This window comes from Agrobacterium sp. 16-172Ci (assembly GCF_053522725.1).
In genome coordinates this window covers 1-451,814 of sequence record NZ_JBNWBW010000001.1, presented here as the reverse complement: position 1 = coordinate 451,814, position 451,814 = coordinate 1, and the positions used below count along the sequence as shown (strand labels likewise).

The following is a 451,814-nucleotide window of genomic DNA, read 5'->3' as shown; positions in this document are numbered from 1 at the left end:
CGGGGAGACAGGCATAATAAAACAGGCCCCGAAGGGCCTGTTCAATGTCTCGCGGAGCCTCAGGCCGCCTTGGCGGCGCTGGCATAGGGATCGAAGCGGCCGTAGAAGGTCTCGCCCTTGGCGGCCATGTCCTTCAGCAGCGGTGTCGGCTCGAAGCGCGGGCCATAGGTCTCGCTGAGTTTCTCGGCGAGTGCCACGAAGTTCTTCACGCCCATGCCGTCGATGTAGGACAGCGCGCCGCCGGTATAGGGCGCAAAGCCGAAACCGAGGATGGAGCCGACATCCGCTTCACGCGGATCGGTGACGATGCCTTCTTCCACCGTGCGGGCGGCTTCCAGCGCCACGGTGACGAGGAAGCGCTGTTTCAGCACCTCCATATCCACCGCTTCAGGCTTCTGCTGCGGATAAAGGTCCTTCAGGCCGGGCCAGAGGGATTTTTTGGCGGGCTTTGGCGGATAGTCGTAAAAGCCCTTGGCGTTCTTGCGGCCGAAACGGCCCTCGCCTTCCACCAGCTTCTTCACCAGCTCCATATGGCGCGGATCGACGGCCTTTTCGCCGAGATCAGCGACGGTGGCTTTCAGGATCTTGTAGGAAAGATCGATCGCCACCTCATCGTTCAGCGCCAGCGGGCCGACCGGCATGCCGGCGAATTTCGCGGCATTTTCGATCATGGCGGCGGGTACGCCTTCGATCAGCATATCGTAGCTTTCCGCCATGTAGCGCAGCACGCAGCGATTGACGAAGAAGCCGCGCGTATCGTTAACCACAATCGGGGTTTTCTTGATCTTGGCCACATAGTCCAGCGCGACGGCGAGCGCCTTGTCGCCGGTTTCCTTGCCGAGGATCACTTCCGTCAGCATCATCTTCTCGACCGGCGAGAAGAAGTGGATGCCGATGAAATCCGCCGGGCGCTTCGAGTTCTTCGCAAGGCCGGTGATCGGCAAAGTGGAGGTGTTGGAAGCGAAGATAGCGCCCTGCGGCAGCACGGCTTCCACGGCCTCGATGACGGCCTTTTTCACGTCGCGGTCTTCGAAGACGGCCTCGATGACTAGATCGGCGTCGGAGAGTGCGGCGTAATCGGATGTGGGCGTGACGAGGTCGAGCAGGGCCTTGCCCTCATCCTGCGACAACTTACCCTTGCCGATGGCGGCCTTGACGCTTTCCTCGCAATGGCCCTTGCCCTTGTCTGCCGCTTCCTGATCGCGATCCACCAGCGTGACGGGGATGCCGGCTGCGGCGGTGACATAGGCGACGGCAGCGCCCATGAAGCCCGCGCCGACGACGCCGACCTTCCTAAACTCCGTCTTCGGCTGGCCGGCCGGACGGCGTGCGCCCTTGCCCAGTTCCTGCATGGAAATGAACAGCGAGCGGATCATGCCGAAGGCTTCCTTCGAGCGAAGGATTTCGGTGAAATAACGCTGCTCCACCTTCAGCGCCGTGTCGAAGGGCAATTGCAGGCCTTCATAGACGCATTTGAGAATGGCGAGTGCTGCCGGATAGTTGCCGGCGCTTTCACGGCGCAGAATGGCCGGTGCTGCGGGCCAGAGCTGGGCTGCGGCCGGCGTCCAGATGCCGCCGCCGGGAGCCTTGAAGCCCTTTTCATCCCAAGGCGCGACCGGTTTCAGGCCGTCCTTGATCATCTGCTTTGCAGTGGAGACCAGCTGATCCGGCTCCACCACCTGATGCACCAGACCCATAGCCTTGGCGCGCGCGCCGGTCAGCGACTGGCCGGTCGTCATCATCTGCAGCGCCGATTGCGCGTCCGTCAGGCGCGGCACGCGCTGGGTGCCGCCGGCGCCCGGGAAAATGCCGACCTTGACTTCCGGCAGGGCGATCTTGAGGTTCTTGGCGCTGGAGGCGACCCGGCCGTGGCAGGCGAGCGACAGTTCAAACGCGCCGCCCATGCAGGTGCCGTTGATGGCCGAGACCCAGGGCTTGCCGTTGGTCTCGATCTTGCGGAACAGGCCCGTCATGCGGCCAACCAGTTCGAACAGCCTTGCCGCCGCCTGATCCGGGTTCTTCGTTTTCTCATCATTATAGAAGGAGAACATCGACTTGATCATCGAAAGATCGGCGCCGCCGGAAAAGGTGCTTTTGCCTGACGTGAAGACAACGCCCTTGACGACGCTGTCGGCGACGGTGGCGTCAACAATGGCATTCAGCTCGTCCATCACTTCTGACGTGAAGACGTTCATGGATTTTTCCGGCATGTCCCAGGTCACGAGGGCAATGCCGTCTGCGTCCGTCTCGATGGTGAAATTGGTATAAGTGCTCATTTGGGATTCCTCTTCCCTCAAATTTCCCTGCGGTCACGACAGTCCGAGTGCGAGGCCGACACAACCGACCACAAGAACGAGAAACACGATCAAACCCCAACGCTCTGCCCGGAGCCGCCGGATGTGGACAGGGGAAACAGGGCGGATGGACGCCCTGTGATCCTGTGCCATATCCTTTTCCAGATTGTGCCGAGCCAGCTGCTGTTCGATCTCATTCTTGGGCCGCTCGTAAACCTCGCGCCTCATGACCAGCCTTAAACCCGCTCGATAACCGTCGCCGTGCCCATGCCAGCGCCGATGCAGAGCGTGACGAGCGCGGTGTTCAGATCGCGCCGCTCCAGCTCATCCAGCACCGTGCCGAGGATCATCGCGCCGGTTGCACCGAGCGGATGGCCCATGGCGATGGCGCCGCCATTGACGTTCATCCGGTCGTGATCGATGTCGAAGGCCTGCATGTAACGCAGGACCACGGCGGCGAAGGCTTCGTTGAGTTCGAAAAGATCAATGTCGGCAAGCGACATTCCGGTCTTTTTCAGGAGCTTTTCGGTCACATCCACCGGGCCGGTGAGCATCAGCGCCGGATCGGAGCCGATATTGGCGAATGCCTTGATGCGGGCACGCGGTTTCACGCCCATCGCCTCACCGCCCGCCTTCGAGCCAACCAGCACGGCGGCAGCGCCATCGACGATACCGGATGAATTGCCGGCGTGGTGGACGTAGTTGATGCGCTCCACTTCCGGGTGGGCCATGATGCCGACGGCTTCGAAGCCGCCCATTTCACCCGGCATCTGGAAGGATGGGTTGAGGGAGGCGAGCGCCTGCATGTCCGTGCCGGGGCGCATGTGCTCGTCGCGGTCGAGGATCGTCAGGCCGTTTGAGTCCTTCACCGGAATGACCGACTTGTTGAAATAGCCTTTTTCCCAAGCGTGCGCCGCACGCTTCTGGCTTTCGACGGCGTAGGCGTCGACATCGTCACGGGAGAAACCATACTTCGTGGCGATGAGATCGGCAGATACGCCCTGCGGCATGAAGAAGGCCGGGAAGTTGACCGAAGGGTCCATGTACCAGGCACCGCCCGACATGCCCATACCAACGCGCGACATGCTTTCGACACCGCCGGCGATGACGATATCGTCCGACCCCGCCTTGACCTTGCCGGCGGCGAAGTTGATGGCATCGAGACCAGAGGCGCAGAAGCGCGAGATCTGCATGCCCGGGGCCTTGTTGGAGTAACCCGCCTCGAAGGCGGCGGCTTTCGGGATCACCGCGCCGGCATCCATAACGGGATCGACGCATCCCATGATGATGTCGTCTACCGTGGATGTATCAAGTCCGTTGCGGTCGCGGAGGGCTTCCAGTGTCTTGGCGGCAAGGCGAACGGAAGGCACCTCATGCAGGCTGCCATCCTTCTTGCCGCGTCCGCGCGGGGTGCGGACATGGTCGTAGATAAATACGTCGGTCATAACTCTCTCCCTGTGGCGTTATGAACGCCAGATTTCTCAGAATGCTTCCGCAGCCAGTTCCATCATGGTGTCCGCGCCGGTTTCGATGCGGGCCTTGCGCAGCGCCGTTTCCGGCATGATGCGCTCCATAAAAAACTTCGCCGTGACAAGCTTGGTCTTGAGGTAATCCTCGTCCGAAGCGCTGCCGGCTGCAAGCGCTTCGCTGGCGGCTTTCGCCATGCGCGCCTGCATGTAGCCCAGCACCACGATACCGAAGAGATGCATATAGTCTGTCGAGCCGGCACCGGCATTGTCGGGTTTCGCCATGGCGTTCTGCATGAACCACATGGTTGCGGCCTGCAGGTCGTTCAAGCCCTTCTTCAGGCCCTTGGTGTAGAGGGTCAGCTTTTCATCGGCGCGGTTTTCCTCGCAGAAATCGCCGATTTCCTTGAACAGCGCCATGACGGCGCGGCCGCCATTCATGCCGAGCTTGCGGCCGACCAGATCGAGCGCTTGAATGCCGTTCGCGCCCTCATAGATCATGGTGATGCGCGCATCGCGGACATATTGGCTCATGCCATGTTCCTCGATGTAGCCATGGCCGCCGAAGACCTGCTGCGCCATCACGGCGTGTTCGAAGCCCTTGTCGGTCAGGACACCTTTCAGGATCGGGGTGACGAGGCCGAGCAGGTCGTCCGCCGCCTGCCGCTGCTTTTCGTCAGTGGCGCGGTGGGCGATGTCGGATTGCAGCGCGGTCCACAGAAGGAAGGCGCGGCCGGCCTCATTATAGGCCTTGATGGTCATCAGCGTGCGGCGGATATCGGGATGCACGATGATCGGGTCGGCCTTCCTGTCGGGGAATTTCGCTCCGGAGAGCGAGCGGCCCTGAATGCGCTCACGGGCATATTCGACCGCGTTCTGGTAGGCGATCTCGCCAACGGAAAGACCCTGAAGGCCGACGCCGAGGCGGGCTTCGTTCATCATCACGAACATGGCCGAAAGGCCCTTGTTCTCAGCGCCGAGCAGATAACCGGTCGCGTCATCGTAGTTCATGACGCAGGTGGCGTTGCCGTGAATGCCCATCTTGTGTTCGATGGCACCGCAGGTGACGCCGTTGCGCTCGCCCGGCGTGCCGTCTTCCTTCACCAGGAACTTCGGTACGATGAAGAGCGAAATGCCCTTGGTGCCCTCAGGCGCGCCTTCGATGCGGGCGATTACCAGATGAACGATATTGTTCGTCATGGAATGTTCGCCGGCGGAGATGAATATCTTCTGGCCGGAAATTTTGTAGCTGCCGTCAGCCTGCGGCACAGCCTTGGTGCGCAGCATGCCGAGATCGGTGCCGCAATGGGGTTCGGTCAGGTTCATGGTGCCGGACCATGTGCCTTCCACCATCTTCGGCAGGTAGGTGTCCTTCTGCTCCTGCGTGCCATGCACCAGAATGGCGGCAATCGCACCCTGCGTCAGACCGGGATACATCATCAGCGACAGGTTGGCCGACGACATATATTCGCCAATGGCGGCGTGCAGCGTATAAGGCAGGCCCTGACCGCCGAATTCCGGCGGAACGGCAAGGCCGATCCAGCCGCCCTCGCAATAGGCGTCATAGGCCTCCTTGAAACCATCCGGCACGGAAACCGAACCGTCATCGGCGCGCTTGCAACCCTGTTGGTCGCCGGAAAGGTTGAGCGGGAAAAGCCGCTCTTCGGCAAGCTTTGCGGCTTCACCGGTAATAGCCTCGATCATGTCGGGGGTTGCATCCTCGAAGCCGGGCAGGTTGTTATACCGCTCCAGGCCGAGAACGTCGTTCAGGATAAAAAGCGTGTCTTTAACTGGGGCCTTGTAAACAGGCATTACCGATGTTCCTCCGCATCGTGGGCGCCGGCAATAATCCGGCCGATATGGGATGACAATATTTGACGTGCGCGTAAACGTCAAATAAATTTCAGCGGAATATCCTTCTCCTTTTTCGCGGAATGGACCTCCGACCCGGCGCAGGGCTGTCGCCTGCCGTAAAAGTTAAAAAATTCCGACCATAGTTAACCACTTCTTTACCACGTTTCGTGAATTCTCCCGACAGAGGTAACTGCTTCGTACTCCGGCGCATTTTCCTCAACGGGGGCGAATACCGGCTCTAGAATTGCTGCATGTTGCGGCGACGGCGTGTCCAGGCAGGCAACGTCGCGACAGATAACCGGGCACGGCGGGCGGAAGCGAAGCGAGCGAAAAGATGAACGGATTGCGATCGAAAACCCAACAGCCAAGCGACAGATCGTCTCTTGATGCGCTCAATCGCACCATTGAAGGCCTTGAAGCCCGTATCGAAGGGCTGATGAGCCAGAAGTTCCCGCGCGACCCCCGGGCCGCGAGCGCGCAAGCCGAGCCCAAAAACGAGGCTTACGCCGCGTCGCGCGAACCGCGCGCCAGTGTTACCCCGCCGCAGCTCGATCCCGTCAACGAAATCCGCCAGCGCCAGCGTCTCCTCGAAGCGAGCTTCCAGCGCCCGCAGGAACCCGCCGCCCGCCCGGAGCGGACGATTACCAGACCGCTTGCACCGGAATACCGGCCGAGGGACGCCCAGCAGGCGGCCGCTCCCGCACCGCGGGCCCGCGCCATTCCGCCCCATCAGGAACAGCAACGCAATGACGCAGCCCTGCAGGAAATCGCCCAGGCGCTCGTCAATCTGCGGCATGAGCTGAAGCACGACATTGCCGAAGGCGTTGCCCGCGAAGCGCAGGGCCTGCGCGCCGAGATCCGCAATATTCGCGCGGTGGCGGAAGACCAGCAGTTCATCGGCGATCTGCGCGACGACATAGCGCGGTTGGCCGGCAGCATCGACCAGCTCGGCAATCTGGCGTCTCCGGATGCCTACGGGCTGCGCAACGAATTCGAGGACCTGCGCCTGACGATCGACCAGCTTGCGCGCGAGGACAGCGTGCACCGGATCGAAAGCCGCTGGAATAATGTGGAAGACACGCTACGCGGTTTCGACGCCGGCGCGTTGCAGGATGAGATCGTTTCGCTCGCCTATCGTCTCGATGACATCAAGACGCAGCTCGGCGGCATGAGCAACAATCCGGCCGTGCGCGTGCTCGAAGACAAGCTGATCGCCATTGCCAGCGCCGTGGAGCAGCTCGGCAAGCACATGCAGCCGAACAAAGCGGCCTTTACCGAACAATTTTCCGGTCTCGACCAGCGGCTGGACGAAATCAGCCGCGCCATTGCCGCAACCGGCACGCGCGCCAATGCGCAGGCAACGGACAATGCGCTGGCGCAGCGTCTGGAAAACCGGCTGAACGGCCTTGCCGAACAGCTCGGCGACATCAACCGCCTTGCCGCCGCAAAACCTGAACCGGCGCTGGACCTGACCGCCCGTCTCGAAGCGCTGGCCGGCAAGATCGACGAACTCAGCACCGCCCGCGACGCCGCCCAGTTGCATGAGCGGCTGGACCAGCTTTCCCTGCTTCTGGAGCGTTCGCAGCGCCCCTCGCAACAGGCGGAGCTGACGTCTTTCCTCAGCGACATTTCCCGCAAAATCGATGCGCTGGATCACGGCGCCGTCAATGACGGTCTGGCAGAGCGGCTCGACCTGCTCTCGCGCCGGATCGAGGACCTCGATTATCGCTACAGCCAGCCGCAGCCGGCATCGGGCCTCAGCGAAAGCGCCTTCTCGCGTCTGGAAGAGCGGCTCGGCAATATTGCCGCCCGTCTCGACGAGACCGCCCATGCCGCGCCCGCCGACAGCCACGCGCTGGCAAGCCTCGAAAACCAGATCGCCCATCTCTCGACGCTGATCAGCCAGCCGGTGCAGATGCAGGCCGCAGGCATGCCGCCTGAACTCGATGTCCGCATGGCGGCCATCGAAGACTACATGGCCTCCAACGACGAATATATCATCGAAGCAGCCCGGCAGGCGGCCGAGGCCGTTCTCGACGCCTATACCCGTAACAATCTCTCGGCCGGCGCAAACCTTGCCGACATGACCATGCTGACCGATCTTGCGACCGATCTGCGCAATCTCGAAGCCTTGAGCCGCAACACCGAAGAGCGCACGCACCGCACATTCGAAGCGCTGCATGAGACGCTGGTGCAGATCGCCGGCCGGCTGGATAACCTCGACAATGCCCCCGTCTACCGCGAAGAGGCCGCGCCCCGCAACGTCGCGAAGCCTGTGTCGGCCCCCGCGCACGAAGATGTATCCATGCCGGCCGCCATCTTCCCGGAAGAGGGTTATATCGCCGAAGAACAGGCCATTCTCGACGCCGACGGGAAAGATGGGGATGCCATCGTGCCTCCCGCTGCGGCAAAGCCCGCGAAGGCGGAAAAAAAGAGCCTGCTTGCCGGCCTGACGAAGCGTTTCAAGACGGGTACGGCAAAGACCGTCAAAGCCGCAGCAGAACCCGTATCGGCCTCCTCCTCCTCCGCCCGCACGCAGGTCGAGCCCGCCCCGTCGCTCGATCCTATCGACGTTCTGCCGGCGGGTCAGGAGAACGAACTTCTGGAGCCGGGTTCTGGTGCGCCCGATATCAAGAAAATCCTCGAGCGCGTGCGCGCCAGCCAGGTGGCCGCCAGCGGCAAGGCCGCAGACGCCGAAGGACGGACGGATTTCATTGCCGCCGCCCGTCGTGCGGCGCAGGCCGCCGCCATGGAAACATCGCCGGAGAAGCTTGATACCGGCAAGAAGGGCCGCAAGGCCGAGGCATCGGGGCTTTCGCGCTATCGCCGCCCGCTGCTGCTCGGCATCGGCGCCATTCTTCTGGCGATGATGGCCATGCCGCTCGTCAAGACGCTGATCGGCGGCGCGGAAGCTCCGGCTCCGGTCATCGAGCAGAAGCGGGACAATGGCCCGGTCTCCGCGCTTCCTGAAGCGGACGACAAGGCCGTGACCATTCCGTCCGATCTCGCCATCGATCCGGAACAGGCAGCATCCGCCGACAGCATCGAAAACACCGCACCGGCGGAAAACGCCATCGATCCCCGCACCATCGGCGGCGCACCGCTGCCTGACGAGCCGCCGGTTGCCGACGTTCCTGCCGTGGATGCGGCAAATTCCGGCACCGTCGCGCAGAACGAACCTTCGGCTCCGGCACAGGTCGCCGCCACGGCTGCTCCTGCCCAGGACGCCATCACCGTTCCCGCCGGCATCGAGCCGGCATCGCTTGCCGAAGCGGCCGCCAAGGGCGACACACAGGCGCTGTTCGAGATCGCAGCCCGCTACACCGATGGCCGCGGCGTTGCCGCCGACCGCACCGAGGCGGCAAAGTGGTACAAGCTCGCCGCTGATCGCGGCCTTGCACCCGCGCAATATCGTCTCGCCAATCTCTACGAGAAGGCGAACGGCGTCGAACGCAACCTTCCCGAAGCCAAGCGCTATTACACGCTGGCTGCGGAACAGGGCAATGCGGGCGCCATGCACAATCTTGCCGTGCTGCTTGCTTCCGATGCGGCCGGCCAGCCGGATTTCGCCGCAGCCGCGCAATGGTTCATCAAGGCTTCCGACCTCGGCGTTCGTGACAGCCAGTTCAACCTCGCCATTCTCTATGCGCGCGGCAGCGGCGTGAAGCAGGACATCGAGGAATCCTACAAGTGGTTCGCCATCGCAGCTAAGGATGGCGACGCCGACGCCGCCCAGAAGCGCGACGAAGTGGCAGGGGCCCTGAACCCGCAGCAGCTTCAGAGCGCCAAGGCCAAGGTGGACGCCTGGAAGGTCAAGCCGCTTTCGGAAGATGCCAACAGCGTCAACCCGCCCGAGGAATGGGCCGGCAAGGAAGGCGTGAAAACCGCCTCCGTGGACATGGAAAAGGCGATCCGCAACATTCAGGCGATCCTGAACAAGAACGGTTTCGATGCCGGCCAGCCTGACGGCAAGCTCGGCAAGAACACGGTGACGGCCATCAAGGACTTCCAGAAGTCCGTGGGCCAGACGCCGGACGGCCGCATTACCAACGAGCTGGTAACCGCGCTCCTCGCCCGCAACAAATAAACATTCGAGAACCGGCGAAGCGGCCCCCGGGCCGCTTTCGATCAGCCCGCCGCAGGAATGTGGCCGGCTGCCGACACACGGCCGCTATCTTTCCAAATTATCAACGTATTTACCGTTGAATGTTGACAGGTCAGGCCCTCGCGGGCATGACGGATGAAGGCCGGGCATGCCCGGTCTTTTCAGACAGAAAGTGTAAATCGCGGCGCGGCCCCCTCACCCGGACAAGCCCTGCCGCCCGGAACCATTTGCCCGAGGTCCGAGCCGTGACTGTCTATCTGCCGATCGCAGAACTGTCGGTGAATATTTTCATCATTCTCGGCATGGGCGCGGCCGTCGGTTTTCTTTCCGGCATGTTCGGCGTGGGCGGCGGCTTTCTGATTACCCCGCTTCTGATCTTCTACAATATTCCGCCTGTGGTGGCCGTGGCGACGGGGGCAAACCAGGTGGTCGCCTCCTCCGTGTCAGGCTCGATCACGCATTTTCGGCGCGGCACGCTCGACGTCAAGCTCGGCAGCGTGCTGCTTGTGGGCGGTCTGGTGGGGGCGACGGTCGGCGTGTGGATATTCTCCTTCCTGCGCAGCATCGGCCAGCTCGATCTCATCGTCTCGCTGCTTTATGTTATCCTGCTCGGCACCGTCGGCGGGCTGATGCTGAAGGAGAGCATTTCGGCGCTTCGCCGCGCCGCCCGCAACGAAACCGTGACGCTGCGCCGGCCGGGCCATCACAACTGGGTGCACCGCCTGCCGCTGAAAATGCGGTTCAAGAAATCGAAGATCTATCTCAGCATCATTCCCATCGTCACGCTGGGTTTCGGCATCGGCATCCTCACCTCGATCATGGGTGTGGGCGGCGGCTTCATCATGGTGCCGGCGATGATCTATCTCTTACGCATCCCCACCAGCGTGGTTGTCGGCACCTCGCTGTTCCAGATCATTTTCGTAACCGCCTATACGACCGTGGTTCAGGCGGCGACCAACTATTCCGTCGATGTGGTGCTGGCCTTCATCCTGATGGTGGCGGGCGTCATCGGCGCGCAATATGGCGTGCGCGTCGGCCAGAAACTGCGCGGCGAACAGCTGCGCGCCCTGCTGGCGCTTCTCGTTCTCGCTGTTGCGCTTCGCCTTGCCGTATCGCTGGTGGTGCGCCCGGAAGACCTGTTTTCGGTGGCCGTCGGGGGGTTAGGTTATTGACCCGCCATTTGCTGCTTGCCGCCCTTGCGCTGGCCTCATGTCTCACTTTCGGGCAGACCGCTTGGGCCCAGACGCCGCCGCTTGCCCTGCCGCCCGGCCCACAGCAGCGATCCCTGCTGGAAAATATCGAAATCGGCGCATCGACGACCGAAATTCCAATTGCTTCCGATTTTCGCGGCGCGGATTTCACGCTTTTCGGCGCGCTGAACAATACCGACCAGTTGCTGCTCGCCATCGGGCAATACGACATTGTCGTGACGCTCGAGGGACCGAGCGACTATATGACCGTGCGCAAGAAGGAACGCGTGGCGGGCATCTGGATCAATACCAGCGCCATAACCTTCACGCCGCTGCCGGAATCCTATTCCATGGCCAGCACGCGCAATATCAGCGATGTCGCTTCGCCCGGAACGCTCCGCGCCATGGGGCTTGGCGTCGATCATCTGTCACTGAAAAGCGCGGTCTTTTCCGGCGTGCCCGACAATGTCTTCGATTTTCAGGAAGCCTATCGGCGTCTGAAGCTTTCGAGCGGCATCTATCGCAACGACACGACCGGGGTGCGGCTGGAGCGCACCGGCCTGTTCTGGGCGACTTTGCGCCTGCCGGCCAACGTGCCGAACGGCGTGCACACCGCCCGCGCCTATCTCTTCAAGAGCGGCAAATTCATTGCCCAGCGCGAACTGAAACTGCGTGTCGTCAAGACCGGCATGGAACAGGCGATCACCGACGCCGCGCATCAGACGCCGCTTGCCTATGGGGCGCTCTGCGTTCTGCTCGCCGTCGTGACCGGCTGGGGCGCCAGCATCATCTTCCGCAAGGACTGATCGGTTTTCATCCCGCAAAAGAGAGCGTCTGCCGCCCCTGTCGGCAAAGATAGCATTCGCTTCCGTCGTCGGTTTGCGGTAGAATTCAAGGCGTTACAACCGTACATGCAGCTCAGGGCGAGCATGTGTGGTTGTGACCGGGATGAAAAGGAGAAATGTCATGTTCAAGCACATTCTCATTCCCACCGATGGCTCGCCGCTGGCGCAGATCGCAATCGACCAAGGGTTCGCTCTCGCCAGGGAGGCAGGCGCAAAGGTGACCGTCGTGACGGTATCGGAACCCTTTCACGTGATTGCCAGCGATGTCGAGGACATTGCCGCCATTGCCGAAGAAGAATTCCACCGCTGCGAGGAAGCGGAACATCTGCTGAGGGATACGCAGGCGCAGGCCACTTCCATGGGGCTGGATTGCGAAGCGCTGCTGGCGCGTGCGGGAAGGCCCGACGAGGCGATCATCGAAGCCGCCAACAGGAGCGGCTGCGATCTCATCGCCATGGCCTCGCACCGGCGCAGGAGCTTCGTGGAGATGCTGCTCGGCAGTGTCACGGCCAAGGTGCTGAAGAATTCGAAGATACCGGTGCTGGTCTACCGGCAATAGAGCATTTCCAGTAAAGCTGCGTTGCGGTTTTACGTCCGGAAGAGACGCTCAGCCGAGAAGATTTGAAAACCGCACCGAATAGATGCGGTCCCTCCCCATCAGATGCGCGACGAGAGCGGCATGATCGAACAGGCCGCGCATGGCTTTGTGCCGCAAATCCAGCCCGCCGCTCATCACCCCGAAAGCCGGCATCAACAGACGCGAACCGTCGGTGGCGAAACAGGGCCGCCGCACCGTCTTTTCACGGCGGCGGACCGTGGCAGAGGGATGCAGGTGCCCGGCGATCTCGCCGGCGGCATCGTCCGGTTTCGGCTCGTGGCGAAAGACGAGAGTGCCGTAAAACATTTCGTCCACCGAAGAGCCCGGCAGATCGACCGTGCCGTCGGGATCGTGATTGCCGTTGATCCATATCCATTCGCGACCACGGGCCATGTCGCGAATGAGTTCGCGCAGCGGCAGCGGCAGGTGCTCGGAACCGACCCGGTCGTGGAAATTATCGCCGAGGCTGACCACGATCTTCGGATCGTAACGGCTGACAAGGGAGGAGAGGATTTTAAGCGTGGCGATGGTGTCGTAAGGCGGCAGCATGCGTCCGCGCCTTGCAAAGGCCGCGCCTTTTTCCAGATGCAGGTCGGAAACGACGAGCAGCGACAGGTCCGGCAGGTAAAGCCCGCCCAAAGGATCGCACCAGGCGGCGACGCCATTGATGGCAGTTTCGCTGCCGAGGCATTCGAAGCCATTGGAAAACCTGTCGCTCAATGTCAGCCGGCTCAGCACTTTTGCCTTTGTTCCTTCATTCCGCCCAGATGTTTCAGGACATGGCCTCGGCGATCAGCTCGTCGGCGGCCTCGGCCAGCACATCGTCCATCGCCTCACCCGCCACCGTCTCGCGGCCAATTTCCAGCATGACCGGAACGGCAAGCGGCGAGACATGTTCCAGCGCGCGATGGGTCGTGTGACCCTTGATTCGCTTCAGCATATCGCCAAGACGGCCAATGTCCAAAAGTCCCGCTGCGGCATCGCGCCGCGTCGCTTCCAGCAGGATATGATCCGGCTCATGGCTGCGAAGAACGTCATAAATAAGATCGGCGGAGACCGTCACCTGCCGGCCGGTCTTTTCCTTGCCGGGATGGCGGCGTTCGATCAGGCCGGAAATGACGGCGCAGTTGCGGAAGGTGCGCTTCAGCATGAAGGATTCGTCGAGCCACGCTTCCAGATCGTCGCCCAGCATGTCCTCATCGAGAAGGTCGGCCAGCGACAGGCGGCGGGATTTCAGCCGCATGCCGATATCCTCCATGGCCCAGATGGCGAGTGAATAATCGGTGGCGACGAAACCCATGGGTTTTGCGCCCGCCCGTTCCAGCCGCCGCGTCAGCAGCATGCCGAGCGTCTGGTGCGCCAAGCGTCCCTCGAAGGGATACATGACCATGAAGAAGCGCTTGCGGAAGGGGAAGGTCTCCACCAGCAGCTCGTCGCGCTTGGGAATGATCGACTTTTCCTTCTGGATCGCCAGCCAGTCGCGTACCTGATCCGGCAGCGCATGCCAGCGCGTCGGGTCCGAGAGCATGGAGCGCACCTGATCCGCGAGATAGGTGGAGAGCGGAAACTTGCCGCCGGCATAGGAGGGAATTTTCGGGTCCATGGAGAAGGCCTGGGAGACCAGGCATTCATTCTCCCTGATACCCTCGAAGCGCAGCACCTTGCCTGCAAAGAGGAACGTATCGCCCTGCACCAGTTGCTCAAGGAAATACTCCTCGACCTTGCCGAGCGACATGCCGCCGCGCCCGACCGTGCCCTTGGCATTGCGCTTGACCATGCGGACATTGAGTTCCGCCGCCTCGACGATGGTGCCGAGGTTCAGGCGATATTGCTGTGCGACCGCCGGATTGGGGACGCGCCAGCGACCGTCCTTCATCTGGCGGATGCGGGCGTAACGCTCATAAGTGCGCAGCGCATAACCTCCGGTCGCGGTGAAATCCACCACCCGGTCGAAAGTGGTACGCGGCAGATCGGCATAGGGCGAGGCGCTCTTCACTTCACGATAGAGATCGTCCGCATCGAAGGGTTCGGCGCAGGCCATGCCGAGCACATGCTGGGCGAGAACATCGAGCGCGCCCTCGGCAATCGGCGGCGTATCCTGCGCGCCGATATAGTTCGCATCAAGCGCTGCCCGGCACTCCATCACCTCGAAGCGGTTGGCGGGAACGAGGATGGCCTTTGACGGCTCGTCCATGCGGTGATTGGCGCGGCCTATGCGCTGGGCAAGGCGGCTTGCCCCCTTTGGCGCGCCGACATGCACGACGAGATCGACATCGCCCCAGTCTATGCCGAGATCGAGCGTGGAGGTGGCAACGACGGCGCGCAATTTGTTTTCCGCCATGGCCGCTTCCACCCTGCGGCGCTGGCCGGCATCCAGCGAACCGTGATGCAGTGCAATCGGCAGATTGTCGTCATTGATGGTCCAGAGTTCCTGGAAGATCAGCTCCGCCTGCGAGCGGGTGTTGACGAAGATCAGCGTCGTCTGATGGTCCTTCAGCGCGGAATACAAATCCTTCGTGGCGTAACGTGCCGAATGGCCGGACCATGGGATGCGCTCTTCCGTGCTCAGGATGGAGATATCCGGCTTTGCCCCGCCTTCGACGGTGATGAGGCCGGCGGGCGGCTCATCCTGCCCCTGCGGCGCGAGGTAACGGCGCAAATCCATCGGCTCCGCCACCGTAGCCGAAAGGCCGATGAAGCGCACATCGGGTGCGTGCCGGCGCACACGGGCGAGCGCCAGCGCCAGCAAATGGCCGCGTTTGGAGGTGACGAGCGAATGCAACTCGTCGAGCACCACATATTTCAGGTCACGGAAAAAGCGCTCGGCCTCCCTGTTGGCGAGCAGCAGCGAGACCTGCTCCGGCGTCGTCAGCAGAATATCCGGCGGCTTCACCTTCTGGCGCTGGCGTTTGCCCTGCGGCGTATCGCCGGTGCGGGTCTCGATGGAAATCGGCAGGCCCATTTCGGAGACGGGTCTGGTGAGATTGCGTTCGATATCCACCGCCAGCGCCTTGAGCGGCGAGATATAGAGCGTGTGCACGCCGACGAAGCCGGAGCCCGGCGGCACCTTGCCGCGTTCTGCCAGATCGGTGAGAGAAGCCATGAAGCCGCCCAGCGTCTTGCCGGCGCCCGTTGGCGCGATCAGCAGCATGTTCTCGCCGCCGCGTGAGCGCGCCATCAGCTCCAATTGATGCGCGCGCGGAGACCACCCCTTTTCGGCAAACCATTTCTGGAATGGAAGGGGTAAAGCGCCGACATGGGTGCCGGAAATGGGAGACTCGGTGTGTTTCACATCTTCAAGGTAGTGAAAAACCTGCAAAAAAGAAGGGCGGAACGGGGCCGCTTGACAGAAAGCATAATCGCGGATAAATTTTATCCATGATATTGAAACGAACCGCACAGGGACAAGTCGGATGAAACTCGGCGACGGCGTGGAACAGGCCATTCACAGCGTGGGCATGCTGGCGGGACTTTCCGAAGGCGGCGTGCTGTCGGCGGCGGCGCTGGCGGAATTTCACGGCGTTTCCACGAGCTATCTGCTGAAGCATCTTCAGTCGCTGTCCAATGCCGGGATTGTCGCCACCGTGCCGGGGCCGAAGGGCGGTTACCGTCTGGCGAGGGCGACCGACAGGATCACGCTGCTCGATATCGTGCTGGCCGTCGAAGGGCCGCAGCCTGCCTTCCGCTGCGCGGAAATTCGTCAGCGTGGGCCGAACCCCTTGCCGGGGCGTTATTTCACCAAGCCCTGCGGCATCAATGCCGCGATGCTGAAAGCGGAAAAGGCCTATCGAGCCGAACTCGCCAAGACCACCATCGCCGATATTCTGGGCGATCTTGCCGCCAATGACGATGGCGGGATTGCCGCCCGTGGCTGCGCCTTTCTGGAGCTGAACGAGCGCAAAACAGCGACGCGCTGAGACCCAAAAAGACAGGATCACCGAAATACCGGAAACCTCACAGCTTTCCGGACCGATGACGCATGACTTCAAACAGACCCAACCAATGGAGAGACCCATGAAAACCCGTATCAACTATGCCAAAGCATCCCCCGAAGCCTTCAAGGCCGTCATGGCTCTGGAGAATTACGTTCAGGGCAGCGGGCTGGAGCGCCGCTTCGTTCACCTCATCAAGCTGCGTGCCTCGATCATCAACGGCTGCGCTTTCTGTGTGGACATGCATGTGAAGGAAAGCCGCCATGACGGGCTTTCCGAACAATGGATCAACCTGATGAGCGTGTGGCGGGAATCCCCCGTTTATACCCAGCAGGAACGGGCGCTGCTCGGCTGGGTGGACGCGGTGACGAAGATTGCCGAAACCGGCGCCCCGGATGACGCCTTCGAGACGCTGAAGGCGCATTTTTCCGATGAGGATATCGTGAAGATCACCGTCGCCATCGGCGCGATCAACACCTGGAACCGCATCGCCGTCGGTTTCCGCTCGCAGCATCCGGTCGATGCGGCTGCGAAGGCGGCCTGACCCCTTAAACCCGAAACGGGCGGCCGCTACATGGCAATGTAGCGGTCGTTCCTGTGATTGATGGCGAGCGTGAGGTTCATGACCAGCGCGCCGAGGACGGAGCAGATGATGACGAAAGGTGTGGCCACGAAAAAAGAGCAGGCCAGCACCATGCCATCAAAGGCGAGCTGCACGAGGCCTGCACGCCAGCCGAAACGATCCTGAAGATAAAGCGCCAATATGCCGAAACCGCCAAGGCTGGTGCGGTGGCGAAACAGCGCCAGCATGCCGGCCGCAACCGTCAGCCCGCCGAAAAGTGCGGCGGCAACCGGATTGATGCTCTGAAATGCGAAAAAGCCGGGCATATATTCCGACAGCAGCGCCGTCATGGCGATGGCGCAGAAGGTCTTGACCGTGAAGGCAAGCCCGAGGCGACGGAAGGCGAGATAATAAAACGGCAGATTGACGAGGAAGAACACCGCGCCGAAGCTTAGATCGGTGCCGTAATGCACGAGAAATGCCAGCCCGACCGTGCCGCCCGTCAAAAGGCCGGCAGCGGAAAACAGCGTGACGCCGAGCGAAACCAGCATGCTGCCCGCGAGAACGCCCTGCGCGTCTTCCAGCAAGGAATGACGATCCGGCGCGGAGGCCCAAAGGTTCAGACGCCTGCGCGCAGTCGTATCATCCATGCCCATTCCCCTGTCTTTCGGCCCCTGCCGAGCTATTGCGCCGAAGCGCGACGGATTTCAACCGCTGTCGCTCAGCGCACGACGATATATCTGTCCGAGCGGTGATTGATGGCCAGAAACATGTTGAGCACGAAAGCGCCGACAATCGAATAAACGACGGTGGCCGGATCGATGACGAGGAAGGCGCAGAGCATCACGAAGGCGTCGAAGGCGAGCTGGATGAGACCGGCGCGGATGCCGAAGCGATCCTGAATATAGATGGCGAGAATGCCGATGCCGCCGAGGCTGGCGCGGTGACGATAAAGCGCCAGCAAGCCGTAACCCAGAAGCAGACCGCCCAGCAGCGCCGCCCAGAGCGGGTTGATGCTATCGATCACCATCCAGCGCGCTTCGACTTCCGTCAGCACCGAAACAAGGCCGATGGCGATGAAGGTCTTGAAGGAAAAGGCAAGACCGAGGCGGCGGAAGGACAGGTAATAAAACGGCAGATTGACGAGGAAGAACAGGAGGCCGAAGCTGATGCCGAAAGCATAATGAAGCAGGAAGGCGACGCCGGCGGTGCCGCCGGTCAGAAGGCCGACCTTGTTCAGAAGATAAAAGCCGAGCGCCGAGACGATGGCACCGGTGACGATGCCCTGCACGTCTTCCACCGGCGCATGTTTGGCCGGATCGGAACTCCACATGCCGTAAACACTTCTCGTTCTGCTCACGCTTTTTTCCTCAGCTTCAGGCATATTTTGCACTGCAAAAAACATCTGAGCAAGATGGATACGTAAGGAAGCCTGACCTATCGCGAAAATGGCAAGAAACGGAATGTTCAGGCTTTGGCACGGGCAAGAAAAAGAATGCCGGAAAGGGGTTTTCCGGCATCCTTGCGAATGGTGGTTTTGCGGATTTCGATGAGGGAAAAGCCTGTCCGCTCAAGAAGCTCGGTCACATAGCTCTTCGAATGAGCGTAACGAAGGGATTCCCGAAGCACGAAACCGTCTTCCTCCCCCGCATCCTCCACCGAAAAGGCGAAAAAGCCTGAAGGCGCAAGCAGAGCGGAAACGAGCGGCATGACGGTTTCGAGACTGCCGAGATACATCATCACATCAGCGGCGGCCACAAGGCCGGCGCGGTGCTGGGCAAGCGTGGGGGTAAAGAGCCCCGAGGCCTCCGGCTCCAGCGAAAGATCGGCTTGGTCCAGATGATCGTAAAGCCCCTTTTCCTCCGCCTTGGCCAGCATGTTCTGGGAAATATCGAAACCTTCCAGCCGGTTTGCGAAAGCGCGGATTTCAACGCCAAGGAGACCAGTGCCGCAGCCAATATCGACAATGGTGTCGAAGACGCCGCTTCCCGCCGCTTTGCCAATCAGTTCCGCCAGCTTTTGCGGCACGCTGTAATCCAGCTTTTCCACAAGCGAGGTTTCGAAACGGTCGGCATAATCGTCGAATAGCCCTTCCACATAGCGGCTCGGCGGTTGCTCGGGCGTTTCGGCGGCGCCGAGAACCGCGAGTTTCAGCTCGGCTGCAAACAGTCCTTCGGTGTCCAGCTCGGCGACTTTCCCGTAAGCCGCCACGGCTTTTTCCGTTTCACCCGCTTTTTCGTGATATTCCCCGAAGCGAAACCAGCCCGCCGTCCACCGCGGCGCAAGCTCCAGCGCCTGTTCCATGAGTTCGGCGGCGGCGGGAAAGTCACCGCTCTCCGCCAGCATGCGGGCATAGTCCGCCCGGCGGTCGGCAATGACGTCACCGGAAGAAAACTGGTTTGGGGCCATTCAAGATTCCTGAGAAGATGTCGGCTGTCATTTATCAAGCCATAAAAAAACTCAAGTCCTATTTCATGGCGGCCTCGTGGAATTGGCGAATTTGACGCGATATAGTGCGCCGAAACTTGCATCGAAGCGTCGTGCTTCATATGTCAGGACAAAACAGGAGACGTGCTGATGGCCGGTGAGGTCAACAAAATGCTGGGTGACACGGTGGCCCGTACCGTGGTGAAGCTGCTGGTGGTTTCATTGCTCGTCGGCTTTCTGATGGCGATCTTCGGATTGACGCCATGGAACATCATCTACGGCGCGCGCGATTTCGTGGTCGACCTGTGGCGCAGCGGTTTCCATGCGCTGGGCGCAATCGGCGACTATCTGATCCTCGGGGCAACGATCGTCATTCCGGTTTTCATCATCCTGCGCCTGCTGAGCTACCGCCGCTGACATGACCCACTCCCCGTTTCAAACGCTTTCACGGCGCGGCTTCGTGCTGATGTCCGCTGGCTCCGTTCTTTCCGCCTGCGTCTCCATGCCCACCAACAAGGGCATGCCCTCCGGCACCCGCGACGAAACGGCGGCGGCGCTTCCCATGGTCAACGATCTGCGCCGTTCCAAGGGGCTTTCGCCGCTTGCCGTCAATGGCGCGGCAAGCGGTGCTGCCGCCTATCAGGCCGGCCGCATGGTCAAGGCGCAGAAGATGGCGCATCTGATCGGCCTGACCGACAGTTTCCTGATCCGCATGAAAGACGGCAATGTGCCGCTTCCGGCAGCGGAAAACGTGGCCGCCGGGCAGGACAGCGTCGAGCGGGTGGTGAAGGCCTGGATCGGCTCCCAACATCACCTCGAAAACATGCTCGGGCCTTATAACGGCCTCGGCGTCGCGGTCGCTTATGACGCGGCCAGCCGCAACCGGCCCTATTGGGCGATGGTGCTCTGCGCCTGAGGTAAAGCGACGGGAACCACCCTCTTCCCTCATTCCTGTGCCTGTCACAGGAATCCAGCCGACGCGCGTCTGCGCGACGGAAAGACTCCTTTCAGCCCAAGGACTTGGGCTGGCTGGATCCCTGTGACGAGCACAGGGATGAGGAAGGAGAGCCGCTGAGAAAGCGCTGCCGACCGTCCAAGGTCCGCTGTCAGCTAAGCTTGCGATCCGCCCAGCGGTCCACCGCGCTGTCACGCAGGTCGCGAATGGACTGTACACCCTCGCGGGCGACCAGCTTCGACAGGCCCTTGACGATGGCCGAGGGCAGGCCGGGGCCTTCATAGACCATGCAGGAATAGAGCTGCACGAGATCGGCCCCTGCCCTCACCTTTTCCAAAGCTGTCTCTGCCGATGACACACCGCCAACGCCGATGATCGGCAGGTTGCCGCCGACGCGGCGGCGCATCTTGGCGAGAACCGTGGTGGAAAGCTCGAAGACCGGCTTGCCAGAGAGACCGCCTGCCTCGCCCTTGTGCGGGCCGGGTCGCAGACCTTCGCGGGAAAGCGTGGTGTTCGAGACGATCAGGCCATCGAGATCATGGGCGAGCGCCTCTTCGGCAACGTCGTCCAGCCCCTCTTCGGTCAGATCGGGCGCGATCTTGAGGAAAACCGGGATGCGTTTGCCGAAACGGTCGGCTTCCACTTTCCGGCGTTCCAGCACGGCGGCGAGAAGCGCGGCAAGGCTTTCGCGCGCCTGAAGATCGCGCAGGCCGGGCGTGTTGGGCGAGGAAATATTGACGGTGAAATAGGATGCAACCGAATAAAACGCCTCGATGCCCTGCACATAATCGGCAATGCGGTCTTCGCTATCCTTGTTGGCGCCGATATTGACACCGACGATGCCACGCAGCTTTGCCTGCTTCAGGCGCTCCAGCGCGGCCGCATGGCCTTCATTGTTGAAGCCGAGGCGATTGATGACACCTTCGTCTTCGACCAGACGGAAGATACGCGGCCTGGGATTGCCGGATTGCGCCTTTGGCGTGACGGTGCCGATTTCGGTAAAGCCGAAACCGAGCCTCAGAAGCGGCCCCGGCACTTCCGCATTCTTGTCGTAACCCGCCGCCATGCCAAGCGGATTGGGGAAGACGAGGCCAGCCACGGTCTGCTGCAGACGGGGATCGTGCGGCACCATGCAGGTGGGCAGGAAGCCGCTTTTCAGCGCCGCAATGGACAGGCCATGCGCCTTTTCCGGATCGACCAGAAACAGGCCCTTGCGGCCGATTGAGGAAAATAATCCGCTCATCACAAAATCTCCGGAAACTGGTGCTGGCCGTCGTGACCGAGCGAAAGCGGCGTTTCCCAAAGCACGGCGGTCAGGGGAAGAGGCGCATAAAGATGCGGGAAAAGATCGCCGCCTCTCGAGGGTTCATAAACCAGCTTGTCGCCGAGGGCCGCGCCGTCGACCGCGATCAGAAGCAGATCGACCTGGCCGGAAAAATGCCGCGCGGCGGTCTCTGCCGCCTGTTTTGCCGTTGAAAAATGAATGAAGCCGTCGGTCAGGTCGATGGCCGCACCTTCGAAGACGCCCTTCGCCTTTGCCGCGCTCCATAACGTCTCCGGCACGATTTTATAGATGATCGCGGGCGTTTCCTGCATAGGGCTCTCCAAGGCTTTCCACTCAGCGGGATTTGCCGCAAAGCTCGAAGATTGTCCACAGTTTCCACGGCATTTTTATTGCGGAGAGCCTGAAAGACCGCCTGTCCACAAGCTTTTCCTTGTAATGCGGGACCGATTGGCGCAACCTTTCGCGGAGGAGCCGGACGTGTTTTCGACCGCCGGCAAATGGGAGTGAGCCAGTATCAGAAAAAGAACCGCATAACGCCCTTGGGAGGGGGCCAGAATGTCGGAACTTGTCATTATCATAGCAGATGACCACCCGCTTTTTCGCGGCGCCCTGAAACAGGCCGTATCCGGCCTCGACGGGCAACAGAGCATTATTGAAGCCGGGGATTTTGAGGCCGCCCGCAGTGCAGCCGCAGCGCGCAACGACGCCGATCTCATGCTTCTCGACCTCGCCATGCCGGGGGTGAGCGGATTTTCAGGCCTGATGGCGCTCCGGGCGGAATTCTCCAGCCTGCCGATCGTCATCGTTTCGGCAACGGACGACGCTACCACCGTGCGCCGCTCCATCGAACTCGGTGCTTCCGGTTTCATTTCCAAATCCTCGGGTATCGACGATATCAGGGACGGCATCCGCGCGGTTCTGGAAGGCGATGTCTGGATACCGGCGGGTCATCAGGGCGATAAGGAACAGGATCCTGACGTGGCCGATCTCATCGGCCGGCTCAGAACGCTGACGCCGCAGCAAAGCCGGGTTCTGGGCATGCTGGCCGAAGGGTTGCTGAACAAGCAGATCGCCTATGAGCTCAATGTTTCCGAAGCCACCATCAAGGCGCATGTCTCCGCAATCCTGCTGAAGCTCAAGGTCGACAGCCGCACCCAGGCGGTGATCCAGCTCGCCAAGATAAATACATCGGCCATGGTGGCGTAGAAAAGGATTTTATTCCTTTCCTTGCTTTACTCCTGACCGGATATGGTCTAGATTCCGGTCAGTAAACGACAGGAGCTTTTCCGCTATCGGCTCCACTTGCGGGCTTTCTATCATGCTGTCACACGAGACGATCTGGAGCGCCATCGATACGCTTGCCGAACGCCACCAGCTAACGCCTTCGGCATTGGCGAAGCGCGCCGGCCTCGATCCCACCTCGTTCAATAAATCGAAACGTTTCGGGCCGGATGGCCGCAAACGCTGGCCTTCGACGGAATCCGTCTCCAAGGTGCTGGAGGCGACGGGGGCAAGCGTCGACCAGTTTTTCGGTTATGCTTTCGGCAGGGCGCAGACCATGCAGCCTTCCGGCGCCGACAACGCCATTCCCCTGCTCGGTTTCGCGCAGGCGGGCTCCGGCGGCTTTTTCGACGATGGCGGTTTTCCGGCGGGTCAGGGCTGGGATGTGGTGGAATTCCCCTCCTCTCCCGAGCGCAAACAGGGCGTCTATGCACTGGAAGTGCAGGGCGAGAGCATGATGCCGCTCTACCGCGACGGAGATATCCTCATCGTGGAGCCCGGCGCGCAGGTGCGGCGCGGCGACCGCGTGGTGCTGAAAAGCCGCGACGGCGAAGTGATGGCCAAGGTGCTGGCGCGGCAAAGCCCCAAAAACATCGAGCTTCTTTCGCTCAACCCGGAACATCCGAACCGCAGCTTCGACATGGCCGATGTGGAATGGATCGCCCGCATCATCTGGGCCAGCCAATAACCCGCAATTGCGTTTTCCGCGGTATCGACCGGCACGCGCGCCGAGAATATTCCTCTAAAGACCGAGTGTCCTTGCGGCGGCATCGACCGTCATGATCTTCGCGCCGCCCGACATCGCCCTGCGGACGAGACCCTGAAATCTGCCTTCCGGACAACCGTAAAAGCTCGGTGTGTGCGAAACATCATGGGTGAAGATGATGAGCCAGCCACCTTTTTGCAGAACATCCTCCAGCCAGCCATCGGCGGCGTCGAGGTAGTTTTGATCCGAACGCAACTCGACCGCGGCAAGATTATGCGGGTCGACACTGCCCCGGTTGATCCCCGGCATGATGCCGCGCGCCGTCCTGAACCGGCGCCGCAGCAGCGGCTGCATGACCGGTGAAGCCATACCGAAGGGAACGGAGAAATTGCGCCCGTGGCGGCTTGCATCGAACGAGCCGAGCACGCGGTCATTGCGATCGAGATCCTCCTCGAGCCCCCGTCGGGAAAAGCTCGAGAGTTTGCGATGGGAAAAGGTGTGGCAGGCAAGCTCATGGCCGGCTGCCGCCAGTTCCGAGCAGCCTTTCGCGGAAATCATCTGCTGCTGTTCATCGTATTGGTCGATAAACACGCCGGCGATATAAAACGTGCCGCAAACGCCCTCGTTTTCCAGAATGCGCGCACCCGCCGTCCAGGCGCTTGCCGGCACATCGTCGAATGTGAAGGACACGATCGGTTCGGACGTTTCGATCCGCACCGCCGGTCCCGGGAAATAGCGCACCAGCCGGTTATTGATCCGGTCGGTAAAAGTCCCGATTTTTTGCGTCATACAAAGCCCCCCGGCCTGTCTGCAAATTACTGTCCCTCTTCGAGTATGTCGTAAGCCTGATGCCTCAAACAATAGATGGCGATTAGAAGAGAAGACCAGATAGGCCCGGTTCCGGTAAAGAAATTGCTCTCTAAACACGAAGAAAGTAACGCATACACCCAAATTCTGGCAAAAAGTCGGGTAAGTGCCGGGTCCGTGCCCTTGTCCACCGCAGTGCGGAAATCGTTCGCGGGTATGATGACCAGCCAGATGACGGTGAGAATGAAGGCCGGCAGGCCGCCATTCAGCAGGCTTTCAATATAGCCATTATGGGCATGGAAGGCCGTTACCGCCCAGGTGCCGGCAATATCGGCCTGCGACAGGAGCCTGTCGCTCGTCCAGAATGCCTGGAACCCCTGCCCGAAGATCGGCGATTGCGCGAAAGTGTCGAAGGATAGCCGCCATATGTCCGTCCGCCCGGTGAAGGTGGAATCGATGCCCAGGCCTTCGACGAAATTCTGTATACTCGGAAAATAGGTGGAGCCGACCGCGGATATGTTGATGAAGGCCAGAAGACCGCCGATCATCAACAAAGTACGGTTGGCATGCCTTTCCATGATCCAGATCAGCGCCACCGTGACGGGCAACAGCATGGCCGCGGTTTTTCCGTTGGTCTTCCAAAGGAAAAACCCCGCCAGCAGCGTGATGGCGAGGCCGCCCAGCGTCGACCAGGCATTGCGCAGGTAAAGCCCGATCATGAAGAGAATGATCATCGCCGGCGCGGCGGCGTTCTTGTGATTGAAGATACCGCGCCAGTCACCCGCCAGCGCTTTTTCATCGAGATCATAGGGCTGATGGATCGAGCGCGAGCTGAGGAAGATCACCCCCAGATAACACAGCGCCAAGAGAATGATGGCGAAGATGGCCATCATCCGGTCGAACTGCCGCCGGTCGCGCGGCATGACGACAAGGACGCTGGTGATGAAGCACAGGAGCGCCGTGAAGATCAGACGTTGCAGCGACGTGCCGGGCTGGGTTCCGACCACCGAGCATATCGCCAGCCAGAAAAACAGCAGCAGAATGGGCAGCCGCGGCCGCAGCAGAAGCCCCGTCAGCCGGTGGCGCAGCGCAAAAACGCCGAGGATCAATGCGATCACGAGGCCGGTCAGCTGGTTTGCGGCAGCGTGCGGCACCGGCGGTGCTGCGAGATTTTCGAAAGGCGCGACGGAAATCCAGATATAGAGCATGGTGGCGACGAAGAAAAACGCGTCGCGCCGGCCGCCGGCAAGGGAAATGGCGCTGCCTTGCGCAGAGACGGGCTGCGTATCAGCCAAACGCGGCATGGTCGCCTGCATCGAAAATGGATAGTCGGATCATTGGCCTGCCTTGTGACGAACAACGAAACCCTTCTGAAACAGGGCCATGTCCAAATAACCATAAACAGTCATTATCATCATTATTATGCAATTGCTTTAACCCTCTCTTACCTCAAGAGGGATAAGACAGGATAAACTGCCATTCATATGGGTCGCGGACTTTCGCTTTATTGGCCGGTCGCGGCTTTTTCAGTTCGCCAGATTTTACAAAGCAGCGCAGTCATTTTTGAATTCGCCCGGCAATGCCGGAAAACATGGAGAATGAGGTGTCGTTCAATACGCCGCGGCTCGGCCATCTAGTCAGATTGGGATTGACCTACATGGCATCCGGCGGAGCGCTCCTCATGTCCAGCGCCGCCCAGCTTCTGACCTTTGCGCTGCTTGCCCGCCATCTCGGCGTCGAACAATTCGCGCTTTACGCCTCCATCACGGCCGTCACCAATCTCGGCGTCCAGATCTGCGGTATCGGCTCGCAGGAATCGCTGATCCGCCGTGTCGCGCAGGATCGCAGCATGTTTCCCGTCATGCTCGGCCACAGCTATCTTTTGAGCGCCGCGACAGGCGTGGTGCTGACCATCATCGGCATGGTGACGATACCGGTATTTTTCCCGACCTCGGAAACATTGCTGCACACGCTGATCACCACCTTCCTGATCCTGTTCACGAACCTCGTCCTCCTGAAAGTCATCTCGCTTTCTACGCAAAGCTTCATCGCCCATTCCGACTTCGCCTCCGCCAACAAGCTGGAAGTGATGTTTGCCGTCGCCCGCACCATTGCCGCGGTGGTCGCCTGCCTCATCTTCAAGGTCGAAACGGTGGAGGCCTGGGCGCTGTGGAACCTTGCCGCCCACACCATTGCAGCCATGATCTCGGTCAAGGCGATAGCGAGACTCGGCCGCCCGGTGTTTCGCATCGTGCGTGAGGAAATCCGCATCGGCGTCCTGTTTTCCACCCAGTTCCTGTTCAAGGCCGTGCGCGGCAATGCCGATATTCTCGTTCTCGGCGCCATTGCCAGCGCCGAGGTGCTGGGAAGCTATTCCATCGCCCGGCGCATTCTCGACAGTTCCTATCTCTCCGTCGAGGCCCTCAACCGGCTGATCTATCCGGGTTCGGCTTCCGCCGCCCTGCAGGGTATCAGCAAGACCATAGAACGCGCCTATAACGTGCTGAAGGCCGCGCTTTTCATCGCGACCGGCAGTGCGCTCGTCATTTTCATCATTGCGCCCTTCCTGCCGCTTTTGTTCGGCGATGAATATGTTTCGCTGCCCATCATCACCCGCGTGCTTTGCTGGGCGGTTCTGCCCATGGCCGTTGCCGCCACCGCGCTCGAGGCGCTCGGCGCATCCGGGCGGCAGGATATTCGCGCGAAGATCTGGAACAGCGGCAACCTCATCGGCTCCGTCGTCGTCGCTTTCTTCACCTGGTCATTCAGCATTTCGGGAACGATCGGCAGCTATTTCATGGTAGAAACCGCCATCGCCGCCGCCGTATGGATCGCGCTGCTACGCCTGCGCCGCAATGAAGAAGTTTTCGCGCCAGCAAAATAGGCGCTGGCGCAGGAACCGATCCGGTGGCCGGCTCTCCCTAATAGAGCCCATAAGGGAAATAACGCCGGTAGATTTCCTCCAGCCGGCCGTTGCGGGAAAGGGCCGCCAGCGCCTGATCGAAAGCCGGAACGAGCACATTATCGGGATCGACGGTCATGATGGACAGGCCTTCACCGAGAAACCTGTCGGACATATAGGGACCGCCGAAGAGTGCGCAACAGCCTTCGGAAGCGCTTCCTGAAACCCAGAAAGGCAGACGCAGACCATCGGCGAAGATGGCGTCCACCTTGCCTTTCTTCAGCGCGTCATACATCGGCTCGTAGCCATCGAAGCCCTCTGCCGCGGCCTTTGGAAAGAATGCCTTCAGCATCTGTTCGTGCCGCGAGCCGGCAACCACACCCACCTTCTTTCCCGAAAGCGCATCGGCACCCGCGCCGGTGAATTTGGCCGCCTTGTTCACCGCAAGACGGGCGGGCATCAGGAGATAGGGCCGCGAGAAGGTAAAACTCTTGCGCAGGTCGGCGGTGGTGGCGAGGCCGGAAATCACCGCTTCGCCCTCGCCCATTTCCAAAGCCGCCTCCAGCTCATCAAACGGCAGCGCCTGCACCTGGCATTTGCTTTCGACCTTCAGTTGCGCACAGATTTCACGCACCAGATCGACATGGAAACCCGCAAGCCGGCCTTCCTGATCGGTAAAATTGAAGGGCGGGAAATCGACCGACATCAGAAATCTGATGCGGGGAACGGAAGAAAGATCGCCGCCCGGAAACCGCTCCTGCGCATCGAACAGCACCGGCATCCGGTTCCCGTCCGACAGGCCCTCCGCACGTACATCGCTAAAAAAACCAGTAAATTGTAAAGCGAAAGCTAAAGTAAATCCGAGAGCTATATTCCGCGTTACATTCGTCATTCTCATCTATACTATCCGTGACAGGAAGTGGGGCGTTACCATGACGGCGGCGGCGATGCATGGATTATTTTAGGCAATATACACGAGATTCGTTTCGCACGACGCCGGCGACACGAAAAATTACATTTTCCCACGCCAGTGAAAATCCCCTTTCAACCGCTCCCGAACAGGACCAGGCCGGACAGGCCCGCTTTCTCTCGTCGATGGGATTTGGCAGGCCCTATATCGAGGCATTCGAACAACGGGCTCTGGAAAATGGCTCGACTTTGGAGGACGAATTGCTGGCAAGCGGCCTCGTCACGACGGATGCCTATTTCGGCGCTTTCGCCCGATTCCTGCGGTTGCCGTTTGTTCCCGAAATCGGCCCGAACCGTGTGACGGATTTGAATAAGCTGGACACTCAGCTCTCGGAACCGAGGTTTCTGCGGCTGACACCGCTGAACGGCACGCCAACGCTGCTGATCGTACCGGAACTGGCGCGAATGGCGTGGCTGAAAAACATGCTGGATCAACATCCGCGTCTTCTCGACGAATTTGCCGTGACAACCCCGCAGGCCATGCGCAGCGCAATCTGGAAAGCGGGCGAGGCCCGCCGCTCGGCGGAAACCCAGCAGCGGCTTTTCAACACGGCGCCGCACCATTCCGCCAGGATCACGCTACAGGGCCAGCAGGGTTTTTACAGCGGCGTTCTCCTTACACTGCTCATTCTGTCGCTGCTATTTTACACGGAAGCGGCATTTGCTTATCTGCACGTCACCCTGACGATGCTTTACCTTTTGACCCTGCTTTTCAGGCTGTTCGCACTCGTCCATGCGCCCCGGGGAAACGACGCGAAGAACGTCTTGCCTCTTCGGCAGGAAAACGAATTGCCTGTCTATACCGTTCTGGTGGCGCTTTACCGGGAAGAGGCCATCGTCGGGCAGCTCATCCGCGCACTGGAACGTCTGGACTGGCCCAAATCCCGGCTGGACATCAAGCTTGTCTGCGAAGCAGACGACGCTGCGACGATCGAGGCGATCCAGCGGATAAATCCCGGCCCACACATAGAGGTCGTCAGGGTGCCGCCCTCCCTGCCGCGCACCAAACCAAAGGCCCTCACTTACGCGCTTTCCGGCGCGCGTGGCGCATTCGTTGCGGTCTATGATGCCGAGGACCGGCCCCATCCGCAGCAATTGCGTGAAGCCTATGCCACCTTCCGCAACGAGCCGGACGAGGTGGCCTGCCTGCAGGCGCCGCTCATCGTCAGCAATGCCTCTTCCTCCTGGCTCAGCGCCTGTTTCGCACTGGAATATTCCGGTCTCTTCCGCTGCATGTTGCCTGCCCTTGCCGCACACGGCTTGCCGCTGCCGCTTGGCGGCACCTCCAATCATTTCCGGACCGCCGTGCTGCGGAAGGCCGGCGCCTGGGACCCCTATAATGTAACTGAGGATGCCGATATCGGCCTCCGGCTGCATCGGCTGGGTTATCGCTGCGGCGTCATCCGGCGACAGACGCTGGAGGATGCGCCGACCTCGCTACCCGTGTGGCTGAACCAGCGAACACGCTGGTACAAGGGCTGGCTGCAAAGCTGGCTGGTGATGACCCGTGCGCCCTTTGCGACCGCGCGCGACATGGGATGGTTTGCCTATGTGGTCTTTCAACTGCTGATCGGCGGCATGCTTCTGTCGTCGCTGGCGCACCCCCTGCTCTTCGTTTCGCTCGCATTCATGACCATCGCCCTCCGGGAAAATGGCGCTGACCTGCTGCTCACCTGGCAGGGTCTTCTGTTTTTTATCGATGTGCTGAATATCGTCGGAAGCTACACGATCTTCGTGCTGATGGGCCGCGGCAGAATGATTGCCTATGAAAGAAGGCATGTCGGAAGGCGGTGGCTGGCAATACCCGCATATTGGCTGATGCTGTCCATCGCGGCCTGGCGGGCCGTGGTGGAACTCAACACCAAACCCTTCGCATGGAACAAGACGCCACACGCGCCTGTCGCCAAAAATACTCATGATCCGGCATCTTCGGCAGAGCCGAAACAGTCCTGATACTTTTTCCGATCAGCCGCGACAGCCGTTCTCGGCTTCACTCACATTGCCGCTCCGGCAAAGCCGTTTCAGGCCTTACGTTACTGCCGTCATCGGTAACGGCAGCCAGTGCCTTGCCGAACGAAGCTCCTCCCTCGGCAAGGACCGTCATTTCATCCTGAAGGTGGCCGAACCGCTCTACTTGGTAACGAGCTTGTTCTTGATCAGGCCGACGATGATCTGCACGATCAGACCGCCGACACCGCCGCCAACGAGCTGGCCGGCGAGAGCGCCGATATCCACGCCTCCGGCTGCCGCATCGCCCGCCGCGCCGAGCAGCGAACCGAGCACGGTTCCGCCGCCGAGGCCGCCGATGGCGCCGGCAATCAGATTGCCGAGCGAACCAAGATCGGAGTCCTTCACTATCTTTCCGCCTGCCGTGCCGCCTACCGCACCGCCGACGATCTGGGCCAATATCGAAGCAAGATCCATGTCATCCTCCTCAGTCGTTTCCCCGACTATTCGAGGAAACAAAGCCTCTTATTCAAGTCTGCGCAGGTTGAACCGAACCGGCATGGCCGGCCTTCTCTTCCTCGCCGAAGATTTTCCAGATCACGGCCCCGATGGCGCCGCCGAGGATCGGAGCGAGCCAGAACAGCCAGAGCTGCTGCAGCGCCCATCCGCCAACGAACAATGCCTGTCCCGTGGAGCGGGCCGGATTGACGGATGTGTTGGTGACCGGAATGGAAATCAGATGAATAAGGGTAAGGGCAAGACCGATGGCGATCGGCGCGAAGCCGGCAGGAACCCTGCCATGCGTAGAGCCCAGAATGACGATCAGGAAAAACGCCGTCAGGATGACTTCGATCAGCAGCGCCGATACGAGAGAATATCCGCCCGGCGAATGTTCACCATAACCATTGGCGGCAAAACCGCCGATTTCAGCCCCCGCCTTGCCGGTGAGGATGACATAAAGCGCCGCAGCCGCGACGATCGCCCCCAGAACTTGCGCCACTATGTAAGGCACGAGGTTCGCCGCCGGGAACTTACCGGCAACAGTGAGGCCGACTGAAACGGCCGGATTGAAATGACCGCCCGAAATACCGCCAACCGCATAGGCCATGGTCAAAACCGTCAGACCAAAAGCGAAAGCGACACCAAGGAAGCCAATGCCGAGCTCAGGAAAGCCGGCGGCAAAAACCGCACTGCCGCATCCTCCGAACACGAGCCAAAAGGTTCCCAGAAATTCTGAAAGAAGTTTGCGACTCATAACACTTCCCCCATGTTACGACCGCATCAACTATTACGTGCAATTTAATCGTAGTCAAGCTAAATTGCATATTCGCGTGGCTACCGACACAATGGTGGCTAAACGCAGCACAGGAAGAGTGTCAGATTTCTGGAAAATGGAGCGGGTGAAGGGAATCGAACCCTCGTATTCAGCTTGGGAAGCTGCTGCTCTACCATTGAGCTACACCCGCGCCGCGCATAAGACATCGGATAGTTCGCAGCGGGTGTCAAGCACCCGCCGGGGTCGTTATTCGGCTCGAAAATGCTTGGAGAGCTTCAGCCCCTGCGCCTGATAATTGGAGCCGAGGCCGGAGCCATAGAGGCCTTCCGGTTTCTGCAGCATGTGCTCGTAAACCAGCCGGCCGACGATCTGGCCATGTTCGAGGATGAAGGGAACCTCGTGGCTGCGCACTTCCAGCACGGCCCGGCTGCCGGTGCCGCCGGCCTGCGCATGGCCGAAGCCGGGATCAAAGAAGCCGGCGTAGTGCACGCGGAATTCACCCACCAATGGATCGAAGGGTGTCATTTCGGCCGCATAGAGCGGTGGAACGTGGACGGCTTCGCGCGAGACGAGAATATAGAATTCATCCGGGTCGAGGATCAGTTCGGCGCGGCCGCGAGCGTAGAGCGGCTCCCAGAAATCGAGTACATCATGCTGGGCCTTCTTGTCGACATCCACCACCGCCGTGTGATGTTTGCCGCGATAACCGATCAACCCGTTTTCGCCGAAACCCTTGAGGTCGATCGAGAGCGCGATGCCGCCGCCGGTCACGTTGGGCGTGTCGCTGGCAACCAGCGTTTCCGTCTCGTGCAGCTTCAGCAGTTCACTTTCGTTGAGCAGCGAATGGCCAATGCGGAAGCGGATCTGCGACAGGCGCGAGCCGCGTCGCACCACGATCGGGAAGGTGCGCGGGCTGATTTCCAGATAGAGCGGGCCGGCATAACCGGCAGGTATCTTGTCGAATTCCTGCGCGCTGTCAGTCATGACGCGGGTGAAGATATCGAGACGGCCGGTCGAGCTTTTCGGATTGGCCGAGGCCGACATGTCCGCGGGCAGCGCAAGGCTTTCCATCAAGGGAACGATATAGACACAACCGGTTTCCAGCACCGCGCCCTGGGTGAGGTCGATCTCGTGCAGGCTGAGACGATTGAGCTTGTCGATGACGCGGTTTCCGGGGCCGGGCATGAAACTGGCGCGCACGCGATAGGCCTTCGAGCCGAGCCTGAGATCGAGGCTGGCGGGCTGCACCTGATCAGCATCGAGATCGGCCTCGCTCTTCAGCTTGCCGCCCGCAAACAGCGCCTTGATTGCGCCATCCGCCAAAATGCCCGTGGTTCTGGTCATGGTCATCATTCCTTTTTACGGCGACAAAACCAAAAGGAAAGCATTGACGCAAGCCGGTAACGGCAGTATGGCAAGCTTATCCCGTGGTGATTTGGCCGGTCGGCTTGCAGCCACGTTAAACAAGTGGCTAAAAAGACCGGGTGCTAGGAACCGGTCTGCTTTTGCGGCCGGTTTTTTTGTTTTGAAGGTGATCACATGAGCAATAAATGGCGCCCGGCAACCCAGCTCGTTCACGGCGGTACGCTACGCTCCCCTTACGGAGAAACGTCGGAAGCGATCTATCTGACCCAGGGTTTCGTCTATGAAAACTCCCAAGCCGCCGAAGCGCGCTTCAAGGGTGAAACGGATGGGTTCATCTACGCCCGCTATGCGAGCCCGACCAACGACATGTTCGAAAAGCGCATGTGCCTGCTGGAAGGCGCTGAAGACGCCCGTGCACTTGCCTCCGGCATGGCTGCCGTCACCGCCGCCATCATGTGCCAGCTGCGCGCCGGCGATCATATCGTTGCGGCCCGCGCCCTCTTCGGCTCCTGCCGCTGGGTGGTCGAAACGCTTGCGCCGAAATATGGCATCGAATGCACGCTGATCGACGGTCGCGATCTCGGCAACTGGGAAAAGGCTATCCAGCCGAACACCAAGCTGTTCTTCCTCGAAAGCCCGACCAATCCGACGCTTGAAGTGGTGGATATTGCCGGCGTGGCAAAGCTCGCCAACCAGATCGGCGCCAAGGTGGTGGTCGACAACGTCTTCGCCACGCCGCTTTTCCAGAAGCCGCTCGAACTCGGCGCCCATATCGTGGTTTATTCGGCCACCAAACATATTGATGGCCAGGGCCGCTGCCTTGGCGGCGTGATCCTTTCCGACAAGAAGTGGATCGAGGAAGAGCTGCAGGATTATTTCCGCCATACCGGCCCGGCCATGTCGCCTTTCAATGCCTGGACGCTTCTGAAAGGCATCGAGACCCTGCCACTGCGTGTGAAGCAGCAGACGGCCAATGCCGGCAAAATCGCCGATTTTCTCGCCGATAGCGGCAAGGTCGCCAAGGTCATCTATCCCGGCCGCGCCGATCACCCGCAGGCCGATATCATCGCGCGGCAGATGTCCGGCGGCTCGACGCTGGTGGCTTTTGAGCTGAAGGGTGGCAAGGAAGCAGCATTCAAGCTGCAGAACGCGCTTGAGATCGTGAAGATTTCCAACAATCTCGGCGATGCCAAGAGCCTCATCACCCACCCCGGCACGACGACGCACAAGAACCTCACCGACGAGGCGCGTGCCGAACTCGGCATTTCCGGCGGCACCCTGCGCCTTTCCTGCGGCATCGAGGATACCGACGATCTTCTGGAGGATCTGGCGAAGGGTCTGGCGGCCGTTTCGGCCTGAAAATTCAATCCGCAAGGCACCATGGCCTGACCGCGTGTCGGGCCGTGGTTCGCCTGTCCGGTCCGAAAAGATCGCTTCAGGCAACCAATATTTACCTTTACCGTTATCCCTAACGGTGGAAAACAGCGCAACAGGAGACGCCTCCTGCCCGTCAAGTCATTCATTTTCTTGACGATAGCCAGAGCCTATAGTGTAGGATGCGGCGGCAGGCATAATATCGAGGTGTGGCGCGTATGTATCGTGCTCTGACAAGGGATATCGAGGTAACGGTCGATCCGTATTATCTCGAGGAACAATCCGACCCGGATGACGATCGTTACGTCTGGGGCTACAAAGTCGTGATCGCGAACAATTCCGATATTCCGGTTACCCTCGTCAATCGCTATTGGCACATCACCGATCAGAACGGACAGGTGGATGAGGTCTACGGGCCGGGCGTCGTGGGTGAGAAGCCGCATCTGAAACCGGGCGACAGCTACGAATATTCTTCCGGCTGCCCGCTGGATACACCTTCCGGCCTGATGTTCGGCCATTATGAAATGGAAACGGAAAATGGCGAGGTGTTCAACGTCACCATACCCGCCTTTTCGCTGGATTCACCTGGCCTGATGCGGGTCCTGAACTGACATTCACCCGGCAATGAAAAAGCCGCGCCCTTCAGGACGCGGCTTTCATTCAGGCATTCTCAAATTCGCTGACATCGTAGCGATAGGTGGTGGAGCAGAACTCGCAGGTCACGGCAATGGCGCCGTCTTCCTCGCTTGCCTCGATCTCCTCAGCAGTGAAACCGGACAGGACGCCCTTAATCTTGTCCCGCGAGCAGCTGCAACGGTCGAAAACCGCCTGCGGATCGTAGATGCGCACACCGCTCTCGTGGAAAAGCCGGAAGAGAAGGCGTTCCACCGGCACCTGCGGATCGGTCAGCTCGTCGGTATCCACCGTGTTCAGCAGCGTTACCGCCTCCGTCCAGGCATCGTCTTCCTGAACCTCGTGACCGCCTTCATCGCCATCGCCGCCATGCAGGTCGCGCATGCGCAGCCGCTCAGGCGCCTGCGGCAGGAACTGCGCGATAACGCCGCCCGCACGCCAGCCATGGCGCGGCTTGCCTTCGCCATCACGGTCGAAGAATTCGGCAACGCCCAGGCGCACGCGGGTGGGAAGCTGTTCCGACTGGCGAAAATAAACCCCGGCAATGTCTTCCAGCGAGGAGCCATCGAGCGGCACGATACCCTGATAAGGCTGCATGCCCGCACCCTGATCTATCGTGAAGGCCAGAATGCCGTTGCCGAGCAATTGCTCCGGCGACGTCGCCCCGGCCGCAATCGCCTCCGCCAGCCGCTCCTCATCGAAACGGGCATAAGCGCGCATGCTTTCCGGTGCGGTGAAATCCGCAACCAGCAGATCGACCGGGCCGTCACCCTTGGTCTGGACGGTCAGCTTGCCGGAAAACTTGAGCGACGTGCCGATCAGCGCTGTCAGAACGGTCGCTTCCGCCAGCAGGCGGGCGACCGCCGGGGGATAGTCATGTCGCTCGAGGATGGCATTCAGCAGCGGACCCACCTGTACGGCGCGGCCGCGCACATCCAGACCTTCGACCTGAAAGGGCACAACCTTGTCGTCGCCAGCAAAATCGAGATCGTCCAGTTCAACCGTTACATCTGCCATGTCATACTCCTTGGCGCAGCCGTGGCGCCGCTACCGTCCAAAAGTCCGGCTTTTAAAATGTGCTTTTTTTGCTTGTCGCACAGAGACCCGGGAAGAGAAACCGCTTCCGGGGAAAAACGTGCAAATCGTGATGATGGCCCGCCAGCAAAACCGACGAGCCTCTTCGAAGTCCCACAGATGGTAATCTATGCGGTCAAGTTCAAGCACCCGGCGTGACGCGTGTCAGGCCGGGCGATTGCTCATCAAATGACGCCCATGCACCATGCGATGATGGACTTCTGTGCGTGGAGGCGGTTTTCCGCCTCGTCGAAGACGACGGATTGCGGACCGTCGATCACGGCATCCGTCACTTCCTCACCGCGATGGGCCGGCAGGCAATGCATGAACAGCGCGTCTTTTTCCGCCTTGGCCATCAGGGCTTCATTGACCTGATAGGGCTGGAAGATGTTATGGCCGCGCGCCTTGTGTTCCTGGTTCATGGACACCCAGGTATCGGTGACGACGCAGTCCGCACCCGCAACGGCCTTGTCGGCGTCGTGGCACAGCATGATCTCGCCGCCATTGTTGCGCGCCCAGTTCAGGAACTTATCATGCGGTTCGGAGCCCATCGGCACGGCCATCGTCATGCGGTAACCGAAACGGGCCGAGCCCTCCACGAAGGAATGCAGGACGTTATTACCGTCACCCGTCCATGCAATGGTCTTGCCTTTGACCGGGCCGCGATGTTCCTCGAAGGTCATGATATCCGCCATGATCTGGCAGGGATGCGTGTCGTCCGTCAGGGCGTTGATGACCGGCACGGTCGCGTGTTCGGCAAGCTCCAGCAGGCGCGAATGTTCCGTCGTGCGGATCATGATGGCGTCGACGTAACGCGACAGCACCTTGGCCGTATCGCCGATCGTTTCGGCGCGACCGAGCTGCATTTCCGTACCGGAGAGGAAAAGCGTCTCGCCGCCGAGCTGACGCATGCCGACATCGAAGGAGACGCGGGTGCGGGTGGAAGGCTTTTCGAAGATCATTGCCAGCATCTTGCCGGCAAGCGGCTTTTCCGCCGTTCCGGCCTTTGTGGCCGCCTTGCGTGCGCGGGCATCGTCGAGAATTGCCCGCAGGTCCTGCGAGCTGACGGCCGACAGGTCAAGAAAATGTTTAGGTGAAGCCATTTCAAACTGTCCCATGCTCGCGAGCCTCGGGGAAGAGGCCCGCCCTTTATTGTTTCCTCAGGCGATTTTTGCCTGTTTCGCTGTCAGGGAAGCGGCGGCCGCTTCCACGCGTGACAGACCCTCGCGGGCCTCTTCCGCCGTGGTGACGAGCGGCGGCAGGAGACGGATGACGTTGTCTCCCGCCGGCACACCCAGCAGATGCTCGGCGCGCATGGCCTGCAACAGCTCGCCCGATGGAACCTTGGCCTTGATGCCGAGAAGCAGGCCTTCGCCACGGATTTCCTCGATAACGTCAGGATAACGATCCTTCAGCGAAGCAAGGCCCTGGCGGAAGACCAGCGCGACATCACGAACCTTTTCCAGAAAGCCCTCGGAGAGGACGACATCGAGCACGGCGTTGCCGACAGCCATGGCCAGCGGGTTGCCGCCATAGGTGGTGCCATGCACGCCCGCCGTCATGCCGGAAGCGGCATCCGCCGTCGCAAGGCAGGCGCCGAGCGGGAAACCGCCGCCGATACCCTTGGCAACCGCCATGATATCCGGTGCAACGCCCGTCTGCTCATAGGCAAAGAGCTTGCCCGTACGGCCAACGCCGGTCTGGACCTCATCAAAAATCAGCAGCATGCCATGCTCATCGCAAAGCGACCGCAGCAGCTGCAGGAATTCCTTGGCTGGTGCGCGAATGCCACCCTCGCCCTGAATGGGCTCGATCAGAAGCGCGGCCGTCTCGGCCGTGATGGCGGCTTTCAGCGCATCGACGTCACCGAAGGGCACCTGATCGAAACCTTCGACCTTGGGGCCGAAACCTTCGAGATATTTCTGCTGGCCGCCGGCGGCAATCGTCGCCAGCGTGCGGCCATGGAAGGCGCCTTCGAAAGTGATAATCCGGAACTTTTCCGGATGCCCCTTGGAATAATGATAACGGCGCGCGGTCTTGATCGCGCATTCCAGCGCTTCTGCGCCGGAATTGGTGAAGAAGACCTTGTCTGCGAATGTCGCTTCCGTCAGGCGCTTTGCAAGCTTTTCCTGGCCCGGCACTTCATAAAGGTTCGAGACGTGCCAGACCTTCTCGGCCTGGGTCTTGATCGCCTCCACGAGGTGCGGATGGGCGTGGCCCAGCGAGTTGACCGCGACGCCGGCTGCAAAATCCAGATATCGTTCGCCGCTTTCCGTGAACAGCCAGACGCCCTCGCCTCGCTCGAAGCGCAGGGGGGCTCTTGCAAACGTATCGAACAATGGCGCGGCGGCTTCGGCCATGGCTGTATCACTCCTTGCGCGGATGCGCTGTCAGACGGTTGTCAATAGGCTTTCGGGGTTATCCCTTGCCTGAAAATCAAAAATGCCGCCTCGCGGCGGCAGGGGCACTATTGTCACTTCGCCTGCCGATGTCAACAAAAGTCCGCGTTTCCCGGGGTTCTCAAGCCCTAGTAGGTGGCGGCGAATGAGGCCCAAGGTGTTGCCTTTCAGACTCAACTCGCCAGCAAGTTGGGGAAAACCGGAAAATCGATTCGAGATGATTCCCGCGACTCTTGCCACGGAGTCTGCGTGGCACTAGGTTAATCGCTAATTACTAGACTGCATTGCGGCGGAACTAGTCACCAAAAATCAGGCAGAAACCACGCTCGCGGCACGCCCGCGAGGCGGAGAGGGATTCTGCCGACATTATACGCGACGAGCGGAGAAGCGGCATGAACTGGACAGACGAACGGGTCGAAAAACTCAAGAAATTGTGGTCCGAGGGGCTTAGCGCCAGCCAGATAGCAGCGCAGCTGGGCGGCGTCAGCCGCAATGCCGTCATCGGCAAGGTCCATCGCCTCAACCTGCCGGGACGCGTGAAGGCCGGCGGCCCGGTTACTTCGGCGCGTTCCGCGCCCAAGCGCACTGCCGCCCCTGCCCCGCGCGCGGCGAATTTTGCGACCCGCGTCAGCGCAGCACCTGCACGCGCGTTGAACCGCTCGAGCGCGGCAACGGCGCTGCACGAGGAGATCGATATCGAGACCGCCGAAGTTCTCGATTACGTTCCCTCCAAAAATGTCGTTACGCCGATCTCCCGCCGCCTGACGCTGACGGAACTGACGGAGCGCACCTGCAAGTGGCCGGTCGGCGATCCGCTGAAGGATGATTTCCATTTCTGCGGTTGTGAAGCACTGGAATCTTCGCCCTATTGCAAGTTCCATGCAAAGCTTGCCTACCAGCCGGTAAGCGAGCGTCGCAAGGCTTGAGTGTTGCGGCACGCATTCGACACTCAAAAACTACGGGCCTTCGGGCCCGTTTTTTTGTGGCGGAATCCAAGGTGGTTCTGGAACAGAGCGCACGCTGTCTAAGAGGCGCTCCCCATCCCTGTTCTTGCGCATTCTCCGGATGTAAAACCGCGATGGGCCCCTTGCGGCAAATGCTCGGAATTTATCGGCGACGTGCCGCGCCCTTCCTCCCGACAGGTTTCACCGCGCAATCCGGCTTTCAGCAGACCTTCTATCGCTCAAAAGAACAAGGATACGCATGTGCGGAAGGTTCAAAATCGAAAGGCCCGACACCGTTCCGGTCTCGGGCCTTCTGATTTTTAGGGAATTTATCCCGAGTGAAACCATCGGTTTCGGTTTTCTCAGGCTTCCATTGAATATCCGGCGCCGCGCACGGTGCGGATGACATCCTGCATATGCGAAAAATTGAGCGCCTTGCGCAGACGTCCGACATGCACGTCGACGGTGCGCTCATCCACATAGATATCGTGACCCCACACACCATCCAGCAATTGCGAGCGGGAAAACACCCGGCCGGGAGAGGTCATCAGGAATTCCAGCAGGCGGAACTCCGTCGGGCCGAGGCGCACTTCGCGGCTCTTGCGGTGAACGCGATGGGTCTCGCGATCCAGTTCGATATCGCCGCATTTCAGCACCGAAGACAGAACCTCCGGGCGGGCGCGGCGCAGCATCGCCTTGACGCGGGCCATGAGTTCCGGTGTCGAGAACGGCTTGACGACATAATCGTCGGCGCCGGTGGCGAGGCCGCGAACCCTTTCGCTTTCCTCGCCGCGCGCCGTCAGCATGATGATGGGCAGGCGCTCGGTTTCCGGCCGCATCCTGAGCCGACGGCAAAGTTCGATACCGGAAACGCCGGGAAGCATCCAATCCAGGATAAGGAGGTCCGGAATACGTTCCTGCAGCCTGATTTCTGCCTCGTCTCCACGGGGTATCGTGTCGACGTCATATCCCTCAGCCTCGAGATTGTAACGAAGCAGGACGCTCAGCGCTTCCTCATCTTCCACAACTGCAATCTTGGGCACCATATACTAACTCCGCAAGCCGCTGCCTGTCTGTTACTCGGTCACCGAACCGAGCGTGTTGGAACTGTCGTCCTTCGGACGCTCGCCTTCCGGCTGGCTGCCGGTGGTCATGTAATAGATCGTTTCGGCGATATTGGTGGCGTGGTCGCCGATACGCTCGATGTTCTTGGCGCAGAACAGAAGATGCGTGCAGGTGGTGATGTTGCGCGGATCTTCCATCATGTAGGTCAGAAGCTCACGGAAGAGCGACGTGTACATGGCGTCGATTTCTTCGTCGCGCTCGCGAATGGCATTGGCCTTCTCGGCGGAACGCGTGGAATAGACGTCCAGCACTTCCTTGAGCTGCACCAGCGCCAGTTCCGACAGGTGTTCGATGCCACGGGCGAGCTTGCGCGGCACGCCGGTGCCGGCAACCGCGATGACGCGCTTGGCTGTGTTTTTGCCAAGGTCGCCGACGCGTTCAAGGTCAGCTGCAATACGCAGGGTGCCGATGATCTCGCGAAGGTCTGCCGCCATCGGCTGGCGTTTGGCGATGGTGACGATGGCCTTGTCGCCGATCTCGCGCTCGGCGTGGTCGAGGATCGCATCGTCGGAAATGACCTTCTGGGCGAGCGCGGCATCGGAATTGACGAGCGCGCGCACGGCGTCGGCGCACATCTGCTCCGCAAGACCGCCCATTTCGGCGATACGACGCGTAAGGAATTTCAGTTCGTCGTCATAGGCCGACAGAATATGCGAATGGGTCGTTGTCTGTGTCATGGTCTAGTCCTCCGGCTTGGCCTGCATGCGCGTACCCGGAAGCGGGCACGGCAGAAGCACCAGTCTTGTTCGGTTTCGATAAAGCGCCGGCCGGGATCAGCCGAAGCGGCCCATGATGTAATCCTGCGTGCGCTGGTCGTCCGGATTGGTGAACATCTTGTCGGTTTCGTTTTCCTCGACAAGATGACCAAGATGGAACATGGCCGTGCGCTGGGAAACACGCGCCGCCTGCTGCATGGAGTGCGTGACGATGACGATGGTGTAATTGGTGCGCAGCTCGTGGATCAATTCTTCGACCTTTGCGGTCGCGATCGGGTCGAGAGCCGAGCAGGGCTCGTCCATCAGGATCACTTCCGGGCTGACGGCAACGGCGCGTGCGATGCACAGACGCTGCTGCTGACCGCCGGAAAGACCGGTGCCGGATTCGTGCAGACGATCCTTAACCTCGTTCCAGAGACCCGCCTTCTGCAGGCTCTGCTCGACGATCTGGTCCATATCCGCCTTATTGCGGGCGAGACCATGGATGCGCGGACCGTAGGAAATGTTTTCATAGATCGACTTCGGGAAGGGGTTCGGTTTCTGGAACACCATGCCGACGCGGGCGCGCAATTCCACGACGTCAATCGCCTGATCGTAGATATCGTCGGTGTCGAGCGTGATCTTGCCGGTGACCCGGCAACCGTCGATCGTGTCGTTCATACGGTTCAGGGTACGCAGGAAGGTGGATTTGCCGCAGCCGGACGGGCCGATAAGCGCGGTCACCGTATTTTCCCGAACGTTGAGGTTCACGTCGTAAAGCGCGCGCTTTTCGCCGTAATAAACCGAAACGTCCTTGCCGATCATCTTGTATGAGACTTCATTCATTTTCTTGTCCAGCGCCTTTTCAACTGCTGCTTCCGACAACATGTTCATTGCTCAAGCTCCCTCTACCAGCGCCGTTCGAAGCGGCGACGCAACAGGATTGCGCCAACATTCATGACGATGAGGAACAAAAGCAGGATGATGATAGCGCCGGATGTCCTTTCGACAAAGGCGCGCTCGGCTTCGTTCGCCCACATGTAAATCTGCACCGGCAGGGCCGTGGACGGATCCATCGGCGTTGTCGGATAATTCGCAACGAATGCCACCATGCCGATCAAGAGCAGCGGCGCCGTTTCGCCCAGCGCATGGGCGAGACCGATGATGGTGCCGGTCAGAATGCCGGGCATGGCGAGCGGCAGCACATGGTGGAAGATCGTCTGCATCTTGGAAGCGCCGAGGCCAAGGGCGGCGGCGCGGATAGACGGCGGCACGGCTTTCAGGGCAGCGCGCGTCGCGATGATGATCGTCGGCAGGGTCATCAGCGTCAGGACGAGGCCGCCGACCAGCGAGGCCGAGCGCGGAAAGCCCATGAAGTTGATGAAGACCGAGAGGCCGAGCAGACCGTAAACAATCGAAGGAACGGCCGCGAGATTGTTGATATTCACCTCGATAAGATCCGTCAGACGGTTCTTCGGGGCGAATTCCTCGAGATAGATGGAGGCCGCAACGCCAATTGGCAATGACAGCACCAGCACGATCAGCATCATGTAGAAGGAGCCGATCAGCGCCACACCGACACCCGCCGCTTCCGGACGGCTCGACGCGCCGTTGACGAAGATGCCGGTATTGAAATGTTTGCCGAGCTGGCCACTTTCGGCGAGCTGGTTCATCCAGCCGAGTTGCTGGTTCGAGATACGGCGATTGGCTTCATCCGCCGTCAGGTCGACCTGGCCCTTGAAGGCGCTGTCGACGTCGCCAGACGCCAGCAGCGTGACAGTGCGCGTGGTGCCGATGACGGCGGGATCGGCGACGACGATATCGCGAAGCTGCGTGCGCACGCTGTCCGAGATCAAGAGGTTGACGGCGCGTAGACCGGCGCGATCGGTCGGCGCAACGCCAAGGACCTTGGCGACAGCATCGCGGGCGATGACGGGATAATTGGCCGTCATCAGCTTTGTGGGATTGGTGGCCCGCTCATTTTTCGGATCGATGATCTGTTCGGAAAACTCGACCGGAACGGTGATCATCGTCTGCTGGAAAGCGGTGTAACCCTTGGAAACCACCGAGAAAAGCAGCAGGAAGAGAAAGATGAGGCCGAAGGAAATCGCTGCCATGCCGTAGGCACGGAAGCGGCGTTCGGCGGCATAACGGCGCTTGATGCCGATATCACGGCGCGTGGCCTTGTTGACGGCGCTCGCGCCGGCTGCGGGAGAGACGATGTCGGTCATTCATATTGCTCCCGGTATTTGCGCACGATGTAAAGCGCGTAGATATTCAGGCAAAGCGTGATGGCGAAAAGCGTGATGCCGAGCGCAAAGGCAACCAGCGTCTGCGGCGAGGTGAATTCAAGGTCGCCGGTGAGCTGGCTGACGATCTTGACCGTCACCGTGGTCATGGGCTCGAAGGGATTGAGCTGCAGGCGGGCAGCAACACCGGCCGCAAGAACCACGATCATGGTTTCGCCGATGGCGCGCGAAGCCGTCATCAGCACGGCGCCGACGATGCCGGGAAGAGCGGCCGGAATAATGACCCTCTTGATCGTCTCGGAACGCGTGGCGCCAAGACCGAGCGAACCGTCACGCAGCGAGCGCGGCACAGCGGTGATGATGTCGTCCGACAGCGACGACACATAGGGGATCAGCATGATGCCCATGACGAAGCCGGCGGTGATGACGCTCTGCGCCTGGATGAAGTTGGCGTAGTTGCCCGTCGCCAGGCCGTTGATCTGCGTGGAAATGTCTCTGAGGAAAGGACCGACCGTCGTGAGCGCGAAGAAGCCGTAGACGATGGTGGGAATGCCGGCGAGCACTTCAAGCAGCGGCTTTGCCATGGAGCGGAAGCGCGGCGAGGCATATTCCGCCATGTAGATCGCCGAGAAGAGACCGACCGGAACCGCAACCAGCATGGCGACGAAGCCGATATAAAGCGTGCCGGCGAGCAGCGGGATCAGGCCGAACTGGCCGGAGGAATCGGTAGCGCCTGCCGCTGCAAAACGCGGATCCCAGACCGTTCCGAAAAAGAACTGGTGCGCCGGAACCATGGTGAAGAACTGGATCGCCTCCGTCAGCATCGACAGGACGATGCCGATGGTCGTGAGGATGGCGATGGACGAGGCGACGAGCAGGGCCGCGAGAATGACTTTCTCGACCTGGTTGCGCGCCCGGAAACGCGGCGCGATTGCACGCAGCGCATAGGCGCCGCCGCCGAGCGCGGCCAGCAGCACGACGGCGATCATCGCGATACGGCTGGTGGAGGTCATGCTGTTGAGCGTGTGGGCGGCATCGACCATGAACCGCTCGGGATCGCCGGCGATTGCAACACCTTTCGATGCCAGAAGCGGCCGGACCGCAGCCGTATCGGCCTCGACCTGTGCGGTTTCCTCCGGCGTCAGCCGCTGGAGGCCACGGGCGATGGAGGTCACCATACCGTAGGTCAGGCTCTGCTGCGCTTCGGATTGCGCCCGGACATCCTCGGGGAAACTACCGCGCACCGCCGAAGTGACGAGCAATGGGCTGACAATGAGCCAGGCACAGAGAATGAACGCCGCGGGCAGCACCGCCCAGACGACCGCGTAGGAACCGTGATAACCGGCACGGGAATGCATGCTGGAGGGGCGACCGCCAGACAGGGCAACGGCACGGCGGCTGCCGAGCAGATAGCTGCCGATGCCGATGAGCGCCAGTATCAGCAAAAGGATCGATGTGTTCATTAGAGTTCCCTCGGCGTGCCTCAAGAGCACGGTGCGATATCGGGCAAATCAAAAAGTCATCAAAACGAGACCGCTGGACCATCCCATGATGCCTGCCGCCTGACTGTATCATAGTCTGGCAAGCGTCAAGGTTGATACATCCTATCCATCTGTAATCCATCGACAATCATGTGGATGGCGATGAGTAGGAACTGTCAACCGCGGACGACGGCCCAAGCGAAGCCGAATGAGGGGCACGGCAAAGCCGCACCCCTCTTTCTTCATTACATCGTGGAGCCGGCCGAGAACTTCGAGCGGATTTCTTCGCGCTCTGCGTCCGGAGCAGCAACCAGGCCGTAGTTGGCGAGCGGGGAATCCGGGCCGATCATTTCATCGGAAACGAAGAACTCGACATATTCCTTAAGGCCCGGGATAACGCCCAGGTGAGCTTTCTTCACGTAGAAGAACAGCGGGCGGGAAACCGGGTACTTGCCGCTGGCGACGGTTTCGGTGGACGGAACGACGCCCGAAACGGTCGCGACCTTCAGACGGTCAGCGTTGTTTTCATAGAAAGCGAGGCCGAAAACGCCGAGGCCGGTCTTGTTGGCATCGATGCGAGCAAGCGTTTCGGTGTAGTCGCCGTCGATGTCGACTGCCGCGCCGTCCTTACGGACTGCAACGCACTTGGCAGCAGCCTGCTTGGCGTCGGTGATGAGCGTCTTGATGACGTCGGTCGCCTTGGCTTCCTTGCAGCCGTCAGCCATGATCTTCTCTTCGAAGACTTCGCGCGTGCCGTGCTTGGAACCCGGGATGTAAGCAGCGATTGCTACATCAGGCAGTTCCTTGTTGATTTCCGACCATTTCTTGTAAGGGTTGGCAACGAGCTTGCCGTCCTTGACGACTTCAGCGGCGAGCGCAAGGTACAGATCCTTCGGCTCGAGCTTGATGTCCTTGTTGGAAGAGTCCATTGCGAAGACGATACCGTCGTAACCGATCTTCACTTCCTGAACGTCGGCAACGCCAGCAGCCTTACAGGCGGCCAGTTCGTCGCTCTTGATCTTGCGCGAAGCGTTTGCAATGTCGATGGTGCCTTCGCCGACGCCCGAGCAGAAAGCCTTCAGACCGCCGCCCGTGCCGCCGGACTCAACAACGGGAGCCTTGAAGTTCGGGAAGGTTTCGGCAAAGGTCTCGGCAACGATCTTGGCGTAAGGCAGAACTGTGGAGGAACCGGCAACCTGGATCTGGTCGCGAGCAGCGGCGGCGCCAGCGAAGGCGACAGAAGCCACCAGAGCTGCTGCGGAAAATTTAACGATGTTCATTTGTCTCTCCCGTCGTGGGCTTTGTTGTGGACGCAGCCGATAGCGACACTCGCTCTTAGCTTGCGCTCGGCGACCTTTTCTTAACCACCGTAGCCCCATCCTTTTATGTCACTTTGACGAAAGATTTGTGACAATCTAACCTATTGATTTTATTTATAAATATGCGCGACATTAAAAGCAGATACATATTTTATGTCAGAATCTCACAGTGAAGTCCGTGCCGCTGCCCAATTCCGATTTAATGATGAGGCGGGCGCGGTGGCGGGTGAGGATGTGCTTGACGATGGCAAGTCCGAGACCCGTGCCCTTTTTCGAGCGGCTGTCGGCGACGCTGACGCGATAAAAACGCTCCGTCAGACGCGGCACATGTTCGGCGGGAATACCGGGCCCCTTGTCGATAACGCTCACCTCCACCGGCTTGCCGGGTTCGGCCCGCAGCCAGACATCCACGACCTTGCCTTCCTGGCCGTATTTGCAAGCATTTTCAACGAGGTTCTGGAATACCTGCACCAGCTCGTCGCGGTCTCCCTGCACCTCTGCCGGCCGGTCGGGCAAGTGCAGCGTGATGGTCACATCCAGCTCGTCGGCAAGCGGCAGCAGGGTATCGCGCACATGGCCAATGACGGGAACGAGATCGACCTTCTGGTCGGGCGCGATGTTGGCCCGCAATTCCAGCCGCGACAGCGACATGAGATCGTCCACCAGCCTGCTCATGCGGGTTGCCTGATCCAGCATGATGGCAAGGAAACGTTCCTGCGCCTTCGGGTCGTTGCGCGCCGGCCCCTGCATGGTTTCGATGAAACCGCGCAGCGAGGCGAGCGGTGTGCGCAATTCATGGCTGGCATTGGCGACGAAGTCGCTGCGCATGCGGTCGATGCGGCGAAGCTCCGAGACGTCGCGGAACGACAGGATATAGAATGGCGGGCCTGCCCCCTCTCCCGCATCCGCACGGGCGATACGAACGATGAAGACCCGTTCGGAAGGGAAGCGCTCCGAATGTTCGACCTGGTTAGGCTGGCCGGTGGTGATGGTTTCGCGAATGACATCCAGGAGGCCGGGAGAGCGCAGCCGGGCGGAAATATGCGCCCCGGCGGGCAACTGGCCGAAGGCGCGCTCGGCCGCGCCGTTCTGAAACAGCACGCTGGCGTTCCTGTCGAGAATGAAAACGGGGGTATCCAGAACCGCGAGGCCCGCCCTTACGCCGGAAATGACGCTTTCGCCGGGCACTTCTTGCTCATCTGCCTCCTCAGCCGGGCTCCCGTCTTTTGGGGGAGCCGCCGCCGGCCCCTCCCGGGCGGCGAGGATGGCAATGACGGCGCAAAGCCACAGGGCGGCGGGCATATAGGGCGTGTTGAGCTCGGCAACGGCCACGATGGCGAGCATGCTGACGATGAGAACGGGCAACCAGTTTCGACCGAGCTTCCTTCCCAAACGCCTTAACCCACCATCGCCTTCCATGACTGCCATTTCAGCCTGCTCTTTCCACTTTCATCTGACAGCGCATCGAAATCTCATAGGCCAGTTTCATGACAGAGATTCATCATCGCGCATTTTCCACAACGTATATGTGCGAAATCGACGCCGCAATCGCTGCCGCCGCAGCACCCCGGTCAAGCGCTCCTGTTTCACTTGAATTCTGGCAATGGATGTGAACTCATTGGCGTCGAGTTGCCTTTACACAACAACAGCCGGAGGAAACCATGGGCGAAGAAACGAAGAAGCGGACGGTCGATATCACCATAGGCGGCAAACTGCGCAGCTTCGACATCGACGATCCGGTTCTTCCTGACTGGGTTGAGGAAAAGAAACTTTCCGCCGGCGATTTTCCCTACGACAAGAAGATGAAGCGGGAGGACTACGACAGCACCCTCGAGGCGCTGCAGGTGGAGCTGGTCAAGGTGCAGTTCTGGCTGCAGGCCACCGGCAAAAGGGTCATGGCGGTTTTCGAGGGCCGCGATGCGGCGGGCAAGGGCGGCGCGATCTTCGCGACCCGGGCCTATCTCAACCCCCGCTATGCCCGCGTGGTGGCGCTGACCAAACCGACGGAAACCGAACGCGGCCAATGGTATTTCCAGCGCTATATCTCGCATTTTCCGACCGCCGGCGAATTCGTTCTCTTCGACCGCTCGTGGTATAACCGCGCAGGCGTAGAGCCGGTCATGGGTTTCTGCACGCCGGAGGAACATAAGCGTTTCCTCAAGGAAACGCCGCGCCTGGAAAAGATGCTGGTCCATGAGGACGTTCATCTGTTCAAGTTCTGGCTCGACATCGGCCGCGAAACGCAGATCGAACGCTTCCATGACCGTCGCCACAGCCCGCTGAAATGCTGGAAGCTTTCGGATATGGACATAGCGGCGCTGACGAAATGGGACGACTACACGCAAAAGCGCGACGAAATGCTGGAAAAGACCCACACCGATGCCGCCCCCTGGACGGTGGTGCGCGCCAACGACAAGCGCCGCGCGCGGGTAAACCTCATCCGTCACATTCTCCTTGCGCTCGACTATGAGGGCAAGGACAAAAAGGCAATCGGCGAAATCGACGACAAGATTTTGGGATCTGGGCCGGATTTTCTCAAATAGGACCGGAAGACGCTGACAGGCGCCTCCATTCGAGACGCCTGTCTTTCCCTTACTGGCCCGGCAGAATGCGCACGGAATAAAGATTGACCGGGCGGCCGCTGCCATCGATGTCGCTGTTGATGAAGATCCTGCCCGGCGCATTGGGGGCGAGAGATCGTTCGAATGTCGTGTTCAGCAGCATGTCCGCGCGCTCGGCCGTGGCGGTGAAGCGGTGGCGGGAGCAATCGCCCAATGTCGCGAAATCGCAGGCGACGGACACCTGGGTCTGCCGGTCGCTGGAGGATTGCAGCGTGATCGAAATGGTCGAGGACTTACCCGCCATATCCCGCATCACCTCCACCGGAACCTCGACGCTGACGGCGCCATCCTGCGAGACACTTCTCGAGGTCACCTTTATCGCCTTGCCGGCGGGTGTGGCGATGTTTTCGACATTGGCGCGCGGGCCGGCCGAAACACCGGAACTGCCACGCTCCGCATTGAAGACTTCCACCCAGTCGTCGGAAAAACCACGGCCGGCGGAAAGGCTCGGCGCGGGCTCCGTCCCGTTGAAATCCTCCGCCTGCACCTGCGCCGGCGGATTGGGCACGCTGGTATCGCGCTGCTCCGGCGACAGCAGGAGGCCTGAGGAATAGACCCACCAGGCCCCGAAACCGATAAAGGCCAGAAGCGTCACGTAGATGAAAAGCCGGGCGAAAAGCCCGCGGCGCTTGCGGCGGCCAACCGCGACTTCCGGCCGGAAGGCAAGCGAAGCATCGCCCGCGCGGGAGCCTCTCTTCGGCGGCTTGCCATTGCGCTGCCCCGCACTCAGCGGCGCCGGAGCAGCGGCGCCGCCCGGCCGCACATCGCGCGTTTCACCACGCAACTCCGGCTCAACACCCACATCGCCGTGGTGAGGCGTCTGCGAAACGGGATCGACCGAGTGATCGTCCTGCGCCGGACTTTCCGGTGCGGGAGGACGCAATTGCTGCTCCACCCTGTCCAGAAGCCGGTTGCGCTCTTCATTCTCGATCTGGTGGATCAGGCCTTCAAGCCGCTGGCGCTGCTGGGAGACAACCTGCGGATCGTCTATGCCCTGCTTGCGCAGGCCCGCTTCCAGTGCCTGGCGGGAGGATTGGTAAATCCGTGCACGAACTTCGGCGTTCGATCTGTCCGATTTTTCCAGAGCATTTCTGATTGCCGTTTCCAGTCCGCTCACGACCGATCCTTGTTCTATTGCGCTTTGCAAAAAATATGCGGCGCTGCGCCATGGGTTCACGATTCGGTAACGGCTATACCGCCCCTCCGCAAGCATCGTTTGTGATAAAGACCGGATTGCCTTGGGGAAAATCAATTCATTGTGGCGCTACGAACGCAGATTCGAGAGGCGAATGCCACGCTGTTTTCGCTTTCAATATGCTGCTGAACGCGATATTGACTTACGTGCGCGTAAACGTAATTCGTGGGAGGAGACATGCTGCCGTCCGTGCTGAAAGACAATCTGCGTCTTCCGGTCATAGCATCACCGCTATTCATCATTTCACATCCGCAGCTGACGCTGGCGCAGTGCAAGGCGGGCGTCATCGGCGCTTTCCCGGCGCTCAATGCGCGGCCCGAAAGCCAGCTCGACGAGTGGCTGGCAATGATCACCGAGGAGCTTGACGCTCACAACCGGGCCAATCCCGAGCGCCCGGCGGCGCCCTTCGCGGTCAACCAGATCGTGCACATGTCCAACAAGCGGCTGGAGCACGATCTCGGCCTTTGCGTGAAATACAAGGTGCCGGTGGTGATTTCTTCGCTTGGCGCGGTGCCGGAGGTCAATGCGGCCGTGCATTCCTATGGCGGCATCGTGCTGCATGACGTCATCAACGACCGCCATGCCCGCTCCGCCATTCGCAAGGGCGCGGATGGGCTGATCGCGGTGGCGACGGGTGCCGGCGGACATGCGGGCACGCTTTCGCCCTTCGCCCTCGTTCAGGAAATCCGCGAATGGTTCGACGGCCCGCTGCTGCTGGCCGGCGCCATCGCCAATGGCGGCTCCGTTCTCGCGGCGCAGGCCATGGGCGCGGATATGGCCTATATCGGCTCTCCCTTCATCGCCACCGAGGAAGCGCGCGCTTCCGAAGGCTACAAGCAGGCGATTGTGGACGCGCAGGCCAAGGATATCGTCTATTCGAACTATTTCACGGGCGTACACGGAAACTACCTGAAAAGCTCGATCGTCGCCTCCGGCATGGATCCCGACAATCTGCCCGAAGCCGATCCTTCGAAAATGGACTTCGAAACGGTCTCCGGCGGCGCCAAGGCCTGGAAAGATATATGGGGCGCGGGGCAAGGCATCGGCGCCGTCAAGGCGGTGGAACCGGTGGCGGCGCTCGTCGATCGTCTGGCAAATGAATATGAAACCGCCAAAAAGCGCATCTGCGGGAAAGGCTGAAGTCTCCGGCAAACAATGGACAGGCAAAGCTTTTTGCGGAAATTTCAAAACCAGCACATTCAAGGCTTGAAATCCGTCAGCATTGCCTGTATCAGCCCGCCATGAAGCTGATCCGCAACAAACGGGTCACAATCGGGCCGCTTTAGCTCAGTTGGTAGAGCACGTCATTCGTAATGACGGGGTCACGTGTTCGAGTCACGTAAGCGGCACCATTTTTCATTAAAAATTGCGGATATTTCAACGCTCTAGCTTTGGACGTCGTCATTATATCCACCTTTCTGCCCACCTTTTTGATGACGGTAGGCAACCTCTTTGGTAGACAAGTTTTGATACCGATGCTGCGTGCAAGCAATGTGCACCTGTTATTAATTCGGCTGGGCTATCTCATTACCGGTATCCCCGTTCCCCTGCTTCGTCGGAACTTAAAGATTGGAAATGCTTGCTTCTTTGGTAGCTTGGATATTTGGAGATGCAGGTGCAGCTCTTGCTGGATGGCTCAGCCTTGCTGTCGCTGCCTTCGGGCTGCCCGCTATTTTTCGAAAGACGAAGAGTGCAAACGCCAATGCGGAGAGCGCGAAGAGCCACGCCGCAAATGCCGAAGCGTCGTCTGGCAGAGCGATGGCTATGGCAGGTGAAATTCACAGAGCAATTGGCGCCCTTGAGGCAAAGCTTAACATTTCAAACGCGTCTTATGCAGGTGCCCAACTTTCCACCCTGCTTTTCATGATGCAAAATTCGCATCTCCAAGAAGCGCAAAGCTACTATGTCGGTATAAAGCGAAACATCCTCCAGGCTCACCACGATTCAAATGCAGTGCCGGAACATGTCAGGTTGGCAATCAAAACGGTTGAGACGCAGCTTCTAAATGCTCACGAAGGAAAAAGCACGTATAGCCTACCCAAACTCTACCGAGCAATACACGGACTAATAGAGCAAATGGACATGATCGAAAAAATATCGAAGGCAAAAAAAACTACGGAGCTAAGTGATGCGAACGATCGATGACATTCTCCCAACGCTTGTCGATGCTACAAATTCAGGGAAACTCGACTGGCGCCAAGGAGACATTGACGATGGCTATTCCGTGGCGATAGGGCCTGTTTTCACCTTTCTTGTGTGGCATTGGTTTGACGACATTGAAGAAACCAGCGGATTTACCGCTCAGTTGCGGAAAGGTACGATTGTGGTCGATGCTTTACGCGCTACCCAATACAGCCCAAAATTCGGTGCACTTGAAGCAGTGCACGAGGCTGCGCGGCGTTCCTATTATAACGTAGACGAAGCAATCGGCGAAGTAGAAGGAGAGCTGGCCAAACTGCTGAAGTAAGCCACCTTAGAGACAAAGAATGCCCGGCAGCTATTGTGTTGAAAGTACGCCAAAGCGACAGCGGAAGGCGGCGAACGGCGTATCCTTTGCGCTAGGTCATTCACCAACTCTGAACTACGTCGACGCCTTATATTTTTGTCGAGGATGCTGAACCATTTCTGGGATGGTGTAAGATAAAAGCCCTTCAGCTACCAACGGCTGGATATATTTAGTTGAGATGTGTGGCGCGGATTTATCCAGAAGGCCGGCTATTTCCGAAAGCGAGAGCGCTTTCCATTTGCACATACGTACGATGAGAGTGAGGGCGACATCAGGCCGCATTCTTTGAGAAAGCTGAGCCGTCCGTACATCTTTTCGAAGCTTTTCCGGCATCTCTTTGATCAAGTCGCTTGCGTTTGCTATGGACAGGGTCTCGGCCTTACCATCCATGGTAAAACCTGAACTTACCGCTGGACCATCCTTGTTAGCGAGTTTATTGAATAATGGTGCAGGAACATATGTGGTTTTCGCACCCGCCCCCTCCTCTGTGAGAAGCTCGAGAACCTTTAACTTCCTGAGGCTTTTGCTTGCGGAAAGCGTATCGACTCCTGTGAGGCTGCGATACCGGGCGTTATTTATAGCCCCCACTTCTCTTACAAAAATAAGGGCTTTCATTTGGTCTTCACTCAACTGCAGTGTGCTAAAGTTCGAAAGCCATGCGACGTCGTTATCATCCAAAAAGTGATGGAAAAGGAAAGTCGCAATAAATTCATCAGCATCGCGGTCAGAATCGAACGCCGGCGCAGCAAGGCCGCTTTGCGCCATTTTCTGCCTCATAACTTTTATCCCGCTGCCTTTGGTTTCGGCAAAAAGTGTCTCGTGCAACACCTCCGCTACGTAGGGATTACGAAGCAGAGAGCCCGATTCATCGAACCTGTCCTGCGATTTTAGGGAATAGCCAGGATTCTTTATCACAATACGATTTGGATAACGCACAATTTGTACAGGACGATTTTGCTTGTAGCTTCGGTGCATTAACGCGTTCACAACTGCTTCTCGAATCACACGAAAAGGAATGACAGGCGTCTCTCTGCGCTGCCCCTCAACTCCGCTGTCCATTTGGAAGGCTTTCGGAAGGTCATCTCCTACAGCGGCGATGATGCGGCTGATAAGCAAAATGAGAGGGCCGCGCATTTCTAGAGATTCGAAGGGCTGGTCTAAGTCCTCTGCCCATCCCAAGGAGCTGACCCTCAAGTAATCGACGCGGTGGGTAGGTATCAGTCGCCTGAGTGCCATCTGATTGCCGAAGAGCAGGAGGCCAGCTAGCGTAATTTTTATCTTGCCATCTATCTCTTTGATTGCGCCAAGAGATTTTAGCATCTCTGCGTCCGGCCAGGTTAACTCAGTCGCACCGTTGTATGCTATTGCTCTCGCTTTTCTGTAAGCGGCTATAGCGTTTTGATCTAGGTCATGCCATGAGGCCTCCTTCACGATATGACCGTCAGCGGAGTCTTGGGCCTTATCTTGAAAAAATGCCGCCAAATCTTCGTCGGTGCACCTTACATCTGCCGGGCCAACTCTCCGATATGCTCCACGCGGAAGGTGTTGGTTCTTAAAATAAATCGGCTTCTGTGATTTTGCTGCCTCGTGAACATCCACGCGCAGAACGACTTTCCTACCCGTTCTCTCAGGCTTTATGTCGACTCGTATGGGAACGTTGAAGATGGTCGCGCATCCCGACACGATATCACTGGCAAGCTTATCAGGATTAGACACTCCGCTGATGCTATAGCTTGGAAAAAGTCCCTCTTCACGCTTTATTCCAAGGAGTATCGTCCCGCCCCCTAGGTCGGGCTCATTCAGAAGCGCGCACACTGTCTCGTAGAAAGATTTTCCAACTTCGGCACCACTAATTTCTTTAGCTTCGAGGTCGTCCGATTCGTCAACCTCATTCAGTTGAAGAATGAGGCGAGCTGTGGAGGCCGCAGTTATCAAGTTCAACCCTCTGGCAGAGTAAAGCAGTGTACATAGGGAAGATGTCAGGATAGCCGAAGGAGTCAAGTTTTCCCCGAACTGACAAATGTTTGCTCGATCACTTGATCAACAACTACTTCCCTCACTGATTAAGGAGCTCGCAGATTTGTTGGTGTTATGAGACCGACGTATTCTGTTTCCGCTCTGTATTACCAGGGGCGGCGCCGCCTTTTTACGGCTTCCGAAAATTCGATCTCTTTTAGGGAGTGACAAAATTCCTGCATCTGCCGGACGGCAAGTGTAGCTAACGGATTCCCCTATTTCGGCCTATTTTAGGCTCTCATCAGTATTTCCCACTATTTTACTGGCTCATGGGGTGACTGGAAAAAAGCGGGCGCTCGGATTCCCCCCCTACACTGAGTAAAAAAAAGCTGGAACCAGCGTTTTTCATCCCTAGAGACTGACGAAAAAAAGCCGGAACGTGGGTCTCATGCATCCGGCCAATTTAGGATCAAACATGCAGAGTGAGTATCTCGACCTTCAGCAGCATAGCGGCAGCCTTTCAAGTCTCCATAAATGCCTGTGCCTGCATGGTCTCAGGCCCGAACGCGATTTCACGCTGCTGTATCTGGAAAAATCTTATCGCGTTGTATTTTTGGGCCAACCGGCAACTGATGACCTCCGCAAGCAAATCACTGCCATGTGGTTTCTTTCGAACTGAGTTCTGGCAAGTCATAGGTTTGGCCCCTTGCAAACTTAGCCAACGGCAAGAATGTTTCATCAACCCTTTTCGGCGGATAATGCGTGCTCACGACGCGGGGGCGGTTTATGAAGGGGTTTGTGATTGCGGCGATGGTTTTGCTTGCAGCCGGATCGGCTGCGGCAACGAACACGCCGTGCAGCGGCAAGAAGGGCGGGATAGAACGATGCCAGGGCGACACGTTTATCTGCGTGGACGGGTCGGTCAGCGCCAGCAAGAAATCTTGCATTAGGGAAATGGGTGGCCTCGGGCTGCTCGGATCTCAAGCATCGGACATGGCTCCTGCTTTATCGAAGGATTGCTCATGTCGGGGTGGCTCGTACTGCACTGGGCCCCGCGGAGGGCAGTACTGTCTCAACGACGACGGCGGGAAAAGTTACCTCAGGAGGTAACGCGCTGGCCTTCGTGTCAGCCTCCCTCTATATCTCTGCCATCCGGTCAGCCCCTTTTCCAACCCTTGCGCGAATGTCTCGTGCTGTGCATTCTTGAGTACTGGCATGAGTAGCCTTGAGGGATAGAATTCCATGGTTGAAATATCGCCTGAATCAGCGCAGGCGTTGTTCATTGAGATGCTCTACAACGAACAGCAGTTAGCGACGGGGACAGCGTTTATATGCGCCGGAGGCAACAACCGAGTCCTAGTTACGAACCGGCATAACTTCACATGCCGCAGCCAAGTGACTGACCAACCACTTTACGGTCATGGAGGAATACCTAATAAGATCAGAGTCTGGCTTCATGCTTCTTCTAAGCTGGGCGAGTTTTCTCCGGTGGACTACCCTATCCTTTCAAAAAATGATGAGCCGCTTTGGGTAGAGCATCCAGTTCTTGGAAAGGCCGCTGACATCGCCGGGCTTCGCGTTCTCATCCCTGATGGGCTTTCTTGCTATCCCGTCGATATAAACAAACCGAGTAATTCTCCCATCATACGCCCGGCAGAAATTCTTAGCGTCGTCGGATACCCCTTCGGCTTATCTGGGGGTAAATCTTTCGCTATATGGGCCACGGGCTTCGTCGCAAGCGAGCCAGAGTTAAACTACCAGGATTTGCCGGTGTTTCTAATAGACTGCAGATCTCGAGGAGGACAGTCTGGATCACCGGTCTTTGCTGTAAGGTCTGGGTCCTATTCCACATCAACTGCTGCATTAGTCCCAGGGAACACTTCCGTGTTTCTCGGGGTTTACAGTGGACGCATCAACGTCGAATCAGATCTAGGCAAGGTTTGGAAGCGCCCGGCGGTGAGAGAATTAGTAATGAATATGAGCTCCAATATCGAATTGAGTTGTGCTTACCCTGGCTTTAGCCCGCAACACTTTTATGCGGGGTCGCTTTGATTTATCTTGATTAAATTCAAAGCTTCGCGTGCGCGCGCGTACTTGGTCCAGAACGAGTTCGTGCTGCGTCAATTACCGCTGTTGAGGGCATTTAGCGCCTCGCAGTGGAGCGAGTGAACCAAATCCTAATTACGGAAAATCCGCTTTTAACCTTGGCCGAAGTAAGGTTTTGTCAGGTCCGAGTGGAAAAGCGTTCCAGCCCAGAGCGTTTTCCGGCTTGATTAATCTTGATTGTTTTCAAGTTGGCAGAGAGGCAAAAAGAAAAGGCCGAACCCCTGAAGGCCGGCCTATCCTCTTGCGCCAGTTCATCCGTGGTCGCTGCGCTCTCATAACGCATGATGATGGATGAATGCAACCGCATCAATTTCCGTGAGGTTTTCTCCAAAGGAGTAAAGCTCGGCCGGCGACGAGGGCAGGCTTGCGACTTCAGGTTTTCTCAGGTTCTATACTGACTGGAAAAAAGCCGGAAGGTACGTTTCCAACCCCGCACACTGAGTCAAAAAAAGCGGGAACCGCGATTTTTTAGCTCCTTGGACTGACGCAAAAAAAGCCGGAACGTGGGTTCTCTCTCTTCCAAAGAAGATGTTTTCCCCAACTGTCCATCATCGATAATCGTGAGTCGATCATCAGAAACGATTTAGCAACGTTTCTCTTCAATGAATCGTCACGAAAAGTTGGTCTTCTTGTCGGGGTTAATGACATAAGAAAATGTGACTTCATCATATTCGTCTGATCTTTTCGCGTCTTTGACGTCGTGGATTTGAACAGCGGCGTAACGACCATTTTTATTCCGGATACATACAACCTCGCCTTCTTTGGGCGTGACGCTACGGGAGGAATAATCAAGTGCAGTTGCGTCTGCGATGTCGGCTATACGGCCACATCTGTGCACCAAGGCAACGGCATCAATATCGCTAGGGTAACTGTACATATGGATGCTGGTGTCATCCCCTTTTGAAAACTCCAACGTAAAGCTGTCGTCGCTGTTGCCTAGAACGAATAGGCCATTATTCGCCGAATAGTTGAAGGCTTCACGGCCTTTTATGCGTTGGTCCTTGTAGCTCGGTTTCCAAGGCCAGAAAGAAGCAAAGAGGGTCGCAAGACCGCCCACTAATACTACGATTGGCTCCATCGGGAATGTCGGATAGCAGACTGAAGTATATATCCATGCGCCAGATAAAACGATGAACAGCAGCAGGAGCACCGTAAGCGTCTTTTTTTGACTTTTTTCCAGTCTGTACAGAGAGTTATGAAACATGGAATAATCCTATTTTGGTCAGTGTGCTGGCGGTGTGGGAGCGGATGTCCGCCCGCATGCTTACCCCTATGGCAACTGTCGGCAAAACTGGCAACACGACACCACGCACCGTTGCACTGATCAGGTGGTTAAGCCGTTCGGGCAATCTGTGTGAAGATGGCATGGACGGTGCTTTCATCCTCGTAGAAGTAGCACTTGCAATCATCCAGCCGTTCATGAACCCAACGAGTGAGCGTGAGAACATCATTGAAGCCGGAGAGCTGATAAGCGAAGATTGCCGCTTCCATGCGCTCCACAATGGTCTTTGTGTCTTCGCAACGCTCCCTCTGCGCAAGAAACTTGGCTGTAGGCTCTCTCACCAAGCTAAGTCCAGATGGATCAACGTCATAGAGTTTTTCCCATTCCGCGCTATCGGCCTCATAGGCCAGCGTGTGAAGGTCGATGAGGTGAGAGAGCGTCAAATGGTCCGCGGTATCGGCAAAGGCGGTGACGGTCGGCGTGGCGGCGGCGACGACTGCCGCCTTCATGAAGGTTCTGCGGTTCACTTGGAATTACCTTTCGGACGATAGGCAAGCACGCAGTGCGCGGCGCAGTAGGGTTTGCCTTCGATTGATGGGGAACCGCAAAACACATGCGGCTCATGACGTTCGGGAGAGGTGAGCGGAAAGCGGCATTCGCTGTTCTTCAGCAGATGCAGCGGCCTTGGCTCGGTGGGTGCTGGATGGGTCAATGCATACCCCGCATCATTCGCTTTGCCAGAGCCACGCCTGAACCATCGAATTGCAGATTGCCGCTGTACGGCCTCCACTCATCCTCAGACCGGCAGCAATCCTCCTCGTCGCCGTTCTGGTCGGTTTCTTCTGGCTCCCGTTCGTCGTCATCTTCCCGGTCTACGTTTTCCGGGTCGGTATCGGCCAAATACGGCTCAAGGTTCTCGTCACCGTCCAGCAGATCGAGTAGCGCGATAAGCTCTTCAATCCTCGCCTCTATTTCGGCGCGGCGCTGGCGAAGGCGGTCAAGATTGGGGTGGGTGCTCATAGCGATTTCCCCGCTATCAGGATGAACCGCACTTGATGGTCAATCTGGATGCTGTATTCGCAGGCGTGAACACCGCGCATCAGGTGGGCCAAGTAATCGGCCACCTGCTGTATTTCTTCGGCGGCGGTGGTGCCGTTCAGCAGTTGCAAATAGAGCGACGGCGGCAAGATAGGCTTCCGAGAAATCTTGCTCATGCAGAAGCCCTCCGGCTTTCGGCCGCTGGCGCCACCATTGCGAAAGCAGCATCGTCAGTGTGCTGGATATGCACGCGCCATGTCATGCCGTGGATCTCCTGCATGAGTGCCGCCAGTTCGCTGGCGATACGCTCGACTTCGGAAATCAAGTCCTTCCTGCCGTTCAACTGGCGGGAAATGTCGGGGTGAAGTGCTGGAGCGGTTTTCATGCTTCGCCCCCCAGATCGGACCAGATTGCCTTTGCGATCCACATGCTCGCCATGTGGCGCTCATCGCCTCCAAGGGTCGCGTAGGCGGCGGTTGCTCGAACCTTGAGGGCGATGCCTTCCAAGGTGCTGGCGCGGATTTTGACGATATCCTGAACGACGCGGCGCAATTGCACTTCCGCATTCCAGTAAGCTTGAAGGGCCGCTTCAAGGCCGGAAGCCTGAACCGCAGCTTCAACATCCTGCTCAAACTTGACGGAGAGCGCGCGAATCTGCTTGGTGAAACGAGGGTTCAAGGTTCCCGCTTTAATCTGACGGTCAATTGCATAGGGGCTGACCTTCATCATTCGACGGCCATTCCCGGCCTTCAGGTCCGCATACCTGGGGCTGGTCGGGTCACGGAAGAAATCCATGACCATGTGCCATTGTCCTGCGTAGGATTCCTCGAAAAGAACGCCTTCGCCGGTCGGCGCGACAGCCCGATATGCATCCTGAAAGCGAGGCAGGTTTTCCTCCGCCGTCAGGTACTGCCCATGCGCCTCATCAAGCGCGCCGGTCAGTGCTAACAGTTCAGCGTCTTCGTGCTTCTTTGTCGTGGCGTGCGCAATGGTAACGCTTGCCAGCGCTGAAGCAACAGCGAGGCCGCCAAGGAAAGAGCGCCGGGTAGGCTTAGGCAAAGCTTCGCCAGCGGCCGGAATTGTATTCGGCATAATGGTGTCTCCTCTTTGTCGGTATGGTCTGGATCAGTGCGCCGTAATGGCGGCGATTTCGGATTTGATGGCAGCGCGGCGGGCGGCGGCGCTGTAGCGGAAAGAAAGCGTGTCGGTATCGGCCAAAGCGGCGCGGAGAGCGCGAAGGCGGTCACCGGCAGGGGTTCCGGCCAGCTTTGCTACCTTGGCAGTGTCGGCGGCCTTTGCGCGGCTCTGCTTGGCGACGCGCCATGCAGTCTTGAGGCAAGCCGAGAAAGAGGCGTCTACGATACCGCGCGCAATCTGCCATGCTGCGTACCGGCGGCGGATATCGCGATAGCGCTCCCATGCATCCGACATGATGGCGGCGCGGTCGGATTTGGGCATGCCTTCGGCGGTGGCCGGAACGGTGGTGTTCGGCATTTGCTTAACCTCAATGGATAACGATTAACGTTAACTACAACATAAATCGTTGTCCGTTTACTTGTCAAACGATTTCCGTTATCCATAACGAAATTAATTATCGGAGAATTTGCATGCTAACACCTGCACAGTGCCGCGCAGCCCGCGCACTCGTTGAAATGTCGCAAGATCAACTTGCCAGCGCAGCGAGGGTCGGAAATTCAACAGTCCGTAACTTTGAGGCGGGGCGCTCTGTTCCTGTTGCCAATAACCTCGACGCCATCACAAGGGCTCTGGAAGCAGCGGGCGTCATCTTCCTCTCCAATGGAGAGACCAACGACGGTGGCCCCGGCGTCCGCCTCGCGAAGAAGGATGCTTGATGCCTCCAGTCTTCAACCCGCGCGACAAAAGCCGCACCTCTGCCGGCAAGACCTACAACATGGTCAAGAAACACACCCAGCCGCCCGCTGATCAAGGCGGATGGATGGCGCTAACCCGTGAACTGCTGGAATGCGCTGCTTATCGCTCGCTTTCCGTCAACGCCCGCAAGGCGCTGGATCGGCTCATTGTTGAGCACATCTCGCACGGGCGCATGGAGAACGGTAAGCTAATCGTGACGCATGACCAGTTGTACGCCTACGGCGTAACCTTCGGTAGCATTGCCGACGCGCTAGATGAGCTGGCATACAAAAGGCTTGTGAAAATGACCAAAGGTCGCGCAGGCAACGGCACTGCGCACCCAACTATTTTTACCCTTACCTTTGACGGGACGCATGATGGCGCTCCGGCGACAAACGAGTGGAAGCGCTTCACCATGGCCGAAGCCCGCTTGTGGTCTGAAGTCGTCAGAAAGCAGATGGCTGATGCTCGTTCGAAACCGGGCAGGAAGAAAAAAAGCCCGCTACGGGAATCCGTAGTCCCCCCGCTACGGGTTCCCGTAGTCCGTCGCCAAAACGGGGAGTGACGGGTGGAAAATTATCCTTTGTTTTCAATGCGCCAACCGACTACGGGTTTCCGTAGTGCTATATATACTCTGGTGAGGGAGTGCAGCGCATGAGCAACGACGCCGACAAGCTACCGCTGTTCACATGGAAGCAGCCCGAATGCAGGCTGATACCCTTTCCCATGGTCAACCGGATAGGGCGCATTCGTGACACTGCGGCCAAGATGCTCGACAAGCCTACGGAAAAGAGCGCTGAGCATTACCGCCGGCAAGTAGATGAAGCCATGATGGTCCAGCTATCAAAAATCGGTCTACTGGGCGAAGCGATCGAAGTCGAGCGGGCAGCATTCTGGAGAGCGGTTGGCGATGAGATGACGCGACAGGCTTATGGATGGCGACATGAGCCAGATGGCGCGGTCTAAACTGAAAACCTTAATGCCAGGAGATTGTCACGAGCGGCGAAAACCACGTCCTTGTGTGGAGCATGGCGTTTCTCGCATCGAGGACAGCGGCGCGCGTCGCAGAACGCAAAACCGCCTACCGCTTGTGAATATGGCTCTCCCGATGGCCGGAAGCGGGGCCGATTCTCATGTCGCCAGCTGGTATTCTTATCTCCGTCGACCCGGAGTGATATCCGCGATAATTTGGCGACAAGTCGAGAATTTACCCAGAGCTTCGACCCGGCACTCTACTTGGCACCGGGCCTTCTCACCAGCACATCAGCATTTATTGCCCTCAAGGGGATGTGAATGACCTATGAAAATCGATCTAATGTTCATCGATTTTGTAGGCCGAATGGCGATATTCGGTCGAGCTCCAGTCCCATAATCGATTGACGATTTTGGAGGATAACGCTCTGAGGAATTTTTTGCGACGACGGAGGCGTTTCTGTCGATCGACCTTGCCGCTTACCCGAACGTGGGACAACCTTGTCGATCGATTTCTGCCGTCGATCTTCTACAATAACGACTTCAGTCGGCTGTGTGTTTGGTTGGGAGGCGAATGCGAAATCCACCGTTCTATTGGTCGTTCGCTTAAACGACAGACCGCCCGTAGCAGTCGCGCGACCATTTGCAAAATCTGGCCCAATCCCTGCCGATGCCTCTACTTCCACGGTTACGGAATAATCAAATTTCTGCGGCGGCGGTTCTGCGCGCCCCACTTGCGAAACCCACGCATCGAGATGGAAATCGCTAGGTGTAACTCGTAGTTTTTCATTCGCTCCGACACATGACTGGGCGCCCTGAACAGGTACCGAGAATTCGGCTTTCCCGTTACGAAAAGCTGTCTGCGATGCCCCTGCATCCCCAACAACGAGAAATTTGTCAACGCGGGCCGGGGTAATCCAAGTAAGAGGATTTACCCCTGCCGAAGCAACATCCGTTGTCGTTTGCTTAATTTGGTAAGTCGCTACCCATCCCGAAAATTTATTCTTTTCGGAATCCGGCAATTTACTAAATGCAGACTCTATTCTGCAGGAAACAATTTTGGACAGTTCCGCGATTTCTTTCGGGTTATCGCTTGGCGTTGGGCTGACGGTCGTACATCCAGTCAAACCTAATATGGATATTAAAAAATATACTCTCATAATCTCCATTCCCCCTGAATTATAACGACTTAAATGAACTTAATATGACTGCGTTAGGAATATACACCGTCGCCATGGACTTATCCACGCAGAAGTTGTTTTGAATCGATCGTACAATAGAAAAGAGAATTATGACGTTGTGAATATTACTACATTTTTGATTCTGTAGTGCCAGGTGGAGTGACAAAGCGGAAAGTTTCCTCCCCAATGTTGCCCCCAGATTCGGATGTGCTCGAATATGAGGGCGCGTTCCAATCGCACCGCAATGTCAGGTTTTGTCAGGTTTTGTCAGGTTCTACACTGGTGAAAAGCGCAGGTGCAAAACCCGAGACCGGTCCGGAAAACCCGTTATTTCCCGTTTTTAAAACGGCGCGGGGGGACTGCTGCGCGTGGTTCAGTCTGGGATGACGCCAAAATTGCGATGTAGCGTCACCCTGCGACTGTGGCCGAGCGTTATGCTGCTCTTACGCTAAGTTGCCGACGTTTCTTGCATTTTCGAAACCACGTAACCGCCAGCGCCTTCCAGAACTGGATTTTGTGGGTGACGGCCAACAATTTCGCCTCTTCTTCTGCCGTCGTGAGCAAGTCGATTATGGCCTCTGTTAAATCTTCCCCCGTGATTTTGTCGCTGTACTGCGGGTCTGTGAGAAGCAGTTCGGCCGCCTTAATCTGGGGCGCAGTCAAAGGCCCCCGGTCGGCATTAGCTAGGACCTCAAGTATTTCGCGTGAGACGATCGGCCCACGTCTGCCGATCATCGCTTCGATTTGTTTAATTGCTATAGTTTGGCGAGAACCTGTTCCCGTATAGGCGTTCGTCGTCTTCAGAACTTTGACGTTTGCGCGAGCGCATACAAGCTCGATGGTTTGGGCGTCTTCATCGCCAGCAGCGATAGCGGCCTGATGAAGCTGGAGGCTTGTCACCCCAAGCCGATCGGTATTTTGACCGATGAAGGCCTTAGCCTGTTCCACTGTACTTTCAGCCTCCACAATCATAACCGGGATTGTGTCCAGGTTTGGGTTCGAGGCGGCTGCGATTGCCGTATGCTGCCCGTCAAGAACCTTGAGAATGGTCTTACCTTCCCACTCAGCGTACGCGCAGATTGGCGGCTTGTATTTGGTCCACTCGAAATGCTCGATAATCCGCCTGATTTGCCGCATCCCGTTCTCACTTACGTTTCTCTGGTAAGTAGGATCGACGTATAGATCTGATGGCCGGACCAATTCAAAAATCGGCATACCCGTAGCTGGAACGTTTGCCGTAAGACCGGCGATACTTACAGGTGAAATAACTCTAACATTATCCTGCATCGTGGCTCCTTCTCGCAAAATCGCGGTACGCGTATTTTGTAGACGACCACGAGAAGCTCCTTCCAACCCGGCTTGCTCTGAGGATTTACGTGCGATTAACATCCACAGCGGCGTGCCCAGCTTCGGGTCAAACAGTGGATAAGTTTAGGTCGGAGATTGATCCGACCTAATGCGTCATCCGCCTCAGACTAATACGTCTTAGCCCGCGAAGTTGAGCACCCCCAACCATCCAATTCCAGCGAAAAATGCTGCGCCGAGCGTTTCTTTCGAAACCCAACTATCGTCATTTAGCGCCGCTGCTGCGACACACATAACAGTTGCGATTGCTTCGAGAATGAACATGGCGCCGTCCAGCCAAGCCCAACCACCCATCAGATCGAACCATGCGCGACCGAAATACACCGTGAGCCCAAGATAAAATGCAGAAGCCAACCAGTACATGCATACCCCCTTTGTGTTGCGGGGAGGTAAGTATTTAGGACTCATGAATATTTCTTCCCTTGAAATCCTAAAATTGGAAATGTCGTCAGACACTGGCGCCCGTTCACGCTGTACGCAAGAGACCATCCGCTGAACGAGCTTGACTCTCTAGGCAGCCGGAACATAATAAGAACACTCTTGGCACGGCGGCGTGTGCCTATCGGGAAAATCAGGGACGATTTGAACTCTTGAACCGGAGAATGAGAACGTGCGCCCAGAGAGAAGAGAACCGGAAGCAGATCCGATTGACCACATCATTGCCTGGCACGACGGCGATAGCCGTGCCGCGATAGAGACGCTGATGGAAGACATCCAGCATTTGCGGATGCAGCTTGCGCTGGCGAGCGCTGCGATGGGCAAAGGTTTTACGAGAGGGTGGAAACCCGAGGCCGAGCGGAAATGACATGCGCCATCGTCGCGGGATCGATCTTACCGGCGGCAGCAACGACAATCTGCCGCCAAAGCCCACAGGCATCTTTGTTCCGCAGCGCGACCACTCCGCAACCTTGGCCGATCTGCCGCAATGGTATGTTCTCGGCGCTCAATGTTGGCAGTGCAAGCGTGTCGGAATGCTGGATAGGTGGGCAATACAACGCAGGCACGGAAAGTTCAGGCCAATCATTTCCATGGAACCGCTGTTGCGTTGTCTCGGCTGCCAGAACCGCGAGAAAAACAGCTTTGTCCTTGCAAGGGCAAAAAGAGATTGGCCATGAGAAATGAACGTGGCATTTCTGGAAGCATCATCCGGCCGGCGCCTCATTGGAGACAAAATGATCAATCCGAATGACATCGACCAATTCAAAGACTTCCACCAACTGACAGAGGGCGAAGCTGAGGCCTCGCAGGAAGTCTTAGACGACGCGATGAACGGTGTCGGCGACGGAAAAACTGTTGCAGATTCAGGGCGCATCAACGATCCAGTTGGCATGACGCGGCGACACGTTCTCGCGCAGGTTCTGGGTGCGCTTAGCGTCAGTGGAAATATCGCATCCGTAGCCAGCTTTGCCTTAGAAGCGTATGGTCATGACACGGCCCCACCCCCTCAAATTTCCCCGAACTTCATTAGTAGAATTCATGAAAAGCGAGAAGGTGATGGACTTAACGATATAGTTCCTTCGAGCAACGATGAGGCAAACTTCCTTCGATACCTATTGCATTTCCGTAGTGGTAGAAATTTAAACGAAGGAAAATTTGAAGAACTAAGAAAGATGCGGCGTGCTGCTCAGGATACGAGCGTTAAGGTGATGCTCTCCGATCTTGAGGCGAGTCAACTAAGCCGTTTTGGTGTTGTGCTTGAAGCCAAAGCTCTTTTTGAGGAAATTGCGTTCGACAGTGTCGGCCTCGATGCAGACCGCGTAGTACTGACGGAGAAGTCGCTCGTAAACGCATACTCGACCGTTCGTTGGAGCAACGTCCTAGAGCCTGAGAAGTGGAAATTTGAGGAAGGGCTTCGTCGCGCTGCCGATGTAGGAGTCAACCAATACGGCATATACATAACTGAAGTCCAAGGGAGCCCGATCAACGTTTCAATTCCCAATGGGGTCACGATACCAACAAAAGGTATCCTTTCTGGTGTAAAAGGCTTCTACATTATCAATTGGATACTTCATTATTGGAGTGCGAGTAATCCGAAAGAAGCGAGAGACTGCGCTGATCTTCAATATGCAGTGCTAAAGATTTATGCCCGGGACGTCAGATTTCACCGCCAAGTAGGTATCACAGCTTATATGATCGGCCTACACTATCATAGGCTTTCAGTTGCGAACGACAATTCGCAAACGTTGCGTAGGTTAGCAATCCAGTTTTTCAGGATTTGCACTGATGGCATTGGCGGCGAATGGTCGCCCTTGGCCAGCAGACTTAGGGCAGACGGCCTCAGAGGCGACGACATCAATGCCATCTACGCCTTGATTTTTTTTAACACGTTCACTGATGTAGCGGAGGAGTTGGGATTGCGCGGTATAGCGAAACACATTGACCTGCAGCCTAAGCTCGTCGAGACGACACCTTATCTCATTAAACGTTTTGCAGACCGGCACCGATTTGTACGATCGGAAACGGCGCCATTCCGGGCTGCTCATCTTTTGTATACGGACAACAATCCCTCGCTGCAAATGCATTTGCCTAGGATCGAAGATTATCAAAAGTCATTGCGGGCAAGTTAGGATTAAGAGATTTTGTGAGCGTGCGAATGCAAGCGATTTTCGTCGTAGCAGTCCCAAGCGTCTACAATGTGGAAGGCGCGCACCGGTCTTGAAGGTGGTAGGAGACTGACTATTCTGGATCGGGCCGGAGGCGTGAAATGGGAGTAGCAGGCGATGTCGCAGCCGACAGGAAAAACTAACGGGTCGCCAAGCGGCTCATCTTGGCTGGGGCGTTACATTGCGAAAGCTTCGGGTTTCTGGAAAGCGGCCATGTGCTTCCAAATCGCCTTCTTGGTTCTGATGCTGCTTCACGCCGGCGCCTTGCTTGCAGGCTGGCACAACGTTTCCAATCGGATACTAGGCTATTCGTCGCTGGCCTTCGTAGGGTTTTTCGTATCGCTCCTGTGCCACGCATATGTCAGCATTAGGGGATCGATGAAACGGGACGCGGGAAAAAAGCAGAATAAAAATGCGCGTTGAAAAGGTTTGCAATGCTCGGATGCTTTCTTGAATCCATTTTGGGTAGCCTGTTCGGCGGTGCCAACAAACCGAAGAATGAAACGGAGCGGAAAGTACGCCGTGTTATGGTTCCGCTTGTTATATTTTTTCTCATAGGGCTGGCGGCGTTCTCGGTCTAGTCGCCACTGCGTAATCGGCTTCCCTAATAAAAATTCTAGTTGAGTGGACTCGACTCTAATCTCTCTGCGTGTTTTTCTCGCTGCTTGGGATTGGGGAATCCAATGAAGTATCGAAATTTTGCGATGGGCATTCTGCCTTTGGTTCTATCTGCATGTGGGTCGATAACTTTGCCGGCAGCAGTGAAACTTGATAGCGGCGAAGCACTCGTCGGCACAACAACTGCTGCTGTGAGCGGCGGAACGTTTCAAGTTGCCAATCCAACAGCATCAACGACTTGCACCGGAAACTATGACGCTCTCGACACACGGCCGGTCATTTCGGCCCCGTTCACCTGTACGGACGGAAGGTATGGCACCGTTACCGTCTATAGGTCTCCCAACGGCATGGACGGGACGGGCTTGGTAAATCTAGCAGACGGAAACACAGGGCGGGTTGCTTTTGGCAGATCAGCCGCTCGCGTTTTAACCGAACCATCAGTAGTGCCTGTTAACGCCAGTACAGCGGCGGCTGTCTCCGTTCCGAGCGTAAATGGCACAGGCAATTGCCCCACACCTGGCAGCATTGCGGCGGATGGTAAACGCTGCGGTGCGCGCGCTTCAGGTGGCGGATACATCACTCCCAGCAAACCCCGGCGCCCTTCGGGGTTTCGGCAATACCATACAGGTCCTCGTGGCGGTTGCTACTATCTGACCGCCAGCGGGAACAAGAGCTATGTTGACCGTAGCATGTGCAGATAAGCTTCGGGTCGTTTAAGAGATAAAGCTGTGAAAATCGCATTCGAAACGGACGGGATATTTCTGCTGGACCTGATAAAGGCACTGAAGGAGCTCGGCTACGAAAAAGGCCTGCAATACACAGTGCTCGGAAAGTTCGGAAGCTATCATCATATTCAATTTAGTAATGATTGCGTGCGTAATTTTACGCCTTTGTCCTTCGCTGCGTTCATGTCCTTCATGATGCCAGGAGCTTGGCATTCCAAGGTTCGGCCAATACCTTAAGATGCGAGTGAGAAACCGGCGGCGGCGGGTGAAGCGGGACGAGGCGAAGACGCAGTGAGCGAGCTGGAGGGCTTAGTGTCAGTTCCTGATTACGAATACATTGCGTACTTTGATGAAGCTGGAGACCCCGGCATTAAACGGGTCGTTCCTGTAGACCCAAAAGGCGGCACAGAGTGGTTCACACTTGGGTGCGCGTTGATAAAAGCCTCGAGAGAGCACGAGCCAATCGACTTTGTTAGGCGGGCCAGGCTTAGGATAAACTCCCGTCAGAGGCCCGACATACACTACAAATACCTGCAACCTTGGCAGCGCATAGCTGTGTGTACGGAAGCTGCCAAGGAGAACGTCAGGTTCTTTTGCCTCGCATCTCACAAGGTTTCTATGCGCGGGTACAGCAACCCCAAAGCTGCTGCCGTTTCGCTGCACCCTAACGATTACTTTTACAACTACTGTATCCGCATCCTCTTAGAGCGCGTCACGGCTTGGGTGGAGAACTGGTCGACTAACGAGTTCGGGGGCCCAAAAAAAGTAAAACTCGTATTTAGCGAAAGAGGCGGCCACTCATACAGGCACGTCGAGACTTACACCGAACTCTTGCGCATCCAAGAGGAGAAAGGTCGTTTATTCCAAGACATCCGATCCCCTAAATTCTCGGTTCTTGATCACAGACTGATCGAAGTTATCCCGCATAATCAAAATGCAGGTCTTCAGATGGCGGATATTGTGGCCAGTGCATTTTACCACGCGGCAAACGCCAGCGCTGCCAACTGGGATATGGACCCTGCAAAGGCCCTCAAGCCCCGAATGGCAAAGGATGTGAGAGGCGTTGCAAACATGGGTTTGACAGTGTTGCCCTGGAGCACTTGGAAGTCGCACATGAGCCAAGACCAAAAGAAGATATTCAAGTTCTACGGCAACAGGGTTTAGGTGGCGGGCCCCGGCCTTGCTACCATCGCTCGCTGATAGGCCACCATCCTTTGGGCGACCGTCGATACGACTGCTATCCCCTAATCCAGGATAACCAAGGGTGTTCCGGCGTTTCCCGCCGATGCGTACTATACAGGAATCATGACCTATGTGAATCCCGCTCCGGCAGGTTTCTTTTTTGTCGTGCTGTTGGAGATATCGATAGCATTTTCGCTTACAAGTGAAGTAGGCTCGTGCTTGTACCGCATTCGTGGGGCAGCGAGAGCATGGGAGTTGTGTGTGGGCGAAAAAAGTCCTCTTGATGCCTTCATAGAGCAAGGCCTGAAACTCAGTTTGGCTAAAGGGTATCCTGCTACCATTTTCCGTCGCATGGTCGCGGAATACGGCACTGTCGAAGCCGTCCGCCGGCTGGCGGAGGCAGATGCCCTTCAATCAGGACTTCGCGAACTCGCCAAATTGGATCTTCTCAATTGGTCGGCCGAAGCGGCAGTGGGCAAATTCCCAGAGCTTTTTCCAAATCTTCTGACCCGTGAGAGCGCCGCATTTAAATTGCGGTTGGCGCACCTTGAAAGCGAACAAAGCCCTTCGGCCTAACCAAGCTATTTTGGCGCATCAGAATGATCAACGAGAACATTTGCGCTAAGTCAGCCCACAGCCGGGCAAAATCCTCGATCATTGCCGTGATTTCCAGATAGACGAGGATACCGGCAATGACGATTACGGCCAGCACGCCGTGTAGAAGCCACGGCCACGCTCCCCGTCCACCATTCTCTCTGATTTCCGCCACTCCGTTGGCCAATTAAATTGGTATAACCCGTTGATATAAAGGCATAAGCGCTCCTTGGCTGTAACTTGGCTGTTTCATCAGCCTATTGAGCCTCGCGCGCGCGTACTTGGTCCGGAATGCGTGCATTTTTGCAAATCAGTAATCGCGCGCAGTTTACGCCGAGAAATTAGAACTCGATTCATCTACAGATTGAATATCGATTTATCCTGTGGCAGCATTTCCCATCGGGTTGGGGGATACACGATGCGCAGCGCATTTCACGTCACTATTCTATGTTTGCTCGTTGTCTTAATGCATGCGGGCTCAACGTACGCTCAGACTCTCGCAAGTCCGTTGATCCCAGGCTGCACATGTAGTGCCGGAATAGAGATAAATAACCCTGCTGCGCCAGCCGATAAGAAGACCTACGCGGCAAACTGCATTTGCGGGCCGCAGTTTTGTGCGACGACGTGGAACGATGACATTGCACTTCAGTGCATCGGCGGAGCAGCAAGTGCAGGACCAAGGCCTAACTGTGCTGATTTCACGAACGTGAAGGCCGGCAAGTACGGGGACGAAATGACTGCCGGGCTTTTCCAGGTGACGGCACTTCCAACCCAAAAAATGCCGGCGCCAGAACTGGAAGTCCGCTTCGATGAAATCGCTACAGTACCTCCCGTGGACGGGCCAAACGGCTTGCACACGGTACGGGGTTCCAGCTTCACTTACCCTGCACCGTTCAAAAAGGCAGAAATTGCCTTGGCGACATACATGGGTGGCGGCAACTATCTCACAATTCTCACGGGCAAAAACGTCCTCGAGAAAGTGACCTACTCCCCGGATCCAATTCACGGCAAGACGATCAACTTAACCGTCCAGCATGCGGACGGGATTAAGCAAATCAGGTTCCCGGAGAATGAGGTCCTCGTATTTGAGGTATGCGCGGTAGAGTAACCGCTTTTTAAAATCGCTATCCGTCTGAGCGGCATGAATATTCTGCTAAGCCACACATATTACAAAAAGTAATAGATAGGCGCTGCCTCTTGTCAATTTACACCGAAATTCCGGCAAACCCATAAGTCCACGGTTATGAATTTAACTTTATCGACTCTCAGCGCGGTCTCCAGACACCTTGCATATCTCTTGTAAGCTTCGGAACTGTCTTCGTTTTTCGAGCTATCTGGTTTCAATGTGCGCTCCTGTTTTTGCGGTGTATCAACACCGAGCAGGGCGCTCGACACAAAGGCGAAATATGGCATAATCACTCAATCTTTGGGGGGTATATGAAGCCGTCTCGCTTTATCGACGTACCTTTGAAAAAGCCTTGGCTGAAGCGGTGGCTTACCCGAGGAGTCAAGGCCTCTATCGTTGTCGGCGGTATTGGTTTTCTAGCCAATGCTTGGACTAACTTCGATCGATACCAAGAATCATTAAAAGCAAGTGTGCGAAATGAGATGGGCTATAGATGTGCCGCAAATCTAAGCGATACGGCGCTTACTCAAGGCCTCAATATTTATGGAAACATCGACATAAGCAAGCTTGGATGCGCAGCTTCAACTTTCATAGTTTCCATGTCTGAAGTCAGAGATGCCCGGACAGGCAAAATGGATTTTTCTCCGTCTTACAAGCCTTTTTACCTGCGCGATTCTCTAGCTGTGGCGCTGGTTTCATTTGTTTTTTCACTGCTCGCCATGACCGGTTTAATTGTTTTGTTCGGAATTGCCCGCTGGGTATGGATATAACGCACCATGAAAACGCCACCGATTATCGACCACGATCCTACCGAACGTCCCGGCCGCCGCAACTCGCTGGGGAAGTGGTGGCTGGCCGTATGGGCGATGGTTTGCCTCTTGTGGGTCGGGCAAACATTTAGCCGCGGGCTTGATTGGCAGCAAATAGGTTTAGGCGTCATCACCGGAATAATGTTCGCCTATACCGTTGTTGACATGCACCTATCGAGCGGCGGCAGCAGCCGGGACTTGTGACGGTCCCGCACCTTCCTCCATGATGCGCGGCAGGAAAGATGCATCGATCGCGTTGACGGCCGACGCCAGCTTTGCCCTGAACTGAGGGCTAATCGAACCGCTTAAAAGCTGGTTTTTCAAATACGCCTGTCCTACTGGTGTCATCATGAGCTTTCCAGCAAAAGCGGGGAGTGCCGCACCGGCCGCCATTCCGGCCATTGCACCGAACCCGCCCCCGGCTGCACCACCGGCACCGGCACCAAGCACGGCAGGCAGGGCCGCTCCCATGTTTCGGATTGCAGTTCTCGGGGCTGTACCAGATTGCGGCAAGGACTTCATAACGCCCTCACCTGCGCGCGCCAGATCGGCAAAGTCACCGCTTCCCCGTGCGTAGTTTCTGCGCCCTTGCTTCGCCAGTGTGGCGTTACGGAGTGCGGAAGGAGAGATAAGGCCCGCCGCTGCGTTTTCCCCTGCCCCTGTCGTTGCCTGTTCCAGTACAAGCATGTTGCGGTATTCCTTGCGGGCGGTGCGCCAGCCGCCAAGGTCTTTTGGGTTGGTTGCGGCGATCGAACGCTCCATGCCGTCATCAAGCGCCGATCTGATATCCCGAAGCGTGTTTGCTAGTTCGGGGTCACTCGATCCGCGCGCTACCCGATCAAGGCGAGAGCGCAGAGACTGATATGTTTTCCCGTCGAGTGAGCCGCCATTTTTCAGGGCGTTGTTGATATCGCTCATCATGTCGGCCACGATTGGAACGCGGGCGTTCGGCGGTGTGACTGACATGTAGTTGCGCCAGGTGTCTACCAAATCGTTTTGTAGCTTCCGATCCGGTTTGAGCGTGTTCCGCGTGGCCAATGAATCAAACTGGCTTCCGATGCGGTTAAACGCGTTGTCGATAACATCAGACGTGGCGCGGTCGGCGGTCACCCCAGCACGGGAAAGGGCGGCGCGGGTAAACTGTTCTCCCTGACGTTCTGTGATGTCCTGCGCAGCTTGTCCGCCTAGTTCGCTCTCAGCATATCGCAGGGTGTTGTTGCCCGTTGCCTGCCCTGCCGTCAGGTCAACGCCTTCGCGCTCAAGTGTGTTGACGAGCGATTGACGAGCGGGCGACGTGGAAACGGGGGAGACAACGCGGCGAACGGCATTGCCAGCTAGTGAAACCGCACCGGGAAGCGCCCCGCCGATAACGCCACCGGTAATTCCTCCTGTGGTCGCTTTTGCAAGTCGATTCTGGAATCCGCCTTCACCTTGCCCGAAGCCTTGCGCGGCGCCGAGCCCAGCACCCTCCAGCGCCGAAGCACCAGATACGGCCAGTAAGCGGCCGCCACGGTTCGCAACGGCAGCAGTAGGCGACAAGCCAGCCTTAACCAGACCCGAGCCTAGACCAACGGCGCCGGTTACGTTGCCGGCGATATCCGCCACCGGATGAGCGGCGGCTGTTGCTTTGTCCGACCCCCGCACCTCTGCCAACGCCTCGTCATAGGTCACATTCGGTTGCCATGGGAAAATCTTGCCGCCAAGCCATCGAGCGCCCGCGCCAGCTTCATCCGCAAAGCCGAATGATGCAGAATTGGCAATGCCGCGCCCGAATGCATCAACGCTATTGGCGGCGCTGCGAAGCATGCCTTTTTCTTCCGGCTCCTTCTCGGTTGCCTGCGGCCTGAAATTCCTCACGTCATCGATCGTCACCCCTTCGGACGTGATATAGCCGTCGATGTCCTCAATCGGGGCGTCTTGCGAAGCCATCTTCGCAACATTCCGTTTGATGCGGGCTAGGTCTGCCATCGGTTATTCCAGTCCGTAACGGGATTTGTAATTCTGGCCTGCGGTCGGCTGCGGGCCCTTCAAGGTCCGTTCACCCATCCGGCCTTGAGCGCGGGCCATGGCCTGATCGATGATGCGCTCATAGTCATCCAGCGCCGAAACGAATTCTTCCTCACTCGTGGACGTGTTGAGGCGCGTGACTGCACGTGTTGCCGCGTCGCCTTCTGCATTCGAAAGCGCACCGAGACCGCGCATCTGCTGGATTGCAGTAAGGAATGCCCCGCTCTTGGCCTGATTGACCTTGTTCTGGAAGTCGTAACCGCCAGTGCCGGGAATGCTATTGCCGAGTGACGTGAAGCCCGTTCCGCGTCCCAAATATGGATCGTTGCGGATGCCAGCGACTAGTGCCTTTGCGTTCACGGCCGCCTGAAGGTCTCCGGGGGCAGATGCCTCCGCCGCGCCTGCCGCTTGTCCGACTTCCTTCTGTGCAGCGGCGCCAGCAATATCTTTCGGGGTTTCCGAAATAAGCGCGCCTGTTCGATTGTTGATCGTGCGCGTTCCCGTTCCTGTATCAATGTTGCTGATGCCAGGCGTCGGGGAGAAACCATCCGGCAATTGCGTCTGGCGGAAAGTGCCATCCTTGGAAAGCTGGCCGAGAACCGTTCGGCCCTGTGCGTCAGTGCCATAAACAGGAGCTAGGCCATATTCGGCTGAGTCTGCGGCACCGGCCGGCGGCGAAACCCATTGGCCGCTTTGGGTATCATAGAGGTTCTTGCCCACCGCCATGAAATTGTTACGGGGCTTTTGCGCTTCAAGCTTCTGTTGGGCATAGAGCTTGTACGCGTCCCCGGGAGATATGGCGCCGCTGTCCACCGCCTGCGATAGCGTGGGGTCGATCTTGCGCAAAAAGTCCATCGTCTTGTTCTGCTTGCGAACATTGGCGACGCCGAGCGCAGCGCCTGCAACCTGCTCCTGTGGTGTCGAACCCGAAAGCAAGCCGATACCGCTTTGTAGGAGCATATCACCGTTACGGTTCAGCCATCCGCCCGCTTTCGGTGTGTTAAAGTCTGGGAACAATGCCATTTCAAACGCTCCTCATGTCTGCATTTCCAAAGTCACCGGAGCTAAAAACGCCGGGGAAATCACGGCCTGACGCACGCAATTTTTCCGCAGCAGCCCGCAAGACAAACTCGTTGACCGAAAGACCTTCGCGCCTTGTCGCGTCGAAAAGAGCCGCCCTAAATCCGGCTGTGACGCGGTTATCTCGCAGCATGAGATTCACTATTTCCGTTCGGCGTTGTTCGTGTTTCACTCTCGGCCTCCTACACTGCGAGGCCGTCAGACGACGCGTTGACAACAATTATGTGTCCGTCCTCGAACCTCCGAGTGTCTGGATTGTCGAGCAACTCCATCCATTGCGCGTCGGAGATTTCCACCGCTTCGACCGGAATGTTGTCGCCGTGGATTTCCTTGCTGTAAAAGCCTCTTGGAACTCCATTGTCAAAAACGCCGTATTTCATTTTTTAAACTCCCAGGGCCAACCAAAAGAAGGGTTCGGTAATTCCAGCCACGGCTCCCCCATTTGCTGCTGATCGTCTGAACAACTGCATGCTCGTGTTCGATCGTGGGCCGATCGAAATTGCATAAGCGACGTCTGATGGCGCAGAGACAAGCATCGTGGCGAACGGCGCTATGAGCAGATTGGGGAACGCCTGCGGGAATATCACTTCCGGGTTTGTTCCCCCGCCGGTGAAAAGTCCGGCCTGCAAAATGAACCCGTTCGGAAGCTTGGCGACGACGAATGTTGACGAGTAAGATAGCGTTGCACCCATCGATGCGAACATTCCAAGGCCGCTATTTTCATCAAGAACCTGTTTCGAGAACGCCGAAAAATACTCAGTGCAGCGCCAGTTCACGCCGTCGTCGGAAACAAAAACCGCTGTATCTCCGTCAGCTACAGCGATGTTTGCGGCGCTTGGGAGAACGAGCGCAGCGCTATGAACGAGCGTAGGAGCGCCGACGAACCGTAGATGCTTTGTCCAGCCAGCGCGAGCAAGCCCGAATGAATTGATCGTGGCATTGCCAGTGATGACGACGAACTGGCCGGGTACAGCCGATAGATCGGTGGTCGTTCCAGAAGCAAGCGTATTGCCGCCCGTAAGCGCGGCAAGCTGCGCCATGATTGTACGGAATGCGTTGTCAAAGTTGCTGACAGCAGATGTACCTTGAATGCCAAGGCCCGCGATGTCGGTGTTGTTGTCCGGAACTAGATTATAATCGAGGATAGAATTTTTCGCCATTTGGACCGCGCCACCATTGTGAGAACTGGCGCGATTCTATTTCGGAATGTTGATAGCAGGGATTTGGCATATGTGGACATTTGCATCACTAGGCGGGAACGCCGACACGATCGATATAGCGGCGAACGTCTGGATGTGCTCTCTCATTTAACCGAAGGCGTTCAAGGGCCACTGCATCACCTTCCATAACCATTTCCAGAGCTATGGCAGAGATTTGCAGCGGTGCACCTGGCCCAGACTGCCGGCCGATTGCGTGAGCCTGGTTCCACCGCCTGATTGTGCGGGCGCATACGCCAGCGCGGAAAGCCGCTTCCTTGATCCTGATAATCTCATCGGGCAACATTGGCACGGGCTGTTTCAATGAAATCCCCTCTTGTCGCTGCGATCCACAATCCTAACCTGAAGCTTTTCAGCCCATTCTTTGGCGCACTGGCGGGCCTTGTCTGGATCATCGCCCATCCACAAGCCTTGACGCTCCCCGCCATCAAACGACAGTTCCACGAGATAAAGCGTGGGGGCGACGAAGAAAGGGAGAATGCCGAGGGCGTCGCTATCATTGTCGCGGAATATTCCCGTGACTGCTGCCGGCAGGATTTCGATTTCCTCAAAGACTTTGCCGACGAGTGGAAGGCTTTCAATCATGCTGCCCGCCTTTCCTGAAGCCCAGACGAGAAATCAACCTTGGAAGCTTTAGGCTTGCAAGAACGTGGGCGTTTGAAATTTGGCTTTGAACCCTGCCCATCCTCAAAAGCAAAAACACCTTGCGGCATTCTGTCGGTCGATTTGATACCGTCGCTAGTCTCTTTGTCTCTTGTCTCTAGTCTCTTGTGTATCGATACCGTATCGATACTGTATTTCAGGGGGGTATTTGGGGTATTGATACCGTATGCATAGGGTATCAATAGGGTATCTCGGCGCTCTTTGATCATAGCTGCGCCCTCCGTTGCATGTAGCCCGTTTGAGCTAAATTCGAGGTGTTGGCCGTCCGCTCGATTGCCTCAATCATCTTCGCACGGGCCGCCTTCACCTTGTCGGGCTTCCGGTTGGCGTCGGTGGTGTAGAACGCGGATTGAACAGTCTCACGAAGCGTGGCGCTTTCGATCTCGGCAATCGCTTTCGTGATGCGCATGGCATGCCTGTCATTCATGGCGGCGTTCATGTCGAACCAGCCCCGGATGAACATTTCGCTTGTTTCGCGATCAATCAACACGAGGCCGGAAATCTCTATTTCTTGGAGACGCTCGGCGTACTCGTCAGGCGTCCACCCTAAATCATGCTGCGCATATCCTTCCGGCAGGTGGAAACAGCCGGCAGAGTTTTGGTGTTCGCTCGTCATCAGATAGAGAAAAAGCAGTTGGGAACCGATAGACGGCAGGGCGCGAAAATCTCGGTTGCGCCAAATCTTCGGGGAAACTTTGCTGAAATCTCGCATCAGCCGTACACCTTGCGATTAAGCCGGAAGTTCTGCGACAGCTTGCACGCCTCGCATGCTTGAAGGGCAGACAGACCGAACTCTGCTTTCAGGGTTGGAACCGCCTGGGGCGGCGGCTCCTTCTGTTCGGCAAGCCATTGGGCTGCAAGTATAACCTCAGGGTTATTGTTCGGCTCCCTCATGCGGCGGCCCTCCCATCGGCGGCAGACGCTTCAGCCGGGATAATCTCGACTTCGGTTCTAAGGACGTAGCGAGCATGGGTGCCAGGATAGGGCCCGCCATGTTTTTCATCGATCGTTTCAATGACGATGCCGTAGTCTTTGCGCAAGCGGTGAACGTATGCGGAATGCCGGGGCGCCGGATGGTCAATCGGCGTGACGCCGCGCTCTCCAGCGTCAACGAGAGCTTTAAGCATCCAGCCGAAGCGACCGACAACTTTGAAAGGCTGCCCGTCAGGGAGAACACGGGCGGTGGTGATGATGCGTTTCGTCATGCTGCCAGACCTCCAAGACCTGTGAGCTGGCAAATGGTCTTGGCATGCCAAAAGGACACGCGGCACCGACGCATGACGGAGCGTACCGCCAGCAATTCAGATTGATTTTCAGGGGTGATTTCTGTAGGGTTCCAAACATCAAGCCCTGTGAAAGCATTGATATTGGAACCCGGTTTAGCGCCTGCCAGCGCGGCCGGGTTTTCCGTTTTCATGGGGAAACCTCAAGCGGCGCGCTGCTGTTTCGCGGCGTCTAGAGCGGCGATAATTTCAGACTGAGGGAACCGCGAGATACTGCCAAGCCTGATAGGCTTGGGGAGTGATCCATCCGCGACACGACGCCAAACCGTCGCGCGATGGACTTTTAAGATTTTTGCTACCTCTTCATCCGTAAGGAGGGGGTCAACATTAACTTGCGACTGGTTGCTATACATTGCTGCGCCTTTTCGTGAGTTGATCACGAAAGCGACAATAATTTTCAGAATTTACGCAATCAATTCAAAGTGTTGCGCGCGCCTGCGCGCTCTTGCGGGGGTTGTGCGCAGCCTTGCGCGCCGGATGCGCGAGACGACCCACTTAAAGACCCCGATAGGCTTCCTCAAATTCTCCATTGAGCTTGAGCGTGTATACCTCGCGAGAATAGGTAGACGTTATCTCTTCCTCGGCCAAACATTCATCTTGGAAAGAATCGCGTGTCATGGGCGTGCCTTCCCGCTCTAATTTGTCATAAAGGCGGCCGGCTCTAGCGTAGATATCTTTCACATCTGCGCGGGTTTTGGGCTTCGGCGGGGCGGGCAACAGTCGGCTCAGGTCAGCGCCATCAACGAAAATATGCTCGTAGCCGTTGCCAGAAAAACCGGAACTATAAGGCGCGACCGGGTTTATCCGGCACATCGCGATACGGTTTTCGATGCTGGGGACATTCCACCACTCTTTAGGCTGCGGCGCTGAGAATGCGCCGCCATGCGTCGGCAGCGTCACATACCCAATCTTACCGTCTCGTAGCGCATCCTTCACCAAACCTAGAACCCGGGCCCACCGTGCTTTAGCTTCATTGCGCCTTCGGTTTTCTTCGGGGATCAAACCTTCCCCATATTTTACTGCCTCATCACTCAGAACCTGCCGCGTTCGCACGCCGTCATCAGATGGTACAGTTGACCGAGGCCCGCTTCTTATTGCGTCTCTTGCTGTGCGCAACGGTTGAAGAGGCGGCCGGACACGATATGTTTCTACTTTCCATGAGAGCTTGGAGGGGTCACTTAATGCGATCAACGCCGATAGCTCTTTGCGATAAGCTTCTAATGCAGCCAGCGCGGGCACGCCTCTTTGAATGATGCTCTGTGGCGTCTCGATCAGGGGCGCCGTAAATGGCTCAGTGTCTGTCCACTCGCCTGCAAACGTCGCCTTTCCGATACGCTGGATAACGCGAGCTAAGAATACAAAGCCATATGCGTCATCAGGCCATGAAGCCGGATTTTTCCAGAACTGAATTCGATCGTCCATTCGCTGCACTCCGCGAAAGCACCGGATACCGCAGGGAAACCAAAGGTGCGTTTGGCTTGTCGGCTGGCCGGCCTATCCCCACGGATTGGAAAAGTCCTATCCTTCCGCAACCAGCCGCAGGACTTGCTCGCCCTTACCGGTCACATGCTTTGCCCAGCGTTCAAGCAGCTTGCGCCGCTGGTCCAAGAAATCAGTGCGCCGATATGCTCGCTCAACCTTTCCGCCGACGGTATGCCCTAGCGTGGTCTCTGCGATATCGTGCGGGGTGTCCGTCGCTTCGGCTATCCAGTCGCGCAAGGAGGAACGAAAGCCGTGCGGCCGATATGCGATTTTGTCGCGCTCCATCAGCCTCGACATGGTGGCGTCGGAAATCACGCCCTTCTTGATGCTGGGAAACAGGAAGCCATCACGGGAGAGCGGCAACGCGGCTTTGATGATGTCCAGCGCCTCCGGGGTGAGCGGCACGCGAAAATCCGGCGTCTTCCCTTTCCTCCCCTTCATCGCCTCCCCCGGTATCGTCCACACGTCGCCGTCGATCTGGTCAACATGGAGAAAGCGGAGCGGCCGGGAGCGAACGCCAGTAAGGATGAGAAGGCGCAAGGCAAGGTGCGTTATCGAACCGTCAGAAAGACGCGTGTAGAAAGCTGGCACCTCATGCCAGGGCATAGCCGGAATATTCGTGGCCTCGTGTCTCTGCTGGCCTAGAAGCGCCCGAGCTTTGGCAACCGCTTGAATATCCACCTCAAGGCCAAGGGCGGCAGCGTGGCGCATGCAGATGTCGAGGCGATTAAGCGCTTTGCGGGCTGTCTCTGCCTTTTGGTGCCATATTGGCGAAAGCACGTCGCGGATTTGGGTTTGGTTGATCTCGGCAACCGGCGTCTTGCCGAGTTTAGGAAGAATGTGAAGCTCAAGAGGGCTGAACCACCGGCCCGCCTTCCCATCGCCCTTCAATTCTGCCTTCCGGCTTTCGAATGCATCGGCGGCCACGTCACTGAGAAGGTGAAGGCGTTTTACTGCTTCCCGCTTGTGCTTCTCGCGCTGGCTTATTGGATCGAGCCCCGACCGCGCAACCGCACGCCAACGTTCCGATTCCTCGCGAGCTTCCTTCAATGAGACTTCAGCTATCGAGCCTAAGCCCATCTCTCGGCGCCTGCCATGAATTGTGAAACGTAGCACCCATTGCCCGCCGCCATCCTCACGCTTGATCAGCCACAAGCCCCCGCCGTCAGCATACTTGCCGGCACCGGCATTTTTCACGCCGAGCGCAGAAAGCTTGTTCAAAGTGCGCGCCATGCATCCCCCTTTCAATCCACCTTTCAAATTGCGTCACTATGCGACAAGATGCAACTGCTTGAAGGTGAATGAAACAGGAACACCCCGAATTTTCAAGGCCTCTGCGACGGCGTGTTAGAACATGCTTCCAAGTGCGACGATAATTCAATGCACGTAAGCGGCACCATTTTTTCACAGACTATTATCTGAATAGACACGCGCTGTCAGGACCAGTCCGAGACATAGGGCCGGCCGTGCAGACCCGCGAAAAAGCGCTGCGATTAACGAACAATCACGCCGTACTGACCGTAATACGGTGGGCGCGGGCGGTGGCGGTAGTCACCGCGCCATTCCCTGCGATCCCGCCATTCTCTGTGTTGGCGCCAGTTCCGGCGGTCATAGTCGCGGTAATATCTGTCTCGATCATAAGCTCGATAATAGACGCCGGACGAATAATATCCGCCCGTGCGGTAACCGCCATCGTCAACGCATCCGCTCAGGATGCCGACCGACAAGAGGCAGATTGCTGCGGTTAGAATCTTCATGAACTCATCTCCCCAATAACGGACCTCAACGTCTGTCCGTGTCCTCGGTTCCGTTAGGAAGAGTGATGCGGCAGGCCTGAACGAGGGCTGAATGATACCGGTCGCTCTGACCTGATGCGTCATACGGGAGTGGGTTCATCAGAATTGGCGGCTTCCGGCTGCCGGCTACACCGATGGAAGGAAGGTATTCGTCGTCACGCTGAAACCAACCGGGCTCCACTCACGTTGATTGTCTAGTTTTGGTTAACTTGAAAGCTCTCAAAATGGACGTCATTCGTATCCTGATCGCCATCATCCTTCCGCCCGTCGGCGTGTTTCTTCAGGTCGGGCTCGGCCTGCATTTCTGGCTCAATATTCTCCTGACTCTGTGCGGTTATGTTCCCGGCATTATCCACGCGATCTGGGTGATCCTGCGAAGGTGACATCCGCTCTCATCGGCGATGGGACGTCCGCAACATTTTAGTACGTGATTAAATTCTCATTGGCTGCTGGAACCTCGTCTTCTTCCTCACGTTATGGTGATGACATCAGCGAAGGAGAAAATCATGAATCAGATCATCTACATCGTCGGCCTCGTCGTCATCGTTCTGGCGATCCTGTCGTTTTTCGGCTTCCGCTGATCCCCGTTGTCAATTCGATCGCTTGCGCATATCCTAAGCAGTAGTGACACACGACTGCGTTCATGGGTTGCTTCGCTGTCGGGTGTATTTCGGGATCGCGTTGCTCTGGGAGGTGCACGATGAAGAACGAGAGATGGACAGAGCCTGTCGAGGTCAATCTCGAGGCGAATGGCAAGAGCGTCATCGCCGGCCCCTTCGAAGCGTTGACATTATTGACCGAAGGCTGGCCCAAAATTGGCGGATTGAGCTTCGTGAGAGCGAGAAGCGCCTGCCGTGCCGCCCTTGACGGACGTAAATCGCCCGAAGAAGCACGCAAGTGCTTCACCGACGCGGTTTCCGAGATGCAGAAAAATCCGCATTGACGCACTCAAAAGAAAACGACTCCTGAAAAGGAGCCGTTCTTTTATTTGTAACGCTTTCGGCGATCGAACGGCCGGAAGCGCGTTTTCTCTGGGCGTTACATCCAATAGGGTGCGACGCCGTAATAATCATAGACCTTGCGGTCCTTGGCGTTCAGCAGGTCGTTATCATCGAGATTGGCGAAGTGCGGCGCATTTTCAATCTCTTCCTTGGTGAGATCGATGCGGTAGCCGTCGAGTTCTTCGTCGTAATGCAGCTTTTCCCAGGGCAGCGGATAATAGTCGTCACCAATGCCGAGGAAGCCGCCAAAGCTCAAGACCGCATAGGCAACGCGCCCGCCGCGCTTTTCCAGAATGATGCGCTGGATCGAGCCGATATGCTTGCCGTCGGCGCCGTAAACACGCGTGCCTTCCACCTTGTCGCTGGCGATCAGGCTCGGCGTATCCTTGACATAGGGGTCCTGTCCGGCGCGGGGTTCCTGATGCATCATGCCTTTCCTCCTTGATTTTCCTCGTTTGTGTCACGTCTGGTAAACCCCTCGACGGACAATTCGTTCCGCGGCGTTTCAGGCGCTTCGGCGGGAATTTTTTTGAAGGAGAATGGAACGAAAACGACCTTATTGGCGGATTTTCTGCCAGACGGAGGGAGAAACACCGACCATCTTGCGAAAGACGCGGGAGAAATGCGCCTGATCCGAAAACCCGGCGGCAATGGCGATGTCGGTCAGCGCCATGTCTGTCCGCATCATCAGTTCCTTGACGTGATCAATGCGCGCCTGCATCTGCCATTGGTGGGGCGGCACGCCAGTGGAGGCCTTGAAGGCATGGCTGAAATGCGATTGCGACAGGTTGGTGAGTTCCGCCAGCTCCTCCAGCCGGATCGACCGCAGGCAATGTTCGCGGATGTAATCCGTCGCCGCCCTCAACTGCCATGCGGCGAGCTTGCTGCGTTTTTTGACCGGTTCCCGCTTCACTTTCAGGAAATCCGTCAATAGCGCCAGCACGAGGCTTTCGCCATAAAGGTCATGCAGCGGATCGGGATTATCGCATTCGGCGGCAATCAGTCGCGCCAGCGCCAGCAGGCGCTCATCCTCGAACATCAGATGCGGATCGAGCAGGCTGTGCGGGTCGAAGCCCTGTACCAGCCGGGCACCCAGCAATCCTGCATCGAAATGCAGATCGAGGTGGCGCACGAAGGAGACGTTGCTCAGTTCGGCATGCACATCCAGATCGGCGGGCACGAAGGAAATACGGTTCGCCTTGGACGACCCGTAATTGTCGCGACGGCAGCGGTTCATCATGAACCGGCCGTCATCCGTCCCGTCCATATCCAGCAGGAAAACGAAACGTGGATCCTTGCCGACATAACGACCGCCGGCCTTCGGGGCGCAACGCACATCCCAGAGATCGGCGACGATGCCGTTCCAGACCCGCGAGCGTGGGCCGCCAATGACGGCAAAACCCTCGATCTCATTTTCCATCCGCACGCGGAAAGCCATGGCCTCTCGATCCCGCATGGCGCCATGGCGCCACTATAAACATGATAAATCTATTCATGTTTATAGTGGCAAACTGCTTTCCCCGCAACTGCCGGCCTTCAGCCAAGCCTTACCACTTCTTGGAAAGCTTGAAGGTGATGGTGCGGCTATCGCCCCAGCCGCACACGGAGACGCCGGCGCAGCTCTTCACATATTCCTTGTCGAAGACATTGGCGACGTTGATCGATGCGGTCCAGTCGTTCTTCTCATAGCGGATTGCGGCGTCGAAGACGGCGGCATCCGGAACGCGCAACGTATTTGCCTCATCCGCCCAGGACTTGCCCTGATACCGCACGCCGCCGCCAAGGCTGAGGCCCTCCAGCGCGTCTGTGGTAAAGGCATAGTCCAGCCACAACGAGGCGGTGTGAGCGGGCACGATCCATGGCGATTTGCCAATCAGATTGGGATTGGCATCGCGGGTAATCTCCAGATCCGTATAGGAATAGGAGGCGAGCGCCTTCCAGTTGTCGGTGAGATTGGCCTTGGCCTCCAGCTCGAAGCCGGTGGATTCCACCTGCCCGAACTGGCCGCTCGTGGTCACACCACCGGCCGTATAGGAAACGATGGCATTGTCCTTCACCAGCTTGAAGACGGAGGCCGTGATGCTGCCATCGAAGAAGGTCGGCTCATATTTGATACCGGCCTCGAACTGGTGTCCCTCTTCCGGAGAAGCGGGAGTGCCATCCGCAAGCGTATCGATGAGCGGATTGAAGAAAGTGGCGGCCGAGACATAGGGTGTCAGGCCATTGTCGAATTCATAGGCGAGACCGGCGCGGCCGCTCAGCGCATCGTCATTCGAGCGGCGGGAGAGGCCCGCCGGGAGCCTGTTGTTCAGCTCGGTGTCGACATAGTCGTAACGGCCATTCAGCGTGACCAGCCAGCCATCGCCGAAACGCAGCTGGTCCTGCGCGTAGATGCCGATCTGCTGCTGGGTCACGATATTGTCGGCATAAACGAAATTCGTTCCCTGCGTCGAGCCATAGACCGGGTTGAGCGCGCCGATTGCATTCGATCCGCAGCAGGCCTGCACCTGGTCCAGCCGGTAATATTTATAGTCGAGACCGAAGAGCAGCGAATGGTTGACCGCGCCGGTATCGAACTGGCCTTCGACCCGATTATCCACGCCGAAACTGTCGACTTTCGACACGCCATCATAACCGAAGCGGGTCAGCATATAGTCGTTGGTGGTGGCATCGAGGATCGGCTGGCCGTTTGAATCTGTATTGGCCCAGCCACCGGCATAGGGTCCGGTTTCGTGCTTGTAGAGGTGGCCATAACGGGCGTTCTGGCTGATCTTCCAGCCATTGTCGAATTCGTGGCTGACCTCGTAGCCCACCATGGACTGATAGACGCGGCCATTGTCGATATCCGGCTCGCCATAAAAGGCCTTGCGGTCGAGCTTGCCGAAGGGCGCGTCGACCACGGTGCCGACATAGGGCAGGAAGCCGTTGCCGATATGAACCTGATCGAGCGCCGAGAAATAGCCGTAGAGCGTGGCACTTGTCTGCGCGTCCGGCTCGAAGGTGATCTGCGGCATGATGAAGCCGCGCAAATCCTCGGAATAATCGGTGTAATTGTCGCCGCCGGAAACCTTGCCGGTGACGCGGTATTTCCACACGCCTTCGCCATCGACCTTGTCGCCGAGATCGAAACCGAAGAAGGCATTGCCGAAATTATTGATGCCGATTTCCGTTTCGCGCACCGGCTCATCCTGCGTGCGCTTGCGGACCATCTGCACGATACCGCCGGGATTGGCGCCGCCATAAAGCACCGAGGCCGGGCCTTTCAGAATTTCCACGCGCTCCAGACCGTAGGCATCCATCTGGAAACCGCCGAAACCGTAGCTGAACAGGTTCAGACCATCCAGAAACACGCCGGTCTGGGTGGCCTGAAAACCACGGATGTAAATCCAGTCCGTGTCCGGGTCGGTCCCGAAGGGCTCCGCCGTCACACCGGGGGTGTAACGCAGTACCTCGTCGATTTTCGTCACTGCGCCGCGGTCATCCATTTCCTGGCGGCCGACGACCGATACGGATTGCGGAATATCCCTGGTTTCCGTCTCGGTTTTCGAACCGGTCGCGCTTTTCTTCGCGACATAACCCCGGACCGGACCCGTCGCGTTTTCCGCGCCCTGCCCTTCGACGGTGATCTGCTGCAGAACGGTCGTGTCCTGCGCGTGGCCCATCGCTGGCGCCAGCAAAACAACGGCGGCCGTGCCCAAAGCCAGACGGCTCAAATACATCCCATGCAAATTTTTCAAGATATGCCCCGAAACAGATCGCGGCCGATGTCCAAATTCGACAGGCCGCGGCACCTCAATTAAGCTGAGTATTTACATCAGGATTAAGGCAGGATGCTTGTCGTTTTCTGGCGGGATTTGAAGCTTATTGGCCTCTCGCACAGTTTTGCGCCCGTCATTTATCGGGCAGGGCTCCAATATCAGCCCTTGCGCCGGCCGATCCTTGCAAGCTGCATGACCGGAAGCATGCCAATGACGACGATTGCCAGCGCTGCGATTGCCGCCTCCTCATAGGTGCCGCGCGCCGCTTCGCCATAAAGATGGGTAGCGAAGGTTTCGAAATTCAGCGGCCTCAACAGAAGCGTGGCGGGAAGCTCCTTGACGCAATCGACAAAGATCAGCAGCGCCGCTGCCGCGAGCGACGCCTTGGATAGCGGCAGATGAATCTGGCGGAATGTCTGCGTCGCGGATCGCCCGAGCGTTCGCGAGGCGTGATCGAAGGATTGCGGTATGCGGCTGAGGCCGGCATCCACACCGCCCGCCGCAATGGTGAGGAAACGCGCCGAGTAGGCGTAGATCAGCGCGGCACCGCTGCCGATGAAGATGAGGCCGGTAGAGATGCCGAACCAGTCACGCATGGTCTGGTCGACAAACCGGTCGAAGCCGCCAAGCGCGATCAGCACGCCGATGGCGATGACCGTGCCGGGGGCCGCATATCCGACCGTCGAAAGCCGGTAGGACCAGAGCGAGAGACGTCCCGGTGCAAGGCGCATGGCGTAAGCAACCGCAAGGCCGAAGATAAGGGTGATAACCGTCGCCAGTCCGGCAAAGACGATGGTGTTCAGAGCCTCATCGGCAAAGCGGGCGGAGAGGCCGCTGAAACGGAACCGTTTCCATGCCTCGATGACGAGATAGCTGGCCGGCGCCACAAAGCCGATAAGGACCGGCAGGCCGCCGAGTACGAAAGCGGCCCAGCCCTTCAGGCCGTTGAGCCGCAGCGGCTCCAGTTCCCTGCTCTTCTGCGCCGAAACGGCATAACGCTGCTTGCGCCGCGCCCAGCGCTCGAGCGCCACGAGGGCGACAACGATGAACAGCATGGAAAGCGCGATCTGCGCCGCACCCGGCAGGTCGGATTTCGTGACCCAAGTGGTGTAGACGGAAACGGTGAGCGTGCGGACGCCGAGGAATTCCGATGCGCCTATATCGTTCAGCGCTTCCATCAGGGCAAGGCTGATGCCGACCGCAATCGCCGGGCGCGCCAGCGGCACCGCGACCTTGAAGAAGGCCGCGCGTCTGGAAACGCCGAGCGTTCGCGCCGCTTCCAGCAGGTTGCCCGCCTGTGTCAGGAACATGGCGCGCACGGGAATATAGACATAAGGAAACAGCACGAAGCCGAGAAGGACGATGCAGCCCGCCATGGACCTTATGTCCGGCAGGCGAAATTCGCGCGGGCTGGAATAACCGAGCAGCCAGCGGATCGCGCCCTGCACCGGTCCTATGGGATGCAGAATATCCAGATAGGCGTAAGCGACGATATAGGTGGGCATGGCCAGCGGCAGCAGCAGCGCCCATTCCAATATTTTGCGGCCGGGAAAATCATAGGCGGTGACCAGCCAGGCGGCATAGGTTCCGACGACGCCGGCCAGCAACCCGACCCCGGCGAGAAGGATCGCCGTATCCGGAAGCGCCGTCCAGAGCACGGTCGAGCCGAGATGCGCCCACAGGCCTTCAGAACCCTGCAACGCCTGCGATACAAGCGCCAGAACCGGCACCATGGCGCCGCAGACCGCCAGCACGGAAAGGCACAGCCACCAGAAGGAGGATGAAAACCTGGCTCGGGCACGAGGTGTCAATGGCTGGATGGCGTCTGGATTCATGTGCTTTTAGAAAATGCGCGGAAAGGCGCCCGCGAATGCGAACGCCTTCCACCATGTTATCGCTGATTGGCCCTTACTTGTCGAAACCGACCTTGTCGACCAGCTCGCTCGCCTGCTTGCGGTGCGAGACGATTTCCGTCAGCGGCTTGTTATCGATCTTCAGCGTGCCGAAGGAAGCGATGATCTCGTTGAGAGCCGCACCCTGCTTGACCGGATATTCGTAGTTGGCTTCAGCATAGATCTTCTGGGCTTCGTCGGAGACGAGATATTCCAGCAGCTTGACGGCTTCCGCCTTGTTCGGTGCATTCTTGGCCACGGCCGCGCCGCTGATATTGACCTGCGTGCCGCCGTTCTTGAAGGTCGGCAGAACCACCTTGATGGCGTCGCCCCACTTCACCTGCTCCTCGCCGCCCTTGCCCGAGCGCATCAGACCGACATAATAGGAGTTGGCGATGCCGATATCGCAAATGCCGCCGAGGATATCCTTGGCAACGTCACGGTCGCCGCCGCCTGCCTTGCGGGCCAGGTTTTCCTTGACGCCGGCAAGCCACTTTTCGGTGTCCGCAGCGCCGTAATGGGCGATGTAGTCGGCAAAAAGCGCCGTGTTATAGGGGTGCTGGCCGGCGCGAATGCAGACCTTGCCCTTCCACTTCGCATCCGCCAGATCTTCATAGTTGAAGGAGGCGAGATCGACATCCTTCGCCGCATAAAGAACGCGGGCGCGCATGGAGAGCGCGAACCAATGGCCCTTGGCGTCGCGAAGTTCAGCCGGGATAGCCTTGGTCAGGGTTTCGGATTCGACCGCCTGGGTGACGCCCTTTTCGGCGAGATCGACGAGGTTGCCGGCATCCACCGTCATCAGAACGTCGGCAGGCGAGCTTGCGCCCTCGCTCAGAACGCGCTCGGCAAGACCGTCCTTCAGGAACACGGTATTGACCTTGACGCCGCTCGAGGCGGTGAAGGATTCCAGCAGCGGCTGGATCAGGCCCGGTTCGCGGGTGGTGTAAATGTTGAGTTCCGCAGCGCTGGCCGTTCCAGCTGCAAAGGCAACCGTGCTGGCAAGCAGGGCAAATCTGGTAAATTTCGTCATGTTTTGTCTCCCTCTCCGATAGCGGCATATAGAGGGAGCAGACATCATACATGATGACCCAAATCAAGTTTTATTTCTCTGTTTTTCGGGCGGATTCGATCACCAAGAGTTGAAAATGGAGCGGAAATAAACATACAAATCCGCTCACTCAACTTGCAGTAAATATCAGCACTCCCTTTGGGTCGATACCGAAGCGCACCGCCGTCGTCCGGGCGGGTGTGCGCTGCATCGTCCTCACACGCAGATCTGCCGACAGTCCGGGCACGGCTATGCCAAGCTGCTCGATCTCCCCGAGGAAGACACGGCTCGATATTTCGCCGGCAATTCCTTCTTTCGCCGCACCGTCCTCGATGATCGAAATCGCGTTTGGGCGAACATAGGCAACGGCGGCGAGACCGTCAGGCAGATCGGACGCATCGCCCAGAAGCCCGAGCGGCGTTTCGACGCGGCCCTGTCTTACCCGGCCTTCGATCTTGTTGAAGGCGCAGAAAAAATCGGCGGCATAACGGGTCTTGGGATGATCGTGGATTTCGTAACCCGTGCCGCTCTGCACGATGCGCCCGCGCTGCATCAGAACCACACGGTCGCCTGCGGAAAGCGCCTCTTCCGGATCATGCGTCACCATGATCGCCGTCGTGCCCAGTTGCCGCAACAGGCCGAGCGTTTCCTCGCGCACGCTGTCGCGCAATCCCCTGTCCAGATTGGAAAAGGGTTCGTCCATCAGGAGCAGGCCGGGCTGCGGGGCAAGCGCGCGGGCGAGCGCCACACGCTGCTGCTCGCCACCCGAAAGCGTATGCGGATAACGTTTCGCCAGCTCCTGCAGGTGAACATGTTCGATCATCTCTGCGGCGCGGCGGCGGGCTTCCACCTTCGGCAAAGACCGAAGACCGAACATCACATTCTGCTCGACGGTCAGATGCGGAAACAGCGCATAATCCTGAAAGACAAAACCGATATTGCGCTTTTCCGGCTCGATGAAAACAGCGGGACCGGCAACGGCAGCACCATTCAGGGAAACGCTGCCGTGGTCCGGCGTCTCCACGCCCGCCACGATGCGCAGCAGGGTCGATTTTCCACAGCCGGAGCGCCCCACCAGACAAATGATTTCGCCGCGTTCGACGGAAAGATCGATATCGGACAGCACTTCCGTCTCGCCGAATCTCTTCCCGACCGATTTCAGTTCAAGCGCTGCCCTGCCTGCCATTTCCAATCCTGCCCTGCTTTGCGAATTATGTTGATCGCTCAAATCAGGATTAAAGTCAAAAAAGCCGGGCAAAATGCTTTTCCCTTCACGAGTGGGCGAGATGTGCGGCAGCAATATTGACGTTTACGTTAGAGTTAAATAGGTTTTGCCGACGAGATAGACGTCAAGGGATTAGGCGTCTATCATTCGTCACCGGGGAGCGAGAGGAGCGGTCGATCCGGTGACGCCACATGAGGTTCCGTCAACCCGGCCGATTGGGCCGGCTGAATGCGGGAGCTTCGTGAACATCAGGCAGCCGAAAGCGCCCTTCACGCGTTTCAAGGAATGCGCGGCGCGACAAAGACTCTGGGAGGAGAAGCATGAGTGAACTGTCCCTGGGACACCCGGAAAACGTCAGCGCAGAGAAGCGTTGGCTGGCATCCTATCCGCCGGGTGTACCTTCCGAAATCCCCGCATCCGCCCATGCCTCCCTTGTCGAACTTCTCGAAAAGAGCTGTGTGCAATTTGCCGACCGCAAGGCCTTTTCCAGCATGGGAAAGTCCCTGACCTATCGCGAACTGGACGCTGAAACCCGCGCGGTCGCTGCCTGGCTGCAATCCAGAGGGCTGGAAAAAGGCGACCGGGTTGCCGTGATGATGCCGAATATCCTGCAAAATCCCGTCGCGGTATACGGGATCCTGCGGGCGGGCATGATCGTGGTCAATGTCAATCCGCTCTACACACCGCGCGAGCTGGAACATCAGCTCAAGGATTCCGGCGCAAAGGCGATCTTCGTTCTGGAAAACTTCGCCCATGTAGCTCAGCAGGCGGTGCCGAAAACCGCGGTGCGGCATGTGGTCGTCGCGGCGATGGGCGATCTCCTCGGCCTGAAGGGACATATCGTCAATCTGGTGGTTCGCAAGGTCAAGAAACTGGTGCCCGCCTACACCATTCCCGGTTCCATCAGCTTCAAGGCGATGCTGAAGGAAGGCCAGGGATTTTCGCTGAAGCCGGTCAGCCTCACGGCGCAGGACATCGCCTTCCTGCAATATACCGGCGGCACAACCGGCGTATCCAAGGGTGCGGTTCTCACCCATGCCAATCTTCTGGCCAACAAGCTTCAGATCAGCCTGTGGCTGGACGCCGCTTTCAATGGCCGAAAGGACCGCCCGGAAGTTCTCAACTTCATCTGCGCGCTGCCGCTCTGCCACATCTTCGCATTGACGGTGAATTCGCTGATGGGCATTGCGCTCGGCGGTCATAATCTGCTGATCGCCAATCCGCGCGACATTCCCGGCTTCGTGAAGGAGCTGACGCATTATCAGCCGCATGTTTTCCCTGGCATCAACACGCTTTTCAACGCGCTGATGAACAATGAGGATTTCCGCAAGCTCGATCTGTCGTCGCTTATTCTGGTTCTCGGCGGCGGCATGGCGGTGCAAAGGCCCGTTGCGGAGCGCTGGCTTTCCATCGTCGGTTGCCCGATTGCAGAAGGCTACGGCCTCTCCGAGACGTCCCCGGTCGCCACCGTCAACCGCCTCGATTCCACTGAATTCAGCGGCACCATCGGCCTGCCCATCTCCTCGACCGAAATCGATATTCGCGATGAGGACGGCAACAGCCTGCCGACAGGCGAAGTCGGCGAAATCTGCATTCGCGGGCCGCAGGTCATGGCCGGCTATTGGCAGCGGCCGGATGAAACCGCAAAAGCCATGACCGCCGACGGCTTCTTCCGTTCCGGCGACATGGGTTTCATGGACGAGCGCGGTTACACCAAGATCGTTGATCGCAAGAAGGACATGATCCTCGTTTCCGGTTTCAACGTCTATCCGAACGAGGTGGAAGAAGTGGCCGCCAGCCATCCGGGCGTGCTGGAATGCGCGGCAATCGGTGTTCCGGATGAACATTCCGGCGAAACCGTCAAGCTTTTCGTGGTCAAGAAGGACCAGTCACTCACGGAAGCGGAGCTCAAGGCCTTCTGCGCCAAGAACCTGACGAACTACAAAAGGCCGAAAATCATCGAGTTCCGCACCGAGTTGCCGAAATCGAATGTCGGCAAAATCTTGCGGCGCGAATTGCGCAATCTGAACTGATTGTCTCGCGCAATGGGGAGAGCCGGGCGACCGGCTCTTTCTTTCGTCCCGGCCCTTTTCTTTTATCAAAGTCGCCTTGATTTGGCCGCCTGAAAAAGAATAGTTTCCTCATCCTTCCACGGAAGCCGAGGAGCACAAGATGCAGGCCACCATCGAAAAACTGAAAGCAACGGCGAGCAGCACAGCCGCAACCGATCTTCGCGCCGCCTTTGCGGCCGACGACAAGAGATTCAGCCGTTTCAGCGCCAAATTCGATGACCTGCTGATGGACTATTCCAAATGCGCCGTGAATGAGGAGATCGTCACGCTTCTCGAACAGCTCGCACGCGAAGGTGGCGTCGAGGCAAAGCGCGAGGAGATGTTCTCGGGCAAGGCGATCAACTTCACCGAAGACCGCGCCGTGCTGCACACCGCACTGCGCAATCGCTCCAATACGCCGGTTCTCGTGGACGGCAAGGATGTGATGCCTGACGTGAACGCCGTTCTCACCGCCATGGGCAAGTTTGCCGAGGCGATCCGTTCCGGTTCGCTGAAGGGTGCGACCGGTAAGAAGATTACCGACGTCATCAATATCGGCATTGGCGGTTCCGACCTCGGCCCCGTGATGGCGACGCTGGCGCTTGCGCCTTTCCATGACGGCCCGCGTGCGCATTTCGTCTCGAACATCGATGGCGCCCATATCGCCGATACTCTGAAGCTTATCGACCCGGAAACCTCGCTGTTCATCGTCGCGTCGAAGACCTTCACCACCATCGAGACGATGACGAATGCCGCCACTGCGCGCCGCTTCATCGCCGAGAAACTGGGTGAAACCGCTGTCAAGCATCACTTCGCCGCCGTTTCCACCGCACTGGAAAAGGTTGCCGCCTTCGGCATCGAAAGCGACCGCATCTTCGGTTTCTGGGACTGGGTTGGCGGACGTTATTCGATCTGGTCGGCCATCGGCCTGCCGCTGATGATCGCCATCGGGCCGGATAATTTCGGCAAGTTCCTGGATGGTGCGCATGCCATGGACAGGCACTTCCGCGAAGCGCCGATCCGTGAAAATCTGCCGATGCTGCTCGGTCTCATCGGTTTTTATAACCGCAACGTGCTGAATTATCCGACCCGGGCGATCCTGCCCTATGACCAGCGTCTGTCGCGTTTCCCGGCTTATCTGCAGCAGCTTGACATGGAGTCGAACGGCAAGGGTGTGACCATCGACGGCACGCCTGTCGAAGGCCAGTCCGGTCCGGTCGTCTGGGGCGAGCCCGGCACCAATGGCCAGCACGCCTTCTACCAGCTCATCCACCAGGGCACGAGCGTCATTCCGGCCGAATTCATGATCGCCGCCAACGGTTTCGAGCCCGAACTGCGCCACCAGCACCAGCTTCTCATTGCCAATTGCCTGGCGCAATCGGAAGCGCTGATGAAGGGCCGCACGCTGGCTGAGGCAAAAGCCCAGCTCACCTCCAAGGGCATGGAAGACAAACTCGCCGATTTCATCGCGCCGCATCGCGTCTTCACCGGCAACCGCCCCTCCATTACCTTCGTCTACGACAAGCTGACGCCGTTCGCGCTTGGCCGTCTGATCGCGCTCTATGAGCATCGCGTTTTCGTCGAAGGCGTGCTGTTCCGCATCAACTCCTTCGACCAATGGGGCGTAGAGCTTGGCAAGGAACTGGCGACCGGCCTGCTGCCGGTCGTGGAAGGCAAGGAAAGCGCTGCCGGCCATGACAGCTCTACGCAGGGGCTGGTGAAAGCGCTGGCCGGTCTGGCAGGCTGAGTGACGTTACGACCGCAATCTTAAAAGCCGGAGACACCTCCGGCTTTTTTATGCGGCGGCCTTAAATATAAAGCTCCGCCATCTTGCGCCACGCGCCCGCCCGGTGGGCGCGGCCATCCCAGACATGCATTTGATGCCCCACATGCTTCTCCGATAAAACCCGGCTCAGATGATGGTTGTTGTCCAGAAACGGGTCAGCATCGCCGATGGTGAAAACCATGTCGATGCGGCGCAGGTGTTCAAGCCGCCATGGGCAGGCGAGGCCCGGCAGGAAATGGCTCGGCATGTGGAAATAGATGTCGTCGTCGTAATAGCCATCGAACAGATCGCCGAAGAATTCCACCTTCATCGTCAGATCGTAACGGCCGGAAAAGGCGACGAGCTTGCGAAAAAGATGCGGGTGGCGAAAAACGAGACTGGCGGCCTGAAACGCACCCAGGCTGCAACCCTGCACGATCGTATCGTTATTCGGGTTTTTCTCGGCCATCAGCGGCAGCACTTCGTTCAGAATATACTCTTCGAAAGCGGCATGGCGGCGAATGCGATCGGCGGGATGATGCCCGGCCGCGTAGAAGGTCTCTCTGGCAAGCCCCTCTATGCAATAGAGCTGAAGGTGGCCCGCCTCCAGCTTGTCGGCCAGACTGCCGACAAGACCCAGTTCCTCATATTCGAAGAAACGCCCGTCGCGGGTGGGAAACATCAGCACCCTGGCGCCGGAATGTCCGAATATTAACAGCTCCATGTCGCGATGGAGCCTTTGACTATACCAGCGGAGATATTCGCGTTTCATGGCACCTTGAAAAACCGTCTGACCTTGTCCTTATGGACCGCATCTTGCGATGCGCTGTCAGGGTAATCGAAATGCCCGGCGTCGAGGATGAATATTTCATTAAATTTTGATTTCGGCAGCGCATTGGCCACCGCGAACTGGCAGGGCGGCGCGACCGCCGGATCGAAAAGCGCGGGCGCGACCAGCATCGGCACCTTTATGCGGGTGGCGGCGCAGGCGGCATCGAACAGGCGAAGCGTCTCAAGCACATTGGCATGGGTCTTCTGATAGGTCTGAACCGCATCCGCGCTGCCAACGGTGGGCAACGTCAGCCAGAAAGGCCGGTGACCGAATGTCGGCACGACAAGATGGCCGCGATCAATGCGCTCGTCGAAAGGGATGGCCAGGGCACCGATGCCGCCGCCGAAACTGATGGCGCTATAACCCACCTGCCCTTCCAACCACGGATAGAGGCTGATGAGCGTGGAAACGGCAACCCACAGATCGTCGACGCAGCCGCCGATGATGTAATCGTCTTTCCTGTCGATATTATAGAGAACATGAAGCGACGGGTCGGACGAAATCGGCGGACAGGCGCTCAGCGAAAGCCCGCGAAAACAGGGAAACAGCACGGCCGTTTCTTCCACCGGCACGTCGAAATCGGGTTCCCCTCGCCCACCATAACCATGGCCGACAACGAGGCCGCGACGCACCTGCCCTTCGCGCGGCAAAAGCAGCCACCCGCCGATGCGAAAACCGCCGGTGGAGGTGTAGGTCATATCAAGGACATGCCAGCGGGGGTCGCTGAGCCTGCTCTTGCGCAGCACCGGCCGGGGATCCGTGGCGAGCGCGCGGCGATAGCGCTTTTTCCAGAAATCATCGAAGCCCGGCGGCGCTTCGGGCGGGGTGATGGCCAGCAGCTGCTCGCGCTGCATGCCATAGGTCGGGTCGAAATCGAAAGGATGGGACTTGGGAACGCTCATGCGATGCTTGTTTCGTGAAAAAACAGCGGACACAAGCTTCATAATATCGAAATAACGGTTTTTTACGGTTCTAAAGCCGGGAAGAGTGTTGAACCACCTTTTCAAAATGGTTCAACCGCGCTCATCACAAACCGATTTCATGCGCAAAGGGTGGGTTCGCGCCGGCCCGCGAAACGGTGACAGCGGCCGCTTTCGCGCCGAGCGCCAGAGCCTTCCTGATCTGGTCTTCCGTCAGCGAGGCAACCTGCGCCTTGGTCAGCAAACCCTGCATTTTCAGCGAGGCAAGAATGCCGGCATCGAAGGTGTCACCCGCGCCGACAGTGTCGACCACTTCCACCCGCTCGGAGGCCACTTCAACCTTGAGATTGGCGCTATACCCCACCGCGCCCTTGGCGCCACGGGTGACGACGACCAGCTTTGCGCCGTGATGCAGCCAGTGGCGGGCAAGCGTGTCCTCATCGCCTTCCAGCCCGAACCAGGCAAGGTCCTCATCCGAGAATTTCACGATATCCGACATGGCCGCCATGCGGCGGATGCGGGCCATGTGGGACTGCTTGTCCTTGATGAAACCGGGGCGAATATTCGGATCGAGCGAGATGACACGGCTTTCGTGCTCGCGCGTCATCAGCGCCTCATAGGTGCTGCCGCAAGGCTCCGGGATAAGGCTGATCGCACCGAAATGCAGCGCCTCGCAATCGGCGCCCAGTGCCGGAAGCTCCGCTTCGGTGATCATCCGGCCGGCGGTGTTTTCGTCATAGAAGGCATAGGTCGCATGGCCATCCACCAGCTTCACGAAGGCGATGGTGGTCGGCCGCGAAAGGGTGGCGCAATAGCTGAAGTCGACATTGCTGGCGCGCAGGGTCTCCCGCAGGATATCGCCCATCATGTCATCGGAAAGGCCCGTAAAGAAGGCGGAGGGAACGCCGAGACGCCCCAGCGCAATCGCCGTGTTGAAGACCGCTCCGCCTGCATAGGGGGCAAAACCCGCCTCGCCCAGCGTCGTCTGCCGGGGCAGCATGTCGATCAGAGCTTCACCACAACACAGGATCATTACGGTCCTCCTCAAAACAGCAAATCAAATGGACTTAAATCGATTTAGACGAAGATCGATCGGAAGGCCAGCCGCAAAACCGGGCTGGCCGCATCCGAAATTAAGATTGCGGCAATTCGCTGACACCGCCGCGTTTTGCCGACCATGGCAGCGGGTTATCGAGGAAGGCTTCGACCTCCGACAGGGTCTTCTCGTCGAACAGTTTTTCAGCCCGGGCAACGGCCAGAACATCGCGCCAGGTGGTCAGGTAATGCAGCTTGACATTGCCGTTGGCGAAGCGCGCTTCGGCCTCTTCGAAGATGCCGTAATAGAACAGCGCGATGCCGTGATCGACAATGCCGCCCGCCGCACGGATGGCGTCGATGAAGGTGAACATCGAGCCGCCCGCCGTCGTCAGATCCTCGATGACGAGAACGCGGGCTCCCTCCGGCATATGGCCTTCGATCTGGGCGTTGCGGCCATGGCCTTTTGGCTTCTTGCGGCAATAGATCATCGGCAGGCCGAGGCGCTCGGCAAGGAAAGCGGCAAAGGGAATGCCCGCCGTTTCACCACCTGCCACACAGTCGAACTTCTCGAAACCGGCCTCGCGCATCACCGCCGCCGCCGCGAAATCCATGGCGGCGGAGCGGATGCGCGGGAACGAGATGAGCTTGCGCATGTCGATGTACACCGGGCTCTTCATGCCCGAAGCGAAGGTGTAGGGGCTTTCCGAATTAAAATGGACCGCCTTGATTTCCCACAACATCTTCGCAACCAGTTCCGCAACGACGGCGCGGTCAGTGAATGTGAAATGGTTCATAGGCGTTCTCCTTTTTCGGCCTTGGTTTATCGCTCCGAAAACCCGGATCGGTTTTCGGAAAGCACAACGTCTCGGTTCAGCATTGCAGGCATCCGCAGGCGACGCCGAAGGGCGAATGCCTGGGGACCATAACAAAACCGCCGGCAGTGCCGGCGGTTAAAAAATCAACTCACATCCCAATGGAGCGGGAACATCGGATCGAACACGGTGACCGGCCCGGCGCCCGTCTCGATTTTTTCAGGAAAGGCCACCGCTTCCTCGCGCTTGACCAGCGTGATAGTTTCCTCGTTCGGCGCAAGACCGTACCAGGCCGGGCCGTTGAGCGAAGCGAAGGCTTCCAGCTTATCGAGGGCGTTTTCGTCCTCGAAGACATGGGCAAGACAGCTCATGGTGTTGATGGAGGTATAGATGCCGGCGCAGCCGCAGGCGCATTCCTTCAGCGGGTCCACATGCGGAGCGGAATCCGTGCCGAGGAAGAAGCGTGCATCGCCCGAAGTCGCGGCAGCCCGTAGCGCCAGCCGGTGTTCTTCGCGCTTGGCGACGGGTAGGCAATAATAATGCGGCTTGATACCGCCGACCAAGATGGCATTGCGGTTGATGATGAGGTGATGGGTGGTGATGGAGCCGGCGATGTTGGCCTTGGACGACTTGATGTAATCCACGCCATCGCGGGTGGTGATGTGTTCCATCGTCACCTTGAGTTCCGGCAGGCGCTGGCGCAGAGGCTCCAGAACCGTATCGATGAACACCTTCTCGCGGTCGAAAATATCGACTTCCGGCGTCGTCACCTCACCATGCACGCAAAGCGGCAGGCCGATCTTCGCCATGCGTTCCAGAACCGGCATGGCCTTGTTGAAATCGCGCACACCGCCATGGGAATTGGTGGTCGCACCCGCCGGGTAAAGCTTTACGGCAGTGATGAGGCCGCTTTTTTTGCCCTCTTCCACATCGTCGGCCTGCGTGTCCTCGGTCAGATAGAGGGTCATCAGCGGCTCGAAACGGTCACCCGCGGGAATGGCCTTGACGATGCGTTCGCGATAGGCGCGGGCATCGGCCGTGGTGACGACCGGCGGCACCAGGTTCGGCATGATGATGGCGCGGGCGAAATGGCGGCTCGTATCCCCGATCACCCCTTCCAGCATTGCCCCATCACGCAGGTGCAGGTGCCAGTCATCAGGGCGGCGCAGGGTGAGCGACTTCATCGGGATACCTCGGAGCATGATGGAATTGCGCCCGCTTAGCATCTTTTGTCGCGGGAAAACAGCCGCCCGACACGATCAGGCAGCCGTAAATGTCATTTTTTTAAAGCGCGCTCAGATGTTGCCCGCTTCCGGACCCCAGACATCGGTCATGGCGAAACCATCGGCCAGCGGATCAAAGGGATCGAGACCCACCTGATGCAGGCCGAAGGTGAAGCCGCGTCCGGCAATGGTGGGGATGACAGCCGGGCGGCCGGCCACCTCGGTGACGGTGGAAAGGCCGACATCGAATTCCGAACCGATGATCGAGCGGGATTTATACTCGTCTCCCACCTTCACCTTGCCGCGCGCATATAGCGTGGCGAGATTGGCCGAATTGCCGGTGCCACAGGGCGAGCGATCCGCCCGGCCCGGCCACATGGTGGTGCAGGTGCGGATGGAGCCATCCGCATCCACATCGCGGAACATGACATAGGCAACGCCGGAAATGGCCGGAATTTCCGGATGAACGACGGTCATTTCGCGGTTGACCAGATCTTTCAGGATCATGCCCGCCGAGACCAGCTTTGCCGCATTGGCCTTTTCGATGGTGAGGCCGATCTGGCGGACATCGACCAGCGCATAAAAAATGCCGCCATAGGAAATATCCATCGTCACCCTGCCCCATTCAGGTGTGTCGATGCTGACATCCAGCTCATGCACGAAGGATGGCACCATGGTCAGCTTGACCTTTTCGCAACGACCGTCGCGGCAGGTGGCTGTGGCCTTGACCAGACCGGCCGCCGTTTCGAGGATGATGACGGTTTCCGGCTCCTGCATTTCCACCATGCCGCTTTCCAGAAGCGCCGTCGTGGCGCAGATGGAATTGGACCCGGAGCTGGCATGCGCCTGATCTGGCTGGAGAATGACGAAGGCGGCGTGCGCATCCGGGTGCTTCGGCGGCAGGAGAAGATTGACCGACCCCATCGGCGTGCCGCGCGGTTCCAGCGTCAGGAAGCGACGAAGCGCCTCTCCCTGCGGATCGGTATTCATCCAGTGAAGCTGTTCGGCCACGGTGTTGCCGGGGATTTTCGGCGCGCCGCCGGTGACGACACGGCCGATTTCGCCTTCACAATGAACATCGAGAAGCTGGAGGGTGCGTTTCCAACGCATGGGGGTCTACTCCGGAAGTTGGGTTATGGACCTGACCATACAGATAAAAATACAAGGTGTATACAAATCTGCGGACGCGTGATGACAAAAACGCTTAACGTTTTCGCCACCCTGCACGCATTGTCGTTTAGCGGCTACGGCATTCCGCCCGGTTTCGATTGGCGGCGGCATCGCAATTCACTCTGGAGGATTGAACCGCCTGATCGTCCACCACGGAACCGGCTGTATCGCCCACCGATCCGACGGTGTTTTCGACGGAACGGCCGAGCCGCTCCACCTGCCTGCCGTAATTCTCCCGCGTCCGTGGATCGAAGACCGCAATCGGCGCGCTGACCACGACGCTGGCCGCGGTTCCGACTGTTTGCGCGGCACCGATACTGACGGCACCCAGCGCCTCGCCCAGACCGACGTCGGAATCCGTCACCGTCTGGCCCGCGATAAGACGGTCGCCGATCAGGCGAACGACCTCCGGGCTCTCGGCAAATTTTCCATGGTTCAGACGATCACCGGATTGCAGCTTGGTGAGATCGAGAACCGTGATGCCAGCCTTCTCAAGCTGGCTGCGATAGGGCTCGACGGAAGGATCGATCTGACCGAGTCGATCGACATTGCCGGAAATGCGGCGCGACAGGCTGAGCGCGCGGTCATCCTGCGAGACGAAAAGCGTGAATTTCGGCGGTATCTTGCCGAGGCTGGTGAATTGCCGGCTGAAGACGTCCACATCGAGATCAGGCGCCGCCAGAATGACATTGCTGATCTTAGGATCAACGCGGCCGTTGCGGATGGCCATCTGGCGCAGCGCCTCCACCGCAAGCCAGGTGCCCATGGAATGGGCCATGACCGTGACTTCGCGAATGGATTTGTCCTTCGCCAGCCGCGTCAGCATCTCCTCCAGCGAATCGCGGGAATAGTTGGTGCTTTCCTTATCGTAATTATAGTCGAAGATGCTTGCGCGCGACGGCCAGGTGAACACGACAGGCACGACATCCGTGCCGGAATCATGGACGATCTGGGCGAAACGATAGACGGATTCCTCGTAACGATTGTTGAAACCATGCACGAAGACCAGCACCCGGCGGTCCTTCGCGATATGCTTAGTGATCCAGCTTCTGGTCTCTGCTTCGGAGCGGATCGGCTCAATCGCAACCGTGGTGAAATCTTTCAGCGGATTGGGCGGCAGTTTTTTCGGCCATTGCACCTGACCAACCTTGCGGTTGGCAGCAGGCGGAATGGAAACCGTGACCGCATCGACCTTCAGCCCCGTTCCCCGCTCGCCGCCGAAAAGAACCGCAGGATTTTCGGAAGGCGCGCGCGTTGTCGCAACGAGGAGATTGACCGGCGTCGTACCAGCCACAGTTTGTCCCGTTGGCGTCATCACACCGATCGGCCGCCCGCCGCAACCGGCAAGCAGGGCGACAATCGCGATCATGGCGACGAAGCGAATGGGCATTACATCACTCTCCTGCAACCCTGAGGCAGCTCGATAGCGGCCGGGAGGAGAGGATTTTCTACCGGAGGCGGAACAGTCGCGCCAGCAACCTAAGCGGCGTGGCGGGCACTTTCCCCAGCGGTGTGTCCAAACAGACCCAATTACTAATCGAAAAACCGGCAAGTGGACACCCTGTTTCAACACCTATTGCTGAGGTCGCATCGTGCCCTTTTCCCGCAGCGCCTGATGCCACGACAGCGCCTCTTCGATGAGATGCGGCGTATGCCCGCCCCGCGCTGCCGCCCGGTGATAATAGTCAGCCAGTGCATCGCGATAATCGGGATGGACGCAATTGGCGATGATGACAGCCGCGCGCTCGCGGGGGGCGAGACCGCGTAGATCGGCGAGGCCCGTTTCGGTGACCAGAATATCGACATCATGTTCGGTGTGATCGACATGGCTGACCATCGGCACCACGCTTGAGATCGCGCCACCCTTGGCGATCGACTTGGTAACGAAAATGGACATATAGGCATTACGGGCAAAATCGCCGGAACCGCCAATGCCGTTCATCATATGCGTGCCACCGACATGGGTGGAATTGACGTTTCCGTAGATATCGAATTCCAACGCGGTGTTGATGCCGATGATACCGAGGCGACGGATGACTTCCGGATGGTTGCTCACCTCCTGCGGACGCAGGATCAGCCTGCTTTTGTAATCGCCCAGTCGCGGCATCACCTGCTCGTTCATGACAGAAGAAAGCGTGATCGACGAACCGGAGGCAAAGGTCAGCTTGCCAGCATCGAACAGTTCGAAGGTCGAATCCTGCAGGACTTCCGAATACATTTTCAGATCGTGAAACGGCGTGTCGATGAAACCATGCATCACCGCATTGGCGATGGTGCCGATGCCGGCCTGAAGCGGCTGGAGTTCATGGGTCATGCGACCATGACGCACCTCGTTCAGCAGGAACTCGGTGAGATGGCCGGCAATCGCCTTGGTCTCGTCATCCGGCGGCAGCACCGTGGAGAAACTGTCGCTCTTGTCGCTCAGCACGATGGCGGCGATCTTTTCAGGCGGCACCGGAATAAACGGCAGGCCCACACGGCTGTCCGTCGCCACGACAGGGATGGGCATGCGGGTCGGGCGTTTGGCGGGAATGAAGATGTCGTGCAGCCCTTCCAGCACCTCGGGCTGCGACAGGTTGATCTCAACGATGACCTTGTCCGCCAGAATGGCGAAGCTTGCGGAATTGCCGACGGAGGTGGTGGGCACTATGCCGCCGTCTGCCGTAATCGCAACTGCTTCAACGATGGCGATATCGACGCCGTGGATCTGGCCGCCGCGCAATTGCTCGACCGTTTCGGAAAGGTGCTGGTCGATGAACATCACCTTGCCGTCATTGATCGCCCTGCGCAAAGCCGGATCGGACTGGAACGGCATGCGACGCGCCAGCATGCCCGCCTCCACCATGGTCTTGTCGAGATCGTTGCCGAGCGAGGCGCCGGTCATCAGGGTGATTTTCATGGGGTTCGTTTTGGCGCGCTCGGCCAGCGCCAGCGGCACCGCCTTCGCTTCGCCGGCGCGCGTAAAGCCGCTCATGCCCACCGTCATGCCGTCCTGAATGAGACTGGCGGCCTCTTCGGCGCTGACGATCCTGTTCAAGAGGGACGCGTTGCGGATACGCTTTTCAAGCATGCAATTCTCCATGATCTGTCATCACGATGGCACGGCATTCGGCTGGCCACCTTTCGGCGACTATGACGTGCAGTTTCATCGATGAAACTGACATAGATCAAGGGTGCGCACGGAACCATGGTTCCGACGCATCACATCCCGTTCAACAAACCAGAAGTGGCGCATCGGCGCGACAGGCCACGGGGGTCTTCTCGCCACCGCAGCCTTGCAATCGTCAAAAATCTCTCCCTCACCACCGCCAACAGGCGACGAGGCGAAGGTCATTTCCGTGCAACACGGAAACGTCCGGTGTCAGGGGCCTTCGCAGACAGGCGCCTGACCGAGCACAACCTGCCCCACTTCCGCATCATAGGCACGCAGACCGAATGCGCCGAGGCTTATGACCCGGTAACAGGGATTACCGCCCGTCCACAGCGGATCGACAACATCGATATCGGTGATGAAACGGTGGGCGCAGGCCTGACCGGAACTGTAGGCGATGCCTTCGGCGGTCGTGCCTGCCATCGGCACATGGATATGGCCAAAAATGATATGACGTATACCGGCCGGATGAGCGGCGAGACGGCGCATGACAGCTCCGTCATCATGCATGCCGATATGTTCGAAATGGCGGATGCCGCAATCCATCGGCGGGTGATGAATGAACACCGTCACCGGCAGGTCGCCCGCGCCTTCCAGCGCACTCTCCAGCCATCCCAGACGATCCGCACCATATATGCCGCCGATCACATCGGCCTCGTGGCTGTCGAGAAACAGCAGCCGACCGAATTCGGTATCGATGAAGGACTGGATGTAGCCGTTATCGTCACGCGGCTGTTCCGGAAAAGCCGCGACGAATTCCGGGCGGCGGTCGTGATTGCCGAGCATCAACCGCACGGGGATCGAGACGGGCGCGAGGATATCGCGAAGCAGCTCATAGGCTTCCGGCTCGCCGTAATTGCAAAGATCACCCGTCATCACAAGAAGATCGGCGTCGGCATGTTTTTCGACAATATCGGCCACCGCCGCGCGCAGCTGCTTTTCCGGGTCGACGCCGTTTACAGCAATGCCGGGGGGTACGAGATGGGTGTCGGTGATCTGGATGATCTTCATAAGAGGTCTTTCTGCGCAAAATGGCTGCGGGAACGGATTTCCCCGCAGCCTTTTCGATGATTTTGCTTATTTCAGCAGGGCGTTGGTCTGCTCGACGATCTGCTTGAGACCGGCTTCCGGCGTCACCTCACCGCGCATGACGGTGCCGATGATATCGCGCTGGGTGCGCCAGATGCGGACGGAATCGCCACCCGGATAACCGGCCCAGGGCAGAGAGCGGTCAGCCTGAAGCGAAGCGGTCTTCACATTCGGGTTCTCGACATAATAAGGAGCGAGGAAGTCCGGGCCGGTGGCCAGCTTGTTGGTCGGCAGGTAACCGGTGATGCGAACGATGGTGTTCTGCGCTTCCGGACCGGTGATCCACTTCAGGTACTTCCAGGCGGCGTCCTGCTTGGCCTTTTCCTGGGTCAGGATAACAGCCGAGTTGCCGCCGGTCGGAACGCCGCCCTTTTCCTTGTTGTCGAGCGGGAAGGTCGCGGTCTTCAGCTTGAAGCGGTCGCCGACCAGACCCTGGATCGTCTGAACATGGGCAGGCGTCGAGAAGATGAAACCGGTGAGGCCTGCACCGAACTGCTGGCGCGACTGATCCCAGTCGAGCAGGTTCTGGCCGCCTTCGGTGACGAACTGACGGGTCATCTTCAGGGCGTTGAGGCCGATCTCGTTATCGAAGCCAACGGTCTTGGCCTTCTCGTCAACGAGCTTGCCGCCCTGTTCGACGATGAGCGCCTGCCACAACCAGTCATCCGGCCAGCCGTTGATGTCGTAGCTCATGCCGGCGAACTTGGGGTCGAGAGCCTTGATCTTCTTTGCGAGAGCAATGAGCTCCGCAAAGGTCGTCGGCATCTTGTCCGGATCGCCGCCAGCCTTGGCGACGAGGTCGGAGTTGATGTAGATGATCGGCGAGGACGCGTTGACCGGCAGACCATACTGCTTGCCGTCGATCTGGCCGAGAGCCGCCATCTTCGGGCTGTAGTTCTTGTCGAGGAAGGCCTGACCGCCTTCAGCCTGAATGAACGGGCCAAGATCGGTGATCTGGTTGCGTGGTGCGAGCGTGTGAACGAGTTCCGCCGTCAGGTTGTAACCCGAGAAATAAACATCCGGCAGATTGCCCGTTACGGCGGAACGCAGAACCTGCTGCTGGCCTTCATTATAACCGGCGGCCGGAGCGAGGAAGTTGATCTTTACGTCCGGGTTCTTCTTCATGAATTCATCGGCCAGCGGCTGATGGAACTTGGTGAAGCCCGGCAGGTTGTAAAGAACGTTGAGCGTGATTTCATTGGCCAGAACCGGCTGAGCGAGGCCCGCAAAAGCCATGCCGAGAGCCAGACCGCCCATCACAGCGCGTCGGTTGAGTTTCATGTCAGTCTCCAGAGAGGTTGGGAGGAGGAAATCTGAACGGCGTCACTTGACGCCGGTCATGGTAATACCGGCGATGAAGTGCCGCCGTGCGAGGAGGAAGCACAGCACCATCGGCGCGGTAATCAGTGTGGCGCCCGCCATCAGCGCACCGTAATTGGCGCCGGATTCGACATCGGCGAATAGCATCATGCCAAGCGGCGGCGGGGCGAGATTGATGTCGGAGACAACGATCATCGGCCAATAAAGGTCGTTCCAGTGGGCAACGAGCGAAAAGATCGAGAAAGCGGCGAGCGAAGGCAGCGACCCGCGAAGGACCAGCCCCCAGCAAATCTCCATTTCCGAGAACCCGTCCATGCGGGCAGCCTCGATGATCTCATTCGGATAGCTGCGGAAGGACTGGTTGAACAGGAAGATGGCGAAGACCGAAAGGAAGAACGGCATCATCATCGCGAAATACGTATTCAGAAGCTCCGTCTTGGCGAGACCGACAAAGAGCGGGAGGGCGAGCGCCTGAATGGGAACGCAGAGCGCCGCAATGACGAGGCCCAGCAGCAGTTTGCGGCCCGGGAACCGGAGCTTCGCCAGCGCATAGGCAGCCGGAACCGACGTCAGGATCTGCACGACGAGAATGCCGACGCAGACGATGACGCCGTTGAGCATGAAACGCGCCATCGGCACCTGACCCGCCGCCCGGGCGTAATTATCGGCCGCGTCGAATTTCTGCGGGATTGGCCAGAGCGAGACATCGAAAATCTCTGCAGGTGAGCGGATCGAGGTCAACACCATCCAGTAGAACGGCAGGAGCATCACGAAAGCGCCAAGGGCAAGCACGAGATGTGGGAGATATTTGCGGAGTGCGGCCATCAGTAATGCACCTTCCGGTCCATGTGCAGCGTCTGGCCGATAGACAGGACCAGCACGATCGCGAGGAAGATAATCGTCAGCGCGGCGGCATAACCGGTGTTCGAATATTCGAAACCTTCGAGATAGAGATCGAACAGCAGAGTTTCCGATCCGAAGCGGCCCTTGGTGAGCACAGCCACCGTCTCGAACACCTTGAAGGCCGAGATGGAGGTGGTGACCACCACGAACATGGTCGTCGGTCCGAGCATCGGCCAAGTCACGGTCAGGAAGCGGTCGATCGGGTTCTTGGCGCCATCCAGCCGCGCCGCCTCGTGCAGATCCTTCGAGATGGCGGTGAGGCCCGCGAGGAACAGCACCATGTTGAAACCCAGGATCTGCCAGACGCCCATCAGCGCCATGGTGGGAATGAGGAGGACGGGATTGGAGAGGAAGGCGACCGGCTCAAAGCCCAGCCATTTGATCGCCGCATTCACCGGACCAAGCGAGGGATGCAGCAGGAACTGCCACACGGTCGCCATGGCGACGAGGGTTGCGGTGACGGGGAGGAAATAAGCCACCTCCCAGAAAGCCCGGCTGCGCTTGCGGTTATAAACGAGCAAAGCCACGCCGAGCGCCAGAAACACACCGAAGGGAATGACGATGAGCGCATAGATGGCGGTATTGGCCAGAGAGCGCAGGAAGACCGGATCCTGAAACGCCTTGACGAAGTTTCCGAGGCCGACAAAGCGGGTGGAGAGCGAACCGAGCTGGTAATCGGTGACGGAAAAACCGGCCAGAACGAGCATCGGCACGATATAGATTGCCAGAAGCAGCAGGCTTGCGGGGGCCGCGAACATCAGGCCGCGCCAGATCATCCGCCGGTCCGCCTTTGACAGCCGCGGGCGAGGCTTCGCGCGCGCGGCCGTGGAAAAATCGACCGCCGTCATGCCGGCACCCGTTCGCGCACCGTCACCTTGCGGCGCAGGCCATCGGCCGCGAACAGATGCGCGCGTTCCGGTGCAAAGCCAAGATTCATCACGCCATTCATATCCGCGCCCACGGCATCGCCGGCGCCCTGACGCAGGGTGATGGCGACCGTCTCGTCGCTCAGCAGGCGGCAGCTCACGAAGCGGTCGGCGCCGTGGGTTTCACTGCGCACCACACGCACGGCAAAACCTTCTTCGCCCGGGCGCAAATCTTCGGCACGAAGGCCGAGCGTCGCCGGGCCAGCATCGCGGCCCACACCCTCGATGCCAAGATCGCGCCCAAAGGCCGTGACTTTACCCTGCGCGTCGATTTCGACCGGCAGCAGGTTGATCGATGGCGTGCCGATGAAACGCGCGACCGTCAGCGTCGCGGGCTTGCGGTAAAGCTCGTCGGGCGTGCCAAGCTGCTCGATGCGGCCTTCCGACATCAACGCGATACGGTCTGACATGGTCATGGCTTCGATCTGGTCGTGGGTGACATAGATGAAGGTCGCCCCCAGCCGACGGTGCAGGCCGGCCAGTTCCTCACGCATGTGGGCGCGGAGCTTCGCATCGAGGTTGGAGAGCGGCTCGTCCATCAGGAAGGCAGCGGGCGAACGCACCAGCGCCCGGGCGAGCGCCACGCGCTGACGCTGGCCGCCGGAAAGCTGCGCCGGCTTGCGATCCAGCAAATGCGCGATCTGTAGCGTCTCGGCCGCCTGTTCGACGGCGGCGTCGATCTGGCTTAGTGTTTCTGCCGGGGCCGCAAACCGTCCGACCAGCGGCAGGCGGGCGGCAAAGGGCAGACGCCGCATCCTGAGCGGCGTGGCAATGTTCTGGCGCACGTTCATATGCGGATAAAGAGCGTAGGACTGGAAAACCATCGCCAGATTACGATCGCTTGGATCAACCCCAGTCACATCCTGATCGCCGATGGAGACCGAACCGCGATCCGGTGTTTCCAGCCCCGCAATGATACGCAGAAGCGTGGACTTGCCGCAGCCCGACATGCCGACGAGAGACAAAAACTCTCCGGGACGGATGGAGAGATCGATCTCTTTCAGAACATCGTCAGCCCCGAAGCCTTTGCCGATGCCCGAAAGTTCAAGTGATTGTGGCGTCATTCTGCGCTCCTTTTCTGGAGCGCATATGCTTATATTGTATGACAATATGACGAAGGTTTGCGGAAAGTTCGATGACACTCGAAAGCCTGGTAATCTCGGGCTATCGGAAAACCCTTTGGTATAGGCCTCCACCCAAAACCACTAATATTTAGGGGGTATTGCTCAAATATTCTCCGCAGGCATTTATAGACTGAGAACCGGGTCGGCAGCGCCGGTTTAAACGGCGGCGAGAATCACATGCGCCTGAATTTTCGCGGCAACCGCGCCACCGCCATGCCGCGCTTCAATGGCTGCGGCGGCGCAATCTGTCGCGGTGTCGAGCCGTCCCGGTGCTCTCGCCTCTATTTCCGTCCTAAGCACGGTTCCCTGACAATAAGCCATGGCCGGAATGCGCGGTGAAGAGGCGCGGCTCTGCGCGGTCACCGTTTCAATCGTCACGCGGGAAAAACCGGCCTCCTCCAGCTCGCGGCGAATGAGTGCCGTGTCATGATAACCGTGCGGGGTACGGGCCATGAAGCGCGGCGGATCGTCGGGGAACAGGCGCGCCAGGGCGTTCGTCACGTCATCCGCGAAGTGATTTTCCTCAATGCGATCCCATACATTGAATAAATAATGTCCGCCGGACTTCAATACCCGCTTTGCCTCGCGATAAGCCGACAAGCGGTCATTAAAGAACATCGCGCCGAACTGGCAGAAAACGAGATCGAACACAGCGTTTTCAAAAGGCAATGTCTGGGCATCCACCTGCTGCCATTTTATGCGGCGATCCGACGCCTGTTGCGACGCCGCAAAATCGAGCATCGGCTGGTTGAGGTCGGTTACCACATAGTTTGCCGCGGGCAATAATCGGGGGGCCAATTCGCGCGTGACGGCGCCGGTGCCTGCGGCGATTTCCAGAATATCAATCGGCATCAAGGCCGCCGCCCGACGCGCCAGATCGGCGGCGAATGGCGCAAAAATCAGCGGCACCGTATAGCGGTCGTAATTTTCCGGAATCGAACCCGCAAACACCTTGTCCGCTTCCAACATGGCTTTCACCCCGGGGACATCTGATGACGGGGTGACTTTAGCACATATTCGGGATCTTCGGAATTCACTCGGTCCTGCGGAGCGTCGAAGCATTCGCCTGAACGGACTTGCCGATATCAGCGATATCGCGCGTGAAGGCGATTGTTTCAGGACTTTATTTTATGGGAAGAGAAATGGCGCACCCGAAGAGATTCGAACTCCTGACCCCCAGATTCGTAGTCTGGTGCTCTATCCAGCTGAGCTACGGGTGCGTGCCGTTCCGGTCGTTTCCGGTGGCGTGGCGATCCTCTAAAACGTCCTCATTCCGAATGCAAGCGATTTCGCTTCGAAATTGTCATTTTTCCGCAGCAATTCATGTATCTCATTGATTGTATTTGAAATTCCATAATGATCATTTTCCACGGGCCAGATACCATGTCCGTTTGGGCATGCACAATGATTGCGCGAACCGGCTGCAAAGCAGGTTTTTCAGGCGGTTCTGGCCGCCTGTACGGAGGCGGCGCGGTCGGCTATCTCGATGCGGAACTGCGTGCCGGGACCGGGCTTTTCGACGAGCGCGATCGTGCCTCCATGGGCAAGCACGAGTTCGCGGGCAATGACCAGCCCGAGGCCCGTGCCGCCGGAGCGGGCCGAACCCCTGAAAGCGGAGAACAGGTTCTCCTTGGCCTTGCGCGGCATGCCCGGCCCATTGTCGTCGATGACGATGCTGACGACGCTGCCGGCCCTCTGGGCCGAGATGGAGAGATGCCGAAGCCCGGCATTCGCGGTATCCGATTGCAGGGCCTGAACGGCATTGCGACAGAGATTGTGGATGACCCGGAAAAGCTGCTCGGAATCCGCATCGACCGTGAGATCGGATGGCACGCTGTCCTGAAACTCGATGCCGCTGTCCGGATCGAGCGCCAGAATATCGCGCACATCCCGCACCAGGAGGCTCAACTGCACCATCTTGCGTTTCGGTGCGCCTTCGGTCGCCTGGCCATAAGCAAGCACCTCGCCGGTATAGGCCACGGCGCGGTCGATGGTGCGCAGCAGTTTCGGCGCGAAGCTCCTGACCATCGGATCCTTTGCGTCCACAAGACGGTCCGACATGAGCTGCGCGGAAGACAGGATGTTGCGCATGTCGTGATTGATCTTCGAGACCGCGAGGCCGAGATCCACGAGGTTTTTCTGCTGGCGCAGGGTCTTCTGCAGTTCGGTCTGCATGTCGGCGAGGTGGCGGCCGGCAACCGATAGTTCATCCGTTCCCTCCTCAGGTACGAAAATCCGCTCGGGATTGCCCGGATCCTCGGAGAAGTTCTGCATGCCGAGCGTCAGCCGGCGTATGGGCCGGATCATGATGCGATTGATGGAGATGAAGATCAGGCCTGCGGTGATCAGCGACAAGACGATGGAAATCAGGAAAACGTTGCGGGCATAGGCAAGCATTGCCGCCCGCAGCTTGTTTTCGCCGAGCACCAGTTCGATTATCGTGTCGCTGTCGCCGACGACATCGAAAACGCGAATGACGCGGTTGCCGCCGAACAGCAGGGTGGAAAAGGCGTCCCGCACCGCAGCCACCTGCGAAACGTCGGAAAGATCATATTGCTCATCGACACCCGGCGGCGTTTCCGCCACGGCGAGCAGGCGTGAGGTGCCGTCCTTGCGCAGCGCGATAAGCTTCGCCCCGGTTGCCATCAGCGTGTCGTTCTGCACGCTTCGCGGCAGTTCGGCCTGCAGGCCGTCGATGACAGCGCCGGCTGCCGCAGCCGTGTTCAGGCGGTCGCGCAACCATGAAAGACGCATATTGGCGACGGAAGGCACGAAGATCAGCACTTCGGCGATCATCACGAAGATGACCGTGAGCAGCAGCAGCCGTCCCGAAAGACCGGCGGTCAATCCCGGCATGCAATGCACCGGATCGTCTTGCGTGCGGTCCAAGCTGTCTACGCCTTTAGAAAACACCGGGCCATGATCCTGTATGCGCGCCGCTGCTTGCGTGGAACGGCTCGGTTTATATGCAGCGATGATAATAGGACCTAATGGATATTTTTCCAATGCGCTGCAAAATAAAGGTTTTCATTGCCGGAAAAACAAACGCCGCCCGGCAGGGGCGGCGTTCGAAAATAAGCCGGTTTGAAGCGGACCGCTGGTCGTCTAGAACTCCTGCCAGTCGCCATGTGCGGGTGCCGCCGCCGGCTGGGCATTGAGCGCGCGGCTGACGCTGTTCATCAATTTGCGGGCCGGAGAGGCCACCGCCTGCGTCCTGCCGGAGACCGCCACCGGTCCGGCGGAGACCGTCATCGGCCTCGCGGGCTGCTCGATGCGGGGGCTGCGCTGCGCATTCTCCGCGCCAACGTTGAAGCGCGCCACGAGCGTCACGAGATGGTCGGCCTCGCTGCTCAGCTTATGGGTTGCAGCCGAGGTTTCCTCCACCATTGCTGCGTTGCGCTGCGTTACCTGGTCCATCTGGTTGATGGCGGTATTCACCTCATGCAGACCGGTGGACTGCTCCCTGGCGGCCGTGGCAATCGAATGGATGTGCTCGTTGATTGCCAGAACGCGGGTCTCGATCTCGCTCAGTGCGCCGCCGGTTCTCTGCACCAGCGATACGCCACGCCCGACCTCTTCGCCGGATTTTGTGATCAGCGCCTTGATGTCCTTCGCTGCCGTTGCGGATCGTTGCGCAAGTTCTCGCACTTCCTGAGCGACGACGGCAAAGCCCTTGCCCGCTTCACCCGCACGGGCGGCTTCCACGCCGGCATTCAGCGCCAGCAGGTTGGTCTGGAAGGCGATTTCGTCGATGACGTTGATGATCTGGCTGATTTCGCGCGAGGCATGCTCGATGCGATCCATGGCGGACACGGCGTCGCGCACGACATTGGCGGACTCTTCCGTCTTCTGCTTCGTTTCGGCAACCATGGCGCTGGCTTCCTGCGCACGGTCGGTCGAATTGCGGACGACGGCGGTAATCTCATCCAGAGCGGCGGAGGTTTCCTCCAGCGCCGCCGCCTGCTGTTCGGTCCGCTTCGACAGGTCGTCGGCCGCCGAGCGCAATTCGTTCGCGTTGCCGCTGATGCCCTCCGTGCTGCCGCGCACTTCGCGCATCGTCTCGCGCAGCTTGGTCAGCGTCTGGTTGACGTTCGCCTGGAGTTCAGCAAATACGCCCCGGAACTCGCCATCCATTCTCTCCGTCAGATCGCCCCGCGCAAGGCCTTCGATGACGCGGCTGGTCTCGGATACGCCATTATGGACACCGGTGAGGAGCGAATTGATCGTCGCGGCGAAACGATTGAGGTTGTCGTCGCCATAGTCCTTGTTGATGCGGCGGCTGAAATCGCCCTGGGCCGCAGCGTCGACGACGATGGCCATGCCGGCCTGCAGATCGTCGCTCTTGGCGCGCATGGCGGCTTCCTGCGCATTCATGCGGCGCACTTCGCTGCCGTTTTTCTTAAAGACCTCGACGGCCGCAGCCATTTCGCCGATTTCGTCGTTGCGGCCGAGATAGGGGACGTCCGCGTCGAGATTTCCATCGGCCACGGCATTCATCACCTGCGAAACCCTGCGGATGGGTGCGCTAAGCTGCTGCGTTCCGATGTAGAGACCGAAGGCGGCTCCCGCGCCGACACCGGCAACCGTCACCGCGACGATCACCCAGAATATCGCGGTGCTGAAAGAATCTACTCCTGCCTTCACGACTTCGAGTTCGGCGAGGTCGTTTTTCACGACGCTGTCGATCTCCGCCTGATAGGCTTTGCGGTTGGCGCGGTTCGCCTCGTTATTGCCCTGCTGGCTGGCCGCCTGCGGCCCGTTTTCCTTCGCCAGCCGCACGGTTTCCAGACGGAAAGTGCGGAATTCCTTGGACCGGCCGACAAGCTTGTCGAAACTCGCCTGTTGTTCCGCCGGCACGAGCGGCGCCCAGCTGGCAATGAGCTTTTCCATGGCGTCGAGGTTTTTGACCATGCCGTCGGCAAAGGGGGTGGCTGCCGCCACATCGGCTGCCGCATAGACACCGCGTGCCTCCATGACGACTGCCGTTACCAGACGGTTGAGCGCCTCGCCCTTATAGGCCCTTTCGGCGGTTCCCTCGAAATGATGCGACCGAACCCAGAATTCGTTGATCGCATAGATGGACAACCCGCCAATGGTACAGGCGACAAGGCTCATCAGCCCGACAAGTAGATTGATACAACCGCGAATTCTCAACTTCGTTCCCCCAACAAAAACCAGCCGCGCGATGAAAATGGGAAGCTGGCATAACTTTTTCGCGTCACAAGATTTATCAACGCTGTGTTAAGAAAGAATTTCGGATTTTATCGATTGCGCGCCGGAATCGGCCTCTATCGGCGGTCGGCGAAGGAGATGGCGGTGCGTTTTCCGCAAAAGGTGAAGCGCGAAAACCCCTTCGGCAATTGACTTTGCTCGGCCTATGCCCTTATAAGCCGCGCACGCTCGGCCATTGAAAGCTCGCCCAGGCGGGGTTAGCCGTGCAAAAAACGAAACGCTCTTGCAAATTATTGCAAATTCAAGAAGGGCCGCACACCGCGGTATTAAATAAATGTCGAAGCGTACTTACCAACCGTCCAAGCTTGTCCGCAAGCGTCGCCATGGCTTCCGCGCCCGTATGGCTACCGCCGGCGGCCGCAAGGTTCTCGCAGCCCGCCGTGCGCGCGGCCGCGCTCGTCTTTCGGCTTAATTGCCGCCTCTGTGACCCGGTGAAAGTCGCGGGCACATGAGTAAGACAGGAAAACTGCCCGGCCGGCTTAAAAACCGGTCGGATTTCCTTGCCGTTCAGGCAGGAGAAAAACGGCGGGGAGGCACCTTTCTTCTGGAAGTGCTTGACCGGAAAGCCCCGGAAACCGAGCCTCGCGTCGGTTTTACCGTAACGAAAAGACAAGGCAACGCGGTAGAGCGAAATCGCATGCGCCGCCGTCTCAAGGAAGCCGTCAGGCTTTCTGCCGGATTCGCAATGAAGCCCGGTCATGACTATGTGATTGTCGCCCGCAGGGACGTGCTCGATACGGCCTTCCCGAAACTTCAGTCTCTCCTTAACGAGCGAATTGAAGGAACGGCGAAACCGAAACGGTCCCAGGAGACCCGCTCCAGGAAAGAATGATGGAAAAGAACCGTAATTACTTCATCGCGATAGCCCTTTCGGTTGTCATCGTCCTCGCCTGGCAATTCCTTTACATGAATCCGCGTATCGAGCAGCAGCGCCGCGCCGAAGAGGCCCGCCAGGCGCAGCAGCAGACGACGCAGCAACAGCAGCCGGCGCCGGGCGCCGCACCAGGTGCTGCCGTTGACGGCGCACCGCCCGCCTCCTCACCGCAGACTGCCGCCACGGCGACCCGCGAAGAGTCGATTGCAAGAACCCAGCGCGTGGCCATCGAGACCAACGCCATCGCCGGCTCGATCAACCTTACCGGCGCCCGCTTCGATGACATCCGGCTCAAGGACTACCATGAGACCGTCGATGACTCGAGCCCGATCATCACGCTGTTCTCGCCCTCCGACACCAAGGACGGCTACTTCACCGAACTCGGTTACGTTGCAGCACAGGAAGTCGGCGGCGTTCCCGGCCCGACCACCGTGTGGACGCTGGCAAGCGGCGAAAAGCTGACGGAAACCACCCCGGTCACCCTCACCTACACCAATTCCAAGGGCGTGATTTTCTCCCGTACGGTTTCGATCGACGAGCATTACATGATCTCGGTCGCCGACAAGGTGGAGAACCCCGGACAGGCAGCGATCTCCTTCGCCACCTATGGCCGCGTGACGCGCAACAACAAGCCCGCAGTTCCCCCGGTCTTCGTCATCCATGAAGGTTTCCTCGGCGTTTCGGGCAAAGACGGCAGCCTGACGGAAGAAAAATACAAGGACGTCGAAGAAGCACCGGTAACGGTTGCCAAGGCGACCGGTGGCTGGCTCGGCATCACCGACAAATATTGGGCCGCGGCCATCGTTCCGCCACAGACGACGCCGTTCGAAACCCGTTATTCGCACATCACCGGCAATCAGCCGAGCTATCAGGCCGATTTCAAGAGCGACCCGCTGACGGTCGAGCCCGGCCAGTCGATCGAGCTGAAGAGCCTCGTTTTCGCCGGCGCCAAGGAAGTGCCGCTGGTCGACCGTTACGAGACGACCTACGCCATTCCGAAGTTCGACCTTCTGATCGACTGGGGCTGGTTCTACTTCATCACCAAGCCGATGTTCAAACTGATGGATTTCTTCTTCCGTTATTTTGGCAATTTCGGCGTGGCGATCCTGCTCACCACCATCGTCGTCAAGGCTCTCTTCTTCCCGCTCGCCAGCAAGCAATATGCTTCCATGGCGAACATGAAGCGCGTGCAGCCGAAGATGGAAGAACTGAAGGCCAAGCATGGCGATGACCGCATGGCCATGCAGCAGGCGATGATGCAGCTCTACAAGGAAGAGAAGATCAATCCTGTTGCCGGCTGCTGGCCGATGCTTTTGCAGATCCCGGTCTTCTTCGCGCTCTACAAGGTCATCTACGTCACCATCGAAATGCGGCATGCGCCGTTCTTCGGCTGGATTCACGACCTTTCCGCGCCGGATCCGACGTCGCTGTTCAATCTCTTCGGCCTTCTGCCTTATGATGTGCCGCACTTCCTGATGATCGGTGTCTGGCCGCTTGTCATGGGCATCACCATGTTCCTGCAGATGCGCATGAACCCGACGCCGCCCGATCCGACGCAGGCGATGATCTTCAACTGGATGCCGCTGATCTTCACCTTCATGCTGGCCTCCTTCCCGGCCGGTCTGGTCATCTACTGGGCATGGAACAATACGCTCTCCATCACCCAGCAGGCCGTCATCATGAAGCGCCAGGGCGCCAAGATCGAACTGTTCGATAACATCAAGGGGCTGTTCAAGCGAAAGCCGGTGCAATCGAAATGAGTGAGACCGGCACGGCAATCGAAAAGCCCCTGTTCGGGCGACCCTGGATTTTCATTCGCGGCGTTCCCGCAATGAAATTCCTGCCGCCCGAAGGCCCGCCGGAGATTGCCTTCGCCGGCCGTTCGAATGTCGGCAAGTCCTCGCTCATCAATGCGCTGGTGGGCCACAAAGGGCTTGCCCGCACGTCCAATACGCCCGGACGCACGCAGGAACTGAACTATTTCGTTCCGGATGGTTATTCCGGCGAAGCTGGCGATCTGCCGCCGATGGCGCTGGTCGACATGCCCGGTTACGGTTATGCGCAGGCCCCGAAGGATCAGGTCGATGCCTGGACCAAGCTCGTCTTCGATTATCTGCGCGGCCGTGCGACGCTGAAGCGCGTTTACGTGCTGATCGATTCCCGCCATGGCGTGAAAAAGAACGACGAGGAGGTTCTGACCCTGCTCGACAAGGCGGCCGTTTCCTACCAGATCGTGCTGACGAAGACGGACAAGATCAAGGATGCCGGCGTTCCGCGTCTGATCGGCGAAACGCTGGAGAAAATCCGCAAGCGTCCCGCCGCCTATCCGGAAGTTCTCGCCACATCCTCGGAAAAATCATTCGGGCTGGATAGCCTGCGGGCCGAGATCGTCAGAACGATCTCTCTTTGAGAGACACGCCTCTCAGGCGATGGTGAAAAGCAGAACGGCGGTCCAGAGCATCGCCGTCAACGCCAGAAGGCGCCAGAAGCGAACGGAATGCCAGACCTCCGAAAGCATGGCTGCGAACATGCTGCCACCCCGTAGCGGCTGGCCCCTGAATGGCAGGCCGGAGCGGCTTGGCTCCCGTTCCAGCAGCGCGGCGACGGTCGCGTTTTCGCGATGTTCGGCTTCCGCCAGATTGTCCCGCCAGCGCCTGACCATGGCGGCGAACTGGCGGTCGCGTTTGACGCGCTTGGCAAGCTGCGCCATGCTTTCCGGCGGCAGGGCACCCAGCACATATTCGCCCGCAAGGACTTCATCCCGCAAACCGCTTTGCTTGTCTCTATCGGGTGCCGTCATGTGGTCTCTCGCTCCTCGGTCGTTCAGGTCAGCATCGCTCCCGCGGCGCGCGACATCCCATATCGCCCTGAATTAACCCCTCCCCTTTCCTCTGCAAGGCTGGTCCCATTGGGCCTTTATGTCAATCTCATTACGGGGCCGGGACAGCCAAAAAAAAGAAATTTGACAGCTGCCGACACAATAAGGCCAGGAGGTTATTTCATCCGTCAAAGACTTGCTTTAGAGCGGTGACAGGCTTTCAACGGCCGCAACCACAGACCGAGGTTTTTAGATGACGTCTTCCGAAAGCGAAACTCAGGCGCGGCTGCTCGCACAGGCTCTGCCTTTCATGCAGAAATACGAGAACAAGACCATCGTGGTGAAATATGGCGGCCACGCCATGGGGGATTCCACGCTCGGCAAGGCTTTCGCGGAAGACATCGCCCTTTTGAAGCAATCGGGCATTAACCCCATCGTCGTGCATGGCGGCGGCCCGCAGATCGGCGCGATGCTGACCAAGATGGGCATCGAATCGAAATTCGAGGGCGGCCTGCGCGTCACTGACGCCAAGACGGTCGAGATCGTCGAAATGGTTCTGGCCGGCTCGATCAACAAGGAAATCGTCGCCCTCATCAACCAGACGGGCGAATGGGCCATCGGCCTGTGCGGCAAGGACGGCAACATGGTCTTCGCCGAAAAGGCGAAAAAGACCGTCATCGATCCCGACAGCAATATCGAACGTGTGCTCGATCTCGGCTTCGTCGGCGAAGTCACCGAAGTCGACCGCACCCTGCTCGACCTGCTCGCCAAGTCGGAAATGATCCCGGTCATCGCCCCGGTCGCGCCTGGCCGCGATGGCGCCACCTACAATATCAACGCCGATACCTTCGCCGGCGCGATTGCAGGTGCGCTTCACGCCTCGCGCCTGCTGTTTCTCACCGACGTTCCCGGCGTTCTCGACAAGAACAAGGAACTCATCAAGGAACTCACCGTCTCGCAGGCGCGTGCGCTCATCAAGGACGGCACGATTTCCGGCGGTATGATCCCAAAGGTCGAGACTTGCATCGACGCCATCAAGGCCGGAGTTCAGGGCGTGGTGATCCTCAACGGCAAGACGCCGCATTCCGTCCTTCTGGAAATCTTCACGGAAGGCGCCGGCACGCTCATCGTGCCCTGACAGGCTTCAGGTGGCGGACGGCAAGCCGGTCCGCCACGACAGGCATTCAGCCGAATGCCAAAAGTGACAGCACGCCCACGACAATCAGCAGGCAGCCGGACAGTTCGAGCCGGTTGATCTTCTCCTTGAAGAAAAGCACGGTCGATGCGAAGGCGAAAAGCATCTCCACCTGCGCCAATGCCTTCACCACGGCGGCCTGCTGCAGGGTCATCGCCGTGAACCAGCCGAACGAGGCCGTAGCGCCCACGAAACCGACCGCCAGCGACGGTTTCCATACCTTCGCGATGCGCCGCAACTCTTCCCGCTCGCGCCAGACGATCCACAGGAACATCGAAACCGTCTGCATGACGATGACGACAACGAGGGTAAAGCCCGCCTGCATCATCGCGTCCGGAGCGGGAAGGCTCGGTGCAAGCGCGAGCGACGCCGACCGGTAGGCAACCGATGACAGGCCGAAGAAAGCCCCCGAGGCAAGGCCGATACCCGCTGTCCGGCTGAAGATCGACGTGAAGAAGGAAGCGGGCGTGACTTCCGTGCGCGCCACCGAAATAAGCATGACGCCGGCGACCGAGATGGCGATGGCCGCCAATGTGCCGCCATTGACGCTTTCCCCGATGAAAATAAGCGCAAACAGCGCCGCCTGCGCCGGCTCGGTGCGGGAATAGGCCGTTCCAACCGCAAAATTACGGAAGGAGAACAGGTGCACCAGCAGGAAGGTGGCGGCGATCTGCGCCATGGCGCCGACCGTCGCCCACACGGCGAAGGACATGTTCGGCACCGGCAGAGGGCGGCCGAGCCCGAAATGCAGAAAAGCAAGATAGGCGAGAGCGAAAGGCATGCCGAAAACGAAGCGCACGAAGGTCGCGCCCGTGGTGCCCATCATGCCCTTGAGGTGCTTTTGCAGGGTCGAGCGCAGGTTCTGCAAGAACGCGCTTGCGAAAGTGATGCCTATCCAGAGTTCCATGGCCTTGGCGGTATCATGCACCGGAGGCCCCAGCCAAGCCCGATTTTCTGATCAATCGTCTTCTTTTCGATTTTCTTCGGCCTTCGAAACGGGCATAAAGCAGCCCATGGACACAAAGCCGAAAAACCTGCCCGAAGCCGCCGATTTCGACCATGTTAGCGAATGGGTCTTCGATCTCGACAACACGCTCTATCCGCATCACATCAATCTGTTTTCGCAGATCGACCGTAACATGACGGCCTATGTGGCGGAGCTTCTGAAGCTCGATCCCGACGAGGCCCGGGCGCTGCAGAAGCGCTATTATCATGACCACGGCACGACGCTTCAGGGCCTGATGATCCACTACGGCATCAGCCCGGACGAGTTTCTGGAACGCGCCCATGCCATCGATTATTCGGCGCTGAAGCCGCATCCGGAACTCGGCGAGGCGATCAAGGCTTTGCCGGGCCGCAAATTCATCCTTACCAACGGCAGCGTCAAACATGCGCAGGCGGCGGCCGGTGCGCTCGGAATTCTCGATCATTTCGAGGATATTTTCGATATCGTCGCTGCGGGCTATCTGCCGAAACCGGCCAGCGCGACCTATGAGAAGTTCGCGGCGCTTGCGAAACTCGACACGCAAAAAGCCGCCATGTTCGAGGATTTGCCGCGCAATCTCGCGGCGCCCAAGGCGCTCGGCATGAAGACCGTTCTGCTCGTCCCCGCCAATCTCGAGGGCGTCATCATGGAACGCTGGGAAATCCCAGCGGCCACGGATGCGCATATCGACTACATCACCGACGACCTGACCGGCTTCCTGACGAAAACCATCGCAGGCTGAGCAGCGAACATTACCGAAGCTTCATGCACCTTACGGATGTTTAAGTGGTGAGGCGTGCTGGACGTCATTATCTTCTCTTCAGGGACACCAAAGAAAGGTAATGACGATGACCACACGAAAAATCGCCCTGTCTGCTCTTGGCGCAGCCCTTTTGATCGGCACGGCCGCGACGGCAAGCTTCGCCGCCCCACCCGCTCCGGGCAAAGGCCATGGCGAGCGCATGCCGATCCGCCAGGAAGCGGTCTTCGTTCACCTGCTGAAGGTGGCCGACAGCAACAAGGACGGCAAGATATCCAAGGAGGAATTCGCCGCACGTCAGGACGCGCTCTTCACCGAGATCGACAAGGACAAGGACGGCTCGATCACGCCGAAGGAAATGCGTGAGTATCGTCAGGCGAAGATGGAAGCTTTCCGCGCCGCCAATCCGCGCCCCGAGCGTGAGGATGCCAAAGCCGAAGACGGCAAGGGCCCCGAGGGCAAGCGCGCCGAAAGACATGCCGAGCGCGAACATGGCGGCCGTTTCGGCCATCAGGGCTGGGGCAAGCATGGCGGCAAGGGCGCAGGTTTCGCGCTGATCCGCTGGGCCGATACCGACGAGAACGGTCAGGTCAGCAAGGCCGAATTCACCGCCGCCGGCGAAAAGATGTTCGAACGGCTGGACAAGAACAAGGACGGCGTCATCTCCATCGACGACATGCCGGACCGCCCGTTCCTTTAACCCGCTAAAGAAAAAGCCCGCTCAAAAGCGGGCTTTTTTCTTCAATGCAGGCTGACGGTCTGGAGATCGTCTTCGGCAGCCTTGAAAAACGTACTGGACCGGTTGTCCGTCAGGAGGATCGGCGTACCATCTGCACCGAACAGCGCCCAAAGGTCCAATTGCGGATCGAGATCGGGCGCTTCCGGGAAACAGCGGCTGACGTCTTCCGCGCGGATCTTGCGGATATATCCCACTTCTCCTTCGCCGATATGGGCGAGCTGGGATTGGGTGAGACGCGCATGCGCTTCTTTCAACAGCATATTTCAGCCTCCTTCTTCACGCCGAGCGATTCGTGTCGGATTCCGGCGTTCACGTTCTACTCTGAGACGGAAATATTAATTTTCTTCACCACGTTTGAAATTTCCGGCCGGACCAGATCGATGGAAAGCAGGCCGTTGCGCAGGCGCGCTTCCCTGACCTGCATGCCATCGGCAAGCACGAACACCCGCTGGAACTGGCGGGCCGCGATGCCGCGATAGAGAAAATCGCGCTTCTCCTGTTCCTGCTGGCGTCCGCGAATGACGAGCTGGTTATCGGCCGTCGTCACATCCAGATCGTCCTGCGAGAAACCGGCAACCGCGATGGTGATGCGCAGGCGTTCCGGCACATCGTCACTGCCCGGCAGGCGCTCGATATTATAGGGAGGATAGCCGTCATTGGCCTTCGCCATGCGCTCCAGCGTTTTTTCCATGGCATCAAAACCCAGCAAAAGCGGGTGGGTGAATGGCGTCATGCGGCTCATGTCTCTTTTGTCCTTGCAACCAAGCGACGTTTCGCGGTCCCGCTTCCGGCAACCTCGCCGGCCAATCGCACCGGCCCCTGCAATATGGGAAGCACAACCGCAATACGCAAGACGCGGCGACGAGCAAAGGGAACACCGGGAATGAGGCTTGACAAGTGAGCACCCGCCGCTCGAAAAAAGCGCTCATCTCAACGGCGGGCAAGACATGGCAGAACGCAGAAAAATCATTATCGACACCGATCCGGGCCAGGACGACGCGGCGGCAATCATGCTCGCCTTCGCAAGCCCGGAGGAAATCGACATTCTCGGATTGTGCGCCGTCGCCGGCAACGTTCCGCTGAAGCTGACCAGCCGCAACATCCGCATTATCAGCGAACTGTGCGGCCGCACCGATATTCCCGTCTATGAGGGCGCCGAGAAGCCGCTGGTGCGCAAGCCCATCACCGCCGAGCACGTTCACGGCAGCACCGGCCTCGATGGCCCGGTTCTCGATGAGCCGACCATGGAAGCGCAAAAGCAGCATGCGGTCGATTTCATCATCGAAACGCTGATGCGGGAACCCGCCGGCACCGTAACGCTCTGCACGCTCGGCGCGCTGACCAATGTGGCGCTGGCGCTCCTGAAGGCGCCGGAAATCGCCGACCGCGTCAAGGAACTGGTGATGATGGGCGGCGGCTTCTTCGAGGGCGGCAACATCACCCCGGCGGCAGAATTCAACATCTATGTCGACCCGCAGGCCGCCGATATCGTCTTCCGCTCCGGCATGCCGATCGTCATGATGCCGCTCGATGTCACCCATCAGTTGCTGACAACCAAGGCTCGGGTCAGCCGCATTCGCGACATTGGCACGCGGCCGGCCATCGCCATGGCGGAAATGCTGGAATTCTTCGAGCGTTTCGATATCGAAAAATACGGCTCGGACGGCGGCCCGCTGCATGATCCGACCGTCATTGCCTATCTCGTCAAACCCGAACTGTTTCAGGGTCGCGAGTGCAATGTCGAAATCGAGGTCCATTCGGAACTCACCATGGGCATGACCGTGGTGGACTGGTGGAATGTTACCGAACGACCCGCCAATGCCCGCGTGATGCGCAATGTGGATGCCGACGGCTTCTTCGAGTTGCTGACGGAACGTTTCGCCCGTCTCTGATGGAAGCGGACATTAAAAAAGGGCCACTGGCGATGCCAGCGGCCCTTTTCATTTGAGACGGAAATGGCGCGTCAGAACTCCGTCCAGTCATCCTGCGCCAGCGCGTTTGCGCCGCTGGTTCTCGGACGGGCGCGGGGTGCGGCCTGGCGGCCCGACGCCTGCGCCGGAGCGGCGGGTGCGCGCATTGCCGCCGCCGTGGCGCGCAGTTGCTGGCTGGAATGGCCGCCGGAAACGGAGAAACCGGCAACGAGCGACTTTAGCGTTTCGGCCTCGCTGTTCAGCGTCACGCTGGCCGCTGTGGTTTCTTCCACCATCGCCGCATTCTGCTGGGTGACCTGATCCATCTGCGTGACGGCGGAGTTGATTTCCTTCAGGCCCACCGCCTGTTCGCTGGCGGAAGCGGAAATCTGCCGTATCAACTGGTTGATCTGCAGAACCTGATCGGCGATTTTTTTCATCGTCTCACCGGCCTTGCCGACCAGCTGGACGCCCTCGTTCACCTGGGTGGCCGAGGTGTTGATGAGACCCTTGATCTCCTTTGCGGCGGTTGCGGACCGCTGCGCCAGTTCGCGCACTTCCTGTGCGACGACGGCAAAGCCCTTGCCGGCATCACCGGCGCGGGCTGCCTCGACGCCCGCATTCAGCGCCAGGAGGTTGGTCTGGAAAGCGATCTCATCGATAACCCCGATGATGCGCGAGATTTCGGCCGAGGATTGCGCGATGCCTTCCATGGAGTTTACGGCCTGCTGCACGACCTCACCCGACTTGCCTGCGTCGTCGCAGGCATGGCTGACGGCTCCGGCCGCCTCTGCTGCGTTTTCCGCGCTGGAATTGACCTGCGCCGTCAGCTCATTGAGGGCGGCGGCGGTTTCTTCCAGGCTTGCGGCCTGCTGTTCCGTGCGGTGCGAAAGATCGCTGGCGGCGCGAGTGATCTCGCCCGTGCCGTTACCGATGCTGACGACGGTTGCATTGACGGTGGAAACGGTTTCCTCGAGGCTCGCAAGCGCCGAGTTGAAGTCCTCGCGCAGCTTCGCATATTCGCCGGGGAACTCGTCCTCGATGCGGTAGGTGAGATTGCCCTGCGAAAGCGCATTGAGGCCTGCACCCAGCACGCCGACAATGTGCTGCTGCATCCGGCTGTTTTCAGTACGCTCGGATTCCGAGCGCTGGCGCGCCGTTTCCGCTTGACCACGCTGGGCCTCGGCTTCGGCCTCCATCTCGCGGATGCCAGCAAGCTTCGCGCGGAAACCTTCAAGCGCAGTAGCCACGGCACCCGTCTCATCCCGGCGTTCCTGTCCGGAAACGGGCACATCGTAGCGACCGTCGCTCAGCGTCCTGACGTCGGACACCAGGGAGGCAAGCGGATTGCGGACGAAATGGCGCACGGCGAAATAAAGCGCGGTGATGACGGCGGCGAGAATGACGATCGCGCCGATGATCATCATGTAGGTCTGTTCCTGAACCGGTGCGTTCAGGGCCTGATGGGGAATATCCACCAGCACCACCCAGGTCGCGTTGAGACCCGGAACGGCGAAGGGATAAACGAGACGATTATAGGGCGCGTCCGTATCGAGGCCGAGATTTTCGATGAGGCCCTGCTTGCCGGACGTAATCGCCGCCTGAACGGTGCTCGCGCCGTCTCCGTCATAGGCTTTCATATTCTGCGCGGGTGTCGGCGGCACCAGCCACTGGCCACCCTGCGAAACGAGCGTTACGCGGCCGGTCTCAAAAGGGTGCAGCGCCTGCAGCTTCTGCGACAGCGAGGCCAGCGAAATATCGACACCCGCCACGCCGATCATCTTGCCGTCCGACATGACCGGATAGGCAAGCGAGGTCATGGTTGTGGGTACTTCCGTGCCCTCTGCGAGATAGGGCTGGGTAATGGCGCCCTTACCGGATTTGGAAGCGAGCGCATACCATTCCGCCGCATAATCATTCTTGAAGGTCGAGAACTGGATGTCGCCCTTCTGGGTCTTCGACCAATAGGGCGCAAACGCACCGTTTTCATTGGTGCCGAGATCGAGCCTGCCCGCAATCTCCTTGCTCTGCCCGTCAAAGAGACCGAGCTGCTCGCAGAACCAGCTTCCGAAAGCGAAGGCATTCTGCTCGACATTGGCCTTGAGGATGTTGACGATGCCGGGGCGATCCATCGATTTCGCCTGATGCGCACGGCCGATGACGCCGGCCATGGAGCGCGCGGCGCTGCCAAGTTCACCGACATCGGCGGCGATTACGTTGGCGATGGCGCGGGCTTCCGTATTGGCCTGATCCATGGTCAGCGCGTGCACGCGCTCACTGGTCTGGGAGATGAGGAAAGAATTGGATGCAACGAGAACCGTGGTGATGGCACAGCCGGTTACGAGGATCAGCTTGGTCGCAAGCGACTTCACTTTGAGATTGAACATTTAGGCCCCAATGGAAATCGTCAACCCGAAGGAGCTGACGTCAACGGATGACAATCTCCGTCATGGAGGCCCGTCCGCATGGGACAGTGCGCTGCAGCGCGACGGGGCAAAATTAGAATATGATTGCTAATTAAGCCCTAATATTACTTCGCCGCGCCGTGCATCTTCAATGTTCGTAGTAGTCGGAAATGATTTTCCAGGCATCGTCCGCCGTTTCGGCAAAGTGCAGGAGATTCATATCCTCGGGAGCGATGGTGCCGAAATCCGCCAAAAACTCAAAATTGACGACGGATCGCCAAAACTTTTCTCCAAAAAGAATGAGAGGGATCGGGGCCATTCGCTTGGTCTGGATCAGCGTCAAAGCCTCGAAAAGCTCATCCAGCGTACCAAAACCGCCGGGGAAAACCACCACGGCCTTCGCCCGCATCAGGAAGTGCATTTTCCGGATCGCGAAATAGTGGAAATTGAAGCTCAGTTCCGGCGTTACATAAGGGTTGGGCGCTTGTTCGTGCGGCAGGACGATATTGAGGCCGATGGAGGGTCCTCCGGCATCCATGGCGCCTCGGTTACCCGCCTCCATGACGCCGGGACCGCCGCCGGTGACAACCACATATTCCAGGTGACCGGATTTCGCGCCGTAGTCGGTGCAAAGGCGAGCGAATTTGCGCGCTTCGTCGTAATAGACCGAGGATTGCTCCAGATTGCGCTTCTGCGTCTCATTGCGCGCCGCCCAGGCTTCGCCGCCGGGTTCGGGAATGCGGGCGCCGCCGAACATGACGACGGTGGATTTGATGCCGCGCTCGGTCAGCGCCATTTCCGTCTTCAGCAGTTCCAGTTGAAGCCTGACGGGGCGCAATTCCTCGCGGCAGAGGAAATCCATGTCCACATAGGCGAGGCGATAGGACGGGGAATCCGACTGCGGTGTTTTTTGAACGACCTCGGCCTGCTGCTTGTCCACGGCACTGCGCTTCAACGGGTCCCATACCCCGTCCTTGCGCCGCAACTTGCCGTTTTTCAGTCGTGTCATTTCCATGCCTTTCGTCTGACGCGCCAAATCACCCAAATCACATTGACGCCTTTCCAACACTCCCTTAGATCAAATGACCAAAGCCTTCCAGCGGCGCGGGACCATCCGTGACCACGAACACCACGCGACTTTAAGGAATTTTCCATGAGCCTTACGGATCTCACCTCCCTCGAAACCATCATCGAAACCGCCTTCGACAACCGCGATGGTGTGAACGTATCGACGAAGGGCGAGGTTCGCGACGCCGTGGACACATCTCTTCAACTTCTCGATAGCGGCAAGGCACGCGTGGCCGAAAAGCAGGCTGACGGAAACTGGAAGGTGAACCAGTGGCTGAAAAAGGCCGTGCTTCTCTCCTTCCGCCTGAACGACATGGAGATTGTTACCGGCGGACCGGGCGAATCCACCTGGTGGGACAAGGTGCCGTCGAAATTCGAAAACTGGGGCGAAAACCAGTTCCGCGCCGCCGGTTTCCGCGCCGTGCCGAACGCCGTCGTGCGCCGCTCCGCCTATGTCGCCAAGAACGTGGTGCTGATGCCTTCCTTCGTCAATCTCGGCGCCTATGTCGATGAAGGCACGATGGTCGACACTTGGGCAACCGTCGGCTCCTGCGCGCAAATCGGCAAGAATGTGCATCTGTCGGGCGGCGTCGGCATCGGCGGCGTCCTGGAGCCCTTGCAGGCGGGTCCGACGATCATCGAGGACAATTGCTTCATCGGCGCACGTTCGGAAGTCGTGGAAGGCTGCATCGTGCGTGAGGGCGCGGTTCTCGGCATGGGCGTTTTCATCGGCAAGTCCACCAAGATCGTCGACCGCGCCACCGGCGAGATCACCTATGGCGAAGTGCCGCCCTATTCCGTCGTCGTTGCCGGCACCATGCCGGGCAAGCCTTTCCCGAACGGCGAGCCGGGCCCGAGCCTTTATTGCGCCGTGATCGTCAAGCGCGTCGATGAAAAGACCCGCTCCAAGACCGGCATCAATGAGCTTCTGCGCGACTGATATAAAGCGACTGCCATGACCACGACCGATCCCGTTGCCAATCTCGCCGCTCTCATCCGTTGCCCTTCGGTGACGCCTGCGGAAGGCGGCGCGCTTTCCCTGCTCGACACCCTGCTTTCACCGCTTGGTTTCCAGGTGGACAGGATGGTGGCGAGCGAGGCGGGAACGCCTGACGTGGAGAACCTTTACGCCCGGCTCGGCACCGAAGGTCCGCATCTGATGTTTGCCGGCCATACGGATGTCGTTCCGGTGGGCGATGAGGCCGCATGGAGCCATCCGCCCTTTGCGGCTGAAATCGCCGGCGGCGAAATGTTCGGTCGCGGTGCAGTGGACATGAAGGGTGGCATCGCCTGTTTCGTTGCCGCCATTGCCCGCCATATCGAAAAACATGGCGAACCGAAGGGCTCCGTTTCCTTCCTGATTACAGGCGATGAGGAAGGCCCGTCGATCAACGGCACCTCCAAGCTGCTGGAATGGGCGGCCGCCAAGGGCGAGACATGGGATGCCTGCGTGGTGGGCGAGCCGACCAATCCCGACCAGCTTGGCGACATGATCAAGATCGGCCGCCGGGGATCGCTTTCCGGCCGCATCACGGTTCATGGCGTGCAGGGCCATGCCGCCTATCCGCATCTCGCCGACAACCCCATTCGCGGTCTGCTGCAACTGACCCATGCGCTGATGCATCCGCCCTTCGATCATGGCACCGACAATTTCCAGCCCTCCAATCTGGAAGTAACGACTGTCGATACCGGCAATGCCGCCACCAATGTGATCCCGGCGCGGGCAACGGCCTCCTTCAACATCCGTTTCAACGATACGTGGACTGCGGAGAGCCTGCGCGCGGAAATCGTCCGCCGCCTCGATGCCGCCGCAGCAGAAGGCGAGCTTCGCCCCGACCGTGCACCGGTGAAGTACGACATCGTCTGGGCGGACCGCCCGGCCCATGTCTTTCTTACCCGGAACAATGCCCTCATCTCGTCGCTTTCCGGCGCGGTGGAAGCCGTAACGGGCAAGGAACCGAAGCTTTCGACCACCGGCGGCACCTCGGATGCGCGTTTCATCAAGGATTATTGCCCGGTGGTGGAATTCGGCCTCGTCGGGCAGACCATGCATATGGTCGATGAGCGTGTGGCGGTTGCCGATCTCGAGACGCTGACGCGCATTTACGAGACCTTTATCGAACGCTGGTTCGCCCATGCCGACGGCGAGTGAAATAAGGCTCTATCTGACGGGCCTGTGGCTTCTGCTGCTCGGCGACCATAATGGCGCTCGTTATCTGGACCTTTCAGAGCGCGGCATGTGGCGGTCCTTCTATTCCGCCCTCTGGTGCCTGCCCGCCATGCTGGTTTCCTGGCTGTGGCTGCGCGCCGCCTTCCTCGCCAGCTATCCGCCCGGCACCGGAACGGGCTTTATCTTCTTCTTTCGTCTGGCAATGGTCGAGGCGATCTGCTGGATCGTGCCGCTACTGTTGATCGGCATGCTGCTGTTTGCCTTCGGCGCACGGGAAAAATTCGCGCCGCTCGTCACCACCATGAACTGGCTGTCGCTGCCCTTTTCCTACGCCTATGCGGTTCTGATCCTGATCGCATTCTTCCTGCCGCCCTTGCAGGGGCTGATCGCCATTCTCTGGCTGGCGCTGCTTCTGTCGCTGGTCTTCGCCTTCTCGCGAATTGTGCGGTTCTTCATCCGCGACCAGTCACTGCTCGTCTCGGCCATCGTCATGACGCTGCTGGTGCCCGGCATGCTTCTGTCAGAAGCGCTGCAGCGTTTTCTCGGCGTTTATCCGGCCTGAGAGCCGGCGTGGGTTTTAGCGGTCAGTCCGCGTCCTCAGCCATATCGGCTTCAGGGTACCTGCGACGCGGCGGAATGACGTCGGGATAATCGACCTGCATGAAATAGAGACCGTCCGGCGGTGCGACCGGGCCGCAGGCCTTGCGATCCCGCGCCTCCAGTGCGGCGCGCACATCCTCGGGCGTCATCGTGCCTTCGCCCGCCAGTTTCAACGTGCCCGCGAAAGAGCGGATCTGGTTATGCAGGAAGCTTTGCGCCGTCGCCCGGATTTCGATGAGATCGCCGGTGCGCGTCACATCCAGCCGGTCGAGCGTGCGCACGGGGCTGTTCGCCTGACAATGCACGGAGCGGAAGGTCGTGAAATCATGCCGGCCGACAAGCATCTGGGCGGCTTCATGCATGCGCTCATGGTCCATGTCCTTCGACACCCACCATGCCCGCTTGTGCTCCAGCGCCAGCCGGGCCTTGCGGCAGATGATGCGGTAAAGGTAGTGCCGACGAAGGGCGGAAAACCGGGCGTCGAAATCCTCGGTCACGGAAGCGGCATCGAGGACGGCCACGGCTTCACCCGCCATGGCGAGATGCGCATTGAGGGCATTGCGAAGCTTGTAGGGCTCCCAGTCTCGGGAAAGATCGACGTGGACGACCTGCCCGACGGCATGCACGCCGGAATCGGTGCGGCCGGCGCCGCGAATGGAGACGCTCTCTCCCGTCAACGAGCGAACCGCAGCCTCCAGCGCACCCTGAACCGAGGGGCCGTTATCCTGTCTCTGCCAGCCATAATAAGGCGTGCCGTCATATTCGACGGTCATGCGGAAACGTGGCATCAGCCGAGCCTCGTTGTGGTCGGAACCGGTGTGCCGCGCACGAAATCGGCCGCCGACATCGGCTTGCCGCCCGCCTTCTGCAGACGGGTGAGCCTCACGGCGCCGCTGCCGCAGGCAATAGTAAGGGCGTCATCCAGCGCCGCGCCCGCTTCTCCCATACCGCTTGCCAGTTCGGAGGCCAGAACTTTCACGCGCTCCGCCTTGCCGCCGATGTCCATTTCCAGCCATGCGCCGGGAAACGGCGACAGGCCGCGAATGTGGTTATGCACGTCCTGCGCCGGCCTCGAAAAATCGATGCGGGTCTCGCCCTTGTCGATCTTCGCGGCATAGAGCACGCCTTCTTCCGCCTGCGTGACAAGCGGCAGGTCACCGGTTTCCAGCTTGTCCATAGCCTGCCGCATCAGCCGCGCGCCGGCCAGCATCAGGCTGTCATGCAATTCTCCGGCGGTCATGTTCTCATCGATCGTGACCTTGGCGGTCAGCGCGACGGGGCCGGTATCGAGCCCCTTTTCCATTTTCATGACCATCATGCCGGTCTCGGCATCGCCGGCCATGATCGCCCGCTGGATGGGGGCAGCGCCGCGCCAGCGCGGCAGCAGCGAGGCGTGGCCGTTATAACAGCCAAGGCGCGTGCCGCTGAGGATCGCTCCCGGCAACAGCAGCCCGTAAGCAACGACGACCGCAACATCGGCATTGAAATCCCGGAACTGCTGTCGGTCTTGCTCTGCCTTGAAGTTCACCGGCGTCAGCACCGGCAGGCCCAACAGTTCGGCGGCCTGATGCACCGGGGACTTCTGCAGATCGAGGCCACGACGGCCGCCGGGACGCGGCGGTTGGGTGTAGACGGCAACGATCTCGTGGCCGGCCTCCACCAGTGCACGCAGGGTGGGAACGGAAAAATCCGGCGTACCCATAAAAATGATGCGAAGAGCCATCGTCGCCCCCTGCCCTGTCGTCCATTCCGGTCCGCAGAGGACGGATCAGATCTTTGCGCGGGCCGCTTTCGTGAATTTCTTGATGACCATGTCGCGCTTCAGCCGCGAAATATGGTCGATGAAGAGAACGCCGTTCAGGTGATCGATCTCGTGCTGCAGGCAGGTGGCGAGCAGGCCGTCCGCCTCGACCGTCTGCTGCTTGCCGTCACGGCCGACATATTGCACCGTGAGCGACGCGGGACGCTCAACCTCGGCGTAATAATCGGGGATGGAGAGGCAGCCTTCTTCATAGGTCGAGACATCGTCCGACACCTTGAGGATTTCCGGATTGATGAAGACGATCGGGGTCTTTTCCTCGCCTTCACGCGCAACGTCGATCACCAGCATGCGGCGCGCCACGCCGATCTGAATGGCGGCGAGGCCGATACCCGGCGCATCATACATGGTTTCCAGCATGTCGTCGGCAAGACGCAGCACCTCGGCATCCACCTTTTCGATGGGCTTCGATTGCTGGCGCAGCACGGGATCGGGCAAAATGATAAGCGGTTTGATGGTCATGGCTTCCCATAACGTATCTCTTGCGCGGAGGAAATAAAAAACACGAGGTTCAATCAGCCTCCGGCATCCGTCCCGCCCGACTCATTTCCGCCGCAGGAATGTTCTTGTTTTGATCTTCCGAATCACAAGAAACCTGCTAGATTTAATCATGAGCATAGATTTCTCCGTTCTCCTCGATCCCGCGTTACGGGCCGGTTCCGTCGACATCAGCTTCGGCGCGCTGCTCGCGGCTCTGGTTTTCGGTCTGGTCACGACCTGGCTGGTGACGGCGAGCCGTGCGAAAAAAGCAGGAGCCGACGGCGAAATCTCCGACCTCCTCAAAACACAGTCCGAACTGCATGGCCGCATCGCCGCCATGGCGGAAACGCTCGGCACCCGCCAGACCGAGATGAGCCAGACGCTGAACCAGCGCCTCGACGGCATGTCGCAACGCCTTGGCGAAACACTGACGGAGCAGACCCGGTCGACGCATGAGAATCTGAGCCGCCTGCAGGAGCGCCTCGCGGTCATCGATGCCGCGCAGGGCAATATTCAGGATCTGGCCAAGGACGTCGTCGGGTTGCAGGCCATCCTTTCCAACAAGCAGACGCGCGGCGCCTTTGGACAGGCCCGCATGGAGACGCTGATTGCCGATGCGCTTCCGGCCGGGGCCTTCCAGTTGCAGCCGACGCTTTCGAACGGTTATCGGCCTGACTGCACCATCAAGATGCCCAACAATGCTCCGCCGCTCGTCATCGACGCCAAGTTTCCGCTGGAGGCATGGAACGCCATCAAGGCGGACGAGACGCCCGAAACCAAACGCGCCGCCGTGCAGCAGTTCCGCCGCGATATGGAGGTGCATATTCGCGATGTCGCCGAGAAGTATCTCATTCGCGGCGAAACCCAGGATACGGCCTTCATTTTCGTGCCGTCCGAATCGATCTTCGCCGATATTCACCAGCACTTCGAATATCTGGTGCAGCGCGCTCACCGCGCCCGCGTCGTCATCGTTTCGCCGTCACTTCTGATGCTGTCGGTACAGGTCATCCAGTCCGTGCTCAAGGATCAGCGCATGCGCGAGCAGGCGCATCTCATTCAGGGTGAAGTGGCATTGCTGATGGACGATGTGCGGCGGCTGGACGACCGGACGCGCAAGCTGCAGGCCCATTTTGGATTGGCGCAAAAGGATATCGACATGATGCTGATCTCCTCCGACAAGGTGCTGGCGCGCGGCCAGAAAATCGAAGGTCTCGATTTTTCACCGACGGAAAAAGAGACGTCGCATGGGGAAATAGAGCAGGCTCGACGCTTTGCCGAGAACAGGGCGGGAACGGCAAAGTTGCGGGTGGTTGACGACGAGTGATCCGCTCGGGCAAAGTCGCCGCCTTGCTTGAATTCTATACGGATACGCCCTCCATGATTACTGTTTTCGGCTCCATCAACATGGACCTCGTCGCCACCGCCAAACGCCTGCCCAAGCCGGGTGAAACCGTGACGGGCGAGACCTTCTCCACGGCCGCTGGCGGCAAGGGAGCCAACCAGGCGCTGGCCGCACGGCGTGCGGGCGCCTCGGTCAAGATGGCAGGGGCTGCGGGCGATGACACCTTTGCCGCGCCGGCGCTGACATTGCTGCGCGACGCCGGCACCGATCTCTCACTCGTGAAGACCACGCCCGGCCCTACCGGTACGGCAGTGATCCTTATCGGCGAAGGCGGGGAAAACATGATCTCGGTCATTCCCGCCGCCAATGGTGAAGTCTCCGCATCCGACGCCGCGAAAGCCCTGGCGGAAATGTCGGCGGGCGATATTTTGATGCTGCAGTTCGAGATACCCGCGCCCGCTATCGAAGCGGCGCTGACGGCTGCGAAGGCAAAGCGCGTCACCACCGTCATCAATACTGCGCCACTGACCGCCGATGGGCCGCGGCTTGCGGGCCTTGCCGATATCGTCATCGCCAATGAAACCGAGTTCGAATTGCTGATCGGAAAGAACGGCCTTTCCGGTTCTGAGCGGGAAACCGAACTGAAAGCCCTGCATGACAGGACCGGCCAGACATTGATCGTGACGCTCGGTGCCGATGGCGTGATCGCCATGCGCAACGGCAAGGTTTTCCGGGCTTCCGGCCTCAAGATCGAACCGGTCGATACGGTCGGTGCGGGCGACACCTTCTGCGGTTATCTCGCCGCGAGCCTCGATCAGGGTATGGATTTCGAAAGGGCGCTGAAGCGAGCCGCCGTCGCAGGCTCACTTGCCTGCACCCGCGCCGGCGCCCAGCCTTCCATTCCGCTTGCCGCGGAAGTGGATGCGGCACTCTGAGGGATCAGCCGCTCAACGACGAATGAAGGTGAGATAGGCCGAGCTGCGGCCTTCTCTTTTCGCCTTGTTCTCATAACGCGTTCCCGGCCAGTTGGCGTAGGGCGTGCGCCAGTCATCAGCACTCGTCGCCGTCCATTCGAAGCCGCCATGGCGGGCGCAATGCTGCAGCGTCCAGTTCACGTAGGTATCGATATCGGAAGCGAAGCAGAACTTTCCGCCGGGTTTCAGCACACGATGGAAACGGGCGAGGTTGACGTCTGAAACGAAACGACGCTTCCAGTGCTTCTTCTTCGGCCACGGGTCAGGATAGAGAAGGTCGATATGATCGATCGATCCCTCGGGCAGCCAGTCCAGCAATTGCGTCGCATCATCGTCGTAAAGGCGGATATTCATCAGCTCGCGTTCACGCACGGCGGCGAGCAGCTTGGCCATGGAATTGACGAAGGGCTCCACGCCGATGAAACCCGTCTCCGGGTTTTCAACCGCGCGGTGGGCGAGATGCTCGCCGCCGCCAAAGCCTATCTCCAGACGGATCGACCGCACATCCGCGGGAAAAAGAGCGGCGAGATTTTGCGGCGGGGCGCTTTCCAGATCGATTTTCAGCAAAGGCAACAGGTTCTCGATTGTATCGACCTGCTGATTGCGCAGGGGCTTGCCCTTGCGTCTGCCAAAAAACGCTTCCGTCGCGCGCGAACGCCGTTCTTCCGTCATCTCATACTCTCAAGAACAAATAGACTTAACCCGCACAGCGCCACATGAGGCACTGTGCGGGTTACAAAATTGGTGACGGTATCTCTCAATCGCCGTCAAATAACAAGCGCGATATCTGGTTGACGCATTTTCCGGACGTAAAACCGCTACGCGATTTTACCGGAAATGCTTCAAGCGCTCAAAGCTTCCTTGAGCGGCTTCACCAGATCGAGCTTCTCCCAGGAGAAGGAGCCGTCACGGCCGGCCTTGCGGCCGAAATGGCCGTAGGAAGACGTCTTGGCGTAGATCGGCTTGTTGAGATCGAGATGACGGCGGATGCCCGACGGCGACAGGTCCATGACCTTGCGGATCGCGGCCTCGACCTGATCTTCGCTGACCTTGCCGGTGCCATGCAGATCGACATAGATCGACAGCGGCTGGGCGATGCCGATTGCGTAGGAAATCTGGATCGTGCAGCGCTCGGCAAGACCGGCAGCCACGACGTTCTTGGCGAGATAACGGGCGGCATAGGCGGCGGAACGGTCGACCTTGGTCGTGTCCTTGCCGGAGAATGCACCGCCGCCATGGGGCGCGGCGCCGCCATAGGTGTCGACGATGATCTTGCGACCCGTCAGGCCGGCGTCACCATCGGGACCGCCGATGACGAACTTGCCGGTCGGGTTGATGTACCACTGGCAATCGTCAGCGATCTTCAGGTCGCCCAGAGCTTCGCGGATATAGGGTTCGACAACGGCGCGAACCTTCTTCGAATCCCAGCTTGCATCGAGATGCTGCGTGGACAGAACGATGGATACGGCTTCCGCCGCCTTGCCGTCGACGTAACGAACCGTGACCTGGCTCTTGGCGTCGGGGCCGAGCTTGGCCGCTTCGCCTTCGCCGCTTTTACGGGCGGTGGCGAGCAGCTGCAGGATACGATGGGAATAATAGATCGGAGCCGGCATGAGGTCCGGCGTTTCCTTGCAGGCGTAACCGAACATGATGCCCTGGTCGCCGGCGCCCTCGTCGCCCTGCTTGTCGGAGGCGTTGTCCACGCCCTGCGCGATATCAGCAGACTGCGGATGCAGGAGAACGTCGATCTTGGCGGTCTTCCAATGGAAACCATCCTGCTCGTAGCCGATGTCGCGGATCGCCTTGCGGGCGGCAGACTTGAACTTCGAGGGGTTGATAACCGGGTGGCCAGCGGCGTCCTTGAGGACCTTGCCGTCCTTGTCCTTCTTCAGAAGCGTATCGGGAACCCGAACCTCACCGGCGATAACGACGCGGTTGGTCGTCGCAAGCGTTTCGCAGGCAATGCGCACGGTCCACGGGTCAACGCCCGTCTTGGACGCTTCACGATAGATGAGATCCACAATTTCATCGGAAATACGATCACAAACCTTGTCCGGATGACCCTCGGCCACGGACTCGCTGGTGAACAGATAATTGGCACGCATGCGGGATTCCCCTCAAAGAACGGTCTTGGAGTTTGTTAGTCATTTCGGCCGTGAAAAACAAGGACACAACCACATAAATATATCTTTATGTGAGAATTCCTTTCCAATCGGGCACAAAAAAACGGTCCTTGCGGACCGTTGAGTGCCCGGCATCCCGTGCCGGAAATTTTCTGCGTCGCGCGGGCTGCGCTTACTCGGCGTCACCTTCGGCGGCGAGCGCCTTGACGAGATCGACGAGACGGCGGCGAACCTTCGGGTCGGCGATCTTCACGAAGGCGCGGTTCAGCTGCAGACCTTCAGCCGAGGACAGAAAGTCGACCACATAGTTGGAGCTCGACGCCTCCGCCATGCCGGGTGTGCCGCCAGCCTGATCGCCGGGTGCATCTTCGAAAAAAAAGGAAACGGGCACATTAAGGATCGCGGAAATATTCTGGAGGCGGCTGGCGCCAACGCGGTTCGTGCCTTTTTCATACTTCTGGATTTGCTGAAAGGTAATTCCGAGACTTTCACCCAGCTTCTCCTGGCTCATTCCGAGCATGGTTCTGCGAAGGCGAATTCGGCTTCCGACATGAATGTCGATGGGGTTAGGCTTTTTCTTATTCTCGGTCATCATGCGGTCCTGACACTCGGAAAGGGTTGATATCTCGCTTCATTACTATTCGAAGAAATGAGTCGGCAATTCGACAGCGTCTAAACTTGTTTTACGACTGACGTATTCACTATGCAATTACAGGGGTTCCCGGTCAATTCTGGCGCCGAGCGAAACTCAAGGCGGGAAATACCGCAACGATCATCAAGATAGAAAAAATCAACCAGAAATACGTCCGATGTATGTCGTAAGTAAATGCGTCGTTTGACCCACCACTCAAAGTGGCGTCAACAATTCCCACCCGGCCGTAATCGAGCCCCGCAATAATGCGGCCATAGGGGTCTATGACGGCGGAAATTCCGGTATTGGCACCGCGAATCACCGGCACGCCCGTCTCAACGGCCCGGACCCTCGCCTGCAGAAAATGCTGATAGGGGCCGGGCGTATCGCCGAACCAGCCATCATTGGTCACATTCAGGATGGCGGCCGAGCCTGCCAACCCCGGCGTCATCTCACCCGGGAAAATGATCTCGTAACAGATGAGAGGATAGAAGGTCTTGCCCGAAGGAAGCGTGAGCGGCGTGCGCGAGGAAGCGGCGGAAAAACCTCCCGGCAGGGCGATGACATTGTCGATGCCGAATTCCCGCAGGATGCCTTCAAAGGGGACATATTCGCCAAAAGGAGTGAGATGCACCTTGTCGGTCGCGCCGATGATCTCGCCCTGGCTGTCGATCGCATAGACCGAATTGTAATAACGCGGCGGGCGGCCTGCCCCCTGATCTTCCATTCTGACGGCGCCGGTGAACAGCACCTGCCCATCTTCCAGCGTTTTGGCGATTTCCGCCAGAGCATCCGGGTTTTGCGTCAGAATGAACGGCACCGAGGTTTCCGGCCAGACGATGATATCAGGGCGCTTTTTCCCTTCGCCGGGCGGCAGAGCCGAGAGCCGCAGGTGCTCGCCAAAAATCTCCGCCCTGTCCGCGTTCAGCATCTTGCGTGACTGATCGATGGAAGGCTGCACGATCCGAACGGTCAGCGCATCTGCGGGCACCTCCGCCGGCGTCTGGAGACGGTAGAAGCCATAACCGAAATGGCCGGCCAGTAGCAGCCCCGCCACGGCGAGACCCGACCACATTCCTTTTTTCGTGCCTATCAGCGCCGGCGAGGCGAAGATGAAAACCGCAAGCGTCGTCACACTGAAAAGACCAAGCAGATGTGCCGACTGCATCATGATCGGGATGGGCATGATGCCGTAACCGATGGCGTTCCAGGGAAAGCCGGTGGCCAGGAAGCTGCGCAGCCATTCCGAAAAGCCGAACGCGGCAGCAAGTGCAGCGATACGGCCGAGGCCCTCCGACCAGAGGAGATTGGCTGCGGCAACCGCAAAACCGTAAAACAACGCCAGAAAAGCGGGAAGACCAAGGATGGCGAGCGGCAGCGCCCAGGCGAATTCATCGGCCTCCAGCAGGAGAGCATTGCCGAGCCACCACAGGCCAGCGACGAAGTAACCAAGCCCGAAACACCAGCCGATGCCGAAGGCCGGCAGGATGCGGCTGAAGAGGCCGCCGCCCGGTTTTCCAGTGCAGCCATCCACGAGCCAGACAAGCAGAGTGAAAGACAAAAACAGCGCTGCAAAAAAGCCGAATGGAGGCAAAGCGAGCGCCCCGACCGCACCTGCAGCAATCGCCATAACTGCGCGGCTCATGCCGCCGGCCAGCATTACCCTGCCTGCAAGACGCTCCATGCCATCTCCGTTTATGCGCGTCCGGAAAAGCCCGCCGCCGACAAGGCCGCGCCACGGAATTTCCCCTCAGACCCGACGTAAAGGAAAAAAGATTCGTAGTCCACAGGAGGCGTGGCGACCGAAGCGCCACTTGTTCTTTTCGACGCCGAACACGGGCATTCATACCTGTCGCATTGATATGTCGAAAGGTGGAAGCGACGGGGAAAAACCCGTCGACCTTCCTTAATCGGCGTTCTGCTGGTGCGTGATAAGGCGAACATCCGGAGCAGGCAGCGCAATCACCTCATTGGCGCCCGCTTCGCCCGGAGCGCGATCATCCTCACCTTCGGAGCCGTGATCGCGGACGATACGAACGCCCTTGATGCGCCTGCTATCCGCATCGAGGATCTGGAACTCGAAACCTGGCACGGCCCTGACCACCTCGCCCTTGGCCGGAATGCGGCCGAGCGCGAAGAAGATGAGACCGCCGAGCGTATCGATTTCCTCCAGATGTTCACGCACATCGAATTCCGGCCCGATCGCCTCGGCAAGTTCGGTGAGTTCTGCGCGAGCATCCGCGACAAGCACATCGGCGGAAAGACGCGAAAACATCGCCTCGTCCTTGTCGTGCTCGTCATCGATGTCACCCACGACCATCTCGACGATATCCTCATGGCTGACGAGACCGTCGGTGCCGCCATACTCATCGATCACCAACGCAAGCTGGGTTCTCTGGGCCTGCATCGTCTTCAAAAGGTCAGAGGCCAGCATGGAGGGCGGTGCGAAAAGAATTTTGCGCACCAACCCGGCAGCAGCTACCGTCTGCTCGAGATCGACACGTGCCAGGTCGAAATTCGGCCGCGGTGAACGCGGCGCCTTCACCTCACCGTAAGCGACGCTTCGCGAACCGGCCCGGCGTTTGTTGCGGGCTTGCTTGGCGACATAGGCCAGCAGATCGCGAATGTGGATCATGCCCTTCGGATTATCCAGCGTCTCGTCATAGACCGGCATGCGCGAACGCCCGGTTTCCTCAAAGAGGATCAGCGCATCGCCGATCGTCATATTCTCATCGAGACCGTCGATGTCCACACGCGGGATCATGATATCTTCGACCCGAATCTCGCGGAAACGCAGGATATTGTTGAGCATCGCCCGTTCTTCGGGCGAAAAGGCCGCACCGATTTCGGTGTCGTCCATCAGCGCGTCGGTCAAATCCTCGCGCAGGCGCTCGCCCTGAGATGGTTTCAGCAACCGTGCGATGCGTGACCAGATGGTCGATTTCGGCTTGGCGTTGTAGTCGTGACGTAAGTGACTACTGCCCTCCTCCGAAGAGGACTGCTCGCCGTTTTCTCTGCCCTCATTGGCAGGTCGTGCAGAATGTTCGTTCATGGCTCCAGACAATATTTAAAGCGGTTCCTGACCCGCGTATGGATCAGATAGGCCAAGCACCGCCAAAATGCGAGTCTCAAGCGACTCCATTTCTTCCGCTTCTTCCTCGTCCATGTGGTCGTAACCGAACAAATGCAGGAACCCATGAACGAGCAGATGGGTCAGATGATCCCCGAAACTCTTCTCAAGTTCAAGGGCCTCGCGTTCAACCGTCTCGCGCGCGATGACGATATCGCCCAGCATGGGGCCCGGCATTCCGCCCGGCTCCAGCGGAAAAGCCGGGAAAGACAGGACATTGGTTGCCTTGTCCTTGTCGCGCCACTCAGCGTTGATTTCGCGAATATTTTCGTCGTCGGTGAAGACCAGCGACAGTTCCACCGGCATTTTCGGGAAGGGTTGGTCCTCTTCCCGCTTCAGGAAATCGACCGCCGCATCCAGCACCCTGGTGGCGAAGGCAGCCAAGTCATCTTCCGAGGACCAGCCTTCGGCCTCGACGCTGATTTGAATATCCAGAGCTGTCATTGCTTTGCGTCAGCTGCCCTTTACGAGGCTTTCATCCGGCACGGCCGTGTGGGATTCGTAAGCCCGGACGATACGCGCCACCATCGGATGACGAACGACATCGACATCCTTGAAGCGCACGACGGACACGCCTTCGACATCGCTGAGGATTTGCAGGGCCTCGACAAGACCGGATTTCACGCCGCGCGGCAAATCCACCTGGCTTGGGTCACCGGTCACGATCATGCGGCCGTTCTCACCAAGGCGGGTGAGGAACATCTTCATCTGCATGGTCGTGGTGTTCTGGGCTTCGTCCAGAATGACGGCGGCGTTGGCAAGGGTACGACCGCGCATGAAGGCCAGCGGCGCGATTTCGATGACGCCCGCCTGAATGGCGCGCTCCACCTTGTCGCCCGGCATCATGTCATAAAGCGCGTCGTAAAGCGGACGCAGATAAGGATCGACCTTTTCCTTCATGTCGCCCGGCAGGAAGCCCAGGCGCTCACCCGCTTCGACGGCGGGGCGCGACAGGATGATGCGGTCAACCGCGCCGCGCTCCAGAAGCTGCGCCGCATGCGCCACGGCAAGATAGGTCTTGCCGGTGCCGGCGGGGCCGACGCCGAAAACCAGTTCGGACTGCTCCAGTGCCCGCATGTAGACATCCTGTGTCGGCGTGCGGGCAGCGATGGTCTTCTTGCGGGTGGAAATCTGTGCCATGGAAATCTTCGCCTTGCGTTCCATCGTCGGCAAGGTCAGCTGGTCGTCCGCGGCCATGGCCATGCGGATCGCGCCTTCGACATCGGAAACCTCGGCGGTTCCGCCTTTGAGCAGCCGTTCATAAAGGAAATCCAGCGCCCGACGAGCCTGATTGGTGGCAACGACATCGCCGGTGATGGCAACGGAATTACCGCGCGGGCGAGCGTCGATATTGAGGCGCTGTTCCAGAAGCTTCAGGTTCTGATCGAACTGACCGAATAGCTCTCCCGCTATCCTGTTATTCTCGAACGTGAGGACGAAGTGATTGGCGTCGGTCGCGGCTTGGCGTGGCTGGCGCGATGAATTTGATACCAATTCGTGTGCGTTCAAGCGGTCAGACTCCTGTCCCAATCAGTGTCGGCTCCTCACTCTAACTCCCTGCCACCTCGGCAAACAAGCTGTTTGGACCCGTTGCGGTGATTCGTACATTAACAATGTCACCGATTTTCAACGTCTTTGCATCAAGATTCACGGATTGCAGCCATGGAGAGCGACCTATCAACTGCTCAGGCATGCGGCCGGGCTTTTCCAGCAGCACATCCATGGTTTTTCCGACCAGCGATTCCGCAAATTCCTTCTGCTGCCGCAGCAACAGGGCCTGCAATCTTTCCAGTCGCTCAGCCTTCACCTCTTCCGCAACCTGATCGATGAGATCGGCTCCCGGCGTGCCGGGGCGGGTGGAATATTTGAACGAGAAGGCCTGCGCATATTTCACCGTCTCGACCATCGCCATCGTATCTTCGAAATCGCGATCCGTCTCACCGGGGAAACCGACAATAAAGTCTCCCGACATGGCAATATCAGGGCGGGCGGCGCGGATTTTTTCGATAAGCTGGATATATTCCTCACCCGTATGGCGACGGTTCATCGCTTTCAGAATGCGGTCCGAACCCGATTGCACCGGCAGATGCAGATAGGGCATCAGGATGCGCAAATCGCGATGCGCGCCGATCAGGCGCTCGTCCATGTCGCGCGGATGGCTGGTGGTGTAGCGAAGCCGTGCAAGGCCGGGAATTTCCGCCAGCCGGTAAAGCAGCTCGGCAAGGCCCCATTTCTCACCCTTCGGGCCTTCGCCCTGCCAGGCATTGACGTTTTGGCCGAGCAGCGTGATCTCGCGCACGCCGGCATCGACGAGCTTCATCGCCTCATCGACGATCTGGCGCACGGGGCGGGAGACTTCCGAACCGCGCGTATAGGGCACGACACAGAAGGTACAGAACTTGTCGCAACCTTCCTGCACCGTCAGAAACGCCGTTACGCCGCGCGTGCGCAGCGTCGCCTTTTCGGCGACAGGCAGGTGCTCGAACTTATCCTCAACCGCATATTCGGTCTCGATGACACGCTCGCCGCCGCGCACCCGCTTCAGGGCGTCCGGCAGGCGATGGTAGGTCTGCGGGCCAATGACGACATCGACGGCGGGCGCACGGCGAAGGATTTCCTCGCCTTCCGCCTGCGCAACGCAGCCGGCAACGCCGATCATGAATTCGCGACCCTGCTCTTCGCGCGATTTTTTCATGTCGCGCAGGCGGCCGAGCGCCGAGTAGACCTTTTCAGCCGCCTTTTCGCGGATATGACAGGTGTTCAGCAGAACCAGATCCGCCTCGCCCATATCCTCCGTCTGAACATAGCCGTCCTTCGCCAGCGCATCGCTCATACGGACGGAATCGTAGACGTTCATCTGACAGCCGTAGGTCTTGATGAAGACCTTTCTGCTGTTCGAACCCTCGCGGGCAATCATGGGTGGGGCGTCGAGGCCAAGCGTTTCCTGGGTCATGGCGGCTATCTAGTGTTTTTCACGGCCAGATTAAACAGAAAAATGCCGGAAAAGCTACGATCTCGCTAATTCCGCCAGCCGCCGCGCAGGCTGAAGGCCAGCATGGAGCGGATGGAGGCGGCGATATCGGTCGCCAGGCGCTTGCGGTTATCCGTGCTGTGAAACGGAACGCTGTCACCGAATGTCACGTCGACATCGATGGCGCCGGCCCTGATGATGCCGAGAAGATGCGGCACGAGCGTGATGCTGCCCGGCCAGGCGGCGATGACGCGATGGTAGCGCCCCATGGCCATGCCCTGCACCCTGGTATAGGCGATGGCGACCGGCTGCACATAAACCAGCTTGCCCGGCACCTGTTCAGCGGCGGTGGAGGCCGCACCGAACAGCGAGGATTTGACGGCAAGCATGCGGTTGCCGTCCGAGGTGGTGCCTTCGGGAAACAGAACGACGATCTCGCCATCGGCCATGCGGCTGGCGATCTCGCTCACCTGCGCGCCGGTGCTGCGTTTCTGCTCACGCTGAACAAAGATGCTTTTCTGCAAGCGGGCAAGCCAGCCGAACACCGGCCAGTCCCGCACTTCCGTCTTGGCGATGAACACGACGTCGGCAATGCTGCCGAGAACGAGGATGTCCTTCCACGAGGCGTGATTGACCGCAAGCATCAGCGGTTTCGCCCGCTCCACATCGCCATGCACATGCACGCGGATGCCGAGAACATGGCAGGCGATGCGATGCCAGAGGCGCGGAATGCGGCGGCGAAGCCGCCAGTCGAAGGCAAGGCCCAACAGTTGCAGCGGCAGCAATATGAGCGTGACGATCAGAAGAACGACCGCGATATAGGCTGTCCGGAGCCACATCATGATTGGAACGCCCGTCTGCTCACCGGCGTCTCAGTGTTCGCCGGGCTTCAACGGCACGCCGTAAAGTTCCAGCCGGTGATCCACGAGCTTGAAGCCGTGTTCCCTGGCGATCTTTTCCTGAAGTGCCTCGATCTCGGCGGAATGAAATTCGATGACCACGCCGTTCTTCAAGTCGATCAGGTGATCGTGATGTTCCTCGGGCACGGTCTCATAGCGCGAACGGCCGTCGCGAAAATCGTGACGCTCGATGATGCCGGCATCCTCGAACAGCTTCACCGTTCTGTAGACGGTGGAAATCGAGATGCGCGGATCCACGGCGGAGGAGCGGCGGTAAAGCTCCTCGACATCGGGATGGTCGGCTGACTCCTGAAGGACGCGGGCGATGACACGGCGTTGATCCGTCATCCGCATGCCGCGTTCGGCGCAAAGCTCCTCCAGCGTTTTCGAAAGGTCTGTCACGTCTTCTGGCCTTTTGAGAATTCCGGTTTGCGGCTTTCGCCGAAAAATGCCTGTCGCAGGGAACTAGCGAAGATCGCGGCGCATGACAAGCGCCGTCGACTTCGTTCCATCCTTTGCGGTGTAATAGGCCTTGCGTTCCGCGACGGTTTTGAAGCCGAGCTTCCTGTAAAGCCCCAGCGCAGAGGCATTATTATTATCCACCTCAAGAAACATGGTTTCGGCGCCGCGCATCATCGCCTCGCGGATGGCCGACTGCATCAGACGCCAGCCGAGACCGGCGCGTGCGAACTTGTCCGCCACGGCAACGGTCAGGATTTCCGCCTCACCCGCCACTTCCCGCGCCAGCACGAAACCACCGAGCGGCTTGCTGAAAAAGGCGTTGGTCTGGCGTGCGACAGCACCGAAAACCGACCCTTGCGTCAGCAGCCCGGAAAACTCCCCGTCGTTCCACGGGCGCGGAAAGCGCAGCGCATGCAACTCCGCCACCGCGGCGCAATCCTCATGCTGCATCGGCACGATCTCGAAATAGGGCTTCCAGGTCAGATAGTCGTCAAACATAACAGGAATCGGGCATCACAGGAATCATTCGCACATGTTGACGAATGCCCTATCAGGCAACGCCCTGACGTGCCAGCGCAAAACCGGTCTGCGGCCGGGCATCCGGCCCGCGCAGATAAAGCGGCGCGGGTTTCGGCTGGCCAGCTGGCTTGCGCGCAGCAGCACGCGCGACCGAGGCAATCGGGAAGTGATCCGGTCCCGAACCCGCCTCCAACCCCGCCAAAAGCGGCGCGGCTGAACCGATAACGGCGCCATCAAAACCGGTGGTAACCGTTTTGGCGTCGTCCAGGGGCAGAAGCGCAGCATCGCTCAGCGGCGATCCATCCGCACCGAATGTCTGGAGATAGGCTTCGCCGCGCTTGGCATCCAGCGCAACGGCCACGGACCGGCCGGGATTTGCAAGCAGATGATGAAGCGCCAGCGTTTCAAGCGTGGTGACGCCCACGGCCTCGACGCCGAGCGACAGGGCAAAGCCGCGCGCGGCGGCGACCCCGACGCGGATACCGGTGAAAGACCCCGGCCCGATGGTCACGGCGATGCGCCCGATGTTCTGGAGCGACAGTTGCGCCCGCTCCAGGGCACCGTCGATCACCGCCATCAACCTTTCGGCATGGCCCTTGCCGATCGTTTCGCATACCTCGCCGAGCACCCTGTCGGAGGCGCTGTCATAAACGCATGCGGAACAATCCACACCTGAGGTGTCGAGTGCGAGAACAATCATGATGGCCTGGCTTGCGCTTTTATACCGCTTCGACTTCGCGCACTTCCGGCACGAAATGGCGAAGCAGATTCTGAACGCCATGCTTCAGCGTGGCGGTGGAGGACGGGCAACCCGAGCAGGCGCCCTTCATGTTCAGGAACACCGTGCCGTCGCGGAAACCGCGGAAGGTGATATCGCCGCCATCCTGCGCCACGGCGGGGCGAACGCGGGTATCCAGCAACTCCTTGATGGTGGCGACGATGGTTTCGTCACCCTCTTCGAAGAATTCGCCTTCCTCATCCGACACTTCAGCCGCAACAGCCGTGCCCATGATCGGGCGGCCAGACATGAAGTGTTCCATGATCGCGCCCAGAATGGCGGGCTTCAAATGCTGCCATTCCGCGCCGTCCTTGGTGACGGTGATGAAATCGAAACCGAAATAAACGCCGGTCACGCCCGGAATGGTGAAGAGGCGCTCTGCCAGCGGCGAAGCCTGCGCCTGCGACGGGTTGAGAAACTCTGCCGTGCCGCTTTCCAGCACCACCTTGCCCGGCAGGAACTTCAGCGTCGTCGGGTTCGGCGTGGCTTCCGTCTGAATGAACATCGTCTGTCTCCTTCGAGGTCGCCGTTCACGCCCCGCAATTTAGAATTCTTCCAAAAAATACGCCCGGCGAAGCTGCACTTCAAGCCCTGACATGATAATTACATTCAAGAAATCGTCAGCCCCTAAATCTTGTCCGGGACCCGGATCAGCAGAGAGCGTCGATTTCCTCATCGGACAAAGTATCCGGCAACACGGTGACGGGAATGGGAAAGGCTGCCCCACGTCCGGCGATGGAGGAAACAAGCGGTCCCGGCCCTTCCTTCGTCGAGCCAGCCGCGAGCACCAGAATGGCTATATCGCGGTCTTCCTCGATCAGCCCGTGAATCTGCTCGGTGGCGCTGCCTTCGCGGATCACCGCTTCCGGCTCGATCCCGATGGTCTCGCGCACCTTCTGGGCGATCTTGGCGAGCGTGGCTTCCGCCTCCTCACGCGCTTCGGCCCGCATGATCTGCTCGACACCCAGCCATTGCTGGAAATCGCCTTCCGGGATCATGTAAAGCAGCACCAGCCCGCCATTGGAGTTCTTGGCACGACGACCGGCATAGTGCACGGCCCTTTCGCATTCCGGTGTGTCATCGATAACAGCGAGAAATTTGCGACGATGCCCTTCCAGACGCGACAGCCGTTTTGAAACCATTCTGCACTCCCTAGGTCCGCCGTGATCCGTAAAACCGCCCGACGGTTCGGGCGGAGATTATATCAAATCACGGCAGGCGCAAACCGCCCGCCGCATTCGCGCAGCAGCGACCTGTCAGCGCAGGAAGCCGATGATGTCGCGTACCTCGTTCATCGTCTTTTCGGCGATGGTGCGTGCCCGCTCGCCGCCCTGTTTGAGGATGGCGTCGATATGGGTCGGGTCATCGAGAAGGCGGCGCATCTCGTTGTTGACGGGGGCCAGAACATTAACCGCAAGCTCGACGAGGGCCGGCTTGAACGCCGAGAACTGCTGTCCGCCGAATTCGGAAAGAACATCCGCCTTGGTCCTGTCGGAGAGAGCAGCATAGATGCCGACGAGGTTTTCGGCCTCGGGACGGCCCTTCAGGCCTTCCACTTCGCTCGGCAGCGCGTCCGGATCGGTCTTTGCCTTCTTGATCTTCTTCGAGATCGCATCGACATCGTCCATCAGGTTGATGCGCGAAAGATCGGAAGGGTCGGACTTCGACATTTTCTTGGTGCCGTCCTTGAGCGACATCACGCGCGGTGCCGGACCGCCGATCAGCGGCTCCACCATCGGGAAATAGGCGTGCACCGGCTCATCGCCCACGGTGATATCGAGCCCGAGACCCGCCTTGCGGATATGATCGCCGAAATCGATATTGAATTTCTGGGCAATATCGCGGGCAAGTTCCAGATGCTGCTTCTGGTCGTCACCAACGGGAACGTGGGTGGCGCGATAGACGAGAATGTCGGCAGCCATCAGGCTCGGATAGGCGAGCAGACCCAGCGACACCTGTTCGGCATTCTTGCCGGACTTGTCCTTGAACTGCGTCATGCGCTCCATCCAGCCGATGCGCGCCACGCAGTTGAACACCCATGCGAGTTCCGCATGCTGCGGCACGGCCGACTGGTTGAAGACGATATGTTTTACAGGGTCGATGCCCGAGGCGATGAAGGCGGCCGCAATCGAGCGGGTCTGCGCCTTCAGGTCCGCATGAACGAGCTGGGCGGTGATGGCATGCATATCGACGACGCAATAGATGCAGTCGTTATCTTCCTGCAGCGCCACGAATTTGCGGATGGCGCCGAGATAATTACCGAGATGCAGATTGCCGGTCGGCTGGACGCCCGAGAAAACCAGCGGCTTGAATGCGTTCATTGTCGTCCTCGAAAAGGCTTGTGGAGGGCCCCGCCCCATGGTTGGAATTGCACGCGCGCTTATGCACCCGCAGCCCCTCGCAATCAAGCGCTTTCAAGGGCTATCCAAGGCGCGGCTGAAGGAGGTCCCAGCGATTTCCGTAAGGGTCGGCAAAGACCGCGACGGAACCATAAACCTCGTGGCGCGGTTCTTCCAGAAAGCGCACGCCGCGGGCGAGCATGGTCTCGTAATCGCGCTGGAAATTATCGGTGTGCAGGAAAAATCCGACCCGGCCGCCGGTCTGGTTGCCGATCGCAAGGCGCTGCTCTTCGCCATCGGCCTCGGCAAGCAGCAGGCCCCCGCCATCGGTTCCTTGCGGCTTCACCACCAGCCACCGCTTGCCGTCGCCAAGCGGCTGATCGGACAGGCATTCGAACCCGAGAATGTCGCAATAAAATGCCTTCGCCCGATCGTAATCGTCCACGACAAGCGTGACGAGCGCGATGCGGCGGTTCTCGGCAAAGGACATCAGCCCGCCTCCGTTTCGACGTTCTTTTTGCCGCGCTTGCGGATAGCTCGCTTGACCATGCCGATATCGGCACCGCCGGAAACGAAAGCGAGCACGAAATAAACCAGCATGGCCGCAAAGACGAGAGCCATGATGGTGCCAGCCCGCACGAAAATGGACGAAGCGGAAGACAGTTCGAAAGTCAGCCAGGTCAACGCGTAGTGCACGAAACCAGCCATCAACGCCGCAGCCAGCAGCAAACGCGGAATGCGGGTGAGCAGCGGAATATCCACATGCCAGTGCCCGCGCCACAAAAGCATGCCGAACAGCAGGGCGGCATTCACCCAGCCGGCGGTGATTTCGGCAATGGCGATGCCCGGGCCGCCAAGACGCGGGAAAAGCGTCAGTGCCAGCGAGACATTCACGACAACGGAAATCGCCGCGAAGATCATCGGTGTGCGCGTATCCTCGCGGGCGAAGAAGCCCGGAATGAAGGCCTTGATCAGCACAAAAGCCGGCAGACCAAGACCATAGATACCAAGGATTTGCGCGACGGTGACAGTGGCTGAAGGCGAGAAATTGCCGCGCTCGTAAAGAAAACGAACGATAGGCTCCGCCATGACGAGAAGTGCTGCGGCAGCCGGCAATGTCAGGAACAGTACGAATTCGACCGAGCGGTTCTGCAGGCTTCCGGCCTCCACCATATGCCCGCCGCGCAACGCCCGCGCCAATTCCGGCAGAAGCACGGTGGCCACCGCGATGCCGACGACGCCGAGCGGCAGCTGGTAGATTCGGTCGGCATAGGCAAGCGACGAGATCACGCCCTCGCCGGCAGAGGCGATATTGGTGTTGATCAGCAGATTGATCTGGGTGATGCCGCCGGTAATCGCTGCCGGCAGCGCAAGAACCAGGAGGCGCTGCACATTCTTCGTCAGCCGCGGCCTGCGAAAGCCGATCCGCATGCCGGCATTGCGCACGGCGATCCAGACAATGGCGAGCTGCACCAGACCCGCCGCCATCACACCCCAGGAGAGCGCATAACCTACCTGAAGCGGATCGTAGTTCTTCCACCATGCCAAAGCGAGCACGCCGATGAGGATGATGTTGAGAAAAACAGGAGCAATTGCGGCTGCGAAATAACGATGCAGCGAGTTCAACATGCCGCCCATCATTGCCGCCAGAGACATGCAGGCGAGATAGGGGAACATGATGGTGGCGAGATGGACGGTGTTGTCGAATTTCACCGGGTCTTCCAGAAAGCCCGGCGCGATCACCGTGCGCACGATGAACGGCATCGACAGTTCCATCAGGATCGTCAGGGCCAGAAGCACGGTGAACAGGACGCCGAAGACTTCCTCGGAAAAGCGCCTCGCGCCTTCCATGCCGTTCGCCTCGATTTCCTTGGCGAATAGCGGAACGAAGGCCGAGTTGAAAGCGCCTTCAGCAAACAGCCGCCGGAAGGTATTGGGGAAACGGAAAGCAGCATTGAAGGCATCCGCCACCGGGCCGGTGCCGACGGCGGCGGCCATCAGGGTTTCGCGCAGGAAGCCGAAGATGCGGCTGCCGAGCGTGGCTGTGCCGACTGTGGCGAACTTGCCGATCAGGCTCATAATCTCAAGCCTTTGCCGTTCGCGCGGCCGGCAGGGCCGCCACGTCTGGATGGGCGATGATGCCGTTCGGCATACGGTCTCGCAATTCGTCTTCCTGCTCGCTCATCACCGCCTTCAGGCGCGTGGCGATGCTGGCCTGCCGGTTGTCATTCGTCACCTTCTGGCCGAAGAGGTCCGTCACATAGAATGTATCGATGACCTTTTCGCCGAAGGTGGTGATGCGGGCGGAGTGAATATCGAGCGACAGATCCGCGATAACGGCCGTCATATCCGCCAGAAGCCCCGGCCGGTCGAGGCATTCCACTTCGATAACGGTGAACTTGTTCGAAAGCCCGTTTGAGATGATGACCGAGGGCGGAATGGTGAAGGCGCTCTTCTTCTTGCGGCTCTTGGTGCGCGTGGCGATCATTTCCGGCAGGCGCTGCTTGCCGGAGAGAACCTCCTCGATGAGCTTGCCGACATTGTTGCCGCGCCGCGTCTCGTCCTCATCGATCGGAAATTCGCGGTTGATGAGGATCGTATCGAGCGCCCGCCCATCGGACGTCGTGAAGATCTGCGCATCGGCGATATTGGCGCCGGCGGCAGCACAGGCGCCGGTGATGATGGACAGCAGACGCGGATGGTCGGGCGCCAGCACGGTGATTTCGGTGATGGCGTGGAAGGAATGGGTGCGCACCATGGTCGACAGCGCTTTTTCCTGCTTGTCGGCCTCACGGATGAAGCGGGTATGGCGCACCTGGTCTTCGAGCGCCACCGTCAGCAGATAGGGCTCGTAGTGCAGCTTGGTATATTTACGCCGCGCCTTCTGGCCCCAGTCGTCGAGGGCGTCGTAGAGCGCCTGCCGGGCGATCTGAGCGCGCTCCTTGCGGGAGACTTCCGAGAAGCCGCCCGACAGCAGCAGTTCGGTCTCGTAATAAAGCGAACGCAGCAGCTGCCCCTTCCAGCCGTTCCAAACGCCGGGACCGACGGCGCGGATATCGCAGACCGTCAAGATGAGCAGCATCTTCAGCCGCTCCATGGACTGCACCTTATCGGCGAAATCGGTGATGGTCTTGCGGTCATGCAGATCGCGCGTTTGGGCGACCATGGACATCAAAAGATGCTGCTCGATCAGCCAGACCACCGTTTCGGTCTGCTTGCCGGTGAGGCGAAAACGCTGGCAGAGCTTGCGGGCCACACGCGCGCCGGCAATCGAGTGGTCTTCCTGCCGGCCCTTTGCCACATCATGCAACAGAACGGCGACATAGAGCGCCTCACGTTCCTCGACGCTCGGCATCAGCTGGTTGGCGAGCGGGTGGGCATCGACAGCCGTTCCCTTGTCCACTTCCGAAAGCACGCCGACAGAGCGGATCAGATGCTCATCCACCGTATAGTGGTGATACATGTTGAACTGCATCATCGCGACGATCTTGCCGAATTCGGGGATGAACTTGCCGAGCACGCCTGCCTCGTTCATGCGGCGCAGGGTCAGCGCCGGATCGCGCCGGGACGTCAGGATCGACAGGAAGAGCCGGTTTGCCTCTTCGTTTTCCCGCAGCTCGTCATTGATGAGCGACAGCGAACGCGTGACGACACGCAGCGCATCGGGATGCAGTTCGAGATTGTTGATATCGGCAATGTGGAACAGCCGGATCAGATTGACCGGGTCGTTCTTGAAGACATCTGGCTTGGCAAGCGCGATGCGCCCCCGATCCTCGACGAATTCCACCGAGCCGGGAATCTTGCGCACACGGTGGGCGAAGCGGCTGAGAACGCCGGAAAGACCCGGCACATCCTTCGCCTGCCGGTCTTCCAGTGCGGCGCAGACGATGCGCGTCAGATCGCCGACATCCTTCGCCACGAGAAAATAGTGCTTCATGAAACGCTCGACGGCGGAAAGGCCGGGGCGCGGCTGATAATTCAGGGCATCAGCAATCTCACGCTGGATGTCGAAGGAAAGGCGCTCTTCCGCCTTGCCGGTGATGAAATGCATCTGGCAACGCACAGCCCAGAGAAAATCATCGGCCTTTTCGAACAGCCTGAGTTCAGGCCGCGACAGGACGCCGAGCTTGACCAGATCGGCCGTGTCGCGGACGTGATAATAATATTTGGCGATCCAGAACAGCGTGTGCAGGTCGCGCAACCCGCCCTTGCCTTCCTTGACGTTCGGCTCCACCAGATAACGCGTATCGCCAGCCTTGCGGTGGCGCTGGTCGCGCTCGGCGAGCTTGGCGGCGATGAATTCCGGGCCGGTTCCGGTGACGACTTCTGACTCGAAGCGCTTTTCGAGATCGTCGGTTAGGGATTTCTTGCCGCAGATCGCCCGCACTTCCAAAATAGCGGTGCGGATCGTCATGTCGGATTTGGAGAGGCGGATGCATTCATCCACCGTGCGGGTGGCGTGGCCGACCTTGAAGCCGAGATCCCAGAGGAGATAGAGCACGAACTCCACGGCCTTGTGCATGTCAGGTGTGTTCTTGGTGGGAAGCAAGAACAGGAGGTCGATATCCGATCCCGGCGCCAGTGTGCCGCGTCCATAACCGCCAACCGCGGCGACCGCGATCTGCGGCGCATCTTTCGGATAGACGTATTGGCAGGCGAGATCATAGAGCGTTTCGATCAGCCGATCCTGGAGCCAGGAGATGCGCCGGGCGCAGTCAATGCCGCTGCCATCGGCTTTCAGTAGTTCTCTGGCCTTTTCCCGGCCTTCCGTACTGGCCTTGCGGAAGATCGGCAGTAGATCGGACTTGATATCGGCGATGCGTTTGCCGTCTTCCTTGAAGATGATGTCACAGTCGCGCTTCAGCGCCGATACATCGAGAATGTCGGAAAAATCCAGGTCCTTGATGGCCATCTATGCCGGTATCCATGTCCTGTGGGAGATCCCACCACTTGCGATGGGAGTGTCCTATAGCGAGTTTTAAAGGCGATGGACAGGCAGTCTATCCTCTTAAGCCTTGCCAAGTTCTTTCTTCAACGTATAGAGCGCGTCCAATGCCTCACGCGGCGTCATTTCGTCGGGGTTGAAGCCTTTCAGAGCTTCCTCCAGCTTCGATGGTCCGGCCTTGCGGGTTTCCTCGCGGCGAACCGCGATCTGGAACAGCGGCAGATCGTCGATCAACTGGCTCGCCGGGTTCTTGCGGTCGGCATCTTCAAGCTTCGTCAGCACTTCGCGGGCGCGCTCCACCACCGAGGCAGGCAGGCCCGCAAGCCGGGCCACCTGAATCCCATAGGAACGATCCGCAGCACCCGGTCCGACCTCGTGCAGGAAGATGACGTCACCTTCCCACTCCTTCACCCGCATCGTGGCATTGGAAAGGCGGCCGAGCTTTTCCGACAGCACGGTCAATTCGTGGAAGTGGGTAGCGAAGAGACCACGGCAACGATTGACCTCATGCAGATGCTCCACCGCCGCCCAGGCGATGGAAAGACCGTCAAAAGTTGCGGTGCCCCGGCCGATCTCGTCCAGAATGACCAGCGAGCGATCCGTCGCCTGATTGAGAATGGCGGCCGTTTCCACCATTTCCACCATGAAGGTCGATCGGCCGCGCGCCAGATCGTCCGATGCGCCGACACGGGAAAACAACCGATCGACGACACCGATATGGGCGGCTTCCGCCGGAACGAAGGAACCGATCTGCGCGAGGATGGCGATCAGCGCATTCTGGCGCAGGAAGGTGGATTTACCGCCCATATTCGGGCCGGTGAGCAGCCATATCGCGCCGTTCTTACCACCGTTGACGGCTGACAGATCGCAATTATTGGCGATGAAGGGTCCGGCAGACTGCCGCCGCAACGCCTGCTCCACCACCGGGTGCCGCCCGCCCTTGATCGCAAAGGTCATGGAGGCATCAACAATCGGGCGGCAATAGGCCTGTTCGGTCGCGAGATAAGCAAGGCTAGAGGCGACATCGATCACGGCGAGCGCCAGTGCGCCGGCCTTGATCGCTTCCGCCTGCTGTACCACAGCCCTGACCATGCGTTCGAAGGCTTCCAGTTCCATGGTCAAAGCCTGCGCAGCGGCATTGGCGATGCGGCTTTCGAGATCGGCAAGCTCGGTTGTGGTGAAGCGCATGGCGCCTGCCATGGTCTGGCGGTGGATGAAACGGGCCTTAGCCTCGTCCGTCGCTATCATTACATCGGCATTGCCGGCCGTGACCTCGATAAAATAACCCAGCACATTGTTGTGCTTGATCTTGAGCGACTTGATGCCGGTCTCATCGGCATATTTCAGTTGCAGCCCGGCAATCACCCGGCGCGACTGGTCGCGAAGCGCCCGCACCTCGTCGAGTTCGGGATTGGCGCCTTCACGCAGGAAACCGCCATCACGCTTCAGAAGCGGGAGATCGTCGGCAAGCATCGAGCCGAGCATGGCTTCGAGACCGCCGGGCAGGGCTTTTAAATCGGCGAGCGCCGCCGCCAGCTCGTCCGGCAACAATCCCTGATCGAGAATGGCGGCAATCCTCTCGGCAGAAGCCAGCCCCTGCCTGATGGCGCCGAGATCGCGCGGGCCGCCGCGCTCCAGCGCAAGACGGGAGAGCGCACGCGGCATATCCGCAACCTGTTTCAGCGCATCACGCAGGCCGTCACACAGCGAGACGTCATCGATCAGATAGGCCACGGCATCGAGGCGAGCGTTTATTTTTTCCGGGTCGGTCAAGGGCGACATCAGCCGCTCGGCCAGAAGCCGCGCGCCACCGCCTGTTACCGTACGGTTCAGGGCATGCAGCAGCGATCCGTCCCTTTCGCCCGACAGCGTCTTCACCAGCTCCAGATTGGCGCGGGTGGCGGGGTCGATGAAAAGGGTCGAAGCGGCGCTTTCGCGCTCCGGCGCACCGAGTGGCGGGCGCTCGGCGATCTGGGTCTTTTCGACATAGGCAACGGCAGCGGCGGCGGCCGCCATTTCCACCCGCGAAAAGGTGCCGAAGCCGTCCAGCGTCGAGACGTTGAAATAACGCGCGATGCGCCCTTCCGCCGTGGCGCTGTCGAAGAGGATCGCCGGCTGCGGCACCGCCACGCGGCCAAGCACATCGAAGACCGGCCGCAGTTCCTCGTCATGGAAGAGGCTGTCGGCGACGATCAACTCGCGCGGATCGATGCGCCAGATATCGGCCAGAAGCCGCGTCAGCGTGGTTTCCGCCAGACGGAAGACGCCGGTGGAAATATCGATCCAGGCGAGCGCAAACTGCGCTTCGGCGCTGCCGCGAATGCGGGCGAGCGCCATCAGATAGTTGGATTCCGTCGGCGACAGCAGTTTTTCTTCGGTCAGCGTACCGGGCGTGACAAGCCGCACCACATCACGCTTGACCACGGATTTAGAACCGCGCTTCTTGGCTTCCGCCGGATCTTCCACCTGTTCGCAGACGGCAACGCGATAACCGCGCAGGATCAGTTTCTGCAGATAATCATCCGCCGCATGGACGGGGACGCCGCACATGGGAATATCGTGACCCATATGCTGGCCGCGTTTCGTCAGCGTGATGCCCAGAGCGCGGGAGGCTTCGACCGCATCGTCGAAGAACAATTCGTAAAAATCGCCCATGCGGTAAAACAGCAGCGAACCGGGATTGTTCGCCTTGATCTCGATATATTGCTCCATCATCGGAGTGGCCGTCGCGCGGCTCTCTTCCGAGATCAGGGAAGCGGTTGTCAGAACGTCCGTCAATGGTCTGCCGATGTCATATCGTGTTGCGGAAAAGAAGGGCCGACACTAGCGGCAATCTCCACCTCAATACAACACGCGCGGGAACGCTGCCCACAGGAACATCCCGCCCGGCTGCGCCGAAACTCGGTCAGCCGTTGATGCGCTCGGCCTCGCCGCCATAATAGCTGATGTAACGGCCGGCGATGGACGAAACCGGCAGGACTACGAGGACGTCTGTGGTATTGAAGGCATGGTCCACGACCGCGCCGGAGCCGAACATGGCGCCGAGGCGCATATAGCCTTTGATCAGCGGCGGCATGGCGTTCAGCGCCTTGCGGGCGTTGAGCGCCTCTGCCGGCACAAGGTCCATCTCATGATAAAGCTCGGGAAGGGCGGAAGCTTCCCACTCACCCTTGGCCACGCAATTATGGTGCAGGAAAGACAGGGCAAGCGCGTGGGCTTCCGGCTGCACGCCGGGGAAGGAGGCGCAACCGATCATGGCATCCATGCGGTGTTTCACGGCATAGGCCCAGTTGCCCTGCCACAGAAGCTCGACGGTGCGTTTGGTGCGATATTCGGGCAGCACGCAGGAACGGCCAAGCTCCATGAAACGCTTGCCCGGATGGCGCGCAACGAGACCGGCGATGTCGAATTCGCTGGCGGAATAAAAACCGTTATTGGCAAGCGCGATTTCCTGCCGCAGCAGGCGATAGGTGCCGACGATCTGGTCTTCGCTGTCCCCTTCGATCGCCTTGTCGAGCACGAGCAGATGGTCGCAGACGCTGTCCCAGGCGTCGATGTCGCGCTTGCGGCGCATGGCTTCCGCGGGAAGCCGCGCCTTCATTTCCTCTACGAAAACCCGGTAACGCACGGATTGTGCGGCATCGATCTCGCGTTCATTTCTGGCGAGCCGTGTTTCCAGCGTGCCGATACGGCCGAAAAGACCCTCATTGTCCTGAGCTGCCTCGGGACGAGGATGAATGACAACATTGTTTTCACAAATGTCGTGATTGAGGATTTCGGCAACCATGGGGAATCGCTCCGCCACCAAAGAATTTTCCTGTCATAAATCACTAATTGACGACAGAATAGTGACAAAATGCCGCCAGCGCGAGTCTGTCAAGTTATGATAGCGACAGGCGTTTCGCCTCCAGCAGACGGCGAATTTCCTCAACCAGCCGTCGCGGGTCGGCAGGCTTGGTCAAAACCGCACCGACACCGGCCCCAAGCAGGATTTCGGCAGTCGCGTCACTTGCATCTGCGCTGAGCACGATGACGGGAATATTTCTTTCGCCCTTCAGCTTATGGAGAAGGTCGGGAAGCACATCGAGCCCCTCGCCGCCCGGCATGTTGAGATCGGAGACGATGAGATCAGGCAGGCGGGTTGCGCCCGGCTCCACAGAAAGCCGCAACGCCTCAAAATCCTCGACAGCGCGGACGATATAGCCGCTTTTTTCCAGAACGACGCGGATGATGCGCTGATTGACGGCATCGTCTTCGGCCACGAGTATCTCGATACCGCTCGCCCCTTCCGCCACCCGCGAGGAAAATCCCACATCCGGGTGGTTGTCGTTGATGGCGTCGCGCCTCTCAATGCCGCGCAGACGGCCGCACAGGACGTCGATCAGGGATTTTTCCCGCAATGGCCGGATCAACCAGGCATCGAAGGCCACATGCATGGTCGACGGCCGCTCTTCGGGGCTGACCAGCAGCGTGCGGCGGACATTCTGTTGCGGCCAATCCTTCAGGGCGTCCCTGAAGAGCGGCGAAATGCGCCGGTCGACGATGATATCGGTAAGGTCGGCCGCTCGCGTGGCAGAACCCTTCCTCAGCTTTTCCAGATCCTCAGGCTGATGGATGAGAGTGCATTGACCGCCGAAAGCCTCGATCGCCTCCATCGTCACCGCCGCCGCGACGCCCTTCGGTGCGATGAGCAGGACATTTGTATGCCGCAGGCAATGACGCCGTCCCGGATCCGCCATTTCGGCAGGCGCACCCGCCGGGCGAAACGCCAATTTGAAAGTGCTGCCCTTGCCCTTGCGGCTGGAAACCGTGAGGCGGCCGCCGAATTCCCGCACGATACGGGCGGAAATCGCAAGTCCAAGGCCGGTGCCGGCGCTTCGCTGCGACAACGGGCCCGCCTGTTCGAATTCCCCGAAAATACGGGCCTGTTCCGCCCGGCTCATGCCCGGGCCGGTATCCTCGACGGCAATGTGCAATTCGTCGTCGGCCATGCGCGCCCGGATGACGACGCCGCCTTCCTGCGTGAATTTGACGGCATTGCCGAGGAGATTGAAGAGGACCTGACGTAGCCTCGCCGGGTCGAAATCGAGATGATCGGGCACATTCGGCGCAACGAAGGAGGTGATTTCTATGCCTTTTTCATGGGCGCGATGGGCCAGCATCTCGACGATGCTCTCGATCAGCCGGCGCAGGTTTTCCGCGCGCGGATTGAGCCTGAAGCGGCCGGCCTCCATGGTCGAATAATCCAGCAGATCCTCGACAAGCTGCACCAGCGACTGGCCGGATTGCCGCATGCCATCGAGATAATTTCGCTGCTCCTCGTTGAGCCTCGTCTGCGACAAAAGATGGTTCATGCCCAGCATACCGGAGAGCGGCAGGCGGATTTCATGGCTTACGGTGGCAAGCAGCCGCGCCTTTTCGGCATCGGCCTTTTCGGCGCGCAGCCGGGCGTCCTCGCGCTCGCCGAGAGCAAGCCGCTCTTCGGTCACGTCTCGGGCGATGCTGCTGATGAGGAGACGGCTGCTTGCCAGATCGCGGGTCACGACATCATGCCAGGAAAAGATGCGCTGACCGAACGGGGTTGCGATCTCCACATCATAGGCATGGACCTTGTCGCCCGGACGGAAAGCGATGCCGATTTCCTCGCAGCTCAGCCCTTCGGGCGCCGCACAGCCGGTCATTTCGCGAAAGACCCGGTTCGCTTCGACAATGCGCCGGTTCATGTCACGGATCACGACGATATCGCCCATGAATTCCTGCATCTCTGCAATCAGCGAGCGGTTTTGCGTTTGCCGCAGCCGAAGATCGGAATCCGTAGCCCGCACGGTGGGCAGATGGAAAGATTCATCAAAGAGCGTATAGAGCAGGACACCGACGAGAACCGCGCCAAAAAACGTCGCCAGCGCAACGGTAACCGCATAAGGCACAGCAAGCGCGATCAGGGCTGCGGAAAAAGCCCCGACCGATAACGACGCGGCGACATAGAGCGCAATCGACCTGGTATCGGTCGCATGTTCTTCATCAGCATGGCGCGTTGTTGCCTCGACACGATCCGCCGGCTGCGCCGCCGTCGCGGCCAGGCCCAGCTCGTCTGAAACCTTCTGCCGAAGTCTTGCCAGTTCGCTCATAGGCAACCGCTACCACGGCAGCGGTTTTGATATGTTTGGCTGAAACCCTAAAATTTTACTTTTTAGCCGTCCGAGCGTGCAAAAACTCGTCGAGAATGACGCAGGCTGCGCCGATGGTTATGAAACTGTCAGCCAGATTGAAGACCGCGAAAGACCATGTCTGCGTATGAAACAGGATATAGTCGATGACATGTCCATAAAAAAAACGGTCGAGCAGATTGCCGGCAGCACCTGCGATAATGAAGGCAAAGCCTAGATGGGCAAAGGTGCGGTCCGCCGCCGTCTTGCGCCACAGCCACAAGACGAAGACCACGATGACGAGCCGCATGCTGACGATGAACCAGCCATGCATGTCCTCCAGCATCGAAAAGGCCACGCCGAGATTATAGGTGCGGTAAAGCGCCAGGAACGGGGCAACGGGAACCATCTCCTGCAGCGGCAGATAGGCTTCGACCAGCTGCTTGACGATCTGGTCCAGCACGAGTGCGGCGACGATCAGCGCGAAGGCCGGGCCGAATTTCGAGAACAAAGCCGCTTTGGGCATTACGTCACCGGTGCGAGTTCGAGGAGATGTCGCCGTGCTTCAAAAAGCATGACGGCGGTTGCGATGGCGAGATTGAGGCTGTCGGCGCGGCCCTGCTGGGGAATGCGCGCGAGCTGGTCGGCCTTGCCGGCGAGTTCCGGCGGCAGGCCGGATTGCTCATTGCCCATCAGGAGCACGACCGGCTTTCCGGCATAGTCGATCTTTCGATAGTCAACCGAGCCGGCCAGATGGGTGGCGACGACGCTGACCTGCGCCGATTTTTTCCAGGACAGGAATTCCTCGACCGACGCGCGGGCGACGGGAGTTGCGAAAACCGACCCCATGGTGGCGCGCACCGTTTCCAGCGAAAACGGATCGGTGCAATCCCCGACGAGAATGACGCCTGAAGCACCCGCCGCATCAGCCGTGCGGATGATGGTGCCGAGATTGCCGGGATCGCGGACCCGGTCGAGCGCGATATAGGTCTCGCCCTTTTCCGGGCGGATATCCTTCAGCGCCTTCCATTTCTGTTCGAAAATGCCGACGACCATCTGCGGATTGTCGCGGCGGGTGATCGAGGCGATAACCTTTTCGCTGACTTCGAGCACCAGACCGCCCGATGCGACAGTCGTCACCGCCGCCTGCTCCACCAGCGGCTTGCCCTTGGCGGCCTTGGCATAAACCAGCGTCTTGATCGTCCAGCCGAGTTCAAGCGCGTCGATGACCAGCTTCAGGCCTTCCGCCATGAAGGTGCCGGTCTCTTCCCTGCCCTTTTTCTGGGTGAGCGCCTTGATATCCTTGATGATGGGATTGGCAAGGCTCGTCACTTCCTTGACCTGGCCAACCCGGCGCGTGGTGTTTTCGCGCATATCTTTCATCATTTCGGCTCCCAGCGGCTGAACAGCGATGTGGAAAGCACACGGCCCGGCGTCTTGCCATCAAGCCCGGCTTCGCGAATGACCAGTTCGCCGGACGCGACGACGCCACCGGCGCCGCGCATGGTTTCACGCATCAGTTCATGCATCGAATAAAAGCTGGCCCTGATCGAATAGGCCGTCAGCACAAGGCCGAGCGCCTTGGGCGACAGGATTTCGCGGCAGATATCGAGCATCAGCGGCAGATGGTCGAACAATTGCCAGACCTCGCCATGGGTGCCGCGGCCGAATTTTGGCGGGTCGGTGAGAATAATGTCGTATGTGCTGCCGCGACGTTCCTCGCGCTGGATAAACTTCATCGCGTCTTCGCAAATCCAGCGGATCGGCGCCTGTTCAAGCCCGGCAAGTGCCTGATTTTCCTTCGCCCAGCCAATCGCCTTCTTGGAGGCATCCACGTGGGTGACTTCAGCGCCTGCGGCCGCCGCGACCAGCGACGCGACGCCGGTGTAACCGAAGAGGTTCAGCACTTTCAGCGGACGGTCGGCGGTCTCGACGGCATTTTTCAGCCATTCCCAATGGACGATCTGTTCCGGAAAGACGCCGACGTGACGGAAAGCGGTGAAACGGCCAAGAAAGTCGACCCCGAGCAGGGAGAGAGGCCAGGTTTCACCCAGAGCCGCCTTGGGGAAACGCCAGCGCCCCATACCGTCCTCATCCGTGTCGCCGGTAAAGACGGCATCCGCATTCTGCCACACACGATCAGGAACGGAAGGCTGCCACAGCGCCTGCGCCTCGGGACGAACGACGCGGTAGTCACCGTACTGTTCGAGCTTCAGGCCGTTGCCGCTGTCGATCAGGTGAAAATCACCCGCGCCGCTCGATTCCAGAATGACTGGAACCTGTTCTGCCGGCAGTTCACCGGTGCGCTGCATAAGCGCGCGCGCAGGAACCTGTTCAACGGGGGCCGCTACGACGGTCTTTTCCTTCGGCGCGGCTTTCTGCACGTTGCGCACTGCATCGGGCTCGCGCTTTTTCGGCGTGGCATCCGCACGGCGCGCCGGCTTTGCGGCATGGACCTGTTTTTTATCGCTCCCGGCGCGCGCGCGATTGCCCGGCCGGCTGTCTTTTTTCTTCAATGGAAATCTTTCCGCTTCTGCCCGCGTCTTATTGCGCCAGCAAATAGCATTCCGAACGCCGCTCGACTAGAGCCGGAGCGACTGTCGGCACCATCACTTTGCCGGGAGTTGGCCCGCATGCGGCAGCTGCCCGGTTGCGGCCGCCTTCTGGCGGTTCGCCTCATCGTGCCAGCGAACGGCTTCTTTGGCCTCGATACGGGCGCGTTTGCGATGTTTGCCCTGGGCGAACCATGTGGCCGCCGATCCCAGCAGCACACCGAAAATGACCGCCAGAAACAGGAATACGAAAAACGGTGCGGTGAAGGACAGAACGCCATCTTCCGGTCGGAATGGATTGAGCGCCAGCGTCACGGATTGACGATTGGCCACGCACAGGATGACGAGAATAATCGCCAGCGGAAGCAGGATGATGAGGTTGATGATTTTTTTCGACATCCGAGAATACTCCATCGCTGCGGGGCTCCGCTCGCTCCGTTTCCGGCGCGGGCTGAGGACGATCAATCGTCCTCTTCGTCACCCATGCCGGGGTTCAGGCGCTCGCGCAGTTCCTTGCCCGTCTTGAAGAAAGGCACCCATTTTTCCTCGACGAAAACCGACTCACCCGTGCGCGGGTTCCGACCGGAACGCGACGGACGGTTTTTCACCGAAAATGCGCCGAAACCACGAAGCTCGACACGATTTCCTGCCGCCAGGGCGTCGGTGATTTCATCCAGCACCGCATTGACGATGTTTTCCACGTCACGGTGATAAAGGTGCGGGTTACGCGCAGCAACGATCTGCACCAGTTCAGACTTGATCACGGTTGCCCCCTGAAAGAATTGGATTTTTAACGCGGCTCAACCTGCCAAACGGAAACAAGACCGTCAAGAAACAACTTGTCCGTACCGAGCTGGCCGGGGCCTGCGAAGGGAATTAAATCGTCATATCCCAGAAACTTCGCTATTTGCGCAACACTGAAAACCGCAAAAGGCGAGCGGGATGATGGCGCACGCCATTCGACGATCGGCAAATCCTTGGCAACACCGCGTGTTTCGAAATAGGCGCGAATTTCCTTTTCGCCTCCAAGCGTATCGACCAGCTTGTTGGCGAGCGCCTGCCTGCCGGTGAAAATCGATCCATCCGCCAGTTTCAGCACGTCTTCGCGCGGCAGCTTGCGGCGATCGGCCACAAGATCGACGAACCAGCCGTAGCTGTCCATTACCATGGCGCGGATCATCGTCTTCGCTTCCTCCGGCGCCTCGTGGAACGGCGAAGGCTCCGCCTTCATCGGCGACGACTTGATTTCCTGCAACGAAACGCCGAGCTTTTCCATCAACGGGCCAAGCTGGGGGTACTGAAAGATCACGCCGATCGAGCCGGTTATCGAGGTCTCGCCGGCGACGATGACATCGCCTGCCGATGCGATCATATAACCTGCCGAAGCAGCGAGCGTGCGCACATCCGAGACAACCGGCTTCTTTTCCGCAACGCCACGAATGGCCTTGAAGATGCGCTCACCGCCATAGGTGGTGCCGCCTGGCGAGGAAATCGACACGATCAGCCCTTTGACGTTCTCGCTCTTGGCGATCTTGTCGAGCCGCTCGAGAAGTTCGGTATTGTCGGTGATCAGGCCGGAGACCTCGACGCGGGCAATATGGGGCTTCGCGCTTTGCTGCGGTCCATCCCATAAAAACCGGTAAAGACCGAAAGCGCCGGCGACAAGTAGGAGAACGGCGGCAATCCGCCAGAAAGTCAGCTTGCGGCGCAACCGCCTGCGATCCGCTATCGCCATGTTGTCCATAAAAACCTCTGTCATCCGCTTTTGCGCTTCAGGCCATATGGTTCTTCTAACGCGAAGCCGCAAGGAAACAATAAGGAAACCAGAATTACGATAAAATTCGCATTTCCCTTGCACCTCTCCAGACAAAAACCATATTGGCAGGACAAAGCACTCATGCCAAAGACATTTAGATAGAGACACAAGCTTCGATTGTGCGCCACAATGGCGCCCTAGAAGCATTCCGGACCCACTCTTATGCTCGAAAGACTCCGCGAACCCGCGCCAGCATTTTCGCTGCCCAATGACCAGAACGGCGCCTATGACACCGCGCTGCGGCATTCTGCGCGCGTAAAGCGGCTGAAAATCATTCTGCCGCTTTACGCGGCAATCATTTCGCTCGCCTTCATCGCTGTTTCGGTTATCCGAACCTGGGCGCCCGATGAGGTCTCTCTGGAGAGCGCGCGAATTGAAGACGGCAAGATCGTGATGGAAAAACCCGCTGTTGCCGGCCGCAACGAGAAGGGGATCGATTATTCCATGAACGCCGACCGTGCGTTGCAGGACATCGCCAACCCCAATCTCATGACGCTTGAGAAGGTTCTGGCGGCAGTGCCGGTGAACGACAGTGTCGCGCAGGTGATCGCCCAGGAAGGCATTTTCGACCGGGCGACCAACAAGCTGAAGATGACCGCCCCTTTTGACATCAATCTCAGCAATGGCATACAAGCGAAGTTCCAGTCTGCGGATGTCGATCTGAAGGCCGGAAAAATGAGCAGCCAGGAGCCGGTTTCGATCAAAACAAACGACGGCTCGATTGTTGCGCAATCGATTGACATCGCCGATAATGGCAAGACAATTACATTTTCGGGGCAGGTACGGGCACGTATCGCTGCATCCAATATCAAGAATGAAGGCAAGTGAGAGCCCGGTCCAGATGATGCAAATTTCCCGTCCCGTTTCCCTTGGCAAATCCGCCGGCCTTGCAGCCGCAGGCCTTGTCTTTTCCTGTCTTGCAACTGTGGCTTTCGCCCAGAACACCACCAGCAACATGCAGGGCGTCAAGCTCTCAGGCGACCAGCCGATCGCGATTGAAAGCGATCAGCTCGAGATTCGCGATCAGGAGCGCAAGGCCTATTTCACCGGCAATGTGAAAGTGGTGCAGGGAACGACCACCCTTCAGGCCGGCAAGATGACCGTGAATTACAAGGGCGAGGGTTCTTCGCTCACCAGCGGCGACGCCAATATCGAAAAAATCTTCGTCGACAATAATGTCTACCTGACGTCCGAGACCCAGAAGGCGACGGCCGATCACGGCGAATTCGACATGGCGGCGCAGACCTTCATCCTGACCGGCAAGCAGGTCGTGCTGTCCGAAGGCACGAATGTCTTCACTGGCTGCAAGCTCACCGTTCTGATGAATACGGGACAGGCCAAGCTGGAAAGCTGCGGCGGCCCTGTCCGGATCATGCTCGATCCGAAATCGCAGAAAAAACAGTAGTCTTTCCTCGTGAAGATACCCTCGATCTCAAAGATATTCGGCGGCGGGCGCAGCCGATCCGCGGATGCGGCCTCGCCGGCGGACAAGACCCCCTATCAGGGCACGCTGATCGCGCATGGCCTGACGAAGACCTATAATACGCGCCGTGTCGTCAACGGGGTTTCGCTGGTCGTGCGCCGAGGCGAGGCCGTGGGACTGCTCGGCCCGAACGGTGCGGGTAAAACCACCTGTTTTTACATGATCACGGGCCTGGTGCCCGTGGATACCGGCAAGATCGCCATCAACGGCAATGATGTCACCACCATGCCGATGTACCGGCGCGCCCGTCTCGGCGTCGGTTATCTGCCGCAGGAAGCATCGATCTTCCGGGGCTTGACGGTCGAGGAAAACATCCGCGCCGTGCTGGAAGTGCATGAGCCGGACGCTGCCAAGCGCAACCGCAAGCTCGATGAGCTGCTGGAAGAGTTTCATATCGCGCAACTGCGAAAGTCGCCTGCCGTGGCGCTTTCGGGTGGTGAGCGGCGGCGTCTGGAAATCGCGCGCGCACTCGCGACCGATCCGACCTTCATGCTGCTCGACGAACCTTTCGCGGGCGTCGATCCGATTTCGGTCAGCGATATCCAGAATCTGGTGAGACACCTGACAGCGCGCGGCATCGGCGTTCTCGTGACCGATCACAATGTCCGTGAAACGCTCGGTCTCATCGACCGCGCCTACATCATCCATGCCGGCGAGGTGCTGACGCATGGACGTCCGGACGATATCGTCAACAATCCGGATGTACGCCGTCTCTATCTCGGCAATAATTTCAGCCTTTGAACGCCTAGAGCGGGATCGCGAAAAGTGTGTGGTTTTCGCTTGAAATCCCGCTCTAATTATATGATCTAGATCATGATTTAAGATTTTAGGTCGTTTCGACCTAAAATCATCATGATCGGCGCGCGAAAGATTCTTCATCGCGCCCCGCCCTGACGCTTGACCAAACAAGATAAAAAAGCAATTTTTGGGCCAAGTTCCGTCGTCTCAGTAAAATTTCTGGAAAATCAGGCGATGGAGAAGCTGTAAGGGGAGTTTCGCGTCCGCCATGGCATTGTCTGCCAGCCTTTTGCTGCGTCAAAACCAGTCTCTCGTGATGACACCGCAACTGATGCAGTCCATCCAGCTGCTTCAGATGACGCATTTCGAGCTGACGCAGTTCATTGCGCAGGAGGTGGAGCGCAATCCACTGCTGGAAATTGCGGCAAACGATGGCGATTTGAGCAGCGATGCCCCGGCAGAGACTGAGAGTTTCGGTGACGTGGACGGCGAAGGCCCGGAGAGATCCGCGACGGTGACGTCCGACAGCGACGACTGGTATGGCGACCGCGCCGCAAATCTCGGCGAGCAACTGGACACCAGCTTCGAAAACGTCTTTCCCGACGATGCCGAGCCCAGAAAGGCCGATGCGCCCGAACTGGCCGGCCAATGGAAATCCATGCCCGGCCAGGAGTCGGGGGAAAGTTACGACCTCGACGATTTCGTCGCGGCCAGACAGAGTCTCGGCGACCATCTCAATCAGCAACTGCCGCTCGCCATATCCGCCGCCGAGGACCGGATGATCGCCGATGCGCTGATCGGCCAGCTTGATGAGACCGGCTATATTGCGGCGGATGCCGTCGACGACGTCGCCGAACGGCTGGGAGCGGCACCGTCAGCGGTCGAGCACGTTCTGAAGACGCTTCAGGGTTTCGACCCACCGGGTGTATTTTCCCGCTCCTTAAGCGAATGTCTGGCAATCCAGCTTGCCCAGAAGGACCGGCTCGACCCGGCCATGCGGGCTTTCGTCGACAATCTGGAACTTCTGGCGAAACGCGATTTCGCCTCCCTTAAAAAAATCTGCGGCGTCGATGAGGAAGACCTCCTCGACATGCTGGCGGAAATCCGCACGCTCAACCCCCGCCCCGGCGCGGGTTACGATTCGATGGTTTCGGAGACCATCGTTCCCGACATTATCGTTCGCCCCTCCTCCACCGGCGGCTGGCTGGTGGAAATCAATCCCGAGACCCTGCCGCGCGTGCTCATCAACCAGAGTTATTTCGCCGAGGTGTCGAAACATAAGGCACGTGCAGGCGAGGATCAGGATTTTCTGACTGAGTGCATGCAGACGGCACATTGGCTGACCCGCAGCCTCGATCAGCGCGCCCGGACAATCATGAAGGTCGCGACGGAAATCGTGCGCCAGCAGGACGCCTTTCTCGTCAATGGCGTGGATCATCTGCGCCCGCTGAACCTCAAGACGGTGGCAGACGCCATCAAGATGCACGAATCCACCGTCAGCCGGGTGACATCGAAAAAATACATGCTGACGCCGCGCGGTCTGTTCGAGCTGAAATATTTCTTCAGCGTGTCGATCAGCGCCGTGGAAGGCGGAGACAGCCATTCGGCAGAAGCGGTGCGCCACCGCATCAAGGCCATGATCTCGCAGGAGGCCGCCGAGGCGGTTCTTTCAGACGATGATATCGTCGACAATCTGAAAAAGAGCGGCATCGATATCGCCCGCCGCACCGTCGCCAAATATCGCGAGGCGATGAACATCCCCTCCTCCGTGCAAAGGCGCCGGGAAAAGAAGGCGATGGCCAAGCTGTCCACCTTCTGAGCGGCGGCCGCGATCACGTTTATGGCGGTTTTTTGCCGCACCATTGACTCTTGTCACGGCAAGGGCTAGAAGCCCGCCGCACACGTAAGCAAGGTCATTTGTAACGGATTCATCTCCACCGTCCATGGGCGTAAAATTCGAATGAGGGCTTTTTAAGGTCTTCGAAACGCTTGGATGCGCGCGCGGCTTGACGTAAGCTGGTACTCGCAAATCACTACAAAAAGGAAAATTTCCATGAGTGTGCGTGTATCTGGTAAACATATGGAGATCGGTGAATCTTTCCGTCAGCGGATCGAGGACAATATAGGTCTGGCGGTTACCAAATACTTCGATGGGGGGTATTCAGGCCAGGTGACCGTGGAGAAGTCCGGATCGCGTTTTGCCGCCGACTGCAAGCTGCATCTCGATACCGGCGTTGTATTGCATGCGGCGGGTCAGGCAAATGATCCGCAGGCCAGCTTCGATGCCGCCGCAGAGCGGATCGAGAAGCGCCTGCGCCGCTACAAGCGCAAGCTTAAGGACCACCACAATGGTGCGAATGGCGTGTCGCAGGAAATCGCCTATACGGTGATGGATGCTATTCCCGATGAGGACCACGAGGTTCCCGAAGATTACGCACCCACCATCGTAGCGGAGAGTTCGAAACAGATTAAGACAATGTCCGTCGCAAGCGCCGTGATGGCGCTCGACATGACGGACGAACCGGTTCTGCTGTTCCGCAGCCCCGGCAAGGAATATCTCAACATCGTTTACCGGCGTCATGATGGCAATATCGGCTGGATCGACGCGGAAACGATCAAGAGCTGAACAGTCTGACAAGACGTGGGAGGCAGAGCGCGCAAATGCACCTGCCTCCTGCATCGTCTCGATGGCATGAAGGAAAAAGAGAATGGCGTTGGCAGATTTGCTGCAACAAGATGCGATTATTCCCGCCCTCAAGGTGAATTCCAAAAAGCAGTTGCTTCAGGAGCTGGCCGCAAAGGCAGCCAGAATTACCGGAGTCTCGGAACGGGAAGTTTTCGACGTCATCCTCCAGCGTGAGAAACTCGGCTCCACCGGTGTGGGCCACGGCATCGCCATTCCGCATGGCAAGCTCAACAGCATCCATCAGATCACCGGCGTCTTCGCACGTCTTGAAACACCGGTCGATTTCGAAGCGCTGGACGACCAGCCCGTCGATCTGGTTTTCCTGCTGCTCGCGCCCGAGGGCGCCGGCGCGGATCACCTGAAGGCTTTGTCCAGAATTGCACGCGCCCTGCGCGACCCTGAACTGGTCGCCAAGCTGCGCGCCACCGATTCCGACACCGCAATCTACGCCTTCCTCAATCAGGAACAGGCGACGGCGGCCTGATCGTGGGCTAACTCCCTCAGTTTAACGGCAATAAAAAACGCGCCCTGAAGGCGCGTTTTTTATGACGTAAAGATAGATGCCTTACGCATCCTTTTCATTGAGAGACGACGTGCCCGGCTCGGCCGATCCGGCAACTTCCGCCTTCGGGCCGCCCTTGGCGACGCCGACCATTGCCGGGCGCAGGACGCGGTCGCCAATGGTGAAACCGGCCTGAACCACCTGCAGCACGGTATTGTTCGGAACTGCCGGATTCGGAATTTCGAACATGGCCTGATGGAAATTCGGGTCGAACTTCTGGCCCTCCGCGTCGATCTTCTTGACACCGTGGCGTTCCAGCGTCGACAGCATCGAACGTTCCGTCATCTCGACGCCTTCGATCAAACCATTGAGACCGGCTTCGCCATTGGTCTTGAGTTCATCGGGAATGGCTTCAAGCGCGCGGCGAAGATTATCCGAAACGGCAAGCATGTCGCGTGCAAAGGCAGCCAGCGAATAGGCCTTGGCGTCCTTGACATCACGCTCGGTGCGGCGGCGAAGATTGTCCATCTCGGCGGCAAGGCGCAGAAATTTATCGCGCAGATCGGCGTTCTCAGCCTTGAGCAGCTCCACCGGATCGGGCTCTGCCGTTTCGGCCTGTTCTTCACCTGCCTGAGCAAGATCGACAAACTCTTCCGCGACGTCCGCGTCAGGTCCGGGCTTTTTTGTATCGTCGGTCATGACGTTCTCCAGATTTGAATATGTTGGTTGCGCCCGATATCGAGCTTTGACGGGCAAAAATCAAGGCTTGCGGCGAAAAGCTTGCCGCATTCCCTGACCTTGCGGGTCTGTCCTATCTCTGCTTGCGGGAAAGGCGGGCCATGATCTGCGCCGTATAGTCCACCATCGGCACGATACGGGCGTAATTCAGCCGGGTCGGGCCAATGACGCCGACCGCACCCACGACACGATTGTCCTCATCGCGATAAGGCGCGACGATCAGCGACGAACCGGAGAGGGAAAACAGCTTGTTTTCCGAGCCGATGAAAATCCTGACCCCCGAGCCGCTTTCCGCGAGATTGAGGATTTCGATGAGATTTTCCTTGCGCTCCAGGTCGTCGAACAGCAGGCGCACCCGATCGATATCTTCCTCGCCGGCGAGACCTTCGAGCAGGTTGGAGCGACCGCGAACGATGAGACGACCGAGCTTGCCCTCCTCATTGTCTCCCGCCCATACCGCCAGACCGCGCTCCACGAGGTCCTGCGCCAATATGCCGAGTTCCGATTGCAGTTCCGCCCGCTGCGTCTGGAACTGACCGCGCAACTCATGCAGCGTCTGACCGGAGAGATGGGCATTGATGAAATTCGCCGCTTCGGTCAATTGCGATGAGGAAATGCCGGCCGGCAATTCGATGATGCGGTTTTCGACCTGATTGTGGTCGCCCACCAGCACGGCGAGCGCCTTGGTGGGTTCCAGCCTTATGAATTCGACATGCTTCAGGATGACATCGTTCTTCGCCGTCAATACGAGGCCCGCCCCGCGCGACATGCCGGACAGCATGCGGCTTGCCTCCGTCAACAGCCCTTCCAGCGACTGTTCGTGACCGGCGACCGGCCCGATCTGGCGATCGATAGTCGCCCTTTCCTCGGCGGGCAGATCACCCACCTGCATGAAGGCGTCAACAAAGAAGCGCAGCCCCGTCTGGGTCGGCAGGCGACCGGCGCTGATATGCGGCGAATAGATGAGGCCGAGCTCTTCGAGATCGCTCATGACATTGCGGACGGAGGCGGGTGAAAGCGACATCGGCAACAGCCGCGACAGGCTGCGCGATCCGAGCGGCTCGCCCGTATCGAGATAACCTTCGACGATGCGCCGGAAAATTTCCCGAGACCGTTCATCCAGCAGCGATGCCTGATCTTTTGATAGCGGTGCGGAAAAACCCATTTCGTCCGTTCTTTGTCGTTCAAACCAGCTTGCATCAATATAATGCGTTGCAACGCCGGGGCAAAATGGAAATTGGCTTTGCAAAAGCCCGGACCTCGCCTTAGAAGGCAGGGACCAACATGGAGAGTGGATCATATGCGGCCTTCAGGCAGAAAAACCGACCAGATGCGCAAGGTTTCCTTCGAGCGCAATTTCTCGAAACATGCCGAAGGTTCCTGTCTCGTGAAATTCGGCGACACGCATGTGCTCGTCACCGCAAGCCTTGAAGAAAAGACGCCGCCATGGCTGCGCAACAGCGGCAAGGGCTGGGTCACCGCCGAATATGGCATGCTGCCGCGCTCCACCCATGAGCGCATGAAGCGCGAAGCCGCTTCCGGCAAGCAGGGCGGTCGCACCCAGGAAATCCAGCGCCTCATCGGTCGTTCGCTGCGCGCCGTCGTTGATCTGCAGGCACTTGGTGAGCGCCAGATCAGCATCGACTGCGACGTGATCCAGGCCGATGGCGGCACCCGCACCGCCTCCATCACCGGCGCATGGATTGCACTCCACGATTGCCTGAAATGGATGGAAACCCGCAACATGATCAAGGTCGAGAAGGTTCTGAAGGACCATATCGCCGCGATCTCCTGCGGCATCTTCGCCAACCAGCCGGTAATCGATCTCGATTATCTCGAAGATTCCTCGGCCGAGACGGATGCCAACTTTGTCATCACGGGCTCGGGCGGCATCGTCGAGGTTCAGGGCACGGCGGAAGGCGCGCCCTTCTCCGAGGAAGAATTCCTGACGCTGCTCGGTCTTGCCAAGGCCGGTTGCAGCGAACTGGTTGCCCTTCAGAAACAGGCGATCGCCTGAGCCGACAGGAAAGCACCATGCGCAAGCTCGATACCAGAACGATCGTCGTCGCCAGCCACAACAAGGGCAAGATCGCCGAAATCGCCGATCTGATCGGGCCTTTCGGCTTTTCCGCCAAATCGGCGGCGGAGCTGAATTTCGAAGAGCCGGATGAGACGGGTACGACCTTCGAGGAAAATGCCGCCATCAAGGCGCTTGCCTCCGCGAAGGCATCGGGTCTTCCGGCTTTGTCCGACGATTCCGGTCTGGTCATCGATGCGCTGGATGGTGCGCCAGGTGTCTATACCGCCAATTGGGCGGAAACGGCCGATGGTACCCGCGACTTCGCCATGGCGATGCAGAAGGTCGAGGATGCGCTGGCCGAGCGCGGCGCTTCGAAGCCGGAAGACCGCACCGGCCGCTTCGTCAGCGTGCTGTGCCTGGCCTGGCCGGACGGGCATCTCGAATATTTCCGCGGCGAGGTGGAAGGCACGGTGGTGTGGCCGCCGCGCGGAACGAGCGGTTTCGGTTACGATCCGGTCTTCAAACCGGAAGGATACGACACCACATTCGGTGAGATGAGCGCGGATGAAAAACACGGCTGGAAACACGGCGACGCCTTCGCGCTTTCCCACCGTGCCCGGGCGTTTAAAAAATTCGTAGAAACCTGCCTGGAGGCATGAACCCGATGGTCGGGGAGCATCAACTTTCTGCCCCCGGCGCGTCGCTTTTGCCGGATACGGGCGATCCCGGTTTCGGGATCTATCTGCACTGGCCCTTCTGTGCGGCCAAATGTCCCTATTGCGATTTCAACAGCCATGTCCGCCACCGGCCGGTGGATCAGGAACGGTTTACGGCGGCCTTTCTCCGTGAAATGGAGCATATGCGGACGCTGAGCGGTCCGCGCGTCGTGACCAGCATTTTTATGGGCGGCGGCACGCCGTCGCTGATGGACCCGCAGACGGTGGGCGCACTTCTCGATGGCGTCTCGCGCTTCTGGCATGTGCCGGATGGTATCGAGATCACCATGGAAGCCAATCCTTCCAGCGTCGAGGCGGAGCGTTTTCGCGGTTACCGCGCGGCGGGCGTCAACCGTGTCTCGCTCGGCGTACAGGCGCTGAACGACCGGGACCTGAAGTTCCTCGGCCGCCTGCATGATGTTGCCGATGCTTTGAAAGCCATCCGGCTGGCGCGGGAGATTTTTCCGCGCATGTCCTTCGATCTCATCTATGCCCGCCCGAACCAGACGGTGGCCGAATGGGACGCAGAGCTGAAAGAGGCTGTCTCCTACGCTGTCGACCATCTTTCGCTCTATCAGCTGACCATCGAGGAAGGCACACCCTTCTACGGGCTGCACAAGGCCGGCAAGCTCATCGTGCCGGATGGCGAACATTCGGCTGTGCTTTATGAGGCGACGCAGGAAATCACCGAGCGTTACGGCATGCCGGCCTATGAGGTTTCCAACCATGCCCGGCCGGGTGCTGAAAGCCGCCACAACCTGACCTACTGGCGTTATGGCGATTATGCCGGCATCGGCCCCGGCGCGCATGGACGCCTGACGAGAGGCGCTTCCAAGCTCGCAACCGCCACCGAGCGCCACCCGGAAAACTGGCTCGAAACCGTTGAGCGGGAAGGCCACGGCATGGTCGATCAGGAGCTGCTTGGCGTCGATGAGCAGGCCGATGAATTGCTGCTGATGGGACTTCGCCTGCGCGAAGGTATCGATCTCGCCCGCTGGAGCGACCTTTCCGGCCGCGATCTCGATCCGGAAAAGGAGGAATTCCTCCTCCAGCACGGTTTCGTGGAGAGGCTCGGCAATTCCCGCCTGCGCTGCACGCCGTCCGGCATGCTTATTCTGGACGCGGTGGTGGCCGATCTCGCCTGCTGACGCCAGCCTCCACCCCAGCTTTAGCCCAATAGACAAGACGACAATAAAAAAGCGACCCGAAGGCCGCTTTTTTCATGCGTTGTTTTCGTTGATCAGGCGTTTCAACAGCTCAACCTCATGGCCGAGCTTGGTGTCGCCGGAAATCAGTTCCTCGATCTTGCGCACGGCATGCAGAACCGTGGTGTGATCGCGACCGCCGAAACGGCGACCGATCTCGGGGAAAGAACGCGGCGTCAGCATTTTTGCCAGATACATGGCGATCTGGCGCGGCTTGACGATGACGCGGGTGCGGCGGTTGGACACCAGCTCCTGTCGCGACACATTATAGTGCTTGGCGACGATGCGCTGAATATCCTCGATGCGTACACGCTTGGCCTCACCCGTCCCGACGAGATGCGACAGCAGCTCATCGACACGATCAACCGAAAGGTTCGGCTCGAAGGAGCGACGGAACATCAGCTGGTTGAAGGCGCCTTCCAGTTCGCGTCCGCTTGCCGTCACGCTCTTGGCCACATGGGTCAGGATTTCATCCGAAATCTCGAAGGACGGATCGTCCTGACGTGCCGAGCCGAGGCGGCGGTTGAGCATTTCATAGCGCATGTCGTAGTCGGGACCTTCGATCTCGATGGCCATGCCGCCCTGAAGGCGGGAACGGACACGCGGATCGAGCGATTCCAGCTCCCACGGCGCACGGTCAGCCGCAACCACGACCTGCTTGGCGCTGTCGAGCAGCATGTTCAGCAGATGGCAGAATTCGTGCTGGATCATCTTGCCCTGCAGGAACTGCATGTCGTCGATGACGAGCAGGTCGATATTGCGCAGCGTATCCTTCAGCGTCAGCGCGTCATTGTCGCGGATCGCAGTGGCGAAACGCCACATGAAATATTCTGCCGTCAGATAGACCACGCGCGGATTGCGCGGGCTGTCTATGGCGGCATTGGCGATTGCCTGCAGAAGATGCGTCTTGCCGAGGCCGACACCCGCATGGATGAACAGCGGGTTGAAGCGCACGGCGCCGGCACCCGCTTCGGCGATCGTCTTTGCCGCCGCGAGCGCGACGCGGTTGGACGAGCCTTCGACAAAGGTATCGAAGGTGAAACGGGTGTCGAGCGGCGAACCGAACAACGGCCCGGAACCGCCCTGACGCAGGGTCGCCTGCGAAGCCGCAGGCTGTGCGGCAGGCGTCGCGGGCTGCGACGGAATGAAGGACTTGTTACGCTGAACCGCGCCGACTTCCGGAACGGGCTGCGCCCTTTCCTCCGTCTGTGCCGGACGGACCGGGCGGCTGGCCGAGCGGACCAGAATCTCCACCTTCAGCACATCCGGATCCTCGCTCTGGACGAGGTTCGTGATCAGATCCATGTAACGGTTGTTGATCCAGGACTTCAAAAAGGTCGTCGGAACGGTAAAACGGACGACGCTTTTCGAAACGGAATGGAGTTTGAGCCGTGCAAACCAGCTTGCATAGACCTCCGGACCAACCTGTGCCTTGAGCCGCGCGCTAAAACGTTCAAACAGCGCATCGTGCGTCATTGCCGATTTGTCCCCTGCCGCATCTGAGCAAGCTGCATCACGCGTCTTCGGTGCGCGGTCCCCATCAGCCACCGCACCCATCGCCAAATTCAATTGCATATTGCCGCCTTTCAAATTGCCAATCATAGCCTGACGATCAAAGATCGATCGCCAGAGATCCCCCTCGTATATTTTTGCCTCCAGCGTTCCCCTCGAAAGAACGTCAAAGGCGACTACTCGTTTGCGAGCCGGTTATCCCATTTCCCTCCCCCTCATGGAGAGGCCTGCGACACGCTAAAACGCTCCTTTCGTTACAACCTTAAGGCGCATTCTTGAGGACAAAAGCTCCCGCCCGTTCCGGAGACCGAAACGGCACAAAAAGCTCCATGACCTGAAAAAACGGACCCCGAAAGACCCGCCAGCAAGAAGGTGAATATCGTCGATACGATCATCGAGATAATCTGTGGACTGAGATCCGCACCCCTTGTTGAAATGCATTTAGGCAGGATCGTGGGGAGAGATCAATGGCGTTTTTTCTGCAAAAACTCAGATCGGCCATTGACTCGCAAAGGCCGTTTTGCATCACCGACGAGGTGCGAAGCAGAATCGCTTATGAATCAATGAGATTCAATTTTGGCAATTTTTGAGAGCTGATTTTGGCAAAAAAATAAAAATCTTCTTGACTCAAAACTGGCCGCGACTTCCGTAGAGAAAGCCCCCGAGTTTTCCAGAGACCTCCAGCAAGCTGTTGTTTTTATTGCAAATTTCCTGTCGTCCATCTGACATGCGTTTGTCACGTTACGGCAGCAATGGTTAACGGGCAGTTAGAATCACAAAAAGCCCGGTCAAAAGACCAGGCTTTTTGAATAATTATTTGTGATTAGCCGGATTAGGCGGAAAGAGCCTTAACGCGCTGTGCGAGACGCGACACCTTGCGGGATGCGGTGTTGCCGTGCAGCACGCCCCGGGTGGCGGCGCGCTGGATCTCGGGCTGAGCTGCCTTCAGAGCTTCGGTAGCGACTGCGAGATCACCGGAAGCGATGGCTTCCTCGACCTTGCGGATGAAGCCGCGAACGCGCGAACGGCGAGCCTTGTTGACTGCGGTACGGCGAGCGATCTTGCGGGTCGCCTTTTTCGCCGAAGTTGTATTGGCCATGTATGCCTCTCTTCGAATTCAAACCAAATTCCGCAACCATAGGATCGGGTCGTTCGAAGACCTCACGTAACCCAAGAATGCGGGAGTAATTTCGGACAAGCCGGATGGCTTTCCTTAACCGTGGGCGGGCATATACCGCTAAAGCTTACGCCCGTCAACGCGCAAAACGCTTAAAAGCGCCGATATTCCGAATCCTTAGCGATTCCGGAAAGCGGGTTTGCGCTTTTCCACGAAGGCGGCCATGCCCTCCTTCTGATCCGCTGTCGCAAAGAGCGACTGGAAGGATCGTCTTTCATATCTCAGTCCTTCCGCAAGCGGCACCTCGAAGGAGCGATTGACGCTTTCCTTGGCCATGAGAACGGAAGCACGCGACAGGGAAGCGATGCGGGTTGCCGCCTCCACCGCCTCGTCCATGAGATTTGCAGCCGGCACGACACGCGACACGAGACCGGCCCGCTCAGCTTCCGCCGCATCCATCATGCGCCCGGTCAGAACCAGGTCCATGGCCTTCGCCTTGCCGACCGCCCGTGTCAGCCGCTGCGAGCCGCCCATGCCAGGGATGACGCCGAGGGTGATTTCCGGCTGGCCGAATTTTGCCGTGTCCGAAGCGATGATGAAATCGCACATCATCGCCAGTTCGCAGCCGCCGCCAAGCGCAAAGCCGGATACGGCGGCGATGACTGGCTTGCGGGTGGCCGCAACCTCGTCCCAGCCGCCGAGAAAATCACCGACATAGGCATCGACGAAATCCAGCCCCTGCATTTCCTTGATATCGGCGCCTGCCGCAAATGCCTTTTCCGAACCGGTAATAATGATCGCACCGATGGAATCATCGGCGGAAAACGAAGACAGAATGTGCCGCAGCTCTTTCAGAAGCACCGAATTGAGAGCGTTGAGCGCCTTGGGGCGGTTGAGGGTGATGACACCCACCTCATCGCGTTTCTCGACCAGTATCGTTTCATAGTCCACGGCAATCTCCCCTTCCGGCACTCCGGCTCCGTTACTTCTGGCAGGCGGCGCAATAAAAGGTCGAACGACCGGCCTGCACCACCCTTTCAACCGTACCCCGGCAGCCGGGCGTCCGGCAAGGCTGGCCTTCCTGATCGTAGACTGAAAAGGAATGCTGGAAATAACCGAGCGTTCCGTCCGTCTGTATATGGTCTCGCAATGAGGAGCCGCCAGCGGCGATCGCATCCGCGATCACGTCGCGGATTTTCTCCGTCAGATCGACGAGCTGCGCTTTGGGCTTGCCACCTTTCGTCACCAGCGTCCCCGCCGCCCGCAAAGGCGAAAGATGCGCGCGCCACAGCGCCTCGCAGACATAGATATTGCCGAGACCGGCAATGACCTTCTGGTCGAGCAATGTGCTTTTCAGGGGCTGGCTTTTGCCTTCAAACCGGCTCGCCAGATAATCCGCGCTCAGCGCATTGCCTGTCGGCTCCGGGCCGAGCTCGGCAAAAGCGGGGTAAAGGTCGAGCTTGTTGCGCTCCACCAGATGCATGAAGCCGAAGCGGCGCGGATCATTATAGATGACGCAGACGCGCTCTTCCCCTTTATCCAGATGAAAGACGACATGGTCATGCTTGCCGTCTTTGGACCGGGCATGGTGAAACACGCCTGGAGCATCGCCGGCCTCACCCGCCTCCGCCTCGATGCGGAACGAGCCGGACATGCCGAGGTGGGAAACGATGGTCAGCCCATCCTCCAGTTCGATCAGAAGATATTTCGCCCTGCGCCCGAGCGACAGGATCGTCTTGCCTTCGATAAGCGCTGCGAAATCCTGCGGGAATGGAAAGCGCAAATCGGGGCGGCCGAGATGGAGCCTGCGGACCCTTGCGCCTTCCATGGCGGGCGCAAGGCCACGTCTGACGGTTTCGACTTCTGGCAATTCTGGCATCTGGCTTATCCGACAGTTTATCGTTAGGACCATGTGGTCTATACAGTGCACGCGAAATGTCGCGCCCAGGCGATGCGGCAACAGATAGCGTTGCCATGGCGTTTCCGCTATGGTCCGCCACGCAATAAATATGGAGACAGACGATGACCGACGCCCGTACCACTGCCCAAGGCGGCATGGAAACGTCCTATGGCTTCCACAAGGTGGACGAAGGCAAAAAGCAGGGGCTGGTCAACGAGGTCTTCCACAAGGTGGCCAAACGCTACGACATCATGAACGATGTGATGTCGGCCGGCCTGCACCGGCTGTGGAAAGACGCCATGGTCTCTTCGCTTTCGCCGCGCAAGGACGCGTCCTACAAGGTTCTGGATGTTGCCGGCGGCACCGGCGATATCGCATTCCGTATCATCGAAGCCTCCAGCCGCCTGGCGCATGCCACCGTTCTCGACATCAACGGCTCGATGCTTGCCGTCGGCGAAGAACGCGCGGCAAAAAAGAAGCTTTCCGACAATCTGACCTTCGTAGAGGCCAATGCCGAGGAACTGCCTTTCGAGGCAAACAGTTTCGACGCCTATACGATTGCCTTCGGCATCCGCAACGTGCCGCGCATCGACGTCGCGCTGAAGGAGGCGCATCGCGTGCTGAAGCGCGGCGGACGGCTGCTGGTGCTGGAATTTTCCGAGGTAGAAATGCCGTTGCTTGACCGCGTTTACGACGCCTGGTCGTTCAACGCCATCCCGCAATTCGGCAAGATGATCACGGGTGACGCCGAGCCCTATCAATATCTGGTCGAGTCGATCCGCAAATTCCCCAATCAGGAGGATTTCGCGACGATGATCCGCACCGCCGGCTTCTCCCGCGTCACCTATACCAATTACACCGGCGGCATCGCCGCCCTGCATTCCGGCTGGAAGCTTTAAGACCATGGCCGGCAGACGCAGGAGACAAGCATAAGCATGAGTACTTTGGGCGCATATTTCCGCCTCGCAAGGGTTGGCTGGGTTCTCGTGCGCGAAGGCGTCGTGCTGGCCCTGCCTTCCGATGACCTGCCTGCTCCCGCCCAATTGTTGAAAGCGCTGCTGAAACCGTTCGCCCGCAGCAAGGCGAAAAGGGCGCAGCGCAGCGACCGTCTGGCGGTGGCTGTCGAGCGGCTTGGTCCTTCCTACGTGAAGATGGGCCAGTTTCTCGCCACCCGGCCGGATGTGGTGGGCGCCGACTTCGCCGACGATCTTGCGAGCCTTCAGGACCGCATGGCCTTTTTCCCGGCGGCTGCGGCGAAAGCGAATATCGAAGGCTCGCTCGGCCGTTCGGTGTCCGATCTCTACAGGGAATTCGGCGATCCTATTGCCGCCGCCTCCATTGCCCAGGTTCATCCGGCAATTGTGGATACGCCGAAGGGGCCGCGCAAGGTGGCCGTCAAGGTCATCCGCCCCGGCGTGCGCCAGCGTTTCCAGAACGATCTCGAGGCGATGTATCTGATCGCCGATCTGCAGCAGCGTTTCGTCCGCTCCGCACGTCGCCTGCGCCCCGTCGAGGTGACACGCACGCTGGAGCAGACCACCAAGATCGAGATGGATCTGCGGCTCGAGGCCGCCGCCCTTTCCGAACTTGCGGAAAACACCAAGGACGATCCCGGATTCCGAGTGCCCGAGGTCGACTGGGAACGCACCGGGCGCGATGTCGTCACCATGGAGTGGATCGACGGCGTCAAGATGTCGGATATCGAAGGGTTGAAGGCCGCCGGCCACGACCTGAACAAACTCGCAGACACGCTGATCCAGTCCTTCCTGCGGCACACGCTGCGCGATGGCTTCTTCCATGCAGACATGCATCCCGGCAATCTCTTCGTCGATGCTGAGGGCGAGATCGTCGCCGTCGACATGGGCATTGCCGGACGTCTCGGCAAAAAGGAACGCCGCTTCCTTGCCGAGATCCTCTACGGCTTCATTACCCGCGACTACATGCGGGTGGCGGAAGTGCATTTCGAGGCCGGTTACGTGCCGGGCCATCACGATATAGCAAGCTTCGCCCAGGCGATCCGCGCCATTGGCGAGCCGATCCACGGCCAGCCGGCCGAAACGATCTCCATGGGCAAGCTTTTGACGCTGCTGTTCGAAGTGACCGAGCTTTTCGACATGGAAACGCGGCCGGAACTGGTGATGCTGCAAAAGACCATGGTGGTGGTGGAGGGCGTGTCGCGCATGCTCAATCCACGCTTCAACATGTGGAAGGCGGCAGACCCCGTCGTCGGCGGCTGGATCAGGGACAATCTCGGCCCGAAACGCATCGTCACCGATCTGAAGGACGGCGTGAAGGCGGCCCTCAAGCTTGCCGAGGCAGCGCCGGAGATCGCCGCCAAGACCGAAAAGCTGCATTCCGAGTTGATGTATATGAGCGAGAACGGCCTGCGTTTCGACGCGCAGACGGCGGAAGCTATCGGCAAGGCGGAAGCGCGCCACACCAAATGGGGACGGGCGGCACTCTGGGTCATAGCCCTGACGCTTCTTTACATCGCCATCAGGATAAGCTGAGCATCTCGGCACCGGTGAGTGCCATGTTTGTGTAATGCATTGGAGCGATAAGGGCCTGATCTCCAATCGAGACAGGTGATCGATGCGGGGTAAGGGCTGCTTTGATGCCTGCGCGGAATTGCGCCGGCGGTATAGACGGACGATGCCGGACGGGATTTGATTTTGATGGCAAAAGCGCAAGTACTGAAAGAGGCCCTTTCCTATTCGTCGTGGCCGCTGGTGTTCGTCGGCGGCCTCGTGGGGTCCTATTTCGCTTTCACGAGCAGCCATCCCATCGCGGCCTTTTTGACCGTCTACGCGGGCGCGGTTTTAAGCCTGTTTCTTCTCGAACGTTATATTCCCTACGAAATCCAATGGCTTGAGGGTGATGGCGAGACCGTGAACAGCATCGGCCACACGCTTTTGACAAAAGGGCTCGTCCAGCTCGCAGCCGCCGCAGCGGCAATCTTCCCGATGGTGACCGCCAATGTGCTGCAGCCGCTCGCCGCCATACGGTTCGACCTGTGGCCGTCTCATCTGCCGATGATCGTTCAGGTCGCCCTTGCGGTGACAATTGCCGAATTCGGCCTCTACTGGTCCCACCGTATTGCGCATGAAACCGTATTCTTCTGGCGTTTCCATGCACTGCATCACAGCGTCGTGCGGCTCTGGGTCGTCAATACGGGACGGTTCCATGTGGCCGATTCCCTGTTCAAGATCGCGCTCAGCCAGATTCCGCTCTATTTCATGGGTGCGCCGCTACAGGTTTTCTGGTGGCTGGGCGCCGTTACCGCATTCATCGGTATTTTGACCCATTGCAACGTCGATATGAAAACGGGGCCGCTCGATTACGTATTCAGCACCCCGCGCCTGCACCGCTGGCACCATTCAAAACAGCTTCCGGAAGGAAACACCAATTACGGCGAGAATCTCGTCTTCTTCGATTTGATCTTCGGCTCCTACCATAATCCCGACAGGCCTTCTTCCACCGATATCGGCATCAAGGGCAAGATTGCGAAAGGATTCCTGCCGCAGCTCCTGCAGCCCTTCACCAAGGAAGGCGTCCGCCAGATCATCGGCAAGGACACCAAGCTCGACTGAACCGAAAAACTACAGGGCACGCGCAGTCTCGATCACGATACCCAGTTCGCCCCGCAGTTTTTTGGTCAGACCGGCTGCGACAAGCTCATAGGAGCGGCGCACATAATGCTCCAGTTCTTCCTGTTCCAACGGGGAATGATCGCCAATCGATATCCATTTGCGTTTGGCGAAATAGGGCGCCTGCCCTATGCCTTCCAGCGAGGTCAATATTTCGAAGCTCTCTTCCGAGCATTTCACGACCAGCCGCCAGTCCTCCCGCTCGCCAAGCACGGCAAAGACCTTGTCGCCCACCTTGGCGACATGGGAATCCCATTGATCGACAAAACGCACGCCCGGCCATTTGCCGAGCACCCTGTCGAAAGTCTTGCGATCGAACAGGCTCATGCGAGTTTCTCCGCGATCAGGGCCGCCAGACGTTTTGCAACGTCGGCCTTGTCGAGATCCGGCCAGACGTCGATGCCATCTGCGGAAATGATCTTCACGCTGTTGCGGTCTCCGCCCATGATGCCGGTTTCCGCCGAAACATCATTTGCGACGATATAATCCGCCCCTTTGCGCTCCAGCTTCGCCCGGCCGTTCTTCTCGACATCCTGCGTTTCGGCGGCGAAGCCCACCACAATTCTCGGGCGCTTTTCATGATGGCCGACGGTTTTGAGAATATCGGGATTTTCCGTCAGTTGCAGCGCCGGCGGGGCATCGCCCGGCTGCTTCTTGATCTTCTGCTCCGACGAGCCCGTCACCCGCCAGTCGGCGACGGCGGCTACCATGACGGCGATATCCGCCGGCAGTCTCGATATCACCGCATCGCGCATCTCCTCGGCGCGCTCGACATGGATCGTCGTGACCCGGGCAGGATCGGCGATGGTGACCGGGCCGGAAACCAGCGTAACCTCTGCCCCCAGTTCCGCCAGAGCCGCCGCAATGGCATGGCCCTGCTTGCCGGAGGAGCGGTTGGCGATGTAGCGCACCGGGTCAATCGGTTCATGCGTGGGGCCGGAGGTCACGATCGCCGTTCTGCCCTTCAGGGGCTTTGGCCCCTCATCCAGCAGTGCGGCGACGGCTTCGACGATCTGCAATGGCTCGGCCATGCGGCCAAAACCAGCCTCGCCTTTCTCTGCCATCTCACCGGCCATGGGTCCGATGAAAAACACGCCGTCTTTTTTCAGCGTTTCGGCATTACGCAGCGTGGGCTTTGCCGCCCACATTTTCGGGTTCATTGCCGGTGCCACCAGCACCTTGCGATCCGTCGCGAGAAGAATGGTGGAGGCAAGATCGTCTGCAAGACCATGCGCCATCTTCGCCATCAGATCGGCGGTGGCGGGCGCCACAAGCACGAGGTCGCAGTCACGCGCCAGCCTGATATGGCCGACATCCTGTTCATCCTGCCGGGAAAAGAGATCGGTGAAGACATGGGTGGCGGAAAGTGCACCGACGGCAAGCGGCGTGACGAATTCCTGGGCGCCCTTCGTCATCACCGGCGTCACCTTCGCGCCGCGCTCTTTCAGGCGGCGGATGAGATCGAGGCTTTTATAGGCTGCGATGCCACCGGAGATGATGAGGAGAATATGTTTGCCTGAAAGCGTCATGATGCCGGACCAGTTTCCCGTTTCAGGGGAAACTAAGCCCTTGGCATACAAAGTGCAATCACGCCTTTGTCACGCCGCCTTGGCGACGTGATATTCCTTGATCGCGACCATCTTGATCGCCGGAAAACGCTCGGACTCATAGCGGAGCGAGAAGGCGTCCTGCGCCAGAAACACCGGATCGCCATCCAGATCGCGGGCGATATCGCCGCGCTTGACGTTGAGGAACTTGTCCATTTCCGCCGGCTGATCGGAAGAAATCCAGCGGCAGACGGAAAAGCGCGACATTTCGAAGGAGACCGGCAGGCCATATTCGCCCATCAGACGCTCCTTCAACACGTCGAGCTGCAGCGCACCGACAACACCGACGATGGCCGGCGAGCCGTCTTCCGGCGAAAACAGCTGCACGACGCCTTCTTCCGCCATCTGCTGCAGGGCTTCCTTCAGCTTCTTCGCCTTCATGGCGTCTTCCAGACGCACGCGGCGGAGAATTTCCGGCGAAAAGTTCGGCACGCCCTGGAAGACGAGGTTTTCACCCTCGGTCAGCGTATCGCCGATGCGCAGCGTACCATGGTTCGGGATGCCGACCACGTCACCCGCAAAGGCCGTATCGGCAAGCTGGCGCTGCGAGGCGAAGAAGAACTGCGGCGCAGTGAGGCCCATCTGTTTGCCGGTGCGGGCAAGCCGCGCCTTCATGCCGCGCTCCAGCTTGCCGGAGCAGATGCGGGCAAAAGCGATGCGGTCGCGATGGTTCGGGTCCATATTGGCCTGAATCTTGAAGACAAAGGCCGTCATTTTCTCTTCAGCTGCATGGACGGTGCGGGTGTCCGCCACCTGATCGCGCGGCGGCGGTGCGAAATCGCCAAGCGCATTGATGAGATCACGCACACCGAAATTGCGCAGCGCCGAACCGAAGAACACCGGCGTCATATGACCTTCGAGAAACGCCTGACGATCGAAAGGACGGCAGGCTTCCAGCGCAAGCTCCGTTTCCTCGACGAAAAGATGGCGCTCATTTTCCGGCAGACGATCGGCAACCGCCTGCGGACCGTTGACCGGCATGGCTTCCACCTGCGTATCCACGCCACGGAAGGTGCTGTCGGCGAGATTATAGGCGCCGCAGAAGGTCTTTGCTCGACCGACCGGCCAGGTGATCGGCGCGGTATCGAGCGCGAGCTTCTCTTCCACCTCATCGAGAATCTCGAATGGGTCGCGGCTTTCGCGGTCCATCTTGTTGATGAAGGTGATGATCGGAATATCGCGCATGCGGCAGACTTCGAACAGCTTCAGCGTGCGCGGCTCGATACCCTTGGCGGCGTCGATGACCATGATCGCCGCATCCACCGCCGTCAGCGTGCGGTAGGTGTCGTCGGCGAAGTCCTCGTGGCCGGGCGTATCGAGGATGTTGAAGACCCGGTCATTATATTCGAAGGTCATGACCGAGGTGACGACCGAAATGCCGCGCTCGCGCTCGATCTTCATCCAGTCCGAACGGGTCTGGATGCGATCCTTCTTCGCCTTCACCTCACCGGCAAGCTGGATCGCTCCGCCGAACAGCAGCAGTTTTTCGGTGAGCGTGGTCTTACCCGCGTCCGGGTGCGCGATAATAGCAAAGGTGCGGCGGCGGGAGACCGCCTCGGCAAGTGTTTCGGCCATCTGACAAATCCTGTGGAATTGCGGGCTATCTAGCGTTTCAGGCCCGCATTTGCAATTGACCTTGCCGCGATCTCGGCAAACTAATGCCGGATGACCCTTCAAAACTACAATCGCCCCCCTCTCCGGCTCGTCCGCCTCGCCAATGGCGCTGACCTCGAATTGCCGTCCTACGAAACCCGTGGCGCCGCCGGCATGGACCTGCGCGCTGCCGTACCTGCCGGTGAACCGCTGACCCTGCAACCGGGTGAACGCGCCCTGGTCCCGACCGGTTTCATCTTCGAGGTTCCGCAGGGTTATGAGGCGCAAATCCGCTCCCGCTCCGGCCTCGCCATCAAGAACGGCATCACCTGCCTCAACTCTCCCGGCACGGTGGACAGCGATTATCGCGGCGAGGTGAAAGTCATCCTCGCCAATCTTGGCCAGGAGGTTTTCGTCATCGAGCGCGGCATGCGCATTGCGCAGATGGTGATCGCGCCGGTAACCCAGGTTGTTGTGAGCGAAGTGACGGAGACCTCTGAGACGGCGCGGGGCGCCGGCGGTTTCGGCTCCACCGGCGTTTAGCGACAGCGCTGGGACAGAAGCGCGGACCGATTGTCTTTACCCGGCAATTTCGCTATGGATTTGGCGGATTTTTCGGGAAATACGATCATGACGCTGACGACCCTTTTCGCCTATGCCACCGCCCTCTTCATCGCTGCCGCCATTCCCGGCCCCGGCATGACGGCGATCGTGGCGCGGGCGCTGGGTTCGGGCTTTCGCGAAACCTTTTTCATGGGTCTCGGGCTGGTGCTGGGCGACATGATTTACCTGACCGCTGTGATCCTGGGCCTGGCCTTCGTCGCGCAGACCTTTCAGGAAGCCTTCATGGTGCTGAAATTCGCGGGCGCGGCCTATCTCCTTTATATCGCCTGGAAGCTTTGGACCGCCGGTCTCTTGCCGCACGACCTGAAGGCGAAGAAGAGCACCAGCATGTCCATGTCCTTCCTGTCCGGCCTGCTGATCACCCTCGGCAATCCCAAAACCATGCTTTTTTATGTGGCGCTGGTGCCGACACTGATCGATATCCGCATGATCGGCCCTTCGGAATATGCGACACTTCTCGCCATCACCTTCGTCGTGCTGATGGCGGTTCTCCTGCCTTACATCCTGCTTGCGGCCAAGGCGCGTAACCTCCTGAAAAGGCCGAGCGCCTTGACGATCCTCAACCGTACGGCGGCGGCTATTCTGGCCGGAACCGCCACCATGATCGCGATCCGCAGCACGTAAAACAAATTCGTGCATTTATGCGATTTATCGTGAAATTATTCCTGCAATTTAGGGATATTAGGACGAACGTTCGCTAGCTTGCGAAAGCTATTGCTCCTATTCTGCCGCTCAAATCTTGCGGTCTTTACACAGGAGAGCATCATGCCCGAAGCCAGAAAGCCCGGACGCGGACGCGTCTATTCCTCGATTACGGAAACAATCGGCGACACACCGATCGTGCGGCTCGACAAGCTGGCGAAGGAGAAGGGCGTGAAGGCCAACCTTCTCGCCAAACTTGAATTTTTCAATCCCATCGCTTCCGTGAAGGACCGCATTGGCGTCGCCATGATCGAAGCTCTGGAAGCGCAGGGCAAGATCACCCCCGGCAAAACCACGCTGGTGGAGCCGACATCCGGCAACACGGGCATCGCGCTTGCCTTCGCCGCCGCCGCGAAGGGCTACAAGCTGATCCTGACCATGCCTGAAACCATGTCGGTTGAACGCCGGAAAATGCTGGCCCTGCTCGGCGCCGAACTGGTGTTGACCGAAGGCCCCAAGGGCATGAAGGGCGCCATCGCCAAGGCGCAGGAACTGGCCGAGACCCTGCCTGACGCGATCATTCCGCAGCAGTTCGAAAACCCCGCCAATCCCGATATTCACCGCAAGACGACGGCTGAAGAAATCTGGAACGACACCGAAGGCACGGTCGATATTCTCGTCTCGGGCATCGGCACCGGCGGCACCATCACCGGCACGGGTCAGGTGCTGAAATCCCGCAAGCCCGAGGTGAAGGTCATTGCCGTCGAACCTGCCGACAGCCCGGTTCTTTCCGGCGGCAACCCCGGCCCGCACAAGATTCAGGGCATTGGCGCCGGTTTTGCACCCGCCATCCTCGATACCGGCATTTATGACGAGATCGTCACCGTGACCAATGACGAGGCTTTCGAAACCGCACGTCTGGCGGCAAGGCTGGAAGGCGTGCCGGTCGGCATCTCCTCGGGTGCGGCGCTGGCGGCGGCCATCAAGGTTGGCGCGCGGGAAGAAAATGCCGGCAAGAACATCGTCGTCATCATTCCTTCCTTTGCGGAACGCTACCTTTCGACGGCGCTTTTCGAAGGCCTCGGGCTTTAAGCCAGGCTTTCAAGCGCGGTAAGGATCGCGCGCCAGAGTAGCGAATATTCTTATGTGCCGCCGGCTTCCGCTGGCGGCACAGTGTTTTTTCAGGGAAGGTACAACAGGCGACCTTCTGGAGCATATCCGGTTTAAACGGAATCGTTAGATGTGCTCTAATTACTTGTTTTTACACACTTCCCCACCAAAAACCGCTTCGTGCGTTTACTGGAAATGTTCTATGCCGCCGCCGTCAGCCTTTCGCCAGCGATACGATAGGACACGGCTTCCGCCACATGGATGCGGCCGACCGTCTGTTTGCCATCCAGATCGGCCAGGGTGCGGGCAACCTTGAGAATGCGATGATAACCGCGCGCGGAGAACTTCAGCCGCTCGGCCGCATCGCGCAGCAATTGCAGCCCGGATGCATCCGGCTCGGCATATTTTTCTATCAGGGTCGTCGTGCAGCGGGCATTGGTGCGAATGGCGGCAAATCCCGCCGCCGCGTAACGTTCCTGCTGCGCAAGGCGCGCCCGGGCGACACGGGCGGCAACCGCCGCACTCGGCTCGGACGGGACGGGGCGGATGAGATCGGCAGCGGAGACGGCGGGAACGTCGATGCGGATATCGATACGATCCAGCAGCGGGCCGGAAATGCGGGCCTGATAATCCGTCACACAACGCGGGCCTCGGGCGCAGGTGAAACCCGGCTCTCCCGCCATGCCGCAGCGGCAGGGGTTCATCGCCGCAACGAGCTGGATTTCCGCCGGATAGCTGACGCGATGATTGGCCCGCGCAATGATGCATTCGCCAGTTTCCAGCGGCTGGCGCAGTGCATCCAGCACCTGCGGCGAAAATTCCGGGAACTCATCCAGAAACAGAACGCCGTGATGGGCAAGCGAAGCCTCACCCGGCTTGGCGCGAAGCCCTCCGCCGATCAACGCCGCCATGGTGGCGGAGTGATGCGGGGTGCGGAACGGCCTGCGGTCCGAAAGCTTGCCGCCGGATAATTGGCCGGCGATGGAATGGACCATCGACACTTCCAGCAATTCCGCCGCCTCCAGCGGCGGCAGGATGGAAGGCAGGCGGGCTGCGAGCATGGATTTGCCGGAGCCGGGTGGACCGACCATGAGCAGGTTGTGGCCGCCGGCGGCTGCCACCTCCAGCGCGCGCCGGGCGCTCTCCTGTCCTTTGATATCCGCTAAATCCGGCAGATTGACCGGGTTGGCGCGAATGGCGGGCGTCGGGCGCGAGAGAAGCTGGGTGCCGCGAAAATGATTGGCCAGCGCAATCAGGCTGCGCGGGGCGAGAATATCGATACCGGCGCCGGCCCAGGCCGCTTCCGGTCCGCTTTCAGCCGGGCAGATCAGCCCCTTGCCAAGCGCATTTGCGCCGATCGCCGCCGGCAGGGCGCCCGAAACCATACCGATGGTGCCATCGAGATTGAGTTCGCCGAGAACCACATAACGTGCCAGCATTTCTGCCGGTATCGCGCCTAAAGCGGCCATGAGGCCAAGCGCAATGGGAAGATCGAAATGCGATCCTTCCTTGGGCAGATCGGCAGGCGCGAGATTGACGGTGACTTTTTTTGCCGGCAGTGCCAGACCGGAGGCATGCAGGGCGGCCTGCACCCGCTCGCGGCTTTCGGCCACCGCCTTATCGGGCAGGCCGACAATCTGGATGCCCACCTTTCCCGGCGCGACCATGACCTGCACCTCGACGGGCACACCCTCTATGCCCTGAAATGCAACCGTATTGACCCTTGCCACCATGGCCTGCCCCCGCAAACCGGCCGCATCAACAGAGCTTCATACCCTTATCACGGCCACCCGCAAGCAACGTGCCACAGGGCAAAGAATAAAACAAGAACATCCAGCGAACAATTTCTCGCTGACGATGTATTTTAGTTGTGTCTAGTTGTACTCGCGGAACAAAGCTGGACCGGCGAAAGCCCGCCTCAGAAATCCTGGGCTTCGCGCTTTTTCTCGATCGCATCCCACAGCAGGCTTGCGACATCGGCACCGCCGAATTTCCGCACTTCGCGAATGCCGGTCGGCGAGGTGACGTTGATTTCCGTCATATAGTCGCCAATCACATCGATACCGACGAAGAGGAAACCGCGCTCGCGCAAGGCAGGGCCGATCCGGCGGCAGATTTCCTTCTCGCGCGCCGTCAGTTCCGTCGGTTCCGGCCGGCCGCCGGCATGCATGTTGGAGCGGGCGTCGTTTTCCGCCGGCACACGGTTGATTGCGCCCACCGGCTCGCCATCCACCAGCAGGATACGCTTGTCGCCTTTGCGGACATCAGGCAGATATTGCTGGGCGATATAAGGTTCGCGGAACATCTGGCCGAACATCTCCAGCAGAGAAGAGAAATTGCGGTCGTCGCGCGCGGAATGGAAGACGCCGGCGCCACCATTGCCGTAAAGCGGCTTGAGGATGATATCGCCCATTTCATTACGAAAGCGGGCGATTTCGGCCACATCCTTGGTGATCAGCGTCTTCGGCATCAGATCGGCGAATTCGGTGACGAAAATCTTTTCAGGCGAGTTGCGCACCCAGACGGGATCGTTGACCACCAGCGTTTTCGGATGAATGCGCTCCAGCAGATGGGTCGAGGTGATGTAAGCCATGTCGAATGGCGGATCCTGACGCAGATGGATGACATCCATGGTCGACAGATCGACGCGCTCCGGTTCGGAGAGCGAGAAATGGTCACCCTTGATGTCACGCAGTTCCATCTGCTCGACAGTGGCGTAAATCTTGCCATCGCGCATGGAGAGGCGCTCGGGGGTATAATGGAACAGCCGGTATCCCCGCGCCTGCGCCTCAAGGCTCATGGCGAAGGTGGAGTCACCGGCGATATTGATGCCGGAGACATGATCCATCTGGATCGCGACGTTCTTGATCTTCGCCATGCGCATGTTCCTCTTGCAGCATGCGGACACTTTGTCGGCCCGCGGTGCCCATTGCCTCGCCTTTTCAAGCTTCCCTGCAGGACCGGTAGAAACCCGGAAATGCTTCAGAAAACCCTGAAGGTGTAGGGCAGCGACCATTCAAAGGCAACTGCTGCAAGCGGTGGTTTGTGTGAGTTTTATTGAACCTTCACAATTCCGTCGGCGAAGCCATGCAGGTCCCCGCCGACTGGAATGTTCTATGGGTTCAGGCCGCCAGCTTATAGGAACGGCCGGCAAACAGCTTGTTCTTGACGCGATAGGCAAAAGCCAGCGCCTTGGGGAACGGACGGCGCATGAAAGCGACCTTGCGGACATAATCATCCACCCGCCAGGTGGCCCATGTTCCCGCAGGGAAATAAGCGACATCGCCGACCCGCAGGATGCTGATGGAACCGTCTTCCGCGGTCACATGCACTTCGCCTTCGAGAATATAGACGGTTTCATCCCAGCCGAAGAACCAGCGGAACTCACCCGCCGTGCAATCCCACATGGCGGTGCTGGACGCACGGTCGCCACTTCTGGAATGATCCGCCGCGCGCGCCTGGGGGTTGCCGGAAATGATCCACTCCGGATTGATGGGGGCCGGCTGAAGCCGCAGATCGGTGCAGGATGCGCTGACGACAACTTCGTCTTTTGACCGGCGCAAATAGGCCGGCAATATCGGCACCGTGCGGACCGCCATGGTTGCTGCGGCGGCGAACATCATTTTGAAGGACATATTAGAAAACCCCCGTGAAATATTGGAGGTCTTCTATCATCGGGATCGTAACGAAGCGGTTTTGACAATCGGCGCAATTTTAGTCATCGCGCCGATTTCTGCGAAGCACTCAGGCCGTCGCCATTTGCGCGGGCTGCGCCACGAGCTGCTCCGCTTTGCCGGCGATGCGCTTGCCGGTTTCGCTGGAGAAGAAATGAAGTTTTTCCGGCGCGATCGTGACGGAGAGCGCAGACGGAACCTCCACATCCGGCGGGAAAGCAACTGTCAGGCTCTGGTCGCCGATCATGCCGTGGATAAGGCGCTGCGAACCCAGTTCCTCGATGTAATCGACCCGAATCGGGAAGCCCTGCTCACCTGCCGCTGCGAGGCGGAAATCTTCCGCCCGCATGCCCACCGTCACGGGGCCGGAGGCAGGCGCGAAACCGTTGAGCGCAAAGAGCGACGGACCGATGGCGAGGCTATCGCCATGCAATTCGGCGTTCAGCAGGTTCATGGCGGGAGAGCCGATGAAACTCGCAACGAAGGTCGAGGCAGGCGTATGATAGACATCGAGCGGTGCGCCGATCTGTTCGATACGGCCGCCATTCAGCACCACGAGACGATCGGCGAGCGTCATAGCCTCCAGCTGATCGTGGGTGACGTAGATCGAGGTGGTGCCGAGACGCTTTTGCAGGCGCTTGATCTCGCCGCGCATGGAAACGCGCAGCTTGGCATCGAGATTGGAAAGGGGCTCGTCGAACAGGAAGGCCGCCGGTTTGCGAACGATGGCGCGCCCCATGGCGACACGCTGCCGCTGGCCGCCGGAAAGGGCACGCGGCTTGCGGTCCAGATAGGGTTCGAGCTGCAGCATACGCGCGGCTTCGGCCACACGCGCATCGATCTCCGTCTTCGGCGTCTTGCGGTTCTTCAACCCGTATTCCAGGTTCTGGCGCACCGACATGTGCGGATAAAGCGCGTAGTTCTGAAACACCATGGCGATATCCCGGTCTGCCGGATCGGCCTGATTGACCACCCGGTCACCGATCTTCACAGTGCCTTCGGAAATATCCTCAAGACCTGCGACCATGCGCAGAAGCGTGGATTTGCCGCAGCCGGAAGGGCCAACGAGAACGATGAACTCGCCGTCCCTGATGTCAATATCGACGTGATGCACGGCGCGCACGCCGCCATGATAATCCTTGCAGACCTGACTGATTTCTATCGCGGCCATTTCGGTCTCCTTATTTATCGCTTTCGGTCAGGCCCTTGATGAACCAGCGCTGGAAAATGACGACGATCAGCACCGGCGGCAGCATGGCCAGCACGGCGAGCGCGAAAGCTTCGTTGTAATCGGGAATTTGCGAACCGACCCAGACCTGCAGGATCGACTTGATACCGCGCATCAGGGTGAAGAAGCCCTCATCCGTCGTCATCAGCATGGGCCAGAGATACTGGTTCCAGCCGTAAACGAACATGATGATGAAGATCGCCGCCATCATGGTGCGGGACAGCGGGATGAGAACGTCGATGAAGAATTTCACCGGCCCTGCGCCGTCAATGCGGGCAGCCTCCAGCAACTCCTCCGGCACGGATTTGAAGAACTGCCGGAAATAGAAGGTGCCCGTCGCCGAAGCGAGAAGCGGCACGATGAGGCCGGTATAGGAGTTCAGAAGGCCGAGTTTGCTCATCACCTCGTAGGAGGGCATGATGCGCACTTCGAGCGGCAGAAGCAGCGTGGTGAAAATGATCCAGAAGGCGAGCGTTGCGAACCGGAACCGGAAATAAACGATCGCATAGGCCGCCGTCATCGACAGGACGATCTTGCCGACGGCAAAACCGATGCCGAGGATCAACGAATTCAGCACCATGTTGAGACCCGTGATCTGCCCGGTGAAGCCGCCCTTCTGGGTCAGAACCTTTTCATAAGTCTCGATGAAATTGTCGCCGGGAACCATCGTCAGACCGCTGCGGTGGATTTCCGCAGCGGTGTGGGTGGAGGTCATGAAGGCCACGATGACCGGCAAGATCAGGAACAGCGCGCCGATGATCAGCACCAGATGATCGAGGGGTTTTGTCTTGTACATGGTCTTTTCCCTCAATTGTAATGGATGCGCTTTTCGATGAAGCGGAACTGGATGATGGTGAGAACGAAGACGACCAGCATCAGGATGACGGACTGGGCCGAAGAGCCACCGATGTCATTGCCGCGGAAACCATCCAGAAACACCTTGTAGACCAGCGTGATCGGGTTGTTGGCAGCCTTGTCCTTCACCATCACGTCGATGACGCCGAACGTGTCGAAGAGTGCATAGGTGATGTTGATGATCAGCAGGAAGAAGGCCGTGGGCGCCAGAAGCGGCATGATCACCGTCCAGAACCGGCGAAAGCCAGAACGGCAGTCGATGGCGGCGGCTTCCCGCACGGAGACCGGAACGCCCTGAAGACCGGAGAGGAAGAAAATGAAGTTGTAAGGGATCTGCTTCCAGACCGCGACAACGATCATGGCGAAGGCCGTATCGAAATAATTGAGGCCGACCTTCATGTCCCAGCCGAGGAATGCGGCCATCTTCACGAAGGGGCCAATATGCTGGTCGAAAAACATCATTCCGATGAGACCGGCGACCGGCGGCGCGATGGCATACACGGAAATCAGCAGCGTCTTGTATGTCGAGCTGCCGCGAATGACCGCGTCGGCCTTGACGGCGAGCAGCAGGCCGAGCGCCAGCGAAAAGAAGGTGACCAGCACGGTGAAGACAACCGTGAATTTGGCGATGCTGAGATATTCGGGGCTGAAGATCGCATCCGAATAATTGGCAAGTCCGACGAAGGAAGCGCCAAAACCGAACGGGTCTTCGATATAGAAGGACGAATGTATGGCCTGAACCGATGGCCAGTAGAAGAAGATGAAAATCACCGCAAGCTGCGGCGCCAGAAACAGGTAAGGTACGTAGGACGAGGAGAACTGCACGCGCTTCATGCCGGCGTCGGCAGGTTTGGCTGGCTTTCCAGCCTTTGCGGACCAGCCGGACAAAAACCGGCGCGGTTGAGACGATGTATAGGCCACGCTTGCGCTTCCTTATCCGAGAGCGAGCCTCCCTTCCGTGAGAAAGGAGGCTCGGCAATGGTCATTGGTTTCGAAACAGACGATCAGCCGGCCGTTTTGGCGAAACGGGCGAGCAGGTCGTTGCCTTCCTTCTCGATGATCTCGAAAGCGGCCTTCGGGGTCACTTCGCCGGAGAAGATGCGGTTATATTCGCGCTCCATGACGGAGCGGATCTGCGGGTAGAAGCCGAGGCGGTAGCCCTTGGACCATTCGCCGCCCGGCAGCGAGAGCTGCTGGATACCGACTTCCGCGACCGGCTTTTCCTTGTAGAAGCCTTCAGCCTTGGCCTTTTCGTAAGCCGCCTTGGTGATGGCGACGTAACCGGTTGCCTTGTGGTAGAAGACCTGGATTTCCGGCGAGGTCAGGAACTGGAAGAAGTCGGCCACGCACTTGTTTTCGGCTTCAGACTTGCCCGACATTGCAAAGAGCGCAGCGCCTCCGATGAAGGAGTTGGTGCCAGCGCCCTTGATGGAGCCCCAGTAAGGAAGGAAGGTTGCCGAGAACGGCATGGTCGCCGTCTTCTGCAGGCCGCCGAAGGAGCCCGAAGAACCGATCCAGAACGCGACCTTGCCTTCTTCGAACGGCTTCTGGTTGTCGTTCCAGCCGGCGCCGTAATAGGCGAACAGGCCCTTGTCCTTCCAGTCCTTCAGCTTGTCGAACATCATGACGAGGTTCGGGTCGGTGACCTTGAGCTTGGTGTCGGTGACGCTGTCATAGCCGTTATTGTTGGTGGCGAACTGGATGTTGTTGCGGGAGAAGAAGTTCTCCGTGAACTGCCAGGTGAGCTGCGACTGAACGAGCGGAATGTAGCCGGCTTCCTTCAGCTTCGGCGCAACCTGCTCGAACTCTTCCCAAGTCTTCGGCGCTTCGACGCCGGCCTTTTTCAGGGCTTCGTCGTTGACGTACATGATGGGAGCGGAGGAGTTGAACGGCATGCCGACGAACTTACCGTCAGCGGCAGCGTAGAAATAACGCACGCCGTTGATGAAGGCATCGCGGTCGAACTTGTAACCGGCCTTGTTGATGAGATCTTCGGCAGGAATGACAGCGCCCTTGGCGTTGATGATGGTCGCGGCGCCAGCATCGAAAACCTGGAGGATGTTCGGCTGTTCGCCAGAGCGGAAAGCAGCGATGCCGCTGGCCAGGGCTTCTTCGTAGGAGCCCTTGGAAACCGGCGTCAGAGCACATTCTTTCTGGGCTTCGTTGAACTTCTGGGCGACTTCGTTGATGACTTCGCCATTGCGGCCGCCCATGCCGTGCCACCAGGTGATGTTGGTAGCAGCCATGGAAGACGTCGCCGAAATGCTGACGGCCACTGCGGCCATGGAAATCTTCTTCAACATTACTAAATCCTCTCCACCATTTATTGGGATGAGGATGCGAATAGAGACGTTCCATGACGCCTCTTTGACAGTTCCATGTCAGATTTATTACAGCGACTGACGAAAATCTCAGTCGGTCATGCGCTTTATCGGCCGAGCCGGATTTCCGACCACCGTCACGCCCGGCGGCACATTGCGCGTCACCACCGAACCGGCGCCGACAATCGCGCCGTCACCAATAGTGATGCCAGCCAGAACGATCGCTCCGCCGCCGATCCAGACATCACGGCTGATCGTCACGGGCTTTGCGATTTCAATGCCTTGCGCTCGCGGCACCGGGTCCAGATGGTGTTCCGCACAATAGATCTGCACCGCAGGCCCGAGCATCGCGCCGTCGGCTATCGTAACTTTCGCGGAATCCAGAATGGTGCAGCCGGCATTGAGATAAACATTTTTACCAAGTGTGATGTTGAAGCCGTAAGCGCAATGAAACGGCGCTTCGATAAATGCCCCTTCACCAACAGAAGCGAACAGAGCCCTTAGCAACGGGGCCACTGCCCCGCGCTCATCCGGCGGCATCGTATTGTGCTGGTGGACGGCCCCTCGTGCCCGCCAGCGCAATATATCCAGCTCGGCATCCATGCAGCTGTACCATTCGCCCGCGGCCATTTTTTCCCGCTCGGTGGACATGTTTCCCTCCCCTTTAAAAGGCGTCGATAAAATGCTGCGGCAGGCGTCGTGGCAAAACGGCGATGATATCGAAACGCAGCGAAAAGCGCGCGGCATCCTTGCGACGGGCGAGCCACAGATCGGCCGCCGCCCGAATGCGTTGCTGCGAATGGAAACCGACGGCATCCACGGCACCTTCGCCGGACGTTCGCGCCTTGACCTCGACAATGGCGACGAGGTCCTTCTTGCGGGCGATGAGATCGATTTCCCCCAGCCGGGTACGATAACGAATGGCGAGGATGCGATATCCCTTCAGCAGCAGATAAAGTGCCGCCCAATATTCCGCGGCATGGCCGCGTCGCTCGGCCTTGCGCCTGTTATTGCTTCGCCCGTCAGCGGCCATCCGTTTCCTTCATATCCAGCAGCCTTTGATAAAGCTCCTTGCGCGGCAGGCCCGTCAGCTTGGCGGCTTCGCCTGCCGCCTTGGCGGCGGGCATGGTGGCGACGAGGTCCTTCAGCAGCTTCTCGACATCCTCGATATCGGGAATCTCGTCATAAGAGGGCGGCTCCACCAGAAGCACGATCTCACCCTTCACCACACGGTCACCACCGTAATAATCCGCAAGCTCGCCAAGCGTGCCGCGCCGGAACTCCTCGAAGGTCTTGGTCAGCTCGCGGCAGACCACGGCGCGGCGGTCGTGGCCAAGAACTTCGGACGCCACCTTGACGGAAGCGCCGATGCGATGCGGCGATTCAAAGAAGATCAAGGTGGCCGGGATTTTTGCGAGTTCGGCAAAACGGTCGCGCTTGCCGCGATCCTTCACCGGCAGGAAGCCCGCAAACAGGAAAGCATCGCTCGGCATTCCCGAACCCACGAGGGCGGCGAGCGGCGCGGATGCTCCCGGCACCGGCACGACACGATGCCCGGCCTCGAGCGCGAGCTGGCCGAGGCGGTAACCGGGATCGGAAACGAGCGGCGTTCCGGCATCCGAGACCAGCGCCACGGATTTTCCTGCCTCAAGCGCTGCAATGAGCTTCGGCCCCGCTTCGTTTGCATTGTGCTCATGATAGGCGAGCGGGCGGGTGCGAATACCGTAACGTTCGAGCAGGATGCGGGTGACGCGGGTATCCTCGCAGGCGAGAACATCGGCCGAGGCCAGCGTTTCCAGCGCGCGGATGGTGATATCGCCAAGATTGCCGATGGGCGTAGCCACGAGATAAAGCGCAGGCTCCAGCGGCCGGGCCGGAATGGTGGCCGTGCCGATCCTGAAGCTCTTTGTTGCATCTCTCAAGTCGCTGTTCGATATTTCTTCCGTCACACGGCTTCCAATCATTCTGGCCGATTATTCGCGGCCGGTCGCTCTGGTTTCCTCTCTTTATGGGCAATAGAAAACCGGCGAACAAGGTCCACGGACGCCCCCAGCCTGTGGATCATGCTGTATAGCAGCAAAATGACCCGCGGCAGATGCACTCGGCTCTTGCATTTCCTGCAATAACTCTGCCATTTTGCCCGTCCACATTATCCGGCTTTCTGGCCGGTGAAGACTCTTCTTGCCGATCCGGCGGTGGCCGGTTCGCAACGGTTGAAAGCGGTAGCGTCCATGCGTATTACTCTTGAGCGGTCGAACCTTCTGAAATCGCTGAACCACGTCCACCGGGTCGTCGAGCGACGCAACACGATCCCGATCCTGTCCAACGTCCTGCTGCGCGCATCCGGCGCCAATCTGGACATGAAGGCGACCGACCTCGATCTCGAAATCACCGAAGCGACACCGGCCATGGTGGAGCAGGCAGGCGCCACCACCGTGCCGGCGCATCTGCTTTATGAAATCGTGCGCAAGCTGCCGGACGGTTCCGAAGTGCTTCTGGCCACCAATCCGGACGGCTCATCGATGACGGTTGCCTCCGGCCGTTCGAAATTCTCGCTGCAATGCCTGCCGGAAGGGGACTTCCCCGACCTCACGGCCGGCACCTTCAGCCACACCTTCAAACTGAAGGCGACCGATCTGAAGATGCTGATCGACCGGACGCAATTTGCGATCTCGACCGAAGAAACGCGTTATTACCTGAACGGCATTTTCTTCCATACCATCGAAAGCAATGGCGACCTGAAGCTGCGCGCCGTCGCGACCGATGGCCACCGCCTGGCGCGCGCCGATGTGGATGCGCCTTCCGGTTCCGAAGGCATGCCGGGCATCATCATTCCGCGCAAGACCGTCGGCGAGTTGCAGAAGCTGATGGACAACCCCGAGCTGGAAGTGACCGTCGAAGTCTCGGATGCGAAAATCCGCCTGACCATCGGTTCGGTCGTTCTGACCTCGAAGCTGATCGACGGCACATTCCCGGATTATCAGCGCGTGATCCCGACCGGCAACGACAAGGAAATGCGGGTCGATTGCCAGACCTTCGCGCAGGCTGTCGACCGCGTCTCGACCATTTCTTCCGAGCGCGGCCGCGCCGTGAAGCTCGCGCTCACCAACGGCCAGTTGACGTTGACCGTCAACAACCCGGATTCGGGAAGTGCTACGGAAGAAGTAGCTGTCGGTTACGACAATGATTCGATGGAAATCGGCTTCAACGCCAAATATCTCCTCGACATCACCTCGCAGCTTTCCGGCGACGACGCGATTTTCCTGCTGGCCGACGCCGGCTCGCCGACGCTCGTTCGCGACACCGCTGGCGACGATGCGCTTTATGTTCTGATGCCGATGCGCGTTTGAAACGGGACTTTTTTGCAGGTTTCATCAAAAAAGCCGGTGGAACGCTTCACCGGCTTTTTTTGATTCGGCGACGGTGTATTTCAAACCGTAAGCGAATTTTTCCAGTTACGACATTTTGCCTTGTTTTTGCGCCAAATGGGATCAACATTGCGTAACAGTTTTTTGACAATGACCAAAAGCATCTGAGGGAACTATGGCACTTAACCTGAAGCAACGGCTTGAACAGAAATTTGAAGAAGAAATCCGCTTTTTCAAGGGCATGGTCAGCCAGCCGAAAAAAGTCGGGGCCATTGTACCGACATCGTCCATCACGGCGAAAAAAATGGCGAGTGTCATCAATCCCCATTCCGGCTTGCCGGTTCTCGAACTCGGCCCGGGCACGGGCGTCATCACCAAGGCCATTCTGGCGCGCGGCATCAAGCCGGAGAACCTGACCGCCATCGAATATTCGACCGATTTCTACAATCAGCTCCTCAGGAGCTATCCGGGCGTCAATTTCGTCAATGGCGACGCCTTCGATCTCGATGCGACGCTTGGCGAACACAAGGGCCAGATGTTCGACAGCGTCGTTTCCGCCGTGCCGATGCTGAATTTCCCCATGGCCGCCCGTATCAAGCTTCTCGACGAATTGCTGGAGCGCGTGCCCCATGGCCGCCCCGTCGTGCAGATATCCTACGGTCCGATTTCCCCCATCGTCGCGCAGCCGCATCTCTACCACATCCGCCATTTCGATTTCATCGTGCGCAATATTCCGCCGGCGCAATTGTGGACCTATACGCGGGCCTGATCTTCGACAGAGTGCGGGAACTCGTCATTTCCCGGTCGTGACGAATGGTTAGGGTGTCGATTTGCCCTTTCCATCGACCTTGAGGACCGATTGCCATGCATGCGCTCTACATCACCCACCCCCAGGTCAAGATCGATCCGGCTGTTCCCGTTCCCGAATGGGGGCTTTCGGACAGGGGTGCCGAGCGGACGCGCGAGGCAAGCCGCCTGCCCTGGGCGCGGTCATTACGCCGCATCGTTTCCAGCGCCGAGACCAAGGCGATCGAAACCGCCCGCATCCTGGCTGAAACCTCCGGGGCGGAAATGGACATCGTCGAGGCAATGCATGAAAACGACCGGTCCGCCACCGGCTTTCTGCCGCCGCCGGAGTTCGAAAAGGCGGCGGACTGGTTCTTCGCCCATCCCGAGGAAAGCTTTCACGGCTGGGAGCGTGCAATCGACGCTCAGACGCGGATCGTCAGGGCGGTCAAAGCGGTTCTTGACCGGCACGACCCGCAGCAGCCGATTGCCTTTGTCGGCCATGGTGGCGTGGGTACGCTTCTGAAATGCCATATCGAAGGCCGCGGCATCAGCCGCAGCAAGGACCAGCCGCCCGGCGGCGGCAATCTCTTTCGCTTCTCCATCGCCGACTTTTCACTTGCAGCCGCGTCCCCCACATGCGACTGGACGGCAATGGAAACATGGCAGGGATAAGACAATGACCGCGCGCGAAAAACTCATCGTCGGGCTGGATGTTCCGACTGTGCAGCAAGCCGAAGACATCGTGTCGAAAATCGGCGACGAGGTTCTGTTCTACAAGATCGGTTATCAGCTGGGCTTTGCCGGCGGTCTCGAATTCGCGCGCGACCTTGTCCAGAGCGGCAAGAAGGTCTTTCTCGACATGAAACTGCTCGATATCGACAATACCGTCGCCTCCGGTGTCGAAAACATCGCCCGCATGGGCATGTCGATGCTGACGCTGCATGCCTATCCCAAAGCGATGCGCGCCGCCGTCAAGGCCGCCGAAGGCTCCGGTCTCTGCCTGCTGGGCGTCACCGTGCTGACGTCGATGGACGACGTCGATCTCGCCGAGGCGGGTTATGCCTCTGACGCCCGTTCGCTGGTCCTGCGCCGGGCGGAGCAGGCACGCGAGGCTGGCATGGGCGGCATCGTCTGTTCGGCGGAAGAATCGACCGCCGTGCGCGAAATCCTCGGCCCGGACCTTGCCGTCGTCACCCCCGGCATTCGCCCGGCCGGCGCGGATCTCGGCGATCAGAAGCGGGTGATGACGCCCTACGACGCCATCAAGGCCGGATCGAGCCATTTGGTGGTCGCCCGCCCGATCGTCAGGGCGGAAGACCCGAAAGCGGCGGCCCGCGCCATTCTTGACGACATGCTGCGCGCCAGCTTTCCGGCCAATCAGTAACGACAATCGGAGGAGATGAAATGGCAAAGGGATATTGGATCGCCCGCGTCGATGTGCGCGATAGTGAGCGTTACAAGGACTATGTCACGACGGCTAAGCCCGCTTTCGAGCGGTTCGGCGCCAATTTCCTGGCCCGTGGCGGCGCGCTGACCGAGCTGGAGGGCAAGGCGCGTGCGCGCAACGTCATCATCGAGTTCCCGTCGGTGCAGCACGCCATCGACTGCTATAATTCTCCCGAATATCAGGCCGCGGCCAAAATCCGCCAGGAAGTCGCGGATGCGGAGATGATGATCGTCGAAGGAATTTGACGTCCGTCAACCGCATTTCCCAAACCGTCTTCCAGCCTCGCGACAACATCTCTTCACGCGCGCGCGGCTTTGGGCTAAGAGACTGAAAAACGCTTTATCGACAGCTTCTGAGGAGCCTCCCATGACCTTGGCCAACCTTCCACCCCTCGTCACCGTTTTCGGCGGTTCGGGTTTTGTCGGGCGGCATGTCGTGCGGATACTTGCGAAGCGCGGTTACCGCATCCGCGTCGCCGTTCGCCGCCCGGATCTCGCCGGTTTCCTGCAGCCGCTCGGCAATGTCGGCCAGATTTCCTTCGCCCAGGCGAACCTGCGTTATCGCGATTCCATCGTTAAAGCCGTGGAAGACGCCGACCATGTGGTCAATTGCGTCGGTATCCTGACCGAAAGCGGCCGGAACACCTTTGACGCCGTACAGGAATTCGGCGCGAAAGCCATTGCCGAGGCGGCCCGCGATGCTGGCGCCACGCTGACGCATATTTCCGCCATCGGCGCGGATGCCGGTTCGCCGACCGGTTATGGCCGCACCAAGGGCCGCGCCGAGGCCGCCATCCATTCCATTCTGCCTGGCGCCGTGATCCTGCGCCCGTCGATCATTTTTGGACCGGAAGACGATTTCTTCAACAAGTTCGCAAAAATGGCCCGCAGCATGCCGTTCCTGCCGCTGATCGGTGGCGGGAAAACCAGGTTCCAGCCGGTCTATGTCGAGGATGTCGCGGAAGCCGTCGCCCTTGGCGTCGATGGCAAGCTGAAACCCGGCGCGATCTATGAACTCGGCGGTCAGGATGTCATGACATTCCGTGACTGTCTCGAGGCGGTTCTTGCCGCGACCTACCGGGAGCGTCCCTTCGTCAACCTGCCCTTCAGCGTCGCGTCCATGATTGGCAAGATCGCTTCAATGGCGCCGCTGATTGCGCCGCCGCTGACGCCCGATCAGGTGACCATGCTGAAAAAGGACAATGTCGTTTCCACCGACGCCGAAAAGAACGGCCTGACACTGGAAGGCATTGGCATCACCCCCGTTCGCGTCGCGTCCATTCTGCCTTCCTACATGGTGCAATACCGCCCGCACGGCCAGTTCTCCAATGCCGGAAAAGCGGCCTGAAGCCCACCTTCAGCCTCATCGAACACAACAAAGCGGGAGCCATTCCCGCTTTTTGTTTTTGCGCAATTCAATCGCAACCAAACCGCTATTCGTGCATTTTCCCCTCAACTGCAGGGGAGGTGTTGAATGAAACAGGGCTGTTTTGCAAAGCCGGGTAAAAGCTAACGGTCGTCCGGCCTCCACAGGCAAGCGTGGCACAAGCGCAACTGTGGAAAAGACTTCGTATTAACCCGGTATTCAACAAGCTGCTTTATTGATATTCGCCACATTCCAAACATATCCCGACCACTCAATTCACACACGGCGGCATGATCCGCGCGAACGAACGTCTGAAAGGCAATCATAAAATGGGCAGATCTATCGCACTCTTTTTTGCGTGTGCGGCTTTGGTGGTTCTGGCGGGTTCTTTTATGGCGCCGGGAACGGTTGCAGCGGGCAAGAGCGGTTGCGCTCCCGCCTATGGCGTCGACCCCTGCGCAACGGCTTCGATCAGCACCAACTGATCGGCCTTTAAAAGTTTCAAAGAAAAAGCGCCGCCGGTTCTCCGGGGGCGCTTTTTCTTTTTCTGTTCGTTCGTCGCGGGCGGAGATTATTCCCGCCCCTGATTCAACCCAGAACCAGAAGTGCCACCAGTCCCAGCGAACCGATGGCGATGCGCCACCAGGCGAAGGGTGCAAAGCCCCGCCGCGATACGAAATCCAGCAGGGAGCGAACAACGAAGAGGCCGGAGACGAAAGCGGCGATGAAACCCACGGCGATCAGCGCACCGTCATCGAAGCTCAGTGCATCGCGGTTCTTGTAAAGATCGAGCGTGAAAGCACCCAGCATGGTCGGCATCGCCAGGAAGAACGAAAATTCGGCGGCGGAGCGCTTGTCCGTTCCCATCAGCAACGACCCGACGATTGTGGCGCCGGACCGCGACGTGCCGGGAATCATCGCAAGGCACTGGAAGAGGCCGATCTTGAAGGCAAGCGACGGCGGATAATCCATAATGTCGGTATATTTCGGCTTCAGCGGCATGCGGTCGACGCCGAGCAGAATGACGCCGCCGATGATCAGCACCACGCAGATGAGCATCGGCGTTTCAAACAGCACGGTCTTGATGAAATCATGCGCCACAGCGCCGATTATCGCCGCCGGCAGGAAAGCGAGAGCGACGGCCAGCACGAAGCGGCGCGCTTTCGCGCTTGTCGGCAGAGCGAGCGCAATCGACACAAGCTTTTGAAAATAAACAAGAAGGATCGCAAGGATCGCACCAAGCTGAATAAGAACGGCAAAGGTGTTGCCGGGTGATTTGAAGCCGAGGAAATGCCCGGCCAGCAGCACGTGCGCCGTTGAGGAGACGGGAATGAACTCCGTCAGACCCTCGATAATGCCCAGCAGAAGCGCGCTGATGATCGATTGGTCACCCATGAGGTATCCTTCTTTTAGGGGAAAGTGGCAATGGAAGGCAATTGCGTTAAACTTGTTTTAAAGTAGCCAAGCTCTTATAGCGTCTTGATGAAGCGAAACTGAAAAAGTTTTTCGGCAAATGCCGATCATGACAACCAATCGTAAAAATTGAGTACCGATGCCAACTCTCTATCACTCTCCGATGTCGACCGCATCCCGGTTCGTTCGTCTGATCCTCGCAGAATACGGGTTCCAGACCGATCTCGTGGAGGAGCAGCCGTGGGAAAGACGGCGGGAGTTTCTGGCGCTCAATCCGGCCGGCACCCTGCCGGTCTATCTGGACGACAATATGCGCTCGCTGAGCGGGCCCTATGTGCTTGCGGAATTTCTTGACGAAACGCATGGGGTTCTGAAGCGCGACCGTCGGCTTCTCGCCGAAGACCCGTTTCAGCGCGCGGAAATCCGCCGGCTGACGGAATGGTTTCTGCAGAAAATGGAAAACGACGTGACCCGGCCGCTGGTGCGGGAAAGGGTCTATAAATTGCAGATGACGGCGGCGCAGGGTGGCGGACCGCCGGATTCCAAGCTGCTGCGCACGGCCCGCAACAACATTCGCCAGCACATCAAATATCTGGAATGGCTGGCTGGCTCACGCACCTGGCTTGCCGGCGACCGGTTGAGCTATGCCGATCTTGCCGCTGCGGCCGCGGTCTCGGTGCTGGATTATCTCGGTGAGATCAACTGGCTCGAAGCGCCGATTGCCAAGGAATGGTATCAGCGGGTGAAATCCCGTCCTTCCTTCCGGCCGTTCCTCAGCGAACGCATTCCGCGCCTTGCCCCTTCCTCCCACTACGCCGATCTGGACTTCTGAGGTCTGCTCTCCCGGTTATTTGCTGTGGCCTGCGGCTGTATCTAAAGCATGTCGTTGTCCCGAAACCGCTGCACACTTTCGGGCGACATGCATTATATATGCCGCAGAATAACCCGCAGGAGAAACGACCATCGACGTCGCGAGCGAAAAGCAGCGAATACGCGCGCGTAAACTGACGGACTTCGTTCGTCAGGAAGCGCTTTCGCTCGGCTTCGATCTGTGTCGCATCACCGCGCCGGACAGCATTCCGCTCGCACCCGAACGGCTGAGACAGTTTCTCGACAATGGCTATCACGGTACGATGGCGTGGATGGAGGAAACCGAGGCCCGCCGGGCAGAGCCGAAAACGCTCTGGGGAGACGTGCGCTCCATCGTCATGTTCGGGCTGAACTACGGCCCCGAGGAAGACCCACGCGACCTGCTTTCCAAACCCGACAAGGCGGCCATTTCGGTCTATGCCCGCAATCGCGATTATCACGACATCATCAAGGGGCGGCTGAAGGAAATCGCTACCCGTTTTGCCGCGCGCGCCGGCGAGGATGTGAAAGTCTTTGTCGATACCGCACCGGTAATGGAAAAACCGCTTGCCGCCGCCGCCGGTCTCGGCTGGCAGGGCAAGCATACCAACCTTGTCAGCCGCACCCATGGTTCGTGGCTGTTTCTCGGTAGCATGTTCACCACGGCCGAACTCTGTCTTGACGAGGCTGAAAGGGACCATTGCGGCTCCTGCCGCGCCTGTCTCGATGCCTGTCCGACGGCCGCTTTCCCCGCGCCCTATCAATTGGATGCGCGCCGCTGCATCTCCTATCTCACCATCGAGCACAAGGGGCCGATCCCGCACGAATTCCGGCCGATGATCGGCAATCGCATCTATGGCTGCGACGACTGTCTTGCCGCCTGTCCGTGGAACAAGTTTGCAGCGAGCGCCTCCGAGATGAAATTGCAGGCGCGCGAGGATCTGAAGGAACCCTCCATCGCCTTCCTGCTCACGCTCGATGACGCAGCCTTTCGCGGTTTCTTCAGCGGCTCACCCGTCAAGCGCATCGGCCGCAATCGCTTCATCCGCAATGTGCTGATCGCGGCGGGCAACTCGGCCGACCGGCAATTCGTGGAACGATGCAAGGCGCTTGCCGAAACCGACCCTTCGCCCGAAGTACGCGGCATGGCCGCGTGGGCTTTGTCGCGGCTTATGGACAGGGACGAATTCCGTACATACTCTGCCGGTCGCGCGCCGGAGCCTGATCCGGAGGCGGAAATGGAATGGCAACTGGCAGAGGCGTGACGCATGCATGTGATGATTTTTGGCGCGGGATATTCTGGGAAAGCCATCGCTAACGCGCTGAGAACCGAAGCAGCAAGCGTTTCCGGCACCACACGCAGTCAGGACAAGTTTCCAAACCTCACCGCCGCAGGCATGACGCCCTTCCTCTTTGATGGCGTTCAGCTCAATGACGAACTCGTCGCCGCAATGGGCAACATCACGCATCTCGTACAATCCGTCGCGCCGGGCAAGGATGGCGATCCGCTGCTTGCGCTTCTGGGTGGCGATCTGAAAAAGCTCACGCCCAATCTGAAATGGGTCGCTTATCTTTCCACCGTCGGCGTTTATGGCGACCATGGCGGCGCCTGGGTGGACGAGACAACGCCCTGCCGCCCGGTCTCCGCGCGATCCGTGGAACGGGTGGCTGCGGAAACCGCCTGGACTGCGGCAGCGGAAAAGGCGGATGTGCCGCTTGCCATCCTGCGCCTTTCCGGAATTTACGGCCCCGGACGCAATGCCTTCATGAATTTCGAGAAAGGAACGGCGCGGCGGCTGGTGAAGAAGGACCAGGTGTTCAATCGCATCCGGGTCGAGGATATCGGTGCCGCACTTGCCTTTCTGGCACGGAAAAACGAACGCGGCATCTTCAACGTGACCGACGACGAACCCTGCCCGCCGCAGGATGTGGTGAGTTTCGCAGCAGCATTGATGGGGGTGGAACCGCCACCCGAGCAGGCCTTCGAGACCGCCGATCTGACGCCGATGGCGCGCTCTTTTTATGGCGAGAACAAGCGCGTTTCCAACGCCAGAATACGCAATCTCGGCTTCGATTTCCGCTTCCCGGAGTACAGGTTCTCCCTGAGACAATTGTGGGAAAACGGCCTCTGGCGAGGCTGAAAAATTCCCTCTCGAAAAGCGATGAAAAATCCTTCCAATCCCGCTTTTGCGGATGGTTTTCGTCTTATTTCAGCCAATTAGGATTTTATTAACCGTCCAAAAATCACTAAAATCGTAGTCATTAGAAAAATATTTCACTCACATTTCGTGAACTGGATTCACGAAGCCGTGACCCGCAACAGCATTTCCGTTATCCATTGATTCTGCGTTATTTTTTCCAGCTTTTGGCCGGGACGCCCTGCCGACAGCTTTCCGGCTAACGATCACGAATATTACATACTGTAACAGTTCGTGATTTGAGGTCAGCTTTTTTTCGCCATTTTTCCCTCGCCCTACAATCTCGCATCAAAAGGCGTTCAGGCCAGTTCATGGCCGTTTAGCAAGGGCACAATCAATCGGCGCGGGGCCGATTTTCAGGGAAGCACAGTTTGTTGAATATCCGTCGTATAACTTTCACCGCTGCAACTATCGCCGCCTGTTCCATCATTGCGCCTCTTCAGGCGAATGCGGCAAATGGTTGTGGAGGCGCATCGTGGTATGCGTTGACCTCCAAGACTGCTTCGGGCGAGCGCATGAACGCCGCCAACCTGACCGCCGCCCACCGCTCGCTGCGGTTCGGCACCAAGGTCAAGGTGACCAATGCGCGCAATGGCAAGGCCGTTGTGGTGCGCATCAATGACCGTGGGCCGTTCATCAAGGGCCGCGTTCTCGATCTTTCCAAGGCAGCCGCCAAGAACATCGGCATGATCAACTCCGGCACCGCCAAGGTCTGCTACGAGGTCGTCAAGGCCGATTGAGCCTTGCCCTCGCCGCCATTCGCGTCTACCAACCGGGCTTAGCACAAGAACGAGGTAGACAATGCGTTTAGGCGGGCGTTTGGCCGGAGCAATCGAAGTATTGGCGGATATTGAGGGACGCAGGCGTCCCGTCGCCGATGCTCTGAAAGATTGGGGCCTTGCCCATCGTTTCGCCGGCTCCGGCGACAGGGCTGCAATCGGCAACATCGTCTATGACGCGCTGCGCATGAAACTGTCGCACGCCTGGCTGATGGATGACGACAGCGCTGCCTCGCTTGGTTATGCCGTGCTGCTGCGCCAATGGGGCAAAAGCTTTTCGGACCTTTCGGCGGAATTCGACGGCGACAAATTCGCCCCCGCCGCACCGGATGAACAAAGGCAGCAGGCCTTTCTGTCCCGTTCCCTCAGCGATGCACCGGCCCATATTCAGGGCGACATACCCGAATGGGTGCAATCCTCCTTCGAAACCGCCTTTAGCGATCGCTGGCTCGCCGAGGCGCAGGCCCTGAACGAGCGGCCCACGCTTGATCTGCGCGCCAACACCTTGAAAGCGACGCGTGACAAGGTGCTGAAGGCTCTGGAGGAAAGCGGCGCGGAAGCCACGCATATCGCCCGACAGGGCGTGCGCATTCCCGCCGGCGAAGGTCCTTCTCGCCTGCCGAACGTTACCGCCGAACTTTCCTTCCAGAAGGGCTGGTTCGAAGTACAGGACGAAGGCTCCCAGATCGTTGCCGATCTTGCCGGCGCGCATGAAGGCGAACAGATCCTCGATTATTGCGCCGGCGGCGGCGGCAAGACGCTGGCCATGGCGGCCAGCATGAACAATAAGGGCCAGGTCCACGCCTTCGACGCCGACCGCAAGCGCCTTGCGCCGATCATCGAACGGCTGAAGCGGGCTGGCACGCGAAATGTGCAGGTGCACGACCGCGCCTCCGGCCTTACGCCGTTTCAGGAGAAGTTCGACCGCGTTCTGGTCGACGCGCCCTGCACCGGCACCGGGACATGGCGCCGCCGGCCCGACACCAAATGGCGGCTGACGGCCCGCAATCTGGAAGAGCGCGTACAGCAGCAGGGCGAGGCGCTTTCGCAGGCCAAGGGGTTCGTACGCCCGGGCGGCGAGCTGCTTTATGTCACCTGTTCCGTACTTCCCGAAGAAAACGAACAGCAGGTAAGGCGTTTCTGCGCGGAAAATCCGGAATTTTCCATCGGCTCCGCACTGGAACGCTGGCAGACGACTTTCGGCGGCAACGCGAATAAACCGCATTCTTCCGACGGCAAGACAGTGACGCTGACGCCTGCAACCACAGATACGGATGGCTTCTTCTTCTGCTTGATGAAACGCAAAGCATAACACCGTCTTTGCAAGCACTGATTTTACTTGGAAAACAACACCAGGTCTTGTTTCAAAGCATTCTAAACTAGAATGTTTGACACAAGTTTGTGATTGGGTCAGAACTCGCTTGCCGCGGCGCGAAGTCATTTCACGCCTGCCGAAGGAGAGGGATCATGATCCGCAAAACCATTCTCAGCGCTTCTTTTGCGCTTCTTGCCGCATCTGCGGCGTTCACCGCGCTTCCCGCCCGGGCCGCCACCGACGCGGCCGCCGTCGTCAAGCATTATGCCGATGTCGCGCATGCGAAATATGAGGATTCGCTGACCACGGCGAAGGCGCTGGACAAGGCCATCGATGCGCTGATCGCAACGCCGAGCGAAGAAACCCTGAAGGCCGCCCGGGAAGCATGGATCAAGGCCCGCGTTCCCTATCAGCAGTCGGAAGTCTATCGTTTCGGCAACCCGATCGTCGATGATTGGGAAGGCAAGGTGAATGCATGGCCACTGGATGAAGGCCTGATCGACTATGTCGACGGTTCTTATGGCACGGAAAGCGACGAGAACGAGCTTTACGTTGCCAACATCATCGCCAATCCGAAGATCAAGATCAGCGGTGAAGAGGTCGACGCCTCCAAGATTACCCCGGAACTGATCGAAAGCCTGCACGAGGCGGGCGATGTCGAAGCCAATGTGACGACCGGTTACCACGCCATCGAATTCCTGCTCTGGGGCCAGGATCTGAACGGCACCGGACCGGGCGCAGGCAACCGCCCCTACACCGATTACGACAAGGCGAAATGCACGAACGGTAATTGCGACCGCCGGGCCGATTACCTGAAATCCGCCTCGACCCTGCTGATCAAGGATCTTCAGGAGATGGTGGATGCCTGGGCGCCGCAAGGCGAAGCCACGAAAACGGTGGAAGCCGATCCGAAAGCGGGCCTGACCGCCATTCTCACCGGCATGGGTTCGCTCTCCTATGGCGAGCTGGCGGGTGAGCGCATGAAGCTCGGCCTTCTGCTGCATGATCCGGAAGAGGAGCATGATTGCTTCTCCGACAACACGTACAATTCGCATCTTTACGACGCGATCGGCATCGCCTCGGCCTATACCGGCGACTATACCCGCGTGGACGGAACGAAGATGACGGGCGCCTCGCTGTCGGAACTGGTCGGCGCCAAGGACAAGGCACTGAACGACGAGATGCTGGCGAAGCTGAACAAGACGCTCGACGCCATGCATGCCATGGAAAAGCGCGCGCAGACCGTCGAGGCCTATGACCAGATGATTGGCGAAGGCAACAAGGAAGGCAACGCCGTGGTTCAGACGGCCATCGACGGCCTTCTCGACCAGACGAAGACCGTCGAACGCGTCATCGCGGCGCTCGATCTCGGCAAGATCGAGCTTGAAGGCTCCGACAGCCTCGACAATCCGAACGCCGTCTTCAAATAAGCGGTAAAACGGGTCGCAGGTCGCTGCGGCCCGTTACTTTTCACCCGCCCTTATTGTCATGCAATTTTTGCTGCCGCCGATCCGCAAGCCATTCTTCTTCGCCGGGGCAGCCTGCCTTGTGGCGTCGATGGCGCTTGCCGAACCGCTGCGCAACGATCTGACGGAGAAAGATCGAAGCCGCGTGCTGGCCGTGACTGCGCCAACGGCAGATTTTACCCGGCCGGAACCTTTCGAAGCCATGTCCGGCGGAGCAACAACCAGCACCAGCAAGGCCGACAGCGGCGCGTTCTCCCATCCTTCCGCTACAATGCCGCTCGAACGGAAGCAGGATTTCAAGCTCGGCAATGCACTGTTCCAGAAGCTCTGGGTCTCCTCTCCTTCCTCCACACAGGCCTCGGACGGGCTCGGGCCGCTCTTCAACGCTCGATCTTGCCAGACCTGCCATGTGAAGGATGGCAGGGGTCGACCGCCTCTTGCCGGAGAAGACGCCGTCTCGCTGTTTCTGCGGCTGGCGCGACCGGCCCGTGATGAACCCGAACGACAGGCCATTGCCAGCCACCAGACCTTAAATTTTCCCGATAATACCTATGGCCGGCAGCTTCAGAACCTGGCCATTCCCGGCCTCGCCGCCGAAGGCAAGCCGGTCATCACCTATACGGAAGAGCCGGTTCAGCTGGCGGATGGTGAGGTGGTGATGCTGCGCAAGCCCAGCTATGCCGTGGAGAACCTGCAATATGGTCCGCTTGGCGCCGACACGACGCTTTCGGCGCGCATTGCCATGCCCACCCTCGGTCTTGGCCTGATCGAGGCCATTGCCGAGGCCGATATTCTGGCCAGGGCCGACCCGGACGACAACAATGGCGACGGCATTGCCGGGCGTCCCGCATGGGTCAAAGACCATCGGACCGGCGAGGTGAAACTCGGGCGGTTTGGCTGGAAAGCGCAGAATGCGAGCGTGCGAGACCAGAGCGCCAGCGCCTTCTCCCACGATATCGGCATTTCCTCACCGGATGCGCCGAATGCCTATGGCGACTGTACCGGTGTCCAGAAGGACTGTCTTGCCATGCCGACCGGCGTGCAGCTGAGGCTCGGGCCGGTGGAGGCGCCTGATCCGGTTCTCGATCTCGTGACCTTCTACACCGAAAACCTCGCCGTGCCGCGACGCCGCAACGTCGATGATCCGACGGTTCTGCGGGGAAAGCAGCTTTTCTACGCCTCCGGCTGTACGGCCTGCCACACCCCGAAATTCGTCACACGCCGCGACACCGCCGACCCCATGCATTCTTTCCAGCTGATCTGGCCCTATTCCGATTTTCTGCTGCATGACATGGGCGAAGGACTTGCCGATGGCCAGCAGGTGGGCGAAGCCAGCGGACGGCAGTGGCGAACCCAGCCGCTCTGGGGCATAGGCCTGACGCAAAAGGTCAATGGCAACGGTTTTTACCTGCATGACGGGCGGGCGCGCAGCCTGACGGAAGCGATATTGTGGCACGGCGGCGAAGGGCAAAAAGCGCGCGACGCCTTTGCCGCCTTGCAAAAATCCGACCGGCAGGCTTTGCTGGCCTTTCTGGAGTCCCTTTGATGAAAAATGCCATGCGAAAAATTTCCGGCGTCATGTCCGTGCTGCTGCTTCTGACCACGCCGCCGGCAAGGGCGCAGGATGTGGAGCTGATGCCGCCGCCGCCGCTCGACCCGGTTCAGGTGCGGGGCGTGATGGAAAAGGCGGTGAACGGCTTCATCCGTCCCGGCTATGACCGCTTCCGGCAGTCGGCGGAGACGCTGGAAGGCCGCATGAAAGCTTTCTGCACCGCTCCCTCCGAAACGACCGCAGCGGCGGCCAAGGCGGCCTTTGTCGATACGGTGTCAAGCTGGTCGACCATCGAGATCGTGCGTGTCGGCCCTGTCATCGAGAAGGACCGTTTCGAACGCGTGCTTTATTATCCCGACAAGAAGGGTCTCGGGCTGAAGCAGGTGCAGCGTTATCTCACCGAAAAGGATGAAAGCGTCACGAGTGCGGATGGCCTGAGCGGCAAGAGCGTTGCGGCGCAGGGGCTCGGCGCTCTTGAGTTCGTGCTTTACGGAACCGGAGCGGAAGAGTTGCTCGACAGGAAGGGTGATTTCCGCTGCCGCTATGGCGCCGCTATCGCCGGCAATATCGCCAATGTGGCAACGGAACTTTCTGACAGCTGGAATGCGACTGACGGCGCGCAGAAAAACTGGACGCAGCCCGGAGCGGACAACCCCGTCTTTCGTGACGAGCGCGAGGCGCTGGTCGCCCTGCTCGGCATTCTTGTCCATGGCTCCGAAGCCATTCGCGACCAGCGGATCGAAACCTTCTACAAGGGACCGGACAAGGCAAGATTTCCCCGCACCGCCATTTATTGGCGCTCCGGCCTGACATGGCAGAGCATTGCCACCAATATCAAGGCGGTTCAGACCCTGCTGCACACGGCGGATATGGTCGAACTCGTACCGCCCGATCAGCGCTCCATCGTCAACTCCATCGATTTCATCGCCAAATCGATGATCCGCGTTGCCGGGACCATCAATACGGATGTGCAAAAGGCGCTGGATCAGGACGATCAGCGCGCCAAGGTGGATTATCTGCTGCTCAATGGCAAAGACCTGATCTACCGCTTGAACGATCAATATGGCGGCGCGATCGGCCTCAGCTCCGGCTTCTCCTTCGCCGATGGGGACTGAGCCGATGATCTCCGGCACCAAACGGATGCTGATAGATCGCCGCAGCTTCATCAAAGCGGCGGGAGTTCCCTTCCTCGCCGCGCTGGCTCCCCGTTCACTTTATGCGCTGGAGCGGACGGACGCGGTCTTTGCCTCCGCCTTCCGCGCCCGTGACGGGTCCTACGGCATTGCGACGGTAAGCGAACGCGGCGAGATCATCGACCGCGTCGCGCTTCCTGCCCGCGCCCATGGAATGGCGACGAGCCATGCAACCGGCATGACCGTGGCGTTTGCGCGCCGGCCCGGCACCTTTTTCATGGCCTTCGACCCCGCGCGACGCGGCGAACCGATCGTGATGCACACGCCGGAAAACCGCCACTTCTACGGCCACGGGCAATTCTCCCCTAACGGGGCAATCCTCTATGCCAGCGAAAACGACTTCGACGGCAATCGCGGCGTTATCGGGCTCTATGACGCCCGCAACGGCTTTACCCGCATCGGCGAATATGATGCACAAGGCATCGGCACACATGACATGACGGTGAGCGATGACGGGCGGCTGATCGTGATCGCCAATGGCGGCATCGAAACCCATCCGGATTTCGGCCGAACCAAGCTCAATATCGACAATATGCAGCCGTCCCTCGTGCTTCTGGATGCGGCGACCGGGCAAGTGATCCAGAAACAAGCCATGCCGGCGCATCTGCGGCAGCTTTCCACCCGCCATGTCGATCTCGGCGATGACGGGCGTATCTGGTTCGCCTGCCAATATGAGGGACCGCGCAACGATCTCCCGCCGCTTGTCGGCCATTTCTCCAGGGGCGAAGCTCTCACCTTCGTCGATTTGCCGGAAGAAACGACGGTGCGCCTTGCCAATTATGTCGGGGCCATTGCCGTCAACCGGCGCGATGGGCTGGTGGGCCTGACATCGCCCAACGGCAACGCCGCCGTGACGCTGGATGCGAAAACCGGGCGCGTCGTTTCAGAGACGACCGTGCGGGAAGCGGCAGGCGTCGCGCCCGCCGCGAGAGGCATTGCGGTTTCTTCCTATGACGGATTTTTCGAGACCCGGCGCAGCGACGTGGCGTGGGATCAGCACATCGTGCGTCTGTCCAGCTAAAATACTGAAAAGACAGGGGAACAAAAGCACGGCCGGCGCATTTGACGGATCATGAGAAACCTTGCCGTCTATGTCGTTTTTGTGGTTGCTGTTGTTGCCGTGGGGGCGCTGATCGGCGTCAACAATGTGCCCGGCGAATGGTATCAATCGCTGCAGAAGCCTTTCTTCAATCCGCCCAACTGGATTTTCGGGCCCGTCTGGACCGCGCTTTACGTGCTGATCGGCATTGCCGGCGCGCGGACATGGATCCGCAAGCCGATGGGAACGCGCATGCGGCTGTGGTTCACGCAGATGGTGCTGAACTTCCTGTGGTCTCCGATTTTTTTCGGAATGCAAAGCCCGGCGGGGGCGCTCGTCATCATCGTTCCGATGCTGATCTGCATCGTCGCCTTTATGGCGCTCACCTACCGCCGTGACCGCATATCCATGTGGCTTTTCGTGCCCTATGCCGTATGGGTCGCCTTTGCCACGGTGCTGAATGCAAGCATCGGCATGTTGAACTAAATCCCCGCACCGCCCTTGCCTTGCCTGCCGCCACGCGCCATGTCAGTTTGCGATGAGGCAGAAGCAGGCAGGTAGGCCATGGAGATCACGGATCCCGGCGATTTTCGTCAGCGGATAGAAAGAAGTTTTGCGCGGCAGGGCGTGGTGCAGGCGATTAACGCCGAGATCAGCCGTATCGAACACCGGCTGGTGGAAATCGAACTCCCTTTTCATGAAAAGCTGACGCAGCAGCACGGCATATTGCATGCGGGCGTCATCGCCGCCGGTCTGGATACGGCCTGCACCTACGCCGCTTATACGATCATCGAGCCGGAAGCCTCGCTGCTGACCATCGAGTTCAAGGTCAACCTCATGTCGCCCGGGCGCGGTGAGCGGTTCCTGTTTCGCGGCGAGATCATCAAGCCAGGGAACAATCTGATCGTCGCCGATGGCCGCGCCTATGCGCTGTCCGACGGACCGGCGAAGCTGATCGCCTCCATGACGGGCACGATGATGGTGGTGAAGGGTCGCGAGGATATTACCGGATGAGCTACCGGCTTTTGCATGTCGCGGATAAATCCGTCCTCTTCGTCATGGCGGCTTCCCCCGAATACGGTCCCCATCTCCAGGCACGCATTGCGCCGCTGATGACCGGTATCGGCCCTGTCGAGGCGGCGATTGCCGTCACGGCCGTTCTTGCCGGTCTCGATGCGGCCGATCACCTGCCGGACCTCGTCGTTTCGCTCGGTTCCGCCGGTTCGCGGACGCTGGAGCAAACCGGCATCTATCAGGCGATTTCGGTTTCCTATCGCGACATGGACGCCTCCGCCTTCGGTTTCGAAAAGGGCTGCACGCCGCTGCTCGATCTGCCCGCCGAAGTGGCCTTGCCTTTTCGAATACCTGAAATTGCCGAGGCCCGGCTTTCCACGGGCGCCAATGTCGTTTCGGGTGAGGCCTACGGGCTGATCGACGCCGATATGGTGGAAATGGAAACCTTCGCGGTTTTAAGAGCCTGCCAGCGCTTCGGCGTACCGCTCGTCAGTCTGCGCGGCATTTCCGATGGCAAGGTGGATGTGAACCATGTGGACGACTGGACGGAGTACCTGCACATCATCGATGAAAAGCTGGCGGATGCCGTCCATCGGCTTTGCCGCGCCATCGAGGACAGCGTGATTGCCCTTTAGAACCTTGCGATTTTCGCAAATTTCCGCTGTTTGACGCCCGCTTCCGGGTTGCCTAAAGCCGCCATTTTCTTTAAAGGCTCGCCATGACCCAGATAGCCCATCCCGACAGCATTCTCATCATCGATTTCGGCAGCCAGGTGACGCAGCTGATTGCGCGCCGCATCCGCGAAGCCGGGGTCTATTGCGAAATCCATCCGTTCCAGAATGCTGCAGAGGCATTCGAGAAGCTTCAGCCCAAGGGCGTGATCTTCTCCGGCGGCCCCGCATCCGTGACGGCGGAAGGAAGCCCGCGCGCACCGCAGGCGGTGTTCGACAGCAAGGTTCCGATCCTCGGCATCTGCTACGGCCAGCAAACGCTCTGCACGCAGCTCGGCGGTGTGGTCGAGGGTGGCCATGCGGCGGAATTCGGCCGCGCCGATATCGACATCAAAAAGGCGAGCCCGCTTTTCGAAGGCTTCTGGGAGCAGGGCAAGAGCTATCCCGTCTGGATGAGCCATGGCGACCGCGTGACGAAGCTGCCGGAAGGTTTCGAGGTCATCGCAACCTCTGAGAACGCACCTTTCGCCATCGCCGCGGACGAGACGCGCCACTATTACACCACCATGTTCCACCCGGAAGTGGTGCATACGCCGGACGGCGGCAAGCTGCTCTCCAACTTCGTGCACAAGATCGTCGGGCTCAAATCCGACTGGACGATGGCGGCCTATCGCGCCGAAATGATCCGCAAGATCCGCGAACAGGTCGGCACCGGCCGCGTGCTCTGCGCGCTTTCCGGCGGCGTCGACTCCTCGGTTGCGGCCATCCTCATCCATGAGGCGATCGGCGACCAGCTCACCTGCGTTTACGTCGATCATGGCCTGATGCGGCTTGGCGAAAGCGAGCAGGTCGTCGGCATGTTCCGCGACCACTACAATATTCCGCTGGTGCATGTGGATGCCGCCGACCTGTTCCTCGGCGAACTGTCGGGCGTTTCCGATCCGGAAGTGAAGCGCAAGACCATCGGCCGCCTGTTCATTGAGGTCTTCGAGGCCGAAGCGGCCAAGATTGCTGCCGATGGCAAGGGTGCACCGAATTTCCTGGCGCAGGGCACGCTTTACCCTGACGTCATCGAAAGCGTCTCCTTCTCCGGCGGCCCCTCGGTCACCATCAAGAGCCACCACAATGTCGGCGGCCTTCCCGAGCGGATGAACATGCAGCTCGTTGAGCCGCTGCGCGAACTCTTCAAGGATGAGGTTCGCGCTCTCGGCCGCGAACTCGGCCTGCCGGACAGCTTCATCGGCCGCCACCCCTTCCCGGGTCCGGGTCTTGCAATCCGCTGCCCCGGCGCGATCACACGCGAGAAGCTCGATATTCTGCGCAAGGCGGATGCGATCTATCTTGATGAAATCCGCAAGGCCGGTCTCTACGACACCATCTGGCAGGCCTTCGCCGTGCTGCTGCCGGTGCAGACCGTGGGCGTCATGGGCGATTACCGCACCTATGACTTCGTCTGCGCGCTTCGCGCCGTGACCTCGGTGGATGGCATGACGGCGGATTTCTATCCCTACGACATGAATTTCCTTGGCCGCGCGGCAACCCGCATCATCAACGAAGTGCGCGGCATCAATCGCGTCGTCTATGACGTGACGAGCAAGCCGCCCGGCACGATCGAATGGGAATGATTTTTGCCTATCCGGGCTTTTCCGAAACCACGCCAGAGTACGATCTAACCCACTGATAAAAATCAATATTCGTGTCGACATCTATCGATACCTATCGGTGGATAGATATCGCGGCTGGCGGCCCCATTGACGGGCCTTGGCCATATTGATCGCGACGAAATTTGAAAGTACCGTCAGGGCAGATGAGGCTCCTGACGGTACTTTTTTTACGCTAAGCTGCTGACAATACGCAGACTTTTCCGACGAGAGCCCCCCAGAACCGCGTGACGGTACTTTTTTGGAGGGTGGCATACCATGTTAACGGACGCGGCGCTCAAGGCGCTGAAACCACAAGATAAAATCTACAAGGTGACGGACCGCGACGGCATGTATGTGCGCGTTGCGCCATCGGGCGCCCTCTCGTTCAGGCTCGACTATCGGCTCAATGGACGACGTGAGACGGTCTACTTGGGCAAATACGGACGAGATGGGATCTCCCTCGCGCGGGCCCGGGAACTGTGCCTGGACGCGCGGCGTGCGATCAGTGAGGGCCGTTCACCGGCCATTGAGAAGCAGCGCGAGAAGCGTCGTATCAAGGAAGCGAAGAGCTTCGGCGAGTTCGGCGAAAAATGGTTGGTGAATGCGCCGATGGCCGACAGCACCCGAGCGATGCGTCGCTCCATCTTTGAACGCGAGTTGTTGCCGGTTTGGCGCAACCGCCTGCTGACCGAGATCACGCCGGACGATCTGCGGGCCCAATGCGGCAAAATTGTTGACCGCGGCGCGCCAGCGACGGCGATCCATGTCCGGGACATCCTGAAGCAAATTTACGGGTTCGCGATCTTGCATGGCGAGAAGGTGGCCAATCCGGCCGATGACGTCGGACCAGCATCGATCGCGACCTTCACCCCAAAGGATCGGGCTCTGTCGCCGGCGGAAATTCGAGTGATGCTGAAAGAACTGGAAAAGGTCGCGACGCTGCCGACGATCCGGTTGGGAATGCGGCTCTTCCTGCTGACGATGGTGCGCAAGAGCGAACTACAGGACGCGGTATGGGACGAGGTCGACTTCGAAAACGCCGTGTGGACGATTCCCAAGGAGCGGATGAAGCGGTCAAAAGCGCACAACGTTTATCTGTGCCGCCAAACTCTCGACATCATGATCGCGCTCAAAACCTGCGCCGGGAACTCCCGATATTTATTGCCTTCGCGCTACGATGCCGATGCTCCAATGTCTCGAGCGACGTTCAACCGGGTCACCTATTCCGTTGTGGAGCAGGCCAAACAAGACGGGCTGCCGCTCGAGCCGTTCACGGTCCACGACCTGCGGCGGACTGGATCGACCTTGCTGAACGAACTGGGTTTCAACAGGGATTGGATCGAAAAGTGTTTGGCGCACGAAGACGGTCGCTCGTCCCGTGGCGTCTACAATAAGGCAGAGTACGAGGCTCAGCGCCGGCATATGATGCAGGAGTGGGCGGACACCGTGGACGCTTGGGTGGAGGGTCGGAGGCATGCCCCCACGCTACTGCCCGCAACTATGCCTCTGATGGAGCTTGATCCCGCTCTCTGACTGGACGAGACCTGCGCCGGCCAACGTCGGGGTGTGGCGCCCGGCGGATCGGGGCGGTCCGGCGTGCGATCAGCCAGGCCTCGACTTCGGCTAAATCCCAGACGATGCAACGGGGCGAGAGCGCGAACCGCCGAGGAAATTCGCCACGCTGCTCCATTTCATAGATAGTGCTATCGGCCAGCGGTACCATTTCTCGTAACTGCTTACGGCGAATTGTTCGGGGCAACTGGCGCCCGGAATTGATCATGGCCAAACCTCTTTCTATCGATGCTTCGTTCGAAATAGAATGCGATAGCTGTCGATCTAAGAAAGTGCCTAAATGATCTGAGGCGGCAATATCGCGCTCTAGCGTACAAATCGGACGCACCGAGACAAAGCCTTTCGGCTAAGCTGACCCAATTCCCCAGCAAAAATACTAATCCCGAATCTAATCCAGCGAGCTTCCGGGCTAACGCGCTTGCTTTCATGAAATCAAGCGCTGCTGGTTTGGCGTGATCTGCATGCAAGTTGGCACATTTCGCTATCGAAACTTTCGGCGCTTCCTTTCATACAATTCGTCCAGGGCAGTAATCGAATGACCTCGCCGTGTCGGAAATAAAAAAAGTTCCTGCAATATTTTCGTACCGGCTACCCATTATGCAAATGGAGACAAGTATGAATCGCGTTGCTTTTAGCGCCACAATGTTCGCCGCCGCTGCGATTATTTCCATCGCTCCCTCTCACGCTCAACAAGCCCAGGTCACCACTGCCGCGGTCAGTTCTGCAAAGGAGTTCTTCACCCTCAGCGAGCTATCCTCGGAAGTGCGGAGAGTCACCTATGTCAACGGGCCATTCAACCTCATAGAGCCGGCCACCTTGGTGCAGCTAAATGGCATTGTGCAAAGTCTCCGCGCCGACAGCAGAGTCAAAGTAGTTATCTTTGACAGTGGCGTTTCAGAATATTTCTACAATCATTTTGATATGAGCCAATTCTCGAACTTCGCCGGTCAAAAGGGGAAAGACGCAAAGCCACTTTGGGTCGAGCTGATTTCGAACATTGAAAGCGCACCATTTGTGACTGTGGCGTCAATCCGAGGGCGCACTCAAGGAGGTGGCGATGAGCTCGCGCTCGCCTTCGATCTCAGATATGCGAGTCGAGAAAAGGCCGTGTTCAACCAGCCCGAAGTCGGTATCGGGCTTTTTCCTGGCGGTGGAGGGCCAGATCATCTGGCAAGATTGGCCGGTCGGGACCGTGCAATCGAAGCCTTTCTGAGCGCCGACGATTATAATGCAGATACTGCAGAAAGGTACGGCTGGGTTACGCGAACTGTTGCCGACGCCGAGCTAGACGTAGTTGTGATGAACTTGGCTATGCGGCTCGCCACGTTCGACAAACAAGCTCTTGTCGCGGCGAAGCAGCATATCAACTCGATTGCCCTTCCGAGTGAGACGGAGCGACTAGGTTCCTACAAAAAATTTGTCGAATCTCTTACGTCCCCTGGTTTGCAGCAGCGCCTAGCGGTCTTCGGGAATATCCTGCAAGACGCAGGTCCGGAGAAAGTTGAAGCCAGAATGGGCTACTACATCGGCGTAGGAAACGCAGAGATACAGAACACAAAAAAGTAGCGATTGCCGAATCTCTATTGCAATTTTCTACGAGAGCCGGGGTTGTTACAGCAATTCCGGAACTCGCTTGGGAGCAGGATGCACAGTCGCCCCAAAATTATCAGGAAGATTCGCGGGTCGCAGATGCCGAAGCACTTCGGCGAACTGCATGCGGCGTCGTTCCCGTCCACACCCGAAACGCTCTGACAAATGAGTTGGCGTCTTCAAATCCGAGCAAGAGCGCAATCTCCGCGCTCGACATATTTGTCTTGCGCAAGTAATGATCGGCAAGAGCTGAGCGCGCCGCATCCAAAGTGTGTTGAAACGAAGTGCCTTCTTCCTGCAACCTGCGCTGTAAGGTGCGGGTGCCGATGCCGAGCCTTTTACCAACCGAGTGCATCGATACATCACCGGCGGGCATCGCTTCAATCAGGGCACTTCTGACCCTTTCGACCATGGTCGCATTCTGATCGAGATCAGCCAGTCTCTGGCGTAAAGAGGGTTCAAAAAAGAGCCAAATCTTGTGGTTCTCGGTCAAAAACGGGCGATTGAAATCCTCCGCGCTGAACACCAGGGTCGCGAGTGGGGCGTCATCGACTCTAAGGCCAAAAAAATCTTTATATAGAGCCGCATCGCCTTCTGGTGTCTCACCTAACCGTGGCCACCCGACTCTTAAGGGCTTGACGTCACTGCGCGTTGCAAGGCGTGCGAGTTGGACGAAGAAGATCAGCTTAAAGGCAAGAAACACGGCTGGCGGTGGCATCGTCTGGTCGAGAAAATCGATGACGACCGTCGCCCGCGTAGGCGTTCGGTCGATCTTGATCGTCATCGGCGCAATCAGACGAACATACTTTGAGATACGCTCGATGGCATTACCCAGATTGGCGCTGCACAACGCGGCGAACAACTCAGGATCAAACCAATCGCTTGTCATTACCCTGGCTATACGGAGAGGTGCAGGCAGGCTGGGGTCTAAGGAACGAGCCTCATCCTCAATTGCTGTCCAAAGACTGAAGAAGTCTGGAGACGAGAGGCGAACCTGATCACGCGCGAATAGATCGCCAGGCAGATTGGCACGCCGCAATATCGGAGCAGCAGTCAATCCTGCATCCTGCATGAGTAATCGCCAGCCCGGCCAGACTGCATATTCGAGAGTGGAAATGGAGCGGATGCCTGCCGTTGGAGCTCTGTTCGTCATTAAGCGACCTTATCTTGCGGATGGTGACAGGACAATCGCAGATCACGCCAAACTGGTTGCTGATTAATTCGGAGCCGCCCATCCAGAGCAACAAGGACGATGGCAAGCCGATTTTGACGCGATCCGCATTCCCTTTGGCATGTTCGGCTAGTGAAAGCCCAAAGCTGAAGGGGCATATGTCTGGCTACCGTTCAACTCAAACGCGATCGCGCGACTGGAAAGAAGTAAATGACTAAGACTGTACTCATTACTGGGGCCTCTTCCGGATTTGGGTTGATGCTTGCAAACCAGTTACACAAGAAGGGTTTCAACGTTATCGGGACGAGCCGCGAGCCTGAAAAATACGCCGGCAAGGTTCCGTTTAAACTTCTTCGCCTCGATATCGACAGCGACGCTTCTATCGAGGCATTTCCTGGCGAGTTGTTTCAAAACATCAAGAATCTCGATGTTTTGGTCAACAATGCTGGGTATATGCTCACCGGCCTCGCTGAAGAAACGCCTCTCGACGAAGCCCGTAAACAGTTCGAGACTAATTTCTGGGGGACCGTGAAGGTCACCAACGCCCTTTTACCTCATTTCCGCCAGCAGCGCTTTGGGAAGATCATAACCGTCAGTTCGGTTGTCGCCCTTATGGGGCCACCCAATCTTTCCTTCTACACCGCTTCCAAGCACGCCGTGCAGGGGTATTTCAAATCACTTCGCTTTGAGCTCAACCCATTCAACATAAAGGTCAGCATGGTTGAGCCGGTCTGGTTCAAGACGAACCTTGGCGCCAACGCAGTCAAGGCAGCGACCGGTACAATCAGCGAGTACGACAGCTACCGCCGCAAAGCCGAAGCCTTAACGAAGAAGGGCCTCGACGAGGCAGAAAGCCCGGATGCGGTCGTCAAGAAGATTGCCCAACTCATTGATACCAGTGAGCCGAAGTTCAGCAATCCGGTTGGCAAACTAATCGGCGTATTTCTCTTTTTGCAAAGCTACGCTCCGAAAATGTTCGAGGGGTCGTTCCTTAAGAATGTGGAGAAAGCGGCCTAGGGTTGCGTGCCGCTTACGGTCGAGCGCACGAGGCACCAGCAACTCACTAACCTTTATGGAGCTGTTTATGAAGGCGTATCTGACAAAGTGGATTCCACCTCGTCCTGATTTTCTTCAGACGATCACGGACGAAGAAAAGGCGCTATTTCATCAGCATGGCGACTGGCAAACCGAGCTGCGCAAGACCCGTCAGATCGTCGCCCACGGCCCTGTGGTCGATCCCATCGGTCCTTACGGGGTAGCTTTGTGGGAAATAGAAGATGATGTCGACATCGCCGCCTTGACCGCTGAGGACCCGATCATGAAGGCGGGGATCGGTCGTTATGAACATTTTCCGATGACACAGCTTCGTACCCGCGAATGACGCAAATGCGTCGATGCTAGTGGATCTTGCACCGACAGGCGCTTGGCCCAGGACGACGACTAACTCGCACATTTGCCCGCATCCAGCTGCAATCCGGAGCTGACCCAATCGCTGCTGCCGGAAACCTCTCGCCGTGCCTGATCGGCGTCAATCAATACAAGGTGATTACTATGACTGTTTCCCTCATCACAGGTGCCTCAAGCGGCATCGGCACCCTTTATGCACATCGGCTTGCCGCAAGGGGCCATCATCTTGTTCTCGTCGCGCGCGACGGAGGCCGGCTCGCTAAGTTGGCTGACGAGTTGCGGAGTGCATACGGCGTTGACATTGAGGTGTTGGTCGCCGATCTGACAGATGCTGCGCAATTGGGTGCGGTACAAGACCGCCTCGCAAGTGGTGCGGCGGTCGACATCCTTATCAACAATGCGGGCATTGCCGTACTCGGAGGCTTCGCTGCGTCTCCGCGTGCCAAGCTGGCGCAGATGCTTGACATCAACGTGCTCGCGCCAACCTTCCTGGCGCATGCCGCACTGCCCGGCATGCTCGAGCGCGGCAGTGGCGCGATCGTCAACGTGGCGTCGGTGCTGGCGTTGTTGCCTGAGTATTCGCCAGGCGCATACGCTGCGACCAAGTCATTCATGCTGACGTTATCGCAAAGCCTGCACGTCGAGTTCGCCGAGAAGGGTATCTACATTCAGGCGGTGCTGCCCGCCGCGACCCGCACCGAAATTTATGAGCGGGCTGGTGGCGACGTCAGCAAGCTCAGCGGCGTGATGGAGGTCGAGGACCTCGTCGATGCCGCTCTGGTCGGATTCGATCGCAAGGAACTCGTCACAATTCCGCCGGTGCCCGAAATTGCCGCGTGGGACGCCTTCGAACAGGCCCGCGCCACGCTCGCCGCAGGCTTTGGCAATGCCGAGCCAGCTGACCGCTACCGCGCGTAACCTTCCCCTGTTTATCATTGGAGACGCTTCATGGCCTACCGTACCGTCAACCCGTATACAGAGCAGACCATCAAAGAGTTCGACAATCACTCTGACGACTATGTGGAACAGGCGCTCGCCCGCGCCGACGCACTTTACCGTTCTGACTGGTCGCGAGGAGAGCGGGCGCCGCGGCTCGCGGTGCTGGCAAAGCTTGCGGGGCTGATTGTTCAGAACCGCGATAGCATCGCCCGCGTCCTGGCCGAGGAAATGGGCAAGCCGCTTTTTCAGGGCCAAGGCGAGGCAGACCTATGCGCAGGCATCGCCCAATACTACGCCGACCATGCGGAGGAGATGCTGAAGCCTGTTCCGACCCCCAGCGACGTTGGCGAGGGCTGGGTCGAATTCCATCCGGTCGGCGTGCTGCTCGCGGTCGAGCCTTGGAATTTTCCGATCTATCAGTTGATCCGCGTCATTGCCCCTGCGATCGCGGTTGGAAATCCTGTCCTGTACAAACATGCCGGCATCGTGCCGCAATCTGCTGCCTTGTTCGAGGACCTGGTGCGACAGGCCGGCGCACCCCAAGGGGCCGTCACCAACCTATACATTGGCGCCGACAAGGTGGCCGAGTTGATCGCGGACGACCGCGTCCAGGGTGTCGCGCTGACCGGCTCCGAGGGCGCTGGCAGCCAAGTCGGTGCGCGTGCCGCCGAGATGTTGAAAAAGTCGACGCTGGAACTGGGCGGCAGTGACGTGTTCGTTGTCCTCGATGACGCCGATCTGGCCAAGGCCGTTGAAAACGGGATTTTCGCACGGCTCGGCAACGCCGGCCAGATCTGCACTGGCGCAAAGCGGTTCATCCTCCAGCGCGGTGTTGCCGACGCCTTCACTCAGGCGTTCGTGGGCGCGATGCAGGGCGCAACTATGGGCGATCCGCTTGACGCGAACACATTGCTTGGTCCGCTCGCCTCGAAAGACGCGTTGGAGGGGCTGACCAAGCAGGTCGATGCTGCGATCGCGCACGGCGCCAAGGTGCTGACCGGAGGCAAACGTCCAAATCGCACTGGTTTTTTCTACGAACCCACCGTGCTGACCGATATCACCCCTGACAATCCGGCCTACCATCAGGAATTCTTTGGGCCGGTCGCGCAGCTGTTCGTAGTCGAGGATGACGATGCGATCGTCGCGCTGGCAAATGACTCGCCATTCGGATTGGGCGGCACGATTTTCTCGGCCGACATACCGCGCGCGCGCAAGCTCGCCTCGCGGATCGAGACTGGGATGGTCTTCATCAATACCCCAACGACCTCGCGCCCCGAACTCCCGTTCGGCGGCATCAAGCGCTCAGGCTATGGTCGTGAGCTGGGCGATGTTGGCATCAAGGAATTCGTCAACCGCAAGCTCGTAGTGGTAGCTCGCGCTTGAACTGAAGGCGTCACGGTGATCGTTCCTGTCTTCGTGGCGCCATTCCAAGATTACATTCCAAACGCACAATTCGAGGAGGCACCGCAGGGCCTCGTCGATTGAGCGCTGCACGCGCGCAAAGAGTAAGCTTACCGCCGGACATTACGAGAAAATTCGCTCCTGAGATTCTGCAAGGGATGTTCCCGTCATCTCACATATCACTGACACCGTTGGCTTGCGGGATTGCCAAAGTCCTCTGCTTCAAGACTCTGCTGGTGCACAGCGAGCTTGAGGCCATTCGCCACTTTCTGAATTGGATGGAGGCTGTGCCCGATCTCGCGTTGGACTTGAGGTATTTAGATGTGGCCTTCGTCGTAGCTGAGTACGGCAGCTTTCGACGTGCTGCGAACATTATGAACATATCTCAGACAACTCTTACGAGACGTATTCAAATACTAGAACACAGGCTCGGCGTATCACTATTTGAGCGCACTCGGAATGGAGCAAAGCTGACACTTTTCGGTGAGAGGTTTTTACGCAATGCGACTTTTGGCGCGCAGTATCTCCGCGCAGCGGTAAGTGAGATAGCCCACGCGAAACAAGGACAAGATGGCGAGATCAGAATGGGACTTGTTTCATCTCTGGCCCAGGGCGTCTTAGGCGACATGCTTGAAGCGTATCGACAGCGCTACCCGAGCGTCGACGTAAAAATTGAGGAAGCCACCTCACAGGCGCACTTGGCCAACGTTCTAAATGGTCGTATCGATGTCGCTTTCATCCCAGGCAAACCTCGAATCAGAGATTGCAAAGCGAAGTACCTTTGGCAGGATGAAATATTTGTAGCATTCCCCAACGCGCACTCGTTGGCGTGTCGAGAAAACATTAGGTGGTCTGATCTTCGCGAGGAAACATTTCTCGTCGCCGCCGATGTGACCGGTCCAGATATATACGGAATAATCTATCGTAACCTATCCGAGCTAGGTTTTCAGCCCAGTATCTCATCGCAGAGGATCGGCCGAGAAAACCTTATCAATTTAGTCGCTCGTGGATACGGCATAACCTTGGTTGCAAGTTCGGCGCTGGGGATAACCTATCCAGGCGTCACATTCCGACGCATCGGTCCAGATGGGAGTTTTGTCGATTGGAGTGCCATTTGGTTATTGAGGAATTTAAATCCGGCGCTTCCGAAATTGGTTGAAATGGCCGTAATTACCTCAAGTAAAAAAGTTCAAACGACCCTGTAATTCTTGAGATCGAAGATAGCGTTCATCGTAGAGTAGTTTTAAAGTCGATCTTTCACCGGATGTAGTCCACTCTATTCTGGATGGTCATGATCGTTGCCCGGATTTCAGTCTAAGAAACTTTTTATGTCTTTTTTGATTTCGCAAAGGCTCTATCCGTCGCTATGAAGCGTTGGAGCATGGGGGGAATTAGCTTCATCGGGTCACTGATTGGCTTACCGGTTTCGCTGGCGAGCACTTCAGCATAAGCTACAAGGTTCCGATGCAGTGCTGCCGGAATTTCCACGGTCACCTTAACCGGTTTATCGTCGGCGATAGCGCCAAGCTTGAGCTTTGTCATGTTTAGCCTCCGTAGGGTTCAAGCACTAAATCGCGTGTCACAATGACCCGTACCGGGAAGCCGGGGCGGATTGTCAATGTCGGAGCCACGTTGAGTTGGCGGCGGATGATCTGCTGGCCGGCGTCATTGATCGTGTCCTGACCGCCGTTTCGGATCGCTTGGATCAGTCGGTCGTCGTCATTGGTGGCGAGTTCGGCGCCGACGCTGAGCAGCGTTGAGAGCCCCGCCGCCTTGGCGAGATCCCACCAGTGATAATCAACGCCGTCCTGCAGGCCGGCATAGCCCTCGGCGTCGGCGCCAGGCTGCCGCTCCAAAACGATGCTGCGGCCATTCGGGAAGATCAGGCGATTCCAGACGAGGAGCACCCGGCTCTGTCCGAACTGGACGTTGTTGTCGTACTGGCCGATGACGCGCGTGCCCTGCGGGACGAGAAGGATGCGCCCCGTCGGGCTGTCGTAGATGTTCTCGGTGACCTGCGCGGTGATCTGACCCGGCAGATCCGAGCGGATGCCGGTGATCAGCGCCGCCGAGATGACCGCGCCGGCCTGGAGGATGTTCGGAGAGGCCGGTGCGGCGACCCGGTCGGCCGCAACCGTGCGCCGGTCGACCGGAGCATTGAGGAACGCCTGCTGCCGCTCCTGCGCCGTAGGCGTCGCCGCCGGCGGCGCGAGACCAAGGCTCGTTAGATCGGGCTGCGCCAGGGTGGGCGTGCTCGCCGTCGCCGGTGCCGCATTACGCGCTTCCGCCGCCGCGAAGAGCCGGCTGGTGCGCGCCGTCTCGATCTCCTGGAGGCGGCGTTGCTCCTCCGCGCTGATGCCCGGCTGCGCAGGCGCCATGCCGGGCGTCGGCACGGGCTGACCGCGGTTCTGAGCACTGACGATCGGCCGGCCGAGATCGCCCGGCAATGGGGGTCCGAGCTGGGGCACGCCGGTATAGTCACGCGGCAGGCCCTGAAGGCCGTCCGCGGTCGAGCGGTTGTCCGTCGAATAGAGTTCCTCCGGCGCGCGGCCGCTGTTGCGGGTTTGGAGCGCGTAGACCAGCGCGCCGCCGAGGCCGAGGCTGGCGACCAGGCCGAGCCCGGCGAGCACCTTGCGCGACAGTCGCGTGACGCGCGGGGCCTCGGCGCGCAGCCGCATCGGTGCGGCCGCCTCCGGCGCCGATCCCGTGAGCGACGCGCCGGCTTCCTCTTCCTCGTTCCGGTCATCGCTCACGACGCGGGCCTCCCGTCGGTGCGGGTGATCCGGACGCGCTTCTGGCTGTCGCCGGAGCCGAAGCGCAGCTCCGCAGCCGCGAAGAGCCGATCGACGATCATGTAGTTGTTGCGGACCCGGTAGTTCACGAGTTCGGAGGTGTTGCCCTCGGCGCCGACGACGAAGAGCGGCGGCATCTCGCCCTGACCGATGCCTCTGGGGAATTCGATGAAGACCTGCCGACCGTCGTCATAGGCGCGCAGCGGACGCCACGCGGCGCGATCGCCCGTCACCTCGTAGCGGAAATTGATGCGCGAGAGATCGACGCCGGTCGCCACCGGCTGGGTCGCCTGTGCCTCGGCGTTCTGGCGGCGTAGCGCGATGAGCTGGTCCTGCGGATATTGCCAGGAGACCGAGGCCATATAGGTGCGCTCGGTCGAGCGCAGCTCCATGTGATAGGTGCGCAAATTGGTGTTAATGACCAGGTTCGTCGTCAGGTCCGCGCGGGTTGGTTTGACCATTATATGGACCTGCAGTGTCGCGCCGGAGCCGCTCTGGGTGTCACCGATGATCCAGCGCACCGTGTCGCCGGCCGCCACCGGGCCTGAACCAACGAGCTGCTCGCCCGGCTGGAGCGCGATGTCAGTGATCTGACCGACGGCAGTGTAGACTTGGTAGAGCGCGCCCTGCGTGAAGGGATAGACCTGCATGGAGTTGATGAAGCCGTCCCGAACCGGCTGGATGCGGGCGGCGGCATTGGCCTGGTTGACCCGAGCCGTTGGATCGGCGGGCTCGGGCGCTCGCCGAGATTGCTCGACCGGCTTCATCTGGCCGGGCAGCGGCAGCGGCCTCGGTAGTTCGACGACCGTGACGGGCGCCGGAGGATCGACGGTTTGCACAGCGGCAGGTGCGTCGTCGTAGCTGATCTCGGGCGGCTTCTGCGTAGTCGCGCAGCCCGCCAGCGCTGTGGCGGAAAGCAGCAAAGCCGCCAATGTGTGAATACGGAAAGCCGGTTCTCCGGCTTTACGGAAAATCGGCATCGTCATTGCCCCAGCTCCCGTGACCATGAAATTGCGTTGACGTAGATCCCCAGCGGATTGGCGCGCAGCCGGTCGGCGTTGCGCGGAATCTGGACGACGATCGTGAGGATCGCGGTCCATCGGGTCGTGTCGGCGAGCTGGCCGTTCTCGTAGCGGCGCTCGGTCCATGCGACACGGAAGCTGTCGGGCGACGCGCGGATCACGCTCGAGACGTCGACCGCGATCTGCTGACGGCCCACCTTGGTGAAGGGATCGTTGGAGCGCGCGTAGTCGTTGAGCGCCGCTGCTCCCCGGTCTGTTGTGAAGTCGTAGGCGCGCAGCCAGTTTTGGCGGACGATGATGGCGTCCGCCGGGATCGAACGGACCTGCTCGATGAAGCGCGCGAGGTGGAACGCGATCTGGGGGTCGGTCGGTTGGTAGTCCGCCGTCGCCGGCGCGATTGCCTGGGCCTGGCCGAGCCGGTCGGTCTGAACGACCCAGGGAACGACGGTGCCGCGCGCCGACTGCCAGACCAGCGCCGCCGCGAACCCGGCCGACAGGAAGAGCGACCCGAACGCCATGGTGCGCCAGTTGCGCGCCTGGACGCGGGCAGAGCCGATGCGGTCGTCCCAGACCTGCGCAGCACGCTGATACGGTGTCTCGGGTTCGGGAGCTTTTCCATAGTGTGTCGAGGGTCGTCGAAACATCAGCGGTCACCTTCGGAGAGATTGATGGAGGAGCCGCCGCCGTGGCTGTCGCCGCTGCGCACCGCATGGGCGGTGGTCGAGACGGCGTGGCTCATCTGTTGCGAGCGCTTCATGCGGCGGGCCCAAGCGGGCGGTTGATCGCCGCTACCGGCAGGGTTCGGCGCGGCGTCATTGGCCGCTTCGCCAACGCTGCCCATGGTCGAGGAGCCTCCGGTCGCCTCGAAGGCGGACCGAGCTCCATCGGCGAAGCTGGAGCGTATGCTCGACGACGCGCGCTCGGCGGCGCGGCGGAGTGGCGATGTGGCGGCGGAACCAGCGGCCCGGGCGACGCCGCCCAGGCCGCTGGCCGCGCCCGAGGCGCCCGTCTGCCCTGCGGCGCCCAGGCTATATGCTGTGGAAACTCCGCCCGCGAGGGCTGCGCCCCCGCGGGCGGCGGCAGCAGCGCCTCCTGCCAGCGCCGCGCCTCCAGATGCGACCGCGCCGACCGTGGCGGCTCCGGCGGCGACCATGCCGCCGGCGGCAAGGCCCGTTCCCACCGCAGCGCCGGCGCCGAGCTGCGGGCCTCCGGACACAAGGCCGTTGGCGATGCCGGGGCCGAAGATGCCCAATCCGAGAAGCGTCAGCGCCGCGAGCACGATCGCCATCGCCTCGTCGATCGTCGGCGTGCGGCCACCGAAGCCGGCGGTAAATTCGGAGAAGAGGCTCGATCCGATGCCGATGATGACGCCGAGGACCAGCACCTTAATGCCGGAGGAGATGACGTTGCCGAGCACGCGCTCGGCCATGAAGGCGCTCTTGCCGAATAAACCGAAGGGAATGAGCACGAAGCCGGCGAGCGTCGTCAGCTTGAATTCGACCAGCGTAACAAAGAGCTGGATGGCGAGGATGAAGAAGGCGAGCAGCACGATCGCCCAGGCGAGCAGCATCACCGCGATCTGAATAAAGTTTTCGAAGAAACTCCAGTAACCCATCAGATCAGAAATGGAATCGAGCAGCGGCCGCCCGGCATCAAGCCCTGTCTGCGCGACGCGGCCGGGACGCATCATGTCGGCAACGGTGAAGCCGGTGCCTGATGCCTTCAGCCCGAGCCCGGCGAAGCTCTCGAAGATGATGCGGGCCAGGTTGTTCCAGTTGCCGATCAGGTAAGCGAAGACGCCGACGAAGAGCGTCTTCTTGACCAGGCGGGCCATGATGTCGTCGTCGGCGCCCCAGCTCCAGAACAGCGCGGCGAGCGTCACGTCGATCACGATCAGCGTGGTGGCGATGAAGGCCACTTCGCCGCTGAGGAGGCCGAAGCCGCTGTCGATGTAGCGGGTGAAGATCTCCAGGAAATGGTCGATGACGCCGGTGCCGCCCATGATCTCAACGCGCCTCGTTCGTGTGGGAGTCGATGGCCGGCGCGATCTGGTTGACGGCGGGATCGCGGGCGACCGGAGGGTTCTGCGGCTGACCATGCGGGCCTGGCGCTTGCGGCGCCGGTTGCGTCTGCAGGGCCTGCGACGGCTTCAGGAAGCGGTCGCGGTTGTCCGCCCAGGCCTGAAGGCAGGCGGGATCACGGGTGCCGGCTTCCCCGAGCTGTTGGCAGCGGCGCAGCTCCGTCTTCAGCGGGTCGGCGCCTGTCTGGGTCGCCGCGGCGAGGTTGCGATAAAGCGGCGGTTCGTCCTTGCGGGAGAGTTCGATCGCCGTCGCCGTGATTGCAAAGGTCGCGAAGCCGATGGCGCCGATGCGCGCGAGAATCTTTCCGTCCATCGCCGCGCCCTCAGTTGCTGCCCGGGAACATCTGGGCGTTGCCGGGCTGGTATCCGGCGCCTGGCGTCAGGAAGCGGCGGCGCTGCTCGCGGCCCTGTTCGGCGGCGGCGGACCGCTCGGCCTCGGCAAGCGCCTGGGCCCGTCCGTTGGCGGAGACAACGGCGGTGAGATCGGCGAGCTGCTGGGCCTGCAGCGCGAGAAGCTGGTTGCCGGCCTGCGTCGCCTGCAAGGCTCCGGTGGCGCCTTGGCTCTGGCCGACCAGCGCCGACATCTGAGTCCGGTTGGTGTCGATGTTGCCGACGACGCCGGCCTGGACGCGCATCGCGTCCTGCAGTCCCGAGACCGTGTTGTTCCAGCGCTCCTTCGCCTGGGCGACGAGCTGCTGATCGGAGGCGCTCATCGAGGCGCTGCCGGCCCCGTAGTTGGTGCGGAATGCCTGGTCGATGTTCTGGACATTGTAGGCGATGCGTTGGGCCTCGCCGAGGAGCTGCTGGGTTCGCTGAACCGACTGCTGAAGCTGCTGGAGGGAGGAGAACGGCAGGCTCGTGAGGTTGCGCGCCTGGTTGATCAGCATCGTCGCTTCATTCTGGAGCGACGTGATCTGGTTGTTGATCTGCTGCAGCGCGCGGGTCGCCGACAGCAGGTTCTGGGCGTAGTTGGTGGGATCGTAGACGATCCACTGCGCCGAGGCCGGCGCGATCAGCACTGGCGACACCGACAGCGGCATGGCGAGAACGGCGGCGGCAAGCGCCGCGCGAGGAACACGCAGTTTCATGGCTTACTCTCCAGGTTGGTGAGGTTGGGAATGAGGTCGGCCGCCCAATCGATGCCGCGATGGCGCAACCACGCCGCAAGGAAGCCCTCGCGCCCGTGCTCGGTGACGATGCGGTCGATGTCGGCCTGGTCGGTCTTGGAGGATGCCGCGCAGAGCGCGAGTGCGACGTCGGCGAGCCCCAGCTCGAACAGCCGGTTGCCGCGGCGGCTCTGGCAGTAATAGTCCCGCTTGGGCATGGCCCTCGCGAGGATCTCGATCTGCCGGTCGTTCAGGCCGAAGCGCCGGTAGATCGCGGTGATCTGCGGCTCAATCGCCCGTTCGTTCGGCAGCAGGAGCCGGGTCTGGCAGCTCTCGATGATAGCGGGCGCGATCGCCGATCCGTCGATGTCGGAGAGCGACTGGGTGGCGAAGACGACGCTGGCGTTCTTCTTGCGCAGCGTCTTCAGCCACTCGCGGAGTTGGCCGGCGAAGCCCTCGTCGTCGAGGGCAAGCCAACCTTCATCGACGATGATCAGCGTCGGCTCGCCGTTCAGCCGGTCCTCGATGCGGTGGAAGAGATAGGAGAGCACCGCCGGGGCCGCGGCAGTTCCGATCAAGCCTTCGGTTTCGAAGGCCTGGACGGTGGCGATGCCGAGATGCTCGCTCTCGGCGTCGAGCAGCCGCCCATAGGGGCCGCCGACGCAATAGGGGCGCAGCGCCTGCTTCAGGTCGTTCGACTGCATCAGCACCGACAGGCCGGTCATGGTGCGCTCGGCCGTGGGCGCGCTGGCCAGCGACGACAGCGCCGTCCAGATCAGCTCCTTGACCTCGGGCGTGACCTGGATGGTCTCGCGCATCAGGATCGCGACGATCCAGTCGGCGGCCCAGGCGCGTTCGGCCGCCTCGTCGATCCGGGAAAGCGGCTGAAGCGCGACGCTGTCGGCCGAGCCCTCGGTCAGGCCACCGCCGAGATCGTGCCAGTCGCCGCCCATGGCGATGGCGGCTGCGCGGATCGAGCCGCCGAAGTCGAAGGCAAAGACCTGGGCTTGGGCGTAGCGGCGGAACTGTAGCGCCATCAGCGCCAGCAGCACCGACTTGCCGGCGCCGGTCGGTCCGACCACCAGCGTGTGACCGACGTCGCCGACATGGATGGAGAACCGGAACGGGGTGGACCCTTCGGTCTTGCCGTACAGCAAGGGGGGCGCACCAAAGTGCTCATCCCGTTCCGGCCCCGCCCACACGGCGCTTAGGGGGATCATGTGGGCGAGATTGAGCGTTGAGATCGGTGGCTGGCGGACGTTGGCGTAGACGTGGCCCGGCAGCGAACCGAGCCAGGCGTCGGCCGCGTTGATCGTTTCCGGCATCGCGGTGAAGTCGCGACCCTGGATCACCTTTTCGACGAGACGGAGCTTCTCCGAGGCGACGCGGGGATCGTTGTCCCAAACGGCTATCGTGGCGGTAACATAGGCCTGACCGGCATAGTCGGCGCCGAGTTCCTGCAACGCCAGATCGGCATCAGCGGCCTTGTTGGCGGCGTCGGTGTCGACCAGGGCGCTCGCCTCATTGGTCATCACCTCCTTGAGGATCGCGGCGATCGACTTGCGCTTGGAGAACCACTGCCGCCGGATCTTCGTCAGCAGCTTCGTCGCGTCGGTCTTGTCGAGCAGGATCGCCCGCGTCGACCAGCGATACGGAAAGGCTAGGCGGTTCAGATCGTCGAGGATGCCGGGCGTCGTCGCGGTCGGAAATCCGACGACGGTCAGGATGCGCAGATGCGCGTCGGCAAGGCGCGGCTCCAGCCCGCCGGTGAGCGGCTGATCGGCCACCAACGCGTCGAGATACATCGGCGTCTCGGGAACGCGCACACGATAGCGCTTCGTCGAGACGGTCGAGTGCAGATAGGTGAGCGTCTCGACATCATCGAGCCACCCGCATTCCGGCATGAAGGCCTCGACGAGCTGCAGGATGCGGTCGGTGCGATCGACGAAGCCGCGCAACGCTTCCCAGGCGTCGACGCCACGCTCGGCCTTGCCTTCGTAGAGCCAGCTCTCGGCGCGCGCGGCATCCTCGGCCGGCGGTAGAAAGGTGAAGGTGAGGAAGTAGCTAGACTCGTAATGGACGGCGTCCTCTTCGAAGTCGGCTTTGCGCTCGGCATCGACCATCGCTGAGGCCGGATCGGGGAACCGGCTCGCCGGATAGGCGTCAACGGCATGGCGTTGCGCTTCGACGAAGATCGCCCAGCCGCTGCCGAGGCGGCGAAAGGCGCTGTTGAGGCGCCCCGCGACGGCGACCAGCTCGGCCTGCACGGCGGAATCGAGATCGGGTCCGCGGAAGCGCGCGGTGCGCTGGAAGCTGCCGTCCTTGTTGAGGACGACGCCGGGCGCGACGAGCGCCACCCATGGCAGGAAATCCGCAAGGCGGGTCGAGGTGCGGCGATATTCGGCGAGGTTCATCATGGCGCGCGCCTCAGACGTTCAGGTGACCGGGGATGCGGAGGTGCCGGCGGCCGACGTCGACGAATTGTGGGTCGCGCTTGGCCGCCCAGACGGCGGCGAAATGGCCGATGGCCCAGAGACCGAGGCCGACCAGCCAGAGGCGAAGACCGAGACCGAGAGCGGCGGCGAGCGTGCCGTTGAGGATGGCGATGGCGCGAGGTGCGCCGCCGAGCAGGATGTGCTCGGTCAGTGCCCGATGGACCGGGACGGTGTAACCCGGCACGTCGCCGCCGCTCTCGATCAGGCCCGCCATCAGACGAGCGCTCCGCCGCCGAACGAGAAGAAGGACAGGAAGAAGCTCGACGCGGCGAAGGCGATCGACAGGCCGAAGACGATCTGGATCAGGCGGCGGAAGCCGCCCGAGGTGTCGCCGAACGCGAGCGTCAGGCCAGTGACGATGATGATGATTACCGCGATGATCTTGGCGACCGGCCCCTCGATGGATTCGAGGATCGATTGCAGCGGCGCTTCCCACGGCATCGAGGAGCCAGAAGCGTGGGCGGCCGGGGCCAGGAGGACATTGGCCAGGAGGACGGATGCGGCTGTCGCCACATGGCGACGAAAATGCAGGGCACGGCGGATCATGCGGGTTCTCCTTCGGGGGGCTGGGTTGCGGGGCGGACGTGGTAGTCGCCGTCGGGGCTGAGCCCTTCGATGCGACCGAGTTCGGCCAGGCGCCGGGTCGAGCCGCGGCCCGAGAGGACCGCGACAAGATCAATCGTCTCCGCGATCAGCGCGCGCGGGACAGTGATGACGGCTTCCTGGATGAGCTGCTCGAGGCGGCGGAGCGCGCCGAGCGCAGTGCCGGCATGGATGGTCCCGATCCCTCCGGGGTGGCCGGTGCCCCAGGCCTTGAGCAGGTCGAGCGCCTCGGCGCCGCGCACCTCGCCGATCGGGATGCGGTCGGGCCGCAGGCGCAGCGAGGAGCGGACCAGATCGGAAAGCGTGGCGACGCCGTCCTTGGTGCGCATGGCGACCAGGTTCGGCGCGGAACATTGCAGCTCGCGGGTGTCCTCGATCAGCACCACGCGGTCGGAGGTTTTCGACACCTCGGCGAGCAGCGCATTGGTGAGCGTCGTCTTGCCGGTCGAGGTGCCGCCGGCCACGAGGATGTTGCGGCGATCGGCGACGGCCTGGCGCAGTATCTCGGCCTGGTCGGCGGTCATGGTGCCGGCGACGACGTAGTCCTGCAGCGTGAAGACGGCGACGGCGGGCTTGCGGATCGCGAAGGCCGGCGCCGCCACGACCGGGGGCAGAAGCCCCTCGAAACGCTCCCCCGTTTCCGGCAGCTCGGCCGAGACGCGGGGATTGCCGGCATGGACCTCCGCGCCGACATGGTGGGCGACCAGGCGCACGATGCGCTCGCCGTCGGCCGCCGAGAGTCGCTCGCCCGTGTCCGACAAACCTTCCGAGAGCCGGTCGATCCAGAGACGGCCGTCGGGGTTGAGCATCACCTCGACGACGCTGGCGTCTCCAAGGAAACCGGCTATGGCGGGGCCGAGTGCGGTCCGCAGCATGCGGGCCCCGCGAAGTATCGCCTCAGATTTCTCGGAAGAACTGGCCACGTTGTCCCCGTTCTTTGCGGGACCGCGTCAGGCCGTCCCTGGATCGGGGATGATTAAGAGAACCGGAAATCGGCCCTCGGCAACAGGTTGTTTTGCCTGTCGTACTGTGGCGTACAAAGACAGGCGTTCGGCGGAATCTCTGAATACTTGAGTTGCCGCAATCGCTGCTTATTGCGCGTCGCGCGCGGGGTCGATGTCCTCGGAAATCTCCTGCCGGAGTTTCGGTCCCTTGGCGAGTCGGCGGCCGAGCGCTGCGACGAACGCGTCGTAGCGCTCGCCGGCCTGGGCGCGTGCAGCGGCCTGTGCGGGCTCCGGCAGTGGCGGATTGGTGGTCAGCCAAAACCGCACGAAGACGGCGAGCATCTCGATCGAGATGCCGACGTCGCGCTCCATGCGCGTCATGCGACGGTCGAGCTGGTCGAGGCGTTTGGTCGTTGCCGCCTCCTGCCGTTCGGCGGCGTCCGGCGACAGGAAGGATGCGATTGCCGCCTCGGCGATCAGCGAGCGCGACTGATCGCGCCGGGCCGCATAGGCCGCAAGCGCCTTCATCACCTCGGGTTCGAGATAGACCGAGAGGCGCTGCTTCTTCGATGGATTGGCCATGGGCGCCTCACAGCTCCATGCCGTCGTTCGGGTCGAGCGAGACCTGACGCGCCACGCCCTGCATGATCTGGTTGGCGCGGCTGATCCGGGCAGCGTCGTCATCGGCCTCGTCGTCGAATCCGCCGTCGAACTCGTTCTCGATCGGCGCCTTCTTCTCGACCGGCGCGGCGCGTTCCAGCTCCGGCTGGTGGCGACGTTCCGATCCGGTCGGATCTTCGTCACCGACATCCTCGATGACAGCGGCGCCTGGCGACACCGCGCTCGCCGGCCGGGCTGGAAGTGGTAGACGGCTCCAATCGTCCATTCCTGGCTGCGTCGGCCTGGTGAGCGCCGGCGGCGCAATGATCCGATCCTTGAAGCGGCGATCCTCGTAGTAGCGCACCTTCTTCGCGCGGATCGGCGGCGTGCCCGCGACCATGACGATCTCGTCGGCGGGCGGGAGCTGCATGATCTCGCCAGGGGTGAGCAGCGGCCTGGCGGTCTCCGAGCGCGACACCATCAGGTGACCGAGCCACGGCGAGAGACGATGGCCGGCATAGTTGCGCATCGCGCGCATCTCGGTCGCGGTCCCGAGTGCGTCGGAGACGCGCTTGGCGGTCCGTTCGTCGTTGGTCGCGAAGCTGACGCGGACATGGCAGTTGTCGAGGATCGAATTGTTCGGGCCGTAGGCCTTCTCGATCTGGTTCAGCGACTGCGCGATCAGGAACGCCTTCAAGCCGTAACCTGCCATGAAGGCGAGCGCGGATTCGAAGAAGTCGAGCCGGCCGAGCGCGGGGAACTCGTCGAGCATCAGCAGCAGTCGATGCCGGTTGCCCTTGGCCTTGAGATCCTCGGTCAGACGCCGGCCGATCTGGTTGAGGATGAGGCGAATGAGCGGCTTGGTCCGCGCAATGTCCGACGGCGGCACGACCAGGTAAAGGCTGGTCGGCTGCTTGGCGCCAACGATGTCGGCGATGCGCCAGTCGCAGCGGCGCGTCACCTCGGCGACGACGGGATCGCGATAGAGGCCGAGGAACGACATGGCGGTCGAGAGCACGCCGGAGCGTTCGTTGTCGGACTTGTTGAGCAGCTCGCGGGCGGCCGACGCGATTACCGGATGCGGTCCGCTCTCCCCGAGATGGGCGGTCTTCATCATCGCCGCCAAGGTGGACTCGATCGGCCGCTTCGGATCGGAGAGGAAGGCGGCGACACCGGCGAGCGTCTTGTCCTCCTCCGCGTAGAGGACATGCAGGATCGCGCCGACCAGTAGCGCGTGGCTGGTCTTCTCCCAGTGGTTCCGCTTTTCGAGGCTGCCCTCCGGATCGACCAGGATGTCGGCGATGTTCTGCACGTCGCGGACCTCCCATTCGCCGCGGCGCACCTCGAGCAGCGGATTGTAGGCGGCCGACTTCGCGTTGGTCGGGTCGAAGAGAAGCACGCGGCCATGTCGGGCACGGAAGCCGGCGGTCAGCGTCCAGTTCTCGCCCTTGATGTCATGGACGATCGCCGAGCCTGGCCAGGTGAGCAGCGACGGCACGACAAGGCCAACGCCCTTGCCGGAGCGGGTCGGTGCGAAGCACAGCACATGCTCGGGTCCATCGTGCCGAAGATAAGCGTGGTCGGACTTGCCGAGCACCACGCCGTCCTCGCCGAGCAGGCCGGCGCCGCGCACTTCGTCATGGCGGGCCCAGCGCGCTGAGCCGAAGGTCTCGGCGTTCTTCGCCTCGCGGGCTCGCCAGACCGACATGCCGATGGCGACGGCGATCGAGATGAAGCCGCCGGACGCCGCGATATAGGCGCCCTCGACGAAGATCGGCGCCGCATAGGCGTCGTAGAAGTACCACCAGGGGAAGAAGGACCAAGGATAGTACATCGGCCAATGACCGAGCATGAACCATGGCGGCCCGAGCTGTGGCTGGAAGGCGAGCCTGTAGGCCGTCCATTGCGTAGCGGCCCATGTCGTCGACAGGACGATGGCGAAGACGGTGAGGATCTGGCCCCAGAGGATTTTGGTGGCGGACATGGCGGGGTCCTTTCGCTTGGGATGGTGGTCACAGGCCGAGCCCCCTCTGGCGGCCGAAGCTCCAGTCGACGCCGCCGTCGCTTCGGGCGACGCCAGAGACGTGACGGCCGAGCTGCTTTTCGAGTGACGGCGTCCAAGGCACGAGGCTGAAGCCGAGCCCGTCGTCGATCATCGCGAAGCGGCCGCTCGCGAGATTCATCCGCCGCTGGTAGGTGCCGGTGACATATTCGCCGGACTCCGGTTTGACCTGCGGCCGTCCGGTCTCGGCGGCGATGCGTTGGGCAACCGCCTCCAGCTCGCGACGCCGGAGCGTGTCGACGAGGCCGGGCTGGAAACTGACGCCACGCTTCTGGCGTTCGACGAGGCCCTGGCCGACAAGATGCTCGGCACGCCGGTCCATAGCGTCGCGCACTTGGGCGCCGAAGCCGCCGCCGAGCGCCGCCGGCTCGCGGGCGATATTCTGCCGGTCGAGCCAGGTGGCGCCGGTCGCGGTGACCTGCCGCTCGATGTCGAGGTCGGAGCGCACCGCGATCGCCACGCGGCGCTGGCCGCGCGCATCGTCGAATTTCCGAAGCTCGACGATCGAACCCGGCGCGCTGTCGCCGGCCGCGTCGAGGTCCGGCAGCTTGATGTGGTGGGTCCGACCGTCAACGCCGTCTACGACAGCGAAGGCCGTGCCCTTCAGCTCGTCGTCGAGGCCACGGGCGACCAAGCGCCCGATGACCGGATCGTTCAGGCTTTCGGACGCGAGCACGTAGCTCGCCGCGCCGCGCTCGATGCCCCGCTCGGTCAGGCCGTGGTGGATGCGCTTGATGATGTCGCCGCGCTCGCCGAGCTCGCGCAGGGTCGCCTCGGCCTTGTCCGAGATGGTCCATTGTCCCGGGCCGATCTCGTCGGCGAGCCCGAGACCTTCGAGCTTGCGGAGCCGGCCGATCTTCAAGGCATGGAATTCGTCGGGCTGCTGATCGGCGCGCGGCGCGAGATCGACGACGCCGGTGCGATAGGCGTCGCGGGCGAGCTGGCGATCGAGGTTGGTCCAGCGATCGGCGTCCATCTGGCGCTCCAGCGTCTGCCGGATCTCCTGATCGGTGCGCGGCCCCAGCTCCTGGGTGATCAGGTCGCGCGCCCGATCGCGCATGCCCTCCTTTATATAGTCGCGCGAGATGACCAGGTTCTCGCCGTCATCGCGCACGCCGCGCACGATCAGATGGACATGCGGATGCTCGGTGTTCCAGTGATCGACCGCGACCCATTCGAGCTTTGTTCCGAGATCCTTCTCCATCTGGCCGACCAGCTCGCGGGTGAAGCCCTTGAGGTCGGACATTTCCAGCGCGTCGTCCGGCGAGACGATGAAGCGGAAATGGTGGCGGTCGTCCTCGGACCGCTCCGCGAAATCCTTGGCGTCGACATCATCGCCGCCTGGACCGAACAGCCGGGCCTTCTCTCCATCACGGGTGACGCCGTCGCGGCGGAGATAATCGAGATGCGTCGAGAGCGGCGCTGAGCGCCCGCCATGGCGAACGACGCGCGCCTTGATGACCGCGCCGCGGGAACGCGCGGTGATGAGGCGGTTCGCCTGGATCGAGGCGCGCTGGCCGCGCCCGAACCGGGAGCGTGCGCCGGACCCGATCTTCCCTTGCCGGGACACGCTGCCGCCGGCGCGCTGGGCGGCCGCCAATGCCTGGGCGATGAAGGGCCGCGCCCGTTGCTCGCTGGTCGAACGGACGCGGCCAGGCCGAATGCGGAATTCGTGCTCGTCGGTCATGACTGAGCCCCCGCACATCGCGGCAACGCGATGATTTCTTTGAGACATGCGCTCAAGCGCAGGCTGCGCCGATCAGGCGCACCTCGCGGAATCGCGCCATAACCCCTTGAAAAAGCACAACCGATCCAAGGCGCACATCGCGCCCCTTTATCCTGCCATCGTGCGGTTGTGCTTGCGGTTCTCCCTCCCAACGCCCTCCAATCTGCGCTGGGGTTCGCCATGCTGCGATAGAGGAGTGAGACGGTCATCGCGGGCCTGCAGCCTCCCGCCGGGAGATGAAGAGCCCACCGGTCGAGTTCGCATCGGCCGAGACATCGCGCGGCCGGACCGTCGCGTCGCTGTCGCTGGGGTGCGCATCCGATCGCGTCGTCGCTGCATCGCGAGCGCGCTCCGAGCCGCCGATAAAGAGCGGCGCCCGTGTCCACGCCAGCGGGTCGGCGGCAGCGACATTGACGACGGCAGCAGACGGTTCGCCGCCGACAAGAGGTGCGAGCTGGGCGACATAGGCGCGCGTCTCGGCCGGCAATGGGCGGCCGTTCGCAAGGTGCTCATCGTAGCGTCCAGGGCCTGCATTGTAGGCCGCGAGAAAGCCCGGCGCGCCGTAGCGATCGTAGAGTTCGCGCATGTAGGCCGCGCCCGCAATGATGTTCTCGCGGGGATCGAACGGGTCGCTGCCGAGCCGGTAACGGGCGCGCAGATAGGCCCAGGTATCGGGCATGAGTTGCATCAGCCCCATGGCACCCTTGGGCGAGACGGCGCGCGAATCGTTGGCGCTTTCGACACGCATGAGCGCGCGAATCCAGGCGACCGGAATGCCGAACCGCTGCGAGGCCTCGCTCACGAAGCCGGCGAGCTGGGTTCTCGCCTCGGCCGGAACCGGCGGCACGGTCTGAGCCTGCGCCGGCGACATTGGCGAAGCGGCGATCGGCAGGCCGGAAAGGAGAAGGAGGAGCAGCCGGGAGGCGGCACGGGACTTGTCCATGCCGCTCTGATGATGCTGCGATCGATGCGGGCCGCGCACCGCTCAGTCCTCGCTGTCGCGCGTGTTGGGGCGCGGCTTGGCTGGCCGCGACCAGTGCAGACCCCAGGTGCCGTTGTCGTCGCCGGAGCGGAAGAGGTTGGCGCGCAGCGGACGCGGGAACAGCGGGCTGTCGAGCTGCACGGAGACGTAGTCGCCGGCACGTTCGCCGACATGCTTCCAGCCGGCGCCGATCTCGATGCCGGCGTCCCCGCCGAGCAAGACACGGTAGTCCGGCGCGTTCTCGGCCTCCGACGCCTCGGCCGGAACGAAGGCGAGTTCGGCGTCGATGCCGAGCGCGGTGAGCCGCCCGGAATAGCCGGACTTGGTGCGGGTGAATTGGCCGATCTGGGTCATGGTCGTCTCCTTGGGTTGGGGGTGGAAGCGGCAGTTCAGCGGGTCGGCGCGCGCCAGACGTAGCGGCCGTCGCCATGCTCATCGGTCCAGAGCGGCGTCGCCCGGCCGATCACGTCGCTGGTCGGCAACGGCCCGAAATAGCGACCGTCCAGGCTGTCGCGGACCGACCAGTTCATCAGGAAAAGTTCGCCCTCGGCGATGCGGCGGCAGCCCCGCCAGACCGGCAGCGAGCGGCCGAGATGGTCGCGGTCAAGAGCATCGCCCATCGGCACGTCGTCCACGGTGATGGCGTGATCGCGGCGGCAAACCTCTTGGCCGGCAACGCCCGCGACCCGCTTCATCAAGGGCACGCCACGGCCGATATAGCCGCGTTCGACCATGAAGGCGGCGAGCGGTTCGGGCGCGCGCACGGCCACAAGATCGGTGACCTCGAAGCGGTCGGCCGGCGCGATGCTGTAGAGCCCGATCGGCGTGCTGGCCGACGCGTTCCAGATGAGCTTTGTGGGGAAATCGACGAAGGCCGCGGTCGCCATGCCCATGGTCAGGACGTAGGTGACCATGACGTAGCCGAAGCGGCTCATGATCCGGCCCTCCGACGCAGAAGGAAGGCCTTGTGGTGCTGGGTCGTGTAGGATCGCGGCTGTTCGCCGGTGTTCATCCTGTTGTGGACGTGCCGCCAATGATCGGGCGAGACCTTGCTGGGATCGATGCCGATCGCCTCGATCGCATCGATCATTTGCAGCACGCGCTCGACCTTCGGCCAGCCTTCGACCTTGAGCAGAATGTCGGCCCCGGGACGCACGAAGGGCACGGTCTGCTGGGGTTCGCCGGCGCGGACCGTGCGCAGCACGTCGAGATGCGAGGCGACGGTCCCGTAGTCGTTGGCGGCCCAGCGCACGAAGCCGAAGACGCTGTCCGGCGCAAAGCGAAGCACGCGACGACGGCGGTCGAGGATCTGTTCGCCGACATTGTGGCCGAACCTGATCCAGTTCTCGGTGCGCTTCTCGATCCAGGTGAGTTCGACCTCGGTCAGGTCGTGGGGTGCCGGCGCGGCGGACTTCGGCACGCCAAGCGCATGAATGGCGTCGGCGCCGGTCATGTCGCGTCTCCAGTGCTCTCAGGGAATTCGCGCGCGAGCAGCTCGCGCAGCATGTCGGCCACGGTGACGCCGCGCTGGAAGGCGGCGATCTTGATCCGGGCGCGCTGGTCCGGCGTGACGTCGATCGTCAGCCGCGCCGAATAGACGGCAGGGTCGACAGCCCGCGCCGGGGCCGCGTCGGCGGCCTTGATCCAGGTCTCGGGATCGCCCGGCCGCGTGGCGAAGCCGCGTTTCGGAGGCGTCGCGGTCATGGCGCGATCCTCCCGATCTCGCTGACCAGTGCGGCGATCTCGCGGGCGGCGGCACTGTCGCTGTCTAGCTCGCCGACAAGCCGGCCGGTCTGCGCGGTATCGGCGAAGGCGACGCGCTGGCCGATCGTGGCGGAGAGCAGCGGCGGGTCATGATCGGCGAGCGTCTCGGCGGTCTCGCGGGCGATGACGGTGCGCGCGGCGCAGCGATTGAGGACGAACCGCGCGGCGAGCTGCGGCCGGTAGATGCGAGCCTCGCCGAGCAGCGACAGCATCTCGGCTGACGCCCAGCCGTCGAAGGGCGAGGGCTGCACCGGGATCAGCACCAGGTCGGCGGCGAGTAGCGCCGAGCGCATCAGCCCGGCGACGCGCGGCGGCCCGTCGATGATGACGTGGTCGACGTCGCGGGCGATCTCCGGCGCCTCGCGATGAAGGGTGTCACGTGCCAGGCCGACCACCCCGAAGAGCCGAGACAGGCCTTCTCGCGCCCGCTGCTGCGACCAGTCGAGCGCCGAGCCCTGCGGGTCCGCATCGATGAGGGTGACGCGCTGGCCGCGCTTTGCCCATTCGCCGGCAAGGTGGAGCGCGATCGTCGTCTTGCCGACGCCTCCCTTCTGGTTGAGCAGCGCGACGATCATGACGGTCTCCCGGCGATCGGGGACTCGTCCACACGCCGCGAAAATGCGGTTTGCGTTAGAAAGATTCCGAAGGAATCTAGGTTAGAGAAGTTACAGGGCTCGCAAGTTGCTGATTCAATGAGCGGATTCGACGATTCCGGTCCCCGATAGCACGAGGATCGGGTCCTCGATGGCACGATGGGTCCGGTCCCTGATAGCACGAGACGATTCACAGTTTATCCCCAGGGCGCTTGGTCGAGCTGCGGCGCTGGCGTGGGATGCCGAGCGCGTGCGGATCGATCGGTTTGAAGGAGAGGATTTCGGGGCCGCCGAGGCACTGCTCGATGGTCAGGCGATAGCCTGGCAGCGGCTGTCGGCGGACGATGTCGCGCAGGTCGTAGGCGAAGTGCTTGAGCGGCGAGAGCGAGCCGGACTTGGCGTGGAGATGCGGGAAGTCGAAGCTCCATCCGAACTCCTGCTTGCCGCCGTGCTTGCGCACGAGGCGATAAAGCCAGCGGTCAAGACCGCCCGTCAGGCCGAAATAATCGCGGTCGATTGTCAGCACGAGCGCGTCGTCGAGAACGGCGGCGTAGAACCAATCCGGCACGATCAGTTCGAGGCCCAGCGGCCGGCCTTTGCCGTCAGCACGCTCCTTCCACTCGTTGATCCAGGAGAAGCGGTGCAGCCGCCGCTCGGCCGGCTGGCGGATCGATGTCGCCACCGTCGTCGACTGGAGCCGGTCGAGCGCGGCCTTCAATCGGTCGTAGTCGCGCAAGCTGACGCCGCGGCCTATGAACTGCAGAATCTCGTAGGGCGTGGTCGCCATAAGGCGCGACGGGCGCAGTCCGTGGTCACGCGCCTCGACGATCTGAGACGCGGCCCAGATCAGCACGTCGGCGTCCCAGATGGTGGCCATGCCGTGCTCGGGGACGGCCTCCACACGGATGACGACGGAGCCGGCCTTGAAGTTGATCGGCGCCAGTCGCTTCGACTTGCCGAGGGCGAAGAAGGGGTACGCCATCAGGTCTTGAGCGTCGCGGGGTGCGAGATCACCGGGCAGAGCCCGAAAGAGATCGAGCTGCTCGCGTTCGCTGTGGTGATGGCGCGCCGACATCGTGAGGAGCTCAGCGCGGGAAGCGGCCAGCAGCGCTAGGCGCGGCCGCCTGGCGCTTTGCCGGAAGGACAGTCCCGCCGCGCGGATCGGACGTCGAAGTGACGAGGCCGCGATCCGCCCAGGTCTGGAGGTCGTCGACCGAATAGACGACGCGGCCGCCGAGCTTCCGATAGGTCGGACCCGTGCCGTAGGTGCGATGCTTTTCGAGCGTACGTTCGGAAAGGCCGAGGAAGCGGGCCGCCTCCTGCGTTCTTAGGTATCGTGGCGGTAGATTGGCGGCTTTTTCGGCCATGATCGAACCTCCGTGGTCTCGCGGGTGGCCGCTGCGAACGAGCGGCGGGTTGCGAGCACGGTGGCGCGAAGACGGCGCCTCGGACGATGTCGAAGTAAGGAAGCTAAATTCGACACCCGGGTGGATGTCAGCGTTCGCGTCGGGGACGGCGCAGCAGCGCCCGGTATCCGCCGCGAACGAGCTTTATGCCGTCGCGGGCGAGACGAATGGTGGTTTCGCGGATGGCGCTCCCAACCCACGACGTCGCGTCGTTCTCATGTTGGGGGAAAAGAAACTGGGCGATGGCCCGGTAGGTGGCGCCCGTCTCGCGGGCGTCGACCGCGCGTAGCATCTGTCGCGCCCGTTGAAGTCGCTGGGGCGTCATGCGCGGGTCCGCCGGCACCGCTCGGCCTGTCGCGGCCGACCAGAACCGGCCCAACGCCGTCAGGCGGTCCGGTGTCATCTCGTCGAGCGGGATCACCGCGGCGAGCGAGTGGCCTTCCATCGAACCGGAAAGGCTGACATCGAAACGCTCGCCGTGGAGGTTCAACCGCAGAAGCGCTGCTTTGCGGTCTCGAACAGCGTGAGTCCGAAGATCGTCAACGGTGAGATGAGAACCTTCGGACAGGGCGGGCCCGCTTTGGAGGATGATCGCCGCCGGATCGGTTTGCGGGGTCCAGAAGATCGGCTGCGCGAGGCCCGTGATGCGTGGGTCTGCTACGAAAACATAACCCCCATTGCTGAGCAAACGCCGTCGCTGTTTCGTTGCTCAATCGCCCGGAGGACAACAATTCCTGAAAGGACCTCCTGTAATCCGGGTTTCGCCGCAGGAATTCCCAGGCAAGTTCGCTTGGCGTAAGTTGATCGATATAGTGATAGGCGTCCGCAGACCGCCAACTTTCTTCCTCGGACATCCTCCGACGCCTCCGCGCAAGTGTTACGCAACGCGAGTTGTGAAGAAATAACGATTCCAAGTTGAGTCGTTCCTGGGAAGAACGAAGTCGGATCCACGTGATGCAAAATCTGCATCACCTCAATGGAGGCGGGGGCCAAGAAGCTCAGCGTAACCGCTCTTGGTCATCCATTTGGCACGGGAGAGATGAGCGGTGTGGACGCGCGCGGCGCGGTGCGGATCGGCTTTGGCACAGATCCCGAATAGCGCTTCAACAACCTCTTTCCAGTCCGCACCGTCAGCTTCAGCGTCGAGGAGGCGTAGATAAAGCTTCAGATGCGACTGGTCATAGTCTGTGAGCGCTGCGCCATCCGGCGGTTGATCCAGAAAGTCTTCTTTGGTCACGGTATCCCCCGCGCATAGATATATCCAATTCGAAGGGAATTGTTAACGCTGTTTGGGGGTAAGCGCCTATCGATAGGCCGCATGGATGACAGCCGCGCGGGTAGATAGCCCGCCGATGCGTCAGTCGCCTCTCTTCCCGTTGACAAGCATCACTCCCACACCCTGGTCGGAGTTCAGGAAGACGATCCCGCCACGCTCAAATGCACGCCGGATTTCATCACGCGTGCTTTCATAGACCTCGAGGTCGCTTTCGGACTCGAGGCGCTTCAGCGCGGTCAAAGATACCCGGGCTCGGTCAGCGAGCGTCTCCTGTGTCCAACCCAGCAACGCGCGCGCGGCCCGCGATTGTCGGGCGGTGATCATGCATGATCACCTCCCACTTGGACCTAAGCGTACGCTAGAACTACGGCTATAATAGTCGTTCTAAGGCGCCAAGGCCAGCTTTAATGCCCCCGGCGATCTTCACTTGCTTCCATGCGGCGGGAACTGATTCGGTCGCCTTGGAAGCCGAAGGCCCCGGCCTTCCGGCCGGGGCCTTGCGCGGGGCCTCAGTCGCCGCGCCGCCCGTGGGGGCGGGACCAGATCAGCGAGAAGGTGTCTTCGCCTTCGTCGTCGAAGAGGTTGGCGTAGATCGGGGCGTTGAAGCTCGGATCGTCGAGCTTGAGGCCCAGATAGTCGCGGCCCTCGTTGGAGCGCTTGGACCAGGCGGCACCGATCTCGGCGCGGCCGACCAGGACCCGGTGGCTAGGGGCGTTCTCGCCGGTGGCGCGCTGGTCGGGGACAATGCGCACGTTCTTGGCCTGGACGCTGAGGGTGACGATTTCGCCAGTGAACTCGTTCGAGCCGGTCTTCTTGAAGGTGCCGATGGTCGCCATTGTAAGTCTCCGTTTTCCGTTCCCGAGCCCGCACCATTGCGGCCTCGATGGCGATCGGCAGGCCGGAGGCGATCGACGGCGCACCCCGAAGGGGCCTGACAGCTAAGGAGGGCTTTCTTGTCTCGCGAGGAATGACGGCGCAGCCGGCAGGGGAAGAAAGTTTGACGCGGCTGTTGCGTCATAGGCGATCGAGGCGCAGCCGGCCTTCGGCCAGATCAGGCCATTGAAGAGGCCGTTTGGAGCGGTCGAGGCACGGTCAAATAACGGAGAAGATGGCGGCCGTCCCGCAACGACAACCGGCGCCACGGCATGCTCACCGACTTCGTCTCCTCCCGCCAGGCCGACGCTGCTGCATCCTGGCATTCCACCGCCGCCACCGAGATCGCCGCGCCGATGTCCGGTGCCCGCCAAGACACGACTTTGCTCCCGCAGCGCTCCAACGAGGACCGCCTTTCCGGACCGGGATCGATCCGCGTCGCACACGCCCATCGTTCCGGCATTAGACGACGGGAGCGACCACGGCCACGGCTGCCCTGATCCTCCTGACGGCGAAGACGAAGATCAGGCCCGTGCAAGGTCCCGGCCGGACGGGGCCTGAGCCGCCGCCATTCCAGCGACCCGCACGAAGGCGGTGATGCCGACCGCAGCCGCGCCGATGACCGAGAACGTGACCTGCCATGCGTCGGACGGCATGAGGTGCTTCCACGATGCCATGTGTCGCATGAAAGCCGGCGATCGCCGCCGGCGCGACGAAGGCCGCAGCCACGATCAGCTTTAGCCACATGGGCCGAGCGAAGGTCATGAGTAGATGTCCGGCCGCCAGCGTGATGGCGGCCGCGACGGCGCCGACCAGAATGGCGCCGGGAATGCCGACGCCTGTGCCGTGTGCCCAGGCGCCGGCGGTCACGCCGACGAACACCGGCAGCGCGAAGACGGCCAGCGTGAACAGCAGCCAGCAAAGCAGGCCGATCGCTGCGAGCGATGCAAGTATTGCGAGGATGATCATGGTGGTGGCCTCCGTAAGGACAAGGTCTGACGGTTGCGCCTCCACCACCATGGCGCGCTCGAACTATAGCTGAAAATCGGCTGCCTCGGGAGCAGAAATCAACAACGATTTCCGCCCGCCGGCACCGGCTCGCCTCATTTATGGGACGAAGGGGTCGATCTCATGGACGATCGCGGCCATGTCGCCATCGTACTCGCTGGCGGGCGTCACCGACAGGGTGCCGTCACCGGCCTGGAAGATGATGATTGCCGCCATCAAGGTGGTGGCGAGACTAAAGGCGAAGGCGTGGGCGTCGTTGAGGGACATCGATCCGGCTCCTGTTCGAGCGGAGGACCATCCCCCGCTGACAGGCGCCCGACGTGTCGGACTGAGCGCTGCAATCACCGCGCAGGCAAAGCCGCAGCGGCGGCATGCTCGCATAGCCGACCCTTTACGGGTTGATGGCGTCAAGCGATCAGTCTGACCAAGGATCAGCGCAGAAAAGCGGGGGTGGTGCTCGCCGACGTGAGCCGTTCGAGTTTCCGATCAGCCAAGGTGAACCGAGCGGAGCCCAGGTGGAGCTTTGGCGATAAAGTCCCTGTAGGCGTAGTTGATCAGGTCGCGGACCAGCTCAAGCAGCCCGCCGACCGGCAGGCCGTCGAACGGATCGCCATGGGCCATGCCGTTGCGACGCTGGCTCAGGCTCGGCTCCGACGCGCCGGTGACGAAGCCAATCGCGGTGCCGCCGGTGCGGACAATCATCGGGATGTGCGCATCGTCGAGGCCGTCGACATCAACCATGTGCTTCAGCAGCGCGGCGAAGGAGCGCTTCTTCTTCGGGATCTGGCCGCCATATCGATCCATCAGCGTCAGCTCCAAGGCGATGAGCGCGGCGAGCTCGCCGGCCTTCAGCACGTCGAGATCGATCCAACCGAGAAGATAGAGCACTTGCGCGCGGCGGAATTTGCGCTGGACGATGTCGGGTATGCGCTCGTCGATGCAGAGGCCAATGATGAACCGGCGCCATTCGTCGGGTTTGTTGAACTGGATCATCCCACCAGGCAAACCGGGCGATGGCCATGCAAGGATCAGCGGCGCATCACGCGCAGCGAGTTGAATGTGGTCGAGGTCCAGATGCGCCTCCTGTCGGCGAGAACTTGGTGTTTCTGTCGACAATACCAGATCGCGGTCAGTCGTTTGAAGTCCTGCGGCGCTTACGCGCCGCCGAACTTCCATACCGGGATGCCGAGCTTCTTGGCCTTGTCGGCGAGGTTGTCGTTGATGCCGGTGCCGGGGAAGTGCATCACGCCCTTGGGCAGGATTTCCAGCATCTCGTCGTTACGCTTGAAGGGCGCTGCGCGGCCGTGCTTCGTCCAGTCGGGTGCGAAACCGATCTGCGGCACGTTGCGGTTCGTCGCCCAGAGCGAAGCGATCTTCTCGGCACCTTTCGGCGACTTGCCGTGGACCAGAACCATGTCGGGGTGTTTCTGATGCACCTGATCGAGCTTGGCCCAGATCTGCCGGTGATCGTTGTAATCGAGCCCGCCTGTGACGACGATCTTGGGGCCGGGAGGCAGAAGGATTTCTTGCTCGGCCCGCTTCCTCGCCGTCAGGAAGTCGCGGCTGTCGATGATCGCCGAAGTGAGATTGCGATGGTTGACCTTCGATCCGCTGCGCGGGAGCCAAGGCTTGCCCACCTGGCGCTCATAGTGTTCGGCGGCCTGATCGCGCATCAGCTCGAAGGCGTTCTGGCGTTCGATCAGCGTCTTACCCTCGGCGATCTGGCGCTCGAGTTCGACGGACTTCACCTCGCTGCCGTCCTGTTCCCGCTGGGAGCGCTTCTGGCCTTGCTCGTTGTCGTCGAGCTCGCGTGCGATCCGGTCGGCCGCCCGATGGAAGACGTTGACGGTCGACCAGAGGAGATCGTCGAGGTCGGGTTCGAGGCGGGTGTCCTCCAGGGTTCCAATCAGGGCGTCGAAGATGTCTGCGACGGCGCCCGCGACCTGGTTGCCGTCGGGCAGAAGCCGCTGATCGGGCTCGTCGGCGAAGGGACGGTAGCCGTGGAGCTGGAGTTCGTTGAGGACATGATCGGTTGGTGAGGATTCGTGGTGCGGTTCGAAGTCGTCGTGCTCGCTCATGGGATGCTCCGTCGGTTGGACCGCGACCGTCGCGGCCTTCATGGCGACAAAGCCCACGGGCCGGTTGGCTCTGCACCCGGAGCGTGAGCGCAGGGCCGAAGCATCAGCGGAGGATGGCGAAGGCCGACTATTTTGCCTCGCGATGGAAAGGCCCGCAGGGCCGCCGGAAAATAGTCGGCCTTCGCCATTGCCGGGCTGGCCGGCTTGTGGGCCGATCGCCCTCTCGAAGGCCGAGGCGCGGTTCCTCTGACGGAATGACGCATCCGCACGGGCACGTCGGCGGCGGCGCCACATTTCCTCTTGCCGATTACGCCGCCAGCGCCATGAAGCGTGCGACGTCCTGCGGACCAATCTGCATCCGCGTCTGGCTGCGGAGCGCATCAAGGCCGAGGGTGCGAAGATCCTCGTTGAAGTCGCCGAGTTGGGGCGAGATGACGATCGCCTCGATCCCGGCCGCGTTCGCCCGTTCGACCAGGCTGTCGCGTGCGCCGTCGCCGGCAGGATCGTCGTCGCGCAGGATGTAGAGCCGCCGCAGGGTATCCGGGAACAGGATGGCAGCGAGATGAGCTGCCGAGAGCGCCGCCACCATCGGCATGTCGGGCAAGATCTGGCGCACCGACAGGACGGTCTCGATGCCTTCGCCGGCCGCCATCACTTCGTTGCCGGCGCCAAAGCGGACCGCGTTGCCGAGAAGGTCACCCAAGGCACGACGTGGCGTGTCGAGAGGCGCTTTGTCCGCGCGTCGCGGGTCGAGCCAGGTGCGATGCGCCCCGGTGATCCTGCCGTCCAGGTTGGTGACGGCTGCGATCATGGCGGGCCAGGTCTCGGTCGGCGAATGCTCGTCGGGTCGGTAATAGCAGCGTGGGTGGAAGCGGAGATTTCCGGTTCCGCGTAAATCCGTAATGCCGCGTTCGCGCAAGTATGATTGTACGAGCGTGCCAATGATCGACTGCGACATGCCGAATAGGCGTCGTGCCGCCTCGGGTGAGCCATGCGGTGCCGGGACCTGACGGATGCCGGTCTGGATCGGTTCAGGTGGCGGCATGCTGAGGAAGGTTCGCGCCTCCTCGGCGACGTCCTTGAAGTCGATAAGACCACAGCTCTCTCGGATCACGTCGAGAAGATCGCCGTGCTCGCCGGTGGCGGCGTCGGTCCATCTCCCGGCCGGCCCCTTGGGCGAGTCCTTCAGCCGGACATACATGGAGCGGCCAGGCGTGTTGCGCACATCACCCACCAGCCAGTATCGGCCCTCGCGGCGGCCGCTGGAGAGATAGTGGCGGCACACCGCCTCGGCCTGTTGGCCGAGACGATGCGCGAGGTCGGAGGCGTCCTGACGGGCCATCACGCGGCCTCCCGCTCGGAGATGCGCGCGACCGGATAGGTGTCGAGCAGCTTGGCAAGTACGGTTGGGCCGTTGCTGTCGGCCGGGACGAAGAAGCGCAGTTTCCAGGAGATGATCTCGCTGAAGAGGCCATAGGCTCGCAGCCGGTCGCGCATCGCCTCGGTGAAGCCGGTCAGCTCCAGTCGTTGGGCGCTCATGACGCGCGCGCGGCGAAGCTGAAGGCCGTCGGCAAGATCGAGGATCGTTGTGCCGTCCATCAGCGCGGTGAAGGCCTGGTCCGGAGTCAGCGACGCGGCGCCCGTGGTGACGGCGTTCGCCGCCCAGGCCGGCGAGACGCGGCGGCCGATGATGCGCTCGCCGGCATCGGTCTGGAGCCGGTAGACGCGGGTCGACTCGTTCGGCAACCGCTTCCAGATCGGCAACAGCAGGCCGGCGACGATATGGATCGTGCTGTCGGAGAACTCCGGCACATCGTTCAGCTCCGCCCACCACGCCGCGGCGAAGGTAGCGCGATCGGCTTCTTCCCAATGGCTCTCGTCCATCATCCGCAGCGGCGCGTGATGCTGTTCCATCGGCCGGATCAGGCATACGCGGCGCTCGATCTCGCCATCGTCGAGCATCATCGAGGGTGCGGGAACCTGCACGGCGGCGCGGCCGGAGCGGCCGTTGATTAGGAGCCGCGCCCGAGGATCGGAGAGAAGGTCGAGCGCGTCGGCCAAGGTCGTCGGCCGATTGCGCTCCCGGCGGGTGATCGTAAGCAGCCGCGTTTCCGCGCCGGTGCCTGGATGGGTGTGGATCACCTGGCTGGCGATGACGACGAAGCTCTCGGCCTGCAGCGTCTCGAGCCCGATGTCGTAGACGCCGCTGCGGATCGCGCCCTCGACCTTGGCGGTCAGGAGCTGTTCGAACGCCGTGAACAGCACGCCTTGCAGATCGATGGTGAGCGCCAGCAGCCGGTTGAGGAAGGTGGTGATGAGCGGCAGCTCGTCCTTGATGCCATTATCATCCATGAGCTTGAGGCCGGTGGCCGACTCGAAGCGGTCGAGCGAGCAGCCCTCGACCTTGCCGCGGACGAGGAGCAGGTAGAGCTGGCGCAGCGCATCGCGGGCGTATGGGCTTTCGAGATTGTCCTCGGGCCGGAACAGGCCCTGGCCGCCGGTCTGGCGCTGCCCGCGCGTGATGGCGCCGAGCGTGTCGAGCCGGCGTGCGATCGTCGAGAGGAAGCGCTTCTCGGCCTTCACATCGCTGGCGATCGGCCGAAAGAGCGGCGGCTGCGCCTGGTTGGTCCGGTTGGTGCGGCCAAGCCCCTGGATCGCCGCGTCAGCCTTCCAGCCCGGCTCCAGGAGATAGTGGATGCGCAGGCGCTGGTTCCTGGCCGCGAGGTCCGCGTGATAGCTGCGGCCCGTGCCACCGGCTTCCGAGAAGACGAGGATACGCTTCTGGTCCTCCATGAACGCGGCCGCCTCGGCGAGATTGGCCGACGCGGCCCGGTTCTCGACGGCAAGGCGCTCACCCTTGCGCACGACGCGGCGCGATCGGCCGGTGACTTCGGCGACGACGTCGGTGCCAAAGCACTGGACGATCTGGTCTAGGGCGCCGGGTACGGGCTCAAGCGATGCGAGCCGCTCGATCAGCTCGTCGCGGCGGGCGACCGCTTCCCGGCTCTCAACCGGCTGACCGTCGCGATAGACCGGACGCGACGAGAGGTTGCCCTCGCTGTCGGAGAAAGGCTCGTAAAGCTGCACCGGGAAGGAATGGGCGAGATAGTCTAGGACATATTCGCGCGGCGTGATGTCGACGCGCACGTCGTTCCATTCCTCGGTTGGGATCTCAGCCAGGCGCCGTTCCATCAGCGCTTCGCCGGTCGAGACGATCTGGATGACGGCGGTGTGCCCGTCGGCCAGGTCCTGCTCGATCGAGCGGATCAGCGTCGGGGTCTTCATGCTGGTCAAGAGATGACCGAAGAAGCGCTGCTTGGCGCTCTCGAAGGCCGAGCGTGCGGCCGACTTGGCTTGGCGGTTCAGCGTGCCGCTATCGCCGGTGATGTTGGCCGCCTGCATCGCCGCATCGAGATGGTTGTGGATGATGGCGAAGGCGCCGGCATAGGCGTCGTAGATGCGGGTCTGCTCGGGCGTGAGCCGGTGCTCGACCAGCTCGTATTCGACGCCGTCATAGGAGAGCGAGCGGGCCGTGTAGAGGCCGAGCGCGCGCAGGTCGCGGGCAAGGACCTCCATGGCCGCAACGCCACCATTCTCCACCGCCGCGACGAATTCGGCGCGATTGGCGAAGGGAAAATCGTCGCCGCCCCATAGGCCGAGCCGTTGGGCATAGGCGAGATTGTGGACGGTGGTCGCGCCGGTGGCCGAGACGTAGACGACGCGAGCGTTCGGGAGCGCGTGCTGGAGCCGGAGCCCCGCACGGCCCTGCTGCGACGGGGCGACATCGCCCCGTTCTCCCTTGCCGCCGCCGGCGTTCTGCATCGCGTGGGACTCGTCGAAAATGACCGCTCCATCAAAGTCGGAGCCCAACCATTCGACGATCTGTTTGACCCGCGAAAGCTTCTCCCCACGGTCGTCGGACCGTAGCGTAGCGTAGGTTAGAAATAGGACGCCTTCGTTCAGCCGGATGGGCGTGCCCTGCGGGAAGCGCGACAACGGCGTGACCAGCAGGCGCTCCATGCCGAGGGCGGACCAATCGCGCTGCGCGTCCTCGAGCAACTTGTCGGACTTCGAGATCCAGACGGCCTTGCGGCGGCCCTGGAGCCAGTTGTCGAGGATGACGCCGGCCGACTGGCGGCCCTTGCCGGCGCCGGTGCCGTCGCCGAGCATGAAGCCCCGCCGGAAGCGGACGGCGTTCGGCGCATCGTCGGGCGCGACGGTGACCAAGTCGCCGGTCTCATCCACGGTCCAGGCGCCAGCGAGAAATTCGCCATGGGCCTCGCCGGCATAGATCACCGTTTCGAGCTGGGCGTCGGACAGCACGCCGCCGGTGACGATCGCCGCCGGAAGTGTCGGACGATAGTTGGGCTTCGGCGGCGCTACCGACGCCATGGCGGCCGATTGCACGAGCTTGGTGGGATGGGGCTGCGCGCCCGGGATGCAAATCGACTGGAGCGCATAGGCCTCGTAGATCGAGTCCGACAGGCGACCACCCTCGGGCGGCGTCCAGTCTACGGTCTCATAGTCGAGCGGCACGCCCTCGATCTGAGCCGTGCGCCGGGCGGGCGCAGCGGCTGCCGCCCGGGCGAGATAGCCGCGAACGGTGTGCGGCGCGGCGTCGGGCGCGGTCTTCGGCAGCGCGACGGCCATGCGCGGCGGGACGTCCCGCTCAATCCTAGTGAGCAGCGTCGCTAGGTCCGGCGCGGCCCCGGCGAATGCGGGGAAGCAAGCCGCATCCTCGGCGGACGCCTTGTCGATGACGGTCAGGCGCGTTTCGATGGTTGTGCCGTGCTTGGCATAGACCGAGCCCGCGATCGCCGCGGTGAACACGACGCGGCCGCGCTCCTGCAGCCGGACGAAACTGTCCCGCCAGGCTGGAATCTCGGGTGAGAAATTCGCACCGGTGATCGCTACAAGGCGGCCGCCCGGGGCGAGCCGCGCCAGCGCCGAAGCGATGTGGCGATAGGTGGCGTCGGCCACGCGGCCGGAGACATTCGCCAGAACTGAGAATGGCGGGTTCATGATGATGACGCTGGGAATGGCGGCGCGATCGAGATGGTCGTCGATCTGGGCAGCGTCGAAACGCGTGACGGCGATGGCTGGAAAGAGAGAGGCGAGCAGATCGGCACGGGTCTCGGCCAGCTCGTTGAGGAGGAGATCGGAACCGGCGATCTCCGCGAGGACAGCAAGCAGACCCGTTCCGGCCGAGGGCTCCAGCACCCGGTCAGCGGGTGTGAGCGATGCGGCGGTCAGTGCTGCCAGGCCGAGCGGGGTCGGCGTCGAGAACTGTTGGAAGGTCTGGGCTTCCTCGGACCGGCGCGTGTGGGTCGGCAGCAGGCTGGCGATCTTGGTCAGCGCGGCGAGCCGCGCAGCCGGAGACACGGCTTTGCGGAAAAGCGGCTTTCCGTATTTGCGCAGGAACAGGACGGTCGCCGCCTCGCAAGCTTCGTAGGCTGTCTTCCAGTCCCAGGCGCCGCTGGCGTCGGACGCGCCGAAGGCCTGTTCCATGGCGGATCGCAGGATCGCGGCATCGACGGGCCGACCCTGTTCGAGATGAGGAAGGAGATGGCCGGCGGCGGCGAGCACGGCGGCGGCTGACGGCGTCGCAAGCGCGCGCGAAAGCGAGACTGCCGGTCCGGCAGTTGGAAGCGGAGCGTGAAGCATGATCGAGACCTCGGAGAGCTGAGACGGAGGAACCGATCCGGGGCTCTCTCTCGACCGGACGGGCTTAAACCCGTCGCGGCCGACCTTTCACTCTCGAAGCCCGGCCCCGCGATCATGAAGAAAGCGCCCGACCTTATGGCCGGGCGCTCGCGGAAGGGGCCCAATCGACGACGCCACGCCTAGTAGCCGAACTGCCAAGACGGCCACTGCTGGCCGTCATCGGCGGCGCGCACCGCATCGTCGAGATAGGCCGGATCGCCCTCCATAACCGAGGGTTCGCGGACCGGCGTCTCGTCGATAACGGTAACGCGAGCAACGAGCCCGTCCTCGACCTCGACATGCACGGGCACGAAATATTGGAAGACGACGCGCCGGGACGCCGGGCTGGATTGCGGCATGGTGCAACTCCTTGGTTGGAGATTGGCGGAGCGGCCAAAGCCGCTCCGCCTGTGCAATCACTCGGCCGCCACGAGGTGGCGTTCGTCGTCTTCGCCGGCGGACTCCTCGTCATCGCCCGCGAGAAAGTCGGGCAGAGCCGCCCTGTCATCCTCGCCACCGGTCTGTGTTTCCGGCACGGAGGCGTCGACTTCGGCGATGAGGCGCAGGGGCTCCGGCAGCCAGCCGGTGTCGGCCAGCAGGCGCTCGGCCTCCTTGGCCATGTCGCTCTTCTTCAGATGGTCGATGAGCTGTGCGGCCTGTTCTCCGGCGCCCTCGCGGACGGCCTGAAGGATGCGCGGCTTGGTGACACGGCCGAGATAGTTGCCGACTGTTGGACGCCAGCCAACCTCCACCATGTCGAGGCCAGTGGCGCGGGCGAGCCGGTCGGCCTGGCCGAGCCGCATGTCGAGCCCGTGCTGCGAGACGCCGTTGCCGCCATAGGGGTTCGGCTTCTCGTAGAGCGCATTGACGCCGTAGCTCACGCAATGGGCCAGTAGCGCCATCCGGCTCGTGTCATCGAGCGCCGCAAGCCAGTCCCACAGCGCATGATCCTCGGCGGGGATGTCGCCCGCCCAGCCTTCGTGGCGCTCATGCACCGCGCGAGCCGACGGGCTGTCCTTCATCGCGTCATCCTGGGCCGGGAAGAAGACGTGGTTGACGGAGGCCTCCAACGCGCCCCTGTACATGCGGTGCTGGAAGGCGTCGGACACCAGCTTGTGCAGCAGCGCGGTCATGGCGACGTGCGGATTGTCCGCCAGCGCATTGCGCAGCGCCAGGGTGCGATGGGCCGTCAACTCCGTGACGATGCGATCAGGCAACGGCTTGATCGCATCGTCCTCGTCCTCCTCCGCCTCGGCGGGCTGCCCACCAATCATGATGACGGCGCGCTGTACGACCGGATCGGTCGCATCGGTGCTGGGTTCCCCGCCCGCCTCGCCCTCGGAGGCAATCGGCGCTTCGTCCTCGGCCCGGACGTAGCCGCGATCAATGTCGAGGCTGCCGTCATGGGCGATGCTGATGAACACACCCGCGCGGCCGATTTCGTCAGGCTCGTAGCGCACCGTTCGCGCTTCGAAGGCGGCGAGCGCCGTCTCGATCTCACCGAGCCGCTGGTCGACTTCATCCGGCAGCTCGTCGGCGTCCTGATACTCGGCTTCCAGCTTGGCCATCTCAGCGTTCAGCGCCTCGATCGTGGCTTGCTCGTCAGCTGAGAGGTCGAGCGCCTCGCCCTGTAGCGCGCGCAGGCCACGCGTCGCGTCATAGGGGAAGCTGACGGCGACCTCGATCCACTTCCAGCCCTCGGCGGCGACCTCCTCGGCCGTGTCCTTCAGCTTCTCGGCGACAAGCCGGTCGAGCAGCGCGGGATCCTGTAGCCACCCGCCGTCGTCCGACTGGAAGAGATCGCGCATGGTGACGCCGCCGGCGGCCTCATACGCTGCACTGCCGACGAACACGGCCCGTTTGTCCGAGGCGCGCACGGTGGTCTCGGTGAGCATGCGCCGGATCTGATAGGGCTCCTTCGACCAGGCGTCCTTGATCGCCTCCCAGACCTGCTCCTGGCGAGCATGGTCGTTCGACACGGTGAAGGCCATCAGCTGCTCGAGCGTCATGCCATCCTCGGCATAGATCTCCTGCAGCGCCGGCGATGCGGCGGCCAGGCGAAGCCGCTGCTTCACGACCTGCACCGGCACGAAGAAGGCGGCTGCGATCTCTTCCTCGGACATGCCCTTGCCACGCATGTCCTGGAAAGCGCGGAACTGATCGAGCGGGTGCAACGGCGCACGTTCGATATTCTCCGCCAACGACACCTCCTCGGGGAGGATGGCGCCATCGCGCTCGCGGACGACACACGGCACGGGAGCGATCTTGGCGAGGCGCTTTTGCTTCACCAGCATTTCCAGCGCGCGGAAACGGCGGCCGCCCGCGGGCACCTCGAACATGCCGGTCTCAACGCCGTCTGCGTCGACCACAGGAAAGACGCTGAGACTCTGGATCAGGCCGCGTCGGGCGATCGAGGCCGCAAGATCCTCGATCGAGACGCCGGCCTTCACGCGCCGGACATTGGACTGGCTGAGCACCAGCTTGTTGAAGGGGATGTCGCGCGAGGACGACAGGACGATCTTCTGAGCAGCAGTAGCCATCGGGATTTACTCCGCGACGGGCGGCCGAGAGACTCTCTCAACCTCCAACCCGTCACGGAGCGAAGCGCCGCCCTCTTCCTCTAAAGGGGGCAGCGCCACGGACCGGTGAATCGGAAAGAGACGGAAGCGCAAAGCCGGAGACACGGAAAACCGCTTCTCCGGCTTTGCGGCGATCAGCTCGCTCTATCGAGCAGCTTCTTGGCCTTGGCCTCCATGTCGAGGCGGGCGTCCTGATGGGGTTTGTCGCGCGCGACGGCGGTGATGCCCTGCACGAAATCGAAGGTGCTCTCGGGCGGGCGGCCTTCTTCGGCCAGCACCGTATCGATGATCTTTCCGGTCTCCGCCTTGGAGAAGCCCCGACGGCGCAGGAAGTCGGTGCGGTCTTCGTCGGTCTTTGCCACGATCCGTTCGCGCGCCGCCTTGATGCCGTTGACGAAAGGCAGGGGCGAGGAGTTTGCGAAGTTCGCCAGAGCCGGAGCCGCCTCGTGGGCGAAGCGATTGGCCGCATATTTGGAGTGGCGGATGGTGATTTCCTCGAAATCCTCCACCCCCCACAGATTGCGGTTCTGGCAGACTGCGCGAAGATAGAAGCTCGCCATCCCGAGCGTCTTGGCGCCGACCTCGGAGTTCCAGCAGTAAAAGCCCCGGAAATAGAGATCGGGCGAGCCGTCCGGCAGGCGACCGGCCTCGATCGGATTCAGGTCATCGACCAGGAACAGGAAGACGTCACGATCGGAGGCGTACAGCGTCGTTGTATCCTTGGTGATGTCGACGCGCGGATTGTAGACGCCGGTCGACCAATCGAGCACGCCCGGCACCTTCCAGCGGGTGTCGCCCGTGCCGTTGCCGGCGATGCGTTGCACGGCTTCCACCAGCTCCGCGTCGAATATCCGCCCGTAATCTGGGCCCGTGACGGCGCGCAGTTCCGTGCGGCCGTCATCGGTTTCCAGCGTCTTGATCTGTTCGGCGCGATTGGAGGTCAGGCCATATTGCAGATTGATGGCGGCGAGCGGAGCCGGAAGTTGGCGCAGATAGGCGGCGGGAGCGCCGACGAGCCCGGCGAGCTGGCCGAAGGACCAGTGTGTCGGCGCAGTAGCCGCATCGGCGCCGGGCAGGATCAGGGCCAACCGCTCCGGATCGTTACGGCTCGCCTCGACATGGATCAGCGCGCTTTCCACAACGCGTGTCCTGCTACGATCGGCGCGGTCACGCACCGATCGCGCCAGTTCAGAGAGTGAGAGGTATCGTTCGTCGGCCGGACGGGAAAACCACTCAGACGAGACGCGACCGACCCGCTCGCCACGGCTGACGTCCACCTTGTAGCCGCCGGCCGCGTCACGGCGCGCATCGAGAACCTGCATGTTCATGGAACCAATCTCCACGACAGGCGCGGAAGCCACTCTCCCGCTTATTCACCCGTCACGGAAACCCGGTCCGCACTCTCACTCTCAAGGGGCGTTGCGGGGTCTCCCCGCAGAAGGGGTCGACCGAGACTTAAAGGCTCGGTCGCAGGGGAAGGCTTTCCCCCCGAAACGAGCCGGTCGCCGCCAGGACGCGCCAAGTCTGCCCCTACAACGTTGCTCCGCGATGCCGTAAGCGGCGCCGGTCACGATTGCGTAGCGGTTCATTCGCCTTCGGCTCCATACCGATCGTAAAAATCGATTGGGTAGCCGCTGGCCAGGCGGTCAAAATCGGGTTCGCCAGCGCTGTGCACGCGCAGGAGGGCGTGAGGGCCCAGAGGAGCATGGGCGTAGAGGTCGAACCCGCCCCAGTCGGCATGGCAGTCAAGCGAGCGGGCATAAAGATGGATCACGGCCTTTGCCGCGGAATAGGCGTCTGGTGTCAGCGCAACAGGCACCGCGATCTCAAGCACCCGTGGGACGCCGATGATCGACAACTTGTCCAGAAGTTCGCCTTCGGCGTGATTGAAGTAGGCGGATTCTCCACCCCAATGGGCCAGGAGCGATGTGACGCCGCTGTCATCGATGCGCTGTGGGTGCGATGTCATCCAGAATTTGCCGCTGCGGGAACCGAGCCGATCGCTCTGGAATGGGCTTGCTTCAAAAACCGCGCTGGCTTCCTCAGCGGTCAGGTCGGCTGCCGCGACGAGGCTATCGAGCCGCGCGCGAAGGGTCGCCAAGGTGGCGGGATACAGACCGCGTTGCCTGGCGCTTTCCACTTCCAAATTCGTCATCCGGGTGTGGTGCCAGGCCCGGATCGTCCGGATCTCCATCGCAGGCATCAACCCTTCGGCGAACCGGTAAAAAGCGCTGGCGAAGGGATTTGACGGAGGGGCCCCTCGATGGTCGGAGGCCTCACGCTCCAGATAGTTCGCTCGATCAGTCGCGAAGTAATCGACAAGGAGCTGCCGCTCATTCTGCAGTTCACGCATGAGCGAAGCGTCGAACGTGTCGAGATTCCAGACGTCGATCAGCCGCGTCATTGGTCCTCTGCGGCCATTGCTGGGGTAAGGACGTCGGCGCCTTTGTCGATCTCGGAGCGAACATGATCCGCGATACGATCCAGCTGCACGAGCACCGCCACGTCGCCCACCTCGGCCAGTCGGTCGGGAAGATGCCGCAGATCGTCTCCGGCGAAGACGATGAAGTCGTAATAAGGAGGCCAAGCCATCAAGGTCGCGCCAGCCGTGTCGCGATCACGTGCCAGGATTTTCCGGACCTCGTCACGCGACGCGATGCCATTTGCCTGTTCGAACGAGAGGCCGAGATCAATCAGCTGCTTGGCGAGCCGCATCAGGCAGAGATCGACGACGCCAAAGCGCTTCCACTTCGCGCGGACCCGGCTGAGATCGGGAGCGGGTGAATTCGGGTGAACAAACGGCGCCATCAATCCACTTGAGCCGAGCAATCCCCGCTTCAGATAAGAGCGCAAACCCTCATATCCGATGGCGACGATTTCCGCCGCCCTAGCCGTTGTGACTGTTTGGTCCATTGCGAGTCCAATTCGGTTCTGACAGAACCAATATGGGCGCCTGTCAAATCGGTGTCAATAGGACCGATTATTCGCGCAGCGTGATCACGCCTCCGCGTTGGGCGCTGTGTGCACGACCGAGTCGAACCCGAAAACCGCCGGCACCTTCTCGCCCTTGACGGGTTCGCGACCAGTGAGGTGTTCGACCTTCAAGCGGGGGCGGCCGTAGCGGGCGGCATCGAGCGACCCGGGATTGGGGAAAGGCATCATGGTGAGGGGCTTTCCATTGATGCATTGGTCCTGCGGTAGCGAAGGCAGGAACACCTGCAGAACCTCATTGCCGTAGGCAAAGGTGAAAAAGGCATAAGGGACGGTGTCGATGCCTGCGCGGCGGCGCATGAGCATCAGCACGATGAGGTCATTGCGCATCGGTCCCGGGATAGTCGTCCGGAACACCGGGAATTCGGCGACGAAGTTGCGACTGTGATCAGTGTCGCGGATCCAATCGTAGGTTTCGCGAAAATGCTGCGTCTCGACGTCGGGCAGCAAGGTGAGCCCAATTTTGACCAGCCCTTTTAGGGCCGCGACGGGAATATAAGTGTCGCGGTGTAACTCGAAACGAAGTTGCTTGGCCTGCTCATCGACCTCGAAGAAGGGATCGTCTTCATATTCCTTCAACTGGAAGCCGGCGTCGGCATATTCGACCCGCCAGCCCTTCTCGCGGCCAGGCTTCTTGATCGTCGGCACGCCGTTGCGCCCCTTGATGCGCGACAGGGTGCGCATCGGCTTGGACCAATTGCCGAGATGGTTCTCGATCCCCTCGCCGAACAGATGGTTGCAGGCGTCGCACTCATAGTTGCTGAACAGGCCGGTATTGCCGAAGGCTGCGGGTAAAGCGTGAGCCTCGTCCTTGAACGTGACCTCCGGTTCGTTCTTGCCGCAGAAGCGGCAATGCCGCGGACTTTCGGGGCTGCCGAGGAACAGCTTCGTACCGGGTTCGAGGAAGACCGGCTCGGCGCCCGCGTAATGGGTGTCATAGAAATTCGCGGCCGCGACGGTCTGAGCGTCCAGAGTGGGGTCGGTCATCGGTCGCTCCTCAAGCGCGACGCAGCATGCGTTCGACACGCACACGCTTGAAGCCGTCAGCGTGAACAGTCTGGCGAAGCTGACGAATGTCGCCGACGCCGAAGGCGACGGCGGCCTTCAGCGGGCTGGCGAAGGTCGCGTAATAGGTCCAGCGCGCGTCGGCTGGCAGCACAGCGTTCTGCCGTCGATCGGTGATCGCGACATCGCGCGGGTCGCTGGTGTTGCGGAAGGCATGGAAAGTGACCCAGTCCGGCCGACGGTAACGGGCCGCCTTCGAGAACGGCACCGACTGAACCTTCACGTCGGCCTGATCGAGCACCCAGCCTTGCTGTTCCAGAATCTGACGCACCATGTGCCCCGCCATCTGCTTCACACGGTCAACCAGCACCTCCTCGCGGAACTCCGCCAGCAGCTGCTCTTCGATCCCTTCGACAGCCGGCTTGCTGAGCTCGGAGGCGGTCTCCAGTCGAGCGACGTGTTCGGGGCGCGTGAGAAACGCCCACAACCGCTGGCCCAGATCGGACGCGTAGAGCGACGCGAATTTCTCCGGATTATAGGCAAACATGACCGGCCCTCCTTTACCGGGCAAATATGGACGGTTATAGCTTGATGTCAAGGATGGGTGTCGGGCGGGGCCGACCGGCAGGGAAGGAGGCAGGGGTGGATTTCGAAGATCTCGTCATGGCGTTGGCGCCGCCTCCGAACCGGGTCGGTAAGGCGGACGGTGTCCACGAGCATCATCTTTATGAGGGCGCGGTGATGGTCGCCTACGCCATGCATCTCCTGCGCGCGGAGGGGGCGCACGAAGTTCGCATCCATCCGGATGGAGAGCATGGAAAGCAGTTCGATTTCGTCGTCTGGTTGGCGCGCCGCGGGTTCAGTAAGGTCTCCGGGCTTGGCAGTACGACATATGGCGGGCTCTACCGGAATGAGCGCGGCCAGACGATCACCATCAACCCGAAATCCGGGCTCGGAGATGTCGTCGCCGAGATCGGCGAGCAGGTGATCGTGGCCGAATGTAAAGGCGGCATCATCAACACGCGTCATCCGGGGCAGACGTCGAGGCTGTACCGCGGCTTGTGCGAAACAGTAGGACTGCTCATGGCGACGCCGCCACGGGGGCGTCAGGTCGCGGTCGCGCCGCTGACCGATGGCACGCTGCGTCTCGCCGAGCGGCTTGCGCCACGTTGCGCCCTGGCGGGTATTGAGATCGCCCTTGTTGGTGCTCGCGGCGAGGTCATGAACATCGAACCGACAAAGAGGGCGAACCTATGAAGCGAGTGTTGACGGTGGGCGTGACCTATACCGGGGACCCGATCGAGGGCGTGGAGATCGACAATCTGGGTCTTTGCCAGCCGGATGTAGATCGCGCTCGGGCGGCCTATCCGCTCTACGAATATGATACGATCATCATCAACCCGGAGAGCTACACGCACTTCCTGTTCGGCACGGGCGGGGAGTTCTCGAACGAGCTTTACGAACTGGGCAAGCTGAAGAGCCAGAACGATCGCTATGATCTCGACTCCGCGTTCGACGCCGAAGATCGACGCAAGGAGATGGAAGCGGCGATCGCCGACGGCGCGACAGTCGTCTGGTGCCTGTCGGAGCCCAAGCGGGTCAATTTCTTCGGATATCGCGAGACCCATCTTGGCTACGCGGCACCCAAAGTAGCGAATTTCGTGAAGCGTTCCGAGCTTCTCGTGAAGAAAGGGCGCAGGATGGGCGCGATTGATCCCGACAGCCCATTTGCGCGCTACTTCGACGTGCTGTCCCGCACCGGCGGTTGGACCCTTTGCCTCTCCGATCCGGGCGAAGGCTATGCGTCGATCGCCGCCACCCCCGAAGGCTACAGCCTTGGAGGACAATTGGCGTTGGGCAGCACGATGGGATGGCTGGTGACGCCGCCGACATCGCAAGAGGCGCAGAACCAGCTTGTGCGCGACAGCCTGGCGATGGAGAAGTCAGACCCTGCGCATGAAAAATATCATGGCATCTTCCTCAGCCACACCGGCGTCGACAAGCCCTTCGTGCGACAGCTCCGCAAGGACCTTCTCGCCCATGGCGTGCCCAGGGTATGGCTGGACGAGGCGGAGATCGAAATCGGCGACTCCCTGATTGCGAAGATCGACGAAGGCATGAAGCTCAGCCGCTACATTGCGGTCGTGTTGTCGAAGAAATCGATTGACGCGCCATGGGTGAAGAAGGAGCTCGATCTGGCAATGAACCGCGAAATCTCATCGAGCGAGGTCGTTGTGCTCCCTCTGCTCTATGAGGAATGCGAGCTGCCCGGCTTCCTACAAGGCAAGCTCTACGCCGATTTTTCAAAGCCGGAAGATTATGAGGCGGTGCTTGGTAAGCTATTGCGGCGGCTGCGGATCGGTTGACATCGTCTCGCTTAGGCGGGCGCCCGCGCACGGGACGCACCATTTGTTGTCGGCAGCCCAGTGGGCTCGGTGGCTACGGACCCGCCAGATCGTCAGGGCCAAGGTAGACGATGTCGATCTTGCTGACATCCGCCGCGACCTGGGCGCGAAGCAGACCGGCTCGAAGCGGATAGAGTGCGGCTTGGACGGTGCCGAGCGGGGAGCCGTCGGTCGATAGCACCCGAGGCTGGTTCGCCCATTGGTGAATTTGTACGACCGTACCGGGCGGTGGAGGCGCACCCAGCCAGGCGACGCTCGCCCAATAGCGCCGATCGGCCCAGGTATGCTTTTCGGCCGGCGTGAAGCTCTGGGAAAACTCCGTCCATATCGGCTTGGTTTCGAGCGTCGGCCAGTCAGGCAGCGCGCTCCAGGCGGCGACGGCCTCGGAGTTGAGCCATTGCCGCAACTCCTGACCTGTCGTGAAGGTCGCGCCGGTGTCGGTCACCGCCTTGATGGCGGCGAGCCGCGAATTGAAGCCGGCTTGGATGAGGATGGACGCGGAACGGTTCAGCGTGCCGGTTTCGACAGCAGGGACCGCCAGCCCGAGTTCGTGAACTTCCAACGGCAGGTCGAACACGCCGACCGTGTCGCCATTGGCGCTGGCGCGGACGCGGATCGCCTCCATCGCCCAAGGCAGCCGATAGACGAGGCCGCCTTCGACGAACTGCAGTGTTTCCGATGGCTGAGCCCCGCCCAATGCCGCCAGCGGTTGGCCGAGCAGCCAGGCGCGCAAGATGTCGCGCCAGTTCGCCGGCAGCGGGTCGGGCGTGAAGGGATAGAAGGCGAACACCTGCTCGGCGAGACCGGTGATGGCGGTGATCGCCGCTTCTGCGTCGCCCTCCAGTATCGCGCCGTTAGCCTGGATGAGAAGCAGGTTGGCGTTGGCGGCGATGGCGTCGAGGGCATGGCCCGTCGTCAGACCCACGCCGGCCAGGAAGTATCCGCGCCGCCGAGCAGCCGTCGACTGGCTCCAGATCAGCCGGCTGCGGGACACGAGACCCGCCTTGAGCACTTGCTGGACCTGAACCTCCTGACGCTGCAGGCGGCGGTGCCACAGAGAGGATTGGAGGATGTCGTCCAGCGCTGCCTCGATTCCGTCATCGGGAATGTCATTCTCCCCGATAAGGCTGAGGATGGCGGTATCAAGCGTCGCAACGTGGCGTTCCCACTCGGCCAGAGCGCGCTCCCGGTCTTCCGGCTTTTCATTGGCGATCTCGGGGAATGTCCAGGCGGCGGCGTTGTTGACGACATAGTCGACGAGCTGGTTGAGGTCTCCGCCGATGCGCGCGCGCATCCGCGTCAGCAACACCGCGACCAAGCGCACGAGGCCGCTTTCCATCTCGCGCGCGCCAAGGTCGGTGATGAGCCCTTCCCAATTCCGCCGCTTCTTGGGGATGTCGTCGAACATCGGGAAAAGGACGATGCCCTCGACGTCGACATAGGCGCGTCCGGCGCGCCCGATGACGTTCTTGAACTCGCTGATCTCGATCCGCTCGCCGGCCCGGTGCAGCGAGTACATGACGACCGCCGTCGCCGACAGATTGAGGCCCTGGGCGAGGGTTGGCGAGGAGATGGTGACCTTAAGGACATTCTCGCGCAGCAGGCGCTCAACCTCCTTGCGGTAGGCGGTCGGCAGCGCTCCGTGGTGGAGCGCGACGCCGAGGCGGAGGCATTTGAGGATGGCGCTGCCGGCGCCCAACCATTCCTCCCCGAGCGCGATCGCTGTGCTCAGCACATTGGGATCGGCATCGAGCAGCGAGCGCAGGGCGCCGCGCTCATGGAGGTCGACGATGACATCGGCGAACGGCTCGACGCTGCGCCGCTCGGGGCAGAAGACGAGGACAGTCTGGCCATCGTCGACAAGCCGCCAGGCCGTCGCGAGGCAAAGCTCGCGCTGGTCGTCGGGAAACAGCCGGGTGCGGCGCCGCTTCGGCGGAACCCAGTTCGGTGGCGCGGCTCCTGTAAGGAAACGCTGGACCCAAGGCCGCTCGTCTCCGACCCGCAGATTGAGCCGGGCGGTTGGCGACCCCCACACGACTTCACCGAAGCGCAGCCGGGTCGGCCGCCAGTCATTCTTGATCAGGCTGCCCGGATGATCGCGACGGAGCCAGGCGGCGAAGTCGTCGAGCTGATCGCCATCGGGGAGGATGGCTGATAGGCAGACGATCCGGCGATCCTGGGCGTCAGCGCGGCGCAGCAGCCGCTGAATCTGCACTTCGTAGCGGACCTCACGTTCGTTGAGGCCGATCATGTGACCTTCGTCGAAGACCAGCAGGGCAACGTCATCGAGGAGTGAGGGATCGTTGCGGAGCGCAAAGTCCAGCTTCTCGGGCGTCGCTACGACGATGTCGCGCTCACGGATCGCGTCCTCATCAAAGCCGCTGACGCCGATGCTACCGTAGAGGGCCGAGATGGTCTTACCGAGCGGCCCGAAGGTCCGTTGGAGCGTGGTTTCGGTCTGTGCTGACAGGGCGCGAAGCGGGGTGACGAACACCACCCGCTTGCCGCCGGCGAGGCAGCGCAGGATGCAGAGTTCGGCAATACGCGTCTTGCCGGCGCTCGTCGGCAGGGACACGACCAGGTCGTCGGATTGGTCGACGGCGCGACCCGCCGCCTCGGTCTGCGATGGCCAAAGGTCGATCTCCGCCTTCGCCCGACGCTGCAGCAGCGCGATGAACAGTTCGCGCAACCGCGACCAGTCCGCCGCCAGTCCGCCTGCGGGCTGAAGCGGAACCCGTTCATGGAAGGTGCTCGACCACAGATCCGACAGAAGGTGGATGGCGACGCGATGCGCCCACCATTGCGGCAGCATGTTCATCTCGCCGCAAATTGCCAGACTCACGCGTAGTCGCTCAAGCGCCTGATCGACCAGCCCTCGCTCGCCCCGTTCGAGCGCGAGCAGGTAGAGCGACATGGCGGCCATGAAGGCGTCCGTGAGCGCGGTATCGAGACCGTCGAACAGGAAGTCGTCTCCACCGGCATCCGCCGGTGCGGCAACGCCCTCGGCCTGGTCGAGGCGAGCCTGGATGTCGGCGGCGATCCGCGCATCGCTGCCTTGCCCGGAGGCCCGGTAGTCCAGAACGCTGTTTCGCAAGGCGCCGAAATTGCGGCGCATCAGCTGCGCGAGCGCGCGCTCGATCGGAGAGAAATTCTCATCCGCCTCGACGATCGCGAGAAGAGAATAGGCGCGCGCGGAAAGGTGCGCGAGATGATAGGCGGCAGCCGCCATGACGAAATGGAAATCGCGGTCGGCCTCCTGGCGATCTCCCTTGGCCATCACCGCCTCAAGCGCTGTCGCCGCCTGCTCGAAGGCCGTGCGCGCCTGGGTCGGGTCGCCGCCGAGTTCGCGAAGACGCAGGCCGAGGCCGAGCAGGGCATAGGCGTAGCTGTGCAGGTCGTAGCTGAGCTGCGGTGCAAAGGCCGGCGCGTCGGGAGGAAGGGCGCCATCGCGCCAGATGATCGCGCGGGCCTGTCCGCGAGCGATCAGTCGGCCTCGGAAGCCGGCGGCCGCCGCCTCGGCGATATCAGCGGCGATAGCCTCAGGGGTTGTTGGCATCGGCGATCACTCGATCGTAGACCGCGGCGATAAAGGCGCCATGGCCTTCCACGCGAAGTCCGATGCCCCATTGATTGATGGGCCCGGGATAGGCCTGCAGGGAGGCTGCCAGTAGCGCATCGGGGGCATTGCCCGTGAATGTGAAAAGCAGATGCCGGACGCTCGGCGGCGGGATGCCATGCTTGAGCAGCGCGTCATCGATCGCATCGGCGAGCGGCAGATTGTCGAGCTCGAGGAGACGCGCGGAAATGAAGTGCAGCGCGTGGGCCGAGGGCAATCCTCCATCCTTGTCGAGGCCTGCGCGGGCTTCGGTCAGGACCTGGGCCGTCAACGCGGCGCGGCTCTTCGCCTCCGTCTTCAGAAACTGGAGACGTTGCGATTGGGGGTCTTGCAGGATGCCGATCACGTCGTCGCCACGCATCGCCATGTTGCGATGGTCCTTCCAGCGCAGGCGCTTGATCGGTGCGCGGTAGCCGCCGCTATGGGCATCTATCCATTCCGTCGCGTAGATCTCGCCAAGGTCGCCGGACCGGATCTGCTTGGTGGTCGGCAGCTTGCTCTCGATCAGCGCGGCGGCCGCGGGCTTGCCAAGCCGCGCGAGTGCACGCGCCACCTGTTCCTCCGAGGCGTAATGCGAAGGCACGATAGCCGCCGTCGCCTGGATGCCGACCGCGAGATGGGCGGCCTGTCCGGTCATCACCCGCCGATGGTGGTTTCCCACCGGCGCGTCGACCGAAATGCACCAATCATTGAACTGCGCCATCCTCGTTCCTCCCGCTCACTGAGGAAAAAGGTCGCGCACGCGCATGAACGGCGCGCCGGTTTCAGCGGCGCGGCGGACTTTGCGTTCGAGAACCTGGTTGAGCGGGATTTCACGATCGAGCATCTCGTAAAGGTCGAGGCCGTCCATGCAGATGACCCGCTTACCGCGTCCAAAGGCGGCGAGGCCGTCTTCGGTGAAACCGCTGTTGCTGACGAACAGGCCGCGGGTCCAAGCCGCCTTCTGCTCGATTTTGCCATGGAAGGTGTGCAGCTCAGCGACGCCGATGGGCTGGCCGTGCCATTTGGCTTCGAGCAGATAGATTTCGCTGCCGAGCTGGAAGCTGCCGTCGATCTGTTCGCCGCGCAGCCGGAACGGCTCTTGGGCGGCCAGGCCGAAGGCGTCGAACAGGCCTTTGAGGAAGCCCTCGAAGGCGTAGCCGCGCGCATGTGGGGCCAACGCCGTGACCTGCATGAGGTTTGCTTTGATCTTGGCGATCGCCATGCGGTCGACGGGAACGGACTGGGGGCTCGCCGAAGGGCGCGACGGCGCAGCGCCGCCGGAGAGGCGGCTGATCAGGCCTTGGTAGCGGGTCGCGGCATTGGCGACGGGGTCGGCGCCGCCGGAGCGCGCCAGATATTCACTGCGATGTTCCCAGAGCGCTTCGATAGCGCGAACGGCGGTCGCGTCATCGCAGGTCTGGAGGAAAGAGCGCAGGCGCTTGCCCTTCGATCCGCCATTGGCCGCGTATTTCGGATCGTCGATGTCGACCTTGAGTTCGGACGCGAAGAAGTCCGAGAAACTGGTGTCGGAAAAATCCAACACGAAGCCAGGGCCCCGGACGAAGTCGACGAGGTCGTCAATGAGACGCAGGTCAATGGATCGAACCGAACTGATGAATCTTCCTCCCCTGTAAGCAGCTTTGAGTCAGCCGTTGATCGTTTCTTGCAGCGTCGCAATCTTCGCAAGAATGTCGTCGAACGAAGGCGGCGTCTCGTCAAACATCATTGGCGCCATCGCCCGGTAGTCGCCGCGCAAATCCTTGACCCGCGCCGCGTCGGGCATCAGCCGCAGGGTTCCAGGTCGCGCGGTGTCGTAGCTGGCCCATCCGGAACGGAAGAAGGTGGCTTTGTGGGAGGCCACCTGCGCCAGCAGATCAAAGTCCGTCGCATCGGCTTGGCCCTCGGCCGTGTTGAGGAGCATGGCGAGGTCATAATAGTGTCGCGAGAAATACTGCGGTGTCGGCGAGTCGGCCGGGCGGTGCGCCTCGGCATGAAGCGCGGTCGCCTTCTCCCAGAATGTGCGTCGCGCTGACAGGACGGTTACGCTGGTGTCAGGCTTTTCGAAGAAATCGGGATAGTCGTCTGCCGCGTAAGGACGAATGACTTTTTCCTCGGTGGGCCAGGGATCACCGCGCGCGCCGAGTTCGAGCTTCACGCGCGGCGTGATGTAAGCCATGCCCTCATATTCGGCGGCGGGCAGAGCGGTGGGATAGTGGAAGTTGACCGTCTGGGCGTCGCCGGCGTCGATCTCCAGCGTCCACTCGCCGTTGGCCGGCTCGCCGAGCTGTTCGACGATCGCGGCGCGAAGCGCCGGGAGGAGTTGCTCGGCGATGTGTCTCTCGACGTCGCCGACAAGATCCTCGATCAGCCGGGCCGCCTGCTTCCTGCTGATCCCCTCCTTCTCGGGGTCGCGATCCCCGGTGTAGCCGAGTTCAGCCCGATCGAACGAGAGGTCTATGTCTTCCGAGAAGCGACGGATGGCTCCGAACGCCTTGGAGAGCGATGTGCCGCCCTTGAAGACGAGGGTCGCTGTCGCCCCTTTCGGCAGGCCGAAGAGGCGTCTTAGGGTCCAACAAACCCAGAAGTCCTTCTCGATGATCGTGTCGGCGACACCCCGGCCAGCGCCGGTCTCCCCGAAGAGAGCGGCGCGATCGGCGGTGGGAAGACGGGCGACCTCATCCATCGATATCAGCCACCGCTGCGTTGGCAATCGAGACGAGAGTAGGACGCATCCAGGCAGGCGCCTGAACGGCGGTCGAGGCTAGCGTCTTCTTGTCGGTAGCCGAAAGCCGCCGCGACGCGATCTGCGCGACGTCGGCTGCGCGCACAGGGCCGACATGGCGAAGCGCTTGAACGACCGTGCCGGCAGGGCTTCCGGGCGCGATGAGATGCTTTGGCGAGGCATGACGAAGATCAACGACGCGCTTGCCCAGCACGACGCGCCGAGAGGGGCCATCGGTCAGGTAAGTGCTCTGGGCAGGAACCTGCGTCGAGAGCCCGAGCACGTTCGCCGCCCGCGCACCCGCGATCTGAACCTGCGAGCCGGTCTCCCGGGCGAGTGCCTTGGCGACATCGTCTGGAGCGGGCGAGAGAGGACCGAGCTTCGGATGCAGCTTGGGGAAGTCATAGAGCCCACGCGCTAGACGCCGAAGCTGGCCGCCCTTGACTAGCCGGGACAGTGCCTGATCGACGGACGGGCGAGCGGCGATGGTGAGGAAGTCGCTGGGCGTGAAGACGCTGCCGCGTCCGCTTGCGCGAACACGCCTCATCACTCCATCAGGAACGGATACAGCCGGGGTTTTCATCTGTCAGAAAATAAGCTATCTTTTTCTGACATTCAAGGGGTGCCTCTGAGGGCCTTTTGGGAGGCAATGGGGCAAGGCCTCCTTGGGCACCGGAAGGTGCCTGCGAATTAACTAAGAACGGGGGGCTCGGTGCGGATCAAGGAAGTTCAAATCGAGAATTTTCGGCTCCTGCGCGATGTTGCGGTTGGGTTCGAAGATCGCACCACGTTGATTGTCGGACGGAACAACAGTGGCAAAACGTCGATTGCGGAGCTGTTCCGGAGGCTCCTCGGCGATAAGGTGCCATCGTTCAGGATCGAGGACTTTTCCCTGGGCTGTCACGAGTGCTTCTGGGCGGCATTTGAGGCAAGCAACGCGGGGGGCTCTGCGCCCGATGTCGTTGCACTCCTCCCATCTATCAAGATCACGATCGACATCACTTACGACATTGACGCCCCAGACCTTGGCCCATTGAGCGCGTGCATCGTCGATCTCGATCCGGACAGCAGCGACGCAAGACTCGTTCTTACCTATGGCCCTCGACCAACCGCGCCTGCCGTACTCTTCACAGATCTCGCCGTCGGCGATGACGTGGCGATCAACCGCCGGAACCTGTTTCGGGCGTTGGGCAGCCGCGTGCAGGCTGCCTATGCGGCATCGCTGGAGGCCGTTGACCCCAACGATCCGACCAATCGAAAGTCGCTGGAGCCGAAAACGCTCACGACGCTGATCCGGGGCGGCTTCATCAACGCGCAACGCGGCCTCGACGACGATACGCATCGCGAGCGGGACGTTCTGGGGAAGGTCGTCGAGGTGCTCTTTCAGTCTGCGCTGACCGATCCAGTCGATCCAGAAAAGCGGACGACGGCCGAGCAGCTCAAGGAAGCCGTGGAGCAAATCCAGGGCGACCTACATGCCGGCTTCAACGCCAAGCTCACCTCACTCCTGCCGACGTTCGACCTGTTCGGCTATCCCGGCCTCTCCGATCCGGGCCTCGTTACCGAGACCAGCTTTGATGTCGAGAAGCTGCTGAACGATCACACCAAGGTTCGCTACGTCGGCGTCAACGGCATTACGCTGCCCGAAACCTACAACGGGCTGGGCGTGCGCAACCTCGTCTACATGCTGCTCCAGTTGCTGCGTTTCTTCCGCGAATATCAGGCCACACCGACCGCGGCCGGGGTGCATCTCATCTTCATCGAAGAGCCGGAGGCGCACCTGCATCCCCAGATGCAGGAGGTCTTCATCAGGCAGCTCGACCAGATCACCAGCGCATTCATCGCCCAGCTCAATGAGAACCGGCCATGGCCGGTCCAGTTCGTCGTCACCACTCACTCTCCCCACATGGCGAACGAAGCGCGGTTCGAGGCCATGCGCTATTTCCTCTCCGTTCCGGATGGCGAAGGCATGCGCCGTTCACTCGTGAAGGATTTGCGCAAGGGCATGGGCGGTGCCCCCGAGCCGGATCGCGAGTTCCTGCATCAGTATCTAACCTTGACCCGGTGCGATCTGTTCTTCGCCGACAAGGCGGTCCTGATCGAGGGAACAGCGGAGCGCATCCTGCTTCCGGCCATGATCCGCAAGACCGACGGCGCCGCCGCCGGGCAACCGCAGCTCGGCAGCCAGTATCTCACGGTGATGGAGGTCGGCGGCGCCTACGCCCACCGTTTCTTCGATCTCCTGTCCTTCCTCGAATTGCGCACCCTCATCATTACCGACATCGACGCAGTGAAGCCCAACGATGCTGGGAAGCGCGTGGCCGTGCCAGTCGCGGACGGGGTGTTCACCAGCAACGGATGCCTGAAAGCATGGTTCGGGGACGATGTTTCGCCCGAGGCGCTGTTGGGAAAGAATGCGCCTGACAAAGCGACCGGCGTTCGGCGCGTTGCCTTCCAGATACCGGAAGCGGCCGGGGGACCGTGCGGCCGAAGCTTTGAGGACGCCTTCATCCTGGCCAATCCTGCACGCTTCCCCCTGGACGGCGACCAAGCGCTGGCCGCCTATGCCCTTGCTGCGGATCAGAAGAAGTCCACCTTCGCCCTAGAGCACGCGATCGAGCACATGGACTGGAACGTTCCCCGATACATCGCAGAGGGGCTGCGCTGGCTGGCGGAGGGCAATCCTGCACCCGTGGCCCCAGCTCCGGCGGTGGCGGTCGAGATCGTGGCAGGCGCCGCCGGCGTGGCGGTGAATGTGGCTGAGGTGGGCGAGAATGGCTGAGGAAGCGGAGAATCCCGCAGACGCCGCCGGGCGCGTCGCCCTTGAACGGATGTTCGCCTGTTTGGACGATGGGCGCAGCTTCCGGCTGGAAGCTGGCGCTGGCGCCGGCAAGACGTACTCGCTCGATAAAGCGCTCCGCCGCCTGATCGACCGTCGCGGCGCCGAGCTTCTTCGCCGCGGACAGCAGGTCGCCTGCATCACCTACACCAACGTCGCCAAGGACGAGATCATCTCGCGCATCCAGGCCCATCCTGCCGTGCGCCCCGACACGATTCACGGTTTTTGCTGGTCCATTCTGCACGACTTCCAATCGACGCTGCGTGCGCTCGTTCCCGCGCTTGAGGGCTGGACGGAGCGCCTTGAACCAGTCGGCGGCATCGGAGCCCGCCGCGTCCATTACGAACTGGGGTATCCGAGCGTCAGTGATCACCAGGTGACGTTACGGCACGACGACGTGCTGGCGCTGATGATCCAGATGCTAGCCTATCCGAAGTTCCGGTCTGTCCTCACGGCGCGCTTTCCCATCCTTTTGATCGACGAGTATCAAGACACCGATGCTGGCTTCGTCGATGCGATCAAGGCGGACTTTCTGGACACGGGCCAAGGTCCGCAGATTGGGCTTTTCGGCGACCACTGGCAGAAGATTTATGGCGAAGGCTGCGGCCTTGTCGAGCATGCCGCGCTGGAAGTGATCGACAAGAATGCTAACTTCCGATCCACCGACCCTATCGTCCAAGTCCTCAATCGGATGCGACCGGCGTTACCGCAAATGGTGCGTGATCCAGCGCTTCCTGGCGAGGCGCGAGTGTATCATACCAATCTTTGGCCCGGCATCAGGCGGACCGGACAAGGCGGTGGCCATTGGACCGGCGATACCACTCCCGAGGCGGCCAAGGCGTATTTCGCGCATATCAAGCAGAGGCTTGCAGCCGAGGGCTGGGACTTTTCGGTCGGGACGACCAAAATCCTTATGCTCAGCCACAGCGTGCTTGCACGCGAGCAGGGGTATTCCAGCATCCCGCCGATCTACGGCCAGTTCAACGACCCCTGGCTGAAGAAGGACGATCCGCATATCAAGTTTCTGACCGACCACTTGGAGCCGGCCTGCGCCGCATTCGAGGCCAAGCGATACGGTGAGATGTTCGGATGTTTCGGTACCGGCACCCCAAAAATCCATAAGCACGCCGACAAGATCGCATGGTCGGACGCCATGACCGCATTGATCGCTTTGCGCACATCGGGGACCATCGGCGAGGTTGTCGATTTCATCGCTGCACAGCCGCATATGCGTCTTCCAGAGCCGGTTGAAGACGCAGAGCGACGGCTGACCGAAGCCGGCCCCGAGCCGATCGAGGGAGAGTCCCGCCGTATTACCCAGCTCCGGAAGCTGCGTGCCGTCCCTTATGCTGAGCTAGTCGCACTTGATCGCTTCATCGACGGTCACACTCCCTTCGCCACGAAGCACGGCGTCAAGGGCGCCGAGTTCGAGAACGTGCTCGTGATCGTCGGTCGCGGCTGGAACAAATACAACTTCGGCCAGATGCTCGAATGGATCGAGCCCGGTCCGCCCGCCGATAAAGCAGAGTTCTTCGAGAACAACCGCAACCTCTTCTACGTGGCATGTTCTCGGCCAAAGGTCCGTCTTGCGCTCCTGTTCACTCAGGTGCTCAGCGCTAACGCGATGGCGCGGCTTACGGCTTGGTTCGGGGTCGACAACATCGTCGCCTTGCCAGCGGAGCCAGCGGCCGTGCCGGCATAAGCATGGCAACCGCTCGCGGTGACCGTCGCGTCCGGCTCGCCCATGAGGAGAGACTCTGCTATAGGGAATGACGGTACTTTTCTGTGCGCCTCGCAGTGCTTCGCGGGACCGGCAACAGCCCAGAGGGGACTGATCGTCATCGATAGATGCCGAAACCCAGAAAAAAATTTCCAATGTAATTTCCCTTAGAAATCAACACCGTAACTTTTTGACGGCCCATGAGGCGGCTACCAGAGCGCAGAGTAAGAAAAAATCCAGCTAGATCAATGACCTAACTGGGCTTAGAACAATCGAGTGGGAATAAGGACTATACTCGACAGGTCCTATAAAGATGGCGCCGCGACTAGTTCGCGGCGTTTCTGTTTTGCCGTGCGAGATAGATGATCTGGGCGGTCAGGCCAACCACGAGGATCGCCAGCAACCCTGCCTGAGCGCCGAGAAGCAGCGGCGATTTCAGGTCCGTAACCAGAGGGTGACCGTCTGGAACACGACGCAGGATTTCGCTCACCGTCGGGACCATCAAAAGAAACGCACTGATGCTGAGACAGATGGTTTCGATATATCTGGCCATGCGCGTTGAACCCAGAACGCCTTCGATGCCGTAACCTGCGAGCAGGAACAGGATGGTCAGGACGCCAACGCCGTAACTGATCGGCTGATGTGCCACGAGGAAGACCGTCGCAGCGCCAATCAGCATGGAGACAAGATAAAGAGTGCCTGGCGCTGATCGGGGAACGATTCGGCCGTGGCGGGCAAACATGTAAATGGCGGCGGGAATGGCCGGCAGGCTTCCAAGCGTATGGATCCAGCCGATCGGAGAGATTCCGAACATGAGAGATTGCCTTTCTCGTCCAAAAGGACGTGGTGGTCCGGGAAGCAGACCGTCATCGACAAATCTGCCAGCTTACTACGGTCTATTTTTTCGGTGGCGTGCCGCTCGGGTCATGCATCGAGCCCCCTCGCGAAACTGCGATTTCAAGCGGTCATGCGCTCCAGCATGGGGCGGGTTATTGCGCCAAAAGTCGTCGCATCACCATGGGCACGGGCGGAAAGCATCGCGCCATGCACGGTGGCCATGAAGATTTCAGCATTGGCTCTGGTGGTTCCGTTCAGCGCGAGGCGCCCCTGGGCAACGCCACGTTCCAGAACGGCGGTGAGCCAGTCGGAGAGACTTCGAAAATGCGCGCGCACTTCAAGAGCGACCGTTTCAGGAAGAACCGGAATTTCACTGGCGAGCAGAGCGCAGACGCAGAAGGGGTGAGTGGCCTCGGCGATACAGCCCTCCCAATAGCCGATATAGGCGCGGAGCTGTTCGAGCGGGTCGGAAATGTTTTGCTCCAGTTCGGCGATACCCGCTTCCGCCTCCTGCCTGTATTGCGCAACGAGTTTTTGGACCAGATCGGACTTGCTGGGAAAGTGATGGTGAATGCTCGCATTGCGAATGCCGACCACGGCGGAAACGTCGGCATAGCTGAAACTGTTGTAGCCGCCCTTTATGATCAGGGAGCGTGCGCAACGGAGGATTTCATCGGCTTTGGTCTGTGGATTTTTCATGAGAGCTGCCTACCAATTAGTAGGTAGAATGTCAATATCAGGCGGTTTTAACCTGCGGCTGCGAAAAAGGCGCTCCCGGCTATTTCCCGGCATCGGGTAAGCACCCAAGGCTTTTGTTCTCTTTTTGTTCTTTTAATTATTGCCGTTGGTGATAATATCCCGGCCCAGGCAAAGGCCGTGGAGCATCGCTATGGGTTTTGGGTTGGCAAATGAAGGAGGTTTAAGGCAGCTTTTCTTCGAAGGATGGGAGCCGGAGAAAATACGGCGTTTCAATCCGCGATTTAGCAGCAAGCTCTTGATCACGGTGAAACCGCCGGCCGCCCTGGCGGAACGAATTTTTGCCGATGCGGCGCGCCATGCCGCAGGGCGGACGAAGCGTGAGGCCTATCCGCCGGAGCTTCTGCACATAACCCTGCTCTGTATCGGAGGTTTCGAGACCGTGCCTCACGGGCTAGTAGAAAGGCTGAAGGCAGCGCTGGGGGAGATCAAGGCTCGGCCCGTTCCGATCACATTCGATGGAACATCGCTTTTAGGCAATCGCAACAGTCTGGCGCTACACAGCAGCCGCGAGATGCAGGAACTTAGGGCTCTGGCGAAAATGGTGCGCCGCGCCCTGCGGCGGGCAAACCTGCCCTATGTCGCCGCATCGTCGTTTACGCCACATCTCACCGTTATCTACGGCTGCGGGAAAATTGAGTTGATGCCGGCTGACAAACCCTATAGCTGGCTTGCGGGGAGCTTCGAACTCGTTTTCAGCCACAATGGCGAAACACGGCATGAACTGCTCGGGCGCTTCGCACTCTCGCCGAAAGCGGAGCGTTATGAACGGCCTGAAAGCCAGCTCCATTTGCCGGAAAAAGTGATCGGACCTTCGAAACGGCCGACACAAAGGGCGTCAGTGCGATAACATGCACCTGAAGCGGCGTAGCGCTCTGATACCGACAATTTTTCCGCACTCTCCATGGGGAACTATGCGGAGCCTTCTTGTGCGAATCCGGCGCTTTTTTTGCGCCAGCCGCATATCCGCCGCGCCAGCCGAAAACCGATCCGGTTATCGAACGCAAGCGAGGCGATATCGCCTCGCAACGGATGATGACCAGCTTAGAGCTGTACCTTGTCGAAAGCCTTGCCGTCGATGCCGAGGGCTTCGAGATCGGCGCGGGCGGGCTTACGATGTGCGCGAACAGCGGCCGAAACCGAGAGCGCTGCACCGAGAACGGCGAAAGTTTCACCGAAGAAGTTACGCGATGTCTTTGCAACCTGACGCATTTTTCTCTCCATCTTTGATGCCCAGATAATGGGCATTTCCGGCCCGTTCTACAACTCATGATGCAGCAGGGAAGCCATGCAGCTTTGCTCGCGCTCGTTTGGATATCAGCCATTGCGATTTTGCATGGCTTAGGCACCGCGACCGGGTATATGCGCAGGGCACTTCAGGAGGCGGGTTGAATAAGACGGATATTTTGTTATGCCGGAAGTGCTTTTAGAGACGACGAGGCAGATGGCATGACGGTCACGATTTACGGCATCAAGAACTGCGACACGATGAAGAAGGCCAGAGGCTGGCTGGAAGCCAACGGTGTCGACTATTCTTTCCATGACTATAAGGCGGCCGGCATCGACCGTGCTCATCTGGAAACATGGTGCGATGCCGCGGGCTGGGAAACGGTTCTCAACCGCGCCGGCACGACCTTCAAGAAACTCGATGACGGCCAGAAGGCCGATCTCACCCGTGAGAAGGCCATCGGGCTGATGCTGGAACAGCCCTCCATGATCAAGCGTCCCGTGCTGGAAGCGAAGGGCAGGATAACCGTCGGTTTCAAGCCTGAAACCTACCAGACCCTCTTTGCGTGAACGCAGCCCGCCATGTCCAAAACAACCCGTGCCACCCAAATGCTGACCAAGGCCGGCGTTGCCTTCACCACCGTCACCTATGATTACGACCCGAATGCCGACCGCATCGGCCTGCAGGCGGCCGAGGCGATCGGTGAGCCACCGCATCTCGTCCTGAAAACGCTGATGGCGGAGCTGGATGGCAAGCCAGTCTGCGTCGTCGTCCCTTCGGATCGCGAGGTCAGCATGAAGAAGCTGGCCGCCGCCTTCGGAGGCAAATCCGCCAGCATGATGAAGCCTGCCGATGCGGAGCGCGCCACCGGTTATCATGTCGGCGGCATCAGCCCTTTCGGGCAGAAGAAACAGGTGCCAACGGCCATTGAGGCCGGGGCCATGGCGCATGATTATGTCTACATGAATGGCGGACAACGCGGCCTGCAGGTGAGGCTTTCGCCCCGCGATGCCCAAAGCGCACTGAAGGCGATTGCCGCGCCGCTGGTCGCCGATTGAAGCGCGGGATGCGCCCCTGAAAGCATTTGGCTTTCGGAAGGAATGGGCTATGGTCGGCGCCTCCTATTGAAATAGACGAAGGCAGATCATGACCGTTTCCCCCATCGATCCCGTCAAACTCGAAAAACTGGCCGAAGTCGCGGTCAAGGTCGGCCTGCAATTGCAGAAGGATCAGGATCTGGTGATTACCGCACCGCTGGCAGCCCTGCCGCTGGTGCGATTTTTGACCAAACACGCCTATATGGCGGGTGGCGGACTGGTCACCACTTTCTATTCCGACGAAGAAACCACGCTTGCCCGCTATCGCCACGCCAGCGACGCCAATTTCGACCGGGCTTCCGGCTGGCTTTATGAAGGCATGGCGAAGGCCTATGCCAATGGCGCGGCGCGGCTGGCGATTGCCGGCGACAATCCCATGCTGCTGGCCGAACAGGACCCCGCCAAGGTAGCCCGCGCCAACAAGGCCAACTCCACGGCCTACAAGCCGGCGCTGGAGAAGATTTCTAATTTCGACATCAACTGGAACATCATCTCCTATCCGAACCCCTCCTGGGCAAAGCAGGTTTTCCCCGGTCTCGCGGAAGACGAAGCGGTCCGCAAGCTCGCGGACGCCATCTTCGCCGCGTCGCGGGTGGATCTGACCGATCCGGTCGCGGCCTGGGCCGAGCACAATGCCAATCTCGCCAAACGTTCGGCATGGCTGAACGGTGAGCGCTTCTCTGCGCTGCATTTCACCGGCCCCGGCACGGATGTGAAGATCGGTCTCGCCGACGGCCATGAATGGCATGGCGGCGCCTCCACCGCCAAGAATGGCGTGACCTGCAACCCGAATATCCCAACGGAAGAGGTCTTCACCACCCCGCATGCGCTGCGTGTCGACGGTTACGTCTCCAGCACCAAGCCGCTATCGCATCAAGGAACGCTGATTGACGACATCCAGGTGAAGTTCGAAGCCGGCCGCATCGTCGAAGCCAAGGCTTCGAAGGGCGAAGCGGTGCTGAACAAGGTGCTCGACACCGACGAGGGCGCGCGGCGTCTCGGCGAAGTGGCGCTGGTGCCGCATTCCTCGCCGATCTCTGCAAGCGGCATCCTGTTCTACAATACGCTGTTCGATGAAAACGCCTCCTGCCACATTGCGCTCGGCCAATGCTATTCGAAATGCTTCCTCGACGGTGCTTCGCTGTCGCAGGATGAAATCAAGGCGCAGGGCGGCAACTCAAGCCTGATCCACATTGACTGGATGATCGGCTCCGACAAGGTGGATATTGACGGTGTGAAGCCGGACGGCTCCACGGTTCCGGTGATGCGCGAGGGCGAATGGGCCTGACGACACCTATCTCGGCAACTGGCTGCGCTGACTGAGCCAGATGCTGAAAAGTACCGCAACGAAACCGACGATCTGCGCTGGCGTGAGGCTTTGGCCGAGCGCCAGCCAGCCGAGCAGGGTTGCAACGACCGGGCTTAGAAAACCGAGCGATGCGGCGGCGGAAGGTTCGATGCGGGCAAGCCCGCGAAACCACAGAAAATAGGTCAGGGCAGCACCGACAAGTCCCAGACAGGCCATGCCGAGAATATTGGTCGCTGTCGGCGTCGGCAGGGCCGGTTCCAGGAAATAGGCGACCGGCAGCAACAGAAGGCCGCCCGCCGTCAATTGCCAGGCGGTGAATGTGAGGTTCGACACCGGCGGCCGCCATTTGCGGGTCAACACCGTTCCGAAAGCCATGGAGACGGCACCGGCAAGACCTGCCGCCACACCGATACCATCCAGCGCAGCGCCCGGCGCCAGAACCAGAAGCGCAACGCCGACAATGCCCAGAAAACCGGCCGCGATGGCCAGCGGCCGGACGGGTGCGGCGAGAAACAGCCGGGAAAGCCCAATCACGATCAGGGGCTGGACTGCACCCACCGTTGCCGCCACGCCGCCCGGCAGCCGATAGGCCGACACAAAAAGCATCGCCCAGAAGAACGAGAAATTCAGCGCCCCGAGAATGAAGCTGCGCGGCCACCAGATACCGTGCGGCAGCTTTCTTACGAAAAGCAGCAAAAGCACGCCGGCCGGCAATGCGCGCAGCATCGCGACATGAAAGGGATAGCCGTGCGGCAAAAATTCGGTCGTCACGAAATAGGTTGTTCCCCAGATGGCGGGGGCAAGGGCGGTCACCAGCACATCGGCGGCATAAGTCGGATTTTTCTTCATTTCAAGAATCTCTATATCAAGATAAATGCAATCTAGCCGATTTTATCTTGACGTCAAGACATCAATTGTTATGCCTTGGTGATGAGCAAAGAACCGTTGGACCATGTCGATCACATTCTGGCGCAATGGCGCAGGGAGCGGCCCGATCTCGATGTCGGTCCCATGGGGCTGCTCGGGCGCCTGAACCGTCTCGCCACCCATCTCGGCCGGGAGGTGGAGGCGGTGTTGCTGAAGCACGGGCTTTCCTCTTCCGCTTTCGATGTGCTGGCGACATTGCGGCGCTCCGGCTCACCTTACAGGCTCTCCCCCGGCGATCTTTTGGCCATGACGATGGTGAGTTCCGGCACCATGACCAACCGGATCGACCAGCTCGAGAAAGCCGGGTTGGTGGAGCGTATTCATAACCCGAACGACCGGCGCAGCGTTCTGATATCGTTGACGGAACGGGGATTTGCCATTGTCGAGGAAGCGGCAGGCGCTCACGTCGAAAACCAGCATCGCCTGGTCGCCGGCTTCAGCGAAGAAGAGCGTGCGACGCTGAACCGACTGCTGAAACGGTTTTTGCGGGATTTCGAAGAATAGGCTTTTCGGCCCGACAAACACACAATGGCTCCGGGATGGCGCTTGTTTCGCTCCGAAAAATCCTGTAAGCAATTTTCCATAAACCTGTACTACAGGTTGGAGGAAAAATGTTAACTGCCATTTCGCATGAGTCCAGTCTCGTCAGCAGCACGATCGGCGCTATCACCCGCCATATCCGCGAAAACGAACTTGCACCGGGAGCGAAGCTCCCCAGCGAGCTTTCGCTCTCGCAGCAGCTAGGTGTCTCCCGCACCGTCGTTCGCGAGGCTTTCCGGTCCCTCTCGGCCATGCGGTTGATCGACGTGAGTGCCGGCAAGCGCGCGACGGTGGCGACGCTGGATCACGGTGCAATGTCCTTGATGTTCGAACATGGCATTCACACCGAACAGATCAACATCCAGCAGATTTACGACGTGCGCCGCACGATCGAAGTCAGAACCGTGACGCTCGCGGCACTGAGGCGAACGGATGCGGAAGCGCTCACCATTCTCGACCATGCCAACAATATGGAGCGGGATTTCGGTGACAATGACAAGGTCATGGAACACGACCTTGCTTTTCACCTCGCCGTTGCCCGAGCCTCGAAGAACCCGGTTTTCGAACTCATTCTCGGCGCCTTTCAAAACGTGACGCGTCAGACCTGGCCGATCGGATGGAAGAGCCGAACATCCGACGCGCAGCGTCATGCAGCCGGGGAACTTCATATCGCCATCGGGCAGGCCATTGCCGCCGGTGACCCGCAAACGGCCTCAACGCTGATGGCGCGGCATTTCGATGAAAGCGTGCATGCGCTTCTGGCCGCCGGCATAGCCTGATTTTTTTCAACGAAATCCCAGACGAAAATCTCTGGAGGAGACACTTTCATGAAAATCACGAAACTCGAGACCGTTCGTGTGGCGGAACGGGCAAACCTGCTCTGGGTTCTGGTCCACACCGATGAGGGCATTACCGGGCTCGGCGAAACCTTTTATGGCGCCGAGACGGTGGAGACCTATGTGCACGAATACATCGCCCCCCGCGTGATCGGCCGCGACCCGCTGCAGATCGACCTTCTGGCGCAAGACCTCGTCGGTTATCTCGGCTTCCGTTCATCGGGCGCGGAAGTGCGCGGCAACTCCGCTTTCGATATCGCGCTGTGGGATATTTTCGGCAAGGCCACAAACCAGCCCATCGCCCAGCTGCTCGGCGGTTTCAGCCGTAAGGAAATCCGCACCTACAACACCTGCGCGGGCACCGAATATATCAAGAAGGCGACCGGGCAGCAGACCGCCAATTATGGCCTTTCCGGCGGCAAGGATTATGACGACCTGAACGGCTTCCTGCACCGGGCGGACGAGCTTGCCCATTCGCTGCTGGAAGACGGCATCACCGCCATGAAGATCTGGCCCTTCGACGCGGCGGCCGAAAAGACGCGCGGGCAATATATCTCGATGCCGGACCTGAAAAGCGCGCTCGAGCCATTTGAAAAAATCCGCAAGGCAGTGGGTGACAAGATGGATATCATGGTGGAGTTTCACTCCATGTGGCAGCTTCTGCCCGCCATGCAGATCGCAAAGGCACTCACCCCCTACCAGACCTTCTGGCATGAAGACCCGATCAAGATGGACAGTCTTTCCAGCCTGACGCGTTATGCCGCCGTTTCGCCCGCGCCCATTTCCGCCTCGGAGACGCTCGGCTCCCGCTGGGCCTTCCGCGATCTGCTCGAGACAGGTGCTGCCGGTGTGGTGATGCTGGACATCAGCTGGTGCGGCGGGCTTTCGGAGGCGCGCAAGATCGCTTCGATGGCGGAAGCCTGGCATCTGCCGGTCGCCCCGCATGATTGCACCGGGCCGGTGGTGCTCTGCGCCTCCACCCATCTGTCGCTCAACGCGCCGAACGCGCTGGTGCAGGAGAGCGTGCGCGCCTTCTACAAGACCTGGTATCGCGATCTCGTCACCGCATTGCCTGAGGTGAAGAACGGCATGATCACCGTGCCGCCGGGTGCCGGCCTTGGCATGGAACTGCATCCCGATATCGAAAAGACCTTCACCGTCAGCCGCCGTTTTTCGGATGCGGCGTCGATCTGATCAGAACAGGCTGCCCTGATTGCCCGGATCGGAAGAAGCCGGTTTCGCCGGCTTCTTTTTTGGCACTATGGGGTTATCCGGGGATGGCGCTCCCTCCCCCGTCGTGATGGCCGAGACGCGGCCATCGGCAAATTCCATCGAGACCACAGCACCTGAAGCAATAGCGGCAGCGCGGGTCAGCGGCCTGTTCTCCTCATCGCGGATCACGGCATAACCGCGTTTCAGCACGTTTTTATAAGAGAGCGATTGCAGGATGCGGTCATGGGCGGCAAGGCCCGCACGGTTCTGTGCCATGCGGTGCAATACGGCTGTATCGGCCCGGCGCGCGCCGGTGACGACCCGCTCCTTCTGCCGCTCCACCTGGCCGAGCAGCCGGGCGGGAAGCGAACGCAGCGCGGAATCGAAGGCATCGACACGGCCTTTACCCTGCAGCAGACGGCGCTCCACCAGGGTCTCGGCCCGGTGCATGCGCTCGGTAATCCGTTGCCTGTGCTGTTTGAGACCGTTCAGCAGGGTTTCCGGCCTGAGACCCGAAGCGGACCGCTCAAAAGCGCGGCGCTTGTTCAGGGTTGTCAATTCCAGTCCACGCCCGAGACCGCTCGCGGCCTCGTCGAACCTGCGGCGCGGCAGGGCCAGAAGCTGATCGAGCGACGGCAACGCGCGCACCAGCGCCCGCACGCCCTGACGGCGATTGTCCATCTGCCGCGATACAGAGCCTGAAAGACGGGCGGCAAGACCGGAAAGCTGCGCTTCCAGTTCAGCCCGCACCGGCACGGCCATTTCGGCGGCCCCCGTCGGGGTCGGCGCACGCACATCGGCAGCGTAGTCGATCAAGGTCGTATCGGTTTCATGCCCGACGGCGGAAATCAGCGGGATTTCGCTTTCGGCAGCGGCGCGTACGACGATTTCGTCGTTGAAGCTCCAGAGGTCCTCCAGACTGCCGCCGCCACGCGCGACAATCAGCACATCCGGCCGCGCAATCTCACCGCCGGGCTGAAGCGCATTGAAACCGCGAATGGCGTTCGCCACTTCTTCGCCCGAACCTTCGCCCTGCACCTTGACCGGCCAGACGACCACATGGACAGGAAATCGATCCGAAATGCGGTGAAGAATATCGCGAATGACAGCGCCCGTGGGCGAGGTAACGACGCCGATGACATGCGGCATGAAGGGCAGCCGGCGCTTGCGGGCCGCATCGAACAGCCCTTCCGCCGCCAGACGCCGGCGGCGATCTTCCAAGAGCGCCATCAGCGCGCCGGCGCCGGCAGGCTCGAGGCTTTCTATGACGATCTGGTATTTCGACGAGCCGGGAAAAGTTGTGACCTTGCCGGTGGCAATGACTTCCATGCCCTCTTCCGGGCGGAACTTCAGCCGCGAGAAGGTGCCTTTCCAGATCACCGCATCGATACGGGCGCGGTCGTCCTTCAGAGAGAAATAGGCATGTCCTGAAGAATGCGGACCGCGATAGCCGGAAATCTCGCCGCGCACCCGCACCTGCTCGAAAGCCGTCTCCACCGTGCGCTTGATGGAACCCGACAGTTCGGAGACCGAGAACTCGGCAAGATTGCTCAATGCTGCGTGGGAGAAGATATCGCTCATGCCCGTTTGTAACCAAAACCCGTCGATTCGGAAATGCCGGCGCCGGCCAGCCTCATTTTAACGGCGATGAAACCATATCCTCAACTAACGAGTTAGGAAAATGGGGATTGGAGGAGGAAACAAGGGTTCGTTAGGGAAAACGGCGTTACGTCTTGCCCCAGGCCCGATAACCAAAGAGGAGGCGGCATCATGATTTTTCTTACCGCCACAGCACTCGGCGTAACCGCAGTTGCGCTTCGTTCGGTTTTCAGCATCGTTTTCATCTGCATGATGATTATCGGTGCCTATGGCGTGGCGATTGCACTTTCTTCCACGGCCGTGCCCTTGATGTCGCTGCTTCTGGCGCTCGCCGGTTACAATTTCGGTGTCGTGGGTGTCGTCCTCGGCCTTCTGGTGCTGCAGCGCCCGCGTTCCACCCAGCCAACCCTCTAAAAGCCCACGGTCTTGAGGCGTCCGCACTTTGCGCTGACCGAGATTTGCGGACTGGCCGCCGACCTTGCTGTTACCTGTCTGCTTATTTTCTATCTCGGCGTCGATCCGCTGGCCGCCCGTTTGCCGGGTGCAGCAACGGGGCTTGCAACAAGCTGGCGGCTGAACCGTGCAAATGGTGCGGCATCAGCCGGGCTGAACAGCTTTCTGATGAATGCCGTCACGCTCACCTCACGTATCGTCAGTGTCGGCCTGTTTGCCCTGCTGCAATGGCGCAATCCTCTCGTGCAGCCGCTCGTCCCGCTTGCCTTTTCAATAATCGCAGCGCTGGCGCTGGCGCTTTACGGCTATTGGCGGCTTCAAAAGCAACGGCAAGATCAGGACTAAACCGTCTCCCAGCCATCCTTTTCCGCCGCTCGGTAGATAGCGTCGATGAAGAGCTGGTTCTTTCTCGAGCTTTCCAGCGTAACCACGTCGCCCTCACCCTTCGCCGCACGGGCAAAGGCCTCCGCCTCCAGCTTATATTGGCGGCTGTCCTGAAACCGGAAGATTTGCGACTGGCTATGGGCCTGATTGGTCAGCTCGATCTCTTCCGCACCCCAGCGATTGGCGTTGAAGGGAGATTTGACCTCAATGTACCCCTCAGTGCCATGGAAAACCATCACCTGACGGGCGGCAAGCTGTGTGGCCAGATAAAAACTCAGTTCGAAGCCGCCGAAATCGGCCCTGACACTGGAATAGATATCTGTGCCGAACTCCTTATCGCGCTCGACGGTGGCCTGTACGCGCCGGGGCTCCGCGCCGGTAGCAAAGCGCGTCACGATGGTCGGGTAAACGCCGATATCCGGCAAGGCTCCCCCACCCAGTTCGGGAATATTGCGCATATTGCCGGGATCACGGTTGAAATAGCTGAAAGCGCCCTGAACATGCTTCAGTGTGCCTATCGCGCCGGATGCCAACAACTCCTTAACCTTCGCCCAGACGGGCGCATAGGTGACCATGAAAGCTTCCGAAATGACAACGCGGTTGCGGTCACGCGCGGCGATGAGGGTGTCGATCTCTCCAGCCTTCAATGCAATCGGCTTTTCGCACAGAACATGCTTGCCGGCATCGGCGGCCTTGATGGTCCATTCCACGTGCTGCGAGGTCGGAAGCGGAATATAGACGGCGTCGATCACATCCGAGGCCAGCATCTCCTCATAGGAGCCGAAGGCGTGGGGCACGGAAAAACGATCCGCCACCGCGCGCGCCTTGGCATGGTCACGGCTGGCGATGGCGCTGACCACGCAGTTCTGCGCATCCTGTATCGCCGGAATGACGTGATCCTGAGCGATTTTCGCCGTTGAGATTATTCCGAAACGCAGCATTCCATTCTCCCGCTCTGCCATCCGCCGGAAACTTACCATCGTCATACGGTCTGGCAAGCCGCAGCTGCATGACAGAGCAAAGTATGGCTGAATTTGTCCTGTCTTTGTCGGAATGCCTGCTTTTCTCCGATCTGGATAAGAGGAATTATGCTATGCATGAACCCAATGGAGAAACATGAAATGTCCTATTCTCGTACAGCGCTGCTTGTTATCGACGTTCAGGAGTCCTTTCGGCACGCCCCTTACTTCGAGGAAAGCGAGCTTGCCGACTATCTGGAGAAGCAGCAGGCACTGATCGACGGTGCAAGGGCTGCGGGCATTCCCGTCGTGCAAATCTTCCATGTCGACGGCGACCGGGCCTTTTCAAAAGACAGCGGCTATATCCGGGCGCTGGAGGGTGTGCGGATCACCCCAGACGTCACCTTTCATAAGAACCGCCATTCGGCTTTTGCCGGCACCGGCCTCGAAATCTGGCTGACGCAGAAGGGCATCAACCGGCTGATCGTCTCCGGCATCCGCACCGAACAATGCTGCGAAACCACCACCCGGCACGCTTCCGATCTTGGTTACAGCGTCGATTACGTCACCGAAGCGACGCTGACTTTCCCGATGACACATGCTTCCGGTACCGTCTTCAGCCCGGACGATATCCGCAAGCGAACCGAGCTGGTGCTGGCCGGCCGCTTCGCGCGCATCGTGACCGTCGATGATGCACTGGCCACCGTCAAAGAGGCCGCCTGATGGATAAAGGCGGCACGCGCACCATTCCCTTTTATACGCTTGTGCCGCCACATGCGCTGTTGCTCGATATTGCCGGCCCGCTCGAAGTGATCCGTTATGCCAATGGGGAACAGCGGGACATCCATTTCGACTGCCGCTACATTGCTGCGACTGACAAACAGCAATCTTCCATCGGTCTTGCGCTTTCAGGGCTGGAGAACTTGCCTGCGACCCTGCCGGAAAATGCTTTCCTGCTGATCTCCGGCAGCACATCACGCTTCGACAACGATCCGGAGACAGGGCGAGAGCGGCAAGTGCTGGCGGCATGGCTGCGCCGTGTTGTGCGCCCCGATACGACAGTCATTTCCATCTGTTCCGGCGCGCTGCTGGCGGGCGAAGCCGGGCTTTTTGATGGGCGCAACTGCACGACCCATGCCGATTGCCTTGAAGGGCTGCGTCGCATCGCGCCGCTGTCCCAGGTGGCCGAAAACCGCCTTTTCGTCGAGGATGGCAACCGCTTCTCAAGCGCCGGAATTTCCACCGGCGTCGATCTGATGCTGCATGTGGTTTCCCGGCTGACATCCCCGGCTGTCGCCGCGCGTATTGCCAAAACCATGGTGGTTTATCTCAGACGCAGCGGCAACGATCCGCAAATCTCCCCCTGGATGACCGGCCGCAACCACATCCACCCCGCCATTCACCGGGTTCAGGACCGTGTGATGGCCGAGCCGGCGCAGGACTGGTCGCTGGAGCGGCTGGCCGATATTGCGGCGCTCAGCGAAAGGCATTTGTCGCGACTGTTTCGCGAGCATACCGGCATCAGCGTCATCGACTACGTCAACCTGATGCGGGTCAATCTCGCCCGCGACATTCTCGCCAACAGTCGCCTGGATATGGAAGCCATTGCCGAACGGGCGGGCTTTGCCTCCGCCCGGCATTTACGGCGTGTCTGGCAGCAGCATAATCGTTACCCGCCCAGCCATTATCGCGGTTTTCAGGCCTGATAATCTCAAACCCTGTCGCTGCCTGATGAATGCCATCAAAGGAATTGAATGGTTATGCGGATGAGCAGTTGCTAACCTTGCCACCAAGACAGCAACAGGAGCATTCCCCGTGGAAAAACGAAGCCTCGGCCGCACCGGCCTCTCCATCGCCCCGATCGTTTTCGGCGGTAACGTGTTCGGCTGGACAGCGGATGAGAAGACTTCCTTTGCGCTGCTCAACGCCTTTTTCGACGCCGGGTTCAACGCCATCGACACGGCGGATGTCTATTCCGCCTGGGTGGACGGACATGTGGGCGGCGAGTCCGAGACGATCATCGGCAAATGGCTGAAGCAGTCGAGCGTGAAGCGCGAAGATGCGGTAATCGTCACCAAGGTCGGTTTTGACAATCGCGGCCAGAAGACAGGCCTCAGCGCCAAGTGGATCGAAGAGGCCGTGGAAGCGTCGCTGAAGCGGCTGCAAACCGACTATATCGACCTTTACCTCGCCCACAAGCCGGATGCGGATGTGCCGCTGGAGGAAACGCTCGCCGCTTTCGGCAAGCTGAAGGAGCAGGGAAAAATCCGCGCCATCGGCTGCTCCAATTATTCCGCAAGCCAGCTTCAGGAAGCGCTGGACACGGCCGCAAAAAACAATCTTCCCCGTTATGACGTGCTGCAGCCGGAGTATAATCTCTATAACCGCAAGGATTTCGAAGGTCCGCTTGCCGAGCTTTGCCAGAAGGAAGAAATCGGCGTCATCAATTATTACAGCCTCGCCGCCGGCTTCCTCACCGGTAAATATCGTGCCAAGGCCGATACGGAAGGCGTCGCCCGCAGCTATCGCGTGGGTGAATATGTCAATACGCGCGGGCTTGCCATTCTGGGCGCCATGGATGCCGTGGCAGTGGAAACCGGGGCCAAACTTGCCGACATCGCACTGGCCTGGCTGTTGCGCAAGAAGGCGATAACCGCGCCGATCGCCAGCGCCACCAGCCTCTCCCAGCTTGAAAGCTTCAAACGCGCCGTCGAGTTAAAGCTGACGGATGAGATGATGACACTGCTCGACAAGGCGGGTGCGTAACATGGAGCTCAGAATTCGCGATGCGCAGCCGGCTGACCGGACGGAATGGCTGCGCCTGTGGAACGACTATCTTGCCTTTTATGATGTCGAACTTGCCGATGAGGTGACCGAGCACACCTGGGCACGCATTCTCGATCCCGCATCCCGTGTTTCCATGCGCGTGGCCATGCTCGGCGACCGCATGGCCGGTTTCGCCATTCACCACTTCCATGATTCCACCTGGGTAAAGACGCCCGACTGCTATCTGGAAGACCTGTTTGTCGATGGCGAAATCCGCGGCAAGGGAACGGGCCGGGCGCTGATGGATGATCTTGTCGCCATCTGCAAGGACAAGGGCTGGTCACGGCTGTACTGGCACACCGGCGAGGACAATCACCGCGCCCAGAAGCTCTACGACAGCTATGTGAAGAGCGACGGCCATATCCGCTATCGCATCAAGTTCTGATCAAATCCTGAAGCGGAAGAAATCCACGAAAGCCCTCAGCGCCGGCCTCATCTGCCGGCGCGAAGGATAATAAATGTAAAAACCGTCGAACGGGGCGCACCAGTCGTCAAGCACGCGGATAAGCCTGCCCGCCCGGATATCGTCTTCAACACGCTGCTCGAAAACGAACGCAAGCCCTGCCCCGTCGATGGCAGCCCGGCGAATGAGGCTCTGGTCCGACAGGATCAGCGGCCCCTGCACATCAACCACCAATGGCTTGCCATTCTTCTCCAGTTCCCAGCGATAGATAAGGCCGCTGGCGAAACGCCGGCGGATACAGCGATGCCGGATGAGATCCCTTGGATCCTGCGGTGGTGGATTTTCTGAGAAATAGGAGGGCGCGCCGACAATCGCACCGCGCCATGCGCCGCTGGCTTTTACCGCAATCATATCCGCATCGAGGTGCTCGCCAAGCCGCAAACCCGCATCGAAACCTTTCGCGACAATATCCTCGAAACGATCATCCGTTGAGATTTCGAGTGAAATATCGGGATAGAGCCGCAGGAACTCACCCAGCCGGGGCACGATGAGGTCCTCGGCAGCAAGCCGCGGCAGGGTGATGCGCAGGGGGCCGGCCGGTCTTCCGCCCTGCTCGGCAAGCGTCTCGATGACCGCATCGATATCGGCAAGTGCCGGACCAAGCGTTTCGAGAAGCCGCCTGCCCTCCTCTGTCGGCGAAACGCTGCGGGTGGTACGATGAAGCAGACGCAAGCCAAGACTCGCCTCCAGCGACGACACCGCATGGCTGACGGCGGAAGGGGCAATGGCAAGTTCGGCGGCGGCCTTGCGAAAGCTGCGGCCTTCGGCAACGGCAGCGAGAACAGCCAGTTGGGAGAGTTGCACACGGTTCATTGTTCTAAATGATAGAACAACCCACGCGGATTTGCAGCGATTATTTTTACCGCCATGAGACGCTATTTTCTCATAACGCCCTGATGACGGGCGGTTCCTTTGGAAGGACGAACAGATGAAAAAAAGAACCCTTGGAAACAACCTTTCCGTTTCGGCGCTTGGCCTCGGCTGCATGGGCATGACACATGCCTATAGCCCGACCGGCGATGAGAGCAGCGCAATTGCAACGCTGCACCGCGCCGTCGAACTCGGCGTCACCTTTTTCGATACGGCGGAGGTTTACGGGCCCTACAATAACGAGATTCTTGTCGGCAAGGGTTTGAAGCCCTATCGCGACAGGGTGGTCATCGCCACCAAGTTCGGCTTCAAAATCGACACCAGCAAACCCGCTGGCCAGATGATGGTGGGCACCGACAGCCGCCCGGAAAATGTGCGCGCCGTCGCCGAAGCCTCTCTCAAACGCCTCGGCGTCGATGAGATCGACCTGTTCTACCAGCATCGCGTCGATCCGAATGTTCCGATCGAACACACTGTGGGCGCTATGGCCGAGCTCGTCCGGCAGGGCAAGGTGAAGCATCTCGGCCTTTCGGAAGCGAGTGCCGAAACGCTTCGCAAAGCGCACGCCGTTCATCCGATTGCGGCAATTCAGAGCGAATATTCGCTGTGGACCCGCGACGTGGAGGAAAACGGCGTGCTGGATACCTGCCGTGAACTCGGCATCGGTTTCGTTCCCTTCAGCCCGCTCGGGCGCGGGGCTCTGACGGGCGCGCTGAAGTCACTCGACGGCCTTGCATCCGACGACTTCCGCCGCGGCCTGCCGCGCTTCCAGAGCGAAAACTTCGACGCCAATCTGGCGCTCATCAAGCTTCTGGAAGACATGGCGACTGAGAAAGGCGTGACCGCCGGACAACTGGCGCTGGCCTGGGTTCTGGCGCAGGGCGACTTCATCGTTCCTATTCCCGGCACGACAAAAATCGCCAATCTGGAGAAGAACGTTGCCGCAGCGGAGGTGTCGCTGACGGCAGAAGAAGCCGCCAGCCTCGGCGCACTGCTTTCGCCCGCAAAAGTCGCCGGCGCGCGTTACCCGGAACAGATGTCACGGATGGCCAACCGATAACAACAAAAAGCCGCGGCAGTGCCGCGGCTTTTTTCATTCCGTCACCCGTTTTCAGGCGCGCAGGACGCCGCCCGTCGATTTCTCGACATTGCCGACGATCTTGGCCGTCAGGGCCTCGAAATCCTCGTCCGTCAGCGTCTTGTCGACCGGCTGGATCTGCACTTCGATGGCGACCGACTTGCGGTTTTCACCGAGCGATGCGCCCTCGAAAATATCGAAGACATTGACGCCGGTGATCAGCTTGCGGTCAGCGCTGGTCGCAGCCTTGATGATGGCCCCCGCCTCTACCGACTTGTCGACCACGAAAGCGAAGTCGCGCTTGACTGCCTGGAAGGGCGAAAGCTCGAGCGCAGGCTTGGTGCGGGTGGCCTTCTTCTTCGGCTCCTGCATGGCGTCGAGATAAATCTCGAAACCGCAATAGGCGCCGGAGACATCCAGTTCGGAGAGCGTCTTCGGATGGAACTCGCCGAAATAGCCGAGCACGACCTTCGGACCCATCTTGATGGTTCCGGAGCGGCCGGGATGATACCAGCCGGGGCCGCCGGCTTCGATCTGCACATTGGCCATGGGCAGGCCGCAAGCTTCCAGCACCGAGAGCGCATCGGCCTTGGCGTCATAGACATCCACGGGCTTGCCGCCGCCCTTCAAAGCATTGGACCACATGCGGCCGCTGCCTGCGAGCGAGGCCGTGCCACGACGAACACCGCCGGCAACGCGGCGTTGCTTATCAGGTGTATCGCCCTCATAGGTGCCGGAAACCTCGAAGATCGCGACGTCACCATAGCCCTTGTCGGCATTGCGCTGTGCGGCAGTCAGCAGGCCGGGCAGCAGCGAGGGCCGCATGTCCGACATATCGGCCGCAATCGGGTTTGCGAGCTTGAGGGCCGGCGAACCACCGCCGAAGAGTTTCGCCTGCGCTTCCGGGATGAAGGACCAGGTGACGGCCTCGAGCATGCCGCGGCTTGCCAGCGCACGGCGCGCGGTGCGGGTGCGGATCTGCAGCGTGGTCAGGATACGGCCGTTGACCGCGCCGAAGCTTTCCAACGGCTCGGGCTTGATGTTGTCGACGCCATGGATGCGCATGACCTCTTCCACCAGATCGGCCTTGCCATCGACATCCGGACGCCAGGACGGCACGGTGACGGAGACGCGCTCGCCCGTTCCCTCGACGCTGAAACCCAGGCCTTTGAGAATGGCGAGGCTCTCTTCCGCCGAGACTTCCAGACCTGTCAGGCGCTTTACTTCCGCGAGCGGGAAATCCACGACCTTGGGCTGATGCCCCTTGTAACCAACGACCTTCGCCTCGCCGGCAATGCCGCCGCACAGTTCGAGAACCAGCTCGGTGGTACGCTCCAGACCCGGAACCATATATTCCGGATCGACGCCACGCTCGAAACGATAACGCGCATCGGTGATGATGCCGAGCGAACGGCCGGTCTTGGCAATGTTGATCGGATCCCAGAGAGCGGATTCGATCAGCACGTCGACAGTATTGTCATCGCAGCCGGAATGTTCGCCGCCCATGACGCCGCCGATGGATTCGAGACCTTTCTCATCGGCGATGACGACATTGTTCGGGCCGAGCTTATATTCACGCTGGTCGAGCGCGAGGATCGTCTCGCCCTCTTTTGCGCGGCGAACCGTGAGATCGCCCTTGACCTTTGCGGCGTCGAAGACGTGCATCGGCCGGCCCTGATCGAAGGTCATGTAGTTGGTGATGTCGACAAGCGCATTGATGGGACGCAGGCCGATTGCCAGCAGGCGCTGCTGCATCCATTTCGGGCTGGGGCCGTTCTTCACGCCACGAACGATGCGCAGCGAAAAGCCGGGGCAAAGCGCCGCATCGTCCAGCTCAAGCTTCACGTCGACCGGGGTTGCGCCTTCGATCTTGAAGGACGGCGCGGGTCTCGTCTTCAGCTTGCCGAGACCGGAAGCGGCGAGATCGCGGGCAATACCGTAGATCGAGGTGCAGTCCGGGCGGTTCGGGGTCAGGTTGATTTCGATGACCGGATCGTCGAGCCCGGCATAGGCGGCGAAAGAGGTGCCGACCGGCGCATCTTCCGGCAGGTCGATGATGCCGTCGTGATCGTCGGAAATGTTCAGCTCCTTTTCGGAGCACATCATGCCGTGGCTTTCCACGCCGCGTATCTTGCCGACGGCAAGGGTGACGTCGATGCCCGGAACATACACGCCCGGACGCGCGAGCGCACCGACGAGGCCGGCGCGTGCATTCGGAGCGCCGCAGACGATCTGCACCGGCTTGCCGTCTCCGGCGTCAACGGAGAGAACCTTCAGGCGGTCAGCTTCCGGGTGCTTCTCGGCGGAGAGCACCTTGGCGATGACGAAAGGCTTGTAGGCCGCCTTGTCGTCAACGTCCTCGACCTCAAGGCCGATTGCCGTCAGCCGCTCGCAAATCTCATCCAGCGTCGCATCGGTATCGAGATGCTCTTTCAGCCAGGAAAGAGTGAATTTCATGTCTTTGCTCCTTGGCTAACCGGATTAAACGCTCAAACCGCCGAACAGCGTCGGCATGTCGAGCGGACGGAAGCCGTAGTGGTTCATCCAGCGGACATCGGCGTTGAAGAAATCGCGCAGGTCCGGCATGCCGTATTTCAGCATGGCGATGCGGTCGAGGCCCATGCCCCAGGCAAAGCCCTGATATTCATCCGGGTCCAGCCCGCCGGCTCGCAGCACGTTCGGGTGCACCATGCCGCAGCCGAGGATCTCCATCCAGTCCTTGCCTTCGCCGAACTTGACGATGGGACCGGAACGGTCGCACTGGATATCCACCTCGAAGCTCGGCTCCGTGAAGGGGAAGAAGGAGGGGCGGAAGCGCATGACGACGCTGTCGACCTCGAAGAAGGTCTTGCAGAATTCTTCCAGAATCCAGCGCAGATTGCCGACATGCGCCTTCTTGTCGATGACAAGGCCTTCGACCTGATGGAACATCGGCGAATGGGTGGCGTCGGAATCCTGGCGATAGGTCTTGCCGGGAATGACGATGCGGATCGGCGGCTTCTGGCTTTCCATGGTGCGGATCTGCACTGGCGAAGTGTGGGTGCGCAGCACCTTGCGCTCGCCCTTTTCATCCGGCTGGAAGAAGAAGGTATCGTGCATCTCGCGGGCCGGATGGCCTTCCGGGAAATTCAGCGCCGTGAAGTTGTAATAGTCGGTTTCGATATCTGGACCTTCGGCGATAGAGAAACCCATATCCGCGAAGATCGCGGTGATTTCATCGACGATCTGGCTGATCGGATGAATGCGGCCGCGCTCGGCCGGAGACTGGCGGACCGGCAGGCTGACATCCACCGTTTCCGCTTTCAGCCGGGCGGCGATGGCAGCGTCCTTCAGCGCGTTCTTGCGCTCGCCGATGAGGTCGGTGATTTCAGTCTTGAGCTGGTTAATCGCGGCGCCGCGGGTCTGGCGCTCTTCCGGCGTCATGCTGCCAAGCGTCTTGAGAAGCTCCGAAACCGAGCCCTTCTTGCCAAGCGCGGAAAGGCGCACGGCTTCGATGGCCGGCTCATCGGCAGCCGTGGCGATCTCCGACATCAATTGCGATTTCAAGGTATCAAGTTCAGTCATCTTTTCCTGCCTTGCCGGTCTTTTTAACAGCGGCTTCGGGGTTCACAGCATTCATCAGATAGTCGGTCGCCATGATAAAGCGTCGCAGATCACTACCCATCCGCACGCGCCCGATCAACCGGGCAACCGGTAAAAAACGCCCCAGAATGCCGGTCAGACGGCACAATTCTTCCAGCGCCCGGGGCGGGGCGTTTTCGCGCCAGCGGGCGAAGGCGGCATCGCAGGTTTTCCGCGCATCGCAGGCGCGTGTTGCGACCTGTAAAAACAGCAGCCAGATATCGCGGGCCTGCGCCGTCTCGAGCGGCATGACTTCCTGCGGGCGCTCCTCGAAATCCATGAAACCGACGCGGCCGTCTTCGAGAAAAAAGTCGCGCACATGCGGGCGCCCATGGCAAAGGCCTGCCGCATGCAATTCGCCGAGTGCCTCGGCAGATTTTACCAGCAGGGCATCATGTTCCGCCGGCGCGGCTGCCTTTATCGCGTCCATGCGCTCGATGATGGTGGGACCAACATCGCCCAGCACAACTGCGGTCCGGGAAGAATAAATCACGGGCGGGACCGGAAAACCACTGGCCTTGAAGGCCTGCAGCGTGTCGAGTTCGCGACGCATCAGGCCGGCACCGTCGAGCGGCGGCGAAGGGCGCATGAAGGTGTAAGGAAGCAGCTTTGCGAGAAAGGTCTGCAGCTTTATCCACCAGGACGGCGTTTCCGTGCCCTGGCGCTTGATCCATACTGTCAGTTGCGACAGCTCAACCTTCTGGACCCGCCGCTCACTTTTTAACAAAGCGTGCATGAGAGTGGCAATATCTGCATCATCAAGATGTACTCGAAACCCTTCGGCTGTTTCAGCCTGATTTTCATTAACCAGCATTCTCGTCCACCAGGAGATTTTTCAGGGCAGACGCGCTGGATACTCTATTTTTCCTAAATTTCTAAATTAAAAACTACGATACATTCTCGACCAGGCGGGTGCATCAGCCAAACGCAAAACCCGCGCCGGAGAACCGGCGCGGGTTTCAAATGAACAACAGATTGTCCGCGCCGTAATTACTTTACAGCGGTTTCAAACTCGTTGGCCGTACCAGCATCCTTGAGGTACTCAAGCGCCTTCTTCGCTGCTTCGACGAGCGCGCCGAATGCTGCCGGCTCATGGATAGCCATGTCGGACAGAACCTTGCGGTCGACTTCGATGCCAGCCTTGTTCAGGCCGTCGATGAAGCGGCCATAGGTCAGGCCGAATTCGCGAACGGCAGCGTTGATACGCTGGATCCACAGAGCGCGGAAGTTGCGCTTGTTGACCTTGCGGTCGCGGTAAGCGTACTGCTTGGAACGATCCACGGCAGCCTTTGCTGCGCGGATGGTGTTCTTGCGGCGGCCGTAGAAGCCCTTGGCTGCCTTGAGTGTCTTGGTGTGCTTGGCGCGGGAAGTTACGCCACGTTTTACGCGTGCCATGTCATGATCTCCTTAAAGTGTCCAAATGTGCGGAAAAGTCTCAGAGACCGTTCGGCAGGTAGTTCTTGACGACCTTCTTGCCGTCAGCGTCGGCGAGAACCATGGTTCCGCGCGCGTCGCGAATGAACTTGTTGGTACGCTTGATCATGCCGTGGCGCTTGCCGGCGGCGGCTGCAACAACCTTGCCGGTTGCGGTGATCTTGAACCGCTTCTTTGCAGCGGACTTCGTCTTCATCTTGGGCATTTTGCTACTCCGTTTTTGTATCGAAACAGGCAGACGAGGCCTATTTCAAGCTATTCAGGAACGGCCTCGGCATGCCCTGCCGGACCGTTCGGACGCGCGCTTATAACCGCAGTCGGCTAAAAGCGCAACGGGGAAAGCAAACTTCCCCTTGCGATGGCGATTCATGCGGCCTTAAAAGGCTGGCGCAAATTATTTCGGGGCGAGAACCATCATCATCTGACGGCCTTCCAGCTTCGGCTCGGCCTCCACCTTGGCAATCGCCTGGGTGTCTTCCTTCACCTGGAGGAGAAGCTTCATGCCGAGTTCCTGGTGGGCCATTTCGCGGCCGCGGAACTTCAGCGTTACCTTCACCTTGTCGCCATCGTCAAAGAAACGGCCCATCGCCTTCATCTTCACGTCATAGTCATGCGTGTCGATGTTGGGGCGCATCTTGATTTCTTTAACTTCGACGATCTTTTGTTTCTTGCGCGCTTCAGCGGCCTTTTTCTGGGTCGAGTACTTCAGCTTGCCGAGATCGAGGATCTTGCATACCGGCGGTTCAGCGTTCGGCGAAATCTCAACGAGATCGAGACCGGCCTCCTCCGCCAGTTTCAAAGCCTGATCCGTCGGCATGCTACCGAGGTTCTGGCCCTCTTCATCAATAAGCTGAACTCTGGGAACCCGAATTTCCCGGTTGGAGCGCGGCCCCTCCTTGACGGGGGCATCGGCTTTGAAAGGTCTGCGAATGGTCGTATTCTCCTGATCTGTTTCTGGATCACGTCAGCAAAAAACAGCTTGTTTGGTACAAGCGGCGGAAATGTCGTTATTGCCGTGGCGAAGTCAATAGCATATCTGCCCGAAAAGATCACCTGTTGTCACGGTTTTTGCAAATACGCCGCCGTTGTTGCACCAAAATCAGGAGAATTGCATAGGCATGACCGAACAAGCCGCTGAATTCCTGCGCGTAGGCCCAGACAACGACACCCGCGACATTGCTTTCCTTCATCGCCCGGCGGCTTCGGGTGAGAATATACCGATGCTGGTATGGCTCGGCGGCTATCGTTCCGACATGACCGGAACCAAGGCGGTCGAACTCGATCGCTTCGCCGCTGAAAACGGTCTTGCCTGCCTGCGGCTCGACTATTCCGGCCATGGCGCCTCCGGCGGCGACTTCAGGAAGGGCACGATTTCCCGCTGGCTGGAAGAGGCGCTTGCCGTGGTGCGCGCAAAGGCGCCGTCGCGCGTCGTTCTCATCGGCTCCTCCATGGGCGGATGGATTGCGCTACGCATGGTCGAGGAGTTGCGCAAGGCGGATAGCGCGCCATCCGTCGCCGGTCTCGTCCTCATTGCGCCAGCGCCGGATTTCACGCAGGAGCTGATAGAACCCAGCCTTTCGGATGCGGAAAAAACCTCTCTGGCGGAAAAGGGTTATTTCGAGGAACATTCGGAATATAGCCCCGAGCCCAACATCTTCACCCGCGCGCTGATGGAGGACGGGAAGCAGAACCGCGTGCTGCAGGGTATCATCACCACCGGCTGCCCCGTTCACATCCTGCAGGGCATGCGCGACCCGGATGTTCCCTATCAGCATGCACTGAAGCTTTTAGAACATCTTCCGTCCGACGACGTCGTGTTGACGCTGATCCGCGACGGCGACCATCGGCTTTCCCGGCCGCAGGATATCGAGCGGATGCTCGCCGCGGTCAAAGCCCTTGCAATATAGGCATTTGCGCAACGCTCTTAACCATATTCGACGAGTCTTGCGCGCCGCCGATTGCTAGCGATTGACTCAAGCCCCCTATCCCTCTTAACTTTTCGTTAAGAATTAAGGGACGGGTTTCATGATGAACGCACCGCTGGCGCGTGCGCTGCTGTTTGCAGTTGCCGCCGGGCTAATGACTGCTGCCTCCGCCACGGCGGAAACCAAGGGAAGCCCTTCCATGGTGACGGGGGGGATTACCTCCCAGCCTATCGGCCATTATGAGTTCTGTCAGAAATATGCCGACGAATGCAATATTCGCAGCAAGGCGACGCCGCCGCCGCGCGTCACGGATTATGGCTGGGATGTCATTCGCGAGGTCAATACGTCCGTCAACACCACAATCGTGGCGATGACCGATCAGGAAATCTACGGCAAGGACGAAGTCTGGGAATATCCGACGACCGCCGGCGACTGCGAAGATTTCGTGCTGCTGAAGCGAAAGAAGCTGGTCGAGCGTGGTTTTTCCGTGGCTGATCTTCTGATCACCGTCGTGCGCAAGCCGGATGGCGAGGGCCATGCCGTACTGACCCTTCGCACCACCGACGGCGATTATATTCTCGACAATCTCACCGACGACGTGAAGCTGTGGACCGACACCAACTACACCTATCTGAAGCGGCAGGCGTCCTTCAATACGGGCCGTTGGGTGTCCATCGAAGACGGTCGCGACGTGCTGGTCGGCGCATTGCGCTGACGCCTGTGCCAGGTTCGAAGGAATTAAGAGCCCGCTGTTGCGGGCTCTTTCTTTTTTCACCCATTGCCGATGATAATGCCGGCCGCAAGCACCAGTGAGCCGCCGAGGACCACCTGAAACACCGCGCGCAGGAACGGCGTTTCCATGAAGCGGTTCTGAATGAAGGCGATGGCCCAGAGTTCCACGAAAACGACGACGGCGGCAATCGCGGTCGCTGTCCAGAAATGCGGAATGAGATAGGGCAATGCGTGGCCGAGGCCGCCTATGGCCGTCATGATGCCCGAGGCCAGGCCCCGCTTTACCGGAGAACCGCGGCCAGAAAGCTTGCCATCATCATGGGCGGCTTCGGTGAAGCCCATGGAAATACCCGCACCAACGGAGGCCGAGAGGCCGATAAGGAAGGTCTGCCAGGTATCCTGCGTGGCAAAGGCGGCCGCGAAAATCGGCGCGAGCGTCGAGACGGAGCCATCCATAAGCCCCGCAAGACCCGGCTGAATATAGGTCAGAAGAAATTGCCGTTTTGCGGTTTCCGCCTCTTCGGTCTTGCCGTTTTCATCGAGGTGTTTTTCTTGCAGCATCTGCGCAATGTCTTCGTGACCCCGCTCCGCCTCGGCCAGATCGCCGAGGAGCTTGCGTGTTGAGGCATCGCTGGTACGCTTGACGGCCTCATCGTAGAAGCGGATCGCCTGCGCTTCCATCAATTCGGCCTGGGCGCGGATTTTTTCGAGCGACAGGTTCTTCACCAGCCAGTCCGGGGTGCGCTCATAGAAACCACGCACATGTTCGCGGCGGATCAGCGGGATGGTTTCTCCGAAGCGGCGGCGATGCATATCGATCAGCACGTTTCGATGCTGCTGCTCGACCTCGGCCATATCCTCGAAGACTTTGGCGGATTGCGGATATTGCGCGCGCAGATGATCGGCATAGGAGCGATAGATGCGGGAATCGTCCTCCTCGGATGAAATGGCGAGCGCGAGGATTTCCTGTTCGCCAAGGGAGGAAAAGGGACGTTTGGACAGGGAAAAAAGACTGCGAAACATGGCTGAGACCTTTTTTAGAATAATTCTAAATACATCCGCATCGCACCGGGATCAAGCCTTCTTAGAATAATTCTAATAAGGCAAAGGGTCGCATTGCGGGCCGCATCGCAGCGGGGTAAATTCGCGAAAAAGGAAACACCATGCAGGACGACGTTGCGGCCAGAGCCGCTCACAGCGCGGAAATTCAGGACAGGGCGGAAAAAGCCATGGCGGAGATCGGCGTCGATGCCGGTTTCATCGATTTGCTGGTGGAGACATTCTACGGCCGCGTTCTTGCACATCCCACGCTCGGCCCGGTTTTTGATGCGCGGCTTGCTGGGCGCTGGCCGGAGCATATGGCCAGAATGAAACAGTTCTGGGCGGCTGTCGCGTTCAAGAATGGTGGCTATGGCGGCAAACCCGTGCAGGCGCATCTCGGCGTAAAGGGCATGTCGGCGGAGCTTTTCCCGCAATGGCTTGCGCTGTTTTCCGCTACGCTTGATGATATTGCGCCAAGCAAAGAGGCCCACGACTGGTTCATGGAAACGGCGGAACGCATCGCCAGAAGCCTGACGCTTTCACTGTTTTACAATCCCGCAATGGACGACCCGGCGTTGATGCGCAGCAAGTGACGCGGAAAGACGTGACGAAGCAACATTCGCCAAGCATCACCGGAGATCACGCAAGTTTCGAACATTCCCTCTTGATGGCTGCAGGGATAAATGTTTAGTAGCCAGCGGGAGGCGTACCGTGCGGTTCGCCTGTAATATGCAGACATAACAGGGCTTATCGACATGGATCGCAGATCATTTATCCGCAAGGCGGGCGCTCTCAGCGCCGGTGTTACCGCAACGGCGCTTGCCGCTCCGGCTATTGCGCAGGAAAACCCCAAGATCACCTGGCGCATGACATCGTCCTTCACCAAAGGCCTCGACATTCTTTTCGGCGCGGGCCAGATCGTCGCCGACCATGTCAAGGAAGCCTCCGGCGGCAACTTCGTCATTCAGCACTTTGCCGGCGGTGAAATCGTGCCGGCGCTGCAGGCGGCGGATGCGGTGACGGCCGGCACCGTCGAAATGGCGCATACCTGCTCCTATTATTACGTCGGCAAGGACCCGACCTTCGCGCTCGGAACCTCGGTTCCTTTCGGCCTCAATGCACGCCAGACGAATGCCTGGTTCAACCAGGCCGGCGGCAATGAGCTGCTCAACGAATTCCTTGCCCAGCACAATATTTACTCGATCCTGCTCGGCAATACCGGTGCCCAGATGGGCGGCTGGTTCCGCAAGGAAATCAACACCATCGACGACCTGAAGGGTCTGAAGATGCGTATCGCCGGCCTGACCGGCCAGGTGATGCAGAAGGTCGGCGTGACACCTCAGCAGATCGCCGGCGGCGATGTCTATGCGGCCCTGGAAAAGGGCACGATCGACGCCACCGAATTCGTCGGTCCCTATGACGACCAGAAGCTCGGCTTCTACAAGGTCGCGAAATATTATTACTACCCGGCATGGTGGGAAGGCGGCCCGGCCGTTCATGCCTTCGTCAATCTCCAGAAGTTCAACGAGCTTCCGGAGAACTACAAGCGCATCCTGAAAGACGCCTGCGCCGCCGGCAGCGCCAGCATGCTGGAGCGTTACGACGCCCGCAATCCCAAGGCGCTGAAGGAACTCGTGGCGCAGGGCGCCATCCTGCGCCCCTTCAGCCAGGAAATCCTCGATGTCTGCCACAAGGCGGCACAGGACACCTATGCGGAGATTTCTGCCAAGAACGAGAGCTTCAAGAAGATCTACGAGAGCCAGCAGGCCTTCAAGAAGGACGCCTATCTCTGGGCCCAGATCGCCGAATACACCTATGACACCTACATGATGATCCAGCAGCGCAACGGCACGCTCTGATCCCCCATCATTTTCCTACGATCTTCAAACGGTCATCCGGCAGCTGCCGGGTGACCGTTTTGTTTGGCGAGACCAGCTTCCACACTTCACGCTCCCGCCAGTCCACCGGGCTCATGCCGGTGACGCGGCGAAATTCGCGGTTGAAGTTGGACTTGGTCTGAAAGCCGGAGGACAGCATGATCGCCGTCACCGATTGCTCCGTCTCTTCCAGCAACCGGCAGGCTTCGCGGATGCGCAACTGATTGACATATTGCGAGACATTGACGCCGAGCGAGCGGTTGATCGCGCCTGATATCTGCCGGCTCGGTAGGCCGAGGCGTCTTGCAAGCCGCGACAGGTTGAGGTTCTCGTCGCGGTAAAGCGCCTGTGTCTCCATCAGCCGATCAACCCTTGCAACGATATCGCGGTCCTGTTCCGATGGCTCCGCCAACGGTGGCAATTCCGCGACAGGTTCTATGGCTGTTTGCGGCGCCTTGCTCTTGCCGGCCAGCGCGGCCATGAGGCCAATCAACAGCAGGCCAAAAAGATTGGCATTGCTGACCAGCGCTGCGACATTCTGCCCATGCGCCCATTCGAAATCGAAAAACACGAGCAGATCGAACAGGGCAGAAACACAAAGAGCGATGGCAGCGATAATAAGCGCCCGGTGCGCCGAGGTGACGCTGGCAAATTGCGCCTCGTCCAGCCCATCCGGCCCCTTTCTGCCAAGAAGAAGCAGGGCAATGGCGTGGCCGACAAAAATGACGATCAGCGCAAGATCGATCGCCATCGGCCAGATGAATTCCATGATGACGATGAGCAAAGGCGACAAAGCGAGGTTGGCAAGCATCGCTATCCTGCTCTCCGCCGCCACTCTCATCAGCCCACGAAAAGCAATGTAGACGAGCGGCGGCAGGCAGGCGGCGAGGACCGGCAAAACATAACGCGCTTCGCTGACGCCATACCCCCAGCGCAGTCCGACAAGGACGGATTGAAGGGCACAAAGCGCGATCAACGTCAGAAAGGCCCGATTGGTTCGCACATCGTCTCCGCCTCGAAAGAACACGATGAACATGACAACCAGCAGAAGCGCCACGACGAAAGGCAGCGGAATGAACAGCACGAATGAATATCCCCGAAACAACGGCTTATATTGCCAATTCATGGACCAGATCGCGTTTCGGGACGACCTTTAACACGATCAAGGACGCAAAAAACATGTCACGGCGCAGATTGAACCCCGTTCTTTCCAACCGCACGAGGTTTTCATGCGCCCTATCGCCACCGTCACGGCCATCCTGTTTTCCGCTCTCGTCACCCAGCCTGTTTTTGCAGGCGAGGCTGTCGGCGTCAGCGAAACCACCATCCATTCGCCGGCACGCGGCAAGGATCTTGCCGTCACCATCTGGTATCCCTCCGACGGAAAGGGCACGCAGACGGTTTCCGGCGATGACCGGATTTTTCAGGGCGCGCCCGTGTTCAAGGATGGTGCTGTGAAACCGGGTCGGCTGCCGCTTGTGCTTCTGTCTCACGGCTCGGGTTCACGAGTGTCCGGCATGGCATGGATCGCAGCGAAGCTTGCGAGCGAAGGTTTCATTGTGGCAGGAGCCAACCACCCCGGCACCACCAGCGGCGATTCCACACCCGCCGATACACCGAAAATCTGGGAGCGAACGGACGATCTCTCCACGATTGTCACTGTTCTAACGGCAAAGGGCAAATGGTCGAGTGCTATCGACGCGCAAAGGATCGGCGTGCTCGGCTTTTCGCTCGGCGGCAGCGCGGCGATGGAGATTTCGGGCGCGCGCGCCGATCTCGATGCCTATGCGCGCTATTGCGAAGACTATGCCACGATGATGGATTGCCAATGGTTCGCCGGTGGCCGGGGTTATCTCAATGGCGAGCCGGTCAGCGTGCCGAAGCTCGATCTCAGAACCATAGACAAGGCTCAATTCGAGCAGCAGAACCACGATCCCCGTATTCGGTCCGCCGTGCTGGTTGATCCCGGTCTGGCGCTCGCCTTTCAGCCTGACAGCCTGAAGCAGATCGATATTCCGCTCACCTTCATCAATCTCGGCAGTAAGGGCAAAATTCCGCCCGCCGTGCTTGCAGATAAACTCGCGAACGAAGTGCCCGGCGCGACCTATCAGCAAGTGGATGAGGCCAATCATTTCAGCTTCCTGCCGTTGTGCAAACCGGATGCCGACGCCTTTCTCAAATCCGTCGGCGAGCGCGATCCCATCTGCGAACCGGCCGGACCGCGGGACCGCGCGGATATTCACGCACAATTGGAGACGATGATCGCTGCCGCCTTCAACCGTACACTGAAGCCGGGTCAGTAAGGCGGCAGACTGAAAGGCCTAGCCGATCCGCTTGTAGAAAAGGGTCGTGCCGCAAAAGCCTCCATCAGGAAACAGGGCGTAATCGGGGATGACGCCGACCCGCTCCCAGCCGAGGCGAGGATAAATCGCCTCGGCATCGCTGCCCGTGGCCGTATCCAGCACCAAAAGGGTACGACCGCGTTTCGCCGCCTCCTCTTCCACTTTTTGCATGAGTTTGCGGGCAAGCCCGAGGCCTCGCGCGGACGGGTGCACCAGAAGCTTCATCAGATCGCCGCGATGCGGCTGGTTGGGTTTGGAGGCAAGGCCGACCTGCACGGTGCCCACCACCTTGCCATCCACTTCCGCCACCACATGAATGGTCGCCCCCTCGCCCACTGTTTCCGCTGCGGATCGCCAGAAAGGTTCGGCATCCTGTGGAGAAAAGGGCAACATGAAGCCGACGGACGCGCCGCCGTTCACGCAGGCAGCGAGGACTTCGCAGAGTTCAGGCAGGGCATCAATCGTCTCTTCCCGGTTCAACACGCGGATGGTGGTCATAAAAACTCCTGTCGGGGAAATCAGCGCTGTCTTTGATCCAGCACGACGGCATAACGGGCAGGTTTTTCGGTAGGATTGTGGAAAACATGCCCCTCGCCAACCGGCATGAAAAGGCAATCGCCGGGTTCCAGCCGGTGAACGTCTCCGCCGCTCGTCATTTCCAGCACACCTTCGAAAAGCCAGACATATTGCGTCATCCCCCGGCTCGCCGCATGCGGAGGGAAGCCGACGCGCGCGCCGGGCGGAAATTCGACTTCGACGATATCGACATCGGATCCCACACGCGGCGGAGAGATGGCGCGGCGCACATAACCGGTCTCCGGATCTTTCCAGAGCTGCTGATCACGCTTTTTCATGAGCGGGGACACAGCCTCTTCGTTTTCAGCGAAGAAACCGGAAAGCGACAGGCCAAGGGCTGCGCAGATGCGGGCCAGCAGCGAGGCCGTGGGGCTCGCCTCTCCACGCTCGATCCGGGAAATCATGGCGCGGCTGACGCCGGATTCGGCGGCGAGCCTGTCCAGCGTCAGGCCGTTTTCAGCCCGCAATGTTTTGATCCGCTCGCCGATGGAGCGCTCAAGAATATGATCTTCGTTTTCCATCATATGAGAATTGCACTCTCATATGATGGAGTCAATATCCACGATAATGGAAACTATCATCTTCTTTGCCGCCGGTCGCTTGCGGCAAAAGAACGTCTCAGGCGCCGACCTGGGCAATCCAGTCGTTCAGATTATAGTAGTTCGTTACTCGGCTAACTTTGCCGTCCTTCAGGTCGAAAAAGGCACCGGCCGGCAGTACGTATTTCTGGCCATTCGCCTCGGGCAATCCCTCGTCGGTCTTGAGATATTCGCCGTTGACGATGAATTCTGCGGAAGCACGCTTGCCATCTTCGCTCGCCATGATGACCATGTCGGTGAGGTTTTCCTTATAGCAGCGGTTCATATGGTCCATGAAGGAAGCGAAGGCGGCCTTGCCGGTCTGGCGCTCGCCCTGATTGATGTCGTGCACCACCTCATCGTGAAGAAGCGCCAGAAAGGTATCCATGTCCTGACGGTTGAAGGCTTCGTAGTAGGCGCGGATGGTCTCGGCAGCGGTCATCGTCTTCTCCGTTCAATGCTTGCGCGGGTTTTCCATGACGGTATAACCAGTGCAACCGAAAGTGAAAATGCCCATGACCGTCGAAATCAAGTCTCTTTCCGGCATTGACGCCACACCCTATTTCGATGACCTCGCGCGCCTGCGGATCGAGGTGTTTCGCGCCTTTCCCTATCTCTATGACGGCTCGCTGGACTATGAGCGCAAATATCTCGCGACCTATGCCGATACGGACGGCGCCGTCTTCGTGCTGGCGCTTGATGACGGCAAAGTGATCGGCATGTCCACCGGCATGCCGATGGCGGCCGAGACCGAAGAGGTGAAGGAGCCCTTCGTCAAAGCAGGTTACGATCCGGACCGGATATTCTACTTCGGTGAAAGCGTACTTCTGCCCGGCTATCGCGGCCACGGCATTGGGGTGCGTTTCTTCGAAGAACGGGAGGCGCATGCAAAGCGGCTCGGTTTCGACAGGTGCACTTTCTGTGCTGTGGAGCGACCCGCAGACCATCCACGACGCCCGGCGGACTACGTGCCGCTGAACGCCTTCTGGGAAAAGCGCGGTTATAGCCATCACCCGGAACTGCGCACCAGCTTCACATGGCAGGACCTCGACGAAAGCGTTGAAAGCCCGAAACCGCTGTCCTTCTGGATGAAGACCATTCTTGCCGGAGACGGAGACAAATGACACGCCTTGCCGCCAGCCAATATGCCATCGAGCTGATCGAGACATGGGAGGCTTATGCCGCGCATCTCTCCGCCATCATTCGCGAGGCGAAGGAAAAGGGTGCGGAACTGCTGCTTTTGCCGGAATATTCGGCAATGACGCTGACCGGGCAATTGCCGCCCGCCGCGCGCTCCGATCTGCACCGTTCCATCGAAGAGATACAGCCGTTGATCCCTTCCTGGGTAGAGCTTTGCGAGGAGCTGGCGCGGCAACATCAAATCCTCTTCCAGCCGGGAAGCGCGCCGGTGAAGGACCCGGACGGCAAGTTCCGCAACCGCGCATGGCTGTTCGGCCCGGATGGGCTGATCGGTTATCAGGACAAGCAGATCATGACCCGCTTCGAGCGGGAGCAATGGAACATTCATGCCGGCATCGAGGGCCTGAAAGCCTTCGAGACGCCGATCGGCAGGCTTGGCATCCTCATCTGTTACGACAACGAGTTCCCGATGCTAGGCCGCAGACTGGCGGAGCTCGGCGTCGAACTCGTGCTCGCCCCCAGCTGTACCGACACGTTGGCGGGTGCTTACCGGGTACGAATCGGCGCGCAGGCCAGGGCATTGGAAAACCAATATGCCATCCTCTCCTCCCCCACCGCGGGCGAGGCCCCATGGTCTCCCGCCGTCGATGAGAATCGCGGCCGCGCCGCCCTTTACGTGCCGTCCGACTACGGCATGCCCGCATCCGGTATCGTCGCGGAAAGCGAAAGCGATGCGGTGACACAGAGCACGCTTCTGATCGCCGATATCGATCTTGCCGCCGTCGCAAGGCTCCGCACTGAAGGACAGGTGGCCACCCGGCGCGACTGGCCGGAGCAATTTGCGATCTGAAAAGCCCATTTTAAAAGGCTTTTAACCAAATTCCCGCTTTGCGGTGTGACAAGCCCCTGCTATAGCGCGGGACATGAGCACAAATTCGACCCGCACGCCCCTGGACCATATCCGCAACTTCTCGATCGTTGCCCACATCGATCATGGCAAATCGACGCTGGCCGACCGGTTGATCCAGTCGACAGGCGGCCTTGCCGAACGCGACATGTCGGAACAGGTTCTCGATTCGATGGATATCGAGCGCGAACGCGGCATCACCATCAAGGCCCAGACCGTGCGCCTGCACTACAAGGCGAATAACGGCGAGACCTATGTGCTGAACCTCATCGACACGCCCGGCCACGTCGACTTCGCCTACGAAGTGTCCCGCTCGCTTTCGGCCTGTGAAGGTTCGCTGCTGGTGGTCGACGCATCGCAGGGCGTGGAAGCCCAGACGCTTGCCAACGTTTATCAGGCGATCGACAACAATCACGAGCTGGTCACCGTGCTCAACAAGATCGACCTGCCGGCGGCCGAACCCGACCGTATCAAGGAGCAGATCGAAGAGGTGATCGGCATCGACGCCTCCGACGCCGTGATGATTTCCGCCAAGACCGGTCTTGGCATTCCCGACGTTCTGGAAGCCATCGTCCACCGTCTGCCGCCGCCGAAGAGCGAAGTCGGCGAAAACGGACCGCTGAAAGCGCTGCTGGTCGATAGCTGGTATGACACCTATCTCGGCGTCATGGTTCTGGTGCGCGTCATCGATGGCGTGCTGAGCAAGGGCCAGCAGATCCGCATGATGGGCTCGGGCGCGAAATACGGCATCGAGCGCGTCGGCGTGCTGACCCCGAAGATGGTCAATGTCGACAGCCTCGGCCCCGGCGAGATCGGCTTCATCACCGCCTCGATCAAGGAAGTTGCCGATACGCGTGTTGGCGACACCATCACCGACGACAAGCGCCCGACGGCGCAGGCCCTGCCCGGCTTCAAGCCCGCGCAGCCCGTGGTGTTCTGCGGCCTCTTCCCGGTCGATGCGGCCGACTTCGAAGATTTGCGCGCGGCGGTGGGCAAGCTTCGCCTCAACGACGCTTCCTTCTCCTTCGAAATGGAGTCCTCCGCCGCCCTCGGTTTCGGTTTCCGCTGCGGCTTCCTCGGCCTGCTGCATCTCGAAATCATTCAGGAACGCCTCGAGCGCGAGTTCAATCTCGATCTCGTCGCCACCGCGCCCTCGGTCGTCTATGAAATGACGCTGACCGATGGCACGGAGAAGGAACTGCACAACCCGGCCGACATGCCCGACGTTGTGAAGATCAAGGAAATCCGCGAGCCGTGGATCAAGGCGACGATCATGACGCCGGACGAATATCTCGGCGGCATCCTGAAACTCTGTCAGGACCGGCGCGGCCTGCAGACGGAGCTGACCTATGTCGGCAACCGTGCGATGATCACCTATGAACTGCCGCTCAACGAAGTGGTGTTCGATTTCTACGACCGGCTGAAATCCATCTCCAAGGGTTACGCCTCGTTCGATTACAACATCATCGACTATCGCGAAGGCGATCTCGTCAAGATGTCGATCCTCGTCAACGGCGATCCGGTGGATGCGCTCTCCATGCTCGTTCACCGCTCGGCGGCCGACCGGCGCGGGCGTGGCATGTGCGAAAAGCTGAAGGAACTCATTCCGCCGCACATGTTCCAGATCCCGATCCAGGCGGCCATCGGCGGCAAGGTCATTGCCCGCGAAACCGTGCGCGCGCTGCGCAAGGACGTGACGGCGAAATGCTATGGCGGCGACGCGACGCGCAAACGCAAACTTCTCGACAAGCAGAAGGAAGGCAAAAAGCGCATGCGCCAGTTCGGCAAGGTGGAAATTCCGCAGGAAGCCTTTATCGCTGCGCTGAAGATGAACGACGAATAAGCGGCAAAATCATATTGCCGTCGCGATTGAAGGGAGGCCCATCGCCTCCCTTTTGCGTTTAGGCTTCTATCACGCGTGCAGCTTCGCACCCTTGGTAATCTTGTCGACGATCTTCCTGTCGGCCCTCAGCGCCATGCCGACCACCTTGGCATTCTCCGGTGAAAACTCCGAAAATACCTGGCGATTGGCGACATCGTGCCCCGTGGCGAACATTTCCTCGATATAAAGCGATGTCGTAACATCGCGCTCGAGGGATCGCTGGTGGATTTTGCGCAACGCCTCCTGATCCGTCGCCATGACGACAATCGGCTGGATGGACAGGGGATTATAGACGTTGCCCGCCCCGTCGCGGTATGGTTCTCCAATGATCTCCTTGGTCTGGGCGACGATCCCGGACATGAGAAATGCGGTAACGTTCAGTTTTTGCCACACGGCAAGGTCATCGCGAAGGATGACGGCGATCTTGGTATCAAACATGCGAACTCAATCTGGCTGTGGTTACGAAAGAGAAGCGATCCTAGCGCCTCGGGGCGTCGGCGATCTTGAACGTTCGTGCAAATTCGAAGGGATCGTGCAGGCACCCTCCAGCGAAGGCATAGAGCGCATCGAAGCGCGTTTTCATGGCAACGCCTATGCGCCGCACCGTCATGATACCTATGCGCTGGGTGTCACGCTTTCCGGCGTCCAGACTTTTTCCTATCGGGGGCAATCGCATTTCAGCACGCCCGGAAGGGTAATCGTGCTGCATCCGGACGAAGTCCACGATGGTGGCGCAGGCACCGATGAAGGCCTGCGCTACCGTATGCTTTATCTTCCGCCCGAAAAAGCGACTGAGGCGGGATATAATGCGCTGCCTTTCGCCCAGAATCCCGTCATCGAGGATGAGGAATTCCGGCAATGCCTCATCGAGGCGCTTGGCAATCTGGAAGGCGCGCCGGACAATCTGCTTCTCACCGACTGGCAGTCGAGACTGGCGGATTTGCTCTGGAAACATTCAAACGGAAGCGCCAGAACCATCAAACGGATCGACCGGATCGCCGTTTTACGGTGCCGGGACTATCTGCTGGAGAATAGCGCCGACACCGTCGGTTCCGAAGAGCTGGAACGGATAAGCGGGCTCGACCGCTTCACGCTCTTTCGGCACTTTCGCTGCCTGTTCGGCACCAGCCCGCACCGTTATCTCATCATGCGCCGGCTGCAAAAATGCAAAGAGATGATGCGTGCGGGTGCGGGCCTTGCGGAAACGGCATTTGCCTGCGGTTTTGCGGATCAGGCGCATTTTACCCGACATTTCAAAAATGCCTTCGGCATGCCGCCGGGCCGCTGGCTCAATCTTGTTTCGCATTGATCATTCCGGAAACAGGATTGACCGGTGAGCCGCAGCACCCGCCATGGCGCCGTCTCCCACCGAAAGGGCGACCGAGCCGGCAGGCCTTGCCACATCACCGCAGGCGAAGATGCCGCGGGCGGTGGTCTGTTTCATGGGATCTGTCACGATGGTCGATCCCATCGGCCCCTCCTCCACGGCGCAGCCAAGTTTTTCCAGCCAGTTCGAGGCGATCCGCAATTTCGGCTGGGTGAAAAGGCCAGCCAATGGGATGCTGCGTCCATCCGCCAGAACGACATCCGCATGCCCCGTAATTTCCCGGATGCGGGTTGTTTCCACCCGCACGCCCCGGGCCGCCAACAATGCCTGCTGATCCCCATCCGGCTCGAATACGCCATTGGTGAAAAAGGTCGTCTCGCCCCAGTCGGGCAGCATCAATGCGTGGTGAATGGCCAAAGGTGAAGCGGCGATGACACCGATCTTTTCCTGATTGAGCTCGTAACCATGGCAATAGGGGCAATGGAAGACCGAAGAGCCCCAACGCTCTTTCAGCCCGGCAATAGCAGGCAATTCATCGGCGACGCCCATGGCGAGGATCAGCCGGTCCGCTGTCTCACGGCGGCTGCCGTCGATCTCGACTACAAAATCGCCGAAGGCGCCTTCGGCATCAGTCACCCTGCCCTCAGCCCAATCTATGGTCGGGTAACGTTCGATCTGGCGGCGCGCCTCGGCGATAATTTCACCCGGCGCCTTTCCATCCTGGCCGAGAAAACCGTGGGAATGGCTGGCGAAACGGTTTCTCCGTTCCCCAGCGTCCACCACCAGAATGTTTTTTCTGGCGCGTCCCAGCTGCAGGGCCGCCGAGAGGCCGGCATAGCTGCCGCCGATAATGATGACGTCGAATTTCATGATGCACCCATCGTTTCAGGACAGAGGCGGAAGCGCCCGTTCATTTCACGATACTTATATTGTTACGTGATTTTTAGAGTCAATAGTCACGCAACTTATATTGTTACATCACCTCGAAAGTGATAGCGTCGGTGTGAACAGACGGGTTTGGACAATGAGACACGACACGCGCCTTTCACGGGTGCTGCATATTCTGATCCATATGGAAAATCATAAGGGTGCGGCGACATCCGAGAGCATCGCGGCGATGCTTCAGACCAATCCGGTGGTGGTGCGCAGGACGATGGCCGGCTTGCGCGAGCATGGTTATGTCTCGTCGGAAAAGGGCCATGGCGGCGGGTGGGTGCTGGCGCGGCCGCTCAGCGAAATCACGCTGCTCGACATTTACCGGGCGCTTGGCGCACCGGAACTGTTCTCGATAGGGCTGGCGGGCGACAACCCGAATTGCGTTATTGAACAGGCCGTCAATGCAGCACTTTTCGACGCCATGAAAGAGGCGGAAAACATTCTGCTATCCCGTTTCGGCAGCATTGCCCTTTCGCAACTGGCACAGGAATCCATCAGCCGTTGGTCCAGGGTTTCCAACCACCCTTCCGCGATGGAGCAGCTTTAGGGCGCGGATGATGGCCGCAAAGAAAAACCGCCTGCCCGGAGGCAGGCGGTTTTATCATATCAGTAGGCCCGTTACGGCTGGGTCTGCGTGCCGCCCGTATTCGGGCTTGCCGGTGCGGTGTTGTTCGCAGGCGGTGTTGCCGGAGCGGTTGGAGCCATGGGCGCCGGTGCCTGATCCGTTGCCGCAGGCGGCGTGGTGGAGGATGTCGTGGCCGGATCGGTGGTCGGGCCGCTCATCTGCGACCAGGCGAAAACGCCCACCAATACGACGACGATGATCGCCAACCACGGCACCCAGGACGACGACGTGCGGGCACGCGGTTCATTGCTGATATTCACTTCCGGACGAAGATCGCGGTCCGGACGCGGGTTGTTGGGATCGAATGTCATGGTGTTTCCTCCTCTTCATTCTGCGGAGAAAACGACGTTCACGGGATTTTGTTCCGATTCCTTCCAGAACGCTTACAACCGACGAGGTTCGGGCGCTTGCTGAAGCGCCTCCGCCAGCACCGTCATGACCTGCGGACCTGCCATTTGCGACACATTGAAACGCATGAAACCGGAGGCGTTCTGCGAGGAACTGAACACATTGCCGGGGGCCAGCACCACCTGACGCGAAAGCGCTCGGCGCGCCACATCGGCGGCATCAACCCCGTCCGGCAGGCGGCACCATAAAAACATGCCCGCCTGCGGTTCGATCCACGGCACACATACGACCGACCTCAGACGCGCCGCCACCTCCGGCATCGTTGCCGCAAGACGCTGCCTCAGCGCCTCGACATGCTTGCGGTAACTGCCATCGGTCAAAAGCGACAGGACCAGCGCTGCCGAAAAATGCGTTCCGCCAAAAGTGGTGGCGATCTTGAGATCGGTCAGGGCTTCCACCCAAGCCATGGGTGCTGCGATGAAACCGCACCGCACGGAGGCCGACAGTGTTTTTGAAAAACTGCCTATCTGGACGACGCGGTTAAGACCGTCGAAGGCCGCCAACCGGGGCGCGGCCTGGGTTTCGAAATCGGCAAAAATATCATCCTCGATGATGGTCAGCCCCACCTGCTCGGCGAGCATCAGCAGGCGATGGGCGGAAACGGCGGAAAGCCTTGCACCTGTCGGATTATGGATTGCGGAATTGGTGATATAAAGCCGGGGCTGATGGTCTTTCAGCGCCTGCTCGAAGAGTGCCAGATCCGGTCCGGTCGGCGTATAGGGAACACCGACGATCTTCACCCGATGCGCCCGCAAGAGGGCGTGGAAATTGAAATAACAGGGATCATCGACAACAACCGTATCCCCCGGTTGCAGCAGGAAACGGCACAGAAGATCGATCGCCTGCGTGCCTGAATCGGTGAGCATGATCTGGCTGGCGCCCGCCTGCACCCCGTGTTCGGCCAGCCGGCGTGACAGAAGCTGGCGCAGCGGCAACAGCCCCATCGGACTGCCATAATCCGTCAGCAGGGCGGCGTCGGCGCGGGCAAGCCCGCGCATCGCCCGCCTCAACGCTTCCTGCGGCATCCACGATGCGGGAAGCCAGCCGCAGCCGGGTTTGGCGAGAACGGAACCCTCATCCAGCGCCTGCCGCGAGACCCACAAGGGATCCACCGCCCTGTCGAGCTGCGGCTCGATATCGGCAAGCGACAGGGGCGCAAGCGGGCCCGAAACGAAAAAACCGGAGCCGGGGCGCGAGCTTATCGTACCATCCGCCACGAGCCGGTCGTAGGCCTCGACAACGGTGGAGGTGGAAACCTGCATGGTCTTCGCCAGTGCCCTGACCGACGGCAGGCGCGCGCCAGGCACCAGGCTGCGCGAGGCGATGCGTTGCCGCACACTTGCCATCACCTTCTCTATGCGCGTGCCCGCAGCGACTTGTCCGTCCACACTTCCTCCAACTGTACCGCTTATGATACCATAACAGTTTGTTGAAATTGTATATGATTGTCGCTGTTCCTGCCAGCCATTCCGGATCAAGAAAGGCAAAACGCAGGAGTTGACAATGGACAAGACGACGAGCGGCTGGCTGAGCGGTCTGACAGGCGTGGTGATATTCAGCGGTTCGCTGCCCGCGACACGCATTGCGGTAACGGGTTTCGATCCGGTGTTCCTGACCGTCGCCCGCGCCAGCATTGCCGGCGCGCTGGCGCTGGCGCTGCTGTTTCTGTTCAGGCAAAAGCGCCCGGCGCGCGATGACCTGACATCGCTTTTCATCGTCTCGCTCGGCGTCGTGGTGGGCTTCCCGTTACTGACCGCACTCGCCCTGCGGCATGTCACCTCGGCGCATTCCATCATTTTCGTGGGGCTCTTGCCGCTCGCAACAGCAATCTTCGCCGTGCTGCGCGGCGGAGAACGCCCACGCCCCGTCTTCTGGCTCTTTTCCTGTCTTGGAAGCGCGCTTGTTGCGGGGTTTTCGCTGTCGAATTCGTTTGCCGCCGGGATCGAGGCGTCGCTTGCCGGCGATCTTCTGATGCTCGGCGCAATCATCGTTTGCGGGCTCGGTTATGCGGAGGGTGCTGCCCTTTCCCGCAAGCTGGGCGGCTGGCAGGTCATTTCCTGGGCGCTGGTTCTTTCCCTGCCGGTAATGCTGCCGCTTGCTTTCTTCACCGGGCCGGAAACACTCGCCGGCATCGATCTGCAGGCCTGGGCCGGCCTTGCCTATGTTTCCCTGTTCAGCATGCTGATCGGCTTCATCTTCTGGTATCGCGGGCTGGCGCTTGGCGGCATCGCAGCCGTCGGCCAGCTGCAATTGCTTCAGCCCTTCTTCGGGCTCGCACTTGCCGCAACCCTGCTGCATGAGGAAGTGAGCCCGGCAATGATCGCCGTTACGCTTGTGGTGGTGCTCTGTGTTGCAGGCGCGCGAAAATTCGCGCGCTGATGATTGCCATCGTCAGCTTGAACGGCGGTCCACCCAGCGATGCCACGCATCCTCACTGCCGTTGAAGACATTGAGATCGATGCGACCATCGACGCCGTGCGACAGGCCGGAACCGGAATATTGCCAGAACAGCCACTTGCGGCCGGGATAAACCACCGACGGATGCTGGGCGACGGCGCGCAGCCAGAAGGGATAATCCTGGAATTCGCCCTGGAGGTTGTCCTTGTAAAAATCGGGCGCCGTATAAATGATCGGCCGCTGGCCGTAATGGCGCTCAAGCTTGTCCATGAAGACGCGCATCTTTTCCAGAACGCGTTCACGGGAATGGCGCATCTTGCAGCTCGATTCGCCGTTATATTCCACGTCGATGACCGGCGGCAGGGCTTCCGGGTCGCGCGGTACATTGCGAATGAACCAGTCCGCCTGTTCGCTGGCGTTGCGGCACCAGTAGAAGAAGTGGTAAGCGCCGCGGCGAATGCCCGCTTCCTTCGCGCGCTGCCAGTTGGTGCGGAACATCGGATCGAGATGGTCGCCGCCATCCGTCGCCTTGATGAAGGCGAAATTGGCGCCGCGTGTGCGCAGCTGCGGCCAGTTTATATTGGCCTGCCAGCGGGATACATCCACCCCGTGGACCTGGAAATGACGCGGCTGGACCTTGCCGAAATTGATCGGCTTGGCATCGCTGAAGCTGGAGCGGAAAATGCGCGAGCGGATTTGCGCACCGGCGCTCGCCGCCGGGGCCGCAGCCATGGCCAACTGGACCGGGCGCTCCATCTGGTTGATCGTGGGGCGCTCCGCCGGCCGCACCATTCCCGCCGCCTGTGACGGAACCGGCAAACGGATTTCAGGCGCATTCTGCGTTAACGACGCCCTGGGGGTGACAGCGGAAAAGGCCTTGGGTTCGTCAGGCACCGGCCCGCCCCATGCCAGAACTTCCTGCCGTGGCTTTGCTGAAATGGGCTGGGTACCGACACTTGCCTGCGGCACCGGCGCGGATGGCGTGACCGAACTCGTCGTTTCCTTCGAGGGCAAACCGGCCATCAGGCTTTCCGGCCCGGAACTGGACGTGCAGCCTCCAAGCAGGAAGCAACCGAAGAAAAGTGCTGGCACAGCCGATGAACGCATGAGAACCCGTACGCAAAACAAATCGGGGGCACTCTGATGCCGCCCGGAGACCTCGAAATACAAATGCTAACGGAAGATTATCAAAAAAGACTGAATCTTATCTTTACGTCGGCACACGCCGATGCGCCCGTCATTTCTGGCAGGCGAAACGGTTCGAGTTCTCGCGTCGTGGCGCGGCTCAGGCCGTCATGGCGGTCAGATCGACAGTGTCGGCGCCGGGGGAGTTTCTCTTGATCGATTCGATCGCATGGATAGCCGACGCCTTCGCCTTGTACCCTTCCGACGAGAACATTGTCTCCCCGTTGGATGCCTTGAAGCGGAAACGATATTCGCCGGCCTTGTCCTGATAGATTTCGAATTTGTACATAATCTTTGCGCCTCCTTTCGCGCGGTAGTCCATCAGCCGCAACTCTGTTCGGCCTCGATCACTTTCGCAACGGAAAATCGCCGATCTCAATGAGCCGTACCCAGGCTCGAGCGATTTCCAGCCCGGCTGCATCGGCCATTTCTGCGCGCAAGCCACGGTGGTCACGATAATTCTCCAGCCAGCCCGGCGACATTCTTTCGACGGAAGCAGGAAACGCCTGGCACCAGCCATCAACCACGGCGGTCGAGGCCTCGAAATGGAATTGCGTGCCATAGACCGCCCGGCCGATGCGAAAGGCCTGATTTCGTGTCGCGCCATTGGTCGCAAGCCGCGTGGCGTCCGGCGGAAGCGTAAATGTATCGCAATGCCACTGAAAAATAGGAAAGGTCTTTTCCAACCCCGCCAATAGCGGATCAGACACGCCCTCTTCCGTCAGGGAGACATCCTGCCAGCCGAATTCCGGCGGTCCCGAGAGAATATTCTCTCCGCCATAGGCGCGCGCCAGCAACTGGCTGCCGAGGCACACACCCATGACGGCTTTACCAGCATCGCCAAAGGCTTTCATGAGAAGGGCGAGATCAGCCAGATAGGGATAAAGCGCATCGTCAAGCGCGTTTTGTTCGCCGCCCAGAACGACAAGCGCATCATGGTCGGCGGCATCCGTTGGGAGAGGCTCACCCGCATAGGCGCGGATCACATGGATTTCCGCCGCCGCTTCTTCCAGCGCTACGCCGAGTTGCCCATGCGGCGTACCCGCCATGTTTTCTATGATTGCGACGCGCATAAGACCTCGTGGAGACGACAATGGATTCAACCGGCCAAGAGTGCCGATCGAATCCAGCTTCACCACGAGAAAAATCGATTTTCAAGAGCCGCGGCGTCGTCAGTGCGACGACAGGCGGATGACCTGACCTATGCGCCTTAGAATTCACGCGCCAGCTTGGCGTCTGCGGAATGCCGGTTGCCGCCACGAACTGCGAAGAACAGGAAAATCGCAGCCCACAGTATCGATTTTTCCGCGCCGCCCAGACCTTCCGCCTTTACGATGCCGTGAAAATAAACCGTTACCAGAAGAACGATCATGGCCGCGAAAGATGCCGGCCGTGTGAACAGGCCGATGGCGACCAGAATGCCGCCGAAAAATTCCGTGGCGGCAAGCAGCGGCGACCAGAAGACGCCGGGATAAAAGCCGAGGCTCTCCACCATGCCGACTGCGCCGAAAGGATTGACGATCTTGCCGAAACCATGGGTGACAAGAAGAAGCCCGGCCGTGACGCGCAGGATCGTCTCCACCAGATCATGCGTCGCATTATAAAGCGGTGCGACCGCCGGAACGAAAAGACGCTGACGATTATTCTCGAACTGTGCCATATGATCTCCACGTTTCAGCCTTCGACAGCTTCTCTGTTCGCAAAGCCGCATGATAAGAACAAGCGTACGCCCGGTAAAAACATGAGTATTATGGTTGACATTATCGTGAACATTATTGCCGCTGCGCGGTGAAGGAGACCTGAGGATGACCGAGACCAAACCCCGCATAACCATCCGCTATTGCACGCAATGCAACTGGCTGCTCCGGGCAGGCTGGATGGCGCAGGAAATCCTTCAGACCTTCGCTTCCGATGTCGGCGAAGTCAGCCTCGTTCCCTCAACCGGCGGCCTGTTCGAGATCACCGTGGACGGCACGACCATATGGGAACGCAAACGCGATGGCGGTTTTCCCGGCCCAAAAGAACTCAAACAGAGAATCCGTGACATCATCGACCCGGAGCGCGACCTCGGTCATGTGGACAGAACGAAGCATGAAGGGCTCGACACCTGACCCGGCCACATGTTTCAACAGCCCCAACCAAGTTTTTCCCCTTTAAAATCAATGATCGTCATAAAAGTTCAAAAAGTCTGTTGACACCGGGCGGCTGCCCTCGTACATCGCTCTCCGTCGCCCAGATGGCGGAATTGGTAGACGCGCCAGCTTCAGGTGCTGGTACTCGCAAGGGTGTGGAGGTTCGAGTCCTCTTCTGGGCACCATTCCATTTTTGATCTTAGCCAGATCAAGAACTTAGCCGAAAAAACAGCAACATATAGCCGACCGGTAAACGCCGGGAAGCGTGTTGCTTTTTCGCCTTTTCCACTTACAGAAAAGCTACGAACAGGCCGCTTCCGTTTTTGTCGGAAGGCCTTTTGTCCTGTCTGAAATATGATCGACCTTGCCTATTATGGCTGATCGCCACTATTTTGCGAATGCTGTTCGCAATTCGGCGTACAGGACAGAACGGTCCGCTCAGTCTGGCGGAAAACACGCACCGTATTGCCCTCGTCGATGGAGACGAGAATGCGTTCATCCACGATTGGATTGCCATCGGCATCCAGAAGCACGAGATTGGTTGTGCCGAAACTGCGACCCGTCAGAACAATCGTGGTGGCATCGGCAACCGTGGCGTCGGCGACTTTGGAGTTGCCGACGATAACCTTGCTGACGGCGCGGTCGAGACGAAGGACACGGGCGTGATTCATCGAAACGCGCAATATGTCATCTTCAGCAAAAGCGGGCTGCAGCGAACCCGATAGAAAGACGGACAAGCCGACCACAATTTTCGCCAGTTTTCCGGATGACACGCGTTTGGCCCTTGCTCACTACCCGCACTTTATTGCTCCACAGAATGCGCGGTTTTAGTGAATGAAGCGTTAAATGGCGGAAATCCGGAACGAGGATGGTAACCATTCGTAATGTATTGATATTTTCATGTCTCTTCGCCCCGCGTCAAAACTGAACAGCTGCGCCTCTTTCAACCGAAACTTAGGCGGACGGGAAAAATGGCCAGCGTCTGAATATATTTGTTTATCAGCAAATATAAAAATGCAGACAATACTTTTTGTTTTTATTTACCAAGAGAAACTCATCCTGCCGTTTACTTTGAGTTAATCGTTTTTTTTAAGCGCTTGGAAATCGCTCCGCTGTAGTTTGAACCCAACCGAACAACGGAGAACAGTTGTCGGCGTGCTGAACCAACACAGAGTTAGGAGAGACCCTATGACCAAGATTTTCGCTCGTTTCCTCAAGGATGAATCCGGTGCTACTGCAATCGAATACGGCCTGATTGCGGCCCTTATTTCCGTCGCCATCATCGGCGGCGCTTCGGCCGTTGGTACGCGACTCAATGCATTCTTCCTTGCACTTTCCCAGAGAATCAACGCCAACGCGCCGGCCGCTACAAACCCAGCCTAAGCGTTTCGCTAGATCCTAAACAGACACGCCGCCTTTAAGGTGGCGTGTCTTTTGCTTCATAGAACTAAGGAGACGGCCGTGGTAGTTGCTGCAATTTTTCTCATATTGCCTTTTTGCCTCGCCTTTGCCGCCCTGAACGATCTTTTCAGTATGACGATACCCAACAGGATAACACTTTTCCTACTGCTATCTTTCATTATCGTTGCTCCTGTTTCCGGTATGGACTGGCAGACTTTCGCGATGAGCCTTGCCGCCGCCGCCGCGGTATTTTTGGCCTGCTTTGCTCTCTTCGCCACCAATGCCATGGGTGGAGGAGATGCCAAACTGCTGACTGCCACGGCAGTGTGGTATGGCTTCAACATTTCCCTCATAGAATTTCTGCTCGCAGTAACCTTCATCGGCGGTCTGTTGACCCTTGGCATCCTATTTTTGCGATCACGCTCACAGGAAGTCATGGCCATCGGTATTCCTATTCCGGATTCATTGATGGTGGCGAAAAAGATTCCATATGGTATTGGCATCGCTATTGCCGGGCTTTTAACGTACGGGGACGCGCCGATCGTTAAGGCGGCGATCTCCAGTCTTTCCTGATACGTTACTGAAGATTTAGAATTAAACCTTCGTTAACCACAAACCCAAGCACAATATTAACCATAATTATACCAATCGCACGGCATCCTGAAGGGAGAACGAACCTGATTCCCTCAAGGATCCAGCATGAAGCCGTCGCGTATTGTCATTCTTTCCGTTGCCCTGGTCGCCGCCGGTCTTGCCGGCCTTGTCGCCATGCAGATTTCCGGCGCAAAGCAGGTCATCGAAAAAGCGGAAACGATCATCCAGAAGGAGCCGACGGTCAATGTTCTCGTTTCCTCGGTCAATCTGCCTGTCGGCAGCCGCTTGAACGATAGCTCACTACGCTGGACGCCATGGCCGCAGGGTAATGTCGTCGACAGTTTCATAACGGAAGCAAAAAGCCCGAACGCGATCACCGAACTTGCTGGCGCAGTCGTGCGTCTCCCCCTATTCGAGGGCGAACCGATACGATCGGAAAAAGTGGTCGATTCCAGCACCCGCATCATGTCTTCGCTTTTGCCGGCCGGTAAGCGCGCCGTCGCCACCGAGATTTCCGTCTCGACAGGTGCTGGTGGTTTCGTGCTGCCGAATGACCGGGTGGACGTCATCATGGTCCGCAAGGGCGATGCCGGCAATTTCTTGACTGAGAATGTTCTGAACAACGTCCGCGTTCTAGCGATCGACCAGCAGATCAAGGAAGGCGAGGATGGTACCTCCGCTGTCGTGGGGGCGACTGCGACCCTGGAACTGACACCCGAACAGGCCAAGATCATAACCGTGGCACAGCAAATGGCGGATCGCCTCACCCTTGCCTTGCGCTCCGTCGCCGATGCCCAGGAAAACGATACGCTTTCGGCCGACTACCTTCTCAACGGCGGTTCCGGCCAGCCGGAAATTCAGGTGATCAAGTCCGGCTCGATCGTCAAAGGCAATCAGGGAGCATCCCAATGATCGGGGGGGGCATGTTAAAGCATCTTAAGAAACACCTACGTTCTTCGATCACCGGCGGCCTCGCATTCTGCGTTGCTTTTGCAGGTATTCCAGGAAAGCATTTGCCTGAATTTCTTCGTCTCGGCGAAGCAGAGGCGCAAAGCGCCAGCATCGTCCGGATCACCGAGAGCGGCACGGGCACGCGCAAGCGCCTGAAGCTCGGCCTCAACAAGGCGCTGGTCATCGACCTGCCGGAAGACGCTCATGACATTCTTGTTGCGGATCCCAGCCTTGCCGACGCCGTGACCCGCACCTCCAAACGTATCTATCTCTTCGGAAAAACAGTTGGGCAGACCAATATTTTCATTTTCGGCGAGGGCGGTCGCGAAATCGTCAGCCTCGATCTGGAGGTGGAGCGGGATATTGTCGGGCTGGAAGGCAATATTCGCCGCTTCATTCCCGAATCCGACATCAAGGTCGAAATCGTTTCGGATAACATCGTTCTGACCGGAACGGTGCGCACACCCCAGGATTCGGCACGCGCCGTTCAGCTTGCGGAAGCCTTTCTGAAAGGTGGTGAAGCCACCACCCGCAATATATCGCTCACCGGTGGCGACAATGGCGGCGATGCGGCAATTTTCGCCGAAAACCGTCAGGTATCGCAGATCGTCAATATGCTGACGATCGAAGGCGAGGATCAGGTGACGCTGAAGGTCACTGTCGCCGAAGTCAGCCGGCAGGTACTGAAACAGCTCGGCTTCAATGGCTCTATTAGCAGCTCGACCAGCAACAACGGCTTCGAATTCTCAAATCCTTCCAATCTCGGAAATGCAATCAGCGGTGCCTCACGGATCGCCAGCGGCGCGATCGGTTCCGGCTCGCTTAACTTTGCCACCTATCTCAACGCCATGGAACAGGCCGGCGTTGTGCGCACGCTGGCTGAGCCGAGCCTGACCGCTATTTCCGGCGAGCAGGCCAAGTTCTATGTAGGAGGCGACTTCCGTCTGGCTGCAGAACAGGAAATCTCCGTCGACAACGATACAGGCCAACAGACCATAACGCGTGCAACCGACACAGTTGACTATGGCATAACATTGAATTTCAGGCCTGTCGTGCTTTCGCCGGGGCGGATCAGCCTTAAGATCGAGACCAATGTTTCCGAGCCGACCTATGAGGGCAACGTGGTGACAGGAAATGGGGGCCGTAACATCCCCGGTTCGACTTATATGTCGATCCGCAAGCGCGAGACCTCGACAACCGTTGAACTTCCTTCGGGTGGCTCGATCGTCATCGCCGGCTTGGTCCAGGACAATATCCGCCAAGCCATGTCAGGCCTTCCCGGCATATCGAAAATCCCTATCTTCGGCACGCTTTTCCGGAGCAAGGACTTCCTTCGCAACGAAACCGAACTGGTCATCATCGCAACGCCCTATCTGGTGCGGCCCGTTGCCCGCAACCAGATCGCCCGGCCAGACGATAACTTCAATCCGGAAAACGACGCCGCCATGTATTTCATGAACCGCGTCAACAAGGTCTATGGCCGCAAGGACCAGGTTCAGGCGGCGCCCTATCAGGGGTCAGTGGGGTTCATCTACAAATGACGACACGCACACAAAATCCCCTCTTCACAGCAAGCCCGGTCAGGGCAGGAAATGTCATGAAGGAACCCTATTCCTCCTTTTCTCCTTACCTTTCCGGAAGACGGACCGGCCTCGTCGTCGTTGCCGCGCTTGCCGCCGGCCTGTTGCAGGGTTGCGCACGCGATCCGATGACCACCAACGCCATTCCCGACGATTATCGCACACGCCACCCGATTACCCTGTCGGAAGCGGAGCATTCGCTGGATATTCCGGTCTCGGCCAGCGACAGCCGGCTGACCACCGCGATGGCCGATAATGTTCGCGGCTTTGCCCAGAATTATGCGTCGATGTCGACCGGGATCATCAATATTCAGACCCCGTCGGGATCGGCCAACTCGGCGGCCGCATCGCGAATGGCGAAACAGATCCGCTCGACGCTTTCCGGCGCGGGTGTGGCGCCGGGCAAGATCATGGAGACGCGTTATGCCGCTTCCCCCAATGGCGACGCCTCCCCCATCCGCCTGAGCTATGTCGCCGTTACCGCCATGACCGGTCAGTGCGGGCAATGGCCAGAGGATCTTTCGGACAATACCTTCGCCAACAAGAACTGGTACAATTTCGGGTGCGCGTCCCAAAGCAATCTCGCGGCGCAGATTGCCAATCCCATGGATCTGGTCGGCCCGCGCGGCATGAGCCCGATCGATGCGGAGCGTCGCGCGGTAGTCATCGACAACTATCGCCAAGGCAAGACAACGGCGACGGCTAATTGATGCGGATCCAACATTTGTTACGGCAGGAACAACGATGAGCGCTGTAGAATACGATATCAAGCCAAGCGGCGGCACAGAAGCCGAGCCGCCCGTGCGCGCTTCGGATATGGACCACCTGCGGCCCCTGCCCCGCATTTCCGTTCACGCTTTCTGCGTCAGCGACAATATGCAAGGCGTCATGGACGCATTGTCCAGCGACCGGCGCATGAGCAAGGTTACCCTGCGGGTGACCAAGGGCGATATCAATGCGGCAGCCACGATGTTTTCCACGTCGCCCACGCCCAATCTCATCGTTCTTGAAACGGCAAGCTCAACCGCCTCGCTGCTGGACGATCTCGCGCCCCTGGCGGAGGTTTGTGATCCCTCCACGCGTGTCATCATCGTCGGCCGACACAACGACATAACGCTTTATCGCGATCTCATCCGCAACGGCATTTCCGAATATCTCGTCGCTCCGATCAATATGGCTGATCTCCTGGCTTCGATCGCCGCAATCTTCGTCGATCCGGAAGCGGAGCCGCTGGGCCGCAACATCGCCTTCATTGGCGCCAAGGGCGGCGTAGGCTCGTCCACCATCGCGCATAATTGCGCCTTCGGCATTTCGAGTCTTTTCTCCACGGAAACCATTCTGGCGGATATGGATCTTGCCTATGGAACGGCGAATATCGATTTCGATCAGGACCCTGCCCAAGGCATGGCTGAAGCGGTCTTTTCGCCGGAGCGACTGGACGAGGTATTTCTCGATCGTCTTTTGACGAAATGTTCCGATCATCTGTCGCTTTTGGCAGCGCCGTCTCTTCTCGACAGAACCTATGATCTCGATCGTCAGGCCTTTCTGCCGATCCTCGAGGTTTTGCAGCGCAGTGCCCCGGTTGCGGTTCTCGATCTTCCCCACCAATGGTGCGACTGGACGCGGGCAGTCCTTTCGGAAGCCGATGAGGTGGTCATAACGGCCGTTCCCGATCTGGCAAATCTGCGCAATACGAAGAACCTCTTCGACGCACTGATCAAGCTGAGACCCAACGATAAATTGCCGCATCTCGTTCTCAATCAGGTCGGCATGCCCAAGCGTCCGGAAATCGCGCCGGCGGATTTCCTTGAGCCGCTGGAAATCGAGCCGATTGCGATTATCCCATTCGACGCACAATTGTTCGGAAATGCCGCCAATAGCGGCCGTATGATCAGCGAGATGGATGAAAAATCCCAGACGGCGGAAACCTTTTCGCAAATCGCCCATACCATCACAGGCCGCTCCGTGCTGCGCAAAAGCAGGCGTGGCGGTCTGGAAAAACTGAAGAATATTCTCAAGCGCAAGTAGGCCTTCTGCCTGCGTCCTTAGACGGAAACGCCGATGTTCGGAAAACGCGGGCCTGAAAGCCCAGCCAGAAGCACAAAGCCGGATCTTGCTGCACCTGCGCCCATGCAGGTAACGGCAGCGCCCGAACCTCGTTCTGCTGCAATTGACACTCTTGAACCCGGCCAATCACCGGTGGTGCGTCAAGCAACCGCAAGCGCACCGCCCGCGCAGAGAAAACGCGCCCGCACGGAAGATTACTACAATACCAAGAGCCAGGTATTTTCCGCGCTTATCGATACGATCGACCTTTCGCAGCTCGCCAAACTCGACGCGGAGAGCGCGCGTGAGGAAATTCGCGATATCGTCAACGACATTATCACGATCAAGAATTTCGCCATGTCGATCGCCGAGCAGGAAGAGCTGCTCGAAGATATCTGCAACGACGTTCTTGGTTACGGGCCGCTGGAGCCGCTTCTCGCACGCGACGACATTGCCGATATCATGGTCAACGGTTCCGGCCAGACCTTCATCGAAGTCGGCGGTAAAACCATCGAATCCGATATCCGCTTTCGTGACAATGCGCAGTTGCTTTCCATCTGCCAGCGCATCGTCAGCCAGGTCGGCCGACGCGTGGATGAGTCGAGCCCGATATGCGACGCGCGCCTGCCGGATGGATCGCGCGTCAACGTCATCGCTCCGCCGCTTGCCATCGACGGTCCGGCGCTGACGATCCGAAAATTCAAGAAGGACAAGCTGACACTCGACCAGCTCGTACGTTTTGGAGCGATTACGCCTGAAGGCGCAACATTGCTCAAAATCATCGGTCGCGTCCGCTGCAATGTCGTCATTTCGGGCGGCACCGGCTCGGGTAAGACGACGCTTCTCAACTGCCTGACGAGCTTCATCGACAGGGATGAACGTGTCATCACCTGCGAAGACACCGCCGAACTGCAGCTTCAGCAACCGCATGTGGTGAGGCTCGAAACGCGCCCACCGAATATCGAAGGGGAAGGCGAGATCACCATGCGCGATCTCGTCAAGAACTGCCTTCGCATGCGGCCCGAACGCATCATCGTCGGCGAAGTGCGCGGGCCGGAAGTTTTCGACCTTCTCCAGGCCATGAACACCGGTCACGACGGTTCGATGGGAACGCTGCATGCCAATACGCCACGCGAATGCCTCAGCCGTATCGAATCGATGATCGCCATGGGCGGCTTCACCCTGCCGGCCAAGACCGTGCGTGAAATCATCTCAGGCTCGATCGATGTCGTCATTCAGGCGGCGCGTCTGCGTGACGGCTCGCGCCGAATAACGCAGATCACAGAAGTGATCGGCATGGAAGGCGATGTCATCGTCACCCAGGATCTCATGCGATACGAAATCGAAGGCGAAGATGCGAACGGCAAGCTGATCGGCAGACACGTATCGACCGGCATCAGCAAGCCCAATTTCTGGGATCGTGCACGCTATTACGGCGAAGAGAAACGTCTGGCGGCCGCGCTCGATGAAATGGAAAAGACATCCTAAGGGAAAGCGACTGCCATGGACCCGACAATAGCGTTACTGGCCGTACTTGTCGCCATCTCGGCAGGAGCACTCGCCTACGTCTTTCTTTTCCAGCAGATAGAGGTCGAGAAAAAGACCACAAGCCGTTTCAAGCGGGTGCAGGCCGCAGAGACGGATCATACAAACATCAAAGCTGCACGAGACCGCGTCCAGGAACTCAGCAAGCGCCGCAAATCCATGCAGGACAACCTGCGGGAAATGGAAAAGAAACAGAATGAAAAGGCGAAAAAAGCGAAGAACATCGGCCTGCGCGACAAGCTGGTTCAGGCGGGGCTGGTGCTTTCCGCTCGGCAGTTCCATCTGTTAAGCGTCGGCGCGGCTGTTTTTTCCGCCCTCATGGCCCTTCTGTACGGCCTGTCGTCGCTTCTCGCTCTGCTAATAGGAGTTGTCGTGGCGCTGGGCGTACCGCGGTGGGCGCTGGCGTTTGTTCTCAAGCGCAGACAGAAGAAATTTCTGGAAGAGTTTCCGAATGCGTTGGACGTCATGTGCCGGTCGATCAAATCCGGATTGCCGTTGAACGACGCCGTGCGGCTAATCGCGTCGGATGGTCAGGAGCCGGTGAAAACGGAGTTTCAGCGCGTCGTCGATGCCCAACAGGTTGGCATTGGAATTCCGCAGGGGATCGAACGCATGATGCTGACCATGCCGCTTTTCGAGGTAAGCTTCTTCAGCACTGTCATCAATATTCAGGCGCAGGCCGGCGGCAACCTTTCGGAAGCGTTGTCAAATCTTTCAAAAGTTTTGCGTGACCGCAAGAAGATGCGCGCCAAGGTGAGTGCTCTTTCGATGGAAGCGAAGGCCTCAGCAGTCATCATCGGCTCGCTGCCTTTCGTCGTCATGCTGCTGGTGCATTTCACATCGCCTGACTATCTGTCGGTACTTTTCACCGACTTACGGGGCCACATTATTCTCGGAGCATCCGCGATCTGGATGCTGATCGGAATATTCATCATGCGCCAAATGATCAATTTCGATATCTGAGGTCGCAGTATGACAGGAAATCTTCTTTCTCGCCTGACTGACCCACAAACGATCATCGCCGTTCTTGTAACGCTCGCTGTTTTCGCGACCTTCTATACCCTCATCATGCCGGTTTTTGAGCGGAAAGATTTCGCCAAGCGCATGAAAGCGGTATCATCGGAACGCGATCTCATCCGTAGCCGCGAGCGCGACCGCATGGCGACTGTAGCGAGAGACGGCAAAACCTCGCTGCGGGGTAACAATAACAAATCGGCCCGCCGCATCGTCGAGAAATTCAATCTGCAGGAAGCACTGGCCGACAAGAACACAATGAACAAGCTGCGGGCGGCCGGGCTTCGTTCACAAAACGCGTTCAACACGTTCCTTGCCGCACGATTCGTCTTGCCGTTCATTTTTCTGGCCATCGCCTTCACTTGGATCTTCGTTCTCGGAAACCTCGCCGACAAAGCGTTTATCATCCGGCTAATGGCTGTGCTTCTTTTCGGTTATATCGGTTTTTACGCTCCCAATATTTACGTATCGAATCGCATGAACAAGCGGCAGGCATCCATCAAGCGGGCCTGGCCGGACGCGCTTGACCTCATGCTGATCTGCATCGAATCCGGCGTATCCATGGAAGCTGCCATGCGCCGTGTGGCCGAAGAAGTGGGCGAACAGTCACCCGAACTGGCAGAAGAAATGATGCTCACGACAGCTGAACTATCCTTTCTTCAGGACAGGCGTGTCGCTCTTGAGAATTTCGGCACGCGTACCCAGCTCGAAACCGTCAAAAGCGTGGTACAGGCGCTTATTCAGGCGGAGCGATACGGCACACCGCTTGCCCAGGCGCTTCGCGTTCTCGCACAGGAAGGCCGCGACGAACGCATGAACGAAGCCGAAAAAAAGGCTGCCGCGCTGCCGCCGAAACTGACTGTGCCGATGATCGTATTTTTCCTGCCGGTACTGATAGCAGTCATTCTCGGACCGGCTATCATCCGCGTTCTGGACACATTCTGACAAAGAAAATACTGCAGAGCGATTGCCTGTCAGCCGGCCGAATGCTCGAACACATCAACCAGCCGGCTTGCCGTCCTTCCTCGCCAGTTGCTGCCAGGAGTTCTGCTGCGAAAGCATGGCACGCAGATAGGTGAGGTTTGCCTGTGCCTGCTGTGGCGAGAGTTCCTGAACCGCGATGCGCTCGGCTTCGGCAAAGCGGCCCTGTAGACCGACCACGAGCGCAAGGTTCTGGCGAACGCGGCTATCGGCGCCCGGCTGGGCGATGGCGGATTGCAGATATGTTTCGGCAGTGCGCGGATCACTCGACAGGACATAGGACATGCCGAGGTTGGACAATACGCTCGGGTCGTTCGGCTTCAGGTCAAGCGCCTGCCTGTAGCGGGAACGCGCCTCGTTCGAGCGTCCAAGCTGATCGAGCACGGCGCCCTCGGCGGAATAAAGCCGCCAGTCGGGCCTGTCCGGCGTCTGCGCCCGCTGGATGGTCGAAAGCGCCTGTTCCAGCTGGCCGGCAGCGGCCTGCGATTTGCCATAGGCGGCAAGGACATCGCGGTCGGCCGGATTGGCGATGGCGATCTGCTGCATGACGGCGAGAGCCTGTGTGTTCTTGCCGGTCATCATCAGCACGCTGGCATAATTCATGCCGACCGATTTATCCTTGGGGCTGCGTTCATAGGCTTTGCCGGCGCTCTCCTCCGCCTGCCGAAGCTGCTCCATGTTCATGTGATCATAGGAGCGCGTGGCGGCGGGAATGGAGCCGGTGGACATGCGATCAGGCTTGTTGGTGCTCGCGCATCCCGAAACCGCAAGAACCAATGCGGCAAGACATGCTCCCCGCAGCAACCCTGTCCGGCCTGTCTCGCCCAAAGAAAATGCAGTCATGGCAGCGCCCCCGCCCAAGAATGATCAATCTTGCGCCCGACACACGACAGACTCACATGACGCAACTTTCGCTTAAGCAATAATCTGTTAACCCTAACAGAGCGTTAATCGCACCGATTCTCGACATTTACGGAAGCATACAATGGCGCCCTATCAGTTCATCGAACGCCCGACCCCTTTCAGCTCCAAGGCCGGCAGCACATTGCCGGTTTTCGCCGTCACGCCGGCCCATATCGAACAGGGCGCCATCGATCCTGTCGCTCTGGATTGGGCGAAGAAGGCGGGGTTCAAGGCGGAGGCAGGCGCCATCTTGCTCGTTCCCTCCGCCGATGGTTCGCTGGGCGGCGTGCTTCTCGGCCTCGGCGGCAATCCCTCGGAAATCCCCTTCATCACCGGGAAACTCGCCCGTGAGCTGCCGGAAGGCGATTGGCACATCGAGACAGCACCACTGACGGCCAATCGCCTCGCTCTCGGTTTCGGTCTCGGCAGCTACCGCTTCGACAAATACAAGACCACCAAGACGAACGGGGCAAAGCTCCTTATTCCGCAGGATGCGGAAGACGGCGAGATCAAGCGCGTTCTGGCCGGCGTTTTCCTTGCGCGCGACCTCATCAATGTTCCGGCCAACGATATGGGGCCGGATGAGCTTGAGATTGCCTTCCGCGCGCTTGCCGCCCACTACAAGGCAAAGGTGAAGGTCACCACCGGCGATGATCTGCTCAAGGAAAACTTCCCCCTGATCCATGCTGTCGGCCGGGCCAGCGAAAGCGCGCCGCGGCTTCTGGAGATGAACTGGGGCAAGAAGGGCAATCCGCGCCTCACCCTTGTCGGCAAGGGCGTCTGCTTCGATACAGGTGGCCTCGATATTAAACCCGCCGCCTCCATGGCACTGATGAAGAAGGATATGGGAGGCGCGGCCAATGTGCTCGGCCTTGCGCTGATGATCATGGATGCGAAGCTGCCGGTCGATCTTCGCGTTCTCGTGCCCGCGGTCGAAAACTCCATCTCCTCCAATGCCTTCCGCCCCGGCGATATCTACCGCAGCCGCAAGGGGCTGACGGTGCAGATCGACAATACCGACGCTGAAGGCCGTCTTGTTCTGGCGGATGCGCTGGCCTATGCGGACGAAGATGCGCCGGACCTGATGATCGACATGGCAACGCTGACGGGTGCCGCACGCGTCGCGCTCGGCCCGGATCTGCCGCCCTTCTACACTGATGATGAGGATCTGGCGCATGATATCGCGGAAGCCAGCATCGATACGGACGATCCGCTGTGGCGCATGCCGCTCTATATGGGCTACGACAAGGATATCCGCTCACGCGCAGCCGATATCACCAACGCGCCTTCGGGCGGCATGGGCGGATCGATCACCGCCGCCCTGTTCCTGAAGCGTTTCGTTACCAATACCAGGCGCTGGGCGCATTTCGATATTTACGGCTGGTCTCTGAGCGAGAGGCATCATTCATCGATCGGCGGGGAGGCGCAGGGTATCCGCGCACTCTTCCATTACATCGCACATCAGTTTGCGAAGTAATCTGCTTATAGGTGCAGGCTTCCACGGGCGCTTCCTCAACCGGAGCGCCCGTTCTCAATTCAGAGCATTTTCCGGGCGGAAAACCGGGCTCCACAAAAGCTCTAAACCAGAACCTTCTGTTCCTTATGGTCCTCTTCGCCGAAGAACTTCAGGTAACGCTCCACTTCGGCTGGGTCGCCGGTGGCCTTTTGCGGATTGTCCGAGAGCTTCACCGCCGGCCGGCCATTGGCGTCGCTCACCTTGCAGACGATGGAAATCGGCTTGAGGCTGGCGATGGTTTTTGGCGCGCAACCTGCAAAATCATTGGTGAGGTTGGTGCCCCAACCGAAGCTCATGCGGACACGGCCTTCGAAATGCCTGTAGGTATCGATGATGGCGTCGACATCGAGACCGTCGGAGAAGATCAGCATCTTCTTGCGCGGATCGCGGCCCATCTTCTGCCACCACTCGATGATCTTTTCCCCACCTTCGATCGGCGGCGCACTGTCGGGACGGAAACCCGTCCAGTCTGCCACCCATTCCGGCGCGTTGCGCAGGAAAGCCGCCGTGCCGAAGGCATCCGGCAGTACGATCAGCAGGTTGCCGCCATAAAGCCGGTTCCAGTCCTTCAGAACCTGATAGGGTGCTGCGGCGAGCTCCTCATCCGTCTGCGCCAGCGCCGCGACCACCATCGGCAGTTCATGCGCGTTCGTGCCGACGGCTTCGAGATCGGAATCCATGGCGAGCAGGACGTTACTCGTACCGGTAAAGGCGGGCCCGATGCCTTCCTTCAGCGCTTCGACGCACCAGCGTTGCCAAAGGAAGCTGTGGCGGCGACGGGTGCCGAAATCGGAAATGCGCAGGCCCGGCAGCTCCCGCAGCCGCTCCACCTTCTCCCACATCTTGGCCTTTGCGCGGGCATAAAGCACATCGAGCGTGAAATAACCGAGCGAGCGCATGGCGCTGCGCGAGCGCAACTCGTTGATGATGGCGAGCGCCGGGATTTCCCAGAGCGTCGTGTCCATCCAGCGGCCATGAAAATTCAGCTCATATTGCCCGTCGCGCTTGAAAAGCTCATATTCCGGCAATTGATAGCTCGACAGCCAGGAGAGGAATTCCGGCTCGAAAATCTGCGAGCGGCCGTAAAACGTGTTACCCGCAAGCCAGATGTTTTCCTTTTTGGAAAGACGCAGGGTGCGTGCATGATCGAGCTGTTCGCGCAGCTCCATCTCGTCGATTTCTTCCGCCAGCCGCACCGTCTTCGTGCGGTTGATCAGCGAAAACGTCGCGTCGACCTCCGGATAGAGCTTCCAGATCATCTGCAACATCAAGAGCTTGTAGAAATCCGTATCGATCAGGCTGCGGACGATAGGGTCGAGTTTCCAGGTATGATTATGGACACGGGTGGCTATATCGGTCTTCGTCATACTCGCATTCCCCAATATCGGCCAAAGGTCAGAATAGCCGATGTCACTCCGCACCCCGGCAGGTATCAACCTGTCATGCGGAAGATTTATCTGAAAAAGCGACAACAAGTCCAGAGCACCGGCCAGGCAAATGCCCGCCGCCACCGCCCGCGCATCGATTTTCCGAAGAGCGCAATGGGGTTTTCGGTCCGCTGCTGGAGCGATGCCGCCTCAGAAGGTCGGGTCTACGGGGTTTATGCCGGGATACCAGTCCTTGGAAACCGGGTTTCTGCCGCCGAAGCTGGAAATTCCGTTTTCATCGGTGCAACGGTAACCCTGAACGGGAAGTCCACGGCTGCCAAAAACATTCCGGTAGGGGCCGCGCGAATATCCGGTCGAGCCAAGAGCGCTGTGGCAATTGTAACGGACCTTTGGCTGCAGCGTGCGCGGATCCTTGACGCCTGGCAGATTTGCATAGGCATCCGGCGCGGGAGCAAAACCATTCTGGAAAACAGTCTGCGCCTGCGCCGACGCGCTCAGCAAAACCGCCGCGAGGATCGCTGCCAATCGTGTCGCCGTTCTTGTCTTCATCGATGTCGGTCCCGAACCATCATCCAACCGATGTAGGCTGTCGGCGGCTCTCGCACAAAGGGCCGTACAGGCACAATTTCGTGAAAGCCGCCTTTTCAGTCTTCCAGGCGGCGGAAAGCCGTCGGCTTTTCGTAAAGCCAGCCGATGCGCTCGATGGCCGCATCGAGATTTTCGCGTGCGACATTCATCGTATGGCCATTGGCATGCAGCAGAACTCCCTCGTTTTCCATGAGGCCGACATGGCCCTTCCAGAAGACGAGATCGCCGCGGCGCAATTCATCCCGCTCTATTTCGACGCCAAGCGACTTCACCTGCATGTCGGTATCGCGCAGAACCCGCCGGCCCGCCATGGCCATGGAAAGCTGCACGAGGCCGGAGCAATCGATGCCGAAACCGGAACGGCCGCCCCACAGATAGGGCGTTTCGATAAAGCGCAGCGCCACCGCCACATAATCCTCTTCAAGCGCCGCATCCACGGCGCGGCAATGGGCGGCGATGATGCCTTCGCCCTTTTCGGTCAGCAGGTAACGGGTGCCGCGTGTCTCCGCCTCGCCGACGATGCGGATGAGACTGCCCATGGACAGCGCGGCGACCGGCGGTTTGCGCAATTCAGCGGCTGGATAGAGAAAAGTGCGCGGTGCAATCACCCGATGTGTGGCGACAACGACATCGCCAATCGCCGTTTCCGGCACATAGCCGGCATAACCATCTGCATCCGCCTGCACCCATGCCCAGCCATTCGCGTACTCGAAAACACGGATGGTTTCGCCAGACAGCAGCTCGGTATCGATGCCGGCGGCAAGGTCCGGCGTCGGCCGCAGGCCAACAACCGGCACAGCGATCTGCGCGGGCGAGCCGCTGACAAAACGCTCGGCCTGCACCACGCCCTGCAGCTTTTCATCGGCGAGATCGGAGCGGAAGACATTCAGGCGGCGGTCGAGCATCATGGGTTTCACATCCAGAGGTTAGATCTTGCGCGCCTGATCAATAATCAGATCGCCGAATTTTTCCAGATAAAGCGCACCGGCTACTGTGCGTTTTATCACGACATTGCGCTTGTCCCGCTCATCCCGAACCCGGTCGACCAATCCAAGAGCACCCAGACTGTCGAGGGCGCGGGTAATAACCGGTTTGGTCACACCCAGCATGGCGGCAAGACCCCGCACGGTGTGCGGCGGCAGCACAAGATAAATCTGCAGCAGGATGGCGGTTTGACGCAAGGTCAAATCCGGCTGATCGTCAATGACCTGCGCCGTGGATACACGATGCCAAAGACCCAGGGCCTCCGTGGGCGACAATTGTGCAGGCAAACCGTGACCCTTCCAGTCGTTGTCTTATCGTTTTCATTCAACCGAACGGAAAACTCAAGAACCATCCCGCACAAACAGAACCGCCGCACGGCGCAGATCAGAAAGATCGCGCGGCGCGGCGGTATTTGTCGACCCGTTTTCGAGCCATAATGTCCCCTCTGGACTTGCGGAATGAGATGCAGGAAGCGTGCCAATTTTGATGCAGCGCACAAATACTCGTAAAAACAGCAACTTAAGGCACGAACTCCGCCTTGTGGCGAAATTTTTCGCAAAGAGCAAATAGCAACAAAAACAGGCAAAAAAATAATTCAATGCTTAAAAACTGCCTTCCGCCGCGACAGCGGAAGGCATGGGTAATTGCGGATCAGATCTCCGCGCCGCGGGCGGCATCGACCGCATCGGCACTCTGTCGCCGGTTATAGCGGATCGACGACCAGAGCGAGATGCCGATCAGACCCGCGCCGCCAAGGCCCGTGATGACCTCCGGAATATGCACCATGGTCTGCACGTACATGATGACGGACAGGATGAGGATTGCATAAAAGGCGCCGTGCTCCAGATAGCGATATTCCGCCAGGGTTCCCTTCTCGACCAGCATGATGGTCATCGAACGCACATACATGGCGCCGATACCGAGGCCGATGGCGATGATGAAGAGATTCTGCGTCAGCGCAAAAGCGCCGATAACGCCATCGAAGGAGAAGCTGGCATCCAGCACTTCGAGATAAAGAAACGCACCGAAGCCGCCTTTCGCCGCGCCTTCCAGCATTTCCTGGCTGCGGTCGAGAATGCCGCCGACGACTTCCACCAGCAGGAAGGTCAAAAGACCCCAGATCGCCGAATGGAAGAAGGTGTTGGCCGCGACCGGACCAAGTTCCGGATTGTCGCTAGCACCGATGATGCGGGAAAAGATCAGCATGACGACCAGCACGAAGGCAATCTCGATGCCCTTCACGGAGGAATAGGTTGCAGCCTTTTCCTCGATCCAGCGCACCCAGTGCACGTCCTTTTCATGGTCGAAGAAGAAGTTGAGACCGACCATCATCAGGAAGGTGCCGCCGAAAGCCGCAATCGGCAGATGGGCGTCACGCATGATTTCCGCGTAACGTTCTGGCTGCGTAGCCGCCATGACAATCGCCGTCCACGGGCCGACATTGGCCGCGACGACCACGATGAGCAGCGGGAAGACGATACGCATGCCGAAAACGGCAATCAGGATACCCCAGGTCAGGAAGCGATGCTGCCAGACCGGTGTCATATCCTTGAGCTTATTGGCGTTGACGATGGCGTTGTCGAAGGAAAGTGAGATTTCCAGCACCGCCAGCACGACGCAGATGAAGAAGATCGTCGCCGTACCGCCGACCGTTCCGGTCATTTCCCAACCGAGATAACCGCCGAGGATCAAACCGACCACGGTGACGATAAAAGCCCACTTGAAGTAGGTAAGCGTGTTTTTCTGGGCAGCGCTCATGTCCGGTCGCCTCCCATAAAGAGGGCGTTCAGGGGCCGACGCAGGGCGTCAGGCCGCACGCAGAAAGCACGCGCGCGAAGCACATTCAGGTTTTTCATAGTTTTTAATCCGCCGGCCAATTTTTGCAGGCGGTACCGACATCGCGAGAGCGCCGTAAAACTCTCGCCAGAGGGGCCCGGCACCTTTGTTTCCTCTGCCGTTGCGAGACAAATCATCGCAGGGCTCTTTCTTACTCCCTGAAGATCACGCCTTCGTCAAGTCCCGTGATCGTGATCGAGGCTGTGAGGAAGATCAAACCTGCTCTGCTGCCAGGTCTTCAGCGGTTTCGCGGCGGCGTTTGAGAGTATTTTCGCGGAAGAAGATATAAAGGCCGGAAAGAACGATCAGACCCGCGCCGACGACGATACTCGTCTGCGGCACATCGCCGAAGAACAGCCAGCCGAAAATGACCGCCCAGAGCAACAGCGTATATTGCAGCGGCGCGACGGTGGCGGCATCGGCGAGTTTAAGCGCCCGGTTGACCAGCACATGCGCCGTCATGGCGACGACGCCGAGCAGGCCGAGGAAGGCGAGATCGAAACTGGACTGAACCGGCAGCCATCCCGATGGCGTGAGGAATACCGCGACAATGCCCGCAAGCGCCGCACCGATGATCTGCCAGAAGGCAAGCACCGTATCCGGCGTATTGCGCAGCTGACGACCGGATAACATCATGAAAGCGAAAGCGGCACTGCCAAGGATCGAAAACAATGCTGCGGAGGTGAGGCTTGCCGAACTGGGTTTGAGCGCAATTAGAACGCCGACAAAACCGATGGCGATGGCCGTCCAGCGACGCCAGCCCACCTTTTCTCCGAGCAGAAACGGCGAGAGCGCCGCCACATAGATGGGGGCGGCCAGCCAATAGGTCATGACATCGGCGAGCGGCAGGGCCGCGACCGCGAAATAGAAACAGAAAAGCTCTGCGGTGGAAAAGAAAACGCGCGCGAACTGAAGGCCGGGACGTTCAATTCTGACAAGGCCGGAGGGGCCGGCACGCCAGACGATCGGAACGAGGATAATAAGCGCCGCCGCGCTGCGGATGAGGATCACCTGACCCTGGCTATAGGTGGCTACGAGCCATTTCCCCATGGCGTCGTTCAGTGCGAAAAGCAGCATTCCAAGCAGCATGACGGCCACGCCGAGGCCAGTCGGCGAAAGCTTACGTATCATAGACATGTCAGTTCCGATCTCTCCCAATGGCTGCATTGGTCGTCCAGCCTGCCATCCTTTGTCAAGCCCCGAACTGCCGGGCCGGAATAATTAATAGTACTAATAATGTCGGCGTGTTGGATGTCAGGTGAAGATTCGCCGTTCTGCGGCAACCAGTTCCTGGAGAAAATCGACCACCGTGCGGACGCGGACCAGTTGACGGGCGGATTCGTGATAGGCGGTCCAGTAGGACCGGCTGATGGTGAGGTGCGGCATGATCCGCAGAAGTTCGGGATATTGCCCGGCGATGTAATTGTGCAGGATGCCGATGCCCGCACCGGAACGCACCGCCTCGGTCTGCCCGGTAGCGCTGGAGATTTCGAAGGCGGCGTCCCAGTCGCGCATGATCTCACCGGTAAAGTTCAGTGAAGGCGAAAAGATCAGGTCCTCCACGTAGCCGATCCGCCGGTGGCGCTTCAGCGCCTCTACATCATCAGGCGTTCCATAATCGGCCAGATAATCCGCCGAGGCATAGAGGCCCAGCGAATAATCGGTGAGCTTTGAAAACATCAGCCTGCCCTGCTCCGGCCTTTCGATGGTGATGGCTATATCGGCCTCACGCTGCGACAGGGAGAAAGAACGCGGCACCGGCACGAGCTGGATTTTCAGATCGGGATAACGCGCCGTCAGCCGGCCGAGCCGCGGCGCGAGGAAAGAAACGCCGAGGCCATCCGGCGCGCCGATGCGCACCGTTCCCGCCACCGCCGTATCGACGCGGCCGAGATTTGCCTGGGCATTCAGCATTTCGGTTTCCATGCGCTCGGCTCCGGCAAGAAGGCGCTGCCCCTCTTCGGTCAACTCGCAGCCATTGGTGCTGCGCAGGAAGAGCTGCGTGCCGATGGCCGCTTCCAGTGCGGAAATGCGCCGGCTGAGGGTGGCGTGGTTGACGCCAAGTTTTCTGGCCGCCGAAAGAAACTGGCCGCTTCGAGCGACGCTTAGAAACAAACGCACATCATCCCAGTTCACGGCACCCTCCTTATGTCTATTTTTGCACAATGGATGCTTATTTCAGGCGATTGATTTGTGCAAATCGAAAGGTAATGCTGCGCCATCACATTCTGGAGGAACACCCATGAAGGAAATCGGTCATTTCATTAACGGCAAGCATGTGCCGGGCACCAGCGGCCGCACATCGAATGTCTACAACCCGGCCACCGGCGAAGTTCAGGCAACTGTCGCGCTTGCAAGCGACGCCGAACTGCGCGCCGCCGTAGAAAGCGCCAAGGCCGCGCAGCCGAAATGGGCCGCCACCAACCCGCAGCGCCGCGCCCGCGTTTTCTTCAAGTTCGTCGAACTTCTGAACCGCGACATGAACGAACTGGCGGTGCTGCTCTCCAGCGAGCATGGCAAGACCGTTGAGGATTCCAAGGGCGATATCGTGCGCGGCCTCGAAGTCTGCGAATTCGTCTGCGGCATTCCGCATCTGCAGAAGGGCGAATTCACCGAGGGTGCCGGCCCGGCCATCGACATGTACTCGATCCGCCAGCCGGTTGGCATCGGCGCGGGCATTACGCCGTTTAACTTCCCCGGCATGATCCCGATGTGGATGTTCGCGCCGGCGATTGCCTGCGGCAACGCCTTCATCCTCAAGCCTTCCGAGCGCGACCCGTCGCTGCCGATCCGTCTTGCCGAACTGATGATCGAAGCCGGTCTTCCGGCCGGCATCCTCAACGTCGTCAACGGTGACAAGGGCGCCGTCGACGCCATCCTGACCGATCCCGATATCGGCGCGGTCTCCTTCGTCGGTTCGACGCCGATCGCCCGCTATGTCTATGGCACGGCCGCCATGAACGGCAAGCGCGCGCAGTGCTTCGGCGGTGCGAAGAACCACATGATCATCATGCCGGATGCCGATCTCGACCAGGCGGTAAACGCGCTGATGGGCGCAGGTTACGGTTCGGCCGGCGAGCGCTGCATGGCTGTTTCCGTTGCGGTTCCGGTTGGTGAGGAGACGGCAAACCGTCTCGTCGAAAAGCTCATTCCGCAGATCGAAAGCCTGAGGATCGGCCCCTATACCGACGACAAGGCCGATATGGGTCCGCTCGTCACCAAGGAAGCGCAGACGCGCGTCAAGGGCCTGATCGACAGCGGCGTCGCGCAGGGCGCGAAGCTTCTGGTCGATGGCCGCGACTTCAAGCTGCAGGGCTATGAGGACGGCTATTTCGTCGGCGGCTGCCTGTTCGACCACGTGACCCCTGACATGGACATCTACAAGACGGAAATCTTCGGACCCGTTCTCTCCGTCGTTCGCGCCAAGAATTACGAAGACGCGCTGGAACTGCCGATGAAGCATGAATATGGCAACGGCGTCGCCATCTATACCCGCGACGGCGATGCCGCCCGCGACTTCGCAAGCCGCGTCAATATCGGCATGATCGGCGTCAACGTTCCGATCCCGGTTCCGCTTGCCTATCACTCCTTCGGCGGCTGGAAGGCTTCGAGCTTCGGCGACCTCAACCAGCACGGGACGGATTCGATCAAGTTCTGGACAAAAACCAAGACGATCACCTCGCGCTGGCCGTCGGGTATCAAGTCGGGCGCTGAATTCGTGATGCCGACAATGAAGTAAGCCACACAAGCAAAAGCCCCGCTGGAAAAACAGCGGGGCTTTTTATTGGATTTCGGCTGGGCGGTAAGGGCTGCGCCGGGATCAGTTGGTCGGGCCGTCGTTGAAACCCACTTCATCCACCAGTTCGGACGCCTGCTTGCGATGGGCGGCTATGTCCGTCAGCGGCAGCTTGTCCGGATTGATGGGGCCGAAGCCCTTCACGACATCGGACGGCTCCGCGCCGGGCAGCACCGGATATTCGAAGACCTGCTTGGCATAGATTTCCTGCGCCTCGCGCGAGGCCAGGAACTCCATAAGCTTCAGCGCGTTGTCTTTGTTGGGGGCGTATTTCGTCATCGCCATGCCGGAGATATTCACGTGTGTGCCGCGATCGCCCGCATTGGGGAAGATCACCCGCACCGATCCGGCCCATTCCTTTTCTTCCGGCTCGCGATCATTGGTCAACATCAGGCCGACATAATAGGTGTTGCCGAGTGCGATATCGCATTCACCGGAAAAGATCGATTTCGCCTGGCTGCGGTCGGTTCCGTCAGGCTTGCGGGCGAGATTGTTCTTCAGGCCGGTCAGCCATGTGCGGGTATAATCGACGCCGTGATGGGCAATCATCGAGGCGATCAGCGCGATATTATAGGAATGCTGGCCGTCGCGAATGCAGATCTTGCCCTTCCATTTCGGATCGGCAAGCTCCTCATAGGTAATGTCCTTCTGGGTCACCCTCTCCTTCGACGCATAGACCACCCGGCCGCGCGTGGTGAGACCAAACCATTCGCCCTCGGGGTCGCGCAGATTGGCGGGGATATCCTTTTCGATGACGGGATCGTTGAGGACCGGCTGGGTAACCTTGCCCTCCTTCGCCTCGACGAGGCGGGCGATATCGACCGTCAGCAGCACATCGGCCGGCGAATTGACGCCCTCGGCCTGAATGCGTTCCACCAGCCCCTTATCGAGAAAAAGCACATTCGCCTCTATCCCGGTTTCCTTCGTGAAAGCATCGAGCAGCGGCTGGATCAATTCAGGCTGGCGATAGGAATAGACGTTAACCTCCCCTTCTGCCAGAGCGACGGGCGCGGCGACAAGGATCGTCAACCCTGAAAAAACGGCAGCGGAAAAGTATGATTTCAAGCTTGCCATTATGAATGCCTCCATTACATTCCGATTCTTGACTTGTTTGTTCATGAATCATCCGGACGGTCAACAAGGCTGTTCGAGAAATATCGGATGGGTGCCAGTTTTTTCAGTTTCTGGAATTGTTCTAAACTGAAAAAGAGACTATATAACTCCACATTGAGAGTTAGGAGACCAGCATGCGCTTGACCAAACAGACCAACTATGCCGTTCGCATGTTGATGTATTGCGCCGCCAATGAAGGCCATCTGAGCCGCATTCCCGAGATCGCCAAGGCTTATGGCGTTTCGGAGCTGTTCCTGTTCAAAATCCTGCAGCCGCTCAACAAGGCGGGCCTGGTGGAAACCGTGCGCGGTCGCAACGGCGGCGTGCGCCTTGGCAAACCCGCCGAGAAGATCAGCCTGTTCGACGTAGTGAAGGTGACTGAAGACAGCTTCGCCATGGCCGAATGCTTCGAGGACGGTGCTGTGGAATGTCCGCTCGTGGATAGCTGCGGCCTCAACTCGGCCCTTCGCAAGGCGCTCAATGCCTTTTTCGACGTTCTGGCGGAATATTCGATCGACGATCTCGTCAAGGCTCGGCCCCAGATCAACTTCCTGCTGGGCCTCGATACGGAAATGCCGAAGATCGCCGCCCTTCCGGCTGCCTGATCATCCCATTGCCGCATCGGCAATTGCCATAGCCCGTGTCCTTCAGGCCACGGGCTTTTCTTTTATAGAATACGCATGAAACGTAATATTTTTGATCCTGCGTGTTGACGTCGCGAATGGAAGCGGCGCATTTGGTCGCGAGCTTTTTCAAGCAACCAATCAGCGTCGCAATGATCATCAAGCCTGAATTCCATACATTTGCACTCACCGCGCTCGTCGGCAGCATAGGGGCGCTACTCGCCAGCCTCATCGATATTCCGGCGCCTTTTCTTTCCGGCCCGGCACTTGCGGTGACGATCACGGGGCTGGCCGGTGTAAGGCTTGGTGTTCCCGCCTTCATCCGCAATGCCTGTTTCGTCGTCGTCGGCATTTCTATGGGAACGAGCGTGACGCCCTCCGTAATCGACGCGGCAAAGACCTGGCCCGTGAGCTTCGTCGTTGTGCTCGCCGCTGTCGTTATCATGCTCTATGTCGCCTACTGGATCCTGCATTACGGCTTCGGTTACGACCGGACAACGGCGATGCTGGGCGCCTCTCCCGGTCATCTCAGCTATATCATCAGCCTCGGCGCCGAGACGAAAAGCGACCTTGCGACCGTCAGCATCGTGCAAAGCGTGCGGGTGCTGGCGCTGACGCTTTCCGTGCCGCTGATCGTCGAATATTTCGATCTCGTCAGCACGGAACCGCTTGTGGCCAACCCGCCAATGGGCCTTTTCACGCTGGCGCTGACCATCGGCGCATCGCTTCTGACCGGCTGGCTTTTCCTGCGCTGGAAGTTTCCGGCCGCGCTGCTGCTTGGCGGCGTCGCCATTTCCATCGGCACCCACATTACCGGCCTTACCGAAGGCGGCGTTCCCACCTGGCTCAGCCTGCCCGTCTATGTGCTGATCGGCTGCCTTATCGGCACCCGCTTTTCGAATGTCTCACTGATGGACGTGCGGAAAGGCTTTCTGGCCGGCTTCGTCGTTACCATCGCCGTGATGCTGATCGCCGGAAGCATTGCCTGGATGATTTCCGGGGTGACCGGCGTTCCGCTCAATGCCGTCATGATCGCCTATTCGCCGGGCGGCCTGGAGACGATGGCGGCGATGGCGGTGATGATGCATGCCGATACCGCCTATGTCGGCTCCCACCACGTCATCAGGCTCCTGTTTCTTTCGGTTCTAATGCCGCTGGTCATGGGCAAGGATGCGCGCAAGCGCGACGGCGAAACCTGACCGTCGGCGTGTAGCCGGAGCCATCGGCGCGAAAACGCAGACGGCATGCAACCATTTTTCCTCCCGGCCGTTTATATTCGGCCGCAATTGCGGCGGCGATCTTTCGCCTGTTCGGCAGGCTGACCCACCGGAGGAACATTCATGAACCGCTTGATGACGTTGACGGGCGCCGGACTTGCGCTTGCCCTTTCTGTTTCCATCGCTCAGGCGCAGGTGGTCGTGTCGTCGAAGATCGACACGGAAGGCGGTGTTCTCGGCAACATCATCCTCGCCGTCCTTAACCAGAACAAGATCGAAACGACGGATCGCATCCAGCTTGGCGCCACGCCGGTTGTGCGAAAAGCGATCACCGCCGGTGAGATCGACATCTATCCCGAATATACCGGCAACGCCGCGTTCTTTTTCTCCAAGGCGGACGATCCGCTCTGGAAGGATGCAGCCAAGGGGTATGAAGAGGCGAAAACACTCGACTTCGATGCCAATAAAATCGTCTGGCTGACGCCATCGCCGGCAAACAACACCTGGGCGATTGCGCTGCGCAAGGATGTCGCCGACAAGAACAATTTGAAGACGCTTTCCGATTTTGGCAAATATGTTGCCAATGGCGGCGAAGTCGTGCTTGCCGCGTCTTCCGAATTCGTCAACTCCGCCGCCGCGCTCCCTGCATTTCAAACCACCTATGGCTTCACCATGAAGCCTGACCAGCTGATCACGCTTTCCGGCGGCGACACCGCGGCCACGATTGCCGCCGCCGCCAACCAGACCAACAATGCCAATGCCGCCATGGTCTATGGCACGGATGGCGGCATCGCGCCCTCCGGTCTTGTGGTGCTGGAGGACGACAAACATGTGCAGCCGGTCTATCAGCCAGCGCCGATCATTCGCGAAGAGGTTCTGAAAAAGCACCCGAATATCGAAGAGCTGCTGAAACCGGTGTTCGAAAAACTCGATCTCGCAACGCTGCAGGATCTGAACGCCCGCGTTCAGGTGGGCGGCGAACAGGCCAAGACCGTGGCGCTCGACTTTCTGACAAAGAACGGCTTCGTCAAGTAGCCGCTCGCGGTGCCGGAGGGGGTTGCGGGAACCGGTGCGTTCCTGTGGTCCCCTCCCAAATCATACACGGGCCAAAAGACAGGGGAGCAGGATTTGACGAAATGGCCTGACAAAGTGGGCGTTGTGATTTCGTGCCTGCTTCTTTATGCGCTTTTTGCCTCACCTTTCATGACATTCCGTGCCAACCGGATCGTTCAGGGCGAGACACGAACGGTCTTTGAAGCTCTTCCGGGTTCGGCTGCAACTGTTCTCGTCACCATCGTTCTTCTTTCAGCCTTCATCGCCTTTTTCCGCTTCCCCACGCGATTGAAACTCGCATTCGCGCTCACCGGTCTTGCGGCACTGGCGGTTTTCGTCGGGCAAGCGGCATCTTTCCTCATGCCGGAGGGCAACGGTTTTGCCCGCGTTTCACCTGCCAGCGGCTTCTGGCTGATATTTGCCGGGCTGGCTCTGCTCGCGACGGATTGTATTGCGCGTCTTGAGCCGAAGCCCGCTGCCCGGATTTTGCTGCTGCTGGGGGCCATCGCCGCACTCGCGGCCGTGCTGACAAGCGGCCTCTGGAACGACCTCTCCATCATCAAGGAATATACCGGCCGGGCCGATACATTCTGGACCGAGGCTTTGCGGCATGTGGAACTTGCCATCGGCTCGCTGATCGCAGCGACCGTGGTGGGCATCCCCCTGGGGATACTCTGTTACAAGGTCGAGCGGTTGCGCGCAGGCGTACTGAATAGCCTCAACATCGTCCAGACCATTCCCTCCATCGCCCTTTTCGGCCTTTTGATCGCCCCGCTCGGGTGGATCGCGGCCAGTGTGCCGGGTGCCGCGAAAATCGGCATTGCCGGAATCGGCATGGCGCCCGCTTTCGTGGCGCTGTTTCTTTATTCGCTGCTGCCGGTGGTTTCCAACACGGTGGTCGGTCTTTCCGGTGTTTCGCAGGCGGTCCGGGAAGCGGCGCGCGGGCTTGGCATGACGCCGGTGCAACGGCTGCTGCGGGTGGAATTTCCGCTGGCCATGCCGGTCATCCTCACCGGCATTCGCATCGTGCTGGTGCAGAATATCGGCCTGGCGACGATTGCCGCCCTGATCGGCGGCGGCGGCTTTGGCGTTTTCGTATTTCAGGGCATCGGGCAGACGGCGATGGACCTCGTGCTGCTCGGCACCGTGCCGACGGTTCTTCTCGGCTTTGCGGCCGCCATAACACTCGACGCCCTCATCGACAGCAATCTCTTCAGCGCAGGCGGAAGGCAAAAGGCATGATCGAAATCGACACCATCACGAAACGATATGGCGATGCCGCCGTCGTGGATCAGGTATCGCTCACGGTAGCACCGCGCACCGTCACCGTCATCGTCGGCACCTCCGGCTCGGGAAAAACCACCCTGCTGCGCATGATAAACCGGCTGGTGGAGCCGACCTCCGGCACGATCCGTATCGATGGTGAGGATGTCAGCGCGATGCCCGGTTTCAAGCTGCGCCGCCAGATCGGCTACGCCATACAGGGCCATGGCCTGTTTCCGCACCGGACGGTGGCCGAAAATATCGCGACCGTTCCGCAGCTGATCGGCTGGGATCGCAAGCGGATCGAGGCGAAGATCGACGCGCTGATGCATCTCTTCCAGCTCGATCCCGCGCTTTATGCCCACCGTTTCCCGCATGAACTCTCAGGCGGTCAGCAGCAGCGTGTCGGCGTGGCGCGTGCGCTGGCCGCCGAGCCGAACATTCTTCTGATGGACGAACCCTTCGGCGCGCTGGACCCGGTGATCCGCGCCAAGGCCCAGAACGATCTTCTCGATATCCAGAAAAAGCTCGGCGTGACCGTCGTTCTCGTCACGCACGATATGGACGAGGCCTTTCATCTGGCGGATCGTATCGCCGTGATGGACAAGGGCCGCATCGTGCAGGACTGCCCGCCGGCCGAACTGGTGCTGAAACCGGCAACGGATTTCGTGCGCACCATGATCGGCGAAAACGAACGGGCGCTGAAACTGCTGTCCGTTCTCTCCGTTGCCGATGTCGTGGAGCCGGGAAACGCAGAGGGCGAACCGCTCAGCGAGCATACAAGCCAGCGCGACGCCCTGTCGGCTATGTTATGGGCGGGCTGCGATGCCTTGCCCGTCGTCAGGGACAATGGTGAACCCGCCGGCCGGGTTCGGCGTGACGTTCTTCTCCAGCGTGCCGCCGGAGCCCCATGAAAAACGCCTTATCCTTGTTTGCCGTCGGTTTCCTGACGCTGGCGCTGATCATCTTCCTTGCCGTGCCGCAGGTCTTCGCGCCGGTGTTCCGCCCTCTCGTGCAGGCCAATGCGCCGGCAATCTACACGCAGGCCAATCTGTTTTCCCTCACGCTGTCGCATCTGACCATTGTGGCGATTGCCACGGGGCTGGCCACGCTCACGGCGGGAGCGCTCGCGGTTCTCGTCACCCGGCCGTTCGGGGCGGATTTCCTGCCGCTGTCGCGCAGCATCGTCAATATCGGCCAGACCTTTCCGCCGGTAGCGGTGCTGGCGCTGGCCGTACCGATGATCGGTTTTGGCGAAAAACCAACGCTCATTGCCCTGTTTCTTTATGCGCTCTTGCCGGTATTCGAAAATACGCTGACGGGTCTAACAACCCTGCCCGCCACGGTGATGGATGCCGCGAGAGGCAGCGGCATGACCGGCTGGCAACGCCTTGTCAAAGTGGAGTTGCCGCTTGCCCTTCCAGCCATTCTCGCCGGCATCCGGCTTTCGGCGGTCATCAGCCTTTCGACCGCGACCATCGGCTCGACCGTCGCGGCGCGTACCCTCGGCGAAGTGATCATTGCCGGTCTGCAATCCAACAATCTGGCCTTCATTCTTCAGGGCGGGCTGATCGTTGCGGCGCTGGCGATCCTGATTCACGCTGCCTTTTCCGCCCTGGAGAAGAGTGCGGCGCGCAAAACCGGGCACTGACACAGGCAAGCCCCGCATTTTTATATTCCCGATACATGCCGCACATGATAGGGGCTGACCGTCGAAACAGAAACATTCGAGGTTCGGGTGACACAGGCAATTGTCGTGATGGGAGTGAGCGGCTCCGGCAAGTCCACGGTCGCGGAAGCAGTGGCGGAGAAACTGGGCGTTGCTTTCATAGAGGGCGACAAGCTTCACCCGAAATCCAACGTCGATAAAATGTCCGAGGGTATTCCGCTGACGGACGAAGACCGCTGGCCCTGGCTCGATCTTATCGGCGCGGAACTGCGCAAGGGCAGCGAAAGCAACGGTGTCGTCGTTTCCTGCTCGGCGCTCAAGAAAATCTATCGTGACCGGCTTCGCAAGGCCACTGGCGGCCCGCTGGCTTTCGTCTATCTGGATGGCAGCCTGGAGCTTCTCAGCCGGCGCATGGGCGAACGCAAGGGCCATTTCATGCCGCTTTCGCTGCTTCAAACCCAGCTTGCCACGCTGGAAGTGCCGACCGGCGAACCGGGTGTCGTGACCGTCAGCATCGATGCCACACCGGAGGATATTGCGAATAACGCACTTTCCGGTTTGAAGACGGTGACGTTCTAAAATCCGAGCCTGTCGCGCAGGCCGTACCACCATGCGCCAAGCACGGTCAGCGGCACCCGGAAGGTCTTGCCGCCGGGGAACGGATAATTCGGCAGCGAGCTCCAGATATCGAAACGTTCGGCGTGGCCGGCAACGGCCTCGCCCAGTATCTTGCCGAGCAGATGGGTTGTCGTCACACCATGGCCGCTGTCGCCATGCGAGAAATAGATATTGTCCGACAGCCTGCCCATATGCGGAATGCGCGTCAGGGTCAGCGCGAAATTGCCGCTCCAGGCAAAGTCGATCTTCGTTTTTTCCAGTTGCGGGAAGGTTTTGAGCATGTTCGGGCGGATCACGCCCGTAAGGTCAGCCGGATCGCTGCCGCCATAACCGATGCCGCCGCCGTAGAGCAGGCGGTTATCCGAGGTGCGGCGGTAATAATCGAGAATGTAATTGGCATCCTCGACGCAATAATTGGCGGGCAGAAGGGCCTCGATCAGATCGGCATCGAGCGGCTCCGTCGCCATGACCTGGCTTGAGACCGGCATCATGCGGTCGCCGATTTCCGGCAAGAGTTTGCCGAGATAGGCGTTGCCGCAGACGAGGACATATTTCGTCTTGACGCTGCCTGTTGCCGTGCGCACCACGGGGTTTGCGCCCTGCTCCACCGCAATGACCCGCGAATTTTCGAATATGCGAGCACCGAGGCTTTCCGCCGCCGCCGCTTCGCCCTGCACCAGATTGAGCGGGTGGATATGCCCGCCGAAGCGGTCGATCATGCCGCCGGCATATCGATCGGTCTTCACATAGTTGCCGACATCCGCCTTCGAGACCATTTCGAGCCCGCCATGGCCGTGTTTCTCCCAATGGGTTTTGTGAGCCTCCATCTCGCGGATCTGTTTCGGCGTGAAGGCGGCGAAGAAACCGCCATCGACGAGATCGCAATCGATGGCGTATTTGGCGATGCGGTTGCGGATGATCGCGCCGCCTTCAAGCGACATTTCGCCGAGTTTCACCGCCTTGTCATGCCCATAGCGGCCAGCGATGGTTTCGAGATCGCGGCTATAGCCGTTGACGATCTGGCCGCCATTGCGACCCGAAGCGCCGAAGCCGACGCGGACGCCTTCCAGAACGATGACGGAATAGCCGCGCTCACTGAGTTCCAGCGCGGCGGAAATGCCGGTAAAGCCACCGCCGATGATGCAGACATCGGCGTCCAGCCCGCCTTCGAGCGTCGGCCGCACGGTTTTGACATTGGCCGAGGCCGCATACCATGACGATGTGTGGCCGGGATTGGGAATGTTCGTTACCTCAGCCATTTCACACCGTCCTGATATAGGCGTCATATTCGACGTCGGTTACACGCAGGGAAAATTCGGAAAGCTCCTGCTGTTTGCAGGCGGAAAACAGCGTGCGGTACTTCTGGCCAAGCGTCGCATAGGCAAAGCTCGACCGCGTGAAACGTTGCAACGCATAGTCCCAGTTGGTGGGCAGCGGCTCGTGATTGATCGCGTGGCTGTCGCCGGCAATCGCGCCCCCCGGTTGGCGCTTCTCCTTCATGCCGGCCAATGCGGCGCTCAGGATCATCGCGACAACGAGATAGGGATTGGTATCGGCGCCGGCGACCCGGTGTTCGATACGGGTCGCGGCCTTGCTGGCAACGATGACACGCACAGCCGCCGAGCGGTTGTCGATGCCCCAGGAGGCGTAGGTCGGTGCGTGTTCGCTGGGGGTCAGACGACGATAGGAATTGGCATGGGGGGCGAAGATCGCCATGCTTTCACCCATGTTTTCCAAGAGGCCGCCGACCGAATGCATCAAAGCATCCGATGGGCCATCCTCTCCGGCGTAGATGTTCCTGCCGTCCCTGTCGAGAACGGAAAAATGCACGTGCATGCCGTTGCCGGCCTGCAACCCATAAGGCTTGGCCATGAAGGTGGCGTCGAGATCATGCCGCCGCGCCACGCCCTTGACGATACGTTTCAGAAAGACCGCGAAATCGGCCGCCTGCAACGCATCCGGAACATGATTGAGGTTGATCTCATATTGGCCGGGACCGTTTTCCCGCAACGTCGTATCGGCAAGCACGCCCTGTGCGCGGCAGGCCGTGGCAATATCATGGAAGACGTCCTCGAAATCCTGCAGTTCGGAAATCGACAGAACCTGGGTCTGGCCCGTGTGCCAGCGGCCCTCGCGGCTATGCGGCGGACGGACGGGATCGAGCGCGGAGCGGACGGGATCGATCAAGTAAAATTCGAGTTCGGTGGCAACGACCGGTGTGAGACCGGCCTTTTTATAAGCGTTCAGAACCTGCGCCAGAACATGGCGCGGATCGCCATAAAAGCCGGTTCCATCCGGATTTTTCATTGCCAGCAGAACCTGCGCCGTCGGGCGGCCAAGCCATGTCACCCGCGACAGCGTGCCTGGAACGGGGAAACAAAACCCGTCCGGATCGCCCGTGCCTTCCGCAAGGCCTGCGGCATGCACATCCCGACCCCAGATATCCAGCGCATAGACCGACCGGGGAATGGCCATTCCCTTTTCAAGAACGTCGATTGCCCGTTCGCGCGGAATCCATTTGCCGCGCGGCACGCCGTTCGCGTCTATGACGAAAGCTTCGAGAATTTCGATATCGGGGTTATCGGCGAAAAATTTCTTTGCGTTTTCAATATCATCCATCATGCACCAGCAAGCCGTTTCCATCTCGTTTCATGCGCAGCGAGTTGCGCTAACGAAAGTCGTCCTGCTGCTGATAGATGAGAAACCTCGCCACCATGATGACGTTTCGCCCCTTTTCCCCTTTAGATCATTACATGATCTAAATTATATAGTTAGAACGGGATTTCAGGCGAAAACCGCTTACACTTTTCGCCATCCCGCCCCAGCATGCGACCATGTTACGTGGCCTGTCCCCGGAAGGCCAGCGGATTTAGCTATCAGGGATTGAACCTTTCAGGGCGATAGGCGTCGATGGCGATAACCGGCGTTTCACCCAGCATGGTTTCCGCCAATACACGGCCGGTGATCGGCCCAAGTGTAAGGCCATGGTGGGCGTGCCCGAAAGCAAACCACAATGTTTTATGGCGCGGCGCTTTGCCGATGATCGGCATCATATCCGGCGTGCAGGGCCTCGCACCCATCCACGGTTCCGCATCCAGCCGGCCGCCGAGAGGAAAGACGGTGCGCGCCACCCGCTCTGCCCGCTCGATCTGCACGGGAGATTTCGGTGCATCGCGTTCAGCAAATTCCGCGCCCGTCGTCAGGCGGATGCCCTTTCGCATCGGCGCGAGGAAATAACCGCGCTCGGCGTCGATCAGCCAGTTATTGAGCTTCGTGCCCTCCTGCGGCGCATAATGCATGTGGTAACCGCGTTTCACACCGAGTGGAAAGCGGTAACCCAGCCGTTCCGTAACGATATCCGCCCAGGGGCCAAGTGCCACGACGGCATGTTCGGCCTCGACCGCGCCGGTTTCGGTGCGCACCGTCCACCCGCTCACCGTCTGGCTGAGGGTGGAGGCATCGCCCCTGACGAAGCTTCCGCCGAGGCTCTCGAACAGCCGGACATAAGCGAGCGTCAGCGCATGCGGATCGCGCACCGACCAGGGATCGTTCCATTTCAGGCCGCCGACGAAATCATGGCTCAGATGCGGCTCGGCTGCGGCAAGCTCCTCGGCGTCGAGTTTCGTATGGGAAATGCCATGGTCGCGCGCCAGACGCTCGGCGAAAGCAAAATCGGCATCCCGCCTTGCGGCGGTTCTGTACGCCTCCATCCAGCCGTTCTTGACGATCAGATCACCGGCTTTCGCCTCCTCGATCAGGATATTGTGCTCCGAAACCGAATGCTCGATCAGCGGCGCATAGGCGCGGGCAATTGCCGCGTGGCGCGAGGCTGCGGAATTGTACCAGTAGCGGCCGAGAAAAGGCGCGATCTTCGGCAAAGCGGAGAGGTGATAGCGGGCATCGATGCTGTTGTTCAGGGAATAGCGCAGCAACAGGGCGAGATCCTGCGGGAAGGCATAAGGCACGACGCCTTCTCTCTGGATCAGCCCGGCATTGCCGAACGAGGTCTCCTCACCCGGCCCGCGCCGGTCGACCAGCACCACCGACTTACCCCTGCGGGCCAGTTGCAAGGCGATGGAGACCCCGATGATCCCTGCCCCCAAAACGATCACATCCGCTGCCATGGCAATCAATCCGTTTCCGCGTCACATGCCCCTCAACATGGGTCGGCATTTTCCGCGAAGCAACAGAAAAATCATCACCTTAACAGAAACAGCAATGCAGCCTAGTGGCTTATAGCGTTCGTTTTCATCGCCTCGATGTTGAAGGCGGCCGCCAGCAACGCCTTGGTATAGTCCTGCTGCGGGTCAGCGAAGATTTCCGCCGCCGGGCCGCTCTCCACCACCTTGCCATGGCGCATGACGATCAGGTCGTTGGCGAGCGCCTTCACCACCTTCAGATCGTGGCTGATGAAGAGATAGGCGAGTTCGTGCTTCGCCTGCAGATCGCGCAGCAGATCGACCACCTGCGCCTGCACGCTCATGTCAAGCGCGGAGGTCGGCTCATCCAACATGACGAAACGCGGTTTCAGCACCATGGCGCGGGCAATAGCGATGCGCTGGCGCTGGCCGCCGGAAAATTCATGCGGATACCGCCAGCGGGTGGCCGGATCGAGGCCGACCTCTTCCAGCGCGGTGGCGACACGCGTATCGCGCTCGTCGGCAGACAGAGACCGCTCATGCACCTTCAGGCCTTCCGCGACAATCTCGCCGACCGACATTCGTGGACTGAGCGAACCGTAAGGATCCTGAAACACCACCTGCAGCCGGTTTCTGAGCGGCTTCATCATTTCATAGGAATAGTGGTCGATCGACTGGCCGATGAAGCTGATACGCCCTTCAGACGCAATCAACCGCGAGAGCGCCAGACCGAGCGTGGTCTTGCCGGAACCGGATTCGCCCACCACGCCCACCGTCTGGCCGGCGCGGAGGGTAATATCGATGCCATCGACCGCCTTCACATGGTCGACCACCCGGCGCATCAGCCCCGCCTTGATGGGAAACCAGACCTTGATATCGTCACCCTGCATGACCACGGGTTTGCTGGCGTCGGAATGTGGCGGCTCGCCCTTCGGCTCCGCCGCCAGAAGATGGCGCGTATAGGCGTGCTGCGGATCGTTGAAAACCTGCTCCACGGTGCCAGTCTCGACAATCTTGCCCTTGGTCATGACGCAGACGCGATCGGCAAACTTGCGAACGATGCCGAGATCGTGGGTGATGAACAGCATGGACATGCCGTGCTGCCTTTTCAGATCGCCGAGCAGCTCCAGAATCTGGGCCTGAACCGTCACGTCGAGCGCCGTCGTCGGTTCATCGGCGATCAGCAGTTTCGGCCGGTTGGCAAGCGCCATGGCAATCATCACGCGCTGCCGCTGGCCGCCGGACAATTCATGCGGATAGGCCTTCAGGCGCTTTTCCGGTTCACGGATGCCAACCTGCAACAACAGTTCCAGCGTGCGCGCCCGCAACTGCGCTCCGGTGATTGCCTGATGCAGTTCCAGAATCTCGCCGATCTGCCGCTCGATGGTGTGGAGCGGGTTGAGCGAGGTCATCGGCTCCTGGAAAATCATGGTGACGTCGTTGCCGCGGACCGCGCGCAGGGAGCGTTCCGGCAAAGTCAGCATATCCTTGCCGTCGAACAGGATTTTCCCCGAGGGATGGCTTGCCGCCGGATAGGGCAGCAATTTGAGAATGGAGTTCGCCGTCACGGACTTGCCGGAACCGGACTCGCCGACGAGGGCAACGACTTCGCCCGGCATCAGATCGAAGGACACATGATCGACAGCGATGCTCGTCGCGCCGCCCTGATGAAAGGCGACGGAGAGATCGCGGACGGAGAGAAGCGGTTGGGTCTTTGTTTCCGTCATGGCGATCACCGGAACGTCTTGCGTGGGTCGAAGGCGTCGCGCACCGCTTCACCGACGAAAATCAACAGTGACAGCATGATGGACATGGTGAAAAACGCAGTGAGGCCAAGCCAGGGGGCCTGAAGGTTGTTCTTGCCCTGCGCGATCATCTCGCCCAGCGACGGCGATCCCGGCGGCATGCCGAAGCCGAGGAAATCGAGCGAGGTGAGCGTCGTGATCGAACCGGAGAGGATGAAGGGCAGGAAGGTCAGTGTTGCCACCATGGCGTTGGGCAGAAGGTGGCGGAACATGATCGTCCAGTTGCCGACGCCGAGTGCGCGGGCGGCGCGGACATATTCGAAGTTTCTGGCCCGCAGGAATTCGGCGCGCACAATGCCGACGAAGCCGACCCATGAAAAGAGCAGCATGATGCCGAGCAGCACGAAGAAGCCCGGCGGCAGGATGGCCGCGATGATGAGCAGGATGTAGAGCACCGGCATGGACGACCAGATTTCGATGAAACGCTGCAACAAAAGGTCAGTCCAACCGCCGAAATAACCCTGGATCGCACCGGCGGTGACGCCGACAAGGGCCGACGCGATGGTCAGCGTCAGGCCGAACAGCACGGAAATGCGGAAACCGTAGATCATCCGCGCCGTGACATCGCGGGCCTGATTGTCGGTTCCGAGCCAATTGAGATTGCCAAGCGTACAGCCGGGATCGGCATCGCCCTGCGGGTAAGCCGAGCAGCGATCCTTTTTATCCATCAGCCAGAAGGGCGCAGTCGGCGCCGAATGGGGAATATTGGAATTCACCGTCTGATAGGAATAGCGGATCGGCGGCCAGATCATCCAGCCATTGGCGTTGATCTCATCCTGAATGAAGGAGGATTTGTAATCGGTCTGGGCAAGGAACCCGCCGAATTTTTCCTCCGGATAATCCACCATGACCGGCACCAGCAACTCGCCCTTGTAGGAAGCGAGAATGGGTTTGTCATTGGCGATGAATTCCGCAATCAGGCTCAGGAAAAACAGGATCAGGAACAGCCAGAAGGACCAGTAACCGCGCCGGTTTGCCTTGAAATTCTGCCAGCGGCGCTTGGTGGTCGGCGAGAACCACGGGCGCTTCGGTTTTACCAGCGTTTCCGTTTCGGCGGCATGGGCAAGTGTCATCACACATCCCTCCGCTCGAAATCGATACGTGGATCGATCCATGTATAGATCAGGTCGGAAATGAGACCGACGACCAGGCCCATCAACGAGAAGATGAAGAGCGTGCCGAAGACGATCGGGTAATCGCGGTTGACCACCGAGAGATAACCGAGGCGGCCGAGGCCATCGAGCGAGAAGATATTCTCGATCAGCAGCGATCCGGTGAAGAAGGCCGAGATGAAGGCGCCGGGAAAACCGGCGATCACGATCAGCATCGCATTGCGAAAGACATGACCATAAAGAACCCTGCGCTCGGTAAGGCCCTTGGCGCGGGCGGTGATGACATATTGTTTCTTGATTTCGTCGATGAAGGAGTTCTTGGTCAGAAGCGTCGTCGTCGCGAAGGCCGAAAGCGACAGTGCGATGAGCGGCAGGGTCAGATGCCAGAAATAGTCGATGATCTTCTGCCACCAGTTCAGCTGATCAAAATTATCCGATACCAGACCGCGCAGCGGGAACCAGTCGAAGAAGGAGCCGCCGGCGAAGAGGACGATGAGCAGGATACCGAACAGGAAGCTTGGCACGGCATAACCGATGATGATGATGCCGGAGGTCCAGACATCGAAGGTCGAGCCGTCGGACACGGCCTTCTTGATGCCGAGCGGAATGGAGATGATGTAGGAAATGATCAGGATCCAGAAGCCGAGCGAGGCCGAGACCGGCAGCTTGTCGATGATGAGATCGATCACCGAGGAATTGCGGAAGAAGCTGTCGCCGAAATCGAAGCGGATGTAATTCCACATCATCTCGAGAAAACGGGTAAGCGGCGGCTTGTCGAAGCCGAACTGTTTTTCGAGCTTGGCGATCAGTTCCGGATCGAGACCCTGCGCACCGCGATATTTCGAACCGCTATCATCGAAACCGCCGGACTGGCCCATGAGATCGCCGCCGCCCGATAACCGGTCGGAGGCGCTGTCGCCCTGCCCGGTCAATTGCGCGACGACCTGTTCCACCGGCCCGCCCGGCGCGAACTGGATGACGAGAAACGAAATGCCCATAATGCCGATGATGGTCGGGATCATCAGCGCCAGACGTCTGAGGATATAGGCGCCCATCAGCCTCTGCTCCCGGCCGATACGTCAGCGGTTTTCGTTTCTGTCAAACCCGGTCCTTTCCTGAAAGCGCCTGCCTGCGCTTTAAGCGATTCGTCTCGCCCTATGTGAATCAAGCCTTCGCCGCGAAAGCAAGGCCGGCGTCAGTTTCCGGCCTGGCTGGACCACCATGCATCGGGAAAACCGACACCATATTGGGGCAGGTTTTCCGGACGGATAAGCGTGTTCCAGTAAGCGATGAACATCTCGCCGCGGTAGAATTGCGGGATGACGTAGCTGTTTGCCAGAAGCACCCGGTCGAGCGCGCGTGCGGCGGCCACCTGTTCATCCCGGTTGGGCGCAAATATGACCTTCCTGACCAACGCATCGACGGCGGGATTCTTGATTCCGGCAATATTGTTGGACCCCTGCCGGTCGGCGGCGGCCGAGCCCCAGAAATCCGCCTGTTCGTTCCCGGGGTTCGCCGACGTCGCCCAGAGCTTGACGATCACGTCATAATCGAAGCTGCGTGTGCGGTTGGTATATTGCGAGGCGTCAACGGTCCGGATCGTCGCGTTGATGCCGATCTTCTTCAGATTCTGCACATAGGGAAGGATGGTTCTTTCCATGCCGGCGGAATCGATCAGAAACTCCATATCGAGCGGCTGTCCGGTTTTGGCATTGACCATGCGGTTGCCGCGCAGCTCGTAGCCGGCTTCCTTCATCAGCTTGACCGCCTCGCGCAGATTGTCACGCTGCTTGGCCGGATCACCCGCGACCGGATTGCGATATTCGGTGGTGAAAACCTCTGGCGGAACCTGATCCTTCAGTTCCTGAAGAATTTCCAGCTCGCGACCGGTCGGCAGGCCGGAAGAGGCCAGCTCGCTGCCCATGAAGAAGCTGTTGATGCGCTGGAACTGGCCGTAAGCCAGCGTTCGGTTCAGCTCCTCGAAATCGAAAGCATAATTGAGCGCCTTGCGCAGGTTCGGGTTCTGGAACTTTTCGCGGCGCATATTCGGCACGAAGGCCTGCATGATGCCGACGGAACGATAGATATTCGGCAGTTCTTCCTTCTTGACGCGGCCTTCCTTGACGGCCGGGAAATCATAACCCGTGACCCAGCGGCTGGAGGAGGCTTCCTGGCGGAAATCGACGGTGCCGGACTTGAAGGCCTGGAATTCGACATCCTGATCGGCGAAGAAGGTGTAGGCGATGGTTTTGAAATTGTTCATCCCCACATTCACATTGACGTCCTTGCCCCAGTAGTCGTCGCGGCGTTCGTAAGCGATTGTCGAGCCGGGAGAGACTGAGGCAATCTTGTAGGGGCCGGAACCCATGACCGGCTCCAGCGTGCCGCGCGATATATCGCGCGGCTTGCCGTCCGGGCCGTTGGCTTCCCACCAGTGCTTGGGAACGATCAGCAATTGCCCGACGATCTGCGGCAATTCGCGATTGTTCTTTTCATCGAAAGTGAAGGTGATGTCCCTTTCGCCGCTCACCTCCGCCTTGGTGACATGGGTGTAATAGGTCGCCAGCTGCGGGCTCAAATCCTTGGCCTTTTCGAAGCTGAAAACGACATCCTCCGGTGTCACCGGCTTGCCATCGGCCCATTTGGCCTCGGCGCGCAGCCGGAAGGTGGCTTTCGAAATATCGTCCGGGTAGCTCACGCCCTCGGCCAGAAGACCGTAGGAGGCCGACAGCTCCTCTTCCGTCGATTTCATCAATGTATCGAAAACCAGCGACAGGCCGGTCGCCGCCTCCCCCTTGGCAAGCAGCGGATTAAGGGTATCGAAAGTGCCCGCCGTCGACAGGCGAAGGGTGCCGCCTTTCGGCGCCTTGGTGTTCACATAGTCGAAATGATCGAAGCCATCGGGATGTTTCAGTTCCCCGACCGTCGAAATCCCCTTCCGCCACACGTCGGCCGATTGTGCGGAGGCCGCCGCCGGTATCAGCAGGGCGGATGCCGCAAGAGCAATGAGGAGACGGGATTTCAGTGGTGCCAATATCATTGGGGGAATGTCCCTGTTTGCGCGTTTGTTGGAGAGAGCATAAAACAAAGATTGGCAAAAAACAGATGCGCTGGCTCACAAGCTCTTTATCCGCGCCTTTATCCGCCCGCTTTGCAACAGGCGGGGCGAAACATGGTTTCAACAAAATCCCGTTCCAGTTTATCTTAAGGGGAAGAGAATCATCTGATCGGACGGGCACGACGATATGACGGCGGGATCATCGAGAGTTTTCAAGGCGGCCATGCTGGCGATTTCGGTCGTCTCCGCGCTGCAGTTGCAGATGGAAACCGCATCGGCCGAGGACAGGCCCGCGAAAGAAGTGTTCGGCCACATGGCGCTGCCTTCCGCCACGGGCTCGCAGCCGATCGGCTCCTATGCCAAGGGCTGCCAGTCCGGCGCCATCGCCATGCCGACGGACGGTCCCGGCTGGCAGGCCATGCGCCTTTCCCGCAACCGGCGCTGGGGCCAGCCGCAGATGATTTCCTTCCTCGAACAATTTTCGCAGGATGCCCAGAAGATCGGCTGGCCGGGCCTGCTGCTGGGCGATATTTCCCAACCGCGCGGCGGGCCGATGCTGACCGGCCATGCGTCGCACCAGATCGGCCTCGATGTGGACATCTGGTGGCGGCCGATGCCGACCCCGCGGCTCACCGCGGAGCAGCGCGAAACCGTGCCTTTCATCTCCATGCTGGACAAGAGCAAGTTCCTGACGGTCGATGACCGCAAGTGGTCACCGCTCAATGCCCGGCTGGTGATGATGGCGGCGAGCTACCCGCAGGTGGAGCGTGTCTTCGTCAACCCGGCCATCAAGCAGAAACTCTGCCAGACATGGACCGGCGACCGCACCTTTATGGGCAAGATCAGGCCGATCTACGGCCATGACGAGCATTTCCACATCCGTCTCGAATGCCCGCCGGGCGCGCCCAATTGCAAACCGCAGGCGGCCGTGGGCAAAGGCGACGGCTGCGACAAGTCGCTTGCCTGGTGGTTCAGCAAGGAACCATGGGCGCCGCCGAAAAAGGACCCCAATGCCAAGCCGGTGAAACCGCGCCCGGTCATGGTTTCCGATCTGCCCTCGGCCTGCGCCGCCGTGGCTGCCGCCCCTTCCGCCAATCCCGAGGGACTTGCGGCCCAGGCCTATTCGCCTGCTCCGGCAACGCGCCAGCAAAGCGTGGAGCAGGTCATTCAGGCGGCCCCCGCCCTGCAGCCGCCTTCGGATATTCCGCTTCCCACCCAGCGCCCGACATTGAACTGAAACAGAAATGAGGCATTCAACAGCTTCCCTTTTCAAATGGCGGCAAGCTGCTATAGAAGGCTTCAAATCGATTTAATTCTTGATGGAACGGGCTGGAACCATGGAAGGACAACGCTGTATCGCGCTCATCGCTCACGACGAAAAAAAGGACGATATGGCGGATTTCGCCCGTCATCACCAGAAGGCGCTTGCCGGTTTCAGGATCGTCGCCACCGGCACCACCGGCGGGCGGGTACAGGAAGCCTGTCCGGGTCTTGAAGTCATTCGCCTCAAAAGCGGACCTCTCGGCGGCGACCAGCAGATTGGCGCGATGATTGCGACCGGCGAGGTGGATATGCTGATCTTCTTCACCGACCCACTGACGGCCATGCCGCATGATGTGGATGTGAAGGCGCTGACGCGACTTGCTACGGTTTACGATATTCCCATGGCGCTCAACCGCGCCACCGCAGAAAATCTCATCGACTTCCACGTCGCCAACTGAACCTCCCAACATGGAACAGGCAATGCCGAAGACGTCCGATACCGAATATCTGTCCTTTCCGATCCTGCTTGGCGACATCGGCGGCACTAATGCCCGCTTTTCCATTCTGATCGATTCCTTTGCCGAACCGGTGCACCTCACCACCGTCAAGACGGCGGAATATCCGACCATCGACGACGCCATCCAGCAGGCGGTTCTGGACAAGACGTCGCTTCAGCCGGTCTCGACCATTCTGGCGATTGCCGGCCCGATCGAAGGTGACGAGATTCCGCTCACCAATTGCCATTGGGTCGTCAAGCCGAAGGACATGCTGGCCAATCTTGGCCTAAAGGATGTCATCGTCATCAACGACTTCGAGGCGCAGGCTCTGGCGATTGCAGCGCTTGACGACAACAACCGCGAACCCATCGGCTCCGGCCGAAAGGATGTGCTGGCATCGCGCGTCGTTCTTGGACCGGGCACGGGGCTTGGTGTCGCCGGGCTGGTTTACGCGCGTCATATGTGGTTCCCGGTGCCTGGTGAGGGCGGCCATATCGATATCGGCCCGAGAAGCGCGCGTGACTATGCGGTTTTCCCGCATATCGAAACCATCGAGGGCCGTGTCGCCGGGGAGCAGATCCTGTGCGGGCGCGGGCTGGTCAATCTTTACCGGGCCGTCTGCACCGCCGATGGCATCGAGCCTGTCTTTTCCGATCCGGCCGACATTACTTCTCAAGGGCTTTCGGGCGAGAACCCGCAGGCGAAAGAGACCCTGTCCCTTTTCAGCACCTATCTCGGCCGCGTGGCCGGTGACCTCGCGCTGATCTTCATGGCGAAGGGCGGTGTCTATCTGGCCGGCGGTATTTCGCAGAAGATCATTCCGGCGCTGAAGAGCCCGGAATTCCGGGCTGCCTTCGAAGACAAGGCGCCGCACAGCGCGCTGATGCGGACCATTCCCACCTTCGTCGTCACCCATCCGCAGGCGGCGCTTTCCGGGCTTGCCACCTATTCGAGAACGCCGTCCGATTTCGGCCTGTCGCTGGACGGACGACGCTGGAGGGCCTGATCGTTTCCAACGGTCAGCCCTTCGTGATGCTTGCGAAGCAGGCGGGCGGTCTTTAACGTCGCTGCTGAAACAGCAATCGACAAATACCGGCGGATTTCGATCCGCCCGAGATGAAAAGTGAGTGACAGCATGGGCAGCAGCGGCATGAAACTGGTGGTGGTCGGCGCGGCGGGCCGCATGGGACAGGCGCTGATCCGCCTCATTCACCAGACCCCCGGCGTCCAGCTGCATGCCGCCGTCGCGCGCGAAGGCTCGGCTTTTGTCGGCCGCGATGCGGGCGAGATTGCGGGTCTTGGCCCGATCGGTGTCGAAATCACCAGCGATCCCCTTCAGGCATTTCTGCATGCGGAAGGGGTGATTGATTTCACCTCGCCGGCAACCAGCGTCACCTTTGCCGGCCTCGCCGCACAGGCCCGCATCGTGCATGTCATCGGCACCACGGGCTGCTCGGCGGAAGACGAGGAAAAATTCAAGGCGGCGTCGCGCCATGCCCGCATCGTCAAGTCGGGCAATATGAGCCTCGGCGTCAATCTGCTCAGTGTTCTCACACAGCAGGCGGCACAGGCGCTGGATGCGCAGAACTGGGATATCGAAATCCTTGAAATGCACCACAAGCACAAGGTGGATGCGCCCTCAGGCACCGCCCTTCTGCTCGGCGAGGCGGCAGCAGCCGGCCGCAAGGTCGATCTCACCGCGTCCTCGGTGCGCGTACGCGACGGGCATACGGGCGCGCGTGAGGCGGGCACCATCGGTTTTGCCACGCTGCGTGGCGGTTCGGTGATCGGCGAACATTCTGTCATTTTCGCCGGAGAGGGCGAGCGCGTCGAACTTTCGCACTATGCCGGCGACCGCTCTATCTTCGCACGCGGGGCAATCGTCGCGGCGCTTTGGGCCTTCGACAAGAAGCCGGGCTTTTATTCCATGCTGGATGTGCTGGGGCTTTCGCAGCCCGAATAAGCCTGCACCTTAATTTTCAACCGTGAATTCGACCGTATCGGCCGAGAAGCGGCTGATGGCATATTGCACGGGCACGCCATCCATATCGGCATTCAGCGCCTGGGTGACGAGCAGGATTGCGCCCGGCGACAGTTCCAGATCGGCCAGATCCTGCGTGTCCGCATGGCTGGCGGAAATGACGGTGGAAATACGCACGTAATCCGCCACGCCCAGCATATTGAAGGCAACGGTAATCGAGCCGCTCTTCTGGTAGGCCTCTCCTATTCCGCCGAAACGATCGGCCGGGAACCATGTGGTCGAACGGGAAACCGGGCGGTTATCGGCCTTGCGCAGCGTTTCCAGACGTATGAGCGGCGCACCCGCCGGCAATTGCAGCCGTGCCGCCAGATCGGCATTGGCCGGTTCGGTCGTGTGGGAAAGAAGCAGCGCTTCCATTTCCTTGACCTGATCGCCGATGCCCTCTGTAAATCGCGTGCGCCGTGAAATCGGAAAACTCAGGCGCTCCTTGCGGGCGATCATCGTGCCGCGCCCCTGCATCGGCTCGAGAATGCCTTCGCTAGCCAGCGCCGCAATGGCGCTTCTGACGGTATGACGGTTGACGCCGAATTTTTCGGCCAGCGTCATTTCCGGCGGCAACATGCCGGTTTCATCGTGATCGCCCGCCGCGATCTCGCCTCTGATCCTGTCGGCGATCTGCCGCCAGAGCGCCACGCCGTTCTTTCTTTTCATCGCTGCCGAAGGGCCCATGTCACACGCTTGTCATTCACGAACGTTAAATGTACCTTATATTGTATAGTTGTCTATATCAATAGACATTAGAGGTCAAGCGATGATTCACGAAACTGCAAATTTGCATGCAGACAGAAAGCGGGTGGCGGCGCTTCTTGCCCGCGCCACCGTGCAGGAACTCGAAACCGTCTGGAACCGGCAGGATGAGAGCCCCCGGACGGAAAATGTGCGCGGGCCGGAAACCGGGCTCGTCATGGTCAAGGGCCGTATCGGCGGTGGCGGCGCGTCCTTCAATCTGGGCGAGACGACCGTTACCCGGGCAACCGTCAAGCTTGCCTCGGGCACCGTCGGTCACGCCCATGTTCTCGGCACCGGCCGCAAGAAGGCCTGGTACGCCGCCGTTTTCGATGCGCTCTGGCAGGAAAGCCCGACCCGCAGCTTTGTCGAGACCGAGCTTCTTTCACCGGTCGAGAAACGACTGGCCGAGGAGAAGGACAGGAAAACAAAAGAGACCGCCGCCACCCGGGTCGATTTCTTCACCATGGTTCGAGGAGAAGATTGATGAGCGTCAAGGCCGAAGCATTGACGGGCGGTTTTTCCGACGCCGTCTTCGATTCCCAACGGATTTTCAAGAAACTCATGGATGGCATGGCCCGGCCGGGCACGCCGCAGACAATCGAAACCGCAGTCGCCCCCCCATTGCCACTCGACCCCGCCACCGGCGCGGTTCTGCTGGCGCTCTGCGATCACGATACGCCGGTCTGGCTGAGCGGCGCCCTGCGGAAAACGACCGTCCCCGGCTGGATCGGATTTCATACGGGTGCCGTTCCGACGGAAGAAAAAAGCGCGGCGCATTTCGCCGTCATCGAAGCGGGCAGCGCCATAGCCTCCTTCGGTCTCTTCGCCCAGGGAAGTCAGGAATATCCCGACCGCTCCACCACGTTCATCATCGAGCTGCCTGATCTGGATGGAGGACGGGAATTGCTGCTCTCCGGCCCCGGTATCCGCCACGTCAACATCATCAGCCCCACGGGCCTGCCGGACATATTCCCGCGGCTGTGGGCGGAGAACAACGCCATCTTCCCGCGCGGCGTCGACCTCATCCTGACATCCGCCGACAGATTTGTCTGCCTGCCGCGCACGACGCGCATTCAACCCGTGGAGGCGTAAGATGTATGTTGCTGTCAAAGGCGGGGAAACCGCCATTGCCAACGCCCACCGGCTTCTGGCCGACAGGCGGCGCGGAGACCGCCACCTGCCCGCGATGACGGTTTCGCAGATCGTTTCGCAGCTTTCGCTCGCCGTCGACCGGGTGATGGCGGAAGCGTCTCTTTACGATCAGTCGCTTGCAGCCCTTGCCGTCAAGCAGGCCCGCGGCGACATGATCGAGGCCATCTTCCTGCTGCGCGCCTATCGCACGACCCTGCCGCGTTTCGGTTATTCGGTTCCGGTCGATACCGCTGACATGACGGTGCAGCGGCGCGTTTCCGCGACCTATAAGGATTTGCCGGGCGGACAATTGCTCGGACCGACCTTCGATTACACCCATCGCCTGCTCGATCCTTCGCTTCTGGAGGATGAAGTCGTTGAGACAGCCACCCAGCGCGAAGGCGAGCCGGAACATGTCATGCGCGTCTCAGACATTCTGGCGCAAGAAGGACTGATCGAAACCGACGGCGATATGCCGGCTGACCATATTGCCGGCGACCTAACGCGGGAGCCGATGGAATTTCCAATGCCGCGTGACCTGCGCCTGCAATCGCTGGCACGTGGTGATGAGGGTTTCCTTCTGGCGCTCGCTTATTCGACGCAGCGCGGTTACGGCCGCACCCATCCGTTCGTCGGTGAAATCCGCATCGGCGAGGTGGAGGTGGAACTGGAGGTGCCGGAACTCGGCTTCTCCGTGTCGCTTGGCGACATACAGGTCACTGAATGCCAGATGGTCAACCAGTTCAAGGGTTCGGCCAAGGCACCGCCGCAATTCACACGCGGCTACGGTCTGGTGTTCGGCCAGAGCGAGCGCAAGGCGATGGCCATGTCGCTGGTCGACCGGGCGCTGCGGGCAGGCGAATTCGGCGAGGACGTCGTGGCCCCCGCGCAGGACGAGGAATTCGTCATTTCACACGCCGACAACGTTCAGGCGACGGGTTTCGTCGAACATCTGAAACTGCCGCACTACGTGGATTTTCAGGCCGAACTCGGTCTGGTCAGGAAAATGCGCGCCGATTTCGAGGCGATCAACGCCGATGGCGCGGAGTGGATGGGCGATGCGGCCGAATAGCTCAGCGGCTGTGCTGCTCGCCAAACCAGTAAGCGCAAAAGACGGTCGATGCTGCAAACACAGCAAAGAACACGGCTGCAAGAATTCCAATCTCCATGAGCTTGTACTCCTTTTTTCACAAGGCTAACGCGCAATGCTTGAAGAAGTTTCATTTGACGACGGGCTGGCTGCCTACAACTTCGCCTATCTTGACGAACAGACCAAGCGAATGATCCGCCGGGCGATTCTCAAGGCCATCGCCATTCCCGGTTATCAGGTTCCCTTCGCTTCCCGCGAAATGCCCATGCCCTATGGCTGGGGCACCGGCGGTGTGCAGGTAACCGCCTCCATTCTCGGCCCAGACGATGTGCTGAAGGTTATCGACCAGGGCGCGGACGACACGACCAATGCGGTTTCCATCCGCGCCTTTTTCCAGAAGGTAGCGAATGTTGCCGTTACCACCCGCACCAAGGATGCGACCATCATCCAGACGCGGCATCGCATTCCCGAAGAGGAACTGCATTCGGGTCAGGTCCTCGTCTATCAGGTTCCCATTCCCGAGCCCTTGCGCTTCCTCGAACCGCGCGAGACCGAAACGCGTGTCATGCACGCGCTGGAGGAATACGGCCTGATGCACGTCAAGCTTTACGAGGATATCGCCCGCAACGGACGCATCTCCACCACCTATGCCTATCCGGTGAAGGTGGCCGGGCGTTACGTGATGGATCCGTCGCCTACCCCGAAATTCGACAATCCGAAAATGCATCTCTCGGACGCCCTGCAACTCTTCGGTGCAGGACGCGAAAAGCGCATCTATGCCGTGCCGCCCTATACCGACGTCGTCAGCCTCGATTTCGAAGACCATCCCTTCGAAATCCAGCGCTTCGACAAGCCCTGCGCGCTGTGCGGTGCGGAGAATGTCTATCTGGACGAGGTGGTGCTTGATGATAAGGGCGGGCGGATGTTCGTCTGCTCCGATACCGACCATTGCGAGGACCGCCGCGCCCATGGCCACAAGGGCCACCTGCTGGCGGATGTGAAGGAGGCCGCAGAATGAGCGACGCACCGCTTCTGAAAGTCCGGGACGTTTCCAAATATTACGGTGACCGCGCCGGTTGCCGCAATGTCTCCTTCGAGCTTTACCCGGGCGAGGTGCTTGCCATCGTCGGCGAATCCGGTTCCGGCAAGACCACGCTTCTCAACTGCATTTCCACCCGGCTGATGCCGACGGCGGGCAGTGTGGAGTATCGCATGCGCGACGGTTCGGTACGTGACCTCTATCATATGGGCGAGGCCGAACGGCGTTTCCTGATGCGGACCGACTGGGGTTTCGTGCACCAGAACCCGGCGGACGGGCTGCGCATGGCGGTTTCGGCCGGCGCCAATGTCGGCGAGCGGCTGATGGCCGTCGGTAACCGGCATTACGGCAATATCCGGCAATCGGCCAGCGAATGGCTGGAACGGGTGGAAATCGGCACCGACCGCATCGACGACCAACCACGCGCCTTTTCCGGCGGCATGCGACAGCGCCTGCAGATCGCCCGCAACCTCGTCACCTCGCCGCGCCTCGTCTTCATGGACGAACCGACCGGCGGCCTCGATGTTTCCGTGCAGGCGCGCCTGCTCGATCTGGTCCGCGGTCTCGTCAACGATCTCGGTCTCGCCGTCGTCGTCGTCACCCATGATCTTGCGGTGGCGCGGCTGCTTTCCCATCGCATGATGGTGATGAAGGGCGGCGACGTCATCGAACATGGTCTGACCGACCGGGTGCTGGACGATCCGCGCGAGCCCTACACGCAATTGCTTGTTTCCTCTATTCTGCAGGTTTGATGCCATGCCGACGCCTCTTATCGTTTCGGAAGTCTTCAAAAGCTTCACCATGCATCTTCGCGACGGTATCGAATTGCCCGTTGTGCGCGATGTCAATTTCTCCGTTTGCGGCGGCGAATGTGTCGTGCTCGGGGGGGCCTCCGGCATCGGCAAAAGCTCGATCCTGAAAATGCTCTATGGCAACTATGCCATCGACAGCGGGCAGATTCTTGTTCGTCATGAGGGCCAGGTCGTCGATATCGGCAACGCCTCGCCGCGCACGATCCTCGATATCCGCCACCGCACCATCGGTTATGTCAGCCAGTTCCTGCGCACCGTGCCGCGTGTCGCTGCCATAGATGTCGTCGCCGAACCGCTTCTGGCGCGCAAGGTTGCCGCCGATGAAGCCCGCGAACACGCAGCCATGCTGCTTTCGAAGCTCAACCTGCCACGGGAACTATGGTCGCTTCCGCCCGCAACCTTCTCGGGCGGCGAGCAGCAGCGCGTGAATATCGCCCGCGGCTTCATCACCGACCATGCGATTCTGCTTCTGGACGAGCCGACGGCCTCGCTGGACGCCCTCAACCGGCGTGTCGTCGTCGATATGATCGTCGAGAAAAAACAGAAGGGCACGGCACTGCTCGGCATTTTCCATGACGAGGAGGTGCGGGAGGCCGTGGCCGACCGCATTCTGGACGTCTCACAGTTTTCTCCCAGGAAAGCAGCGGCATGAGCGTCAAGGTGGGTCTGGAACCGGTCATCCATGAGACCGCCCGTGTCAGCAACTCCGCGATCGGCCGTTATACCGAAATTTCGGAACGCTGCCGCATCGAGGAAGTCGAGATGGGCGACTACTCCTATGTCATGCAGGATGGTGCGATCTGGTGCGCTACCATCGGCAAATTCGTCAACATCGCCGCCTCCGTCCGCATCAATGCCACCAATCACCCGATGCAGCGGGCGACGCTGCATCACTTCACCTATCGTGCCAACAACTATTGGGACGATGCGGAGGATGAGACGGACTTCTTTGCCGCCCGCCGCGCCAAGCGCGTCGTCATCGGCCATGATGTATGGATCGGCCATGGTGCGACGATCCTGCCCGGCGTCACTGTGGGAAACGGCGCTGTGATCGGGGCGGGTGCAGTCGTCTCAAAAGATGTCGCGCCCTATACCATCGTCGGCGGCGTGCCCGCCCGGCTGATTAGGGAGCGCTTCCCGGCGGAACTGGGCCGGCAAATGGATAATCTGAAGTGGTGGGACTGGGATCACGCGGCATTGCGCGTCGCTCTCGACGATTTCCGCAATCTGGACGCCGAGGTTTTCGTCGCGAAATATGGCGGATGAAATCTCCTGCTGCCGAACACCTGCAAATCCCGGGGTACCCCCGGGATTTTTGTTTATGCGATCAAAAAAGACACGCGGATTTGAACGGTCTCAAGATTCCTCCCGAAAGCTTTGTCGGCGAACCCCTGGGCGTCGTATCTGCGAATTCTGTAATATTTTATTCATCAAACTGACATCCACACTTCACGCACCGCTGTTACGCCGAACCCCGTCAAAAAGAAGATTGGACGGGGAAATGAGCTTTCACCTGAAGCAAGTCACGCGCCGTTTCGGCAATCACACTGCGGTCGATTCCGTGAATGTCGAAATTCCGCAGGGCCAGATGGTCGGCGTTATCGGACGCTCGGGTGCGGGAAAATCGACGCTGCTGCGCATGATCAACCGCCTCGTCGATCCGTCCTCGGGTTCCATCCATTTCAACGACACGGAAGTTTCGGCGCTGAAGGGTGCTGCGCTTCGTAGCTGGCAGCGCGACTGCGCCATGATTTTCCAGCAGTTTAATCTGGTGCCGCGTCTCGATGTGCTCACCAATGTCATGCTCGGCCGCCTCAACCACCGCTCGACGGCGCTCAGCCTGTTCAACATCTTTACCAATGACGAGCGCCTGATGGCGATCGCCGCCCTGGAAAGGCTTGGCATCGAACATGTGGCCATGCAGGCGGCCGGCACGCTTTCCGGCGGTCAGCAGCAGCGCGTCGCCATCGCCCGCGCCCTTATGCAGTCTCCGAAGATGGTTCTGGCCGACGAGCCTATCGCTTCCCTCGACCCGCTGAACGCCAAGATCGTGATGGACGCGCTGCGCGACATCAACGAACGCGAAGGCATCACGGTCATCACCAACCTGCATACGCTGGATACGGCACGCAATTATTGCGAACGCATCATCGGCATGTCTGAGGGCCGCGTCGTCTTCGACGGAACGCCGGCAGAGCTGACGGCTGCGGCCGTCACGGAGATTTACGGAACCGATTCTCAAGGGTCCGGCATCGACGAGACCATGACCTCGACCAGCATCAATATTCCCGGCGCGCAGCTTCCCGCGCGTCCGGTGCAGCAATCTGCCGGCCCCGAACCGCTCGCTCTCGCCGGGCTCTGAGGAACCGCTCAGCATCGTTTGCGCCCGCGTCAAGGGCCGATACTTCACAACAAACTCCGGCTCGCCGGGAAACAGGAGAAAGTCCATGTTGAAGAAAGTCCTTCTTTCGGCAGTCGCGCTTGGCGTTCTGGCCGGTTCCGCCATGGCTCAGGACGTCAAGGTTCTGCGCATCGGTCTCGACGGCTCCGAAAACGAAGCCGACCAGATCCGCAACACCAAGTGCGTTGCCGATGGCCTGAAGGCCGCGACCGGCGTTGCCGAAGTTCAGGTTTTCCCGTCGCCGGACTATAACGGCGTCATCCAGGGTCTTCTCGGCGGCACCATCGACATCGCTTCCATGGGCGCGTCCTCCTACGCCAAGATCGCTCTTGCCGATCCGAAGGCCGTCGATCCGATCCTGACCACGGCCGGCGCTGACGGTTCGACCGGTTATTACACGATCATGGTTGCCCGCAAGGACAGCGGTATCAAGACGCTGGCTGACGCCAAGGGCAAGAAGATCGGCTTTGCCGACCCTGACTCCACCTCCGGCTTCCTCGTTCCGAACGTGGCTATCCCGAAGGAAACCGGTGTTCCGGTCAAGGAATACTTCTCCGAAACCGGCTTCGGCGGCGGCCATGAGAACCTCGTTCTCGCCGTTCTCGACAAGAAGTTCGATGTCGGCACCACCTTCGGTTCGGGAGTCGGCAAGTGGGAAGAAGGCTACACCGCCGGCAACCTCTACCAGATGGTCAAGAAGGGCAACCTCGACATGGACGATATCGTCGAAGTCTGGAAGTCGCCCCTGATCCCGAACGGCCCGCTGATGGTTACGAACAAGCTCGGCGACGCGATGAAGCAGAAGGTCGAAGACTTCTTCATGGAACTGCCGAAGAAGGACCTCGCCTGCTTCCAGGGTTTCACCCAGGGCAAGAACACCGCCTACATCAAGGTCGATCCGTCCTTCTACCAGACGATCATCGACGCCCGTAAGTCCGTTATCGGCGGCTGATCTGCGATCATACCCGGAAGCGGCGGTGCCTTGCGGCGCCGCCGCTTTTGCCAATAAAGGAAAAGCGGCATGGCGACCACACTGCATCATGGCACCCTCTCCTCCAAGGGATTGAGCGCATCGTCCCAGACGGTCATGCGTCATTATCAACAGCAGCTTGCGACAAGACGGATCTATACCGTTATTTCGCTTGTGATCTTCCTCGTCATCCTCGCCGCTTCCCTGAATTTTGCCAACGCGGCCAATTCTGGTAAATTCTTCGAGCGCCTGCCCTATTTCTTCGACTTCATGAAAACCTTCGTGCCGGACAGCCCGCTTGAAATTTTCCGGGCGATGTTCGACCTGCCGTCGCCCTATGCGGACGGTTCGCTGAAATATAATTACGTTGCGGATCGTGTTTACATCACTGACAGCTTCTACATCCCGCATTTCATCTATCAGCTGATCATCACGCTCAACATCGCGATGGTTTCGACAATCATCGGCACCAGTTTTGCCTTCGTGCTGTGCTTTTTTGCCTCCACAAATCTCGTCGGTGCCGGCCTCGTGCGCTGGGTGGTGCGCCGGGTCATGGAAGTCCTGCGCGCCTTTCCGGAAATCGTCGTCGCCGGGTTGCTCACCGCCATCCTGTCGATCGGCCCGATCGCCGCGATCATCGCGATTTCAGTCCACACGATCGGCGCTCTGGGCAAGCTGTTCTTCGAAGTGGTGGAAAATGCCGACATGAAGCCGGATGAAGGCTTGCGCGCCGCCGGCGCCAACTGGCTGGAACGAGTGCGCTTCGCCATCGTGCCGCAAGTTCTGCCCAATTTCGTCTCTTACGCGCTGCTGCGCGCCGAAATCAACGTGCGCGCCTCCACCATCATCGGTGCCGTGGGCGGCGGCGGTATCGGCGAGGTCTTCCGCCTGTCGATCGGTAACGATCATGCGTCGAAGACCTATGCCATCATCATCCTTCTGCTGATCACCATCATCGCCGTCGACCAGTTTTCCGGCTGGCTGCGCCGCAGGCTGATCGGTCATCAATCCTTCGAATTCGGACGGGGAGCGGCCTGATGTCGTCCAGCTTCATTCTCAACACCGCCGACCGCGAGAGATTGACGGCCGCGCATCCGCACGTGTTCAATCGCGGTTTCATGCAGCGATATGGTCTGCTCGTCGGCCTTCTCGCCGTCACCGTCTATCTCATCGGCTGCTTTTTCTTCTTCAATGTCGGCCCGGCCTTCATGCAGGGCCGGTGGGATCGTGCCTCGAGCTATATTCAGGACTGGTATTCCTGGCGTGCCCAGCCGCGCCTGCGTTTCGAAGACGGCAAGGTTGAGCCGCAATGGTCCAGCCGCGGGCAATATCCGGTCGATGCAAAGATCGACTGGCTGCAGCCCCTGCCGGGTGGCGGCTACAGCGTCGTTTATGCGGGCATGGAAAACCGCCTCGACGTGACCCCGACCCGGGTGGATGTCTATGTCGACGGCAAGAATTATCCCGTCATCATCAATGGAGAACAGGCCCGGGCATCCGACGACGTGCCGCAGGAAATCCAGCAGGACGGCAACAAGGTTCTCGTGCATTTTGGTTTTGCCGGACAGGCGGAAATCCGCACCAGTCAGGTCTATGTCCAGCGTCGGTTCCTCGGATGGGCGAATTTCCTGTTCGACACCAAATCGGAATTCTGGGGCAAGGGCTATGGCGAACTCGCCGCTCTCGCGCTGTGGGGAGAAAGGCTCGATCCCGAGCGCTCCAATATCGGCCACATGGTGGATGATTTCCTCGACAACAGCGTCTGGCAACATGCCGATATTCTTTCCAAGCTGATGCAGACGCTGGTCATGGCCTTTGTGGGCACGCTGTTCGGCACGCTCGTCGCCCTGCCGCTCGCCTTCATCGCCGCGCGCAACATCACCGCCAACAAGGCTGCGAACTGGGGCATGAAGCGGCTATTCGACTTCCTGCGTTCCATCGACATGCTGATCTGGGCGCTGTTCTTCACCCGCAGCTTCGGCCCCGGACCGATCCCCGGCATTGCCGCGATCTTCTTTACCGACACCGGAGCGCTCGGCAAGGTCTATGCCGAGGCGCTGGAAAATGTCGACGACAAGCAGCGCGAGGGTGTCAAATCTGTTGGCGCTTCCCCGATTGCGGTCAACCGCTTCGGTGTGCTGCCGCAGGTCCTGCCGGTCTTCATTTCGCAGTCACTCTATTTCTGGGAAAGCAATACCCGCTCCGCCACCATCATCGGCGCGGTGGGCGCGGGCGGCATCGGTCTGAAACTGCTGGAAGCGATGGGCACCAATGCCGACTGGGACAAGGTCGCCTATATGGTCCTGCTTATCCTCCTCGTCGTTTTCCTGTTCGACCACATCTCCAATTCGCTGCGTTCACGCCTGATCGGCAAAACACAACACTAGGTCTGAGGGAATGAAATGGCGAACGTCGTAACGATGTTCGTCATCTTCGCCAGACACTCGCGCTGTCCCGATTTATGCCGGCCCCATCCCGTCATCATGTCCGCCTGTGTCTTCAGCACATTCGGAAGGGTTACCGCATTTCCAATGCGCTTTTTTCCTTCGGCATCATCATTCTGTCACGGAAACCAATTACCTCGCACTCCTGACCTTGCGGGAAGCTGGCGAGTCACGCCAAATAGCTTCTCATCCCTGGTCTCCCATGACACTGAAGAGTGCTTGCCGTGCGCTATGCCATCTATTTTTCTCCGGCTAAAGATCACCCGCTGACTGAGGCAGCGTCACGCTGGCTGGGCCGCAACGCATTTTCCGGCACGCTGCATGACGACCACGACGACTATGCCGAGATCACGGAGGAGCCGCGCCGTTACGGTTTCCACGCGACCCTGAAGGCTCCTTTCGAGCTTGCCGAAAAATACAGCGAAGCGGAGCTGCTCACGGCCTTCGAAGATTTCGCGGCCAGCCAGTCCACCTTCGAAATTCCACGTGTCATCGTCGGTGCGCTCGGGCCCTTTTTCGCACTGGTCCCGGACCGCACCTATCAGCCACTGCAGGATTTTGCCGCCGAGATCGTCGATCATTTCGACCGGTTTCGCGCGCCTCTGTCGGAGACCGATATTGCCCGTCGGCGGCCACAGATGCTGACGGAGAGCCAGCGGCAGAATCTGTCGCTCTGGGGTTATCCGCATGTCATGGATGATTTCCGTTTTCATATGACACTGACCGGCCGCATCGACGAGAGCGAGCAGCCCGCCATGCACAAGGTGCTTTCGGCGCGGTTTTCCGAATTCACCGATCGACCTCTCAGCATTTCCGGCCTCGCCTTGTTCATTGAAGAAACGCGCGGGGCGCCCTTTACCGTTCATAGCTGGCACCCCCTTGGCCAGCCACCAAAGAAAGATGCGAACCCATGACCGAGCACGCCCTTTCCAATGCCCGTATCGTTCTGGAAGACGATATTATTCTGGGCTCTGTCCTGATCCGTGACGGCAAGATCGCCGATATCAGCGAAGGTGCTTCCAAAACCGGCGAAGACCTGGAAGGCGATTATTTGATCCCGGGTCTGGTGGAACTGCATACCGACCATCTTGAGCAGCATTATTCGCCGCGCCCCGGCGTGATCTGGGACAAGATCGCCGCCATTCAGGCCCATGACGCCCAGGTGGCCGCCTCCGGCATTACCACCGTATTCGACTGCCTGCGGCTCGGCTCGGATGAGGACGGCGGCTTCAAGAAGGGTGAAATGCGCGAAATGGCTGACGCCATCGAGGCCGCGGCAGATCAGAACCGCCTTCGTTCGGATCACCTGCTGCATCTGCGCTGTGAAGTCGCCTCCTCGGATGTGCTGGACCATTTCGAAGACTTCGAAACCGATCCGCGCGTGCGGCTGATTTCCCTGATGGACCACTCCCCGGGGCAGCGCCAGTTCCAGTCGATGGATCAATATATCTTCTACTACCAGAAGAAGCGTGGGCTGAGCGACGAGGCTTTCGCCGAGTTCGTGCGGCGTCGGCAGGCGGCGTCGGCGGAATATTCCGCCAAGCACCGCGATTATCTGGCCGCCCGCTGCGCCGAGCGCGGCATCACCGTCGCAAGCCATGACGACGCCACCGAAGCGCATGTCGGCGAGGCTATCGGCCACGGCGTGAAACTGGCGGAATTCCCCACCAGCGTCGAAGCCGCAAAAGCCTCGCACAGCGCCGGCATGAGCGTGCTGATGGGTGCGCCGAACATCGTTCGCGGCAAGTCCCACTCCGGCAACATCGCCGCCCGCGACCTCGCCGAGATCGGCGTGCTGGATGTTCTTTCTTCCGACTATGTGCCCTTCAGCCTGCTCTTCGCGCCATTCCTGCTCGCCGATCAGGTAGAAGCCATCAGCCTGCCGGAGGCGCTGCGCATGGTCACCGCCACCCCGGCGCGCACCGTCGGCCTTCTCGATCGCGGTCGTATCGCGACGGGATTGCGGGCCGATCTGGTCCGGGTTCACCGCGAGGATGGTGTGCCGGTCGCCCGTTCCGTCTGGCGTCAGGGCAAGCGCGTGGCATGACCGACGATGGGCAGGATAGCCGGCGCGCGGCATCGCCCGGCACGATGATCGTGATTGTCGGCCCGAGCGGGGCCGGCAAGGACACACTGATGGACTATGCCGCAGCGCGATTGTGCGGACGGCCGGGCTTTCACTTCACCCGCCGCGTCATTACCCGCAGCGGCGATGCGGGGGGTGAAAACCACGATGCCGTTTCGATGCACGAGTTCAACCGACTGGAAGATGCGGGCGCCTTCGCGGTGTCCTGGCAGGCGCATGGGCTGAAATATGGCATCCCGGCCGCGGTCTATCGTCACCTCAATGCGGGAGACGTGGTCATCGCCAACGGTTCGCGTTCCGCCCTGCCGCATTTCGGCACCGCCTTTTCCCGTCTCAAGGTCGTGAACATCGTCGCTCGGCCGGAGGTTTTGGCAATGCGCCTTGAGCAGCGCGGGCGGGAAAGCCGGGACGATATTCTCCGGCGGCTGGAACGCAGCTCGTTGACAGTCGCTGGAGACTTCGACGTCACGACCGTCGATAATAGCGGCGCTATCGAAGATGCCGGCAAAGCCATCATGCAGGTGCTCAAGCAAAGCGCAGACATCGGTCGCACTTAATATTCCGAAGCCGGGCTGCTCGACAAACGCTTTCTCAAGGCTTACCATCAGGCGACAATTTCCAAACATGGTACGCCAAGGCGAGGGATGCCCGAGAAAAGGGTCAGCGACGAGATAAGTGTGGTGGCCGGTCTGGCTGCCGGCGTCAGCAATTATGCCCGGTCACGGGGCATCGATATCGCACCGATCTGCAAGGCTCTGGACATTGATCCAGCCATATTCAGCAGCCTGACGGAACGCATAAGCCTCGATAGATTTTCCCGGCTGCTCGAAACCTGTGCACTGATTTCCGGCGACGACGTCTTCGGTCTGCAATGCGCCTCCACCTTTCCAGCGGGTGCATCCGGCGCGTTCGGATATGGGCTGATCAGCGCACCGACGGTAAGGGCGTTCCTGCGTTTTCTTCAGGACCATGTTTATTACGCCACCAATAACAGCAATTTCACCATGGTAACGGATGCCACGCAGGTAACCCTGTCATGGTCCTTCGCGCCGGTTATTGCCAAGCGCGATCAATATGTGGATTTGTCGCTCGCCGTCCTGATACAGCGTCTCCGCGATATTCTCGGAGATCGTATCAACCAGATCGAGATCGGTCTGGAGCGGCCGAAACCGAATAATATTCAGCTATTTAAAGAAAGAATGACCAGGCGCGTCAGTTTTTCCCAGCCGATCCATACCATGCGTCTGCCGGTACCGCTTCTCGATGTGGTCAATCCGAATGCGGATGAGCGGCTGTTCGAGCTGATGAACCTGCAATGCCGCATGTTGCGACCGGAAACATCGGCGGACGCGACCCATTTCATTGACCAGGTGAAGCGGTATATGCAGATGCGGCTCTCGGATGCCGAGCTTTCGCTCGGCGAGATCGCTCCCTATTTCAACCTGTCGGAACGGAGTTTTCAACGGCGGCTCGCAGAGCTCGGCACCAATCTCAACGAGATAAAGGATGCCATTCGCAAAAATGCCGGTTTCAAACTCCTCGTGGAAAGCGATCTTCCGGTATCCGACATCAGTTACAGGCTTGGCTATTCGACACCCGGTGCGTTTTCGCGTTCCGTTTCGCGCTGGTTCGGGGCAACACCGACCGACATTCGCAAGAAACACGCGCATCATTCCGCCGGATGATACATGTTGACGGCATCAATATTTCGAAATGATGTATTAAATTTGAGAAATATGTCGGCGCTCATCGCGTTGTGTGCCGAAACATAACAATAAAACGAAAAACTTGGCGCGAGATGTTATTCTCTCGGTGAGGCACATCGCCTATTAGAGCGCCGCATATCCTTCGGGGTGTGACGAAAACATTCCAGAGCTTTGAAGCTGCATTTCACGCCAGACCCATTTTGGTCTCTGGCAATATCGGTGTTGCAGTTCCCTTCAGTGCACAGAATAGAGCGTCCGCGTCAGGATCGGCTGGCTGCGAAAGCGGCCCTTATTGCATAATTACCAATGCCCGATGAAACCTATTGGCGAAATTAACGTTTCTGTTCGCGTATAGACAGAGCGGTAAACGAGCTGGTTTCGGGGAATGAATCATTGCCTGATCGTGCCCCGGGAAGGCCAATCTCTTTAAGGCTGAAAGAAAATGTCTTCAAACACGCCGCATGAACATCGCCAGACGCGTGAAATCATCCTTTCGGAGCGTGAGCGGCATTATCTGGGGCTGGTCGCGCGGGGCAAGCATCCGTCCCACGTCGCCCTGATAACCGGCGCGGACGAAGCGGACGTGAAGGATACTCTTGAAAGGGTGCGCCACAGATTGGGCGCCACCAATCTGCTGAATGCCGTCAGCATCGCCCTGCTGCGCGGCCTGATCGTGCAGGACGCATAATCGCCAACCTGATCATCCAAGCTTACGCGAAACGTCCCCTCCCGTAAGCTGAAAACCGAATGAGCGGCTTTCTGCGTCAAAATCCTTCCATATCAATGGCGGGATGGCGGACCAAAGCGGGCTGGACATGATGTCCGGCCCTATCGACGCAAATGCAAAGCATGCCATTTACGGTTTGCCCGGCGGGTCATAGTCGACCCGCCGGGTTTTTATTGTCGCATCAGAGCGATTTAATTTCGGTCAGAATATCGCTTTCGATCACGATGCCGCTTTCCAGCGCCTGCTTGCGAATCCCCTGGCTGCGGCGGCCGGGCAGACGCACATTTTCCTGCTTTTCTATCTCGCCGGCTATGAGCCCCAGCCGCTCGGTAAAGGCCGTACCGCCTGACGATACCGGGTCTATGGCGATGATCGTGTGGCCAAGAGAGGGTGGTGCTCCCTTGTCATCGAGAAGGGAAGATGCCTCGAATGCGAAGTTTCCGCCGGTAATCGCAGCGGCCATGATCTCCACCATCAATGCCAGCGCAGCGCCCTTGGCCTCGCCTGCGGGCACCATGGTTCCCTCTATGGCCTCTTCGGGATCGGTCGTCGGCCGGCCGTTTCGGTCGAGCGCCCAGTCGCCGGGGATGGTTTCACCCTTCTGGCGGGCCGCCATGATCTTTCCACGCGCGACCTTGGAGAGCGCGAGATCGATGACCAGCGGATCGGCGCCGCCGACGGGGGTGGCGAAAGCGATCGGATTGGTTCCATAAAGCGGTTTGCTGCCGCCCCAGGGCGCCATTGATGCTGGTGCGTTGGCGAACATGAGCGCGACAAAACCCATTTCGGCGAGGCGCTCGACGGTCAGCGCCATGACACCCGCATGATGGGAGCGGTGGATCGCCGCAAGCGCAATGCCCTGCTGCCGGACCATGTCCGGCAATTCCTCAAGGGCGCAATCGATCGCCGGATAGGCATAGCCGTGATTGGCGTCGACCGAGAGCACGCCCGGCTTCACGCGGGTCGCCACCGGACGCGCCTTGCCATCGACCTTTCCAACCCGCGCCTGCCGGACATACACGGGGATGCGGCGAAAACCGTGACCACCCTGGCCGGCCGCCTCGGAGGCGACGAGCGCCTTTGCCACCGAACGGGCGTTTTGCGGCAGAACGCCGTTGCGCTCAAAGATAGAGGATACGAGATCCTCCGCCTCTGCGATTGAGAATTTCATGATTTTCGTGGTTCCTGTTGGCTTGCATGCGGTGGGACGGATTGGTCCTACTTTGCGGTATACGGTCGCTGCAAATCAACATGGAAAATAAATCGGGCATCCCATCCTCTCCAGAGTCGGGACGCCCATATGCGGTCGGACTGCTTCACCCTACTTGAAAAGAATCGGCAGGGTAAAACTCGTATTTGCGCCTGGCGGCGGCGGCGAGACGGACGCTCTTTGTATGACGGCCAGAAGCTTCTGATCCATCGCCGAGTCACCGGTGGATGAAATAATCCTCGCACCGCCGACGGAACCACCGCTGTCTATCTTGAATGAAACCGTAATGGTCATCCCCGATTTTCCAGCCGAACGCACCAGTCGCCGCTGCATCGCCGAGCGCACTTTCGCACCCCAATCGGCATTTGACATGGACGAGGACGAGAAGGAGCCGGCATTGCTGCGCGATGCCGCCGTCCGGTCGGACTGCTGGGCTTCAGCCTTCGCCGTTTCGCGCAGTTCCGATGCCTGCTGCGGTTTGGGACGCTGGCGCTCGACCTTCTTTTTCTCTTCCGGCTCTTTCTTTTCCACCTTCTTTTCGACGGGCGGCGGCGGAGGACGCATGACGGGCAGAGGGACCTCGATATTTTCGAGTTCCGCCATCATCTGCTCCTGAACGGGATCGACCGGCTCCACGGGTTCGGGAATTTCCTGCGGTTCGACGATCTCCTCGACCGGCGGTTCAGGCCGCTGCACAGGCTCTGGCGGCGGCGGCGTTTCCGCAACCGGCTCCGGTGGCGGCGGCTCTTCCGGGGCGGCTTCCTCCACCGGTTCGCTGCTGTCGCTCTTCACCTCTTCTGCGTCCTCAACATCTTGCGCGGGCGTCGTTTCTTCGGTCTTTACGGCCTCCGGTATCGCCGCCATTTCGATCATGATCGCAGCAGGAGGCGGCCCGCCGGCTTCCTGCTCTTCGGGCTCCTGCATCAGATAATAGGCAAAACCAGCGTGAACGCCCAGCATGAGCAGCGCCGCGACGGACCACAGCGTTACTTCCCCGAGACGGGAATGCCGGGCCTGCGGGTAGCCGTTTTCAGTCATGGCGTGGTTCCCGGCGCTGCGGGTTGGCCAACGGCGGCCGGCTGCGATGCGGCAGCCGCGTTTTCCAGTCCTACGAGGGCGATCTTCAGATAACCGGCATCTCTCAGCAGGTTCATGATTTCCATGAAGTGGCCGTAATCGACCGCCTTGTCGGCCCGCAGGAAGATGCGCGTATCCTTCTTGCCGCCCGTCTGCCGGTCGATGGCGGCCGCCAGTGCTTCGCGGGCAACCGCATCATTGCCGAGATTGAGCGAGAGATCGTCCTTGACCGTCAGATAAAGCGGCTCCTCCGGGCGTTCCGCCGGCTTTGCGGTGGACGCCGGCAGATCGACATTCACATCGACGGTGGCGAGCGGTGCCGCCACCATGAAGATGATGAGCAGAACCAGCATCACGTCGATGAAGGGCGTGACATTGATCTCGTGGTTTTCGGAGAGATCGTCTCCGCTATTTTCGCGAATACCGCCAGCCATGGCCGATCACCGTCCTACCAGCGATACCGCGGGCTTGCTGGTGCTGCCCGGCGGAATACGGCGGAAATCGAGATCGCGGCTGACGAGGCGTTCCACACCGGCTGCGGCATCCGCCAGCAGATGGCGGTACCCGGTGATGGAGCGGGCGAAGACGTTGTAGATCACCACGGCCGGAATGGCGGCGACAAGGCCGATGGCGGTGGCGAGCAGCGCTTCGGCGATGCCCGGCGCGACGACGGCAAGATTGGTCGTCTGCGATTCCGAAATGCTGATGAAGGAGTTCATGATGCCCCAGACGGTGCCGAACAGACCGACGAAGGGAGCGGTGGAACCGATGGTCGCCAAAACGCCCGTTCCGCGTGACATGCGGCGACCCGCATGGGTTTCGATACGCGAAAGCGCCGACGAGACACGCTCCTTGATACCGCCGCCATCCGTATGTTCGACCACCGCATCGGAAAGCTGCATTTCGTGGGTTGCCATGCGCAGCATCAGTGCTGCCGGCCCGCCCTTCTTTTCGACGGCCTCGGTGGCCTCCGTCAGGGTTTTTGCCCTGCGAATGACCTTGAGCGTCGAGCCGGCGCGCACCCGCGCACCTGCAAGCTCGATAGACTTCGCGACCCAGACCGTCCACGTAACCAGAGATGCGAAGGCAAGACCGATCATGACACCCTTCACGACCCAGTCGGCCGCCATGAACATGCCCCAGGGAGAAAGGTTGTGCGGGATATCCGCACGATGTTCGGCGCTCGCGGGCTCGGTGCTGACAGGCTCTATCGGGGTCGCGGCTTCATTCGGCGCGGTCGTCTGGCCCGTCTGTGCGGGCTGCTCGGTCTGCGTCGGCTGCGGTGCCGGTGCGGTATTCGTCGCGGGCTGAGCCGGTGCAGGCTGGGCCGGTGCGGGCTGAGTTGACTGAGGCTGCGAGGGTGCGGTGGCGGCCGGCTGTTCCGGTGCAGTCGCGGAAGGCTGGACGGGCGCGGCGGCCGGAGCGCCCGGCGTTGCAGGAGCCGCCGGCTGTGCTGGCTGAACCGCTTCCGTTTGCGGTGCCGGCTGTATCTGGGTTTCCGGTGCCGTCTGAGCGAAAACCGCGCCGGCACTCAAGCCAGCACTCAAGCCAGCACTCAGGCCGGCCAGCAAGGTGACAGTCATGGCAAGGGAGAGATGCCTTGTCGTGTTTGCCTTGTTGAAGGATGCGGAAGAAGTTGAGGTCTCAGCTGACATAATTTTTATCCCGGATTTCCGTCGATGAACTCATCCGCAGATTGACCGGCTCCTTAAAACCGGGGTCATGAACGGATACCGTCGTGAAAGCTTGACGTTCCGATAATAAACCTGAGTTCTTTTGACAACTATTATATTGTCAAAAGACCACCCGTAAACTCTTCTTTACAAAAAATTGACCGATCGACGGCCTTCAGCTGTTTTGCGAGGGCGAAAACTGCGCAATGAGAGCATGCCGGTCACCGGGATAGGTGACACGGACACGGGTGATATAATCCGCCCCATGCCAGGTCCGCCGATCGATGACCAGACAGGCAGCGCCAGAAGCAATGCCGAGCGCGGCTGCATTTTTACGGTCGGCGGAAACGGCGCTGATACGATGTTCGGCCGCACTCCAGGGCACCATTTTCAGCAGCCATGTCCCCGGCCCGATCTGTGAAAAATCCGCGGCTTCCGCCTCCGGAACGGCGGTGACATTGACGATGCGCTCTTCAAGGCAAAAGGGAACGCCGCCGGCAAAGTGCGTGCAGGTGAGTTCCAGGACCGGGGCGTCGGCGGCAAGCGCCATGGCCGCGCCGTCTTCTTCCCCCGCAGGGCGCAGCCGTCGTTTGTCGAGACGGTAACCGTAGACCAGACCCAGCGCCTGCACCTCCCGCTCGATATCGTGGATTTCCAGAACGGCGGATTGCGCATGGGGCTGACGAACGAAGGTGCCGAGACGGCGGCGTCTTTCGATGAGTCCGCGCTGCACCAGTTCGCTGAGAGCCTTGTTCACCGTCATGCGTGAGCAGGCATATTGCCGGGTCATTTCGTGTTCGAAGGGAATACGATAACCCGGCGGCCATTCGCCCGACATGATGTGGCGCTCGACATCATTGCGGATGCGCTCGTGCAGCGATTTTTCCTGAAGATCGGCGCCTGTGCTCCTCATCCCGATGCTTTTATCCTCCCCTTTGCCGGATCAACTATCCATGGGCAGCGGCGGCAATCGCCTCGCTGCGGATTTCCTCCGTAAGCTTGGCGCGCAGCTCAGAAAATTCCGGGCTGGCCTTGACGGTGTAGTGACGCGGATGCGGCAGGTCGACCGGCGTGATCGACTTGATGCGACCCGGCCTTGCGGACATGGTCACCACACGCGACGCCATGAAGACCGCCTCCTCGATATCGTGTGTGACGAAAATGACCGTCTTCTGCTCCCGCTCCCAGATACCGAGCAGCAATTCCTGCATCAGCCCGCGCGTCTGGTTGTCGAGAGCGCCGAAAGGCTCGTCGAGCAGCAGGATTTTCGGGCCGTTCGCGAGGGCGCGGGCAATGGCCGTTCTCTGCTGCATGCCGCCGGAGAGCTGTTTCGGCCAATGGTTCTCGAAGCCGCGCAGGCCGACCTTGTCGATATAGCTATCGACAATCTCCCATTTTTCCTTCTCGGCAACGCCGCGTTCGCGCAGGCCGAAGGCGACATTTTCGCGGATCGTCAGCCAGGGAAACAGCGTATAGGACTGGAACACCATGCCGCGATCCGCCCCCGGCCCCGTCACCGCCCTACCGGACAGCAGCACTTCGCCCGTCGTCGGGCGGTCGAGACCGGCGATGATGCGCAGCAAGGTCGATTTTCCGCATCCCGACGGGCCGAGGATGGTGACGAAATCATTGCGGGGAATTTCCAGATCGGTGGGCTGGAGGGCCAGCGTCGGCTGCCCGCCCTGCACACCCGGAAAAGTGCGGCTGACGCCCTTGATAACGAGTTCGCTCATCAGGCAAGCCTCCAAGCGAAAAGCTTCCGGTTCAGCGATTTGAACGCAAAGTCCGAAATAAGACCGATAATGCCGATGACGATGATGCCGAAGATGATCTGCCCGGTCGCCATCAGCGCCTGGCTGTTGATAATCATATAACCGATGCCCGAGGAGGCGCCGATCAGTTCCGCGACAATGACATAGGTCCAGGCCCAGCCGAGAACGAGACGGAGGATTTCCGCAATATGGGGCGCATTGGCGGGAATGAGAACACGGCGAACAACGCCCCGGTCCTTCGCACCAAGCGTATAGGCCGCCTCCACCAGATCCCGTCTTGTGCCGGCGACAGCCACGGCCACCATCAGGATGATCTGGAACACCGCGCCGATGAAGATCACCAGCAGCTTCTGCATCTCGCCGATCCCGGCCCAGAGAATGAGGAGCGGCACGAAGGCGGAAGCCGGCAGATAGCGCGCGAAGGAGACGAAGGGCTCCAGCAGCGCCTCGACGGGCTTATAGGCCCCCATGGCGATGCCGACCGGCACGGCAACGAGCGATGCCAGCACGAAACCGCCGACCACGCGCCAGATCGTCATGCCGATATCGCTGGCAAAACCCTGATCGGTCAGCAGATAGATGCCGTCCTTCAGCATGGTGACGGGGTCGGCCAGAAAGGTCGGCGATACGAAACCGCCCAGCGTGGCAAAGCCCCAGGCGGAAAAAAACAGCACGAAGAACAGGATGCCGAGAGCAATTCTCGTGCTGTTCCTTATGGGTTGAAGAGGTTGCATCTGTCGCCTGTCCGGAAAACCGGCGCGGCACCTTCGCCGCGCCATCGGAGCGCCGTGCGCGTTTCGCGACGCACAATCGACGCACTCACCTGTCTTTGGCTGCAATATTCCCTGCAGGGAACGCGGCCGCCTTTTCTGTTACTTGATGAAGGACGTATCCGCGAGGGTCGAAAGATCGGGTTTCGACTTTATCACGCCGATTTCCAGCAGCAGGTCCGCCGATTTTTCCGAGAATGTCTTGAATTCACCCTCGAAAAACTTCTGGTTGGCGGCCTTGTCCTGCCATTCGAGGAACTTTGCCGAAGCGGCAAAGGCCTCGCCGGTCTGCTTCACATCCGCGCCCATCGTCGCATAGGACTTTTCGGGATCGGCCTTGATGAGCTCGAGCGCCTGGAAATAGCTGTCCGCCAGGGCTTTCGCCGCCTGCGGGTTGGCCTTCAGGAAATCCGGGGTGCAACCGAACGTATCCATGACGGCGGGATAATCCAGCGTCGTGGCGAGGATTTTGCCCTTATCGGGGGCGGCGCGGACAGTGGACAGATAGGGCTCATAGGTCATGGCCGCATCATTTTGACCGGCAACAAATGCCTGCGCGGCCGGTCCCGGCTCGAGGTTGACGACCTTGACGTCCTTCAGGGTGAGGCCGTTTTCCTTGAGGACCCAGGCAAGGAAGAAATAAGGGGAGGTGCCCGGCGCGGAAGCGGCAACCGTCTTGCCCTTCAGGTCCGCGACCTTGGCAACATCGCTGCGCACCGCAATGCCATCGGCGCCATGCGACTTGTCCATCTGGAAAATCTGGGTGGATTTCACGCCATTGGCATTCCACGCGATCCATGTTTCCACGGTGGTGGCGGCGCACTGGATGTCACCGGAAGCAAGGGCCAGATGGCGGCTCGCCTGCGGGATTTTCTTGATATCGACTTTCAGACCGTTCTTTTCGAAAATGCCGGCCTGTTTGGCGAGCGTCAGCGGTGCAAAACCGGTCCAGCCGGACATGCCAATCGTCACCGACGTCTCGGCATAGGCGGAAGCGGATGAAAAGAGCGCGGCGACTGTGGCGAGTACCCATGTTTTCTTCATGATCTGAACCCCTTTTGATTTATTTTTGTGCGATGCTGTTTATCGCTTTATTTGAGGCATGGTAGGCAGGGATTTTATATTTGTCTAGACAAAATAGAAGCTTCCGAAGGCCTCCGGAAAGATTGCAAATACACCACCCGGCATTCTAGACATAGGATAACACGGCCCCGCGCGCAGGCCCGCCGTTTTTCCATATCGAGCTTTCCATGACCAGACAAAGACGTCGCAGTATCATCAGGGCAAGGCGAACCGGAACCGGAATTGCGCTGGTTGCCGCCATTTCCTTCATCGCGGGCATGACGGATGCGGTGGGCCTGCATATTTCAGGCGACTTCGTGTCCTTCATGACCGGCAACACCACGCGCGCCGCAGTCTCGATAGAGGCTGGCCTCTATTCCCACGCCGCGAAACTGCTTTTCGCAATCATTGCCTTCGTGGCGGGCAATGCCGGCGGCATCGTGGTCGCGCATAAGTTCGACCGGCGCATCTTCGCCGTTCTGATGGCGGTGGGATTGCTGGTAACAATTGCGGCGCTGCTCGGCGGCGAGACTTCCGCTCTTGCGCAATTTTATCTCGTCGTTTTCGCCATGGGCATGGTCAACGCCGCCGTTGAGCATATTGAGGGACTGCCAATCGGGCTTACCTATGTGACCGGCGCGCTTTCCCGTTTCGGCCGCGGCATCGGTCGTTTTCTTCTCGGCGAACGGAGCCTCGACTGGGGCATTCAGATCGTGCCATGGCTTGGAATGATATGCGGCGCGATCTGCGGCGCTATTCTTGCCGCCACCCTGCAATCGAACGCCCTTTGGGTGGTCGCGGCCACGGTTTTCGTCGTCGCCATCGCCACTTTCATCATTCCGCGCTCGCTTCGCCAGCGCTACAATCAAAGGGTCAAAATCCAGCGGATTACGCCCTGAAAATCATCGCCGTCACTTTCGCGAGATGGTGACGAATTTCGTGCCCCGCACCCGCACCGTCATCAGGCAGGGTTCCTTGTCGGTACGCTCGCAATAACGCGGATGCATCTTCAGCACGAAAACCATGTTGCCGAAGCGCTTGATGAAATCATAGTCGTAAATCCGGGCCGTCGCGATCATCAGATAACCGCCCTCTTTCACCTGGACATAGAAATTATAAGGGCATCCCTCGTCGTCGCAGCTGCGGCCCTTTTCGCCGTCACAATCGAGAACACCGTGATTGACGACGGCGTCCATCAGCCCGTCATTGTTGATATCCAGCCGCGTGACGAAATCGTCGCCGAAGGCCGCCACCTTGCACTCGTTGCGGAAATGGTCCTTCTCGTAGATCTCGGGGTCGTTCACCAGTTGCTGCTGCGCCGAGAGCGCCACCGGAAACATCAAGAGAACCAGCGCCTGAAGAGCGGCAACGAGAGCGATTCGCACGGCATTTTCCTTTGCATCCGTTTCGGTTATGGATGTTGCGATCATCCGGGCGACCAGCCTAGAGTTTAGTGCTTGCGCGACACTGACGTGTTCGCAGCCCGTGTTTCCGGGGGGAACCTTTTCATGACGCTTCTGGGTTTTCTCGACTATGCCGGGGTCGCCATCTTTGCCGCAACCGGCGCGCTCGCCGCCTCGCGCAAGCAGCTCGACCTGATCGGCTTCCTGTTTTTCGCCGCCGCAACCGGCATCGGCGGCGGCACGGTGCGCGATCTGGTGCTTGGCAGGACGCCGGTATTCTGGGTGGTGAACCCGACCTATATCCTCGTCTGCGTCTCGGTCGCGGTGCTGCTGTTCTTCACCGCGCATCTGTTCGAATCCCGTTACCGCGTGCTGATCTGGCTCGATGCACTCGGCCTTTCCGCTTATTGCGTCATGGGAGCAGCCAAGGGGCTTGCCGCCAGCGGCTCCGCAACCGTCGCCATCGTCACCGGCGTTCTGACGGCGACGTTCGGTGGTGTGTTGCGCGATATTCTCGCCGGCGAACCTTCCGTGCTGCTGCGGCCGGAAATCTACATCACCTGCGCGCTCCTGGGCTCCTCCACATTCATTGTCGTCTATTTCCTCGGCGCACCGCTTTATGCCGCATCAGCCGCAGGCGTCCTGACGGCCTTCGCAGTCCGGTCCGGTGCGCTGATCTTCGGCTGGACTTTTCCGCCCTACAAGGCAAAGCCCGGCAGGCGGCCGGAAGATGTGATGAAGTGACAAATAGAAATGACCGCCGAAAACAGAGATGGCGCCCGTGGGCGCCATTTTCACATCCGCGATCGGACTGAAGCCTTATCCGCGCTTGCGGCGAAGGCGGATGACCACGTCCACATGGGCGATTTCCATGCCCTCGGGCGCTTCCGGCAAATTGTCGATCTGGAGGTTATTGACGGGAATATCCAGAACCTCGTTCTCACCCTCCACGAAGAAGTGGTGGTGATCCGAGACGTTGGTGTCGAAATAGGTGCGGGCGCCTTCCACGGCGAGAACACGGATGAGGCCGGCTTCGGTGAACTGGTGCAGCGTATTGTAGACGGTGGCGAGAGAAACGGGCACGCCGGCGGTGACCGCCTCATCGTGCAGTTCCTCGACCGTCAGATGGCGATCGCCCTTTGCGAAAAGCAGATCGCCCAAAGCCACACGCTGTCGCGTGGGGCGCAGCCCCGAGCGCCGCAACCTCGTTCCGATATCCAATGTGGCGTCAAATGCCATGCAATCCCATTCCAAACAGAGGTATGAAACTTACCAATTGCATTAGCATATATCTTTTGCGGCGAGTGCTTTCAATAGTTTCGGCGTGGCTTAGGCGCGGCAAATGGCGGCAAACCGGCCATTCCTGCAATTTTCCTCTGGTTCCAGCCGTACGGTTCCTGTATGCGGACGGCATATTGAGGTAATGACTTCTGCGAAGAAGGTTCGAAGACAAAGAATGGGGGCGGAGCGGCCTTCGCCCTTGCAGCGCTTCATTTTGAACCTAACTTGCTCTAGTGAAGTCGATCAACACCAGTAACTGGGGAAGTGAAAGCGGTATGGCAACGAGGCAATCAAGTTACAATTACGAGGAGATCCTGTCCTGCGGTCGCGGCGAATTGTTCGGCCCGGGAAATGCACAGCTCCCATTGCCCCCTATGCTCATGGTCCATCGCATTACCGAAATTTCCGAAACCGGCGGCGCCTTCGACAAGGGTTTCATCCGCGCCGAATACGATGTCAGCCCGGACGACTGGTATTTCCCCTGCCACTTCCAGGGCAACCCGATCATGCCGGGGTGCCTCGGCCTTGACGGCATGTGGCAGCTGACCGGTTTCTTCCTCGGCTGGCTGGGCGAAGAAGGTCGCGGCATGGCGCTTTCCACCGGCGAAGTGAAGTTCAAGGGCATGGTTCGCCCTCACACGAAGCTCCTTCAATATGGTATTGATTTCAAGCGCGTGATGCGCGGCCGTCTGGTGCTCGGAACCGCCGACGGCTGGCTCAAGGCGGACGGCGAAACCATTTATCAGGCGACGGATCTGCGCGTAGGCCTGTCGAAGGAAAAGGCTGCCTGAGGCAGACGGAATAGTCCTGACAAACGCCGGGCGGCTTCGGTCGTCCAGCCGAAATCTTAAGAAAAGGTCCCTTTCATGAGACGAGTTGTTGTCACCGGCCTCGGTATTGTTTCTTCCATCGGCGGTGATGCCGCTGAAGTCACCGCATCGCTGCGCAATGCCAAATCCGGCATTTCATTTTCGCCGGATTTTGCCGAACACGGTTTCAAATGCCAGGTCTGGGGCAAGCCGTCTCTCGACCCGACCGATCTGGTCGACCGCCGCGCCATGCGCTTCCTGTCGCAGGGCGGCGCGTGGAACCATGTCGCCATGAAGCAGGCAATCGCCGATTCCGGTCTCGAAGAGAGCGACATCAGCGGCAATGAGCGCACTGGCATCATCATGGGTTCGGGCGGACCTTCCACCCGCACCATCGTCGAGGCGGCCGATATTACGCTGAAGAACAACAGCCCTAAGCGCATCGGCCCCTTTGCCGTGCCGAAGGCCATGTCATCCACCGCCTCTGCGACGCTTGCTACCTGGTTCAAGATCCATGGCGTCAACTACTCCATCTCGTCGGCCTGCTCCACCTCGGCGCATTGCATCGGCAACGCTGCCGAAATGATCCAGTGGGGCAAGCAGGACGTGATGTTTGCGGGCGGCCATGAGGATCTCGACTGGTCCATGTCCAACCTCTTCGACGCCATGGGCGCCATGTCGTCCAAATATAACGAGACACCGAGCGCCGCCTCGCGCGCCTATGACGTCAACCGCGACGGTTTCGTGATTGCCGGCGGTGCGGGCGTGCTGGTTCTCGAAGAGCTGGAACATGCCAAGGCGCGCGGTGCGAAGATTTACGCCGAGATCGTCGGTTACGGCGCGACCTCCGACGGTTACGACATGGTGGCGCCTTCAGGCGAAGGCGCGATCCGCTGCATGCGGCAGGCGCTTTCCACCGTGAAGGGTGACATTGACTACATCAATACCCACGGCACATCGACGCCGGTTGGCGACAGCAAGGAAATCGGCGCGATCCGGGAAGTCTTCGGCGACAAGATTCCGCATATCCAGTCGACCAAGTCGCTCACCGGCCATTCGCTGGGTGCGGCCGGCGTGCAGGAATCGATCTACGGCCTGTTGATGATGCAGGAACGCTTCATCGGCGAAAGCGCGCATATTTCCGAGCTCGATCCCGAATTTGCGGGCGTTCCGATCGTTCGCAGCCGCATCGACAACGCCAAGATCGACACCATCCTTTCCAACTCCTTCGGCTTCGGCGGCACCAACGCCACGCTCGTCTTCCAGCGTCATAACGGATAATTGCCCATGAACGGCATCATGCAGGGTAAACGCGGCCTCATCATGGGCGTCGCAAACAATCATTCCATCGCCTGGGGTATCTCCAAGGCGCTTGCGGCACAGGGCGCGGAACTGGCCTTCACCTATCAGGGTGAAGCGCTCGGCAAGCGTGTGAAACCGCTCGCCGCCGAGCTCGGATCCGATTTCATCGTACCGTGCGATGTCGAGGATATCGCCTCGGTCGACGCCCTGTTCGCGACGATCCGCGAAAAATGGGGCTCTCTGGATTTCGTCGTGCACGCCATCGGCTTTTCCGACAAGAACGAGCTGAAAGGTCTCTACGCCGACACGACACGCGAGAATTTCAGCCGCACCATGGTCATTTCCTGTTTCTCCTTCACGGAAATCGCCAAGCGCGCCGCCGAGTTGATGACAAATGGCGGCTCCATGCTGACGCTGACCTACAATGGATCGCAGCGCGTCATCCCGAACTACAACGTCATGGGCGTCGCCAAGGCGGCTCTCGAGGCGTCCGTGCGTTATCTCGCCGCCGATTACGGCCCGCGCGATATTCGCGTCAACGCCATCTCGGCCGGTCCGGTCCGCACGCTGGCGGGCGCCGGCATCTCGGATGCGCGGGCGATCTACGCATGGAACCAGAAAAACGCACCGCTTCGGCGGACCGCGGATATCGACGATATCGGCGGATCGGCGCTTTACCTGCTGTCCAATCTGTCGCGCGGCGTAACCGGCGAATGCCATTATGTGGACTGTGGTTATAACATCACTTCCACACCCACGCTGGAGGTTCTCTCCAAAGCGGATGCGGAATAAGCGCCCGTTTCAGCGTCAACAAAAGCCCGGCCATGTGCCGGGCTTTTATATTTTGGGACGTATCAATTTCGGAAATCACTAAAGTATAATTCGTTGGAGTAACTGAATTTAAACATCGGGTGGTTATGGTCCGCAACAAATTCAACGGTTGCGCTTGCCGCATATTCTTAGAGATCGATATCGCCTCATGCGACTGGCCAGACTGAAGCGATTGCTGGAAAAATTCGGAGTCTCGCGCGACGGGACAGCAGCTATAGAATTCGCGATACTCGCGATCCCCTATTTCCTCGTCGTCTTTGCGATCATCGAGACCTTCATCGCCCTGATGGCGGAACAGGTCGTCGCCAATGCCACCGAAAACATGGCGCGGCGTCTGCGCACCGGGCAGATCAGCAGCTCGATTTCGAAAGAGGATTTCCGCAAGAGCTTCTGCAATGAAGTCTCGGTGATGATCACCTGCTCAGCGGATGAAATCCAAAAAGAACAGAAGCTCTATATCGATCTTCGCTCCTTTACCGCCTTCAAGGATATTCCGACCACGATACCGCTGAAGGCCTATGGCGAATATTACGATCTCGACACCGCCCAATTCGGCTTCAAGCCGGGCGGGCCGGAAACCATCAACATGTTGCGTGTCTATTATCGCTGGCGTGTGGTTGCCGATATCATCCGACCATACCTGACGAAAATACGTCCGGCCGACGGATCGATGCCCTCACATTTCCTCATCGTCGCGACAAATGCGTTCATGAACGAGAAATACATCACAGGCGGGGGCTCATGATGGCAGGGCTGGTGTCCGTTGCGGCAAACGGCAAACGACGTCTGATGGCGCTCGTTTCACGCTTTGCCAAAGATCGCCGTGGCGTGGGTGCGGTGGAGTTCGCGATCCTCTTTCCGATATTGCTTGCGCTTTATCTGACCTCGTTCGAATTGACGATCGGATACAACACCTACAAGCGGGCAAGCACCGCTGCAGCCTCCATCAACGATCTGATATCGAAAACAGGTTCCGTCGATAAAACCTATCTCGCGGGCATGCAGGACGTCGCAGCCGCCGTGTTTGCGCCCTACAGCACCAAGGGTCTGCAGCTGAAGATCAGCGGCATCAAGATCGACGCGCAAAAACAGGCGAAAATCACCTGGTCCTGGGATGAGAAAAATCTGAGACCCTATGCGGTGGGGTCACCGGTCGCCGTTCCGACGCGCCTGCTCGTGGAAAACAGCTTTCTCATCCACGTCGAACTTTCCATCCCGCATGAATTGCTGATGTTCATGCCCGATCTTGCCTCGTCCGGGGTGAAGTCGATCACCATCGGCCGGGAGTATTTCTTTAAGCAACGCGACGCCGAGACCGTCTGCACCAATTGCTGAGCAATCGGTGCGCCAGAACGGTCTCGTCATGGCAATAGTTAGTAGACGTCGCGCAGATAACGTTTTTCGCGTTTCAGCCTGTTCACATACTCGCTCGCCGCCTCAGCGGAGATGCCGGCCTCCTCGCTGACGATGCCGTGCAGGGCATCATCGACGTCCTTCGCCATGCGGGTCGCGTCGCCGCAGACGTAGAAATAACCGCCCTCTTCAAGCCATTGATAGAGCGCCTTGCCGTTCTGCCGCATGCGGGTCTGGACATAGATCTTCTCCGCCTGATCCCGCGAGAAAGCAAGGTCGAGGCGGGTGAGCACACCATCGCGGCTCATGTCGCCAAGCTCGTTTTCATAGATGAAATCCGACTGCCGGTGCTGGTCGCCGAAAAACAGCCAGTTTTTGCCGTTTGCGCCTCGGGCTTGCCGTTCCTGCAAAAAAGCCCGGAAGGGCGCGATGCCCGTACCCGGTCCCACCATGATCATAGGCGCGTCATTGTCCTGCGGCACACGAAACGCCTTATTCGGCGAGACGAAAATCCCGGCACTCTGCCCGGCCTCCACGCGGTCGGCGAGATAGGTGGAGCACACGCCCCCACGCTCACGGCCCTCGGCGCGATAACGCACGCTGGCTATGGTCAGATGCACGCTGTTTTTTGCGACGAGCGGGCTGGAGGAGATGGAATAGGCGCGATGTTGCAGCGGCTTCAGGAATGTCACGAATTCAGCAACATCGAATAGCGGCTTTCCGCCGAGATTGATGAGGTCGAGAATATCCTTGCTCCAGAGAAAGGCGGCCAGTTGCTCCCTGTCTCCGTTTGCGAGAATGTGGCTGAGTTCGTCATGCCCCGCCCGCTTGCCGATTTCGGCGACGAGTTCGCGCGAAGGCGTCGATATCTCGAACATGTTGAGAAGCGCATCGCCGACCGGCCGGTCCAGCCCGGCGATTTGGCTGTCCGCAGCCGCCCCGAAGTGTTCCAGTAGCGCGCCGACCAGTTTCGGATCGTTCAGGGGCACGACGCCAAGAGCGTCACCCGCCTCATAGTCCAGGCCGCTTTCGCCGAGATCGAATTCGTAGTGACGAATTTCCTTGGACGAGCCGGGACCGGACAGACGACGATTGACGCTTACCTCAGCCGAATAGGGATTTTTGCGGCCCCGGCCCTGTTTTGCCCGCACGGGCGGCTCGGCGATGTCGGGCATGGTGACAGATGCCGCATTGCCGCCATCGACAGCAAGCGCGAGCGGCAGGGTCTCGCCGATCCATGCGGCGGCGGCGTCTTCGAAGTCGATATCGCAATCGATACGCGTCTTCATGCGCTTGCCGCCGAGTTGTTCGAACCGCGTATCGATAAGCTTGCCCGCCTGGCAGAAGCCGTCATAACCGGTATCGCCGAGCGCGAGGACGGCAAAATTCACCTCGTCCAGACGCGGCGCGCTGTCCGCAGCGAGCGCTTCCCAGAAAAGCTGGGCATTATCAGGCATTTCACCTTCGCCATAGGTCGACGTGACGACGATGACTCGTTTCATCGCGCCGAGACTGTCCATCGAGACATCATCGAGTGCCGTCACCACCGGCTGCATGCCCTGCGCGCGGGCGGCGGCGGCAATATCCATCGCCAGCGCCTCCGCATTGCCGGTCTGGGTGCCGAAGAGAATATTCAGCACGCTGGCCGCCGCCCGGGGAGCAGCGGCGGCAACCGATGTCTCCAGGCCGATGGCGGCGCGGGAATGGAGCCCCGCCAGAAAACCGGAAAGCCATGCGCGCTGATCACCGTTGAAGGGCGCGTCTTCGGGAATATAAGGTATCTTCATCATGCTGCCCTGTGGCTGGATGCGGTGGCGAGGTCGGGAATGGCACGGGCTGCGAAAAGCTCCTCGAAGCCCGGCAGACGGCCGATCTTCTCGACGTTTTTCCGGTTCTGCTGAATGATCCAGCCATAGGTGCCGGGGCTGTCTACCGACCAGATGTTCCTGCGCGCCAGCGCCTGCTTGTAATCGTCGAGACGCTTGGCGGCGATCATCACCGCAAGCTGTTCATCGCCATGGTCCGAAAGCGCCTCGCGGGCATATTTCAGCAACCGCTGCATCAGCGCATAGTCTTCCGTGAGAATGAGATTGCGCACGGCTTTTTCAATGACCGGGTCGGAAGGACCCGACGCCATCGGCAGCCGCTGCAGGGCGATGGCCTGCGCCATGCTCAACACGGTATAATTGTTGAGCAGCGCATACATTTCCTCGGTATCCGTCTCGCCATAACCCGGCACCGTTCCGTTCAGGACGGCCTTGCGGTCACGATAAGCGAGCTTGAACTTGCGCAGTTGATGAGCGGCAAGCGCGGATGCCAGTTCCTCCAGCAGTTCCTTGCGTGGCTTCGCCTTCAGAATCTCATCGCTATCCTGATAAAGCAGCAGGGCGCGTGGCATGCCATAGACGAAATTATGCTGTTCGCTTTCCCAGTTTTCCAGAAGCCATGCCGCCTTGGCCGAGCCGGTCTCTGCGACATGCCAGGTCAGAAGCTGGTGGATGGCCTGATTATGAATGGCGGCCTGTTCATCCTCACCGGTGATCGAGCCGAGCAGGATGGAATCGTGGCTGACCTTCTTCGGCAGGTCGCCATAGGGATCATACTGATAAACGAAACCGCCGCTCATGCCGTTGCCGAAACCCTTACCGAAGCTGCCAAGGTTCAGGACCGCGCCGTTGGTCATGTATTCACAGGCGAAATCACCCACGCCTTCGACGACGGCGGTGGCGCCGGAATTACGCACCGCGAAACGGTCACCCGCCTGCCCCTCCACGAAGGTGCGGCCGCCGGTGGCGCCGAACAGCGCGAAATTGCCGACAAGCACATTGCCGCCCGCCTCATCCGAGCCACCGCCTGGGGAGCGCACGACGATGGTGCCGCCGCAGGCGCTTTTGCCGACGCCGTCATTGCAGGTACCGGTGTGGACCATGACCATGCCGTCATTGCAGAAAGCGCCGAAGGACTGCCCGGCGGAACCGGACGTATCGATGCGCACCGAACCCGCCTCCAGGAACCGGCGGCCGCGGCTGTCCCGCTTCACGGCCGGCAGCGCATCCGCCTCTTCATCGGAAAGCTCATGGTTCAGCATGCGTTCGATATCGACGGCGAGCTGGCCACCGACGCTCTTGTTGCAATTGTTGAGGAAACGATTGCCGCCAAGCTCGATGTTCTCGCGCCTGCTGTCGACCAGGGCCGAGCGCACGAGTTCGATGAAGGCATCGTCCAGTGCAAAGTCCTTTTCCATATAGACGGGGCTGTCGATCTTCACCTCTTCGACCACCGCAAGCATTGCCCGGAGGTCAAGCTGGCCGACGCTCGCCGGATGATCGAGGAGATGAAGAAGATCGGAACGGCCGCGTGCTTCCCGCAGCGAGGCAACCCCAAGTCCGGCCAAAATCTCGCGCGTTTCATGGGCGATGTTCATGAGATATTGCGCCAGCGCGCGCGGATCGCCGTTGAAGGCCTCCTGATTGGTGGTGAGACCGGCCGGGCACTTGATGTTGCAGTTCTTGGCCATGACGCACTTCAGCATCATCAGCGCCGTCGTGCCGAATTCGAAACTGTCGCCACCGAGGAGTGCGGATTTCACCACGTCGCTCGCCGTCTGGTGCGCGCCGGAGCAGCGCAGCAGCACCTTGGCGCGCAGGCCGGTGGCGCAAAGCGCCTGATGCACTTCTGCGATACCGATTTCCGCCGCGCGGCCGGTATATTTGAGGCTGGTGACGGCAGCTGCCCCCGTGCCGCCGGTATTGCCGGCGACATTAATGACATCCGCCCCCGCCTTGGCGACACCGACCGCAATCGTGCCGATGCCTTCCGACGAGACCAGCTTGACGATGACGCGCACGCGCGCCGCCTTGGCATCGTGGATGAGCTGGGCCAGATCCTCGATCGAATAGGTATCGTGATGCGGCGGCGGCGAGACAAGTTCGACGCCCGGCGTGCCGCCGCGTGCGGCGGCGATTTCCACCGTCACCTTGGGAGACGGCAACTGCCCGCCCTCACCCGGCTTTGCGCCCTGACCGATCTTGATCTCGATCTCTTCCAGCATCGGATCGGCAAGATAACCGGCCCAGACGCCGAAGCGGCCGGAAGCAAACTGCTTGATGCGCGAGGCACGGATGGTGCCGTAACGGGAAATATGCTCGCCGCCCTCGCCCGAATTCGACATGCCGCCAACCATGTTGGTGCCATGGGCGACCGCCTCATGGGCCGCGGCAACCAGCGCGCCGTGGCTCATGGCGCCCGATGCCAGGGTCTTGGTGATCTCGCTCGCCTTCTGAACGGCATCGAGCGGAATGCTTTCCGGTGCAGTGCGGATAAGCGAGAGATAGGCGGATGCTTCACCCTGCGCCTGAACCATGAGCGCGCCGCCTTCCAGCCAGTGGCCGGGAATATCCGCACCGAAACGGTCGAGCAACGACTGGCCGAGTGCGGCAAGCCGGGCAAGCTCATGACCGTGCGGGCCGGTCAATTGCAGCCGGAAAGCGCCGTCTCCCGCCTCTTCGCAACGCAATCCGCGCACCATGAAGCTGTTATTGCCCTGCCGGGAAAAACGGCCCATTTCCCGGCGGAATTCTTCTGCGGAACCGGCGAAGGTCACATCGGCGGGCAATTCCAGAACATCACGCAGGGCGGCGGGGCGGCGCGCCCTTTCTTCCGCCATCATGCGGGCGAAGGCGCGGTAACCGGGCGTTACCTCGAATTTGTCGATGGCCTCCGGGGTCAGCCGGTCGAAGCTGTTATGATAATAGGCCGCATCGTTGAGACCGAAGGCATCTTCCAGCCGGTTGAGCGGCAGCAGGCGCAAAGCCTCCTCGTTTTCGGTTCCCTTGTCGAAACCGATCTTTTCTTCCGTCATATCCACGAAACCGCGTACCGCCGTCGTGCCATAGGAATGGCCAGCACCTTCCGCACGCTCCTTGAAGAGACCGAGCAGCGGAATGTCGTTTTCGCCCTTCACGGACAGCGCCTTGCGGTGCCAGTCCGCCACCGCCTGCGCGATGACGGCGAAGTTGACGCCGCCAACAGGGGTCTTCACATTCGGGAAATAGCGCTTCAGCACCGCATCGTCGGTATCGAGGAAATTCGGTTCGAAGAACTCGCCGCCGATATAGCTTTCCGCCGTACACAGGCCGACCTTGCCCATGGTCTTCATCAGCGACTTTTCCGCCGCCTTGGCGAAACGCTTGAAGGCCTTGTCGGCATCGGCACCGAATTTCTCCTCGGCACGGAACTGCACACCGAGCGGATAGGCGGCCGAAGCGCCGAAGCCGAGGCTCGCCGCAATGTGATGCGAAGAGGAAAATTGCCCGCTTTCAACGATCAGCGACACGCGCAGCCGCAGACCTTCCTCGATCAGCCGCTGATTGATGGCGGAGACGACCATGATCATCGGCAAGGCCGCACGGTTTGTCGAAACGTGCCGGTCGGTGATGATGGCGATGCCGCCTTCCTCTGCCGCGAAAGCCACAACCTCATCGCAGAGGTCATCAATTGCCTGCCGCAGGGCCGTTTCATTGGCCTCCGCAACATCGAAGACCGGCGAATAGAGCATTTCAAAACGGCGAAGGGGCGTCTCCGACTGTTCGCGGATACGCAGCATATCGAGATGGGTCAGGATCGGAGAGCGCACGACGATCTGGCGGGCCTTTTTCGCACCGCTGTTCGGCTTCGCACCGAGGGCCACACGCAACGTCATGCCGTCGGCCTCACGTATACTGTCGAGCGGCGGATTGGTGACCTGCGCGAAACGCTGTGAAAAATACTTCGCGACGCCGCCTTCCTGATCGGAAAGCGCATTGATGGCATTGCCGTAACCCATCGCCGAGATCTTTTCCGCGCCGGAGGCCAGCATCGGGTCCATCAGGAACTTGAAGCTTTCCTGATTGTGCGAATAGGCGACATAACGCTGGTGCCGCTCCAGATCGCCATTGTAACGCAGCGGCGAACCCTGCTTTTCCGCCGGCACTTCCGGCAGATCCTCCAGCATGACACGGGCTTCGCGCAGCAGGGATGAATAATCGCGGCGCGAGGCGAGAAGCTCCAGCGCCTCGACGGTGGAAAAGACGCGGCGTTCTGCATGGTCGTAATAAAGCATGCCGCCCGCCTCGATGCGGCCGCGGCGGATGACGCTTTCCGCCGGAAAGGCGATCTGCCCGGCCTCAGACATGACGCAGAGATAATCTTCCGTCTCGACGGTACGCAGCGGACGTAGGCCGAGGCGGTCAAGGCGCGCACCGATGATGGTGCCGTCGCCGAAGATCAGCGCGGCCGGGCCGTCATTCTTCTCCTCATAGAGCGAGAAATATTCCAGCATCGCCTTGACGTCGGGTGACAGGGTATCGTCGTTTTCCCAGGCTGGCGGCATCATCGAGACCACGGCGGTGACGAGGTCGAGACCGTCTTCCATCACCCGCGCCTGCAGGGTCTGGTCCAGACGGCAGCTGTCCGACTGGCCCTTCGGGCGGATGATGCTGGCATTCTTCGCCAGCGCCACGGCCGCTTCCGACAACCGGTTCTTCTTGTCGGTATTGAGTTCGCCATTATGCGCCATCAGGCGGAAGGGCTGTGCCATGGAGGGGTGCGGATCGGTATTGGTGGAGAACCGCGTGTGGAAATACATCGTATGCACTTCATGGCGCGGATCGGTGAGGTCGCAGAAGTAGGGCATGACCTCATGGGAGTTCAGGCGGCCTTTCAGAACCTGCGTGCGGGCGCTGAGCGACAGCGGATAAAAGCCGGCAAGTTCCGGCACGGTATAGGCAAGCGCCTCGATGGCCAGCAGCGCCTTGTGGATGCGCCAGTCGAATTCGGCAAGGCTGCCGCATTCGGCGGGAGCCGAAAAGACCCATTGGCGGATCGGCAACTGGTAGGGGATGGCGGCGGGACGGATGGCCGCATCATTCACCGGCACATCGCGAACGAGCAGGATTAAAAAGCCCTGCTCTTTGAGGGCGTTTGCGATGATACCGACAGCCTCGCCGTGGAAAGCCGGATTTTGCGGCAGGAAAAAATTGCCGACGCCGAAACGGCCGGCCTGCAAGCCGTCCTCACCGGTCAATTCCCGAAAGAAGGAGAGCGACAAATCCAGCGATACGCCCGCGCCATCCCCGACACCTTCCGCCGACATGCCGCCGCGATGCGGCACGGCACAGAGAGCCTCGTGGCCGCGCTTCAACACATCATGCGTCTGCACGCCGTCCTTGCGGGTGATGAAACCGACACCACAGCTGCTTTTTTCAAAAGCCGCATCGTAAAGGCCGAATTTTTGCTCCGTCACACTCAAGGTACTCTCCTCTCGTTGCGCATTTCGCGCGGCATCGCCCTCTTTCCCGAAACCCGGCGCGTCAGCCGGCACTCTGCGGGCGGAGCCGCAGGCGACCTGGCTGCTCCTCATTCTTCTGCTTATCGGCGTTTAATGGCGCGAACGGTCGTTTTGCGGCCGTCAAACGGCTTGGCGGCGATGGCCGCTTTTTCGCAAATAATGATCGTCGTCGTTCGCATCGCGTTCCCTGAAGGCCGGCTTTCCGGCAGTGAGATACACTGAATTACGTCAGTATTGCTTACATAATATTTCATGATCGAACAAGTCAAGATTAAAATCGGCCCGGCGCAATAAAAAAACAAAAACGCCGCGAAATCCGACAGGATTCCGCGGCGCGATGGCTGCAGGGATTTTTAAATTGCCCGGATCACTCCGAAGGCATGTCCAGCGTGCGGCTGAACCAAAGGGCAATCAGCGTGCAGAGCGCACCCGACATCAGGTAAATGCCAACCGCGAAAAGGCCGAATTTGGACGAAAATCCGAGCGCAACGAGCGGTGCGAAACCGGCGCCGATCAGCCAGGAAATATCCGACGTGAGCGACGCGCCGGTATAGCGGTACTCACGGCTGAAGCGGGAAGCAAGCGCGCCACCCGCCTGACCGAAGGAAAGGCCAAGCAGCGAAAAGCCGATCAGCACAAAGAGATAACGGCCAATATCGCCGGAACCAAGAAGAACCGGTGCAACCAGACTGAAAAGGCCGATCAGCACCGCCGCGATGGCCAGAAGCTTCCGCCGGCCGATCCTGTCGGCCAGAATACCGGAGACCACGATCATCCCGCCGGCGATGATGGCGCTGACGAATTGCACGAAAAGGAAGTCCGAGACACGCTGGCTGGTGTTGAGCGAAACCCAACTCAGCGGGAAGACGGTGACCAGATGGAAGAGCGCAAAGCTTGCCAGCGGCACGAACGCTCCCGTGAGGACCACCGGAAACTGCGAGCGCAGCATCTTGAACATGGGGCGCGGTTCCAGCTCGTGCTGTTCCAGCATGGCCTGAAATTCCGGCGTCACGATCATGCGCAAGCGGGCGAAGAGCGCGAGAACATTCAGCGCCAGCGCCACGAAGAAGGGGAAACGCCAGCCCCAGGCGAGGAATTCCGCATTGGAAAGCTGTGTGACGAAGACGATGAAAAAGGCGCTGGCGAGACCGAAGCCCATGGCCGCACCGATCTGCGGCATCATGGCGTACCAGCCGCGCTGTTTCTGCGGCGCATTCATGGCGAGCAGCGACACCAGACCGTCCCATGCGCCGCCAAGCCCAAGGCCCTGGCCGATGCGGAAAACCGCCAGAAGACACGGGGCAAGCATGCCCGCTTCCGCATAGGACGGAAGAAAGCTGATCGCCATGGTGGAACCACAGAGCGTGAAGAGAGCGGCCATCAGCTTCACGGCGCGCCCAAATTTGCGGTCGATCTGGAGGAAGATCAGCGAGCCGATCGGCCTTGCGATAAAGGCCAGTGAGAAAACCGCGAAGGAATAGAGCGTCGCCGTCAGCGGGTCGACGAAAGAAAAGAAGACGTGGGGGAAAACGAGCGCGGAGGCGATGGCATAGATGAAAAAGTCAAAGAATTCCGTCATTCTCGCAAGAATGACCGCAATCGTGATGCGATCCGGATCGACCTTGACGGGACCGACCCCATTTCCGTTCGCCTCCGGCGCCTGCCCAAAGGATGGAGCAGCATTCGTATAACTCATAATATCCCTCCTGCGTCATGGACGAACCATTTCCTGTAACGCGCCGGCTCCTCTTCCGTTGCGTTACGATGCGGCGGATTGTCACACGCACCCTACGTAACGTCAATTGAAGTTTGGCAATAAAGGGTTGCCCAGTCAGCTGACCATGCGATAATGCACGCGCTCCGTCCTTAAACGCAGCTCTGCCCGAGACATGGTGCATCGCGAAGGTTTCGCTGCACCGCGACAATATACCTCATTTGAAAAATGATGTTCGGCAATTATTCGCGGCATAATCCAAACTGTACGAGTTCAAAGAACGTGCGCACGATCAAAAAAATCCTATCCGCCCTTCTGGCAATCCCGGCTCTGCTGCTGCTCAGCGGCTGTAACCTCGTGGTGATGAACCCTTCGGGCGACGTCGCCATCCAGCAGCGCGATCTTATCATCACGTCCACGGTCTTGATGCTGCTGATCATCGTCCCCGTCATCGTCCTGACGATTTTCTTCGCATGGAAGTATCGGGAATCGGCAAAGGCCGAGGATTACGATCCCGAGTGGCACCACTCCACGCGCCTTGAAATGGTGATCTGGTCGGCTCCGGTCGCCATCATCCTGATGCTCGGCACGGTGACCTGGATTTCCACTCACCGTCTCGACCCCTATCGTCCGCTGGAGCGTATCGATGAGAACCGTCAGGTGACCGCCGATGTCAAACCGATCACGGTGGAAGTGGTGGCCATGGACTGGAAGTGGCTGTTCTTCTATCCCGAACTCGGCATTGGCAGCGTCAATGAATTCGCCGCTCCGGTCGATGTTCCGATCAATTTCAAGATCACCGGCACGACGGCAATGAACTCCTTCTTCGTGCCCGCGCTCGCCGGCCAAATCTACGCCATGGGCGGCATGCAGACCAAGCTGCACGCGGTCATCAACAAGGAAGGCGTTTATGACGGCTTCTCGGCCAACTTCTCCGGCCCCGGCTTCTCCCACATGCGCTTCAAGTTCCATGGCCTCAGCCAGCAGGGCTTCGACCAGTGGGTTGCCAAGGCGAAAGAGGGCGGCAAGGGCTTCGGCCGTCAGGAATATCTGGAATTCGCCAAGCCTTCCGAGCGCGAGCCGGTACAATATTTCGCTTCGGTCGATCCCGAACTCTACAGCGCCATTCTCAACCGCTGCGTCGAGCCCAACAAGCTCTGCATGCGCGACATGATGCATATCGACGCCAATGGCGGCGGCGGCAAGGAAGGCATCGATATCGCCAAGGCGCTGAACTCCGTCGTCTGCACGCCGCTTGCGCCCTTTGGCGTCGCCAGCGGTCCCCAATCCACTCCGGCTGCGCTCGAAGGACAGACTTTCGAGCCTGCGGCGCTGCCGGAAACGAAACAAGTCGCTGGCTGACGGATACGTCCCGGCATTATGCGGCGCGGCCAATGGCTGCGCCGATCTTATGTCTTAGAATCGCAAGAGGCTAAAAATGATCGTCAATTCCGATCAAACGTCGTTCCTGTTCGGGAAGCTGACATGGGAGTCCATCCCGCTTCACGAGCCCATTCTTGTCGCAACCTTCGCGGCCGTGGCTCTGGGCGGTATCGCCGTCGTCGGCGCCCTCACCTATTTCCGCCTCTGGGGCTATCTCTGGAATGAATGGTTCACGAGCATCGATCACAAGAAGATCGGTATCATGTACATCATCCTGGCGCTGGTCATGCTGCTGCGCGGTTTCGCCGATGCCATCATGATGCGCGTCCAGCAGGCGATTGCGTCGGGCGGATCGGAAGGTTACCTCCCGCCACACCATTACGACCAGATCTTCACAGCCCACGGCGTCATCATGATCTTCTTCATGGCCATGCCGATGATCACGGGTCTGATGAACTTCGTCGTGCCGCTGCAGATCGGCGCCCGCGACGTTTCGTTCCCCTTCCTCAACAACTTCTCCTTCTGGATGACCACGGCCGGCGCCGTCATCACCATGATCTCGCTGTTCATCGGTGAATATGCGCAGACCGGCTGGCTGGCTTATCCGCCGCTCTCCGGTATCGATGGAAGTCCGGGGGTCGGGGTGGATTATTATATCTGGGGTCTGCAGATCGCCGGTGTGGGAACGACGCTATCGGGCATCAACCTGATCGTGACGATCATCAAGATGCGCGCGCCTGGCATGACCATGATGCGCCTGCCGATCTTCGTCTGGACATCGCTGTGTTCGAACATCCTGATCGTGGCCTCCTTCCCGATCCTGACCGGCACGCTGGCACTTCTCACCCTCGACCGCTACGTTGGCACCAACTTCTTCACCAACGATCTCGGCGGCAACCCGATGATGTATGTCAACCTCATCTGGATCTGGGGCCACCCCGAAGTCTACATCCTGGTTCTGCCGGCATTTGGCGTCTTCTCGGAAATCGTTGCGACGTTCTCCCGCAAGCGTCTCTTCGGTTATGCCTCGATGGTCTACGCCACCGGCGTCATCACCATCCTCGCCTATATCGTGTGGCTGCACCACTTCTTCACCATGGGTTCCGGTGCAAGCGTGAATGCCTTCTTCGGCATCACCACGATGATCATCTCGATCCCGACGGGTGCCAAGATCTTCAACTGGCTCTTCACCATGTATAAGGGCCGCATCAAGTTCGACGTTCCGATGCTGTGGACCATCGGTTTCATGATCACCTTCGTCATCGGCGGCATGACCGGCGTTCTTCTCGCCGTTCCGCCGGCGGACTTCGTGCTGCACAACTCGCTGTTCCTGATCGCCCACTTCCACAACACCATCATCGGTGGCGTGGTGTTCGGTGTGCTTGCGGGTATCGTCTACTGGTTCCCGAAGGCCTTCGGATACCGGCTCGATCCGTTTTGGGGCAAGCTGTCCTTCTGGTTCTGGTTCATCGGTTTCTATTTCGCCTTCATGCCGCTTTATATTCTCGGCCTGATGGGGATTACCCGCCGTATCAGCCAGTTCGAGGATAATTCCCTGCAGATCTGGTTCGTGATCGCCGCTTTCGGCGCCTTCCTGATCGCGCTCGGCATCGCCTCCTTCGTCATCCAGCTCATCGTCAGCTTCCTGAAGCGCGACCAGCTGCGTGACGTGACCGGCGACCCCTATAACGGCCGTACGCTGGAATGGTCGACGTCTTCGCCGCCGCCCGCCTACAACTTCGCCTTCACGCCCGTCATCCACGATGTCGACGCCTGGGCGGATATGAAGAAGCGCGGTTACAACCGTCCCAAGGAAGGCTTCATCCCGATCCATATGCCGAAGAACACCGGCGCGGGCGTGATCATCAGCGCCATCAGCGTGGTTCTCGGCTTCGCCCTGGTATGGCACATCTGGTGGCTTGCGGCTCTGTCGATGCTCGCCATCATCGCGGTCTCCATCGCCCATACCTTCAACTACAATCGCGATTATTACATTCCGGCTTCCGACGTTTCGACGGTCGAAGCGGAACGTACCAAGCTGCTTGCGGAACAGGCGTAACGGAACATGTCTCATACACCTGCACAAAGCGTCGACGGCGCTGAACCACCGGTCTTCTACCTGAAGGAAGACCATCACCCGGAGAACGGCACCTCGCTGGGCTTCTGGCTCTACCTGATGAGCGACTGCCTTATCTTCGCGACGCTGTTTGCCACCTATGCCGTTGTCGGCCGCAACTACGCGGCCGGCCCTTCCGGCGCCGACCTGTTCGACCTGAAGCTGGTGGCGATCAATACCGGCTTCCTGCTTTTCTCCTCCATCACCTATGGCTTCGCCATGCTGGAAATGGAAAAGCAGAAGGTAAAGGCCACGCTGGTCTGGCTGGGTGTGACCGGCCTCTTCGGCCTCGCCTTCCTCGCGGTCGAACTCTACGAGTTCCATCACCTGATCGCGGAAGGTGCCGGTCCGCAGCGTTCGGCGTTCCTGTCGGCCTTCTTCGCGCTGGTCGGTACGCACGGTCTGCACGTCACCTTCGGCATCATCTGGCTCGTCACGTTGATGTTCCAGGTCGCCAAGCACGGCCTGATCGCGGCAAACAAGCGCCGCCTGATGTGCCTGTCGATGTTCTGGCACTTCCTTGACGTCATCTGGATCGGCGTCTTCTCCTTCGTTTACCTCATGGGAGTTCTTTGATGAGTTCCGAAGCACACGCACATCACGACGCGCATGGCGACGACCATCATCACCATGATGGCGCGAGCCATGGCACCTTCAAGAGCTACATGATCGGCTTCGTCCTGTCGGTTATCCTGACGGCGATCCCCTTCTGGCTGGTCATGGGCGACGTTCTTGAAAACAAGACCCTGCTGGTCATCGCCATCATGGGTCTCGGCGTCATCCAGATCTTCGTGCACATGATCTACTTCCTACACATGGACACCAAGTCCGAAGGCGGCTGGACCTTCATGGCGCTGATCTTCACCGTCGTGGTGCTCCTGATCACGCTCTCCGGCTCGCTCTGGGTCATGTACAACATGAACAAGAACATGATGCCGCTGCACATCGAGGATGTGAAAAACCTGCCCTGAGCAGCAGAGACCTACGGCCTGCCGGGTTTCCGGCGGGCCGCCTTCGCGCCAACACATAACCCCATGAATCCTGGTGCGATTTATGGGGTTATTTGCTGGAAGGAGCGCATGGCGGGCGCTAGAGTTTTTTCGCTTTTCCTCGAATCGCAAAAACACTCTAACTCTTTGTTTTGGCGCATTTCCGGACGGAAAACCGGGTTCCACTTTTCCTGGAAATGCTCCGGGAAACCCGCCAAAGCAGACCGGTTTCTGCCAGGCGCGCTTCGCAAGGACCGTGACATGAGCGAAACCACACCCCATAACCGGCGCATCCGCCCTGCGGCCATCGTCGTCCTGTTCCTGACCGTTGTTCTGACGGGTCTGCTGCTCGCGCTCGGCACTTGGCAGGTCAAGCGCCTTTCCTGGAAGCTCGATCTTATCGAGCGGGTCGAAGCCCGTGCCCATGCCGATCCCGTCGACGCCCCTGCCGCCAAAGAATGGCCGGCGCTCGGCGATCCGGCGGAATACGAATATCGCCGTGTGAAACTGTCCGGCACCTTCCTCAATGACAGGGAGGTTCAGGTCTATACGGTCACGGACCTCGGCCCCGGTTACTGGGTGATGACGCCGCTCAAGCGGGACGATGGCTCCAGCATCATCGTCAATCGCGGCTTCGTGCCGTCCGACAGGCGCGACCCGTCCTCCCGCCAGGAAGGCGAACCGGCCGGAAATGTCGAGGTCGTCGGGCTGATGCGCGCGCCCGAAACCGGCGGGCTTTTCCTGCGCACCAACGATCAGGCAAATGGCCGCTGGTATTCCCGCAACATCCCGCAAATCTCGCAGGCATCCGGCCTTTCCGATGTCGCGCCGTTTTATGTCGATGCCGATGCAACCCCCAATCCGGGCGGCCTGCCGGTCGGCGGCAAGACCATGCTCACCTTCCCCAACAACCATCTCTCCTATGCCGTTACGTGGTATATTCTGGCGGCGATGGTGGTGGCTGCGGGCTGGTATGTCCTGCGCAACCTCAACGCCCCCAAACCGAAACGGGACGAGGATTGAGCAGCCGGTTTTACCGGATGGTTCATAAAATCACTTCCTTCTTCACGTTTTGCTGATCTATAACGACAGTTCGGCCTGACATTGCCCGTCGGCGCATTTTGTTTCGGTGAGTTATGGCAAGAGCATTTCTTCTCGTTCTGGATTCCTTCGGCGTCGGCGGCGCACCCGATGCGGAGCGGTATGGCGATCTTGGCGCAAACACGCTCGGCCATATCGCGGAATTCTGTGCAGCGGGCGCTGCCGATAAAGCGGGGCTTCGCTCCGGTCCGTTGAAACTGCCGAACATGTGTTCGCTCGGCCTGCTGGAGATTGCGCGACAGGCAAGCGGCGACATTCCCGCCGGCATGGAACCGCCGGAGCGCATTTTCGGCCTGCACGGTTCCGCCAGCGAAATCTCCAAGGGCAAGGACACGCCGTCCGGTCACTGGGAGATCGCCGGTACGCCCGTCACCTTCGACTGGGGATATTTCCCAACGGAAGGCGACGCCTTTTCTCCGGAACTGGTGGAGGCGATCTGCAAGGAGGCTAATATTCCCGGCATCCTCGGCAATTGCCATGCTTCCGGCACCGAGATCATCGCTGCACTCGGCGAGGAGCATATCAGGACCGGTAAACCGATCTGCTACACCTCATCCGATTCCGTTTTCCAGATCGCCGCGCACGAAACGCATTTCGGTCTGGAGCGCCTCATCGCGCTCTGCGAGACGGTACGCAAGCTGCTCGATCCGCTGAATATCGGCCGTGTCATCGCCCGCCCCTTCATCGGCGAAACGGTCGCGACCTTCGAGCGCACCGGCAACCGTCGCGATTTCTCCGTTCTGCCACCGGAACCGACCCTGCTCGACAGGCTTGTGGAGGCCGGCCGAAAAGTGCACGCCATCGGCAAGATCGGCGATATCTACGCCCATCAGGGTGTGACGCGCGTCATCAAGGCAAATGGCAACAGCGCCCTGATGGATGCGACATTGCAGGCTATCGATGAGGCCGAAAACGGCGATCTCGTCTTCACCAATTTCGTCGATTTCGACATGCTTTATGGCCATCGCCGGGACGTTGCCGGTTACGCCGCAGCCCTCGAGGCCTTCGATGCGCGAATCCCCGAAATCCATCGCAAGATGGCGCCGGGTGACATCGCCCTTCTGACCGCCGATCACGGTTGCGACCCCACCTGGCGGGGCACGGACCATACACGGGAAAGGGTGCCGATCATGGCATTCGGACCGGGCATTCGCTCACGCGATGTCGGCATCCGTTCAAGCTACGCCGATATCGGCGAAAGCATCGCCCACCATCTTGGCATCGAGGCCGGTTCTCACGGCAGGAGCTTCATTTGACATCGCATTTGCTGAAAGCGGAAATTCACTGCCACCTCGAAGGTGCGGCCCCGCCCGCCCTCGTCGCTAAACAGGCGGAGAAATACGGTATCGACACCAGCGGTTTTCTGCGAGACGGCCAATATGTCTGGTCGGATTTCGCCGAATTCATCCGTTGTTACGATGCGGTGGCGCAGGTGTTCAAGACGGATGAGGATTATTCCGTCCTGACTGAAACCTACCTGACCGAACTTGCGCAAGCCAATACCATCTATAGCGAGCTGATCATTTCGCCCGATCACGGCGACCGCATCGGGCTCGGCGCCGACGCCTATCTGGCCGGTATTGCCGAAGGTATCCGCATCGCAAGGGAAAAGACGGGGATCGAAACCCGCATCATCGTCACCGGCGAGCGTCACTTCGGCCCGGAACGGGTAATCGCCGCGGCGGAATATGCAGCACGCGCTCAACATCCGCTGGTGACGGGCTTCAACATGGCCGGCGAGGAGCGCATGGGCCGCGTCGCCGATTATGCACCCGCCTTCGACATCGCCCGCGATGCCGGCCTTGGGCTGACCATTCATGCCGGCGAGGTTTGCGGGCCGGAAAGCGTTGCCGATGCGCTCGATCTCGTCAAGCCGTCCCGCATCGGGCATGGCGTGCGCGCCATCGAAGATGCCGGTCTTATCGCGCGGCTGGCCGAGGCGGGAACGGTTCTGGAAGTCTGCCCCGGCTCTAATATCGCGCTCAACGTCTATCCCGATTTTGCCAGCCACCCGCTGAAAGCTCTGAGCGACGCCGGGGTGCGCGTCTGCATCAGTTCCGACGACCCGCCATTCTTCTTCACGTCGCTTGCACGGGAATATGCGCTGGCTGCGGATGAGTTCGGCTTCAGCGATGCCGAGATCAACCGCATGACACGGACTGCACTGGAATGCGCCTTCGTGGACGAGGCAACACGTGCGCGACTGCTTGCGAAACTCGATGGCGCCTGACGCTGCGGTTCGCGGGGTAAAACCGCGAAGAAGGCTTGCGAAAAACGCACTTTCGGTGAATTACAGGGCATAAGATAAAAGGAAGGCCAGTTTCATGGACGGCGTCACAGTCATCGAACATCCGCTGGTGCGGCACAAACTCACCATCATGCGCAAGAAGGAAACTTCCACGGCCGGCTTCCGCCGCCTGCTCAGGGAAATTTCGACGCTGCTCTGCTATGAAGTGACGCGCGACCTTGAGATGACGATGGAAACCATCGATACGCCGCTCGAAACCATCGAAGCCCCCGTGCTCGAAGGCAAGAAGCTGGTTTTCGCCTCCATCCTGCGCGCCGGCAACGGCCTCCTGGAAGGCATGCTCGAGCTCGTGCCTTCGGCGCGTGTTTCCCATATCGGCGTTTATCGCGATCATGACACGCTGGAAGCCGTCGAATATTACTTCAAGGCTCCGGAAAGCCTCGATGCGCGCCTTATCATCGTTGTCGATCCGATGCTCGCAACCGGCAATTCCTCCATCGCCGCCGTGGAAAAGCTGAAGGAGCGCGGTGCGAAGAACATCCGCTTCCTGTGTCTGCTGGCGGCGCCCGAGGGCATCAAGAACTTCCGCGAAGCGCATCCCGATGTGCATATCTACACCGCCGCGATCGACAGCCATCTGAACGAGAAGGGTTATATCGTTCCCGGTCTCGGCGATGCCGGCGACCGCATGTACGGCACCAAATAAACCCGTTCATCATCGCTTAACCGTTTGAGCCATTCGCCGCCCGATAAGCGGCGGATGGCTTTTTCTTTTAAGATTTCAGCATGTTTTGCGTCTATTCTGGGCAAGAATAACCTGCCCCTGGAGGAGCACAGACTTGCTAACGCGCGCGATTTTTTTGCTTGTTGGGCTTTCGGTCGGTGCGACGCAGATTCCAGTTCTGGTGGAAAAATTTCAGCCGCGCCCGGAAGCAAGCATCGAGAAAGCGGAAGCCAGACCTGAGGCAGCCAAGCCGGAGTCCGTCTCCCTTGGCGGCGTCAGTCTGAAAGCGGATGCGCGCGGCCACTTCAATGCCACCTTCCGCGTCAACGGCAAATCCTTCGACGGACTTGTCGATACCGGCGCTTCCATGGTCGCCATCAACGAGACGATTGCGCGCCGGCTCGGTTACGGCGTCAACAGCCTCGATTATAAATATGCGATTTCAACGGCGAATGGTCAGACCATGGCCGCCTATGTGAAACTCGACCGGGTGGAGATCGGCACTATCCGGGTTCAGAATGTGGACGCCATGGTGCTGAAGGACAATGCGCTCGGCGACATGCTGATCGGCATGAGCTTCCTGAAACAACTATCGTCCTTCAAGGTCTCGGGCGGCGAGATGCGGCTGGTCAGGTGATCCGCTCAAGAACGGGCGCACCGATCTCAGGCGCGCTGTCAGCAATTCCGTAGCAGGCCACTATCCTTTTCACGGCATGTTCCGCTTCGTCGCTGGAAGCGGCGCGGACAATTGCGATCCGCTCGCCCTTTTCCACCTTCGCACCGAGCGGCAGGATGTCCGAAATACCGACAGAAGGATTGATCGTGTCCGATGGCTTTCTTCTGCCGCCACCGAGTTCGACGACAACCATGCCAAGATCGCGCGTGGCGCAGGAGGCGAGCAAACCGCTGCGCTCCGCCAGAACCGGATGAATGACCGGCGCAGAGGGCAGATAACGGGATGGATGCTCAACGAAATCCGATGGACCGCCGAGTGCCGAAACCATCCGTGCAAAGATTTCCAACGCCCGGCCGGAGGAGAGCGCAGCCGACGCCAGCGCCTCTCCTTCCTCCAGCGTGGCCGCCTTTTGCGCCTGCACCAGCATTTCCGCCGCAAAGGACAGGACCACTTTTTCAAGACGGGTGCCGGCCTTGCGACCGGCCAGAAAATCCAGACAATTGACGATTTCAACCGCATTGCCGGCGGCATCGCCAAGCGGCTGGTTCATGTCGGTTATCAGCGCCGTTGTCGGCAGGCCCGCGCCATTCGCCACATCGACCAGCGCGCGGGCCAGATTGCGGGCATCCTCGACGCTCTGCATGAAAGCACCGTTGCCGACCTTCACATCCAAAACCAGCGTCTGCAGCCCGGCCGCAAGCTTTTTCGACAGGATGGAGGCCGTGATCAGCGGTATGGAATCGACCGTCGCGGTCACATCGCGAATGGCATAGAGGCGTTTATCAGCGGGGGCGAGATCGCCCGTCTGGCCGATGATGGCGCAGCCGACCGTCTTTACCGTTCGGCGGAACAGCGCCTCGTCCGGCATGACGTTGTAACCGGGGATCGCTTCCAGCTTGTCCAGCGTGCCGCCGGTATGACCAAGGCCCCTGCCGGAAATCATCGGTACGGCGAGACCGCAGGCGGCAACGATGGGGGCGAGCATCAGGGAGACATTATCGCCGACGCCGCCGGTGGAATGCTTGTCCGCCACCGGCCTACCGAGATCGCTCCAGGACAGGACCTCACCGCTGTCGCGCATGGCGAGCGTCAGCGCCACCATCTCATCCCGGTTCATGCCGCGAAAGAACACCGCCATGGCAAAGGCAGCCGCCTGCCCTTCCGAGATGCCGTCTTTCGAAAGCGCCTCTATGAAAGCGGCAATCTCCCAAGGCTCAAGTGACAGGCCATCGCGTTTGCGCCGGATGATTTCCTGCGGGATCAAGCTCAATACCCGCTGGCGGCCTTGGCGGGCTCGCCGCCGGCCAGCACGTTCAGCACATCATCGAGTACACCGGAAGCGCCGAAACGGAAGGTGGAGGGCATGGCCCAGTTGGGCGCCATGATGGTTTCCGCCAACCTGAGGTAAAGCGTGGCGTCCTCCACCGTGCCGATACCGCCGGCGGGCTTGAAACCCACCTTCTGCCGGCTGTCGCGGATCGCCTGCAACATGATGTCGGCGGCCTCCAGCGTGGCATTGATCGCGACCTTGCCGGTCGAGGTCTTGATGAAATCGGCCCCTTCGGCAATGGCGAGTTCGGATGCGCGACGGATCAGCGCCTTGTCCTTCAACTCGCCGGTTTCAAGAATGACCTTGAGCAGCACGGGTGCTGCGCAGGCCTTGCGAACGGCGGCCACCATGGTGGACACCGCCGTTTCATCGCCGGCTATGAATTTGCGATAGGGAATGACAAGATCGATTTCGTCAGCACCGTCGCGGATCGCCGCTTCGGTTTCCGCAACCACGGTCGCGACATTCAGATCGCCGGACGGAAAGTTGACGACCGTGGCGATGCGGATCACATGGTCTTTTCCGAACGCCGCACGCGCCTGCGCCACGAAACGCGGCCAGATGCAGATTGCAGCCGTATTGCCATATTCCGTATGCGCCCGCTGGCACAGAGCGGCGATCTGCTCGGGCGTGCAGTCTTCCTTGAGATTGGTCAGGTCCAGCAAGGACAGGGTGAGGGCAGCCGCTTCGCGCGGACGCTGGAGTTCCATGGTCACGCTCCTCCTGCGATCATTTCCTTCAGAATGGCAGCAAGCCTCTTGCCGCCCACGGGAGCCATATCCTTGGTTTCTTCATGGCTCAGTTCCGCGCCGGTCATGCCGGCACCGTAATTGGTAATAACCGATGCGGCGGCAACGCGCATCCCGAAAAAGCGCGCAAGGATGACTTCCGGCACGGTGGACATGCCAACGGCATCCGCCCCCAGCAGCCGCGCCATGCGGATTTCCGCCGGCGTTTCGAAGCTCGGTCCGGAAAACCACATATAGACGCCGCCGAACAAAGGCACCGTGGCGCGGATGGCGGCGTTGCGCATGGCAAGCATCAGATCGGGATCGTAAGCGGTGGTCATACCGACGAAGCGGCGGTCGCTTTCCTCGCCGATCAGCGGGTTCATGCCGGAATAGTTGATGTGATCGGTGATCTGCATGACCGAGCCGGGCGGCATATCCTGCCTGACCGAACCTGCCGAATTGGTGAGGATGAGCGACTGCACGCCGAGACCGGCCAGCGCCCCGATGATCGCGCGCATGGCGGACGGATCGCCCTTTTCGTAGTAGTGCACACGGCCGGAGAGCATCATGACCGGCTCACCACCAAGATAGCCCGCCACCAGCTCGCCCGCATGGCCGGAAACGCCGCTCGCAGGAAAACCGGGAAGTTCGGCATAGGGCACCCGGATCGGATCGCTGACGTCTTCCACCAGCGAACCGAGACCCGAGCCGAGGACGATGGCGACACGCGGCATCAGGCCGTTCAGGCGCTCCACCAGAATATCGATCAGCGTATCCGGCATCAGGGCAGCTCTGTCTTGAAGCTGAAGGGCAAAAGCTCCTCCATGGTCATGACCTTCTGCACGCCGGTTTCGTCGCAGAGATAGACTTTCGTGTCCGGCGTCGCGAATTCGGCGATCTTCTGCCGGCAGCCGCCGCAGGGCGGGCAGAGAGCAAGCTTTTCGGCGATAACCGCGATTTCGCTGATCTTCTTCGCCCCACCCATGATCATGGCGCTGATGGCGGAAGGTTCAGCGCACCAGCCCTGCGGGAAGGACAGGTTCTCGATATTGGCGCCCTTGTAAATCTTGCCGTCTTCGGCGCGGATCGCCGCACCGACCGGAAATTTCGAATAGGGCGCATGGGCAAAGGCCATGGCCTCCACCGCTGCCTCGAACAGGGCATGGGACATCGGATCTCGGGACATGGATTTAACGCTCCTTCGCATAGGCAACGCCACCGGCCTTGGGGGGCTTGGCGACGCCGATGAAACCGGCAAGCAGGATGCAGGTCAGAATATAGGGCATGGCCTGGAATATCTGCACCGGCACCTCGCCGATACCGGGCACGGATTTACCCTGCATGAAGTTGGCGAAGGCATCCAGAAAACCGAAGAGCAGGCAGGCGAACATGACCGGCACCGGCTTCCATTTCGCGAAGATCAGCGCCGCAAGCGCTATATAGCCCTTGCCGGCCGACATGTTGGCGATGAAGGCCGCCGACTGCGCAACGGCGAGATAGGCCCCCGAAAAACCGCAGAGGAAACCGGCGACGATGACGGCGCGGAAGCGCATCCATGTCACCGAAATGCCGGCCGTATCCACCGCGCCCGGATTTTCACCGACGGCGCGCAGACGCAGGCCGAAACGGGTGCGGTAAAGCACCCACCACGACAGCGGTACCGCCAGAAAGGCGAGATAGGTGAGGATATTGTTGCCGGAAATGACATTGGCATAGAGCGGGCCGATGAAGGGCACCTCACGCATCGCATCCGCGCCTGGCAGGATGATCGGCGCAAAGCGGCCCTCTGCCGGCAATTGCGGCGTGCGGCCGCCCTGCCCGAACCAGGCCTGTCCGAGAACCACTGTCAGGCCGGCGGCGATGAAATTCAGCGCCACCCCGGATACGATCTGGTTGCCACGGTTGGTGATGACGGCAAAACCATGGATCAGCGAGAAGAGGATGGAGACGGTGATGCCCGCCAGCAGACCCGCCCATGGGTCCGCTGTGAGATAGGCGACGCAGGCAGAGGCGAAGGCCGCCGCCAGCATCTTGCCTTCAAGGCCGATATCGAACACGCCCGCGCGTTCGGAAAAGAGCCCGGCGAGCGCGGTGAAGAGCAGCGGGATGGTGAGGCGGACGGTCGAGCCGAGGATGCTGACCAGCATATCGAAGAAATCCATATCAGCTCATCCCTTTGCCAAACGCTGGTAGATGCGGACGACCGCCGGCCGGTACATATATTCCAGCGCGCCGGCAAAAAGGATCACCAGACCCTGAATGACCACGATCATCTCGCGGGTAATATTCGGCATCTCGAAGGAAAGGTCAGCGCCGCCCTGATAGAGAATACCGAACAGCAATGCCGCGAAGATGATGCCGAGCGGATGGCTTCGCCCCATCAGCGACACGGCAATGCCGACGAAGCCAGCACCGCCGACGAATTCCACCTGCAGGCGGGCGGAAGCGCCCATGACCGGGTTCAGCGCCATCATGCCCGCCAGACCGCCGGAAATCAGCATAGCGATGATGACCGTGCGCGCATAGGGAATGCCGGCATAGATGGCAGCGGATGGGCTGATGCCGAGCGTGCGCATCTCATAACCGAGCTTGGTGCGCCAGATCAGCACCCAGACGAGGAAACACATGACCAGCGCGATGATGAAGGAGACGTTGAACGGCGCCGGCCCGAGCTTGAGGCCGAACAGCGCCATCAACCAGTCGAGCTTCGGCAATTGCCCGCCCGGCAGAAAGGTGCGCGTTTCCGGCGCCATCTTGCCCGGCACGATCAGCACATTCACCAGCAGATAGACCATCAGCGCAGCCGCGATGAAGTTAAACATGATGGTGGTGATGACGACGTGGCTGCCGCGTTTTGCCTGCAGCCATGCCGGAATGAAGGCCCAGGCTGCGCCGAAAAGCGCGGCACCGATGACGGCGAAGGGCATCGTCACATACCACGGCACGTAACGGTCGAGCGCCAGCGCCACCAGCGCAGCACCCAGCCCGCCAATATAGGCCTGACCTTCCGAACCGATGTTGAAGAGGCCGGCATGGAAGGCCACGGCGACCGAAAGGCCGGTGAAGATGAAGCTCGTCGTGTAGAACAGCGTGAAGCCGATGGCATCGCCACGGCCGAGCGCACCTTCGATGAGCAGGCGCAGCGCCGCCAGCGGGCTTTCACCGATAGACCAGACAACGAGGCCGGAAATCAGAAAGGCAGTAACAACGTTCAGCAAAGGCAGCAGGCCGTAGCTGATCCAGTTTGGTAGGGGTACGGAAGCGGTGCTCATTCATGCCTCATGCGGCGATGCCGGCCATCATCAGGCCCAGCGTCTGTTCTTCGGCTTCCGCCGTTTTTTCTCCAACGACACGACCGGCGAACATGACCATGATCCGATCCGAAAGGGAACGGATTTCATCGAGTTCGACAGAAACCAGCAAAATCGCCTTTCCGGCATCGCGCATCTCGATGATGCGGCGATGGATGAACTCGATGGCGCCGATATCCACGCCGCGGGTTGGCTGACCGATGACCAGCATCTTCGGGTCACGTTCGATTTCGCGGGCGACGACGATCTTCTGCTGATTGCCGCCGGAAAAATTGGCGGTCTTCAACTGCGGATTCGGCGGGCGAATGTCGTATTTCTCGATCTTTTCGACCGCATCCCTGCGGATGGCCTCGGGGTTGAGGAAAGGCCCTTTGCCATAACGCTCATCATGGTGATAACCGAGGATGGAGTTTTCATATTCCTCGAATTTCAGTACCAGCCCCATATGGTGGCGGTCTTCCGGGATATGCGCGAGGCCGAGCCTGCGCAAAATTGCCGGATCGGGGCGGTCGACCTTCTGGCCATCCACCCATATCTCGCCCGAATGGGGCTTGCGGATGCCCGCGATGGCTTCGAGCAGCTCCGACTGGCCATTGCCCGCCACGCCGGCAATGCCGACGATTTCACCGGCACGGACATCGAGCGAGACATCATCCACCATGGTGACGCCGCGACTGTCCTTGACAGTCAGATTGCGGATGGAGAGCAGAACATCGCCCGGCGTCGTCTCGCCCTTTTCCACCCTGAGCAGAACGCGACGGCCAACCATCAGTTCGGCCAGTTCCTCGACGCTGGTTTCGGAGGTCTTGCGGGTGGCGACCATTTCACCGCGGCGCATGACGGAGACGGAATCCGTGATCGCCATGATTTCGCGCAGCTTGTGGGTGATGAGGATGACGGTCTTGCCCTGCTCGCGCAGGACGCCGAGTATCTTGAAAAGGTGATCGGCCTCGGCCGGCGTCAGAACGCCGGTCGGCTCATCGAGGATCAGGATTTCGGCGCCACGATACATCGCTTTGAGGATTTCGACGCGCTGCTGGAGACCGACAGGCAGTTCTTCGATCACCGCATCCGGATCGACGTCCAGACCGTAATCGTCCTCCAGGCGTTTCAGTTCCTTACGTGCGCCAGCCCGGCCACTCGACAACGTCGCGCCGCCTTCAGCACCAAGCATGACGTTTTCCAGCACTGTGAAATTTTCCACCAGCATAAAGTGTTGATGCACCATGCCTATACCGGCATTGATTGCTGCCTGGCTATCGCGGATCGAGACTGGCGTGCCCTTTATGCGGATTTCACCGGCGTCTGCCTGATAAAACCCATAGAGAATAGACATCAGGGTAGATTTTCCCGCGCCATTTTCTCCAATGATGCCGTGGATTGTGCCCTTGGCAATGGTCAGATTGATGTTCTTGTTGGCGTGAACGGCACCGAATTTCTTGTCGATGCCCACGAGTTCGATTGCAGGGTCCATACTCAAACCGAAACCTCTCCGAAGGCTGGATATGAAAAGGGCGCAAGATGAAAATCATCATGCGCCCCAAGCTTGTATCATATCATTTCGGGCAGGACTTGTCCGCCATATAGTCATGGACCTTGACGGCGCCAGAGATGATGTCGGCCTTCGCCTTGTCCACGGCAGCAGTCATTTCCGGTGTGATCAAAGCCTTGTTGTTGTCGTCAACCGCGTAAGCGACGCCGTCCTCCTTCACGCCGAGCGCCACGACGCCAGCTGTGAACTTGTCGTCTTTGGCATCCTTGAACGCGTTATAAACTGCGAGATCGACCCGCTTGACCATGGACGTCAGAACCGAGCCGGGATGCAGGTGGTTCTGGTTGGAATCGACGCCGATCGAAAGCTTCTTATTGTCTGCGGCTGTCTGCAGAACGCCGAGACCGGTCGCACCGGCTGCCGCGTAGATCACGTCGGCGCCTTGGTCGATCTGGTTCTTGGTGAGTTCACCGCCGCGGACGGGATCGTTCCAGGCTGCACCCGTCGTTCCCGTCATGTTTTGGAAGACTTCGATCTTGTCGTTGGCGGCCTTGGCGCCCTGTGCATAACCACAGGCGAATTTACGGATCAAGGGAACATCCATTCCGCCGACGAAGCCAACCTTGCCGGTCTTGGAGGCCATGCCCGCCAAAAGACCTACGAGGTAAGAGCCCTCATGTTCCTTATAAACAACAGAACGCACGTTAGGCGCATCTACAACGGTATCAACGATCACGAACTTGGTATCGGGATATTCCGCCGCAACCTTGGCCATCGGCGCTTCCCAGATGAAGGAAATCGCAACGACCGGGTTGAAGCCCTTGCTGGCGAAGTTGCGGATGGCCTGTTCGCCCTGCGTGTCGCTGGTCGGCTCGAAATCGCGGAACTCGATGCCCGTTTCCGCCTTGAACTTTTCAGCGCCGGCCGCAGCGGCCTCGTTGAACGACTTGTCGAACTTGCCGCCCGTGCCATAGACCAGCGCCGGCTTGATATCCGCGGCGAGCGCGGAAGCCGACATTGCGGCAAGCGCAAAAAGCGTCAGAAGGGATTTTTTCATTGTGCAGCCCTGTTGTTGCAATTGATATTATAAGGGTCCTCCCGCAATCCCGTTAACCGGGAATGTCTGCGGAACCGCCAGCCGTTTTCCCGGCTGTGCTTGCCTCATATCCTTGCATGGCTCAATGAAAAATTCATCCGGTTTTTTTGACCCGGTGGAAAAACTTTATTCTGGCGCTTTTTTGGTCTTTCCACCGGGGCGACCTGCAAAAAATCTAGTCGATATTGCAGCTTACGCCGGTTCCCCTCAGTCCGCAGTAGCCGCCCGGGTTCTTGGCAAGATATTGCTGATGGTAGTCTTCAGCGTAATAAAACTTTTCAAGCGGCCCGATCTCGGTGGTGATGGCGCTACCATGGCCGGCCTCGTCCAAAGCCTGTTGAAAAGCATCGCTCGCCTTCTGCGCCTGCTGCAACTGCCCTTCCGTCGTCGCGTAAATGGCGGAACGGTAGGTCGTGCCGACATCGTTGCCCTGCCGCATCCCTTGTGTCGGATCATGCTCCTCGAAGAATATCTTCAGCAGGCCCGGGAGCGAGATCACGGCCGGATCGTAGACAACCTTGACCACTTCGGCGTGGCCCGTCTGGCCCGTGGTCGTCTCCTGATAGGTGGGGTTGCGGGTGAAGCCGCCGGCATAACCCACCGCCGTCACCCACACGCCCGGCGTTTTCCAGAACAACCGTTCCGCACCCCAGAAGCAGCCCATGCCGAGATAGATGGTTTCAAGTCCGTCCGGATAAGGCCCCTTCAAGGGCCGGCCATTGACGAAATGGGCTTCCGGCACCGCAAGGGCCTCTTCACGGCCGGGCAAGGCGGTTTCTTCTGTCGGCATCGTCGTTTTTTTTGAAAGCGTATCGAACAGGAACATTCGGTCCTCCATGCGGCCAGTTCCGCCGCTTCTCATGGTTCACGTCTGCGGGCGCCCATTTCGACAGATATAAGTCAGGCCGATAAACGTCTCATCGCCTTGTGTTTCCTGTAACCCGCCATCCAGCAGAGCAGGGAAAGCGCCAGGGAAACGGCAAATGCGGGCACCGCCGACAGGGCATTTTCAATGAAGCGCCACGCTTCAGGGTGAATATAGTGAGCCATGGCCGCTTCCACCATGGTGCGCGAGGCAGGAAGCAGATAGTTCCAGACGGACAGGATGCCGGTGATGTTGACCGAGGAGGTGGAAACCGAGCGGACCGAATCGAGCACACCCAGAAAAACCGCCGCCACGAGGAAAAGAAAGCTCAAAAACCGCAAAAAAGCTTTCATCAGGGACACCTCGTTTACGATCTGCCGGTCAGGCAGCCATATTTTGAAATCTATATTGCATCGATAAAGGCGGGAAAACCGGTTTGCAATCGCATCGGAACACAGGAAATTGCCGACATTTCAAAAAACTGTCAGATTCGTGTTGATCCCTGCGAATTCATCGGTATATATCGCGCCGTTCCAGTGATTTGCATTCTTCAAAACATGCAGATTTGAAAAAGGACAGGTGGCCGAGTGGTTTAAGGCGCACGCCTGGAACGCGTGTGTGCGTGAAAGCGTACCGTGGGTTCGAATCCCACCCTGTCCGCCATTTCACCTCACCCCGATACCGTTAAAAGCCAGTCTCAACGGGTCGCTCGCCGCGATGCCGACCGGCAGCGCCGTGTAGAGCCCAAGCCGCGTTTTCCCGCTTCCGCAAGCCGTGATGGCTATGCTTCTGCACAGACAGGGGTTTCCTGCGCTTTTTTGCTGCGCTTCCCCCTGTCTTGCGCCTTGCAGCAGGAAAAATCGCTCCTTATATACGCCGCATAACAGCAGCGAAGGCTGCAAATCCAAGTCAAGGAGTTGCCACAAGAATGCCTCACGGGGTTCCGGCAACTCGCTTCAAGGAGAGAAGAGCATGGCAAAAGTAATCGGTATCGACCTTGGCACGACCAACTCCTGCGTCGCAGTGATGGACGGCAAGGACACGAAAGTAATTGAAAACGCGGAAGGCGCGCGTACCACGCCGTCCATGGTGGCATTTTCCGACGATGGCGAGCGCCTTGTCGGCCAGCCGGCCAAGCGCCAGGCGGTCACCAACCCGACCAACACCCTGTTTGCGGTCAAGCGCCTCATCGGCCGCCGTTATGAAGACCCGACCGTCGAAAAGGACAAGGCTCTGGTCCCCTTTGAAATCGTCAAGGGTGACAATGGCGACGCATGGGTGAAGGCGCAGGACAAGCCCTATTCCCCTTCGCAGATTTCCGCGATGATCCTTCAGAAGATGAAGGAAACGGCTGAATCCTATCTCGGCGAAAAGGTCGAGAAGGCCGTTATCACGGTTCCTGCCTACTTCAACGACGCCCAGCGTCAGGCAACCAAGGATGCCGGCCGCATTGCCGGTCTGGATGTTCTGCGCATCATCAACGAGCCGACTGCGGCGGCACTCGCCTATGGCCTCGACAAGAAGGACGGCAAGACGATTGCCGTTTACGACCTTGGCGGCGGCACCTTCGATATTTCCGTGCTGGAAATCGGCGACGGCGTCTTCGAAGTGAAGTCCACCAATGGCGATACCTTCCTTGGCGGTGAAGACTTCGACATGCGTCTGGTGGAATATCTGGCCGGCGAGTTCAAGAAGGATCAGGGCATCGACCTGAAGAACGACAAGCTTGCCCTGCAGCGCCTGAAGGAAGCAGCCGAAAAGGCGAAGATCGAGCTGTCGTCCTCGCAGCAGACCGAAATCAACCTGCCGTTCATCACGGCCGATGCTTCCGGTCCGAAGCACCTGACGCTGAAGTTGACCCGCGCCAAGTTCGAAAGCCTGGTCGATGACCTCGTGCAGCGCACCGTTGCGCCTTGCAAGGCAGCGCTCAAGGATGCAGGCGTCTCCGCTTCCGAGATCGACGAAGTCGTTCTCGTCGGTGGTATGAGCCGCATGCCGAAGGTACAGGAAGTCGTCAAGCAGCTGTTCGGCAAGGAGCCGCACAAGGGTGTGAACCCGGATGAAGTGGTCGCCATGGGCGCCGCCATCCAGGCCGGCGTTCTGCAGGGCGACGTCAAGGACGTCCTGCTGCTCGACGTGACCCCGCTGTCGCTCGGCATCGAAACGCTGGGGGGCGTCTTCACCCGTCTGATTGATCGCAACACGACGATCCCGACCAAGAAGAGCCAGACCTTCTCGACCGCCGAAGACAACCAGTCGGCCGTGACCATCCGCGTCTCGCAGGGCGAGCGTGAAATGGCGCAGGACAACAAGCTGCTCGGCCAGTTCGACCTCGTCGGCCTGCCGCCGGCACCGCGTGGTGTTCCGCAGATCGAAGTAACCTTCGATATCGACGCCAACGGCATCGTGCAGGTTTCGGCGAAAGACAAGGGCACCGGCAAGGAACAGCAGATCCGCATCCAGGCTTCCGGCGGTCTCTCCGACGCGGACATCGAGAAGATGGTGAAGGACGCCGAAGCCAATGCCGAAGCCGACAAGAAGCGTCGTGCGGGTGTGGAAGCCAAGAATCAGGCCGAAAGCCTCATCCACTCCACCGAGAAGTCGGTGAAGGAATATGGTGACAAGGTTTCCGAGACCGACCGCAAGGCGATCGAAGACGCCATTGCCGCCCTGAAGACCGCTGTCGAAGCCGCTGAGCCTGACGCAGACGACATTCAGGCCAAGACCCAGACCCTCATGGAAGTCTCCATGAAGCTCGGTCAGGCCATCTACGAAGCACAGCAGGCCGAGGCCGGCGATGCTTCTGCAGAAGGCAAGGATGATGTCGTCGATGCCGACTATGAAGAAATCAAGGACGATAAGAAGTCCGCATAATAGCGCGACTTCCCAACTCCTCACACCATATGCAAGACATCCGGCTGCCGACGTGCAGCCGGAAATCCATTTGCGGGGCTTGTTATCTTAATGGCGAAAGCAGACTTTTACGAAACACTTGGCGTCAGCAAGACCGCGGACGAAAAAGAGCTGAAAAGCGCCTTCCGCAAACTCGCGATGAAGTACCATCCGGACAAGAACCCGGATAACGCCGAATCCGAGCAGAAATTCAAGGAAATCAACGAAGCATACGAAACGCTGAAGGACCCGCAGAAGCGCGCGGCCTATGACCGTTTCGGCCACGCCGCATTTGAAAATGGCGGCATGGGCGGCGGTGGCGGCTTTGGCGGCGGCGGTTTCGCCAATGGCGGCTTCTCGGATATTTTCGAAGACATCTTCGGCGAGATGATGGGCGGTGGCCGTGCGCGCCGCTCTTCCGGCGGACGCGAGCGCGGCGCCGACCTTCGCTACAATATGGAAATCACGCTGGAAGAGGCCTTCACCGGCAAGACGGCGCAGATCAGGGTTCCGACCTCGATCACCTGCGATGTCTGTTCCGGTTCGGGTGCAAAGCCCGGCACGCAGCCTAAGACCTGCGCGACCTGTCAGGGTTCCGGCCGCGTGCGCGCGGCGCAGGGCTTCTTCTCGGTGGAACGCACCTGCCCCACCTGCCATGGTCGCGGGCAGACGATCTCCGATCCCTGCGGCAAGTGCCACGGTCAGGGCCGTGTAACGGAAGAGCGTTCGCTTTCCGTCAACATTCCCTCGGGCATCGAGGACGGCACCCGCATTCGCCTGCAGGGCGAAGGCGAGGCTGGCATGCGTGGCGGCCCGGCGGGTGATCTTTATATTTTCCTGTCCGTGCGTCCGCATGAATTCTTCCAGCGCGACGGCGCCGACCTTTATTGCACCGTACCGATCTCCATGACGACGGCAGCACTTGGCGGCACCTTCGACGTCACGACGCTCGACGGCACCAAATCGCGCGTTACGGTTCCGGAAGGAACCCAGCCGGGCAAACAGTTCCGTCTGAAGGGTAAGGGAATGCCGGTTCTGCGTTCGGCGCAGACGGGCGACCTCTATATCCAGATTCAGATCGAAACGCCGCAGAAACTCAGCAAGCGTCAGCGCGAGCTGTTGCAGGAGTTCGAGCAGCTCTCCTCCAAGGAGAACAATCCGGAATCGACGGGCTTCTTCGCCCGGATGAAGGAATTCTTCGACGGCTGATTGTCGCCGCCCCATGCTTTAAGAACGCCGCCATCCTTCGGGACTGGCGGCGTTTTCATTTCCGACTCAGCCGGAAAAGCCGCCTTCTTCCAGATATTGCCGTTCCTCCGGCGTCGTTTCCCGCAGCAAAATGTCGTTGCGATGCGGAAAGCGGCCGAAACGCTCGATGATATCGCGATGTTCTTCGGCATGATGAAGATAAAGCCCGCCAAGTGGCTGGTTCAGGTCGCAGGCACGCCGCTGGGCGGCGATATCCTCCGCATGGGAAAAGGGCAGGTAGAAGAAAACGCGCAAATCCCCGCCCACCGCCTGGTCATGCCCGCGGCGGATGGCCTCGTCGGCAAAGAGCCGCGCCAGCGGGTCGGTTGCATACATGTGAGCGGTGCCGCGAAAGCAGTTGCGCGGAAACTGATCCAGCAGAAGCATCAGCGCGAGACTGCTTTCCGCACCCTCCAGCCACTTGTCCAATTCGCGTCTGGCGGCAGCAAAATGGGCATCGCGGAAACGGTCGTGAAAGTGGTTATCGAAGGCCGCGTCCTTGTCGAACCACTTGTCCGGTCCGGCCTTCTTCCAGAAATCGACGATATCGGCGGCCAGCGCGGCGGTTTCGTTTTTCATTGGCTCTTCCCTGTCAATAATGCGGCGGTCGAGTGATCGCGGGCGCGTCCAGCGATTGTTCCTCCAGGCTCAGGAACCTCTCCGTCAGGCGGTCGAGCTTGGCGCGGGTCTGCTCCACCACCTTCCATTGTTCCGCCAGCTGATCGGACAGCTCCTCTATCACCTTCGCCTGATGCGCGGCCGTTTCCTCGAGCGCGATGATCCTTTTTTCGGTTTCCGACGTCATATCGACCTCTCTTTCCAGCCCTTCCTTGGGCCTAAAAGCACCTGAGTCAACCATATGTCGCTTTGGTGAAGCGAATTCGTCATGGCGATCCAGAAACGGAAAAAGCCGGCGATGTTTCCATCGCCGGCATCCGAGTTTTGGTATTCCTCAGTCTTCTTCTACGAAAACCTCTTCACGCTTCTTCTTCACGCTGGGCAGGAAGACGACGATCAGCACGGCCAGAGCAATGAAAAGCAGGGTGGCGCTGATCGGCCGGGTGACGAAGGTGGTCGGATCGCCGCGCGACAGGATCATGGCGCGGCGCAGGTTCTCCTCCAGCAGCGGCCCAAGCACGAAGCCCAGGAGCAGCGGCGCCGGCTCGCAGCGCAGTTTCACCAGCACGTAACCGATGAAGCCGAAGAAGGCGACGGCATAGAGATCGAAGACGTTGGAATTGACGCTGTAGACCCCGATGGCGCAGAAGGCCATGATGATGGGGAACAGCACATAATAGGGCACCGTCAGAAGCTTTACCCATAGCCCGATCAGCGGCAGGTTCAGGATGACGAGCATCAGGTTGCCGATCCACATCGAGGCGATGATGCCCCAGAACAGCGCCGGCTGTTCAGTCGCAACGTTCGGACCTGGCACGATACCCTGAATGATCATCGCGCCGATCATCAGCGCCATCACCGGATTGGCGGGAATGCCCAGCGTGAGCAGCGGGATGAAGGACGTCTGGGCGCCGGCATTGTTGGCGGATTCCGGACCGGCCACGCCGGCAACCGCGCCATGCCCGAATTCTTCCGGGTTCTTGGAGACGCGTTTTTCCACCGTATAGGAAGCGAAGGCCGCAAGGATCGCGCCGCCGCCCGGAAGAATGCCGAGAGCGGAACCAATGACCGTGCCGCGCAGCACCGGCGCGATCATTTTCCTGAAATCCTCCCGTGTCGGCATCAGGCCGCTGACCTTGGCGATCAGCACCGAACGGGTGCGCTCATTTTCGAGATTGCGCAGGATTTCGGCGATACCGAAGACGCCGACGGCCACGGCCACGAAGTTCAGACCGTCGGCATATTCGCGGATGCCGAGGGTGAAACGCGGTGTGCCGCTATAGATATCGGTGCCGACCAAACCCAGCAGCAGGCCCAGCACGACCATGGCCAGCGCCTTGACGATGGAGCCATGGGCAAGCGCAATGGACGAAACAAGGCCGACGACCATCAGCGAGAAATATTCCGCCGCGCCGAATTCCAGCGCAATCGCCGTCAGAGGCGGAGCGAAGATCGCCACGAGGAAGGTGGAAACCGTGCCGGCGAAGAACGAGCCGATGGCGGCAATGGCGAGGGCAGCCCCCGCCTTGCCCTTGCGCGCCATCTGATACCCGTCGATGGCGGTGACGGCGGAGGAGGATTCGCCGGGCATGTTGATAAGGATTGCGGTGGTGGAACCGCCATATTGCGCGCCGTAATAGATACCGGCGAGCATGATCAGCGAAGAGACCGGCTCCAGCTGGAAGGTGATCGGCAACAGCATGGCGATGGTGGCCGTTGCGCCGATGCCCGGCAACACGCCGATGAGCGTGCCGAGCAGCACACCAATGAGGCAGAAAAACAGGTTTTCCAGCGACGACGCCGTCGAAAAACCGAGAGCGAGATTATTGAACAGCTCCATCACGGCACCTTAAAAGTTAAGCCATGGGCCAAAGCGCTGGAAAGGCAGCCCGAGACCGTAGTTGAACACTGCGACGGAAAAGACCGTGATGGCCGCGGAAATGGCAACGGCCATCAGCGGGCTCATCTTGTGCGAGGCAAAGGCTGCGATGAGGGCGCTGAAAAACAGTGCCGGTACGAAACCAAGTCCCCGGACCGTGAGGCCGAAAAAGATGGGTGCGGGCAGAATGAAAAAAATCCCCCGCCAGGCGATGGCTCCGATGGCGTCTCCCTGCACCCGGGTAGCGCGAAGAAATATGACGCTTCCAAGCAGGATCAAGACGATGGCGAGAACGAGCGGAAAGTAACCCGGCCCCATGCGGAATGTGGTTCCCAAATCAAGCCCGTAGGACTGCAAGGCGAAAAAAGCGCCAAAACCGATGAAAATTGCCCCGCAGGCTGCTTCGGCAGGGTCAATAAAAAACGACTTCATGAAAGATGCCCCTCCACTGCGGCCAGCGACACACCGTTCCGCGGGTTAAAACGACAGCAGAAAACCGGCGGCATAGCGCCGCCGGTCATTCCGTTGCTCCATCAGTCGGCGTATTGGCCGGCGGACTCGATGACCGGCTTCCAGCGAGCGATTTCGCTTTCGAGCTTGGCCTTCAGCGCCGCAGGCGTCGCATCGCTTTCCGGGGAAGGCGTCGTGCCGAGTTCGGCGAACCGGGCCGCGACATTCTTGTCCTTCAGCGCGGCCTGGAGCGACTTGGAGAGCTTTTCATTGATTTCAGCAGGCGTGCCCTTAGGCGTGTAAATGCCGTGCCAGATGCCGACCTCGAGTTTCGGCAGGCCCGCTTCAACGACTGTCGGCACATCAGGCAGCACATCCAGCCGCTTGGCGGTGGTTACGGCGTAAGCCTTCACCGTGCCGCCCTGAATCTGCTTGGTGGTATTGGTGGTCTGGTCGCACATGATGTCAACCTGGCCGCCGAGCAGATCGGTCATGGCCGGGCCCGTGCCCTTGTAAGGGACTGTGACGAGCGGGGTTTCGATGGCGCTCATGAACAGCATGCCGCACAGATGCGAGGCGGCGCCGATGCCGGCATTGGCGACGGTGACCTTGTCCTTGTTCGCCTTGGCGTATTCGATCAGACCTTTCAGATCCGTCGTCTCGAGGTTCTTGCGCGACAGGATGGTCATCGGCACTTCGGTGACCAGGCCGACATATTCGAAAGCGTTCAGCGTGTCGTAGGCGAGCTTGCGGTAGAGCGTGGCGCTGGTGGCCATGCCGATATGGTGGAGAAGAACGGTGTAGCCGTCCGGATCGGACGATGCCACACGACCAGCACCCAGCGTGCCGCCTGCGCCGCCGACATTTTCAACGATGATCTGCTGGCCAAGGTCCTTCGACATGGATTCAGCGACAAGGCGCGCAACCGTATCCGTCGGGCCGCCCGCGGCAAAGGGCACGACCATGGTGATGTTGCGCTCCGGATAGTTCTGAGCGGATGCGGACAGCGCAAAAAGGGAAACGGCAGCGGCGGCAGCAAGGCCGGTGACTGTCTTCAGTATTTTCATCGATTCCTCCCGGATGAAAATGTTCGCCACTTCAGCCGCGCATGCTCCTCCATGGCGACCGGGGTGAGATATTTGCGATCCGGGATCGCCGTTCAGCAATGGCGGTCTTGTCGTGAGGTGCGCTTTTATTGCTGTCCCTGAACGGCAATGGGTGGATTTCTACCCATAGGGGCTCATCCATGGGTGGAAATCCACCCATCAGACCTCGGTCATGTGCCGCTGCAGCCCGTATTTCTGCATTTTTTCGTAGAGCGTTTTGCGCGAAATGCCGAGATTCTCATAGACGGACTTCAGATTTCCGCCATGTGCGGCGATTGCATGTGCGATCAGGCTTTTTTCGTAAGCCGCGACCCGTGCGGAAAGGGCCGCTTTTCCGTCACCCTGAAACGGCAGCGAGGCTTCAGAAACATCGCTTTCCAGACCGAGAACGAAGCGGTCTGCGGCATTGCGCAATTCACGCACATTGCCCGGCCATTCACGCAGGGAGACGGCCGAAAGCAGACTTTGCGGCACGTCAGTGTCTTCCCGCCCGTAACGGGCAGCGGCTTCCCGCACGAGGTGCAGGAAAAGTAGCGGTATATCTGCGCTGCGCTGCGAGAGCGACGGCACGAGAAGTGTCGCCACGTTGAGCCGATAAAGAAGATCGGCACGGAACCGGCCAGCCGCGACTTCCTGTTCCAGATCGACCTTGCTGGTGGCGATGAAACGGACATCGAGTTCGACCGTTTCATTCGAGCCGAGACGGGTAATCACCCGTTCCTGCAAGACACGCAGGAAGCGGCCCTGCAATTCGAAGGGCATGGAGCCTATCTCATCGAGCAATATGGTGCCGCCGCGAGCATGTTCGAACTTGCCGTAGCGTGGGCGCAGCGCTCCCGGAAACGCACCGGCCTCGTGGCCGAATAGTTCACTTTCAATCAGCGTCTGCGGAAGGGCGGCGCAATTGATCGCCACGAAGGGCCGGTTGGCTCTGGCGCTGATGTCGTGAAGCGCCCGCGCCACGACCTCCTTGCCGGCGCCCGTGTCACCGACGATCAGCGTATCGGCGTCCGTCGCGCCAATGGCGCGGATACGATACCGCAGATCGACCATGATCTGGGTTCTGCCGGGCAGACGCGTTTCGAGATCGTCATGCTTGCCCGCTACCGCCTTGAGGCGGCGGTTTTCCAGTACAAGCGCCCGCCGATCATTCGCCCTTTTGATGATGCCGGCGAGATATTGCGGCGTGAACGGCTTTTCGATGAAATCATACGCGCCGTTGCGCATGGCGTTGACCGCGAGCTGCACATCGCCATGGCCCGTCATCAGGATGACAGGTATTTCAGGATCGAGCTCCCGCACCTTCTGCAGCAGCGTCATGCCATCCATGCCGGGCATCCTGATATCGCTGACCACGACGCCGTCGAAGCTGTAGCCGATGAGTTCGAGCGCATGTTCCGCGCTTGCGAGCATGGTGACGGCAAAACCGGAAAGCTCCAGCGCCTGCGCGGTGGAAAAGCGCAATTCTTCCTCGTCATCGATCAACAGAACCCGCGACATGGTCATTCCGCAGCAGCCTCCACGCGCCAGGCGGCGGCCGGCAATTCGATCTCGAACTCAGCCCCGCCCTCGTCATGGTTTCTGACACGGAGCTGGCCGCCAAAGTCCTTGATGATGTTATAGGAGATGGACAGGCCAAGACCGAGGCCGCGTCCCACGCCCTTGGTGGTGAAGAAAGGATCGAAAATGCGTTCTGAAATTGCCGCCGGCACGCCCGGACCGCGATCACGAATGAAAATCGACACCGACTGGCCATGCTGCACGGCACGCAGCGCAATGCGGCGATCCTCCCGCCCCTCCACCGCATCGGCAGCATTGGAGATGATGTTGACGAGCACCTGCTGCAGCCGCACCGGGCCGGCCTTCACGGCAAGCGGCACACGGCCGAGATCCACATCCAGCACCGCATCGGCGGCCTTCAGCCGCGCACCGACGATTTCAAGCGTATCGCGAAGGACGGCTTCAAGACTTACCGCGGCCATTTTTTCATTGGGCTTGCGGGCGAAATTCCTGAGATGCTTGCTGATGGAAGCCATGCGATCGATAAGGCCCGAAATGCGCCTGAGGTTTTCCGTCACCTCCTCCAGCCGTCCCCGCTCCACGAGAAGCGAGGCGTTTTCGGCGTAGTTCTTGGCGGCTGCGAGCGGCTGATTGAACTCATGCGATAGCGCCGCCGACATCTGCCCGAGCGCTGCTAGCTTGCCCGCCTGCACCAGATCGTTCTGCATCTTGCGCAATTGCTTTTCCGTCTGGCGGCGTTCGGCGATTTCGTGCTCGATCTCCTGATTGACCCGCGCCAGATCGGCCGTGCGTTCCTCCACCCGTCGTTCCAGCTCCGCCTGCGCCTCCGCCTGATGCGTCAGGCGCTCCCGCAGACGACGACGCCTTTGCAGCATGGCGGCGATGAGGGCGGCCGCCAGGCAGAGGCAGAGGATGATGGCTATCATCGCCGTCTTCACCTGCGTTCGGAGCGAACCCGTGTCCATCAGCACGCTGACTGTCCAGCCCGCGTCCGGCATCGGCTGCGACAGGACCATATATTCCCTTTCACCGTCATTCTGGCTGATGGTCATCAGCTGATGCGAACCGAAATTGCCGTTTTTCAGGGGCAATTCCTTAAGGGTGGCATTGGCGTAGCGGCGGGAAGCCTCCGTTCGCGCCAGCCTTTCGGGTGTCAGCGGCATCAGGCCGGAATAAAGCCATTGCGACGTTCCGGTCATGAAGATGATGCCTTCCGGGTCCGATACCAGAATTCGGTTCTCACCATCGCCGAATGACGCTTCTATGCCTTCAATATCAACCTTGAAGACGATGACGCCCTTGATCTCCTCGTTGAAGAGAATGGGCGCTGAAAAATAATAACCGCGCTTGTGCGAGGTGGTGCCAAGCGCGAAGAAGCGTGACTGGAAGCCCTTGGCGGCATCCTGAAAATAGGGACGGTAGCTGAAATTCTCACCGACGAAACTCGTCGGCCCATCATAGTTGCTGGCGGCGATGGTCTCCCCATCCAGCGTGATGATGTAGATATCGGAGGATTCCAGCAGGGTGTTGATGGATTTGAGGTAGATATTGGCGCGCTGGCGCAGTTCGGCATCCTTGGGATGTGCGACCAGTTCCTCAATGTCGTCATGGTCGGCAATCAGCGCCGGCAGCGGCTCGTAACGGTTCAAAAGCCCGCCGAGAGCAGAGACGGCCAGCCGCAGCGTCGTGCGGCCCTGCTCGGACATTTCGCCGAAATAGCTTTCCGCGATGATGCCGCCACCTCTCGTCACGGCGCCGTAACCGAGACCAAGGCTGAGAAGCATCAACACAAACCAGCGATATTTCACCGAAGCTCCCCTCCTGTTGCAGGCACCGAAACCTGCTCTCCCTGAAAGAGTGTAGGAGGAGCGGCCGAATTTTCCAAGTGAGCGGAAAAGGCAGGTGGACGTTCCTGAAAACAAAAAACCGGCCACGAGGACCGGTTTTTTGCAAAGATGATTTCAGAAAAGCTTATGCGCTTTCCTTCGGCGTCAGAACCTGACGGCCGCGATACATACCGGTCTTCAGATCGATATGGTGCGGACGGCGCAGTTCGCCGGAGTTCTTGTCTTCAACGTAGGTCGCAGACTTGAGACCGTCAGCCGAGCGGCGCATACCGCGCTTGGACGGGCTTGTTTTTCTTTTTGGTACAGCCATTTTTGTTACTCCACTTAAGCGGCGAAACAACGGAACCGGCCAGAACCAAAGGCCGAATGTCGGATGTCTCGATATCGGAAATTTGGCGCGCTTATACATGCCCAAACGGGCTTTGACCAGCCCTGACGCGCATTTTTTCCGATTCAACGGAATCAGCGCGGCGAGCTGCCCTCAGGCATCGCATATCACGCCTCACAGCTTATCGAAAACGACACGCTCGTTGAAGTGGTTCATGTCCCGGAATTCACAGAAAGCCGGCTCGCCAGTCAGTGCGCCTCATCCCAATTGTCAGCCGCGCGGGCATCCACTTTCAGCGGCACCCTCATGGAAATCGCGGGCATGGCCGCGTTTTCCATAACGGAGACGACGACCGGCAAGGTCTTTTCGATTTCCGCTTCCTCGACTTCGAAGATGAGTTCGTCATGCACCTGCAAAAGCATGCGGGCGGAAAGCTTTTCGGCCTCCAGCGCAGGCTCGATGCGGACCATGGCCCGGCGGATGATATCGGCGGCCGAGCCCTGGATCGGCGCGTTGATGGCCGCGCGTTCGTTAAAGGCTTTTACCGAAGGGTTGGAGGAGCGGATTTCCGGATAATGCGCACGGCGGCCGAAAATCGTTTCGACATAGCCGTTTTCGCGGGCGAAGGCTTTGGTCGCCTCCATGTAATCGCGAATTCCGGGAAAACGCTCGAAATATTTCTTGATATAGTCGCCGGCTTCGGAGCGGGCGATGCTGAGCTGGTTGGCGAGGCCAAAGGCGGAAATGCCGTAGATGATGCCGAAGTTGATGGCCTTGGCGCGGCGGCGCACTTCCGACGGCATGCCTTCCACCGGCACGCCGAACATTTCCGATGCCGTCATGGCATGAATGTCGATGCCGTTTTCGAAGGCGTTGCGCAGCTGCGGAATATCGGCAACATGGGCCAGCACGCGCAGTTCGATCTGGCTGTAATCGGCCGACAGTAGCTTGTGGCCGGGCGTGGAGATGAAAGCCGTGCGGATCTTGCGGCCTTCGGCGGTGCGAACCGGGATGTTCTGAAGGTTCGGCTCCGAGGAGGACAGACGCCCCGTGGTGGTGGAGGCGAGCGCATAGGACGTATGCACCCGTTTCGTCTCGGGATGGATATATCCGGGCAGTGCATCCGTATAGGTCGATTTCAGTTTCGTCAGCTGCCGCCAGTCGACGATCTTGCGCGGCAGTTCGACGCCTTCCGCCGCGAGATCTTCGAGAACCTGCGCTGATGTCGACCATTGCCCGGTCTTGGTTTTGGAACCGCCCGGCAGGCCCATCTTGCCAAACAGAATATCGCCAAGCTGCTTTGGCGATCCGATGTTGAAGCGCTCGCCCGCCAGCTCGTAGATTTCCTCTTCGAAGGAGGCAGCCTTCTGGGCGAGTTCGCCGGAAAGACGCGAGAGAATCTGCCGGTCGACGGTGATACCGCGCTCTTCCATATGCGCCAGAACCGGCACGAGGGGGCGCTCCAGCCGCTCGTAAACCTTGGTCAGCCGTTCCGAAACAAGCCTCGGCTTCAGCGCCATCCAGAGCCGCAGGGTGACATCGGCATCTTCCGCAGCATAAGCGGTTGCCTTGTCGATATCGACAAAATCGAAGGTGACGCTCGACTTACCCGATCCCGCCACGTCCTTATAGGCGATCGGCGTGTGGCCGAGCCAGCGTTCGGACAGCGAATCCATGCCATGCGTGGCCTTGCCGGCCTCGAGGACATAAGAAATCAGCATCGTGTCGTCGAAGCTCTGCATGATGACGCCGTGGCGTTTCATCAGCAGATAGTCATATTTCAGGTTCTGCGCGACCTTCAGAACGGCCTCATCCTCGAGCAGGTCCTTCAGACGCGCCAGCGCCTCGGCAAAGGGCACCTGCCCTTCGGCCAGTTTGATGCCGTCGCTGAAGAGATCGCCGCCGGAACCGGTCTTGTGCGTCAAAGGAACATAAGCGGCCCGGATATCGGTGCCCGTGGCATCCTTGCCGTTATCGGCAATCGCCAGAGAAAAACCGACAAGTTCCGCCTGCATCGGGTCGAGCGAGGTCGTTTCCGTATCGAAGGCGACGACGCCTGTTTCCCGGGCGGCCGCGATCCAGCGGTCGAGCGTCGCAAGATCCCTGATCGTCAGATAGGCGGTCGTATCGATCTTGGCGGCGGAAAAAAGCGCCTGTCGCGCTGTGGCGAGATCAGCGGGCGCGCTGCCCTCCCCCGTTACTTTCCTTGCCGGAGCGGCAGGCGAAGCCGAAGCGCCGGCGGCGCTAGTGGCCACTTCGCCAGCCTTCACGGCAGCGGCCGGCGCATCGAGATCGGGACCATGGGCATCGGCACCCCATTGTACCGGCACATTGGCGGGGTCGATGGCGGAAGCGTCGGTTTCGGTTGCCTCGGCAACCCGGCGTGTCAAAGTCGTGAATTCCATCGCCTTCAGGAAGGCGATCAGTTTCGGGCCGTTCTGCGGTTCGAGCACCAGCGCTTCGAGAGACTGATCCAGCGGCACATCGGTTCTGAGCGCTACAAGCTGTCTGGAAAGGCGCGCAAGCTCCGCATTGGCGATGATATTTTCGCGGCGCTTCTGCTGCTTGATTTCGCCTGCCCGCGCCAGCAGCGTATCGAGATCGCCGTATTCCTCCAGCAATTGCGCCGCCGTCTTCGGGCCGATGCCCGGAATGCCCGGAACATTATCGGTGGAATCGCCGGTCATCGCCTGCAGGTCGATCATCTTTTCAGGGCCTACGCCCCACTTCTCGACAACGTCCGGAATGCCGATCTGCTTGTCCTTCATGGCGTCGTACATGTGTACATTGGCCGTGACGAGCTGCATCAGATCCTTGTCGGAGGAGATGATCGTGACATCGGCGCCGATCGCCTCGGCCTGCCGGGCATAGGTGGCGATGATATCGTCCGCCTCGAAGCCTTCAGTCTCGATGCAGGGAAGGTTGAAGGCGCGCGTCGCCTCCCGGATCAGGCCGAATTGCGGCACCAGATCTTCCGGCGGCGCGGTGCGGTTGGCCTTGTAGAGATCATAAAGCTCGTTGCGGAAAGTCTTCGACGAATAGTCGAAAATCACTGCAAAATGGGTCGGCGTCACGCCGACATCGGTATTGCGCGCATCCTTCAGCAGCTTCCACAACATGTTGCAGAAACCGGAGACGGCGTTGACCGGCAGCCCGTCCGACTTGCGGTTCAGCGGCGGGATTGCATGGAAGGCCCGGAAAATGAAACCGGAACCGTCAACGAGGAAGAGATGATCGCCTTTTTTCATGGGTAGCATGGATAGCGCGGGGCCGTTTTGACGTCTACCGAAACTTCGCACAACGCACCGTAAAGAGCGGGGAATGAGGCGGTACCACAGGCCTGCAAAATTCACCTGAACGTTACCGATTTGTAATCCGCCCTTCCCTTGAAAAGCCGCATTTGCAGACACATTTCATAAGGGACGGCGCCTGATCACGCCGTAGTCTGATAGCTGGCTCGTCCCCCGCCGCGTCAGACCGGACAAAGGCCTTTCCCCCTCTCCGGGCCTTTGTCCTCCAATATGACCGCCATGGCCGACCCCTCCCGGCCGTGGCGGTTTTATTTTGCGCCCTGTTTAGGCTGGCCTAAACATATCATGCGATATATATCGCGCTATCGACTTGCCGGGCTTAGCCGGCCGTGATGCTTTATGGGCGGAAAAATGGGTTTTTCCCGGGACGAATCGGCAATCTATCTCGCTTCGAAAATGGCGCGGGAATTCACCATGGCGCTGCAGAAAAGAGCCGCCGCCCTGGGTTTCTCGCCCGGACAATTCCCCATCCTCATCGAACTCTGGCATGAGGACGGCCTGACCCAGAGACAATTGCTGGATAGAATCGATGTCGAACAGGCGACACTCGCCAATACGCTCTCGCGCATGGAGCGCGACGGGCTGATCGTCCGCAAATCCCATCCCAGCGACCGCCGTGCCCAGATCATCGAACTGACCCAGCGCGGCAGGGATCTGGAAGCCAACGCCATTGCCGCCTCCGAAGCCACCGAAGACGCGCTGCTCCAGGATTTCCGGCGTTTCGAGAGGCAGCTTCTGCTGGAATATATGCGCCGGGCGATCGAAAGCGCCAAAAAAGCGAAATAGCATTTACATCCCGAAACCGCTTCGCACTTTCCCTGAACTGCTCTATCGTTCCGCCGGCCGCACGTTTGCCGATTCACGACGCGCCGGCCCCCTTGTTTCCCGCGATGCGCGATGCCCGGATGTTTCGTCTTATCGCCGGGTCACGACAGACATGACAGGATCAGCGATGACAGACGTTTCCCCCATTCTTTCCACCGCCGACAACAATCTCACCTCCAGCCTTGAGCGACTGTTCGAGCTCGTACGCATTCCGTCGATTTCGACGGACCCCGCTTACAAGGCGGAATGCCGCAAGGCGGCGGAGTGGCTGGTCAGAACGCTTTCGGCGCTCGGCTTTACGGCCTCCGTGCGCGATACCGCCGGCCACCCCATGGTCGTGGCGCATCACGATGCGGCCACCAAGGACGCGCCGCATGTGCTTTTCTACGGCCATTATGACGTCCAGCCAGTCGATCCGCTCGAGCTTTGGGAAAACGATCCGTTCGAACCCGCGGTCAAGGATATCGGCGCCGGCCGGCAGGTGATTACCGGACGCGGAACGGCGGACGACAAGGGCCAGCTGATGACCTTCGTGGAGGCATGCCGGGCGTACAAGGCTGTCAATGGCGGCATGCCGGTGCGCGTCACCATTCTCTTTGAAGGCGAAGAAGAATCCGGCTCGCCGTCGCTGAAGCCTTTCCTCGAAGCCAATGCGGAAGAACTGAAGGCCGATTATGCGCTGGTCTGCGATACCGGCATGTGGGACCGGGATACACCCGCCATTGCCGCAGCCCTTCGCGGCCTGGTCGGCGAAGAAGTCGTCATCACCGCAGCCGACCGCGATCTGCATTCCGGTCTGTTCGGTGGGGCGGCGGCAAACCCCATTCACATCCTCACCGACATTCTCGCCGGCCTGCATGACGAGACTGGCCGGGTAACTCTTTCCGGCTTTTATGACGGCGTGGAAGAAACCCCCGCTAACATCAAGGCCTCCTGGGAGACTCTGGGCCGCACGGCCGAAGCCTTTCTCGGCGAAGTCGGCCTTTCGGTTCCCTCGGGTGAAAAGGGTCGCTCCGTGCTGGAGCAGACCTGGGCGCGGCCGACGGCGGAAGTCAACGGCATTATCGGCGGCTATACCGGCGATGGTTTCAAGACCGTGATCGCCGCCAAGGCCTCCGCCAAGGTGTCTTTCCGCCTCGTCGGCGAGCAGGACCCTGCGGCCATTCGTGAAAGCTTCCGGGCCTATGTGCGCTCGAAGATTCCCGCCGATTGCTCCGTGGAGTTCCACGAACATGGCGGCTCACCCGCCATCCAGCTGTCCTACGATTCGCCCGTACTGACCAAAGCCAAAAACGCGCTTTCGGAAGAGTGGCCAAAACCTGCCGTCGTCATCGGTATGGGTGGCTCGATCCCGATCGTCGGCGATTTCCAGAAGATGCTGGGAATGGATTCGCTGCTTGTCGGCTTCGGACTTACCGATGACCGTATTCATTCGCCGAATGAAAAATACGACCTGCAGTCCTTCCACAAGGGCATTCGCTCCTGGGTCCGTATTCTCGACGCGCTCGCGGCGAAATAATCCTGAAAATAAGGAGGAGGTGCCGAATATTCGGCACCTCCTCGGCACATAAACAAAAAGGCCGGGCAAGCCCGACCTTTCCATCCGTTTTCCGTCAATGCCAGTACATCCGTGGTCAAAGCGTTCAAACGGCCTGATGCTCCAGAGCGCGTCAAAGATATCGACGCTGCTTTCCGGCTCAGGATCGGCTGCTTTGGTTAATCTTTGGTTAACACAACAACAGCGGCACTTTTAAAAGCGCCATTCCCGGCAGTTCCGGTCCGGAGCACTGTTGAACCCTATATTGGTATGTGACCCGGCTTTTTCAAGGGCAACCGGTTCAGCCCCTTCCTGCAAAAGAAAAGGCCGGAAAAATCCGGCCTTTCCATTCATGCGAATGACCCTTTCGGGCCAAAGCGCTTATCAGGCAGCAACGAGATTGCCTGCGGACATCTTGCCCGAGCGGCGATCCTGCATCAGCTCGTAGGAGAGCTTCTGGCCGTCGTTGAGGGCGGTCAGACCAGCGCGCTCAACAGCGGAGATGTGAACGAATACGTCCTGCGAACCGTCGTCAGGCTGAATGAAGCCGTAGCCCTTGGTTGCGTTGAACCACTTTACTGTACCAGTCGCCATAACGATTTCCTTCCGTTGGCAATTGTATTTGCACTGCGAGCAGTGCGGACTTGGGTCGAATTTGAAGGAAAAGATCGTCGTGAGCGTCTAAAAAGACGCCGAAGCTCTGGTCGTCAAACAAATATCGATGGCGAAGTACCTAGGTTGGAAGGGGCTGAAAGTCAAGTTTCTTTGAACACGACCATCTTGTCAGGGTTCAGCAGCGAGACAGACAACAGGAACGCCAAAAAGCAAAAACCCGGCGCGGGAGGAGGTGCGCCGGGTTCTTGAAACTGACTGACAATTGGGAGGAGGAGTATTGTCAGTCCAATCGGGCGACGCTGGGAGGAGGAGTGCGTCGCTTCGATGATTTGAAGATACAGGATCGCCGCTTAAAAAACAGACGCTTCATCGCAGCGCAGCATTGCGCTAAATGCATAGCTGTTTCGGGGTGACTTGAAGCTTCTCCGCGTAACGCCTAATAAATACGCATGTCCATCGAATCCGTAAGAGCCTTTTTCACCGAAAAGTCGCCCGAGGTTGCCGTGATCGAAACCGAAACGAGTTCGGCGACGGTTGCGCTGGCCGCTAAAGCGCATGGTGTCGACCCCGACCAGATTGCGAAAACCATTTGCCTGAAGGCGGGTGAAACCATTCTTCTCGTCGTCGCTGCCGGCACGAAGCGGCTCGACAACCGCAAATTCCGCGATCATTTCGGCGCAAAGCCGCGCATGCTCGGGCCGGAAGAGGTGGTTGCGGTGACCAGCCATCCCATCGGCGGCGTGTGCCCTTTCGGCCTGCCCTCCCCGCTTCCGGTGTTTTGCGATGTCTCCCTGAAAAACTATCATGAGGTGGTTCCCGCGGCCGGCGCCACCAATGCGGCGGTGAAGATTTCGCCGGAGGTGATGGCCGAATTGACGGGAGCGGAATGGGTCGACGTCTGCCAATGACGCCGATTTGATCCGGACAGGACTTAACCCCGCCTTAAATTGCCGCATTTAAACTCTTCATCCTGGATTAAGGATCGCGCAGGCATAGGAGCCTGAAAAAACACGAACGGGATGCGCGCGGTTTCGCGAATAGGAGCGACTTCGGCTGGATGGCAGGCAAGGGTAAATCACGCGAACGGGTAGAACCCTCCTTCGGGGATTTCCACGAGTCCGGTGATGACCTGCGCCTCGACGCCAGCGAGCGCATCAGCGGAACCACAAAGCAGCAAGCCGGAAAACCGAAGCCGACATCCGGCCGCACCAAATCCACGAAAAAAGAAAAGCGCACCCGCAGCTCCGGCCGCGGCGCGACGGGCTTCATTCGCTCCCTCGTCTATTGGTGCATCGTACTTGGCATCTGGGGCGGCATCGGTGTTGCAGGTCTCGTTCTCTATTACGGCGCGCGCATGCCGAGCGCCAGCAGCTGGTCCATTCCCGAACGCCCGCCGAATGTGAAGATCGTTTCGGTGAATGGCAGCGTGCTGGCCAATCGCGGCACCACCGGCGGCGAGGCGCTCGCGCTGGAAGATATGTCGCCCTATATTCCGCAGGCCGTCATGGCCATTGAGGACCGGCGGTTTTATTCGCATTTCGGGGTCGATCCGCTCGGTCTGGGACGCGCCATCGTCACGAATGTGCTGACGGGACGAACCGTGCAGGGCGGCTCGACGCTGACGCAGCAGCTCGCGAAAAACCTGTTCCTCTCGCCGGATCGCACGCTCGAACGCAAGGTTCAGGAAGTGCTGTTGTCCTTCTGGCTGGAGCATGAGTTCACCAAGGACCAGATTCTCGCGATGTATCTCAATCGCGTCTATTTCGGCTCCAATGCCTATGGTGTCGAGGCGGCCTCGCGGCGCTACTTCAACAAATCCGCGCGCGACGTCAATCTGGGCGAGGCGGCGATGCTGGCCGGACTTCTTAAAGCGCCCTCGCGCCTCTCGCCGGCGCGCGATCCGCAGGCGGCGGAAGAACGGGCGCAGGTCGTGCTGCAATCCATGCGCGATGTCGGCTTCATCACCGACGATGAAATCAAGACCGCCATGTCGCAGCCGCCGACCAAGGCGAAACGTTTCTGGTCTGGCGCCGAACACTACGCCGCCGATATGGTGCTGGAAGAAGTGCGCAACCTCGTTGGCGAGGTCAAGCAGGACATTGTCGTCGACACGACCATCGACCCCAATCTCGAGCGTGACGCCGAAAAGGCGCTGACCCAAGTGCTGCAGGGTGACGGAAAGAAGCAGGGCGCTTCGCAGGCGGCGCTGGTTTCCATCGATGGCACGGGCGCGATCCGGGCCGTGGTGGGCGGGGCGGATTATGCCGAAAGCCAGTTCAACCGCGCCGCCAAGGCAAAACGGCAACCCGGCTCCGCATTCAAGCCCTTCGTTTACGTCGCAGCACTCGAATCCGGGCTCACGCCCTATACCGTTCGTAACGACGCGCCTGTTCGTATCGGCAACTGGACCCCGGAAAATTACGAGAAGAAATATCGAGGCGAAGTGACGCTCGCCACCGCGCTCGCCAATTCGCTGAACACCATTGCCGCGCAGCTGGTGATGGAAGTGGGTCCGGATCGTGTGACCCAGGTGGCGCATCGCATGGGCATCGAATCCGAGCTGCAGAACAATGCCTCCATCGCGCTCGGCACCTCGGAAGTGTCGCTGATGGAGCTGACCGCCTCCTACGCCCCCTTCATGAATGGCGGCTACAAGGCGACGCCGCATATCGTCAAACGCATCACCGATGCGGATGGCAAGGTGCTTTACGAAAACAAATACGACAACCCGCCGCGCGTCCTGAGCGAAGAGATCGCCGCGACCATGAACAGCATGCTGTCGCGCGTCATTACCGAAGGCACCGGCAAGGCGGCACGGCTACAGGGCTGGCAGGCGGCAGGAAAATCCGGCACGACGCAATCGTTCCGCGACGCCCTTTTTGTCGGCTACACAAGCAACCTGACCACCGGCGTCTGGTTCGGCAACGACGACGGCACATCGATGAAAAAGGTCACCGGTGGCGGGCTTCCCGCAAAGGCCTGGAAAGATTTCATGACCGCCGCCCATTCAGGGCTTTCGCCCTCACCGCTCTTCGGGCTTGGCGCAGGCGGCGTGCCGCCGCTTGGGGAAATGCAGCAGCCGGCACCGGAAAGCGCGCCCTCCTCCATCGGCGATATCATTTCCAATGCGCTCGGCGGCGGAACGGTGGATACGCGCGCCTATCCCGAAGCCCCGGTTGCACCAAACCCGAATCAGCCCGGTGTGCCGATGCCGCCGGCAAATATCCCTTCCCGCGATATCGAACCCGGCTATTCAGCCGGCAACGGGCCTGTACCACCGGCCGATATCGGCGGTCAGGCACCATCCGGACCGAAGCAGACGACCCTGCTCGATATTCTGATGGGAAACTGACGGCTTAGAGTGGCCGAAAGGCGCTTGTCTCAGGGCCGCTGGCGTTTCGCCAGCGCGGCACGAAAATTCCCGATTTTGCAGGTTTTGGTTCCATGGGACCGGCCTTCTCCGCAGCCACGGGCGGAGAGGATGTCGGCCCTGCAACATCCGCGTGCAGTCGCATTAACCGTAGATTGCCATTTGCGCCGCGGCGGTTACATTTCGGATGACTTTTTACGGTAAATGAATTATTAATCGTTCATATAAATTAATTTTCTTCTATCAAAATAACTTTTCAGGGCTTTATATTATGCTGGGTACTAAAGGCTCATCGCATGCCGTTTTTTACGGTGCCTCCTATTCCGCAGCCACAACTTTCGAATCGCCGGAAACGCAACCTTCCTCTTCGGAAAAAACCGTCTCCGCATTCTTGCGCGGCCAGTTCGCGCTCAAAAGAACGATGGATATTGCAGGGGCGTCCATCGCCCTTGTCGCACTCGCACCGGTGCTGCTCACCGTGGCAGTGATGGTCAAACTCGACAGCAAGGGACCGGTCCTGTTTTCGCAGGTCCGCTGGGGCATGAACGGGCGGAAAATCCGTGTCTATAAATTCCGCTCCATGAGGACCGATCTTTGCGACGCTACCGGCGTGGCGCAGACGGTGAAGAACGACCCCAGAATAACCAGGATCGGCGCGGTTCTTCGCCGCACGAATATCGACGAACTACCGCAGCTTCTGAATGTACTGAAAGGCGATATGTCGCTGGTCGGGCCCCGCTGCCATGCCATCGGCATGCTGGCGGCCGGCCGTCTTTATGAGGAGCTGGTGCCGCACTACCACATGCGGCACCGGGTGCGGCCGGGCATTACCGGCCTTGCCCAGATGCGGGGATTGCGTGGCCCGACGGATCGCAGCGACAAGGCGCGCGCCCGAATCGTATCCGATCTTTATTACGTCGACAATTTTTCGCTCTGGCTGGATATCAAGATCATGGTCGGAACGGTGATTTCCGAGTTGCGCGGAGGCAAGGGATTCTGATTTTTCAGGCGCCATTGCCGCAGCCGCAATCGGCTGCTGCAAAAATAAAAAGCCCGGCAGCGATGCCGGGCTTTTTTCATGAAACCATCGTAACGATCAGTTTGTCGGCGCGGGAGCCGCAGCGGGGTCCGGAAGCGGTGCCGGGTTTGCCGACAGCGTCCGCAGATAAGCGATGAGATCGGCGCGTTCCGTCTCCTTCTTCACGCCCGCAAAGCCCATGGCCGTGCCGGGAACGTGTTTCTTGGGAGCTTCGAGGAAGAAGCTGAGATGATCGTAATCCCAATGCACGGAACCGCCCTTGGAGAAATCCTTCATCCCTGCGGAGTAGCTGAAACCTTCATGGCTGGCGATCGGCCGGTTGACGATATCGAAGAGATTGGGGCCGACCTTGTTTGCACCACCACTCTCTCCGGTATGACAGCTCGTACACTTCTTGAAGACCGTCTCGCCCTTGGCGGCATCGGCGCTCGCAAGCAATTGCGCAATCGGCGTCGCCGCGGCAGCGGTTTCTCCGCCGGCTGCTTCGCCGCCACCCTCTGCCGCAGCAATGGCGTAACCTTCCTTTTCGGGCGCAGGCGCATGGAAAATGCCCTCAGACGCAATCGACACCGACATCAGGACGAAAACCGTGCCAAGCAACGCCCCAACGCCCATATTTACATAAGAATTCATCTATATGCGCTCCCTCGCATCCGCTTGATATAACGGGCATCTTGAAATTGCTCGAAAGCTATGGCTTTTGCACAGCCTGCGCAACTTGAATAATGCTCCCCACACCGTGACGTTTTGACACTTTTCGGGCGGGATTTGAAGGGTGTCGGATGAAGAATCGGGATTTCGAGAAAGCTGTCGTCCTCATACCGGCGCGGATGGCATCCACGCGCCTGCCGGGCAAGCCGCTCGCCGACATCGGCGGCAAGCCGATGATCGTGCAGGTGGCGCTGCGCGCACGCGAGGCCGGCGCAGAGCGAATCGTTGTAGCCGTCGATGACGATCAGGTGTTTTCGGCCGTCAAAAATGCCGGTTTCGACGTGATGATGACGCGCGACGACCACCAATCCGGCTCGGACCGCATTTTCGAAGCGCTGCAGAAAGCCGATCCCTATGGCAAGGCGGAATATGTCATCAATGTCCAGGGCGATCTTCCGACCATCGAAGCGGAGACGATCCGCGCTTCGCTGCGTCCGCTGGAAAATGCCGCCGTCGATATTGCGACATTGACGGTCGAAATCACCGACGAGGAAGAAAAAACCAATCCGAACGTGGTGAAAGTGGTGGGCAGCCCGCTTTCCGAGTCGCGATTGCGCGCGCTTTATTTTACCCGCACCACTGCCCCTTATGGCGATGGACCGCTTTATCACCACATCGGGCTTTATACCTATCGCCGCGCCGCGCTGGAGACATTCGTGAGCCTGCCGCCCTCGCCGCTGGAAAAACGCGAGCGGCTGGAACAGCTGCGCGCGCTGGAAGCGGGGATGCGCATCGACGCCGAAATCGTCAGTTCTGTGCCGCTCGGGGTGGATACGCCGCACGATCTGGAAAAAGCCCGCAAAATTCTCGCAAGCAGAACCCTCTAACGGACAGTCCCATGACCTTGAGCACAAATCGCATTGCCTTCCAGGGCGAATTCGGCGCGAATTCCGATATGGCCTGCCGCGACATGTTCCCGGATATGGAGCCTTTGCCGTGCCCGACATTCGAGGATGCCTTCAACGCCATTGAAAATGGCGAAGCCGATCTCGGCATGATCCCGATTGAAAACACGCTGGCCGGCCGCGTTGCGGATATTCATCACCTGCTGCCGGAATCGCGCCTGCACATCATCGGCGAATATTTCATGCCGATCCGCTTCCAGTTGATGGTGATGCCGGGCGTGAAGAAGGACGAGATCCGCACCGTCCACAGCCACATTCACGCGCTTGGCCAGTGCCGGAAAATCATCCGTTCGAACGGCTGGAAGCCCGTCATCGCCGGCGATACGGCGGGCTCCGCAAGGCTCGTTTCAGAAAAGGGCGACCGCAGCATGGCGGCTCTCGCACCGCGCCTTGCCGCCAATCTCTACGGCCTCGATATTCTCGCTGAAAACGTCGAGGATTCGGAAAACAACGTCACGCGTTTCGTTGTGCTTTCCCGCGATGAAAATTGGGCCAAGCGTCAGTCTAGCGACGAAATCGTCGTCACCACCTTTGTCTTCAACGTCCGCAATATTCCGGCCGCGCTCTACAAGGCCATGGGCGGCTTTGCGACGAACGGCATCAATATGACGAAGCTCGAAAGCTACCAGCTCGGCGGCAAATTCGTGGCGACGCAGTTTTATGCCGATATTGAAGGCCATCCCGATGACGAGCCCGTGCGGCATGCGCTGGACGAGTTGCGCTTCTTCTCCGAAAAAGTTCGCATTCTCGGCGTCTACAAGGGCCATGCGATGCGTGGCAAGCTCAACCAGGGTTGAGCCTGCCGAACGCGATTATTTCGTCCATTCCACCCAATCGCGCATCAGCCGATGCGCGATGGCGCCGCCGGGAGGCGCGGAAAAGCCCTCGCCCGTTGCCGTTTCCAGCATCTTGGCGACTTCCGCCCGCGTGAACCAGCGGCAATCCTCCAGTTCGATCTCATCGCGGGCAATATCGAAAGACAGTGCCTCGGCATAACAGCCGATCATCAGCGTATGCGGCATCGGCCAGGGCTGCGATGCGTGATAGCGCACGCGACCGACTTCAACACCGGATTCCTCATGCGTTTCGCGGCGGACGGCCTGCTCGATGGTTTCGCCCGGCTCCACAAAACCGGCAAGGCACGAATACATGCCCGGTGCAAAATGCGCACCGCGGCCGAGCAGGCAAAGATCACGCTCGATATCGATCGTCATCATGATGACGACGGGATCGGTGCGGGGAAAAATCGTGTGGTTGCAGGCGGCGCAGATACGCTTGTAGCCGCCGATACGCAGTTCCATGGTGCCGCCGCACTTTCCACAAAACCGATTGTCGGCGTTCCAGTGGGTGAGGCTGACGGCCTGGGCAACCTCGCTCAGCAATTCCTCATCGAGAAGATGATCGCGATAAAGGGTACGGGCGTCGGCAAGCTTGTAGTGGCTCGCGAGCTGATCCTCGGCAACGGCAACCGGCACCGCAATTCTCGGCTCGCCGGTTTCGCGGTATCCGAGCAGTACGGCATTGTCGAAATCCGGCTGCAGTTCTGCCAGCTCATAGGCGGAAAACAGGGGATCGATGACCTGTTCGTCATGCTTCAGAACAAGACGGTTGCCCGAGAAAGCGAAAATATGGGTGCCATCGATTTTCAGCGCATCGGCAACGCACTCTTCCGTCCGCTTTTCAGCGAAACGGTCGAGGGCGTTCTTGGAAAAGGCTGTCAGCAGGCTTGCTTCGGGATGGGGGGCAGTGGTTTCAAAAATTTTCGTGGAAATCATCAGAGCGCGCCGGAGATTTTTTTCATCAAAGTTTCCTTTTCGCCCGCGGCATAGGGCACAGGCGTTCCGTGACCCCAGATAGGACCCGGCCAGCAGGTGTCGCCTTCATTGCGGGCGATTATATGGACATGAAGCTGCCGGACGATATTGCCCAAAGCACCGACATTGATCTTGGTGGCTCCGGTGATTTCTTTCAAGGCAGACGCGACGAGATTGGTCTCGAATGTCAGCACGGCCTGATCAAGCGGGGTGAGATCGAATAGTTCACTGACACCGTCTCGCTGCGGCACCAGCACCAGCCAGGGCCAGCGGTTGTCGTTTTGCAAACGCAGTTCACATAGTCCCAAACGCGTCACAAGCACGCTGTCGCGCGCCAGTCTGTCGTCCAGCCGGAATGTCTCCAAGGTGTCCTCCATGTTTGTTTTCATTGTGATAGCAGTTTTTTGAAGGCTTGGCTTGCATTTGCTTTCGATATTGCCGATATGTGGCCCCGGGAGGTTGGTGGTGGACGAGCCACTCGCCAACCGGGTCAGGTCCGGAAGGAAGCAGCCCTAACGAGCCCGGCACGGGTCGCCGTGCCAGCCTCCCACCTTTTTTTAAAAGACGTGCTCAGCTTTCGCCGGGCCAGTTCAGCGCCCCAAGACAACTGGCAAAACAAACTGGCGAGGCAATGAGCGACACCGTACCCACCACATCCAGCGAATCCCAGGTCGGGACCGGCTACCGGGTACTGGCGCGCAAATATCGCCCCAAGGATTTTTCCGATCTGATGGTCGGCCAGGAGCCGATGGTCCGCACGCTGACCAATGCCTTCGAGACGGGGCGTATCGCGCAGGCCTATATGCTGACCGGCGTTCGCGGCGTGGGCAAGACGACCACGGCCCGCATTCTCGCCCGCGCGTTGAATTACAAGACCGACACCATCGACAAGCCGACCATCGACCTGCGCATTCCCGGTGAACATTGCCAAGCGATCATGGAAGGCCGGCATGTCGACGTGATCGAGATGGACGCCGCCTCCCATACCGGTATCGACGATATTCGCGAGATCATCGAACAGGTGCGTTACCGCCCGGTTTCGGCGCGCTACAAGGTCTATATCATCGACGAAGTGCACATGCTCTCGACGCAGGCTTTCAACGGTCTTCTGAAGACCTTGGAAGAGCCGCCGGAGCATGTGAAATTCATCTTCGCAACCACCGAAATCCGCAAGGTTCCTATCACCGTTCTGTCGCGGTGCCAGCGCTTCGATCTGCGTCGCATCAGCGCCGCCGATCTGGTCGGCCTGTTTACCGCCATTGCCGGCAAGGAAGGTTTCGAGGCCGACCCGCAGGCGCTTTCGATGATCGCCCGCGCTGCCGAAGGCTCCGCGCGTGACGGCCTTTCCCTGCTCGATCAGGCCATTGCCCATGGCGGCGGGCGCGTGGAAGCCGAAGCGGTGCGGGGCATGCTCGGCCTTGCCGACCGGGCGCGCATCGTCGATCTTTTTCAGCATGTCGTCAAAGGCGATGTCGCAGCCGCCCTTTCGGAGTTCAACGGGCAATATGAGGCAGGCGCAAACCCCGTTGTCGTATTGAACGATCTTGCCGATTTCACCCATCTCGTCACCCGCATGAAATATGTGCCTGACGCAGCGGAAGATCCCTCGCTTTCCGAGATCGAGCGCGTGCGGGGTGCGGAATTTGCCGAGACGATTGCGGTAACCGCGCTTTCGCGCATCTGGCAGATGCTGCTGAAGGGCATTCCGGAAACAGAAAATGCTTCGCGCCCGGCGGGTGCGGCCGAAATGGTGCTGATCCGGCTTTCGCACGCCGCCAATCTGCCCGCACCTGAAGATGCCGCGCGGCGCTTGGCAGAGCTTTCGACGGGTGACGGCGGTTACGCCAATGGCGGACCTTCGGGTGGCGGCAATGGCGGCGGTGCGCGCGCCTATTCGTCGGGACAGGCCGTGGCCGCGGGAAGACCTGTCGATCTTCCCGCCCAGCGCCAGGCGACGCCGCAGACCTCCGCCGTGCTGCGCGCCGTTCCGGATAGCCGCCCGCAGGAGATGCAGGTCGCGGCACCGAAAACCGAAGAACGGCCGGAGCCGAAGGTTCCCGTTACTTCGGTGCAGGATATTGCCGATCTGTGCCAGAAGAACCGCGATCCCGTCATGCGGGCGAAGGTGCGCAACTTTGTGCGGCTGGTGCGGCTGGAACCCGGCCGGCTTGATATGCGCCTCGGCGAAGGCGCGCCCGGATCGCTTCCCGGCGAACTCGGCGTCAAGCTCAAGGAATGGACCGGTATCCACTGGATCATCAGCCTCAGCAAGGAACAGGGCGAGCCGACCCTTGTCGAGGCCGAAGGCAACGCCCGGGATGCCCGTCTTGTCGATGCGCGTCAGGATCCTGACGTTGCCGCCATTCTGGCGCAGTTTCCCGGCGCAAAGATCACCGACGTGCGCATCCGCGCCGCCGTACAGGATGAGGCCGAAGAAATCGCGCCGCCATCGGTTGCCGAATCGAGCGAAGGCGACATCCTTCCCGGCGACGACATCGAGTTTTAAACAAAAAGAACAGGAGATTGGCACATGCGTGACATCATGGGCATGATGGGCAAGGTCAAGGAAATGCAGTCCAAGATGGAGAAGGTGCAGGAAGAAATCGCTGCCCTTGAAGTCGAAGGCAGGGCTGGCGGCGGTCTCGTGACCGTCATTCTCAACGGCAAGGGCGAAATGCGCGGCCTGAAAATCGATCCTTCGCTGTTCAAGGAAGACGAGGTGGAAATCCTCGAAGACCTGATCGTTGCTGCCCACAAGGACGCCAAGGAAAAGGGCGAAGCGCAGGCGCAGGAAAAGATGGCCGGCCTGACCGCCGGTCTGCCGCTGCCGCCCGGCATGAAATTCCCGTTCTGATATAATCCGATCGAAGAGGATGGCGTGATGCACGCCGTCCTCGCGTCTGGAAAGGGTCTAGGCTTCCAGCATCGCGCGGAACCGGGTTGCAAGCGGCGTTTCGAGATAGGCTGCGCGTTCAGTCATATCGAGCTGCATGGGGCGGAAGCGCTGGAGAACAGTCGGTATGGCCAGTTTCGTTCCCTGATAGGGTGCGAAGGCGATATCCTCCCCGGCGGCGAGCATTCCACCTTTCAGCACCCGGCAATAAAAACCCGGCTGGCCCGCCTGCCGGAAGCGCGGTGCGAAGTCCGGATCGCCGATGCGGGCCGACAGGGTGGCGCAGGGAATGCGGGCGGCGGTTACCTCCAGCACGACTTCGCTGGCCGAGAACCTGTCGCCGACATGGAGTTTCGCGCTGTCCACCCCCTCCAGCACGAGGTTTTCGCCGAAAAATCCGGGTTCGACGACAAAACCCAGCGTGCGTGACCAGAAATCGAGATCGACGGACCCCATAACGTAAATCGCCTGATCCGGACCGCCGTGATGTTTGCGATTGCAGACGGCGTCGCTGACGATACCTTCGGCATCCACCATGACCGGGCCCTGCACGGCATGTTTGAAGATTCCCGTCTTCGCCGTCTTTCCCGGCAGGCTTTTTGCCTCGCCCCGGCATACCGCCCTGATTTTCATGGACTGCCCTTTGCGCTTCATGATTCCCGTTTCCCGATTTATGCAGTAGAAAGCGCTCATGGCAAAACGAGTCACCGGTCCCGAAATCGAAAAACTGATCCAGCTTCTGGCAAAAGTGCCGGGGCTTGGGCCCCGTTCGGCGCGGCGGGCGGCGTTGCATCTGATCAAGAAGAAGGAACAGCTTCTCGGGCCGCTGGGTCATGCCATGGGCGAGGCCTATGACAAGGTGAAGATCTGCTCCTGCTGCGGCAATGTCGATACGATCGATCCCTGCACCGTCTGCACTGACGACCGGCGCGACCAGTCGGTCATCATCGTGGTGGAAGACGTGTCGGATCTTTGGGCGCTGGAGCGGACGGGTGCGATGAACACCGCCTATCACGTGCTGGGCGGCACGCTGTCGCCGCTCGACGGCGTCGGGCCGGAGGATTTGAATATCAAGGGCCTGATCGACCGTGTCAGCGCCGGCGGTATCCGCGAGCTTATCATCGCCGTCAATGCGACGGTGGAGGGGCAGGCAACCGCCCACTACATCACCGACCGCCTTTCCGGTCTCGACATCAAGATCACCCGGCTTGCGCATGGCGTGCCGGTGGGTGGTGAGCTCGATTATCTCGACGAAGGCACATTGACGGCGGCGCTTCGGGCGCGCACGACGATCTGAAGCCACCCTCCCTCCCCGTTATTCAAAGAGGAGACCGAATGCGAAACCATTTTGCCCCGAAGGCACTGGCTGCACTTCTTTCCGTTTTTTCAGCAACGACGGCCTTGGCGCAATCGGCACCGACAGGTGCAGCCGCGGCCCGATACGACGCCGAATTTAACGTCTGGCTGAAAAAGGAAATCTGGCCGGAAGCCCGCAAGGCCGGCATATCGCAGAAAACACTTGAGGCCACGCTCAGCGGTCTTTCCATCAGCTGGAACCTGCCTGATCTCGTCATTCCCGGCCAGAAGCCCCCGAAGGAACAGAGCCAGAGTCAGGCGGAATTCTCCTCGCCGGGCGCCTATTTCTCGGAAAAACGGCTGCAGGGATTGGCGGGCACCGGCCGCTCGCTTGCCGCCACCCACGCCGCGACGCTGCGCAGGATCGAGGCGAAATACGGCGTGCCCGGTGATATCGTCGTTGCGATCTGGGGCCGCGAATCCGGCTTCGGCCGGGCAAAACTGCCGCATTCCGTGGTCGATGTTCTGGCCACAAAAGCCTATATGTCGACCCGCAAGGAGATGTTCCGCGCCGAGCTGATCGATGCGCTGAAGATCGTCGAAAGCGGCGATATCGCAGCTTCGCGCATGATGGGCTCCTGGGCCGGCGCGCTCGGCCAGCCGCAATTCATGCCGTCGAGCTATCTCAAATATGCCGTGGATTTCGATGGCGACGGCAATCGCGATATCTGGAACTCCGTGCCCGATGCGTTGGCATCCATAGCAAACTATCTTTCGCAGCGCGGCTGGCAACGTAATCGTGACTGGGGTTTCGAAGTATCGATCCCCGCCAATGTCTCCTGCGCGCAGGAAGGCCCTGATCTTGCCCGGCCGGTGGCCGACTGGGCGAAGATGGGCATTGCCCGCATTTCCGGAAAAGCCTTTCCCGCCAACGACCTGACCGCCGACGGCATGATGCTGGTGCCGGCTGGGCGGCATGGACCGGAATTTGTGGTGACGCCTAATTTTTACGTCATCAAGGAATATAATAACTCCGATCTCTACGCGCTGTTCATCGGCAATCTCGCCGACCGCATCGCCCATGGGGCAGGCCCGTTCAAGGGTGAATGGGGCAATGTCGGATCGATGCTGCGCTCCGACGTGCTGGCCATGCAGAAGGCTCTGGTTGCCAAGGGTTACGATGTCGGCAAGGCAGATGGGCTGGCCGGTTTCAAGACGCGTCGCTCACTCGGCGACTGGCAGGCGAAAAACGGCCTTGCGCCGACATGTTTTCCGGATGCAAGCCTGAAGGCTAAGCTGAAATAGCACGTTACGGGCGACGTCGGAAAACCTCCCCGTCGTCATGCTCGGGCTTGTCCCGAGCATCTGCAACCGATTGATTTAACGATACGTGGTTGGATCCTCGGGACAAGCCCACTGCTGTCCGGTTTAAATTTGGTGGACATGGCGCACGGTGTTGATTCTACTCGTATTCGAGCGTTTGGCGACGATCTCGGACACGAAAGAGGAGCAA

General features: G+C 59.8%; 445 protein-coding genes, 5 tRNA genes, 1 other RNA gene, 1 pseudogene and 1 riboswitch. Of the genes and pseudogenes, 191 read left to right on the top strand and 261 right to left on the bottom strand.

The genetic code is table 11. The annotated features are described in order from the left end of the window. Positions 1-59: 59 nt before the first annotated feature. The 3 genes from ACQZ40_RS02260 to ACQZ40_RS02250 all read right to left on the bottom strand — a co-directional run bounded on the left by ACQZ40_RS02260 (position 60) and on the right by ACQZ40_RS02250 (position 5,572). On the bottom strand, positions 60-2,276 hold the full coding sequence (locus tag ACQZ40_RS02260) for a 3-hydroxyacyl-CoA dehydrogenase NAD-binding domain-containing protein (RefSeq protein ID WP_448747327.1): 2,217 nt from the start codon (positions 2,274-2,276) through the stop codon (positions 60-62). A gap of 254 nt (positions 2,277-2,530) precedes the next feature. After that, positions 2,531-3,739 carry an acetyl-CoA C-acetyltransferase gene (locus ACQZ40_RS02255; protein ID WP_448747326.1) on the bottom strand — a complete coding sequence of 403 codons (1,209 nt, stop codon included), beginning with the start codon at positions 3,737-3,739 and terminating at the stop codon, positions 2,531-2,533. Between the two features lie 36 nt (positions 3,740-3,775). Beyond that, the gene (locus ACQZ40_RS02250) at positions 3,776-5,572 is read right to left on the bottom strand and encodes an acyl-CoA dehydrogenase C-terminal domain-containing protein (RefSeq protein WP_448747325.1); all 1,797 of its coding nucleotides are present in this window, start codon (positions 5,570-5,572) and stop codon (positions 3,776-3,778) included. A gap of 376 nt (positions 5,573-5,948) precedes the next feature. On the opposite strand from ACQZ40_RS02250, the gene podJ reads away from it, so the two are divergent. From podJ to ACQZ40_RS02230, 4 genes are all read left to right on the top strand, one after another. Then, a complete protein-coding gene (gene podJ, locus ACQZ40_RS02245) occupies positions 5,949-9,701 on the top strand; it encodes a cell division protein PodJ (protein WP_448747324.1) in 3,753 nt (1,250 codons plus the stop codon). Positions 9,702-9,964: 263 nt separating this feature from the next. Beyond that, positions 9,965-10,891 (top strand): sulfite exporter TauE/SafE family protein, encoded by a 927-nt coding sequence (locus ACQZ40_RS02240; RefSeq protein ID WP_003522786.1) that lies wholly within the window; start codon positions 9,965-9,967, stop codon positions 10,889-10,891. After that, entirely contained in the window at positions 10,888-11,715 is an 828-nt protein-coding gene (locus ACQZ40_RS02235; protein ID WP_065654492.1) for a TIGR02186 family protein, read from the top strand. The genes ACQZ40_RS02240 and ACQZ40_RS02235 overlap by 4 nt, the downstream gene beginning before the upstream one ends. A gap of 160 nt (positions 11,716-11,875) precedes the next feature. Beyond that, positions 11,876-12,313 carry a universal stress protein gene (locus ACQZ40_RS02230; RefSeq protein WP_080817935.1) on the top strand — a complete coding sequence of 146 codons (438 nt, stop codon included), beginning with the start codon at positions 11,876-11,878 and terminating at the stop codon, positions 12,311-12,313. Between the two features lie 48 nt (positions 12,314-12,361). Here the strand turns inward: ACQZ40_RS02230 and pdeM are convergent, their stop codons facing one another. Both pdeM and ACQZ40_RS02220 read right to left on the bottom strand, forming a co-directional pair. After that, positions 12,362-13,090: a ligase-associated DNA damage response endonuclease PdeM gene (pdeM, locus tag ACQZ40_RS02225; protein WP_080855928.1), complete on the bottom strand. Its 729-nt coding sequence runs from the start codon at positions 13,088-13,090 to the stop codon at positions 12,362-12,364. Positions 13,091-13,124: 34 nt separating this feature from the next. Continuing rightward, on the bottom strand, positions 13,125-15,644 hold the full coding sequence (locus ACQZ40_RS02220) for a ligase-associated DNA damage response DEXH box helicase (RefSeq protein WP_448747323.1): 2,520 nt from the start codon (positions 15,642-15,644) through the stop codon (positions 13,125-13,127). A gap of 121 nt (positions 15,645-15,765) precedes the next feature. Here ACQZ40_RS02220 and ACQZ40_RS02215 point away from each other — a divergent pair, with 121 nt between their 5' ends. Continuing rightward, positions 15,766-16,269, top strand: a complete 504-nt coding sequence (locus ACQZ40_RS02215; RefSeq protein WP_003519926.1) for an RrF2 family transcriptional regulator — start codon at positions 15,766-15,768, stop codon at positions 16,267-16,269. 97 nt (positions 16,270-16,366) lie between these two features. Further along, complete coding sequence (locus ACQZ40_RS02210; RefSeq protein ID WP_035227571.1) at positions 16,367-16,828, top strand: carboxymuconolactone decarboxylase family protein; 462 nt, start codon at positions 16,367-16,369, stop codon at positions 16,826-16,828. A 26-nt stretch (positions 16,829-16,854) separates the two neighbouring features. On the opposite strand, the gene ACQZ40_RS02205 is transcribed toward ACQZ40_RS02210, so the two are convergent. The 3 genes from ACQZ40_RS02205 to ACQZ40_RS02195 all read right to left on the bottom strand — a co-directional run bounded on the left by ACQZ40_RS02205 (position 16,855) and on the right by ACQZ40_RS02195 (position 19,255). Next, complete coding sequence (locus tag ACQZ40_RS02205) at positions 16,855-17,496, bottom strand: YitT family protein (RefSeq protein WP_035236609.1); 642 nt, start codon at positions 17,494-17,496, stop codon at positions 16,855-16,857. Positions 17,497-17,567: 71 nt separating this feature from the next. Next, positions 17,568-18,179 carry a YitT family protein gene (locus tag ACQZ40_RS02200; protein WP_035236585.1) on the bottom strand — a complete coding sequence of 204 codons (612 nt, stop codon included), beginning with the start codon at positions 18,177-18,179 and terminating at the stop codon, positions 17,568-17,570. Positions 18,180-18,313: 134 nt separating this feature from the next. Then, positions 18,314-19,255: a methyltransferase domain-containing protein gene (locus ACQZ40_RS02195; RefSeq protein ID WP_448747322.1), complete on the bottom strand. Its 942-nt coding sequence runs from the start codon at positions 19,253-19,255 to the stop codon at positions 18,314-18,316. 168 nt (positions 19,256-19,423) lie between these two features. Between ACQZ40_RS02195 and ACQZ40_RS02190 the strand changes: the two genes are divergently transcribed. Together ACQZ40_RS02190 and ACQZ40_RS02185 are read left to right on the top strand one after the other, a co-directional pair. Continuing rightward, the gene (locus ACQZ40_RS02190) at positions 19,424-19,690 is read left to right on the top strand and encodes a DUF6460 domain-containing protein (protein WP_003493739.1); all 267 of its coding nucleotides are present in this window, start codon (positions 19,424-19,426) and stop codon (positions 19,688-19,690) included. Position 19,691: 1 nt separating this feature from the next. Continuing rightward, a complete protein-coding gene (locus tag ACQZ40_RS02185; protein ID WP_080855926.1) occupies positions 19,692-20,189 on the top strand; it encodes a CAP domain-containing protein in 498 nt (165 codons plus the stop codon). A 190-nt stretch (positions 20,190-20,379) separates the two neighbouring features. On the opposite strand, the gene ACQZ40_RS02180 is transcribed toward ACQZ40_RS02185, so the two are convergent. Continuing rightward, a complete protein-coding gene (locus ACQZ40_RS02180) occupies positions 20,380-21,471 on the bottom strand; it encodes a quinone-dependent dihydroorotate dehydrogenase (protein ID WP_174038781.1) in 1,092 nt (363 codons plus the stop codon). Beyond that, the gene (locus ACQZ40_RS02175; protein ID WP_059759483.1) at positions 21,471-21,824 is read right to left on the bottom strand and encodes a DUF952 domain-containing protein; all 354 of its coding nucleotides are present in this window, start codon (positions 21,822-21,824) and stop codon (positions 21,471-21,473) included. The genes ACQZ40_RS02180 and ACQZ40_RS02175 overlap by 1 nt, the downstream gene beginning before the upstream one ends. A 244-nt stretch (positions 21,825-22,068) precedes the next feature. Between ACQZ40_RS02175 and ACQZ40_RS02170 the strand changes: the two genes are divergently transcribed. After that, positions 22,069-22,719, top strand: coding sequence for a response regulator (locus tag ACQZ40_RS02170; RefSeq protein WP_035265127.1), 651 nt, complete (start codon positions 22,069-22,071; stop codon positions 22,717-22,719). A 112-nt stretch (positions 22,720-22,831) separates the two neighbouring features. Continuing rightward, entirely contained in the window at positions 22,832-23,482 is a 651-nt protein-coding gene (locus ACQZ40_RS02165; RefSeq protein WP_006313323.1) for a S24 family peptidase, read from the top strand. A 54-nt stretch (positions 23,483-23,536) separates the two neighbouring features. On the opposite strand, the gene ACQZ40_RS02160 is transcribed toward ACQZ40_RS02165, so the two are convergent. Next, positions 23,537-24,289: a polysaccharide deacetylase family protein gene (locus ACQZ40_RS02160; protein WP_174035583.1), complete on the bottom strand. Its 753-nt coding sequence runs from the start codon at positions 24,287-24,289 to the stop codon at positions 23,537-23,539. 26 nt (positions 24,290-24,315) lie between these two features. Further along, positions 24,316-25,611 (bottom strand): Wzy-type polysaccharide biosynthesis protein UppY, encoded by a 1,296-nt coding sequence (gene uppY / locus ACQZ40_RS02155; protein ID WP_078051518.1) that lies wholly within the window; start codon positions 25,609-25,611, stop codon positions 24,316-24,318. A gap of 287 nt (positions 25,612-25,898) precedes the next feature. On the opposite strand from uppY, the gene uppX reads away from it, so the two are divergent. Then, positions 25,899-27,191, top strand: coding sequence for a Wzx-type polysaccharide biosynthesis protein UppX (gene uppX / locus ACQZ40_RS02150; RefSeq protein WP_026363784.1), 1,293 nt, complete (start codon positions 25,899-25,901; stop codon positions 27,189-27,191). Between the two features lie 37 nt (positions 27,192-27,228). Here uppX and ACQZ40_RS02145 read toward each other — a convergent pair whose 3' ends face one another. Further along, complete coding sequence (locus ACQZ40_RS02145) at positions 27,229-27,990, bottom strand: transporter substrate-binding domain-containing protein (protein WP_078051290.1); 762 nt, start codon at positions 27,988-27,990, stop codon at positions 27,229-27,231. Between the two features lie 170 nt (positions 27,991-28,160). Between ACQZ40_RS02145 and ACQZ40_RS02140 the strand changes: the two genes are divergently transcribed. After that, complete coding sequence (locus ACQZ40_RS02140) at positions 28,161-30,131, top strand: glycosyltransferase family 2 protein (RefSeq protein ID WP_448747321.1); 1,971 nt, start codon at positions 28,161-28,163, stop codon at positions 30,129-30,131. A 177-nt stretch (positions 30,132-30,308) separates the two neighbouring features. On the opposite strand, the gene ACQZ40_RS02135 is transcribed toward ACQZ40_RS02140, so the two are convergent. The 4 genes from ACQZ40_RS02135 to ACQZ40_RS02120 form a co-directional block, all read right to left on the bottom strand. Further along, complete coding sequence (locus ACQZ40_RS02135) at positions 30,309-30,602, bottom strand: hypothetical protein (RefSeq protein WP_003519942.1); 294 nt, start codon at positions 30,600-30,602, stop codon at positions 30,309-30,311. 52 nt (positions 30,603-30,654) lie between these two features. Further along, positions 30,655-31,380, bottom strand: coding sequence for an aquaporin Z (aqpZ, locus tag ACQZ40_RS02130; protein WP_059759477.1), 726 nt, complete (start codon positions 31,378-31,380; stop codon positions 30,655-30,657). Positions 31,381-31,517: 137 nt separating this feature from the next. Then, positions 31,518-31,591 (bottom strand) — tRNA-Gly (locus ACQZ40_RS02125). Between the two features lie 56 nt (positions 31,592-31,647). Then, positions 31,648-32,745 (bottom strand): 2'-deoxycytidine 5'-triphosphate deaminase, encoded by a 1,098-nt coding sequence (locus ACQZ40_RS02120; RefSeq protein WP_080856951.1) that lies wholly within the window; start codon positions 32,743-32,745, stop codon positions 31,648-31,650. A 73-nt stretch (positions 32,746-32,818) separates the two neighbouring features. Beyond that, a riboswitch (SAM riboswitch) is annotated at positions 32,819-32,897 on the top strand. A gap of 43 nt (positions 32,898-32,940) precedes the next feature. Here ACQZ40_RS02120 and ACQZ40_RS02115 point away from each other — a divergent pair. Together ACQZ40_RS02115 and apaG are read left to right on the top strand one after the other, a co-directional pair. After that, complete coding sequence (locus tag ACQZ40_RS02115) at positions 32,941-34,125, top strand: O-succinylhomoserine sulfhydrylase (RefSeq protein WP_448747320.1); 1,185 nt, start codon at positions 32,941-32,943, stop codon at positions 34,123-34,125. A 233-nt stretch (positions 34,126-34,358) separates the two neighbouring features. Continuing rightward, positions 34,359-34,751, top strand: a complete 393-nt coding sequence (gene apaG / locus ACQZ40_RS02110) for a Co2+/Mg2+ efflux protein ApaG (protein WP_003503545.1) — start codon at positions 34,359-34,361, stop codon at positions 34,749-34,751. 49 nt (positions 34,752-34,800) lie between these two features. Here the strand turns inward: apaG and ACQZ40_RS02105 are convergent, their stop codons facing one another. From ACQZ40_RS02105 to ACQZ40_RS02095, 3 genes are all read right to left on the bottom strand, one after another. Further along, positions 34,801-35,790 carry an Hsp33 family molecular chaperone gene (locus ACQZ40_RS02105; protein WP_065654528.1) on the bottom strand — a complete coding sequence of 330 codons (990 nt, stop codon included), beginning with the start codon at positions 35,788-35,790 and terminating at the stop codon, positions 34,801-34,803. 242 nt (positions 35,791-36,032) lie between these two features. Next, positions 36,033-36,950 (bottom strand): ornithine carbamoyltransferase, encoded by a 918-nt coding sequence (argF, locus tag ACQZ40_RS02100; RefSeq protein ID WP_271044874.1) that lies wholly within the window; start codon positions 36,948-36,950, stop codon positions 36,033-36,035. 57 nt (positions 36,951-37,007) lie between these two features. Then, positions 37,008-38,207, bottom strand: coding sequence for an aspartate aminotransferase family protein (locus tag ACQZ40_RS02095; protein ID WP_080852715.1), 1,200 nt, complete (start codon positions 38,205-38,207; stop codon positions 37,008-37,010). A 431-nt stretch (positions 38,208-38,638) separates the two neighbouring features. Between ACQZ40_RS02095 and ACQZ40_RS02090 the strand changes: the two genes are divergently transcribed. Continuing rightward, entirely contained in the window at positions 38,639-39,172 is a 534-nt protein-coding gene (locus ACQZ40_RS02090) for a GcrA family cell cycle regulator (protein ID WP_448747319.1), read from the top strand. Positions 39,173-39,552: 380 nt separating this feature from the next. On the opposite strand, the gene phoB is transcribed toward ACQZ40_RS02090, so the two are convergent. The 7 genes from phoB to phoR all read right to left on the bottom strand — a co-directional run bounded on the left by phoB (position 39,553) and on the right by phoR (position 47,487). Beyond that, positions 39,553-40,236: a phosphate regulon transcriptional regulator PhoB gene (gene phoB, locus ACQZ40_RS02085; RefSeq protein WP_003493692.1), complete on the bottom strand. Its 684-nt coding sequence runs from the start codon at positions 40,234-40,236 to the stop codon at positions 39,553-39,555. A 30-nt stretch (positions 40,237-40,266) separates the two neighbouring features. Beyond that, positions 40,267-40,992: a phosphate signaling complex protein PhoU gene (gene phoU, locus ACQZ40_RS02080; RefSeq protein ID WP_065654531.1), complete on the bottom strand. Its 726-nt coding sequence runs from the start codon at positions 40,990-40,992 to the stop codon at positions 40,267-40,269. Between the two features lie 96 nt (positions 40,993-41,088). After that, a complete protein-coding gene (gene pstB, locus ACQZ40_RS02075; RefSeq protein WP_003519986.1) occupies positions 41,089-41,904 on the bottom strand; it encodes a phosphate ABC transporter ATP-binding protein PstB in 816 nt (271 codons plus the stop codon). Positions 41,905-41,918: 14 nt separating this feature from the next. Continuing rightward, positions 41,919-43,241 (bottom strand): phosphate ABC transporter permease PstA, encoded by a 1,323-nt coding sequence (gene pstA / locus ACQZ40_RS02070; protein ID WP_003519987.1) that lies wholly within the window; start codon positions 43,239-43,241, stop codon positions 41,919-41,921. After that, entirely contained in the window at positions 43,238-44,722 is a 1,485-nt protein-coding gene (gene pstC, locus ACQZ40_RS02065; RefSeq protein WP_065654532.1) for a phosphate ABC transporter permease subunit PstC, read from the bottom strand. Before pstC ends, pstA begins: the two co-directional genes overlap by 4 nt. A gap of 263 nt (positions 44,723-44,985) precedes the next feature. Beyond that, positions 44,986-46,020, bottom strand: a complete 1,035-nt coding sequence (locus ACQZ40_RS02060) for a substrate-binding domain-containing protein (protein ID WP_065654533.1) — start codon at positions 46,018-46,020, stop codon at positions 44,986-44,988. A 195-nt stretch (positions 46,021-46,215) separates the two neighbouring features. After that, positions 46,216-47,487, bottom strand: a complete 1,272-nt coding sequence (gene phoR / locus ACQZ40_RS02055) for a phosphate regulon sensor histidine kinase PhoR (protein WP_080855891.1) — start codon at positions 47,485-47,487, stop codon at positions 46,216-46,218. Positions 47,488-47,720: 233 nt separating this feature from the next. On the opposite strand from phoR, the gene ppk2 reads away from it, so the two are divergent. Further along, positions 47,721-48,602 (top strand): polyphosphate kinase 2, encoded by an 882-nt coding sequence (gene ppk2 / locus ACQZ40_RS02050; RefSeq protein ID WP_080855890.1) that lies wholly within the window; start codon positions 47,721-47,723, stop codon positions 48,600-48,602. A 49-nt stretch (positions 48,603-48,651) separates the two neighbouring features. Here the strand turns inward: ppk2 and ACQZ40_RS02045 are convergent, their stop codons facing one another. After that, on the bottom strand, positions 48,652-49,797 hold the full coding sequence (locus tag ACQZ40_RS02045; protein WP_448747318.1) for a hypothetical protein: 1,146 nt from the start codon (positions 49,795-49,797) through the stop codon (positions 48,652-48,654). 255 nt (positions 49,798-50,052) lie between these two features. Between ACQZ40_RS02045 and ACQZ40_RS02040 the strand changes: the two genes are divergently transcribed. The 4 genes from ACQZ40_RS02040 (at position 50,053) to ACQZ40_RS02025 (ending at position 52,342) form a co-directional block, all read left to right on the top strand. After that, positions 50,053-51,015, top strand: coding sequence for an NAD(P)H-dependent flavin oxidoreductase (locus ACQZ40_RS02040; RefSeq protein ID WP_125145252.1), 963 nt, complete (start codon positions 50,053-50,055; stop codon positions 51,013-51,015). Positions 51,016-51,151: 136 nt separating this feature from the next. Beyond that, a tRNA-Thr gene (locus ACQZ40_RS02035) sits at positions 51,152-51,227 on the top strand. 217 nt (positions 51,228-51,444) lie between these two features. Further along, positions 51,445-52,020 (top strand): hypothetical protein, encoded by a 576-nt coding sequence (locus ACQZ40_RS02030; protein ID WP_448747317.1) that lies wholly within the window; start codon positions 51,445-51,447, stop codon positions 52,018-52,020. After that, positions 52,004-52,342 (top strand): hypothetical protein, encoded by a 339-nt coding sequence (locus ACQZ40_RS02025; protein ID WP_448747316.1) that lies wholly within the window; start codon positions 52,004-52,006, stop codon positions 52,340-52,342. Before ACQZ40_RS02030 ends, ACQZ40_RS02025 begins: the two co-directional genes overlap by 17 nt. Positions 52,343-52,456: 114 nt before the next feature. On the opposite strand, the gene ACQZ40_RS02020 is transcribed toward ACQZ40_RS02025, so the two are convergent. Both ACQZ40_RS02020 and ACQZ40_RS02015 read right to left on the bottom strand, forming a co-directional pair. Then, the gene (locus tag ACQZ40_RS02020) at positions 52,457-54,316 is read right to left on the bottom strand and encodes an ATP-binding protein (protein WP_448747315.1); all 1,860 of its coding nucleotides are present in this window, start codon (positions 54,314-54,316) and stop codon (positions 52,457-52,459) included. A gap of 671 nt (positions 54,317-54,987) precedes the next feature. Then, the gene (locus ACQZ40_RS02015; protein WP_448747314.1) at positions 54,988-55,272 is read right to left on the bottom strand and encodes a hypothetical protein; all 285 of its coding nucleotides are present in this window, start codon (positions 55,270-55,272) and stop codon (positions 54,988-54,990) included. Positions 55,273-55,579: 307 nt separating this feature from the next. On the opposite strand from ACQZ40_RS02015, the gene ACQZ40_RS02010 reads away from it, so the two are divergent. After that, positions 55,580-56,389, top strand: a complete 810-nt coding sequence (locus tag ACQZ40_RS02010) for a trypsin-like peptidase domain-containing protein (RefSeq protein ID WP_448747313.1) — start codon at positions 55,580-55,582, stop codon at positions 56,387-56,389. Positions 56,390-57,053: 664 nt separating this feature from the next. Here ACQZ40_RS02010 and ACQZ40_RS02005 read toward each other — a convergent pair. The 8 genes from ACQZ40_RS02005 to ACQZ40_RS01970 form a co-directional block, all read right to left on the bottom strand. Beyond that, the gene (locus tag ACQZ40_RS02005; RefSeq protein ID WP_448747312.1) at positions 57,054-57,647 is read right to left on the bottom strand and encodes a hypothetical protein; all 594 of its coding nucleotides are present in this window, start codon (positions 57,645-57,647) and stop codon (positions 57,054-57,056) included. Positions 57,648-57,775: 128 nt separating this feature from the next. After that, a complete protein-coding gene (locus ACQZ40_RS02000) occupies positions 57,776-58,174 on the bottom strand; it encodes a hypothetical protein (protein ID WP_448747311.1) in 399 nt (132 codons plus the stop codon). A 14-nt stretch (positions 58,175-58,188) separates the two neighbouring features. Beyond that, complete coding sequence (locus tag ACQZ40_RS01995) at positions 58,189-58,455, bottom strand: GcrA family cell cycle regulator (RefSeq protein WP_448747310.1); 267 nt, start codon at positions 58,453-58,455, stop codon at positions 58,189-58,191. Next, complete coding sequence (locus ACQZ40_RS01990) at positions 58,374-58,685, bottom strand: hypothetical protein (RefSeq protein WP_448747377.1); 312 nt, start codon at positions 58,683-58,685, stop codon at positions 58,374-58,376. The genes ACQZ40_RS01995 and ACQZ40_RS01990 overlap by 82 nt, the downstream gene beginning before the upstream one ends. After that, positions 58,682-58,879 carry a hypothetical protein gene (locus ACQZ40_RS01985; RefSeq protein WP_448747309.1) on the bottom strand — a complete coding sequence of 66 codons (198 nt, stop codon included), beginning with the start codon at positions 58,877-58,879 and terminating at the stop codon, positions 58,682-58,684. The genes ACQZ40_RS01990 and ACQZ40_RS01985 overlap by 4 nt, the downstream gene beginning before the upstream one ends. After that, a complete protein-coding gene (locus tag ACQZ40_RS01980; protein WP_448747308.1) occupies positions 58,876-59,088 on the bottom strand; it encodes a hypothetical protein in 213 nt (70 codons plus the stop codon). Before ACQZ40_RS01980 ends, ACQZ40_RS01985 begins: the two co-directional genes overlap by 4 nt. Then, positions 59,085-59,795, bottom strand: coding sequence for a twin-arginine translocation signal domain-containing protein (locus ACQZ40_RS01975; protein ID WP_448747307.1), 711 nt, complete (start codon positions 59,793-59,795; stop codon positions 59,085-59,087). Before ACQZ40_RS01975 ends, ACQZ40_RS01980 begins: the two co-directional genes overlap by 4 nt. A gap of 33 nt (positions 59,796-59,828) precedes the next feature. Continuing rightward, complete coding sequence (locus ACQZ40_RS01970) at positions 59,829-60,197, bottom strand: hypothetical protein (protein ID WP_448747306.1); 369 nt, start codon at positions 60,195-60,197, stop codon at positions 59,829-59,831. Between the two features lie 113 nt (positions 60,198-60,310). Between ACQZ40_RS01970 and ACQZ40_RS01965 the strand changes: the two genes are divergently transcribed. From ACQZ40_RS01965 to ACQZ40_RS01955, 3 genes are all read left to right on the top strand, one after another. Continuing rightward, complete coding sequence (locus tag ACQZ40_RS01965; protein ID WP_448747305.1) at positions 60,311-60,556, top strand: helix-turn-helix domain-containing protein; 246 nt, start codon at positions 60,311-60,313, stop codon at positions 60,554-60,556. Beyond that, the gene (locus ACQZ40_RS01960) at positions 60,556-61,140 is read left to right on the top strand and encodes a hypothetical protein (RefSeq protein ID WP_112402089.1); all 585 of its coding nucleotides are present in this window, start codon (positions 60,556-60,558) and stop codon (positions 61,138-61,140) included. Before ACQZ40_RS01965 ends, ACQZ40_RS01960 begins: the two co-directional genes overlap by 1 nt. A gap of 89 nt (positions 61,141-61,229) precedes the next feature. Beyond that, the gene (locus tag ACQZ40_RS01955; protein WP_448747304.1) at positions 61,230-61,541 is read left to right on the top strand and encodes a DUF6074 family protein; all 312 of its coding nucleotides are present in this window, start codon (positions 61,230-61,232) and stop codon (positions 61,539-61,541) included. A gap of 353 nt (positions 61,542-61,894) precedes the next feature. Here ACQZ40_RS01955 and ACQZ40_RS01950 read toward each other — a convergent pair whose 3' ends face one another. The 3 genes from ACQZ40_RS01950 to ACQZ40_RS01940 all read right to left on the bottom strand — a co-directional run bounded on the left by ACQZ40_RS01950 (position 61,895) and on the right by ACQZ40_RS01940 (position 64,456). Further along, positions 61,895-62,707: a hypothetical protein gene (locus tag ACQZ40_RS01950; RefSeq protein ID WP_448747303.1), complete on the bottom strand. Its 813-nt coding sequence runs from the start codon at positions 62,705-62,707 to the stop codon at positions 61,895-61,897. A gap of 453 nt (positions 62,708-63,160) precedes the next feature. Then, complete coding sequence (locus ACQZ40_RS01945; protein WP_448747302.1) at positions 63,161-64,015, bottom strand: hypothetical protein; 855 nt, start codon at positions 64,013-64,015, stop codon at positions 63,161-63,163. Positions 64,016-64,213: 198 nt separating this feature from the next. Then, the gene (locus ACQZ40_RS01940; protein ID WP_448747301.1) at positions 64,214-64,456 is read right to left on the bottom strand and encodes a hypothetical protein; all 243 of its coding nucleotides are present in this window, start codon (positions 64,454-64,456) and stop codon (positions 64,214-64,216) included. A gap of 247 nt (positions 64,457-64,703) precedes the next feature. Between ACQZ40_RS01940 and ACQZ40_RS01935 the strand changes: the two genes are divergently transcribed. The 9 genes from ACQZ40_RS01935 (at position 64,704) to ACQZ40_RS01895 (ending at position 71,954) form a co-directional block, all read left to right on the top strand. Further along, positions 64,704-64,898, top strand: a complete 195-nt coding sequence (locus tag ACQZ40_RS01935; protein ID WP_448747300.1) for a dehydrogenase — start codon at positions 64,704-64,706, stop codon at positions 64,896-64,898. Between the two features lies 1 nt (position 64,899). Continuing rightward, complete coding sequence (locus ACQZ40_RS01930; protein ID WP_448747299.1) at positions 64,900-65,208, top strand: hypothetical protein; 309 nt, start codon at positions 64,900-64,902, stop codon at positions 65,206-65,208. 57 nt (positions 65,209-65,265) lie between these two features. Further along, positions 65,266-66,660, top strand: a complete 1,395-nt coding sequence (locus tag ACQZ40_RS01925; protein WP_448747298.1) for a hypothetical protein — start codon at positions 65,266-65,268, stop codon at positions 66,658-66,660. 153 nt (positions 66,661-66,813) lie between these two features. Next, positions 66,814-67,119: a hypothetical protein gene (locus tag ACQZ40_RS01920; protein ID WP_448747297.1), complete on the top strand. Its 306-nt coding sequence runs from the start codon at positions 66,814-66,816 to the stop codon at positions 67,117-67,119. Between the two features lie 1,211 nt (positions 67,120-68,330). Continuing rightward, positions 68,331-69,203, top strand: coding sequence for a DUF3800 domain-containing protein (locus ACQZ40_RS01915; RefSeq protein ID WP_448747296.1), 873 nt, complete (start codon positions 68,331-68,333; stop codon positions 69,201-69,203). 141 nt (positions 69,204-69,344) lie between these two features. Then, positions 69,345-69,797 (top strand): hypothetical protein, encoded by a 453-nt coding sequence (locus tag ACQZ40_RS01910; protein WP_448747295.1) that lies wholly within the window; start codon positions 69,345-69,347, stop codon positions 69,795-69,797. Positions 69,798-70,548: 751 nt separating this feature from the next. After that, entirely contained in the window at positions 70,549-70,923 is a 375-nt protein-coding gene (locus tag ACQZ40_RS01905) for a hypothetical protein (RefSeq protein ID WP_448747294.1), read from the top strand. A gap of 329 nt (positions 70,924-71,252) precedes the next feature. Next, positions 71,253-71,711: a hypothetical protein gene (locus tag ACQZ40_RS01900; protein WP_448747293.1), complete on the top strand. Its 459-nt coding sequence runs from the start codon at positions 71,253-71,255 to the stop codon at positions 71,709-71,711. A 6-nt stretch (positions 71,712-71,717) separates the two neighbouring features. Then, positions 71,718-71,954: a hypothetical protein gene (locus ACQZ40_RS01895; protein WP_448747292.1), complete on the top strand. Its 237-nt coding sequence runs from the start codon at positions 71,718-71,720 to the stop codon at positions 71,952-71,954. On the opposite strand, the gene ACQZ40_RS01890 is transcribed toward ACQZ40_RS01895, so the two are convergent. The 13 genes from ACQZ40_RS01890 to ACQZ40_RS01830 form a co-directional block, all read right to left on the bottom strand. Beyond that, positions 71,922-73,718 (bottom strand): hypothetical protein, encoded by a 1,797-nt coding sequence (locus ACQZ40_RS01890; RefSeq protein WP_448747291.1) that lies wholly within the window; start codon positions 73,716-73,718, stop codon positions 71,922-71,924. The genes ACQZ40_RS01895 and ACQZ40_RS01890 overlap by 33 nt on opposite strands. A 3-nt stretch (positions 73,719-73,721) precedes the next feature. Then, entirely contained in the window at positions 73,722-74,780 is a 1,059-nt protein-coding gene (locus ACQZ40_RS01885) for a hypothetical protein (protein WP_448747290.1), read from the bottom strand. Position 74,781: 1 nt separating this feature from the next. Further along, positions 74,782-75,009 (bottom strand): hypothetical protein, encoded by a 228-nt coding sequence (locus ACQZ40_RS01880; RefSeq protein ID WP_448747289.1) that lies wholly within the window; start codon positions 75,007-75,009, stop codon positions 74,782-74,784. A gap of 10 nt (positions 75,010-75,019) precedes the next feature. Then, the gene (locus ACQZ40_RS01875) at positions 75,020-75,217 is read right to left on the bottom strand and encodes a hypothetical protein (RefSeq protein WP_448747288.1); all 198 of its coding nucleotides are present in this window, start codon (positions 75,215-75,217) and stop codon (positions 75,020-75,022) included. Positions 75,218-75,220: 3 nt separating this feature from the next. Further along, complete coding sequence (locus tag ACQZ40_RS01870; protein WP_448747287.1) at positions 75,221-75,997, bottom strand: gp53-like domain-containing protein; 777 nt, start codon at positions 75,995-75,997, stop codon at positions 75,221-75,223. Positions 75,998-76,354: 357 nt separating this feature from the next. After that, positions 76,355-76,639 carry a hypothetical protein gene (locus ACQZ40_RS01865; protein WP_448747286.1) on the bottom strand — a complete coding sequence of 95 codons (285 nt, stop codon included), beginning with the start codon at positions 76,637-76,639 and terminating at the stop codon, positions 76,355-76,357. Between the two features lie 283 nt (positions 76,640-76,922). Continuing rightward, positions 76,923-77,429 carry a hypothetical protein gene (locus ACQZ40_RS01860; protein WP_448747285.1) on the bottom strand — a complete coding sequence of 169 codons (507 nt, stop codon included), beginning with the start codon at positions 77,427-77,429 and terminating at the stop codon, positions 76,923-76,925. Positions 77,430-77,607: 178 nt separating this feature from the next. After that, positions 77,608-77,922: a winged helix domain-containing protein gene (locus ACQZ40_RS01855; RefSeq protein ID WP_448747284.1), complete on the bottom strand. Its 315-nt coding sequence runs from the start codon at positions 77,920-77,922 to the stop codon at positions 77,608-77,610. Beyond that, positions 77,919-78,134: a hypothetical protein gene (locus tag ACQZ40_RS01850; RefSeq protein WP_448747283.1), complete on the bottom strand. Its 216-nt coding sequence runs from the start codon at positions 78,132-78,134 to the stop codon at positions 77,919-77,921. The genes ACQZ40_RS01855 and ACQZ40_RS01850 overlap by 4 nt, the downstream gene beginning before the upstream one ends. A gap of 9 nt (positions 78,135-78,143) precedes the next feature. Continuing rightward, positions 78,144-78,353 carry a helix-turn-helix transcriptional regulator gene (locus tag ACQZ40_RS01845; RefSeq protein ID WP_448747282.1) on the bottom strand — a complete coding sequence of 70 codons (210 nt, stop codon included), beginning with the start codon at positions 78,351-78,353 and terminating at the stop codon, positions 78,144-78,146. Positions 78,354-78,495: 142 nt separating this feature from the next. After that, a complete protein-coding gene (locus ACQZ40_RS01840) occupies positions 78,496-79,422 on the bottom strand; it encodes a hypothetical protein (protein ID WP_448747281.1) in 927 nt (308 codons plus the stop codon). Positions 79,423-79,518: 96 nt separating this feature from the next. Further along, positions 79,519-80,715 (bottom strand): tyrosine-type recombinase/integrase, encoded by a 1,197-nt coding sequence (locus ACQZ40_RS01835; RefSeq protein WP_448747280.1) that lies wholly within the window; start codon positions 80,713-80,715, stop codon positions 79,519-79,521. 260 nt (positions 80,716-80,975) lie between these two features. Next, positions 80,976-81,239 carry a hypothetical protein gene (locus ACQZ40_RS01830; RefSeq protein WP_078051301.1) on the bottom strand — a complete coding sequence of 88 codons (264 nt, stop codon included), beginning with the start codon at positions 81,237-81,239 and terminating at the stop codon, positions 80,976-80,978. Between the two features lie 263 nt (positions 81,240-81,502). Between ACQZ40_RS01830 and ACQZ40_RS01825 the strand changes: the two genes are divergently transcribed. Together ACQZ40_RS01825 and ACQZ40_RS01820 are read left to right on the top strand one after the other, a co-directional pair. Further along, a complete protein-coding gene (locus ACQZ40_RS01825; protein ID WP_020811433.1) occupies positions 81,503-81,661 on the top strand; it encodes a YqaE/Pmp3 family membrane protein in 159 nt (52 codons plus the stop codon). A 317-nt stretch (positions 81,662-81,978) separates the two neighbouring features. Continuing rightward, positions 81,979-82,221, top strand: coding sequence for a DUF982 domain-containing protein (locus tag ACQZ40_RS01820; protein WP_003519998.1), 243 nt, complete (start codon positions 81,979-81,981; stop codon positions 82,219-82,221). 95 nt (positions 82,222-82,316) lie between these two features. Here ACQZ40_RS01820 and ACQZ40_RS01815 read toward each other — a convergent pair whose 3' ends face one another. From ACQZ40_RS01815 to ACQZ40_RS01790, 6 genes are all read right to left on the bottom strand, one after another. Continuing rightward, complete coding sequence (locus tag ACQZ40_RS01815; RefSeq protein ID WP_174043874.1) at positions 82,317-82,709, bottom strand: PRC-barrel domain-containing protein; 393 nt, start codon at positions 82,707-82,709, stop codon at positions 82,317-82,319. Positions 82,710-82,835: 126 nt separating this feature from the next. Further along, positions 82,836-83,717, bottom strand: coding sequence for a helix-turn-helix transcriptional regulator (locus ACQZ40_RS01810; RefSeq protein ID WP_003520000.1), 882 nt, complete (start codon positions 83,715-83,717; stop codon positions 82,836-82,838). A gap of 109 nt (positions 83,718-83,826) precedes the next feature. After that, positions 83,827-86,016 (bottom strand): TonB-dependent siderophore receptor, encoded by a 2,190-nt coding sequence (locus tag ACQZ40_RS01805; protein WP_448747279.1) that lies wholly within the window; start codon positions 86,014-86,016, stop codon positions 83,827-83,829. Positions 86,017-86,195: 179 nt separating this feature from the next. Next, entirely contained in the window at positions 86,196-87,872 is a 1,677-nt protein-coding gene (locus tag ACQZ40_RS01800; RefSeq protein ID WP_448747278.1) for an ABC transporter permease, read from the bottom strand. 73 nt (positions 87,873-87,945) lie between these two features. Further along, the gene (locus ACQZ40_RS01795; protein WP_003503602.1) at positions 87,946-88,962 is read right to left on the bottom strand and encodes an extracellular solute-binding protein; all 1,017 of its coding nucleotides are present in this window, start codon (positions 88,960-88,962) and stop codon (positions 87,946-87,948) included. Positions 88,963-89,110: 148 nt separating this feature from the next. Then, on the bottom strand, positions 89,111-90,166 hold the full coding sequence (locus ACQZ40_RS01790) for an ABC transporter ATP-binding protein (protein WP_448747277.1): 1,056 nt from the start codon (positions 90,164-90,166) through the stop codon (positions 89,111-89,113). Positions 90,167-90,525: 359 nt separating this feature from the next. On the opposite strand from ACQZ40_RS01790, the gene ACQZ40_RS01785 reads away from it, so the two are divergent. Together ACQZ40_RS01785 and pgi are read left to right on the top strand one after the other, a co-directional pair. Then, positions 90,526-92,238: a long-chain fatty acid--CoA ligase gene (locus ACQZ40_RS01785; RefSeq protein WP_065654545.1), complete on the top strand. Its 1,713-nt coding sequence runs from the start codon at positions 90,526-90,528 to the stop codon at positions 92,236-92,238. Between the two features lie 139 nt (positions 92,239-92,377). Beyond that, positions 92,378-94,003: a glucose-6-phosphate isomerase gene (gene pgi, locus ACQZ40_RS01780; protein WP_338810004.1), complete on the top strand. Its 1,626-nt coding sequence runs from the start codon at positions 92,378-92,380 to the stop codon at positions 94,001-94,003. Between the two features lie 61 nt (positions 94,004-94,064). Here pgi and ACQZ40_RS01775 read toward each other — a convergent pair whose 3' ends face one another. From ACQZ40_RS01775 to ACQZ40_RS01695, 17 genes are all read right to left on the bottom strand, one after another. Then, positions 94,065-94,793 carry an alpha/beta hydrolase-fold protein gene (locus tag ACQZ40_RS01775; protein ID WP_174043866.1) on the bottom strand — a complete coding sequence of 243 codons (729 nt, stop codon included), beginning with the start codon at positions 94,791-94,793 and terminating at the stop codon, positions 94,065-94,067. Further along, positions 94,790-95,755 carry an acetylxylan esterase gene (locus ACQZ40_RS01770; protein ID WP_448747276.1) on the bottom strand — a complete coding sequence of 322 codons (966 nt, stop codon included), beginning with the start codon at positions 95,753-95,755 and terminating at the stop codon, positions 94,790-94,792. The genes ACQZ40_RS01775 and ACQZ40_RS01770 overlap by 4 nt, the downstream gene beginning before the upstream one ends. Before the next feature lie 124 nt (positions 95,756-95,879). Beyond that, complete coding sequence (locus ACQZ40_RS01765; RefSeq protein ID WP_003520009.1) at positions 95,880-96,806, bottom strand: carbohydrate kinase family protein; 927 nt, start codon at positions 96,804-96,806, stop codon at positions 95,880-95,882. 100 nt (positions 96,807-96,906) lie between these two features. Next, entirely contained in the window at positions 96,907-97,605 is a 699-nt protein-coding gene (locus ACQZ40_RS01760; RefSeq protein ID WP_003520012.1) for an orotate phosphoribosyltransferase, read from the bottom strand. A 164-nt stretch (positions 97,606-97,769) separates the two neighbouring features. After that, a complete protein-coding gene (gene pyrC / locus ACQZ40_RS01755; protein ID WP_080856948.1) occupies positions 97,770-98,807 on the bottom strand; it encodes a dihydroorotase in 1,038 nt (345 codons plus the stop codon). Positions 98,808-98,918: 111 nt separating this feature from the next. Continuing rightward, complete coding sequence (locus ACQZ40_RS01750) at positions 98,919-99,956, bottom strand: 4-hydroxyproline epimerase (protein ID WP_271044864.1); 1,038 nt, start codon at positions 99,954-99,956, stop codon at positions 98,919-98,921. Between the two features lie 127 nt (positions 99,957-100,083). Then, positions 100,084-101,406, bottom strand: a complete 1,323-nt coding sequence (locus ACQZ40_RS01745; protein ID WP_174035534.1) for an alpha/beta hydrolase — start codon at positions 101,404-101,406, stop codon at positions 100,084-100,086. Positions 101,407-101,589: 183 nt separating this feature from the next. Then, positions 101,590-103,086 carry an acetyl-CoA hydrolase/transferase family protein gene (locus ACQZ40_RS01740; protein WP_174038771.1) on the bottom strand — a complete coding sequence of 499 codons (1,497 nt, stop codon included), beginning with the start codon at positions 103,084-103,086 and terminating at the stop codon, positions 101,590-101,592. A 291-nt stretch (positions 103,087-103,377) separates the two neighbouring features. Then, positions 103,378-104,178, bottom strand: coding sequence for a phosphodiesterase (locus tag ACQZ40_RS01735; RefSeq protein WP_448747275.1), 801 nt, complete (start codon positions 104,176-104,178; stop codon positions 103,378-103,380). 66 nt (positions 104,179-104,244) lie between these two features. Further along, complete coding sequence (locus ACQZ40_RS01730; protein WP_065654552.1) at positions 104,245-105,537, bottom strand: ABC transporter substrate-binding protein; 1,293 nt, start codon at positions 105,535-105,537, stop codon at positions 104,245-104,247. 42 nt (positions 105,538-105,579) lie between these two features. Then, positions 105,580-106,401 carry a carbohydrate ABC transporter permease gene (locus ACQZ40_RS01725; protein WP_448747274.1) on the bottom strand — a complete coding sequence of 274 codons (822 nt, stop codon included), beginning with the start codon at positions 106,399-106,401 and terminating at the stop codon, positions 105,580-105,582. Beyond that, positions 106,401-107,327 carry a carbohydrate ABC transporter permease gene (locus ACQZ40_RS01720; RefSeq protein ID WP_078051312.1) on the bottom strand — a complete coding sequence of 309 codons (927 nt, stop codon included), beginning with the start codon at positions 107,325-107,327 and terminating at the stop codon, positions 106,401-106,403. Before ACQZ40_RS01720 ends, ACQZ40_RS01725 begins: the two co-directional genes overlap by 1 nt. After that, positions 107,324-108,469, bottom strand: a complete 1,146-nt coding sequence (locus ACQZ40_RS01715) for an ABC transporter ATP-binding protein (RefSeq protein WP_448747273.1) — start codon at positions 108,467-108,469, stop codon at positions 107,324-107,326. The genes ACQZ40_RS01720 and ACQZ40_RS01715 overlap by 4 nt, the downstream gene beginning before the upstream one ends. 216 nt (positions 108,470-108,685) lie before the next feature. Beyond that, complete coding sequence (locus tag ACQZ40_RS01710; RefSeq protein WP_448747375.1) at positions 108,686-109,498, bottom strand: class I SAM-dependent methyltransferase; 813 nt, start codon at positions 109,496-109,498, stop codon at positions 108,686-108,688. A 174-nt stretch (positions 109,499-109,672) separates the two neighbouring features. Further along, positions 109,673-109,749: transfer RNA gene (locus ACQZ40_RS01705), tRNA-Arg, on the bottom strand. 217 nt (positions 109,750-109,966) lie between these two features. Continuing rightward, positions 109,967-111,385, bottom strand: coding sequence for an ATP-binding protein (locus tag ACQZ40_RS01700; RefSeq protein ID WP_433822056.1), 1,419 nt, complete (start codon positions 111,383-111,385; stop codon positions 109,967-109,969). Positions 111,386-111,634: 249 nt separating this feature from the next. Further along, positions 111,635-113,683 carry a methyl-accepting chemotaxis protein gene (locus ACQZ40_RS01695; protein WP_448747272.1) on the bottom strand — a complete coding sequence of 683 codons (2,049 nt, stop codon included), beginning with the start codon at positions 113,681-113,683 and terminating at the stop codon, positions 111,635-111,637. 352 nt (positions 113,684-114,035) lie between these two features. Between ACQZ40_RS01695 and rpmH the strand changes: the two genes are divergently transcribed. From rpmH to yihA, 4 genes are read left to right on the top strand one after another with little or no spacing between them, the layout of a single operon-like run. Next, positions 114,036-114,173, top strand: a complete 138-nt coding sequence (gene rpmH, locus ACQZ40_RS01690; RefSeq protein WP_003493611.1) for a 50S ribosomal protein L34 — start codon at positions 114,036-114,038, stop codon at positions 114,171-114,173. A 36-nt stretch (positions 114,174-114,209) separates the two neighbouring features. Continuing rightward, positions 114,210-114,593: a ribonuclease P protein component gene (rnpA, locus tag ACQZ40_RS01685; protein WP_003520031.1), complete on the top strand. Its 384-nt coding sequence runs from the start codon at positions 114,210-114,212 to the stop codon at positions 114,591-114,593. Beyond that, positions 114,593-116,395: a membrane protein insertase YidC gene (gene yidC / locus ACQZ40_RS01680; RefSeq protein WP_448747271.1), complete on the top strand. Its 1,803-nt coding sequence runs from the start codon at positions 114,593-114,595 to the stop codon at positions 116,393-116,395. The genes rnpA and yidC overlap by 1 nt, the downstream gene beginning before the upstream one ends. Further along, the gene (yihA, locus tag ACQZ40_RS01675) at positions 116,392-117,045 is read left to right on the top strand and encodes a ribosome biogenesis GTP-binding protein YihA/YsxC (protein WP_065654559.1); all 654 of its coding nucleotides are present in this window, start codon (positions 116,392-116,394) and stop codon (positions 117,043-117,045) included. Before yidC ends, yihA begins: the two co-directional genes overlap by 4 nt. Positions 117,046-117,057: 12 nt before the next feature. Here the strand turns inward: yihA and ACQZ40_RS01670 are convergent, their stop codons facing one another. Next, entirely contained in the window at positions 117,058-117,435 is a 378-nt protein-coding gene (locus ACQZ40_RS01670; RefSeq protein ID WP_448747270.1) for a hypothetical protein, read from the bottom strand. Positions 117,436-117,706: 271 nt separating this feature from the next. Here ACQZ40_RS01670 and argB point away from each other — a divergent pair, with 271 nt between their 5' ends. Continuing rightward, a complete protein-coding gene (argB, locus tag ACQZ40_RS01665; RefSeq protein ID WP_003503698.1) occupies positions 117,707-118,591 on the top strand; it encodes an acetylglutamate kinase in 885 nt (294 codons plus the stop codon). Positions 118,592-118,637: 46 nt separating this feature from the next. Here the strand turns inward: argB and ACQZ40_RS01660 are convergent, their stop codons facing one another. Further along, entirely contained in the window at positions 118,638-119,555 is a 918-nt protein-coding gene (locus ACQZ40_RS01660; protein WP_065654855.1) for a DMT family transporter, read from the bottom strand. Positions 119,556-119,661: 106 nt separating this feature from the next. On the opposite strand from ACQZ40_RS01660, the gene ACQZ40_RS01655 reads away from it, so the two are divergent. After that, positions 119,662-120,375, top strand: coding sequence for a pyrimidine 5'-nucleotidase (locus tag ACQZ40_RS01655; RefSeq protein WP_078051319.1), 714 nt, complete (start codon positions 119,662-119,664; stop codon positions 120,373-120,375). A 100-nt stretch (positions 120,376-120,475) separates the two neighbouring features. Then, entirely contained in the window at positions 120,476-121,093 is a 618-nt protein-coding gene (locus tag ACQZ40_RS01650; protein ID WP_448747269.1) for an EF-hand domain-containing protein, read from the top strand. A 41-nt stretch (positions 121,094-121,134) separates the two neighbouring features. On the opposite strand, the gene ACQZ40_RS01645 is transcribed toward ACQZ40_RS01650, so the two are convergent. After that, on the bottom strand, positions 121,135-121,392 hold the full coding sequence (locus ACQZ40_RS01645; RefSeq protein ID WP_003520040.1) for a BQ00720 family protein: 258 nt from the start codon (positions 121,390-121,392) through the stop codon (positions 121,135-121,137). 56 nt (positions 121,393-121,448) lie between these two features. Beyond that, entirely contained in the window at positions 121,449-121,874 is a 426-nt protein-coding gene (locus ACQZ40_RS01640) for an Hsp20 family protein (protein ID WP_080791469.1), read from the bottom strand. A gap of 205 nt (positions 121,875-122,079) precedes the next feature. On the opposite strand from ACQZ40_RS01640, the gene ACQZ40_RS01635 reads away from it, so the two are divergent. Beyond that, a complete protein-coding gene (locus tag ACQZ40_RS01635) occupies positions 122,080-123,024 on the top strand; it encodes a nucleoside hydrolase (protein WP_065654563.1) in 945 nt (314 codons plus the stop codon). A gap of 71 nt (positions 123,025-123,095) precedes the next feature. Here ACQZ40_RS01635 and ACQZ40_RS01630 read toward each other — a convergent pair whose 3' ends face one another. Then, the gene (locus ACQZ40_RS01630) at positions 123,096-125,429 is read right to left on the bottom strand and encodes a methyl-accepting chemotaxis protein (RefSeq protein ID WP_448747268.1); all 2,334 of its coding nucleotides are present in this window, start codon (positions 125,427-125,429) and stop codon (positions 123,096-123,098) included. 166 nt (positions 125,430-125,595) lie between these two features. Beyond that, the gene (locus ACQZ40_RS01625) at positions 125,596-126,462 is read right to left on the bottom strand and encodes an LOG family protein (protein ID WP_423748603.1); all 867 of its coding nucleotides are present in this window, start codon (positions 126,460-126,462) and stop codon (positions 125,596-125,598) included. 138 nt (positions 126,463-126,600) lie between these two features. On the opposite strand from ACQZ40_RS01625, the gene dapD reads away from it, so the two are divergent. The 3 genes from dapD to ACQZ40_RS01610 are packed head-to-tail and all read left to right on the top strand — an operon-like array spanning position 126,601 to position 129,247. After that, positions 126,601-127,455, top strand: a complete 855-nt coding sequence (dapD, locus tag ACQZ40_RS01620; protein ID WP_059759385.1) for a 2,3,4,5-tetrahydropyridine-2,6-dicarboxylate N-succinyltransferase — start codon at positions 126,601-126,603, stop codon at positions 127,453-127,455. 15 nt (positions 127,456-127,470) lie between these two features. Next, a complete protein-coding gene (gene dapE / locus ACQZ40_RS01615; RefSeq protein WP_448747267.1) occupies positions 127,471-128,667 on the top strand; it encodes a succinyl-diaminopimelate desuccinylase in 1,197 nt (398 codons plus the stop codon). Beyond that, positions 128,651-129,247 carry a hypothetical protein gene (locus ACQZ40_RS01610; RefSeq protein ID WP_003520047.1) on the top strand — a complete coding sequence of 199 codons (597 nt, stop codon included), beginning with the start codon at positions 128,651-128,653 and terminating at the stop codon, positions 129,245-129,247. Before dapE ends, ACQZ40_RS01610 begins: the two co-directional genes overlap by 17 nt. Before the next feature lie 22 nt (positions 129,248-129,269). On the opposite strand, the gene truA is transcribed toward ACQZ40_RS01610, so the two are convergent. From truA to def, 3 genes are read right to left on the bottom strand one after another with little or no spacing between them, the layout of a single operon-like run. Beyond that, the gene (gene truA, locus ACQZ40_RS01605) at positions 129,270-130,073 is read right to left on the bottom strand and encodes a tRNA pseudouridine(38-40) synthase TruA (RefSeq protein ID WP_127756778.1); all 804 of its coding nucleotides are present in this window, start codon (positions 130,071-130,073) and stop codon (positions 129,270-129,272) included. Further along, complete coding sequence (fmt, locus tag ACQZ40_RS01600) at positions 130,073-131,008, bottom strand: methionyl-tRNA formyltransferase (RefSeq protein WP_448747266.1); 936 nt, start codon at positions 131,006-131,008, stop codon at positions 130,073-130,075. Before fmt ends, truA begins: the two co-directional genes overlap by 1 nt. Before the next feature lie 45 nt (positions 131,009-131,053). Then, positions 131,054-131,566 carry a peptide deformylase gene (gene def / locus ACQZ40_RS01595; protein WP_003503724.1) on the bottom strand — a complete coding sequence of 171 codons (513 nt, stop codon included), beginning with the start codon at positions 131,564-131,566 and terminating at the stop codon, positions 131,054-131,056. Between the two features lie 148 nt (positions 131,567-131,714). Between def and ACQZ40_RS01590 the strand changes: the two genes are divergently transcribed. Then, positions 131,715-132,908 carry a DNA recombination protein RmuC gene (locus tag ACQZ40_RS01590; protein ID WP_031234343.1) on the top strand — a complete coding sequence of 398 codons (1,194 nt, stop codon included), beginning with the start codon at positions 131,715-131,717 and terminating at the stop codon, positions 132,906-132,908. A gap of 53 nt (positions 132,909-132,961) precedes the next feature. Then, the gene (locus ACQZ40_RS01585) at positions 132,962-133,861 is read left to right on the top strand and encodes a ribokinase (protein ID WP_448747265.1); all 900 of its coding nucleotides are present in this window, start codon (positions 132,962-132,964) and stop codon (positions 133,859-133,861) included. Between the two features lie 12 nt (positions 133,862-133,873). On the opposite strand, the gene trmB is transcribed toward ACQZ40_RS01585, so the two are convergent. From trmB to sppA, 27 genes are all read right to left on the bottom strand, one after another. Next, the gene (trmB, locus tag ACQZ40_RS01580) at positions 133,874-134,572 is read right to left on the bottom strand and encodes a tRNA (guanosine(46)-N7)-methyltransferase TrmB (protein WP_078051327.1); all 699 of its coding nucleotides are present in this window, start codon (positions 134,570-134,572) and stop codon (positions 133,874-133,876) included. Positions 134,573-134,742: 170 nt separating this feature from the next. After that, on the bottom strand, positions 134,743-136,005 hold the full coding sequence (gene metK, locus ACQZ40_RS01575) for a methionine adenosyltransferase (RefSeq protein ID WP_003520054.1): 1,263 nt from the start codon (positions 136,003-136,005) through the stop codon (positions 134,743-134,745). 190 nt (positions 136,006-136,195) lie between these two features. Beyond that, the gene (locus ACQZ40_RS01570) at positions 136,196-136,615 is read right to left on the bottom strand and encodes a helix-turn-helix domain-containing protein (RefSeq protein WP_003520055.1); all 420 of its coding nucleotides are present in this window, start codon (positions 136,613-136,615) and stop codon (positions 136,196-136,198) included. A gap of 133 nt (positions 136,616-136,748) precedes the next feature. After that, positions 136,749-138,338 (bottom strand): apolipoprotein N-acyltransferase, encoded by a 1,590-nt coding sequence (gene lnt, locus ACQZ40_RS01565; RefSeq protein WP_448747264.1) that lies wholly within the window; start codon positions 138,336-138,338, stop codon positions 136,749-136,751. A 222-nt stretch (positions 138,339-138,560) separates the two neighbouring features. After that, positions 138,561-139,706, bottom strand: coding sequence for a hemolysin family protein (locus ACQZ40_RS01560; protein ID WP_078051329.1), 1,146 nt, complete (start codon positions 139,704-139,706; stop codon positions 138,561-138,563). A 15-nt stretch (positions 139,707-139,721) separates the two neighbouring features. Continuing rightward, on the bottom strand, positions 139,722-140,228 hold the full coding sequence (gene ybeY, locus ACQZ40_RS01555) for an rRNA maturation RNase YbeY (RefSeq protein ID WP_220318471.1): 507 nt from the start codon (positions 140,226-140,228) through the stop codon (positions 139,722-139,724). A gap of 9 nt (positions 140,229-140,237) precedes the next feature. After that, positions 140,238-141,293, bottom strand: a complete 1,056-nt coding sequence (locus tag ACQZ40_RS01550; protein ID WP_080855862.1) for a PhoH family protein — start codon at positions 141,291-141,293, stop codon at positions 140,238-140,240. A gap of 40 nt (positions 141,294-141,333) precedes the next feature. After that, a complete protein-coding gene (gene miaB / locus ACQZ40_RS01545; RefSeq protein WP_271044855.1) occupies positions 141,334-142,737 on the bottom strand; it encodes a tRNA (N6-isopentenyl adenosine(37)-C2)-methylthiotransferase MiaB in 1,404 nt (467 codons plus the stop codon). Positions 142,738-142,802: 65 nt separating this feature from the next. Then, entirely contained in the window at positions 142,803-143,597 is a 795-nt protein-coding gene (olsA, locus tag ACQZ40_RS01540; protein ID WP_125145228.1) for a lyso-ornithine lipid O-acyltransferase, read from the bottom strand. Between the two features lie 30 nt (positions 143,598-143,627). Then, positions 143,628-144,056 (bottom strand): Fur family transcriptional regulator, encoded by a 429-nt coding sequence (locus ACQZ40_RS01535; RefSeq protein ID WP_003503749.1) that lies wholly within the window; start codon positions 144,054-144,056, stop codon positions 143,628-143,630. Positions 144,057-144,119: 63 nt separating this feature from the next. After that, positions 144,120-144,614, bottom strand: coding sequence for a GNAT family N-acetyltransferase (locus tag ACQZ40_RS01530; protein ID WP_020812438.1), 495 nt, complete (start codon positions 144,612-144,614; stop codon positions 144,120-144,122). Positions 144,615-144,666: 52 nt separating this feature from the next. After that, positions 144,667-145,335, bottom strand: a complete 669-nt coding sequence (gene tsaB, locus ACQZ40_RS01525; protein WP_174038759.1) for a tRNA (adenosine(37)-N6)-threonylcarbamoyltransferase complex dimerization subunit type 1 TsaB — start codon at positions 145,333-145,335, stop codon at positions 144,667-144,669. A gap of 19 nt (positions 145,336-145,354) precedes the next feature. Next, positions 145,355-145,918, bottom strand: a complete 564-nt coding sequence (locus ACQZ40_RS01520) for a NifU family protein (protein WP_271044854.1) — start codon at positions 145,916-145,918, stop codon at positions 145,355-145,357. A 145-nt stretch (positions 145,919-146,063) separates the two neighbouring features. Next, positions 146,064-146,555, bottom strand: coding sequence for a universal stress protein (locus tag ACQZ40_RS01515; protein WP_003503758.1), 492 nt, complete (start codon positions 146,553-146,555; stop codon positions 146,064-146,066). A gap of 114 nt (positions 146,556-146,669) precedes the next feature. Further along, positions 146,670-147,734 (bottom strand): tryptophan--tRNA ligase, encoded by a 1,065-nt coding sequence (gene trpS / locus ACQZ40_RS01510; protein WP_174038758.1) that lies wholly within the window; start codon positions 147,732-147,734, stop codon positions 146,670-146,672. 100 nt (positions 147,735-147,834) lie between these two features. After that, positions 147,835-148,242 carry a VOC family protein gene (locus tag ACQZ40_RS01505; protein ID WP_078051335.1) on the bottom strand — a complete coding sequence of 136 codons (408 nt, stop codon included), beginning with the start codon at positions 148,240-148,242 and terminating at the stop codon, positions 147,835-147,837. Then, positions 148,242-149,831, bottom strand: a complete 1,590-nt coding sequence (gene murJ, locus ACQZ40_RS01500; RefSeq protein ID WP_448747263.1) for a murein biosynthesis integral membrane protein MurJ — start codon at positions 149,829-149,831, stop codon at positions 148,242-148,244. The genes ACQZ40_RS01505 and murJ overlap by 1 nt, the downstream gene beginning before the upstream one ends. A 4-nt stretch (positions 149,832-149,835) precedes the next feature. Continuing rightward, positions 149,836-152,664 carry a [protein-PII] uridylyltransferase gene (locus tag ACQZ40_RS01495; protein WP_065654578.1) on the bottom strand — a complete coding sequence of 943 codons (2,829 nt, stop codon included), beginning with the start codon at positions 152,662-152,664 and terminating at the stop codon, positions 149,836-149,838. Positions 152,665-152,760: 96 nt separating this feature from the next. Beyond that, positions 152,761-155,412: a DNA mismatch repair protein MutS gene (gene mutS, locus ACQZ40_RS01490; RefSeq protein ID WP_448747374.1), complete on the bottom strand. Its 2,652-nt coding sequence runs from the start codon at positions 155,410-155,412 to the stop codon at positions 152,761-152,763. Between the two features lie 190 nt (positions 155,413-155,602). Then, a complete protein-coding gene (gene olsB, locus ACQZ40_RS01485; RefSeq protein ID WP_065654580.1) occupies positions 155,603-156,484 on the bottom strand; it encodes a l-ornithine N(alpha)-acyltransferase in 882 nt (293 codons plus the stop codon). A gap of 94 nt (positions 156,485-156,578) precedes the next feature. Further along, positions 156,579-158,825 carry an ATP-binding response regulator gene (locus ACQZ40_RS01480; protein ID WP_448747262.1) on the bottom strand — a complete coding sequence of 749 codons (2,247 nt, stop codon included), beginning with the start codon at positions 158,823-158,825 and terminating at the stop codon, positions 156,579-156,581. 55 nt (positions 158,826-158,880) lie between these two features. Further along, positions 158,881-159,369, bottom strand: coding sequence for a signal peptidase II (gene lspA / locus ACQZ40_RS01475; protein WP_078051339.1), 489 nt, complete (start codon positions 159,367-159,369; stop codon positions 158,881-158,883). After that, a complete protein-coding gene (locus tag ACQZ40_RS01470; RefSeq protein WP_271044851.1) occupies positions 159,369-160,229 on the bottom strand; it encodes a TrmH family RNA methyltransferase in 861 nt (286 codons plus the stop codon). Before ACQZ40_RS01470 ends, lspA begins: the two co-directional genes overlap by 1 nt. Then, positions 160,226-161,359 carry a class I SAM-dependent methyltransferase gene (locus tag ACQZ40_RS01465; RefSeq protein WP_271044850.1) on the bottom strand — a complete coding sequence of 378 codons (1,134 nt, stop codon included), beginning with the start codon at positions 161,357-161,359 and terminating at the stop codon, positions 160,226-160,228. Before ACQZ40_RS01465 ends, ACQZ40_RS01470 begins: the two co-directional genes overlap by 4 nt. Before the next feature lie 93 nt (positions 161,360-161,452). Then, on the bottom strand, positions 161,453-161,794 hold the full coding sequence (locus ACQZ40_RS01460) for a LapA family protein (RefSeq protein ID WP_065654584.1): 342 nt from the start codon (positions 161,792-161,794) through the stop codon (positions 161,453-161,455). A 62-nt stretch (positions 161,795-161,856) separates the two neighbouring features. Continuing rightward, positions 161,857-162,183 (bottom strand): integration host factor subunit beta, encoded by a 327-nt coding sequence (locus ACQZ40_RS01455; RefSeq protein WP_219256707.1) that lies wholly within the window; start codon positions 162,181-162,183, stop codon positions 161,857-161,859. A gap of 2 nt (positions 162,184-162,185) precedes the next feature. Next, positions 162,186-163,139 (bottom strand): signal peptide peptidase SppA, encoded by a 954-nt coding sequence (gene sppA, locus ACQZ40_RS01450; protein ID WP_271044968.1) that lies wholly within the window; start codon positions 163,137-163,139, stop codon positions 162,186-162,188. Between the two features lie 234 nt (positions 163,140-163,373). On the opposite strand from sppA, the gene lptC reads away from it, so the two are divergent. The 6 genes from lptC to ptsN all read left to right on the top strand — a co-directional run bounded on the left by lptC (position 163,374) and on the right by ptsN (position 168,602). Continuing rightward, the gene (gene lptC, locus ACQZ40_RS01445; protein ID WP_448747261.1) at positions 163,374-164,039 is read left to right on the top strand and encodes an LPS export ABC transporter periplasmic protein LptC; all 666 of its coding nucleotides are present in this window, start codon (positions 163,374-163,376) and stop codon (positions 164,037-164,039) included. Positions 164,040-164,052: 13 nt separating this feature from the next. Further along, entirely contained in the window at positions 164,053-164,616 is a 564-nt protein-coding gene (locus ACQZ40_RS01440; RefSeq protein WP_003503784.1) for an LptA/OstA family protein, read from the top strand. Between the two features lie 9 nt (positions 164,617-164,625). After that, positions 164,626-165,435: an LPS export ABC transporter ATP-binding protein gene (gene lptB / locus ACQZ40_RS01435; RefSeq protein ID WP_003520083.1), complete on the top strand. Its 810-nt coding sequence runs from the start codon at positions 164,626-164,628 to the stop codon at positions 165,433-165,435. A gap of 265 nt (positions 165,436-165,700) precedes the next feature. After that, the gene (gene rpoN, locus ACQZ40_RS01430) at positions 165,701-167,251 is read left to right on the top strand and encodes an RNA polymerase factor sigma-54 (RefSeq protein WP_448747260.1); all 1,551 of its coding nucleotides are present in this window, start codon (positions 165,701-165,703) and stop codon (positions 167,249-167,251) included. Positions 167,252-167,485: 234 nt separating this feature from the next. Next, the gene (hpf, locus tag ACQZ40_RS01425; protein ID WP_003520085.1) at positions 167,486-168,058 is read left to right on the top strand and encodes a ribosome hibernation-promoting factor, HPF/YfiA family; all 573 of its coding nucleotides are present in this window, start codon (positions 167,486-167,488) and stop codon (positions 168,056-168,058) included. A gap of 82 nt (positions 168,059-168,140) precedes the next feature. After that, a complete protein-coding gene (gene ptsN / locus ACQZ40_RS01420; protein ID WP_003503792.1) occupies positions 168,141-168,602 on the top strand; it encodes a PTS IIA-like nitrogen regulatory protein PtsN in 462 nt (153 codons plus the stop codon). Positions 168,603-168,683: 81 nt separating this feature from the next. Here the strand turns inward: ptsN and grpE are convergent, their stop codons facing one another. Together grpE and hrcA are read right to left on the bottom strand one after the other, a co-directional pair. Further along, positions 168,684-169,319 (bottom strand): nucleotide exchange factor GrpE, encoded by a 636-nt coding sequence (gene grpE / locus ACQZ40_RS01415; RefSeq protein ID WP_338809981.1) that lies wholly within the window; start codon positions 169,317-169,319, stop codon positions 168,684-168,686. Between the two features lie 112 nt (positions 169,320-169,431). Then, the gene (hrcA, locus tag ACQZ40_RS01410; RefSeq protein WP_020811203.1) at positions 169,432-170,523 is read right to left on the bottom strand and encodes a heat-inducible transcriptional repressor HrcA; all 1,092 of its coding nucleotides are present in this window, start codon (positions 170,521-170,523) and stop codon (positions 169,432-169,434) included. Between the two features lie 135 nt (positions 170,524-170,658). Between hrcA and rph the strand changes: the two genes are divergently transcribed. Genes rph through hemW form a run of 3 tightly spaced genes read left to right on the top strand, consistent with a single transcriptional unit; the run spans position 170,659 to position 173,242 of the window. Continuing rightward, positions 170,659-171,375 carry a ribonuclease PH gene (gene rph, locus ACQZ40_RS01405; RefSeq protein WP_003503798.1) on the top strand — a complete coding sequence of 239 codons (717 nt, stop codon included), beginning with the start codon at positions 170,659-170,661 and terminating at the stop codon, positions 171,373-171,375. 17 nt (positions 171,376-171,392) lie between these two features. Next, positions 171,393-172,037: an RdgB/HAM1 family non-canonical purine NTP pyrophosphatase gene (rdgB, locus tag ACQZ40_RS01400; protein WP_003520089.1), complete on the top strand. Its 645-nt coding sequence runs from the start codon at positions 171,393-171,395 to the stop codon at positions 172,035-172,037. Positions 172,038-172,042: 5 nt separating this feature from the next. Beyond that, entirely contained in the window at positions 172,043-173,242 is a 1,200-nt protein-coding gene (gene hemW, locus ACQZ40_RS01395) for a radical SAM family heme chaperone HemW (protein ID WP_065654859.1), read from the top strand. 72 nt (positions 173,243-173,314) lie between these two features. Here the strand turns inward: hemW and dnaA are convergent, their stop codons facing one another. The 4 genes from dnaA to mutM all read right to left on the bottom strand — a co-directional run bounded on the left by dnaA (position 173,315) and on the right by mutM (position 177,807). Beyond that, entirely contained in the window at positions 173,315-174,775 is a 1,461-nt protein-coding gene (dnaA, locus tag ACQZ40_RS01390) for a chromosomal replication initiator protein DnaA (RefSeq protein WP_003520091.1), read from the bottom strand. 868 nt (positions 174,776-175,643) lie between these two features. Then, entirely contained in the window at positions 175,644-175,910 is a 267-nt protein-coding gene (rpsT, locus tag ACQZ40_RS01385; RefSeq protein ID WP_003493474.1) for a 30S ribosomal protein S20, read from the bottom strand. A gap of 195 nt (positions 175,911-176,105) precedes the next feature. After that, entirely contained in the window at positions 176,106-176,879 is a 774-nt protein-coding gene (locus ACQZ40_RS01380) for an enoyl-CoA hydratase (protein ID WP_065654587.1), read from the bottom strand. Between the two features lie 31 nt (positions 176,880-176,910). Continuing rightward, complete coding sequence (mutM, locus tag ACQZ40_RS01375) at positions 176,911-177,807, bottom strand: bifunctional DNA-formamidopyrimidine glycosylase/DNA-(apurinic or apyrimidinic site) lyase (RefSeq protein ID WP_125145220.1); 897 nt, start codon at positions 177,805-177,807, stop codon at positions 176,911-176,913. A gap of 143 nt (positions 177,808-177,950) precedes the next feature. Here mutM and ubiE point away from each other — a divergent pair, with 143 nt between their 5' ends. From ubiE to olsE, 3 genes are all read left to right on the top strand, one after another. Beyond that, complete coding sequence (gene ubiE, locus ACQZ40_RS01370; RefSeq protein WP_448747259.1) at positions 177,951-178,727, top strand: bifunctional demethylmenaquinone methyltransferase/2-methoxy-6-polyprenyl-1,4-benzoquinol methylase UbiE; 777 nt, start codon at positions 177,951-177,953, stop codon at positions 178,725-178,727. A 36-nt stretch (positions 178,728-178,763) separates the two neighbouring features. Continuing rightward, positions 178,764-180,338: a 2-polyprenylphenol 6-hydroxylase gene (gene ubiB, locus ACQZ40_RS01365; RefSeq protein WP_338809979.1), complete on the top strand. Its 1,575-nt coding sequence runs from the start codon at positions 178,764-178,766 to the stop codon at positions 180,336-180,338. A 165-nt stretch (positions 180,339-180,503) separates the two neighbouring features. Further along, positions 180,504-181,418: an ornithine lipid hydroxylase OlsE gene (gene olsE / locus ACQZ40_RS01360; protein WP_080855853.1), complete on the top strand. Its 915-nt coding sequence runs from the start codon at positions 180,504-180,506 to the stop codon at positions 181,416-181,418. A gap of 9 nt (positions 181,419-181,427) precedes the next feature. Here the strand turns inward: olsE and ACQZ40_RS01355 are convergent, their stop codons facing one another. The 3 genes from ACQZ40_RS01355 to ACQZ40_RS01345 all read right to left on the bottom strand — a co-directional run bounded on the left by ACQZ40_RS01355 (position 181,428) and on the right by ACQZ40_RS01345 (position 184,657). Then, positions 181,428-181,802 carry an MmcQ/YjbR family DNA-binding protein gene (locus tag ACQZ40_RS01355; RefSeq protein ID WP_080855852.1) on the bottom strand — a complete coding sequence of 125 codons (375 nt, stop codon included), beginning with the start codon at positions 181,800-181,802 and terminating at the stop codon, positions 181,428-181,430. Further along, complete coding sequence (gene coaBC / locus ACQZ40_RS01350; protein WP_448747258.1) at positions 181,799-183,004, bottom strand: bifunctional phosphopantothenoylcysteine decarboxylase/phosphopantothenate--cysteine ligase CoaBC; 1,206 nt, start codon at positions 183,002-183,004, stop codon at positions 181,799-181,801. The genes ACQZ40_RS01355 and coaBC overlap by 4 nt, the downstream gene beginning before the upstream one ends. A 69-nt stretch (positions 183,005-183,073) precedes the next feature. Beyond that, positions 183,074-184,657, bottom strand: a complete 1,584-nt coding sequence (locus tag ACQZ40_RS01345) for a peptide chain release factor 3 (protein WP_003520100.1) — start codon at positions 184,655-184,657, stop codon at positions 183,074-183,076. 90 nt (positions 184,658-184,747) lie between these two features. On the opposite strand from ACQZ40_RS01345, the gene dut reads away from it, so the two are divergent. The 3 genes from dut (at position 184,748) to cysK (ending at position 187,033) form a co-directional block, all read left to right on the top strand. Beyond that, positions 184,748-185,218: a dUTP diphosphatase gene (gene dut / locus ACQZ40_RS01340; protein ID WP_271044846.1), complete on the top strand. Its 471-nt coding sequence runs from the start codon at positions 184,748-184,750 to the stop codon at positions 185,216-185,218. Positions 185,219-185,305: 87 nt separating this feature from the next. Continuing rightward, positions 185,306-185,923 (top strand): LysE family translocator, encoded by a 618-nt coding sequence (locus ACQZ40_RS01335; protein ID WP_271044845.1) that lies wholly within the window; start codon positions 185,306-185,308, stop codon positions 185,921-185,923. Positions 185,924-186,064: 141 nt separating this feature from the next. After that, positions 186,065-187,033 (top strand): cysteine synthase A, encoded by a 969-nt coding sequence (gene cysK / locus ACQZ40_RS01330; protein WP_003520103.1) that lies wholly within the window; start codon positions 186,065-186,067, stop codon positions 187,031-187,033. Positions 187,034-187,251: 218 nt separating this feature from the next. Here cysK and ACQZ40_RS01325 read toward each other — a convergent pair whose 3' ends face one another. From ACQZ40_RS01325 to rsmI, 10 genes are all read right to left on the bottom strand, one after another. Then, positions 187,252-188,784 (bottom strand): YifB family Mg chelatase-like AAA ATPase, encoded by a 1,533-nt coding sequence (locus ACQZ40_RS01325; protein ID WP_448747257.1) that lies wholly within the window; start codon positions 188,782-188,784, stop codon positions 187,252-187,254. Between the two features lie 185 nt (positions 188,785-188,969). After that, positions 188,970-189,929, bottom strand: a complete 960-nt coding sequence (gene gshB / locus ACQZ40_RS01320) for a glutathione synthase (protein WP_065654862.1) — start codon at positions 189,927-189,929, stop codon at positions 188,970-188,972. Positions 189,930-190,173: 244 nt separating this feature from the next. After that, positions 190,174-190,686 (bottom strand): cupin domain-containing protein, encoded by a 513-nt coding sequence (locus ACQZ40_RS01315; RefSeq protein ID WP_065654595.1) that lies wholly within the window; start codon positions 190,684-190,686, stop codon positions 190,174-190,176. Positions 190,687-190,795: 109 nt separating this feature from the next. Next, positions 190,796-191,896, bottom strand: a complete 1,101-nt coding sequence (locus ACQZ40_RS01310; RefSeq protein WP_448747256.1) for a sn-glycerol-3-phosphate import ATP-binding protein UgpC — start codon at positions 191,894-191,896, stop codon at positions 190,796-190,798. Positions 191,897-191,906: 10 nt separating this feature from the next. After that, positions 191,907-192,749, bottom strand: a complete 843-nt coding sequence (gene ugpE, locus ACQZ40_RS01305) for a sn-glycerol-3-phosphate ABC transporter permease UgpE (RefSeq protein WP_003520108.1) — start codon at positions 192,747-192,749, stop codon at positions 191,907-191,909. 11 nt (positions 192,750-192,760) lie between these two features. Then, positions 192,761-193,729, bottom strand: coding sequence for an ABC transporter permease subunit (locus ACQZ40_RS01300; protein ID WP_170985783.1), 969 nt, complete (start codon positions 193,727-193,729; stop codon positions 192,761-192,763). Positions 193,730-193,812: 83 nt separating this feature from the next. Then, positions 193,813-195,111, bottom strand: a complete 1,299-nt coding sequence (locus tag ACQZ40_RS01295; RefSeq protein WP_078051354.1) for an extracellular solute-binding protein — start codon at positions 195,109-195,111, stop codon at positions 193,813-193,815. Between the two features lie 108 nt (positions 195,112-195,219). Next, the gene (locus tag ACQZ40_RS01290; protein WP_078051355.1) at positions 195,220-195,780 is read right to left on the bottom strand and encodes a sugar O-acetyltransferase; all 561 of its coding nucleotides are present in this window, start codon (positions 195,778-195,780) and stop codon (positions 195,220-195,222) included. 13 nt (positions 195,781-195,793) lie between these two features. Further along, positions 195,794-196,162 carry a YraN family protein gene (locus ACQZ40_RS01285; RefSeq protein ID WP_065654598.1) on the bottom strand — a complete coding sequence of 123 codons (369 nt, stop codon included), beginning with the start codon at positions 196,160-196,162 and terminating at the stop codon, positions 195,794-195,796. Next, complete coding sequence (gene rsmI, locus ACQZ40_RS01280; RefSeq protein ID WP_065654599.1) at positions 196,152-197,093, bottom strand: 16S rRNA (cytidine(1402)-2'-O)-methyltransferase; 942 nt, start codon at positions 197,091-197,093, stop codon at positions 196,152-196,154. The genes ACQZ40_RS01285 and rsmI overlap by 11 nt, the downstream gene beginning before the upstream one ends. 267 nt (positions 197,094-197,360) lie before the next feature. On the opposite strand from rsmI, the gene dnaN reads away from it, so the two are divergent. The 6 genes from dnaN to ACQZ40_RS01250 all read left to right on the top strand — a co-directional run bounded on the left by dnaN (position 197,361) and on the right by ACQZ40_RS01250 (position 202,080). Then, a complete protein-coding gene (dnaN, locus tag ACQZ40_RS01275; RefSeq protein WP_065654600.1) occupies positions 197,361-198,479 on the top strand; it encodes a DNA polymerase III subunit beta in 1,119 nt (372 codons plus the stop codon). Between the two features lie 193 nt (positions 198,480-198,672). Further along, a complete protein-coding gene (gene pmtA / locus ACQZ40_RS01270; protein ID WP_271044838.1) occupies positions 198,673-199,266 on the top strand; it encodes a phospholipid N-methyltransferase PmtA in 594 nt (197 codons plus the stop codon). Between the two features lie 95 nt (positions 199,267-199,361). Continuing rightward, on the top strand, positions 199,362-199,958 hold the full coding sequence (locus tag ACQZ40_RS01265; RefSeq protein WP_448747255.1) for a histidine phosphatase family protein: 597 nt from the start codon (positions 199,362-199,364) through the stop codon (positions 199,956-199,958). Between the two features lie 4 nt (positions 199,959-199,962). Continuing rightward, a complete protein-coding gene (gene pyrF / locus ACQZ40_RS01260; protein WP_448747254.1) occupies positions 199,963-200,670 on the top strand; it encodes an orotidine-5'-phosphate decarboxylase in 708 nt (235 codons plus the stop codon). Positions 200,671-200,690: 20 nt separating this feature from the next. Beyond that, a complete protein-coding gene (locus ACQZ40_RS01255; protein WP_065654603.1) occupies positions 200,691-200,978 on the top strand; it encodes a DUF1330 domain-containing protein in 288 nt (95 codons plus the stop codon). Positions 200,979-201,099: 121 nt separating this feature from the next. Further along, a complete protein-coding gene (locus ACQZ40_RS01250) occupies positions 201,100-202,080 on the top strand; it encodes a complex I NDUFA9 subunit family protein (RefSeq protein WP_448747253.1) in 981 nt (326 codons plus the stop codon). A gap of 606 nt (positions 202,081-202,686) precedes the next feature. Here ACQZ40_RS01250 and ACQZ40_RS01245 read toward each other — a convergent pair. After that, entirely contained in the window at positions 202,687-203,493 is an 807-nt protein-coding gene (locus ACQZ40_RS01245; RefSeq protein ID WP_433822074.1) for an undecaprenyl-diphosphate phosphatase, read from the bottom strand. A gap of 157 nt (positions 203,494-203,650) precedes the next feature. Between ACQZ40_RS01245 and ACQZ40_RS01240 the strand changes: the two genes are divergently transcribed. The 14 genes from ACQZ40_RS01240 (at position 203,651) to ACQZ40_RS01175 (ending at position 218,763) form a co-directional block, all read left to right on the top strand. Next, positions 203,651-204,343, top strand: coding sequence for a glutathione S-transferase family protein (locus ACQZ40_RS01240; protein ID WP_003520121.1), 693 nt, complete (start codon positions 203,651-203,653; stop codon positions 204,341-204,343). 130 nt (positions 204,344-204,473) lie between these two features. Next, positions 204,474-205,625, top strand: coding sequence for a tRNA epoxyqueuosine(34) reductase QueG (gene queG / locus ACQZ40_RS01235; RefSeq protein ID WP_125145207.1), 1,152 nt, complete (start codon positions 204,474-204,476; stop codon positions 205,623-205,625). A gap of 3 nt (positions 205,626-205,628) precedes the next feature. Then, positions 205,629-206,501, top strand: coding sequence for an SDR family oxidoreductase (locus tag ACQZ40_RS01230; RefSeq protein WP_448747252.1), 873 nt, complete (start codon positions 205,629-205,631; stop codon positions 206,499-206,501). A gap of 428 nt (positions 206,502-206,929) precedes the next feature. Further along, positions 206,930-207,298, top strand: a complete 369-nt coding sequence (locus ACQZ40_RS01225) for a septal ring lytic transglycosylase RlpA family protein (RefSeq protein WP_059759243.1) — start codon at positions 206,930-206,932, stop codon at positions 207,296-207,298. Positions 207,299-207,359: 61 nt separating this feature from the next. Further along, positions 207,360-208,649, top strand: coding sequence for an RsmB/NOP family class I SAM-dependent RNA methyltransferase (locus ACQZ40_RS01220; RefSeq protein ID WP_080855840.1), 1,290 nt, complete (start codon positions 207,360-207,362; stop codon positions 208,647-208,649). A gap of 155 nt (positions 208,650-208,804) precedes the next feature. Next, the gene (locus tag ACQZ40_RS01215) at positions 208,805-210,082 is read left to right on the top strand and encodes an imelysin family protein (protein WP_433822077.1); all 1,278 of its coding nucleotides are present in this window, start codon (positions 208,805-208,807) and stop codon (positions 210,080-210,082) included. A 58-nt stretch (positions 210,083-210,140) separates the two neighbouring features. Further along, on the top strand, positions 210,141-211,664 hold the full coding sequence (locus ACQZ40_RS01210) for a di-heme oxidoreductase family protein (protein WP_448747251.1): 1,524 nt from the start codon (positions 210,141-210,143) through the stop codon (positions 211,662-211,664). Further along, a complete protein-coding gene (locus tag ACQZ40_RS01205) occupies positions 211,664-212,785 on the top strand; it encodes an imelysin family protein (RefSeq protein WP_271044833.1) in 1,122 nt (373 codons plus the stop codon). The genes ACQZ40_RS01210 and ACQZ40_RS01205 overlap by 1 nt, the downstream gene beginning before the upstream one ends. 4 nt (positions 212,786-212,789) lie before the next feature. Continuing rightward, a complete protein-coding gene (locus tag ACQZ40_RS01200; RefSeq protein ID WP_174035483.1) occupies positions 212,790-213,884 on the top strand; it encodes a DUF1513 domain-containing protein in 1,095 nt (364 codons plus the stop codon). 51 nt (positions 213,885-213,935) lie between these two features. After that, a complete protein-coding gene (locus tag ACQZ40_RS01195) occupies positions 213,936-214,388 on the top strand; it encodes a TspO/MBR family protein (protein ID WP_065654613.1) in 453 nt (150 codons plus the stop codon). Between the two features lie 78 nt (positions 214,389-214,466). Next, positions 214,467-214,916 (top strand): PaaI family thioesterase, encoded by a 450-nt coding sequence (locus tag ACQZ40_RS01190; protein WP_003520131.1) that lies wholly within the window; start codon positions 214,467-214,469, stop codon positions 214,914-214,916. Next, complete coding sequence (locus ACQZ40_RS01185; protein WP_078051370.1) at positions 214,913-215,551, top strand: 5'-methylthioadenosine/S-adenosylhomocysteine nucleosidase; 639 nt, start codon at positions 214,913-214,915, stop codon at positions 215,549-215,551. Before ACQZ40_RS01190 ends, ACQZ40_RS01185 begins: the two co-directional genes overlap by 4 nt. An 83-nt stretch (positions 215,552-215,634) precedes the next feature. Beyond that, on the top strand, positions 215,635-217,212 hold the full coding sequence (gene guaA, locus ACQZ40_RS01180; protein ID WP_020812399.1) for a glutamine-hydrolyzing GMP synthase: 1,578 nt from the start codon (positions 215,635-215,637) through the stop codon (positions 217,210-217,212). Between the two features lie 294 nt (positions 217,213-217,506). After that, positions 217,507-218,763: a tyrosine-type recombinase/integrase gene (locus ACQZ40_RS01175; RefSeq protein WP_448747250.1), complete on the top strand. Its 1,257-nt coding sequence runs from the start codon at positions 217,507-217,509 to the stop codon at positions 218,761-218,763. On the opposite strand, the gene ACQZ40_RS01170 is transcribed toward ACQZ40_RS01175, so the two are convergent. Next, on the bottom strand, positions 218,729-219,010 hold the full coding sequence (locus tag ACQZ40_RS01170) for a helix-turn-helix transcriptional regulator (protein WP_448747249.1): 282 nt from the start codon (positions 219,008-219,010) through the stop codon (positions 218,729-218,731). The genes ACQZ40_RS01175 and ACQZ40_RS01170 overlap by 35 nt on opposite strands. A 407-nt stretch (positions 219,011-219,417) precedes the next feature. Between ACQZ40_RS01170 and ACQZ40_RS01165 the strand changes: the two genes are divergently transcribed. After that, positions 219,418-220,368, top strand: a complete 951-nt coding sequence (locus tag ACQZ40_RS01165) for an enoyl-CoA hydratase/isomerase family protein (protein ID WP_448747248.1) — start codon at positions 219,418-219,420, stop codon at positions 220,366-220,368. Positions 220,369-220,468: 100 nt separating this feature from the next. Here the strand turns inward: ACQZ40_RS01165 and ACQZ40_RS01160 are convergent, their stop codons facing one another. Continuing rightward, positions 220,469-221,464, bottom strand: coding sequence for an AraC family transcriptional regulator ligand-binding domain-containing protein (locus tag ACQZ40_RS01160; protein WP_448747247.1), 996 nt, complete (start codon positions 221,462-221,464; stop codon positions 220,469-220,471). A gap of 309 nt (positions 221,465-221,773) precedes the next feature. Here ACQZ40_RS01160 and ACQZ40_RS01155 point away from each other — a divergent pair, with 309 nt between their 5' ends. The 5 genes from ACQZ40_RS01155 (at position 221,774) to ACQZ40_RS01135 (ending at position 226,515) form a co-directional block, all read left to right on the top strand. Continuing rightward, positions 221,774-222,580, top strand: a complete 807-nt coding sequence (locus ACQZ40_RS01155; RefSeq protein WP_448747246.1) for an SDR family oxidoreductase — start codon at positions 221,774-221,776, stop codon at positions 222,578-222,580. A gap of 67 nt (positions 222,581-222,647) precedes the next feature. Next, the gene (locus ACQZ40_RS01150; protein ID WP_448747245.1) at positions 222,648-222,944 is read left to right on the top strand and encodes a YciI family protein; all 297 of its coding nucleotides are present in this window, start codon (positions 222,648-222,650) and stop codon (positions 222,942-222,944) included. 170 nt (positions 222,945-223,114) lie between these two features. Continuing rightward, entirely contained in the window at positions 223,115-223,888 is a 774-nt protein-coding gene (locus tag ACQZ40_RS01145; protein ID WP_448747244.1) for an SDR family NAD(P)-dependent oxidoreductase, read from the top strand. Between the two features lie 30 nt (positions 223,889-223,918). Next, the gene (locus ACQZ40_RS01140; protein WP_448747243.1) at positions 223,919-225,292 is read left to right on the top strand and encodes an NAD-dependent succinate-semialdehyde dehydrogenase; all 1,374 of its coding nucleotides are present in this window, start codon (positions 223,919-223,921) and stop codon (positions 225,290-225,292) included. Between the two features lie 98 nt (positions 225,293-225,390). After that, entirely contained in the window at positions 225,391-226,515 is a 1,125-nt protein-coding gene (locus tag ACQZ40_RS01135) for a LysR substrate-binding domain-containing protein (RefSeq protein ID WP_448747242.1), read from the top strand. Positions 226,516-226,636: 121 nt separating this feature from the next. Here the strand turns inward: ACQZ40_RS01135 and ACQZ40_RS01130 are convergent, their stop codons facing one another. The 40 genes and pseudogenes from ACQZ40_RS01130 to ACQZ40_RS00935 all read right to left on the bottom strand — a co-directional run bounded on the left by ACQZ40_RS01130 (position 226,637) and on the right by ACQZ40_RS00935 (position 263,545). Then, complete coding sequence (locus tag ACQZ40_RS01130) at positions 226,637-226,852, bottom strand: DUF2274 domain-containing protein (protein WP_448747241.1); 216 nt, start codon at positions 226,850-226,852, stop codon at positions 226,637-226,639. Positions 226,853-226,854: 2 nt separating this feature from the next. After that, a complete protein-coding gene (locus ACQZ40_RS01125; protein WP_448747240.1) occupies positions 226,855-228,063 on the bottom strand; it encodes a TrbI/VirB10 family protein in 1,209 nt (402 codons plus the stop codon). Next, positions 228,060-229,082, bottom strand: coding sequence for a P-type conjugative transfer protein TrbG (gene trbG / locus ACQZ40_RS01120; RefSeq protein ID WP_448747373.1), 1,023 nt, complete (start codon positions 229,080-229,082; stop codon positions 228,060-228,062). The genes ACQZ40_RS01125 and trbG overlap by 4 nt, the downstream gene beginning before the upstream one ends. Before the next feature lie 2 nt (positions 229,083-229,084). After that, positions 229,085-229,768 carry a conjugal transfer protein TrbF gene (trbF, locus tag ACQZ40_RS01115; protein WP_448747239.1) on the bottom strand — a complete coding sequence of 228 codons (684 nt, stop codon included), beginning with the start codon at positions 229,766-229,768 and terminating at the stop codon, positions 229,085-229,087. Next, a complete protein-coding gene (gene trbL / locus ACQZ40_RS01110; protein ID WP_448747238.1) occupies positions 229,768-231,126 on the bottom strand; it encodes a P-type conjugative transfer protein TrbL in 1,359 nt (452 codons plus the stop codon). The genes trbF and trbL overlap by 1 nt, the downstream gene beginning before the upstream one ends. A gap of 4 nt (positions 231,127-231,130) precedes the next feature. After that, entirely contained in the window at positions 231,131-231,517 is a 387-nt protein-coding gene (gene trbK-alt, locus ACQZ40_RS01105; RefSeq protein ID WP_448747237.1) for a putative entry exclusion protein TrbK-alt, read from the bottom strand. Between the two features lie 10 nt (positions 231,518-231,527). Next, positions 231,528-232,292: a P-type conjugative transfer protein TrbJ gene (gene trbJ, locus ACQZ40_RS01100; protein ID WP_448747236.1), complete on the bottom strand. Its 765-nt coding sequence runs from the start codon at positions 232,290-232,292 to the stop codon at positions 231,528-231,530. Then, on the bottom strand, positions 232,289-234,727 hold the full coding sequence (gene trbE, locus ACQZ40_RS01095; RefSeq protein WP_448747235.1) for a conjugal transfer protein TrbE: 2,439 nt from the start codon (positions 234,725-234,727) through the stop codon (positions 232,289-232,291). The genes trbJ and trbE overlap by 4 nt, the downstream gene beginning before the upstream one ends. A 10-nt stretch (positions 234,728-234,737) precedes the next feature. Continuing rightward, positions 234,738-235,019 carry a VirB3 family type IV secretion system protein gene (locus ACQZ40_RS01090; RefSeq protein WP_008125099.1) on the bottom strand — a complete coding sequence of 94 codons (282 nt, stop codon included), beginning with the start codon at positions 235,017-235,019 and terminating at the stop codon, positions 234,738-234,740. Further along, on the bottom strand, positions 235,019-235,351 hold the full coding sequence (locus ACQZ40_RS01085; RefSeq protein WP_448747234.1) for a TrbC/VirB2 family protein: 333 nt from the start codon (positions 235,349-235,351) through the stop codon (positions 235,019-235,021). Before ACQZ40_RS01085 ends, ACQZ40_RS01090 begins: the two co-directional genes overlap by 1 nt. After that, on the bottom strand, positions 235,348-236,283 hold the full coding sequence (trbB, locus tag ACQZ40_RS01080) for a P-type conjugative transfer ATPase TrbB (RefSeq protein ID WP_448747233.1): 936 nt from the start codon (positions 236,281-236,283) through the stop codon (positions 235,348-235,350). Before trbB ends, ACQZ40_RS01085 begins: the two co-directional genes overlap by 4 nt. 216 nt (positions 236,284-236,499) lie before the next feature. Next, complete coding sequence (locus ACQZ40_RS01075; protein ID WP_028745378.1) at positions 236,500-236,934, bottom strand: ribbon-helix-helix protein, CopG family; 435 nt, start codon at positions 236,932-236,934, stop codon at positions 236,500-236,502. 7 nt (positions 236,935-236,941) lie between these two features. Then, positions 236,942-238,936 (bottom strand): conjugal transfer protein TraG, encoded by a 1,995-nt coding sequence (locus tag ACQZ40_RS01070; RefSeq protein WP_448747232.1) that lies wholly within the window; start codon positions 238,934-238,936, stop codon positions 236,942-236,944. Between the two features lie 28 nt (positions 238,937-238,964). Further along, on the bottom strand, positions 238,965-240,701 hold the full coding sequence (locus ACQZ40_RS01065) for a relaxase/mobilization nuclease domain-containing protein (protein WP_448747231.1): 1,737 nt from the start codon (positions 240,699-240,701) through the stop codon (positions 238,965-238,967). Between the two features lie 244 nt (positions 240,702-240,945). Next, positions 240,946-241,683, bottom strand: a complete 738-nt coding sequence (locus ACQZ40_RS01060; protein WP_448747230.1) for a lytic transglycosylase domain-containing protein — start codon at positions 241,681-241,683, stop codon at positions 240,946-240,948. A 42-nt stretch (positions 241,684-241,725) separates the two neighbouring features. Continuing rightward, positions 241,726-242,076, bottom strand: a complete 351-nt coding sequence (locus ACQZ40_RS01055; RefSeq protein ID WP_448747229.1) for a DUF736 domain-containing protein — start codon at positions 242,074-242,076, stop codon at positions 241,726-241,728. Positions 242,077-242,111: 35 nt separating this feature from the next. Next, positions 242,112-242,657, bottom strand: a complete 546-nt coding sequence (locus tag ACQZ40_RS01050; protein WP_448747228.1) for a S26 family signal peptidase — start codon at positions 242,655-242,657, stop codon at positions 242,112-242,114. Continuing rightward, positions 242,654-243,175, bottom strand: a complete 522-nt coding sequence (locus ACQZ40_RS01045; RefSeq protein ID WP_448747227.1) for a DUF2840 domain-containing protein — start codon at positions 243,173-243,175, stop codon at positions 242,654-242,656. Before ACQZ40_RS01045 ends, ACQZ40_RS01050 begins: the two co-directional genes overlap by 4 nt. Continuing rightward, positions 243,172-243,426: a ribbon-helix-helix protein gene (locus ACQZ40_RS01040; protein WP_448747226.1), complete on the bottom strand. Its 255-nt coding sequence runs from the start codon at positions 243,424-243,426 to the stop codon at positions 243,172-243,174. Before ACQZ40_RS01040 ends, ACQZ40_RS01045 begins: the two co-directional genes overlap by 4 nt. Continuing rightward, positions 243,423-244,061, bottom strand: a complete 639-nt coding sequence (parA, locus tag ACQZ40_RS01035; RefSeq protein ID WP_448747225.1) for a ParA family partition ATPase — start codon at positions 244,059-244,061, stop codon at positions 243,423-243,425. The genes ACQZ40_RS01040 and parA overlap by 4 nt, the downstream gene beginning before the upstream one ends. 208 nt (positions 244,062-244,269) lie before the next feature. Beyond that, positions 244,270-245,154, bottom strand: a complete 885-nt coding sequence (locus tag ACQZ40_RS01030) for a replication initiator protein A (protein ID WP_448747224.1) — start codon at positions 245,152-245,154, stop codon at positions 244,270-244,272. 10 nt (positions 245,155-245,164) lie between these two features. Continuing rightward, positions 245,165-245,446, bottom strand: a complete 282-nt coding sequence (locus tag ACQZ40_RS01025) for a helix-turn-helix transcriptional regulator (protein WP_448747223.1) — start codon at positions 245,444-245,446, stop codon at positions 245,165-245,167. 127 nt (positions 245,447-245,573) lie between these two features. Then, the gene (locus tag ACQZ40_RS01020; RefSeq protein ID WP_448747372.1) at positions 245,574-246,053 is read right to left on the bottom strand and encodes a DUF2285 domain-containing protein; all 480 of its coding nucleotides are present in this window, start codon (positions 246,051-246,053) and stop codon (positions 245,574-245,576) included. Further along, positions 246,025-246,339: a transcriptional regulator domain-containing protein gene (locus ACQZ40_RS01015; protein ID WP_448747222.1), complete on the bottom strand. Its 315-nt coding sequence runs from the start codon at positions 246,337-246,339 to the stop codon at positions 246,025-246,027. The genes ACQZ40_RS01020 and ACQZ40_RS01015 overlap by 29 nt, the downstream gene beginning before the upstream one ends. A gap of 119 nt (positions 246,340-246,458) precedes the next feature. After that, entirely contained in the window at positions 246,459-246,722 is a 264-nt protein-coding gene (locus tag ACQZ40_RS01010) for a DNA -binding domain-containing protein (protein WP_448747221.1), read from the bottom strand. 120 nt (positions 246,723-246,842) lie between these two features. Continuing rightward, positions 246,843-247,085, bottom strand: coding sequence for a helix-turn-helix domain-containing protein (locus ACQZ40_RS01005; protein WP_172343237.1), 243 nt, complete (start codon positions 247,083-247,085; stop codon positions 246,843-246,845). A 185-nt stretch (positions 247,086-247,270) separates the two neighbouring features. Next, positions 247,271-247,597, bottom strand: coding sequence for a DUF736 domain-containing protein (locus ACQZ40_RS01000; RefSeq protein WP_448747220.1), 327 nt, complete (start codon positions 247,595-247,597; stop codon positions 247,271-247,273). A gap of 561 nt (positions 247,598-248,158) precedes the next feature. Then, positions 248,159-248,603 (bottom strand): annotated as a pseudogene (locus tag ACQZ40_RS00995) (hypothetical protein). Positions 248,604-248,741: 138 nt separating this feature from the next. Further along, a complete protein-coding gene (locus ACQZ40_RS00990) occupies positions 248,742-248,909 on the bottom strand; it encodes a hypothetical protein (protein ID WP_243979100.1) in 168 nt (55 codons plus the stop codon). Positions 248,910-249,128: 219 nt separating this feature from the next. Next, on the bottom strand, positions 249,129-249,758 hold the full coding sequence (locus ACQZ40_RS00985; RefSeq protein WP_448747219.1) for a hypothetical protein: 630 nt from the start codon (positions 249,756-249,758) through the stop codon (positions 249,129-249,131). A gap of 38 nt (positions 249,759-249,796) precedes the next feature. Beyond that, on the bottom strand, positions 249,797-250,720 hold the full coding sequence (locus tag ACQZ40_RS00980; protein ID WP_448747218.1) for a DUF2493 domain-containing protein: 924 nt from the start codon (positions 250,718-250,720) through the stop codon (positions 249,797-249,799). 307 nt (positions 250,721-251,027) lie between these two features. Next, complete coding sequence (locus ACQZ40_RS00975; protein WP_448747217.1) at positions 251,028-252,062, bottom strand: DUF7146 domain-containing protein; 1,035 nt, start codon at positions 252,060-252,062, stop codon at positions 251,028-251,030. Next, positions 252,062-256,384, bottom strand: a complete 4,323-nt coding sequence (locus tag ACQZ40_RS00970; RefSeq protein WP_448747216.1) for a strawberry notch-like NTP hydrolase domain-containing protein — start codon at positions 256,382-256,384, stop codon at positions 252,062-252,064. The genes ACQZ40_RS00975 and ACQZ40_RS00970 overlap by 1 nt, the downstream gene beginning before the upstream one ends. Positions 256,385-256,563: 179 nt before the next feature. Next, positions 256,564-256,782 carry a hypothetical protein gene (locus tag ACQZ40_RS00965; protein ID WP_448747215.1) on the bottom strand — a complete coding sequence of 73 codons (219 nt, stop codon included), beginning with the start codon at positions 256,780-256,782 and terminating at the stop codon, positions 256,564-256,566. Positions 256,783-256,839: 57 nt separating this feature from the next. Continuing rightward, positions 256,840-258,963 (bottom strand): ParB/RepB/Spo0J family partition protein, encoded by a 2,124-nt coding sequence (locus ACQZ40_RS00960; protein ID WP_448747214.1) that lies wholly within the window; start codon positions 258,961-258,963, stop codon positions 256,840-256,842. 173 nt (positions 258,964-259,136) lie between these two features. Continuing rightward, complete coding sequence (locus ACQZ40_RS00955; protein WP_448747213.1) at positions 259,137-260,330, bottom strand: DUF932 domain-containing protein; 1,194 nt, start codon at positions 260,328-260,330, stop codon at positions 259,137-259,139. A 257-nt stretch (positions 260,331-260,587) separates the two neighbouring features. Next, the gene (locus ACQZ40_RS00950; protein WP_448747212.1) at positions 260,588-261,406 is read right to left on the bottom strand and encodes a hypothetical protein; all 819 of its coding nucleotides are present in this window, start codon (positions 261,404-261,406) and stop codon (positions 260,588-260,590) included. Beyond that, positions 261,403-261,915 carry a hypothetical protein gene (locus tag ACQZ40_RS00945; RefSeq protein WP_448747211.1) on the bottom strand — a complete coding sequence of 171 codons (513 nt, stop codon included), beginning with the start codon at positions 261,913-261,915 and terminating at the stop codon, positions 261,403-261,405. The genes ACQZ40_RS00950 and ACQZ40_RS00945 overlap by 4 nt, the downstream gene beginning before the upstream one ends. An 84-nt stretch (positions 261,916-261,999) precedes the next feature. Next, positions 262,000-262,980, bottom strand: coding sequence for an HNH endonuclease (locus ACQZ40_RS00940; protein WP_448747210.1), 981 nt, complete (start codon positions 262,978-262,980; stop codon positions 262,000-262,002). Positions 262,981-262,990: 10 nt separating this feature from the next. Further along, positions 262,991-263,545 (bottom strand): hypothetical protein, encoded by a 555-nt coding sequence (locus ACQZ40_RS00935; RefSeq protein WP_448747209.1) that lies wholly within the window; start codon positions 263,543-263,545, stop codon positions 262,991-262,993. A 95-nt stretch (positions 263,546-263,640) separates the two neighbouring features. On the opposite strand from ACQZ40_RS00935, the gene ACQZ40_RS00930 reads away from it, so the two are divergent. Continuing rightward, positions 263,641-264,255, top strand: a complete 615-nt coding sequence (locus ACQZ40_RS00930) for a hypothetical protein (RefSeq protein ID WP_448747208.1) — start codon at positions 263,641-263,643, stop codon at positions 264,253-264,255. Further along, positions 264,252-265,364 (top strand): toll/interleukin-1 receptor domain-containing protein, encoded by a 1,113-nt coding sequence (locus tag ACQZ40_RS00925; protein ID WP_448747207.1) that lies wholly within the window; start codon positions 264,252-264,254, stop codon positions 265,362-265,364. The genes ACQZ40_RS00930 and ACQZ40_RS00925 overlap by 4 nt, the downstream gene beginning before the upstream one ends. A 73-nt stretch (positions 265,365-265,437) precedes the next feature. Here ACQZ40_RS00925 and ACQZ40_RS00920 read toward each other — a convergent pair whose 3' ends face one another. The 5 genes from ACQZ40_RS00920 to ACQZ40_RS00900 all read right to left on the bottom strand — a co-directional run bounded on the left by ACQZ40_RS00920 (position 265,438) and on the right by ACQZ40_RS00900 (position 272,270). Next, positions 265,438-268,959, bottom strand: a complete 3,522-nt coding sequence (locus ACQZ40_RS00920) for a DEAD/DEAH box helicase (RefSeq protein WP_448747206.1) — start codon at positions 268,957-268,959, stop codon at positions 265,438-265,440. Beyond that, complete coding sequence (locus tag ACQZ40_RS00915; RefSeq protein ID WP_448747205.1) at positions 268,943-269,722, bottom strand: Hachiman antiphage defense system protein HamA; 780 nt, start codon at positions 269,720-269,722, stop codon at positions 268,943-268,945. Before ACQZ40_RS00915 ends, ACQZ40_RS00920 begins: the two co-directional genes overlap by 17 nt. A 15-nt stretch (positions 269,723-269,737) precedes the next feature. After that, complete coding sequence (locus ACQZ40_RS00910) at positions 269,738-270,544, bottom strand: restriction endonuclease (RefSeq protein ID WP_448747204.1); 807 nt, start codon at positions 270,542-270,544, stop codon at positions 269,738-269,740. Positions 270,545-270,646: 102 nt separating this feature from the next. Next, on the bottom strand, positions 270,647-271,684 hold the full coding sequence (locus ACQZ40_RS00905; protein WP_448747203.1) for a nucleotidyl transferase AbiEii/AbiGii toxin family protein: 1,038 nt from the start codon (positions 271,682-271,684) through the stop codon (positions 270,647-270,649). Further along, positions 271,677-272,270 carry a DUF6088 family protein gene (locus tag ACQZ40_RS00900; RefSeq protein WP_448747202.1) on the bottom strand — a complete coding sequence of 198 codons (594 nt, stop codon included), beginning with the start codon at positions 272,268-272,270 and terminating at the stop codon, positions 271,677-271,679. Before ACQZ40_RS00900 ends, ACQZ40_RS00905 begins: the two co-directional genes overlap by 8 nt. A 165-nt stretch (positions 272,271-272,435) precedes the next feature. On the opposite strand from ACQZ40_RS00900, the gene ACQZ40_RS00895 reads away from it, so the two are divergent. Both ACQZ40_RS00895 and ACQZ40_RS00890 read left to right on the top strand, forming a co-directional pair. After that, positions 272,436-274,505 carry an ATP-dependent nuclease gene (locus tag ACQZ40_RS00895; RefSeq protein ID WP_448747201.1) on the top strand — a complete coding sequence of 690 codons (2,070 nt, stop codon included), beginning with the start codon at positions 272,436-272,438 and terminating at the stop codon, positions 274,503-274,505. Further along, a complete protein-coding gene (locus ACQZ40_RS00890) occupies positions 274,498-276,264 on the top strand; it encodes a UvrD-helicase domain-containing protein (protein ID WP_448747200.1) in 1,767 nt (588 codons plus the stop codon). Before ACQZ40_RS00895 ends, ACQZ40_RS00890 begins: the two co-directional genes overlap by 8 nt. 343 nt (positions 276,265-276,607) lie before the next feature. On the opposite strand, the gene ACQZ40_RS00885 is transcribed toward ACQZ40_RS00890, so the two are convergent. Continuing rightward, entirely contained in the window at positions 276,608-277,096 is a 489-nt protein-coding gene (locus ACQZ40_RS00885; protein WP_448747199.1) for a hypothetical protein, read from the bottom strand. Between the two features lie 143 nt (positions 277,097-277,239). Continuing rightward, positions 277,240-277,818 carry a TetR/AcrR family transcriptional regulator gene (locus ACQZ40_RS00880; protein ID WP_448747198.1) on the bottom strand — a complete coding sequence of 193 codons (579 nt, stop codon included), beginning with the start codon at positions 277,816-277,818 and terminating at the stop codon, positions 277,240-277,242. 190 nt (positions 277,819-278,008) lie between these two features. Here ACQZ40_RS00880 and ACQZ40_RS00875 point away from each other — a divergent pair, with 190 nt between their 5' ends. After that, on the top strand, positions 278,009-278,725 hold the full coding sequence (locus tag ACQZ40_RS00875; protein WP_448747197.1) for a 2'-5' RNA ligase family protein: 717 nt from the start codon (positions 278,009-278,011) through the stop codon (positions 278,723-278,725). Between the two features lie 194 nt (positions 278,726-278,919). Here ACQZ40_RS00875 and ACQZ40_RS00870 read toward each other — a convergent pair whose 3' ends face one another. After that, positions 278,920-279,087 carry a hypothetical protein gene (locus ACQZ40_RS00870; RefSeq protein ID WP_003503889.1) on the bottom strand — a complete coding sequence of 56 codons (168 nt, stop codon included), beginning with the start codon at positions 279,085-279,087 and terminating at the stop codon, positions 278,920-278,922. A gap of 237 nt (positions 279,088-279,324) precedes the next feature. Here ACQZ40_RS00870 and ACQZ40_RS00865 point away from each other — a divergent pair, with 237 nt between their 5' ends. From ACQZ40_RS00865 to ACQZ40_RS00855, 3 genes are all read left to right on the top strand, one after another. Beyond that, a complete protein-coding gene (locus ACQZ40_RS00865; RefSeq protein ID WP_220318039.1) occupies positions 279,325-279,672 on the top strand; it encodes an ArsC family reductase in 348 nt (115 codons plus the stop codon). Between the two features lie 12 nt (positions 279,673-279,684). Further along, positions 279,685-280,161, top strand: a complete 477-nt coding sequence (ybaK, locus tag ACQZ40_RS00860) for a Cys-tRNA(Pro) deacylase (protein WP_020812408.1) — start codon at positions 279,685-279,687, stop codon at positions 280,159-280,161. A gap of 88 nt (positions 280,162-280,249) precedes the next feature. Then, positions 280,250-281,488 carry an aminopeptidase gene (locus ACQZ40_RS00855; RefSeq protein WP_448747196.1) on the top strand — a complete coding sequence of 413 codons (1,239 nt, stop codon included), beginning with the start codon at positions 280,250-280,252 and terminating at the stop codon, positions 281,486-281,488. A gap of 6 nt (positions 281,489-281,494) precedes the next feature. Here ACQZ40_RS00855 and pecM read toward each other — a convergent pair whose 3' ends face one another. Beyond that, the gene (pecM, locus tag ACQZ40_RS00850; RefSeq protein ID WP_448747195.1) at positions 281,495-282,358 is read right to left on the bottom strand and encodes a 4-hydroxybenzaldehyde efflux transporter PecM; all 864 of its coding nucleotides are present in this window, start codon (positions 282,356-282,358) and stop codon (positions 281,495-281,497) included. Between the two features lie 81 nt (positions 282,359-282,439). On the opposite strand from pecM, the gene ACQZ40_RS00845 reads away from it, so the two are divergent. The 3 genes from ACQZ40_RS00845 (at position 282,440) to ACQZ40_RS00835 (ending at position 285,006) form a co-directional block, all read left to right on the top strand. Then, positions 282,440-282,940: a MarR family winged helix-turn-helix transcriptional regulator gene (locus ACQZ40_RS00845; RefSeq protein ID WP_448747194.1), complete on the top strand. Its 501-nt coding sequence runs from the start codon at positions 282,440-282,442 to the stop codon at positions 282,938-282,940. Between the two features lie 107 nt (positions 282,941-283,047). Then, positions 283,048-283,755, top strand: coding sequence for a FadR/GntR family transcriptional regulator (locus ACQZ40_RS00840; protein WP_448747193.1), 708 nt, complete (start codon positions 283,048-283,050; stop codon positions 283,753-283,755). A gap of 48 nt (positions 283,756-283,803) precedes the next feature. Beyond that, a complete protein-coding gene (locus ACQZ40_RS00835; protein WP_020011125.1) occupies positions 283,804-285,006 on the top strand; it encodes a mandelate racemase/muconate lactonizing enzyme family protein in 1,203 nt (400 codons plus the stop codon). Here ACQZ40_RS00835 and xseA read toward each other — a convergent pair whose 3' ends face one another. After that, positions 285,007-286,605 carry an exodeoxyribonuclease VII large subunit gene (xseA, locus tag ACQZ40_RS00830; protein WP_271044826.1) on the bottom strand — a complete coding sequence of 533 codons (1,599 nt, stop codon included), beginning with the start codon at positions 286,603-286,605 and terminating at the stop codon, positions 285,007-285,009. Between the two features lie 189 nt (positions 286,606-286,794). On the opposite strand from xseA, the gene ACQZ40_RS00825 reads away from it, so the two are divergent. Then, on the top strand, positions 286,795-287,037 hold the full coding sequence (locus tag ACQZ40_RS00825) for a hypothetical protein (protein WP_020812414.1): 243 nt from the start codon (positions 286,795-286,797) through the stop codon (positions 287,035-287,037). Positions 287,038-287,049: 12 nt separating this feature from the next. Further along, positions 287,050-287,421: a hypothetical protein gene (locus ACQZ40_RS00820; RefSeq protein ID WP_065654671.1), complete on the top strand. Its 372-nt coding sequence runs from the start codon at positions 287,050-287,052 to the stop codon at positions 287,419-287,421. Here ACQZ40_RS00820 and ACQZ40_RS00815 read toward each other — a convergent pair. Next, positions 287,418-288,401, bottom strand: a complete 984-nt coding sequence (locus ACQZ40_RS00815; protein ID WP_433822084.1) for a Gfo/Idh/MocA family protein — start codon at positions 288,399-288,401, stop codon at positions 287,418-287,420. The genes ACQZ40_RS00820 and ACQZ40_RS00815 overlap by 4 nt on opposite strands. Before the next feature lie 180 nt (positions 288,402-288,581). Between ACQZ40_RS00815 and ACQZ40_RS00810 the strand changes: the two genes are divergently transcribed. From ACQZ40_RS00810 to ACQZ40_RS00795, 4 genes are all read left to right on the top strand, one after another. Continuing rightward, positions 288,582-289,142 (top strand): cysteine hydrolase family protein, encoded by a 561-nt coding sequence (locus ACQZ40_RS00810; RefSeq protein ID WP_433822085.1) that lies wholly within the window; start codon positions 288,582-288,584, stop codon positions 289,140-289,142. Then, the gene (locus ACQZ40_RS00805) at positions 289,142-290,125 is read left to right on the top strand and encodes a GlxA family transcriptional regulator (protein WP_125145158.1); all 984 of its coding nucleotides are present in this window, start codon (positions 289,142-289,144) and stop codon (positions 290,123-290,125) included. Before ACQZ40_RS00810 ends, ACQZ40_RS00805 begins: the two co-directional genes overlap by 1 nt. A gap of 109 nt (positions 290,126-290,234) precedes the next feature. Beyond that, complete coding sequence (locus tag ACQZ40_RS00800) at positions 290,235-291,185, top strand: aldo/keto reductase (protein WP_065654675.1); 951 nt, start codon at positions 290,235-290,237, stop codon at positions 291,183-291,185. Position 291,186: 1 nt separating this feature from the next. Continuing rightward, positions 291,187-291,630, top strand: coding sequence for a GNAT family N-acetyltransferase (locus ACQZ40_RS00795; RefSeq protein ID WP_080855824.1), 444 nt, complete (start codon positions 291,187-291,189; stop codon positions 291,628-291,630). Here ACQZ40_RS00795 and ACQZ40_RS00790 read toward each other — a convergent pair whose 3' ends face one another. Then, positions 291,631-292,521, bottom strand: coding sequence for a LysR family transcriptional regulator (locus tag ACQZ40_RS00790; protein WP_080855823.1), 891 nt, complete (start codon positions 292,519-292,521; stop codon positions 291,631-291,633). A gap of 115 nt (positions 292,522-292,636) precedes the next feature. Between ACQZ40_RS00790 and ACQZ40_RS00785 the strand changes: the two genes are divergently transcribed. After that, positions 292,637-293,638, top strand: a complete 1,002-nt coding sequence (locus tag ACQZ40_RS00785; RefSeq protein WP_271044823.1) for an aldo/keto reductase — start codon at positions 292,637-292,639, stop codon at positions 293,636-293,638. A 51-nt stretch (positions 293,639-293,689) separates the two neighbouring features. Here ACQZ40_RS00785 and pheT read toward each other — a convergent pair whose 3' ends face one another. The 6 genes from pheT to infC form a co-directional block, all read right to left on the bottom strand. Beyond that, entirely contained in the window at positions 293,690-296,113 is a 2,424-nt protein-coding gene (gene pheT, locus ACQZ40_RS00780) for a phenylalanine--tRNA ligase subunit beta (RefSeq protein WP_448747192.1), read from the bottom strand. A 24-nt stretch (positions 296,114-296,137) separates the two neighbouring features. Further along, entirely contained in the window at positions 296,138-297,220 is a 1,083-nt protein-coding gene (pheS, locus tag ACQZ40_RS00775) for a phenylalanine--tRNA ligase subunit alpha (RefSeq protein WP_149742818.1), read from the bottom strand. Then, on the bottom strand, positions 297,213-298,091 hold the full coding sequence (locus ACQZ40_RS00770; protein WP_149742817.1) for a phosphotransferase: 879 nt from the start codon (positions 298,089-298,091) through the stop codon (positions 297,213-297,215). Before ACQZ40_RS00770 ends, pheS begins: the two co-directional genes overlap by 8 nt. Positions 298,092-298,267: 176 nt before the next feature. Beyond that, positions 298,268-298,672: a 50S ribosomal protein L20 gene (rplT, locus tag ACQZ40_RS00765; RefSeq protein ID WP_003493358.1), complete on the bottom strand. Its 405-nt coding sequence runs from the start codon at positions 298,670-298,672 to the stop codon at positions 298,268-298,270. 40 nt (positions 298,673-298,712) lie between these two features. Beyond that, positions 298,713-298,916 (bottom strand): 50S ribosomal protein L35, encoded by a 204-nt coding sequence (gene rpmI, locus ACQZ40_RS00760; protein WP_035264590.1) that lies wholly within the window; start codon positions 298,914-298,916, stop codon positions 298,713-298,715. A 189-nt stretch (positions 298,917-299,105) separates the two neighbouring features. Then, positions 299,106-299,642 carry a translation initiation factor IF-3 gene (gene infC, locus ACQZ40_RS00755; protein WP_078051391.1) on the bottom strand — a complete coding sequence of 179 codons (537 nt, stop codon included), beginning with the start codon at positions 299,640-299,642 and terminating at the stop codon, positions 299,106-299,108. Between the two features lie 187 nt (positions 299,643-299,829). Here infC and ACQZ40_RS00750 point away from each other — a divergent pair, with 187 nt between their 5' ends. Continuing rightward, positions 299,830-300,618 carry an alpha/beta hydrolase gene (locus ACQZ40_RS00750; RefSeq protein ID WP_448747191.1) on the top strand — a complete coding sequence of 263 codons (789 nt, stop codon included), beginning with the start codon at positions 299,830-299,832 and terminating at the stop codon, positions 300,616-300,618. A 118-nt stretch (positions 300,619-300,736) separates the two neighbouring features. Beyond that, positions 300,737-301,351: a transglutaminase-like cysteine peptidase gene (locus ACQZ40_RS00745; RefSeq protein WP_003524508.1), complete on the top strand. Its 615-nt coding sequence runs from the start codon at positions 300,737-300,739 to the stop codon at positions 301,349-301,351. 56 nt (positions 301,352-301,407) lie between these two features. Here ACQZ40_RS00745 and mbfA read toward each other — a convergent pair whose 3' ends face one another. Further along, on the bottom strand, positions 301,408-302,391 hold the full coding sequence (gene mbfA, locus ACQZ40_RS00740) for an iron exporter MbfA (protein WP_078051392.1): 984 nt from the start codon (positions 302,389-302,391) through the stop codon (positions 301,408-301,410). 140 nt (positions 302,392-302,531) lie between these two features. On the opposite strand from mbfA, the gene ACQZ40_RS00735 reads away from it, so the two are divergent. Further along, the gene (locus ACQZ40_RS00735; RefSeq protein ID WP_142844134.1) at positions 302,532-303,002 is read left to right on the top strand and encodes a group III truncated hemoglobin; all 471 of its coding nucleotides are present in this window, start codon (positions 302,532-302,534) and stop codon (positions 303,000-303,002) included. A 162-nt stretch (positions 303,003-303,164) separates the two neighbouring features. Then, a complete protein-coding gene (locus ACQZ40_RS00730) occupies positions 303,165-304,268 on the top strand; it encodes a TRAP transporter substrate-binding protein (protein ID WP_125145151.1) in 1,104 nt (367 codons plus the stop codon). A gap of 7 nt (positions 304,269-304,275) precedes the next feature. Here ACQZ40_RS00730 and ACQZ40_RS00725 read toward each other — a convergent pair whose 3' ends face one another. Continuing rightward, the gene (locus ACQZ40_RS00725; protein ID WP_448747190.1) at positions 304,276-305,370 is read right to left on the bottom strand and encodes a helix-turn-helix domain-containing protein; all 1,095 of its coding nucleotides are present in this window, start codon (positions 305,368-305,370) and stop codon (positions 304,276-304,278) included. A gap of 145 nt (positions 305,371-305,515) precedes the next feature. Between ACQZ40_RS00725 and ACQZ40_RS00720 the strand changes: the two genes are divergently transcribed. Continuing rightward, positions 305,516-306,589, top strand: coding sequence for an alpha/beta hydrolase family protein (locus tag ACQZ40_RS00720; protein ID WP_448747189.1), 1,074 nt, complete (start codon positions 305,516-305,518; stop codon positions 306,587-306,589). An 18-nt stretch (positions 306,590-306,607) separates the two neighbouring features. Here the strand turns inward: ACQZ40_RS00720 and ACQZ40_RS00715 are convergent, their stop codons facing one another. The 3 genes from ACQZ40_RS00715 to ACQZ40_RS00705 form a co-directional block, all read right to left on the bottom strand. Further along, positions 306,608-307,126, bottom strand: a complete 519-nt coding sequence (locus ACQZ40_RS00715) for an N-acetyltransferase family protein (protein WP_448747188.1) — start codon at positions 307,124-307,126, stop codon at positions 306,608-306,610. A 20-nt stretch (positions 307,127-307,146) separates the two neighbouring features. After that, entirely contained in the window at positions 307,147-307,728 is a 582-nt protein-coding gene (locus ACQZ40_RS00710; protein ID WP_448747187.1) for a helix-turn-helix domain-containing protein, read from the bottom strand. 94 nt (positions 307,729-307,822) lie between these two features. Beyond that, positions 307,823-308,224, bottom strand: coding sequence for a ketosteroid isomerase-related protein (locus ACQZ40_RS00705; RefSeq protein ID WP_271044818.1), 402 nt, complete (start codon positions 308,222-308,224; stop codon positions 307,823-307,825). A 73-nt stretch (positions 308,225-308,297) separates the two neighbouring features. Between ACQZ40_RS00705 and ACQZ40_RS00700 the strand changes: the two genes are divergently transcribed. The 3 genes from ACQZ40_RS00700 (at position 308,298) to lepA (ending at position 311,672) form a co-directional block, all read left to right on the top strand. Continuing rightward, entirely contained in the window at positions 308,298-308,906 is a 609-nt protein-coding gene (locus ACQZ40_RS00700) for a GNAT family N-acetyltransferase (protein ID WP_161987707.1), read from the top strand. Further along, a complete protein-coding gene (locus tag ACQZ40_RS00695; protein ID WP_078051399.1) occupies positions 308,903-309,772 on the top strand; it encodes a carbon-nitrogen hydrolase family protein in 870 nt (289 codons plus the stop codon). The genes ACQZ40_RS00700 and ACQZ40_RS00695 overlap by 4 nt, the downstream gene beginning before the upstream one ends. Positions 309,773-309,833: 61 nt before the next feature. Further along, on the top strand, positions 309,834-311,672 hold the full coding sequence (lepA, locus tag ACQZ40_RS00690; protein ID WP_035240402.1) for a translation elongation factor 4: 1,839 nt from the start codon (positions 309,834-309,836) through the stop codon (positions 311,670-311,672). A gap of 69 nt (positions 311,673-311,741) precedes the next feature. Here lepA and ACQZ40_RS00685 read toward each other — a convergent pair whose 3' ends face one another. Next, positions 311,742-312,149 carry a DUF2000 family protein gene (locus ACQZ40_RS00685; protein ID WP_078051400.1) on the bottom strand — a complete coding sequence of 136 codons (408 nt, stop codon included), beginning with the start codon at positions 312,147-312,149 and terminating at the stop codon, positions 311,742-311,744. Positions 312,150-312,243: 94 nt separating this feature from the next. On the opposite strand from ACQZ40_RS00685, the gene ACQZ40_RS00680 reads away from it, so the two are divergent. After that, on the top strand, positions 312,244-313,020 hold the full coding sequence (locus tag ACQZ40_RS00680; RefSeq protein ID WP_162934009.1) for an AraC family transcriptional regulator: 777 nt from the start codon (positions 312,244-312,246) through the stop codon (positions 313,018-313,020). Here ACQZ40_RS00680 and ACQZ40_RS00675 read toward each other — a convergent pair whose 3' ends face one another. Beyond that, positions 313,021-313,908 (bottom strand): NAD(P)/FAD-dependent oxidoreductase, encoded by an 888-nt coding sequence (locus ACQZ40_RS00675; protein WP_448747186.1) that lies wholly within the window; start codon positions 313,906-313,908, stop codon positions 313,021-313,023. 154 nt (positions 313,909-314,062) lie between these two features. Between ACQZ40_RS00675 and ACQZ40_RS00670 the strand changes: the two genes are divergently transcribed. Further along, positions 314,063-314,521 carry an Rrf2 family transcriptional regulator gene (locus ACQZ40_RS00670; protein ID WP_020808452.1) on the top strand — a complete coding sequence of 153 codons (459 nt, stop codon included), beginning with the start codon at positions 314,063-314,065 and terminating at the stop codon, positions 314,519-314,521. A 71-nt stretch (positions 314,522-314,592) separates the two neighbouring features. On the opposite strand, the gene ACQZ40_RS00665 is transcribed toward ACQZ40_RS00670, so the two are convergent. Together ACQZ40_RS00665 and ACQZ40_RS00660 are read right to left on the bottom strand one after the other, a co-directional pair. Further along, the gene (locus tag ACQZ40_RS00665; RefSeq protein ID WP_003524488.1) at positions 314,593-314,910 is read right to left on the bottom strand and encodes a hypothetical protein; all 318 of its coding nucleotides are present in this window, start codon (positions 314,908-314,910) and stop codon (positions 314,593-314,595) included. A 72-nt stretch (positions 314,911-314,982) separates the two neighbouring features. Then, positions 314,983-316,395 carry an aminotransferase-like domain-containing protein gene (locus ACQZ40_RS00660; RefSeq protein ID WP_448747185.1) on the bottom strand — a complete coding sequence of 471 codons (1,413 nt, stop codon included), beginning with the start codon at positions 316,393-316,395 and terminating at the stop codon, positions 314,983-314,985. A gap of 115 nt (positions 316,396-316,510) precedes the next feature. Here ACQZ40_RS00660 and ACQZ40_RS00655 point away from each other — a divergent pair, with 115 nt between their 5' ends. Further along, a complete protein-coding gene (locus tag ACQZ40_RS00655) occupies positions 316,511-317,386 on the top strand; it encodes a DMT family transporter (RefSeq protein ID WP_448747184.1) in 876 nt (291 codons plus the stop codon). Positions 317,387-317,398: 12 nt separating this feature from the next. On the opposite strand, the gene ACQZ40_RS00650 is transcribed toward ACQZ40_RS00655, so the two are convergent. From ACQZ40_RS00650 to ACQZ40_RS00635, 4 genes are all read right to left on the bottom strand, one after another. Further along, positions 317,399-318,511: a glycoside hydrolase family 25 protein gene (locus tag ACQZ40_RS00650; RefSeq protein ID WP_080855815.1), complete on the bottom strand. Its 1,113-nt coding sequence runs from the start codon at positions 318,509-318,511 to the stop codon at positions 317,399-317,401. Between the two features lie 178 nt (positions 318,512-318,689). Then, positions 318,690-318,878, bottom strand: a complete 189-nt coding sequence (locus tag ACQZ40_RS00645) for a YegP family protein (protein ID WP_059759498.1) — start codon at positions 318,876-318,878, stop codon at positions 318,690-318,692. Between the two features lie 58 nt (positions 318,879-318,936). Further along, entirely contained in the window at positions 318,937-319,662 is a 726-nt protein-coding gene (locus ACQZ40_RS00640) for a type 1 glutamine amidotransferase (protein WP_065654700.1), read from the bottom strand. A 137-nt stretch (positions 319,663-319,799) separates the two neighbouring features. After that, entirely contained in the window at positions 319,800-320,249 is a 450-nt protein-coding gene (locus tag ACQZ40_RS00635) for a DoxX family protein (RefSeq protein ID WP_003524478.1), read from the bottom strand. A 145-nt stretch (positions 320,250-320,394) separates the two neighbouring features. On the opposite strand from ACQZ40_RS00635, the gene ACQZ40_RS00630 reads away from it, so the two are divergent. Both ACQZ40_RS00630 and ACQZ40_RS00625 read left to right on the top strand, forming a co-directional pair. Beyond that, positions 320,395-320,700, top strand: a complete 306-nt coding sequence (locus tag ACQZ40_RS00630) for an Rdx family protein (protein WP_003524477.1) — start codon at positions 320,395-320,397, stop codon at positions 320,698-320,700. 119 nt (positions 320,701-320,819) lie between these two features. Next, positions 320,820-320,906 (top strand) — tRNA-Leu (locus ACQZ40_RS00625). 186 nt (positions 320,907-321,092) lie between these two features. On the opposite strand, the gene ACQZ40_RS00620 is transcribed toward ACQZ40_RS00625, so the two are convergent. Then, complete coding sequence (locus ACQZ40_RS00620; protein ID WP_161987714.1) at positions 321,093-321,494, bottom strand: pilus assembly protein N-terminal domain-containing protein; 402 nt, start codon at positions 321,492-321,494, stop codon at positions 321,093-321,095. 415 nt (positions 321,495-321,909) lie between these two features. On the opposite strand from ACQZ40_RS00620, the gene ACQZ40_RS00615 reads away from it, so the two are divergent. From ACQZ40_RS00615 to ACQZ40_RS00575, 9 genes are all read left to right on the top strand, one after another. Next, complete coding sequence (locus tag ACQZ40_RS00615; RefSeq protein ID WP_448747183.1) at positions 321,910-322,104, top strand: Flp family type IVb pilin; 195 nt, start codon at positions 321,910-321,912, stop codon at positions 322,102-322,104. Positions 322,105-322,182: 78 nt separating this feature from the next. Continuing rightward, on the top strand, positions 322,183-322,695 hold the full coding sequence (locus ACQZ40_RS00610; RefSeq protein WP_448747182.1) for an A24 family peptidase: 513 nt from the start codon (positions 322,183-322,185) through the stop codon (positions 322,693-322,695). Between the two features lie 126 nt (positions 322,696-322,821). Further along, the gene (cpaB, locus tag ACQZ40_RS00605; protein WP_448747181.1) at positions 322,822-323,628 is read left to right on the top strand and encodes a Flp pilus assembly protein CpaB; all 807 of its coding nucleotides are present in this window, start codon (positions 322,822-322,824) and stop codon (positions 323,626-323,628) included. Then, on the top strand, positions 323,625-325,208 hold the full coding sequence (locus ACQZ40_RS00600) for a type II and III secretion system protein family protein (RefSeq protein ID WP_448747180.1): 1,584 nt from the start codon (positions 323,625-323,627) through the stop codon (positions 325,206-325,208). Before cpaB ends, ACQZ40_RS00600 begins: the two co-directional genes overlap by 4 nt. Positions 325,209-325,264: 56 nt before the next feature. After that, positions 325,265-325,957 (top strand): CpaD family pilus assembly protein, encoded by a 693-nt coding sequence (locus tag ACQZ40_RS00595; protein ID WP_448747179.1) that lies wholly within the window; start codon positions 325,265-325,267, stop codon positions 325,955-325,957. Between the two features lie 34 nt (positions 325,958-325,991). Continuing rightward, positions 325,992-327,275 (top strand): CtpF protein, encoded by a 1,284-nt coding sequence (locus ACQZ40_RS00590; RefSeq protein WP_448747178.1) that lies wholly within the window; start codon positions 325,992-325,994, stop codon positions 327,273-327,275. Positions 327,276-327,308: 33 nt separating this feature from the next. Beyond that, positions 327,309-328,781: a CpaF family protein gene (locus ACQZ40_RS00585; RefSeq protein WP_269828357.1), complete on the top strand. Its 1,473-nt coding sequence runs from the start codon at positions 327,309-327,311 to the stop codon at positions 328,779-328,781. Positions 328,782-328,796: 15 nt separating this feature from the next. Then, the gene (locus ACQZ40_RS00580; RefSeq protein WP_271044803.1) at positions 328,797-329,801 is read left to right on the top strand and encodes a type II secretion system F family protein; all 1,005 of its coding nucleotides are present in this window, start codon (positions 328,797-328,799) and stop codon (positions 329,799-329,801) included. A 9-nt stretch (positions 329,802-329,810) separates the two neighbouring features. Continuing rightward, complete coding sequence (locus tag ACQZ40_RS00575; RefSeq protein WP_271044802.1) at positions 329,811-330,797, top strand: type II secretion system F family protein; 987 nt, start codon at positions 329,811-329,813, stop codon at positions 330,795-330,797. A gap of 54 nt (positions 330,798-330,851) precedes the next feature. Here ACQZ40_RS00575 and ACQZ40_RS00570 read toward each other — a convergent pair whose 3' ends face one another. Continuing rightward, positions 330,852-331,676, bottom strand: a complete 825-nt coding sequence (locus tag ACQZ40_RS00570) for a tetratricopeptide repeat protein (protein WP_448747177.1) — start codon at positions 331,674-331,676, stop codon at positions 330,852-330,854. 142 nt (positions 331,677-331,818) lie between these two features. On the opposite strand from ACQZ40_RS00570, the gene ACQZ40_RS00565 reads away from it, so the two are divergent. Beyond that, entirely contained in the window at positions 331,819-333,213 is a 1,395-nt protein-coding gene (locus tag ACQZ40_RS00565; protein WP_448747176.1) for a leucyl aminopeptidase family protein, read from the top strand. Positions 333,214-333,314: 101 nt separating this feature from the next. Here ACQZ40_RS00565 and pncB read toward each other — a convergent pair whose 3' ends face one another. The 7 genes from pncB to ACQZ40_RS00530 all read right to left on the bottom strand — a co-directional run bounded on the left by pncB (position 333,315) and on the right by ACQZ40_RS00530 (position 340,184). After that, entirely contained in the window at positions 333,315-334,619 is a 1,305-nt protein-coding gene (gene pncB / locus ACQZ40_RS00560; RefSeq protein ID WP_065654709.1) for a nicotinate phosphoribosyltransferase, read from the bottom strand. A 210-nt stretch (positions 334,620-334,829) separates the two neighbouring features. Next, a complete protein-coding gene (locus ACQZ40_RS00555; protein WP_078051538.1) occupies positions 334,830-335,189 on the bottom strand; it encodes a hypothetical protein in 360 nt (119 codons plus the stop codon). Between the two features lie 95 nt (positions 335,190-335,284). Continuing rightward, the gene (locus ACQZ40_RS00550; RefSeq protein WP_304982022.1) at positions 335,285-336,136 is read right to left on the bottom strand and encodes a C40 family peptidase; all 852 of its coding nucleotides are present in this window, start codon (positions 336,134-336,136) and stop codon (positions 335,285-335,287) included. An 18-nt stretch (positions 336,137-336,154) separates the two neighbouring features. Further along, positions 336,155-336,499 carry a MarR family transcriptional regulator gene (locus ACQZ40_RS00545; RefSeq protein ID WP_448747175.1) on the bottom strand — a complete coding sequence of 115 codons (345 nt, stop codon included), beginning with the start codon at positions 336,497-336,499 and terminating at the stop codon, positions 336,155-336,157. 364 nt (positions 336,500-336,863) lie between these two features. Further along, positions 336,864-337,970, bottom strand: a complete 1,107-nt coding sequence (locus ACQZ40_RS00540) for a DUF475 domain-containing protein (RefSeq protein ID WP_059759132.1) — start codon at positions 337,968-337,970, stop codon at positions 336,864-336,866. Between the two features lie 291 nt (positions 337,971-338,261). Then, positions 338,262-339,179 (bottom strand): DMT family transporter, encoded by a 918-nt coding sequence (locus ACQZ40_RS00535; protein ID WP_174038996.1) that lies wholly within the window; start codon positions 339,177-339,179, stop codon positions 338,262-338,264. Positions 339,180-339,302: 123 nt separating this feature from the next. Continuing rightward, entirely contained in the window at positions 339,303-340,184 is an 882-nt protein-coding gene (locus ACQZ40_RS00530) for a LysR family transcriptional regulator (RefSeq protein ID WP_448747174.1), read from the bottom strand. A 106-nt stretch (positions 340,185-340,290) separates the two neighbouring features. Here ACQZ40_RS00530 and ACQZ40_RS00525 point away from each other — a divergent pair, with 106 nt between their 5' ends. Continuing rightward, positions 340,291-341,787 (top strand): CoA-acylating methylmalonate-semialdehyde dehydrogenase, encoded by a 1,497-nt coding sequence (locus ACQZ40_RS00525; protein ID WP_003524451.1) that lies wholly within the window; start codon positions 340,291-340,293, stop codon positions 341,785-341,787. Between the two features lie 81 nt (positions 341,788-341,868). Here ACQZ40_RS00525 and ACQZ40_RS00520 read toward each other — a convergent pair whose 3' ends face one another. Further along, on the bottom strand, positions 341,869-342,918 hold the full coding sequence (locus tag ACQZ40_RS00520) for a Fe(3+) ABC transporter substrate-binding protein (protein WP_448747173.1): 1,050 nt from the start codon (positions 342,916-342,918) through the stop codon (positions 341,869-341,871). A gap of 173 nt (positions 342,919-343,091) precedes the next feature. Here ACQZ40_RS00520 and rirA point away from each other — a divergent pair, with 173 nt between their 5' ends. The 7 genes from rirA to ACQZ40_RS00485 all read left to right on the top strand — a co-directional run bounded on the left by rirA (position 343,092) and on the right by ACQZ40_RS00485 (position 349,361). Next, a complete protein-coding gene (rirA, locus tag ACQZ40_RS00515) occupies positions 343,092-343,562 on the top strand; it encodes an iron-responsive transcriptional regulator RirA (RefSeq protein ID WP_059759126.1) in 471 nt (156 codons plus the stop codon). Between the two features lie 170 nt (positions 343,563-343,732). Then, positions 343,733-344,779, top strand: coding sequence for an AbrB family transcriptional regulator (locus ACQZ40_RS00510; protein ID WP_080856934.1), 1,047 nt, complete (start codon positions 343,733-343,735; stop codon positions 344,777-344,779). A gap of 141 nt (positions 344,780-344,920) precedes the next feature. Beyond that, positions 344,921-345,832 carry a glycine betaine ABC transporter substrate-binding protein OsmF gene (gene osmF, locus ACQZ40_RS00505; protein ID WP_220318066.1) on the top strand — a complete coding sequence of 304 codons (912 nt, stop codon included), beginning with the start codon at positions 344,921-344,923 and terminating at the stop codon, positions 345,830-345,832. 93 nt (positions 345,833-345,925) lie between these two features. Next, positions 345,926-347,092, top strand: coding sequence for an ABC transporter permease (locus tag ACQZ40_RS00500; RefSeq protein ID WP_185740742.1), 1,167 nt, complete (start codon positions 345,926-345,928; stop codon positions 347,090-347,092). After that, positions 347,089-348,027 (top strand): ABC transporter ATP-binding protein, encoded by a 939-nt coding sequence (locus ACQZ40_RS00495; RefSeq protein ID WP_065654717.1) that lies wholly within the window; start codon positions 347,089-347,091, stop codon positions 348,025-348,027. Before ACQZ40_RS00500 ends, ACQZ40_RS00495 begins: the two co-directional genes overlap by 4 nt. Further along, complete coding sequence (locus ACQZ40_RS00490) at positions 348,024-348,764, top strand: ABC transporter permease (protein ID WP_448747172.1); 741 nt, start codon at positions 348,024-348,026, stop codon at positions 348,762-348,764. The genes ACQZ40_RS00495 and ACQZ40_RS00490 overlap by 4 nt, the downstream gene beginning before the upstream one ends. Before the next feature lie 108 nt (positions 348,765-348,872). After that, positions 348,873-349,361: a gluconokinase gene (locus tag ACQZ40_RS00485; RefSeq protein WP_162934145.1), complete on the top strand. Its 489-nt coding sequence runs from the start codon at positions 348,873-348,875 to the stop codon at positions 349,359-349,361. Here ACQZ40_RS00485 and ACQZ40_RS00480 read toward each other — a convergent pair. The 7 genes from ACQZ40_RS00480 to ACQZ40_RS00450 all read right to left on the bottom strand — a co-directional run bounded on the left by ACQZ40_RS00480 (position 349,358) and on the right by ACQZ40_RS00450 (position 359,496). Continuing rightward, the gene (locus ACQZ40_RS00480) at positions 349,358-350,659 is read right to left on the bottom strand and encodes an NAD(P)/FAD-dependent oxidoreductase (RefSeq protein WP_162934003.1); all 1,302 of its coding nucleotides are present in this window, start codon (positions 350,657-350,659) and stop codon (positions 349,358-349,360) included. The two genes, ACQZ40_RS00485 and ACQZ40_RS00480, sit on opposite strands and share 4 nt — an antisense overlap. A gap of 1 nt (position 350,660) precedes the next feature. Further along, positions 350,661-352,022 (bottom strand): glutamine synthetase family protein, encoded by a 1,362-nt coding sequence (locus ACQZ40_RS00475; RefSeq protein WP_161987720.1) that lies wholly within the window; start codon positions 352,020-352,022, stop codon positions 350,661-350,663. Positions 352,023-352,276: 254 nt separating this feature from the next. Continuing rightward, positions 352,277-353,524 carry an NAD(P)/FAD-dependent oxidoreductase gene (locus ACQZ40_RS00470; protein ID WP_078051417.1) on the bottom strand — a complete coding sequence of 416 codons (1,248 nt, stop codon included), beginning with the start codon at positions 353,522-353,524 and terminating at the stop codon, positions 352,277-352,279. Positions 353,525-353,625: 101 nt separating this feature from the next. Next, positions 353,626-355,266 carry an ABC transporter ATP-binding protein gene (locus ACQZ40_RS00465; protein WP_078051543.1) on the bottom strand — a complete coding sequence of 547 codons (1,641 nt, stop codon included), beginning with the start codon at positions 355,264-355,266 and terminating at the stop codon, positions 353,626-353,628. A 5-nt stretch (positions 355,267-355,271) separates the two neighbouring features. Further along, positions 355,272-356,417: an ABC transporter permease gene (locus tag ACQZ40_RS00460; protein ID WP_142844188.1), complete on the bottom strand. Its 1,146-nt coding sequence runs from the start codon at positions 356,415-356,417 to the stop codon at positions 355,272-355,274. Beyond that, a complete protein-coding gene (locus tag ACQZ40_RS00455) occupies positions 356,417-357,511 on the bottom strand; it encodes a microcin C ABC transporter permease YejB (RefSeq protein WP_065654722.1) in 1,095 nt (364 codons plus the stop codon). The genes ACQZ40_RS00460 and ACQZ40_RS00455 overlap by 1 nt, the downstream gene beginning before the upstream one ends. A 140-nt stretch (positions 357,512-357,651) precedes the next feature. Then, entirely contained in the window at positions 357,652-359,496 is a 1,845-nt protein-coding gene (locus ACQZ40_RS00450) for an extracellular solute-binding protein (protein ID WP_271044790.1), read from the bottom strand. A 205-nt stretch (positions 359,497-359,701) separates the two neighbouring features. Between ACQZ40_RS00450 and mepA the strand changes: the two genes are divergently transcribed. The 4 genes from mepA to dapB all read left to right on the top strand — a co-directional run bounded on the left by mepA (position 359,702) and on the right by dapB (position 363,237). Beyond that, on the top strand, positions 359,702-360,751 hold the full coding sequence (gene mepA, locus ACQZ40_RS00445) for a penicillin-insensitive murein endopeptidase (protein ID WP_149742774.1): 1,050 nt from the start codon (positions 359,702-359,704) through the stop codon (positions 360,749-360,751). Positions 360,752-360,851: 100 nt separating this feature from the next. Then, positions 360,852-361,235 (top strand): methylglyoxal synthase, encoded by a 384-nt coding sequence (locus ACQZ40_RS00440; protein ID WP_003524431.1) that lies wholly within the window; start codon positions 360,852-360,854, stop codon positions 361,233-361,235. 22 nt (positions 361,236-361,257) lie between these two features. Then, the gene (locus ACQZ40_RS00435) at positions 361,258-362,280 is read left to right on the top strand and encodes a glucokinase (protein ID WP_448747171.1); all 1,023 of its coding nucleotides are present in this window, start codon (positions 361,258-361,260) and stop codon (positions 362,278-362,280) included. Between the two features lie 129 nt (positions 362,281-362,409). Continuing rightward, entirely contained in the window at positions 362,410-363,237 is an 828-nt protein-coding gene (gene dapB / locus ACQZ40_RS00430) for a 4-hydroxy-tetrahydrodipicolinate reductase (RefSeq protein ID WP_271044966.1), read from the top strand. 9 nt (positions 363,238-363,246) lie between these two features. On the opposite strand, the gene phnF is transcribed toward dapB, so the two are convergent. Continuing rightward, positions 363,247-363,984, bottom strand: coding sequence for a phosphonate metabolism transcriptional regulator PhnF (gene phnF / locus ACQZ40_RS00425; protein ID WP_448747170.1), 738 nt, complete (start codon positions 363,982-363,984; stop codon positions 363,247-363,249). 82 nt (positions 363,985-364,066) lie between these two features. On the opposite strand from phnF, the gene phnG reads away from it, so the two are divergent. From phnG to ACQZ40_RS00345, 16 genes are all read left to right on the top strand, one after another. After that, positions 364,067-364,528 carry a phosphonate C-P lyase system protein PhnG gene (gene phnG / locus ACQZ40_RS00420; RefSeq protein ID WP_448747169.1) on the top strand — a complete coding sequence of 154 codons (462 nt, stop codon included), beginning with the start codon at positions 364,067-364,069 and terminating at the stop codon, positions 364,526-364,528. Further along, positions 364,528-365,136, top strand: coding sequence for a phosphonate C-P lyase system protein PhnH (phnH, locus tag ACQZ40_RS00415; RefSeq protein ID WP_448747168.1), 609 nt, complete (start codon positions 364,528-364,530; stop codon positions 365,134-365,136). The genes phnG and phnH overlap by 1 nt, the downstream gene beginning before the upstream one ends. A gap of 1 nt (position 365,137) precedes the next feature. Then, on the top strand, positions 365,138-366,247 hold the full coding sequence (locus tag ACQZ40_RS00410) for a carbon-phosphorus lyase complex subunit PhnI (RefSeq protein WP_448747167.1): 1,110 nt from the start codon (positions 365,138-365,140) through the stop codon (positions 366,245-366,247). Between the two features lie 133 nt (positions 366,248-366,380). Further along, positions 366,381-367,283, top strand: coding sequence for an alpha-D-ribose 1-methylphosphonate 5-phosphate C-P-lyase PhnJ (locus ACQZ40_RS00405; protein ID WP_065654731.1), 903 nt, complete (start codon positions 366,381-366,383; stop codon positions 367,281-367,283). After that, complete coding sequence (gene phnK, locus ACQZ40_RS00400) at positions 367,280-368,056, top strand: phosphonate C-P lyase system protein PhnK (protein ID WP_003524419.1); 777 nt, start codon at positions 367,280-367,282, stop codon at positions 368,054-368,056. Before ACQZ40_RS00405 ends, phnK begins: the two co-directional genes overlap by 4 nt. Positions 368,057-368,060: 4 nt before the next feature. After that, positions 368,061-368,768, top strand: a complete 708-nt coding sequence (gene phnL, locus ACQZ40_RS00395) for a phosphonate C-P lyase system protein PhnL (protein WP_174035433.1) — start codon at positions 368,061-368,063, stop codon at positions 368,766-368,768. Further along, positions 368,765-369,382 (top strand): transferase hexapeptide repeat family protein, encoded by a 618-nt coding sequence (locus ACQZ40_RS00390; protein WP_433822110.1) that lies wholly within the window; start codon positions 368,765-368,767, stop codon positions 369,380-369,382. Before phnL ends, ACQZ40_RS00390 begins: the two co-directional genes overlap by 4 nt. Before the next feature lie 235 nt (positions 369,383-369,617). After that, positions 369,618-370,478 carry a phosphonate ABC transporter ATP-binding protein gene (gene phnC / locus ACQZ40_RS00385; RefSeq protein ID WP_448747166.1) on the top strand — a complete coding sequence of 287 codons (861 nt, stop codon included), beginning with the start codon at positions 369,618-369,620 and terminating at the stop codon, positions 370,476-370,478. A gap of 85 nt (positions 370,479-370,563) precedes the next feature. After that, complete coding sequence (gene phnD / locus ACQZ40_RS00380) at positions 370,564-371,469, top strand: phosphonate ABC transporter substrate-binding protein (RefSeq protein ID WP_078051428.1); 906 nt, start codon at positions 370,564-370,566, stop codon at positions 371,467-371,469. 69 nt (positions 371,470-371,538) lie between these two features. Then, positions 371,539-372,525, top strand: a complete 987-nt coding sequence (phnE, locus tag ACQZ40_RS00375; protein ID WP_448747165.1) for a phosphonate ABC transporter, permease protein PhnE — start codon at positions 371,539-371,541, stop codon at positions 372,523-372,525. Next, complete coding sequence (gene phnE / locus ACQZ40_RS00370; protein WP_448747164.1) at positions 372,525-373,874, top strand: phosphonate ABC transporter, permease protein PhnE; 1,350 nt, start codon at positions 372,525-372,527, stop codon at positions 373,872-373,874. The genes phnE (ACQZ40_RS00375) and phnE (ACQZ40_RS00370) overlap by 1 nt, the downstream gene beginning before the upstream one ends. Before the next feature lie 272 nt (positions 373,875-374,146). Then, entirely contained in the window at positions 374,147-374,845 is a 699-nt protein-coding gene (locus ACQZ40_RS00365; RefSeq protein WP_174035429.1) for a DUF1045 domain-containing protein, read from the top strand. Next, positions 374,842-375,978: an alpha-D-ribose 1-methylphosphonate 5-triphosphate diphosphatase gene (locus ACQZ40_RS00360; RefSeq protein WP_078051431.1), complete on the top strand. Its 1,137-nt coding sequence runs from the start codon at positions 374,842-374,844 to the stop codon at positions 375,976-375,978. Before ACQZ40_RS00365 ends, ACQZ40_RS00360 begins: the two co-directional genes overlap by 4 nt. Then, positions 375,975-376,574 carry a phosphonate metabolism protein/1,5-bisphosphokinase (PRPP-forming) PhnN gene (gene phnN / locus ACQZ40_RS00355; RefSeq protein WP_448747163.1) on the top strand — a complete coding sequence of 200 codons (600 nt, stop codon included), beginning with the start codon at positions 375,975-375,977 and terminating at the stop codon, positions 376,572-376,574. The genes ACQZ40_RS00360 and phnN overlap by 4 nt, the downstream gene beginning before the upstream one ends. A gap of 87 nt (positions 376,575-376,661) precedes the next feature. Then, positions 376,662-377,702 (top strand): AraC family transcriptional regulator ligand-binding domain-containing protein, encoded by a 1,041-nt coding sequence (locus ACQZ40_RS00350; protein ID WP_448747162.1) that lies wholly within the window; start codon positions 376,662-376,664, stop codon positions 377,700-377,702. Between the two features lie 463 nt (positions 377,703-378,165). Further along, positions 378,166-378,411 (top strand): helix-turn-helix domain-containing protein, encoded by a 246-nt coding sequence (locus tag ACQZ40_RS00345; protein WP_065654739.1) that lies wholly within the window; start codon positions 378,166-378,168, stop codon positions 378,409-378,411. Positions 378,412-378,631: 220 nt separating this feature from the next. Here the strand turns inward: ACQZ40_RS00345 and ACQZ40_RS00340 are convergent, their stop codons facing one another. From ACQZ40_RS00340 to ACQZ40_RS00305, 8 genes are all read right to left on the bottom strand, one after another. Then, entirely contained in the window at positions 378,632-379,621 is a 990-nt protein-coding gene (locus tag ACQZ40_RS00340; protein ID WP_271044780.1) for an Ldh family oxidoreductase, read from the bottom strand. A 150-nt stretch (positions 379,622-379,771) separates the two neighbouring features. Beyond that, the gene (locus tag ACQZ40_RS00335) at positions 379,772-380,698 is read right to left on the bottom strand and encodes an energy transducer TonB family protein (protein WP_448747161.1); all 927 of its coding nucleotides are present in this window, start codon (positions 380,696-380,698) and stop codon (positions 379,772-379,774) included. Beyond that, positions 380,695-381,171 carry a TonB system transport protein ExbD gene (exbD, locus tag ACQZ40_RS00330; RefSeq protein ID WP_065654742.1) on the bottom strand — a complete coding sequence of 159 codons (477 nt, stop codon included), beginning with the start codon at positions 381,169-381,171 and terminating at the stop codon, positions 380,695-380,697. The genes ACQZ40_RS00335 and exbD overlap by 4 nt, the downstream gene beginning before the upstream one ends. Before the next feature lie 6 nt (positions 381,172-381,177). Further along, a complete protein-coding gene (exbB, locus tag ACQZ40_RS00325) occupies positions 381,178-382,392 on the bottom strand; it encodes a tonB-system energizer ExbB (protein ID WP_448747160.1) in 1,215 nt (404 codons plus the stop codon). A 193-nt stretch (positions 382,393-382,585) separates the two neighbouring features. Further along, positions 382,586-383,323 (bottom strand): histidine utilization repressor, encoded by a 738-nt coding sequence (gene hutC, locus ACQZ40_RS00320; RefSeq protein WP_448747159.1) that lies wholly within the window; start codon positions 383,321-383,323, stop codon positions 382,586-382,588. A 34-nt stretch (positions 383,324-383,357) separates the two neighbouring features. After that, positions 383,358-384,143 carry an ABC transporter ATP-binding protein gene (locus ACQZ40_RS00315; protein ID WP_020809178.1) on the bottom strand — a complete coding sequence of 262 codons (786 nt, stop codon included), beginning with the start codon at positions 384,141-384,143 and terminating at the stop codon, positions 383,358-383,360. Then, entirely contained in the window at positions 384,143-384,916 is a 774-nt protein-coding gene (locus ACQZ40_RS00310; protein WP_271044779.1) for an ABC transporter permease, read from the bottom strand. Before ACQZ40_RS00310 ends, ACQZ40_RS00315 begins: the two co-directional genes overlap by 1 nt. A gap of 138 nt (positions 384,917-385,054) precedes the next feature. Next, positions 385,055-385,996 carry an ABC transporter substrate-binding protein gene (locus ACQZ40_RS00305; protein ID WP_448747158.1) on the bottom strand — a complete coding sequence of 314 codons (942 nt, stop codon included), beginning with the start codon at positions 385,994-385,996 and terminating at the stop codon, positions 385,055-385,057. A gap of 206 nt (positions 385,997-386,202) precedes the next feature. Between ACQZ40_RS00305 and ACQZ40_RS00300 the strand changes: the two genes are divergently transcribed. Continuing rightward, on the top strand, positions 386,203-386,913 hold the full coding sequence (locus ACQZ40_RS00300) for a YoaK family protein (RefSeq protein ID WP_448747157.1): 711 nt from the start codon (positions 386,203-386,205) through the stop codon (positions 386,911-386,913). 12 nt (positions 386,914-386,925) lie between these two features. Here ACQZ40_RS00300 and ACQZ40_RS00295 read toward each other — a convergent pair whose 3' ends face one another. After that, positions 386,926-387,444, bottom strand: a complete 519-nt coding sequence (locus ACQZ40_RS00295) for a hypothetical protein (protein ID WP_003524381.1) — start codon at positions 387,442-387,444, stop codon at positions 386,926-386,928. Between the two features lie 78 nt (positions 387,445-387,522). On the opposite strand from ACQZ40_RS00295, the gene ACQZ40_RS00290 reads away from it, so the two are divergent. Further along, complete coding sequence (locus ACQZ40_RS00290) at positions 387,523-388,161, top strand: trimeric intracellular cation channel family protein (RefSeq protein WP_003524379.1); 639 nt, start codon at positions 387,523-387,525, stop codon at positions 388,159-388,161. A gap of 75 nt (positions 388,162-388,236) precedes the next feature. Here ACQZ40_RS00290 and irrA read toward each other — a convergent pair whose 3' ends face one another. Further along, positions 388,237-388,656, bottom strand: a complete 420-nt coding sequence (irrA, locus tag ACQZ40_RS00285) for an iron response transcriptional regulator IrrA (protein WP_003507276.1) — start codon at positions 388,654-388,656, stop codon at positions 388,237-388,239. Positions 388,657-388,973: 317 nt separating this feature from the next. Between irrA and fabA the strand changes: the two genes are divergently transcribed. From fabA to ACQZ40_RS00260, 5 genes are all read left to right on the top strand, one after another. Further along, positions 388,974-389,489: a 3-hydroxyacyl-[acyl-carrier-protein] dehydratase FabA gene (gene fabA / locus ACQZ40_RS00280; protein WP_003507274.1), complete on the top strand. Its 516-nt coding sequence runs from the start codon at positions 388,974-388,976 to the stop codon at positions 389,487-389,489. Positions 389,490-389,564: 75 nt separating this feature from the next. Then, positions 389,565-390,788 (top strand): beta-ketoacyl-ACP synthase I, encoded by a 1,224-nt coding sequence (gene fabB / locus ACQZ40_RS00275; protein WP_065654750.1) that lies wholly within the window; start codon positions 389,565-389,567, stop codon positions 390,786-390,788. A gap of 6 nt (positions 390,789-390,794) precedes the next feature. Continuing rightward, positions 390,795-391,601, top strand: a complete 807-nt coding sequence (fabI, locus tag ACQZ40_RS00270; RefSeq protein WP_065654751.1) for an enoyl-ACP reductase FabI — start codon at positions 390,795-390,797, stop codon at positions 391,599-391,601. A 187-nt stretch (positions 391,602-391,788) separates the two neighbouring features. After that, positions 391,789-392,385 carry a TadE/TadG family type IV pilus assembly protein gene (locus tag ACQZ40_RS00265; protein WP_448747156.1) on the top strand — a complete coding sequence of 199 codons (597 nt, stop codon included), beginning with the start codon at positions 391,789-391,791 and terminating at the stop codon, positions 392,383-392,385. Next, the gene (locus tag ACQZ40_RS00260; protein ID WP_003524372.1) at positions 392,382-392,975 is read left to right on the top strand and encodes a TadE/TadG family type IV pilus assembly protein; all 594 of its coding nucleotides are present in this window, start codon (positions 392,382-392,384) and stop codon (positions 392,973-392,975) included. The genes ACQZ40_RS00265 and ACQZ40_RS00260 overlap by 4 nt, the downstream gene beginning before the upstream one ends. Positions 392,976-393,013: 38 nt before the next feature. Here ACQZ40_RS00260 and ACQZ40_RS00255 read toward each other — a convergent pair whose 3' ends face one another. The 3 genes from ACQZ40_RS00255 to ACQZ40_RS00245 form a co-directional block, all read right to left on the bottom strand. Continuing rightward, positions 393,014-394,783 (bottom strand): sulfite reductase subunit alpha, encoded by a 1,770-nt coding sequence (locus ACQZ40_RS00255; RefSeq protein WP_448747155.1) that lies wholly within the window; start codon positions 394,781-394,783, stop codon positions 393,014-393,016. Next, a complete protein-coding gene (locus ACQZ40_RS00250) occupies positions 394,780-400,281 on the bottom strand; it encodes a glutamate synthase-related protein (RefSeq protein ID WP_448747154.1) in 5,502 nt (1,833 codons plus the stop codon). Before ACQZ40_RS00250 ends, ACQZ40_RS00255 begins: the two co-directional genes overlap by 4 nt. 406 nt (positions 400,282-400,687) lie before the next feature. Continuing rightward, positions 400,688-402,016 (bottom strand): MFS transporter, encoded by a 1,329-nt coding sequence (locus ACQZ40_RS00245; protein WP_065654755.1) that lies wholly within the window; start codon positions 402,014-402,016, stop codon positions 400,688-400,690. 249 nt (positions 402,017-402,265) lie between these two features. On the opposite strand from ACQZ40_RS00245, the gene cyoA reads away from it, so the two are divergent. The 9 genes from cyoA to ACQZ40_RS00200 all read left to right on the top strand — a co-directional run bounded on the left by cyoA (position 402,266) and on the right by ACQZ40_RS00200 (position 411,232). Further along, positions 402,266-403,396, top strand: coding sequence for a ubiquinol oxidase subunit II (gene cyoA, locus ACQZ40_RS00240; protein WP_065654756.1), 1,131 nt, complete (start codon positions 402,266-402,268; stop codon positions 403,394-403,396). 76 nt (positions 403,397-403,472) lie between these two features. Then, positions 403,473-405,476, top strand: coding sequence for a cytochrome o ubiquinol oxidase subunit I (cyoB, locus tag ACQZ40_RS00235; protein WP_078051442.1), 2,004 nt, complete (start codon positions 403,473-403,475; stop codon positions 405,474-405,476). Between the two features lie 6 nt (positions 405,477-405,482). After that, positions 405,483-406,109 (top strand): cytochrome o ubiquinol oxidase subunit III, encoded by a 627-nt coding sequence (gene cyoC / locus ACQZ40_RS00230; RefSeq protein WP_003524364.1) that lies wholly within the window; start codon positions 405,483-405,485, stop codon positions 406,107-406,109. After that, positions 406,109-406,504: a cytochrome o ubiquinol oxidase subunit IV gene (cyoD, locus tag ACQZ40_RS00225; RefSeq protein WP_003514416.1), complete on the top strand. Its 396-nt coding sequence runs from the start codon at positions 406,109-406,111 to the stop codon at positions 406,502-406,504. Before cyoC ends, cyoD begins: the two co-directional genes overlap by 1 nt. Positions 406,505-406,783: 279 nt before the next feature. Continuing rightward, entirely contained in the window at positions 406,784-407,545 is a 762-nt protein-coding gene (locus tag ACQZ40_RS00220) for an SURF1 family protein (RefSeq protein ID WP_448747153.1), read from the top strand. A 113-nt stretch (positions 407,546-407,658) separates the two neighbouring features. Continuing rightward, the gene (locus ACQZ40_RS00215; protein ID WP_142844226.1) at positions 407,659-408,879 is read left to right on the top strand and encodes a phosphopentomutase; all 1,221 of its coding nucleotides are present in this window, start codon (positions 407,659-407,661) and stop codon (positions 408,877-408,879) included. Further along, complete coding sequence (locus ACQZ40_RS00210; protein WP_271044776.1) at positions 408,876-409,853, top strand: adenosine deaminase; 978 nt, start codon at positions 408,876-408,878, stop codon at positions 409,851-409,853. Before ACQZ40_RS00215 ends, ACQZ40_RS00210 begins: the two co-directional genes overlap by 4 nt. 94 nt (positions 409,854-409,947) lie before the next feature. Then, positions 409,948-410,577, top strand: a complete 630-nt coding sequence (gene upp, locus ACQZ40_RS00205) for a uracil phosphoribosyltransferase (RefSeq protein ID WP_003524359.1) — start codon at positions 409,948-409,950, stop codon at positions 410,575-410,577. A gap of 133 nt (positions 410,578-410,710) precedes the next feature. After that, positions 410,711-411,232 (top strand): TIGR02281 family clan AA aspartic protease, encoded by a 522-nt coding sequence (locus tag ACQZ40_RS00200; RefSeq protein ID WP_271044775.1) that lies wholly within the window; start codon positions 410,711-410,713, stop codon positions 411,230-411,232. Here ACQZ40_RS00200 and deoA read toward each other — a convergent pair. The 10 genes from deoA to ACQZ40_RS00150 form a co-directional block, all read right to left on the bottom strand. Next, positions 411,225-412,541, bottom strand: coding sequence for a thymidine phosphorylase (gene deoA, locus ACQZ40_RS00195; protein WP_448747152.1), 1,317 nt, complete (start codon positions 412,539-412,541; stop codon positions 411,225-411,227). The genes ACQZ40_RS00200 and deoA overlap by 8 nt on opposite strands. Next, complete coding sequence (deoC, locus tag ACQZ40_RS00190; protein ID WP_271044773.1) at positions 412,538-413,311, bottom strand: deoxyribose-phosphate aldolase; 774 nt, start codon at positions 413,309-413,311, stop codon at positions 412,538-412,540. The genes deoA and deoC overlap by 4 nt, the downstream gene beginning before the upstream one ends. Before the next feature lie 2 nt (positions 413,312-413,313). Beyond that, entirely contained in the window at positions 413,314-414,114 is an 801-nt protein-coding gene (locus tag ACQZ40_RS00185; protein WP_127756659.1) for a purine-nucleoside phosphorylase, read from the bottom strand. Further along, positions 414,114-414,503 carry a cytidine deaminase gene (locus tag ACQZ40_RS00180; protein ID WP_003524353.1) on the bottom strand — a complete coding sequence of 130 codons (390 nt, stop codon included), beginning with the start codon at positions 414,501-414,503 and terminating at the stop codon, positions 414,114-414,116. Before ACQZ40_RS00180 ends, ACQZ40_RS00185 begins: the two co-directional genes overlap by 1 nt. A 19-nt stretch (positions 414,504-414,522) precedes the next feature. Next, complete coding sequence (locus ACQZ40_RS00175; protein WP_078051448.1) at positions 414,523-415,494, bottom strand: ABC transporter permease; 972 nt, start codon at positions 415,492-415,494, stop codon at positions 414,523-414,525. Positions 415,495-415,500: 6 nt separating this feature from the next. Further along, positions 415,501-416,604 carry an ABC transporter permease gene (locus ACQZ40_RS00170; protein WP_003524352.1) on the bottom strand — a complete coding sequence of 368 codons (1,104 nt, stop codon included), beginning with the start codon at positions 416,602-416,604 and terminating at the stop codon, positions 415,501-415,503. A 7-nt stretch (positions 416,605-416,611) separates the two neighbouring features. Further along, a complete protein-coding gene (locus ACQZ40_RS00165) occupies positions 416,612-418,117 on the bottom strand; it encodes an ABC transporter ATP-binding protein (RefSeq protein WP_448747371.1) in 1,506 nt (501 codons plus the stop codon). Positions 418,118-418,199: 82 nt separating this feature from the next. Next, positions 418,200-419,192, bottom strand: coding sequence for a BMP family lipoprotein (locus ACQZ40_RS00160; RefSeq protein ID WP_065654768.1), 993 nt, complete (start codon positions 419,190-419,192; stop codon positions 418,200-418,202). Between the two features lie 214 nt (positions 419,193-419,406). Beyond that, a complete protein-coding gene (gene msrA, locus ACQZ40_RS00155; protein WP_065654769.1) occupies positions 419,407-420,057 on the bottom strand; it encodes a peptide-methionine (S)-S-oxide reductase MsrA in 651 nt (216 codons plus the stop codon). Between the two features lie 74 nt (positions 420,058-420,131). Then, positions 420,132-420,449, bottom strand: a complete 318-nt coding sequence (locus ACQZ40_RS00150) for a hypothetical protein (RefSeq protein ID WP_003524345.1) — start codon at positions 420,447-420,449, stop codon at positions 420,132-420,134. A gap of 220 nt (positions 420,450-420,669) precedes the next feature. Between ACQZ40_RS00150 and ACQZ40_RS00145 the strand changes: the two genes are divergently transcribed. The 3 genes from ACQZ40_RS00145 (at position 420,670) to dnaJ (ending at position 424,197) form a co-directional block, all read left to right on the top strand. Then, positions 420,670-420,759, top strand: a tRNA-Ser gene (locus ACQZ40_RS00145). 309 nt (positions 420,760-421,068) lie between these two features. Then, a complete protein-coding gene (dnaK, locus tag ACQZ40_RS00140; RefSeq protein ID WP_065654771.1) occupies positions 421,069-422,970 on the top strand; it encodes a molecular chaperone DnaK in 1,902 nt (633 codons plus the stop codon). A 90-nt stretch (positions 422,971-423,060) separates the two neighbouring features. Beyond that, complete coding sequence (gene dnaJ / locus ACQZ40_RS00135; protein ID WP_003507223.1) at positions 423,061-424,197, top strand: molecular chaperone DnaJ; 1,137 nt, start codon at positions 423,061-423,063, stop codon at positions 424,195-424,197. Between the two features lie 66 nt (positions 424,198-424,263). On the opposite strand, the gene ACQZ40_RS00130 is transcribed toward dnaJ, so the two are convergent. The 9 genes from ACQZ40_RS00130 to polA form a co-directional block, all read right to left on the bottom strand. Then, positions 424,264-424,815 (bottom strand): DUF924 family protein, encoded by a 552-nt coding sequence (locus ACQZ40_RS00130; protein WP_448747151.1) that lies wholly within the window; start codon positions 424,813-424,815, stop codon positions 424,264-424,266. Between the two features lie 13 nt (positions 424,816-424,828). Further along, a complete protein-coding gene (locus tag ACQZ40_RS00125; RefSeq protein WP_059759493.1) occupies positions 424,829-425,041 on the bottom strand; it encodes a SlyX family protein in 213 nt (70 codons plus the stop codon). Positions 425,042-425,188: 147 nt separating this feature from the next. Further along, a complete protein-coding gene (locus ACQZ40_RS00120) occupies positions 425,189-426,694 on the bottom strand; it encodes a tripartite tricarboxylate transporter permease (RefSeq protein WP_065654774.1) in 1,506 nt (501 codons plus the stop codon). Positions 426,695-426,703: 9 nt separating this feature from the next. After that, positions 426,704-427,165: a tripartite tricarboxylate transporter TctB family protein gene (locus ACQZ40_RS00115; RefSeq protein WP_065654775.1), complete on the bottom strand. Its 462-nt coding sequence runs from the start codon at positions 427,163-427,165 to the stop codon at positions 426,704-426,706. Between the two features lie 101 nt (positions 427,166-427,266). Then, positions 427,267-428,250: a tripartite tricarboxylate transporter substrate-binding protein gene (locus ACQZ40_RS00110; protein ID WP_065654776.1), complete on the bottom strand. Its 984-nt coding sequence runs from the start codon at positions 428,248-428,250 to the stop codon at positions 427,267-427,269. Between the two features lie 198 nt (positions 428,251-428,448). Beyond that, positions 428,449-429,795 (bottom strand): sigma-54-dependent transcriptional regulator, encoded by a 1,347-nt coding sequence (locus tag ACQZ40_RS00105; protein WP_196378209.1) that lies wholly within the window; start codon positions 429,793-429,795, stop codon positions 428,449-428,451. Further along, positions 429,792-431,594, bottom strand: coding sequence for a sensor histidine kinase (locus ACQZ40_RS00100; RefSeq protein WP_448747370.1), 1,803 nt, complete (start codon positions 431,592-431,594; stop codon positions 429,792-429,794). Before ACQZ40_RS00100 ends, ACQZ40_RS00105 begins: the two co-directional genes overlap by 4 nt. 187 nt (positions 431,595-431,781) lie before the next feature. Then, positions 431,782-431,967 (bottom strand): 50S ribosomal protein L32, encoded by a 186-nt coding sequence (gene rpmF / locus ACQZ40_RS00095; protein ID WP_003507205.1) that lies wholly within the window; start codon positions 431,965-431,967, stop codon positions 431,782-431,784. Positions 431,968-432,233: 266 nt separating this feature from the next. Further along, positions 432,234-435,233: a DNA polymerase I gene (gene polA, locus ACQZ40_RS00090; RefSeq protein ID WP_433822143.1), complete on the bottom strand. Its 3,000-nt coding sequence runs from the start codon at positions 435,231-435,233 to the stop codon at positions 432,234-432,236. 414 nt (positions 435,234-435,647) lie between these two features. Here polA and ACQZ40_RS00085 point away from each other — a divergent pair, with 414 nt between their 5' ends. Together ACQZ40_RS00085 and ACQZ40_RS00080 are read left to right on the top strand one after the other, a co-directional pair. Next, a complete protein-coding gene (locus tag ACQZ40_RS00085) occupies positions 435,648-436,082 on the top strand; it encodes a MarR family winged helix-turn-helix transcriptional regulator (protein WP_065654780.1) in 435 nt (144 codons plus the stop codon). 166 nt (positions 436,083-436,248) lie between these two features. Next, complete coding sequence (locus tag ACQZ40_RS00080; RefSeq protein WP_065654781.1) at positions 436,249-437,640, top strand: dipeptidase; 1,392 nt, start codon at positions 436,249-436,251, stop codon at positions 437,638-437,640. Between the two features lie 402 nt (positions 437,641-438,042). Here ACQZ40_RS00080 and ACQZ40_RS00075 read toward each other — a convergent pair whose 3' ends face one another. Further along, positions 438,043-438,252, bottom strand: coding sequence for a cold-shock protein (locus ACQZ40_RS00075; protein ID WP_003492998.1), 210 nt, complete (start codon positions 438,250-438,252; stop codon positions 438,043-438,045). A 470-nt stretch (positions 438,253-438,722) separates the two neighbouring features. On the opposite strand from ACQZ40_RS00075, the gene ACQZ40_RS00070 reads away from it, so the two are divergent. From ACQZ40_RS00070 to ACQZ40_RS00060, 3 genes are all read left to right on the top strand, one after another. After that, positions 438,723-439,181 (top strand): YbaK/EbsC family protein, encoded by a 459-nt coding sequence (locus ACQZ40_RS00070; RefSeq protein ID WP_080855755.1) that lies wholly within the window; start codon positions 438,723-438,725, stop codon positions 439,179-439,181. 149 nt (positions 439,182-439,330) lie between these two features. After that, on the top strand, positions 439,331-441,625 hold the full coding sequence (locus ACQZ40_RS00065) for a transglycosylase domain-containing protein (RefSeq protein WP_448747150.1): 2,295 nt from the start codon (positions 439,331-439,333) through the stop codon (positions 441,623-441,625). A gap of 289 nt (positions 441,626-441,914) precedes the next feature. Then, positions 441,915-442,643, top strand: a complete 729-nt coding sequence (locus ACQZ40_RS00060; RefSeq protein ID WP_149742730.1) for a sugar transferase — start codon at positions 441,915-441,917, stop codon at positions 442,641-442,643. Positions 442,644-442,739: 96 nt separating this feature from the next. On the opposite strand, the gene ACQZ40_RS00055 is transcribed toward ACQZ40_RS00060, so the two are convergent. Next, on the bottom strand, positions 442,740-443,315 hold the full coding sequence (locus tag ACQZ40_RS00055) for a c-type cytochrome (protein ID WP_065654785.1): 576 nt from the start codon (positions 443,313-443,315) through the stop codon (positions 442,740-442,742). A 149-nt stretch (positions 443,316-443,464) separates the two neighbouring features. On the opposite strand from ACQZ40_RS00055, the gene ACQZ40_RS00050 reads away from it, so the two are divergent. Further along, positions 443,465-444,220, top strand: a complete 756-nt coding sequence (locus ACQZ40_RS00050) for a 3-deoxy-manno-octulosonate cytidylyltransferase (RefSeq protein WP_448747149.1) — start codon at positions 443,465-443,467, stop codon at positions 444,218-444,220. 11 nt (positions 444,221-444,231) lie between these two features. Further along, positions 444,232-445,095 carry a prephenate dehydratase gene (locus ACQZ40_RS00045; RefSeq protein WP_003524315.1) on the top strand — a complete coding sequence of 288 codons (864 nt, stop codon included), beginning with the start codon at positions 444,232-444,234 and terminating at the stop codon, positions 445,093-445,095. Between the two features lie 15 nt (positions 445,096-445,110). Here ACQZ40_RS00045 and nudC read toward each other — a convergent pair whose 3' ends face one another. Both nudC and ACQZ40_RS00035 read right to left on the bottom strand, forming a co-directional pair. Then, the gene (gene nudC, locus ACQZ40_RS00040) at positions 445,111-446,073 is read right to left on the bottom strand and encodes an NAD(+) diphosphatase (protein WP_448747148.1); all 963 of its coding nucleotides are present in this window, start codon (positions 446,071-446,073) and stop codon (positions 445,111-445,113) included. Continuing rightward, complete coding sequence (locus ACQZ40_RS00035) at positions 446,073-446,501, bottom strand: HIT domain-containing protein (RefSeq protein WP_003524313.1); 429 nt, start codon at positions 446,499-446,501, stop codon at positions 446,073-446,075. Before ACQZ40_RS00035 ends, nudC begins: the two co-directional genes overlap by 1 nt. Before the next feature lie 65 nt (positions 446,502-446,566). On the opposite strand from ACQZ40_RS00035, the gene ffs reads away from it, so the two are divergent. From ffs to ACQZ40_RS00020, 3 genes are all read left to right on the top strand, one after another. Beyond that, an RNA gene (gene ffs, locus ACQZ40_RS00030) (signal recognition particle sRNA small type) lies at positions 446,567-446,663 on the top strand. A gap of 80 nt (positions 446,664-446,743) precedes the next feature. Beyond that, positions 446,744-448,618 (top strand): DNA polymerase III subunit gamma/tau, encoded by a 1,875-nt coding sequence (locus tag ACQZ40_RS00025; protein ID WP_448747147.1) that lies wholly within the window; start codon positions 446,744-446,746, stop codon positions 448,616-448,618. 24 nt (positions 448,619-448,642) lie between these two features. Then, positions 448,643-448,966: a YbaB/EbfC family nucleoid-associated protein gene (locus ACQZ40_RS00020; RefSeq protein WP_003507179.1), complete on the top strand. Its 324-nt coding sequence runs from the start codon at positions 448,643-448,645 to the stop codon at positions 448,964-448,966. A gap of 57 nt (positions 448,967-449,023) precedes the next feature. On the opposite strand, the gene ACQZ40_RS00015 is transcribed toward ACQZ40_RS00020, so the two are convergent. Then, on the bottom strand, positions 449,024-449,659 hold the full coding sequence (locus ACQZ40_RS00015; protein ID WP_338809917.1) for an MOSC domain-containing protein: 636 nt from the start codon (positions 449,657-449,659) through the stop codon (positions 449,024-449,026). 37 nt (positions 449,660-449,696) lie between these two features. On the opposite strand from ACQZ40_RS00015, the gene recR reads away from it, so the two are divergent. Together recR and ACQZ40_RS00005 are read left to right on the top strand one after the other, a co-directional pair. Next, on the top strand, positions 449,697-450,302 hold the full coding sequence (gene recR, locus ACQZ40_RS00010; protein WP_003524309.1) for a recombination mediator RecR: 606 nt from the start codon (positions 449,697-449,699) through the stop codon (positions 450,300-450,302). A 38-nt stretch (positions 450,303-450,340) separates the two neighbouring features. Next, on the top strand, positions 450,341-451,606 hold the full coding sequence (locus ACQZ40_RS00005; RefSeq protein ID WP_448747146.1) for a lytic murein transglycosylase: 1,266 nt from the start codon (positions 450,341-450,343) through the stop codon (positions 451,604-451,606). Positions 451,607-451,814 lie beyond the last annotated feature (208 nt).

Excerpts from the sequence above, each read along its gene's own strand:
- ACQZ40_RS02260 (WP_448747327.1), bottom strand. The coding sequence starts at position 2,276 with ATGAGCACTTATACCAATTTCACCATCGAGACGGACGCAGACGGCATT.
- ACQZ40_RS02255 (WP_448747326.1), bottom strand. The coding sequence starts at position 3,739 with ATGACCGACGTATTTATCTACGACCATGTCCGCACCCCGCGCGGACGC.
- ACQZ40_RS02250 (WP_448747325.1), bottom strand. The coding sequence starts at position 5,572 with ATGCCTGTTTACAAGGCCCCAGTTAAAGACACGCTTTTTATCCTGAAC.
- podJ (WP_448747324.1), top strand. The coding sequence starts at position 5,949 with ATGAACGGATTGCGATCGAAAACCCAACAGCCAAGCGACAGATCGTCT.
- ACQZ40_RS02230 (WP_080817935.1), top strand. The coding sequence starts at position 11,876 with ATGTTCAAGCACATTCTCATTCCCACCGATGGCTCGCCGCTGGCGCAG.
- ACQZ40_RS02215 (WP_003519926.1), top strand. The coding sequence starts at position 15,766 with ATGAAACTCGGCGACGGCGTGGAACAGGCCATTCACAGCGTGGGCATG.
- ACQZ40_RS02210 (WP_035227571.1), top strand. The coding sequence starts at position 16,367 with ATGAAAACCCGTATCAACTATGCCAAAGCATCCCCCGAAGCCTTCAAG.
- ACQZ40_RS02205 (WP_035236609.1), bottom strand. The coding sequence starts at position 17,496 with ATGGATGATACGACTGCGCGCAGGCGTCTGAACCTTTGGGCCTCCGCG.
- ACQZ40_RS02200 (WP_035236585.1), bottom strand. The coding sequence starts at position 18,179 with ATGTGGAGTTCCGATCCGGCCAAACATGCGCCGGTGGAAGACGTGCAG.
- ACQZ40_RS02195 (WP_448747322.1), bottom strand. The coding sequence starts at position 19,255 with ATGGCCCCAAACCAGTTTTCTTCCGGTGACGTCATTGCCGACCGCCGG.
- ACQZ40_RS02190 (WP_003493739.1), top strand. The coding sequence starts at position 19,424 with ATGGCCGGTGAGGTCAACAAAATGCTGGGTGACACGGTGGCCCGTACC.
- ACQZ40_RS02185 (WP_080855926.1), top strand. The coding sequence starts at position 19,692 with ATGACCCACTCCCCGTTTCAAACGCTTTCACGGCGCGGCTTCGTGCTG.
- ACQZ40_RS02180 (WP_174038781.1), bottom strand. The coding sequence starts at position 21,471 with ATGAGCGGATTATTTTCCTCAATCGGCCGCAAGGGCCTGTTTCTGGTC.
- ACQZ40_RS02175 (WP_059759483.1), bottom strand. The coding sequence starts at position 21,824 with ATGCAGGAAACGCCCGCGATCATCTATAAAATCGTGCCGGAGACGTTA.
- ACQZ40_RS02170 (WP_035265127.1), top strand. The coding sequence starts at position 22,069 with ATGTCGGAACTTGTCATTATCATAGCAGATGACCACCCGCTTTTTCGC.
- ACQZ40_RS02165 (WP_006313323.1), top strand. The coding sequence starts at position 22,832 with ATGCTGTCACACGAGACGATCTGGAGCGCCATCGATACGCTTGCCGAA.
- ACQZ40_RS02160 (WP_174035583.1), bottom strand. The coding sequence starts at position 24,289 with ATGACGCAAAAAATCGGGACTTTTACCGACCGGATCAATAACCGGCTG.
- uppY (WP_078051518.1), bottom strand. The coding sequence starts at position 25,611 with ATGCCGCGTTTGGCTGATACGCAGCCCGTCTCTGCGCAAGGCAGCGCC.
- uppX (WP_026363784.1), top strand. The coding sequence starts at position 25,899 with ATGGAGAATGAGGTGTCGTTCAATACGCCGCGGCTCGGCCATCTAGTC.
- ACQZ40_RS02145 (WP_078051290.1), bottom strand. The coding sequence starts at position 27,990 with ATGCCGGTGCTGTTCGATGCGCAGGAGCGGTTTCCGGGCGGCGATCTT.
- ACQZ40_RS02140 (WP_448747321.1), top strand. The coding sequence starts at position 28,161 with ATGGATTATTTTAGGCAATATACACGAGATTCGTTTCGCACGACGCCG.
- ACQZ40_RS02135 (WP_003519942.1), bottom strand. The coding sequence starts at position 30,602 with ATGGATCTTGCTTCGATATTGGCCCAGATCGTCGGCGGTGCGGTAGGC.
- aqpZ (WP_059759477.1), bottom strand. The coding sequence starts at position 31,380 with ATGAGTCGCAAACTTCTTTCAGAATTTCTGGGAACCTTTTGGCTCGTG.
- ACQZ40_RS02120 (WP_080856951.1), bottom strand. The coding sequence starts at position 32,745 with ATGACCAGAACCACGGGCATTTTGGCGGATGGCGCAATCAAGGCGCTG.
- ACQZ40_RS02115 (WP_448747320.1), top strand. The coding sequence starts at position 32,941 with ATGAGCAATAAATGGCGCCCGGCAACCCAGCTCGTTCACGGCGGTACG.
- apaG (WP_003503545.1), top strand. The coding sequence starts at position 34,359 with ATGTATCGTGCTCTGACAAGGGATATCGAGGTAACGGTCGATCCGTAT.
- ACQZ40_RS02105 (WP_065654528.1), bottom strand. The coding sequence starts at position 35,790 with ATGGCAGATGTAACGGTTGAACTGGACGATCTCGATTTTGCTGGCGAC.
- argF (WP_271044874.1), bottom strand. The coding sequence starts at position 36,950 with ATGGCTTCACCTAAACATTTTCTTGACCTGTCGGCCGTCAGCTCGCAG.
- ACQZ40_RS02095 (WP_080852715.1), bottom strand. The coding sequence starts at position 38,207 with ATGGCCGAAGCCGCCGCGCCATTGTTCGATACGTTTGCAAGAGCCCCC.
- ACQZ40_RS02090 (WP_448747319.1), top strand. The coding sequence starts at position 38,639 with ATGAACTGGACAGACGAACGGGTCGAAAAACTCAAGAAATTGTGGTCC.
- phoB (WP_003493692.1), bottom strand. The coding sequence starts at position 40,236 with ATGGTGCCCAAGATTGCAGTTGTGGAAGATGAGGAAGCGCTGAGCGTC.
- phoU (WP_065654531.1), bottom strand. The coding sequence starts at position 40,992 with ATGACACAGACAACGACCCATTCGCATATTCTGTCGGCCTATGACGAC.
- pstB (WP_003519986.1), bottom strand. The coding sequence starts at position 41,904 with ATGAACATGTTGTCGGAAGCAGCAGTTGAAAAGGCGCTGGACAAGAAA.
- pstA (WP_003519987.1), bottom strand. The coding sequence starts at position 43,241 with ATGACCGACATCGTCTCTCCCGCAGCCGGCGCGAGCGCCGTCAACAAG.
- pstC (WP_065654532.1), bottom strand. The coding sequence starts at position 44,722 with ATGAACACATCGATCCTTTTGCTGATACTGGCGCTCATCGGCATCGGC.
- ACQZ40_RS02060 (WP_065654533.1), bottom strand. The coding sequence starts at position 46,020 with ATGAACATCGTTAAATTTTCCGCAGCAGCTCTGGTGGCTTCTGTCGCC.
- phoR (WP_080855891.1), bottom strand. The coding sequence starts at position 47,487 with ATGGCAGTCATGGAAGGCGATGGTGGGTTAAGGCGTTTGGGAAGGAAG.
- ppk2 (WP_080855890.1), top strand. The coding sequence starts at position 47,721 with ATGGGCGAAGAAACGAAGAAGCGGACGGTCGATATCACCATAGGCGGC.
- ACQZ40_RS02040 (WP_125145252.1), top strand. The coding sequence starts at position 50,053 with ATGCTGCCGTCCGTGCTGAAAGACAATCTGCGTCTTCCGGTCATAGCA.
- ACQZ40_RS02025 (WP_448747316.1), top strand. The coding sequence starts at position 52,004 with ATGCGAACGATCGATGACATTCTCCCAACGCTTGTCGATGCTACAAAT.
- ACQZ40_RS02010 (WP_448747313.1), top strand. The coding sequence starts at position 55,580 with ATGGTTGAAATATCGCCTGAATCAGCGCAGGCGTTGTTCATTGAGATG.
- ACQZ40_RS02005 (WP_448747312.1), bottom strand. The coding sequence starts at position 57,647 with ATGTTTCATAACTCTCTGTACAGACTGGAAAAAAGTCAAAAAAAGACG.
- ACQZ40_RS02000 (WP_448747311.1), bottom strand. The coding sequence starts at position 58,174 with ATGAAGGCGGCAGTCGTCGCCGCCGCCACGCCGACCGTCACCGCCTTT.
- ACQZ40_RS01990 (WP_448747377.1), bottom strand. The coding sequence starts at position 58,685 with ATGAGCACCCACCCCAATCTTGACCGCCTTCGCCAGCGCCGCGCCGAA.
- ACQZ40_RS01985 (WP_448747309.1), bottom strand. The coding sequence starts at position 58,879 with ATGAGCAAGATTTCTCGGAAGCCTATCTTGCCGCCGTCGCTCTATTTG.
- ACQZ40_RS01980 (WP_448747308.1), bottom strand. The coding sequence starts at position 59,088 with ATGAAAACCGCTCCAGCACTTCACCCCGACATTTCCCGCCAGTTGAAC.
- ACQZ40_RS01975 (WP_448747307.1), bottom strand. The coding sequence starts at position 59,795 with ATGCCGAATACAATTCCGGCCGCTGGCGAAGCTTTGCCTAAGCCTACC.
- ACQZ40_RS01970 (WP_448747306.1), bottom strand. The coding sequence starts at position 60,197 with ATGCCGAACACCACCGTTCCGGCCACCGCCGAAGGCATGCCCAAATCC.
- ACQZ40_RS01965 (WP_448747305.1), top strand. The coding sequence starts at position 60,311 with ATGCTAACACCTGCACAGTGCCGCGCAGCCCGCGCACTCGTTGAAATG.
- ACQZ40_RS01960 (WP_112402089.1), top strand. The coding sequence starts at position 60,556 with ATGCCTCCAGTCTTCAACCCGCGCGACAAAAGCCGCACCTCTGCCGGC.
- ACQZ40_RS01955 (WP_448747304.1), top strand. The coding sequence starts at position 61,230 with ATGAGCAACGACGCCGACAAGCTACCGCTGTTCACATGGAAGCAGCCC.
- ACQZ40_RS01950 (WP_448747303.1), bottom strand. The coding sequence starts at position 62,707 with ATGAGAGTATATTTTTTAATATCCATATTAGGTTTGACTGGATGTACG.
- ACQZ40_RS01945 (WP_448747302.1), bottom strand. The coding sequence starts at position 64,015 with ATGCAGGATAATGTTAGAGTTATTTCACCTGTAAGTATCGCCGGTCTT.
- ACQZ40_RS01940 (WP_448747301.1), bottom strand. The coding sequence starts at position 64,456 with ATGTACTGGTTGGCTTCTGCATTTTATCTTGGGCTCACGGTGTATTTC.
- ACQZ40_RS01930 (WP_448747299.1), top strand. The coding sequence starts at position 64,900 with ATGCGCCATCGTCGCGGGATCGATCTTACCGGCGGCAGCAACGACAAT.
- ACQZ40_RS01925 (WP_448747298.1), top strand. The coding sequence starts at position 65,266 with ATGATCAATCCGAATGACATCGACCAATTCAAAGACTTCCACCAACTG.
- ACQZ40_RS01920 (WP_448747297.1), top strand. The coding sequence starts at position 66,814 with ATGTCGCAGCCGACAGGAAAAACTAACGGGTCGCCAAGCGGCTCATCT.
- ACQZ40_RS01910 (WP_448747295.1), top strand. The coding sequence starts at position 69,345 with ATGACCTATGTGAATCCCGCTCCGGCAGGTTTCTTTTTTGTCGTGCTG.
- ACQZ40_RS01905 (WP_448747294.1), top strand. The coding sequence starts at position 70,549 with ATGACTGCCGGGCTTTTCCAGGTGACGGCACTTCCAACCCAAAAAATG.
- ACQZ40_RS01900 (WP_448747293.1), top strand. The coding sequence starts at position 71,253 with ATGAAGCCGTCTCGCTTTATCGACGTACCTTTGAAAAAGCCTTGGCTG.
- ACQZ40_RS01895 (WP_448747292.1), top strand. The coding sequence starts at position 71,718 with ATGAAAACGCCACCGATTATCGACCACGATCCTACCGAACGTCCCGGC.
- ACQZ40_RS01890 (WP_448747291.1), bottom strand. The coding sequence starts at position 73,718 with ATGGCAGACCTAGCCCGCATCAAACGGAATGTTGCGAAGATGGCTTCG.
- ACQZ40_RS01885 (WP_448747290.1), bottom strand. The coding sequence starts at position 74,780 with ATGGCATTGTTCCCAGACTTTAACACACCGAAAGCGGGCGGATGGCTG.
- ACQZ40_RS01875 (WP_448747288.1), bottom strand. The coding sequence starts at position 75,217 with ATGAAATACGGCGTTTTTGACAATGGAGTTCCAAGAGGCTTTTACAGC.
- ACQZ40_RS01870 (WP_448747287.1), bottom strand. The coding sequence starts at position 75,997 with ATGGCGAAAAATTCTATCCTCGATTATAATCTAGTTCCGGACAACAAC.
- ACQZ40_RS01865 (WP_448747286.1), bottom strand. The coding sequence starts at position 76,639 with ATGATTGAAAGCCTTCCACTCGTCGGCAAAGTCTTTGAGGAAATCGAA.
- ACQZ40_RS01860 (WP_448747285.1), bottom strand. The coding sequence starts at position 77,429 with ATGCGAGATTTCAGCAAAGTTTCCCCGAAGATTTGGCGCAACCGAGAT.
- ACQZ40_RS01855 (WP_448747284.1), bottom strand. The coding sequence starts at position 77,922 with ATGACGAAACGCATCATCACCACCGCCCGTGTTCTCCCTGACGGGCAG.
- ACQZ40_RS01850 (WP_448747283.1), bottom strand. The coding sequence starts at position 78,134 with ATGAAAACGGAAAACCCGGCCGCGCTGGCAGGCGCTAAACCGGGTTCC.
- ACQZ40_RS01845 (WP_448747282.1), bottom strand. The coding sequence starts at position 78,353 with ATGTATAGCAACCAGTCGCAAGTTAATGTTGACCCCCTCCTTACGGAT.
- ACQZ40_RS01840 (WP_448747281.1), bottom strand. The coding sequence starts at position 79,422 with ATGGACGATCGAATTCAGTTCTGGAAAAATCCGGCTTCATGGCCTGAT.
- ACQZ40_RS01835 (WP_448747280.1), bottom strand. The coding sequence starts at position 80,715 with ATGGCGCGCACTTTGAACAAGCTTTCTGCGCTCGGCGTGAAAAATGCC.
- ACQZ40_RS01830 (WP_078051301.1), bottom strand. The coding sequence starts at position 81,239 with ATGAAGATTCTAACCGCAGCAATCTGCCTCTTGTCGGTCGGCATCCTG.
- ACQZ40_RS01825 (WP_020811433.1), top strand. The coding sequence starts at position 81,503 with ATGGACGTCATTCGTATCCTGATCGCCATCATCCTTCCGCCCGTCGGC.
- ACQZ40_RS01820 (WP_003519998.1), top strand. The coding sequence starts at position 81,979 with ATGAAGAACGAGAGATGGACAGAGCCTGTCGAGGTCAATCTCGAGGCG.
- ACQZ40_RS01815 (WP_174043874.1), bottom strand. The coding sequence starts at position 82,709 with ATGATGCATCAGGAACCCCGCGCCGGACAGGACCCCTATGTCAAGGAT.
- ACQZ40_RS01810 (WP_003520000.1), bottom strand. The coding sequence starts at position 83,717 with ATGGCTTTCCGCGTGCGGATGGAAAATGAGATCGAGGGTTTTGCCGTC.
- ACQZ40_RS01800 (WP_448747278.1), bottom strand. The coding sequence starts at position 87,872 with ATGAATCCAGACGCCATCCAGCCATTGACACCTCGTGCCCGAGCCAGG.
- ACQZ40_RS01795 (WP_003503602.1), bottom strand. The coding sequence starts at position 88,962 with ATGACGAAATTTACCAGATTTGCCCTGCTTGCCAGCACGGTTGCCTTT.
- ACQZ40_RS01790 (WP_448747277.1), bottom strand. The coding sequence starts at position 90,166 with ATGGCAGGCAGGGCAGCGCTTGAACTGAAATCGGTCGGGAAGAGATTC.
- ACQZ40_RS01785 (WP_065654545.1), top strand. The coding sequence starts at position 90,526 with ATGAGTGAACTGTCCCTGGGACACCCGGAAAACGTCAGCGCAGAGAAG.
- pgi (WP_338810004.1), top strand. The coding sequence starts at position 92,378 with ATGCAGGCCACCATCGAAAAACTGAAAGCAACGGCGAGCAGCACAGCC.
- ACQZ40_RS01775 (WP_174043866.1), bottom strand. The coding sequence starts at position 94,793 with ATGAAACGCGAATATCTCCGCTGGTATAGTCAAAGGCTCCATCGCGAC.
- ACQZ40_RS01770 (WP_448747276.1), bottom strand. The coding sequence starts at position 95,755 with ATGAGCGTTCCCAAGTCCCATCCTTTCGATTTCGACCCGACCTATGGC.
- ACQZ40_RS01765 (WP_003520009.1), bottom strand. The coding sequence starts at position 96,806 with ATGATCCTGTGTTGTGGTGAAGCTCTGATCGACATGCTGCCCCGGCAG.
- ACQZ40_RS01760 (WP_003520012.1), bottom strand. The coding sequence starts at position 97,605 with ATGAACCATTTCACATTCACTGACCGCGCCGTCGTTGCGGAACTGGTT.
- pyrC (WP_080856948.1), bottom strand. The coding sequence starts at position 98,807 with ATGAAGTCGCTCACCCTGCGCCGCCCTGATGACTGGCACCTGCACCTG.
- ACQZ40_RS01750 (WP_271044864.1), bottom strand. The coding sequence starts at position 99,956 with ATGCGTTGGAAACGCACCCTCCAGCTTCTCGATGTTCATTGTGAAGGC.
- ACQZ40_RS01745 (WP_174035534.1), bottom strand. The coding sequence starts at position 101,406 with ATGCCCATTCGCTTCGTCGCCATGATCGCGATTGTCGCCCTGCTTGCC.
- ACQZ40_RS01740 (WP_174038771.1), bottom strand. The coding sequence starts at position 103,086 with ATGCTTGAAAAGCGTATCCGCAACGCGTCCCTCTTGAACAGGATCGTC.
- ACQZ40_RS01735 (WP_448747275.1), bottom strand. The coding sequence starts at position 104,178 with ATGAAGATCATCCAGATCACCGACACCCATCTCGTACCCCCCGGCATT.
- ACQZ40_RS01730 (WP_065654552.1), bottom strand. The coding sequence starts at position 105,537 with ATGAAACTCAACCGACGCGCTGTGATGGGCGGTCTGGCTCTCGGCATG.
- ACQZ40_RS01725 (WP_448747274.1), bottom strand. The coding sequence starts at position 106,401 with ATGGCCGCACTCCGCAAATATCTCCCACATCTCGTGCTTGCCCTTGGC.
- ACQZ40_RS01720 (WP_078051312.1), bottom strand. The coding sequence starts at position 107,327 with ATGACGGCGGTCGATTTTTCCACGGCCGCGCGCGCGAAGCCTCGCCCG.
- ACQZ40_RS01715 (WP_448747273.1), bottom strand. The coding sequence starts at position 108,469 with ATGACGCCACAATCACTTGAACTTTCGGGCATCGGCAAAGGCTTCGGG.
- ACQZ40_RS01710 (WP_448747375.1), bottom strand. The coding sequence starts at position 109,498 with ATGTTGGAAGCGGACAAGGTGTTTGCGGGTTCGATTCCGGAAAATTAC.
- ACQZ40_RS01700 (WP_433822056.1), bottom strand. The coding sequence starts at position 111,385 with ATGCCGGGATTGACCGCCGGTCTTTCGGGACGGCTGCTGCTGCTCACG.
- rpmH (WP_003493611.1), top strand. The coding sequence starts at position 114,036 with ATGTCGAAGCGTACTTACCAACCGTCCAAGCTTGTCCGCAAGCGTCGC.
- rnpA (WP_003520031.1), top strand. The coding sequence starts at position 114,210 with ATGAGTAAGACAGGAAAACTGCCCGGCCGGCTTAAAAACCGGTCGGAT.
- yidC (WP_448747271.1), top strand. The coding sequence starts at position 114,593 with ATGGAAAAGAACCGTAATTACTTCATCGCGATAGCCCTTTCGGTTGTC.
- yihA (WP_065654559.1), top strand. The coding sequence starts at position 116,392 with ATGAGTGAGACCGGCACGGCAATCGAAAAGCCCCTGTTCGGGCGACCC.
- ACQZ40_RS01670 (WP_448747270.1), bottom strand. The coding sequence starts at position 117,435 with ATGACGGCACCCGATAGAGACAAGCAAAGCGGTTTGCGGGATGAAGTC.
- argB (WP_003503698.1), top strand. The coding sequence starts at position 117,707 with ATGACGTCTTCCGAAAGCGAAACTCAGGCGCGGCTGCTCGCACAGGCT.
- ACQZ40_RS01660 (WP_065654855.1), bottom strand. The coding sequence starts at position 119,555 with ATGGAACTCTGGATAGGCATCACTTTCGCAAGCGCGTTCTTGCAGAAC.
- ACQZ40_RS01655 (WP_078051319.1), top strand. The coding sequence starts at position 119,662 with ATGGACACAAAGCCGAAAAACCTGCCCGAAGCCGCCGATTTCGACCAT.
- ACQZ40_RS01650 (WP_448747269.1), top strand. The coding sequence starts at position 120,476 with ATGACGATGACCACACGAAAAATCGCCCTGTCTGCTCTTGGCGCAGCC.
- ACQZ40_RS01645 (WP_003520040.1), bottom strand. The coding sequence starts at position 121,392 with ATGCTGTTGAAAGAAGCGCATGCGCGTCTCACCCAATCCCAGCTCGCC.
- ACQZ40_RS01640 (WP_080791469.1), bottom strand. The coding sequence starts at position 121,874 with ATGAGCCGCATGACGCCATTCACCCACCCGCTTTTGCTGGGTTTTGAT.
- ACQZ40_RS01635 (WP_065654563.1), top strand. The coding sequence starts at position 122,080 with ATGGCAGAACGCAGAAAAATCATTATCGACACCGATCCGGGCCAGGAC.
- ACQZ40_RS01630 (WP_448747268.1), bottom strand. The coding sequence starts at position 125,429 with ATGTTCAATCTCAAAGTGAAGTCGCTTGCGACCAAGCTGATCCTCGTA.
- ACQZ40_RS01625 (WP_423748603.1), bottom strand. The coding sequence starts at position 126,462 with ATGGAAATGACACGACTGAAAAACGGCAAGTTGCGGCGCAAGGACGGG.
- dapD (WP_059759385.1), top strand. The coding sequence starts at position 126,601 with ATGAGCCTTACGGATCTCACCTCCCTCGAAACCATCATCGAAACCGCC.
- dapE (WP_448747267.1), top strand. The coding sequence starts at position 127,471 with ATGACCACGACCGATCCCGTTGCCAATCTCGCCGCTCTCATCCGTTGC.
- ACQZ40_RS01610 (WP_003520047.1), top strand. The coding sequence starts at position 128,651 with ATGCCGACGGCGAGTGAAATAAGGCTCTATCTGACGGGCCTGTGGCTT.
- truA (WP_127756778.1), bottom strand. The coding sequence starts at position 130,073 with ATGCCACGTTTCCGCATGACCGTCGAATATGACGGCACGCCTTATTAT.
- fmt (WP_448747266.1), bottom strand. The coding sequence starts at position 131,008 with ATGGCTCTTCGCATCATTTTTATGGGTACGCCGGATTTTTCCGTTCCC.
- def (WP_003503724.1), bottom strand. The coding sequence starts at position 131,566 with ATGACCATCAAACCGCTTATCATTTTGCCCGATCCCGTGCTGCGCCAG.
- ACQZ40_RS01590 (WP_031234343.1), top strand. The coding sequence starts at position 131,715 with ATGAGCATAGATTTCTCCGTTCTCCTCGATCCCGCGTTACGGGCCGGT.
- ACQZ40_RS01585 (WP_448747265.1), top strand. The coding sequence starts at position 132,962 with ATGATTACTGTTTTCGGCTCCATCAACATGGACCTCGTCGCCACCGCC.
- trmB (WP_078051327.1), bottom strand. The coding sequence starts at position 134,572 with ATGACGGAAGAACGGCGTTCGCGCGCGACGGAAGCGTTTTTTGGCAGA.
- metK (WP_003520054.1), bottom strand. The coding sequence starts at position 136,005 with ATGCGTGCCAATTATCTGTTCACCAGCGAGTCCGTGGCCGAGGGTCAT.
- ACQZ40_RS01570 (WP_003520055.1), bottom strand. The coding sequence starts at position 136,615 with ATGACCGAGAATAAGAAAAAGCCTAACCCCATCGACATTCATGTCGGA.
- lnt (WP_448747264.1), bottom strand. The coding sequence starts at position 138,338 with ATGGAGCGTCTTGCAGGCAGGGTAATGCTGGCCGGCGGCATGAGCCGC.
- ACQZ40_RS01560 (WP_078051329.1), bottom strand. The coding sequence starts at position 139,706 with ATGAACGAACATTCTGCACGACCTGCCAATGAGGGCAGAGAAAACGGC.
- ybeY (WP_220318471.1), bottom strand. The coding sequence starts at position 140,228 with ATGACAGCTCTGGATATTCAAATCAGCGTCGAGGCCGAAGGCTGGTCC.
- miaB (WP_271044855.1), bottom strand. The coding sequence starts at position 142,737 with ATGACCCAGGAAACGCTTGGCCTCGACGCCCCACCCATGATTGCCCGC.
- olsA (WP_125145228.1), bottom strand. The coding sequence starts at position 143,597 with ATGATGTGGCTCCGGACAGCCTATATCGCGGTCGTTCTTCTGATCGTC.
- ACQZ40_RS01530 (WP_020812438.1), bottom strand. The coding sequence starts at position 144,614 with ATGTTTGACGACTATCTGACCTGGAAGCCCTATTTCGAGATCGTGCCG.
- tsaB (WP_174038759.1), bottom strand. The coding sequence starts at position 145,335 with ATGATTGTTCTCGCACTCGACACCTCAGGTGTGGATTGTTCCGCATGC.
- ACQZ40_RS01520 (WP_271044854.1), bottom strand. The coding sequence starts at position 145,918 with ATGTTCATTCAGACGGAAGCCACGCCGAACCCGACGACGCTGAAGTTC.
- ACQZ40_RS01515 (WP_003503758.1), bottom strand. The coding sequence starts at position 146,555 with ATGGTTTCAAAACGGCTGTCGCGTCTGGAAGGGCATCGTCGCAAATTT.
- trpS (WP_174038758.1), bottom strand. The coding sequence starts at position 147,734 with ATGAACGCATTCAAGCCGCTGGTTTTCTCGGGCGTCCAGCCGACCGGC.
- ACQZ40_RS01505 (WP_078051335.1), bottom strand. The coding sequence starts at position 148,242 with ATGTCCTTTGCCGAGAACCGCCGCATCGCGCTCGTCACGCTTGTCGTG.
- murJ (WP_448747263.1), bottom strand. The coding sequence starts at position 149,831 with ATGAGCCTGATCGGCAAGTTCGCCACAGTCGGCACAGCCACGCTCGGC.
- ACQZ40_RS01495 (WP_065654578.1), bottom strand. The coding sequence starts at position 152,664 with ATGGCCATCAAGGACCTGGATTTTTCCGACATTCTCGATGTATCGGCG.
- mutS (WP_448747374.1), bottom strand. The coding sequence starts at position 155,412 with ATGATGGAGCAATATATCGAGATCAAGGCGAACAATCCCGGTTCGCTG.
- olsB (WP_065654580.1), bottom strand. The coding sequence starts at position 156,484 with ATGGTTGCCGAAATCCTCAATCACGACATTTGTGAAAACAATGTTGTC.
- ACQZ40_RS01480 (WP_448747262.1), bottom strand. The coding sequence starts at position 158,825 with ATGAGCGAACTGGCAAGACTTCGGCAGAAGGTTTCAGACGAGCTGGGC.
- lspA (WP_078051339.1), bottom strand. The coding sequence starts at position 159,369 with ATGCCCAAAGCGGCTTTGTTCTCGAAATTCGGCCCGGCCTTCGCGCTG.
- ACQZ40_RS01470 (WP_271044851.1), bottom strand. The coding sequence starts at position 160,229 with ATGATGAAAGATATGCGCGAAAACACCACGCGCCGGGTTGGCCAGGTC.
- ACQZ40_RS01460 (WP_065654584.1), bottom strand. The coding sequence starts at position 161,794 with ATGTCGAAAAAAATCATCAACCTCATCATCCTGCTTCCGCTGGCGATT.
- sppA (WP_271044968.1), bottom strand. The coding sequence starts at position 163,139 with ATGGACAACATGGCGATAGCGGATCGCAGGCGGTTGCGCCGCAAGCTG.
- lptC (WP_448747261.1), top strand. The coding sequence starts at position 163,374 with ATGCTCGAAAGACTCCGCGAACCCGCGCCAGCATTTTCGCTGCCCAAT.
- ACQZ40_RS01440 (WP_003503784.1), top strand. The coding sequence starts at position 164,053 with ATGATGCAAATTTCCCGTCCCGTTTCCCTTGGCAAATCCGCCGGCCTT.
- rpoN (WP_448747260.1), top strand. The coding sequence starts at position 165,701 with ATGGCATTGTCTGCCAGCCTTTTGCTGCGTCAAAACCAGTCTCTCGTG.
- hpf (WP_003520085.1), top strand. The coding sequence starts at position 167,486 with ATGAGTGTGCGTGTATCTGGTAAACATATGGAGATCGGTGAATCTTTC.
- ptsN (WP_003503792.1), top strand. The coding sequence starts at position 168,141 with ATGGCGTTGGCAGATTTGCTGCAACAAGATGCGATTATTCCCGCCCTC.
- grpE (WP_338809981.1), bottom strand. The coding sequence starts at position 169,319 with ATGACCGACGATACAAAAAAGCCCGGACCTGACGCGGACGTCGCGGAA.
- hrcA (WP_020811203.1), bottom strand. The coding sequence starts at position 170,523 with ATGGGTTTTTCCGCACCGCTATCAAAAGATCAGGCATCGCTGCTGGAT.
- rph (WP_003503798.1), top strand. The coding sequence starts at position 170,659 with ATGCGGCCTTCAGGCAGAAAAACCGACCAGATGCGCAAGGTTTCCTTC.
- rdgB (WP_003520089.1), top strand. The coding sequence starts at position 171,393 with ATGCGCAAGCTCGATACCAGAACGATCGTCGTCGCCAGCCACAACAAG.
- hemW (WP_065654859.1), top strand. The coding sequence starts at position 172,043 with ATGGTCGGGGAGCATCAACTTTCTGCCCCCGGCGCGTCGCTTTTGCCG.
- dnaA (WP_003520091.1), bottom strand. The coding sequence starts at position 174,775 with ATGACGCACGATGCGCTGTTTGAACGTTTTAGCGCGCGGCTCAAGGCA.
- rpsT (WP_003493474.1), bottom strand. The coding sequence starts at position 175,910 with ATGGCCAATACAACTTCGGCGAAAAAGGCGACCCGCAAGATCGCTCGC.
- mutM (WP_125145220.1), bottom strand. The coding sequence starts at position 177,807 with ATGCCAGAATTGCCAGAAGTCGAAACCGTCAGACGTGGCCTTGCGCCC.
- ubiE (WP_448747259.1), top strand. The coding sequence starts at position 177,951 with ATGACCGACGCCCGTACCACTGCCCAAGGCGGCATGGAAACGTCCTAT.
- ubiB (WP_338809979.1), top strand. The coding sequence starts at position 178,764 with ATGAGTACTTTGGGCGCATATTTCCGCCTCGCAAGGGTTGGCTGGGTT.
- olsE (WP_080855853.1), top strand. The coding sequence starts at position 180,504 with ATGGCAAAAGCGCAAGTACTGAAAGAGGCCCTTTCCTATTCGTCGTGG.
- ACQZ40_RS01355 (WP_080855852.1), bottom strand. The coding sequence starts at position 181,802 with ATGAGCCTGTTCGATCGCAAGACTTTCGACAGGGTGCTCGGCAAATGG.
- coaBC (WP_448747258.1), bottom strand. The coding sequence starts at position 183,004 with ATGACGCTTTCAGGCAAACATATTCTCCTCATCATCTCCGGTGGCATC.
- ACQZ40_RS01345 (WP_003520100.1), bottom strand. The coding sequence starts at position 184,657 with ATGGCCGAAACACTTGCCGAGGCGGTCTCCCGCCGCCGCACCTTTGCT.
- dut (WP_271044846.1), top strand. The coding sequence starts at position 184,748 with ATGACCCTTCAAAACTACAATCGCCCCCCTCTCCGGCTCGTCCGCCTC.
- ACQZ40_RS01335 (WP_271044845.1), top strand. The coding sequence starts at position 185,306 with ATGACGCTGACGACCCTTTTCGCCTATGCCACCGCCCTCTTCATCGCT.
- cysK (WP_003520103.1), top strand. The coding sequence starts at position 186,065 with ATGCCCGAAGCCAGAAAGCCCGGACGCGGACGCGTCTATTCCTCGATT.
- ACQZ40_RS01325 (WP_448747257.1), bottom strand. The coding sequence starts at position 188,784 with ATGGTGGCAAGGGTCAATACGGTTGCATTTCAGGGCATAGAGGGTGTG.
- gshB (WP_065654862.1), bottom strand. The coding sequence starts at position 189,929 with ATGGCGAAGATCAAGAACGTCGCGATCCAGATGGATCATGTCTCCGGC.
- ACQZ40_RS01315 (WP_065654595.1), bottom strand. The coding sequence starts at position 190,686 with ATGTCCTTCAAAATGATGTTCGCCGCCGCAGCAACCATGGCGGTCCGC.
- ACQZ40_RS01310 (WP_448747256.1), bottom strand. The coding sequence starts at position 191,896 with ATGGCCGCGATAGAAATCAGTCAGGTCTGCAAGGATTATCATGGCGGC.
- ugpE (WP_003520108.1), bottom strand. The coding sequence starts at position 192,749 with ATGTACAAGACAAAACCCCTCGATCATCTGGTGCTGATCATCGGCGCG.
- ACQZ40_RS01295 (WP_078051354.1), bottom strand. The coding sequence starts at position 195,111 with ATGTTGAAGAAGATTTCCATGGCCGCAGTGGCCGTCAGCATTTCGGCG.
- ACQZ40_RS01290 (WP_078051355.1), bottom strand. The coding sequence starts at position 195,780 with ATGTCCACCGAGCGGGAAAAAATGGCCGCGGGCGAATGGTACAGCTGC.
- ACQZ40_RS01285 (WP_065654598.1), bottom strand. The coding sequence starts at position 196,162 with ATGGCCGCTGACGGGCGAAGCAATAACAGGCGCAAGGCCGAGCGACGC.
- rsmI (WP_065654599.1), bottom strand. The coding sequence starts at position 197,093 with ATGATTGGAAGCCGTGTGACGGAAGAAATATCGAACAGCGACTTGAGA.
- dnaN (WP_065654600.1), top strand. The coding sequence starts at position 197,361 with ATGCGTATTACTCTTGAGCGGTCGAACCTTCTGAAATCGCTGAACCAC.
- pmtA (WP_271044838.1), top strand. The coding sequence starts at position 198,673 with ATGGCACTTAACCTGAAGCAACGGCTTGAACAGAAATTTGAAGAAGAA.
- ACQZ40_RS01265 (WP_448747255.1), top strand. The coding sequence starts at position 199,362 with ATGCATGCGCTCTACATCACCCACCCCCAGGTCAAGATCGATCCGGCT.
- pyrF (WP_448747254.1), top strand. The coding sequence starts at position 199,963 with ATGACCGCGCGCGAAAAACTCATCGTCGGGCTGGATGTTCCGACTGTG.
- ACQZ40_RS01255 (WP_065654603.1), top strand. The coding sequence starts at position 200,691 with ATGGCAAAGGGATATTGGATCGCCCGCGTCGATGTGCGCGATAGTGAG.
- ACQZ40_RS01250 (WP_448747253.1), top strand. The coding sequence starts at position 201,100 with ATGACCTTGGCCAACCTTCCACCCCTCGTCACCGTTTTCGGCGGTTCG.
- ACQZ40_RS01245 (WP_433822074.1), bottom strand. The coding sequence starts at position 203,493 with ATGGGTGACCAATCGATCATCAGCGCGCTTCTGCTGGGCATTATCGAG.
- ACQZ40_RS01240 (WP_003520121.1), top strand. The coding sequence starts at position 203,651 with ATGCCAACTCTCTATCACTCTCCGATGTCGACCGCATCCCGGTTCGTT.
- ACQZ40_RS01230 (WP_448747252.1), top strand. The coding sequence starts at position 205,629 with ATGCATGTGATGATTTTTGGCGCGGGATATTCTGGGAAAGCCATCGCT.
- ACQZ40_RS01220 (WP_080855840.1), top strand. The coding sequence starts at position 207,360 with ATGCGTTTAGGCGGGCGTTTGGCCGGAGCAATCGAAGTATTGGCGGAT.
- ACQZ40_RS01215 (WP_433822077.1), top strand. The coding sequence starts at position 208,805 with ATGATCCGCAAAACCATTCTCAGCGCTTCTTTTGCGCTTCTTGCCGCA.
- ACQZ40_RS01210 (WP_448747251.1), top strand. The coding sequence starts at position 210,141 with ATGCAATTTTTGCTGCCGCCGATCCGCAAGCCATTCTTCTTCGCCGGG.
- ACQZ40_RS01205 (WP_271044833.1), top strand. The coding sequence starts at position 211,664 with ATGAAAAATGCCATGCGAAAAATTTCCGGCGTCATGTCCGTGCTGCTG.
- ACQZ40_RS01200 (WP_174035483.1), top strand. The coding sequence starts at position 212,790 with ATGATCTCCGGCACCAAACGGATGCTGATAGATCGCCGCAGCTTCATC.
- ACQZ40_RS01195 (WP_065654613.1), top strand. The coding sequence starts at position 213,936 with ATGAGAAACCTTGCCGTCTATGTCGTTTTTGTGGTTGCTGTTGTTGCC.
- ACQZ40_RS01190 (WP_003520131.1), top strand. The coding sequence starts at position 214,467 with ATGGAGATCACGGATCCCGGCGATTTTCGTCAGCGGATAGAAAGAAGT.
- ACQZ40_RS01185 (WP_078051370.1), top strand. The coding sequence starts at position 214,913 with ATGAGCTACCGGCTTTTGCATGTCGCGGATAAATCCGTCCTCTTCGTC.
- guaA (WP_020812399.1), top strand. The coding sequence starts at position 215,635 with ATGACCCAGATAGCCCATCCCGACAGCATTCTCATCATCGATTTCGGC.
- ACQZ40_RS01175 (WP_448747250.1), top strand. The coding sequence starts at position 217,507 with ATGTTAACGGACGCGGCGCTCAAGGCGCTGAAACCACAAGATAAAATC.
- ACQZ40_RS01170 (WP_448747249.1), bottom strand. The coding sequence starts at position 219,010 with ATGATCAATTCCGGGCGCCAGTTGCCCCGAACAATTCGCCGTAAGCAG.
- ACQZ40_RS01165 (WP_448747248.1), top strand. The coding sequence starts at position 219,418 with ATGAATCGCGTTGCTTTTAGCGCCACAATGTTCGCCGCCGCTGCGATT.
- ACQZ40_RS01160 (WP_448747247.1), bottom strand. The coding sequence starts at position 221,464 with ATGCAGGATGCAGGATTGACTGCTGCTCCGATATTGCGGCGTGCCAAT.
- ACQZ40_RS01155 (WP_448747246.1), top strand. The coding sequence starts at position 221,774 with ATGACTAAGACTGTACTCATTACTGGGGCCTCTTCCGGATTTGGGTTG.
- ACQZ40_RS01150 (WP_448747245.1), top strand. The coding sequence starts at position 222,648 with ATGAAGGCGTATCTGACAAAGTGGATTCCACCTCGTCCTGATTTTCTT.
- ACQZ40_RS01145 (WP_448747244.1), top strand. The coding sequence starts at position 223,115 with ATGACTGTTTCCCTCATCACAGGTGCCTCAAGCGGCATCGGCACCCTT.
- ACQZ40_RS01140 (WP_448747243.1), top strand. The coding sequence starts at position 223,919 with ATGGCCTACCGTACCGTCAACCCGTATACAGAGCAGACCATCAAAGAG.
- ACQZ40_RS01130 (WP_448747241.1), bottom strand. The coding sequence starts at position 226,852 with ATGACAAAGCTCAAGCTTGGCGCTATCGCCGACGATAAACCGGTTAAG.
- trbG (WP_448747373.1), bottom strand. The coding sequence starts at position 229,082 with ATGCCGATTTTCCGTAAAGCCGGAGAACCGGCTTTCCGTATTCACACA.
- trbF (WP_448747239.1), bottom strand. The coding sequence starts at position 229,768 with ATGTTTCGACGACCCTCGACACACTATGGAAAAGCTCCCGAACCCGAG.
- trbL (WP_448747238.1), bottom strand. The coding sequence starts at position 231,126 with ATGGGCGGCACCGGCGTCATCGACCATTTCCTGGAGATCTTCACCCGC.
- trbK-alt (WP_448747237.1), bottom strand. The coding sequence starts at position 231,517 with ATGGACGGAAAGATTCTCGCGCGCATCGGCGCCATCGGCTTCGCGACC.
- trbJ (WP_448747236.1), bottom strand. The coding sequence starts at position 232,292 with ATGAAACTGCGTGTTCCTCGCGCGGCGCTTGCCGCCGCCGTTCTCGCC.
- trbE (WP_448747235.1), bottom strand. The coding sequence starts at position 234,727 with ATGATGAACCTCGCCGAATATCGCCGCACCTCGACCCGCCTTGCGGAT.
- ACQZ40_RS01090 (WP_008125099.1), bottom strand. The coding sequence starts at position 235,019 with ATGGCGGGCCTGATCGAGAGCGGCGGCGACGTGCCGGGTTACACCGTC.
- ACQZ40_RS01085 (WP_448747234.1), bottom strand. The coding sequence starts at position 235,351 with ATGATCCGCCGTGCCCTGCATTTTCGTCGCCATGTGGCGACAGCCGCA.
- trbB (WP_448747233.1), bottom strand. The coding sequence starts at position 236,283 with ATGCTGCGGACCGCACTCGGCCCCGCCATAGCCGGTTTCCTTGGAGAC.
- ACQZ40_RS01075 (WP_028745378.1), bottom strand. The coding sequence starts at position 236,934 with ATGGCCAATCCATCGAAGAAGCAGCGCCTCTCGGTCTATCTCGAACCC.
- ACQZ40_RS01070 (WP_448747232.1), bottom strand. The coding sequence starts at position 238,936 with ATGTCCGCCACCAAAATCCTCTGGGGCCAGATCCTCACCGTCTTCGCC.
- ACQZ40_RS01065 (WP_448747231.1), bottom strand. The coding sequence starts at position 240,701 with ATGACCGACGAGCACGAATTCCGCATTCGGCCTGGCCGCGTCCGTTCG.
- ACQZ40_RS01060 (WP_448747230.1), bottom strand. The coding sequence starts at position 241,683 with ATGGACAAGTCCCGTGCCGCCTCCCGGCTGCTCCTCCTTCTCCTTTCC.
- ACQZ40_RS01055 (WP_448747229.1), bottom strand. The coding sequence starts at position 242,076 with ATGACCCAGATCGGCCAATTCACCCGCACCAAGTCCGGCTATTCCGGG.
- ACQZ40_RS01050 (WP_448747228.1), bottom strand. The coding sequence starts at position 242,657 with ATGAGCCGCTTCGGCTACGTCATGGTCACCTACGTCCTGACCATGGGC.
- ACQZ40_RS01045 (WP_448747227.1), bottom strand. The coding sequence starts at position 243,175 with ATGACCGGCGCCGACGCCATTCATGCGCTTGGCGTGCCGAAGTCCGCC.
- ACQZ40_RS01040 (WP_448747226.1), bottom strand. The coding sequence starts at position 243,426 with ATGACCGCGACGCCTCCGAAACGCGGCTTCGCCACGCGGCCGGGCGAT.
- parA (WP_448747225.1), bottom strand. The coding sequence starts at position 244,061 with ATGATCGTCGCGCTGCTCAACCAGAAGGGAGGCGTCGGCAAGACGACG.
- ACQZ40_RS01030 (WP_448747224.1), bottom strand. The coding sequence starts at position 245,154 with ATGTCGGCGCGCCATCACCACAGCGAACGCGAGCAGCTCGATCTCTTT.
- ACQZ40_RS01025 (WP_448747223.1), bottom strand. The coding sequence starts at position 245,446 with ATGGCCGAAAAAGCCGCCAATCTACCGCCACGATACCTAAGAACGCAG.
- ACQZ40_RS01015 (WP_448747222.1), bottom strand. The coding sequence starts at position 246,339 with ATGTCCGAGGAAGAAAGTTGGCGGTCTGCGGACGCCTATCACTATATC.
- ACQZ40_RS01005 (WP_172343237.1), bottom strand. The coding sequence starts at position 247,085 with ATGATCACCGCCCGACAATCGCGGGCCGCGCGCGCGTTGCTGGGTTGG.
- ACQZ40_RS01000 (WP_448747220.1), bottom strand. The coding sequence starts at position 247,597 with ATGGCGACCATCGGCACCTTCAAGAAGACCGGCTCGAACGAGTTCACT.
- ACQZ40_RS00990 (WP_243979100.1), bottom strand. The coding sequence starts at position 248,909 with ATGTCCCTCAACGACGCCCACGCCTTCGCCTTTAGTCTCGCCACCACC.
- ACQZ40_RS00980 (WP_448747218.1), bottom strand. The coding sequence starts at position 250,720 with ATGAGCGAGCACGACGACTTCGAACCGCACCACGAATCCTCACCAACC.
- ACQZ40_RS00975 (WP_448747217.1), bottom strand. The coding sequence starts at position 252,062 with ATGGCCCGTCAGGACGCCTCCGACCTCGCGCATCGTCTCGGCCAACAG.
- ACQZ40_RS00970 (WP_448747216.1), bottom strand. The coding sequence starts at position 256,384 with ATGCTTCACGCTCCGCTTCCAACTGCCGGACCGGCAGTCTCGCTTTCG.
- ACQZ40_RS00965 (WP_448747215.1), bottom strand. The coding sequence starts at position 256,782 with ATGCCGCAATCCAGCCCGGCGTCCCGGCGCGTCGTCTTCCAATATTTC.
- ACQZ40_RS00960 (WP_448747214.1), bottom strand. The coding sequence starts at position 258,963 with ATGGCTACTGCTGCTCAGAAGATCGTCCTGTCGTCCTCGCGCGACATC.
- ACQZ40_RS00955 (WP_448747213.1), bottom strand. The coding sequence starts at position 260,330 with ATGAACATGCAGGTTCTCGATGCGCGCCGTGACGCGGCCGGCGGCTAC.
- ACQZ40_RS00950 (WP_448747212.1), bottom strand. The coding sequence starts at position 261,406 with ATGACGCGGCTGATCGACGTCTGGAATCTCGACACGTTCGACGCTTCG.
- ACQZ40_RS00945 (WP_448747211.1), bottom strand. The coding sequence starts at position 261,915 with ATGGACCAAACAGTCACAACGGCTAGGGCGGCGGAAATCGTCGCCATC.
- ACQZ40_RS00940 (WP_448747210.1), bottom strand. The coding sequence starts at position 262,980 with ATGACCGACCCCACTCTGGACGCTCAGACCGTCGCGGCCGCGAATTTC.
- ACQZ40_RS00935 (WP_448747209.1), bottom strand. The coding sequence starts at position 263,545 with ATGTTTGCCTATAATCCGGAGAAATTCGCGTCGCTCTACGCGTCCGAT.
- ACQZ40_RS00925 (WP_448747207.1), top strand. The coding sequence starts at position 264,252 with ATGAAGCGAGTGTTGACGGTGGGCGTGACCTATACCGGGGACCCGATC.
- ACQZ40_RS00920 (WP_448747206.1), bottom strand. The coding sequence starts at position 268,959 with ATGCCAACAACCCCTGAGGCTATCGCCGCTGATATCGCCGAGGCGGCG.
- ACQZ40_RS00915 (WP_448747205.1), bottom strand. The coding sequence starts at position 269,722 with ATGGCGCAGTTCAATGATTGGTGCATTTCGGTCGACGCGCCGGTGGGA.
- ACQZ40_RS00905 (WP_448747203.1), bottom strand. The coding sequence starts at position 271,684 with ATGGATGAGGTCGCCCGTCTTCCCACCGCCGATCGCGCCGCTCTCTTC.
- ACQZ40_RS00900 (WP_448747202.1), bottom strand. The coding sequence starts at position 272,270 with ATGAGGCGTGTTCGCGCAAGCGGACGCGGCAGCGTCTTCACGCCCAGC.
- ACQZ40_RS00890 (WP_448747200.1), top strand. The coding sequence starts at position 274,498 with ATGGCTGAGGAAGCGGAGAATCCCGCAGACGCCGCCGGGCGCGTCGCC.
- ACQZ40_RS00885 (WP_448747199.1), bottom strand. The coding sequence starts at position 277,096 with ATGTTCGGAATCTCTCCGATCGGCTGGATCCATACGCTTGGAAGCCTG.
- ACQZ40_RS00880 (WP_448747198.1), bottom strand. The coding sequence starts at position 277,818 with ATGAAAAATCCACAGACCAAAGCCGATGAAATCCTCCGTTGCGCACGC.
- ACQZ40_RS00875 (WP_448747197.1), top strand. The coding sequence starts at position 278,009 with ATGGGTTTTGGGTTGGCAAATGAAGGAGGTTTAAGGCAGCTTTTCTTC.
- ACQZ40_RS00870 (WP_003503889.1), bottom strand. The coding sequence starts at position 279,087 with ATGCGTCAGGTTGCAAAGACATCGCGTAACTTCTTCGGTGAAACTTTC.
- ACQZ40_RS00865 (WP_220318039.1), top strand. The coding sequence starts at position 279,325 with ATGACGGTCACGATTTACGGCATCAAGAACTGCGACACGATGAAGAAG.
- ybaK (WP_020812408.1), top strand. The coding sequence starts at position 279,685 with ATGTCCAAAACAACCCGTGCCACCCAAATGCTGACCAAGGCCGGCGTT.
- ACQZ40_RS00855 (WP_448747196.1), top strand. The coding sequence starts at position 280,250 with ATGACCGTTTCCCCCATCGATCCCGTCAAACTCGAAAAACTGGCCGAA.
- pecM (WP_448747195.1), bottom strand. The coding sequence starts at position 282,358 with ATGAAGAAAAATCCGACTTATGCCGCCGATGTGCTGGTGACCGCCCTT.
- ACQZ40_RS00845 (WP_448747194.1), top strand. The coding sequence starts at position 282,440 with ATGAGCAAAGAACCGTTGGACCATGTCGATCACATTCTGGCGCAATGG.
- ACQZ40_RS00840 (WP_448747193.1), top strand. The coding sequence starts at position 283,048 with ATGTTAACTGCCATTTCGCATGAGTCCAGTCTCGTCAGCAGCACGATC.
- ACQZ40_RS00835 (WP_020011125.1), top strand. The coding sequence starts at position 283,804 with ATGAAAATCACGAAACTCGAGACCGTTCGTGTGGCGGAACGGGCAAAC.
- xseA (WP_271044826.1), bottom strand. The coding sequence starts at position 286,605 with ATGAGCGATATCTTCTCCCACGCAGCATTGAGCAATCTTGCCGAGTTC.
- ACQZ40_RS00825 (WP_020812414.1), top strand. The coding sequence starts at position 286,795 with ATGATTTTTCTTACCGCCACAGCACTCGGCGTAACCGCAGTTGCGCTT.
- ACQZ40_RS00815 (WP_433822084.1), bottom strand. The coding sequence starts at position 288,401 with ATGCTGCGTTTCGGAATAATCTCAACGGCGAAAATCGCTCAGGATCAC.
- ACQZ40_RS00810 (WP_433822085.1), top strand. The coding sequence starts at position 288,582 with ATGTCCTATTCTCGTACAGCGCTGCTTGTTATCGACGTTCAGGAGTCC.
- ACQZ40_RS00805 (WP_125145158.1), top strand. The coding sequence starts at position 289,142 with ATGGATAAAGGCGGCACGCGCACCATTCCCTTTTATACGCTTGTGCCG.
- ACQZ40_RS00795 (WP_080855824.1), top strand. The coding sequence starts at position 291,187 with ATGGAGCTCAGAATTCGCGATGCGCAGCCGGCTGACCGGACGGAATGG.
- ACQZ40_RS00790 (WP_080855823.1), bottom strand. The coding sequence starts at position 292,521 with ATGAACCGTGTGCAACTCTCCCAACTGGCTGTTCTCGCTGCCGTTGCC.
- ACQZ40_RS00785 (WP_271044823.1), top strand. The coding sequence starts at position 292,637 with ATGAAAAAAAGAACCCTTGGAAACAACCTTTCCGTTTCGGCGCTTGGC.
- pheT (WP_448747192.1), bottom strand. The coding sequence starts at position 296,113 with ATGAAATTCACTCTTTCCTGGCTGAAAGAGCATCTCGATACCGATGCG.
- pheS (WP_149742818.1), bottom strand. The coding sequence starts at position 297,220 with ATGACTGAACTTGATACCTTGAAATCGCAATTGATGTCGGAGATCGCC.
- ACQZ40_RS00770 (WP_149742817.1), bottom strand. The coding sequence starts at position 298,091 with ATGCTGGTTAATGAAAATCAGGCTGAAACAGCCGAAGGGTTTCGAGTA.
- rplT (WP_003493358.1), bottom strand. The coding sequence starts at position 298,672 with ATGGCACGCGTAAAACGTGGCGTAACTTCCCGCGCCAAGCACACCAAG.
- rpmI (WP_035264590.1), bottom strand. The coding sequence starts at position 298,916 with ATGCCCAAGATGAAGACGAAGTCCGCTGCAAAGAAGCGGTTCAAGATC.
- ACQZ40_RS00750 (WP_448747191.1), top strand. The coding sequence starts at position 299,830 with ATGACCGAACAAGCCGCTGAATTCCTGCGCGTAGGCCCAGACAACGAC.
- ACQZ40_RS00745 (WP_003524508.1), top strand. The coding sequence starts at position 300,737 with ATGATGAACGCACCGCTGGCGCGTGCGCTGCTGTTTGCAGTTGCCGCC.
- mbfA (WP_078051392.1), bottom strand. The coding sequence starts at position 302,391 with ATGTTTCGCAGTCTTTTTTCCCTGTCCAAACGTCCCTTTTCCTCCCTT.
- ACQZ40_RS00735 (WP_142844134.1), top strand. The coding sequence starts at position 302,532 with ATGCAGGACGACGTTGCGGCCAGAGCCGCTCACAGCGCGGAAATTCAG.
- ACQZ40_RS00730 (WP_125145151.1), top strand. The coding sequence starts at position 303,165 with ATGGATCGCAGATCATTTATCCGCAAGGCGGGCGCTCTCAGCGCCGGT.
- ACQZ40_RS00720 (WP_448747189.1), top strand. The coding sequence starts at position 305,516 with ATGCGCCCTATCGCCACCGTCACGGCCATCCTGTTTTCCGCTCTCGTC.
- ACQZ40_RS00715 (WP_448747188.1), bottom strand. The coding sequence starts at position 307,126 with ATGACCACCATCCGCGTGTTGAACCGGGAAGAGACGATTGATGCCCTG.
- ACQZ40_RS00710 (WP_448747187.1), bottom strand. The coding sequence starts at position 307,728 with ATGATGGAAAACGAAGATCATATTCTTGAGCGCTCCATCGGCGAGCGG.
- ACQZ40_RS00705 (WP_271044818.1), bottom strand. The coding sequence starts at position 308,224 with ATGACCGCTGCCGAGACCATCCGCGCCTACTACGAAGCCTTCAACCGT.
- ACQZ40_RS00700 (WP_161987707.1), top strand. The coding sequence starts at position 308,298 with ATGACCGTCGAAATCAAGTCTCTTTCCGGCATTGACGCCACACCCTAT.
- ACQZ40_RS00695 (WP_078051399.1), top strand. The coding sequence starts at position 308,903 with ATGACACGCCTTGCCGCCAGCCAATATGCCATCGAGCTGATCGAGACA.
- ACQZ40_RS00685 (WP_078051400.1), bottom strand. The coding sequence starts at position 312,149 with ATGTTTGATACCAAGATCGCCGTCATCCTTCGCGATGACCTTGCCGTG.
- ACQZ40_RS00675 (WP_448747186.1), bottom strand. The coding sequence starts at position 313,908 with ATGAAATTCGACGTCATCATTATCGGCGGCAGCTATGCCGGCCTCTCG.
- ACQZ40_RS00670 (WP_020808452.1), top strand. The coding sequence starts at position 314,063 with ATGAGACACGACACGCGCCTTTCACGGGTGCTGCATATTCTGATCCAT.
- ACQZ40_RS00665 (WP_003524488.1), bottom strand. The coding sequence starts at position 314,910 with ATGACATTCGATCCCAACAACCCGCGTCCGGACCGCGATCTTCGTCCG.
- ACQZ40_RS00655 (WP_448747184.1), top strand. The coding sequence starts at position 316,511 with ATGGACAAGACGACGAGCGGCTGGCTGAGCGGTCTGACAGGCGTGGTG.
- ACQZ40_RS00650 (WP_080855815.1), bottom strand. The coding sequence starts at position 318,511 with ATGCGTTCATCGGCTGTGCCAGCACTTTTCTTCGGTTGCTTCCTGCTT.
- ACQZ40_RS00645 (WP_059759498.1), bottom strand. The coding sequence starts at position 318,878 with ATGTACAAATTCGAAATCTATCAGGACAAGGCCGGCGAATATCGTTTC.
- ACQZ40_RS00640 (WP_065654700.1), bottom strand. The coding sequence starts at position 319,662 with ATGCGCGTCGCAATCATAGAAAACATGGCGGGTACGCCGCATGGGCAA.
- ACQZ40_RS00635 (WP_003524478.1), bottom strand. The coding sequence starts at position 320,249 with ATGGCACAGTTCGAGAATAATCGTCAGCGTCTTTTCGTTCCGGCGGTC.
- ACQZ40_RS00630 (WP_003524477.1), top strand. The coding sequence starts at position 320,395 with ATGACCGAGACCAAACCCCGCATAACCATCCGCTATTGCACGCAATGC.
- ACQZ40_RS00615 (WP_448747183.1), top strand. The coding sequence starts at position 321,910 with ATGACCAAGATTTTCGCTCGTTTCCTCAAGGATGAATCCGGTGCTACT.
- cpaB (WP_448747181.1), top strand. The coding sequence starts at position 322,822 with ATGAAGCCGTCGCGTATTGTCATTCTTTCCGTTGCCCTGGTCGCCGCC.
- ACQZ40_RS00600 (WP_448747180.1), top strand. The coding sequence starts at position 323,625 with ATGATCGGGGGGGGCATGTTAAAGCATCTTAAGAAACACCTACGTTCT.
- ACQZ40_RS00595 (WP_448747179.1), top strand. The coding sequence starts at position 325,265 with ATGAAGGAACCCTATTCCTCCTTTTCTCCTTACCTTTCCGGAAGACGG.
- ACQZ40_RS00590 (WP_448747178.1), top strand. The coding sequence starts at position 325,992 with ATGAGCGCTGTAGAATACGATATCAAGCCAAGCGGCGGCACAGAAGCC.
- ACQZ40_RS00585 (WP_269828357.1), top strand. The coding sequence starts at position 327,309 with ATGTTCGGAAAACGCGGGCCTGAAAGCCCAGCCAGAAGCACAAAGCCG.
- ACQZ40_RS00580 (WP_271044803.1), top strand. The coding sequence starts at position 328,797 with ATGGACCCGACAATAGCGTTACTGGCCGTACTTGTCGCCATCTCGGCA.
- ACQZ40_RS00575 (WP_271044802.1), top strand. The coding sequence starts at position 329,811 with ATGACAGGAAATCTTCTTTCTCGCCTGACTGACCCACAAACGATCATC.
- ACQZ40_RS00570 (WP_448747177.1), bottom strand. The coding sequence starts at position 331,676 with ATGACTGCATTTTCTTTGGGCGAGACAGGCCGGACAGGGTTGCTGCGG.
- ACQZ40_RS00565 (WP_448747176.1), top strand. The coding sequence starts at position 331,819 with ATGGCGCCCTATCAGTTCATCGAACGCCCGACCCCTTTCAGCTCCAAG.
- pncB (WP_065654709.1), bottom strand. The coding sequence starts at position 334,619 with ATGACGAAGACCGATATAGCCACCCGTGTCCATAATCATACCTGGAAA.
- ACQZ40_RS00555 (WP_078051538.1), bottom strand. The coding sequence starts at position 335,189 with ATGAAGACAAGAACGGCGACACGATTGGCAGCGATCCTCGCGGCGGTT.
- ACQZ40_RS00550 (WP_304982022.1), bottom strand. The coding sequence starts at position 336,136 with ATGATGCTCGACCGCCGCCTGAATGTCTTCCGCTCCGATCTCGCCGAT.
- ACQZ40_RS00540 (WP_059759132.1), bottom strand. The coding sequence starts at position 337,970 with ATGAGCGCTGCCCAGAAAAACACGCTTACCTACTTCAAGTGGGCTTTT.
- ACQZ40_RS00535 (WP_174038996.1), bottom strand. The coding sequence starts at position 339,179 with ATGATACGTAAGCTTTCGCCGACTGGCCTCGGCGTGGCCGTCATGCTG.
- ACQZ40_RS00525 (WP_003524451.1), top strand. The coding sequence starts at position 340,291 with ATGAAGGAAATCGGTCATTTCATTAACGGCAAGCATGTGCCGGGCACC.
- ACQZ40_RS00520 (WP_448747173.1), bottom strand. The coding sequence starts at position 342,918 with ATGGCAAGCTTGAAATCATACTTTTCCGCTGCCGTTTTTTCAGGGTTG.
- rirA (WP_059759126.1), top strand. The coding sequence starts at position 343,092 with ATGCGCTTGACCAAACAGACCAACTATGCCGTTCGCATGTTGATGTAT.
- ACQZ40_RS00510 (WP_080856934.1), top strand. The coding sequence starts at position 343,733 with ATGATCATCAAGCCTGAATTCCATACATTTGCACTCACCGCGCTCGTC.
- osmF (WP_220318066.1), top strand. The coding sequence starts at position 344,921 with ATGAACCGCTTGATGACGTTGACGGGCGCCGGACTTGCGCTTGCCCTT.
- ACQZ40_RS00495 (WP_065654717.1), top strand. The coding sequence starts at position 347,089 with ATGATCGAAATCGACACCATCACGAAACGATATGGCGATGCCGCCGTC.
- ACQZ40_RS00490 (WP_448747172.1), top strand. The coding sequence starts at position 348,024 with ATGAAAAACGCCTTATCCTTGTTTGCCGTCGGTTTCCTGACGCTGGCG.
- ACQZ40_RS00485 (WP_162934145.1), top strand. The coding sequence starts at position 348,873 with ATGGGAGTGAGCGGCTCCGGCAAGTCCACGGTCGCGGAAGCAGTGGCG.
- ACQZ40_RS00480 (WP_162934003.1), bottom strand. The coding sequence starts at position 350,659 with ATGGCTGAGGTAACGAACATTCCCAATCCCGGCCACACATCGTCATGG.
- ACQZ40_RS00475 (WP_161987720.1), bottom strand. The coding sequence starts at position 352,022 with ATGATGGATGATATTGAAAACGCAAAGAAATTTTTCGCCGATAACCCC.
- ACQZ40_RS00470 (WP_078051417.1), bottom strand. The coding sequence starts at position 353,524 with ATGGCAGCGGATGTGATCGTTTTGGGGGCAGGGATCATCGGGGTCTCC.
- ACQZ40_RS00465 (WP_078051543.1), bottom strand. The coding sequence starts at position 355,266 with ATGACGGAAACAAAGACCCAACCGCTTCTCTCCGTCCGCGATCTCTCC.
- ACQZ40_RS00460 (WP_142844188.1), bottom strand. The coding sequence starts at position 356,417 with ATGACACTTGCCCATGCCGCCGAAACGGAAACGCTGGTAAAACCGAAG.
- ACQZ40_RS00455 (WP_065654722.1), bottom strand. The coding sequence starts at position 357,511 with ATGGGCGCCTATATCCTCAGACGTCTGGCGCTGATGATCCCGACCATC.
- ACQZ40_RS00450 (WP_271044790.1), bottom strand. The coding sequence starts at position 359,496 with ATGATATTGGCACCACTGAAATCCCGTCTCCTCATTGCTCTTGCGGCA.
- mepA (WP_149742774.1), top strand. The coding sequence starts at position 359,702 with ATGACGGCGGGATCATCGAGAGTTTTCAAGGCGGCCATGCTGGCGATT.
- ACQZ40_RS00440 (WP_003524431.1), top strand. The coding sequence starts at position 360,852 with ATGGAAGGACAACGCTGTATCGCGCTCATCGCTCACGACGAAAAAAAG.
- ACQZ40_RS00435 (WP_448747171.1), top strand. The coding sequence starts at position 361,258 with ATGCCGAAGACGTCCGATACCGAATATCTGTCCTTTCCGATCCTGCTT.
- dapB (WP_271044966.1), top strand. The coding sequence starts at position 362,410 with ATGGGCAGCAGCGGCATGAAACTGGTGGTGGTCGGCGCGGCGGGCCGC.
- phnF (WP_448747170.1), bottom strand. The coding sequence starts at position 363,984 with ATGGGCCCTTCGGCAGCGATGAAAAGAAAGAACGGCGTGGCGCTCTGG.
- phnG (WP_448747169.1), top strand. The coding sequence starts at position 364,067 with ATGATTCACGAAACTGCAAATTTGCATGCAGACAGAAAGCGGGTGGCG.
- phnH (WP_448747168.1), top strand. The coding sequence starts at position 364,528 with ATGAGCGTCAAGGCCGAAGCATTGACGGGCGGTTTTTCCGACGCCGTC.
- ACQZ40_RS00410 (WP_448747167.1), top strand. The coding sequence starts at position 365,138 with ATGTATGTTGCTGTCAAAGGCGGGGAAACCGCCATTGCCAACGCCCAC.
- ACQZ40_RS00405 (WP_065654731.1), top strand. The coding sequence starts at position 366,381 with ATGCTTGAAGAAGTTTCATTTGACGACGGGCTGGCTGCCTACAACTTC.
- phnK (WP_003524419.1), top strand. The coding sequence starts at position 367,280 with ATGAGCGACGCACCGCTTCTGAAAGTCCGGGACGTTTCCAAATATTAC.
- phnL (WP_174035433.1), top strand. The coding sequence starts at position 368,061 with ATGCCGACGCCTCTTATCGTTTCGGAAGTCTTCAAAAGCTTCACCATG.
- ACQZ40_RS00390 (WP_433822110.1), top strand. The coding sequence starts at position 368,765 with ATGAGCGTCAAGGTGGGTCTGGAACCGGTCATCCATGAGACCGCCCGT.
- phnC (WP_448747166.1), top strand. The coding sequence starts at position 369,618 with ATGAGCTTTCACCTGAAGCAAGTCACGCGCCGTTTCGGCAATCACACT.
- phnD (WP_078051428.1), top strand. The coding sequence starts at position 370,564 with ATGTTGAAGAAAGTCCTTCTTTCGGCAGTCGCGCTTGGCGTTCTGGCC.
- phnE (WP_448747165.1), top strand. The coding sequence starts at position 371,539 with ATGGCGACCACACTGCATCATGGCACCCTCTCCTCCAAGGGATTGAGC.
- phnE (WP_448747164.1), top strand. The coding sequence starts at position 372,525 with ATGTCGTCCAGCTTCATTCTCAACACCGCCGACCGCGAGAGATTGACG.
- ACQZ40_RS00360 (WP_078051431.1), top strand. The coding sequence starts at position 374,842 with ATGACCGAGCACGCCCTTTCCAATGCCCGTATCGTTCTGGAAGACGAT.
- phnN (WP_448747163.1), top strand. The coding sequence starts at position 375,975 with ATGACCGACGATGGGCAGGATAGCCGGCGCGCGGCATCGCCCGGCACG.
- ACQZ40_RS00350 (WP_448747162.1), top strand. The coding sequence starts at position 376,662 with ATGCCCGAGAAAAGGGTCAGCGACGAGATAAGTGTGGTGGCCGGTCTG.
- ACQZ40_RS00345 (WP_065654739.1), top strand. The coding sequence starts at position 378,166 with ATGTCTTCAAACACGCCGCATGAACATCGCCAGACGCGTGAAATCATC.
- ACQZ40_RS00340 (WP_271044780.1), bottom strand. The coding sequence starts at position 379,621 with ATGAAATTCTCAATCGCAGAGGCGGAGGATCTCGTATCCTCTATCTTT.
- ACQZ40_RS00335 (WP_448747161.1), bottom strand. The coding sequence starts at position 380,698 with ATGACTGAAAACGGCTACCCGCAGGCCCGGCATTCCCGTCTCGGGGAA.
- exbD (WP_065654742.1), bottom strand. The coding sequence starts at position 381,171 with ATGGCTGGCGGTATTCGCGAAAATAGCGGAGACGATCTCTCCGAAAAC.
- exbB (WP_448747160.1), bottom strand. The coding sequence starts at position 382,392 with ATGTCAGCTGAGACCTCAACTTCTTCCGCATCCTTCAACAAGGCAAAC.
- hutC (WP_448747159.1), bottom strand. The coding sequence starts at position 383,323 with ATGAGGAGCACAGGCGCCGATCTTCAGGAAAAATCGCTGCACGAGCGC.
- ACQZ40_RS00315 (WP_020809178.1), bottom strand. The coding sequence starts at position 384,143 with ATGAGCGAACTCGTTATCAAGGGCGTCAGCCGCACTTTTCCGGGTGTG.
- ACQZ40_RS00310 (WP_271044779.1), bottom strand. The coding sequence starts at position 384,916 with ATGCAACCTCTTCAACCCATAAGGAACAGCACGAGAATTGCTCTCGGC.
- ACQZ40_RS00305 (WP_448747158.1), bottom strand. The coding sequence starts at position 385,996 with ATGAAGAAAACATGGGTACTCGCCACAGTCGCCGCGCTCTTTTCATCC.
- ACQZ40_RS00300 (WP_448747157.1), top strand. The coding sequence starts at position 386,203 with ATGACCAGACAAAGACGTCGCAGTATCATCAGGGCAAGGCGAACCGGA.
- ACQZ40_RS00295 (WP_003524381.1), bottom strand. The coding sequence starts at position 387,444 with ATGATCGCAACATCCATAACCGAAACGGATGCAAAGGAAAATGCCGTG.
- ACQZ40_RS00290 (WP_003524379.1), top strand. The coding sequence starts at position 387,523 with ATGACGCTTCTGGGTTTTCTCGACTATGCCGGGGTCGCCATCTTTGCC.
- irrA (WP_003507276.1), bottom strand. The coding sequence starts at position 388,656 with ATGGCATTTGACGCCACATTGGATATCGGAACGAGGTTGCGGCGCTCG.
- fabA (WP_003507274.1), top strand. The coding sequence starts at position 388,974 with ATGGCAACGAGGCAATCAAGTTACAATTACGAGGAGATCCTGTCCTGC.
- fabB (WP_065654750.1), top strand. The coding sequence starts at position 389,565 with ATGAGACGAGTTGTTGTCACCGGCCTCGGTATTGTTTCTTCCATCGGC.
- fabI (WP_065654751.1), top strand. The coding sequence starts at position 390,795 with ATGAACGGCATCATGCAGGGTAAACGCGGCCTCATCATGGGCGTCGCA.
- ACQZ40_RS00265 (WP_448747156.1), top strand. The coding sequence starts at position 391,789 with ATGCGACTGGCCAGACTGAAGCGATTGCTGGAAAAATTCGGAGTCTCG.
- ACQZ40_RS00260 (WP_003524372.1), top strand. The coding sequence starts at position 392,382 with ATGATGGCAGGGCTGGTGTCCGTTGCGGCAAACGGCAAACGACGTCTG.
- ACQZ40_RS00255 (WP_448747155.1), bottom strand. The coding sequence starts at position 394,783 with ATGATGAAGATACCTTATATTCCCGAAGACGCGCCCTTCAACGGTGAT.
- ACQZ40_RS00245 (WP_065654755.1), bottom strand. The coding sequence starts at position 402,016 with ATGAGTTATACGAATGCTGCTCCATCCTTTGGGCAGGCGCCGGAGGCG.
- cyoA (WP_065654756.1), top strand. The coding sequence starts at position 402,266 with ATGTTCGGCAATTATTCGCGGCATAATCCAAACTGTACGAGTTCAAAG.
- cyoB (WP_078051442.1), top strand. The coding sequence starts at position 403,473 with ATGATCGTCAATTCCGATCAAACGTCGTTCCTGTTCGGGAAGCTGACA.
- cyoC (WP_003524364.1), top strand. The coding sequence starts at position 405,483 with ATGTCTCATACACCTGCACAAAGCGTCGACGGCGCTGAACCACCGGTC.
- cyoD (WP_003514416.1), top strand. The coding sequence starts at position 406,109 with ATGAGTTCCGAAGCACACGCACATCACGACGCGCATGGCGACGACCAT.
- ACQZ40_RS00220 (WP_448747153.1), top strand. The coding sequence starts at position 406,784 with ATGAGCGAAACCACACCCCATAACCGGCGCATCCGCCCTGCGGCCATC.
- ACQZ40_RS00215 (WP_142844226.1), top strand. The coding sequence starts at position 407,659 with ATGGCAAGAGCATTTCTTCTCGTTCTGGATTCCTTCGGCGTCGGCGGC.
- upp (WP_003524359.1), top strand. The coding sequence starts at position 409,948 with ATGGACGGCGTCACAGTCATCGAACATCCGCTGGTGCGGCACAAACTC.
- deoC (WP_271044773.1), bottom strand. The coding sequence starts at position 413,311 with ATGGAACTCCAGCGTCCGCGCGAAGCGGCTGCCCTCACCCTGTCCTTG.
- ACQZ40_RS00185 (WP_127756659.1), bottom strand. The coding sequence starts at position 414,114 with ATGCCGGATACGCTGATCGATATTCTGGTGGAGCGCCTGAACGGCCTG.
- ACQZ40_RS00180 (WP_003524353.1), bottom strand. The coding sequence starts at position 414,503 with ATGTCCCATGCCCTGTTCGAGGCAGCGGTGGAGGCCATGGCCTTTGCC.
- ACQZ40_RS00175 (WP_078051448.1), bottom strand. The coding sequence starts at position 415,494 with ATGGATTTCTTCGATATGCTGGTCAGCATCCTCGGCTCGACCGTCCGC.
- ACQZ40_RS00170 (WP_003524352.1), bottom strand. The coding sequence starts at position 416,604 with ATGAGCACCGCTTCCGTACCCCTACCAAACTGGATCAGCTACGGCCTG.
- ACQZ40_RS00165 (WP_448747371.1), bottom strand. The coding sequence starts at position 418,117 with ATGGACCCTGCAATCGAACTCGTGGGCATCGACAAGAAATTCGGTGCC.
- ACQZ40_RS00160 (WP_065654768.1), bottom strand. The coding sequence starts at position 419,192 with ATGAAAAAATCCCTTCTGACGCTTTTTGCGCTTGCCGCAATGTCGGCT.
- msrA (WP_065654769.1), bottom strand. The coding sequence starts at position 420,057 with ATGTTCCTGTTCGATACGCTTTCAAAAAAAACGACGATGCCGACAGAA.
- ACQZ40_RS00150 (WP_003524345.1), bottom strand. The coding sequence starts at position 420,449 with ATGAAAGCTTTTTTGCGGTTTTTGAGCTTTCTTTTCCTCGTGGCGGCG.
- dnaK (WP_065654771.1), top strand. The coding sequence starts at position 421,069 with ATGGCAAAAGTAATCGGTATCGACCTTGGCACGACCAACTCCTGCGTC.
- dnaJ (WP_003507223.1), top strand. The coding sequence starts at position 423,061 with ATGGCGAAAGCAGACTTTTACGAAACACTTGGCGTCAGCAAGACCGCG.
- ACQZ40_RS00130 (WP_448747151.1), bottom strand. The coding sequence starts at position 424,815 with ATGAAAAACGAAACCGCCGCGCTGGCCGCCGATATCGTCGATTTCTGG.
- ACQZ40_RS00125 (WP_059759493.1), bottom strand. The coding sequence starts at position 425,041 with ATGACGTCGGAAACCGAAAAAAGGATCATCGCGCTCGAGGAAACGGCC.
- ACQZ40_RS00120 (WP_065654774.1), bottom strand. The coding sequence starts at position 426,694 with ATGGAGCTGTTCAATAATCTCGCTCTCGGTTTTTCGACGGCGTCGTCG.
- ACQZ40_RS00115 (WP_065654775.1), bottom strand. The coding sequence starts at position 427,165 with ATGAAGTCGTTTTTTATTGACCCTGCCGAAGCAGCCTGCGGGGCAATT.
- ACQZ40_RS00110 (WP_065654776.1), bottom strand. The coding sequence starts at position 428,250 with ATGAAAATACTGAAGACAGTCACCGGCCTTGCTGCCGCCGCTGCCGTT.
- ACQZ40_RS00105 (WP_196378209.1), bottom strand. The coding sequence starts at position 429,795 with ATGACCATGTCGCGGGTTCTGTTGATCGATGACGAGGAAGAATTGCGC.
- ACQZ40_RS00100 (WP_448747370.1), bottom strand. The coding sequence starts at position 431,594 with ATGCTTCTCAGCCTTGGTCTCGGTTACGGCGCCGTGACGAGAGGTGGC.
- rpmF (WP_003507205.1), bottom strand. The coding sequence starts at position 431,967 with ATGGCTGTACCAAAAAGAAAAACAAGCCCGTCCAAGCGCGGTATGCGC.
- polA (WP_433822143.1), bottom strand. The coding sequence starts at position 435,233 with ATGAAAAAAGGCGATCATCTCTTCCTCGTTGACGGTTCCGGTTTCATT.
- ACQZ40_RS00085 (WP_065654780.1), top strand. The coding sequence starts at position 435,648 with ATGGGTTTTTCCCGGGACGAATCGGCAATCTATCTCGCTTCGAAAATG.
- ACQZ40_RS00080 (WP_065654781.1), top strand. The coding sequence starts at position 436,249 with ATGACAGACGTTTCCCCCATTCTTTCCACCGCCGACAACAATCTCACC.
- ACQZ40_RS00075 (WP_003492998.1), bottom strand. The coding sequence starts at position 438,252 with ATGGCGACTGGTACAGTAAAGTGGTTCAACGCAACCAAGGGCTACGGC.
- ACQZ40_RS00070 (WP_080855755.1), top strand. The coding sequence starts at position 438,723 with ATGTCCATCGAATCCGTAAGAGCCTTTTTCACCGAAAAGTCGCCCGAG.
- ACQZ40_RS00065 (WP_448747150.1), top strand. The coding sequence starts at position 439,331 with ATGGCAGGCAAGGGTAAATCACGCGAACGGGTAGAACCCTCCTTCGGG.
- ACQZ40_RS00060 (WP_149742730.1), top strand. The coding sequence starts at position 441,915 with ATGCTGGGTACTAAAGGCTCATCGCATGCCGTTTTTTACGGTGCCTCC.
- ACQZ40_RS00055 (WP_065654785.1), bottom strand. The coding sequence starts at position 443,315 with ATGAATTCTTATGTAAATATGGGCGTTGGGGCGTTGCTTGGCACGGTT.
- ACQZ40_RS00050 (WP_448747149.1), top strand. The coding sequence starts at position 443,465 with ATGAAGAATCGGGATTTCGAGAAAGCTGTCGTCCTCATACCGGCGCGG.
- ACQZ40_RS00045 (WP_003524315.1), top strand. The coding sequence starts at position 444,232 with ATGACCTTGAGCACAAATCGCATTGCCTTCCAGGGCGAATTCGGCGCG.
- nudC (WP_448747148.1), bottom strand. The coding sequence starts at position 446,073 with ATGATTTCCACGAAAATTTTTGAAACCACTGCCCCCCATCCCGAAGCA.
- ACQZ40_RS00035 (WP_003524313.1), bottom strand. The coding sequence starts at position 446,501 with ATGAAAACAAACATGGAGGACACCTTGGAGACATTCCGGCTGGACGAC.
- ACQZ40_RS00025 (WP_448747147.1), top strand. The coding sequence starts at position 446,744 with ATGAGCGACACCGTACCCACCACATCCAGCGAATCCCAGGTCGGGACC.
- ACQZ40_RS00020 (WP_003507179.1), top strand. The coding sequence starts at position 448,643 with ATGCGTGACATCATGGGCATGATGGGCAAGGTCAAGGAAATGCAGTCC.
- ACQZ40_RS00015 (WP_338809917.1), bottom strand. The coding sequence starts at position 449,659 with ATGAAGCGCAAAGGGCAGTCCATGAAAATCAGGGCGGTATGCCGGGGC.
- recR (WP_003524309.1), top strand. The coding sequence starts at position 449,697 with ATGGCAAAACGAGTCACCGGTCCCGAAATCGAAAAACTGATCCAGCTT.
- ACQZ40_RS00005 (WP_448747146.1), top strand. The coding sequence starts at position 450,341 with ATGCGAAACCATTTTGCCCCGAAGGCACTGGCTGCACTTCTTTCCGTT.